The organism is Bradyrhizobium sp. CIR48, from assembly GCF_014198315.1.
Taxonomy (GTDB): Bacteria; Pseudomonadota; Alphaproteobacteria; order Rhizobiales; family Xanthobacteraceae; genus Bradyrhizobium.
Genome location: NZ_JACIHG010000004.1, coordinates 1 through 454,740, shown reverse-complemented (window position 1 = coordinate 454,740; position 454,740 = coordinate 1). Strand labels below are relative to the sequence as shown.

Here is a 454,740-nt window from a genome sequence, read left to right as displayed (position 1 = left end):
CGCAGTTGGGGCGAAGGGCTGTTCTCGCGCGCACACGGGCTGCATATCGACGCCGACGACAATCTCTACTGCACCGATGACGGCGACCACACCGTGCGCAAATGCACCACGGACGGCAAGGTGCTGCTGACGATCGGCATCCCCGAGAAACCGGCGCCGTTCATGAGCGGCGAGCCCTTCCGTCGCTGCACCCACACCGCGCTGTCGCCGAAGGGCGAGATCTACGTCTCCGACGGCTATGGCAATGCGCGCGTGCACAAGTTCACGCCGGACGGCAAGCTGCTCAAGAGCTGGGGCGAGCCGGGCACGGATCCCGGCCAGTTCAACATCGTGCACAATATTGCCACCGATGCCGACGGCTGGGTCTATGTCGCCGACCGCGAGAACCACCGGGTGCAGGTGTTCGATGGCGAGGGCAAATACGAGACGCAGTGGAACAACCTTCACCGCCCCTGCGCGCTGTGCTGCTGCGGTGGGGGCAAGAGGCCGACCTTCGTGATCGGCGAGCTCGGCCCGGGCCTCGCCATCAACCGCAATGTGCCCAATCTCGGCCCGCGGCTGTCGATCGTGGACGCCAAGGGCAAGCGCATCGCGCGCCTCGGCGGCGAGGAAGGGCCGGGTGTTGCGAGCGGAAAGTTCCTGGCGCCCCACGGCATCGCGCTGGATTCCAGGGGCGACATCTATGTCGGCGAGGTCGGCGTGACCAACTGGGACACTAGCTTTCCCGACGAGGAGATGCCGGCGGCGGTGCGCGCGACGCGGTGCTTGCAGAAGCTGGAGCGGGTACGGGAGTAGCTTCCGCAGCAGGCCACGAGCCGCTGGTCACGGCGGTTCCTAGCCAGCCGCGTACCTCCTCCAAAACGCGGCTTTTTGAGCACTTTCGCCACCCCGGCGCCGCATTGCTTGCACCTGAATAAGTCGCTCAACGGGCTTCACAATCCCGTCACGCTGCATGTAGTATGTCAGTACATGCTGCTTCGCAGCGTATATTGGAGGCCGGGAGCGTTACTTGAACGCACATGTCTCGCAAGGCAGTTGGCCGGTGTTGGTGCTGAATGCGGACTTCCGGCCGCTGAGTTACTACCCGCTGTCTCTTTGGTCGTGGCAGGACGCGATCAAGGCGGTGTTCCTCGATCGCGTCAACATCGTCGCACATTACGATCAGGCGGTTCATAGCCCCACGCTGCAAATGCAGCTGCCGAGCGTCGTCTCGCTCAAATCCTTCGTCAAGCCGACCACCCATCCGGCCTTCACCCGGTTCAACGTTTTCCTGCGCGACCGTTTCGCCTGCCAGTATTGCGGCTCGCCCGAAGACTTGACCTTCGATCACATCATCCCGCGCAGCAAAGGCGGCCAGACCACCTGGGAGAACGTGGTCGCGGCATGCTCGCCGTGTAACCTGCGCAAAGGCAATCTCACGCCGGTGCAGGCAAAAATGTTTCCGCGCCAGCACGCCTTCGCCCCGACCGTGCACCAGCTTCACCGCAACGGCCGCCTGTTCCCGCCGAACTATCTGCACGATAGTTGGCTCGACTATCTGTACTGGGATACGGAGCTGGATCCGTAGGGTGTGGTCTTACGCCCCGATCGCATTCCTCGCCACCACGTCGCGATAGAACGCCGCGCTCAGCTTCGGCAGCCTTGCCTGGGTCTCGAAATCGACCCGGTAGAGGCCGAAGCGCTTGCCGTAGCCGAAGATCCACTCGAAATTGTCCATCAGGCTCCAGAGGAAGTAGCCGCGGATCGGCACGCCCTCGGCGGTCGCGCGCTGCATCTGGGTCAGATAGTTGCGCAGGAACATGATGCGGTCGAGGTCGTAGACCTGGCCGTCGGCAGCGATCTTGTCCTCGGACGAGGTGCCGTTCTCGCTGATATAGATATTCTCGATGTTCCAGATCTTTGCAGCGAGGCGCGGCGCCCAGTAGATCACTTCGGGGCCGATCCGCAGCCATTCCGAATTCATGTGCGGGAACGAGGTGGGGAACGGCAGCACGTGGAAGCCGGGCGCGCGGTCGGAAGCCGTGACGTAATACTGCGGCGCGTAAATGTTGAGGCCGACGAAATCGTTCGGCGTGCCGATGATCTTCAGTTGCTCGGCGGTGAATTTCGGCGCATCCGCGCCGGCATAGGCCAAAAAGCCCTCGGTGTATTTGCCCTCCAGCACCACGCCGAGGAAGCCGGCGTTGAGCTCGCGCGTCGCGATCTCGGCGGCGTGGATGTTTTCCAGCGTCGCGATCGCCGGCACGCAGGCGGCGATGTTCTCGGCCGGGCCGACGCGGGTGCCGACGCGGCCGGAGGCGCGGATCGCCTGCACGGCAAGCCCGTGCGCCAAGGCGACGTGATGGCGCGCCTGATTGAGCTGCGCGGTCGGCAGCTTGAGACCGGGCGCATCGATGCCCCAGCCATAGCCGAAATTCACGAAACGCCCGACCTCGTTCACGGTGAAGATATTCTTCACCCGATCGGTCAGACGCGCGGCGACATGCGCAGCGTAATCGGCAAAAGCCTTCGAGGTGTCGCTCGACGACCAGCCGCCGACGCGGTCCTGGAGCGCCTGCGGCAGGTCCCAATGATAGAGCGTGGCATATGGTTCGATGCCGTTCGCGAGCAGCTCGTCGACGAGACGGTCGTAGAAATCGAGCCCCTTGGGGTTGGGCTGGCCAAAGCCTTCCGGAAACACGCGCGGCCATGCGATCGAGAAACGGTAGGCCCTGACGCCGAGCGCCTTGATCAGCGCGACGTCCTCCTTGTAGCGGTGATAGTGCTCGTTGGCGCGGTCGCCGGTCGAGCCGTCCTCGATGTTGCCGGGGATGTGGCTGAAAATATCCCAGATCGACTTTCCGCGACCGTCCTCATCGACCGCGCCTTCGATCTGGTAGGACGAGGTCGCCGTGCCCCACAAAAAATCCTTCGGAAACGGCGCCGGCAGGTGGCGGTCGGTCGATGCGGACTTTTCATTCTCCGCGGCCCGGACACCTGCGGCTACGCCCAGCGCGGCGAGGCCCGTGAGCTTGGCAAAACGGCGCCGCGAGACATCGGCTGGCATCGCTATCTCCGTGCCAGCTCCAGATCGATCTGATAGACGGAAATCCGGTCGATCTCGAACGCGACACTCGCTGGCGATTCCGCATCGACCTGACTGACGCCCGGAAAAAACTTCGACCCGATCGCCAGATTGACGATCATGTACATGGGATCATCGAAGCCGATCGGCACCTTGATGTCGGAGACCGGCCTGCGGTCGATGAAATAGACCAGCCGATCCTCCTGCCACAGCACACCGTAATTGTGGAATACGCTCGAGGCGTCGCCGACCGCGAAATCGAAGCCGCAGGACTGGATCTTCTGGGTCGAGGGGATCCGCCAATGCGTCGTCATCACCAGATCTCCCGGCCGTTCGCCGCGGCCTTCCAGCACGTCGACCTCCGGCGGCCAGCCGCCGTCGTCCGCCAGCATCCAGAACGCCGGCCACACTGCGTGGCCGACCGGCACCTTGGCGCGAATTTCGAAATAGCCGTGCTTCTGGGCGAATGTGCCCTGGGTCGTCAGGATGCCCGAGATGTACTCGTTGTTGAACAGCACCGGCTTCAATTCCGGCGGGGTGCGGCTGGCGATGATCGATAGCACGCCGTCCTTCACCCTGAACGGATCGAGCCCGAGCGGCGCGGCCGCGCGGCCCGCATAGCGCGGGTCGACGTAGATCTGCTGCTCGCCATTGGCGCTGGTCTTGCGTTTGAAGTCGGAGCCGTCGCCGCCCCAATATCGCGCCTCCGGCCACGCCGCGCCGCCGGCATAATGCGGGACCCAACGACCCGTCGACAGCGGATGCTCGTCGAAATCCTCGCTGAAAGTCCGGCGCAGCGGCAGGAACACCAGCGAAGCCGGATTGACCGTATCGAGCCGGCGACACGCGATGGTGGAAGGATCGGTCGTGACCTGCAGCGACATGCTCGCCGGCGCGCCATCGAGCTCATCCTGCGCCATACAAGGCGCGGTCAGCACGCCGAGGCCGATCGCAACCAGAGTGCCCCTCGTCCAACGGTCGATCATCACCGCACTCGAAGCTGCCACGACATGCGCAGAGGTTAGCTTATCCGTCTTCGCAGGGGCAACCGCGGCATCCAGCGCCGGCGGGCGATTTGAAAACCATTTCTCGCCTCCGCTCCGGGGCCATCGGGCGCTGGGAACCCGAAGCGCCCACGCCCGTTCAGAGTCAACGCCATGCGCTCGCATGCACGTTCCATCGAGCGCGTTTGTCCGCTGCAAGATGAAACAAGGGAAGACCCATGGCCGCAACCGAGAGTGATCATGTCTACAAGATCCTGGACCTCGTCGGATCGTCCGAAACCTCGATCGAGGACGCGATCAAGAACGCGATCAGCCGCGCCTCCAAGACCATCCGCGAGATGAAATGGTTCGAGGTGGTGCAGACGCGCGGCCACATCGAGAACGGCGCCGTGCGCCATTATCAGGTGACGCTGCGCGTCGGTTTCACGCTGGAGGGATGACGCGGCGGGCAGCAGAGGGAACTGTCGCACTGCGGTAGCGTGGCTCCGCCGACGGGCCCTCGCGACATCGGCAATCCTTCCGGTTGATTACGGACCCCGCACAATCATCGCGGATTTTGCAATAGGCCGTTAAGGCGAAAGTGAGAGGTTTGCCCCAATTTGGAGCAAGCCCGATGGTCACCAGCCGCGAACTCGGCAAGGCGCGTCTTCCGCTCTGGGCGGCGGGCTTCGTTGCGCTGATTTGCGTGACGATCCTCGGCTTGAGCGCCTGGCGCGAATGGGAAGCTCGCAATGTCGACCTCAGGAACGCCGAGATCGACGTCGCCAACCTCGCACATTCACTGATCCAGCACGCGGACGATACGTTCGAGCTTGCCGATACGCTCCTGGTCGGGCTGGTCCACCGGCTCGAACTCGACGGAACCGGCCCCGACACCATTACAAAGCTCCAGGCCTATCTGCCGACACGCAAATCATCGGATCGCATTCGCGGCATCTTCGTCTATGACGCGACGGGCCGGTGGCTTGCCACGACCGAGCGCCTCGACTTCTCCAAGCTCAACAACAGCGACCGGGAGTATTTCCAGCGCCATCGCGCCTCCCCGGCAACGGGCACGCTGATCGGCCCGCCCGTCAAGAGCCGCTCCGGGGGCCAGTGGATCATCACGGCGTCCCGTCGGATCAACGATCACGACGGCGGCTTCGCCGGCGTTGCCCTGCTCACCATCGACGTCAGCTATTTCGTCAAATTCTACGAGCGGTTCGACGTCGGGCCGAACGGCTCGGTATCGCTGCTCAACAATGGCGGCATCATGCTGGCACGCAGCCGAGACGAGAGCGGCGCCTTCGTTGGACGCGACCTGTCCAATGCGCCCTTGTTCAAAAGCTGGCAAAGCCGCCCCGCCGAAGCGGTCTATTATTTCAAGTCGCCGCTCGATGGCGTGCAGCGCCTGAGCTACTACCAGCGCAGCAGCCGCTATCCCCTGATGGTGCTGGCGAGCAAGTCCCGGGACGATGTGCTGGCTCCCTGGCGACGCGCCGCCGCCACGCGCATCACCTTCGTCGTCGGCCTCGTCCTGCTGATCGCGGTGATCGGCTCCTACCTGGTCCGTCAGCTTTGGCAGCGGCAGCGCATGGCGCAGGCCCTGGTCGCCAAGGAGGCCAATTTCCGCCTGCTGGCCGAGCAATCCAGCGACATGGTAACCCGAATCGGGCTGGATAACCGGCTGCTCTACGTCTCTCCGTCATGCGTGCGCATCACCGGCTGGACCGCCGAGGAACTGCTGAACTCGTCGGCCCTGGCCGGCATTCACGCCGACGACATGGAACGGGTCGAGCAGGCCATCACGGCACTGAAGAACGGCGAGGCCGAGGAAGCGCGGTTCGTCTATCGCCAGCGTCATCGCGAAAAAGGGGAGATCTGGGCGGAGGCGGCGCTGCACGTGACGGTGGCATCGGACAGCGGCGCGATCGACGGCGTCGTCGCGGTCGTGCGCGACATAACCGAGCAGAAGGACCTTCAGGACAAGCTCGCTTCGCTTGCGAGGACCGACGGCCTCACCGGCCTTGCCAACCGGCGCGCATTCGACGAACGCCTCACTGAGGAATGGGCGCGCGCCCGGCGCGACGGCACGCAGCTTTCGCTCCTGCTGATCGACGTCGATCATTTCAAGAAATTCAACGACCATTACGGGCATCTGGCGGGCGACGGGTGCCTGCGCGCGCTGGGCCGGATCCTGTCCGCCCAGGCCAGGCGCCCCGCCGACCTCGCGGCGCGCTACGGCGGCGAGGAATTCGCCGTGTTGTTGCCGAACACCGGCCCGGATGGCTGCGTGGAGGTCGCAGAAGCGGTCCGCCAGGCGCTGCACGATCTTGCCATGCTGCATGCGCAAAATCCGCCCTCCCGGCTGGTCACGGTCAGCGTCGGCGCCGCAACCGGGGTTCCGTCCCTGACCTCCACGGACTTCAGCACGCTGGTCGCCGCGGCTGACCGTGCGCTCTATGCCGCGAAGGACAGCGGCCGCGATCGGCTGGTGATGTCCGGACAGGTCGTGCCCTGGCCCGCGAAGACCGCGTGACGGGACCCACCGCTCACCAATTGTAGCGAACGCTGCCCTTGCCGGCGTAGCTGCGGGTGACGCTGGAGAACTCGCCTTCGAACGTGGCCGCCGCCGACCAGCCGTTCAGCCATTTCATCTCGACCGATGCCGTCGTGAGCGCGGCGTCGCGGGCCTGCGCGGCGCCGTTGACGACGAAGCTTGCGACCGGCAAAGCCTGAAAGGTTGCGGCGGCCGCACGATCGGGATTGAAATCATGCGCCCAGGCGACACGGCCGCGCAGTGCCAACACGCCGGCCAGCGTGGCGAACGACTTGTCGGTACGCAGGCCGAGCTCGCTGCGGCTGTCGGTCACGCTCTTCGCGGCGTAGTTCAAGGCGAATGCCGATGAGCCGGAGACGACGTGTTCGGCATAGGCTGGCAGGTCGAGCGTCGTGAACTGCATCGCCCCATAAGGCGTGAGGCCGATCCCGCCGATCCATGGCCCGACCAGGCGGTAGCCGCCTTCGAGACGACCGGAATACGCATTGGCGTCGAATGCGGCGCGCAGGCGGTCTGTGCCGGCGACCGTCACGGTGCGATCGGTGGTGATGTTCTGCCAGCCATAGGCCAGCGCGGCGGAGACATAGGCCGCGCCGTTCGCGTGGTAAAGATAGGCGCCGGCCTGGAACAGGTCGGAGCGACCGGAGCCGAGACCGTTCACGCCGAAGCTGGTGCCACCGCCGGCAAGCGCGAAGCCGAGCTTCGTGTTCGGCGCGAGCCAATAGTCCGCGCCGACCGCCGTGCCGGCGATGCGGCTCGTCATGTCGTTCGAACCATCCGTCGCACGGCCGTCGGTCGCTTGCGATCCGCCGAAGCCGGCAGTCCACACGCTCCAACGCCGCGCAAATCCCTGCGCCGGAGCCTTGCCGAACATGGCGAACGCGTCGGTGCGCTTGCGTGCGGCATAGGCGCTTGCCTGAACATCTTCGGCAAGTCCAGCCGCACCGTTCGCAGGATCCGGCCCGCCCTCGCGCTGCGCGAAGGGGTCGGTGAGCAGGCCCATGAACTGGCTCATCGCGCTGATCGTCGTCTGCTGCGCTGCCGTGCCTTGTTCGCCCGAGGCTTGCGTCAAGCCGGCCGCCGTCATGCTGCCATAGATCAGCGGAATGCCGCCGTTGACGTCGAAGGAATTGACCAATGCGTTCGCCACCGCCTGCTGATTGCCGTTCAGGCCGGAATTCGGCGGCGGCACGAAGGCGAGCGACAGGTTGAGATAGGCATTGTTTGCGTCGTAGCTGAGATCGGTCTTGAAGTTCGCCGGGAGATTGCTGCTGGCAACGGCCGAGGCAAAGCTGCCGGAGAGACCGCCGCCCGCGCTGAGGATGGTGTATTTCTTCTCGATATAGCTGCCGGCTGCAAACACCGCGCTCACGGTAGCCCCGCCCAGCGTCGCGCTGCCCGTGACGTTCGCATGGGGCGCCGTCGACGGATTGACCTGGACCTGATAGATCGCGCCCGATTGCAGGGCGAGATCGCCGACGATGCTCGTGACGCTGCCGGGCGTGCCGTTGCCGGGCGCGAACGTGCCGCCGCCGGCAATCGCCACCAACAGCGGATCGATCGTGCCCGATCCCATCAGCACGCCACCGGCATTCACGGTGACTGAAGAGGTGCCGGTGATCGTTCCTTCGACGTCGAGCACACCGCCATTCACGGCCGTGGCTCCGGTGTAGCCGTTGTTCCCGAGCAACATGGTGAAGCCGGCCGTGGTCGTCAGGCTCGCGGTCCCGCCGATGCCGTTGAGGACGCCTCCGATGGAGGTAATGGGCGCGTTCAGGTTGCCGTTGCGGATCGTGCCGCCGTTAAGGCCGACCGCGCCCTGGGTCTGCGTCGTGCCGCCCAGATCGAGTGTGGCACCGCTGTTGACCGTGGTCGTCCCGCCGACGTCGCCCAGCGTGCCGACGCCGCTCAGGGCCAGCGTGCCGCCGTTGACGAAGGTGCCGCCGCTGTAGGTGTTGGCGCCGGACAGCGTCAGCGTGCCCAACCCCATTTTGGTCAGGGCTCCCGTGTTGATGATCTGTCCTGATAACGTCGCATTGAAGCCGTTGGTGTCGATCGTGCTGCCGCCGGCCAGCAGCGAGATTGTCCGCGCGGTGCTGAAAGCCCCCGTGAACCGCAGCGCGCCGCCGTTGAAGTTGACGTATTGCCCGAAGCTCAGTGCCGAGAGCGCGGCATCGCTGCCCGCCGCGACCGCCCCACCCGCCGCAACGATGACGTTCGGCCCGATGAAGGCGGTCCCGGCATTGCCGTTGTCCGCGATCGGCATGGTGACGGAGGAGAGGATCGTGTCGGTGGCCGTATCCATCACGTAATAGCCATGGCCTGTCGTGATGTAGGCCCGGCTGCCGTCGGGCGTCACGGTCACTCCGATGCTGAAGCCGGACAAGGTCACGCTCGCCGTGACGGTGTTCGTCACGGCATTGATCACCACGAGTTGGTTGGACTGCGTCGCCACATAGATCCGCGACCCGTCCGGGCTGACCGCGACGCTCAGGGGCAGTCCGGAGACCGAAACCGTCGTAACCACCGATTGCGATACCGCATCGATCACCGAGACGCTGCCACTGCTTTGATTGGCCACGTAGATTCGGCTTCCGTCCGGAGACATCGTGATGCCGGAGGGAGAGCTTCCCGCCGCGACCGTGCCGATGACGGTTTTCGACGCGGCGTCGATGATCGAAATGTTCGCGGAGCCCTGGTTGGCGACATAGGCCCGGGTCCCGTCCGGCGAAACGACGACGCCGAAAGGGGCTACTCCCACCGCGATGGGTGAGCCGACCACGAGATTGGTCGCGGTGGAAATCACCGTGACCGAACCGCCTGAGGAGGACGTCACGTAGAGGCTCGAGCCATCCGGACTGAGCGCCAATCCCGCCGTCAATCCGGCGACGGGTATGGTCGCGACGACCGTCCGGCCGGCGACGTCGATGACCTCCACCGCGCCGGACATGGCAACGACATAGGCGAAGCGGCCATCGGCCGAAAACACCGCGCTGTGAGGATATGCGCTCGTTCCGATCGGGGACCCGATCGGAGCGTTGCTCAGCGTGCCGAACTCGATCACCTGCCCCGGTGTGCTGTTGATCGCGGTCCAGATGCCGTAATTGTCGATCTGCGCCCGACTGGCGGAGGTCGAGCCGAGATACGGCAAAGCCAGGATGACGAACATCCCGCAACTTCTCACTGTCCGGCGACGACGGCAGCTGCGCGAACGTCGTTGCCGACGACCAGCGCGCAAAATTCCCATTGACCCCACGCGACAACCCCATTCCGACGGCGCAGCCCCGCATGGCGCGCTCGCATTCCGGAGACGGGAGAATCTCTAACAGGACGGCAGACCGGACGATGTGCCCAGCGTCTCAGCGCGACAAAATCCAAGCAAATCTCTCGATGGTTGCAAACACACAATCGCACAATCTATCTCGACCTCGCTTGCGCACCGATTTCCGAATGGCTACATCCAGACCCGACATTGGCTTGCCGCCGATCTCGAGAAATCAGTTGCATGCGGTCTTCCGCATCGCGAGGGGATGTGGACGGGACTGCGTTGAACGGAAGCACGGCGGCGGACATTCCCGGGCGCGGTCCGGAGGCGCTCGCGCAGTTGCGGGCCATGACGGTCGACATTTGTGAGGTCATTCCGCGCACCGCGGAGGGCGACTTCCATGTCACTACGGTGACGAGGATGACCCGCAACGCCCTGCTGATCGACACGCGTGCCACCGACCAGGACTATGACCGCACGCCCGCGCACGTCGCCCGCGGCGTCATGGATCATTTTCAGATCACCCTCTGCGTCGAGGGCGAGATGCAGTTCAGCTCGGGCCGGCGCGAGGTCACGCTGCGGCCCGGCGACATCGTTCTGATCGACATGGCGCAGCCAAACCGGACCGCGCTGCGCGCCGCGGGCAGCCGCACCCATCTGATGTCGATCGTGCTGCAACGCGCGATTTTGGCGCCGCGGCTCGCCCATCCGGACGCGGCGACGGCAACCCTGCTGCCGTCGGATCATCCTCATGCACGCCTGCTCGCCAGCCACTACGCCGCGCTTGCCCTGCCGTCCGAGCCCGGCACGGACACCGCGACCGGCCATGCCGAAGCCACGGTCGAGGCGATCGCCGATCTCGTGGCGGCCGCCGCCGGCGGGACGGCGGAGATCGTCGCGGGCCTCGAGCGCGCCGAGCGGCACCTCTACCTCACGATGATCAAGCGCCGCATCGCGAACAATCTCGAAACCGATGCGCTCACCAGCGAAGAGCTCTGCCGCCACTTCCAGATCTCGCGCGCGACCCTCTACCGGATGTTCGAGGCCGAGGGCGGGCTTGCGCATTATGTGCGGGAGCAGCGGCTCAATCTCGCGTTTCGGCGCTTGATATCGCCATCCGCGCAGGACGGCCGTCTGATCGAGCTCGCCGTCGACATGCGCTTCAGCAGCGATTCCACCTTCATCCGCGCGTTCCGTCGCAAGTTCGGCCTGACGCCGGGCGAATTGAGGGAATTGGCCGACACGTGGCTGCGCGAGACCGGAGCGGTGCCGGCCGTCGACACGGTGCTGCATCAACTGGCGCGGCGGCGCGCATCGCAGCCCTAGCCAGCACCTGATTTGTCGCCCGCGTTCCGGCGGGATATGACTCACGCCAGGGCCGGATGTTCGGCCAATGCGCGAGCGTCGCCGTGACTGATGCCATCAAGCTCGTCCTCTTCGACATGGACAATGTCCTCTGCGACTACGACAGGGCGACGCGCGTCGCCTATCTGGCGGAGCTCGCGGGGACCAGCAGCGAAGCCGTTCACAACGCGATCTGGGACAGCGGATTCGAGCTGCTCGGCGATTCCGGCGCGCTCGAGGCCGCCGACTATTTGCGGGGCTTTGGTGAACGCATCGGCTATCCCCTCTCGCTCGACGAGTGGGTGGAGGCCCGGCGTCGTTCGATGCAGGCCGATCGCGCGATGCTGGACATTGCCGGCAGCCTGCGAAACACCGTCGATATCGCGGTGCTGACCAACAATACCACGCTGGTTGCCGACCACATCGACACGCTGCTGCCGGAATTGCGTCCGCTGTTCGGCTCCGGGATCTACACCTCGGCCCAGTTCAAGACGGCGAAGCCGGACCCGCACTGCTATCGCCTCTGCCTCGCGGAGCTCGGCTTGAGGCCGCAGACCGTCCTGTTCGTCGACGATCTCGCAGCCAACGTCGCCGGCGCGCGCGAGGCGGGCTTGTTCGCGCATCAGCACACGTCCGTGGAGACCTTCAGGCAGGCTTTGTCGGAGTACGGCCTGCTTCCCTGATGAATGTGCGTAGGGTGGGCAAAGGCGCGACAGCGCCGTGCCCACGTCTTCAGAATCGTGGGCACGCTTCGCTTTGCCCACCCTACGTGTTCATCGCACTACGCCAGATGACACGCCACGAAATGCCCGCCCGCCCCTTCCTTCAGCACGGGCGCGCTTTCCGCGCAGCGCGGCTGGGCGATCGGGCAGCGGGTGTGGAAGTGACAGCCCGACGGCGGCTTCATCGGGCTCGGCACGTCGCCCTTGAGGCGGATGCGCTCGCGCTTGAGCTTTGGATCGGGCACCGGCACCGCCGACAACAACGCCCTGGTGTAGGGATGCTGCGGGTTGCGGTAGAGATCGCTCGCTTTCGCCAGCTCGACGATCCGGCCGAGATACATCACCGCGACGCGGTCGGAGATGTGCTCGACCACCGAGAGGTCGTGCGCAACGAAGAGATAGGTGAGGTTCAGCTCGGCCTGGAGGTCTTCCAGCAGATTGATGACCTGGGCCTGGATCGACACGTCGAGCGCCGAGACCGGCTCGTCGCAGACGATCAGCTTCGGCTCGACCGCGAGCGCGCGCGCGATCACGATGCGCTGGCGCTGGCCGCCGGAGAATTCGTGCGGATAGCGCCGCATGTGCTCGGCCTTGAGCCCGACCTTGACCAGCAGGCCTGCGACGCGCTCCTCGCGCTCCTTGGCGGAGGTCGCAAGGTTATGGATGGTGAAGGCCTCGCCGAGGATCGCGCCGACCGTCATGCGCGGATTGAGCGAGGCGAACGGATCCTGGAACACCAGCTGCATGTTGCGCCGCATCGCGCGCAGATCGTTGCCGCCGAGGCTGCGCACGTCCTGGCCGTCGAATGTGACCTCGCCGTCGGTCGGCTCGATCAGGCGCAGCACGCAGCGTCCCGTCGTCGACTTGCCGCAGCCGGATTCACCGACGAGACCGAGCGTCTCGCCGCGATTGACCGAGAACGACACGCCGTCGACCGCATAGACAGTCCCGACCTGGCGCGACAGCAGGCCGCCGAGCACGGGGAAGTGCTTCTTCAAGTTGGAGACTTGCAGCAAGGGTTCGCTCATGCCGCGCCTCCCAGATTTGTATCGCCGAGATGACAGGCCATGCGATGGCCGGGTGCGATCTCGCGCAGCAGCGGCTCCTTCTCGGTGCAGACATTCATGGCGAACTTGCAGCGTGGCGCAAAGCGGCAGCCGACCGGCGGATTGATCAGGATCGGCACCGAGCCGCCGATCGCCTCGAGCCGCGTCTTGTGCTCGCTGTCGAGATCGATGCGCGGGATCGAGCGGATCAACCCTTGCGTATAGGGATGACCTGGATGGCCGAACAGATCGTCGACCGGCGCTTCCTCGACCACCTTGCCGGCATACATCACGACGACACGTTGCGCGGTTTCGGCGACGACGCCCATGGCATGGGTGATCAGCATCACCGCCATGCCGAAGCGCTCCTTCATGTCCTGGAGCAGGTCCAGGATCTGGGCCTGGATGGTGACATCGAGCGCGGTGGTGGGCTCGTCGGCGATGATCAGCTTCGGCTTGCAGGCGAGCGCCATCGCGATCATCACGCGCTGGCGCATGCCGCCGGAGAACTGGTGCGGGTAGTTGTGCACCCGGCCCTCGGCGTTGGGGATCTGCACCAGCTTCAGCATCTCGATGGTGCGATCGAGCGCCTGCTTCCTGGTCACGGCCTCGTGGCGGCGCAGGCTTTCGGCGATCTGCTCGCCGACGGTGAGCACCGGGTTGAGCGAGGTCATCGGCTCCTGGAAGATGAAGCCGATCTCCTTGGCCCTGATCTCGTCGAGCTCGTTGCTGGTCAGCGGCACGAGGTCGCGACCCTCGAAGATGATCTGACCCGCCGCGATGCGGCCCGGCGGCATCGCGATCAGCTTCAGGATCGACATCGCGGTGACGGTCTTGCCGCAGCCGGATTCGCCGACCACGCAGAGCGTCTCGCCCCGGTTGATGGAGATGTCGACGCCGTCGACGGCCTGGAGGATGCCGTCGTCCGTGGAGAAGTGGGTCTTCAATCCCTTGATCTCGAGCAGCGGCGCCATCAGATCACCCGTCGCGCATCGAGCGCGTCACGCAGGCCGTCGCCGATGAAGTTGATGGCGACCACCGCGATGAAGATCGCGCCGCCCGGGAACAGCGCCCAGTGCGGGCCGATGTCGAGAAAGTCCTTGGCATCATACAGCAGCCGACCCCAGGTCGGCGTGTCGGGCGGGAAGCCGAGGCCGAGGAAGGACAGCGTCGATTCCGCGATGATCGCGGCGGCGACATCGATGGTGCCGGCGATGATCACCGGACCGAGCGCATTGGGCAGGATGTGACGCACCACCTGCCGCACCGGGCTCGCCCCGAGCGCCCGCGCGGCCTCGACGAATTCCTTCTCGCGGATCGACAGGAACTGGGCGCGCACGAGCCGCGCCACCGGCATCCAGCGCAGGCCGCCGATCACGAGCACGATCAGGATGAAGATGCCGCCCTCCGGACCGAACGCGGCCTTCAGACCGTCGCGGAACAGATAGATCAGCAGCAGCAGCAGCGGCAATTGCGGCAGCGACAGGAAGAGGTCGGTCAGCCACATCAACCCGTGGCCGAGCGCACCGCGCGACATGCCGGCGAGCGCGCCGATCAACACACCGACGAAAACCGAGACCAGCATCGCGGCGAGGCCGACCGCGAGCGAGATGCGCCCGCCATAGATCATGCGGGCGAGGATGTCCTGCCCGAGATCGTCGGTGCCGAAGGGATGCGCCGGCGAAGGCCCCTGCATGCCTGCGACGATGTCGATGTCGTCGATCTTGACCCGCCAGATGAAGGGGCCGAGCACCACTGCCAGGATCAGAACGAGCAGCAGGAACGCGCTGACCACGGCAAGCTTGTGGCGGCTGTAGCGCCGCCACGTCTCGCGCCAGGGCGAGTAGACGCGCCGCTCAGCGGAGGGAGATGCGAGGGTCAAGCCAGCCATAAAGCACGTCCGCGATGAGATTGAACAGCACGACGAGACACGCGAAGACGAAGGTGACGGCCATCACCACCGGCGTGTCGTTGGAAAGGATCGAGGAGATCAGCAGCGAGCCGATGCCGGGAATGCGGAAGATCTGCTCGGTGACGATGGCGCCGCCGAACACCGCGGGCATTTGCAGCGCGATCAACGTCACGACCGGAATCATGGCGTTGCGCATGACATGCTTGACGATGACCTTGGCCTGCCCGAGCCCCTTGGCGCGGGCGGTGGTGACATAGTCGAGCCGGATCACGTCCAGCATCGCCGAGCGCACGAAACGCGTCATCGACGCCGCCTGGAACAGGCCGAGCACCGCCACCGGCATGATCGCCTGACGGATCATCTCCAGCACCCAGTGGATGCCGGTGCCCTTGATGTCGGTGGTGTAGACGAAAGGCAGCCAGTCCAGCGTGACCGAGAAGATCAGGATGAACAGGATGCCGGTGAAGAAGGTCGGCAGCGAGAAGCCGACGAAGGCGAGCGTGTTGGCGATCTGGTCGAACAGCGAATAGGGCTTCGTGGCGGCATAGACGCCGACCGGAATCGCGATCAGCAGCGCCAGGATCTGCGCCGAGCCGATCACGTAGAGCGTGGCCGGCAGGCGCTGCAGGATGAGCGTGTCGACGTTCATCCGGCTGACGAAGGAGAAGCCCCAGTCGCCGTGCAGCATGGCGTTGAGCCAGTGCAGGTAACGAAGGTGGATCGGATCGTCGAGGCCGAACTTGGCTCGGAGCGCCGCCTGTACCTCGGGCGGCACGTTCGGGTTGGTCGCCAGCTCGGAGAACGGATCGCCGGGCGCGAGCGCGAGCACGACGAACAGCACGACCGAGATTCCGAGCAGGCTCGGAATCGCGATCATCAGGCGACGCAGGACGTATTGGCTCATGAGGGAAGGCCCCGTCTAGAGTTGGGGGATCATTCCTCGCGGTACCAGTCGAACAGATTGTCGGTTTCGTTGGCCCAGCCGGACACGACCGGGCGCAGATTGTTGGCCGCCGCCTCGACCTTCAGGCGATGCTGCACCGGGATGAACACGATGTCCTGGTACATCAGGTCGTTGGCCTTGATGTAGAGCGCGGCGCGCTTGACCGGATCCATCTCGCCGTCCGCAGCCTGGATGGTTGCGTCGTACTCCTTGTTGACCCAGCGCGGGAAGTTGGTGCCCTGCCACTTGTTCTCCTTGGTGGCGACGAGGGTCGAGAGATAGCGACGCATGTGCTGCGACGGATCGGGCTGGCTCAGCGGGATCTGGAACATCTCCATGTCGGCGTAGAACTTGGAATAGGTATCGGGATTGCCGACGTCGGACGAGAAGAACACGGAGGCGACGACCGATTTCAATTCGACGTCGATGCCCGCCTTCTGGCAGGCCTGCTTGACGATTGCCTGGGTCTTCTGGCGCGGACCGTTGATCGAGGTCTGGTAGAGCAGCTTCAGCTTCTTGCCGTCCTTCTCGCGGATGCCGTCGGCGCCCGGCTTCCAGCCGGCCTCGTCGAGGATCTTCGAGGCCTTCTCGATGCTGAACTCCCACGAGGTGTTCTTGGAGACGAATTTTTCGGGACCGTTGAGGAAGTTGGCCGTGGTGCGGCCTGCGCGACCATAGATCGCCTTCTTGACCGACTCGCGATCGATCAGCAGCGAGAGCGCCTTGCGCACCGCCGGATCCGAGAACAGCGGGTGCTTGGTCTTGATCGAGGAGCGTTCGCCATCGACCTCGGTGTTGGGATCGGTGAAGTTCAGCGCGATGAACTCGGTGTCGCCACCGACCGCATAGACGGTCTTGCCCTTGCCGCCCTTCTCCAGACGCAACAGCACGTCGTCCTCGACCTGGATGTTCCAGCCGAAATCGTATTCGCCGGTCTGGATCACCGCGCGCGCGGCCGAGACGGCGTCGCCGCCACCCTTCATCTCGACCGAGTCGAAATAGGGGCGGTTCGGCATGTGATAATCGGGGTTGAGCACGCCGCGGACGAGGTCGCCCGGCTTGAACTCGACGAACTTGTAGGGGCCGGTACCGACCGGCGAGAGGTTGGTCGGCGCCTCCCGCGATTTGGACCCCATATAGTCCTTGAACAGATGTTTCGGGATAATGGTGTTGGGCGCACCGACGAAGGCGTCGGCCCAGAACGGCGTCGGCTTGTTGAAGAGGATGCGGACCGTGAGGTCATCCACTTTCTCCACCGTGATGTCGCGGAGCGTCGCGATCGTCAGCGCGGAGGTCGCGGGATCCTTGGCGTATTCCCAGTTGAACACGACGTCGTCGGCCGTGAACGGCGCGCCGTCATGCCATTTAACGCCGGGCTTGAGCTTCCAGGTCACCGACTTGCCGTCGGCGGCCAGGCCGCCGTTCTGGATCGAGGGAATTTCGGCGGCGAGAACCAGCTTCATGTTGCCGTCGGGATCCCAACAGGCCAGCGGCTCGTAGAACAAGCGCGCACCGTCCTGGTCCTTGGTGCCGGTGGCGAAATGCGGATTGAGCAAGGTCGGGCCCTGCCACCACAGCAGCTTCAGCGCACCACCGCCGCCACGCTTGGTCGGCTTGTAGGTCGAGGCGCCCTCGGCCATGGCGACGCCGCCGAGCGCGAGGATCTGGTTGGCCAGCGGGGCAGTGAGACCGACCGCGGCCATGCGCGTGATGAAGGCGCGGCGATCCATCCGTCCGTCCTTCACCTGGCCGATCATCGAACGCAGTTCTTTATCCAGCATGGTTGTCCCCCGTCTGGTTCCCATCGTGATGAAGACGGCCGTCAGAGGCGGCCACCCAATTAGCTGGCAGTAGATGGCACACCGAATGGGGGGCGCGTCAACTGGGACCGTGTGTATGCAAACGGTCTTCTGGCTGTCTGTTGGGCAAAACTGTGTTCTGCAGCCCATCCGTTCGGCAATCCAGCATCAAAACATGCTGGATTGCACGCTGCACTGCGGAAAATTTGTTCGCAGGATCAGACGAAGTGTGGAGGCGAAATTCTACGCGACGGACATGTCGAGCGGCGGCTCGACGTGATCCGGCAGCGGACAGACATACGGCGTCTTGGCCGTTCGCTTCTTCAAGTCGGACTTGGCCGCCTTGATCAGTTCCGGATCTGTCAGCGCCTTGATGCCGAGACCGGCCATCGCCTTGGCGGCCTGCACCATGGCCTTGTGGGCATGCGGGCTCTTGCCCTGCGCCACCACCTGCCAGGTGTGGAACGGCGTGCCGATTGCAACCGTGGGGGCGTGAACCTGCACGGTCGGCACCACCCAGCTGACGTCGCCGACGTCGGTCGAGCCGACCAGCGGGTTGCGCTTGGCATCGAGCGGCACCAGGAAGTCGGCCAGCGGCCGATCGGTCTGCTCCATGCCGATCGCGTAATAGACCGACGCGATATCCTTGTCGCTCAAGGTCGCGCGGATCTGGCTGGCAAAACCCTTGTCCGCATCGTCGAAATGCGGCGGTCCGAGCTCTTCCATGACCCGGTGCAGCGCCTGCTCCAGCGGCGTGTTCGGCAGGATGTTGGAGACCGCGGAGATGATCTTCATCTCGACCTTGGTCTCGGTCATCAGCGCCGCGCCCTCGGCGATCTTGCTCACACGTCCGACCAGCTCGTTCATGCCGGGAAGGTCACGAGCGCGGATCGAATAGCGCACCCGCGCATGGGCCTGGACCACGTTCGGCGCAATGCCGCCGGTGTCGAGCAGCGCGTAATGAACCCGCGCATCGCTCGGCATGTGCTCGCGCATGTAGTTCACGCCGACATTCATCAACTCCACCGCATCGAGCGCGGAGCGGCCGAGATGCGGCGAGGCCGCGGCATGCGAGGTGCGACCGGTGAAGATGAAATCCGCGCGCGTGTTGGCGAGCGACGGCGTCACCGCGACCTCCCAGAAGCTGTGCGGATGCCAGGTGATGGCGATGTCGGCGTCCTCGAACGCCCCCGAGCGCACCATGAAGGCCTTTGCTGCGCCGCCTTCTTCAGCCGGGCAGCCATAATAGCGCACGCGACCTGGCACCTTGTTTTCGGCAAGCCAGTCCTTCACCGCGGTCGCGGCGAGCAGCGCGGCGGAACCCAGCAGATTGTGACCACAGCCATGTCCGTGTCCGCCGGCTTCGATCGGACGATGCTCGGCGACACCCGCTTCCTGGCTGAGACCGGGTAGCGCGTCATATTCGCCCATGAATGCGATGACCGGACCGCCCTCGCCCCACTCGCCCATCACTGCGGTCGGAATGCCGGCGACGTTCTCGGTGATGCGGAAACCCTGATGACGCAGCTCGGCGAGATGCTCGGCGGCGGACCGCGCCTCGGTGTAGCATACCTCGGGCATGCCCCAGACCTTGTCGCTGAGGTCGATGAAACGCCCCTTGATCGTGTCGACGCCACGCCAGATGTCGCTGCGGTTGTCCATTGCTTCGGTCCGTGATCCCTTGGTCAAACGAAGCGGCAATGGTTAGCAGCTTCATGGTACGGCGCCTAGCACCTCGCCGGACACCAGCCATGCGGCGCATGCCGGATTGAGGGGTGCCTACCGCTCGTGCACAAGGTGTTTCCGTGCCTTTCAAAGATTTCACGCGGCGCTCTCACGAATAATTGGGAACGAGGCTTTCAAGACGGCCTGCCCCGGCCTAAATTATGCGGGCTTCGCGCGACGCTCTGCAGCAATCACGGAGCGATGCACTCAGCCAGGAGAACTCCATGCCCGCTTTGACCGAATGGAGAGTGCCGCCGGCCAATCAGCCGCGTGCGGGCGACTACGGTTTCGATCTCGACCGCGCGCTCGCATCCGTCGTTGGCCTGCACGCCATCGTCCCGCCGGACGCCTTCAGCGCCGAGACGCTGGGCACCGAACGCGCCGGCAACGGCGTCGTGATCGATCACGGACTGGTGCTCACCATCGGCTATCTCATCACCGAGGCGGAATCGGTGTGGCTGCACCTCGGCGATGGGCGGGTGGTCGAAGGCCATGCGCTCGGTTTCGATTCCGAAACCGGCTTCGGCCTGGTGCAAGCCCTCGGTGAGCTCGACGTCGAACCGTTGCCGCTCGGCAGGTCGGCGGAAGCCGGGATCGGCGACCGCGTCGTGGTCGGCGGCGCCGGCGGCCGCACGCGCTCGGTCGCCAGCCAGATCGTGGCCAAGCAGGAGTTCGCCGGCTATTGGGAATATCTGCTGGACGAAGCCGTCTTCACCTATCCCGCGCATCCGAACTGGGGCGGCACGGCGCTGCTCAACGAGCGCGGCGAGCTGATCGGCATCGGCTCGCTTCAGCTGGAGCGCGAGCGCGACGGCAAGGCCGAGCATGTCAACATGGTCGTGCCGATCGACCTCTTGAAGCCGATCCTGGACGATCTGCGCAAGTTCGGTCGCGTCAACAAGCCGGCGCGCCCCTGGCTCGGGCTCTACTCGACCGAGATCGACAACCGCTTGGTCGTGATCGGGATCTCCCCCAACGGCCCTGCCGCGCGCGCCGAGCTCAAGACCGACGACATCATCCTCGCCGTGAACGGGGACAAGGTCACGAGCCAGACCGCCTTCTACAAGAAGATGTGGGCGCTCGGCACCGCCGGCGTCGACGTGCCGCTGACCGTGTACCACCAAGGCGTCACCTTCGACGTCACGGTGACCTCCACCGATCGCTTCAAGCTCTTGAAGGCACCGAAGCTGCATTGATCCCACGCTGAAGGAAGCCGCGATGAGCGAGGCCGTGATCGACGACATCGTGGCCGTGCTGCCGCCGCTGCTCAATGCGCTGGAAGCGCTCGGCTTCTTCCAACGCCATCTGCATCCGCCGGCGTTCGCTACCGTGATCAACGCGATCGGCGCACCGGATGAGGCGCTGCAAACGGCACACGCGGCTATTGGAGAGTGGCCGGAGCAGTTCGCGGGCCTCCGCGAGCGGCTCGATTGCGCCTGCGGCGAGACGCTCGCCGCCTTTGCCGGGATCCGCGAGGTCGAGCGCGGCAATGGCGATCTCGTCGCTGTCTTCCGCGCGCTGCGCCACGTGCCGCGCGCGCAGGAGGCGCTTTATCCCCTGGCGATGCAATTTCCTCCCGTAAGCAGCTTCTTCCTCAACACCGCCAATCGCGAAAATGCGGATCTGTTGTCGCGGCTCGACGTCGGCGCGAGCGAAAATACCGGCATCTTCCACGATCACAACGAACCCGGCAGCCGCGGCGGCTTCTCGGTCTATGTGCCTGAGGACTATACGCCCGAGCGCGCCATGCCGCTGGTGATGGCGCTGCATGGCGGCAGCGGCAACGGACGCGGTTTCCTGTGGAGCTGGTTGCGCGACGCCCGCAGCCTTGGCACGATTCTGGTGGCGCCAACCGCGACCGGTCCGACCTGGGCGCTGATGGGTGATGATGCCGATACGCCTAACCTCATGCGTATCCTCGAAACCGTGCGCAGCCGCTGGAGCATCGACGCCTCGCGCATGCTGCTGACCGGCATGAGCGACGGCGGCACCTTCAGTTACGTCAGCGGCCTCGACGGCGCCTCGCCTTTCACCCATCTGGCGCCGGTTTCGGCAACCTTCCATCCGCTGATGGCGGAGATGGCCGACGCCGCGCGCCTGCAGGGGCTGCCCATCTTCATCACCCACGGCAAGCTCGACTGGATGTTTCCGGTGCAGACCGCGCGCCAGACCCAGGCAGCGCTCGCAGCGGCCGGCGCTGATGTCACCTATCGCGAGATCGACGACCTCAGCCACACCTATCCGCGCGAGATCAACGCGGAGCTGGTGCAGTGGCTGAACGCGGGGTGAACAACCCGTCCTTATCCGCGCCGCACTGCCGCGGAACCATCGCTCCGGGCCGACGTTATTGCTGGCCCACCGGAGGTTCGCAAATGCAGACTTTTTTCGGAATGATCCTTGGCGCGCTGCTGCTTGCCGGCGGCGTGTATGTCTATGACTCCATGCAGACCTCGTCCGTCGCCAATGGCGAAGTCGCGACCACCAATCGCACCATCGTGAACTGGGATGTCGCGAAGGCGGATTGGGATGCGCTGCGCGACCGCGCGCACAAGGACTGGGTCCGGATCTCGTCGAAGTAACAACGCCCATCATGAACGAGGCGCCGTCGCGAGCTCCGCGGCGGCGCCTTTGCGTTGGCTACCGACCGATGCGCCTCAGTTCATCTTGGCCTTGCGCGCATCGGCGATGACCTGCTCGAACTCGGTCATGCTGAGCACGCCGGGGACGCGGTACTTGCCGACGATGAAAGACGGGGTGCCGCTGAAACCGAAGGCTTCGGCCTGCTCGTTGTTGCGCTTGAGCAGCGCATCGATATCGCTGCCATGGCCGGTGAGATCGCGCTTCAGGCGATCCATGTCGAGGCCGGCGGCGGCAAGCAGCTCGTTGATGCGCGGCTCGGTCAGGCGCGAGCTGACGCCCATCAAGGCATCATGGGCCTGATGGTATTTGTCCTGGAATTTTGCCGCGAGAGCGGTCCGCGCCGCGGTGACGGAGACCGGCCCGAGGATCGGCCAATCCTTCATCACCAGCCGCACCTTGCCGTCGTCCTGGACGACCTGGCGCAGCTCGGGCTCGAGCTTGCGGCAATAGGGGCAATTGTAGTCGGACCATTCGACGATGGTGACGTTACCGTTGGGATTGCCGGCGACGGGCGTGTCGGGATCGCGCAGCACCTTGGCTTCGGTCAGCACCTCGTTGTCGTCGGTCGCCGCGCGCGCCGAGGCGCCCGTCAGTGCGAGGGCGCCCGCCCCGATCAACGTCAACGCCGCGCGCCGCGTCGGCGCAAGGCCCTTAGTCCCAAATCCAGCCATATCTCGTTCCGTTTCGGTCCCATCTCCCTGAATACGGTCGGGACCGGGAATTGTTACTCGTCATATAGAGTGTCGCGACGGCGATGTCATCGCACCAGCAGCGTGACCGCCAGGCTATGCGCCGGACGCACTCGCCGCGGGCGGCGCTGCAATGCGCGGCAGCATCGCCATCAACGTGCCGGTCATCGTTGCGATCAGCGTGGTCTTGCCCTCGTGCTCGGCAAACGCCCTGGCCTCGCAGAACGTCAGCGTGCGGCCGGGCTTGACGACCTCGGCCTTGAAGACGAAGCGCTCGCCTCTAGCCGGGGCCAGCAGCGTGGTCTTGAACTCGACGGTAAGGATATCAGCCTCGCGCGGCATCAAGGTGAAGGCGGCAACGCCGCAGGCGTTGTCCAGCCCGGCGGTGATGATGCCGGCATGGACAAACCCGTTCTGCTGGGTGAAGGCCGCGGAATGCAGCATCGCCAGCTCGGCCTCGCCCGGTGCGAGGCGGACGATCACGATGCCGAGCGTGTGCATCGCCGGCTGGCCGTCGAACATGGCGATGGCCGCCGCCCGATAGCCCGGGTTCTTCGGCTCGAACGCAGCCATGGCTCAGGCCTCGGCCGGCTCGGCGAGATGCCGCAAAGCGATCTCGCGGACGGCATCCGTGAACGGCGCCGATTTGCGCTGGGTTCGATCCATGTGCACGCCGGTGATCTCGCAAGTTGCGGCGATCTCGCCGGTCTCGGCATTCGTCATGTCGTGCCGGAAGCGGATCGACTTGTCGCGCACCTCGAGCAGATGGCTGCGGATCTCGACGATGTCGCCGGCGAGCAGCTCGCGCCTGTAGGCGATGTTCTGCTGCACGGCGGCCATGCCGCGGCCGGAGGAACGCAAATAGCTCGGCGTGAGGCCGAGGCGGGCGAACAGGTTCCAGTTGGCTTCGTCGAATTTGCCGACATACCACATGATGTTCATGTGGCCGACATGGTCGCATTGCCACGGATAGACCGTGCCGCGATAGGTCGCCTCCTGCTCCATCGCCATTTTCCGCCCTCGTTGTTTATTGATTGATACGGTAGCGTATCAGGCACGAGACGCGTTAGCAATACGGCACCGTATCAAGAGTTCGAGAGGCTTCATTCATGAGCGACGGCAAGGGCGATGTCTGGGTCGAGGCGGGGTTTGCCGAACTCGCCCGCGCGGGGGTCGAGGGTGTCAGGGTCGAGGTGCTTGCCAAGAATCTCGGCGTCACCAAGGGCGGCTTCTACCGCCGCTTCGCCGACCGCGCCGCGCTGCTCGATGCCATGCTGCAACATTGGCGCGAGGGGCGGGCCGCGTCGATCGCGCAGCAGACGCGCCTCGATGGTCAACCGCCCCGCGAACGGCTGAAGGCGGTGATCCAGCTCTACTCCGAGCGGCTCAATCCGGAAGCCATGGCGATCGAGCTCGCGATCCGGCAATGGGCCCGCTCCGACGAGAGCGCCGCGGCGGCCGTGGCGAGCGTGGACGCAGCGCGGCTCAAGCACGTGGCCGAGCTCTATCGCGCGACCGGGCTTGCACCCGAGGAGGCCGAGGCACAGGCCTTCCTGTTCTACTGCTTCATCTTCGGCCAGAGCCTGTTGTTCGTCGAGCGCGGCCCGCGCAAGCGGTCGCAACTGGTGGCGAAATCGGCCGAAAAGCTGCTCAACTAGAGCATGATCCGGACCCGAAGGGCCGCGTGAGCGCAAAGTGTGCAGCGGTTTTCCGAAAGATCATGCTCCAACTCAAAATCAAGTGAAAAGGCCGGAGCGGTGCTCCGGCCTTCGTATCGATTCGAAGCTCAGGCGGCGCCCTTCAGCTTCTTGTTGCATTCGCTGTAATAGCCGCCGCCCTTCTGGATCCACTTCATGCCGCCGTTGCCGTTGGTGGTCTTGTTGGCGTTGTACTGATCGACGCAGGTGTGCAGGCGTCCCTTGCCCGGGGTCTCCTTGGCATATTTCGGATCGATCGCGTTCGGATAGATCGCAGGTCCCGCCGGCAGGGTCGGCGCGGCGGCGGGGGCCGCCTCCTTCTTGGCCTGCTTCGGCTCGGCGGGCGCAGCCGCGGTCGGTGCAGGAGCAGCCGGCGCGGCGGCAGCCGGCGTTGCATCCGCGCCGCACTGGGCCTTGCGGAAGTCATTCCACTTCATGGTGCCGAGCGAGCCGTCCTTCTTGGCCGCCTGGTATTTGGCGCTGCACTCCTGCGACGTCAGCGCCTGCGCCGGCGCCGATACCGAGAGCGCAGCAAATCCCGACAACGCAATCGCGCACAGCATTTTTGATTGAATGGTCATCCTTAGGTCTCCTCCTTGGTCTTCCCCCGAGGGGAAGTGAAACAAGAATTGCTATCCTAGCGTGCCGGCCATTTGCGACAAGGAAGCGATGGCCCCCGGCTGCCAAAATATAGTAACGGCGCCGTTCAGATTATTCATGTCGCGTTCAGCAATGCGAGCCGACGTTCGCAGCCCTTCGCAATTCTCGCAAGATGAGTGCAACACCATGACCCTCGCCTCTCGCCTCGCCGCCGTCGCCCTCGCCTCCCTGCTCGCCGGCGGCACTGCCTTCGCGCAGACCGCCGCGCCGGCGGCCAAGACCGATATGAAGACCGACGCCGCCACGGCCGACAAGAAAGCCCCGAAGGAGCGCTCGGCCGAGTCGCTCGAATGCTCCAAGCAGGCCGACGCCAAGGGCCTGCACGGCAAGGAGCGCAAGAAATTCCGCTCCGAATGCATCAAGACCGCCAAGGCGGGCGCCGCCGCGCCGGCTGCCGACAAGAAGTAGCCCCGACACGATCTTCCGCGAGCTTCCAGCGAGAGGCGCGCGCATTGCGGCATGACGAGCCTGCAATTGTGCGCCTCTCGCTGATTTGCGATAAGGTGGCGTGAAGCAAATCGCCGCCTCCCTGTCGTTTGAATGGCCGAGCCGTGCCAAGATCTTGAGCACGGCGGAGACGCTCGTCATCGGCACAGCCGGCGGCCTTGTGTTTCTCCTCGCCGGCCTTCCCGGCGGGTTGATCTCCGGCTCGATGATCGCGGTCGGGATCGCCGCGATCGCCGGGCGCCAGCTCGCGCTGCCGCCGCTCCTGACCCAGACCGTGCTGGTGCTGCTCGGCATTTCGCTGGGCTCGGTGGTCTCGCGCCATCTGCTTCAGCAGGTCGGCGCATATCCCCTCACCATCGGGCTGCTTGCGCTCGCGACCTTCTGCTCGACCTTCGGCTCGAGCTATTACCTCCAGCGCATCCATGGCTGGGACCGCACCTCGGCCTTCCTGGCCGGCAGCCCCGGCGCGTTGTCGCAGATCACGATCCTGGCGGTCGAGCGCGGCGCCGACCTGCCGGGCATCGCGGTGGTGCAGACCATGCGCGTCATCATCCTCACCGCGGCCCTGCCGATGGTGCTCGCGTTTGCAGGCGTCGTCCCCTCGGCCGCGCCGTCGCTGGCGACGACGATCGCTTCGCCGCTCGATCTCGTCGAGCTGGTCGCGGCCTCGCTGGCCATGGCGCTGGTCCTGCGCCTGATCAGGTTTCCGGCGAGCTGGATGTTCGGCGCCATGATCGGCTCGAGCGTGCTGCATGGCGCCGGCTGGGTCGAGGGCGGCCTGCCGGACTGGGTGCGCGGCGTGGCGCTGGTCGGCATCGGCGCGCTGATCGGCAGCCGCTTCGCGCGGATGCGGATCAAGACGCTGGCCGGCCACCTCAACGCGGCGCTGGGCTCGTTCACGGTCGCCATCGCCGTCTCCGCCATCTTCGTCGGCATCGTGGCGCTGACCACCCAGGTCAGATTCTCCGACGCCGTCGTCGCCTTCGCACCGGGCGCGATGGATGCCATGCTGGCGCTGGCGCTGACCTTGCACATCGACCCGATCTTCGTCGGGGCCCACCATTTGTCGCGTTTCGTGTTCGTGACGATCGCAACGCCGGGCATCGTGCATCTGTTCGGGCGCACGCAGGACGATGTGGATGATTGATGGCGCGCAGTGCGCCTCGCGAACTCCGCTCTCGTAGGGTGGGCAAAGGCGCATAGCGCCGTGCCCACGTTCTCTTTCGACCTTATCACTACGAGGTGGTGGGCACGGCGCGCGAAGGGCGCGCCTTTGCCCACCCTACGGCAGCTGACCTAGCCTCTCGCCGTCTTCGCAAATCCCCACGCGGCAATCGCGGCCATCAGCAGCGAGATCAGGACGTTGTAGCCGGCGAGCGAGAGGCCGAGGAAGCGCCACTGCACCTCGTCGCAACGCACCACCTTCACGGTGTCGAGCTTTGAGAACAGATCGCCGGCATTGCCGAGATTGACGACGGGACCGCTGCAATCGGTCGGCCCCTTCCAGAACCCCCACTCAACGCCGGAATGGTAGGTGCCGAGTCCGGCATTGGCGAGCGTTGCCAGCGCGAGGATCGCCAGCCCCGCCAGCAGCAGCGGCCGCGGCGCGCCGCTCCGCGCCGCCAGCGCCGTGAGCGCACCGAGCGGAATCGCGAGATAATAGGCGTAGCGCTGCTCCAGGCAGAGCGGACAGGGCAGGATCTCCAGCACGAGCTGGAAGAACCAGGCGCCCGCGATGGTCGCCGCGGCAATCAGCGTGACGAGCAGCGAGGCCGTCAGCGCAGCGCCGCTCGCAGCCGGCTTGAACGCAGGTATGGCGGCACTCTGGGTCGTCACGGCAGCCTCTTTCCGGTAGGTCGCGCTCCTAAGCCTCTAGACCCGCTCCATGCGGCTGTCGAGAACGGCTGACATCACTTTGGCGCGGGTTGACCCCGCTTTGTTCATGGCTATAGTCCGCCGGCTTCGCGACGCTCCCTGCAAGGGCCGACCGAGGGCCCCTGTGGCGGAACTGGTAGACGCGCTCGACTCAAAATCGAGTTCCGCAAGGAGTGCTGGTTCGATTCCGGCCAGGGGCACCAGCCTTCGCTGCTTCGCAGCTACGGCTCGGCAAGCCGGGCGCAGCCATATCCATGCGAAGCGGCGAAGGCTGTCGCGCCGAAGCCTTGGCGAAGGCGGACTGGCTCAACACACTCGCTCTCCCCCCTCCCTAGCCATCCCCTCATCTCCACTGTATAAACCGGTAGCTTCTTCCGTAACTCGAAGGAGCTCATATGAACGACCTGCACGCGTGGCTCTCGCAGCAACACCACGGTTTGCGGACCTTCCAGACCTTTCAGCAGAAGCTCGAGACGCTCGGCCAGCACGATCCCGCCCAGCGCGGCCTGTGCCGCCTGCTCAGCGGCGTCATCGGCAGCTATGTCGAGGCCTTTGACGAGGCCCCGCTGCCGGTCGACATTGCCGAGGACGCCTATCGGCGCCTGCTGACGCTGGTCGGAAGCCTCGATCTGCACGGAAATGCCGCTCGCCGGCTCGCCGACATCAACCGCGTGGCGACCTGCGAGTTGTGGCGGTGATCGTCAGGACCAGCGTGCCCACTTCAATTTCTAGGTAACAGGACACGCCTCTTCGGCCTCGCGACGCATGACGCCCGAGTCTTGAGCTTCTCTTGACGCCCCTTCCTTGGAAAGGGCGCAGGGAAGGCCGGGCGCCGGCTGGCACCCGCGGTCCGCTGCGCGCAAATTGCGAAGACAAATGCACAGCGGCATACAGGGCAGCCCAGGACATCCCGGCCTTTCCCTGCGCAATGGTTTTACGGCTTATGGCGCGCTCTCCCCGGGGAGCGATGCACTATTGCCCCCGTCGCCTTGCGGATGACTGGCGCGCGTGCCCGGTCGGGCCGCTTCACCACCACAAGCCTTGACGCACAGACCCCGGGCGTCAGGACGACACGCTTTTGCCGTACGCGGACCGCACTGGTCGTGTGCGCGCTGCTCAACCGCTCACGGGCCAACCCGCCCTGCGATTGCTGGCGCGCCGATGCACTCCACGTCCACCGCCACCCGGCCCGCGCATCGTGACGATCGCGAAACGCCCCTTATCCTTGGGCCGGGATGACGCAAAGCTACGATATTTCCGAATTTCGGTCAACCAGAATCTTGTGTGACCAAGCGGCGAGTGTCCAGACAGACCTTGTTCCGGCCGAGAATCATCTCCTGCAGCTCAATGGCTTCGTTTCTCCCCCGTGTATCCGCATCGTCATTGCGAGCGCAGCGAAGCAATCCCGGAATGCATCAGCGGAAACAGTCTGGATTGCTTCGTCGCAAGAGCTCCTCGCAATGACGGGGAGGAGAGATTACGCGTCTTGAGGCCGTTCCACTTCCCCGCGCCGATCCCTATATCCTGTGGCAACCGATGTGATGCAGCGGACAGTTTGATGGCCAGGACACGCAGGACGGACGCCGACGACCTCCCCCGCTATTTCGTCTGGGTCCGGGGCCTCGAGGGCCCCGAGCCGCAGAAATGGATGGCGATGGATTTCGGCGTCGGCGACTGGAAGCGGCCGCTGGTGCTGGCTTATCTGGAGCTGCCGGCGGACGAGCGCGATCTGTCGCTGTCGATGCTGGCGCGGCGGTACCCGCCGCCGCGGGTGGATATCTCGTAACGGCGTCAGCCCATCCAGCACAAGTCTGTCGCCGTGGAGACAACGACCGCTGGAGGCAGCGCCGCCGCCAGCCAGCGACGACCCGACACGGCGACGCCGCACGATCCCGCTTGCTACCTCAACGCGACTGTGCGCAGAATGCACCTGTATTTTCATGAGTCAGATATTTCAATCACTGATTGATTCCGGGAAATGATGCCCGGTTTGGCCTGACGCTTTCCTTGTCGAGTTGCCGGAGGGGCCCATGACGCATCATGATGTCGGGGGGAACGCCGATTCTCCGAGGCCGGAACGTGCGCCCAGCGATCAAGACAGCAATGCCGGCGCGGGCGCGGCCCTGCCAAGACGCAAGCTGGTGCTGTTCGCCGACGGCACCGGCAATGCGTTCACCAAGCAGGAATCCAGCGTCTGGCGTCTGTATGAGGCCCTGGACCATACCCAGCCGGACCAGATCGCGCATTACATCAAGGGTGTCGGCACCGCCGGCTGGGCACCGCTTGCCGCGCTCGACGGCGCCACCGGCATCGGCGTCCCCGGCAACGTCCGCAAGCTCTATCGCTTCCTGTGCTGGAATTGGCGACCCGGCGACGAGATCTACATCTTCGGCTTCAGCCGCGGCGCCTTCACCGCGCGCACGCTGGCGGCGCTGATCGCGAGCCAGGGCCTGGTGCCGGCGGAGATCGACGACACGCCGGTGTCGCATGCGGAGATGGGGCGTAACGTCAAAGCCGCCTGGCGCGAATATCGGCGCGAGACCGTGCCCTGGACCAAGAGCCTGCCGACGATCTGGGTCACGCGCTGGATCCGCGACTTCCTGCTGTTCGTCTATCACTGGCTTTGCGGGCACCGTAGCTATGCCGAGGTGCGGAGCAAAATGAACGGGCGCAGCGAGGTCGAGATCGCATTCCTCGGCCTGTTCGACACCGTCGAGGCCTTCGGCGTGCCGGTCGAGGAGCTCCGCCTCGCCATCGACTGGGCAATCTGGCCGATCTCGTTCCGCAATCACCGGCTGTCGCACAAGGTCAGGCACGCCTGTCACGCGCTCGCGCTCGACGACGAACGCACCACCTTCCATCCGCTGCGGATCGACCAGAGCCGTCTGGCGCAGGGGCAGATCGTCAAGGAAGTGTGGTTCACGGGCGTCCATTCCGATATCGGCGGCGGCTATCCGGAATCCACCCTGTCCTTCGTGCCGCTGGTCTGGATGGTCGAGCAGCTCGGCGACCGGTTGCGCTTCCAGGACGGCGAGATCGAGCATTTCAGGGAATATCAATCGGCGCTCGGGCCGCGGCATGATTCACGCAGCGGCGCAGCGGTGCTGTACCGCTACGGGCCGCGTCCGATCCTCGGCGGCGACGTGAATGGCGGGCTGCCGGTGGTGCACTTCGCCGTCATCGAGCGCATGCTGCTCGGCTGCGACGATTACGCCCCCATCATGCTTCCGTCGAACTGCCTGGTGCTGCTGCCGGACGGAACGAGGTTGCCGCTGCGATCGGAGGGAGAGACCAAGGATCTCGACGAGCAGCATGCGCGCGAGGTCATGAAGGCCGCCTATCTGCAAAAGGCGACGGGACCGCGTCGTACCGAGGAGGCCAGGGCCTTCACTGGGATGAGCACGCCCGACGCCACCATGTCGAGCCTCACGCGCGACACCGTGTGGTGGCGGCGCGTCGCCTATTTCTCGCTTTTGTTCATGGCCGGCGTGATCGCCGCGTGGCCGTGGATCGCGCACGCGCTGGTGCAATGGTCCGAAGACCGCGCCCTGGAGGGCACCGGCGCACTGTCTTTCATCACCAATATCGACTGGGTGATGGGCGCAGTGGTGGCGCCACTGACCAATCTGCTGCGAGACGTGGTGCCGTCCTATGCGGCCCCCTGGCTCAACATCGCGACCTACTATCCCTTCCTGACCTCGATCGTGGTGATCGTCACCTGGTGGATCTGGCAAAAGAACGGAACGTTGCGTGACGACATCGAGGAGCGGGCGCGTCTTGCATGGAACACGTCGCGCCGCAGGGCGAGCATGGAGCACATCGACAAGCCGGGGCCGTTGATGCGGCTCGGACACTGGATGCGCCTGAATGCCAGCCCGGCGCAGCACGTCATCACCAGGGGACTGGTGCCTGCGGTCTTCCTGATCGCGATCTTCGGCTCGGCCGCGCTGATCGTGTCGAGCAGCCTGTTCACCGCACGTCTCGCCCTCGGATCGGTCTGCTCGCCGCCTGCGGTCAAGGGCTCCGCCGCGTTCCAGACCGGCACGCCGGTGACGGACGAGCCGGTCGACGCCCGCGCGTTGTTCGACATCAGGGACTTTTGCTGGTGGAGCGGGCTCGCCGTCGAGAAGGGCCGCAAATACCGCGTCTTTCTCGAGATCAAAGAGCCATGGTTCGACCGTACCATCATGAGCGGCGTGAACGGATTTGCGACCTACGAGCCGCACCACTACGTGGCGCTGCCGGAGCGTCGTCTGTTCGCGGCGGACTGGTTCCAGCCCGTGGTGCGCGTCGGCAGCAAAGGCATCAACGACCTGCCGCTCAAGGCAGTCAATGTGATGCCGGCCGACGAATTTCCCCGCCGCATGAAGCCCACCCTGCCCGCGGAGGACGACATCAGCAGGAGCCGCAACAGGTACCCCGTGCGGCTCGACGACACGGCCGAATTCAAGGGCAGGCTCGACGGACTCGGCAAATTCGAACCGATTCCGCCGGCCATGCTCGCCGAGGCAGGCCAGGTCTGGACCAAGCAGCTGTTGACCGGCCGCGTCGTCGCCGAATTCGTGGCGCCCGAGTCCGGCGAGCTGTTCTTCTACGTCAATGACGCCGTCCAGATATTCCCGCGGCTGCTTCCGGAGTCGTGGGTCCCGTCCTGGCTTGATGCGATCCAGGGGCCGCACGATCTGTTCTACCGAAACAATAGCGGCACTGCGAAGATCAAGGTCCAGCGCCTGCCGGCCCCACCGATGCCGCCGGACAAGCCGGCATTACCGCTGGCGAGCAACTGAGGTCCAGCGGGAGGCAGCGTCGGAGCGCTCCGCGCCGCGACTTGGACACGGGGCATTCCCGCCCCCATGATTATGGGTGTCGCTGCCTGCGTCCGGTGGTTAAACTTGCCCTTGCGCCGCGGGGGACACGCGGGTCGCGGGACCATGATCATGACCGAACAGGGCGAGACGGGTGAAGCCATCACCATCCTCCTCGTCGAGGACGACGCGCCGACCTGCTGGCGGCTGCAGGATGCGCTGGTCAAGGCCGGCTACGAGGTGCGCAGCGCCGGCACGCTCGGTGAAGCCCGTTCCGCCCTCGCCGGCGGCGCGCCCCGCGTGCTGCTGACCGATCTGCGCCTGCCCGACGGCCACGGCATCGAGCTGATCCGCGAGATGAGGCAGCGCTTCCCCGACACCGAGATCATGGTGATCTCGGCACTCGGGGACGAGGAAAGCGTGATCTCGGCGATCACGGTCGGCGCCACCGGCTATCTGCTCAAGGACGCCTTCCCCACCGACATCGCCACCACGGTGCGCGATCTGGTCGCCGGCCATTCGCCGATCTCGGCCTCCATCGCGCGCTTCATCGTGCGCAGAACCCAAGGTGCCGCGCAGAATTCAGTGGAGCCGCCGCCCGGCCCCGTGCTCAATACGGCCAGGCTGACCCCGCGCGAGATCGACATCCTCTGGGGCATCGCAAAGGGCTTCAGCTATGCCGAGATCGCCAGCCATCTCGGCCTGTCCAAGCAGACCGTGCCCGGCCATATCAAGAACATCTATCGCAAGCTCGAGGTGCACACGCGCAGCGAAGCGGTGTTCGAGGCGGTGCAGCAGGGCCTGATCAAGCTGTGAGCGAGATCGCGGCCAAAGCACCTGCAAAGGCAGCTACGAAGGCGCCCACGCGGCCGCGGCGCCGGCTGATCGCCTCGCGCCTCGTGCCCTATCTGCTGCTGCAGGCCCTGATCGTGATCGCCACCATTCTCGGGCTGCGGCTGCTGCAGCCGAGCGATCCCGACGATTTTGCGTTGAGCGGGTTTTCGCTGCGGCAGGACGGCGTGACGCTGCCCGTGAACCTCCCGCATTTCACGGCGTCGCGCTATTCCCTGGACGACCCGCCGCTCTACACCGGCAGCTTCATGTTCCGGCGCGGCGAAGCGGCAGCGGGTTGGTCGGTCTATCTGCCGCGCTTCAGCAACGCGGTGGAGGTCGCCGTCGACGGCGTCGTCGTGCTCGATTCCCGGCGCGACGCCAATGCCAACCGGCCCGACCGCAACACGCCGCAGATCGCAGCGATACCCGCCTCACTGCTGCGCGAGGGCGCCAACGAGATCACGGTGCGCCTGTTCGTGTGGGGGCCGTTGAAGGGTTTTCTCGACACTGTCTATGTCGGGCCGGATGCCGCCTTGCGGCCAGCCTATGAGACGCGGATGCTGCTGTTCGTCACCCTCCCCGTGGTGTTTTCGGCCTGGCAGTCGATCCTCGCCGTCATCCTCGCGATCATGTGGCTGATGCGGCGCCGCGAGCCGGTCTACGGCGTGTTGGCAGCCGCGATGGTGCTCGGCGTGGTGCAGGCGTACGTACCGCCGCCGGTTCCGCCGGCCGCCACGTCGCGGCTTGCCGCGGTGCTGCTGGCGTCCGCGCCGATCGAGAGCGCGTTGGTCGTCATGTTCGGCGTGCTGTTCTTCGGCTGGCGCTGGCCGCGCTACGGCATGCTGCTGTTCGTGCCAGGCCTCGTCGTGTTCGTGGTCGGGCTGATCGGGGGCCCGCCGCTGCCGCGCATCCTCTTTCTGGTGCTCGGCATCCCCACCGTCGGGATTTGCCTGTTTCTGATGGCCTGCGTGACCGCGACCGCGGTCGTCCGGCGGCAGGACGCGGCAAGCTTCACGATCGGATGCGCCGTCACCATCGTGCTGGTCTGCTGGGTCCAGGACATGTTCACGGTGCTCGAGATCGTGAGCAACGATCGCATCTTCGTCTCGCGCCTGTCCTATTCGGCGATGCTGGTCGCGATCGGGGCCGGCTTGACCTGGCGCTTCGCCCGCGCGCTCAACCAGGTCGACAGCTTCGCCGGCCAATTGGTGACACGTGTGCGCGAGGCCGAGGAGCGGCTGAAGGCGAGCTTCGTCCGCGAGGAGGAGCGCGCCCGCGCCGCCGCGCTTGCCAATGAGCGCACGCGGCTGATGCGTGACCTGCATGACGGTCTCGGCGGCCAGCTCGTCAGCATCGTCGCGCTCTCCGAGCGCGGCCATGAGGGCGCGACCATCACCGACGCCGCCCGTGCCGCGTTGAAGGATCTGCGTCTCGTCATCGATTCCATGGACGACATCGGCGGCGACCTGATGCTCGCCCTCGGCTCCTGGCGCGAGCGCGCGAGCGCGCAATTGCGGCCGCACGACATCACGCTCGACTGGCGCGTGGCGACCCCGCAGGGCCTGCCGCTGCACCCTGAACTCAGGCCATGGCACGTCATCCAGATCGTGCGCATCCTCGACGAGGCCGTGACCAATGCGGTCAAGCACGCACACGCCCACCGCATCGCGGTCACCATCGAGACGCTCGATGCAAGCGAGGGGCCGTACGGCCTGATCAGCGTGACCGACGACGGCCAAGGCTTTGCGCTGGCCGGCCATGGAGAGACCGCCCGCACCGGCCAGACCGCGCGCGGCTTGCGCAACATGAGAAGCCGCGCCGCGCGCTGCGGCGCGGTGCTCGACCTGAGTTCCGATGCTTCCGGCACGCGGGTGCGGCTGCAATTGCCACAGCGCTTTCCCGACAGCGACGCGGCTGCGGGCTGAAAAGCCCCCTCTCCGAACGTGTGGGACGCGCGGAGAGAGGGAACGGGCCGGGTGATTTGCCGGCGGAGGACGGGGGTTCGTCCGCAGGGCGCCCTGGGCCCGAGGCGATGCAATCAATTCAATCGAATGGAAATATCAGCGCACGCCGACGCGATTGACCGGGCCGCCGCGATTCATCGGCGTTCCCGCGCGCACGCCGACACCGGGGGCGCCGACGCCGGGCGTTGCGACCGCGGCCCTTGCGACCGGCGCTCCCGGCGCGACCACCACGGCCGCCGTCGGCCGCACCACGCAGCCCTTGGGCACGCCGACCGTCTTGCAATAGACCACCGCCTGCGCCGGGCTCGTGCCCAGCGACACCATCGCCGCGCCGGCCAGCGCCATGACCGTCAGCCCCGCACTCAGCGCTCCAGCTCTCTTCGACATCCTTTGCTCTCCTGCTTCCCGTTCGGCGTCCCGATGCAATCACCGGGTTTCGCAGCCGAGGTGCAGCCTGAATGACAAAAGACGGCGCGCGGATACATGCCATGAAGATGGGGGTCGCTGCGGCCGGGACACCGGGCCGACGCCATGAACATGGCATGGACCCATGCACGACCTTCGCGAGATGGTCCGGCCCGATTGATCCCGGTCGGGACCAACGTCGATTCCAAAGAGGTGCTTTATGAAGATTTCAGCTGTTGCCGCGCTGCTGCTCGCCGCTTCCGCCGTGCCCGCTGCTGCACAATCCGGTCCATCGGTCCAGGAGCAAATGGCCTGCCGTGGCGATGCCAGCAAATTCTGCGCCGAACATATCGGCAAGCCGCCGCAGATGAATGCCTGCCTGCGCGAGAACAAGTCGAAACTCTCGGACAGCTGCCGCAAGGTCGTCGAATCGCGCGGCGGCTGATCCGTCGCCGTTCTCGCGAAGAAGAGAGGAGCGGCGTGCTGCCGCCCTCTCAACACCCGGCGCCGCTACTCCTGCATCATCTCGCCGCTGCCGCCGAACTCGGCCGGAAAATCCTTCAGCTTGGGCAGGCCGTCGCGCATCGGCAGCACGGTCTCGGCATAGTTGACGTGAACGCCGGGCGCGAAGGCGAGCGTTGGGATGGTGGCGGTGAAGACGTCGACCAGGGCGAGCGGCGGATGGTTGGTCATGAGATGGCCGCCGCACTTCTTGCAATATTGGCGCTGGCTGAGCGGCGTCTTGGCAAACGTCTCGACATTCTGGGCGCCTTCGGTGACACGCACGGCCTCGGGCTTCCACAGGCTGAAGGCGTTGACCGGACCGCCCGACCAGGAGCGGCAGGAGCGGCAATGGCAATAGCCCATCGCCTCCGGTGCGCCCGTGACCTCGATCGTGACCGCGCCACAGAAGCAATTTCCGACATGTTTCATTTGGTCGTCTCCGTTTGATGAAGAGGAAGAAAACCTCTCCCCGCTCCTCGTCCACAATATGTCGGGACCGATGGGAATGCGGGGAGAGGTGTCGGGGTGAAGGGGGGATATCACCCCGGGGGACGTTGAGGGGACGGGTATGTGAGATGCTCGCATACCTCAGCCGGCGCGGCCAAGCGTCCTCCGTTCGGCGGACGCGCGCGATGCCGCGACGAGGCTAGAGTGACCGGCGCCAGGGAATAAGCATCGACACCCGTTGTTTGTACTGCCGGTACTCGTCGCCGAAGAGAGCGACGAGGTCGTGCTCCTCCAGCGCGATGCCGACGAAGATGTAGAGCGTGGTGACGACCGCAAACAGCAGATGCCCCGCGGTCATGGTCGGCGCCGCCCAGAACGCAATGATGAAACCGAGATAGATCGGATGGCGGACGAAATTGTAGAGCAGCGGCGTCCTGAACCGCGATGGCGTCATCTCCTTGCCGACCAGATGGTTGGTCACCTGATGCAATCCGAACAATTCAAAATGATTGATCAGGTAGGTGCTGGTGAACACCAGGATCCACCCAGCGAAGGACAGCGTGACCAGCGTCACGGCGAGATCCGGGTTCTCGACATTCCATACGATCGCAGGCAGCGGGCGCCACTGCCAGAACAGGAGCAGCAATGACAGGCTCGCGAACAGCACATATGTCGAGCGCTCGACGGGCTTGGGGACGAACTGCGTCCACCACGCCTTGAACTGCTTGCGTGCCATCACGCTGTGCTGAAGGGCGAACAGCGACATCAGGAGGAGATTGACGATGACGGCTTCGGCCGTCGGCGTGTCGGTTCCGGTATCGATGGTCTTGGGCACCACCAGCCCCATGACGAAGCCGATGGCGTAGAGAATGGTGACGAAAAACACGAGATATGCCGCAATTCCGTACAGAAAGGCGATGAACTTGAAAATGCGTGAGCCCGCAACCTCCGGGCTGATGGAATGAACCTGGTGATCAAGTTGGGTCATAGAACGCTCCATTGTGCCGAGGCATCGACACTGTTTGGTCTTCGCACCATGCCGGATCGGACGCCCCCAGACTTTCGCGACCGGTTGATTTTCGCCTGAGACGACTTTGATTTTTGCTTGAGACGACAGAAACGTGCGATTTCGCTTTGAAAACAACGTGCTCGACGGCGACCTGCGGGAACTCACTTGCGGCGGGACAGCCGTGCCGTTGCAGCCGCAGGTGTTCGATCTCTTGCTCTATCTCGTCGCGCAACGCGCGCGTGTGGTCAGCAAGGATGACCTGATCAGCCAGATCTGGAGCGACCGGATCATCTCGGATTCGGCGCTGAACAGCCGGATCAACGCCGCGCGCAAGGCGCTCGGCGACGACGGCGCGACGCAGCGGCTGATCAAGACCATTCCGCGCAAGGGCTTTCGTTTCGTCGGCGAGGTCCGGGAAGATGTGGCAGCGTCGATCGTGCCGGCCGAAGCCAGGCCCGCGCCGTCGCGCGTGGGGGACCGCCCGGCGATCGCGGTGCTCGCCTTCGAGAACATGAGCGGCGATCCCGCTCAGGACTACTTCGGCGACGGGATCAGCGAGGACATCCTCACGGCGCTGTCGAAGCAGCGCTGGTTCATGGTGATCGCCCGCAACTCGTCCTTCACCTACAAGGGACGCGCAGTCCACCTCAGGCAGATCGCGGAGGAGCTCGGCGTCCGCTACGTCGTCGAAGGCAGCGTGCGCAAGGCGGGCAATCGGCTGCGGATCACCGCGCAGCTGAACGATGCCACGTCAGGCAGCCATCTGTGGGCCGAGCGCTACGACCGCGAGCTGGTCGACGTCTTCGCCGTCCAGGACGAGATCACCAACGCGATCGCCGCGGCGATCGAACCGCAGATTCACGCGGCCGAAAGTTTTCGCGCCCAACGCAAGGGACCTGCGAGCCTGGACGCATGGGATCTGCTGATGCGGGCGCTGTCGCATTATTGGCGCCTGACCCGGCACGATCACGAGACCGCACGGACGCTGCTCGAACGCGCGATCGGGATCGATCCGAATTACGGTCAGGCGCTGTCGGTGCTGGCGGCGAATTACATGTTGGGCGTGCATCTCGGCTGGGCCGAGCTCGCCACCGTGGCGCCGGTAGCGGAAGCCGCCGCGCTGGCCGCGGTGCGCTGCGACCATGAGGATGCCTGGGCGCATGTCGCGCTCGGCAGCGTCTGCTTCTCGACACGCAGGCTCGGGGACGCGCTGTCCGAGTTCGAGCAGGCGCTCGCGCTCAATCCGAACTTCTCGCTGGCGCAGGGCTATTACGCGCTGGCGCTGTCCTATGCCGGACGTCCCAAGGATTCGTTCGAGGCCGCGCAAAGGGCGATCCGGCTGTCACCGCGCGATCCGTCGCTGGCGATCTATCACGGCATCGCCGGCTATGCGCGCTTCACCGAACGCCGTTATGACGAGGCCATCGCGCTTGCGCGCGAGGCGATCCGCCATCGCGGCGATCTCACCGGCGCCTACCGCGTGCTCGCGGTCTCCGCCGGCATGACCGGCGACGGAACGCTTGCGGAGACGGCGCTGGGCGAGCTCCGCCGCACCCAGCCCGACATCTCGCTGCACTGGATCGCGACGCAACTGCCTTGGGCCAATGACGGGGATCGCGAGCACTATCTGGAAGGATTTCGGCGCGCGGGACTGCGCTAGGCGGCTGCTCTTACCCCGGCGCTACGCGCGCTTGCGGCGCAAATGGACGATGACGTCGAGCCGCGCGATCTCGTGGCCGGGAAGCGCCTGCGGAATCCTGGTAAAGGCGAGGCCTTCGGCAACGTCGACCAGCACATCCTCGCCCTCGAGATAGAAGTGCGGATGCACCGAGGTGTCGGTGTCGAAGAACGACTTGATGCCGTCGGCGGCGATCCGGCGCAAGAGGCCCGCCTCGGTGAACTGGTTCAGCGTGTTGTAGACGGTCGCGAGCGACAGATAGGCGTTCGCCGCCATTGCCTCTTCGAACAGGCTCTCTGCGGTGACATGACGATGACCGCGCAGGAACAGCAACTGGCCGAGCGCCAGGCGCTGGCGCGTCGGACGCAAGCCGGCATCGCTGAGCAATTGCAGACAGTGCTGCACCCCTGCATCGGGCGGCAGCTCAAGGCCGGCGACATCAGGACCGCTATCGTCATGCGCAGGGAAATTCGTGGCCTGGATGTCCATCGATCGTCTCACGGCTCAGGGGGAGCAGGACGCACAGCGCCGGGTCCTGCCAGTTGCTATTCGATCGCAAAAGCGGCGGCCTCGCTTTGATCCGGATCAAATCCGGAGCGGGGCCGCCTCTGACTTATCGCAAGGCGGTCCGGTTTATTCCTGGCCCGTTGGGCGGCGACGCGCTCAGCGCATCATGACCGCCTGACGCTTTTGGTCGCAGGCGCAGGCTTGTGCAACGCCTTCGCAGACTCTCGACACGAGTAAGGCCGCTTGATCGCCCGGAGCGGGCCGATCCGCCATGCGCGAAGGTATGCGGAAAACAGGACGCGCTGTACATTTTTTGTGCGAGCACTGTCGCGACTTTCATCTTGCGGCGCCGAACGGGACTGTGTGAGCCTCGATATCGGATGGGGACTGGGATGGACCGGCCGTAGCTTCGCGCGCCATGGCGTGCGAAGCGTTGACGGCTGGTCTCGCTTGAGAAAGATACGACATGCCGAAACGAGTGTTGCTTGGTCTCCTCCTGGCGTGCGGCCTCACGGCCCCGACACTGGCGCAAGAGCCGAAGACCGGAGGTGTGATCAATGCGGTGATCCAGCCCGAGCCGCCCGGCCTGATGCTGGCGATGGTCCAGAACGGCCCCGTGCAGATGGTCTCGGGCAACATCTTCGAGGGCCTGCTGCGCTACAGCCCGAAGCTCGAACCGCAGCCGGAGCTCGCCGAGAGCTGGAGCGTCAGCGAGGACGCCAAGACCTACACGTTCAAGCTCCGGAAGGGCGTCACCTGGCATGACGGCAAGCCCTTCACCGCCGCGGACGTCTTGTTCTCGATCGAGATGCTGAAGCAGACCCACGCGCGCGCCCGCAACAACCTCGCGCAGGTCGACAAGGTCGAGGCGCCCGATGATTACACTGTCGTCTTCACGTTGAAGCAGCCGTTCGGCCCGTTCCTCGGCATCTTCGAGGTCGGCTCGATGCCGATGGTGCCGAAGCATCTCTATGAAGGCACCGACTGGAAGACCAATCCCTACAACAACGCCCCCGTCGGCACCGGCCCCTTCATGTTCAGGGAATGGCAAAAGGGCTCATTCATCCGCCTGGTCAAGAACCCGAACTATCACGAGAAGGGCAAACCCTATCTCGACGAGATCTACTGGCAGATCATTCCCGACGCCGCGGCGCGCTCGGTGGCGTATGAGACCGGCAAGGTCGACGTGCTGCCCGGTGGCTCGGTGGAGAATTTCGACGTGCCGCGGCTGTCCAAGCTGAAGGACACCTGCGTCACCGGCGCCGGCTGGGAGTTCTTCTCGCCGCTGGCCTGGCTGTGGCTGAACAACCGCCAGGGTCCGCTCGCGGACAAGCGGGTGCGACAGGCGGTCATGTATGCGATCGATCGCGACTTCGCCAAGGACGTGATCTGGAACGGGCTCGGCAAGGTCGCGACCGGCCCGTCCGCCTCGACCATCAAATATTACACCGACGACGTGAAGAAATATCCGTACGATCCGGCCAAGGCCAAGGCCCTCTTGAAGGAGGCCGGCTACAAGGGCGAGAAGATCCGGCTGTTGCCGCTCGCTTATGGCGAGACCTGGCAGCGCTGGGGGGAAGCGGTGAAGCAGAACCTCCAGGACGTCGGCATCAACATCGAGACCATTGCCACCGACGTCGCCGGCGGCAACCAGAAGATCGGCGACTGGGACTACGACATCGCCTTCACCTATCTCTACCAGTATGGCGATCCCGCGCTCGGGGTCGGCCGCAACTACGTCTCCAGCGCCATCGCCAAGGGCCAGATGTTCAACAACGTCGAGGGCTATTCCAACCCCGAGATCGACAAGCTGTTTGCCGACGGCGCGGTCGCGACCCCCGACTCCAAGCGTAAGGAGATCTACGAGAAGGCGCAGAAGATCCTGGTCGAGGACGTGCCGGTGGCCTGGATGCTCGAGCTGCAATTCCCGACCATCATGCGCTGCAAGGTCAAGAACCTGATCACCACGGGAATCGGGGTCAATGACGGCTTCAAGGACGCATGGCTCGACAAGTGACGGGCGCTTCGCGTCTGATCTCTCGTGCTGTAGCTTTCGCCGAGTGATTGCCGTCCGAGCCACGGAAAAGGTGCACCTCTCCCGCTTGCGGGGGAGGTCGACGCGCGCCGGGCGATGCGAAGCATCGTCCCAAGCGCGGCGGGTGGGGGCTCTCTCCACTCGGGGACCTTCTCTGCGGAAACACCCCCACCCCTGCCCTCCCCCGCAAGCGGGAGAGGGAGCGCACCGTCGCTGCGGCGACCCTCTCGTCAAACAAGCGTCGCTCTAAGTATGCTCTCCTTTATCGCTCAGCGTGTCCTGAAGGGCGTGATCGTCCTGCTCGCGATCGTCGTCCTCAATTTCTTCCTGATCCGGCTTGCGCCCGGCGACCCCGCGGTGGTGATGGCGGGCGAGGCCGGGGCCAGTGATCAGATCTTCGTCAATCAGCTCAGGGAGAAGTTCGGCCTCGACAAGCCGTTGCCGGAGCAGCTCTTCATCTACGTCAAGGGTGTCGTGACCCTCGACCTCGGCTTCTCCTTCCGCCAGCAGGCGCCGGTCGCAAAGCTGATCGGCGAACGGCTGCCGGCGACGCTGCTGCTGACGCTGACCGCATTCGCGATCTCGCTCGCGCTCGGCATTCTCTTCGGCACCTTCGCCGCGCGCTTTGCCGGAACCTTCCTCGACACCGCCATCACCGTATTCGCACTGATCTTCTACGCCATGCCGATCTTCTGGGTGGCGTTGATGGGCATCCTGCTGTTCTCGGTCACCATGGATTGGCTGCCTAGTTTTGGTTACGAGACGGTCGGCGCCAATCTGACCGGCTTCGCCCACGCGGTCGACGTCGCGAAACACCTGATCATGCCGGCGATGACGCTCGGACTGTTCTTCATGGCGACCTATACCCGCATGACGCGCGCCTCGATGCTGGAGGTGAAGCGGCTCGATTTCGTCAAGACCGCGCGCGCCAAGGGCCTCTCCGAGGCCGTGATCCAGCGCCGCCATGTGCTGCGCAACGCGCTGCTGCCCGTCGTGACGCTGGCCGGCGTGCATTCGGGAACGCTGATCGGCGGCGCCGTCATCACCGAGACCGTGTTCGCCTGGCCCGGGATCGGGCGCCTGATGTACGACGCGCTGTTGCAGCGGGACTATAATCTGCTGCTCGGCGTCTTCGTGATCTGCTCCGCCATGGTCCTGATCTTCAACCTCATCACCGACCTGGTCTATCGCTTGGTCGACCCGCGCATCGAATTCGCCTCATGAAACAGTTCTGGAAATCGATGCTGCGCAGCCCGAGCGGCGTCATCGGGCTCATCATCCTGGTTCTCGCGATCTCGGTCGCGTTGTTCGGACCGATGCTGTTCCCAAACTCGCCATGGCGCATGGTGCAGCGGCCGTTCCTGCCGCCGTTTACGCTCTCCGCCGTGCCGCTCGGCACCGACGCGCTCGGCCGCGACGTGTTCGCCGGTATGATTTTTGGCGCGCGCGTCTCGCTGCTTGTCGGCCTCGTCTCCACGCTGGTCGCGCTGATCGTCGGCGTTCCCATCGGCGCCATGGCCGGCTATTTCGGCGGCAGGGTCGATGACGCCCTGATGCGCTTCACCGAGTTCTTCCAGACCATTCCGAGCTTCGCGCTCGCGATCGTGCTGGTCGCGATCCTGCAGCCCTCGATCTACTCGATCGTGACCTCGATCGCGCTGGTGAGCTGGCCGCCGGTCGCCCGCCTCGTGCGCGGCGAGGTGCTGTCGCTGCGCACGCGGGAATATGTCCAGGCGGCCGTGGTCACCGGCCAGACCAACAGCTGGATCATTATGCGCGAAATCCTGCCGAACGCGCTGTCGCCCGTGATCGTGCTGGCCTCGCTGATGGTGGCGACCGCGATCCTCCTGGAATCCTCGCTGTCCTTCCTCGGCCTCGGCGATCCCAATCTGATCTCCTGGGGCTACATGGTCGGCGCCGGCCGCACCGTGATCCGCCAGGCCTGGTGGATCACCGTGTTTCCCGGCGTCGCCATCCTGATCTCCGTGCTCGGGCTCAATTTGATCGGCGAAGGCCTCAACGACGCGCTCAATCCGCGCCTGTCGCGGGAGGGACGCTGACAATGACCGCCCCGCCCGCCGTCTCCATCAAGAACCTGCGAATTGCCCTGCCCAAAGGCGCCGAGCGTCCCTTCGCCGTCGACGGCGTCTCGCTCGATTTGCGGCCCGGCAAGATCGTCTGCGTCGTCGGCGAGTCCGGCTCCGGCAAGTCGATGTGCGCACATGCGCTGATGGGCCTGTTACCCGACACGGTCTCGGTGGCCTCCGGCGAGATCCAGTTCGAGGGACGCGACCTGCTCAAGCTCGACGACGACGGCTGGCGCGATCTGCGCGGCCGCCGTCTGGCGATGATCTTTCAGGAGCCGATGACCGCGCTCAATCCGTTGATGCGGATCGGCGACCAGATGGCGGAGACGTTCGAGGCGCACGGCCTGCTGACGCCGAGGGAGCGGCGCGCGCGAGCGCTCGCTTTGGCACGGGAAGTCGGCCTGCCCGACCCTGAAAGAATCGTGCGTGCCTATCCGCACCAGCTCTCCGGCGGTCAGCGCCAGCGTGCCATGATCGCGATGGCGCTCGCGCTCGAACCAGCCGTGCTGGTCGCGGACGAGCCGACCACCGCGCTCGACGTCACCACCCAGGCGCAGATCCTCAAGCTGATCCGCAACCTCCAGCGCAACCGCAACATGGCGGTGATGTTCATTACCCACGATTTCGGCGTGGTCGCCGACATCGCCGACCAGGTCGTCGTGCTCCGGCACGGCAAGGTCGTCGAGGAAGGTCCAGCCGCGACGATCTTCAACGCGCCGCAGCACGACTACACCAAGGCGCTGCTCGCCGCGGTGCCCTCGATGGACCCGCCGGCGCGCGAGCCGCTCGACGATCAGGCCAGGGCGGTCGAGGTAATCGGGCTCGACAAGACCTATATCACCTCGGGCGGCTGGTTTCGCGAGGACCGCCGCGTCGATGCCGCGCGCGCGGTCAATTTCAACATCCTCAAGGGCGAGACGCTCGGACTTGTCGGCGAATCCGGCTCCGGCAAATCGTCGGTGGCGCGCCTGGTGATGCGGCTGATCGAGGCCGACCGCGGCACGGTGCGGATCGGCGAGACCGATCTCACCCAGCTCTCAGGCAAGGCGCTACGCGCCGAGCGCCATCGCATCCAGATGATCTTTCAGGATCCGTTCGCCTCGCTCAATCCGCGACGCAAGGTCGGCCACATCATCGCCGACGGCCCGATCGCGGCCGGCCTTGATCCGAAGGCGGCGTTCGACCGGGCCCGCGATCTCCTCAAGTTGGTGGGCCTGGATGCCGGCGCGCTCGAGCGCTATCCGCATGAATTCTCCGGCGGCCAGCGTCAGCGCATCGGCATTGCGCGCGCGCTCGCACTCGAGCCCGAGATCATCGTCGCGGATGAGGCCGTCTCCGCGCTCGACGTCTCCGTGCAGGCCCAGGTCTTGCGCCTGCTAGAAGACCTCAAGACGCGCCTCGGTCTCTCGATGCTGTTCATCACTCACGACTTACGCGTCGCCGCCCAGATCTGCGACCGCATCGCGGTGATGCAGCGCGGCGCCATCGTCGAACTGAAGCCGACCGCGCAGCTGTTCGCCGCGCCCGAGCATGCCTATACGCGCGAGCTGCTGGCGGCGGTGCCGGGACGGAAAGAGCGCGCGCCGGCGGCGTGAGGATCGAGCGCACCGAGTCGCCAAATTCCGGGATTGTTCCAAAAACTTGCCCATGGCCCGAGGTGAAACATATTCGGTCCAGAAGAATTTTCTTGACGAGAATATCCTTGCTGATGAGTGCAGGGATCAAGTCGACACCAGCATCCGTCGCGCCGCTCCTGAACCGCGCGACGGATGTGAGCTGGTGAGCGGTCTCTCAACCCGGCGCATCAAAGGCACGGGAGACGTTGGGATACCGGAGTGCGCTCACGCGTTTTTTACTCCTTCGTGATCGGCGACACCGCTTCAAAGCCGAAGACGGCGTCTTAGATGACGATGAAATGATAAGCGTCATCTGATGACGGGATCTGCCAACTGATATTCGGAGCCAACATGGGCGAAGTCATTCGATTTGTCTCAAAGTCCGAGCGCGAGCGAGCACGTCTCATCCAGGAGGCGCGCGCCATCTACGACAGTATCTTCCCGCCGACCGACCCGGCCAGCGAAGGCCAGGATAAGGCCGCGATCGGCCGTACATATATCGGCCGCGAGGGGGGTAATTTGTCGTGATCAAGATCATCGCCGTGCTCTGCAGCCTTGCCTCCCCGACCAATTGTCACGAGCAGGTCGTCACCACCTCGGATTTCGCGCAGGTTTCGGTGCAGTCCTGCCTGATGGGCGCGCCGCAGCTCGCCGACTGGATGAACCAGCATCCAGCGGAGCGACTGGCTGCGTGGCGCTGCGTGATCGGTCAACAGGCCGGCCGGGGGATCTAACGTCTGACGGCCGCGTTCGATCGGCGCGTCGCGCCCGGCCATGACGGTCTCGACTGAAGGGAACGCTTGAGCCAGGGACCACGGCTCGACCAAAGCCGTGACGACACTCCATTGCCGGGGTAACCTCTCGTTGCAGCCATTGGCAGCAAGGGGGGAATCCGGATGGAAGTCGCGAGCCTCGTTCTTCCCGTATTCGCGATCATCGTCACCGGCTGGCTGGCCGGCGAGCTCGGCTATCTCTCCCGCTCGCTCGCCGACGCGCTGGTGCATTTCGCCTATAACGTGGCAATGCCTGCGCTATTGATCGTCACCATCGCGCAGGAGCCCGCGCGCAATCTGCTGGAATGGCGTTTCCTGCTCGCGTTCGGCGGCGGCTCCCTCGTCTGCTTTGCGCTGGTCTTCCTGGTGGTCCGCGCCGGCGGAAAGCATGATCTCGCCAGCAGCACGATTCATGGCATGGCGGCGGCGATGACCAATACCGGCTTCGTGGCGCTGCCTATCCTGCACGCGATCTACGGCCAGCCCGCCGTCCTGCCTGCTGCGGTCGCGACGGTATTCGTCGCGACCGTGATGTTTCCGATCACGGTTATCCTGCTGGAAAGGGACGCGCGCGGATCGGCCGCGCAGTCCGCGGGCCTCGCGAAGCAGATCCTGCTCAATCCGATGGTGCTGTCGACGCTTTGCGGTCTCGTCTGGGCGATCACAGGCCTGCCGATTCCGGCGCCGGTCGCGGCCTATCTCAACATGATTGCCGCCGCGCTCACGCCCTGCGCACTGTTTGCCATCGGCCTCGGCCTGTCGGTCGAGGGCCTGCGCTCCAACCTGAAGGCAACGTTCGCGCTCGCGGTCGTGAAGCTCGTGATCATGCCGCTGATCGTCTACGGCCTTTGTGTGATCACCGGCCTCAACGCGCTCTACACCGTTGCCGCCGTGATATGCGCCGCCGTGCCCACGGCGAAGACGGTGTACGTGCTGGCGCACGAGCATAAGGTCGAGGAGAAACTGGTCGCGGCCACGGTCTCGGTCACGACGATGCTGTCGGTCGCGACATTGCTGGTCGCGCTATACCTTCTCTCGGGTCTGGCGACCGGCACGCGCTAACCCGCATGGGCGCACTTATCGCGTGGTGTTGCTCCAGGTGGGCGCTGAATTGGTCACGCCGACCGAGGGCCAATTGTAAGATCCGACCGACGGTGCCGTGACCGTTCCGACCGTCTGGCCGGACGAGCCGTAGGACGCCCGCGGCTGCACGGCAGTGGGCGCTCCGGCGCCGCCATAGGTTGGGGCCACCACGCCCGTGCTGTAATGTCGGCTCGACCGCGCCTTCTTCGCTTCAGCCGCAAAGGGCGCGGCAAGCAGCCCGGTCGTGATGAGCGCGGCAATGGCGAGTTTGATGCTTGTCATGGCTGATCCCTCGATCGCTGGGGCCCTTGTGCCATGTGTTCATTGATCGCACGATGTCCATAGGCACAAGTTCATAACTCCGTGTGCTGGCGAATGTGCCGAAGCAATGCGTTCGTCATCTCCGCTTCGGACGGATCATGCCCACCTTCGGATGGACCCGAATCAGCGCTAGTGCATTGCCCTCAGCGACTTCGCGTATTGAGGCGACATGACCGGGCCCGAACTGAAGCAACTCCGCGCCGACCTCTCCGATGTCCTCGAGAGGAAGCTCACGGCGGCCGACATGGCAAAGCTCTGCGGATTGCCGGAGAAAGGCGGCGGCGACACCATCCGGCGCTGGGAGGTGAGCGGCCCGACGCCGGAGGCGACCAAGGTGCTGCGCGTGCTTGCGATGGCGAGCGAGCGCTACCCGATCCTGGAGAAGTTCGACATCTTCGATCGACATGACGTGCGCGAGGAAGACCGCCCCGCGAAGCGCGCGGCGTTCCGCGCGCAGATGCGCGATGAGGCGCGACGGCGTCTCGGTTAACGAAGGACGCGCAGAAGTTACCGAAGGGCCGCGAGGTTAAGCCTTCCTTCACCACTTCTTAAGCCGGCATTAAGCACGAAATTCATTTGCAGCCCAATAAGTTAGGTTGGGTCTCGCTGTGCCATGCATGTGACAGCATTTTCGTCAAAAGCGAGCTATCTGCAAAACCAACGCGGCGCGGAAAGCGCGCCTGCCGGGGACCTTAAGTGTCGGAGTTCAAGACGATGAAGAAGATTCTGTTTGCGACCGTTGCGCTGCTCGTGATGGGCGCTGCTGCACCGGCCGTCGGCGCCGATCTCGGCAACCGCAACTATTACAAGACGCCCGCGCCGGCCTATGCCGCGCCGATCTACAACTGGACCGGCTTCTACATCGGCGGCCATATCGGCGGCGCGTTCTCCAGCGACAACAATTTCAACGGCCTTTCCACCGGCAACAACGGCAACGGCCGTTTCCTCGGCGGCGTGCAGGTTGGTGGGGACTGGCAGTTCCACCCGAACTTCGTGGTCGGCGTCGAGGGCCAGTATTCCTGGCTCTCCGGCAGCGTCGGCGCCGTGTTTCCGGGCGGCATCGCCTACACCAACGACCAGCGTGGCCTCGGCTCGATCACCGGCCGCGTCGGCTACACCTGGGGCCCCGGCCTCGTCTATGTGAAGGGCGGCTACGCCTATTCGGACAACAACGAGAAGGTGACGGTCGGCGGCGTGCCGACCGCGTTCGTCATCACCGGCGATCACCGCAACGGCTACACGGTCGGCGCCGGCCTCGAATACATGTTCGCCCCGAACTGGTCGGCCAAGGCCGAGTACCAGTACTACAATTTCGGCGACTCGAGCTTCACCGGCGGCCCGCTCGCGGGCACCGGCAGCTTCACGACCGACGACCACACCATCAAGGCGGGCGTCAACTACCGCTTCAACTGGGCAAGCCCGGCCGTCGCGCGCTACTGATCGGTTACCACAACCTTACCAGGACGGAAGGGCCGGCGATTTCGCCGGCCCTTCTTTTTTCGCCCTGCGGAACACGCGCAACCGTTTGCGGAGATTGCGAATTTTTAACCGGCGGTGCGGATACTGCCGGCCGCAAACAGAAGCAAGAACGTTGGGGGAATTTCGATGGCGATCCGTTTCAGCCTTGGCGGCTCACTTGGCCGGATGCGGCCTCGTTTCAAAATGCCGACCTGGGGCGTGCGCGGCAGCCTGTTCGCGGCCTTTGCAGTGATCGCGGGCATGGGCCTCGTGATCGCAGCCGGCGCCGGCCTGGCGCTGCAGAATCTCGGCGGACGGATGACCGAGCTGAGCGGGCGGGACATTCCGCGCCTCACTGCCAGCCTGCAATTGTCGGCCCTCAGCGCCAGCCTGGCGGCACAGGGACCTGCCCTGCTCGCGGCTCAAACCGAGGAAGCCCTGAATGAGCGCACCAAGAAGCTCAAGGAGCTGCAGGAGCAGACGCAGCAGAAGCTCACCGAGATCATCGGGCTCGGCGGCGACAAGACCGTCGTCTCCGGACTCAGCGAGACGATGAAGAGCATCAACGAGGCGGCGCAGAGCCTCGCCAAGGCCGCCCGCGAGCGGCTCGATATCGCCGCCCTCCATGACAAGCAATATGACGCGCTGCGCAGCGCCCAGGGCGCCTTCGTCGGCGCGGCCAGTCCGGCGATGCTCGACGCGCAGACCCGGGTCAACGCCATTCTCGGCTCGGCCGACCTGTCCGCCGCAGATGCCAACGATGCCGCGCAGACCGTCGGCCAGCTCGGCAACGTCGTCGCCAGCGGCAATCTCGCGGCCGCCAACATGAGTGCGGCACTGTCGGCGAACACCAGCGACAAGCTCGACGACATCCAGAAGGAATTCAAGACGGCACAGGGACGCCTGCGGTCCAACCTCGATCTGTTGCCGGACAATCAGGGCAACAAGATGCTGCGCGAGACGGCGGAGAAGCTGATGGCGCTCGGCACCGGCAAGACCGGCGTGTTCAATCTGCGTGAGAAGGAGCTCGACTCCGTCGACTACGGCCAGACCATCCTGGACGAGACCCGCAAGCTCAATGTCGGCCTCGGCATCAGCGTGCAGCAGCTCGTCGACGGCGTGCAGAAGGAGACCAACGCCTCGACCTCGCAGGCGCAGCAGGAGACCTCGCTCGCGACGACCGTGATGCTGGCCCTTGGTGCCTTGATGCTGGTCGGCTCGGCGCTGTTCGTCTGGCTCTATGTCGGCCGCAACATCCTGCGCCGCATCCGTGAGCTTCAGCGCGCCATGCAGCTGCTGTCGGCCGGCGACCTCGACACCGAGATCGTCCGCTCCCGGCAGAACGACGAGATCGGCGTGATGAAGGAAACGCTGACCGTGTTCCGCGACAGCATGATCGAAGCCCGGGCGCTCGCCGCGGAGCAGGACAAGGACCGTGTCGCCAAGGCCGAGCGGGCCGCGCGCATGGAAGCGAAGATCGCCGAATTCGAAAGCACGGTGCGCTCCGCGCTCGACAATCTGGCGCAGTCGGCCAATTCGATGCAATCGACCGCGCAGAGCATGTCGACCACCGCCGACCAGTCCAACGCGCTGGTCAACGCGGTCGCCTCCGCCGCCGAGGAGACCTCGGTCAACGTGCAGACCGTGTCGTCAGGCACCGAGCAGCTGTCGTCCTCGATCGAGGAGATCAGCAAGCAGGTCGTGACCTCGGCCGCGATCGCCAAGAAGGCGGTCGACGAGGCCGGCGCCACCGACACCACGGTGCAGAGCCTTGCCGACAGCGCGAGCCGCATCAGCGTCGTGGTCGACCTGATCCAGACCATCGCCTCGCAGACCAACCTGCTCGCGCTCAACGCCACCATCGAGGCGGCGCGTGCGGGCGAGGCCGGCCGCGGCTTCGCCGTGGTTGCCTCCGAAGTGAAGAGCCTCGCGAGCCAGACCGCCAAGGCCACGGAGGAAATCCGCACCCAGATCGCCAGCATGCAGGAGATCACGACATCGGCGGTGGGCGCCATCCAGGGCATCGGCCGGATCATCGGCGAGATCGACAACGTGACCACGACGATCGCAGCCGCGGTCGAGGAGCAGGGCGCCGCCACCCGCGAGATCGCGCGCAACATCCAGCATGCGGCCGGCGGCACCAGCGAAGTCTCCAGCAACATCGTCGGCGTCTCCACCGCCTCGGCCGAAGCCGGCGCCGCGGCAAACGAAGTGCTGGGCGCCTCCGACGCGCTCCGGCGCGAAGCCGACATGCTGCGCGGAGAGATCGACGCGTTCCTCAACAACATGCGGGCGGCCTGACGTCATTCCGGGGCGCCTCGAAGAGGCGAACCCGGAATCTCGCAACAATCTCCAGATTCTCGGGTGCGCAACAGCGCACCTGAGTTCGCGCTCCGCGCGCCCCGGAATGACGACGTTTTTTACGGTCACGACCGGGACGCGGAAAAACGCCGCCCGGTATGTCCGCCATGCGGAGACCACGGACGGTCCTTTTTCGGCTGGCGTCCCGCCGTATGTGCGGGTACCGATAATGCATGAACGCAAAAACCGACACCGCACAGTCCTCGGCCGAAGCCCTGCGCTACCCCTGGGAACAGCACCCCGGCCACGACGAGGTCGTGGAGATCAGGCCCGGCGTGTTGTGGGTGCGGCTGAAGCTGCCGTTCCGCCTCAACCATGTGAACATCTACCTGCTCGCCGACGGCGACGGTTATGCGATGGTGGATACCGGCTTCGGCAACGAGGAAACGATCGAGGCCTGGACCAAGCTATTCGACGGGCCGCTGAAGGGCGTCCACATCACGCGCCTGATCGTCACGCACTCCCACCCTGACCATGTCGGCCTTGCCGGCTGGGTCGTCGAGCGGTTCAACTGCCCGCTGGTGATGTCGCAGGTCGAATATCTGCAATCGGTCTATCACCAGAACCGCGGCACCGCGGAGCGGCAGGAAGCGCAGCGGCTGTTCTTCCGCCGCCACGGCATGGACGAGTCGCTCACCGAAAAGCTGCTCGGCCGCGGCCAGGATTATCTCAAGCGCGTTTCGGTGCTGCCGCCCTCCTACCGCCGCATCTCCCATGGCGAGGACGTCGTGATCGGCACGCGCCGCTTCAAGGTGATCACCGGCGGCGGCCACGCGCTCGACCAGGTGATGCTGTATTGCGCCGACGACAAGCTGTTCCTCTCCGCCGACCAGGTGCTGAGCAAGATCTCGCCCAATGTCAGCGTCTGGGCGGTCGAGCCCGACCAGAACTCGCTCGGCGAATATCTGGCTTCACTCGCCAGCCTCACCACGACGCTGCCCTATGACGTCCTGGTGCTGCCCGGCCACGGCGTGCCGTTCTACAGATTGAAGACCCGCATCAAGCAGCTCGCCGACCACCATGAAGAGCGCTGCCGCCTGATCGCGGAAGCCTGCCGCGAGGTGCCACAGACCTCGCGCGCCCTGGTGCCCGTCGTGTTCAACAAGCATGTGCTCGACGAACACCAGATGGGCTTTGCCGCCGGCGAGCTCGTCGCCCACGTCAACTACATGATCGTCGAGGGCCGGCTGACGGCAGAGACGAAGGACGGCATGCTGCAGTTCCGGACGACGTGAGCTTTTTGCCTCTTCCCGCAAGCGCGGCAAGGGAGCAGACCTCACTTCATATTCGCGATTGCATGCAGCGCCGCGATGTAGCCGAACGGTCCGAGGCCACAGATCACGCCGGTCGCCACGAACGAGATCTTGGAGTGGCGGTGATATTCATCGCGGGCGTGGATGTTGGAGATGTGGACTTCCAGCACCGGCCCTTCGAACGTCTTGATCGCGTCCATGATCGCGACCGAGGTGAAGGAAAATCCGGCCGGATTGATGATGATTGCATCGGCATCCTGCCGCGCCGACTGGATCAGGTCGACCAGCACGCCTTCATGGTTGGATTGGTGGAAGGCGAGCTTGAGCCCGAGCGTTGCGGCAGCCGCCTCGCAGCTCGCGTTGACCTCTGCGAGCGTCGTGGTGCCGTAGATGTGCGGCTCGCGGATGCCGAGCATATTGAGGTTGGGACCGTTCAGAACCATGACACGCTTCATCGGGCGTCCTTTCGCATGCGCTAGTCGGGCGCCGATCTGCGCCTCGTCGAAACAAGGCTACGACATCGGCGCGACCAGCTCAGCAATCATGGACGGAGCGCGCCCCATGGACAAAATGTCCAAGCCGGCGGCAACGGTCCCCGGCTTTCCCGGAGCCTCGGCCCGCGCGGACGGGCCAGCGTTAGGCGTTTGATCCACATCAACTATCGCCGGCGAGACGCCGCTATCAATGGACCCGCGCGCCTCGTCACAAATGTGTGCGGGCGCATGGACATTGGAGCTGGAAAAGCTCTAAAAATGAGCGGCCGCCGTGGCCGGGTTCCGTTGCAGGTTTTGCCGATGGATTACAACCAGTTCTTCGATTCCGCCCTCGATCGTCTCCATTCCGAGCGGCGCTACCGCGTGTTCGCCGACCTGGAGCGCACGGCCGGCCGATTCCCCCACGCGGTCTGGCACTCGCCCAAGGGCAAGCGCGACGTCGTGATCTGGTGCTCGAACGATTATCTCGGCATGGGCCAGCATCCGAAAGTGGTCGGCGCCATGGTCGAGACCGCGACGCGCGTCGGCACCGGTGCCGGCGGCACCCGCAACATCGCCGGCACGCATCACCCACTGGTGCAGCTCGAGGCCGAGCTCGCCGATCTCCACGGCAAGGAAGCCGCGCTACTGTTCACCTCGGGCTATGTCTCGAACCAGACCGGCATCCCGACCATCGCAAAACTCATTCCGAATTGCCTGATCCTGTCGGACGAGCTCAACCACAATTCGATGATCGAGGGCATCCGCCAGTCCGGCTGCGAGCGGGTCGTGTTCCGCCACAACGATCTTGCGCATCTCGAGGAGCTGTTGAAAGCGGCCGGCCCGAATAGGCCGAAGCTGATCGTCTGCGAGAGCCTCTATTCCATGGACGGCGACGTCGCCCCGCTCGCCAAGATCTGCGATCTCGCCGAGAAGTACGACGCGATGACCTATGTCGACGAAGTCCACGCGGTCGGCATGTACGGCCCGCGCGGCGGCGGCATCGCCGAGCGTGACGGCGTCATGCACCGCATCGACATCCTCGAAGGCACGCTGGCGAAAGCCTTCGGCTGCCTCGGCGGCTACATCGCCGCCAACGGCCAGATCATCGACGCCGTGCGCTCCTATGCACCGGGCTTCATCTTCACCACCGCGCTGCCGCCGGCGATCTGCTCGGCTGCGACCGCCGCGATCAAGCACCTGAAGACCTCGAACTGGGAGCGCGAGCGCCACCAGGACCGTGCCGCCCGCGTCAAGGCGATCCTCAACGCCGCCGGCCTGCCTGTGATGTCGAGCGACACCCACATCGTGCCGCTGTTCGTCGGCGATCCCGAGAAGTGCAAGCAGGCGTCCGACCTCCTGCTCGAGGAGCACGGCATCTACATCCAGCCGATCAACTATCCGACGGTCGCCAAGGGCAGCGAGCGGCTGCGCATCACGCCTTCGCCCTATCACGACGATGGCCTGATCGATCAACTCGCCGAGTCCCTGCTGCAAGTGTGGGAGCGCCTGGGTCTGCCGCTGCGCCAGAAGTCGCTCGCGGCGGAGTAGGTCTGTCTTACCCTCCCCTGGAGGGGGAGGTCGGCTCCCATTGAGCGCAGCGAAATGTGGACCGGGGTGGGGTGACGGTGTCTCCTCATCCAACCGTGCCCGAGTGGATAGATCACCCCACCCCGCCCGCGCTTCGCGCGATCGACCCTCCCCCTCCAGAGGAGGGTGAGAGCAGGCAGCTCGCCCTACGACTTAACGACAACCCCAGTTCCCACCGCCGCGCGGCATTTCGCTGTCGCCTCGCCCCGTCCAACGCGCTAGAATTACTGGGAAAATGAGCTCGGGCGCCGCCGGCGCCCTTTCGAGAAGCGCGCTCGCCATGCTGCACGATTGGGGCGTGATCGCCGCCGCCTTCGGCTATATCGGCTTCCTGTTCCTGGTGGCGAGCCATGGCGACCGCCGCTCGCCGGCCGGGCGCGGCCGTGCCTCCGGGCTGATCTATCCGCTCTCGCTGGCGATCTACTGCACCTCCTGGACCTTCTTCGGCTCGGTCGGCTTCGCCACCCGCGCCTCGACCGACTTCCTCGCCATCTATGTCGGCCCGATCCTGATGATCGGGTTAGGCGCCGGCGTATTGCGCCGCGTGATCCAGCTCGCGAAAGCCCACAACATCACGTCGATCGCCGACTTCATCGGGGCCCGCTATGGCAAGAGCCAGGCGGTGGCGGCCACCGTCGCGCTGATCGCGATCATCGGCTCGGTGCCCTACATCGCGCTCCAGCTCAAGGCGGTCGCCTCCTCGCTCGAAACCATCCTGAGCGAAGACCAGGCCTTCTCCCACATCCCGATCGTCGGCGACGTCGCGCTGATGGTGACGCTGGCGATGGCGGCCTTCGCCGTGCTGTTCGGCACGCGTCAGACCGATGCGACCGAGCACCAGCACGGCCTGATGCTGGCGATCGCGACCGAATCCATCATCAAGCTGGTCGCCTTCCTCGCCGCCGGCATCTTCGTCACATTCTGGATGTTCTCGCCGCACGAACTGATCGAGCGCGCCATGAAGACGCCGGAGGCGGTGCGCGCCATCAACTATTCGCCGTCGATCGGCAACTTCCTCACCATGACGCTGCTGTCGCTTTGCGCCATCATGCTGCTGCCGCGCCAGTTCCACGTCAGTGTGGTCGAGAACTCCTCGGATGCCGAGGTCGGCCGCGCGCGCTGGCTGTTCCCGCTCTACCTCGTCGCCATCAATCTGTTCGTGATCCCGATCGCGCTCGCCGGCCTCGTCACCTTCCCGTTCGGCGCGGCCGACCCTGACATGTACGTGCTGGCGCTGCCGATGGAGGGCGGTGCGGGGCTTCTCAGCGTCGCCATTTTCGTCGGCGGCCTGTCGGCGGCGACCGCGATGGTGATCGTCGAATGCGTCGCACTCTCCATCATGGTCTCGAACGACCTCGTGGTGCCGCTGGTGCTGCAACGGCGGCCGGAAGGACGCGCCGGCGGCGCGGATTTCAGCGACTTCCTGCTGCGCTCGCGGCGGCTTGCGATCTTCGCCATCATGGTGATGGCCTATTTCTACTATCGCGCGCTCGGCAATACCCAGCTCGTGGCGATCGGCCTGCTCTCCTTTGCCGCCATCGCGCAGCTTGCGCCGAGCTTCTTCGGCGGGCTGCTGTGGCGGCGCGCGACCGCGCGCGGCGCCATCGGCGGCATGCTGGTCGGCTTCGTGGTGTGGCTCTACACACTGTTCATCCCGAGCTTCATGGATACCTCGACATCAGGCATCCTGCTGCTCCAGCATGGCCCCTTCGGCATCGAGGCGCTGCGGCCGCAGGCGCTGTTCGGCGCCGATCTGCCTTCCTTGATGCACGGCGTGATCTGGTCCCTGTCGCTCAACATCCTGACCTATGTGCTGCTGTCGCTGGCACGAAGGCCCTCGTCGATCGAGCTGCTGCAGGCCGATCTGTTCGTGCCCAATACGCTCGCGCCGATCTCACCGAGCTTCCGCCGCTGGCGCACCACCGTCACCGTGCAGGACATCCAGACCACTGTGGCGCAATATCTCGGACCCGACCGCGCCCGGCATTCCTTCGAGGCGTTCTCCGCGCGGCGCAACGTTCGTCTGGAGACGGGAGCGCCCGCCGATTTCGAGCTGTTGCAGCACGCCGAGCACCTGATCGCCTCCTCGATCGGCGCTGCCTCCTCGCGCCTCGTGATGTCGCTGCTGCTGCGCAAGCGCACGGTCTCGGCCAAGGCTGCACTCAAGCTGCTCGACGACTCCCACGCGGCCCTGCATTTCAACCGCGAGATCCTCCAGACCGCGCTCAACCACGTGCGCCAGGGCATAGCCGTGTTCGATGCCGATCTGCAGCTGATCTGCTCCAACCGGCAGTTCGGTGATCTCCTCAACGTGCCCCCGCATATCGTCCAGTTCGGCGAGCCGCTGCGCGATATCCTGGAATTCATCGGCGTGAGCGATCCGGACGACCCGGTCGAGCGCGAGGCCATGCTGGAGCGGCGCCTCGCCGCCTACACCACCGACAGCGAGCCATATCTCGAACGCCTGCCGGAACGCCACATGGTGATCGAGGTGCTCACCAATCGCATGCCCGGCGGCGGCTTCGTCATCACCTTCACCGATGTCACGCCAACCTTCGAGGCGGCGGAAGCGCTGGAACGCGCCAACGCGACACTGGAAAAGCGTGTGCGCGACCGCACCGAGGAGTTGACGCGGCTGAACTCCGAGCTGGCGCTGGCCAAGAGCGCGGCGGAAGACGCCAGCATCTCCAAGACGCGCTTCCTCGCCGCCGCCAGCCACGACATTCTCCAGCCGCTGAACGCGGCGCGGCTCTATGTCACGAGCCTGGTCGAGCGCCAGCACAGCGGCGAGGAGACGCGGCTGGTCGAGAACATCGACGAATCGCTGCAGGCGATCGAGGAGATCCTCGGCGCGCTGCTGGACATCTCGCGGCTGGACGCCGGCGCGATGACGACCTCGACCTCGAGCTTCAAGATGGCCGATCTGATGCGCTCGCTGGAGATCGAGTTCGCGCCGATCGCGCGTGCCAAGAACCTGGAGCTCACCTTCGTGCCGTGCTCGCTGCCGGTCGAATCGGACCGGCTGCTGCTGCGGCGCCTGCTGCAGAATTTGATCTCGAACGCGATCAAATACACCCCGCGCGGCCGCGTCCTGGTCGGCTGTCGCCGGCAAGGCCCTTCGCTCAAGATCTGCGTCTACGACACCGGCGTCGGCATCCCGCCGGTCAAGCGCGGCGAGATCTTCAAGGAATTCCACCGCCTCGAGCAGGGCGCGCGGATCGCGCGCGGGCTGGGGCTCGGCCTGTCGATCGTCGAACGCCTGGCGCGCGTGCTCAAGCACGGCATCGCCATCGACGGCAACAGGAGCGGCGGCTCGGTCTTCTCCGTGACGGTGCCGACGGCGAAAGCGATCACCCACACCGCCGCGGTGACCAGCGCGACGCCGCTGGCGCGCACGCCGATTTCAGGCGCCCTGATCGTCTGTATCGAGAATGACGCGGCGATCCTCGACGGCATGCGCACGTTGCTGAAGGCCTGGGACGCCGAAGTGATCGCGGTCGCCGATCCCGAAGGCGCGATCGCCGCCATCGAGACGGCGGGACGGCGCGTCACCGGCCTCCTGGTCGACTATCATCTCGACCGCGGCAACGGCATTGCCGCGATCCGCGAGATCCGCCGCCGCTTCGGCGACGGCATCCCCGCAATCCTGATCACCGCGGACCGCAGCCCCGCCGTGCAGGTCGCTGCGCGCGACGAGAAGGTCGCGGTGCTGAACAAGCCGGTCAAGCCGGCCTCGCTCCGCGCCCTGCTCGGTCAGTGGCGCACGCAGCAGATGGTGGCGGCGGAGTGAAGCGGCTTGCTGGCGACGGCCGGCACGTTTGCACAATTCAGGGCGCCAGCCGCGTGAAGACGTAGTCCCGGCTCTTGGCGCGAGCTTCGTGACAGCCCCAGCAAGTGCGGTGCTGGGCCTCGTCGACCGGTTTGCCGTCGATGAAACGACCGAAGCCCCAGCCGCCCGTCGCCGCGTATTTTTTGGAATCCTTGACCATCACCTGGACCGTGGTGGCGGCACCAGGAATTGTCGCGGACGCGAACTCCGGCGACTGTTTCCGCTTCCAGGCGCGCTTGACCAGGATGGTGCCGTCAGGGAACGGCAGCTTGCCGGCTTGATACGCCTCGATTGCGGTCTGGTTGCCAACGACGGCGCGAAGCTCGTCGAGCGGCGCGGCTTCTTCGGCCGGCGCGATCAGCTCCCACTGCTTGTAACCGGGCGGAATCGTGACGCCGAAGATCGGCGAGGCGTCTGCCGTGTTTTGCGCAGGCCCCTCGGCAAGAGCGATCGAGACCAGATAGGGCACGCAAGTCAGCAGAACGACCAGAAGAAGCACGGCCAGCGTGATCACCGTGACGTAGGATCGCTCATTCTTTTCAGGTTCAATAAATGGCATGACGTTTCTTCAAGCTGGGATCGCGGTACATCCCCGGCCCAGCCACGCTGGACCGAGGCACGCATGAAATGCTCACGCGCCGTCGGCGTCGATGACGGCCTTGGCAAAGGCTTGCGGTGCTTCCTGCGGCAGATTGTGGCCGATGCCGCCGGTGATCAGGCGAAACTCGTATCGGCCCGAGAACTTCTTGGCATAGGCGCTCGGGTCGGGATGCGGCGCGCCGTTGGCGTCGCCCTCCATCGTGATCGTCGGCACCTCGATGACGGGAGCCGCCGCCAGCTTCTTTTCGAGATGCTCGTATTTCGCTTCGCCCTGGGCGAGCCCGAGTCGCCAGCGGTAGTTGTGGATCGTGATCGCGACATGATCCTTGTTGTCCAGCGCCGCCGCACTTCGATTGAAGGTGGCGTCGTCGAACTTCCATTGCGGTGAGGCGAGCTTCCAGATCAGCTTGGCGAAATCATGCGTGTACTTCTCGTATCCGGCACGGCCGCGCTCGGTCGCGAAATAGAACTGGTACCACCATTGCAGCTCGGCGGACGGCGGCAACGGCGCGTTGCCGGCGGCCTGGCTGGAGATCAGATAGCCGCTGACCGACACCAGCGCGCGGCAGCGCTCCGGCCACAGCGCGGCGATGATGTCGGCGGTGCGCGCGCCCCAATCGAAGCCGGCGATAACAGCCTTCTTGATATCGAGCTTGTCCATCAGCGCGATGACGTCGGCGGCCATCGCAGCAGGCTCGCCGTTGCGCGGCGTCTCGCTGGAGAGGAAATGCGTCGTGCCGTAGCCGCGCAGATGAGGGATGATCACGCGATAGCCGGCCTTGGCCAGGATCGGCGCGACGTCGACGAAGGCGTGAATGTCGTAGGGCCAGCCGTGCAGCAGGATCGCCACGGGACCGTTCGAAGGACCCGCCTCCGCATACCCGACATTGAGGACGCCGGCATCGATCTGCTTGATCGCCCCGAAGGACGCAGTCGATGCGGACGATTTCGGCGCTTCGGTCTCAGCGCGCGCGAGTTCGATCACGCCGAGGCCGACGGCGACGGTTCCGGCGGCGACGCCAAGGAACTGGCGGCGATGCTGATCGATGATCTGCTTCATGGTGGTGCTACCTTTCTTGATGGTTGGTGATGGCGCTCAGATCAGCGCGACCGTGACGTCGACGTTGCCGCGAACGGCCTTGGAATAGGGGCAGGTCTGATGCGCATCATCGATGATGCCGCGTGCGATCTCGGGGTCGAGGCCCGGCAGGCTGACATTGAGGCGCGCCCGGAGCGAATAGGCGCCCTCGTCGAGCACGAGATCGATTTCCGCATCGATCGCGCATTTCCTGGGAAGCTCGATCTTCCGCTTGCGCGCCGCGATCTCCATCGCGCCTTCGAAGCAGGCCGACCAGCCGGCGGCGAACAATTGCTCGGGATTGGTGCCGATGCCTGCGGCGCCCGGCGGCGACAGCTTGACGTCGAGGCGGCCATCGGAGCTGCGCGATATGCCGTCGCCTCGGCCGCCGCTGGTGTGGGTCTTGGCCGTGTAGAGTATTTTTGCCGCCTGCGTCATGAAGCTGTCCTTTCCGTTGCGCAACTGACTAGCAGTGGCTGGTGCAGGACACCCGTTGGGAGTTGTGAGAAGTTGTGAGGTCAGACCTGGCGCGCTTAACAAGGCCTGCACCCGCGGTCTGATGCCGATGCAGCGACGGCCTTGCCGGATCGCGATCATCTGGCTATCGGGTCCTGTCGAAGGGACCCGAGATTTGCCATGACAGAGCCGGCCGGCACCGCAACGGGAACTTTATCGTTCGGGCCATTCTCCGTGACGCCGCATGAAAGGCTCGTGATGCGCGATGGCGTCGCGTTGCCGCTGGGTGCGAAAGCGTTCGACACGCTGATGGCGCTGATGTCGCGACCGAACCAGGTCGTCGGCAAATGGGACCTGATGGCGCTGGTGTGGCCCGGCGTCACCGTCGAAGAGGCCAATCTGCGCTTTCACGTCGCAACGCTGCGCAAGGCGCTCGGCGACGGCAAGGACGGCGCCCGCTACATCACGACGCTCTCCGGCCGCGGCTATTGCTTCGTGGCGCCGATCTCGCAACTCGCAGCGCCGGTTTCGCAAACAGGCATTGCGGCAGCCCAGCGCCCCACGCCGCGGCTGGAATTGCCGCCGGTGAAACTGCCGAACCGGCTACAGCGGATGGTCGGGCGCGACGATGAGATCGCCACCGTTTCCGACAAGCTCATCGCCTCTCGCTTTGTCACGATCGCCGGCCCCGGCGGCGTCGGCAAGACGGCGGTCGCAGTGGCGATCGCCCACGACCTGCTCGAGACTTTCTCCGACGCCGCGCACTTTGTTGATCTCGCCGCGCTCAGTGATCCCGATCTCGTGATCACCTCGATCCTGCTGATGCTGGGCTTGCCGGCCGAGACCGACGATCCCCTGCCCGCGCTGCTCGCGCATGTCAGGGACAAGCGGATGCTGCTGATTCTCGACAATTGCGAGCACGTCATCGCGACCGCCGCACCGCTGGCGGCGGACATCTTCCAGGCAGCGCCACATGTCCATATCCTCGCGACCAGTCGCGAGGCCCTGCGCGTCGAGGGCGAGCAGGTCTATCGATTGGCGCCGCTTGCCGTTCCGCCCGACGGCTCCGGACTGACGGTCGCCGCAGCGCAGACCTATCCGGCGCTGCAACTGTTCCTCGAACGTGCCACGGCCAGCGGCGCGCAGATCAGTCTCGATGACGCCAATGCCGCGATCATCGCGAGGATCTGCCGCAAGCTCGACGGCATGGCGCTGGCGATCGAACTCGCTGCCGGCCGGGTCGAAGTCTACGGCCTGGAGCAGACGGCCGCACTGCTCGACGAGCGCCTCAATCTGCTCTGGCAGGGCCAGCGAACGGCGCCGCCCCGGCAGAAGACATTGCAGGCCACGCTCGACTGGAGCTACGGACTGCTGTCGGATTTCGAACGCCTCGTGCTGCGCAGGCTTGCGGTCTTCGCCGGGCATTTCACCATCGACGCGGCGCTCGAGGTCGTGCCGGACGAGCGCGTCGACCAGGCCCGCCTGTTCGACGCCGTCGACAGTCTCGTGGCCAAATCGATGGTCGCGCCGCGCCCCATCGGCGCCATGATGCGCTACCGCCTGCTCGACACGACGCGCACTTATCTGCTCGAGATCGAGCCCGATGACGCGACTCTTGCCGCCCGCCACGCGACGTACTACCGGCGATGGCTGGAACAGGCCGGCATGACATGGGCCGCCGTGCCGAGCGCGGACGAGCGAGCTGCTCACTTCTCCGCGCTTCACAATGTGCGCGCCGCGCTCGACTGGTGCTTCGGGGCGGGCGGTGATCTCGGCATCGGCATTGCGCTCGCCGCTGCCGCGGCGCCGATCTTCCTGGCGATGTCCTTGTTGATCGAATGCCGGCGCTGGTCGGAACGGGCGCTGCTGGCGATGGACCCCTCCTCGCGCAGCAGCGCCGAGGAAATGCACATCCAGGCCGCTCTCGGACTGACCTTGATGTTCACCCGCGGCGGCAGCGAAGCGGCGCGCAGCGCCTTGAGCCGGAGCCTTGCGATCGCCGAAGCGCGCGGCGACGAAATCAACCAGCTCCAGCTGCTGGGCCGGATGCATATCTTTCACGAGCGGATGGGAGAGTTCGACGCCGCGCTCGGCTATGCGCAGCAGAGCCTCGGGGTCGCGAGGTCGCTGGGCGATTCCGCCTCGATCGCCCTCGCCCATTCCCTCCTCGGCGTCTCCTTGCATCTGGCAGGCCGGCATCGCGACGCGCTCGAGATGCTGGAGGTCGCATGGCGGGGACCGGGCACGGAGCGAATCAGCACCGTCCACGGCTTCGATCATCGCAATCGGGCCGGCATCACGCTGGCTCGCGAGCTCTGGTTGCAGGGCCGCCCCGCGGATGCGCTGCAACTGGCGCGACAGACGGTCACCGAGGCCGCGCAGATGGATCACCCGATCACGCTCTGCATCGCGCTGATCTGGACGGTCGCAATTGATCTCTGGAGCGGAGACCTCGACGGTGCGGACGCGAACATCGACCGCTTCATCGCGCATGCGACGTCGCGCTCGATGGGGCCTTATCTCGCCGTCGGCCGCGGCGTCAAAGGCGAGCTGGCGATCCGGCGCGGCGATGCCGCAGTTGGCGTCGAGACGATCAGGACTTGCCTGCGTGAGCTCCACGATGCCCGCTACGAGCTGCTGACCACGACGTTCAACATCGCGCTGGTTCAGGGATTGATAGCGCTCGGCCAGATCGCGCAGAGCGCACAGCTGATCGACGACGCCATCCGCCTCGTCGCGCAGAGCGGCGATCACCTCTATATGCCCGAGCTGTTGCGCATGAAGGGCAAGGTGCTGTCGCACCTGCCCGAGCCGCAAATCGAGGAAGCGGAGGCCTGCCTCGTGCAGGCGCTGGAACTCAGCCGCGACAAGGGTGCCAAAGCGTGGGAACTGCGCGCGGCAATCGATCTGGCGCAGCTTCTTGCCCACCGGCGCCGCGCCAAGGAAGCCAAGCGATTACTTCAATCGGCACGTGAAGGTTTCGCTCCGGGTTTCGAGACTGAAGATATCAGGGCCGCCGATGCGCTCCTGAAGACGCTGTAGCGGGCTCACCCCGTCGGCGTGCCCTGCTTCCACTGGCCGCCGGCGATCTTGGCGGCCGCGATCACCGCCTGGGTACGGCTTTCGACGCCGAGCTTTTGCAGGATCGCCGAGACATGTGCCTTGATGGTGGCCTCGGAGACCCCGAGCTCATAGGCGATCTGCTTGTTGAGGAGGCCCTCCGACAGCATCATCAGGACCCGGACCTGCTGCGGCGTCAGCGTCACCAGACGGTCGCGCAGGCGCGTCATATCGGGATCGGCCGCAGCCGACAGATCGGTATCGGCGGGAACCCAGACGTCGCCCTCCATCACCTTGAGGATGGCGTCGCGCAGGGTCTCGACGCCGAATCGCTTGGGAATGAAGCCGGAGGCGCCGAAATCGAGCGAGCGGCGGATCGTGGCGCTGTCGTCGGACGCCGAGACGATCACCACCGGGATCGCCGGATATTGCGCACGCAGATAGATCAGGCCGGAAAAGCCTGAGATCCCGGGCATCGAGAGGTCGAGCAGGATCAGGTCGACATCCGAGGTCTGTTCCAGGAGCTTGGTCAGATCCTCGAACGATCCGGCCTCGTCGATCCTGGCCGAGGTCAGGACGCCGGCCACCGCCTGTCGCAGCGCGTCGCGGAAAAGAGGATGGTCATCGGCGATGACGAGATGGGTCGAGGGAGCGTTCATCGTTCTCTTGCTGTCGTTCGCGGGCCGGCGGACAGATCCCGGGTCTGTCAATTCTTCCCCGAGCAGCCGTGGCATGCAAGTGCACATTATCCCTTTGCTGCAAAGGGGTTAATCCGGAAGCCTACGTGGCGGCGCGCCGGTGCCCGATACCGGCGTCAGCTACGCGTCAGTGCGCAAGGCCGAAAGTCGTATTGGGGCGGGTTTCACGCCGATGTTACCTTGCAGCCAAGACCTGGGTTGATCCGGCATGTCCGGACGTCTGGGGTGCGAGGAAACGCAATTCGGGGAGCGACTTAATATGTCGACAATGGCTGTGTCTCAAGCAGGCGCGGGAGGGATGACGAAGGACGAACGGTTCGTCATTCTCGCCTCCTCGCTCGGTACCGTCTTCGAGTGGTACGATTTCTACCTCTACGGCTCGCTGGCTTCGATCATCGGCGTGCAGTTCTTCTCGGATTACCCGCCAGCCACCCGCGACATCTTCGCGCTGCTGGCCTTCGCCGCCGGCTTCCTGGTGCGTCCGTTCGGCGCGATCGTATTCGGCCGCGTCGGCGACATCGTCGGCCGCAAATACACCTTCCTCGTCACCATCCTGATCATGGGTCTGTCGACCTTCATCGTCGGCCTGCTGCCGAACGCGGCGACCATCGGCATCGCGGCTCCGATCATCCTGATCGCGCTGCGCCTCGCCCAGGGCCTGGCGCTCGGCGGTGAGTATGGCGGCGCGGCCACTTATGTCGCGGAGCATGCTCCGAACGGCAAGCGCGGCTACTACACCTCCTTCATTCAGACCACCGCGACGCTCGGCCTGTTCCTGTCGCTACTGGTGATCCTGTTCACCCGTAGCGCCCTCGGCGAGGCCGATTTCGCGAAGTGGGGCTGGCGCATCCCGTTCCTGGTCTCGGTGCTGCTGCTCGGCATCTCGGTCTGGATCCGGCTTCGCCTCAATGAATCCCCGATCTTCCAGAAGATGAAGGACGAGGGCAAGAGCTCGAAGGCGCCGCTGACCGAAGCCTTCGGCAACTGGCAGAACGGCAAGCTGGTGCTGCTCGCGCTGCTTGGCGGCGTGATGGGCCAGGGCGTCGTCTGGTACACCGGTCAGTTCTACGCGCTGTTCTTCCTGCAATCGATCCTGAAGGTCGACGGCTACACCGCCAACCTGCTGATCGCCTGGTCGCTGCTGCTCGGCACCGGCTTCTTCATCGTGTTCGGCATGCTGTCCGACAAGATCGGCCGCAAGCCGATCATCCTCGGCGGCTGTCTGATCGCGGCGCTGACCTTCTTCCCGATTTTCAAGATGATCACCACCAATGCCAACCCGGCGCTGGAAAAGGCGATCGAATCGGTCAAGGTCGACGTGGTGGCGGATCCCGCGGGTTGCGGCGACCTGTTCAACCCGGTCGGCACCCGTGTCTTCACCGCACCTTGCGACACCGCACGTGCCTACCTGTCGCAGTCGTCGGTCAAGTACTCGACCACGTCTGGCGCAGCCGGCTCGGGTGTGAAGGTCGTCGTCAATGGTAAGGAAGTGCCCTACACGAGCGCCAAGGACAGCAACCCGGCAGTGCTCGCCGCGGTGCAGGCGGCCGGCTATCCGAAGGCCGGCGATGCGGGCATCGTGAAGATGTCCCATCCGTTCGACATCTTCCGTCCGCAGGTGGCGGCGATCATCGGCCTGCTGTTCATCCTGGTGCTGTTCGTCACCATGGTGTACGGCCCGATCGCGGCGATGCTGGTCGAACTGTTCCCGACCCGCATCCGCTACACCTCGATGTCGCTACCCTACCACATTGGTAACGGCTGGTTCGGCGGCCTGCTGCCGGCGACCGCCTTTGCCATCGTGGCCTCGACGGGCGACATCTATGCCGGCCTCTGGTACCCGATCATCTTCGCCTCGATTACCGTCGTGATCGGCTTCTTCTTCCTGCCCGAGACCAAGGACGTCGACATCAAGGCGACCTGATCGAAAGCAGCGATAAGTACAACGAACCGGCCGCGGAGCGATCCGCGGCCGGTTTTGTTTGAGCACTAAAATTGCTTTATTGATTGCTGCCGACGAATTGCAGCACCACCTCGCGCCGGTGCGGGCGCTTGCGGTGCTCGATCAAATAGATCGCCTGCCAGGTGCCGAGGGCAAGCCTGCCGCTCAGGACCGGGACCTGAAGCGAGGCCCCGGTCAGCATCGTCTTGATATGTGCCGGCATGTCGTCCGGTCCTTCGGCGTCGTGGGTCCAGCCGGCATTCTCCGGCGCCAGCCGGGATAATGCCGTGGTGAGATCGACCAGCACGGACGGATCGGCGTTCTCCTGGATCGTCAGCGAGGCCGAGGTATGGCGGATGAACAGCGTCAGCGCGCCGTCGCGCGCGTGAACCTCGGCGATGAATTTTGCAGCCTCGCTCGTCAGATCGGTGAAGCCGTGACCCGATGTCTGCACGGTCAGCAATGACGATGCGATGGTGTCGGCTTGCACCGACGATGGCGCCGAGCGGGTGACTGATCTGGTTGATGTCATGAAGGGTCTCTCAACTCCCGACGCTGCCGTAGGGTGGCAAAGGCGCAACGCGCCGTGCCCACGTCTTTCTTCATTGCCTTAGAAGCATGGTGGGCACGGCGTAAGAACGCCTTTGCCCACCCTACGGCACCTCAACGCATGGATGGCGCGAAGGGGTCCTCAAATCTTCCCCGACACGTCCTTCTGGACGCGGTTGGCCATGTCAATCAGCCGCCGCCAGGCCTTTTCCAGAAACGACATCACGCGGTCGACGTCCTGGTCGCTCGGCAGCGGGATCTCGATCTTGCGCTCGCCCTCGGCGGCCTTGGGCTCCGCTTTCTTCAGCGGGTCGGATTTCGGCAGCGCCTCGTCGATCTTGCCCGACACCGTCGGCCCGGCCGCGAGCTGTCCCTGCAGCCTTTCGACCTCGGCCTGGAGCCGGCCGATCTCGGCGTCGAGCGCGGTCCGTTCGTCGGGCACCGCGTAACAGGCCCAGCCGGCGCCGTTCTTGGTGCAGGTCGATACCGTGCCGGTGCGCGTGTCGAGCCGCAGCGCGCCCTCGGGGATGGGCGTCATGCTGTAGCGGCCGTTCTCGCTGTCGGGCGCGGATTGCGCGGCCTCGAGGTCGCCGGCGATCGCCACCGCGGCGGCGAACGCCGCCAGCGCAAGCCATGATGTTGTGGATGACGTCACTGGTCTCATCGCGATCTCCGCCACGGCGTGCTGGTGGCCCTCTCGCAAATTCTACACCCCGGTGAGGCGATCCGCCGCCCAAAACACGCACCCTTATCAACGATCGCGGCGGCGTGTTCGATCCCGGCAGCGTGGCGAAAGGGCGGCCGCCTTCGCCGATCCTGAGGCTTGCTGCTGCGGTGCGGCGTCACGCTGTGTGCAGCGCTGCCGTGCGCGCCAATATCATCAAATAAATCAGCTACATAAACGAAAGCGACGCAATCGTGACTTGGCTTGACTTGATTATGGGCCATCAGTATGGTCCGCGCGGCTTTTGAGGGTGGCGGGCGCAATTTCCATTCAGCCGCGGCGTTTCGGGTCTTCGTTGCATGACACAGGGCACGGGACACGGCGAGAATGGGGATCGCGATAGATCGTCCGAGGAAGCTGCGCTTTCCGAACGGCTCGGAAATCTTGATCAGCGGTTGTCCGAATTCCGGGACCGACGAATCAAGACCGAGCAACCCGCAGGTGACGGTGAGGACAGAGCGGCCAGAGCTTCGGCGATGGCGCTTGGTTTCCGGTTATCCTCCGAGTTGATCGCCGGGGTCGTTGTCGGAGCGGGGATTGGCTGGGGTTTCGACCGCTTGCTGTCGACGTCGCCTTTCGGATTTATCGTGTTCCTGTTGCTGGGCTTCGTCGCCGGCGTGGTGAATGTGGTGAGAACGGCGGGTGCGGGTCAAAACAGGCGCGGTGGGTCTTAGCCGATCCGCACCAGGACAGGAATGATCGTGCCGGCCTTGCCGGTACGGGCCGGCCCGGCCGGCAGACCGAGACCCGCCGGCATTGCCCGGCAGACCAAGAGATGCCGCGCTGATGAAAATCGACCCGATCCACCAGTTCAACATCGAGCCTCTCTTCACCCTGGGCCATATCGGCAATCACACGATCGCCTTCACCAATTCGTCGCTCTACATGCTGGTGGCGGTGGCGGTGATCTCGATCCTGATGCTCGCCAGCGGCACGCAGCTGGTTCCCGGGCGCCTGCAATCGGTCGCCGAAATCTCCTACGAATTCGTCGCCTCGACCATCCGTTCGACGGCCGGCGCGGAAGGCATGAAGTTCTTCCCGTTGATCTTCTCGCTGTTCATGTTCATCTGCGTCTCGAACCTGGTCGGCATCATCCCCTATACCTTCACGGTGTCGAGCCATCTGATCGTCACCGCGGCGCTCGCGCTTCTGGTCTTCTTCACCGTCCTGATCTACGGCGTCGCCAAGAACGGCCTGAAGTTCTTCTCGATCTTCGTGCCCCACGGCGTCCCCGGCTACATCCTGCCGCTGGTGATGTTCATCGAAATCCTGTCGTTCTTCCTGCGGCCGGTCTCCCACAGCGTCCGTCTGTTCGCCAACATGCTGGCCGGCCACATCGCGCTGAAGGTGTTCGCGGGCTTCGTCGCCATGCTCGGCTTCTCGCTCGGGGCGCTGGGCTGGGTCGGCGGCGTGCTGCCGCTGGCTCTCACGGTCGCGCTGTACGCGCTCGAGATTCTGGTCGCGTTCCTGCAAGCCTATGTGTTTGCGATCCTGACCTGCATCTACCTCAACGACGCCATTCATCCGGGACACTGAGCGGTCCGGGGAATTTCCACCCACAACCCAATCTTTCTTCCAAGGAGTCTAAAATGGATCCGGCAGCAGCAAAACTTATCGGCGCGGGCATCGCATGCATCGGCATGGGCGGCGCGGGCGTCGGCGTCGGCGTGATCTTCGGCAACTACCTCGCCGCAGCCGTTCGCAACCCCTCGGCCGCTCAGGGCCAGTTCGGCAACCTGATCTTCGGCTTCGCCGTGACCGAAGCGCTCGGCATTTTCTCGCTGCTGATCGCGCTGCTGCTGCTGTTCGTTCCGCTCTGAGGACGACGTTTTTCGCGCCGTTCCATTCCATTGGGACGGCGCGTGTGACTGCAACAGGAGAACTCCGTGGCTGAAAGTCATGGCGGCGCAAAAGGTCCGGCGGCGGGCGCTCACACCGAGGCTGACGGTGGTCACCACGGTGGCGGTTTTCCGCCGTTCGAGAGCAGCAACTACGCTTCACAGCTGGTGTCGCTCGCGATCTTCTTCGTCCTGCTTTACGTGATCGTGTCCAAGCTCGCTCTGCCGAAGGTCGGCGGTGCGATCGAGGCGCGTCAGAACAAGATCGAGGGTGACCTCGCCGAGGCGCAGAAGCTGAAGGACCAGTCCGAGGCGGCGCTGAAGGCCTATGAAACCGAGCTCGCTTCGGCGCGCACGCGGGCACAGGCCATCGGCAACGAATCCCGCGACAAGGCGAATGCGCAGGCGGAAGCCGAGCGCAAGACGCTGGAAGAACAATTGGCGGCCAAGCTCGCCGGGGCGGAGAAGACCATCGCCTCGACCCGCGCCACCGCCATGAGCAACGTCCGCGGCATCGCGGCCGATGCGGCAGGCCAGATCGTGCAGCAGCTTACCGGCGTCGTTCCCGACGCTGCGTCGGTCAATGCCGCGGTCGATGCGTCCCTGAAAGGTTAGTCGAGATGTTCTTCGATCCTGAAACCTGGGTCGCCATCGCCTTCGTGATCCTGATGGTCGTGTTCGCCTATCTCGGGGTCTTCAAGTCGGCGATGACGGCGCTGGATCATCGTGCCGCCCGCATCAAGGCCGAGCTCGACGACGCGACGCGGCTCAAGCAGGAAGCGGCCAAGGTGCTCGCCGACTACAAGGCGCGCAGCGCCACCGCCGAGCGCGAAGCTGCCGACATCATCGCCAACGCCAAGGCCGAAGCCGAGCGCATCGCGGCCGACGCCAAGGCGAAGATGGAAGACTTCGTCGCCCGCCGGACCAAGACCGCGGAGAGCAAGATTGCGCTCGCCGAGGCCCAGGCGCTCGCCGATGTCCGCGCCGCAGCCGCGGAAGCCGCCGTTCAGGCCGCCTCCACGATCCTGTCGCAGTCGGTCAAGGGCCAGGTCGCCGACGATCTGCTCGCCAAGGGCATCACCGAGGTTCGCCAGAAGCTGAACTGAGGGTTTTGCCTTCAGTAATCAAAAAGCCGGCGCGATAAGCGCCGGCTTTTTTGTTTGCGACACCGCAATCCACAAATACCGTGTCATCACCCGCGAAAGCGGGTGATCCAGTATTCCAGAGACAGCAATGAGATACGGAGAAGCCGCGGCGTACTGGATGCCCCGCCTGCGCGGAGCATGACAGCGTTCTTCGTGACGACTTGCTTACCTACTTCTTCTTCCGTCCCTTCGGCTCGGGCGACAGCGCCTGCGGGTCGAAGCCGACATAGAAGACATAGGAATCGGCGACCGCGGCCGAGGGCGTCGGATAAGCCAGATCCTCGACGATGAAGGTGAAGGGCACGCTGCCGCCCTCCGACATCTCGACCGTGGTCCGGTAAGCCTTCGAGGCGATCACTTTCTCGCCGACACCGCCCTGCACCACCGCGACACGCAAGGGCACCTCGACGGTGGCGGGCGCGCCGGCGGGCCCGGCGATCACGCGGCCCTGGATTCCGATCCGAGCCGTGATGCCGACACTGCTGCGGGAACATTCGCGCGCCATCTTGGTGATCGAGGCCTGGAAGCGGATCTCGTTGCCGACGGCCGGCTTGCCGGCCGCCCCGACCGCGTAGGTTGATGCGCCCGCGCGCACCGTCACCTGCGGGCAATCGACCTCGTCTTCCGCCGGCTGGCCAGGCGCGGGCGCGGGCTTGGGCGGGGCCGGCTCATCCGACTTGCCGCCGAACAGGCTCTTGAAGCGGTCAGTCAAGGACTGGGCGGCCACCGGCGAAACCGCCGCGAACGACATCGACAAGACAAGCGCGATCGCCGTCCCCCGCCGCAGCACATTCCGCGATGACCGAAGCTGCTTCACCATCAAAGCCCGTACTCCAATGACAATTGTCCGGCCGATCGTGGGCCGGAGCATGCGGGTTATATCGTCAAAATCGGCGAACCCAAGGCAGCAAAAAGGGGGACTTGGCAGGGCACTTGGCCAAAGGACTTGGGCAAGGGATTTGGCCACATGATCGAGCGGCTCAGCCGCGGAAATCCTCATGCAGCAGGCCGAAAAGCAAATGGTCCTGCCAGACCCCATTGATGCAGAGATAGCGGCGCGCCAGGCCCTCACGGGAGAAACCGCACTTCTCCAGCACCCGGATCGAGGGCGCGTTGGTGGGGATGCAGGCGGCCTCGACCCGGTGCAGATTGAGCTCGCCGAACAGCGTCGGCAGGAGGACCCGCAGTGCAGCTGTCATGTAGCCGCGATGGGCATGGGGTTGGCCGACCCAATAGCCGATGGTGCCGGCCTGCACGATGCCGCGCCGGACATTGGCCAGCGTGATGCCGCCGACCATGGCGCCATCAAGCTCGCGGAAGATCAGAAAGGGATAGGAACGGTCCGCGGCAATGTCCTCGGAATAGCGGCGCAGGCGGCGGCGGAAGCCGGATCGGGTAAGATCGTCAGACGGCCAGATCGGCTCCCAGGGCGTCAGATAATCGCGGCTGGTTTCGCGCAAATGCGCCCATTGCAGGAAGTCCGACATCTGCGGCGCGCGCAGCAACAGCCCGTTACCGCGCGGCGCGAGGGCGGCGGGTCCACTGGACGGCAGGCGAAAGAGGGCCATGGTGATGCTTCCCGGGGCAGCTCAGCCCGCGCGCGGCTCCTAATGCAGCCGCGCCTTGGCACGTGCCCGCGTCAATCCTTCCGCAAAAGACACCGCCGTGTCCAGCCCCCTGCCACTGCCTAATGCGACAACGGCAGGCCGGCTCCGCGACAGCAGCGCACGCGCCGCGTCCCGGGTCGATTCGACGCTGACGGCGTCGATCCGGCCCACCAGCTCCTCGACCGTCTGCGGCCGGCCATAGGCCAGCACGTGGCGCGCCAGCTGCTCGGCACGCGACGAGCAGCTCTCCAGCGCCATCAGGAGCCCTGCCTTCATCTGCGCCTTGGCCCGCGCGATCTCGGCCTCGGTCAGCGTCTCCACCGACTCATTCATGATGTCGACCACGACCTCCATCATCTCCGGCGCGTCGGCCGGATCGGTGCCGGTGTAGAGGCCGAAGAAGCCGGTGTCGGTATAGGGCGCGTGGAACGAGTAGATCGAGTAGCACAGGCCGCGCTTCTCGCGCACCTCCTGGAACAGGCGCGACGACATTCCGCCGCCGAGGATGTTGGTGAAGACCTGGAGCGAGAACAGCGACAGATCGCTCTGCGGCACGCCTTCCAGCGCCAGCGTCAGATGCGCCTGCTCCAGCTCGCGATGCACCACCTTGGCGCCGCCCTTGCCGAACTGAGCGGTTTGCGGCTTCGGGCCCGGCGTCCCCTCGAAACTCGCAAAGCGCTTCTCGACCTCGGCAACGACTTGGCTGTGATCGACCGCGCCTGCGGCCGCCACCACCATGTCGGGCCCGCGATAATGCGTCGAGAGGTAGCCGCGCAGCATGTCACGGTTGAAGGCGCGCAGCGTCTTGGCCGTGCCGAGCAGCGAGCGGCCCATCGGCTGATCGGGATAGCAGAGCTCGTTGAGATGCTCGAACACGACGTCATCGGGCGTATCCTGCGCGGCACCGATCTCCTGCACGATGACGTTCTTCTCGCGCTCCAGCTCGTCGGGCTCGAAGGCGGGATTGGCGAGGATGTCGGCGAGCACGTCGAGCGCGAGCGGCACGTCGGCCTTGAGCACCCGCGCGTAATAGGACGTGGTCTCGGTCGAGGTGCCGGCATTGAGGTCGCCGCCGACCGCCTCGATCTCTTCGACGATCTCGCGCGAGGAGCGCTTCGTCGTGCCCTTGAACGCCATGTGCTCGAGCAGATGCGAGATGCCGTGCTCGTTCGGCTTCTCGTCGCGTCCGCCGACGCCGGCCCAGACGCCGAGCGCCGCGGTCTCGAGATGGGGCATCTTGTCGGTGACGACGGTCAGGCCGGAGGCAAGCTTGGAAATCTCGACGCTCATCCGGCAACTCCCTGCTTTGCGGCGCGGCTGACCGACAGCACGAACCGCTCGACCTCGGCCTGATCGTTCTTCATCACCTTCATGTGTTCGGATTTGGTCATCAATCCGTCGAGCCAGGCCGGCAGTTGCGGCCGCTGGCCGCAGGCCGCTTCGACGGCGTCGGGGAATTTGGCTGGATGCGCGGTGGAGAGCACGATGCTTGGCACCCTCGTGTCGGTTGTGTCGCGATCGGCGACGGCGAGCGCCACCGCCGTATGGGGATCGACCAGCTCGCCTGCCTCCCGCCAGCCGGCGCGGATCGCAGCCGCGGTCTCGGTCTCGTCAGCGCGGCCGGCGTCGAACTCCTCGCGGATCGCGGCCAGCGTTGCGTCCGGCAGCACGAAACGTCCTGACTGCTTCAGCGAATCCATCAGGCGGCGCACGCCGGCTGCATCGCGCTTGCCGGCCTCGAACAGCAGCCGTTCGAAATTCGAGGAGATCTGGATATCCATCGACGGCGACGCCGTCGCGTGCACCTCGCGCACCTCATAGATCCCCGTCTTCAGCGTGCGCGCCAGGATGTCGTTGACGTTGGCGGCGATGCGCAGGGTCCGCGCCGGCAGCCCCATGCGCTTGGCGACGTAGCCGGCGAAGATGTCACCGAAATTGCCGGTCGGCACGACGAAATCCACCGCGCGCGCCGGCGCGCCGACGGCAACGGCGGAGGTGAAATAGTAGACCACCTGGGCGACGATGCGTGCCCAGTTGATGGAGTTGACGCCGGAGAGCGAGGTCGCATCGCGGAAGCGATGGTTGTTGAACATCCCCTTCACGAGCGCCTGGCAGTCGTCGAAATTGCCCTCGACGGCGAGCGCATGGACATTGGCCGCGCCCGTCGACGTCATCATCCGCCGCTGCACCTCGGAGATGCGGCCGTGCGGGAACAGCACGATGAGATCCACGTTCTCGAGGCCGGCGAAGGCTTCGACCGCAGCGCCGCCGGTATCGCCTGAGGTGGCGACCACGATGGTCGTGCGCTGGCCGCGCTTGGCGAGCACATGGTCCATCAGCCGCGAGATCAGCTGCATCGCCACGTCCTTGAAGGCGAGCGTCGGGCCGTGAAACAGCTCCAGCACGAACTGGTGCGGCGACATCTGGCGCAGCGGCACCACCGCCGGATGGCGGAAGGTGGCATAGGCCTCGTTCGCCATGCGGCCAAGCTCGGCGTCCGAAATCTCGCCGCCGGCGAACGGACGGATCACGTCGACCGCGACCTCCCAATAGGGGCGGCCGAAGAAGCCGGCGATGGTTTCAGTGGAGAGCTGGGGCCAAATGGTCGGCACATACAGGCCGCCGTCGCGCGCAAGCCCGGTCAGCATCACGTCGCAGAAGCCGAGTTCGGGGGCCTCGCCCCGGGTCGAGATATAACGAGTCAAACTGCCCTCCAAAGGCCGACCGGGCTTACGCCCGTTCGTTAAGCCTTTGATTTTACGAAATTACTTGTTAACAGCCAGAGGCTTTGCGCCACCATAAAGTGTTTTGCGGCATCAGGAAACCGCTTCCCGCCTTCACCCCTGCCCAGCAAAAAGGGCTGCGGCGATGCCGCAGCCCTCTCTTGGAAGGTCTGTCGTTGATATGTGCAGACCGGTTTGCCTCTGGGGTCGCCGCCCCCCGCTGAAACTTGTCCGGCAACCTTTCGCCGTCAGTCACGAAATCGTCAAGGGCGAAAAACGACCAGCGCGGGAAGATGTTCCTATTTTTCCCGACATGCCCAAGCTTTTGCGAGCGCGCTCCAGCCAACCGTCGTCAAGAATTGCCATTTTATCCCGACAATTGCGCGGGATCCGGAACGAATGCCACCTCGACCCATTGTGTCCGCGGATGGGTGTCGGCGGTGTCCATGCATTGCCCGGCTGCACGCCGGCACCAATCCGCTCGCCGAACCGGCTGCATCCTGGAGCAGCCGGTTCGGTGCCGGGGCCCCGGGCCGTCAATTCATCCCGATTTCAACCGCGATCCTGATCAGGTCGGAATGGTTCTTGGCTCCCAGCTTCTGCTTGAGCAGGGACGTGGTGTTGGCGACGGTCTTGTAGGAGATGCCGAGCGCCTCGGCGACTTCCACGATCTTGTCGCCGCGTCCGAGCAGGCGGAGAATTTCGAGCTCCCGCGGCGTCATCTGCGAAGCCGGGTTGGCCTTGATCGCCGCGCCGGAAAACGTCACGGCTTCCGCGAGTTGCGGTGAGATGTAATTGTCGCCCGCGACCACCTTGCGCACCGCTTTCAGCAGGATCCTGGGATCATCGCCCTTGGAGACATAGCCCTGCGCCCCAAGCTCGACCGCCCGCACCACGAAGGCCGGATCGTCGTTCATGCTGAACATGATGATCTTGGCGTCGGGATCGTCCTTGCGGATGCGTCGCATCAGCTCGAAGCCGGAGACATCGGGCAGGCTGATGTCGATCACGGTGACGTCGGGCCGCTTGCTGACATAGGCGCGATGGCCGGATTTGGCGTCGGTCGCCTCGTCGATACGGATCGAATGGTCCGAAGCGAACAGGGTGCGGCAACCGGACAGCACCACGGGGTGGTCATCGACAATCAGGACCCTGGTCGCCGGCTTGGCGGTATCTTGCATCGCGCACTCTCTTGTTTTTCGACTCATAGACCGGCGGGAACAAATGGAAAGAGTAAATCCCGCCGATGCGCGTTAGAATTGACCTAATGTGGCAACGACTCTCGTTCAGAACGCAACTGTTTCTTCCACTTGGGGCGAACTTTCTCGCAGCGCTGATCCTTGGCGGTGTGCTGCTCCGGATCTTCGCGGCCGGTCAGCTCGCCGACGAGAACGAGCCCGCACGACGTTCGACCCGGACGATCGCGACCGCACTCAACAACACTCTGCGCGCGTCGGACGACCCGCGGAAGACGCTCGACGCCTTTGTTCAATCCTTGACCACCTCCTCGGACATCCAATTCCGTTCCGCGGAAGGCCCTCCTGCGGAGCCACCAAAGGACGGCCTGCAAAAGCTGCAAGGGGTTCCGCAGTGGTTTGTCAACCTGCTCATGGTACCGGACATGGACGCCGCAACCCCAGTACTGATCGATGGCAGGCGTGTCGGCGATATCGTATTCCTGCCGGACCTGTCGGCCGACCTGTTCGAGAAGTGGATCGGCTTCCTGGCGCTGACCGGCCTCGTCGCCGTGCTGACCGTGCTCACCGGAATCATCGCTTACGTCTTCGCGGGATCGGCACTGCGTCCCCTGCAGCATCTCGGCCAAGGCCTCACACGGATGCGGCGCGGCGACTACGCAAAGCCGATCCCGGTCGGAGGCCCGCCGGAGATCCGGCAGAGCTGTGCGGAAGCAAATGCGCTGGCTGCGACGCTGGCGCAATTGAGCCAGGACAATCGCGATCTGATGCACCGCCTGGTGTCGCTCCAGGACGACGAGCGTCGTGACCTCGCCCGCGAATTGCACGACGAGCTCGGACCGCTGCTGTTCAGCATCCGCGCCGGCACGATCGCGCTGGTCGACGCCTCGCCGCAGGTGGGAAATCTCGGCAAATCAGCCCAGGATGTGCTGCAATCGGTCGAGGCGCTCCAGCAGACCAACCGCCGCATCCTCGATCGGTTGCGGCCGCTCTACATTCAGGAGCTTGGCCTTTCGACCAGCGTGCAGACGCTGCTCCAGAACTTTCGCAAGCAGGCACCGCATATCGTCCTGACGGAGACGATCGATCCGGGTCTCAACGTGATCGCCGGGCCGCTGGCCCAGACCGTCTATCGCGTGATCCAGGAGGCGCTGACCAACGTGCTGCGCCACGCCAAGGCCGGCAACGCCCATGTCCAGGCGACCGTCACCGGCGAGGCGCTCATCATCGAGATCTCCGACGACGGCGACGGCTTTCCCGAGGGCAACGTTTTCGGCCGCGGCCTGACCGGCATGCATGAACGCGTGCGCGCGCTCAGCGGATCGCTGTCACTGTTGCGCGTGGATGGGCGAACTTATGTACGCTGCCGGCTTCCGACCGAGCCGGCACGCCAGGCGCCGGTCCAGCCAATTGGATGAGCTGACCTTGTCGGAGACCCACTGCGCACTTTGCGCCAACGCGGCCCTTCGGGTCCGCATCATGCCCTAACAGGCGCAGCCATGATGCGCGTCCTGTTGCGCCGGCTCGCACAGCGTGCTGCGGATCTTGCCTTCCGGGCTGAAGCGAAACGAGGCGTGAATGCGTAGCGCGCCGGCGACGGAATATTCGACATCGACGCCATGGGGCGCGGGATGGATCTCTTCCAGCCCGAAACCCGCCAACGAGAAGGCACTGAGGCGCGGCTGCCAATAGGCCTCGAGCTCGCTGCGGCCGCGATAGCGCTGCGCGCCGTTGCACGTGCATTCGACCTGGGCGTCGTCCGCATAGAGGTCGAGCAACGTCGAGAGGTCGCCCTTCCGGCAGGCGTCCACCCAATCGACGACAATTCCCATCTGGTCGAAATCGCTCACGCCGCAATCCCTGTCTGCCGCGGAAACTCACCGGCGGCTTAGGACCACACTCGTGAATGTGCGCTGAATAATAAACCCCGGACGATACCGGGTTCCCTCAGAGTATCTACCGTCGAGCTCAGCTCTGCCGCCGGCCTCTTGCCCACACCGCGAAGGCGATCAGCACGGCGCCTGCGAGCAGGAACCAGGTGATGGCGTATTGCAGGTGATCGTCCTTCAGATGCACGTCGAGCGGCCCCGGGCGGGGGATGCCGTTCTCGGGCACCGGTTGCTCGAGGTCGACATAGAACGGCGCAACCGCGCCCCAGCCGAGCGCGCTTGCGATGGCCGGATGATCGCGCACGAACCAGAGCCGCTTGTCGCGGTTCTCCGCCGGCGTCAGCCTGCCTGGCGGCTCGGGAAAGCGCAGGTAACCGGTGAGCGCGACCGGCTGCCCGGTGACGAGCTTCTTCACCGCGCGATCCTCGACGCTGCGGTCCTGCATCGTATTCTCGACGAAGCCCGCATCGATCACGACCATCTCGCCGCTGGGAAGCCGCGCCGGCAGGAACGCCCAGGTGCCGGGGCCGGAGGCGTCCCTGCGCACCGCCGAGCCCGAGGAATAGATCATCGCATCCGGCAGGGCTGCGTAGGTCGCGGTGAAGCTGACGCGGCGGAATTCGTCGCGCGCGGGATTGAGCGCAGCCCATTGCGAAGGCGGCGGCAGCGCGATGGGCGCCTCTGCAAGGCGCTCGGTGAGCGCCGCGACCAGCGCGTGCTTGGCGGTCCGGCGCTGCAATTGCCAGAGGCCGAGCGCGATGAAGACGGCCGTCAGGAACAGCGTGAACAGCGCGAAGCCGGCCACGCGAGGCTTGCGCGCAGGTTGATTCATTTCGCGCGGTCGACCAACCGGCCCGGCGCCGCCTTGTGGTGGAATTGCAGCGCGATCAGCAGCGACTTCATCGCACGCAGCGGCAACAATGTGGTGGCCAGGATCAGCGGCAACCACAGCGCCGCATGCAGCCAGTATGGCGGTTGGTATTTGACCTCGACGATGAGCGCAGCCGCCACCACGATTCCGCCGGCCAGCATGATGATGAAGATCGCCGGCCCGTCGCCGGTATCGATGAAGGCATAGTCGAGACCGCAGCGGTCGCAGGCGGGCGCGAGCGTCAGGAAGCCCGCATAAAGCTTGCCCTGGCCGCAGCGCGGGCATCGGCAGGCAAGCCCGCGCAGCGCACTTTGCAGGACGGTGGTTTCAGGCACGGACGGGCCGGTGGTGTCGTTCATGATGGCGGACTCTATCACAGTTTTCGCGGGAGCTTCCGGCGGCCCAAAAGCGAAAGGGCGGCCCAGCGGCCGCCCTTTCTGATCTCGTTGTCGCGGGCTCAGTGCGCGCCGTGGGCCATGGTCTCGGCGCCGTGTCCCCAGACGTAGATGCAGAGGAACAGGAACAGCCAGACCACGTCGACGAAGTGCCAGTACCAGGCGGCGAACTCGAACCCGAGGTGCTGCGTCGGCGTGAAGTGGCCGGCATAGGCGCGGAACAGGCACACCAGCAGGAAGATGGTGCCGACCAGCACGTGGAAGCCGTGGAAGCCGGTCGCCATGAAGAAGGTCGCGCCATAGACGTTGCCGCCGAACGAGAACGCCGCATGGCTGTACTCATAGGCCTGCACGCAGGTGAAGAGCGCGCCGAGCACGACGGTGAGGATCAGGCCGTATTTCAGGCCCTGGCGGTCGTTCTCGAGCAGCGCATGGTGCGCCCAGGTCACGGTGGTGCCCGACGTCAGCAGGATCAGCGTGTTGAGGAGCGGCAGGTGCCAGGGATCGAAGGTCTCGATGCCCTTCGGCGGCCAGGTGCCGGGGACGGCGCAGGCGCCGGCCTGGGTGCCGAGGCCGCAGCCGAACACGGCATCGCGGGTGGCGTGAACGGCGTCGGCCGGGAACAGCGCGGCGTTGAAATAGGCCCAGAACCAGGCCACGAAGAACATCACCTCGGAGGCGATGAACAGGATCATGCCGTAGCGGTGATGCAGCTGCACGACGCGGGTGTGGTCGCCCTTGTACTGGGCTTCCTTGATCACGTCGCCCCACCAGCTCGCCATGGTGTAGAGCACGCCCACGGTGCCGACGCCGAACACGATCGGCGCGGCCGAGAACATGTGATGCATCCAGGCGATCGCGCCGACCGCCATGATGAAGGCCGAGAGCGAACCGACGGCCGGCCAGGGCGAGGGATCGACCAGGTGATAGTCGTGATGCTTGGTGTGCGCCGTAGCCATTTCGGTCTCTCTCCTCAATCCCGTGCCTGTCAGGCACTTATCCCCTTGTTTCCAACCGCCTGAGCGCGAGCCCGGCGATCAAAGATTTCCCTTGCGCTTGTCGCCTTCGCCCGATGCCAGCGGCTTCACCACGGGATCCTTCACCGGATAGAAGGTGTAGGACAGCGTGATCGTATTCAGCCCGTCGTTCTCGTGATCGTCAGCGATCGAGGGATCGACGTAGAAGACAACAGGCATCTCGCGCTTCTCGCCGGGCGCCATGGTCTGCTCGGTGAAGCAGAAGCAGTTGATCTTCTGGAAATAGGAGCCGACCGTCAGCGGCGCGACATTGTAGGCGGCCTGCGCGGCCGTGGTGCGCGCGGCCTGGTTGGTCACGGTGTAGAAGACGGTCACGACCTGGCCGATATTGACCTCGATCTCGCTCTGCTCCGGCTCGAACTTCCAGGGCAGGCCGGGCGCGACGTTGGAATCGAAGCGCACCGAGATTTTCCGCGCGATCGGGCCGGTAGCCGGCGCGGAGGTCGCGACCTGGGTCGTGCCGTTGAAGCCGGTGGCGCGGCAGAACCAGTTGTAGAACGGCACCGCCGCGTAGGAGGCACCGACCATCAACGCGACCACGCCGCCGCAGATAGAAGCAACCACCACATCGCGGCCCAGCCCGCGGCCCTTGGTCGGCTCACGCTTGGCCGGCTTGGCGCTGACATCCTGCGATATGGTGGGATCGTGATCCATGTTTCCTACATCGGCCGCACGAGGACTGCCGGCCCCTTGACCATGGTGACGGCGAAGAACAGCACCACGAGCACGCCGAGCGCGAGCGCGATCGCAATCGAACGCTGACGACGGCTCTTCTTCTGCGCCTCGGTGAGGACGATTCCATCTGGCTCGGGTTTGTCGACCATCCCTGCGATCATGCGCCCCCTACCAGCGGAGCAACTGCCCGGAACACGACCTCGGCCAGCAGGGTCGCGAACAGCACGAACAGATAGAGGATCGAGAAGGCGAACAGCTTGCGGGTCGCGCGCAGCGACTGGCTGCGCTCGCGGCGCAGATAGACGTTGATCGCGAGCACCAGCATGCCGGCGCCGAGGATCAGCGAGACGATGCCGTAGATCGCGTCGAAATAGCCGAGCGCCCAGGGCGCGGCGGCGACCGCGATCAGCACGATGGTGTAGAGCAGGATCTGGAGCCGCGTCGCGTCGGGACCGGCGACATTGGGCAGCATCGGAATGCCGGCGCGCGCGTAATCGTCGGATCGGAACAGCGCCAGCGCCCAGAAGTGCGGCGGGGTCCAGAAAAAGATGATGGCGAACAGCAGCAGCGGCTCGACGTCGACCGTGCCGGTCACCGCAGCCCAGGCCACCACCGGCGGCAGCGCACCGGCGGCGCCGCCGATCACGATGTTCTGCGCGGTCCAGCGCTTCAGCCACATCGTGTAGATCACGACGTAGAAGAAGATGGTGAAGGCGAGCAGCGCGCCCGCGATCCAGTTGACGAGGATGCCGAGCGTCATCACCGAGAAGAAGGACAGTGTCAGGCCGAACGCCATGGCTTCAGGGCGGGTGATGCGGCCGCGCGGAATCGGCCGGTTCGCCGTGCGCGACATCTTGGAGTCGATATCGCCTTCCAGCGCCATGTTGAGCGCGCCGGAGGCGCCGGCGCCGACGGCGATGCAGAGCAGCGAGGTGATGGCCAGCACCCAGTGGAAATGCCCGGGCGCCATCGCCATCCCGACCAGCGCGGTGAAGATCACCAGTGACATCACCCGCGGCTTCAAGAGCGCGATGTAGTCGCCGACCTCCGCCTCGGAGATGCGGGGATTGATGTCGATGGCGTTGTGGTCGAGGACGGACACTTAATTCAACTCGCTTCGTTATAGAGCCGCGGCGCCCGTCACGGGCGCCGCGGGAGATCGATCACTGCACGCGGGGCAGCACTTCGAACTGGTGGAAGGGCGGCGGCGAGGGCAAGGTCCACTCCAGCGTGGTCGCACCTGCACCCCACGGATTGTCGCCAGCCGGCACCTTCTTCATGAAGGCGTCGAGCACGCAGTAGAGGAAGATCAGCACGCCGAAGCCGGAGATGTAGGAGCCGACCGACGAGACCAGGTTCCAGCCCGCGAACGCGTCGGGATAGTCGACGTAACGGCGCGGCATGCCCGACAGGCCGAGGAAGTGCTGCGGGAAGAACACCAGGTTGACGCCGATGAAGGTGACCCAGAAGTGCGCCTTCGCGAGCGTCTCGCTGTACATGTAGCCCGACATCTTCGGGAACCAGTAGTACCAGCCGGCGAAGATTCCGAACACCGCGCCGAGCGACAGCACGTAGTGGAAGTGGGCGACGACGTAATAGGTCTCCTGCAGCACGCGGTCGACGCCGGCATTCGCCAGCACGACGCCGGTGACGCCGCCGACCGTGAACAGGAAGATGAAGCCCACCGCCCAGATCATCGGGGCCCGGAATTCGATCGAGCCGCCCCACATCGTGGCGATCCACGAGAAGATCTTCACGCCGGTCGGAACCGCGATCACCATCGTCGCGGCGACGAAATAGGCCTGCGTCGCGCTGGACATGCCGACCGTGTACATGTGGTGCGCCCACACCACGAAGCCGATGCCGCCGATCGCGACCATGGCGTAGGCCATGCCGAGATAGCCGAACACGGGTTTGCGCGAGAAGGTCGAGATGATCTGGCTGACCATGCCGAAAGCCGGCAGGATCAGGATGTACACTTCGGGGTGGCCGAAGAACCAGAACAGATGCTGGAACAGCACGGGGTCGCCGCCGCCTTCGGGGTTGAAAAACGTCGTGTGGAAGTTGCGGTCGGTGAGCAGCATGGTGATCGCACCGGCAAGCACCGGCAGCGACAACAGCAGCAGGAACACCGTCACCAGGATCGACCACACGAACAGCGGCATCTTGTGCAGGGTCATGCCCGGCGCGCGCATGTTGAAGATCGTGGTGATGAAGTTGATGGCGCCGAGGATCGAGGAGGCGCCCGCCAGATGCAGCGACAGGATCGCGAAGTCGACGGCCGGGCCCGGATGGCCCGAGCTCGACAGCGGCACGTACATGGTCCAGCCGGCGCCGACGCCGTTGGCACCCGGCTCGCCCTCGACGAAGGTCGACATCAGGAGCAGGGCGAAGGAGGCCGGCAGCAGCCAGAACGAGATGTTGTTCATGCGCGGGAACGCCATGTCGGGCGCGCCGATCATCAGCGGCACGAACCAGTTGCCGAAGCCGCCGATCATCGCGGGCATGACCATGAAGAAGATCATGATCAGGCCGTGAGAGGTCACGAACACGTTATAGGTGTGCGTCTCGTGGAAGATCTGCACGCCCGGATACATCAGCTCGGCACGGATCGCGATCGACATCGCGGCGCCGATGACGCCGGCGATGACCGCGAAGATCAGGTACATCGTGCCGATGTCCTTGTGGTTGGTCGAATAGACGTAGCGGCGCCATCCGGTCGGATGGGCATGCTCGTCATGTCCGTGGGCGTGATCGCCGTGTGCCGCTGCGCTCGTTGCCATTTTCAAATCCTGCCTTGCGTCCCAATCGGACCTCTGGAGGTCCCGCCCTTATGTCGCTTTCAGTCCCTTAGAGCCGTCACCCGACGCTTACTGCGTCGGGCCGGCCGCGGAGGCGTAGGTGCTGGTGCCGCCGCTCGCAAATTTCTTCTTTGCCGTCTCGACCCAGGAGGCGAACTCCTGGTCATTCACGACGCGAATCGCGATCGGCATGAAGGCGTGGTCCTTGCCGCAGAGCTCCGAGCACTGGCCGTAGAACATGCCGGTCTTGGTCGCCTTGAACCAGGTTTCGTTCAGCCGGCCCGGAATGGCGTCGATCTTGACGCCGAAAGCCGGCAGCGCGAAGGCGTGGATGACGTCGGCGCCGGTGACCTGGACACGAATCACCTTGTTGACGGGCACCACCATCTCGTTGTCGACGCCGAGCAGGCGGGGCTGCTTGTCCTGCGCCATCAGCGAGTCGAACTCGAACTTGCCGTTGTCCGGGTAGGCATAGGACCAGTACCACTGCTTGCCGGTCGCCTTGATGGTGATATCCGCCTTCGGCACGTCGAGCTCGAGGAACAGAAGCCGGAACGACGGCACCGAGATGCCGACCAGGATCAGCACCGGAACCAGCGTCCATGCCACCTCGATCAGCGTGTTGTGGGTGGTCCGCGACGGCACCGGATTGGCCCGCGCGTTGAACTTGACGACCACGACCACGAGCAGCGCCAGGACGAACAGCGTGATCAGCGTGATCAGCACGAACAGGAAGTTGTGGAACCAGACGATGTTGTCCATCACCGGGGAGCCGGACTCCTGAAGCGTCCATTCCCAGGGCTTCGGCTGCCCGAGCTCGGCAAATGCCGCACCGCCCGTCGCCAGCGTCAGACCCGCCACGGCCAATCCCAGCAAGTGCCGGCCCACCGGGCCCATCGACATCCTCATGCCGTTCGCGCTCCCCTTACGAAATCACCCCAAGTGCGCTCCCCCTGTTTGCGGGAAACGCTTATTCGATCCGCCCGCCTGACAAACCGCCGCGCAAGAATACCTCTAAGAGGAATTGGGGCCAGATCGCTAGAACGCCGAAATCAAGCCTCTCAAACCATAATTTTTGATCTATCGCAATGCAGTCTTGAGCCCCGTCTGCCAGCGATCACCCGCAAGATATTTCCTAGTAAGATCAGACAAAAATACCGTTTGCCGGGATGCTGCCGCTTGACAGCGGAATTGCCCGCGGTAGGCACTGACAGATGGCCGCGCAGGAACCTGATTCGTGCGGGCGGCGGCGGCGCGAGGCGGCGTGGAATTTGCTTGGGAATCGCCTTCAAGGCGCCGTCATTCCCGTATCAGTCCGCCAGATTAGTCCGCCAAGCGCGAGCGAGGAAGGCGAGCAGAGGGACCGACCCGATGGGGCTTTCGAAATCGATGGCAGGGCTGGCTATGGCAAGGCTGGCTAGAAGGCAGATGACCCGCCTCCCGGCGCTGGCCAGCCTGCTGGCCGCGCTCGTCCTTCTGGCACTCCCCGGCCTCGCCCATGCGCAGGGCGCAGTCCGCTCCGTCCATGGCGACTGGCAGATCCGCTGCGACACCCCACCGGGCGCCCAGACCGAGCAATGCGCCCTGATCCAGAGCGTGGTAGCCGAAGACCGCTCCAATGCCGGCCTGACCGTCATCGTGCTGAAGACCGCCGACCAGAAGAGCCGCCTGATGCGCGTGGTCGCGCCGCTCGGTGTCCTGCTGCCCTCCGGTCTCGGCCTCAAGCTCGACAACCAGGACGTCGGCCGCGCCGGCTTCGTCCGTTGCCTGCCCAATGGCTGCGTCGCCGAGGTCGTCATGGACGACAAGCTGCTCGGCCAGCTCCGCACCGCCAAGACCGCCACCTTCATCATCTTCGAGACCCCGGAAGAGGGCATCGGCTTCCCGCTCAGCCTGAACGGGCTCGGCGAGGGCTACGACAAGCTGCCGTAGGGCTACGCCCTGTCCGCGCGATAAAGCTCCGTGTCGCACCAGCCGCAGCGATAGATGCGGCCTCTGCCGGCCACTGGCCCGACCAGCGCCTTTCGCCGACATGTCGCACAGAGGATGCCGTCAACGGTGTCACAGGCCGGGTGAGCCGCGACATAGGCCTCGCGCGTGGGATAGGATGTCCAGCGGCGTCGGTAGACGAACTGATTGAAGATCAGGACCAAAGCCAGCGCGGCGAAGCCGATGATCAGGCCGTGATACTGATCCCAGAACACTGTCAGGGAATTCCACATGCTCTGTCTGCGGCTCCGACTCCGGGTTCGCCGTTGATAGCCCGAAAAGCCTGAAAGCCGGCTTAAGCCCGAGCCGCACCTATCGTTTTCGTAATGTCACGGTCCGGCCCTCGCGGAACCGGTCCGAAACCATTATCTTGCCCTACATCTTCCGATAATGGACGGACGCATGACAAATCCTGCCACGACCTCCCTGCTCGACCGCGCCAATCTCGACCGCGACCAGGTTCGCCACGAGGTCGCGCGCGGGCTTTCCGGTGCCGACGACGGTGAGCTGTTCCTGGAGTACAGCCAGACCGAAGCGCTGATGTTCGACAATGGGCGGCTGAAGCAGGCGACCTACGACACCTCGCAAGGGTTTGGCTTACGCGCGGTCAAGGATGATGCGGTCGGCTATGCGCATTCCTCCGACGTCTCGCTGCCGGCGCTGATTCGTGCCGCCGATGCAGTCGCTGCCGTGCGCGGCGGCTATTCCGGCAGCTTCGCCGCGCCGCCGGCGCACACCAATGTGCGCCTTTACGGCGATGACAACCCGCTCGATGCCCCGGGCTTCGAGACCAAGGTAAAACTGCTCGCCGAGATCGACGCTTATCTGCGCGACAAGGATCCGCGGGTGCGGCAGGTCAGCGTCAGCCTGGGTGCGACCTGGCAGGTCGTCGAGATTCTGCGGCCCGACGGCGAGAGCTATCGCGACATCCGCCCGCTCGTGCGCGTGAACATTTCCGTCGTTGCCGGCCAGGGCGACCGCCAGGAGAGTGGCAGCAAGGGTTATGGCGGCCGCGCCGGCTATGCCGAATTCATCGAGAGCAAGAACTGGCGCGATGCGGCCGACGGCGCGTTGCGCGAGGCTTTCGTCAATCTGGAATCGATCCCCGCCCCCGCCGGCGAGATGGACGTCGTGTTAGGGGCCGGCTGGCCCGGCGTGATGCTGCATGAAGCGGTCGGCCACGGCCTCGAAGGCGACTTCAACCGCAAGAAGACTTCGGCATTTGCCGGCCTGATGGGCCAGCAGGTCGCGGCCAAGGGCGTCACCGTGGTCGATGACGGCACCATGGCCTCGCGCCGCGGCTCGCTGTCGATCGACGACGAGGGCACGCCGACCAATCGCACCGTGCTGATCGAGGACGGCGTCCTGGTCGGCTACATGCAGGACCGCCAGAACGCGCGGCTGATGAACATGAAGCCGACCGGCAACGGCCGTCGCCAGGGCTATGCCCATGTGCCGATGCCGCGCATGACCAACACCTACATGCTCGCAGGCGACCGCGATCCGGCGGAGATCCTCGCATCGGTGAAGAACGGCGTCTTCGCTGCGAATTTCGGCGGCGGCCAGGTGGACATCACCTCGGGCAAGTACGTGTTCCAGTGCACCGAGGCCTACAAGATCGAGAACGGCAAGCTGGGCGCGCCGCTGAAGGGCGCCATGCTGATCGGTAACGGGCCGACCGACCTGCATCGCATCCGCATGATCGGCAACGACCTTGCGCTCGATACCGGCATCGGCACCTGCGGCAAGAATGGACAGGGCGTGCCCGTCGGCGTCGGCCAGCCGTCGCTGCTGATGGAGCGCATCACGGTGGGTGGAACGGGCGCATGAGCGTGGAAGAAAAGGTCACCGTCACCCCCAAGCGGAAGAGCAGCGGCTGGGGCGGGCAGATCGTTCAGCTCGCCGGCATCGTCGCAGCCGTCTTCATCGCCAAGGGCGCGCTTGCCGAACCGTTCTACGTGCCGTCGGGCTCGATGGAGCCGACGCTGCTGATCGGCGATGCACTGCTCGCCTCGAAATTCCCCTACGGCTACGGCACCTCTTCGCTGCCGATCCAGATCAGCCTGCCCGAGAGCGGCCGCGTCTTCGCGGAAACGCCGAAGCAGGGCGACGTGGTCGTGTTCCGCTGGCCTGGCGATCGCTCGCAGGCCTGGGTCAAGCGCGTCGTCGGTCTGCCCGGCGATCGCATCCAGATGCGGCAGGGCCAGCTCTTCATCAACGACCGCCCTGCCGAGCTCAAGCCGGACGGCGTTGGCGCGGCCGAGGACGACAATGGCGGCAGCGAGCCCGCCTATCGCTATGTCGAGACGCTGCCGAACGGCGTCTCTCACCTGATCTTCAAGATGCGCGACAACGGTCCGCTCGACAACTCGCCGGAAGTGACGGTGCCGGCGGGTCACCTCTTCGTGCTCGGCGACAACCGCGACAATTCCGCCGACAGCCGCGTGCCGCTGCGGTCCGGCGGCGTCGGACTGTTGCCGATCGACAATCTGATCGGCCGTGCCGATGCAGTGCTCGGCTCCTGGGATCTCGGCATACGCGGCCAGCCGGTGTACACTTGGCTCTCCGGCTTCCGGCTCGGCCGGTTCTTCACCGCCGTGCATTGAGCCGCCTCATCGCGCGATGAACCGTGACGAATTCCTCGCGCTCGCGCTGAGAAATCCCGTCAACGTCACGATCATCGACGAGCTGGCGCGGCTCGATCTGCCGGATGCATGGCTGGTCTCGGGATGCCTGATGCAGACTGTATGGAACGTGCTCACCGGCCGCGCCATCGATCACGGAATCGCCGACTACGACGCGTTCTATTTTGATCCTGATACATCGTGGGAAGCGGAGGATTCGGTCATCCGCAAGCTGCATGCGCGGCTCGGCCATCTCGGCGCCAAGGTCGAGATCCGCAACCAGGCGCGTGTTCATCTGTGGTTTCCCGACAAGCACGGCCTGCCCTATCCGCCCCTGAGAAGCTCGAGGGAAGGCATCGACCGCTTCCTCACGCAGAACACGCAAGTCGGGGTCAGGCGCACAGACGATGGCTACGAGGTCTACGCGCCGCACGGGTTCGACGATGTCGCAGGGCTGATCGCGCGGCCCAATCCGGGTCCGAATTTTTCCGTTGCGAACTACGTAGTGAAAGCCGCGCGATGGAAAGCGCTGTGGCCGGAGCTCACGGTGATCGTGGCAGAGTGAGATGCCGTAGGGTGGGCAAAGCGGAGCGTGCCCACCCGCCTGCGCCGTATCTCAGAGATCGTGGGCACGGCGCAAAGGGCGCCTTTGCCCACCCTACGGCACTACGGCACCTTGCCTACCGCACCACGCCCGACGTGAATCCCGCCTTCCTTCGCGGCGGTTTGATTTCCTTTTTCAGGAAGCAGCGCGCCTCGCGTCCGGTGTAGCCGGGGCGGGCATAGGTGAAGGCGCGGCATTTGTTATCGGCGGTGCAGGCGGCCTTGCAGGCCTCTTCGCCCTCGCCGTCCTTGAGCTCGAAATTGCGCAGATCACCACCGGGGCGGTCGATCGACGTCTCCACGCCCTCGACCCGCGGCTCGATCACGCCGGCGCCGCGCACACCCGAGATGCAGCAACTTCCCGGCACCCGCGCCGGCACGGTGTTCTTCAGCCAGCACACCGCCGCGCCGCCTTCGACGTCGGGATAGCTGAAGCTCCACGAGCGGCAGCGGCGGTCGCGCTCGCACAGCAGCGCGCAATCCTCGGGATCGCCCGAGGCGACCGGCGTGCTGAAATAGTCGCCGCCGGGCCGGTCGAACGCAGTCTGGGCGCGCGCCGGCACGCTCACGCATGCGAGCGAAAGCAGCGCGGCGCATGCCACGGCGCTTGCCAGGACTTTTGCCAAGACCTTTGCCATGACGGCGCCGGACAGGCGGCCCTTCCCCATCAGAACAGCTTTCGAGTTATTGACGACGTTCAGGTTTTTTCAGCCGGTCATTTGATCGCCGCAAACCTGTATGGGCGATGAACGGCTGAATCCCTGACCGTCCTAGAACGCGTATTCCGCGTAGGCCGGTTCCACCGAGCCCTTCCAGGGACCGTTGAACTTGTCCAACATTTCCTCGGCCGGCGTCCGGCCGGAATCGATGATGCGGTCGAGCGGCTCAAGGTGCCGCGTTTCGTCGCGGCCGAGCTGGTCGATCCGGCCGCGCCGGCGCAGGCCGGCATGCGCCAGAACCAGGCATTCCTTGGCGATCTCGAACAGATAACGGTTCTTGATCCGCGCCTTGAAGCCGAAGCGCGTCACGTCGTCGCGCAGGGCCTGACGCTCGGGCGCGCTCCAGTGCTTGACGATCTCCCAGGCCGCATCGAGCGCGACGTCGTCATAGAGCAGCCCGACCCAGAACGCCGGCAGCGCCGGCAACCGGCCCCACGGGCCGCCGTCGGAGCCGCGCATCTCGAGATAGCGCTTGAGCCGCACTTCCGGGAAGATCGTCGAGAGATGGTTGGCCCAGTCCGACAGGGTCGGACGCTCGCCGGGAAGGTTGTTGTTGCGACCGTCGAAGAACGCGCGGAACGAGGAGCCCGACACGTCGATGTACTCCTCGCCGCGCTTGACGAAATACATGGGCACGTCGAGCGCGTAGTCGACATAGCGCTCGAACCCCATGCCGTCCTCGAATGCCCACGGCATCATGCCGGAACGCGCATTGTCGGTGTCGCGCCAGATCTCGGAGCGGAAGGAGAGGAAGCCGTTCGGCTTGCCTTCGGTGAACGGCGAATTGGCGAACAAAGCGGTCGCGACCGGCTGCAGCGCGAGCGAGACGCGCAGCTTCTTGACCATGTCGGCTTCGGAGGAGAAGTCGAGATTGGTCTGCACGGTGCAGGTCCGGTACATCATGTCGAGGCCGTATTGGCCGACCTTCGGCATATAGTTGGTCATGATCTTGTAGCGGCCCTTGGGCATCACCGGGATATCGGCGCGCGACCAGGACGGCGTCATGCCGAGACCGAGGAAGCCGATGCCGAGCGGCGTTGCGATCTCGCGCACCTGTGCAAGATGCGCCATCAGCTCGCTCTGGGTCTGGTGCACGTTCTCGACCGGCGCGCCGGAGAGCTCGAACTGTCCGCCGGGCTCGAGCGAGATCGCACCGCCGCCGGTGACGTCGTAGAGGCCGATGATGTTGCCCTTCTCCATGATCGGCTCCCAGCCGAGCAGGAGCTTCATGCCTTCGAGCAACGCACCGATTCCCCGCGCACCCTCGTAAGGCACCGGACGGTGGCCCTCGAGCGTGAACGGCGTCTTCTCGTGCTCGGTGCCCATGCGGAATTCGGACGGGTCCTTGCAGCCTTCCTCGAACCACGAAACGAGCTCGTCGCGCGACTGCAGCGGCGTCATATCGATCTGGTCTCGCGCCATATCAAACTCTAATCAAAAGGCGCTTCGATCGAACGCGCGCGGGTGACGGGATGGTCCGCGAACCCACCGGGTGCACGGACGAGCTGGTGTGCCGCGCGATCATCGCGACGGCGAGGTTTCGTTGACGTTGGCGACGGGCGGCAGTTTCATCTCGCCGCACGAGCAGCCCAGGCGGTCGAGCAGACCGCTGAGCTTGACGGCATCGGCATCGGACAGTTTCGAGCCGACATATTTCTCGATCGCAGCCGAATAGGCGCTCCACATCCGCTTCTGCAGCTCGCGGCCGGCTTCCGTGATCTCGACGAACTGGCCGCGCTTGTCGATCTTGCATTCGCGCCGCGAGGCGAGGCCCTCGTCGACCAGGCGGTCGATCAGGCGCGAGGTTGAATATTGCGGGATCAGCATCTGCCGTTCGAGTTCCACTGGCCTTAGTTCGCCCGAGGGAGCTCGCGACAATTCGAGCAGCGCGTCATACCATGCCAGCGGCGGGAAGCCGGCCTTCTTCAGATCCTGCTCGACGCAATCGAGCACGCGGCTCTGCACCCGCATCAGGCGGATCCAGGCGGAAGTCGCCTCGGTCGATGGTTTGCGTTTCATGGTCCCGCTCAAGCTCGTCGCCCGTCTCTTACCCCATTTGATGCAGCTGCATCAATATTGACTGTTACAAGCAGCTGCATGTAGTCGTTCTTTCCGCCGAACCAAGCGTCAAGAGGAGGAAATTCCATGAAACTGTACTATTCGCCCGGTGCCTGCTCGCTATCCCCCCACATCGCGCTCCTGGAAGCCGGCCTGCCCTACGAGCTGGTCAAGGTCGATATCCGGGCCAAGAAGCTCGAAAATGGTGAGGATTATCTGAAGCTGAACCCCAAGGGCCAGGTCCCTGCGCTGGGCCTCGACAGCGGCGAGATCGTGACCGAAGGCCCGGTGATTGTCCAGATGATCGCCGATCAGGCATCAAGCAAGGCGCTGGCGCCCGCCCATGGCAGTTCCGAGCGCTACAAGCTGCTGGAGTGGCTGAATTTCCTCACCTCGGAGGTGCACAAGAGCTTTGGTCCGCTGTTCGCGCCGGCCCTGAACGACGAAGCCAAGGCTTTCTTCAAAGATCGCGTCATGGGCAAGCTGAAATACATCGACAGCCAGCTCGCCGGCCGCGACTACCTCATGGGCAAGCAGTTCACGGTCGCCGACGGATATCTGTTCACGATGCTGACCTGGGGCGAGCGGATGAAGTTCGACCTCTCGGCGATGCCGAACCTTGCCGCCTACAAGGCCCGCGTCGAGGCGCGGCCGCAGGTGCAGGAAGCGCTGAAGAAGGAAGGCCTCGCGCAGGCGAAGTAAGACCAGCGCACGACAGTCGGGACGACGAAGAGCCGGATCGATGATCCGGCTCTTTTGCTTGAAGCGGTTGCGGAAGCCCGGAGGTTCGCGATGTCCTGGGCATCAATTTTACGAGCATTGTCGGAGTTAACAATAACTCCGCCTTGTGTGTGCGGCAGAGATCACCATCGTTGTGAGAGCAATCCAGTTGGCTCAATTTCAGCCATGTACCGCGATGCGGCCTGAACTGGGAAGCTCTCGTGACAACCGTACTCCTCCTCTTGCTTGCGAGCACGATCACCGGCTTGGCGGCGGGACTCTTCTTCCGAGTCGGGAGTCTGTTGCTGGTCTCGCCGGCGACCGCGATCCTCGTCGCAACGGTCCTTCAGACCTCGGGCTTTGGATTTTGGACGGGCATTCCCATCGTCGCCGGCTGCCTGGTTGCCGGCCAGGTCGCCTATTTGGCGGCGACGCTCTACGTGCACAGAGGCGAGCTCTCAGTGCAGGACGACGTCGACGGCGACCCAGGCCAGCGCGGCCATCGCCATGTCGATGAAGAGAACGAGTAGCGCCATGCCGACCCAGGAGGGGAGCTTTCTGCGCCGCCGGAAGAGCCTGCGCCGCGGCCACGGCTGCCCCAGCCGCAAGAGGGGGGCGTATCTTACGGCAACGCCGGCTGCGCTGACTTGAGACACCGTGGGGATCATTGCGGGACACCTTCAATGCTGACGAGCCATCCGACGGATCGTCAGCAAGAGCGGTGCCAGGGCGGAGCGAGCGCGGCTGGACGGGTTTGCAGCGGCGTTTTCTAACCGTTCGACGACTGCAAATAGAAAGGCCGGATCGACGATCCGGCCTTTCCTGTTTCTGCGTAGCCCGGATGGAGCGCAAGCGTAATCCGGGGTGCTCTCGCGAGTTGAAAAACTGGTCCCGGATTTCGCTCCGCTCCGTACGGGCTACAGGCTGCTCGTCAGGCCGCCGCCTTCTTCGGCGCGAAGCGGCCATAGAAGGTCTCGCCCTTCGCCGCCATCTCCTCGAGCAGCCTCGGCGGGGTGAAGCGCGAGCCATACTTCGCTTCCAGCTTGTGGCAAAGCTCGACGAACTTCTTCGGGCCCATGAAGTCGATATAGGACAGCGTGCCGCCGGTGAACGGCGCGAAGCCGAAGCCGAGGATGGAGCCGACATCCGCTTCGCGCGGATCGGTGATGACGTGATCCTCGACCGTGCGCGCGGCTTCCACCGCCTGCACCACCAGGAAGCGCTGCTTCAGCTCCTCGATATCGAGCGTGTCAGGGTCGAGCTGCTTCGGCTGCAGCGCCGACAGACCCGGCCACAGACTCTTCTGGCCCTTGCCCTTTTCAGGATAGTCGTAGAAGCCCTTGCTGTTCTTGCGGCCGAGCCGGCCCTGCTTCTCGACCAACTCCACCATCAGCTTCTTCTGGTCGGGATTGATGGCGTTGGGACCGAGATCGGCCTCCGTCGCCTTCATGATCTTGAGGCCGAGGTCGAGCGCGACTTCGTCGGAGAGCGAGAGCGGGCCGACCGGCATGCCGGCCATCTTGGCGCAGTTCTCGATCATTGCCGGCGGCACGCCCTCGAGGAACATCTCGTTGCCCTCGGCGACGTAGCGGCCGACGCAGCGGTTGGCGAAGAAGCCGCGGGAGTCGTTGACGACGATCGGCGTCTTGCCGATCTGCCGGACGTAGTCGAGCGCGGTCGCGAGTGCGAGATCGCCAGTGTTCTTGCCCTTGATGATCTCGACCAGCATCATCTTCTCGACCGGTGAGAAGAAGTGGATGCCGACGAACTTGCCCTGATCCTTGAACGATTCAGCCAGCGAGGTGATCGGCAGCGTCGAGGTGTTCGACGCGAAGATCACGTCGGGCTTCATGTGCTCCTGCGCCTTGGCGAAGGTATCGGCCTTGACCTTGCGATCCTCGAACACCGCCTCGATGACCAGGTCGACGTCCTTCAGCGCCGCATAGTCCGCGGTCGGCGTGATGCGCGCGAGCAGCGCTTCGGCATCGCCGGGCTTGGCACGGCCCTTCTTGATCTGATCCTCGATCACCTTCTGCGCGTGCGCTTTGCCCTTGTCGGCGCTCTCCTGGTCGCGGTCGATCAGGACGACGTCGAGGCCGGCGCGGGCCGAGACGTAGCCGACGCTCGCGCCCATGAAGCCGGCGCCGATCACGGCGATCTTCTTCACCTTGGTTGCGGGCACGTCCTTCGGACGGCGCGCACCCTTGTTGAGCTCCTGCATCGACAGGAACAGGCTGCGGATCATCGCCGCCGCTTCCTTCGAGCGCAGCACCGAGGTGAAATAACGCGACTCGACGCGAAGCGCGGCGTCGATCGGCAACTGCAGGCCTTCATAGACGCAGCTCATGATGGCGCGCGCGGCCGGATAATTGTCGTAAGTCTCGCGGCGATAGATCGCATTGCCGGCCGGGAACATCATCATGCCGGCCTTGGAGAACACCGGGCCGCCGGGCAGCTTAAAACCCTTCTCGTCCCAGGGCGCGATCGCCTTGCCGCCGCCCTTGATCCAGTCCTTTGCCGCCTTGACGAGATCGGCGGCCGGTACGATGGCGTGGATCAGGTTCAGCGCCTTGGCCTTGTCGATCGTGACGGGATCGCCCTTGAGCAGGATCGTCATCGCGTCCTGCGGCGGCACCAGGCGCGGCACGCGCTGCGTACCGCCGGCGCCCGGGAACAGGCCGACCTTGACCTCGGGCAGGCCAAGCCGGGTCTTGGGATTCTCCGCGGCGACACGATAGTGGCAGCACAGCGTGATTTCGAAACCGCCGCCGAGCGCGAGCCCGTTGATCGCGGCCGCCCATGGCTTGCCTGATGTTTCGATCGAGCGCAGCACCAGCGAGAAGCGTCGGCTCTGGTCAAACAGCATCTGGTTCGCGGCGGTCTCGCCCTGCTCCTTGAACACCTTCGCGTAAGCCTGGTTCATGCCCTCGAGCATCGACAGGTCGGCGCCGGCGCAGAACGCTTCCTTGGCCGAGGTGATGACGACGCCCTTCACCGCGGCATCCGCAGTGGTCGCCTTGACGATGGCGTCGAGCTCGTTGGTCGAGGTCTCGTCGAGCACGTTCATCGAACGGCCCGGGATGTCCCAGGTGACGAGCGCGATGCCGTCTGCGTCGGTCTCAACCTTGAAATTCTTGTACGACATGTTGGTTGCTCCTCGGTGCCGCAGCCAATCTCAGGCGCGGCGGTTGATGGGGTCTCGTAGGGTGGGCAAAGGCGCTCTTGCGCCGTGCCCACCATCATTCGCGACGAGAGCAGTGGTGGGCACGCTTCGCTTTGCCCACCCTACGGCAGTTCGTTACACCCGCTCGATGATGGTCGCGGTGCCCATGCCGCCGCCGATGCACAGCGTCACCAGGGCGGTCGACTTGTTGGTGCGCTCGAGCTCGTCGAGCACGGTGCCGAGGATCATCGCACCGGTTGCACCAAGCGGATGGCCGAGCGCGATGGCGCCGCCATTGACGTTGATCTTGGCGTTGTCGATGTCGAAGGCCTGGATGTAGCGCAGCACGACCGAGGCGAAGGCTTCGTTGAGCTCGAACAAATCAATGTCCGACTTCTTCATGCCGGAGCGCGCGAACAGCTTTTCGGTGACGTCGACCGGACCGGTCAGCATCATCGCCGGCTCCGAGCCGATATTGGCGAACGCGCGGATTTTTGCACGCGGCTTCAGGCCGTATTTGCTACCAGCCTCCTTGCTGCCGAGCAGCACGGCGCCGGCGCCGTCGACGATGCCCGACGAATTGCCGGCGTGGTGCACGTAATTGACCCGCTCGATCTCGGGATGCGACTGCACCGCGACGCCGTCGAAGCCGCCCATCTGCGCCATCATCGTGAACGAGGGTTGCAGCTGCGCCAGCGACTGCATCGTCGTCGAGGGACGCATGTGCTCGTCCTTGGCCAGGATGGTGAGGCCGTTGATGTCCTTCACCGGGACGATCGACTTGTCGAAGCGGCCTTCCTCCCAGGACTTCGCCGCACGCTGCTGGCTCTGCACGGCGTAGGCATCGACGTCGTCGCGCGAGAAGCCGTATTTGGTGGCGATCAGATCGGCCGAGACGCCCTGCGGCATGAAGTAAGCGGGGACTGCCATCGAGGGATCCATCGGCCATGCGCCGCCGGAGGCGCCGATGCCGACGCGGCTCATCGATTCCGCGCCGCCGCCGATCACCAGCTCATGCTGCCCGCTCATCACCTGCGCGGCGGCAAAGTTCACGGCATCGAGGCCGGAGGCGCAAAAGCGGCTGATCTGCACGCCCGGCACGGCTTCGCCGAGACCGGCTTTCAGCGCCGCGAAACGCGCGATGTCGGAGCCGGCTTCACCGACCGGATCGACCACGCCGAGGATGACGTCGTCGACGGAATCCTCAGGCAGATTGTTGCGGTCCTTCAGCGCCTTCAGCGGCACGGTCGCGAGCGCGAGCGCCGTGACTTCGTGCAGCGCGCCGTCCGCCTTGCCGCGACCGCGGGGGGTGCGAACGTGGTCGTAGATGAATGCCTCAGGCATGACGCCCTCCTGATGTGATGTTCAATACGATTGGGAGCAGGCAGCGGAAGCAGGCTCAGAACGCTTCCGCCGGCAATTCCATGATGGTGGCGCAGCCGGCCTGGATGCGCGCGAGATTGGCGGCGGTCTCCGGCAGCATCCGCTCCATGAAGAAACGGCCGGTGACGAGCTTGGTGGAGAGATAGGGCGTCGCCCCACTCTCGGCAATCTTGGCATTGGTCACCTTGGCCATCTTCGCCCACATGTAGCCGAGCGCGACGAAGCCGAAGAGATGCAGGTAATCGGTTGCGGCGGCGCCGGCATTGTCAGGTTTCGCCATCGCGTTCTGCATCAGCCAGGTCGTGGCCTGCTGGAGATGGCCGAGCGAGGCCGAGAGCGGCGCGATGAAGGGTTTTAGCGCCTCGTCGCCGCCATTCTCCTTGGCGAAGGCCATGACCTCGCCGAAGAAGGCCATGATGGCGCGGCCGCCGTCGCGCGGCAGCTTGCGGCCGACGAGGTCGAGCGCCTGGATGCCGTTGGCGCCTTCATAGATCATGGCGATGCGGGCATCGCGCACGAACTGCTCCATGCCCTGCTCGGCGATGTAGCCGTGGCCGCCATACATCTGCTGCGCCTGCACCGCGTTGGCAAAACCGTAATCGGTAAGGAAGCCCTTCAGCACCGGCGTCATCAGGCCCATGTGGTCGTCGGCCGCCTGGCGGTCCTTCGGGTCTTCCGAGCGATGGGCGACGTCGCTCTTCAGCGCAGTCCACATCACGAAGGCGCGCGCGGCTTCGTTGAAGGCGCGGATCGAGAGCAGCGTGCGGCGCACGTCGGGATGCACGATGATCGGATCGGCTTGCTTGTCCGGCGCCTTGGCGCCGGTGAGCGCGCGGCCCTGGATGCGCTCGCGGGCGTAGGCGACCGCGTTCTGATAGGCGACCTCGGACTGCGCGAGGCCCTGCACGGCGACGCCGAGCCTCGCCTCGTTCATCATCACGAACATGCCCTGCATGCCCTTGTTCTCTTCGCCGATCAGCCAGCCGGTGGCGCTGTCGTAGTTTATCACGCAGGTGGAATTGCCGTGGATGCCCATCTTGTGCTCGATCGAGCCGCAGACGACGCCGTTGCGGGCACCGACTGAGCCATCCGGATTCACAAGGAACTTGGGTACCACGAACAGCGACACGCCCTTGATGCCGGCGGGCGCGCCTTCGATGCGCGCGAGCACGAGGTGGATGATGTTGTCGGCAAGGTCGTGCTCGCCGGCCGAGATGAAGATCTTGGTGCCCGTGATCTTGAAGCTGCCGTCCGCCTGGCGCACCGCCTTGGTGCGGAGCATGCCGAGATCGGTGCCGCAATGCGGCTCGGTCAGGTTCATGGTGCCGGTCCATTCGCCGGCAACCATCTTCGGCACGTAGGTCTTCTTCTGCTCGGGCGAACCATGAACGATCAGCGCCGCGGTCGCGCCCATGGTGAGGCCGCCATACATCGAGAACGCCATGTTGGCGGAGATCTGGAATTCGTTGACCGCCTGGCTCAGCGTCACCGGCAGGCCCTGCCCGCCAAACTCGGTCGGCGCCGACAGACCGAGCCAGCCGCCTTCGGCAACCTGCTTGAACGCGTCCTTGAAGCCCTTCGGCGTGGTGACGCTGCCGTCATCGGCACGCTTGCAGCCTTCGAGATCGCCGACACGATTGAGCGGTTGCAGCACCTCTTCGGCGAGCTTGGCGGCTTCGCCCAGAATGGCTTCGCGCACATCGCTCGACGCATCGGAGAAGCCGGCGAGATTGTCGTAGCGGTCGATCTGGAAGACGTCGTTGAGCAGGAAGTTCACGTCTTCGACGGGGGCTTTGTAGATCGGCATGGGGTTCTCCCGGCAATGGGCCTTGAAGTGGTGGAATGCTCTGAACGGTCCTTGCGGCGCAGCCGTGCCCGCGAGCTTAGCGGGTTCTGCAACCTCAGGGCAGGGTCATGATTGGGCGGCCAACTGCTCCGCCATCAGACGATGCAGCATGTTGATCGCCTTGAGCGGACGCACCATCACCTTGAAATGGGTGATGCGTCCCTCGGCATCGAAGCTGATGATGTCGACGCCGTTGATCTCGATACCGTCGATCATGGTCTTGAATTCGAGCACGGCGCCGCGCTCGCTGGTCCACTCACCAACATAGGTGAAGCCGGGACCGCCGAGCACCTTCTCGGCGCTGGAGAGGTATTTGAAAGTGATGTCGCGCCCGCGCTGCGGCGAATGCACGACGGGACTTTCGAAAACGGCGTCGTGATGAAGCAAGTCCCAAAGCGCGGTGCGGTCGTGGGACTTCATGTAGCCGTACCAGGAGTCGAGGCCGGTCATTCCAGGATGCCTCCCTAAAGGCCTTGGCAAAAAACGCGAAAACAACCCCATGCACAGTAGCGTGCTGATTGATTCCGCTGGGTTTTTCGGGTCGGATCTTCAGCCCGTCCCTGAACGCCTCATATGCACATTGACGCATATGCGCCAATGCGCATAAAGTCAAGCGGGTTGGTCGAGGTCGAAGAAGAAGGAGGCCGGTCATGGCACTGGGCGACGCAATCCTCGCATGCCTGACGGAACGCCCCATGACGGGCTACGAACTCGCCAAGACGTTCGACTCCTCGATCGGCTTCTTCTGGAAGGCCGACCACCAGCAGATCTACCGAGAGCTCTCCAAGCTGCGCGACCGCGGCCACATCCAGGGCCGCGAGGTCGTGCAATCGGGCAAGCCCAACAAGCTGGTTTATACGCTCACTCCGGAGGGGCGAACAGCGCTGCGGCACTGGGCCGCGCGACCAAGCACGCCAGCCTCCACCAAGGACGATCTGCTGGTCCGCCTCCATGCGCTCGACAGCATCGACATCGAGCCGCTGCGCACCGACCTGATGGCCCGCCTGGAGCACCATCGCGACCGCCACGCCAATTACGAGCGCATCCTGAAGAAGCGCTTTCCGGAGGGCACGGCGGAAGGCCGGCTCGATCTCGGCAATCTGCTCCTGCTCCGCTTAGGGGCCCGCCACGAACAGATGGTCGCCGACTTCTGCGAGGAGGCGCTCGATGCGCTGTCGGCGATGACCGGCAAGGCCACGGTGGTGCCGCTGGAGGATGGCAAGCGCGAGGGGAAGGGCTGAGGGGTGGCCCGACCCGACAGGAGACTGTCACCACATTTACCGGTGTCATGCTCCGCGAAAGCGGGGCATCCAGTACTCCGAGGCAGCGCGGCTGGAATCGAGCCGCCGCGGCGTACTGGATCGCCCGCCTTCGGGGGCGATGACAGCGGAGTATATGGCGGCGGCAGGTCGCGAAGGATGCAATGACGCCGCTTCCGGCGTGCCCCAGTTCCCGCCGCCCAACTTTAAGACACCGGGCTCGCGTTCCTTAACCCGTTATTTACCGTAACAGGAAAAAGTCGGTTTTCGAGGCAGACGACCCGCGCCAAATCCGATTGTCTTTGCAACCGGCACGCGAGGGGAGGCTGGAGGCGCCGGGTGGGGCGCCGGAGTCGGAACCGGACAGAGTCATGAATTCGCGCGTATCGTGGAGTGTTGACGGCATCGATCCATCCGTCAGGGAGCGGGCCGAAGCTGCTGCGCGTCGCGCCGGCATGTCACTCAACGATTGGCTGAACTCCACCCTCGGCGAAACTGCTCCCCCGAACTTTCGCGAACCTTACGACCAGCGTCCGCAAGCCCCGCACGTTCAAACCCGGGGACCGAGTCAGGAAAGCCGCGAAGTCGCCGACATCCACCAGCGGCTCGACGCGATCACCCAGCAGATCGAGCGGATCTCCAAGCCCGCGCAGCGCCAAGATACTTCACGACAGGATTCGTCGCGGCAGGACCCTTCGCGGCCAGACGCCTCGCGCGAGCAGGGCGTCGCGCGCCAGCTCAACGATGCGATCTCGCGTCTCGATGCGCGGCTGTCGCAAATCTCCCGGCCGCAGCCTCAACCGCAGCAGCCCCCGGCTCCGCGCCCGGCGCCGGCCGACACGCGCCAGCGCCAGGCCGATGCGGTCGAGCGCGCGGCGGCGCAGGTCTATCGCAACGCCCCGCCCCTGAGCCCCGCCTCGTTCGACGTCGCCGTCGCCGAGATCACCGCGCGGCAGAGCGAGCTCGACGGCTTCACGCCGCGGCAGATGCCGCCGCGCGCCGCGCCCTCGATCGCGCCCAATGCTGCTCCCTGGGCCGCTCCTTACGCACCTCCGATGGCGCCACCCGCGCCTGCCTATGCTCCGCCGCCACCGCAGCCGGGGCCGGATTTTTCCGCGCTCGAGCGCCATCTGCTCAAGATCACGAGCCAGATCGAGTCGCTGCAGCGCCCCGACAATACCGAGCAGGCGATCAACGCCTTCCGCAGCGAGCTTGCCGAGATCCGCGCCGCCATCACCGAGGCGATGCCGCGGCGCGCGATCGAATCGATCGAGAACGAAATCCGCTCGCTGCATCGCCGGATCGACGAGACGCGTTCCAACGGCACCGACGGCCAGGTCCTGTCGGGCATCGAGCACGCGCTGTCCGACATCAAGCAGGTGCTGCGCACGCTGACACCGGCCGAGCAGCTCACCGGCTATGACGAGGCGATCCGCAATCTAGGCGCCAAGCTCGACCTGATCCTGCGCGCCAATGACGATCCCTCGACGGTGCGCCAGCTCGAAGGCGCGATCACCGCCCTGCGCGGCATCGTCTCCAACGTCGCGTCCAACGAAGCGCTGGCACGCCTGTCCGAAGACGTGCAGCTGCTGTCGTCCAAGGTCGACCAGGTCACCCGCGCCTCCGGCCAGGGCGACAGCTTTGCGGTGCTGGAGCAGCGCATTGCGGCGCTCACCGCGGCGCTGGAAACGCGCGAGCGGCCTCAGCCGGCCGAGAGCACCGAGCACCTGGAATCGGCGATCCGCGCGCTGTCGGACCGCTTCGACCGCATGCAGGTCGGCAACGATTCGGCCTCGACCTTTGCGCATCTCGAACAGCGCGTCTCGTATTTGCTGGAGCGGATCGAAGCCGCCGCCGATCCGCGCAACGGCAATTTGAGCCGCGTCGAGGACGGGCTGCACGACATCCTGCGTCACCTCGAGCGGCAGCAGGCGACCTATTCCGCGCTGGCCGAGAGCCGCAGCTCCGCAGCACCGGCCGATTCCGGCGTGGTCGATCTGGTCAAGCGCGAGCTGTCCGACATCCGCTTCAGCCAGGCCGAGACCAACCGCAGCACCCAGGACTCGCTCGACGCCGTCCATAGCGCGCTCGGCCATGTCGTCGATCGCCTCTCCATGATCGAGGGCGATCTGCGCGCGGTGCGCACCGCGCCGCCGGCCCCCGCGCCAATGCCCATGCCGATGGCCGCTCCCATGGAGCCCGCGCCGCCGATGGCGCGTGAGCCGCGGCCGCAAGCCCAGCAGCAACCGAAATACGATCCGAAGCCGGAGCTGCCGAACCCCGCCGCGCAGCAACAGGCCCACGCGCAGCAACAGGCCCACGGCGCCTTCGCCCAAGCCGCCTTCTCCGCCGCGCCGCGTGAATTCCATGCTGCTAGCCCCGCCGCGCCGCCGCCGGTTCCGTCGGCACCACCGGTGCCGCCGCGCGCGATCAGCGAGATCCTGGAGCCGCACACGGCGCCCGCGCGCACCGCGCTCGCGCCGGAATTGCCGCCGGATCATCCGCTCGAGCCGGGCACACGGCCGGGTGGACGCCTCGCCACGCCATCGGAGCGCATCGCCGCCTCCGAGAGCGCGATCAGCGACATTCCCGCCGCGCCGAAAGAGCCGGTGTCGTCGTCGAGCTTCATCGCAGCCGCCCGCCGCGCCGCCCAGGCCGCCGCCGCGCAGCCGGAAAAGCCGGCGCGCGGCGCCAAGGGTGGTGCGAAGGCCGGCGCCGATCGCGGCAATGACAAGGGCAAGGACGGCAGCTCGACCATCACCTCGAAGATCCGCTCGCTGCTGGTCGGCGCGAGCGTGGTCGTGATCGTGCTCGGCACCTTCAAGATGGCGATGAACCTGCTCGAGGGCAGCGCGCCGCCGGCGCCGCAGGCCATGGACAATACGTTGAGCCAGCCGGCGCCGCAGACCCCACCGCCACCGCCGGTGATCGAGAACAAGCCCGCCACGCCCGAGCAGGTCACGCCATCGATGACCTCGCCGACGCCGATTGGACGGCAGTCCCAGAACAACGCCGCGCCGGCTCCCGCCGCCAATTCGGGCAACTCGGCCTCGGTCGAAATTCCGCCGGCGCCCGCCGCATCCGTGCCGCCGCCTGCCACGAGCAGCGACGTCACCGGCGCGCTGTCGGGCACGAGCCGCGCCAAGCTCGGCATGATCCAGGTGCCGCCGAGCGAAAAGCTGCCTGACGGCATCGGCGGCCCGGTGCTGCGCACCGCCGCGATGAAGGGCGATGCGACCGCGGCCTACGAGATCGGCTTGCGCTTTGCCGAAGGCAAGGGTGTTGCCACGAATTACGACGAAGCTGCCAAATGGTACGACCGCGCGGCGCAGGCCGGCGTGGTGCCCGCGACCTTCCGCCTCGGCACGCTCTACGAGAAGGGCCTCGGCGTGAAGAAGGACGCCGACATCGCCCGCCGCTACTACACCCAGGCCGCCGAGCGCGGCAACGCCAAGGCGATGCACAATCTCGCGGTGCTCGACGCCGACGGCGGCGGACGCGGCGCCAACTACAAGAGCGCGGCGCAGTGGTTCCGCAAGGCCGCCGATCGCGGCGTCGCCGACAGCCAGTTCAACCTCGGCATCCTCTATGCCCGCGGCATCGGCGTCGAACAGAACCTCGCCGAGTCCTACAAATGGTTCAGCCTCGCAGCTGCCCAGGGTGATGCGGACGCCTCCGGCAAGCGCGACGACGTCGCCAAGCGTCTCGACCCGCAATCGCTCGCGGCCGCCAAGCTCGCGATCCAGACCTTCAGCGCCGAGCCGCAGCCCGACGACGCCGTCAACGTCACGGCGCCCGCTGGCGGCTGGGACAGCGCGCCGCAGGCGAATGCAAAGCCGGCGCCGAAGCAAGTCGCAACCAAGCGCTCGGCCTCGGCGGCGCATTAAAGGCGAATTGCTTTAGACAGACAGAACGAGCCGCGCGCGCGGTGCACCTCTCCCGCTTGCGGGAGAGGTCGCGGAGCGAAGCGACGCGGGTGAGGGCTCTTGCCTCTCGGGGGGTCTCGCGAGAGGAGACACCCTCTCCCCAACCCTCCCCCGCAAGCGGGGGAGGGAGCGCATCTCGCGTTATCGCAACGATCGGGTCTCGTTCACGTCAACATTCACCACGCCCGAAATTCCGGGTCCCTCCCGGCTCCGAATTCCGCTATTGAGGGGCGCGGCAATCGTTCCGACCTTCCCGCGAGCATTCCGCGACAATCGATCCGTCTCGCCGGCGTATGGTCCTTCGATGCAGCTCTATCTTCCGATCGCCGATCTTCCCGTCAACGTCTTCCTGGTGCTCGCCATGGGCGCCGCGGTCGGCTTCGTCTCGGGGATGTTCGGAATCGGCGGCGGCTTCCTGATGACGCCGCTGCTGATCTTCATCGGCATCACGCCGGCGGTCGCGGTCGCCTCGGTCACGAGCCATATCGCGGCCTCCTCCTTTTCCGGCGCACTGTCTTATTGGCGGCGGCGCGCGATCGACCCGGCGCTGGCGAGCGTCCTGCTCTGCGGCGGCGTCACCGGCACGGCGCTCGGCGTGTGGACCTTCACGCAGCTTCGTGCGCTCGGCCAGCTCGATCTGATGATCGCGCTCTCCTACGTGGTGCTGCTCGGCACCGTCGGCAGCCTGATGTTCTCGGAAGGGCTGCGCGCACTGATGCGGACCCGGCGCGGCGCGCTGCCGCCACGACGCACGCACAATTGGATTCACGGCCTGCCGCTGAAGATGCGCTTCAAGCGCTCGAAGATCTATCTCTCGGTCATCCCCGTGGTAATCGTCGGCATCATGATCGGCTTCATCGGCGCCATCATGGGCATCGGCGGCGGTTTCATCCTGGTGCCGATCATGATCTATCTGTTGAGGGTGCCGACCTCGACGGTGATCGGGACCTCGATGGTGCTGACGCTCGTCACGATGCTGTTCGCGACCATGCTGCACGCGGTGACCAATCACCTCGTCGACGCCGTGCTGGCGCTGATCCTGATGGTCGGCGGCGTCACCGGCGCGCAGTTCGGCGTCCGCGCCGGGCAGAAGATCCGCGGCGAGCAGCTACGGCTGCTGCTCGGCCTCCTGATCCTCTCGGTCGGCGTCCGCTTCGCGATCGAGCTGGTGATCCGGCCTGAGGATCTCTTCACCATCCGCGAGCTGGGAGTGAGCGGATGATGCGCGCAGCTCTCGCACTCCTGCTCGTCCTGCTGCTCGGCTCCGCAGCGCGCGCCGAGCGTCTGATCGTGTCGGTGTCCAACCACCGCGTCACGGTGACACCGAACTATTCCGGCGAGGAGCTGGTGCTGTTCGGCTCGGTGGAGAAGGACGCGACGACACCCGCCGATCGCACGGCCTATGACCTCGTCGTCACCGTGATGGGCCCGCGCGCCGACATGGTGACACGGCGCAAGGAGCGCACCTTCGGCATCTGGATCAACACCGACTACCGGCAGTTCCTGCAGGTGCCGAGCTATCTGGCGCTGTTCGCGAACCGTCCCTTCGAGGCGATCACCTCGCCCGAGATCGCGCGGCGGCAACAGATCGGGCTGAACAACGTGCTGCTGACGCAACGGGTCGGCGGCGATTATGCCGACGTGGTGCCGAACGACGCGTTCCGCTCGGCCTTCATCCGCCTGCGTACCCAGCGCGGGCTCTATCGCGAGGATCCGAGCGCCGTCACGTTCCTGACGCCGACCCTGTTCCGCACCGGCATTCCGCTGCCGGCGGAGGTGCCGATCGGCACCTACGAGGTCGAGATCAGACTGTTTGCGAACGGCTCGTTCATCGGCAAGACTGAGACCGCCTTCGAAATCGTCAAGGTCGGCTTCGAGCAATTCGTCGCCACCACCGCCAGGCACAACGGGCTGATCTATGGCCTCGTCACCGCCGCGATGGCGCTGATGACGGGATGGATGGCGTCGATCGTGTTCCGGAAGGATTAGTTGCCGTCATTGCGGCGCGCGCCACTCTCTCCGCTCGTCGTCGCCCGGCTTGACCGGGCGATCCAGTATTCCAGAGGCCGGCGTTAGGGAGCTCGCTCTCGCAACGGCCGCCGCGGCGTACTGGATGCCCCGGTCAAGCCGGGGCACGACAGTGAGGCTCACGGCGCCTGGATCACCGTCGGCACGCCCGGCTCCAGCAGCCGCAGCCGCGTTCCGAAACCGAGCACGTCGAACGTCTTGCGCAGATCCTCGCTGTTCTGGCGGAAATGCGCCCAGCCTTCGGTATGCACGGGCACGATCGTCGCATCGGGGAAGGCGCGCGCCGTTTCGATGGTGTCGTTGGTGTCCATGGTGAGGTGGAACGGCCCACGCGTCTGCGCGGCGCCGGCGAAGGGCAGCACCACGCCGCATTTGAAGCGGCGCGCGACTTCGGCGACGCCGTCGAACCAGGTGGTGTCCCCGCTGATATAGACCGTGCTGGTGTCCTTCCGGCTGGACGCCACCACGAAGCCGATGACGTCGCCCGACAGCGGCTCGATGCCAGCCGGGCCATGGCGCGCCGGCGTCGCGGTGATGGTCAGGGTGTTGCCGTCGCTATCCTTCAGATGCGTCGTGCTCCAGGGCGCAAGGCCCTCGACATGGCCGCCGAGGCGCTTCGCGCCCGCCTCCGTCGTCAGCACGCGCTTGACCTTATGGAGATAGTCGCGGCCCGAATGATCGAGATTGTCCGAATGCTGGTCGTGGCTGAGCAGCACGGCATCGACCGGGCCGATCGCATCGGCTTTCAACGCGGGACCGATGGTTTTCTCCAGCGTCACATGCGGCAGCTGGTAGGCGCCGGGCGCATCGAAGGTCGGGTCGGTGAGCAGGCGGAAGCCGTCGATCTCGATCAGCGCGGTCGGGCCGCCTATCAGGGTGATGGAAATGGGCACGAGAGAACTCTCCTCTTACGAGACAGGCTTTGCAGGGCGCGTCACTAGGTAGATGCCGAGCGCGACCGGGATGATGCCCAGCAAATCACGGGCCTCGACGTGCTCACCAAGGACGAGATACGCGAACACCATGCCGAGCGGCGGCATCAGGAAATGATAGGCGCTGGCGGCGGTCGCGCCGCACACTTTCAGGAGATGGAACCAGAGCCAGTAGGCGAGGATCGAGCCGCCCAGCACAAGGAACGCAAAGGCGCCGATTAGGCCCGGCGTATAGTCGATCGCGTGCACGTCGGCGAAACTGAACGCGATCGGCGAAAGTGCGAGGCCGGCCGCGAGGTTCTGCACGCCATTGCCGATCCACAAGGAGCCCTTCGGCGCGAGCAGCTTGAACAGGATGGTGCCAGCGACCAGCGAAGCGAGCGAAGCCAGCGTGAAGACGATGCCGTGCAGGGAATCCGTGCCGACCGACAGGCGATGCCAGACGATCAAGGTCACGCCGGTGATGCCGAGAAGGAGGCCACCGGCCTTGCGCCAGGTCATGCTCTCGCCGAGCAACAGGGTCGCGAGCGCGGCGGTGAAGACCGGATTGGCCGATACGATCAGGCCGCCGAGGCCGGCGGAGACCGATTGCAGGCCGGTGTAGCCGAGGCCGAGATAGAGCGCGTTGTTGGCGATCCCAAGCACGGCGAAGATCGCCGCATCGCGCCAGGTTAACGACCAGCTGTCGCCGCGGATCAGCGTGGCGCCCAGGATCAAAATGCCGGCGAGCGAGAAGCGCGCGGCGAGCAGGATCAACGGCGGGCAATGGGTGACCCCGATCTTGCCGGCGACGAAGGCGTAGCTCCAGAGCAGGCAGAACAGGCCGATGGCGAGCGGCAGGGTGTTGAAGCGGGTGCGGGGGGCCGAAATCGAGGGGGCGAGCGACATGGGGGCATTCTCCTGAGCCTCGATCTAGGGAGTCCGCTTGTCATTTGGAAATTAAATGATTAACTCCACGCCAGTGGATTTTCGAATGGATGCGGCCATGCTCGATCTCGAGCTGCTGCGCAGCTTCGTCTCGGTGGTCGAGGCCGGCGGCTTCACCCGCGCCGGCGCGCGCGTCCATCGCACGCAGTCGACCGTCAGCCAGCAGATCAAGCGGCTGGAGGACGATATCGGCCAGGTGCTGCTGCACCGCGACGGCAAGACCGTGCGCCCGACCGAGGCCGGCGAGCGGCTGCTCTCCTATGCGCGGCGCTTGCTCTCGCTCGCCGAGGAGGCGCGCGACGTGCTGCGCCAGCCGGATGGCGAAGGCGCGATCCGGCTCGGCATCCCCGAGGATTTCGCGGCGTACCGGCTGACCAAATTACTGGGCGCGTTCGCGCGCTCGCATCCGGGCCTGCGGCTCGACGTGCGCGCGGACCAGAGCAAGCATCTGGCGCGCGATCTCGAACGCGGCGAGCTCGACCTTGCGCTGTTCAAGCGTGCGGCCGGCGAGAAGGGCGCCATCGCGGTGTGGCCGGAGCGGGTGCACTGGGTCACCAGCAAGAGCCATCCGGTCGATGTTCACGCCGCGTCCGTGCCGCTGATCGGCTTTCCGACCGGCTGCCTCTACCGGGCCGGCGCCATCCACGCACTGGAAAGCATCGGCCGTGCCTGGCACATGGCCTATTCTTCGTCGAGCCTCTCCGGGATCCAGGCCGCGGTCGCCGCCGGCATGGGCCTCAGCATCTTGTCGGAGATGTCGATCCAGTCCGACCACCGCGTGCTGACGGCGAAAGATGGTTTTGCGCCGATCAACAAGACCGAGGTCGCACTGATGGCCTCGCCCGATGCGAGCCCGGCAACGCTGCGACTTGCAGATCGTCTCGCCGAGTTTTGCGATGCAGTGCAGGCGAAGGCGGCTTGAATTCGCAGAATATCGGACGGTCTCTTAGTTCGCCGCGGACATCAGCCTGTCGCCGCACGCATTCGCATAGAACTTGCCGCCACATTGGCGCTTGATGGCGGCGCAGCGGGCCGCGGGCGAGGCATTCTGCGGGACCGTGAAGCCGCAGCTGAGGCCATCGGCGCTGCGACCGGGCTTGCCGGCGGCAAACGCGGCACTGAGGGTCCCGATGCAGACGACGAGCAGGGCCGCCGCGGCGATCTCGATCAGCAGTCGCGTCAGCAGTCTCATGGGAATGTTCCTCCACACTGATGGCTGATTTGATCCGCAATCTAGCACCGAATCCCGGTTTCTCCGTGCTCGCCCGGGTTCCCAAACGGCCCGTTCCTTGCATAAATTTGCGCCAGCGCAGTGCACGGCCGCTCCAGTGGCAGTTCCGGTGCAGGGGCAAGACGCGTAAGGGTTAGTGGTGTGTTCGACCAGGAAGTGACGGCTTTGCAAGATCAATCGTTCCAGCCCAGTTTTCCCGCCCCCGGCCAGCCGATCGACGAGCTCGCGCTGGCTGAGATCAAGGGCGCGATCCTGGCGAAGCTGCGCCTTGCCATCGGCAAGGATGCCGGCATGGCGACCAGGCACGACTGGTACCAGGCCGCGGCGCTGGCGCTGCGCGACCGTGTCGTGCATCGCTGGCTCACGGCCGAGAAGCACAGCTACGACGCGGGCCGCAAGCGCGTCTATTATCTCTCGCTCGAATTCCTGATCGGCCGTCTCTTTACCGACGCGCTCAACAACATGGGCTTGCTCAAGATCTTCGAGGTCGCGCTCGGCGATCTCGGCGTCTCGCTGCCGGAGCTGCGCAAATGCGAGCCGGACGCTGCGCTCGGCAATGGCGGCCTCGGGCGCCTTGCCGCCTGCTTCATGGAGAGCATGGCGACGCTGTCGATCCCCGCGATCGGCTACGGCATCCGCTATGATTACGGCCTGTTCCGCCAGATCATCAACCAGGGCTGGCAGCAGGAATATCCCGACGAGTGGCTGAGCTTCGGCAATCCCTGGGAATTGCAGCGCCCCGAGGTGATCTACGACATCTTTTTCGGCGGCGGCGTCGAGCATGTCGACGACAAGGGCCGCGACCGCGCGATCTGGCATCCGGGCGAGACCGTGCAGGCGATCGCCTATGACACGCCGATCGTCGGCTGGCGGGGCCAGCACGTCAACGCGCTGCGCCTGTGGTCGGCGCGTTCGCCCGATCCGCTCAAGCTCGACGCCTTCAACAAGGGCGACTATGTCAGCGCCACCGCCGAGCAGTCGCGCGCGGAAGCGATCTGCAAATTCCTCTATCCGAACGACGAGAGCCCGGCAGGCCGCGAGCTGCGCCTGCGCCAGGAATATTTCTTCGTCTCGGCCTCGCTGCAGGATCTCGTCAAGCGGCACCTTGCGTCCGACGGACAGCTGCGCAGCCTGTCGAGCAAGGTCGCGGTGCAGCTCAACGACACCCATCCGAGCCTTGCCGTCACCGAGCTGATGCGGATCCTCGTCGATCTGCACAATTTCCGCTGGGACGAGGCCTGGAAGATCACGGTCGCCACCCTCTCCTATACCAACCACACGCTGCTGCCCGAGGCGCTGGAGACCTGGCCGGTCGAGCTGTTCGAGCGGCTGCTGCCGCGGCATCTGGAGATCATCTACCGCATCAACGTGCAGCATCTGGCGCTCGCCGAAGCGCGCTGCCCCGGCGACATCGACTTCCGCGCCTCGGTCTCGCTGATCGACGAGAAGAGCGGGCGCCGCGTGCGCATGGGCCAGCTCGCCTTCGTCGGCTCGCACCGCATCAACGGCGTCTCGGGGATGCATTCGGACCTGATGCGCGAGACCGTGTTTCACGACCTCAACCACCTCTATCCCGGCCGCATCACCAACAAGACCAACGGCATCACCTTCCGGCGCTGGCTGATGCTGGCGAATCCGAAGCTGACCGACCTGTTGCGCGAGACCTGCGGCGAGGCGGTGCTCGACGATCCGACCCAGCTCTCGCTGATCGAGGCCCGCGCCAGCGACGTCGAATTCCAGAAGAAGTTCCGCAGCGTCAAGCTTCACAACAAGACCGCGCTGGCGCGCCTGATCGGCGAACGGCTCGGCATCAAGGTCGACCCGACCGCGCTGTTCGACGTGCAGATCAAGCGCATCCACGAATACAAGCGCCAGCTGCTCAACGTCATCGAGACCGTCGCGCTGTACCAGGCGATCAAGGACAACCCCAATGGCAATTGGGTGCCGCGGGTGAAGATCTTCGCCGGCAAGGCTGCCGCGAGCTATCGCTACGCCAAGCTGATCATCAAGCTGATCAATGACGTCGCCGAGGTCGTCAACAACGATCCCGCGATCGGCGGCAAGCTCAAGGTGGTCTTCCTGCCCGATTACAATGTCAGCCTCGCCGAAGTGATCATTCCCGCTGCCGACCTGTCGGAGCAGATCTCGACCGCCGGCATGGAGGCCTCCGGCACCGGCAACATGAAGCTGGCGCTGAACGGCGCGATCACCATCGGCACGCTCGACGGCGCCAATATCGAGATCCGCGACCATGTCGGCGCGGAGAACATCGCGATCTTCGGCATGGAGGCCGGCGACGTGATGATCCGGCGCAAGCAGGGGCTGGACGCCTCCGACTTGATCCGCAACTCGCCGAAGCTGCAGCGCGCCATCAATGCGATCGGCACCGGCGAATTCTCGCCCGGCGATCCCGGCCGCTTTGAATCGATCGCGCACGCGCTGCGCTATCTCGACCATTACATGGTCAGCGCCGATTTCGATTCCTATTACGAGGCGCAGCGCAGCGTCGATGCGCGCTGGCTGGTGGCGCCGGCCTGGACGCGCGCCTCCATCCTCAACGTCGCGCGCATGGCGTGGTTCTCCTCCGACCGCACCATCCGCGAATATGCCGAGGAGATCTGGAACGTGCCGGTCAATCCGACCACGCCGTTGCTGCCCAACCTGCGCGACGCCGCGGGCTGATTTTTCCGCGGCGTGGAAGCGTTACCCGACAGGTAATTGCACAGCCACGCGATGGCTGTGATATGACGACCGTCATTCCGGGCCGGCTCGCAGAGCCGAACCCGGAATCTCGAGCTTCCGGGTTCGATGCTTCGTCCCGCGCCACGCGGTCCCATCGCATCGCCCCGGAATGACAGACGGAAACGAAAATGCACGCAAGACTTCCCCATCCCTTCGACGATGCCACCCGCGTCACTGCCGGCGACTCCAGCTGGCAGGGGCACACCAGCGACGATTACTGGGCCTTTGTCGGCCCGTTCGGCGGCGCCACCGCCGCGACCATTTTGCGCGCGCTGATCGACCACCCGGAGCGCGCCGGCGATCCGCTGGCGCTCACGGTCAACTACTGCGCGCCGATCGCGAAAGGCCCGTTTGACCTGGATGTGCGGCTGGTGAAGGCCAACCGCTCCAGCCAGCACTGGAGCGTCGAGCTCAGCCAAGGCGGCGGCGAGGTCGCAACGCTCGCCACCGCGGTGTTCGCCGAGCGGCGACCGTCCTGGGAGCACCGGGTGGCGCAATATCCCGATGCAAAGCCGTTCGAGGAGACGCTGCCGTTCCCGAGGATCCAGGCCTCCTGGGCCAACCAGTACGAATTCCGCTTCGTCGAGGGCGAGATGCGGATCGGTCCAGCGCAGGCCGAACCCGCCAGCACCTATTCAAAAATCTGGATCAGCGACCGCACGCCGCGCAAGCTCGACATGTTGTCGCTGATGTCGATGTCGGACGCCTTCTTCGGCCGCATCTTCCACGCGCGGCGCGAGCTGGTGCCGTTCGGCACGGTGTCGCTGACGACATATTTCCACACCGAAAGCGAAGAGCTCGCGGCTGAGGAAATCACGCGCGTGCTGGCGACGGCCGATTCGAAGATCATGCACAAGAGCTACGCCGATCAGAACGCCGAGCTGTGGTCGCCGAACGGCCGGCTGCTCGCGACCTCGACACAGATCGCGTATTTCAAGGCGTGAGCTCTCTCCACCCCTCGTCCCGTTCTTACCGGGTCCCTAACCCGCCATTCGCTGCCTCAGGCTCTGATAAAACGCCGTCTCGAAACTCATGTAACCGATGAATGACGTTGGATCGCCAAACGGAAGAATCTGCGTGGCCCAGAACCCGCCGAACCCGTTCTGCCGGTCGATCCAATAGAACAGATTGGCAAGGCCCGCCCAGCCGAGGGCGCCGGCGGGACGCCCGGTGGGTGCTTCCTGGTCGTTGATCATGAAGGACAGCGCCCAGGACTTTGACTGGCCCGGGAAGAACTCGGCATCATTGCACAGCGCTGGGATGACGCCGGTGATCGGTGTCACCTTCTTGTCTCCGAGATGATTCTTCTCCGCCATGCGCACGGTCTCCGCCTTCAGCACGCGACCATGCTCGCCGGCACCGTCATTCAACCACATCCGGATGAAACGCATGTAGTCGCCGACCGTGCCGTAAAGGCCGTGGCCACCCATATGCACTTCAGGGTTGGCGGGGAGCTCGAAATCCATCGGCGTCAACGAGCCGTCGGCGCCGCGCGCGTGGATCCCGGCCAGTTTGCCGCGCATGGCCTCCGTCAGCTCGAAGGTCATATTCTTGATTCCGAGCGGCTCGAAGATGCGCGTATTGAAAACCTCGCCAAGCCGGCGCCCGGCGATGGCCTCGACGATTTGGCCACACCAGTCGAGATTGGTGCCGTAGTCCCAACGCTCGCCGGGATCGAACAGCAGCGGCGTCATCAGGCAGGCTTTGGAAGCGGTGATGACGCTGGGCTGCCCCTTCTCCTCGGCCAGGCGGTTATAGGTGCGGTTGATGAAATCGTAACTGAGACCGGCGGTATGCGTCATCAGCATCCGTGTGGTAATGTCCCGCTTGGGCGCCCGCAGCATTGGCTCACCCGCGGCATCAAAGCCCTCGATGACCTGGAGCTTGCCGATGTCCGGCGCATAGCGCTTGGCCGGTGCGTCGAGATCGAGCTTGCCCTCTTCGACGAGTTGCAGCACGGCCGTGCCGGTGATCGCCTTGGTCGTGGAGAAGATGGCAAAGATGCTGTCGGCCGTCATGTCGGCGGGCTGGTCAAGGCGCCTTTTTCCCGCAGCACCTTCGTAGATGTTGCGATAACGGTCCGTCACCATCGCGACGACGCCGGGCACGCGCGGCGTGGATGTAACGACACCGTCGAGAACGGCGTCTGCAGCAGCACCGAAATTCGTGCTCATGGTTGTCCTCCCGTTTGGATTGGATGAATTCCGTCGACGCAGCGCTTCGCGAGCACTCAGTTCATGGTGAAGCCCAGGTAGCCGCTGGCGGCGACCTCGTTGCATTTCTGCCGGTAGGCGCCGACGCCGCCGCAGTAGGACAGAACGCGGCGCGGTTTGCCTTCGACGTTCGAGCCCAGGTACCAGGAATTGGTCTTCGCGATCAGCGTCGCATTGGCGATCTCATCGTGATGCGCCACCCATCCGTCTTCGGCATCCCTGGTCGGCTCAACCACCTTCAGGTTCTTCGTGCGCACGAACCTGATGCAATCGTCGATCCATTCGACCTGCTGCTGAAGGCAAGTGGTCATGTTGCAGAGCGCAGCCGACGGAGCCAGCGGCACCGCGGTCGTGAACAGGTTCGGGTAGCCGTGAACCTGCAGGCCCATCGTGGTGCGGATATCCTTGCTCCAATCCTCCTTCAGCGACCGGCCACTGCGGCCCCTGATATCGATGCGCGTCAACGCGCCGGTTCCGGCGTCGAATCCAGTCGCTAGAACGATGACGTCGAGCTCGTGGATCGTCCCGTCCGCAGTCTGGATACCCATGGGTGTCACGCGTTCGATCGGATTGGCCTTGACGCTGACGATCTCGACATTGGGGCGGTGGAAGGCCTCGAGGAAATTCTGCTCCAGCGGCACCCGGTGCGTCCCGAAACCGTAGTCGGCCGGAATCAAGGCTTCGCACAGCTTTGGATCCTTCAGTCGCTCGCGCATCTTCTCGCGCACGAAGTCGGAGATCTCGGCGTTGACCTCGGGGTCGAAGAACAGTTCGGCGAAGGACGAGATCCACAGCTTCAGGGAGCCGTCGTTCCAGCAATCCTCGATCACCTCCCTGCGCCGTTCTGGCGAAAGGCCGGCCCAGGCGTGCTCGAAATCGTATTCGAACCCGGTGAAGGTATGCGGCAGGCGCTCCGTGAGGTGCTGGAATTTTGACTTGTAAGCCTGCGCATCTGCCGCGCTGTACTTGGGATTCTTCATCGGAATCATGTATTGCGGCGTGCGAATAAAGACCTTCAGATGACCGACCTCGCCAGCGATGGTCTGGATGACCTGAATGCCGGTTGCGCCGTTGCCGATGACGCCGACGCGCTTGCCGGCAAAATCGATCGGCTCCCTGGGCCAGCGCGCCGTGTGGAACAACTGCCCTTTGAACGTCTCCTGTCCCGGGAACGATACGTGCGGGGCGGAGAGCATGCCGCAACAGGTGATCAGAAATTGGGTGTCGATCACGTCACCCCTGTCGGTCGTGACCAGCCAGCGCTGTGTGGCCTCATTGAAATGGGCGCTTTTGACGATCGTCCCGAACTGGATGTCCTTGCGCAGATCGAGGCGGTCGGCGATGTAGTTGAGCCAGCGTTCGATTTCCGGCTGGCCGGGGAATTTCTCGCTCCAGCTCCATCCCTTGTAGAGCTCCTCGGAGAACAGATACTGGTAGATGTGGCTTTCTGAATCGAAGCGGGCGCCGGGATAGCGATTCCAATACCAGGTGCCGCCCACGCCTGCGCCCGCGTCAATTGCCCTGACCTTTAATCCCTGTTCGCGCAAACGGTAGAGCTGATAGAGCCCGGCGACGCCGGCTCCAACAACCACCGCGTCGAATTTCGCCGTGACATGCGCGCCATTGCTTCCATTGGGTTTGGTCGCCGTTTCCGCCATTTTTCCCTCCTAGGTGTTTCCAGAGTGCGCGCGCGGCCTTCCCCACCCGTCGTGCGCTCGGATGGTGGTGCATCGCGTCATTTGTCGGTCCCGCGAGTGCCTGCGGCTTTCACCGTTCTTCCGCACTTGATCGGGACGAGAGCGAGGCTACGAGGCGGGCTGCGTTCCCGGCTTGAACAAAACCGACAATCCTTTGAATGAAGCCCGAGGCCGGCGCCGACCTCGCCCGAGCTCGCTTGGCAAATGGCAAATCCGGCCTATGCTGCTGCCTTGCCGATCGGCCAATGAGAACAACAAGCAGTCGACCATGCCAAAACTCCAGGGAGGAGGCTCGCGCGATGGGGCAGTTCATCACGGTCGAGGAGCTGCCACGCTATGCTCCCGGCGAAATGATGCTGGACAGTTCGGCGGTCGGAAAAGCCGATTTTCGGCTGCGCGTGTTCCGCTATGCGCCCTCCGACATCTGGGTGCCGCCATCCGATAACTTTCTGATCGTGATCTATCGCGAAGGCACCACGGCGATGAAGCGCCGCGTGACCGGATCCTGGAAGCAGGATCGGGTCGGCCGCGGCGTCACCACACTGCTGACGCGGGCCGAAGCCTCGAACTGGCGATGGTCCCATGACATCGAAGTCAGTCATCTCTACATCTCGCCCAGGCTCATGGCGAAGACCGCGAGCGAGGCTTTTGACCGGGATACCGAAAGCGTCGAGCTTCATGATCTGCTCAGGATCGAGGATCCAGTCCTGACCTGGATTGCTGACCAGATGGTGCAGGAGGTTTCCGCAGGAGGTCCGGGCGGCCGGCTCTGCTACGATGCCATGGCACTTCAGGCGAGCATTCACATCCTGCGAAAATACGCCTCAGTGCAGTTCAAGATGCCCTGTGCGCAAGGGCCCTTCAGGCCGGCGCATGCGCGAATGATCGAGGATTATATCGAGCAGAACATTTCCCGGAACATCACGCTCGACGAACTGGCCAACATCTGCAACTGCACGCCGGTGCAGTTCGCCCGCAAATTCCAGGCACATTATGGCATGCGGCCGCACAGCTATGTCCTCACCCGCAAGGTGGAGCGCGCCTGCGAACATCTGCGCAAGGACCGCCTGGCGTTGAAGGAGATCGCCCTGTTGAGCGGATTCTCCGACCAGAGCCATCTCAACCGGATCTTTCGCCGGCACATGAGTATGACTCCCGCAGAATATCGCAAGCAATGCACGGGCTAGGCAGCCTGACGATGCTCAGGCCGTAAAAAGAAAGGGCGGCTGATGAAGCCGCCCTTTCTCGTCAATCACATCTTGCGAGAACTTACTCCGCAGCGAGCTTCACGTCCGGCGCGGCGGCGCGCACTTCGGCGTCCACCTGGGCTTCGAACTTAGCAAAGTTCTTCTGGAACATGCCGACCAGCGCGCGAGCGGTCTTGTCGAACTCGTCCTTGTCCTTCCAGGTGTTGACCGGGTTGAGGATCTCGGCCGGCACGCCGGGCAGCGCGGTCGGGACCGCGAAGCCGAAATATTTGTCAGTGCGGAATTCGACGTTGCGAAGCGAGCCGTCGAGCGCGGCGGTGAGCAGCGCGCGCGTCACCTTGATCGGCATGCGCGAGCCGACACCGTATTTGCCGCCGGTCCAGCCCGTGTTGACCAGCCAGCAATCGACATTGTGCTGGGCGATGAGGTCGCGCAGCATGTTGCCGTAGACGGACGGGTCGAGCGGCAGGAAGGGCGAGCCGAAGCAGGTCGAGAATTCCGGCTGCGGCTCGTTGCCGAGACCGCGCTCGGTGCCCGCGACCTTCGCGGTATAGCCGGACAGGAAGTGATACATCGCCTGCGCCGGCGAGAGCTTGGCGATCGGCGGCAGCACGCCGAAGGCGTCGGCGGCGAGCATCACCACGTTCTTCGGCTGCGGCGCGCGGCCGGTGCGCGAGGCGTTCGGGATGAAGTCGAGCGGATAGGCCGAGCGCGTGTTCTCGGTCTTGGAGCCGTCGTCGAAATCCACCACGCGGGTATCTTCGTCGAGCACGCAGTTCTCGAGCACCGCGCCGAAGCGGGTCGAGGCCGCGAAGATCTCGGGCTCGGCTTCCTGCGACAGCTTGATGCACTTGGCGTAGCAGCCGCCTTCGAAGTTGAAGACGCCGTTCGGGCCCCAGCCGTGCTCGTCATCGCCGATCAGCGTGCGGTTCGGATCGGCCGACAGCGTGGTCTTGCCGGTGCCGGACAGGCCGAAGAAGATCGCCGCGTCGCCCTTGGCGCCGACATTGGCCGAGCAATGCATCGGCATCACGCCGCGCTCGGGCAGATAATAGTTCAGCGTGGTGAAAACCGACTTCTTCATCTCGCCGGCATAATAAGACCCGCCGATCAGGACGATCTTGCGGGCGAAATCGATCGCGACGACGTTCTCCGACTTGCAGCCGTGCCGTTTGGGATCGGCGCGGAAGCTCGGCATGTCGATGATGGTGAGCTCCGGCACGAAGGTCGGCAGCTCGACCGCCTCGGGGCGGATCAGCAGGGTGCGGATGAACAGCGAGTGCCAGGCGAGCTCGGTGAAGACGCGCGTCTTGATCCGGTAGGCCGGGTCGGCGCCGCCATAGAGGTCCTGCGCGAACAGCTTCTTGCCTTCGGCGTGCTTGAGGAAGTCCTGATAGAGCGTCTCGAACTGCTCTGCGGTGATCGACTGGTTGCCGGCCCACCACATCTTCTTGTCGGTGGTGGCGTCACGCACCGTGAACTTGTCCTTCGGGCTGCGCCCGGTGAACTCGCCGGTGTCGGCGCAGAGTGCACCGTCAGCGGACAGCACCGCCTCGCCCGCAGTGAGCGAGTATTGATAGAGTTGCGGCGCACCGAGGTTCCAGTGAACCTGCTTGAGATTCTTTAAACCGAACTTGTCGGCGCCAAAGGCACCGTTGCGCACGCCCGTCTCTTGCACGAAAAAATCCTCCTAGAACCCGCGACATTCAGCGCGACCAGAACTTCAGCACCATCGCGGTCACCGTGATTTATAGGCCAACCAGCCTCGGCTGGGCGACCTAATAATGATGAACGCTGGCGTTGCCAAGCTGATCCCGCAGGATTTGGTTTATTCAAGGACCGCGCCAAACGTCGCGCATGTCAGCTCTGAGCAGCTGCATCAAAAAATCACGAATGATCGCGCAACCAAATGCGGAATTCGGCGTTGATCAAGGTTTTTGCGACGCACAATTCCGGCTGCCGGCTTATCGTACCTCGCCTTCGCCGATGAGCGCGAACGGTCCCCACATCGCCGGGTAGGCGTTGCGCGGTGACGAGGTGTCGTCGACAAACGTTAACATCGCGCGGCGCAAGGCTTCGGCGCGACCGATTTTTGGTTCGTTCTTGAGCAGCTCGAATGTCGATGTGGTGAGGCGGGTGGCGGCTTCCGAATCCACGGCCCAATGCGAGACCAGCAGCGCGCGGGCACCGGCATAGAAGAAAGAGCGCGCCAATCCCGACAGCGCCTCGGCGCCGGGCTTGTCGCCGGCGATGGTGTTGCAGGCGGACAGCACCACCCAATCGGCGTTGAGCTTGAGCTGGGCCACCTCGCTCGCGGTCAGAAGGCCGTCGTCGAGCTCAGACGGCTGATCGGGAATGGACAATGCAAGCGAGGGCTCGCCCAGTCCCTTGACGTCGCCGGCAACGAGGCCGTGGGTGGCAAAGTAGATGATGCCGTATTGAGCAAGCACTGCACGCTTCAGCGTCGTTTCGCTGGCATCGCGTCCGAGATGGATGTCGGCATCAGTGGCGCCGACGTCTCTCGCCACCGCGTTGAGCTCATCGGCGGTATCGGGCAGTTGCGGCAGCGCCTGCGCGAGCCGCGCGCGGTCGACCCCGGCGCCGCGCCAGAAATCGGTATAGGCAATCGTCGCAATGCTGCGCGCAGCAACCTTGCCGCCTGCGGCGCGACGGTCGGCGGGTCCTTCCAGCGCGGGATTGAAAACGGGATCGCCGAAGCCGGTCATCGGCTTCGCGCCCTGATCCCTGCGCGCGAAGGCACGCAACGATTTCAGGCTGATCACCGACGGCAGCACCGAGACGGCCTGACGCCGCAGCAGCCAGGCGGCGTCGCGATAACCTTCGAGCCTGTCCGGAATCGCAGCCTGCGGCTTCTCCGTCACCAGCAGATGAAACGGCAATGCGGTCAGCGCTGCCGATGGCACGACCAGGAGGTTGCGCTTGTCCTTCGTCAGCGCCTCGACCGGGCCGAGCAGCGCGACATAGAGCTCGTTCGCGAGCGCAAGATCGAACAGCCCAGATTTGCCGGGGGCATCGCGCGCCTTGCCGACATCCAGTCCCCTGCGGAACGCCGAGACCTTCCGCGCCATCGCGTCCGCGCCGAGCGAGATCTCCTTCCAGTCGGCACCATCGCGCGTGATCGCGATGACATAGCTTCGCTTGTCGACGACGGAATAGATCACCATCGCCTCATCGGCCGACAGCAGCGGCTGGATGTCCTTCACCGCCAGCGGCAGCGGGTTCGAGAGCGAGGCGTAGTCGGGAAACTCGAGCGTGAGCGTCTTCTGCAGGCCCGCACGCTCGCTTGCGATCGCAGCGATCCGCGCGCGGCTGCGTTGCTCGGCTGCGACGTCGCGCTGCGCCGATTGCTTCGACACCGCCGTGATGATCGCCTTGTCGAGCGCCTCGGCCTCGGCCGCGAGATCCTGATCCCGGCGCACCAGCTCGGCGAGCCGGTCGCTGCCGGCGGCCAATCGCACCGCGAGCTTGTTCACGGCAGAGGCGGCGGAAGATTGCGTGCCGCGCTGAATCGCGCCGAGGGCGTCATCCAGCGCCTTGTCGCTCGCCAGCAGAGTTTGCTGGCGCGCAGCGAACAGAACCGGCAGCACGGTGCGCAGCTGCGCGCGGTTGGCGGCAAGCGTCTTCTGCGCAAACGGCAAGGCGTCGGCGGTACGGCCCGACACCTGAAGGAAATAAGCGAGATTGCTGGTCGAGGTCATGACATCGGGATGATCCACCCCGAGTGCACGCTCACGGATGGCAAGCGCGCGGCGATAGAGCGGCTCGGCCTCGGAATAGCGCTGCTGATGCTCGTAGAGCCCGGCGAGATTGTTGAGCGAGCGCGCCACGTCGGGATGATCCGGCCCCAGCACCTTTTCGCGGATCGCGAGCGAGCGCTTGATCGGCGCTTCGGCGTCGGCATCGCGGTTGAGGTCGCGATCGACCTGGCCGAGATTGTTCAGGACCGTGGCAACCGCGGGATGCTCGGGCCCGGCGGCCTTCTGATAGATCGCGAGGGCACGCTGAAACAGCGGTTCGGCGTCGGCAAAATGCTCCTGCTTCACGTAAAGCGTGGCGAGATTGTTGAGGGCCTGGCCGACATCGGGATGCTCGCGCGACAGCGCCTTTTCGCGAACGGCCAGCGCACGCTTGAACAGCGGTTCGGCTTCGGTGAAGCGGCTCTGCCGCTGATAGAGCGCCGCAAGATTGTTCAGGAGCGGCGCGATCTCGACGCTGCCCTGACCGGTCCCTTTCTCCATCAGCGCGATGGCGCGTTTGTAAAGCGGCTCGGCCTGATCGTCGTGGCCCTGGTCGGCGTAAATCTGCCCGAGATTGTTGAGCGCCGCGGCGAGGTCGCGGTTGTTGCTGGTCTTCTCGAGCGAGGCCACCATGGCCTGCCCCAGCGGCAGCGCCTCCGCATATTTGCCGGCGCTTCGGAGCGCATTGATGCGCCCGCTCTGTGCCGACAGATCGCTCTTCTGGGCAAGGCCGGGCGTGGCAAGCGACGTGGCGATCGCGAGCGCCAGACCCGCAGCCAATGCCAAACGACGACGCGTCATGAACCCTCGCTGCGAGCCTTAAGACCTGATCGTCTTGGGTCGCAGCGATGGGGTGCGGCGTTCAAATTGTTGCGTTCTAGTCCATCTTCATGCGTGCTTCGCCAGCGAGGCGGACCAGCATCTTGCGCAGCGATGTGCCGTCGGTCACCCGCTCCGGGAAGTCGAGTCGCAGCGTGTTCTGGCCGTCCTGCATGTCGAGGCCTTCCGGATCGTAGCCGGTGCAGCGCCAGTCCCCCGCGGCAGCGCCAAGGAGTTTGGTCGCATAGAGGCCCATGGCGTCGCGATGATCGGCATTCATGTGTTCGACAGCCCCCGCCTCCGCCGCCAGCAGATCCTCGGCGCCGGTGAGGTCTGTGAGGAACTGGGCGGGCTTGAGATCGACGATCCGGCCGAAGCCGGCGACCAGATGGGTTCCCGTGGGGCGGAGCCGGAAGAAAGAGAAATCCTTAAAGGAAACAAAGCCTTCCGCCGACGGATGGGCACTAAGATACCGTCGCTGGAGCAAATCCTTCTCGGCATCGGCCTGCTCCGCCCGGCCGGACAGCATGATCCGGGCGCCTTCCAGCGGATCGCCTGCCGCCCGCTCGTCCAGCATCAGGGAGACCCTGCTGTCGGCGAGAAGGTTCCTTGTATGCACGGCGAGGCCCGAGATCAGCAGGATGGGCGAGCCGTCGGGATGGCTGGCCAGATTGACCAGGGAACAATAGGGGTCGCCGCTGCCGGCCATGAGAGTTGCCAGCGCCCCCTGCCGCGATCGCCGCAGCAGGGATTTGGCGAGCTTTGCGGGGTCGAAATCAGGGGTCGGTTGCATCGGCTTTCTCGGCTCAGGTGGTTGCAAGGGGGGCCTTTTTTCGGGTAAACGGGGGCCCGGTTATGGGTCGACATGCGGCGGATCTGCCGTGTTTCGGGGAACTTGGTCACACTTCAGCCCAGCTTGCATTGCTCGGTGACAAGGTTCGAACGCCGACATCGGCACCCATGTATGCGGCGCATCAGTGGATTGCTCGCCGTTTCAAGCCACGACCCAAACGGAAAGCAGAAAGCAGAGGCTCATGCCCACAATCGCTTTGGTCGACGACGACCGCAACATTCTCACATCCGTCTCGATCGCGCTGGAAGCCGAAGGCTACCGCATCATGACCTACACCGACGGCGCTTCCGCGCTTGACGGTTTCCGCACCACCCAGCCCGATCTTGCGATCCTCGACATCAAGATGCCGCGCATGGACGGCATGGAGACGCTGCGCCGGCTCAGGCAGAAGTCCGACCTGCCGGTGATCTTCCTGACCTCCAAGGACGAGGAGATCGACGAGCTGTTCGGCCTCAAGATGGGCGCCGACGATTTCATCCGCAAACCGTTTTCGCAGCGCCTGCTGGTCGAGCGCGTCAAGGCGGTGCTGCGCCGCTCGGCGCCGAAGGATCCGACCGTCGCGCCGAAGGAGAACGACGCCAAGGCGCTCGACCGCGGCCTTTTGCGCATGGATCCGGAACGGCATACCTGCACCTGGAAGAACGAGCCGGTGACCCTGACCGTCACCGAATTCCTGATCCTGCAGGCGCTCGCGACCCGGCCCGGCGTGGTGAAGAGCCGCAACGCGCTGATGGACGCCGCCTATGACGACCAGGTCTATGTCGACGACCGCACCATCGACAGCCACATCAAGCGGCTGCGCAAGAAGTTCAAGGTGGTCGACAACGAGTTCGAGATGATCGAGACGCTCTACGGCGTCGGCTACCGCTTCAAGGAAGCCTGAGGGGCGAGGCGCCTTTACGAACGACGACGAGCATCGCCGGTTCTGATTCCATCGGGACCGGGATCGCTCTAAGGTGTGGGGACCTTCTCAACGCCGTCCTAACACGGGCGTAAGCATTGCTAGACCGAACGCAGCCTGATCCCAACCAGAGCGCCGGCGACGTCGCATCCGACGGCGTTCAGGGGCAGTTTGTCGAAGACAAGCCGCAGGGCTTCCGACCGCTGAACTGGCTCAAGCGCGCCGGGCAATTCTTCTTCGCGCTGTCCTTCTCCAGCCTGACCCGCCGCATCGTCTCGCTCAACCTCGCCGGCCTCGTCGCGCTGGTGGCGAGCATCCTGTATCTGTCGCAATTTCGCGCCGGACTGATCGACGCGCGGGCGCAGAGCCTGCTGGTGCAGGCCGAGATCATCGCCGGCGCGATCGCGGCCTCCGCCACGGTGCAGACCAACGCCATCACCATCGATCCCGACCGGCTGCTCGACCTCAAGCCGGGCGAGACCTATGGCGGCTCGGACGAGTATTCGCCGCTGGACTTCCCGATCAACCCGGAGCGCGTGGCGCCGGTGCTGCGCACGCTGATCTCGCCGACCAAGACGCGCGCCCGCATCTACGATCCGAACGGCAGCCTGCTGCTCGACAGCCGCAACCTCGAAAACGTGCTGCGCCTCGACCTGCCGCCGCCGGCGGAGAAGCCCGGCTTCGTCGAGCGCGGCATGGTCGCGGTGCGCACCTGGCTCAACCGCGGCGACCTGCCGCTTTATCGCGAGCTCGGCCCCGAGAACGGCAACGGCTATGCCGAGGTGGGCGATGCGCTCCAGGGCCAGAAGCGCTCGATGGTGCGGGTCAATGCCCGCGGCGAGGTGATCGTCTCGGTCGCGGTCCCCGTGCTGCGCTCGCGCGCGATCCACGGCGCGCTGATGCTGTCGACGCAAGGCGACGACATCGACCAGATGGTCACTGCCGAACGCCTCGCCATCCTGAAAGTCGGCGGCGTCGCGGCCGCCGTCATGATCATGCTGTCGCTGCTGCTCGCGAGCACGATCGCCGGGCCCGTGCGCCGGCTTGCCGACAGCGCCGAGCGCGTCCGCCGCCGCATCAAGGCCCGCATCGAGATCCCCGATTTCACCCGCCGCCGCGACGAGATCGGCCATCTCTCCGGCGCCCTGCGCGACATGACGAGCGCGCTCTACAGCCGCATCGAGGCGATCGAGATGTTCGCCGCCGACGTCGCCCACGAATTGAAGAACCCGCTGACCTCGCTGCGCTCGGCGGTCGAAACGCTGCCGCTGGCGCGCAACGAGAACAGCCGCGCGCGCCTGCTCGAGGTAATCGAGCACGACGTCAAGCGGCTCGACCGCCTGATCTCCGACATCTCCGACGCCAGCCGCCTCGATGCCGAATTGCAGCGCCAGGATGCGATCCCGGTCGATTTGCGCCGCCTGCTGACGACGCTGGTGTCCGTCGCCAACGAGACCAAGCTCGGCCACGACGTCGCGGTCGAGACGCGCTTCGAGGGCCGCAGCCCGACCGACACCTTCGCCGTGAGCGGTCACGATTCACGGCTCGGGCAAGTGGTCTCCAACCTGCTCTCCAACGCGCAGTCGTTCTCCGAACCCGGCAGCAAGGTGCGCCTCACCTGCCGCCGCGCGCGCGGGGAGATCGAGATCGTGGTCGACGATGACGGCCCCGGCATTCGCGACGACGCGCTGGAACGCATCTTCGAGCGCTTCTACACCGACCGTCCGCATCAGGGTTTTGGCCAGAACTCCGGCCTCGGCCTGTCGATCTCCAAGCAGATCATCGACGCCCATGGCGGGCGCATCTGGGCCGAGAACCGTGCAGGCCCGCCGGATGACGAGGGCGTGCCGACGATCACCGGCGCGCGCTTCGTGGTGAGGCTGCCGGCGCTATGAGCCAAGGCAGCTTGAAAGAAGGCAGCTTGAACGAAGTCGGGCCGAGCGTTCACGCCTCCGCAGTCAAGATCGGACAACGGGCGGTGCTGATCCGCGGTCCCTCGGGCTGCGGCAAGTCGCGCCTTGCCTTTGATTTGATCATGGCCGGACGCTCGGGCGTGGTCGAAAGGGCCGTTCTGGTCGGGGATGACCGTGTCCATCTGGCGACAGTCGGCGATGAAATTGAAGTCCGCCCCGCGCCGGTATTGGCTGGCCTGATCGAGATTCGGGGCCTCGGGATCCGCCGCTTCGACTTCGTGGAGCATGCGACCGTGGGTCTCGTGGTCGATCTGGATGCCGCGGACGCCGAGCGCCTGCCTGCGACGGATTCGCTGAAAACCCTCATTTCCGGTGTCGAAATACCGCGAATCCCGGTTGGCCGCGGATATTCACCCCTCCCACTGGTTGTCGCGGCCTTGACCACTACCAAGAGTTCATCTTCCGTTAACCCCTCAGGCGATTGTTTGAAGGGAAATGGTAACCATATGAACCCCACTATCGCGACCGAATAGACCGGCGCAGCTCCCCTCATCCATCCGTCTAGATTCAGGGAGATACGCAACATCCCCTCTTGCGCAGGGGCTCTGGATGGTCAAAGTGGCGCGTTCGTGCGGTGCACCAAAAGCGCCCGCGAGGAGTTTTCCGATGATTGGTCTAGTACTTGTGACCCACGGGCGCCTTGCCGACGAATTCAAGGCAGCGCTTGAACATGTCATGGGCCCACAAAAGCAAATCGAAGCGATCACGATCGGCGCCGAAGATGATTCTGATCTCTGCCGAAGTGACATCATCGAGGCGGTTAACCGCGTCGATTCCGGCGACGGCGTTGCAATCCTCACCGACATGTTCGGCGGCACGCCGTCGAACCTTGCAATATCCTGCATGAGCCGGCCCAAGGTCGAAGTGCTCGCGGGCATCAACCTGCCCATGCTGGTCAAGCTCGCCAAGGTGCGCGAGGAGCGTCCGCTGCCCGACGCGATCGCGATGGCCCAGGAAGCAGGCCGCAAATACGTCACCATCGCCAGCCGCGTGCTCGCCGGCAAATGAGCGACGAGGCGCCACAAGCGGGGACAGGCGTGCCCGCGGGCGCGATCTCCAAGGACCTCCTGATCATCAACAAGCGCGGCCTGCATGCGCGAGCCTCCGCGAAATTCGTCCAGGCCGTCGAGCGCTTCGATGCGCAGGTCTGGGTGACGCGCGGCGGCGAGACCGTCGGCGGCACCTCGATCATGGGCCTGATGATGCTTGCCGCAGGACCGGGCACGACGATCACCGTGGCCGCCGCCGGCACCGACGCGGAAGCTGCGCTCGCGGCGATCACCGAGCTCGTCGAAAGCAAGTTCAACGAGGAAGGGATCTGAGCCGCGCGCTCGGTTGCCGTAGGGTGGGCAAAGCGAAGCGTGCCCACGACTTTTCTGCGATCAGCGCGAGATGGTGGGCACGGCGCTTCGCGCCTTTGCCCACCCTACGAGACCGAGAACGCCGCAATCACTTCGCCGGCGGCGCGATGTAGACGTTCCAGCTCATCGCCGGGCCGGCCTTGCCGTGGGTGAAGCGGCGCGTGGTCATGACGATGCGCTCGGCGTTCGGCGCGACCTCCGAAACCCACTTCTCGAACTTGGGCAGGCGTTCGTCGGTCGCATCGACTACGCCGATGAAGCCGTATCTCTTGACGTCGTCGAGCGAGGTCAGCCCCGACGCCCACGCCTCGTTCGGCGTGAACGGGCTGGGGTGATCGGGGCTGTAGAACACCATCGGCTGGATCGTTTCCATCGTCCCCGCAACGACCGCCCAGCGCGAGGCGAAGCGCGCGTGCCAGGCCTGGGTCAGCTCGCGTGCGAGCTCCGAGCGCGCGCCATAGGTCGCCGTGTTGCCGGCATTGGCCGTCATCTCGCGCGCGGCGATCCAGGGCGAGGCGGCGAGCGTGGCAACGCTGAGCACGAGCCAGATCGCGGCGATGTTGAACAGGCTCGCGCCCTGCACCCGCAGCGCCGGAATCGCGACCAGCGCGAGCGGCACCAGGAAGAACAGCGAGATGCCCCAATCGGTCTTCAGGTAGACGCCGAAGACCAGCGCGCCGAGCGGCGGGCCGAATGCGACGATGATCTGGATCATCCACACGTTCAGCGCCTGCGAGACATTGACGCCAGGATTGGCGCCGCGCGCCCAGGCGCGCGTGACGATGCGCAGGGGTGCTCGCACGAGCAACGTCATCCACGGCGGCACCAGCGCCATCGCGAGCCCGGCCAGCGCCACCGGCAATGCCAGCAGTCCGAGATTATGCAGCATGTAGCCGGTGACGAGCTGATGCACCTGGCCGCTGTCCGCGAGGCTGTAGGTGTCGCCGGCATAGGTCAGCGGCACGAAATGCGCCTCGGCCAGCCAGACCACGTGCGGGATCATCGCCACGACCATCGTCGCGATCGCGGCCCACGGCGCCGGCGAACCCAAAAATCTCATCCGCTCCGGATGGATCAGCGCGGCAAGCCCGATGGCGCCGATCATGGTCAGCACCCAATATTTGGTCATCAGCGCCAGCGCGCCGGCAAGGCCGAGCAGGACGCCGGACTGCCAGCTCCGCTTCTCGAACGCGTTGAGATAAGCGAGCACCAGCAGCGGCAACGTGACGAGCTGGAGCAGATCCGGGTTGTACTTGAACCCCTTGAAATTGAAGATCGGGTAGAGCGCGACCATCACCACGACCAAGAACGCGCGCCGCGCATCCACCACGCGCAAGGCAACCAGCCAGCAGATCACCATGCCGGCGCTGACCGTCGCCATCGCCAGCGCATAGGTCGCCCAGTCCGCCGCCGGGAACAGCTTGAACCAGAGCCCGGCGACCCAGCCCGACAGCGGCGGGTGCTTGCCATAGCCCCACAGGAATTTCTGGCCCCAGCCATAGGCTTCTGCGACGTCCATGTGAACGTCCTGCGCTGCCTTCAGATTGATCAGGATGAAGGTCCAGAGCACCGCATGCAGGATGGCGAGCTGGATCACCAGCCACAATCTCGCCTCGGGGCGGACCGCGCAGGCAACCAGCCAGGCCCGGAAGCGGGCAAAGCTCGGGCGGGCCTTCGTGCGCACTCCAGGGGTGGGAAGAGACGTGGTCGACATGGGCGCTTGCCTAGCGCGTTTTGGCCCATCGTGGAATCAGCTTGGCGTGAAGAAAGGCCCTGAAATTACAGCAATATGGTTGCCGCACGGGGATGTGAGTGGTATCCCGCGCCCATGACGACCGTCCCCATTTCCAACATCCGCAATTTCTCCATCGTCGCCCATATCGACCATGGCAAATCGACGCTGGCCGACCGCCTGATCCAGATGACCGGCGGCCTCTCCGACCGCGAGATGGCGGGCAAGGAGCAGGTGCTCGATTCCATGGACATCGAGCGCGAGCGCGGCATCACCATCAAGGCGCAAACCGTGCGCCTGCAGTATCGCGCCAAGGACGGCAAGGACTACATCTTCAACCTGATGGACACGCCCGGCCATGTCGACTTCGCCTACGAAGTCTCGCGGTCGCTGGCGGCCTGCGAAGGTTCCCTGCTGGTGGTCGACGCCAGCCAGGGCGTCGAGGCGCAGACGCTTGCCAACGTCTACCAGGCGCTCGACAACAATCACGAGATCGTCCCGGTCCTGAACAAGGTCGACCTTCCCGCGGCCGAGCCCGAGAAGATCAAGCAGCAGATCGAGGACGTCATCGGTATCGATGCCTCCGACGCGGTGATGATCTCGGCCAAGACCGGCCTCGGCGTGCCGGACGTACTGGAAGCCATCGTCACCCGCCTGCCGCCGCCGAAGGGCGACCGCAATGCGACCTTGAAGGCGCTGCTGGTCGACAGCTGGTACGACGTCTATCTCGGCGTCGTCGTTCTCATCCGTGTCGTCGACGGCGTCATGAAGAAGGGCAGCCGCGTGCGCATGATGGGTACGGGCGCCGCCTATGACGTCGAACGCGTCGGCTTCTTCACGCCGAAGATGCAGCAGGTCGACGAGCTCGGCCCCGGCGAGATCGGCTTCATCACCGCCGCGATCAAGGAAGTCGCCGACACCCGCGTCGGCGACACCATCACCGACGACAGGAAGCCGGTGACGGAGATGCTGCCGGGCTTCAAGCCGGCCATCCCGGTGGTGTTCTGCGGCCTGTTCCCGGTCGACGCCGACGATTTCGAAACGTTGCGCGGCGCCATGGGCAAGCTGCGCCTCAACGACGCCAGCTTCTCGTTCGAGATGGAAACGTCGGCCGCACTCGGCTTCGGCTTCCGCTGCGGCTTCCTCGGCCTGTTGCACCTCGAGATCATCCAGGAGCGGCTGTCGCGCGAGTTCGATCTCAATCTGATCGCGACGGCGCCGAGCGTCATCTACAAGATGAAGCTGACCGACGGCACCGAGATCGAGATCCACAATCCCGTCGACATGCCCGACGTGGTCAAGATCGCCGAGATCCAGGAGCCCTGGATCGAGGCCACGATCATGACGCCCGACGAATATCTCGGCAGCGTGCTGAAGCTGTGCCAGGACCGCCGCGGCTCGCAGAAAGAGCTGACCTATGTCGGCTCCCGCGCCATGGTGAAATACGATTTGCCGCTCAACGAGGTGGTGTTCGACTTCTACGACCGGCTCAAGTCCGTCTCCAAGGGCTACGCCTCGTTCGACTATCATCTCACCGACTACAAGCCGGCCGACCTCGTCAAGATGCAGATCCTCGTCAACAACGAACCGGTCGACGCGCTCTCGATGCTGGTCCATCGCACCCGCGCGGAGGGGCGCGGCCGCGCCATGGTCGAGAAGATGAAAGAGCTGATCCCGCCGCACATGTTCCAGATCCCCATCCAGGCGGCGATCGGCGGCAAGGTGATCGCCCGCGAGACGGTCCGCGCGCTGCGCAAGGACGTCACCGCAAAGTGCTACGGCGGCGACATCACGCGTAAGCGCAAGCTTCTGGAGAAGCAGAAGGAAGGCAAGAAGAAGATGCGGCAGTTCGGCAAGGTCGACATCCCGCAGGAAGCTTTCATTGCCGCGCTGAAGGTGGATAGCTGAGGGGGCTAGCTTTCACAGTCACATCAGCCGCCGTCATGCCCGGGCTCGTCCCGGGCATTTGCGTTTTGGTCGGGGGCCTGGCAAACAAAAACGCGAAAACAACCCCATGCACAGTAGCCGCGCCCTTGGCGGCATTGCGTTTTTTCGAATTTACGAAATCAATCTGTCCCGTCGGGCAAAACAGGGATAGAGTGTCATCGTCGCGCCGCCCGCGATCGCAGGGCCCTGGCGGCCACCGTCAGCGGCGGCGGGATTGGCGGCACCTTTAATGCGGCGGCAAGGCCCGCTATTGCCAAGTAGGTTCAGCTGCCCTCACCGGAAACCTGTCATGGCCGACATCACGGTACATCTCGACGATGAACTTTACGACAAGGCTTCGCGCGTTGCTCGGCTGGACAATGTAAGCGTGAAAGAACTCGTCGAGGAGGTCATGCGCCGCCATCTGGACTACGTCGAGGTGGTGCAGGATTTCTCGAAAATGCCGCCGCTCTCGCTCGAGAATTGTGAGCTCCATCGCGACGCCGACGAAAGCGATGAGGACTACGCATTCAGGCGCTCACTTTTCCAGTGAGGCCTGAATGGCCCCGCCCTTCCGACGCGGCGACATGGTCTGGAGTTACTTTCCGTTCGCCGAGACTCCCGACATTCCCGCACGGACGCGGCACGCGGCGATCATCATCGGCGCGTTTTCTGCAATCGACGCCTCCAAGATGCTGGGACACCCGGCGCCGGCGTACGGCAGGAAGTTCGGCGACAGTCTGCCGATCGGAATCATCCAGGTCCCATTGGACAGGGCGCGTCAGAACAAGAACAGCTCCGCATTCTTCATCGATACGCGCGTCCGCGCGCATCTTTCCGATCCACAAGGACTACTTTCCCGATCTGGATACGCCGGATCATGGCCTGATCGCGTCAATCGATCCGGGATTGTTCAGACGCGTCATGGAGGAGTTTGCGCGAGTGAATGAGCGGGCGCGCGAGCAAATCGTGACTGTGGGCCCGCTCCGGCCGCGCTGATCGCGAATGACTAAGTCATATGCTGGTCGTTCTGGGATGCGCTATTTGTGCGATCCTGGAAGGACAGTCGCTAATCACCACACCAAATAGACCGCCATGCCGCCGCGGCCGGCTGCATGGCGACGGAAGCGCGCTCAACACCCAGCCTTGCCCTCCGCCCTCCGATAGGCCACCATCCCCGCGCGCATCACCAACAAAGCCAACAGCGCCGAGGAAACGCATGAGCAAGCCGTCACGCTTCGACTATGGCTGGGTCGTTGTCGCCGCGGGTGCGCTGATGACGTGTGTCGGGTTCGGCACGATGCTGTCGCTGGCGGTGTTTTTGCAGCCGATATCGGAAGCGATGGGCTGGTCGCGCGCCGGCGTCTCGGCGGCGGCGACGCTGGATTTCCTCTGCATGGGATTTGCCGCGTTCCTGTGGGGCACGCTGTCGGACCGGTTCGGCACCCGCATCGTGGTTCTCGCGGGAAGCGTTCTGCTGGGACTCGGTCTCGTCACTGCGAGCCAGGCGACGAGCCTGTGGCAGTTCCAGCTTTGCTTCGGTGTGCTGATCGGCATTGCGGCCGGCAGCTTCTACGCACCGATGATGGCGCTCGCGAGCGCGTGGATCGAGACCAACCGCAGCCTTGCGGTGGCGCTGGTCTCCGCCGGCATGGGCGTGTCGCCGGTGACGATCGCGCCGACCGCGAGCTGGCTGATCACGGCCTATGACTGGCGCACCGCGATGCTGGTGATCGGCATCGCCGCGTGGGCGCTGCTGATCCCCGCCTGCTTCCTGGTGCGTCCGGCGCCGGTGGCGGCGGGCGCCGACGGTGCAGACTCAGCGCCGGAGGTCGAGCTGACCGCGGCGCAGGCACTGCGCACGCCGCAATTCATCGCGCTCGCCGCGGCACATTTCGCCTGCTGCGCGGCGCATTCCGGCCCGATCTTCCACATGGTGTCCTATGCGATGGTCTGCGGCATCGCTCCGCTCACGGCGGTGACGGTCTACAGCGTCGCCGGCGTCTCAGGCCTCGGCGGCCGCCTGCTGCTGGGCGCGCTCGCCGACCGCATCGGCGCGAAGCCCGTGCTGGTCGGCGGCCTCCTCGTGCAGGCGATGTGCATCGCGACCTATCTTGCGGTCGCTCAGCTCGGCGAATTCTACGCGCTGTCGGTGGTGTTCGGCCTCGCCTATGGCGGGGTGATGCCGCTCTATGCGGTGCTGGTCCGCGAATTCTTCGGCGCGCGCATCATGGGCACCGTGTTCGGCGCGGTGTCGGCCTTCGCCAGCCTCGGCATGGCGCTCGGGCCGTGGGCCGGCGGACTCGTGTTCGACAATTTCCAGCGCTACACATGGCTGCACGTCGGCTCCTTCGCGATCGGCCTCGCCGCCGTCGCGGTGGCGCTGAGCTTCCCGACGAAACGCAGGCCATCGCTCGACCTGGGCCGCGCTGCGGCGTGAGGAGGCAACGCGCAACGGCCAACCGTTGATCACGCGCTCACCACGTGATCAACGGCGAACGATGCAGCCAGGTGTCGACCTGCATTTGGTCCAGCACGAATGCCGCAACATCTTCTCGCGAGATGGCTCCGCCATTGAAGCCGCCGAGATCCGTGAGCGCCCGGATCGCGCCGCGGCCGGACTTGTCGTTCAGGACGGCGGGGCGAACGAGAATCCAGTCGAGCCCGCTGTTTCTGACGATCGCTTCCTGCCGGTTCTTGTCGGCATAAACCTTGCGCAGAAGCAGCGGGAAAATCACGCGGTCAAAGACGAAGCCGCCATGGCCGGCACTGTCTCCCGCGCCGATCCCTGTGATGCAGACCAGCCGGAAGACTTGCTCGGCCTTCATCGCGTTCACGAGCGCGCGCGTCGCCGTCGAGAGCAGCGTCACTTCGCGGAATAGGCTCGCTGGGGTACCGAGCGCGTTGACGACGACGTCCTGGCCAGAGACGGCCTCACGCAATGCTTTCTCGTCGCGAGCGTCTCCAACGACGACTCTTGCGCCGCTCGGCTCGCCCGCCTTCCCGGGTGACCGCACGAGCGCGGTCACTTGATGTCCTCGCGCCAGAGCCTGGCTGACGATCCGACGCCCGGTAGGGCCGGTTGCTCCAAGAACCAGCACCTTCAATGGGGCCTTTGCATTATCATCCGCAGAACTGATCATGATGGAATTCCTTGTCGTCGTGGTTGGAGCGCGCTCGTGCCTCAGGCCGAGGCCACGATCCCGGACACGAAGTCGCGATAGGAGCGCAAGGGGCGGCCCAGAAGCGCCGTCAAGCGTTCGACGTCGCCCGCGTCGGGGATCATTCCATCGGTGAGGAAGCGTTCGCTCATCAGCCGCATGTCGAACGCCATCCAGCCCGGCATGAACTGCCTGAGATTCTTCTCGAAGCTGGCAGTATCGTCGCCGCCATAGGCGATCGCGCGCCCCAGCACGTCCGACCAGATGCCGGCGACATCCGCGCCGGTCAGCGTGTGGGGGCCGACGAGATTGATGCGGTCCAGCGGCAGCGGTCCTGCGGCCTGCTCGCGGTGAACCAGCTCGAGGGCTGCGATCTCGCCGATGTCGCGCACGTCGATCATGGCGAGGCCTTTGCTGCCGATCGGCATCGGGTAGACGCCGTATCCGGTCACCACGTCCTTGATCGTGAGTTCGTTCTGCATGAAGTAGGCTGGGCGCAGGATGGTGGCATTGAAGCCCATCTGCTCGATCATCCGCTCGACGCCGAACTTGCCCGCGAAGTGTGGCACGTTCACGTAGAGGTCGCTGTGGATCACCGAGAGATAGACGACCCGTTCAACGCCGGCCTCGCGGGCCAGGTTAAGCGTGATCAGCGCCTGCGTGAATTCATCCGGCACGACTGCGTTGAGCAGAAATAAGGTGGAGACACCTGCGAGAGCGTCGCGAAGCGCATCGACGTCGAGCAGATCGCCTTGCGCGACCGTGACGCCTGCTGGGAAGCTGGCTTTCGCGGGATCGCGGACGAGCGCGCGCACGTCGGCACCGCGCTTGACGAGCTGTTCGACGACCTGGCGGCCGACAGCGCCTGTGGCGCCGGTAACGAGGATGGTCATGGGGATCACTCCGGTTTGGGGTTGGAAGACACCCGGAAACTAGCGATCCAAATTCGAACCAATAGATGGTATATTTGGACAGACTGTCTTACTGGTGGAACGAATGGACCTGCTCGGACTTGCCGATTTCAACCTCGTGGCCCGGCACGGAGGGTTCGGACGGGCCGCCCGGGCTGCCGGGCGCCCAAAAGCAACGCTTTCCCGCCGGGTGGCGGAACTGGAGAGCAGCCTCGATCTGCGCCTTTTCGAGCGCGGAGCACGCTTGCTGAAGCTCACCGAGGAAGGCCGGGCGCTGTTCGAGCGGACGACGGCATTGCTCGCCGAGCTTGACGAGACGGCAACCGCGATCGCTTCAGGTGGAGACAAGCCGCGGGGCAGTTTGCGGATCAGCGCGCCATTGCTCATCTCGCAAACCGCCATGGGCAAGCTCGCCGCCGGGTTCGCGCTCAGATATCCGGAGGTCCGGCTCGAGATCACGACGGAAGACCGGGCCGTCGACATGGTGGAGGAAGGTTATGACCTCGTGATCCGGGTCAATCCGAATCCGGATGAGAACCTCGTCGGACGAGTTTTCCTGCGCGATCGGCTGGTGGTCGTCGCAAGCCCGAAACTTGCTCTACCCGCGGGCGATATCACTGTTCCCGTGGTGGTGCGCGGGGCGAGCGACCAGACCGCGATCTGGGAGATGACGGCACCGGCTGGACCACCGCGAATTAAAGTTGATCCGGTTCTTCGCTTGTCGTCGCTTGTCATGGTTCGCGATGCAGTGCGGGCAGGTGTGGGCGCCGGTCGATTGCCTGTGTCGCTCGTGAGTCACGATCTCGCGGCCGGCACGCTGGTGCATTGGGGCGACGTCGATGGACCGGAGATCGCCTTATGGGCACTCTACCCATCGCGACGACTGCTGAGCGCTCGTGTATCCGCCTTCCTCGATTATCTCAAAGATGCCTTTCCCACGGGAACGCCGGACGAACTGGCCGCCTATGTCGATGGATGAGATTTGCAGGTTCTCTGAATGCGGCGGTTGAAGCGAAGTGAACCGCCGTTCCGAACCTTGATCCTCCCCGCCAAATAGACCACCATCGCGCATCTCACCGCTCACGGCAGAATGGGCGAGGAAACGCGCATGAACGCAACTCCCGGAGTTGGTCTCGTCGAACGTGCCCGGGCGCTGGCCCCGCTGATTGCGGGCGAAGCAGATGAGATCGAGCGGACGCGGCGGCTGACGCCGGCCGTCGTCGCCGCGCTGATCGAGAACGGCCTTTATCGTGCCCTGCTGCCGCAGAGCCTCGACGGTGCGGACGACGCTTCCATCAAGGCTTGCCGTTCCGACGATGCGGCTGCCGATGCCGGCGGCGAAGACTGTACGTTTGCCTATCAGCTGCCTGACGGCATCCGGACTGAAGCTGCGCCCGACCCGTTCGATAATCTCGTCCGTGTAGTCCTTTGCGTTCGTCTCGCGCAGCGCATGCAAAATGACCTCGCTGATGCCATCGGCATCGTCTTCGCGCGCGGGCCGGATCGTGCACTCCATGGATCGCTCAACTGAAGCCGCTGGAAAGATCGAAATCTCACGCCTGCGCCGCGTGACCGGCAATCGGCTTGCCGCGCAACCGAGCTCAATGCTACCATTGGTAGCATAATCGTCGCAAGCCGCCCGAGAGGACAGATGGACCAGCCGATCCGCGGCGATGCCCGCCGCGCTCCGATTGTCGCCGGCACGGAGGGGCCGGCCGCGCTGGCGCCCGAGCACGCGCCGTTGAGCGAGATCGTCGACGCCTTGGCCGGCGGGCAGCTCACCGCCAGCGCGCTGGCCGAACTTTATCTCGCGCGCATCGAGGCCTACGACCGCAACGGCCCCGCGCTCAATTCCGTCCGCGCGCTCAATCCCGATGCGCGCGCGATCGCGGTCGAGCTGGACGACATCAAGCCATCGGTCGGGCGGCCGCTGGCCGGCGTGCCTATACTGTTGAAGGACAACATCGCCACTGGCGACAAGCAGCCGACCACGGCCGGCTCGCTGGCGCTGGAAGACGCGCGCGCCAGGGACGACGCGACCCTCGTCAAGCTGCTGCGCGACGCCGGTGCGGTGATCCTCGGCAAGGCGAACCTGACGGAGTTCGCCAACATGCTCGCGGTCGACATGCCCTCGGGCTATTCGTCGCTAGGCGGTCAGGTGAAGAACCCTTACGCGCCGGCGCTGGCGGACGAACACGGCATCCCGGTCGTGCAGCCAGGCGGATCGAGCTCGGGGTCGGCGGTCGCGGTGGCGGCCGGCCTGTGTGCGGCGTCGATCGGCACCGAGACCTCGGGCTCGTTGCTTTTCCCCGCCAGCCAGAATGGTCTCGTCACTGTGAAGCCGACGGTCGGACTGATCAGCCGCGCCGGCATCCTGCCGCTCGCGCACAGTCAGGACACCGCGGGGCCGATGACGCGCACCGTGCGCGACGCGGCGCTGCTGCTGAACGTGCTGGCCGCCAGGGATCCGCTCGATCCGGCGACGCAGAAGCAGCGGCGGCCCGTCGACTTCACCGCGGGCCTTGCCGCCGACGCTATCAAGGGCGCGCGCATCGGCGTGCCGAGCGACCCCACCGATCCCTTGAACGATTGCTATTACGGCAAGCTGCCGCCCGACTGGGTCAAGTTGATGACCGAGACGATCAAGGTGCTGGAGAATATCGGCGCCGTCATCGTCCGCGCCAACATGCCGACGCTGGGCTGGATCGGCGGGCCGGGCACGACCATGGCCGTGCTCAACCGCAATCCGCTGAGCGCGCACAAGGGCACCATCGCGAGGCCGCCGGTCGTCTTCCTTTACGAGCTGAAGCACGATCTCAACCTCTATTTGAGGGATTGGGCGACCGGCACGGACATCAAGACCATCAGCGACGTCATAGCCTTCAACGAAGCGAACGCGGGGAAGGCGTTGCGCTTCGGTCAGGACCATTTCCTGGCCGCTGACTTGACCAGGGGCGATTTGAGCGAGCGTGAGTACAAGTCGGCACGTGCCATGGACCTGCTCTCGGCCAAGACGCGCGGCATGGATGCTTACATGAACCAGCACAAGCTCGACGCCGTGCTGTTCGCCGGCGCCACGGGCGCCGCGATTGCCGCCAAGGCAGGCTATCCCAGCGTCATGGTGCCGGGCGGCATCGTCTCGGGGACAACGGAGGGCAAGGACACGCCCGATTATCCGCTCGGCGTCGCCTTCGCAGGGAGAGCCTGGAGTGAGCACAAGCTGCTGCGGCTGGCCTATGCCTTCGAGCAGGCGACGCACGCTCGTAAGCCGGCGCCGGGGCTCAATTCACCGCTCGCAGCACGGCCGTGAAGGCGGCGAGATCGGTTCGCGCCGTCTCGTCCGGTGCCCATCTGGGAAGGTCGGCAAGCTGCTCGAGCACACGGGCTCGATCCTGTGGCAGCAGGAAGCTCGCCCAGACCTCGCGCGTGTCGCGGATGGCGGCGGCGACCAGACGCGCGTTGGCGGATTTGCCCGCGCCCTGGATCGCCGCGCAGACGGTGCCCAGGATGAATTCGGCGGCGCTCCGGCGGAAGCCCGTAAATCCATCCTGGCGGATACGGGTGCGCTGCTCCGGCGCGAGGCTCGCCATGAACAGCTGGCCCGCAACCGCCTCGCGCGCCATGCCGCGGATGGCAAAGTTCATCGCCGCCGCGTACTGGTCGCCATACTCGGTCATGTTGCGCTGGAGCGCCGCAAGATCGGGCTGCGCCCCCGGCTTCGCGCCATAGAGCGCGAACAGCTTGGAGGTCGCGTTGGCGGCGTCCATCCAGTCCATCAGCCAGCTCATGTCGCTCGCCTTCGCCGGCGGCAACGCCTCCAGGGCTCCAACATCGAACACGCGGCCGAGCAGCGCGGTGGTCTCCGGCCGGGTCAGGTCGGGACGCTCTCCCTTTCTCGCCACGCCTTCGACATAGGCCCGGAACATCCGCGCGGCTTCACCCGCAGCGGCGGCATCACGAGCGCCATCCTGCGCCAACGCCGGCGAAGCGAGCGCGAGCAGGACGATGAGGATTCTGACGATCGGCATGGGCAACCTCAGCCGGCGCGACGTTCGCGGCGATGATGGTTGTTCGTCGCGAGCCGCGCTGCCGAGGTTCACGGCCCCGGCCTTCTTGCGGCGGGCGCGGAGATGGCCGCACCTTGATCCTCCCCGTCAAATAGACCACCATCCTGTTCTCACCGCTCACGACAGAAGGGGCGAGGACACGCGAATGTCGGAGCTTCCCGGATCTGAACTCGTCGAACGTGCCCGCGCCATCGCGCCGCTGATCGCGCGCGAAGCGGACGAGATCGAGCGGACGCGGCGGCTGACGCCTTCCGTGGTCGCGGCGCTGATCGAGAACGGCTTTTATCGCGCGCTGCTGCCGCAGAGCCTCGGCGGAGCTGAAGCTCCCATCGAAACCTTCATGCAGATGCTGGAGGAGATCGCGAAGGCGGATGCGTCCACGGCCTGGTGTCTCGGGCAATGCAGCGTCTGCGCGATGATCGCGGCCTCGCTCGATCGCGATACCGCGCAGGAGATCTTCAACACTGCGCCCGGCATCCTGGCCTGGGGCGCGATCGCGCACGAGGCGCGCGCGGTCGGCGGCGGCTATCGCGTCACGGCGCGGTGGGATTTTGCCTCGGGCTCGCGGCAGGCAAGCTGGCTGGGCGCGCATGTGCGCATTCTCGGGACTGACGGCACGCCGCGCAAGAACGCCGATGGCTCGCCGGAAGTGCGCACCATTCTGTTTCCTGCCGCAAGCGCGACGTTGCACGATGTCTGGCAGGCGATCGGGCTCGCCGGCACCGGCACCGATTCCTACGAGGTGAGCGACCTCTTCGTCCCCGAGCGCTTCACGGCGTTCCGCGACGTGCCGTCAGGCTTGCGCGAGACCGGCCCGCTCTACAGGATCGGCACCGGCGCTGCCTTCAGCCTCGGCTTTGCCGCGGTGTCGCTCGGCGTGGCACGCGCGACGCTGGATGCAGCGATTGCACTTGCGCGCGAAAAGCGCCCGTCACTGGCGGCCGGCGCGATGCGCGGCAACGCGGCGGTCCAGGGGCTGATCGGCCGCACCGAAGGCGATTTGCGCGCCGCGCGCGCCTATCTCCATGCCTCCGCGACTGCGATGTGGCGCGAGCTGTCCGCGACGGGCGAGTTCAGCGCCGCGCACCGCAGCGCGGTGCGACTGGCCGCGACCTGGACCATCCATCAATCGGCACGTGTGGTCGACACCGCCTATCACATGGCCGGCGCGACCGCGGTGTTTCGCAGCAACCCGTTCGAACGCCGATTTCGCGACATGCACGCGATCGCGCAGCAGATCCAGGCGCGGGATAGCCATTACGAGGATGTGGGGAAGGCAATCCTGTCAACGCCCGAGCCGTGATCCGCTTGTCGGCTCAAGCTCGGTGCGCGCCGAGCGACGGCGGCCGATCGCGGACACGTTGGCTGGATCCATAGGGTTGCTCAACGCATTTTGATCACACCCTTCGGCAGCCTAAGGTAGCGTCTCACAACAGCATAATCTGCAGGACACGCCCAGACAAAAGGGAGGTGATATGCGGCGGATTCCAACCCTGATCGGTACGATCCTCTTCACGTTGGTCATGGCGGCGCCCGCCTCTGCGGAAAAGGTCTATTACCTTCACGACCCCGGCGGAAACACCGCCGCGCATATCTACACCTACACACACGTCAACGCAGAATATGATCGCGTGGTGATCGACGGTCGCTGCAAGTCGTCTTGCACAACGGTCCTGGGGGTCGTTCCCCTCGACAAGATCTGCATTGCCCCGAGCGGCTATTTCATGTTTCACGCCGCGCATCACGGCGACCGCAGCATCAACCCCGGCGAGACTCAGTTGATGATGTCGTCCTATGCGCCTGCGGTGCGGGACTGGGTGATGAAGCACCACGCGCTCGAACAGGTGGACCCGTACACGTACCTATACGCCCGGAATGTGACGTTCATCCGCCACTGTCGCCGGTAGCCCCGAACTTCAACCTGGAAGCGGACGCTCCAAGATCTACGCCACCAGCGCGGCGTCCTCGCCGTCGATGCCGCGCTGCGCGGCCAGCAGGCTGATGATCTCGGCGTTCGGCCGGGCCTTGCTGAACAGGAAGCCCTGGCCCTCGTCGCAGCCCTCGGTGCGCAGGCAGCTGAGCTCGGCTTCGGTCTCGACGCCTTCGGCGGTGATGGTGACGCCAAGACCCTTCCCGAGGCTGACGATGGAGCGGATGATCGCCTGGGCCTCGCGATTGGCCCCTAAATCGCGCACGAAGGACCGGTCGATCTTGATCTTGTCGAACGGAAAACTCCGCAAATAGCTGAGGCTGGAATAGCCGGTGCCGAAATCGTCCATCGAGATCCGCACCCCGAGCGCGCGCAACGCATGCAGCGTCGCCAGCACCTGCGCGCTCTTCTCCAGCAGCAGCGTCTCGGTGATCTCGAGCTCGAGCCGCCGCGGCGGCAGGCCGGAATGCCTCAAGGCGTCCGTCACGATCGAAAGCAGATTGCCGCTACGGAACTGCAGCGGCGACAGGTTGACCGCGACGCGGACGTCGTCCGGCCAGGTCGCGGCATCGAGGCACGCCCTGCGCAGCATCAGCCCGCCGAGCGGATTGATCAGGCCGGTATCCTCGGCGACCGGAATGAACTCGGCCGGCGAGACCATGCCGCGCTCGGCATGCGGCCAGCGCACCAGCGCCTCGAAGCCGGTGATGCGGCCGCTCTGCAGGTCGATCAATGGCTGATAGTAAGGGTGCAGCACGTCGTTCTGGATCGCGCCGCGCAGCTCGACCTCGATCTTGCGGCGGCTCTGCGCTTTGGCATCGAGCGCGGCCTCGAAGAAGGCGAAGGTGCCGCGCGCGTCCAGCTTGGCGCGCGACAGCGCCATGTCGGCGCTCTTGAGCAGCTTTTCGGAATCATCGCCGTCGCCCGGCGCCATCGCGATGCCGATCGAGGCGCCGATCACCACGGAATGGCCGTCGAGCAGATAGGGATCGGCGATCGCCGCGAGCAGACGTTTTGCCAGCATCACCGCGTCCTCGGGACGCGTCAGGCCGCTCTGCACGATCGCGAACTCGTCGGAATTGAGCCGTGCCAGCGCGTCTTCCTCGCGCAAGGTGGAGCGCAGCCGCTTGGCGACGCCGCGCAGCAGCTTGTCGCCGACCGCGTGTCCCAGCGTGTCGTTGACCGACTTGAAACTGTCGAGCCCCAGCATCAGCAGCGCGACCTTGTCGGTGCTGCGCCGCGTGTGCAGCAGCATCTCGTCCACCTGCTGGCGCAGCAGGCTGCGGTTGGGCAGGCCGGTCAGGCCGTCGTGCTGGGCCATGAAGGCGAGCCGCGCCTCGGCGCGCTTGCGCTCGGTGATGTCCATCAGCGCGAGCAGCACCGCCGGCCGCTCGGCATAGGTCAATTCGCGGGAATAGATCGCAAGGTCGATCAGCGCGCCGTCGGCCTTGACGTGCTTCCAGGTGCGGCCGGCCTGCTCCTCGCCGGTCGAGCCGGCGGTCCAGGGCGGCTCGCTGTCGAAAGCCTGCAGCGAGCGGATCTTCAGTCGCTCGAACTCGGCGCGGCTGTAACCGTAATGCGCGACCGCGGCGTCGTTGACGCCGAGGATGCGCTCGTCGTCCAGCGCGCAGACGATCATGGGAACGGGATTGCCGTCGAACAGCAGGCGGAACGAGGCCTCGCGCTGCTTCAACTCGGTGATGTCGACGCGAAGGCCGACGACGCCGCCATCGTCGGTCAGGCGCTCGTCGATCAGGATGACGCGGCCGTCCGACAGCTTTTGCTCGTGGCGCGCGCCGGGCTGATAGAGCCTTTGCAGGCGCTCGGCGATCCACTCGTCCTCGTGGCCGATCGCCTCAGGATAATCGCCGCGGGCAACGCCGATGCGCAGCGTGTCTTCGAGACGCGCGCCCTCTTCGAACAGATCGGCGGTCTTGCTGTAGATCTCGGCGTATTTCTTGTTCCAGAGGACGTAGCGGCCTTCGGCGTCGAGAAACACGATGCCTTGCGGCAGGATGTCGACGGCCTGGCGCAGGCGTTCGTGGGATTTGCGCGCGTCCGCGATCGCGGCTTCCGCCTCGGCGCGGCTGCGCAGGACTTCATCGCGCTCCGAAAGGGAGCGCGGCGCGCGCACGAAGCGCGGCTTGCGCGGCGATTGGCCGGCCCGGGCAAGCACGCTTTGCTTTCGTTTTCTTGTTTTTCGAGACCCCAAACCCAACTTCACTCGTCCCAGTCGCGCCCAACGGCGCAAGTTTTGGGGCAAGTGTCTGAAAAAAAAGTAATCTTGGGTGGTCCGGCCGGCCGGGGCCGCGCCTTGCGGCAACTGTAAACCGGATCGATTTGCCTGTTTGAGAGGCGCAGCAGCGTCACAGGGCGCGGCAAACCTGTTGCCTCGCCGCTATCGCAGAACGACGCGACGCAAATATGCGCGCTATTCATGATTCAATTCCGAAAATGCATCGGCTTGCATGCCGCTGGAAAACGGTCCTCGCTCCGCGCATGTATTTTGGTCAATGCAGGATACGGTTATCGCACTGTTAAGAATCCGGCTGGCCCCACGAAAAAACTACGACTTTTGGACGACCTTGTTGGACGTGGGATCGACATGCCGGGCGCGCCTTCGCGCTGGGGCAACGGCCGTCAAGACGCTGTGAGATCGTCCGCCGCAGCACAGCCCGATTCTTAACCCCGACGCCGTGTTGGGTTATAAGGGCTGCGCATGAGTCCCCGCCGCCTCACCCCTCTCCTGGTTTTAGCGACGTTCCTGACCGCCGGCGGCGCGCTGGCCCAGGACAAGGGCAGCGTCACCCCGAAGCCGCTGCCGCCGCTGGCCAATCCCAACGACCCCGATCTCGCCGCCAAGGAGCTGTTCGCGCGCAAGCTGCTGCCGTCGAAGGGGGCGGCCCATGTCATCGGCTCCTACACCAAGGGCTGCATCGGCGGCGCCGAGCAGATGCCGCTCAACGGCGACAATTGGCAGGTGATGCGACTGTCGCGCAACCGCAGCTACGGCCACCCCGAGATGATCGCGCTGATCAAGCGGCTCGCGGCCAAAGCGCGCAAGGACGCGGGATGGCCGGGCATCCTGGTCGGCGACATCGCTCAGCCGCGCGGCGGCCCGGCGCTGTCGGGCCACGCCAGCCACCAGATCGGCCTCGATGCCGACATCTGGCTGACGCCGATGCCGGACCGCCGCCTCTCGCGCGAGGAACGCGAGGACATGTCGGCGGTGATGATGGTGCGCCACGACCGGCTCGACATCGATCCAAAAGTGTTCACGTCAGGCCATGTGCTGGTGCTGCGCGACGCGGCGCGGGAGCCGGCAGTGCAGCGCATCTTCGTCAACGCCGCGATCAAGAAGGCGTTGTGCCGCGAGGCCAAGGGCGACCGCGCCTGGCTCTCGAAGATCCGCCCCTGGTGGGGCCACGATTACCATTTCCACATCCGCATGCGCTGCCCAGCGGGCGCCGGCGAATGCGAGGGCCAGCCGTCGCAGGCCGAGGACGAAGGCTGCAAGCCCGCCGATCTCGCCTATTGGTTCTCCGACGCGGTGCTGCACCCCAAGCCGCCGCCGGAGCCGCCAAAGCCGAAGCCGCCGATGACGCTGGCGCAGATGCCGGCGGCGTGCAAGGCGGTGCTGCACGCGGCGGATGCAAAGCCGTAACGTGTGTGGGCCGCGCTGCCGCTGTCGTCCCGGAATGACGAACTCGTTGGTTGGTTCGCGTCATAATAATGCGCTAGGATGACCTCGCCGCTCAGCCGTAAGCCCGCGGCATCTCCGGGACGCGCATCCCGTCGAACAAGCCTGACCGCAAGCCTCGCACCGCTCGCGCGGCCAACGATGGGATTTCACATGCGCGTCTTTGCCTTCCTCGCTGCGCTCTCGTTCGGCGCGACCTCCGCTCTCGCCGCTGAAGAACCGAGCGGCTGCGACAAGTTCAAATGGCCGATCGAGCGCGAGCGCGCCGCGCTCACCGCGCCGGACCGCATAACGCTCGCATCGGGCAGCGAGCAGGCGAGCTTGCCCTCCTCGGCCATCACGCTGGGACTGGTTGCCCCAAGCGAGGCAAAACTGCCGACGCCGCCGGAGCGCGCGCCCAAGGACGGCAGCTTCGCCGGCTTCACGAGCGTCAAGTCCGCCACGGCCGGGCTCTACACGATCGGCCTGTCCGCCGGCGCCTGGATCGACGTGGTCCAGGATGGGCACGTTCTCAAGCCCGTGGCCTTCAGCGGTGCGACCGATTGCGGCGGCATCCGCAAGTCCGTGAAATACGAGCTTTCGGCGCAGCCTTTCGTACTTCAGCTCAGCGGCGCCAAGGAGAATTCGGTCGGGATCGCGATCCTGCCGGCGCAATAGGCCCGCCCGGCCGGACAAGCGGCCACCCTTTGACCTCGGGCGCCAGCCTGCTATCTTCGCAATTGCGATATCCCTGCCGGCCGTAAGCCGCAGCCGGGCCCCGTGGAGCAGCGCTTCCACCCGTCGCAACCTGACCCACCAACGCCAGACCTGTGCGTGCATCTTGCGCGCGCGGCCTCGCACGGAGCGCTCCCCATGTTACGCATTTGTCGACTTTTCACCGCCCTCGTGATCCTCGCAAGCGCGAGCCTTTCGCCGGCCGCCGCCGAGGACAAGACCATCACCGTGTTCGCCGCGGCGTCGATGAAGAACGCGCTCGACGAGATCGATGCCGCCTACACCGCCAAGTCCGGCGTCAAATTCTCGGTCAGCTATGCCGCGAGCTCGGTGCTGGCGCGGCAGATCGAGCAGGGTGCGCCGGCCGACGTGTTCGTCTCCGCCGACACCGACTGGATGGACTACGCGATCGCCAGGAAGACCATCAACGAGCCTTCCAGAGTCAATCTGCTCGGCAACAGCATCGTGCTGATCGCGCCAAAGGATTCCAAGATCGACAACGTCACCATCACGCAAGGTTTCGACCTCGCCAAGCTCGCCGGTGACGGCAGGATCGCAACCGGCGACGTCAAGTCCGTACCCGTCGGCAAATACGCCAAGGCGGCGCTGGAGAAGCTCGGGGCATGGCAGGCCGCAGAGCCGAAATTCGCGATGGCCGAGAGTGTGCGCGCCGCGCTGACGCTGGTGGCGCGCGGCGAGGCCAACCTCGGCATCGTCTATGCCACCGACGCCAAGGTCGAGCCCGGTGTCAAGATCGTCGGCACCTTCCCGGCGGAGTCGCATCCCGCGATCATCTATCCGGTCGCCGCGACCACGACGGCGAAGGACGGGACCAGCGACTATCTCGCCTTCCTGCGTTCCTCGGCCGCCAAGACCATTCTGGAAAAATACGGCTTCAAGTTCCTGGTCAGCCCGACAATCTGATATTCACCACTTGATGTCAGACATCTCTCCCGCCGAATGGACCGCGATCCTGCTCTCGCTCAGGGTCGCGATCATCGCAACGCTGGTGGCGACGCCATTCGGCATTGCGCTGGCGTGGCTGCTTGCCCGCAAGGACTTTTGGGGCAAGTCGATGCTCGACGCATTCGTGCATCTGCCGCTGGTGCTGCCGCCTGTCGTCACCGGTTATCTCCTGCTCCTCACCTTCGGCCGCAAGGGACTCGTCGGCGGCTTCCTGGCCGACACTTTCGGCATCGTCTTCGCCTTCCGCTGGACCGGAGCGGCGCTTGCCTGCGGCCTGATGTCGTTCCCGCTGTTGGTGCGCCCGATGCGGCTGTCGATCGAGGCGATCGACCGCCGGCTCGAGCAGGCCGCCGAGACGCTCGGTGCCGCGCCATGGAAGGTGTTCTTCACGGTGACGCTGCCGCTGGCGCTGCCGGGCGTGCTCGCCGGCATGGTGCTCGGCTTTGCCAAGGCGATCGGCGAGTTCGGCGCCACCATCACCTTCGTCTCCAACATTCCCGGTGAGACCCAGACGATTTCCTCGGCGATCTATTCGCTGATCCAGACGCCGGACGGTGACGCCGCGGCCGGCCGGCTCGTGATCGTCTCGATCGTGCTGGCGCTGGGCGCACTGATCGCCGCCGAATGGTTCGCTCGCCGCGCTACGCAGCGCCTGCACGGGAATTGACCATGCTGCGCGTCGACGTCGAGAAGCAACTCGGTGAATTCTCGCTTCAAGCATCCTTCACCGGCGAGGGCCGCGTCATCGGCCTGTTCGGCGCCTCGGGCTCCGGCAAGACGTCGCTGGTCAACATGATCGCAGGGCTGTTGCGGCCCGACCGCGGCACCATCGTGATCGACGGCGAAACCGTCGACGACACTGCGGCCGGCATCCATGTCCCGGCCTGGCGCCGCCGCATCGGCTATGTATTCCAGGACGCACGGCTATTCCCGCATCTCAACGTCGCGCAGAATCTCGACTATGGACGGCAGATGAACCGCCTGGCGCCGGATTCGGCGCAGCACAAGCGCGTCATCGACCTGCTCGATATCGGTAACCTGCAGGGCCGCCGTCCCGGGAAGCTCTCCGGCGGCGAGCGCCAGCGCGTCGCGCTCGGACGCGCGCTGCTGGCAAAACCGCGCCTGCTGCTGCTCGACGAACCGCTCGGCGCGCTCGACGAGGGCCGCAAGCTCGAGATCCTGCCTTATCTGGTGCGGCTGCGCGACGAGGCGAACGTGCCGATGGTCTATGTCAGCCACGACGCCGCCGAGCTGCGCCAGCTCGCGACGCAGATCGTGATGCTGAAACAGGGGCGGGTGACGAGTTTTGGCGGGGTGAAGGTGCTGATGTGAGGGCGTAGCCCGGATGGAGCGCAGCGCAATCCGGGACTCTTCCGTACCGATACAGCGGCCCCGGATTACGCTGCGCTCCATCCGGGCTACGAACTGTCATTCGAAAAGCGAAGGTCGAGCCCCGCTAAACTCCCGCCACCGACGTCCACACGTCCGCGAGCCTGCGCCGCAGCGCCTGCGCCCGCGTCAGCGGCGGTGGCGTCTCGTCTTCTTCCGGCAGGCGCAGGCCGACGACATTGACGCGGCCGCCGGAGATGCTGCGCGCGACCAGCACGATCTCGTCGAGCGGGAGCTCGGCGCCCTCTTTCGGGGCGCGGTCGAGATGGACGTCGAAATAATCGGCCAGCGTCAGCTTGCTCTCGTCCTCGCCGACCTTGACGCCGTAGATCCCGGCGAGCTCGGCCAGCGTGTGCTCACCGGAGACCATGAAGTCGCCGAGCAGATGCGGATCGGGCGCCGAGCTCGGCTGCATGTCGACGAAGAAGCGGTCGAGCGATTCGGCCTTTTCCGGCGGCGCCAGCAGGTAGATGTAGTCGCCGGGCGCGATGGGGTCGGCCTCCAGCGGCGTCAGAATGTTCTCATTGCGGATCACCAGCGTCGGCTTCGACCAGGACGGGATCAGGCCGCGGCGGAAATACAGGCTCTTGGGCCGCACCGGATAGCCGACCAGCTGTTGCTCGAGCTGGCCGGGCAGATCCAGCTCGACACGGCGCGGACCGCGCTCGGCGCGCGGCAGAGCGACATGCAGCTTGCGCGCGGCGGGTGCCAGCGTCCAGCCTTGCAAGAGCAGCGAGATGATGACGACGACGAAGGCGACGTCGAAATAGAGATAGGCCTTGGACAGGCCGACCAGCATCGGGATCGAGGCCAGGAAGATCGCGACGGCGCCGCGCAGGCCGGTCCACGCGATGAAGATCTTTTCGCGCCAGTTGAAGCGGAACGGCGCCAGGCACACGAACACGGCGATCGGCCGCGCCACCAGCATCAGCACGAAGGCGACCCCGACCGCCGGCAGCACGCTGGCCCCTAACCGGCTCGGCGAGACCAGCAGGCCGAGCAGCACGAACATCACGATCTGCGCCAGCCAGGTTGCGGCATCGAGGAAAGCCACTACCGAATTGTGCGCGCGGGTCGGCCGGTTGCCGATGATGATGCCGGCCAGATAAACAGCGAGGAAGCCGGAGGCGTGCATGATCTGCGAGCCGCCGAAGATCACGAGCGCCGCGGTCGTCACGAACGGCGCGTGCAGACCCTGCGGCAGCGCGACCTTGTTGAGCGCGATGACGACGAGCCGTCCGCCGAAGACGCCGACGACGGCGCCCAGCACCGCCTCCTGGATGAACTCCATCGCCACATGGCTTGCGGAGCTCGATCCCAGTGAGATGTATTCGACCAGCATCAAAGTGAGGAAGATCGCGAAAGGATCGTTGGTGCCGGATTCGGCCTCCAGCGTCGCGCCGACGCGCGGGCGCAGGCGCAGGCCCTGGGTGTGCACCAGCAGGAAGACGGCGGCGGCGTCGGTCGAGGCGACCACCGCGCCGACCAGCAGCGACTCCGTCCAATTGAGGTCGAGCGCGTATTTGGCGAACGGCGCCGTGATCAGCGCGGTCAAGAGCACGCCGACGGTCGCGAGCACAACGGACGGCGCGAGCACGGTGCGGATGCTGGCAAAGCGCGTTCGCAGGCCACCGTCGAACAGGATCAGGGCCAGCGCCACCGAGCCGACCAGATAGGTGGTGCGGACGTCGTCGAACTGGAGCCCGCCGGGGCCGGAATCGCCCGCGAGCATGCCGATCACAAGGAAGACGAGCAGCAAGGGCGCTCCGAAGCGCAGCGCAAGCAGGCTCGACAGGATACCGGCCATCACGAGGACGGAGCCGAGCAATATGGCGATGCTGACGGAGTCGAGAGAGGCCATGCGGTGCTGCGGGTTACTCCGGAATGGACGCAATAAAGGGCTAGGCAGGCACCGGCAGTGCGCCCCCTCGCCCCGCTTGCGGGGAGAGGGTTGGGGTGAGGGGGGCTCTCCGCGGGGGCGGTGACAGATGGACTCGCGGAGAGTCCCCCTCACCCGGATCGCATCTGACGATACGATCCGGCCTCTCCCCGCAAGCGGGGAGAGGCGAAGAGCGCGCTTGCCGGTACCCTATTCGTCCAACAATCATTCTGCTTCAGCATCTCTATCGTCGCCGCAGCGGCACGCCAACCCATTTCTCCCGCTCGCGGCAATCTGCCCGCATTTTACGGCCTTAACGCACTTCACTTCACGGTGTATCGATGGCCCGGCCGCGCTCTTTGTGGGATTCTGCGGCTCCCTCGAATCAATTCCTCCCCGCTTGCCGACGAGACCGATGGACATGGACCTCAAGGACTTCATGGAGTTCGTGCAGACCACCGCGCGCAGCGTCGGGGCGGAAATCTCCTCGCCCTGGTTCTACCTGCAATTCGGCCTCATCCTGGCCGCAGCCGGCATCGCCTATGCCGCGGAGACCGGCGTGCGCAATCGGGTCGACATGACCGCGCTGACCATGCGCTGGCCGCTGCCGCTTCGGCACTTCGCCCGGGTGATGGTCTCCAGCGCCTCGACGGCGGTGTTCACTTTGCTCGTGATCATCTCGCGCGTGGTGATGTATCACGCGACCTGGCCGAGCCGTTCCTATCTGCTGATGGTCGCCGCCAAGCTGGGCTTCGCCTGGCTCGTGATCCGGCTGGTGACCTCGGTGCTGCGCAATGCCTTCATCGTCCGCCTGGTGTCGATCACGGCGTGGCTTCTCGCCGCGCTCTCGATCCTCGGCCAGCTCGATACGACGGTCGACCTGCTCGATTCCTACGCGATCGTGCTCGGCGGCCTCAGGCTGACCCCGCTGCTGGTCCTCAAGGCCGGCGCGCTCCTGCTGATCGCGCTGTGGCTCACCAACATCGCGAGCAATTTCGCCGAGAGCCGGATCAACGCAACCACCGATCTGACGCCGTCCGTGCAGGTGCTGCTGGTCAAGATCATCCGCATCGGGCTTCTTGCCGTCGCAATCGTCATTGCGCTCGGCGCGGTCGGCATCGACCTGTCGGCGCTTGCGGTGTTCTCCGGCGCGGTCGGCGTCGGCATCGGTATCGGCCTGCAGAAGATCGTGGCCAACTTCATCTCGGGCATCATCCTGCTCGCCGACAAATCGGTGAAGCCCGGCGACCTCGTCACCATCGGCGACAATACCGGCCGCATCAGCGCGATGAAGACGCGTTACATTTCCGTCGCCGCCGGCGACGGCCGCGAGTTCCTGGTGCCGAACGAGGATCTGGTGACGCAGAAGGTCGTCAACTGGACCTATACCGACAAGAACACGCTGGTGAAGATCGCCTTCGGCATCAATTACGACGCCGACCCCCGCCTGGTCACCAAGCTCGCCGCCGAGACCGCCGCGGCCCATCCGCGCGCGACCAAGGGCAAGCCGCCGAACTCCATCCTGACCGAGTTCGCGGAAGCCGGAATGAAGTTCTCGCTGACCTTCTGGATCGCGGACCCCGACGGCATGGACAACGTCAAGAGCGACGTGATGCTGGCACTGTGGGACGCCTTCAAGCGCGAGGGCATCCGGGTTCCCTACCCCGTCCGCGAAATCCGCATCCGCGGCGGCGCGCTGCCGGTGGAAACCACCGTAGAAGTCCCGAATTAGGCCCGCTTTCGGGCGCAACAGGCGGCAAGATCCTTGTTTTGACGCGTTTTCTTCACACGAACCGGTAGCCACGTCGCTCGAAAACGCTCCGCCTTGGCTTGCGCGAAGGCCCGCAATCATTAAATTGGGGCCTGAAATCAAGACTTTCCGCCGATATCGAGCCCACCTCAGAAGATTGCGCCCGCATGAGCTACGTCGAAGCCTCCGATACCTCCCTGCGCAAGACCGGACAGATCAAGCTGCATGGGCCGAGCGCCTTTGCCGGCATGCGCAAGGCGGGCGCGCTGGTGGCGAAGTGCCTCGACGAGCTCACCGACATCGTCGGGCCCGGCGTGCCGACCGAGCGCATCGACGAATTCGTCCGCGACTTCGCTTTCAGCAACAATGCCTATCCGGCGACGCTGATGTATCGCGGCTATCGCTACTCGACCTGCACCTCGCTCAACCATGTGGTCTGCCACGGCATGCCCGGTGACCGTCCACTGAAGGAAGGCGACATCGTCAACATCGACGTCACCTTCATTGTCGACGGCTGGTATGGCGATTCCAGCCGGATGTATGCGGTCGGCCCGATCGCACGCAAGGCCGAGCGGCTGATCGAGGTGACCTATGAAGCGATGATGCGCGGCATCGCCGCGGTGAAGCCCGGCGCCACCACCGGCGACATCGGTCACGCCATCCAGAGCTTCGTCGAGCCGCAGGGCATGAGCGTGGTGCGCGATTTCTGCGGCCACGGTCTGGGCCGCATGTTCCACGACGAGCCGAACATCATTCATATCGGCCGGCCCGGCGAAGGCGTGCAGCTCAAGCCCGGCATGTTCTTCACCATCGAGCCGATGATCAATCTCGGCAAGCCGCACGTGAAGATTCTCTCCGACGGCTGGACTGCCGTCACCCGCGACCGATCGCTGTCAGCACAGTTCGAGCACTCCGTCGGCGTCACCGCTGATGGCGTCGAGATTTTTACACTGTCGGAGCGGCACGGCGAGAAGCAGATCGGGCAGTAATAACCCGTCATTCCGGGGCGCTACGCAAGCAGTGACTATGTGCGCCCTTGCGCACCTGAGAATCTCGAGATTCCGGGTTCACTCGCTGACGCGAGCGCCCCGGAATGACAACCAAATTCCTATCGCTTGCGGCGGAATGACGACGGCGCCCGCTTGTAGGTCGTGATGAAGGCGTCGTTGAAGCGGCGCACACTGCCGAAGCCGGCAGCGAACGCAATCTCCGCCAATGTCATTCCGGTCTGGTCGATCAGCCGCTTGGCCTCCTGCACGCGCCGGGTTGCTGCGATCGCGCTGGGGCTGGCGCCGGCGTGGCGCATGAACAGGCGCAGCAGATGACGCGGCCCGACGCCAAGGGCCTCCGCAAGCTCCGTCATCGACGCCCGATCCAGAAAACCGTCATCGATCAGCCGCATGCCGCGCGCGACTGTCGTAGCCGTTCCCATCCAGGCCGGAGAGCCCGGCGCTGTTTCCGGCCGGCAGCGCAAACACGGGCGGAAGCCGGCCCGCTCGGCGGCCGCCGCGGTCGCATAGAAGGTGACGTTCTCGGAACGGGCGGGGCGAACCGGACAGACCGGCCGGCAATAGATGCGCGTCGAGCGCACCCCGGAGAAGAACAGCCCGTCGAATGCGCGCGCACGCGCCAGGCGCGCCCGATCGCAAGTGTCCCAGTCGAGATGCGGTGGCAGCGTTTGCCGGGGTGCCGAGCCTGTCGCCATGGTGGAAGACTAACGTTCGCATGGCGCGCCGAGTAGCTGAAATCGGACTCGACCGGGCGATGAGGTCCGAATTCAGCCAGCCTGCAACGCCGCTCCGGATCATGGTGCCGATCGCTTCAGGAGCAAAGCATGAGCGCACAGCCGCAACAGACCACGTCACCGCAAACCGGTCTCGCATTCGAGATCGGGCTCCTGCTGCTGCTTTCGCTGATCTGGGGCAGTTCGTTCACGCTCATCAAGATCGCGGTCCCGACGATTCCGCCCATCACGATGGTTGCCGCGCGGGTGACGATCGCGGCCATTATCCTGATCGTGCTCGCAGCCTCGCAGGGACACACCCTGCCCCGCCACGGATCGGTGTGGGCGGCGTTCGCCGTGCAAGGGCTGTTGCAAAGCGCGCTGCCCTTCGCCCTGATCAGCTGGGGCGAGATGCATATCGCAAGCGGTCTTGCCGGCGTGCTCAATGCGACCCCGCCGATGTTCGTGCTGATGATCGCATTGATGACCGGGCGCGGACGTCAGGCGATCAGCGGCCGGAAGATCCTCGGCGTTGCGCTCGGACTTGCGGGCGTTGCCGTGACGATGGGCGCCGACGCGCTATCGGGGATCGGCACGGCCAACCCGCTGGCGCAGATGGCGGTGCTCGGCGCCAGCCTCTGCTACGCGCTCGCGCCGATCTGGGGACAGCGGTTCGCGGGCCTCCCCGCAATTGTCACGGCGGCCGGGGCGATGAGCTGCGCCGCGCTTCTCATGCTCCCGGCCGCCGCCGTTCTCGAACGGCCGTGGACGCTGGCACCGCCGCCCGCGCAGGCGATCGCGGCGGTGGTCGCTCTCGCGGTGGTCTGCACCGCCTTCGCGATGGTGATCTATTTCCGGCTGATCCACACGCTCGGCCCGCTCGGCACGACCAGCGGCAGCTATCTGCGCGCAGGCTTTGCCGTGGCGCTCGGCACCGCCATTCTCGGCGAGCACTTGGCCTGGTCCAGCCTTGCTGGAATGATGCTCATTCTCGCCGGGGTGGTGACGGTCACGGCGCCCGCTCTCGGGAAATCGGCCGGCGCGCCGGCGCGCAATTGACGGTTGCAAAAGCGCTAGCCCCCGGCGATGCTGGCGGCCGATGCCCGCCAAGCCGGACCACGACAAGAGCAAGCCTGAGGACGCGCCGCATTATCACGGCCATCGCGAGCGGCTGCGCGAGCGCTTCTACAATGCCGGCTCGGATGCGCTGAGCGACTACGAGCTCCTGGAGATGGCGCTGTTTCCGGCGCTGCCGCGGCGCGACACCAAGCCGCTCGCCAAAACGCTGATCAAGACCTTCGGCTCGTTCGCCGAGGTCGTGCACGCGCCGGTGACGCGCTTGCGCGAGGTTGACGGCATCGGCGAGGCCGCGATCAACCAGCTCAAGCTGATCGCGGCTGCCGCGAGCCGAGTGAGCAAGGGCGAGGTCAACAGCCGCAACGCGCTGTCGTCCTGGAACGAGGTGATCGATTATTGCCGCTCCAGCATGGCCTTTGCCGACAAGGAGCAGTTTCGCCTGCTGTTCCTCGACAAGCGCAACCAGCTCATCGCCGACGAGGTGCAGCAGACCGGCACCGTCGACCACACCCCGGTGTATCCGCGCGAAGTGATCAAGCGCGCGCTGGAATTATCGGCGACCGCGCTGATCCTGGTGCACAACCATCCCTCAGGCGATCCCTCGCCCTCGCAGGCGGATATCCAGATGACGAAGGCGATCATCGACATCGCAAAACCGCTCGGCATCGCCGTGCACGATCACATCATCGTCGGCAAGAGCGGGCATGCGAGCCTGCGCGGGATGCGGTTGATCTAGGGCGAGACACCGTCCGTCGCGATGCGCGTTGCGGGCGCTCGCCAAGAACGCGATGATCGCTCAGTAGCAATACCTGTGATCGACCCGGACGTAGTAGCCGTCCGGCCTCTGCATGTAGCAGCCGCGCTGATAGGCGTAGTAGCCGGAGCGGCGGCGCTCGCCTTCGGAGGCGATCGCGGCGCCCGTGCCGGCACCGACGACGGCGCCGATGGCAGCACCGCGGCCTCCGCCGAGCGCACCACCGAGGATCGCCCCACCGACGCCGCCGATGATCGCGCCGCCGATGGCATCCTGGGCCGCGGCCTCATGCACCGGCACCGCCATCGCAACCGTCAGACACACCGCCATTCCAACAGCTCGAAGCATCCCGAATCCTCCCGGTTGATGCCGCCAGTCATAGCGCTCGGGACGGCGCCGGACCAGACCAATTGTCGCAGCCAGCGCGGGGCCTCAGGCCGAAGGACCCTTGCCCAGGGCAAACGAGAGCACGATCGCGTTCGGTGCCTGCTTGAATTCCCTGGTCACCGTCTCGCGCACGAGGCCGGCGAGGTCGCCCAACGGCTTGGTCTGATAAAGGCCCGGAAACATGACCGTCACCGATGCGAGGCGGCCATTGCGCCAGTTGAAACCGACCTGCGGCCTGACGCCGGTCGATTGCTCGAGATCGCCCTCCACGGCCCGTGCGTGCTGCATTCCGTCTTTCAGCGCGCCAAAGGCATCGCAGCCGGACAGGGCAAAGGCGGGGACAATGACGACGACGGCTCTGAACATCGAAGGGCCCGAACGGAATTCATGCTCTACGCTGGATTGCAGCGACCGTATCATGCACCATGTCATGCAGGCCACAGAAAAGACGTGGCGGCCGCCGAGCCGGCGGCGCACTTGCCTCCAGGCCTAAGATTACGGTTCGACCCAGCGCTGCACGGCCTCGACGGTATCGGCGGGCGTGGTGTTGAAGCAGATCGCAGCGTCAGGCGCGAGGCGGTGGACGAGGTTGAGCACCTTCTCGAACAGCACGAGGCGTTCCTTCGGCTCGCGCAGGCCGGCGCCGATCACGATGCAGTCGAAAGTCTCGTCGCGGAGCGCCGCCGTGACGCTGGCTTCCGCGGTGGCGTCGAGATCGATCAGGCAGCTCGTGACCTCGAAGCCGAGATCGCGCAGGCGCAACAGCTGCGCCTCGATGTAGGTTCGCACGAGCTCCGGCGTGAGCTGCGGGAATGCGCTGTAGTCGGCACTGCCGGGTTCGATGCCGATCGCGAGGACGCGCTTGGCCATGCCGGATCTCCCAACGAAATCACCTCTTCCGTCAACGAGATGCCCGGTCTGCAGGTTCCGCCTTCGCGTGGCGTCATTCGGCGGCAACGAATGTCGGGCCGCCTATTGACGCAGCATGATCAGGGGATCGGCGGTATCGGGGACGCGCCGCCATTGCGCGTTGTCGTCGGCCTCGAACTGCCAGACGTTGCCCGATTTCGACATCAGGATGATCTGGCCGCGCTCCAGCCGCCATTGCGTCGGGTTGAACTGCGCGATGGCCGCGTCGCATTTCGGCTTGAGGAAGACCTGGAAATTGTCCTGGCCGGCTTCGGTGTTGGTCAGCGTCAGCCCGCAGACCGGCTGGCCGTTGCCGCGCACCATCGACCAGTCGCCGATCATCTGGTCCATCGACTTGGCCATCGAGCGTGCGGCGGCGAGATCCTGCAGGATGTAGACGCCCTCGCCCTGGCGCAGGCCTTCGAAGATGCCGGCCTCGACCTCGGTGAAGTCGATCACGGCTTCACCGGTCGCATCCTGCAGACGGACGATGTCGAGGCCCCTGACGCTCCAGGCAACGATGTCCTTGGTGAAGGGCAGCGCCGCCTTGCAGGCCGGCTCCAGCTCGAGCTTGAAACCCTGCCCCGCGGCATCGCCCTTCATCGTGACGACGCAGGTCTTGCTGCGCTCGGTGGTCGATAGCTCCCACTGCCCGAGCATCTCTTTCTTCAGGCTCGTTGCATCCTGCGCAGGCGCAGCGCCGATCGCGGCCAAGTGGGCCGCGACGGCGAATGCAACGACCCGAAGAATTTTCATCAGCGCCCCTTGAACGGCGTTTCGGCAACCGGCGTCAGCGGCGCCTTGCCTGAGAACCATGACTTGAGGTTGTCGACCACGAGCTGGTCCATCGCGTTGCGCGTCACCACCGAGGCCGAGCCGATATGCGGCAGCAGCACGACGTTCTGCATGGTCTTGAGCTCGTCCGGCACAGTCGGCTCCGCCGCGAACACGTCAAGGCCGGCGGCCAGGATGGTGCCCGACTTGAGCGCCTGCACAAGCGCCGGCTCGTCGACCACCGAGCCGCGTGCGACGTTGACCAGAACGCCGCGCGGGCCGAGCGCCTTGAGCACCTCGGCATTGATCATCTTGTTGGTCGAGGCGCCGCCGGGCACGATCACCATCAGCGTGTCCACCGCCTTCGCCATCTCGATCAGATCAGGGTAGTGCTTGTAGGAGACGTCCTTGGACGGGTTTCGCGAGTGGTAGACCACCGGCACCAGCGAGGCATCGAGCCGGCGCGCGATGGCCTGCCCGATCCGGCCCATGCCGACGATGCCGACCTTGCGGTCGCGCAGCGAGCCGACGCTGAGCGGATAGTTCTGCGTCTGCCAGAGCCCGGAGCGCACGTAGCGGTCGGCCTTGATGAATTCGCGCAAGGTGGAGATCAGCAGGCCCATCGCGACGTCGGCGACCTCCTCGGTCAGCACGTCGGGCGTGTTGGTGACGATGATGTTGTGCTCGGCGGCATATTTGGCATCGACGTGGTCGTAGCCGACGCCGAAGCTTGCCACCATCTCGATCTTGGGCAGCTGCGACAGCGAACCCTTGTCGGCACGAACGGTGTGATAGGTCACCGCGACGCCACGGATTTTTTCGCGGATCGCCGGCGTCAGCCGTTCGAGGTCGCCGTGCGTCTCGGCCTTGTGCACGACGAAATGGTCGGAAAACCCGTTCTCGAGGATCGGCCGCACCGGCCCATAGATCAGAAGGTCGATCTTTTCGGACGAAATCGAACCGGCAGCCATCAGTTTTCCTTTCCAAGCGCGCTCTCATGCCAGCGCCGTAAAACGAGGTGCGAAACTAGCGCCAGCACCCCATAGATGACAATCCCGGCAAGCGACAACAAAAGCAGCGCTGCGAACATGCGGGGTATGTTCAATCGATAGCCTGATTCCGCGATCCTGTAGGCAAGCCCGGAGCCGGCGCCCGCTGTTCCGGCCGCGATCTCGGCCACGACCGCGCCGATCAGCGACAGGCCGCCTGCGATGCGCAGGCCGCCGAGGATGTAGGGCAGCGCCGCGGGCAGCTTGAGAAAGCGCAGCGTCTGCGGCTTTGAGGCGCCATAGAGCTGGAACAGGCCGGCAAGGTTGCGATCGACCGAATTGAGCCCGAGCGTGGTGTTGGACAGCACCGGGAAGAAGGCGACAATGAAGGCGCAGACGACGACTGCGGTTTGCTGCTCCAGGTAGATCAGGAGCAGCGGCGCAATCGCGATGACAGGGGTGACCTGGAGGACGATGGCATAGGGGAACAGCGAATATTCCACCCATTTCGACTGGTTGAACAACAGCGCCAGCGCGATGCCGCCGATGCTGGCCGCGGCAAAACCTTCGAGCGTGGTCAGCAGCGTGGTGGCGAGCGATTGTGACAGCACCGCCCAGTCCTTGATGAGCGTCAGGACGATGACGGAGGGCGCCGGCAGCACGTAAGGCGGGATGTCCTTGATGCGGACCATGAGTTCCCAGGCGAGGATGCCGACCGCGAACACGATGACGGGAAGCCCAAAGCGCATCGCGCGTTGCGCGCCTCGCGGTTTTGCGGTGACGGGGGCTTGCGCGTTCATAACGTCGACTGCCCCGAATAGGATGGCGCCAGCGCCGCCGAGACCTTCCGGCAATAATCGGAATAGGCCGCGGAGGTGCGAAACGCCTCGCCGTGCGGCTCGACCGTCTCGATGCGGATATCGGCCTGGATGCGGCCGGGCCGCGCCGTCATCACCACCACGCGCTGCGACAGATAGACGGATTCGAACACCGAATGGGTGACGAAGATGACGGTCTTGCCGAGGCTGCGCCACAGCGCGAGCAGATCATTGTTGAGGCGGAAGCGCGTGATCTCGTCGAGCGCGGCGAACGGCTCGTCCATCAGCAGGATATCCGGATCGGTGACCAGCGCGCGCGCCAGCGACACCCGCATCTTCATGCCGCCGGAGAGCTCGCGCGGAAAGGCATCGGCGAAATCGGCGAGCCCGACGCTGGCCAGCGCCGCGTCGGCACGCCCGCGCGCCTCGGCCTTCGGCACGCTCGCGAGCCTCAGCGGCAGCCGCACATTCTCGCGCACACTGGTCCAGGGCATCAGGGTCGGCTCCTGAAACACGAAGCCGATGCCGTGGCCCGGCAGCACCTCGCCTTCGTGACGCGCCACCCGCACGATGCCTGACGACGGCGCGCTGAGCTCCGCGATCAACCGCAGCACCGTCGACTTGCCGCAGCCGGACGGACCCAGCAGCGAGATGAACTCGCCCTTGCGGACAGTGAGGTCGAACGGGCCGAGCGCCATGACGCCATTGTCATAGGTCTTCGTCACGCCGCGCAGGCTGACGGCGAGATGCGTCAGGCCGGCGTCGGCCGCGGACGAGGTTTTGCCTGATGACATCGAGCTTGCGCTACGGCTTGCTCGGGCGCAGCTCGACGCCGACGCCCTTGTTGACGAAGCGCAGCGTGTAGGATTTGCGGAAGTCGAGTTCGGGCTTCACGACCCCGGCCTTGACCATCTTGTTGAAGAAGGAGGTGTAGCGCTCGTCGCTCATCGCGCCGATGCCGTTCTTCAGGCTATCGCCGGAATCGACGATGCCATGCTCCTTCATCTTGGCGACGGAATAAGCGAGCAGGTCGTCGGTCATCTCCGGATTGAGCTTCTTGATCATGGCATTGCCGGCGGAATTGTCGCGGTAGATGTAATTGTACCAGCCGATCATGGAGGCATCGACGAAACGCTGCACCAAATCGGGCTTCTTCTCGACGACGTCGCGGCGCGTCTCGATCAGGGTCGAATAGGTGTTGAAGCCGTAATCGGCCAGCAGCAGCACGTTGGGCTTGAAGCCGGCGGCCTTCTCGACCGCGAAGGGCTCGGAGGTGACATAGCCCTGCATCGCGCTCTTGGGATTGGCGATGAAGGGTTGCGGGTTGAAATTATAGGGCCGCACGTTCTTCTCGTTGAAGCCGTATTCGGACTTCAGCCACTGGAAATAGCTGGTCATGCCCTCCTTGGAGACGAACAGCGTCAGCGGCTTGAGGTCCTCGATCTTGCTGACCTTGGCATCCGGCTGCGTCAACATCACCTGCGGATCTTTCTGGAAGATCGCGGCGATGGTCACGACGGGGACGTTGTTGGCGATCGCGTCGAACGACATCAGCGTGTTCGCGGCCATGAAGAAATCGATCTTGCCGGCGATCAGCAGCATCCGGTTGTTCTCGTTGGGACCGCCGGGAACGATGGTGACGTCGAGCCCGTATTTCTTGTAGGTGCCGTCGGCGACCGCCTGGAAGAAGCCGCCATGCTCGGCCTCGGCGACCCAGTTGGTGCCGAAGGTGACCTTGTCCAGCGTCTCGGCACGCGCCTCGGCGCTGCAGACGAAAGCAGCCATCAAGCCCGCAATGAACGCTCTGCGCAGATGAAAGGGGGTCATAATGGCACTCCGTCGATCGCTTCTGGCCAATCGCTTCTGGCTCATGTGAACGCAACGCGATAAAACCGCATGACGTCAGGGGACGCGAGCCGGCCGGGCCCGCATCCCCTGATACCCCAAATTACGTGACAAATTCGGGCAATGAAACCTCCAAAGAAAACTCAATGATGCCATCCCGCGACTGGACCGAAATCCGCTGGGCCGAGACAACCCCTGCGGAATCGTCGCGCTGGATCGCGGTGCTGCCGCTGGCGGCGACCGAGCAGCACGGCCCGCATCTGCCGTTCGAGACCGACGTGCTGATCGCGAACGCCTATCTTGCGCGCGTGCGCGAGCTTCTGCCCGACAACGTTCCGGCCAGTTTTCTTCCCGTCGAACCGGTCGGGATTTCCACCGAGCATATCGACTATCCCGGCACGCAGACGCTGCCGACTGAAACCGCGCTGAAGCGATGGACCGGGATCGGCGAGGACGTCGCGCGTCGCGGCGTGAAGAAGCTCGTCATCATCACCAGCCATGGTGGCAACAGCGCGGCCATGATGCTGATCGCGCAGGATCTGCGCGCGCATCAGAAACTGTTCGTGGTGACGACGTCCTGGTCGCGGCTGTCAGGCGCCGACAAATTGTTCCCGGCCGACGAGGTGCGCCACGGCATCCACGGCGGCGCGGTCGAAACCTCGATCATGCTGGCGCGCTTTCCCGATCAGGTGCGCAAGGAGGCGATCGCGGATTTTCCGGCGAGCAGCATCGCGCTGGAGCAGCAATATCGCTGGCTGTCGACGCAGCGGCCGGCGCCCTTCGCCTGGCAGGCACAGGATCTCAACGCCAGCGGCGCCGTCGGCAATGCGACATTGGCCGTGGCCGCGAAGGGCGAGCAACTGATCGATCAAGGCGCTCGTGCTTTTTGCGAGCTCCTCAGCGAGGTCGATAACTTCGACGTGAACAGGCTCGCCAAAGGGCCGCTCGGCTAGCCGACATCCTATTGTAATCATTTACAAAAACTAATTTCTCCGGGAGCGAATTTGCCACATTCGAACCGGACACGGGGAGCCTCCGTCAAACTAGGCACGCGGGCCACAACGGACCGCCTCAACCCCGGATGGAGTTTTCACATGTCGATCAAGACCAAGATTGCCGCTCTCGCTCTCGCGACCCTCGCCGTCACCGGCAGCATCGTGTCCACCACCTCCTCGGCCGAAGCCAAGCAGCCCGGTTGGGTCTGGGGTGTCGGTGCCGGCATCGCCACCGCCGCCGTCGTCGGCTCCGCGATCGCCGCCAATAACGACCCCTATTACTACGGCTATCACCGCTGCGGCTGGGTCGCCCAGTACAACGCTTTCGGCCAGTACGTCGGCCGCGTTCGTAGCTGCTACTGATTTGAGTACCTGAGGCCGATCTTACGTGGATCCTGCGTCCGACACGGGCGCCTCATCCACCCCGTGTCGTGCCCCCGACCCGCCCGGTTGTCCCCCCGGGCGGGTCATTCTTTTTTTGCCGGGAGTTTGTTGCCGTCCCGTCACACAGCGGTGCGAACCATCGCGTGCGGCAATCTTCATCAGTTGCTATTGCGAATTAATCGCAATAAGGTTCGCGGCAAGTTCAGGAACTTGGGACGAAATCGCGTCGAATCGAGATCATCTCGATGACGCGAGCAACCAAGACCTGATGACAGGGCCGCCGCGAATCGGCAGGGATATCGCGGCGGGTGGGACACATTCGCGTTTGGGGGCGTGCGTTTTGACGTTGAGAGGTCACCGTTACAGGTATTTGCGGACGGCCGCGGCGATTGCCTCGGGCGTGCTTTCTTTTCCCGCCGTGGGCCGTGCAGCCGATCTGCCGCTGAAGGCGCCGGCGCTGAGAGCTGTCTATGACTGGACCGGCCTCTATATCGGCGCGCATGCCGGCTACGGCCGCGGCTCATCGCACTTTGCGCTGAACGACGGCACAGGGATCAACGACAACGGCGTCTTCAGCGGCATGATCGGCGGCGTGCAGGCCGGCTACAATTACCGGCTCAATTCCGGCTGGCTGGTCGGCGTCGAAGGCGATTTCACGTTTCCCAACTACATCACGTCGAATTCGATCGTCTCCTTCCTGGCGACGCCCGGCAACACCGTCACCCAGCAATGGGACTACGCCGCCAGCCTGCGCGGCCGCGTCGGCTACACCAGCGGTCCGTGGCTCGTCTACGCCACCGGCGGCTTTGCCTGGATGGGCGAGCGCTATTTCGACGCGCCGGCCTCCGGCGCCGAAGTCCCGAAAATCCTGAACACGCGGCCCGGCTGGATCGCCGGTGCCGGCGTCGAATACGGCTTCGCGCCGCATTGGAGCGCACGGCTCGAATATCTCTACAGCCGCTTCGACGGCGCCAATGTCGCCTTCTCCACGGGGGCCCAATACAGCTCCTCGTCGCTGGACTTCCAGCAGGTCAGGCTCGGCCTTAACCGCAAGGTCGATTGGCCGGGCATGCCCAGCTACAATCCGAAAAGCTCCCTGATCGACACCGAATCGGATCGCTGGGAGATTCACGGCCAGAGCACCTATCTGCCGCAAGGCTATCCCTCGTTCCCCGCGCTCTACACCGGGCCGAACTCGCTCACGCCGTCGCGGCAAGCCAAGGCGACGTGGAGCAACAGCCTGTTCCTGAACGCGCGGCTGTGGGACGGCGGCGAGGTCTATTACAATCCCGAGCTGCTCCAGGGATTTGGACTGAGCGACACCGTGGGCGCGGCTGGCTTCCCGAACGGCGAAGCGCAGAAGTCGAACTTCCCCTATCCGCATTACAACACCTCGCGCCTGTTCGTGCGACAGACCTTCGGCTTCGGCGGCGAGCAGGAAGAGCTCGCCAGCGGCCAGTTGCAGCTCGGGCAGAAGGTCGACGTGTCCCGCCTCACCGTGCAGGCCGGCAAGTTCGCGGTGGTCGACGTGTTCGACGGCAATGCCTACGCCAAGGACACGCGCAAGGATTTCATGAACTGGTCGCTGTGGGCGCCTGGCGCCTTCGACTATTCCGCCGACAAGGTCGGCCTCACCTACGGCGTCACCGCCGAGTTCAATCAGAAGCAATGGGCGCTGCGCGGCGGCTATTTCCTGATGGTCGCGGAGCCCAATGCAAATCATTTCGATACCAGGGCCGGAGAGCGCGGCCAGTACGTGATCGAGCTCGAGACGCGTTTCTCGCTGTTCGGGCAGCCCGGCAAGCTCAGGACCATGGGCTGGCTCGACAGCGCCAATATGGGCAGCTTCCGCGAGACGCTGAATAATCCCGCGCTCAACCTCGACATCGCGCAGACCCGGCGCGGCCGTATCAAGGTCGGCTATGTCGTCAACCTCGAGCAGGCGATCACCGAGGATGTCGGACTGTTCAGCCGCTGGAGCTGGAACGACGGCAAGAGCGAGACGATCGCTTTCACCGACATCAACCGCAGCCTGTCGGCTGGTCTTTCGATCAAGGGCACGAAATGGGGCCGGCCTGACGACGTGATCGGCATCGGCGGCGCGATCAACGCGATTTCACAGGACTACCGCGACTTCCTCGCCGCCGGCGGCCTCGGCGTGCTGATCGGCGACGGCGCGCTCAACTACCGCAAGGAGCGCATCCTCGAAACCTACTACGCTTACGCGCTGAACAAGAATCTGACGCTCACCGCCGACTACCAACTCATCGTCAACCCCGCCTATAATGCCGACCGCGGACCGGTGTCGGTGTTTTCGGGGAGGCTGCACGGCGAGTTCTGAGCCGCGGCGCGAGTGCGGCGAAATCAGGTGGTGGCCGTTTCACCTCTCCCGCTTGCGGGAGAGGGAGCTGACCTCCGTTATGGCAACTAGCCCTGATGCCACCACGCAGTCTAAGCCGCGCGGATCGCGTCCAGGAATTTTCCGACCTCGACCTTGAGGCGCGTGCTCTCGCCGGACAGCGATCGCGCAGAGGTGAGCACGTTGGCGGAGGCTGATCCGGTCTGGCTCGCGCCGCGCTGCACGTCGACGATGCTGGCGGAAACCTGCTGGGTGCCGCGCGCCGCCTGCTGCACGTTGCGGGAAATCTCCCGTGTCGCTGCGCCCTGCTCCTCGACCGCTGCGGCGATTGCGGACGCAATCTCGGACATGCGGGAGATGGTGTCACTGATCGACCTGATGGCGCCGACGGAGTCCTCCGTCGCGGTCTGGATTCCCGTGATCTGCTGGCTGATCTCGCCGGTGGCCTTGGCGGTCTGCTCGGCCAGCGCCTTGACCTCGGAGGCGACCACCGCAAAGCCGCGCCCGGCCTCGCCGGCGCGCGCCGCCTCGATGGTGGCGTTGAGCGCCAGAAGATTGGTCTGGCCCGCGATCTGGCTGATGAGCTCGACGACGTCGCCGATCCGCCCCGCTGCCTTGGCGAGCTCGCCGACATAATCGTTGGTCCGCCCCGCCTGCTGCACCGCCTCGCCGGCGATGCGCGCGGAATCCTGCACCTGCCGGCTGATCTCGTCGACCGACGAGGCCATCTCCTCGGCCGCCGCGGCAACGGTCTGCACGTTGGTGGAGGCCTGTTCGGAAGCGGCCGCGACGGTCGCGGTGACCTTTTCCGATTGATCGGCCGTGCTCGTCAGCGTTCCCGCGGACACTTCCAGCTCCGAGGAAGCCGACGACACTGTGTTGATCACGTCGCCGATCATGGCTTCGAAATCGCGCGCGATCTGGTCCATGCGCTGGCTGCGCCGCAGCTTCGCGTCGGCCTCGACCGCGGCCGCCTCGTCGGCGGCCTTCTTGGCGAGCAGTGAATCCTTGAAGTGCTGCAGCGAACCCGCCACCTGGCCGATCTCGTCATTGCGGCCCGTCGCGGGGATCTCGACCTCGTGCTGTCCGGCAGCGAGCGTCCCGATCACGTCCGCGAGCCGGCTGAGCGGCGTCACCACGCGTCTATGCAGCATCATGGTCACGGCACCGAGCGTCCCCAGCAGCGCCAGCACGGCGACACCGCCGAGCGCGAGCATCGCCAGCGCGCCATCGCGCGACGCCGAGGCGCGCTCGGAAGCTTCGGCCAATGCGGCATCGCGCACGCCGTAGAACATCTGGATGGCCGGCACGATGACCTTCGCCAATTCGTCGGCGTTGCTGCTGTACTTGCCGTCACTCCGGGCTGCGGGAATCTCCTTGTCGACGGCAGCCGCGGCTTTTCCAAAATACGATTCCGTTGCCGCCTTCAGCGCGGTCGCGATGCGGGAGGGATTTCCGAGTTGGTCGATGCCGGCCTCGATGCGCTCGCGGTCGGCCTCCACGCGGCCTTGCATGCGATCCATCAGCGACAATTCGCTCGCCGTGAGCGGGCGGCTCGCCGACAGCGCCGGGGACAGCGTGGCTGCTCGGCTGCCGGCCGCAACACGTAGATCCTGGGCCGTCCGTGCCAGGCTCAACAGCGCCGCGAGCGAGGAATCGGCGTTGATGACTTTCGCTTCGAGCCGGTTCATGACCGGTTCGATGTTGCCGATGACGTCGGCAACACCGGGGAGGAAGCCCTTTGTCGCGGCACTGTCGCGCGCCGCCAGGGGAACGCCCATCGCGCGATCGGCAGCGTTAGTGACCTCCTTCAGCCGCCGCGCGGCACGGTCGAGATTCTCCGCAATCGCGCCGCCGTCATCCAGCACCATGACGGCGCGTCTTGCGGCCTCGAAGCCCGCCTCGGCGGCTTTCGCAGCCTTCGTGGCAACTTCGAGCTGTGCCGGTGTTGCGGCGCCTTCCTGGAAGATCGGACCGATATAGGGAGCGCGAAGGCTGGCGACATGCTGGCTGGCCATCAGCGTCGCACCAAAGGCATCGACGGTCTTGATCGCGTCGGAGCGGTTCGTGAAGATGCGCGTCTGGGGTATCAGCACCTCGGCGCCGAGGATGACTGCAAACACCGTCACCGTCAGCATCGACAGCGCGAAAAGCTTCCCGATCCGCATCCCTGGGTCCCCCGCATACATTTCTGCAATGTCGAAAACCTAGCCGGGCGGCCACTAAGAGCCCGTTAAGCAACGGCAGTCCCGTAGTTCCACGGGAGCTCCGCAAGCGTGTCACACGGTTCCCTGGGACGCGAAACGCGGCAAAAATGCCGGCATTTCCTTGCCGAATACCTATATCAAAGCGTGGGCCGACCTATTCGGCCACACTCTTTTCCTCGGAACGTCAATGCTCTCGGTCGAACTCGTCATCGTCGTCGTCCTGATCGTCATCAACGGCCTCTTGTCCATGTCAGAGCTGGCCGTGGTCTCGTCCCGCCCGGCCCGGCTGTCGCTACTCGCCGCCAAGGGCGTGCGCGGCGCCGAGCGGGCGCTGACGCTGGCAGCCGATCCCGGCAAGTTCCTCTCGACGGTGCAGATCGGCATCACGCTGGTCGGCGTGCTCTCCGGCGCGTTCTCCGGCGCGACGCTCGGACAGCGGCTGACGCAATGGCTGCTCGAGCTCGGTCTGTCCACGGGAATTGCCGACATCGTCGGCGTCGGCATCGTCGTGACGCTGATCACCTACGCCACCCTGATCGTCGGTGAGCTGGTGCCGAAACAGGTGGCGCTGCGCGACCCCGAAAGCATCGCGGTCAGGGTCGCGCCCGCCATGCACGTGCTTGCGAAGGTCTCGCTGCCGCTGGTCTTTCTGCTCGATCTCTCGGGCAGGCTGATCCTCACGCTGCTCGGCCGCGGCGGCAAGGCCGAGGAGAAGGTCTCGGAGGACGAGATCCACCACCTCGTCAGCGAGGCCGAGAGCGCGGGCGTGCTCGAGCCCGGTGAGAGGGAGATGATCGCCGGCGTGATGCGGCTCGGCGACCGGCCGGTCGGCGCGGTGATGACGCCGCGCACGGAGGTCGACGAGATCGACCTCAACGACGATCCGGCGGCCATTCGGGAGATCATCGCCAAGAGCCCGCATTCGCGCTTTCCCGTCTCCGACGGGGACCGCGACAAACCGATCGGCGTGCTCCAGGCCAAGGACCTGCTGATCGCCTATATGAACGAACGCAACCCGGACCTGCGCGCGCTGGTGCGCGAGGCGCCCGGCATTCCGGCGTCGGCAGACGCGCGCGACGTACTGACCATCCTGAAAGCCGCGCCGGTCCACGTCGGTTTCGTCTACGACGAATATGGCGGCTTCGAAGGCATGGTGACGGCCGCCGACATCCTCGAATCGATCGTCGGCGCCTTCCATTCGGAGGCCGGACCGCCGGAGCCCGCCTTTGTCAGGCGCGCCGACGATTCGCTGCTGATCTCCGGCTGGATGCCGGTCGACGAATTCGGCGAATTGCTCGGCGTCGAATTGCCGCCGCACCGCTACAACACGGTGGCGGGCCTGGTGCTGCAACAGTTCAACGTGCTGCCTGATACCGGCGATGCCTTCGATTTCGGCGGCTGGCACATCGAGGTGGTCGATCTCGACGGGCGAAGGATCGACAAGATCCTCGCGAGCCGGTTGAGTGAGGTCGAGACGGGGTGAAATTGAGCGATAGCCCGCGCCCGCTCATGGTCACCCGAACCTCACGCCGATCCGCTTCTCCTTGCGCCAGATCACGGTGCACGACAGGTGCGTTCCGTCGGCTTGGACGAACAGGGTGAAATGCTCGGGGATGCCGACCGGGCTGGTGACGTCGAGCGCGGCGCCGGTATCGGACAGGTTGCGGACGGTGCAGTCGATCGCGCCGCCGCCGAACTCGATCGTTCCGGCCTTCAGCACGCGATGTCTTGCCTTGTCGCGCCGTTCGTCCATGGGCACAATATACACCCAAAGTTGAACAAAATCCTAGATGCCAGCTGCGCTCGCGGCGAATGTGCGCGGGCCGGGCAGGTCTCGCCGCGGGCCGAACGATGCCTTACAGCGCCGGCTGGAACGTTTCCGCCTGAGCCATCCGCCAGGCGTCGCGGAAACGTGGGTCTTCGGTGCCTTCGAGCAGCTCGCCAGGGCGCAGCGCCGGATAGAGCTGCGCAAAGGATCTCACATCGGTGGTCGAGGTGCGCTGGGTGAAGTGAATCGGGCGCAGCTGCTGCGGATGCTCGAGGCCCGCCGCGGCGATCAGCTCGGTCAGCGAATGCAGGGTGGCGTGGTGATAATTGTGCACGCGGTCGATCTTGAGCGGCACGTAAAGCGCGCGCGCGCGCGTCGGGTCCTGCGTCGCCACCCCGGTCGGGCAGCGGTCGGTGTGGCAGCTCAGCGACTGGATGCAGCCGAGCGAGAACATGAAGCCGCGCGCCGAGTTGCAATAGTCGGCGCCGATCGCCATCGCACGCGCCATGTCGAAGGCGGTCGCGATCTTGCCGGACGCTCCGATCTTGATGCGGTCGCGCGCGTTGATGCCGATCAGCGCGTTGTGGACAAAATTGACGCCCTCGCGCATCGGCATGCCCAGATGATCCATGAATTCCAGCGGCGCCGCGCCGGTGCCGCCTTCATTGCCGTCAATGACGATGAAATCAGGATAGATGCCGGTCTGAAGCATCGCCTTGCAGATCGCCAGGAATTCCCAGGGATGGCCGACGCACAGCTTGAAGCCGGCCGGCTTGCCGCCGGACAGGCGGCGCATCTCGGCGATGAACTGCATCATGCCGGCCGGGGTGGAGAAGGCGCGATGCGAGGCCGGCGAGATGCAGTCCTCGCCCATCGCGACGCCGCGGATCTTGGAGATCTCCTCCGAGACCTTTGCCGCCGGCAGCACGCCGCCGTGACCGGGCTTGGCGCCCTGGCTGACCTTGAGCTCGACCATCTTGATCTGGTCGTCACCGGCAACGCGCGCGAACGCTTCGGGATCGAAGGTGCCGTCGGGATGTCGGCAGCCGAAATAGCCGGAGCCGATCTCCCAGATGATGTCGCCGCCCATCTCGCGATGATAGGGGCTGACACCACCCTCGCCGGTGTCGTGCGCAAAACCGCCCTTCCTGGCGCCGGCATTGAGCGCACGCACTGCGTTGGGGCTGAGCGCGCCAAAGCTCATCGCGGAAATGTTGAACACCGAAGCCGAATAGGGCTTCTTGCAGTCGGGACCGCCGATGCTGATGCGGAATTTCTCCGCGGCATGCGCCTTCGGCGAAACCGAGTGATGCATCCACTCGTAGCCCTGGCGGTAGACGTCCTCCTGGGTGCCGAACGGACGCTTGTCGAGCTCCATCTTGGCGCGCTGATAGACCACTGCGCGGGTGTCGCGCGAGAACGGCATGCCGTCCTTCTCGCTCTCGAAAAAATACTGCCGCATCTCCGGGCGGATCTCTTCGAGCAGGAAGCGGATATGCGCCGAAATCGGATAGTTGCGCAGCACCGCGTGGCTCTTTTGCAGGAGATCGCGGACGCCGAGCAGCGTCAGCGCGCCGAAGATCAGGATCGGCACCAGCAGGATGTCGAAGATCTTGCGGTCGGCGATGCCGATGCCGATCAGGAGCGCGGTGACGACCGCGCAGATCGTCAGCACGATGTAGCGCGGCGAGAATGGCAGCAGCAGGGTCTCCATGATCCCCTCCTCCGCCAGCGGCAGGCGTTTGGGGGATGAGTGTCGGGAGGAGTCCTGCGTCTTGGTGTCGTCGGCCACGATCCCATCCTCTCGCCAGCATGAGGCGGTACGATACGCCCTCGCCTGTCATACGGATATGACGCGGCCCTTGTTTCAGGCTAGCGAATTCGGCCGAGATAAATCAATCAGCCGAGAGGATAGGCTTTTGCAGTGCAGCAGAGGGGATGGAAACGGGGACTGGTGGAGGCAACAGTCGCCACCACAACTGAGCTGTCGTCCCGGGCAAGCGTCAGCGCAGACCCGGGATCCATAACCACAGGGGTCGATGGTGAAAAAAGCCGTCACTCCGAGTCTTCGCATAACCGCGGCTGGTGGGTATGGGTCCCGGATCGGCGCGCGCTTAGGCGCGCTTGTCCGGGACGACACCGGAGTGGATCGCTAAGTGTTCGGCAAGACGGCGACCAGAGCTTACCGCTCGACGAACGCCTTCTCGATCACGAAATGGCCGGGCTTGTTGCCGCTGCCTTCGATGAAGTCGCGGCCTTCGAACATCACCTTCAGCTCTTCGAGCATCCCCGGGCTGCCGCACATCATGATGCGGTCGGTGGCGATGTCGAGGGGCGATTGCCCGATATCGTTGAAGATCTGCTCGGAGTTGATGAGGTCGGTGATGCGGCCGCGATTCCTGAACGGCTCGCGGGTCACGGTCGGGTAGTAGATCAGCTTGTCCGCGAGCAGCTCGCCGAACAGCTCGTCCTCGCGCAAGGAAGCGACCAGCCTCTCGCCATAGGCGAGCTCGGAGACCTGGCGGCAGCCGTGCACCAGCACGATGGACTCGAACTGCTCATAGACCTCGGGGTCCTTGATCAGGCTCGCGAACGGCGCGAGGCCCGTTCCGGTCGAGAGCAGCATCAGCCGCTTGCCGGGAAGGAGGTTATCGGTGATCAGCGTGCCGGTCGCCTTGCGGCCGACCAGGATGGTGTCGCCTTCCCTGATCTTCTGCAGACGCGAGGTCAGCGGGCCGTCCTGAACCTTGATCGAGAAGAACTCGAGCTCTTCCTCGTGGTTGGCGCTTGCCATGCTGTAGGCGCGCAGCAGCGGACGGCCGTCGATCTCGAGGCCGATCATCGCGAACTGGCCGTTCTGGAAGCGGAAGCCGGTATCGCGCGTGGCGCGGAAGCTGAACAACGTGTCGGTCCAGTGCTGGACGGAAAGAACCTTCTCTCGGTAAAACGCGCTCATGATTTTCGATATTCCGAATAATTGCGGTTTTAGGGCAAAAGCGTTGCCCGGCCCTGAAACGGGGCGGACACCATTGCCATGGCGGAGGATTTCGCGTGTGTGATCTACGCCATTGAGACCAATAATCAACCTCGTTCCGGATGCAATTGATGCCGGTCAAACCGGCATTTGCGGCGGAATTGGCCATATTGTTAATGAATCTGCTGCCGGGCGCGCGCCGCGGGCAATTTCTTTTCCCTGCAGCGTTCGAATGCAGCACTTAATTTCCATCGCGCTCGCGAGAATTTCATTAAGAATAGCTCTGACTTTCACCCCGGTTCGGCGCCGTTTCCCGCATTTTTGCGGCTTTTGGCGCCAGGAACGTCTGAAACGCGACAGAAACACATGGCGGCAAGCGACGAGCGAATCTTCGTCCAGGCGATCAGGCGCTATTGCGCGGACCATGGCATCGCGGTCGATGTCCGTGCCGATGGCTGGCTGGTCGCGATGCGCCGGGGCGATGAGCGGCGCTTTGCCTTCGGCTACGACATCGGCCTCAACAGCGCCATCCCCCATCGCCTCGCCAACGACAAATCGGCGACATCAGAGGCGCTGGCGTTGGCGGGCGTTCCCTGCATTCCCCATCACCTCTTCCTCAACCCAAGGCTGGGCGTGCACGTCGCCGGTGCCGATTGGCGCCAGCAGATGCTCGCGCTGCTCGGTCAGAATCCGCAAGGCGTGGTGGTGAAGCCGAACGAGGGGACATCGGGACGCTCGGTGTTCAAGGTGGCGACGGCGGCCGAACTCGACCACGCGGCTGGCGAGGTTTTCTCAATGAGCGCCGGGCTCGTGATCTCGCCCTATGTCGCGATCGAGGACGAGGTCCGTGTGGTGCTGCTCGGAGATGAACCCCTCGTCGTCTACAGCAAGCAGCGTGGCACGGATTGGCGGCACAATCTCGATGCCGGAGCAAAGCCGGTGCTGCTGGAGGATGGCGACGTTCGCACCGCCTGCGCAAAGCTGGCGAGCGATGCCGCGCGCGCCATCGGCATTGTCTTTGCGTCGATCGACGTGGTTCGCGTGAATGGCGAGTGGAGCGTGCTCGAGATCAATTCCGGCGTGATGATGGAAGCGCTCGGCAAGCTGCATCCGCAACTCGTGCAAGCGGCGTATGACGCGGCGCTGGACCGGGTGTTTGGGCAGAGATAGCAGCCGCGAGCTCGCTGCACCCTCTCCCCTTGTGGGAGAGGGTGGCTCACCGCGTAGCGGTGAGACGGGTGAGGGGTCTCTCTCCGCGAGTGAAACTTCTGCGTCTGAATTTGCGGAGCTAACCCCTCATCCGGCGGTTCGCGCCACCTTCTCCCACAAGGGGAGAAGGGAAGGCATCGAGCCTGCGGCGCGACACGAACGCTAATTATTCGCGCTCGCCGAATCGTCCATCGCCCTGAACGCCTCTTCCAACTGCAGCGAGATCGGCACGTTCAGACGTTCGCCGGTGGGAAGCCTTGCGGTGAACCATTTGTTGTAGAGCGGGACCAGATCGCGGTTGGAGCCGAGCTTGCGGAAGGCACGTTCGACCACGGCGGAGAGCTGCGGCTCGCCCTTCCTGAACATGATGCCGTAGGGGTCATAGGACAAATAGTCCCCGACCACGCGAAAATATTCCTGCGCCTTGTGGCGCGCGATCAGGCCGTAGAGCAGGATGTCGTCGGTCGCGAATGCATCAGCCTTGCCGTCGTTCACCATCTGAAACGACTGCTCGTGATCCGGCGCGGTCACGATGTTGAGGCCGAGCGAGAGCTTCTTGTCGACGGCGTGTATCGCCTGCTCGTTCGTCGTACCCTTGGTCACCACGACGGTCCTGCCCTTCAGGTCCGCGATACCGGAAATTGCCGCTCCCTTCGGCACCATCAGCTTGGTGCCGGCGACGAACATCAGGGGCGAGAAGGCGACGCGCTTGCCGCGCTCGGCATTGGCGGTGGTCGAGCCGCATTCCAGGTCGATCTTGTTCTGCAGCACGGCGTCGATGCGGTCGTCCGAGGTGACCTTGACGTAATCGATCTTCAGATTGGGATCGTCGACCTCGATGCCGATCTCCTCGACGATGGCCTCGCAGAGCTCGAGGCTGTAGCCGATCGGACGGCCCGACTGGTCGAGGAAGGAGAACGGCGGCGAGCTCTCGCGATAGCCGAGCCGCACCGTGTGCGCTTTCTTGACGGCCGCCAGCGTCGGGCTGAGCCCCTCGCCGCCGGTCTGCGCGCGAGCCGAGGTCGCGAACAAGGAGGTCGCGAGCAACGATGCCGCGAGCAACAACCCGCCTGAGGTCAGTGACCTCGCCAGTGTCTGGCGCATGGTTCGCTCCTACCCATGGCTGGCCATCGCGGGCACTTCGCCCGGCACCATATCCTCGGGCACGACGTCGCCGGGTCCGAGCTCGTGCTCGGGCCCTAGCTCGCCTTCCCATTTGGCTACGACCGAGGTCGCGAGCGTGTTGCCGATCACGTTGGTGGCGCTGCGGCCCATGTCGAGGAAGGTATCGATGCCCATGATCATCAACAGGCCCGCCTCGGGAATGTTGAACTGCGCCAGCGTCGAGGCGATCACCACGAGCGAGGCGCGCGGCACGCCGGCGACGCCTTTCGAGGTGATCATCAGCGTCGCCAGCATCGCGAGCTGGGTGCCGAGCGGCATGTCGATGTGGTAGCTCTGCGCGATGAAGACGGCCGCGAAGGTGCAGTACATCATCGTGCCGTCGAGATTGAAGGAATAGCCGAGCGGCAGCACGAAGCTCGAGATCCGCGACGAGGCGCCGAAGCGGTTGAGCGCCTCGAGCGTCTTCGGATAGGCCGCCTCCGAGCTCGCGGTCGAGAACGCGATCATCAGCGGCTCGCGGACCAGCTTCAAGAGATGGCTGTAGCGCGGGCCGATCACGATGAAGCCGACGATTACCAGGATGGTCCACAGGATCGCCAGCGAGAGATAGAAGCCTCCCATGAACACGACGAGCTTCCACAGCACCGCAAGGCCATTCTTGGCGACGGTTGCGGTGATCGCGGCCCACACCGCGAGCGGCGCGAACAGCATCACGTAGCTCGTCACCTTCAGCATGATGTGGCCGACGTCGTCGATCATCGCGAGGATCGGCTTCGAACGTTCGGGCATGGAGCCCATCGCCACCGAGAAGAACACCGCGAAGATCACGATCTGGAGGATCTCGTTCTGCGCCATCGCGTCCGCGATCGAGGTCGGGATCAGATGCGTGAGGAATTTCTCGATCGAGAAGGCCGACACCGGCAGGCCGGTCGATTGCCCCGCCTGGGGCAGCGTGCCCGGGAAGTTCGCACCGGGCTGCAGCAGATTCACCATCACGAGGCCGAGCAGCAGCGAGACGAAGGAGGCGCTGATGAACCAGCCCATGGTCTTGGCGAAGATGCGGCCGAGCTTGGAGCCCGAGCCCATATGCGCGATGCCGCCGACCAGGGTCGCGAACACCAGCGGCGCGATGATCATCTTGATCAGGCGCAGGAACATCATGGCGATCAGGTTGATCGAGGACGCCCAGTCGGCGCGCGTGTCGGGCAGGAAGTTGTAGATTGCCGATCCCATGATGATGCCGAGCACCATCGCGGCCAGAATGTATTGCGTGAACCTGTTCGACATCGCTTACCCCCCACGTACACCGGCGCTTCATGATGTCGCAGTTATCACAACGACGCAACACGCTTTGCGTGTGATCGCGTTTTCAGGATGTTCCCGTTGTGAAATGGAACGCCGCGATCTAGCCTTCATGCAGCGCACAACGCATGCGGCCTGCACGTTTTGTTTGCTGCGGGCTGCATCAATAATCGTCAAGACAATCAAAGAGGGAAACGCCATGAGCGGCAACATCAATCACCAGGTTCTGCTGGTCGAAAAACCCAGCAGCAAGCTCGGCCCCGAACATTTCAAGATGGTGGAGAGCACAGTGCCGGAGCCGAAGGACGGCGAAGCCTTGCTGCGTGTGCGATACATTTCGCTCGACGCCGCCAACCGCGCCTGGATGCACGGCGCGACCTATCGCTCCGCGGTCGAGGCCAACAGCGTGATGGCTGGCGGCGCCATTGCCGAGGTCGTCAGCTCGAAGGCCGAGGGGCTTGCGGCGGGCGACATCGTGTTCGGTGACACCGGCTGGCAGGAATTTGCCGCGGTGCCGGCAAAGCATCTCACCAAGATGCCGAAGCTCGAGCCGATGACGCACCTGCTCAGCGTGTTCGGCATCGCCGGCCTCACCGCCTATTTCGGCCTGCTCGAGATCGGCAAGCCCAAAGAGGGTGAGACCGTCGTGGTCTCCGCGGCCGCGGGCTCGGTCGGCTCGATCGTCGGGCAGATCGCCAAGATCAAAGGATGCCGCGTGATCGGCATTGCCGGCGGCGCGGACAAGTGCAGCTGGCTGACCTCCGAGCTCGGCTTCGATGCCGCCGTCGACTACAAGGACGGCGCGGTCTTCAAGGCGCTACGCGCAGCTGCACCCAAGGGCATCGACGTCTATTTCGACAATGTCGGCGGCGACATTCTGGAAGCCTGCCTGCCGCAGATGAACAATTATGGCCGCATCGCCTGTTGCGGCGCGATCTCGCAATATGACGGCGCGCCCTCCGCGCACGGCCCGCGCGGCGTGCCCGGGCTGATCGTGGTGAAGCGGCTGGTCATGCAAGGTTTCATCGTGATGGATTACATGAAGGAGAGCCAGCGCGCGCTCGCCGAGCTCCAGGGCTGGGTCAAATCCGGCAAGCTGAAGGTGCAGGAGGACATCATCGATGGCCTCAAGAACACGCCGAAGGCGCTGATCGGATTGCTCGCGGGCGAGAACCGCGGCAAGCGCATGGTCAGGCTCTGACGGCGCAATTGCACCGGCATAATTGACTTGCGGGTGACGTCAAAGCGGCGAATGATGCTGCTTGCGAGGCGTCACTCGCGAAGATTGCGATTACATCACATTTTGAAAGTCGTCGGCGTGACCGACGGGCAGGAAATCACCAGATGTTCAACACGTTGAAACAGGCATCGACGCGCAAGGCGTTGCTGGCGGCCGCGCTCTTCGCAACTGCAACAGGCGCGTTCGCGCAAGCACCGACCGAGGCCCAGAAGAGCGCCATCCGCTCCGCATGCCGTTCGGATTTCATGGCGCATTGCTCGAGCGTGACGCCCGGCGGCGTGGAAGCGTATCAATGCCTGGCGAAGAACATGTCCAGCCTGTCGGCGGGATGCCAGACCGCGGTTCGCGCCGTCGAACCTGCGAAAACCGAAGCTGCCCCCGCCGCGCCGAAGACCGAGGCCGCGCCCAAGGCGGAAACGGCGCCAGCCGCACCGAAAGCAGATGCCGCCCCCGCGGCAAAGCCGGCTGCCGCACCCGCGCAGAAGGCCGCTGCCGCCAAGCAGCCGAGCAGCGCGCAGGTTGCGGCGGTCAAGAGCGCGTGCCGCGCCGACTATCCCAAGGTGTGCGCCAGCGTGCCGCCGGGCGGCGCGGCGGCACTCGAATGCCTTGAAAAGAACAAGGCCAGAGTTTCACCGGCCTGCGAAAAGGCCGTGAGCGCCGCAGCCGGCGGTGGCGCTGCCGCAACGGCGGCGCCCGCGGGTGCGGCTCCCGCAGCAGCAGCCCCCGCGGCGGGAGCCGCGCCGGCGGCAGCGCCAGCCGTGATCGTGTTGCGTCCCTTGCTGCCGCGCGAAGAGCTGTTCATCCTGAGGTCGGCCTGCGGCGCCGACATCCGCACGCTCTGCGCCGGCGTCGCGCCCGGAGGCGGCCGCATCATTCAATGCATTTCCAACAGGGCTGCCTCGCTGTCGCCGGCGTGCAAGGACGTGCTCGCCCCATTCGCGGCGAGATAACGCGGCGCACGCGTCAAGCGCGACAATGACGAACGGCGTGCGCATGAATTTTCGCACGCCTGCAACGACAAATCTTTTGCAGATATCCGATTTCGATCACGACAAGCCCGGGAGGACCACATGCGTTCATTGCTGCTCGTCGCTTCTGCACTGCTTGCCTTCGCTGCGACCATGACCTTCGAGGCCACCGACGCCAATGCGGTGGTCTGCGCCCGCGGCGTCTATCGCGCCGGCTGCGCCGGGCCGAACGCGGCCGTCGTGGTCCGCAAGCCGGTTCCAGCCGTGCGCTGTACCAGGGTGCTTGTGAACGGGGTCTACGTGAAGCGCTGCGTCTGACGGTGCGGATGGCCAAGCCGGCGCGGTTTGGCTATGATTCGGACCTGACGGTTTCGGACACGCGTAAAAATTGTGTCCGAAGATGCGCTTTGGCGCGCCTGCGCTGGCCGATAATTCCGCTGGCGCGGAACGCCGGAGCACATTAGTCTACCCCTAGATAGTAAGTATACTGTCAATTAGGGAGGCAGACGTTGCGGATCGCCGTGATTGGCGGAGGGCCCGGTGGGCTCTACTTCGCCTATCTCTGGAAGAAGCGTCACCCCGAGGATCAGGTCGACCTGTTCGAACAGAACCCGGCCGACGCGACCTGGGGCTTTGGCGTCGTGTTCTCCGACCAGGCGCTGGAGTTCCTGCGTGCCGACGACCCCGAGACGGTCGACGCGATCGCGCCGCACATGGAGAGCTGGGAGAACATCACGCTGAACCTCGGCGGCGACAGCGTCGCCATCGACGGGGTCGGCTTCTCCTCGATCGGGCGGCTCGAGCTGCTGCGGTTCCTGCAGCAGCGCGCGCTCGACGTCGGCGTCACCCCACGCTTCGACACGCAGATTCATGCCATCGACCAACTCAACGGTCATGATTTGATCGTCGCTGCCGACGGCTTGAACTCGCAGGTGCGCCGCGCCTTCGAAGGTGATTTCGGCACCTCGCTGTCCTACTCCTCCAACAAGTTCGTCTGGTACGGCACCTCGAAACGCTTCGACACGCTGTCGCAGACCTTCGTGAAAACCGACCGCGGCGCCTTCAACGCCCATCACTACCGCTACTCGCCCGCCATGAGCACGTTCCTGGTCGAATGCGACCACGCGACCTGGCAGGCCTACGGTTTCGCCTACAAGGACGTCGAGCAGTCCAAGGGCGTCTGCGAAGAGGTGTTCGCGGACACGCTTGGCGGCCATTGCCTCGTCTCCAACAAATCGGTCTGGCGCAACTTCCCCTGGGTCTGGAACGAACATTGGTCGTTCAAGAACATGGTGCTGATCGGCGATGCCCTGCATTCGGCGCACTTCTCGATCGGCTCGGGCACGCGGCTCGCGATCGAGGACGCCATCGCGCTGGTCAAGGCGCTGGAATCGGATGCGCATCTTGCGACCGCCCTGCATCGCTACCAGGCCGCGCGAAAACCGGTGGTGGAGAAGCTCGTCAACGCCGCGCGCACCAGTGCCTTCTGGTACGAGCATTTTGCCCAGCACATGCAGCAGGACCTGATGGACTTCGCCTACAGCTACATCACCCGCTCCGGCCGCATCGACGATGCACGCCTGCGCCACATGTCGCCGGGCTTCATGGCGCGTTACGAGGCTGCCAAGAACGGCGGGGGCGAGGCATGAGCAACGAGATCTTCGACCAGGTGCCTGCCGACAGCGAAGGGGCGCGCGAGATCGGCTTTGCCGTTCCGGAACTCTATAACGCCAGCCGCGTGCTGTTCGACAATCTCGCCAAGGGCCGTGGCGACAAAGTCGCGCTCATGGGTCCGGCAGGCACACGGACCTATGCCGAGCTTTGCGACGAGGCTTGCCGCTGGGGCAACGGCTTTGCATCGCTCGGCCTGAAGCGCGGCGAACGCGTGCTGCTGTTCCTCGACGACACCCCAGCCTATCCGGCCGCGTTCTTCGGCGCGGTGCGGGCCGGCTTCGTGCCGCTCCTGATCAACACCCTGACGCCGCCGGATTTGCTGCAATTCTACCTCGCCGATTCCGGCGCCAGCGTTGCGGTGGCGGATGCCGAATTCGCGCCACGCTTCAATGCCGAGGCCTGCAAGGATACGCGCCTGCGCACGCTGATTGTCGCCAATGGCGAGGCGGGCGATCACGCCGCGCCGAGTGCGCTCGCGGCGACGGACTGGCTCAAGCAATTCCCGGCCAAGCTGGCGGAAGCGGAGACGCATCGCAATGAGATGGCGTTCTGGATGTACTCGTCCGGCTCGACCGGCCGGCCCAAGGGCATCGTGCATCTCCAGCACGACATGGCCTATAGCGAGCTCGCCTTTGCGCAGAACGTGCTGAAGCTGACGCCCGACGACATCTGCTTCTCGGTGCCAAAGATCTTCTTCGCCTACGGCTTTGGCAATTCCGTCACCTTCCCGTTTTCGGCAGGCGCGGCAACGCTGCTGCTGCCGGGGCAACCGAAACCCGCCGCGATCTTCACAGCGATCGAGCAGTACAGCCCGACGGTGTTCTTCGGCCTGCCGACGCTCTACACGTCCCTGACCAAGGCCGAGGGCGCGCAACAGACCAACTTCTCGTCGCTGCGCATGTCGCTCTCCGCCGCCGAAGTGCTGTCGGCGGAGGTCTTCAACGGCTGGAAGACGCTCACGGGCCTGGAGATCGTCGAAGGCCTCGGCTCGACCGAGGTGCTGCACATCTACCTCTCCAACAGGCCCGAGCAGAAGAAGTTAGGGGCCGCAGGCCTGCGCGTGCCCGGCTACGAGGTCGCGCTGCGCGACAAGGACGGACGCGATGTCGCCGACAACGAGGAAGGCATCTTGTGGGTGCGTGGCGATTCCAACACGCCGCTGTACTGGAACCGGCCGGACAAATCCGCCGAAACCATCCGCGAGGCGGGGTGGATCTACACCGGCGACCGCTTCATCCGCGATGCCGACGGCTTCCACTTCTTCCGCGGCCGCGCCGACGATCTGATCAAGATCTCGGGCCAATGGGTTTATCCGCTCGAGGTCGAGCTGTGCCTCGCCGACCATCCCGATATTCGCGAATGCGCCGTGTTCGCCACCGAGCTGCCGGACCGTCGCATGACGCTGAAGGCGGTGGTGGTGATGAACAACCGCGCGGCCAACCCGGGCGAGACGACACGGCGGCTGCAGGACTATGTGAAGGGCAAGCTGCTTCCTTACAAATATCCGCGAGAGGTGATTTTCACCGACGAGCTGCCGAAGACGGGCACGGGCAAGATCGATCGGCAGGCGCTGCTGCGGATGTGACCACCACTGTCATCGCCCGGCTTGACCGGGCGATCCAGTATTCCAGAGGCGTTTGTGATTGAACCGAGAAGCCGCGGCGTACTGGATTCCCCGCCTTCGCGGGGAATGACAGCGCAGATCAGGGCGACAGCGCCGCCACACTCTCGCTGTCGTCCCCGCAAACGCGGGGCCCATACCACAGCAATCGTAGGGTGGGCAAAGCGGAGCGTGCCCACGTCTTCTGATCGTTGGAGAGAGATCGTGGGCACGGCGCAAGGGCGCCTTTGCCCACCCTACGAGATCTGAGTGTCGGGCGCGAACATCGCCTCACACCCCTCCTCACCCCGCCTTCCCGAGATGCTCCAGCGCATCCTCGGCCCGCAGCGGCACGCGTGAGGCCTCGTTGTTGAGATCGACGAGCTGCACCAAAAGCGCCATCAGCGTCTTGCGATCGGCGGGCTTCAGCGGCTCCAGCATCCGCGCCTGGGCGCGTTCGACGGCGGGGATGATCTCGCGCAGGATCGCGGCGCCGGATTTGGTCAGATGAAGCAGCTTGATCCGCTTGTCTTCCAGCGCCGGCTTGCGCTCGACATAGTCCTTGGCCTGGAGACGCTCGATCACGCTGCCGAGCGTGGAGCGGTCAAAAGCGATCACCGCCGATAGCCGCGTCGCGTCGATGCCGGGATGGGTGTGGATCGCGATCAGCGCCGCATATTGCACCGGGGTCAGATCGAACGCCTTGCACTCCTCCATGAAGATCGAGACCGCGATCTGCTGCATGCGCCGGAACAGATAGCCCGGCGCGGCATAGACCGCGTCGATCGTGATCGGCGGAGGCGGCTTACTCGGCATCGGGCTGCTTCTCCGGTGCGGCATTGGCAAACGCGGCGAGCGCCTTTGCGGCCGCCTCTGCCGCGAGCAGGCGCGGATAGGCCGACACGTCGACGCCGAAACGGCGGGCATTGGCGAGCTGCGGCACCAGGCAGAGATCGGCGAGCGTCGGCACATCGCCGAAGCAGAACGGGCCGGGCTCGTCCTTGATCAGAGTCTCGCAAGCCGACAGCCCTTCGCGGTTGACCCAGGCGGCCCAGTCCTGGACCTTTTCTTCGGGCAAGCCAAGCTCGCGCAGCCGCCCCAGCACTTTCAGGTTCTGCACCGGATGGGTGTCGCAGGCGATCGCCAGCGCGAACGCCCTCACCTTGGCACGCCGCAGCGGATCCTTCGGCAGCAGCGGCGGATTGGGATGGGTCTCGTCGAGCCATTCGATGATGGCGACCGATTGCGTCAGCACTGCGCCGCCGTCGTTCTCCAGCGCCGGCACGAGACCTTGCGGGTTGATGGCGAGATAAGCGGGCGCGCATTGCTCGCCCTTGCGCAAATGATGCGGCAGATGCTCGGCTCCAAGGCCCTTGAGGTTCAGCGCGATCCGCACCCGATAGGCAGCGCTGGAGCGGAAATAGCCGTGCAGCTTCATCGGAACCCTCCCGTTTTCTCGTTGCTTGTACGTCGTTCGTCACGTTGACGCTAGCCAGATTGGCAGTATACTGTCAATTTAGAAACGAACAGGAGGCGCGCATGGAAGCCGTGACCAAGACGCCGGAACGCGAGGCGTTCTACAAGAAGATCGACGGCGAGAATCTCACCGCGCTGTGGACGGTGATGAGCGATCTGATCACGCCGGAGCCGAAAAGCGCCTGCCGGCCGCACCTCTGGAAATTTGACGTCATCCGCGACTACATGACGGAGGCCGGCAAGCTGATCACCGCCAAGGAAGCCGAGCGGCGCGTGCTGGTGCTGGAGAATCCCGGCCTGCGCGGCCAGTCCAAGATCACGACCTCGCTCTATGCAGGCGTGCAGATGGTGGTGCCCGGCGACGTCGCGCCGGCGCACCGGCATAGCCAGTCGGCGCTGCGCTTCGTGCTCGAAGGCAAGGGTGCGCATACCGCGGTTGACGGCGAGCGCACCGCGATGGAGCCCGGCGACTTCATCATCACGCCGTCGATGACCTGGCACGACCATTCCAACGAGACCGATCAGCCGATGTTCTGGCTGGATGGCCTCGACATTCCGCTGGTGCAGTTCTTCGACTGCTCCTTTGCCGAAGGCTCCAAGGAAGACCAGCAGAAGATTACGAGACCGGCCGGCGACAGCTTTGCCCGCTATGGCCACAACCTGCTGCCGGTCGACGTGAAGCGGAGCTCGAAGACCTCGCCGATCTTCAGCTATCCCTACGCCTACACCCGCGAGGCGCTGGAGAAAGCCAGGACGAGCCAGGAGTGGGACGCATGTCACGGGCTGAAGCTGAAATTCAGCAACCCCGAGACCGGCGATTTCGCCATGCCGACCATCGGCACCTTCATCCAGCTGCTGCCCAAGGGTTTTAACACCGCGCGCTATCGTGCGACCGATGCCACCGTGTTCTGTCCGATCGAAGGCCGTGGCCGCAGCCGCATCGGCGATGCTGTGTTCGAATGGGGCCCGCGCGATCTGTTCGTGGTGCCGAGCTGGCAATGGGTCACGCACGAAGCGGATGAGGATGCCGTGCTGTTCAGCTTCTCGGATCGTCCGGTGCAGCAGAAGCTGGATTTGTTCCGCGAAGATCGCGGGAACGCGTGACGGCAGGCCGGTCTCGTAGGGGGGGCAAAGGCGCACTTGCGCCGTGCCCACGCGCCTTCGCGACTCATCAAGAGATCGTGGGCACGCTTACGCTTTGCCCACCCTACGGCAGCGCGGATTGTGGCTACCGCCAGTGCAACAGCCTAAGCTCCAGCCAGCCGATCACCTTCCCGACCGCCAGCCCGAACACCGACAAAATCACCACGCCCGCGAGCAGCTGATCTGTCTGCATCAGATTGCCGGCCTGGAGCACGAAGGCGCCGATGCCGTATTGGGCGCCGATCATCTCGGCGCTGACGACGAGGAGCAGCGCGACGGAGGCGGTGATGCGGAAGCCGGCGAGGATCGCGGGCAGCGCCCCCGGCCAGACCACCTTGCGCACGATGGTGGCGAAGGGAACGTTGAAACTCTGCGCCATGCGGATGAGGTTGCGCGGCACCGCATCGACGCCGCTATAGACCGAGATCGCGGTCGAGAAGAACACGCCGAGCGCGATGGTCGCGATCTTCGGCTCCTCGCCGATGCCGAGCCACAGGATCAACAGCGGCAGCAGCGCGATCTTCGGGATCGGGAACAGCGCCGAGATGAAGGTGATGCCGACACTGCGCGCCAGCCGCGACAGGCCGATGGCAAAGCCGACGGCGACGCCGGCCGCCGTCCCCAACAGCCAGCCGACGCCGATGCGCAGCAGCGAGGCCGACAGATGCTGCCAGAGCGCGCCTGAGATCGCGAGCTGATAGATCGCCCGTGCGATCGCCGACGGCGCAGGCAGAAACAGGGGATTGACGAGGCCGGTGCTGCCCGCCGCCTGCCAGATCGCGATGACGAAAGCGAGCGCGATCCAGCCGCCGAAACGGCTCGACGCGGGCACGAAGCCTGCGCCACGAAAGCGAACGCGCCGCGTCGCGCTATCCTTCGCAGTGTCAGCCGCCGCGCGATCAAGCATGCTGGACCTCGCGCTCGGCATCGATGGCTTCGTTGCGGATCAGCGACCAGATCTGGTTCTGCAGCGCCAGCAGTTTTTCGCGCGCCGCAGCTTCGCCGCGCTCGCTGCGCGTCATCGGCACGGTCACGACCTCGCGGATGCGGCCGGGCCGCCGCGACAGCACCACGATGCGATCGGCCAGCCGCGCGGCCTCTTCGAGATTATGGGTGACATAGACCGCGCCCATGCCGCCATCGGCGAGCAGGCGGACGAAATCCTCCATCAGGAGTTCGCGGGTCTGCGAATCCAGCGCCGACAGCGGCTCGTCCATCAAGAGGATCGCGGGCTTCACCGCCAGCGCGCGCGAGATGCCGACACGCTGGCGCATGCCGCCGGAAAGCTGCTTTGGGTAGGTTTTGCGGAAATCGGTCAGGCCCGTGCGGCGCAAGGCATCGTCGACCAGCGCGCGGCGCTGCGTGGCCGAGAGCTGGGTGTGCAGCAAAGGGAATTCGACGTTCTCCTCCACGCTCGCCCAGGGCAGTAGCGCAAAATCCTGGAACACGAAGGTGAGCGGATTGAGGCTGTCCGCCGGCGGCGCGCCGCGCAGCTCGGGCGCGCCGGAGGTCGGCTGCAGCAGGCCACCCAGTATGGACAGCAGCGTGCTCTTGCCGCAGCCGGAGGGCCCGACGATCGCCACCACCTCGCCGGCGCTCACCGTGAAGGAGACGTCGTCGAGCACGGCGAGGTCGCCGAAGCGGTGGGAGATGTGGTTGGCGATCAGGTCCATGGGGAACCTTCAACTCTCAACCCGTCATCCTGAGGTGCGAGCATTGCGATGCGTATGCATCGCGATGAGAGCCTCGAAGGATGAACGGCCGAGGCGCATCCGGGCCGTACGCCCTTCGAGGCCCACCTTGCGGCACGCCGCAAGGTGGGCACCTCAGGGTGACGGGGATAGTTGGGAGTACGGGGCATCAATCCGCCTTCACATAGTCCTTGGCGATGATTGCATTCGCATCAAAACCCTTGTCGGCAAAGCCCTGCTCCTGCAGCCATTTGATCTGGTTGTCGACGTTCTTCACGTCGAGCTTGCCGTCGGGATCGATATAGGCGCAATTGCCGACCACCTGCTCGACCGGCAGATTGGTGTACTTTGCGATGATCTCCAGCAGCGGCTTGGTCTTGTCGTTGATCGGGGCGACGCCGTCCTTCATCGCGGCGAGGATGACGTCGTGATATTCGCGGTCGGCCTTGGCGAGTGCGCCGAGCAGCTTTGTCACCAGCGCCTTGTTGGTCAGTGTCTTCGGCGAGGCGAACACCGCACCCAGCTGCCACGGCGTCTCGTCGCCGACCCACCCCAGGAATTTCGCGCCGCCTTCATCCGTGAGCTTGCGCGCGGTCGAGATCGGCAGCAGCGCCGCATCGACGGTCTCGCCTTTAAGTGCGGCCGCCGCATTCGACAGCGATTGCAGCGGCACGATCTTCACGTCCGCAAGCTTGAAGCCGTATTTGTCGGCGAGCAGGCCAAGCGAATAGTGGAAGGAGGAGCCGACTTGCGTCATCGCCACGCGCTTGCCGGCAAGATCCTTCGGCGTCTTCAATCCGGCTGCGTAAGCGTTGTTGCTGGCGAAATAGCCGATCAGGGGGTAACCGGGCTTCTCGCGGCTCATGCCGCCGATGACCTTCAGCACGCCCTTGCCGGCGAGATTGTAGAGACCGGCGGTGAAGGCGGTGATGCCGAAATCGACGTCGCCCGAGGTCGTCGCGACCGCGATCGGCTGCGCCGCGTCGAAGAATTTCAGCTCCACCTCGAGGCCGGCCTCGCGGAAATAGCCCTTGTCCTGCGCGATGAAGACAGGCGCGGAGGACGACAGACGGAGCACGCCGATCCTGGCCTTCAGCGCATCCTCGGCATGGGCTGCGCCCATTGCCATGATCGCCAAAAGACTGGCTGCCGCGAGCCGCGCAATTCCGATCATCCCGTTTCCTCCGCCGTCGTTTATCTTGCAGTCCGTTACAGGCCCTCGGGCACAGGCTGGTCCCGTCCGATGAAGGCGCCCTGTTGTTTCAACGTTTCCTGCAACTTTTCAATGGGGATTTCGCGCGGGATCCGGTTTCCGGAGAGCGCCAGCGCGGCGGCGGAACCGGCCGCCTCGCCCATCACGAAACAGGCACCGGAGACCCGCGCCGCGGACTGGCCCTCATGGGTCATGGAGGCGCAGCGGCCGGCGACCAGGAGGTTGTCGACGCCTTCAGGCACCAGCATGCGGTAGGGCAGCTCGTTGTAGCCGCGCGATTCCGGGATCGGCGGGAAGGTGAAGACGACATCGCCGGGCACGTGAGCCTCGATCGGCCAGCCATTGACGCCGATGGAATCCTCGAAGGAGGCGCAGCCGAGCACGTCCTCGCCGCTGAGCTGGTAGCCGCCCTTGATGCGACGGGTCTCGCGGATGCCGAGCTGCGGCGGCAAATCGACGATGTAGGATTTTTCAAAGCCCGGCACGGTGCGCAGGAACTCGTACGCGGCGAGCGCCTGCTTGCGGCCCTCGATCTCGCCGCGGGTGAGATCGTCAGGCTCGACGCCGTTGATGGCATGGCCATCCTCGCGCGCCACCTGCGTGAAGTTCACCCGCCATTCGATGCCGGATTTCTGCGGCCGCACGATCGCGCTTTTCCGCGGGAATGTGTGCGTGCCGGCCGCGAGCGCCTTCTCCATCAATTGCGGGATGGTGCGCCAGGCATCGCCGGCCTTGTCGGGGTCGATGCCGTTGAGACGGAGCATCATCGAGGGGTACATGGGATGGCCGTGCGCGTCGCCGATCTCGAACGGTGCGCCGGCCCAGACCGCGAGGTCACCGTCGCCGGAGCAGTCGATGAAAATCTCCGATCGCACCGCCTGCCGGCCGGCCTTGGTCTCGACCATCAGCGCGTCGATGCGGCTGTTGTCGCCCATCACGACGCCGGCGCCGAGCGCGTGGAAGAGGATGTGCACCCTGTGGCTTGCGAGAAGTTGATCGGCCGCGATCTTGTAGGCCGCGGTGTCATAGGCCTGCGCAAAAACCTTGCCGAGAATCAGATGCGGGGTGTTGAGGCCGTTCAGCCGATTGATCCGCGCCAGCAGCTCGGACGCCATGCCCTGCACGAGGCGATGGGCCTGGCCGTAGACATTGCCATGCAGACCGCAAAAATTTGTGACACCGGCCGCGGTGCCCATGCCGCCGAGAAAGCCGTAGCGTTCGACCAGCAGCGTCTTTCGCCCGGCGCGCGCCGCTGAAGCCGCAGCCACGATGCCGGCCGGGCCGCCGCCGAGCACGACGACTTCATATTCGCCATAGAGCGGCACCTGGCGTGCCGGTTCTTCGATCATTGTGGCCCGCATGGCGCGTCCCCTTCCCAAATTCCTTTGCTTGGGAGCGACTATGAATTAGCTCGCACCGAGGTACAATCCACCAAAATACGCGATCAGCTTTTGCAAATCGAGAAAGGTCGACATGGACATCCTCGTGAACCTGCAAGCCTTTCTCGCCACCGCGGATGCCGCCGGCTTCTCGGCCGCGGCACGCAAACTCAATGTCTCGACCTCGGTGGTGGCGAAACGCGTCACGCAGCTCGAGGCGCGGATCGGCACGGCACTGTTTCACCGCTCGACCCGGCAGTTGCGACTGACCGAGGCCGGACAGCGCTATGTGCATCGCGCACGCGGCGTGGTGACCGATGCGACCGACCTGCTCTCACGCATGGGCGAGAAGGGCCACGATCTCGTCGATCACCTGCGCATCAAGGCACCGACCTCGCTGACCGTCGCCCGGCTCGCCGACGCCTTCAGCGCGTTTCAGACCCAGAACCCGAAGCTGAAGCTCGACATCGTGCTGATCGATCGCCCGGTCGATCCCGTCACCGAAGGATTCGACATCGCCATCGGCGCCTTCCCGCATTCGTTCGGCGGCGTCGTCGACGAGCCGCTCTGCGCGCTGAAGCGGCTGCTCTGCGCATCGCCCGCTTATTTGAAAAAGCACGGCACGCCAAAGCATCCGCGCGATCTCGTCGAGCATCGCTGCCTCAGCTTTCTGCCGACCGGCCCGGAATGGATCTTCGACGGACCACGCGGCCGCATCAGCATCCAGGTCAGCCCGCTGCTCTCCTCCAACGAGGGACACGTGCTGGCGCGCAGCGCGATCGCCGGCAACGGCATTGCGCTGCTCTCGCATTATCTCGTCGCCGACGCCTTGCGCGCCGGCACGCTGAAGCCGGTGCTGCGCGACTTTCCGATTCCGGAGCTGTGGGTGAAAGCCGCGATCCCCGAGCGGCGGCGCAACGCGGCGGCAGTGCAGGCGCTGCTCAAACTGCTGAAAACGTCACTGGCGCCGTCGCTGTAGGCCGGATCATTTGTGAGAGGGCCGTAGCCCGCATGGAGCGCAGCGGAATGCGGGGACACCGGCCCCGGATTACGCTTCGCTTCATCCGGGCTACACGCCCGCCAAAAGACGGTTGCCCGGGAATGACGGACCTGACAGAAGTGCCCGCATGGATTCGCTACTCTTGAAATTCGCCCTGCCCACCCTGATCGTTCTCGCGATCTCCACCACTCCCGCCGCAGCCGTGGAGCAGAACTGCCGCTTCATCCAGGCCAAGGCCGATCGCGAGGCCTGCTACAAGCGGCAGGAGGACGAACTCGCCGCAAAGCGCAAGCCCGTTGCGCCTGCCAATGACGGCCAGACACTCGAAACGCTGCGCCAGATGCGGCAGGACGACGACGCCGTCTATCGCAGCATCAACAACATCTGCCGCGGCTGCTGAGCGGACCGCATTTCCTTCATATTGGCGATTGCTGAGACCGCAAAATGAAGCTGGTGAAGGTGTTGGACGCGATAGAGACCGTCTCTCCCTCTACGGGGAAACCGCAGCAACGGCGTATCGCAATACTACAGCGCGACGATGGGCATTTCACCTTCGCTGAAGAATACTCGTATAGATCGGAACATGAAGATGAAGTCATTGCCGAAGGTTGGCAACAGCTTCCTCCCGAGGGTATCTTTGAGAGTGCAGAGGTAGCAGAGGTCGAAGGTCGGTCCGCGCTCCTCGATAGACATAAGCGATAGTCAAGGAAGGCCGGAGGCCTGCAGGCTTCATGAGCCGCCGCCCCAATTCCCTGCCCGCTTCTCGGCGAACGAGGCCAGCCCTTCTGCGGCCTCCGCGCTCTGGCGCTTGAGTGAATGCAGCTGCACGAGCCGCGTGTAGGCGGCATCGTCCACCGCCATGCCGCCGAACGAGCTTTCCAGCGCAAGCTTCTTGGTCTCGGCCATCGCCTCCGGTCCGTTGGCGAGCAACTGCTCGACGACCTTCGCGCCTGCGGCTTCGAGATCGGCGAACGGCACCACCTCGTGGACGAGGCCGATGCGGCGGGCGTCCTCGGCGCCGAAACGCTCGCCGGTCAGCGCGTAACGCCGCACTTGCCGGACGCCGATGGCGTCGCAAAGCTGCGGGATGATGATCGCGGCGGTCAGGCCCCAGCGCACCTCGGTGATCGAGAACAGGGCATTGTCCGCGGCGATCACGACGTCGCAGGCCGCGATCACGCCGGTGCCGCCGCCGAAGCAGCCGCCTTGCACCAAAGCGACCGTCGGGATCGGCAGCGTGTTCAGCCGCTGCACGGCTTCGAAGGTCGCGCGCGAGGCCGCCTCGTTCGCCTCTGCCGATTGCGGCCGCACGCCGTTGATCCATTTCAGGTCGGCGCCGGCCTGGAAATGCTTGCCGTTGCCCCTGAGCACGACGACGCGAAGATTCGGCTTTTTGCCGAGATCGTCCATCGCCGCGAGCACGCCCGCGATCAACGCGCCGTCATAGGCGTTGTTGACCTCCGGCCGGTTCAACGTGACGGTCGCAACCCCACGCTCATCGAGGGTCCACAGCACGGGGCTGGCAGTCATCGGCGATCCCTCCGGTCATTGTTTGCCCTGCACTATGGCCGAGGCAACGCATGCCGATCCATATCTTTCCAGCGTGGGGCGGCCGCGTCCATCGCATGGCGGCTTGTGTCATGCTGCCGCCCAGTGGCACCAAGGGACAGGACGGAATCATCATGCGCATCTGCATTTTCGGCGCGGGCGCCGTCGGCAGCCACATCGCGGTCCGGCTGGCGCGCGCCGGTCATGACGTTTCGTGCGTGATGCGGGGGGCGCATCTGGAGGCGGTCCGGGCAGGTGGCCTCAAACTGCGCGTCGGTGATTCCGAGGTCTCCGCCAAGGTGAACGCCTCGGGCGATCCGGCCCAGCTCGGGCCGCAGGACGTCGTGATCTCGACGTTGAAGGCCACTGCGCTCCCGGGACTGGTCGCCAACATCAAGCCTCTGCTTCAGGACGACACCGCCATCGTCTTTGCCCAGAACGGTATTCCCTGGTGGTACGGGATCGGCCTGCCGCCGCGGCACCCGACACCGCCGGATATTTCCTTCCTCGACCCCGGCGGACGCCTGCGCGCCTGCATCCCGAAGGAGCGGATCATCGGCGGCGTCGTCTTCTCCTCCAACGAGGTGACGGCGCCAGGCGTGGTGCACAACCTCACCCCGGACCGAAACCGCCTCTTGATCGGCGAATGCGACGACCGCAATTGCGAGCGCATCACCAGGCTTCGCGGCGTCTTCAACGACGCGCGGCTGGAATCACCGCCGGTCGCCGAAATCCGCGAGGCGATCTGGTCAAAGTTGCTGACCAACATGTCGCTGTCGGTGCTGTGCCTGCTGACAGGCCAGACCGCACGCGGCGTGCGCGACGATGCCGCCTTTGCGGAGGTCATCCCGCGCATGCTGAACGAGGCCAACGACATCGCTCAGCACTTCATCCCCGAGGTCAAGCGCGTGACGCGCAGCGGCCCTGCCCCCAACCACAAGCCATCGCTGCTGCAGGATTACGAGCTCGGCCGCGCCATGGAGATCGACGTGCTGGTGAGGGCGCCCGCCGCCTTCGCGCGCACCGCCGGCCTGTCGACACCGACGCTCGACCTGATCGCCGCGCTGGCGATCCAGAAGGCGCGCGACAAGGGGCTTTATGCGGCGTGAAGCTCAGGCGAGTTGGTCAATCCAGGCCGCGAGCGTGTCGAGCACTTCTGTGAGCGCCTCTTCATTCGTCCGGCCGGACTTCTTCAGCACCGCGAAGGAATGATCGCCGCCTTCGACCGCGTGCAGAGTCGCCTTCGCGCCGAGCGCCGTGACGACGGGCCTGAGATGGCCGAGATCGGCAAGCCCGTCCCGCGTGCCCTGCAGGAACAGCATGGGGATCGTGACCCCCGCGAGGTGCTCGGCACGCTCGGACGACGGCTTCTTGGCGGCATGCAGGGGGAAGCCGAGGAAGGCGAGCCCTTTGACGCCTTGCAGCGGCGCCTTCGACTGCGCCTGCGAGGTCATGCGCCCGCCGAACGATTTTCCGCCGGCGACAAGCGGCACCCCGGGACACTGCCGTGCCGCCTCCTCCACCGCCGCGCGGATGGCGGAGTGCGCGACCGCCGGCTGGTCGGGGCGCCCCTTCTTCTCTTCCATGTAGAGGAAATTGAAGCGGAGCGCCGCGATGCCGCGATCCGCGAGTCCTTCTGCGGTCTTCGCCATGAAGGCATGCCGCATGTCGGCGCCCGCACCATGTGCCAGCACGTAACAGGCCCTCGCGCCGTCAGGCTGCGTCAGGATCGCTGACACCGTGCCGATGTTTTCGATGTCGAGCTTGAGCTCTTGAGTTTTGACAGCCACAATCGATCATCCCGACAGACGCGTTTCCGGCCGCCTTGGTAGCGTCACCGGCGCAGCCTGAAAACACAATAATTGCCGCGCCCGGCTGGCCTACCAAGCCGGAACTGCGCATCAACCGAGGTAACCATGTCCTACCGCTCCTCCTGGATGACCGAAGAGCTCGACGTCTTTCGCGACCAGTTCCGGAAATACCTCGCCAAGGACCTGGCCCCGCACGCCGAGAAATGGCGTGAGCAGAAGATGGTCGACCGCTTCGCCTGGCGCGGCCTCGGCGAGATGGGCGCGCTGCTGGCGAGCGTCCCGGAGGAATATGGCGGCCTGGGCGCCACCTTCGCCTATGACGCGGCGGTGTTGGACGATCTCGAAAGCACGGTGCCGGAGATGACGACCGGCGTCTCCGTGCACAGCGCCATCGTCGCGCATTACATCCTCAATTACGGCTCGGAGGAGCAGAAGAAGCGCTGGCTGCCGAAGATGGCCTCGGGCGAGATGGTCGGCGCCATCGCCATGACCGAGCCCGGCACCGGCTCGGACCTGCAGGCTGTGAAAACCACAGCTAAGAAGCAGGGCAATTCCTACGTCATCAACGGCCAGAAGACGTTCATCACCAATGGCCAGGCCGCCGATCTCGTCATCGTGGTCGCGCGCACCGGCGACGCCGGCGCCAAGGGCATCTCGCTGATCGTGGTCGAGACCGCAGGCGCGGACGGCTATAAGCGCGGGCGCAACCTCGACAAGATCGGCCTGCATGCCTCCGACACCTCGGAACTGTTCTTCGACAACGTCACCGTGCCGCCCGAGAATTTGCTCGGCAAGGAGGAAGGCCAGGGCTTCGTCCAGCTGATGCAGCAATTGCCGCAGGAGCGCCTTGCGCTCGCGGTCGGCGCCGTCGCCTCGATGGAGCGCGCGGTCAAGCTCACCACCGACTACACCAAGGAGCGGAAGGCGTTCGGCAAGCCGTTGATGGATTTCCAGAACACCGCCTTCAAGCTCGCCGAGCGCAAGACCGAAGCGATGATCGCGCGCGTCTTCGTCGACTGGTGCATCGAGCGCCTGGTCGCCGGGGATCTCGACACCGTCACGGCGTCGATGGCGAAATACTGGTGCTCGGAGAAGCAGGTCGAGACCGCCGACGAATGCCTCCAGCTGTTCGGCGGCTACGGCTACATGCAGGAATACCCGATCTCGCGCATCTTCATCGATTCCCGCATCCAGAAGATCTATGGCGGCACCAACGAGATCATGAAGCTGCTGATCGCGAGGTCGCTATAGCTCGATTCATTGCGCACGCCAGTCACGCGGCCGGCAGCCGAAGCGTTGCTTGAAGCGGCGCGTGAAGTGCGACAGGTCCGAGAAGCCCCAGTCGAACGCGATGGCGCCGATCGCACGATCCGCCATCGCAGCATCCCTGAGATCCCTGGCCGCGCCGTCGAGCCGATGGTCGATGACGTATTCGGTGAAGCTGGAGCCCGATCGCGCCAGCAGCTTGTGCACGTAGCGCTCGCTGATGCCCACGGCATCGGCGACATCGGCAACCGCAAGCCCGGGCTCGCGGAGCCGCCGGTGAATGGCACGTTTCAAGGCCAGCGTGGTGGTATCGGCGAGATTTTCCGACTCGGCAGCACCTGCCCGGCTGCGACGTGACAGGCTCACGGCAACCAGCTCGATCAACGCCCGGAACAGAAGCACGCCCTCATCCTCGGTCATGCGCAGCGCCCCGTCGCTGAGCGTGCGCGCCGTCTCGACGATGAGATGGCCGACCAAGGGATCGTCGGACACGCGCACCGCAGCGACATCGAACGAAGCGGGCAGCCGTTCGCGCAACGCCTCAGCCGGCACCCAGAACGAGGCGACACGCAATTGCGGACCACGATCGTGCAAAAGCGCGAACTGCTGGTCGCTGTCGAAGATGCCGACCTGTCCGGGCGACAGGCTGATCTCGCGATTTCCTTGCAGGATGCGACAGCGGCCGGCCAGCTTCAGATTGAGATAGAAGCAGCTGCGGTCGGACGCCGCAATGTCGGCTCCGGAACGGCGCACCACGTGTTCGGGAAAGCTGACGCGGTTGATTGCGGCGTCGCCGAGACGGACATGCTCGACGCTGGCGGGAAAGCCGGCTGCCGCCGCCGGCTCCGGCGTCAGATTCATGAACGCCTGGCAGATCGCCTCGCGATAATAGGCGAATTGCTCCGCTGGCCGGACGCCCGCGGTGTCCCAGGCCGATTGGCGTGACGGAACGGCGCGCTCGATCTGCTGCATCGGTTCACTCCGAGACCAATCCGGTTCACTCCCAGCCAAGCAACGAATTCGTTACCGGTTCAGGTTTGCGGCGCGGCCACACTGCCCCGCCAAGACCATCATGCGCCGATCTAACCACACCCTCGGGAGGAGCCACAACATGTCCACCTACGTTCTCGTCCACGGCGCCTGGCACACCGGCACCGAGTTCGAGCCTGTCGCCGCCCCCATCCGCGCGGCAGGCCATCAGGTCCATACTCCCACCATCAAAGGCAACCGTCCGGGCGATGCCAAGACGACCGGGCTGAAGGAAGCGATCCAGTCGATCGCTGATTATCTTGCCGAGAACAATCTAAAGGACGTCATCCTGCTCGGCCATTCCTATGGCGGCATGGTCATCACCGGCGTTGCCGACCTGGCTCCCGAGCGCATCCGCCGCCTGGTCTATTGGAATGCCTTCGTGCCCAACGACGGCGAATGTCTCAACGACATGGTGCCGCCGCATTATATCGGGCTGTTTGACGCGATCGCGGCCGAGCGCGGCGACGGCTCGGTGGTCTTGCCTTTCCCGGTCTGGCGCGAGGCCTTTATCAATGATGCGGATATCGCGCTGGCGCAGAAGGCCTACGACGTGCTCAATCCGCATCCCCTGGCGACCTTCACCGACAAGATCGCGCTCAAGACCAATCCAGCCGAAATGCCGCTGGCCAAATCCTACATCAACTGCACCGAGGACACCGCGATGCCGCACAGCCATCCCTGGCATCCGCGGCTGTCAGAGAAGCTCGGCCTGTTCCGCCTGGTGCAAGTGCCGGGAAGCCATGAGCTGTGCTTCTCCGATCCGGCACGGCTCGCCAAAGCGATCATGGAGGCGGGACGCGACTGACAGGTGAATCCCGTGGCGACGCTCACGACCGGTGAGCGCCGCCTCAGTTCGGATGCCACCACCGGCCGCCGATGACGACGCCTTCGGAGACGATCTTGCGGTCGCCGATCAAATGCTCGCCGACGACGTCCTCGTAGTCGAACTGGCCCTGCCTGACCGTAACAAGCGTGGCGTCGCCGACGCAGCCGGGCTTGAGGCTGCCGAGCTCGGGGCGGCGCAAGGCCATCGCCGCATTCACCGTCGAGGCCGCGATCACGTCGGATAGCTCCATGCCCATGCACAGGAATTTCGACATGGTCGTGACCTGGTCATAGGCCGGGCCATCGATGCAAAGCTGATGGATGTCGGAGGAGATGGTGTCCGGATAGAAGCCGTTCGCGAGCATCGCGCGCGCGGTCTTGAACGCGAACGAGCCCTTGCCGTGGCCGATGTCGAACAGCACGCCGCGCTCGCGCGCGTCCAGCACCGCCTTCTTCACCGTGCCCTGCGCGGTTGCCGGCGTGTTCGGGAACGGGCGGAACGCATGGGTCAGCACGTCCCCGGGACGGAGGCGTGCCAGCACCTCCTCATAGCTCGGCGGCGGATGGTCGATATGCGCCATCAGCGGCATGCCGACCTCGTTGGCAACCTCGAGCGCGATGTCGAGCGGCACCGCCGCCGACGTGCCCGAGGAATGCAGGCCCACGCGGACCTTGATGCCGACGATGAGATCGCGGTTGGCATCGGCCACCTTGGCCGCTTCGATCGGATTCATCAGCCGCAGCTCCTCGCTCTCGCCGACCATGATCCGGTGCGAGAAGCCGAAGATGCCGGCATGCGACACGTGCAAATAAGCGAGGATGCGGACCTGGCTCGGCTCGATCACATGCTTGCGGAAGCCGGCAAAATTGCCGGGTCCGGCGCTGCCGGTGTCGACCGCGGTGGTGACCCCGGAAAGGCGGCAGAATTCCTCGGCATCGATGCCGAGCGAGGTGCCGCCCCAATAGACATGGGTGTGGAGATCGATCAGCCCCGGCGTCACGATGTATTTCGAAGCGTCGCGCACATCCGTGCCCGGATCCGCCTTGAGCCCGGTGCCGATCGCCGCCACCTTGCCACCGGCAAAGGCGACATCCATCACAGCATCGAGCTTCTGGGAGGGGTCGATCACTCGGCCCCCGCGCAGGATCAAGTCGAAAGTCATTTTTGTCTCCGGACGTGGCATGGCGGGCGCGGGCCAAGCCGCTTCCTGCCTCTTTCAAATGGCCTATAGCAAATCTTGCACCAATCGAGCAAAGCACGGGGGGCAATCGAGAACGGGGCCGGCGCTCGCCGGTCAGCCGTGCCTGCGCCACGCCCTGAAATCGTCCTCGACGAATGCGGCGGCGGCCTTTGCAGCGGCATGGAGCCAATCATTGTCGCGCTTGCTCAGATCTGCAGCGATCCTCTCCGATGCACCCTTGGCGGCGTGAATGGCGCCGATGTCGAAGCCCATGGCGTTGAGCAGATCGAGCTCCAGGCTCATGTTCGCGTGATCCCCGAGATTGATCTTGCGGGAGTCGGGCGCAAGGCGCCGGATCACGAAGCCACTCCGACGTTCGAGCGCGAGGTGTGGATCGGGAGCTCGATACGGAGCTTTGGCGAGATCAAGGAAGCGCAGCTTGCCCTGCTGGTCATGCGCCCAATCCCAGGCCGACGGCACCAGCGCCTTGGCTTCCCTGACGATCTGGCCGCCGCACCAGTCGGCGATGACGAGAAAACGCGGCCGGCCCAGGCTGCCGACACCTGCCACGCGCGTCGCGAAGCGACCGGATGATGCGCCGGGTGGTAGTTTCTTGCGGAGGGCTGCGGCAACAGGGGACGGTGGCTTCGCCCGCGGGTAGTTCTTCACGTCGTCCCAGAACTCCTGACGTTCGTCGTCGGTGCATGCCACATAAGCGCGCATCCAGCTCGCCTGCTCATCCAGCAGCGAGGGCAGCGGCTTCTTGAGACCCTTCTTGTAACCATCGAGAATCGCCATGGCGGCGTCGCCATTGCCGACATGGGTCATGGCCCTCGCCTTCTTTTTCCTGGCCTTTGGCGCCAGCCGCGCGCTCGTCGCCAGGCGCACGAGATCGAAGGGATAGGCGATGCTCGCGGCCTCGTCGAAATCGTTGACGCCCCAGACGAGACGTCCCTCCGCGTCGCGCCAGGTGCCGAAATTCTCGATATGAGTGTCGCCCACGGACGGCACCCGCGGCGCGTCCTTCAACTCCGGGCAGAGCGCTTCGATGCACCTAGCCCAGCGGAAGAAAGTTGCACGAAGGAAGACGAACGGGTCATCTTTCATCTTCTTGTGCTTTTCGTCGAGGTCGGGCTCGACGACCGTGCATTGGGAACGCAGCCAGCGCTCGAACGCCTTGTTGTCGTCCAGAAATGAACGCGGCTCGATCCCGCCGCTTCTGTTTGACGTTTGCTTGATCACGGCCAGAGCTTCCTGAAGCGAGTGATGACGAGCGAGCCCTGTGGAAATGATTGCTGCGAGCTGCTGCGCAGGGCGTCCAGATCTTCAATTACAAAGCGAGCAGGATAGCCCCGCCGCTACCCTTCCGCTAGCCGGGACGACATGACCTCGCCATCGTCAGCGGCGGGATGACGGGCGAACACGAGGGCGAAGCCGAAGGATTGGGGAAGGCGCACGCAAGCCCCCGGGGGGCGGCCCGCAATCACGTCAAGTGTCTGAGATATTGGCGATCCCGGGAAGACTCGAACTTCCGACCTACGGTTTAGGAAACCGTCGCTCTATCCGGCTGAGCTACGGGACCGCGGAACCCGTGGGTACGGGTTCGATCCCGTCATAGCAGAGCAAAATCCGGTTCGCCAGCCGTCAGGCGGGCCAGACCATCGTCAACCTGAACGGGGCGGCTATACAATCGCTGCCAGGCCCCCCTCAGCGGAGCAGCTCACATGATCGAAAGCATCAGCGCCATCACGCTCGGCACGCATGACATGGAGCTCGCCGTGCACTTCTACCGATCGCTGGGGTTCGAGCTCCTGTATGGTGGCGAAGCCGCCGCATTCACGAGCTTCCGCGCCGGCAGCGGCTATCTCAATCTGACTGCGCAACCGGAAGACAAGCGCTGGTCCTGGTGGGGCCGCGTCATCTTCTACGTGGCCGATGTCGACGAGACCTACGCACAGGCGCGCGCTGCCGGGTGGCAGCCGTCGACCACGCCGCGCGATGCGGAATGGGGTGAGCGCTACTTCCATCTCACCGACCCCGACGGCCATGAGCTCAGTTTCGCACGGCCGTTGTCCTGACCGAATAAGTCGCATCTGCTGACGTTCCAACGCGCAAGTAGCGCTGTCTCAGCCGCCGTGGCAAGCTCAGCGCGGTTTCCTCAAGTTCTAACCAGGGAGGACGACCATGGTAACCTATGTTGTGCTGTCGAACTTCACGGATCAGGGAGTCCGCAACGTCAAGGACTCGCCGAAGCGGGCAGACGCCTTCAAGGAGATGGCCAAAACGTTCGGCGTGACTGTGAAAGAGATCGTCTGGACGCAGGGACGATATGACGTTGTGACCGTTCTCGAGGCTCCAGATGAGGCTGCCGCGATGTCGCTCAGCCTGAGTCTCAGCGCACTCGGCAACGTCCGCACCGAAACGCTGCGCGCGTTTTCGGCAGCGGATATGACAAAGATCGTCGGCAAGATGCTCTGACGCTCAGGCCCGCGCGAGCGCACCGGACCCGGGATGGCAATCCCGGGCAGAGGCCTCTCACGCCCTGATATTATTGTCCTTGACCACCTTGCCCCAAGTGGCGACCTGCTTGTCGAAGAAGGTCTTGAAGGCGGCGCCGTCCTGGAGCAGCAGCGTCATGTGCTGGGTGTCCTTGAGCTGGGCGGCGGTCGTGGGCTCGCTCAGGATCTCCTTGGACGCCGCCGCGAAGGCTGCGACGATATCGGGCGGCGTGCCTGCGGGCGCGAAGATGCCCCACCAGGCCAGCGTCTCGAAATCGGGAAAGCCCGCCTCGATCGCGGTCTGCGTATCCCCCAAGGCCGGCAGCCGCTCGCGGCCGAGCTGCAGGATCGGACGCAGCATGTTGGTGCCAAGCTGGGCGGCGACCAGCGCGGCCGATCCCGCGATGAGATCGACATGGCCGCCGAGCACGTCGTTCATGGCCGGGCCGCCGCCGCGATAGGGCACGTGCATGATCTCGACCCCAGCCTTGCTGCCGAGCACGGTCATGGCGAGATGGCCGAGCGTGCCGATGCCGACGGACGCATATTTCACCGCGCCCGGGGTCGCCTTGCAGGCCGCCACCACGTCGGCAAAGCTCTTGTAGGGGCGGCCGGCGCCGGCGGCGATCACATAGGGCGCAGTGCCGATCAGCAGCACCGGCATCAGCTCCCGCTCGACGTCGACCGGCGGCTTGTCGAGGATCGACGGAATCACAGCATGGGAATCGAACGTCACCAGGAACGAGGTGCCGTCCGCCGGGCTCTTGGCGACTTGCGCCGCGCCGAGCGCGCCCGCGGCGCCCGACTTGTTCTCGACCACGACGATGCGACCGAGCTTGGTTTGCAGGCTGGCCTGCAGCAGCCGCGCCATCGCATCGGTCGAGCCGCCCGGCGGAAACGGCACCACCAGCGTGATCTTGCCGGCCTGCGCTATCGCCGGCGTCAATGCGAGAATGGCCGGTGCAGCCAGCAGCGTGCGTCGTGTGATCGTCATGGTCCCCTCCCTTTTTGGTTTCAGCGCCCGGCTTTTGCTCTTTGGCGCTACAGCATGATCCGGAAAAATGTGCAGCGGTTTTCCGATAAGATCATGCTCAAGAAAATACCCTAAGCGCGAAGCGCTTAAGTTGTCCCGAAGCCCGACCCCGCTTTCTTGTATTCTGGCCGAGGCGGACTGAAGATGTCCAGCACCCTGGCGCCGTCGGGGCCGGCGCGCATGGTGTGCGGCACATTGCCCGGGGTGCGCCAGAAATCGCCCTTCTTCACGGCAATCTCCTCATCGCCCTGGACGCGGATGGCGGAGCCGTCGAGCAGCACGCCCCATTGCTCCTCGGGATGATGGTGCAGCGTGCCTTGCGCATGCGGCGCCAGCGTCACCACCGACAGCATCGCCTGCTCGCCGGAGAAGATGCGCGTGGTCACCCCTGAAGCGAGCTCGCGGAACAGCCCGTCGCTGGGATCATCGATATTGTGGAATTCTTCCTTCTGGCTCACGCCGCCCTCTCCTTCATTCTCGTTCGATCAAGACTTGCCATACGAGCCCTGATAGCGGCCCTCGCGGATCGCCTTCAGGGTCTCCTCCTCGCGCGCGACCTGGGCGCGGACGGCTTCGAGCAGCGCCGCGGCGCCCGCGGCGGGAAACGACACCACGCCGTCCTCGTCACCAACCACGATGTCGCCGGGCGCAATCACGCTGCCGCCGATCGTGACCGGCACGTTGATCTCGCCGGGGCCGTTCTTGTAGGGACCGCGATGGATCACCGCACGGGCGTAGCAGGGAAAGTTGTCGGCCGCGAAGGCCGCGACATCGCGGATCGCACCGTCGATCACATAGCCTTCCGCTTTGCGCCATTGCGCGATGTTCTTCATGATCTCGCCCACCAGCGCGCGCGTCTCGTCACCACCGCCATCGACCACGATGACGTCGCCGGGGCCGACCAGCTCGAGCGCGCGGTGGATGGCGAGATTGTCGCCGGGGCGCGTGCGCACAGTGAAGGCAGTGCCCACCAGCTTAGCCCCGCGATGATAGGGCTTTAGCCCGACCGCGCCGGGCAGCCGGGCGAGATTGTCTGAGATGACCGAGGTCGGCGCACCGCGAAAACCCTCGATGATCTCGGCCGGCGGTTTCGGCACGCTGTTGGCTGCGATCGTGATGGTCATGTCCAAAAATCCTTCCTTCGTAATCGGCGTGCGCCCGCGCCTTCGCCGGCATGATCCGGAAGGCGCGCCCTTCCTTCATCCACGCCGCGCGCTCGTCGCGCAACAGTGTTCTGCGAACCTTGCCTGAATCATCGCGCGGCGGGCGCCGACGATCTCGAAGCTTTCCGGATGCTTGTAGCGGCTGAGCCTGTCCTTCAAGAACTCCGCCATGCCGTCGGCGATCGCCTGGCCGTCGGCATCGCCCTCCGGCTCGATGATGGCGTGCACGCGCTGGCCCAATTCCGGATCGGACAGTCCCACCACGACGCAGGATCGCACGCCGGGAGACTCGGAGACGGCAGCCTCGACCTCGGCCGGATAGATGTTGGCGCCGCCGCGCAGCACCATGTCGGCGAGGCGATCGCCGAGATAGAGATAGCCTTCCGCATCCAGCCTGCCGATATCACCGAGTGATTCCCAACCATCGCTGCGGCGCTTCGGCTCGGCGCCGAGATAATGATAGGTGGCGTCCCTGCCGTCATTGTTCAGGAAATAGATCTCGCCGGTCTCGCCGGGCGCGACGTCGTTGCCGTCCTCGCCGATAATGCGTAAGCGCGCCATCTCGCCGATCTTGCCCACCGAGCCCTTGTGCGTCAGCCATTCCGTGCCGGAGATGATGCAGGAGCCTTGCCGCTCGGTGCCGCCATAGAGCTCCCAGATCCGCTCGGGGCCGAGCCAGGCGATCCAGTTCTCCTTCAGCCAGGGCGGCATCGGCGCCGCCATGTGGAAGACGGTCTGAAGGCTCGACAGATCGTAGGCGTTGCGCACCTGCTCCGGCAGCGCCCAGATCCGGTGCATCATGGTCGGCACGAAATTGACCCATTGCACGCGCTCGCGTTCGATCTGCCGCAATGTCTCCTCGGCGTCGAACTTGACGAGACCGGTGAGCTGGCCGCCGGTGAACAGGGCGTAGTGCGACACGATGAACGGCGCGTTGTGGTAGAGCGGACCGGGATTGAGCAGCGAGACTCCGAAGGGGATATTGAGCGGCGGCGCGGCGACCGTGTCGGTCACGGCCGGCTGATGATCGAGGATCACCTTCGGCCGGCCGGTCGAGCCGCCAGAGGTCATGGCCTTCCAGTAGCGCGCCACCGGCGGATTGAGCGGCTCATCGGAGAATCCTTCCGGCACGAAATCCGCCGGGAGGCGGTTCGGCGCGTTCCAGTCGGCCTCGCCGCCGACCACCAGCGCCGGCTTGAGAATGTCGAGCACGGCGGCGGCCTCGCCGCGCGGCAGCCGCCATGACAGCGAGGTCGGCGTCGCACCGCACTTCCACACCGCAAAGGAGGTCTCGAAAAACGCGTTGCCGTTGGGCAATCCGATCGCGACGAAGTCGCCGGGCTTGACGCCTTTGGCCATGAACGCCCGCGCGCGCCGGTTGGCGCCGCGCTCGAGCTCGTCCCATGTCAGCGTGTCCTGCCCGTGACGGATTGCGATCGTGCCATGTGGTTTGCGTTCAGCGTACCAGCGCGGCACGTCAGACAGGGGCAGCAGCATCGGGCGTTCATTTCGTTTCTTGGGGTCTTTCTTGGCGCCGCCTCAGGTGAGGCGCTCGCAAGGCGAAGTGTAGCAGCCCGCCGGGGCGGCGCTGTGACTCATGCGCCACGTCAAGCACAAAATGTCAGCATCCCAGCCATGAAATTCCCGAGTTCCATGGGTGACAAGCCGGCGATAAAGAGGCAAAAATCTGGCTCGACTCAGTTCGGGTTGAGTTTTGCAAGGAATGCTCTCGTAGAATGTCGTCCGTGATAGCATTGCGTCGTGCGGCGCTGGTTCTTGTTGCCGCGGCAGGATTTTTCCTGCTGACGCACGCGCATGCCCAGGCGCAATGGTGGAAACGCGCGCCGGTCGATTTCGAGGAATGCGCCGACGCCGCCGAGAAGGCCGCAACCAAGTCCGAGAAGACATCCGCGCTTGCCGATTGCAACGCCAAGTTCGCCGGCCGCCGCAAGGCAGGCGGCGGCTACTCCTATTACGACTTCCTGCAGGATCGCACCTTCGACATCGCCGGCCCCAATCCGACGCCGGAGGAGCAAAAGAAGATCGACGCAGCTTACACGGCCTATCTCGCCAAAGAGCGCCGCAGCAACGAAGCGGCCGAGGCCGCCGCCCGTCAACAGCGCGAGCAGCAGGAACTGCAGGCGCGGCAACTCCAGCAGGTCGCGCTGCGAACCGACGTCGCGCGCGTGCCCGTCCCGGTCGAGCGGCCAAAGGTGCAGCAGACCGTCGGTCAGCGCCCGAAGGGCGCGTGCACCAAAGGCTCATTCTCCTGCGAATGGCCGCGGCTGTCGGAGAGCTTGAACGATTTGAAAAAGCTGTTCAATCCGACCCCGAGCAAGCCGGCGAAGAAGGGGTAAGCTCCTCGCACTGACTTGTAGGATGGGCAAAGGCGCGCAAGCGCCGTGCCCAGCACCCTGGCAAGACAAAGAAGCAAGACAAAGAGGTTGGTGGGCACGCTCCGCTTTGCCCACCCTACGACAGCGGGGTGTGGAACGTCAGTTCGGTTGCTTCTTCTTGCCACGCTTCGATTTGACCGTTGGCACATCCACCGGCGCAGTCGTCGGCGAGCTGCCCAACTGCGACCTGCTCTCCTGCAACCGCCTATCATAGCCGGGCGAGTTCACGACCGTCGGCGGTCTCGCAAGAGCGAGCGTCGACGCGCCGCAAAGCGCGGCAAGCGCGAGCCCGATCATCAAGCTACGTTTCATCGGTCCCTCCTTGCACTCAAACCACCGCGCGAATCTGCTGCGGCGTCAGCCGCGGCGGACCGTTGCCGGCGGCTTCGGCCTCCTTGATCAGCGCAACAATGCGGCGCATCAGCGGCACCTCGACATGGTTTTGCTCGGCGAGCGCGATGACGGCGCCCTGGAGATAGTCGATCTCGGTCTTGCGTCCCTGTTTCAAATCCTGCCACATCGAGGAGCGCGCCTCGGGATCGATCTTCATGGCCCGTCCCAGGATCGCATTGAAGATCATGTCGGGCAGCCGCAGCAAGGCCGGCGTCCAGTTCATCGGGATCGGCGTCGCCGAGACCGGCGCGATGCCGGCGGCCTTCAGCGCGGCCAGCCCTTCGGCCATCTGGTCGGCGAACAGCCTGCGCCAGTCGCGGTTTGCCAGTTGCGCGGCGAGCGGCATGTCGGACAATGCGCTGAGCGCGTTGTTCAGATTGATGATCAGCTTGCCCCATTGCACGCCGGTGATGTCACGGCTCGCGCGCATGGCGAGGCCGGATACCGACAATGCCGCGGCCGTGTTCCCAGCGTCCTCTCCGACATGGATGTCGCCGGAGGTCGAGCGGTGGAAACGGCCCTCGCCCATCGCGATCACGTTGAACGGCACCATGCCCGCGAGCACGCGGCGGCCACCGAGACGCTCGCGCAGCACCGCGATATTGCCGATGCCGTTCTGCAGCGAAACGATGACGGCATCCTCAGGCGCATGCTGCGCGATCTGATCCGCGACATCGGCGGTGTCGGCGCTCTTCACCGTGACCAGCACGATGCCGGCGCTGTGGAAGATCGCGGGGTCCTCCGACAGCGCGAGCTGCCCTGCGCCGAGCTTCGTCTCCGAGCCGTCGAAATCCGTCAATCGCAGGCCGAACCGCTCGATCTCGGTCTTCACCCGCGGCCGCACCAGCAGCGCGACACGGCGGCCACTGGCGGCCAGCATGCCGCCGACGAAACAGCCGATGGCGCCCGCGCCGGCCACCACGATCGGTCGATCCGTCATCACCTCGCCTTGCTCCCTGAACGATCGCCCCTCGATAGCAGAGGCGAGGCCGGCTGCCCATCGCTGCGCAGCCGCCTTGTAACCGTCATGAGAGCCCCATATGTTTTCGGCCCGGGGCAGTCAGCGGCGAGCGCTCGCCGAACGACACGCCAAAGGAGAGCACCATGGGTCTACTCGACGTCCTCAACGGCATGCAGAACGGCCCGCGCGGCCCCTCTACACCCAGCTCCGAGAAATCCTCCGGCGGCATGTCGCCGATGACCATGGCGCTGCTCGGCCTGCTTGCCTGGAAGGCGTTCAAGCACATGACGGCAAACCAGTCCGGTACGGCGCCGCAGCCGTCGCCGACGCCGGCCCCTCCGCCGGTGAACGCGAACACCGCCGACAGCGGCGGTCTTGGTGGTCTCGGAGGCCTGCTCAAAGGCGGCCTCGGCGGCCTGCTTGCAGGCGGCGCGGCCGGCACCGTGCTCAGCGGCGGCCTCGGCGATCTCCTCAATCAGCTTCAGCAGGGCGGCCACGGCGACGCTGCGAATTCCTGGGTCGGCAAGGGTCAGAACAAGCCGATCGCGCCGGGCGATCTTGCGAGCGCACTCGGCGCCGACCAGATCGACAGCCTGTCCGCTCAAAGCGGCCTGTCGCGCGACGAGTTGCTCAACGGCCTCAGCCAGTATCTGCCGCAGGTGGTCGACCATTTGACCCCGGACGGGCGGCTGCCGACGGAGAATGAGATCTCGGGCAGACTTTAATCGGACGTTGATCGACGCGCTTTCGGGAAGGGGAGCACACTCATGAGCATGGGCGGCCTGTTGTGGATCATCGTCGTCGGCTTCGTCGCCGGCCTCATCGCGCGCTGGCTGGCGCCGGGACCGAACAACCCGAGCGGCTTCATCCTCACCACCATCCTCGGCATCGCCGGCGCGTTTCTCGCGACCTTCGTCGGCCAGGCGATCGGCCATTACAGCCCAGACCAGGGCGCCGGCTTTATCATGGCCACACTCGGCGCGGTGGTGGTGCTGTTCATCTGGCACCGGCTGGTCGCGAGCGGTGTGATCAAGGGGTAGTCACTGTCGCGAAGCGCGAATCTAGCGCTACAAACTCCGCTGTCGTCCCGGACAAGCGCGCCCTAAGCGCGCGCCGATGCGGGACCCAACCACAGGGAGGAGTTTGGCGAAGTCTCGGAGTGACCGGAGTCCCGCCAAACTTCTCCCTGTGGCTATGGATCCCCGCGCCCCGTGCGCAATTGCGCACTAGGCGGGGATGACAGCGGAGATTGGAACGCGATCTCACGTAATCAGATGCATCCCCGCATCCATGCGCACGACCTCGCCGGTCATGTTGCTGGAGGCCGGCATCGCCAGGAAGCAGACGAGCTGCGCGATGTCCTCGGCTGATGATGCGACCCTGAGCGGCACCTTCGCCACCACGCTGTCGCGCACCTGCTTGGCGCCGGCTTCGCCGCGGCCCTTGGTGAACCAGGGCGTGTCGATATAACCGGGGCAGACGGTGTTGACGCGGATCAGCGGCGCCAGCGCGCGCGACAGCGACAGCGTCATGGTGTTGAGCGCGCCCTTGCTCGCGGCGTAGGCGATCGACGAGCCGACGCCGCTGATGCCGGCGACCGAGGACACGTTGACCACGGCGGAGGGCCGCTCCGAGGCCTTTGCGCCGGCTTCGAGCAGGCTGCGCGCGGCACGCACCATCTGGAACGGGCCGATGGTGTTGACACCATACACGCGCTGGAAATCTTCAGCCGACAATCCGTCGAGATCGGCATGGGCGACATGCTTGGTGGTGCCGGCATTGTTGACGAGGATGTCGAGCCGGCCCCAGGCGCTGGCCGCCGCAACGATCTTGCGGCAATCGTCGTCCTTTGAAACGTCGCCCTGCGCAACCAGGACTTCCGGAGAGCCTGCTTTGCGGCAAAGCTCCGCCGTGGCCTCGGCTTCTTTCTGGCTAGAGGAATAGTTGATGACGAGCCGCGCCCCGCTTCGCGCGAGGATTTCCGCGGTTGCTGCGCCAAGTCCGGATGCGGACCCCGTCACGATTGCGCACAGACTGTCTTTGGCCATCCGGATTTCCTTCCCCTGTATCTGATGCGAGCCTTAAGTCGCTGGCCTTGTTTAGCGAGTTTGCGGCGCCCTGCAAATCAAGCAAACTCCGCTAAGCGGAATTAGCCTCCTGTTGGTCCTTGCGCCCATGCCCGCGCCGCAGGTTGACCTGCGATCAACGCTTGTCAGGGCCATGGCTTTTTCGGATCATCGGGCGCAAGAAGACCTGCGCGGTTCGCTCCACCAGGCGGGCCGCGCCAACGGCAAAACACGGGGAACGCTGTGGCGGAGAGTGACAACATCGTCGTCGAGACTGCGGAGAAGATCTTCGCCGATCTCGCCGATCCGCAAACCATCAACAACGACAAGAAGGATGCCTGGCAGGCGCCGCTGTGGCGGGCGCTGAGCGAGGCCGGCCTGCCATTGTCCTGGGTGCCCGATGATCTCGGCGGCTCCGGCGCGAGCCTTGCCGACGGCTTTGCGCTTCTGAACGCCGCCGGCCGTTTCGCCGTCGCGGTTCCGCTGGCCGAGACCATGCTGGCGGGCTGGCTGCTGGCGCAAGCGAAGATCGCATCGCCCGAGGGCGAGATGACGGTGCTGCCGGCATCGCCGAAGGATCGCATCACCCTCGATGCCGATGGCTCGCTTTCCGGCCGCGCCCGCGGCGTGCCCTTTGCGAAAGCGGCAAAGCACTTTGCGGTGCTGGCGCACGGCAAGGATGGCGTCTCGATCGCGCTGGTCGATGCCGGCAAGGTCCGGATCGAGTCCGGCCTCAATGTCGGCTATGACCACAGCGACACCGTGACGCTCGACAAGGTCCAGCCCGTCACGCGCAAGGCCGCGCCGAAGGGCTTTGACCAGACCACGATGATGCTGATGGGCGGCGTTGCCCGCAGCCTGCAGATCGCCGGTGCGCTGGAATCGATGCTCGACATCTCCGTGCGCTATTCCAACGAGCGCGTCGCCTTCGAGAAGAAGATCTCGAAATTCCAGGCCGTGCAGCACAATCTCGCCCGCCTCGCCGGCGAATCCGCCGCGGCTCTTGCGGCTGCGACCTCTGCCGCCGACGCCATCGCGAATGCGTCGCGTTTCGACGACGAGGTTTATCTCGAAGCCGCCTCGGCAAAGATCCGCTGCGCGGAAGCCGCGGAAAAGGGCGGCGCCATCGCACATCAGGTGCACGGCGCGATCGGCTTCACCCTCGAGCACATCCTGCACCGCTATTCGCTGCGGGCGCTGGCCTGGCGCGACGATTTCGGCTCGGAGAGCCACTGGGCCGTCGAGCTTGGCAAGCTGGTCGCAAACCGCGGCGCCGACGAATTGTGGCCGCTCGTGGCGTCGCGCTGATCAGGGAGAGAAACACATGACCGCTGCCCTCCGTTTCGATCCGATCCGCCTGCCCGAGAAGTGCGAGCAATTGCGTAAGGAAGTGCGCGCTTTCCTCGCCGAAGAAATCGCCGCCGGCACCTTCGATCCGCACAAGCCCAATCGCGAGGACACCGACGCGCCGGAATTTTCCCGCCGGGTCGGCGCCAAGGGCTGGCTGGGGATGACCTGGCCGAAAAAATATGGCGGCCAGGAGCGCTCCTTCCTCGAACGCTATGTGGTGACCGAGGAGATGCGCGTCGCGAATGCGCCCACGCGGCGCTTCTTCGTGGCCGACCGCCAGAGCGGACCGGTGCTGCTGAAATACGCGCCTGAACATATCAAGATGGACATCCTGCCGCGGATCTGTCGCGGCGAGATCTGCTTTGCGATCGGCATGAGCGAGCCGAATTCCGGCTCCGACCTGTTCGCGGCAAAGACGCGCGCGACCAAGACCGACGGCGGCTATCTGATCAACGGCACCAAGATCTGGACCTCGTCGGCCCACATCGCCGACTACATGATCGCGATCTTCCGGACCTCGCAGCCGACCAAGGAAAACCGCCGTCACGGTCTGACGCAATTCCTGGTCAAGATGAAGCAGCCGGGCATCAAGGTGAACCCGATTGGCCAGATCACCGGCCAGTACGAGTTCAACGAGGTCGTCTTCACCGATTTCTTCGTCCCCGACGATCACGTGCTCGGCGAGGTCGACGGCGCCTGGAAGCAGGCGACATCGGAGCTCGCCTATGAGCGTTCGGGCCCCGAGCGTTTCCTCGAAACCTATTACGTGCTGACCGAGCTGGTCCGCGCAGTCGGTCCGAACCCCGACACGCGCAGCGCCGAAGGCATCGGGCGCCTGGTGGCGCAGCTCCATACCATGCGGCGCATGTCGGTCTCGGTCGCCGGCATGCTGCAGGCCGGCAAGGAGCCGGTCGTCGAGGCCTCCATCGTCAAGGATATCGGCACCGTCTGGGAGCAGCAGCTTCCGCATCGCGTCCGCGACCTTGCTGCTTTCGTCGAGGAGACCGCGACCAACCGCGAGACGCTGGAGCGGCAGCTCGACTTCGCCATCAAAACCGCACCGAAACTCACCATCCAGGGCGGCACCACCGAGGTGCTGCGTGGCATCATCGCCCGCGGATTGGGCCTGCGCTAATCATTCGAGGATCATCATGACCACCTACAAAGACATCGGCGTCGAGAAAGTCGGACATGTCGGCACCATCGAGATCCGCCGCCCGCCGCTGAACTTCTTCGACATCTCGCTGATCAACCAGATCGCGGATGCGCTCGACGAATTCGACCGCGACATCGAGATCCGCGCCTCCGTTCTCTCGGCGCAGGGCAAGGCGTTCTGCGCCGGCGCGAACTTTGGCGACCCGGCGCGGCAGGCGCAGGAGGCGCGCGAGGCCGAGAAGAAGGGCGACCCCGCCGACAATCTCGGGCCGATCAACCATCTCTACATCCAGGCCGTGCGCATCTTCCGCGCCAAGAAGCCGATCGTCGCCGCCGTGCAGGGCGCCGCCATCGGCGGCGGATTGGGTCTCGCGGTGTCGGCGGACTTCCGCGTCACCTGCCCCGAAGCGCGCTTCTCAGCCAACTTCACCAAGCTTGGCTTCCATCCCGGCTTCGGCCTGACGACGACTCTTCCTGAGCTGATCGGCAAGAACAACGCCGAGCTGATGTTCTACACCAGCCGCCGCGTCACCGGCGAAGAAGCCGTGAAGTGGGGCCTTGCCAACGAGCTGGTGCCACAGGACCAGGTCAAGGCGGCCGCGATGAAGCTCGCCGGCGAGATCGCCGAATGCTCCCCGCTCGGCCTGCTCTCAACCCGCGCGACGATGCGCAATGGCCTCGCCGACCGCGTCATGGCCGCGACCAACCACGAACTCGCCGAGCAGACCCGGCTGCGCGCGACGGAGGATTTCAAGGAAGGCGTGAAGGCCACGGAAGAACGGCGGGCGGCGAATTTCAAGGGGCGATAGTCGACGTATCGCGCCGGCGCTTCGGCAATTTCTCCTGTCGTCCCCGCGAAAGCGGGGCCCCATAACCACAGGAAGAAGCTATAGGGCGCAGACCGTCACCACGAATCTTCGCCAAACTCCTCCCTGTAGTTATGGGTCCCGGGTTCGCTTCGCGCCCCGGGACGACAGTGGTGTTTGTGGCCTCGCTACTTCCTCCCCACCACCAGCGCATCGACGATCGTCACGCCCTGCCCCTCGGTGTGCACCAGGACCGGATTGAGCTCGATCTCGGCGATCTCCTTTGCATGCCGCGCGGCGAGCACTGAAACGTCGGCGATCAACCGCGACAAAGCCGCAACGTCCGCCTTCACCGCTCCACGAAACCCATTGAGGAGCGGCGCAGCCTTCAAGCCCGCCAGCATCGCACCCGCCTCCTCCGCACTCACCGGCGCCGGGCGGTAGACGACGTCGCGGGACAGCTCGGTGGTGATGCCGCCGAGACCCACCATCACCATGGGACCGAACGTCTCGTCGGTCATCGTGCCGACGATGATCTCGACGCCCTTCTTCGCCATCGGGCCGACCAGCACGCCTTGGATATCCGCCTCCGGCCGGTGCCGGCGCGCATTGTCCAGCAGCGCCTCGAATGCCAGAAACACCTCGCCCTTGGTGGTGATGTTGACGCGCACGCCGCCGACTTCGCTCTTATGGGCGATATCAGGCGACTGAATCTTCATCGCCAGGGGAAAGCCGACGCGGGTGACGGCTTCGTCGAGCTCGCTCTTGTCTCTCACCAGCACGTCATCCGGCAGTGCGATGCCGGCGGTGCGGAGCAACGCCTTGCTGTCGGCCTCGGACAGAACGGGCGATTTCAGATGCGTGGAAAGATCGCGCGCCGGCGGCCGCGTTTCGTCCGCGGGTTTCGGCAGGCTGAACCTCGCGTAGTCGACCAGCCGACGCATCGCGACGCCGACATGGGTGAGGCCCGCAAGCACCACGACGCCGGATTTGGCGAGCTCACGGCGGGCGAAGTCGGACGGCACCGTGTAGGAATAGAACACCACGGGCTTGCGTTGCGCCGACAGCACCGACGTCAGATCCTCCTCCTTGAAGGGCTTGCGCACCTCGCTCGACAGCGACAGCACCACCAGGATCGCATCGACCTCGTCGGAGGCAGTGAGCACATCGACGCTCTTCTGCAAGCCGCCAGAGGTGACGCCTTGCGCGGTGACGTCGATCGGGTTGCGCGCCGTGCCATAGGACGGCATCAACTGCTTGATCCCCGCCTGGACCTTTTCTGACAGCTCCGGCACCTGCAAGCCTTGCAGCGCCACCGCATCGGCGCCCCAGATGCCGGCGCCGCCGGAGACGGTGACGACGGCAACGCGATCGCCGTTCGGCAGCGGATTGCTGGCAAGCACCGCCGCGATCGTCAACGCCTCGTCCAGATCGTTGGAGACGATGAAGCCGTATTTCGCGAACACCGCGTCATAGGCCGCCGACCAGCCGGCCATGCTCGCGGTATGCGAGGCCGCCGCGCGCTGGCCTGCGCCGGAGCGGCCGACTTTTGTCACGATCACCGGCTTTTTCATCTCCGCGGCGCGCCGGGCGGCGACGAGAAATTTGTCGACGTCGCGGATGCCCTCGATGAACAGCAGGATCACGTCGGTCGAGGAATCCTGCACCATGTAATCCAGGAACTCGCCGGCGCCGAGATCGGATTCATTGCCGGTGCTGACGACATAACTGACGGCGATTCCGAGGGCCCGCGCGCGATGATAATAGGCGAAGCCGATGCCGCCGCTCTGCGCGACGATGCCGATCCGTTTTTTGGTGGCAACAAGCGGCACCACGCCTGGCTTGACATCGACGGCCGGACTGAATGTCGCCGCCACGCGCTGCACCTGACTGAAGAAGCCCTCGGCGTTCGGCCCGGATATCCGCATGCCGGTGCGCTTCGCCAGCGCCGCGATCGCGTCCTGCATCGCCGCGCTGTCGCCGCCCTCCTCGGCAAAGCCGGAGGAGATGATCACGGCGTTCCTGACGCCGGCGGCAGCGCATTGCTCGAGCGCGGGAAGCACGGCGCGGGCGGGGATGATGATGACGGCAAGGTCGATCGGCGCGCCGATCTCGCCGATCGATTTGTAACAGGCGAGCCCGTCGATATCGGCGTAGTTCGGGTTCACCGGGTAGATCTTCCCGGGATATTCGTTCTTGCGCAGCATCGCCAGGAGCCGCCCCGGGATCTTCTCGTGGTCGCGCGAGGCGCCGATCAGCGCGATGCTGGCGGGCGCGAAGAAGCTGTCGAGCGGATGCGGCATAGGACGAGTCCTTCTTATTGTTGACTGCACCGCATCTCTCACCGTCATCCTGAGGCGCCGGAGCGCAGCGGAGGCCTCGAAGGATGAACGGCCCCACCGTGGCCGTCGCCCTTCGAGGCTCGCCGAAGGGGCGAGCACCTCAGGGTGACGGATAACGGTGGAGGGATCAACTGACGCGGAACGTCACGCCGCCCAGCAGAAACTCGTTCCCCGCAACCGCGAGCCCTCTCGCCTTCGCGGCGTGCAGCACCTGCGCAACGTCGGCCACCCGAAACTCCAGCGCGCTCATGATCTCGCTGGCGCCTTTTACGAAACGGAAGGCCGCATTGGGCAGTTTCAGCTCGGCACCTTCAGGCACAACGCCGATGATCTTCCCCCAATGCTCCGCCAGCCCCTTCGGATCCGGGCTCTGCATCTCCACGCCGGTCAGCACCTGCGTCACGTCCTTGCGGATGAATTTCTGCCAGTCCGGTCCGGCTGGCGGATATGGCCCCAAAACATCGTCGCTGCCTTCGGTGTGGTTGAACTCGATGAAGGCGGCACGGCAGTCGCGGGGATGGAGCTGGACGCCGTGATAGGGCGCATGGTCGATCACGTTGGCGGTCCGCACGCCCATTGCGTTGGCGTTGCGGCCACGCTCGTCGGGATCATTGCAGCAGAAGATCGCCATATAGCCGCCGCGGCCGCCAGTCTTCTCGATGAAGCGGCCGGCCGTGGTACCGCCCTTGAAGGGTGCGACCACCTCCAGCAAAATCGTGTCGACCGGAAGCAGCGCATTCTCCAGGCCGTATTTTGCGACATTGCCGTCGCGGTAGCACACGGCGAGGCCCATGATCTCCGCGATGTCGGAGATGACGGGCGCGAGCTGCGGCGCGACCAGGCAGATCTGCCGCAACCGCATATAGGGCGCCATGGTCATGCGCCCCTGAAGGTCGGCTTGCGCTTCTCGACGAAGGCCTTTGCGGCCTCCTTGTGATCCTCGGTGTCGCCGCAGCGGGTGTGGTGGATCGCCTCGCCGTCGAAGCAGTCCTCCAGCGGCAGATGCTCGGCATTGTTGATGTTGCGCTTGATGAAGCCGAGCGCGATCGACGGCCCTTGCGCCAGCGACAGCGCGACCTCGTGCGCGGCGGCGTCGATCTCGGCATCGGGCACGACCTTGGTCACCATGCCGATCGCATGCGCTTCCCTCGCCGTGAGCACCGGCGACATCAGATAGAGCTCGCGCGCCCGCGCGCTGCCGAGCAGCTGCGTCAGGAAATAGGTCCCGCCGTAGTCGCCGGAGAAGCCGACCTTGGCAAAGGCCGTGGTGATCTTGCAGGATTCCGAGGCGATGCGCAGGTCGCAGGACAGCGCCATCGACAAGCCGGCGCCGGCTGCGGCGCCGTCGAGCTGCGCCACCACGGGCTTCGGCATCTGGTGCAGGATGCGCGAGACCTCCATGCCGCGGCGCAGATTCGCAAGCTTCTGCTCGAACGGCAGCGGCGCGCGGCCCGCCGCCATCGACTTGACGTCGCCGCCGACGCAGAACGAGCCGCCGGCCCCCTTGAACAGCACCGCGCGCACCTCGGGATCATCAGCCGCACGGCGTGCCGCTTCGACCAGCCCGGCCACCATCTCAGGGTTGAGCGCGTTCTTCCGCTCCGGACGGTTCATGGTGATGGTGAGCAGCCCGCCTTCGAGCTTTTGCAGGACCATGTCGTTGCTCATAGGGCGTCTCCCTTGTTGTTTTGCTCCGTCATTCCGGGGCGCGCGAAGCCCGAACCCGGAATCCATTTGTCGACAATCACTGCGGCCCGATGGATCCCAGGTTCGCGCTTACGCGCGCCCCGGGATGACGCTTCGCGTCACTTCTTCACCAGCGGGCAGCGCGACTGCTCCAGCGACTGGAACGCTTCGCTGCCGGGCACGGTGGCGAGCAGCTTGTAATCGTCCCAGCGGCCCTTCGACTCCGACGGCTTCTTCACCTCGAACAGGTACATGTCGTGGATCATGCGGCCGTCCTCGCGGATCTTGCCACCCTTGGCGAAGAAGTCGTTGATCGGCGTCTCCTTCATCACCTTCATGACAGTCGCTGCATCCGTGGTGCCGGCCGCCTTCACCGCCTTCAGGTAGTGCGTGACGGAGGAGTAGACGCCGGCCTGCGCCGAGGTCGGCGGCCGCTTCACGCGCTCCTGAAAGCGCTTGGAGAAGGCGCGCGTCTCGTCGTTCATGTCCCAATAGAAGGCTTCCGCCAGCAGCAACCCCTGCGCGGTCTCCAGGCCGATCGAGTCGATATCGGTGACGAAGACGAGCAGCGGCGAGACTTTCTGACCGCCCTTCATGATCCCGAACTCCGCCGCCTGCTTGATGGCGTTGACGGTGTCGCCGCCGGCGTTCGCAAGCCCGATCACCTTGGCCTTCGAAGCCTGTGCCTGAAGCAGGAACGACGAGAAATCCGACGTGTTGAGCGGATGGCGCACGCTGCCGAGCACCTTGCCGCCGGTCTTGGTGACGACGGCACTGGTGTCCTTCTCCAGATCCTGGCCGAAGGCGTAATCGGCGGTGAGGAAGTACCAGCTGTCGAGGCCGGACTTCACGGCCGCAAGGCCGGTCACGTTGGCCTGGCCGTAGGTGTCGAACACGTAGTGGATGGTGTAGGGACCGCAGGCCTCGTTGGTGAGACGGATTGAACCCGGACCGTTGAAGATGATGATCTTGTTGCGCGCTTTCGCGATCTCACCTGCCGCAAGCGCGGTCGCGGAGGCCGCGACGTCGTAGATCATCTCGACGCCCTGGTTGTCGAGCATGTCGCGGGCGATGTTGGCGGAGAGATCGGCCTTGTTTTGATGATCGGCTGCCAGCACCTGGATCTTGCGCCCCAGCACCTCGCCGCCGAAATCCTCCACCGCCATCTTGGCTGCGGTCTCGCTGCCGGGTCCGGTGATGTCGGCATAGAGGCTCGACATGTCGAGGATGCCGCCGATCTTGAGAGGTGGCTTGTCCTGGGCCTGCGCGGCGGCGCTCGCACTGAGGGCAAACGCGGCGGCAAAAATGCCCGACAAAATTGTCTTCATGGAAAACGATCTCCCTTATCGCGCCGTACTCTGATGGCGGCTTGGTTATTGCTCTTGGCGAAAGCTGTTGCCGCAATCATGCCGCATGCGCAAGAGCGCAGCAAGCGCGAGAGCGCCATGCGAGTCTTGCGGTGGCGGCATGTTTTCCGCAAAACGGAATGGTGAGATGCGGAAGCATGTTTCCACGTCATTGCGAGCGTGTGAGATGACATCAAAGCCCCGCACTCGCTGCCGTAGGGTGGGCAAAGGCGCGCTCTTCGCGCCGTGCCCACGGCCTGCGCGATCGGCAAAGACGTGGGCACGCTTCGCTTTGCCCACCCTACGAGAGTCCCTTCGTCATTGGCATCGTTTGAGTTAGGATCGACCCACAACGCAACCTCTCCGGGTCACGTGACGCGACTGCTTCACCTCATCGTCGCATTCCTTCTCCTCGCGAGTCGCACCGCGCTCGCGACGCCGTGCCAGTTCGAGTCGCAAGGCGAAGGCCGCGTCGCCGCCATCGTCGATGCGCGCAGCGTTCGTCTCGACGATGGCCGCGAGATCCGCCTCGCAGGCATCGAGACGACGGCGACGACGAAGCAGGCGCTGGCCTCGCTGCTCGCGAGCCGCGACGTGACACTCCGCGGTAGCGACGACACGCCCGACCGCTACGGCCGCCAGGGCGCGCTGGTCTTCATCGGCGAAAGCGACATCTCGGTGCAGGCCATGCTGCTCGCCCAGGGCGACGCCCTGGTGTCGGCCGAAATCACGGACAAGGACTGCGCGGCGGCCCTGATGGCGTCGGAGGCCGAGGCGCGGCGCCAAAAAAAGGGCAGTTGGGCTGACCCGTCGGCCATAAAAAACGCGGAAAGTCCGGACGATATTTTGGCGGGGATCGGGCGCTTTATGGTGGTCGAGGGCAAAGTCCTGTCGGTCCGGCAAGCTGGGGCAATGACCTACCTCAACTTCGGACGGAACTGGACACGTGGCTTTGCCGTGACTATTTCAAAGCGCACGCTACCGGCGTTCGAAAATGCCGGGATCACCCTTAAGTTATTGGAAAGTAAGCGTATTCGAGTCCGAGGCTGGGTCGAGGGAAGTACGGGGCCGCGCATCGATGTGCGTCTCTTGGGACAGGTTGAATTGCTGGGCGCAAACGAGCCTACTGGGGTAAGGCCTTAACGGCCGGGCACGGGTTAATTGAAGTGAATGGGGTGCTAGAACGGCACGGACTGGGCGATTGCCGCCGCCTGCGGGCGGCGCCGGCCGCGCTTTGCCTTGCGCTGGGCGGGCTTCTCGCCGGCTGCGGCGACATGGGCCGGTTCCAGGCTGCCGCGACCCCGCCGACCGTTGCAATGCCCAAGCCGAAGCCGGCCGTCGCGCAGACCCCCGCCACCGAAAAGGAGCACGAGCGCATCCTGGCGAGCTATGGCGGCACCTATGACGATCCCAGGCTCGAATCGCTCGTCAGCAAGACCGTCGACCGGCTGGTCGCAGCGTCCGACCGTCCCGACCAGGGCTACAAGGTCACCATCCTCAATTCCGGCGCGGTGAACGCCTTCGCGCTGCCGAACGGCCAGCTCTATGTCACCCGCGGACTTCTCGCGCTCGCCAGCGACACCTCGGAATTGTCCTCCGTGCTCAGCCACGAGATGGCGCACGTGCTGTCCAAGCACGCCGCGATGCGCGAGGACCAGGCGCGCCAGGCCGCGATCGTCACCCGCGTCGTCACCGACATGAGCAACGACCCCGATCTCACCGCGCTCGCGCTGGCCAAGACCAAGCTCACCATGGCGAGCTTTTCGCGCAAGCAGGAGTTCGAGGCCGACGGCATCGGCGTCGGCATTTCCGCCAAGGCGCATTTCGATCCCTACGGTGCTGCGCGCTTCCTCTCCGCGATGGAGCGCAATGCCGAGCTGAAGGCCGGCAAGAGCTCGCTCGATCCGCGCGCGCAGGATTTCACCTCGTCGCATCCGGCGACCCCGGAGCGCGTGCAGAACGCGCAGACAATTGCGCGGCAATATACGGCGCCTGAAGGCGCCGAGCGCGACCGCGAGAGCTATCTCGCTGCGATCGACAACCTCGTCTACGGCGAAGACCCCAGCGAAGGTTTCGTCCGCGGCCGCCGCTTCCTGCATCCCAAGCTGGGCTTCACCTTCCAGGCGCCGGACAATTTCACGCTCGACAACACCGCCCAGGCCGTGATCGGCGTGCGCGAGGGCGGCGCACAGGCGATGCGTTTCGACGTGGTGCGCGTGCCGGCCGAGCAGTCGCTCGGCGACTACCTCAATTCCGGCTGGATGGAGGGCGTCGAGAAGGCGTCCACCGAGGACATCACCATCAACGGTTTCCCGGCTGCGTCGGCCGCCGCCAAAGGCGACCAGTGGCAGTTCAAGGTCTACGCGCTGCGCTTCGGCAGCGACGTCTACCGCTTCATCTTTGCGGCACGGCAGAAGTCGACCGAGAGCGAGCGCAATGCGCGCGAGACCGTCAATTCGTTCCGTCGCCTGACGCTCGACGAGATTCAGGCCGCGCGCCCGCTCCGCATCAAGGTCATCACCGTGCAGCCCGGCGACACCGTGGAATCGCTCTCCCACCGCATGGCCGGCGTCGACCATCCCGCCGAGCGTTTTCGCGTGCTGAACGGCCTCGATCGCACCGCGCAGGTGAAGGTGCGCGATCGCGTGAAGATCGTGGCGGATTAGCGAAACGGGTGGTGCCGTAGGGTGGGCAAAGCGCAAGCGTGCCCACGCATCTTTTGCGATCGAGAGAGATGGTGGGCACGGCGCAAGGGCGCCTTTGCCCACCCTACCGCACCTGTGATGTGGCTACAGCTCGAGCTTAACGCCCCGTATCCATATCGCCCTTCTCGCGCTGGCCGCTGAGCCAGAGCGCCAGCAGGGTCCAGAACGCGCCGGACAACAGATACGCGCCCGAGGCGATGACGCCGAGATTGGTCGCGAGCAGCAAGGCGACCAGCGGCGCGAAGCCGGCACCGAACAGCCAGGCCATGTCCGAGGTCAGTGCGGACGCCGTGTAGCGGTACGCCTGCTTGAAGTTCGAGGCGATCGCGCCCGAGGACTGGCCGAACGACAGGCCGAGCAGGATGAAGCCGATCACCATATAGATGGTCTCGCCGAACGCGCCGGCATCGAGCAGCTGCGGGGCAAAGCCGCTATAGATCGCGATCGCGATCGCCGATCCCATCAGCAGCGACTTGCGGCCGACGCGGTCGGCGATGATGCCGGACATCACGATCGCGCCAACGCCGAACACGGCGGCGACGATCTCGATGATCAGGAAGCGTACCGGGCTTTCGCGGGTGAACAGGAACACCCAGGACAGCGGAAACACCGTAACCATGTGGAACAGCGCGAAGCTCGCCAGCGGCGCGAACGCTCCCAGCATGATGTTCTGGCCTTCGCTCGCGACGGTGTCGGAGATGCGCGCGGGCTGCAACTCGCGGGTCTCGAACAGCGAGGCATATTCCTCCGTCGTCACCATGCGCAGGCGCGCGAACAGCGCCACGACGTTGATGGCAAACGCGACGAAGAACGGATAGCGCCAGCCCCAGTCGAAGAAATCGTCGGCCGACAGGTTACCCGCGAAATAGGCGAACAGCGCGCTCGCCACGATCAGCCCGAGCGGAGCGCCGAGCTGCGGCACCATCGCGTACCAGCCGCGCTTGGAGGGCGGCGCGTTCAGCGCCAGCAGCGAGGCCATGCCGTCCCAGGCACCGCCCCAGGCCAGACCCTGCGCGATGCGCGCCAGCGCCAGCAGCCAGATCGCGGCGACGCCGATGTCGTGATAGCCGGGCAGGAACGCCAGCGCGACCGTGGCGGTGCCGAGCAGGAACAGCGCCGAGATCAGCTTGGCGGTCTTGCCGTAGGCACGGTCGACCGTCATGAAAATGACGGTGCCGATCGGCCGGGCCATGAAGGCCAGCGCGAAGATCATGAAAGAATAGAGCGTGCCGGTCAGCTCGCTCGCGAACGGGAACACCAGGCGCGGGAACACGATCACCGAGGCGATCGCGAAGACGAAGAAGTCGAAGAATTCCGAGGTGCGGCCGATGATGACGCCGATGGCGATCTCGCCGGGACTGGCCTGGTCGTGGCCGTGCTCGCCCGTGTGGAGGTCTGCCATTGCGGGGGTCTGTGCCGTCGCCATTCGTGCGCCCTTAACGTCCTGAAAACCAAAGCCGACCGCCCGGCGGGCGCCGGGCAATCTGGCCCTCTCTGGCCCAACATTCCGCACTGCAACATTGGACAAATTGTCCAATGTCCGGATTGTTGCGCCGCAGCTACCCGTTGGCCCCGCAAAAGAAACTCATTCTCAAAGGCTCGGCCCGTGTCTCGTCTCAAGATCCTGGCGCTACTACCTCTGGCTGCTGCGCTCAGCGGCTGCGACTACGTCGTGCTGGCGCCAGCCGGCGATATCGCTGCCCAGCAGCGCGACCTCGTCATCATCTCCACCGTCCTGATGCTCCTGATCGTCGTCCCCGTGATGGCGCTGACGGTGCTGTTCGCCTGGCGCTATCGCCAGTCCAACACGGCCGCTCGCTATGAGCCGGAATGGGACCACTCGACCAAGCTCGAGCTGGTGATCTGGTCGGCGCCGCTGCTGATCATCGTCTGCCTGGGCGCACTGACCTGGATGGGCACGCATCTGCTCGACCCCTATCGCACTCTCGGCCGCATCCATGCCGACCGCGCCGTGGACCAGTCCAAGGCCCCGCTCGAGGTCGACGTCGTCGCGCTCGACTGGAAGTGGCTCTTTATCTATCCGGATTACGGCATCGCCACCGTCAACGAGCTCGCAGCACCGGTCGACCGTCCGATCAACTTCCGCATCACCGCATCCTCGGTGATGAACTCGTTCTACATCCCCGCGCTTGCCGGCCAGATCTACGCGATGCCGGGCATGGAGACGAAGCTCCACGCCGTCGTCAACCACGCCGGCACCTACAAGGGCTTCTCGGCGAACTACAGCGGCGCCGGCTTCTCAGGCATGCACTTCAACTTTAGAGGACTCGACGACAAGGGCTTTGACGCCTGGATCGCCAGCGCCAAATCCGCCGGCGGCTCGCTCGGCCGCGCCGAATATCTTCAGCTCGAAAAGCCCAGCCAGAACGAGCCGGAACGCCGCTACGGCACGATCGACTCCGATCTCTACCGCCTGATCCTCAACATGTGCGTCGAGACCGGCAAGATGTGCCAAAGCGAGATGATGGCGATCGACGCCAAGGGCGGCAACGGTCATCAGGGCCTGAACAACACCCTGCCGCTCACTTACGACAAGTACGCCCGCCGCGGCACCCCGCTCGGGCCGGAGCCGACTTTCGTCGCCGGCACCTGCACGCCCGATGCGCCGCAGGGCAAGACCACGGCGTCGATCACGGCTCCTGTCGACACCGCGCCGCTGCTCGGCGCCGGCCTGAAGCGGCCGAGCTTCGCGCCGCTCAAGTCCTCGTCCTTCTTCCTCGGACTGCGTCCGAAGTCAGACTCCTAAAGAGATCCCCGCATGTCTCCTGATCTTCTCAAGCTCATCTTCGGCCGGCTCGGCTTCGAATCGTTGCCGCTGCACGAGCCGATCGTCGTCGGCACCTTCGCGGTGGTCGCGCTCGGCGGCGCCGCACTGCTCGGCGGCCTCACCTATTTCCGCCTCTGGGGTTATCTCTGGCGCGAATGGTTCACCACCGTGGACCACAAGCGCATCGGCATCATGTACATGATCCTCGGCATCGTGATGCTGCTGCGCGGCTTTGCCGATGCGCTGATGATGCGCGGCCAGCAGATGCTGGCCTTTGGCGGCTCCGAAGGCTATCTCAACGCCCATCACTACGACCAGGTCTTCACCGCCCACGGCGTGATCATGATCTTCTTCGTGGCGATGCCGCTGGTGACCGGCCTGATGAACTATGTCGTGCCGCTCCAGATCGGCGCGCGCGACGTGTCGTTCCCGTTCCTGAACAATTTCAGCTTCTGGATGACGGTCGGCGGCGCAGTGCTGGTGATGGCTTCGCTGTTCATCGGCGAATTCGCCCGCACCGGCTGGCTGGCTTATCCGCCGCTGTCGAACATCGGCTACAGCCCCGATGTCGGCGTCGACTATTACATCTGGGCGCTGCAGGTCGCGGGCGTCGGCACGACATTGTCAGGCATCAACCTGATCTGCACCATCGTCAAGCTGCGGTGTCCCGGCATGACCATGATGAAGATGCCGGTCTTCACCTGGACGTCGCTCTGCACCAACGTCCTGATCGTCGCCTCCTTCCCGGTTCTGACAGTGGTGCTCGCGCTGCTCTCGCTCGACCGCTACGTCGGCACCAACTTCTTCACGAACGATTTCGGCGGCAGCCCGATGATGTACGTGAACCTGATCTGGATCTGGGGTCATCCCGAAGTCTACATCCTGGTTCTCCCGGCGTTCGGCATCTTCTCGGAAGTGACCTCGACCTTCTCCGGCAAGCGGCTGTTCGGCTACACCTCGATGGTCTACGCCACGGTCGTCATCACCATCCTGTCGTACCTGGTCTGGCTGCATCACTTCTTCACGATGGGCTCGGGCGCCAGCGTCAACTCGTTCTTCGGCATCACCACGATGATCATCTCGATCCCGACGGGCGCGAAGATGTTCAACTGGCTGTTCACGATGTATCGCGGCCGCATCCGCTACGAGCTGCCGATGATGTGGACGATCGCCTTCATGCTGACTTTCGTGATCGGTGGCATGACCGGCGTGCTGCTGGCGGTGCCGCCGGCCGACTTCGTGCTGCACAACAGCCTGTTCCTGATCGCGCACTTCCACAACGTGATCATCGGCGGCGTGGTGTTCGGCGCCTTCGCCGGCATCTCCTACTGGTTCCCGAAAGCGTTCGGCTTCAAGCTCGATCCGTTCTGGGGCAAGATGTCGTTCTGGTTCTGGGTCACCGGCTTCTACCTCGCCTTCATGCCGCTCTATGTGCTCGGCCTGATGGGCGTGACCCGCCGCCTGCGCGTGTTTGACGATCCGTCCTTGCAGATCTGGTTCGTCATCGCCGCGGTCGGGGCCTTCCTCGTCCTGCTCGGCATCCTCTCGATGCTGATGCAGTTCGCGGTCAGCTTCCTCAGGCGCGAGCAGCTCAAGGACGTCACCGGCGATCCCTGGGACGCGCGCACGCTGGAATGGGCGACCTCCTCGCCCCCGCCGGACTACAACTTCGCCTTCACCCCCGTCGTTCACGACAATGACGCGTGGTGGGACATGAAGAAGCGCGGCTACCAGCGTCCGCTCACCGGGTTCAGGCCGATCCACATGCCCAGCAGCACCGGCACTGGCATCATCCTTGCCGGCCTCGCCACCGCGATGGGATTCGGCCTGATCTGGTACATCTGGTGGCTCGCCGCAGTGAGCTTCGCCGCGCTGCTCGTCGTCGGCATCGGCCACACCTTCAACTATCACCGCGACTTCGACATTCCGGCTGAAGACGTCATCCGGACCGAGGACGCGCGCACCAAACTGCTCGCCGGAGCCAAGTAAATGACTGTCGCTGTCAATCCCGCCCAGACCGGCGAGCCGGTCTTCTATCTCGCCGACGAACACCCGCATCCGGAAGGCTGGAGCACCTCGCTCGGCTTCTGGATCTACCTGATGAGCGACTGTCTCATCTTCGCGATCCTGTTCGCCACCTTTGGCGTGCTCGGTGGCAACTACGCCGCAGGCCCCGCACCGAAGGACCTGTTCGACCTGAACCTGGTCGCGGTGAACACTTCGATGCTGCTGCTGTCGTCGATCACGTATGGCTTTGCCATGCTGACGATGCAGCAGAACAAGGTCGCACAGACGCAAATCTGGCTGGCGATCACCGGCCTGTTCGGTCTCGCCTTCATCGGCATCGAGCTCACCGAGTTCGCTCACATGATCCATGAAGGCGCCACGCCCCAGCGCAGCGCCTTCCTGTCGGCGTTCTTCACCCTGGTCGGCACCCACGGCCTGCACGTTTCCTGCGGCCTGATCTGGCTGGTGACGCTGATGGTGCAGGTCCAGAAGTTCGGTCTGATCGAAGCCAACCGCCGCCGCCTGATGTGCCTGTCGATGTTCTGGCACTTCCTCGACGTGGTCTGGATCGGCGTCTTCACCTTCGTCTATCTCCTGGGAGTTCTGCGATGAGCACCGATACCCACGCAGCCGGCGCGCACGACCATCACCACGCCGACGGCCACGCCCACAGCACGTTCTCGGGCTACATGCTCGGCTTCGTGCTCTCGGTCGTGCTCACCGCGATCCCGTTCTGGCTGGTGATGAGCGGCGTGCTGCCGAGCAAGCAGATCACCGCGCTCGTGATCATGGCCTTCGCGGTCGTGCAGATCGTCGTGCACATGATCTACTTCCTGCACATGAACACGACGTCCGAGAACGGCTGGAGCATGATGGCGCTGATCTTCACCATCGTGATGGTGGTGATCGCGCTGTCCGGTTCGCTGTGGGTGATGAGCCACCTCAACAGCAACATGATGCCGATCCACCAGATGAGCGGGATGAAGTGAGCGAAGTCAGGACCGTGACCAGCAAGACGAGCGGGGCGCGCAGCGGGGCTGTGCGGTCCCCGTCCCTGTGGCTCACGGTCCTCTCGCTGACGGCCTTTGTTGTCCTGATCGCACTCGGCATCTGGCAGATCGAGCGCCGCGCCTGGAAGCTGGCGCTGATCGACCGTGTCGAGCAGCGCGTCCATGCCCCTGCCCAGCCGGTCCCCTCGCCCGATTCATGGCCTGCGGTTTCCAGGGCAAATGACGAATACAGGCATGTCAGCGTCACCGGCCGCTTCCTGCATGACCGCGAGACGCTGGTCCAGGCGGTCACCGAGGAAGGCCCGGGCTATTGGGTGCTGACACCGCTCCAGCGCGATGACGGCACACAGGTCCTGGTCAACCGCGGCTTCGTGCCGTCCGAGCGGCGCGACGCATCGACGCGCCGGGACGGCAATCCGGACGGCCAGGTCGAGATCACCGGCCTGCTCCGCATCACAGAGCCGAAAGGCGGATTCCTCCGGAACAACGTGCCCCAGCACAACCGCTGGTATTCGCGCGATGTCGCCGCGATTGCGACCGCCCGCGGTCTGCACGATGTCGCGCCGTTCTTCGTCGATGCCGATGCCGGATCACAATCCGGCAGCGGTCCAATCGGCGGATTGACCGTGGTCAGCTTTCCCAATAACCACCTGATCTACGCGCTGACGTGGTTCGCCCTGGCTTTCATGCTGGCGGGTAAACTCTTCGTCACATTCGGCGGCGGGCTGTTCCGCCGCAAACGCTTCGTCCACGAAAAGGCAGGCGGCTCCGATGCCGTCGCCCGCAGGACGGGATCAGATGCTGGAACGATCGTCGAGCCGACCTGACGACGGGAAGACGCTTTCCCACACACTTGCGCATGGCGGGCACGCCGTCACGCTGCAATCGCAGGCGGACGCGCGCAGCGAGCTGATCGGCACGACTCCGACCGACGACGAGACCAACCGCAAGAACATGGCGCTGCTGATCCAGCTGCGCTGGACGGCGGTGGTTGGCCAGATCGTGACGATCGGCGGCGTGCATCTTGGGCTCGGCATTCCCCTGCCGCTGGAGCGGATGGGCGCGGTGATCGGCGCCCTGGTGCTGCTCAACGTCTCCAGCCTGGTCTGGGTGCGCCATCGCGCCGCGATCACCAACAACGAGCTGTTGGTCGCCTTGATGCTGGACGTCGCCGCGCTGACCGCGCAGCTCTACCTCTCCGGCGGCGCCACCAATCCCTTCACCTCGCTGTTCCTGCTCCAAGTGACGCTCGGCGCGGTGCTGCTCGATGCCCGCTCGACCTGGTCGCTGGTCGCGCTGACCTGCGCGAGTTTTGTCTGGCTGACGCTGGCATACCGCCCGCTGGATCTGCCGCCGAATCCGCTGAGCGAGACCTATACACTTACGGTCGCCGGCATGCTGCTGGGCTTCGTTCTCAACGCCGTGCTGCTGGTCGTGTTCGTCACCCGCATCAACAGGAATTTGCGCGAGCGCGACGCGAATCTGGCAGCGCTGCGCCAGCATGCCGCCGAGCAGGATCACATCGTCCGCATGGGCCTGCTCGCCTCCGGCGCGGCCCATGAGCTCGGCACGCCGCTCGCCTCGCTCTCGGTGATCCTCAGCGATTGGCGCCGCATGCCGGATCTTGCCGCCGATCAGGAGCTCGCCGAGGACCTCGCGGAGATGGAAACCTCGCTGCAACGCTGCAAATCGATCGTGACAGGCATCCTGGTCTCGGCCGGCGAAGCGCGCGGCGAAGGCTCATCGCCGACGACGGTGACGGCCTTCGTCACCGCCCTGGTCGACGAATGGCGCGACGCACGCTCGGCGCGGACGCTCTACTTCGTCAACACGTTCGGAGCGGACGTCGCCATCGTCTCCGACATCGCGCTGAAGCAGGTCATCTTCAACGTGCTCGACAACGCCTATGAAGTCTCGCGGGAATGGGTCGAGCTCGTCGCCGAGCGCGAGGGCGACCATCTCGTGCTGTCGATCAGCGATCGCGGCCCGGGCTTTGCGCCGGAGATGCTGGCGCAGCTCGGAAAACCCTATCACTCGAGCAAGGGCCGCGCCGGCGGCGGGCTCGGGCTGTTCCTGGTGGTGAACGTCGTGCGCAAGCTCGGAGGCACCGTGACCGCCGAGAACCACAGGAAGCGCGGCGCCACCGTCCGCCTCACGCTGCCGCTCGCAACGCTCGCGATCGGAGGGAATTTTGACGCCTGACCGTTCGCTCATCGTCGTCGAGGACGATGCCGGCTTTGCACGCACGCTGAAGCGCTCGTTCGAGCGCCGCGGCTATGATGTCGTGCTCGCCGCCTCGATCGAGGACGTGCGGAACGTGCTGGAGGAACGCTCCTTCGGCCACGCCGTCGTCGACCTCAAGCTCGGCGGCGCCTCCGGCCTTGCCTGCGTCGAGCTGCTGCACACGCACGACCCTGACATGCTGATCGTGGTGCTGACCGGCTTTGCCAGCATCTCGACCGCCGTCGAGGCGATCAAGCTGGGCGCCTGCCATTATCTCGCAAAGCCCTCGAACACCGACGACATCGAAGCCGCCTTCAACAAGGCCGAAGGCAACGCCGAGGTCGCGCTCGACGCCCGGCCGACCTCGATCAAGACGCTGGAATGGGAGCGCATCCACCAGACCCTGATCGAGACGGATTTCAATATCTCGGAGGCGGCACGAAGGCTCGGCATGCACCGGCGCACGCTGGCAAGGAAGCTCGAGAAGCGGCCGGTGAAGTGACCCGCCACGCGTCGTTTGACGAAGACTCTCTCCTCTCGTGGTCCCGGCGTTCGCCGGGACGACACCGAGTTTGTCGAGAGACCTCTTGCACAAAGCTTCAGTCATCGTCTTGGAAAGCATTCCCCAAACAAAAAGCCCGGCCATTCGGCCGGGCTTTTGATTGCTTGCGCAGAGCGAAGCTGCTTACGCGGCCTCGTCGGCGACGGTGGTGTCGTCGCCATCGGTGTCGTCGGTATCGCCCTCGGCATCCGTATCGCCCTCGCCGTCGGCGGCTTCCGCCTTGGCGTTGGTGCGGCGCGGGCTCTTGGCGAGCTGGGCCTCGATCTCCTTGACCGCTTCGGTCTCGGTCGAGTGCTGCACCACCGCGATCTCGCGGGAGAGACGATCGAGCGCCGCTTCATAGAGCTGGCGTTCGCTGTAGGACTGCTCCGGCTGCGACTCCGAGCGGTAGAGGTCGCGCACGACTTCCGCGATCGCGACGATGTCGCCCGAATTGATCTTCGCTTCGTATTCCTGGGCGCGGCGCGACCACATGGTGCGCTTGACGCGGGCGCGGCCCTTGAGCGTCTCCAGCGCCTTCTTCACCAGCGCCGGCTCGGACAGCTTGCGCATGCCGACATTGGCGACCTTGGCGGTCGGCACGCGCAGCGTCATCTTGTCCTTGATGAAGTTGATGACGAACAGCTCGAGCTTCGCGCCGGCGATCTCCTGCTCCTCGATGGCCAGGATCTGGCCGACGCCGTGAGCGGGATAGACGACGAATTCATTGGCCTTGAAGCCCTGACGCTGGGTCACGACCTTCTTTTCCTCGACCTTCGGCGCAGCAGCCGCCGGCTTCACAGCGGGCTTGGCGGCAGCAACGGGAGCCTTGGCAGGAGCAGCAACGGGAGCCTTCGACGCGGCGGGCTTGGCAGCGGGAGCCTTGGCGGCAACGGGCTTGACAGCAGGCTTGGCAACGGTCGCTTTCGCGGCCGGTTTGGCAGTCTTGTTAGGCATTGCGCTTCTTTTGTTCTTCGAGGACTTTGCAGCCGGCGCCTTCGTCGCGGTCCGACCTTTGGATGCGCTACGGCTGGCCGCGGCGACTTTTTTGGCCTCCTTATGGGAAGCCCTCGCTGAAGTACTCTTTTTACGCGTTTTCTGTGACACAGCCTGCGCGCGGAAACTGCCACGCCCCTGTTCGACATTTGGTTTCACGGGAACCCAGCGGGGCCAACGGGGCTGACAGGGTTCGGCTTAATGTGCCCAATATAGCACATTTCCCGCAAAAATCAATGATTTAGGGGTCTTGAGGGCTGGTTTTCGGCGGAAGCGCCGCTATTAGGGTTAAGTTTGAGCCCGATTCAGTCGCCGGAGCCGGGGTTCGGAGAAAAATATTTCTCGAACTTGCCTTCCATGCCGTCGAATTCCTTGGCGTCGGCAGGTGATTCTTTCTTCTGGGTGATGTTCGGCCAGCTCTTGGCGTAGTCGGCGTTGACCGAAAGCCACTTTTCCAGGCCCGGTTCCGTGTCCGGCTTGATGGCGTCGGCGGGGCATTCCGGCTCGCACACGCCGCAATCGATGCACTCGTCCGGGTGGATGACGAGCATGTTGTCACCCTCGTAGAAGCAGTCGACCGGGCAGACCTCGACGCAGTCGGTGTACTTGCACTTGATGCAGTTTTCAGTGACGACGTAAGTCATCCAACGCTCCGAAAAGCTCTTTTAAAAGTCGCGGCTTGCGTAGCGCGTATGGCCCTGCGCTGCAAGGTCGGGAAGGCCCGATCATGACGGCTTTGTGTGTTTGATCGACCAAGAACTGAATTCGAAACGCAATTAATTGCGTTTCGCTTCGCTTAGCTCCTCAAAGAGCACCCGCGCCGCAGCAGCATCGCCACGGCGTTCGCTGAAGCCGGTGACCTTCAACACCCGCACGGTGCGATCGAGCGCGACGGTGATGACGTCGCCGATCTTGATCGCATGCCCCGGCGACTTTTCACGCTCGCCGTTGACGCGAACGTGGCCCGACCCGACGAGCTCGGCCGCGGAGGTGCGCGCCTTCACCACCCGCGCGTGCCACAGCCATTTGTCGAGGCGCTGCCGCTCGGTCGTCGTGGCTCTATTCCTTCTGACGCGTTTTCTTCACGCGAACCGCTCCGCACTTCGCTTGAAAACGCTATGCTACTCCTTCCGCCCGGACAGCTGCTCTTTCAGAGCCGCGAGCTTGGCGAAGGGCGAATTCGGATCGGCCGGGCGATCGCGCTCGCGCGGATTTGCGCTCGAGGCGTAGGGACGCAGCGACGGCCCGCCCTGGCGGTCGCGGCCCTTGTCGCGGTCACGGCCGCGGTTGTCACGGCCCTTGTCGCGATCTCCGCCGAACTTGCCCTTGTCGCGATCGCGCCCCTTGTTGTCGCGATCCTTGCCCTCGAAGCGGCGGTTCCTGTCGTCGCGCCCCTCGGGACGCGGCGCGCCTTCGCCACCTTCGCGCGGCTTGCGGAAGTCTCTGCCGCCGTCCCTGCGATGGCCGCCATGACGCTGGCCCGGCTTGGCGCCGTCGGCTGCTTGTGCGGCCCCGCCTTCCGCGGGCGCGGCACCTGCCTCTGCGCCTCCTTGCGGACGCTGATGGTGGTGACGCTGGTGGCGATGGCGCTCGTGGCGCGGCTTGCGGTCTTCGTGACGGCCGCCGGGGCGCCAGACCTCGATCAGCTCGGGCTCGGCGGGCGTCGCCGAAGCTTCGACAGGCGCGGCGGCGTCGGGTGACGCGGCGGCTTCGGTTGCAGCCGTCTCGGCCGGAGCGGCTTCGAGGCCGGCAGTCTCGGTGGGCGCAGCAGGCTCTTCCGCCGGCGGCGCAATGCCGGGGGCGTCTTCGGGCGTGACAGGGGCCTCGGGAGAGGCTTCGAGCGCGGGCTCGGCCTCCTGAGCCGGCTCGTCCTGCAGCTCCATGCCGGGCGCATCTTCGACCGTGACCGGCTCGGCGACCGCTTCGGTGGAAGCCTCCGCCGGCAGGCCGGCAACGGCCTCTGCCGCGGTCTCGGTCGAGGTCTCTGTCGCGGATTCGGCGCTGCCTTCAGCCGGCGGCGTCTCGGCCGCGACCGTTTCCACTACGGCCGGCTTTTGCGGCAGCGGCGGACGCTTCTCCATGCGATAGCCGAGCGCGCGCAAGACCGACGCAAAATCTTCGCCGGCCGAACCAGTGAGCGAGGTCATCGCCTGCGTCACCACAAAACCGCGGCCGTCGAAGGCGCCGGCCGGCTTTTCGCCGGACGCGTTCTCGCGCCAGGCCAGCGCCGGACGGATCAGATCGGCAAGACGCTCCAGAATGTCGACGCGCACGGCGCGTTCGCCGGCCTGCTTGTAGCCGAGCACGCGATAGGCATCGCGCGGCAGGGCCTTGTCGACCGGGAACGAGGTGCGGCCCGAGGATGCCAGATGCTGCGCGCCCGACAGCGAGGACAGATCGACATTGTCCTGCTTCAGCGCCCAGAGCAACGCGGCGAGCGCGCGCGCGGCGGGCTTCAAAAGGCCGGGGAAATAGATGTGATAGGCGCCGAAACGGACGCCGTATTTGCGCAACACCGCGCGCGAGGGCTGGTCGAGATCCTTCAGCTCGTTGGCGATCTTCGGACGCTCGAGCACGCCGAGCGCCTCGACGAGCTGATAGGCGATGCCGCGGGCGATGCCGGTGACGTCCTCGGCCTTGGACAGCTCGAACATCGGCCCGAGCAGCTTCTCGACATGGGTCTTGAGCCAGAGCTCGAGCCGGGCCTGCACCTTCTCGCGGGGGCCGCCGGTCAGGCGCTCGTCGGAGATGATGCGGATGCGCGGATGCAGCGCGTCTTCTGCGGCGGACAGCCGCGCCACGGCATCGCCGGTCCAGCGGATGATGCCTTCGGAGGTCAGCACGAACTGATCGTCCGGCGCGTTGCCGAGCTTTTCGGCGCGCGTGTTGATCTCGCCGGCGAGCACTGCTTGCGCTGCAGCCTGCAAGGCTTTCGCATCCGAGCCAGCTTCCGCCGCATCCGGTGCAAAGGTGAAGCCGTCGAGGCGGCCGATGACATGGCCTTCGACGATGACTTCGCCGGTCTTGCCGATTTCAGTATTCAAGCTCGTGTTCTCCCGCAGGCGGCGCATCAATACACTGGTCCGGCGATCAACGAAACGCTCAGTCAAGCGTTCATGGAGCGCATCCGATAATTTATTTTCGACCTCCCGCGCGATCCCCTGCCAGCGTTCGGGGTCTTTCAGCCAGTCCGGGCGGTTGGCGACGAAGGTCCAGGTGCGGATCTGCGCGATCCGGGCCGACAGCGTGTCGATATCGCCGTCGATGCGGTCGGCCTGGGTGATCTGGGCCTCGAACCAGGCGTCGGGGATGCATCCCTTCCGCATCAGGAAGCCGTACAGCGTGGTCACCAGCTCGGCATGGGCGGCCGGCGACAGTTTTCGGTAGTCGGGGACCTGGCAGGCCTCCCACAGCCGCTCCACCGCCGCCTTGCCATGCGCGATATCGCGCACCTCGACGTCGCGGGCGGCGTGATCGAGCACGCGCATGTCCTCGGCGACGGGGGCGCGCGTCAGCGCCTCGTGGCCGGGGGCGAGGTTCAGGGACACCTGGAGCGCGCCGAGCGAGGAGAAATCCAGCCTGGCGTTGCGCCATTGCAGCATCTTCACGGGATCGAAAGTGTGGTTCTGCAGCGCGTTGACGAGCTCGGGCTCGAACGGCGCGCAGCGGCCGGTGGTGCCGAAGGTGCCGTTGCGCGTGGCACGGCCGGCACGCCCCGCAATCTGCGCGAATTCGGACGGCGTCAGCCTACGGAACTGGTAGCCGTCGAACTTGCGGTCGGAGGCAAACGCAACGTGGTCGACGTCGAGATTGAGGCCCATGCCGACGGCATCGGTGGCAACGAGATAATCGACATCGCCGTTCTGGAACATCGCCACCTGCGCGTTCCGCGTGCGTGGGCTAAGCGAGCCCAGCACCACGGCGGCGCCGCCATGCTGGCGGCGGATCAGCTCGGCGATGGCGTAGACCTCGTCGGCCGAGAACGCGACGATGGCGGTGCGGCGCGGCTGGCGCGTGATCTTGCGGTCGCCGGCGAATTCGAGCTGCGACAGGCGCGGCCGCGTGATCATGGAGACGCCAGGCAGCAGCCGCTCGATGATCGGGCGCATCGTGGCGGCGCCGAGCAGCAGCGTCTCGTCGCGGCCGCGGCGGTTGAGGATGCGATCGGTGAAGACGTGGCCGCGTTCGAGATCGCTCGCGATCTGGACCTCGTCGACGGCGAGGAAGGAGAGGTCGAGGTCGCGCGGCATCGCCTCGACGGTCGACACCCAATAGCGCGGATTCCTGGGCTTGATCTTCTCCTCGCCGGTGACGAGCGCGACCGCCTCGGCCCCGACCCTGCCAGCGATCTTGTTGTAGACCTCGCGCGCAAGCAGCCGCAGCGGCAGGCCGATCATCCCCGACGGATGCGCCAGCATCCGCTCGATGGCGAGATGGGTCTTGCCGGTGTTGGTCGGCCCGAGCACCGCAGTGACGCCGGCGCCAGGCACCCGATCGGACGGCGCGCGCTCGGAAGCGAAGGGGGAGGAGGAAAAGGGCATCTGGGGGATTAGGTAGTGGCGATTTGGGCGAATGTCAGTGCTGTCTGGGGCGGGGGCGGGGCTTGGGGGCTGATCCGCCCACCATCAGCCCGTCATCCTGAGGCGCGAGCCATGCGGCGCATCGCGCCGCATGGGGAGCCTCGAAGGATGAACGGCCCGGGTGCCAACCCAGCGAATGTCCGCGGCGCCAGCCGGGCCCGTCGCCCTTCGAGGGCCGCTGAAGAAGCGGCTACCTCAGGGTGACGGGATGTGGCAGCGGAGAATCCGGCGCCTCCCCAAACCTCGCGCAACTGTCTCACTTTGCGACGCTTTTCCCGTTGGCTTTAAGCTTCGGAACGACTCTAGAACGAATCGCGGCCGAATCGCTGACTCCCCCTGGAGTCATGTTCCGTTCACGCAACATGTCGCGGGAGTCTTGTTGGCTGCAACTAGATGGAGTTTTGGGCCGCCGTACAAGTGACGTTTCGATGGCGCAAAGCCTTAAGTTGGGGACGGCGCGGAGTCGAATCAGAATCGGGAAGGAGTCAAATGGATTCCGGATCGAGGCCGCCCAAACTCGTTTTCGCGAAAACAACCCCATGCACAGTAGGTAAGTGATTGAAATCACGACACTTCTTCCGTCATCCTGAGGTGCGAGTGGCGCGGTGCCCAGCACCGCGCCGGGAGCCTCGAAGGATGGACGGCCCGGTTGCGGCGGCTGGCGCTGGTTTCCTCGCGGTGAGAGCCGGGCTGTCGCCCTTCGAGGGCCGCCAAAGAGGCGGCCACCTCAGGGTGACGAGTTAACAAAGGATAGGCGCGGAAACAGCCACTTACTGCGTCTTCGCCACCCTTGGCGGCTGGGCCGTGGTGATGAAGCTGGTGGCTTCCAGCATGGCCGGCCCCAGGGGCGTCGGCACTTTCAGCCAGAACGGGACCAGGATGCGGGTGCCGGCGACGGGGGCGAAGGCGATCTCGATGTTGCGCTGGGCGGCGAGGTATTTGATCACGGGCCGGTCCGGGATGTAGCCGGCGACGGGCACGAAATAGAGCGAACAGACCACCACCGGGCCGTGATAGCCCTTCTCCGCCTTCACGCTCTCCATTCGCTTGAAATCGAGCTTCAGATCGTAGCGCATGCGGCCGTCGAACACGGGCGCCGAGTTGTGGCAGGCGTCCGGCGAGACCGGGTCGCCATTGCCGGGCACGCGCAGCAGCGAGGCCGTCATGGGGTCCCAGACGCCGCGGCGGTGCGCGTCGGTGACGACGATGCGGTCCGGATCGACCGGCGGCTCCGGCAGAATGGCAAAATCCTTCACATTGCCCTTGTCGAGCGTGATGCGGATCTCTTCGGTCTTCTTCGAGGTGGTGGTGGAGGCCTGGTAGCCGGTCGCAACCAGCGCGCCGTTGACGATGCGCCCTTGGCTAGCGCCGGTGCCAGACCCGCCGGTGAACGACTTCAGCAGCCCCGAGGTGCCGCCCGCGGCCGCCGCCGAGAACACGTCGTCCTGGATGTCGATGTTCCATGCGCCCTTGCCGACGGGAATGCCGGCCAGCGAGGCCTCATACTGCGCCTCGAGCTTGCCCTGCGCCGCCGCCGGCACCGCGCCCCACGCCACCACCACGCCGCAAAGCGCCGCCAGCCAGCCGGCAACGCGCGGGCGGACTGAGCGCTGTTCTGGCGCAAAAGGGGACGTTGTGAGCACGAAACAATCCAATCGGGGCGCGACGGTTGTTACTTAAGCCAAAAACCGCGGCAAACAATGTGTCCGGGCGTATCGAGCCGGGAACTCCACCGGAGTCTTCAGGCGCGAATACGCCCTTTATGTGATGGTAAGGCGCGACAAACATTGCCGTTTTGGTGATCGGCGGTAGCCGGGAGCGCTCACCTACCTCCACCCACTCCGCCGTCATGCCCCGGCTTGACCGGGGCATCCAGTACGCCGCGCCCCCCCTGGTCAGCCGCACCGCCGCGGAGTACTGGATCGCCCGGTCAAGCCGGGCGATGACACCTGTTGTGGCGCGCAAATCCCCGCCCAAAACCTTGACTGCCCGCCCCTTCCCCCCTATACGTCCGCCCGCTCCCTGCAAGGACAAAAGAATTAGCCCCCGTGGCGCCCAGAATGGCGGCCGCAATCGTTGGGGGATCAGCTCTAAGGATTTATGCCATGTCTCGCCGCTGCGAACTGACGGCCAAGGGCCCCCTCGTCGGCCACAAGGTCAGCCACTCCAACATCAAGACCAAGCGCCGCTTCCTGCCGAACCTGGTCAACGTGACCTTCATCAGCGAAGCCCTGGAGCGCAACGTGCGCCTGCGCGTCTCCACCAACGCGGTCAAGAGCGTCGACCACAATGGCGGCCTCGATGCCTTCCTGCTCAAGGCCAACGCCGACGTGCTGTCGCCGCGCGCCCTCGAACTGAAGCGCGCCATCCAGAAGAAGGTCGGCCCGACGACCGCACCGGCCAAGAAGGCCAGCTGAGTTTTTCAGAGTTAGGGCGGGGGCTAAGTTGCGTCGCGTGGCGTAGGCTTAGCCAAGTAAGAGTTTGCGTTGCGGCCGGATCGGAAGATCCGGCCGTTTTTGTTTGATGAGAACAAGCTGGAAGAGCGCCGCCCCCGTTACCATCTTGCCGATCGCTACGCGACGATGCACCATTGTGAGAAGAAAGCGGCGCCGTGCATAGTGAAAACGGTCGTCGAAGAGCGAGGGGAGGATGAATCTCCAAGAGTACGAGACGGAACACATCGCGCTCTACCAAGAATTTTGTCAGATAATCCGGAACATTCTAGAGAGAGTGATTGCAGCGAATGGATTGCCGCGGCCGCAGTCTATTCAATGTCGGGCCAAAGAGCCCAAGAAACTGAGAGCGCGACTAGAACAATCGGCCGCTCTAGACTCTGATTACATCGAGGCCCTACGCCGGGACCTCGCTGGCGTTCGAATCATCTTTTATACCAACACCGATGTTGATCGTTTCGTTGGCTCGCGCTTGATATTTGAGAATTTCGAGGTCGAGGAAGATGGAGTGAAAGTCCATCATCCGACGGAGGAGAATGATGGAAGCCAGTATCGCGGAATTCACTACACGATTCGACTAAAGAGCGATCGAGCAAAACTAGCGGAGTATGCAAAGTTTCACGCGTTGAGGTGCGAGGTGCAGGTGCAGACTATACTGCATCATGCGTGGTCGGAGACGTCCCACGACATTCTTGACAAGAATGAGTCGCGTGATGGGTTCGGAGCCAGAGCGATGGAGATGATTCAAAGTCGCTTTAATCGAATCATGACGAAGCACCTGCTTCCAGCCGGTTATGAGTTCCAACGGGTCCAACACGACTACGAGCGGCTGCAGCAGGGCAAAGAACTCTTTGACCGCGACCTGCTGTCGCGACTGGAGGATGCCTCCAACAACAACGAGCGACATGAGATCTTAGCTTCTCTCAAACAAGATGTACTCCCACACTATGATGATATTGGCGCCATTTATGGCGACGTGCTGGCGGCAATTGTAAACGCATCGCGAAGATCAGCGAGCACACCGGTAGTACCCATCGTTACTCCGTTTGGAGAAATGCCCGGGAAAACGTCAGCCGACGTTGTTTTAGTGGCAGTCGAGATTATTCAAATATTTCGTTACGTGGATATCAGCGGCAGTTTTAACGCACTGTGCGAGCTCTACCACAATGGATGAAAACGTTGTTCGCAAGAAAGTTATAGATGTAGCTGCCTCGCTGGCACAGCACGACTTAAACGTTTGGAGAAGCGTTGGACCTGGGGTTCAAGTGGCCCTCTTGGACGCAATTGGCGCCCTGACAACCGAAGCCCGCATTGAGAATCGCGACATCATTCTCGCCGTTTGCCGACAAATCCTTTCGCCAGAAATTGAAGGCACCGAGTGGAACGCGGCTTCCGTTACGCTACGAACTGGAATGGTACCTGTCACTTCCCAAGTCACCGAGATGAGAGAAAGGGCAATTTCGGTCCTATTCGAGCTGTTTAGGTCGGCAAGCACGGATGCTGAACAGCGCGAAGTAGTCAACGTGCTCCGGCAAGCTAACTATCCAGGCGGCCGTGCGGAGATAAACTCCGACATGCTGAACCTGACACTCAAGAATTCAACTACGATCAATCAATTCCTCGCTGAAGCATCCCATAGCATTTCCTACGAGCTAAAAGAATCAATCGAAGAAACTAGCTGGCGCGAATACCGTCGCGCCCATGACATCTCAGTCTCCCCACTCAGGGCGGAATGTCACGCCTCCGCTGAGGAGCTGATGCGCACTATTGAGCGGCTTCGAGACATTTACAATGAAGACGAGCTATTCGGTAAATTTAAAGTTCTGGTTGGGTTTGAATCCGTTTTTCCGTTCCAATGGACTGACTACAAAGAGCGCGGCGCAGACGACTACAATGCTCGCGAAAAGTATCGTGCCTCGGAAGCCTCTCGCTATATCGATTCCATGAATGCGGATAACGAGGCCGATTGGTTCGCCCTTATCGAACGAGTGGCATCTGTCGAATCCAACGACTTGGCGACCTTCCCGCCATTCACCAAATTTCTCACCGATCTCGCGCGTTCGAAGCCTCACGCAGTTGCGCGTCTGTTGCAGCGCGGATCCGCGAAGGTAAACAGGTTTCTGCCTGCGATCCTCGCCGGACTATTCGAAAGCGACGATCAGAGTGTGTACCTTGACTTAGTTGAACTCATACTAAAGGGGGGCGATCATCTCGGTGCAATAGCTCGACATTTGCGTTTGACGAGACGCGCACGTCCTGAGCTCGCAATTCGCACATTGTTGCGAGCTATCGAGACCAAAAATGATGTCGCCGTTGCCGAGTGCCTGATGATGGCCATGGACTCTCACCCTGATGGCCAGCCTGAAGGTCATCGATTTTTTCGACCTGCGATTGAGTATCTAAATTCCAGAGAAATCTATTGGTGGGTTCAATCCGCTTGGATGGTCGGGGAGGCGTCAAAATTCTTTGCTTCGCTCTCGAAAGAAGAGATTGCTCTCTTCATTCCTGCCCTCGTGCACGCCCCCAAGATAGAATATGAAGCAGAACGGATATTGATCCAGATAGCCAAGCACTATCCCGAGGTCGTGTGGGATTGTTTTGCGCGCCGCCTCGAAAAGAAGGAGTCCGTGGGTCAAGACCATTATGAAGCGGTGCCCTACGAATTCCATGGATTGGAGCAAGAACTATCAAAGGACCCAAAGTCGGCGATCGAGCACGGCCGAAAGCTCTACTCTAGCGATTCCAAGCTGTTTAGGTATGGCGGCGGCCGGCTACTAAGCATCGCATTCCCAGGCTGTCCTCCGACTTTTGCCAACGAACTGACCGAACTTGCCAAAGGAGGCACGAAGGATGACGTGGAGTTCATTCTATCTGTGCTGGAAAACTATGAAGGAGAAGAAACAACGCACGATGTTTTGAAGGAAATCGTCGCTCGCTTTCCTGAAGAAGAGAATATTCGGACTGGGGTGGCAATCAGTTTCGAAAATACTGGCTTGGTGACGGGTGAGTTCGGTTTTGCGAATGCCTTTAGAGAGAAGCTGCGGATGATCCGGTCATGGGAGAATGATTCACGACCGCAAGTGAGAAAATTTTCTGAAGGCATGATTGGACATTTGGAGCTTCGGATCGCAGACGAACAGCGCCGCGCGGAGGAACGTAAGGCCCTTAGAGAGCTGGAGTACGAGGAAAGTCATGACTCCCCTAAATCCTCGCCGAAATGACTGGTCACTCCCCTACCCACTCTCCTCCGCGGCTCGCACTCCTATTGATTTCTCCGCTATACTCGCTCCGGTAGCATCACCCCGAGGCGCATCCCATGGACCACGCGCGTGACCCCGCCCCAACCCCTCCCCCAAAAACCTCGTCATCTGCTGTGACAGCACCGGCGACGAGATTTCGAAGAACATCTCCAACGTCCTGAAGCTCGATCGCTGCCTGCGCAAGACGGACAATACGCAGCCGCGGCAGATATCCCGGGGGTCGGCCCGGTGACAGCACTCGTAAACACCCTCCGCGCCCGTTAACCGTTCATTAACCAACGCACCCTAGCCTGCTGTAATCGTCCAGCCATCATTAGCTCGAAATGCCTTCCCGGTTCGCTCCAGGAGAAGCGCCGATGTGCGTTGCGTTGTTGACGTATGCCGATCTCAGTGCCCGCCTCAATATCTCGCGCGAGGCCGCGCGGTCGCTGGCGAGACGACGCCGGCTGCCGCGCTCGCGTTCGGATGACGGCAAGGCCCTGGTGAGCGTTAATCTCGACGAGCTCCGGTACACGCCCCGCCCGCGACGTGCCCGCCGGGCAGATCCCATCGCCGCCTCCATGGCAAGGATCGAGGCAATCAAGATCGAGTCCTTCAAGGCGGAGATCGCGCGGCTCGAAGACGTCGCAACCGCCTACAGGGCCGTGTTCGAGCGCGAGCGGGAGCGCGCCGATCGCCTCGCCGTCGAGCTGCAGCAGGCGACCGCCGAGACCATGGCAGCCAATTTGTGGGCGGCGCGACTGGAAGACGAGGTGACGGCGCTGCGGAGCGATCGCCGGGGCGGCTCGATCGCGGGACACGCCGCGCGTCGATTGGGACATCTGGCCGCCGCCATCGTCAAAGCAGACCGCGCGGCTAGAGCGCGATGAGATTGAGATGAATCGTCATCGCGCTCTAGTTTTTGTTCGAGCATGATCTTTTCGGAAAACCGCTTCGCACTTTTCCGGATCATGCTTGCAGGTAGCACTCGAAGACTTCTCCATCCCCGGCTTGCCGGACCAATCGTGAGGGAAAAATGGCTGGCAATATCGATATTCATGAAATGAAGGCCCGCATCGTCGTGTTCGGTGTCGGCGGCGCAGGCGGCAACGCCGTCAACAACATGATCACGGCCGGGCTGCAAGGGGTCGAGTTCGTGGTCGCCAACACCGACGCGCAGGCGCTGGCCATGTCGAAGGCGAAGCACCTCATCCAGCTCGGCACACATGTCACCGCAGGCCTCGGCGCCGGCTCGCAGCCGGAACTGGGCCGCGCCGCAGCCGAGGAGGCCATCGATGCGATCCGCAATCAGTTGACCGGCGCGCACATGGTGTTCGTGACTTCAGGCATGGGCGGCGGCACCGGCACCGGGGCTGCGCCGGTCGTCGCCAGGACCGCGCGCGAGCTCGGCATTCTCACGATCGGCGTGGTCACCAAGCCGTTCTACTTCGAGGGCCAGCGCCGCATGCGCTTTGCCGAGGCCGGCATCGAGGAGCTGCTGAAGACGGTCGACACCCTCCTGATCATCCCGAACCAGAACCTGTTCCGGGTGGCCAGCGACAAGACCACATTCGCCGATGCCTTCGCCCTTGCCGACCAGGTGCTTTATTCGGGCGTGGCCTGCATCAGCGACCTCATCGTCAAGGAAGGCCTGATCAATCTCGATTTTGCCGACGTCCTCTCCGTCATGAAGGAGAAAGGCAAGGCCATGATGGGACGGGGCGAGGCCTCCGGCGAGAAGCGCGTGCTCGCCGCCGCCGTCGCCGCGATCTCCAATCCGTTGATCGAGAACCCCTCGATCAAGCGCGCCAGTGGCCTCATCATCTCCATTACCGGCGGCAAGGATCTCATGCTGTACGAGGTCGACGAAGCGGCCAGCCGCATTCGCGACGAGGCCGACCCGGACGCCAACATCATCGTCGGCGCGTCCTTTGACGAAAGCTTAGAGGGCATCGTCCGCGTCTCGGTGGTGGCGACCGGTATCGACAATCTCGACCCGGCGCAGGAGCTGCCGGTGGAAACCGCCCTCACGCAGCTCGCCGGCAGGCTGCGCAACGACGGCCGCCGCATCGCCGATCGCATCGAGCGCAGCGCACCAATTCCGCAAGCGGGCAGCCCGCCGCTCCGCCCGCAGCCGCACCACCCGGTGGGGCCACCGGCACGGCCGGGTCTGGACGGTGCGCGGCAGCCGGCGCTTCAGCCGCTCGATCCTTATGGCCGCGCGCCTGCCCGCAATGCGCCCGACGAGGCCGTTCTCGATATCCCGGCCTTCCTGCGCCGCGCCGCCAACTGAGTGGTGGCGAGAGCCGCGGTTGCCAATGCCGGAACTCAATCGCTGCTACGCGACAACGCGCTGAGATTAGCCTTGTTCTAGCTCCGCCTCTCCCGCTTGCGGGAGAGGCCGACGCGCCCCGGGCGATGCGAAGCATCGTCCCGAGCGCGGCGGGTGAGGGTTCTCACCACTCGGGGACATTCGCCGCGATTCTCAACAATCCCAATGCGGAGACAGCCCCCACCCCAGCCCTCCCCCGCAAGCGGGAGAGGGAGCCGACTGCCAATGCCGCCGCATCGTGCACGCCATAAGCGATAGCCCTGCCCGCAAGCGGGAGAGGTTGAGCGAGCCCGCGGCCCGCTCGATCCAACCAAAAGCCATCCTGCTCCAGGTCAGCGCGCTTAGAGCGCGCAGATCATTCAAGCAGCCGTGCTGCGCGGGCTCTCCGCGGTTTCCTTCTTGTCCGGCTCCTTGTCGCGCGACAGCCAGGCCGGAAAGCGAAGCAGGCGTTCGTTGGTGTCTTTCGGCAGCTCGACGGGCGGCGCTTCAACGGCCGAACTCGGCAAGTCCAGCGCTGCCTGTCCGGATCGCACCGAATCCGCGCGCTGATCCAGTTCGCGCAAGAGCGGATCGAGCACGCTGTCGATCTCGGTCGCCACCGACACGAGGAAACTATTGAGCTCGCGCGCCTCGGGCACGACGGCCGCAGCCGATTCGATCGCGCTGGAGAGACCGTCGACGACGGGCGCAAACGCGCCGGCGGCTTGCTTGACTCGCGTCTTGATCATTTCGATCTCGCTCAGGACGCGCTCACGCTCCCGCCTTTTCTTCTCTTCGATGAGGCGGGCTTCGATTTCGGCGATCTGGGCCGTCAGGGTCGTGGCTTCGGATGCGAGCGCATCGCGTCGTCCGCGCGCGCGATCGAGATCGCGGCTGAGATTGTCCACTAAGTCGTCCTTTCCGAACATGGCTTTGCTCCGTAGGACAGGCGATTTGCCCTGTAGGACGGCCTTGGCGCGAACCGCCAGCCTCGCCACCGACCGGATGGCCGGATCGGTCGAAACAGGCATCAACCTCGGTCGCGTCACATGGGCCGACATGGTGATCCCCCCATCGTCAACATTAGGCAACCGCATGGTTAACAAGGGGTTAATATCAACAGATGATGGGGCCATGGGGCTGCATGCCGCGGCGCCGCCTTCGTCTCCTCCCTGCCACTCCTTTCCGCTATACTCGCCCCGGTAGCATCCCCCCGAGGCGCATCCCATGGACCACGCGCGCGACCCCGCACCCAACCCCTCCCCCAAAAACCTCGTCATCTGCTGCGACGGCACCGGCAACGAGATTTCGGAGAACATCTCCAACGTCCTGAAGCTCTATCGCTGCCTGCGCAAGACCGAGAAGACGCAGCCGCGGCAGATGGTGTTTTACGATCCCGGGGTCGGCACGGTGACGGAGCCGACGACGTGGCACCGGCTCAAGGCCAATATCAACCTGGTGCTGGGGCTCGCCACCGGCTACGGGCTCGATGACAATGTGCTCAGCGCCTATTGCTTCCTGGTCGAGCACTACGCGCCGGGCGACAAGATCTATCTGTTCGGCTTTTCGCGCGGGGCCTACACGGTGCGCGTGCTGGCGGGGCTGATCCACAAGGTCGGGCTGATCAGGCCGGAGCAGGCGAACCTCGCAGGCTCGGGCCTCGTCGCCTACAAGCAATATTCCGGCACCGGGCGCGGCAACGACATCGAAGACCTCAGGAACGTCGCCTTCGACGACCAGGGGCCGCTGCCGAAGGATGAGTTCGATCTCGCGGCGCAGTTCGCGCGCATCACCTCGACGCGCTGGCCGACCATCCACTTCATCGGCGTGTGGGACACGGTGGCGAGCGTGATCGTGCCGCGCGCCGACCGGCTGTTCTGGCCGAGCCTGGAGGAGCTCGCCTTCACGCTGCGCAACCCCAGCGTCAAGATCTTCCGGCAGGCGATCGCGATCGACGAGCGGCGCTGCATGTTCCGCCTGAAAAAGTACGAAGAGCCGCAGGAGTTCTGGAGCAACCGCTACGTCCCTGATGAAAAGAAGGTGCCGCAGGACATTCTGCAGGTGTGGTTCGCCGGCGTGCACAGCGACGTCGGCGGCGGCTATCCGGAAGCCGAGAGCGGGGACTCCAAATATCCGCTGATCTGGATGATCGCGGAGGCGGAGAAGGCGGGGCTGAACTTCAACCCGGCGACCATCAAGCAACTCGCCTGGGGCATCCAGCGCAAGAACTCGCCGTTCCAATATGTCGAGCCGGCCTACACCGGGAAGACCGGCGTGCTGCACGATTCGATGACGGCGGGCTGGCGGCTGCTGGAGTTCTTGCCGAAGAGCGCGAAGTACAAGGAGTGGCCGGAGCGGAAGGTTTATTTCGGCTTCTACATCCCCGATTGCGAGCCGCGCCCCATCCCCGATGGCGCGCATGTGCATGAGAGCGTGTTGAAGCGGATGGCGGTGGAGCCGGATTACCGGCCGGTGAATCTGCCGAAGGACTATGTGACGGTGCCGATGCCGGTGGGGCCGCAGCATGCGGAGCTGGAGACGGCGGGCGTGTGAGGAGAGCGGCGCGCTCATAATGATGGGTGTGGAGGCAGGTGCGCGCATCACGCTCAGCCGTCGTCCCTGCGAAAGCAGGGACCCATAACCACAGGGAGGGTTTTGGCGAAGACTCGTTGTTCGGGACTGCTACCGCGCGCAACCGATGGATCACGCGGTATGGGTCCCTGCTTTCGCAGGGACGACGGCGGAGTTTGAGGTGACACCCCACCCCGCTACCGCCGCTTTCTTCCTTCGCCGCTACTTTTCGTTAAAATTCTTCCGCCCGCCTTAGCTGGATCGCATCATCTGCGTTCCATCATTGGCTCCGAACCCGCCGCGAGAACCTGCGGAATTGGAGGAGAGTGCCAATGTATCCGCGTAAATATGCCCGCGTGAAGCCTGCCGGGCTGGTGTCGCGCCAGGCCAAGATCATCACCGACCCGCGCGCGCCCGTGATCAACTGCACGCTGATCGACTATTCGCCCGGCGGCGCCTGCGTCGATCTCGGTGGCCAGGTGAACATCCCCGACCGCTTTGAGCTGCTGCACGTCAACACCAAGAAGCGCTGCCGCATCGCCTGGAAGCGCGGCACGCGCGTGGGCGTGGTGTTTTGAGGGACGCTGGAGTCACAAGCGCCGCTGCGCTGGAGGTGCGCTCCCTCCCCCGCTTGCGGGGGAGGGCTGGGGAGAGGGTGTCTCCGCAGAGGGATTCCCCCAGCGGAGAGAGCCCCCACCCGGCGCGCGGGACGATGCTTCGCATCGCCCGGAACGCGCCGACCTCCCCCGCAAGCGGGAGAGGTTGTAGCGAGCCCGGAGCACGATTGTTCTCCAACAATTCCCCCGCTACTTCCGCATCCGCGCCTTCGCGCCGCCGACGATCTGCATGGCGACGCCGGCGATCCAGCCGAGCAGAGCAAGCCAGGTCCAGACCAGATGCGGGTCGAGGCGGAGCACGATGACGGCGACGGAGGCGAGCGCGGTCAGCGTGGCGCAGAGCGTGCCGGCGGCGCTGAGGAATTCGGCGGCGTCGATCTCGCTATGCGCTTCGTCGAACGGCAATTGCGGCGTGTCGATGCCGAGATAGAAGCCGACGAAGCCCAGCACCATCATCACCAGCAGAAAGCCCTGCGTGGTGAGCGCCGATATCGCCGATCCGACATAAGCGCCGACGAACAGCCCGCACGCCGCGCCGGCCATCGCAAGCCCGACACGCTCGAACACATGAGCCGTATTGCGAACACGAAACCGCATGGCAGGCCTCCGCGAGGAGTTGGGTCGCGCAAGGTTAGGCCAGTTTTGGGGTGCGTGGAAGCTGGGGGGATTTACGGATGCGGGAGGGCTGGTGCGTGAGAGACGCGAAAGGCGCGCTTCACATTCCGCTGTCGTCCCTGCCTAGTGCGCAATTGCGCACGGGAGCAGGGACCCATAACCACAGGACGTGGTTTGACGAAGACTCTTAGTTAAGTTGTCAACGCAGACCGGGGATCATGGTGAGATCACGCGGTATGGGTCCCTGCGCCCGTGCGCAATTGCGCACTAGGCAGGGACGACAATGGTGGTCGTCGCGCCACACCAGCAGCGCGCCTTCACCGCGCCCCGAACGTGGTCTTGCCGAACAGCGCCTTCTGCGTCGAGGGCTGCGAGCGCCAGTATTGCGGCGGGGCTTCGACCTCGCCGCCGACATCGGCGGCGGCGTGCCAGGCCCAGCGCGGATCGTAGAGCATGCCGCGGGCGAGCGCGATCATGTCGGCCTTGCCGGATGCGACGATCTCTTCGGCCTGCTTGCCCTCGGTGATCAGGCCGACGGCGATGGTCGGCAATCCGGTCTCGCGCTTGATGGCCTCCGCAAACTGCACCTGGTAGCCGGGGCCGAGCGGGATCTTCTGCAGCGGCGAGACGCCGCCGGAGGAGGCATCGATCCAGTCGACGCCGCGCGCCTTCAGCGCATTGGCAAACTCGATCGTCTGCGCCAGATCCCAGCCGCCCTCGACCCAATCGGTCGACGACACCCGCATGCCGACCGGCTTGTCGTGCGGAAACACCGCGCGCACGGCATCGTAAATTTCGAGCGGGAAGCGCATGCGGTTCTGCAAAGACCCGCCATATTCGTCGGTGCGCTTGTTGGAGATCGGCGACAGGAACTGATGCAGGAGATAGCCGTGCGCGCCGTGCAGCTCGATGGCGTCGATGCCGATGCGCTCCGCGCGCTTGGCGCTGTCGACGAAGGCCTCGCGGATGCGCTTGAGGCCCGCTGCATCCAGCGCCAGCGGGGCGGCCTCGCCCTCCTTGTGCGGCAGCGCCGATGGGGCCACCGTCTGCCAGCCGCCCTGCTCCGCCGGGATTAGTTGGCCGCCGTCCCAGGGCCGCGCGCTACTGGCCTTGCGGCCCGCATGGGCGAGCTGCATCGCGATCGCGGTGGAGGAATGCTTGCGCACCGAAGTGAGCACCTGTTTCAGCGCGGCTTCGGCGGCATCGCTGTAGAGCCCGAGGCAGCCCGGCGTGATGCGGCCGATCGCCTCGACATGGGTCGCCTCGATGCAGAACATCGCCGCGCCCGACAGGCTGAGATTGTTGATGTGGGTGAAGTGCCAGTCATTGGCGACGCCGTCGTCGGCCGAGTATTGGCACATCGGCGACACCACGATGCGGTTCTTCAACGTCAGGCCGCGCAGCTTGATCGGGGAAAACAGGACGCTCATGCGGGGGAGTTCCGGGGGGATGAGAGGGGCAGTTGAGAGAGTGTAGTGGGCGGGCGGCGGATTGCCAGTTGCGCGCCGGGAATGGCGGGTAGTGGCGGCACGCATTGCGACCGCGGCTTGACGCGAGACCGCGCCACACATTCTGCCGTCGTCCCGGACAAGCGTCAGCGCAGATCCGGGACGACAGTGGAGATTGGGCGCGCCCCGGGACGACGGCGGAGAACTACTCCGCCAGCGTGAATTGCAGCAGCAGGGTCCGCTGCAGCATCGAGAAATTATCGTCGGAGATCAGCGTCAGCACGGTCTCGCCGTCAGCCGTGACGTGGGCGTCGATGCCTTCCATGTTGTCGATCTCGTGGCCGAGATCGGCGGCGAACAGCGCGGGGCCGTCGACCAGCGCACCGGGCGTGATGGATTTCAGAGGGATCGAGCGGATGCGGATGTTGACGCCGGTGAACCAGGAGAATTTGCGCTCGAGGATCAGAAGCTCGCCGCTCGCCAGCAGCACGGCATCGCTGATGTCGTATTTCTCGGTACGGCGCACGCTGAACTGGCCGGGCGAGGGCCCGCCGATCAGGAAGGCTGTGAGGTTGCCGTCGGCATCCAGCCCGCGCTCGGAGAAGGCGATCAGGGTGCCCGCCAGCGGCAGGTTCTGGTCTTTGCCTTTGGGCACGACGACCAGCGCCTCCAGCCCTTTGTTGGAGGGCAGCTTGCGGAGTCCCGCCGGCACCGGCACCACCTCGCCGCGCGCGCGCGTGCCGCCCTTGGAGAAATCGTAGCGCAGGATCTGGTTGACGCGCTCGAGCCCGACATAGACGAAATTGCCGTCGCGCGCGATCGATTCCGAATCCCACCACAGCCGCTTTTCCGTGATCGGCCGCCCTTCGGCACCGAGCAGCGGCGCGGCTTCGACGTCGTCGAGGCCGGTCATCTTGCCACCGGAATAGCGGATGCGACCCGTGAACCAGCCGCCCTGGTCGGACACCGCGAGGAAGCCTTCGCCCTTGGCGTCGAGCCGGATGCCGGACAGGCCGCCAAAGCCGCGATAGCGCGAGGTCAGCACCAGGCCGCTGCGATATTCCAGCGAGCCGAAGCGCGTCCGCGTGCGGTCACGCGGCTCGAAATTGGGAATGACGCGCGCGTTGACCTCGACGCTGACGGGCTCGACGACGGCGTTCTCGACCTGAAGCGCGCGCGGCGGCGGCTCGGCCACCCCTTGCGCCAGCGCGGAGCGGGAGAGTGCGAGAGTGGAGAATCCCGCCGCAGCGTGCCTGAGGAAGCTGCGGCGGGATGGATGCGTGCTCACGAATGCAATTTGCGTCGCGGGCGACCGGCCGGCTGGGTAGGTGCGGTGTTGGTCTCGCTGAAGAGTTCGGCGAGCTTCTCGGTGATGGCGCCGCCGAGCTCTTCGGCATCCACGATCGTCACCGCGCGGCGATAATAGCGCGTCACGTCGTGGCCGATGCCGATCGCGATCAGCTCGACCGGCGAGCGGGTCTCGATCTCCTCGATGATGTGGCGCAGGTGCCGCTCGAGATAGTTGCCGGGATTGACCGACAGCGTGGAATCGTCGACCGGCGCACCGTCCGAGATCATCATCAGGATCTTGCGCTGCTCGGGCCGGCCGAGCAGGCGCTTGTGCGCCCAGTCCAGCGCCTCGCCGTCGATGTTCTCTTTCAGCAGGCCCTCGCGCATCATCAGGCCAAGATTCTTTCGCGCACGACGCCAGGGGGCGTCGGCCGACTTGTAGATGATGTGGCGGAGATCGTTGAGGCGGCCGGGATTGGCCGGCTTGCCGGCGGCCAGCCATGCTTCGCGCGATTGCCCGCCCTTCCAGGCGCGCGTGGTGAAGCCCAAAATCTCGACCTTGACTCCGCAACGCTCCAGCGTGCGCGCCAGAATGTCGGCGCAGGTCGCCGCGACCGTAATGGGTCGTCCGCGCATCGAGCCGGAATTGTCGAGCAGCAGCGTCACCACGGTGTCGCGGAACGTCGCCTCCTTCTCGTGCATGAAGGACAGCGGATGATAGGGATCGGTGACGACGCGCGACAGGCGCGCGGGGTCCAGAATGCCCTCTTCGAGATCGAACTCCCAGGCGCGGTTCTGCTGCGCCATCAGGCGGCGCTGCAGGCGGTTGGCGAGGCGGGCGACGATACCCTGCAGATGCGCCAGCTGCTTGTCGAGATAGGCGCGCAGGCGCTCCAGCTCGTCATGGTCGCAGAGGTCCTCGGCCGCGATGATCTCGTCGAACTTGGGCGCGAAGGCGTGGTATTCCGGCCCGCGCGGCTCGTTCTTGCCGTGCTGGTTCGGACGCGTCGCCTCGCCCGGGGTCTCGTCGTCGCCGAGCTCGCCGTCGTCGAAAGTGTCGGAGGTCGAGGCCTGCGCGCTTTCCATCGCGCTCTCGCTCATCTCTTCCGAGCTCGCCTGCGCCTGGTCGGCGCTCATCTCCTGCGCAGCGTCGGAATCGGGCGAGCCCTCGGCGCCGGACTGGTCGTTGTCGCCGTCCTGGTTCTCGTCGTTCTCGTCATCGTCCTCGCTGTCGGCGTTGCGCTCGTCGCCGATATCGAGCGCCGTCAGGAGATCGTGCACGGCGTCGCCGAACCGGGTCTGGTCCTCGACCAGGGTGTCGAGCCGGTCGAGCCGCTTGCCGATCTTGTCTTCGAGGATGGGACGCCAGAGATCGACCATCTTCTTCGCGGCGGTCGGCGGCGCCATGCCGGTCAGGCGCTCGCGCACCAGCATCGCCAGCGCGTCCGCCAGCGGCGCGTCGGCACGGTCGGTGATCTCGTCGAACTTGCCGCGGTGAAAATGGTCGTCGAGCATCGCGGTGAGATTCTTCGCGACGCCCGCCATGCGGCGCGCGCCGATCGCCTCCACCCGCGCCTGCTCCACCGCCTCGAACACGCCGCGCGCCTGCGGATTGCCGGGCATCAGCTTGCGATGCAGTTTTGCATCGTGACAGGCGATCTTGAGCGCGATGGAATCGGCGTGACCGCGCACGATCGCCGCATCACGCTTGGTCATTTTGCGCGCGGGCTCGGGCAGCCGCGCCTTGCCGGGCGCAAGGCCCGGCCGCTCGGCCGCGAAGGAGACGTCGAGCTCCGGCGTCTTGGCGATCGCCTTGAGACAGGACGCCACCGAGCGCTTGAACGGCTCGGTCGGCGCTTCCTTGGTGTTACGGAATTTGGAGTTGGAGGTGGTGCTCATCTCGATCTCACCGTCGTCCCCGCGAAAGCGGGACCCATAGCCACCGGCGGTAGTCAGTCAGGGAAACTATCAGCGCACTTCAATCGAGACATCACGCGGTGGGTCCCGGCGTTCGCCGGGACGACACACCGAGAGAGATCAGCTCAGTGCCACGTTGACCGCCGATTCCGGCAGCTCCGCGTTGAAGCAGCGCTGGTAGAACTCGGCGACCAGGGGACGCTCGAGCTCGTCGCACTTGTTGAGGAAGGTGACGCGGAAGGCGAAGCCGATATCGCCGAAGATGTCGGCGTTCTCAGCCCAGGTGATCACCGTACGCGGGCTCATCACCGTCGACAGATCGCCATTGGCGAAAGCGTTACGGGTGAGATCGGCCAGGCGCACCATCTTGTTGACGATGTCGCGGCCTTCCTGGGTGCGATAGTGCTTGGCCTTGGCCAGCACGATCTCCACTTCCTCGTCATGGCTGAGATAGTTCAGCGTGGTGACGATCGACCAGCGGTCCATCTGGCCCTGATTGATCTGCTGGGTGCCGTGATAGAGGCCCGAGGTGTCGCCGAGGCCGACGGTGTTGGCGGTCGCGAACAGCCGGAAGGCCGGGTGCGGCTTGATCACCTTGTTCTGGTCGAGCAGCGTCAGGCGTCCGGAGACCTCGAGCACGCGCTGGATCACGAACATCACGTCCGGGCGGCCGGCGTCGTATTCGTCGAACACCAGCGCGACGTTGTTCTGCAGCGCCCAGGGCAGGATGCCGTCGCGGAATTCGGTGACCTGCTTGCCGTCGCGGACCACGATCGAGTCCTTGCCGACGAGGTCGATACGGCTGATGTGGCTGTCGAGGTTGACGCGCACGCAGGGCCAGTTCAGGCGGGCGGCGACCTGCTCGATATGGGTGGATTTGCCGGTGCCGTGATAGCCGGTCACCATCACGCGGCGGTTGCGGGCGAAGCCGGCGAGAATGGCGAGCGTGGTGGCGCGGTCGAAGCGGTAGTCGGAATCGACTTCGGGCACGTGAGGATCGACTTCGGAATAGGCGGGGACTTCGAGATCGCTGTCGATCCCGAACACCTGCCGCACCGACACCTTCATGTCGGGCTGACCGGAAACTTCCTCAACTTTGGACAGAGCGGCGGTCGTCATCAATCCTCCGAGGTCCCGGGCGGTCCCGAAACCGGTTATTCGCACGTTGGCTGCGGCTGGGTGCTGAAAATCAACCTATCAGAGACAACGTGCCGGCAGAAGCCCGGCCACCAATCAAAGTTCCGTTGTCTTTTCATTTAGATAGGCAAGGAACGCAGATTTTGGAGGGCTGCCTTGCGAATCACGCCCAAATTCGGGCGCGTCATGCCCGTTCCGTGCGAATGGCACTTTGGCCGTATGCGGTTACTTATGTAGGGTCCAAAGCTCCGAGCTCCAGCCCCTCAAGAGACGACGTGACGTCCTTCCTTGATCCCCTCATATCCTTCGTTTCCGCCCATCCGTGGCTGGCCTATCTGACCCTATTCCTGGCGGCCCTGCTCGAAGCGGTCCCGGTGGTGGGATCGGTCATCCCCGGCTCGACTATCATCCTGGCGCTGAGCGCCCTGGTTCCGGGCGGCGAGCTGAAGCTGCCATGGGTGCTGCTTGCCGCCGCCACGGGCGCCGTGCTGGGAGACGGCTCGGCTTACTGGATCGGGCACCGGCAGCAGCGCGAGATCCTCAACACCTGGCCGCTGACCAACTATCCGCGCGTGGTCGCGGAGAGCGAAAGCTTCTTCCACCGCTTCGGCACCTGGGCGGTGTTCTTCGCCCGTTTCGTGCCGCCGATCCGCGCCTTCGTGCCTGTGACCGCCGGCGCGCTCGGCATGGCGCCGGCAAGGTTCTACGCCGTGAACATCCCGGCGATCCTGGTCTGGGCTCCCGCCCATGTGCTGCCGGGCGTGCTGGCGGTATCGGCCCTGCACGAATATGCCGGACTGCATCACCACGGCCATGTCGGCAAGCATATCTGGGTGTTGACGGTGGTTGCAGTGGCGATCGTCGGCGGCGTTGGCGTGTGGATCTACCGGCGGCGGAATGGCAGCGGTGTCGCGGCGGCGAAGCGGCAGGGGTAGGCTGCCGCCACACCAAAGGTGTCGTCCCTGCGAACGCAGGGACCCATACCGCGTGATCTATCGATTGAGACCGGCGGGAGTACCGAACGAACAGTCGGCGCCAAACTGCTCCCTGGGGTTATGGGTCCCTGCGTTCGCAGGGACGACAGCAGAGAGATATTCTAACTAGCCCCCACCCTTCGCCCCGGCGCAGGTCCCACATACCGCGCCCTTGGCCTGATCAGCTTCCCGAACTGCAACTGCTCGCTGGCGTGGGCGATCCAGCCGACGCTGCGGGCCATGGCGAACAGAGCGAGCTCGCTGCCGGTGGGAAGGCGCAGCGCGTGCACCAGCACCGCGAGGGCATAGTCGATATTGACGAATTCGCCGGTCGCTTCCGCGATCCGCTCCGGCACCTCGCGCGTGAACTTTCGCGGCGCGCCGGCGCGGGAGAGCGCATTCAGCAGCGATTGCGCGCGGGGATCGCCGCGCTTGTAGACGCCGTGGCCAAAGCCGGCAAAACGTTCGCCGAGCGCGACGCGCTCACGCACCATCGGGGCGACGTCGCGATCGATCAGGGTCTTGACGAGCTGCGAGGCCAGCACGCTCGCGCCGCCATGTTTGGGCCCCTTCAACGAGGCGAGACCGGCGATCACGGCATCATAGAGGTTGAGGCCGGTCGAGGCGGCGCAGCGCGCGGTGAAGGTCGAGGCGTTCAGCTCGTGATCGGCCAGCAGCACCAGCGCGCGGCGAATCAGATCGGGCGCGTGCTTGTTGTCCGCGGCCCAGGCTGTTGCGATCTGCTGATGCAGCGGCTCGGCCGAGGGTTCGGCATTGAGCATCGTCGCGACCAGCAGCCGGACGATGCGGCCACCGACCATGGCGCGGCCGTCGGGCGCGCGGGTGAAGGCACGGGGATCGACGCTCGCGGCCAGCGCGAGCACGGCGATGGCGCGGTCGATCGGCGCGGCCCGGCGTGCGGCTTGCCCGATCGTGCGCATTTCTTCGGAGAGCGCGGGCTGATTGTCCGGGGCGAATGGATCGACCTCGGAGACATCCCAGAGCAGCGTCGCCGTGTGCTCCAGCGTGTCGTTCTCGGCGAGATCGACGCAATTGACGCCGCGATAGATCGCCCCCTCTTCGGTGATGGTGGAGATCTCCGTGTCCATCACCGGCAGGTCGGCGTCGAAGCTGCGCAGGCCGCGCGGCTCCGGCGACGGCACCCGGCGCTCCTTCAGCGCGCGGACGTCCTCGGCACGGTAGCGATTTTTGCGCGAATCCGGCGTCGGCTCGGAGCGGATCAGGCCGCGGCTGACATAGGCGTAGAGCGTGGCCGGCGAGATCGCGAGCTCGGCGGCGGCTTCCCGGGCGGAGAGGTAAAGCCCCTCGGAATTTTTCATATTGATTTATGTAATCAAGATTGATCAATCTGTCGAGAGGACCGAATTTTCCCTGGTGCAACGCAAAGGGAGATTTGGGCCATGAACATCCACCTCACCAAAAGCCAGATCGGGCTGGACGGCGTTCCCGCGGCCGAGACCGTGCTGAGCCATGTCGACGGCGAGCGCGGCGAGCTGATCATCGCCGGCGAGCATGTCGGCCGCCTCGCCGCTCTCTCGAGCTTTGAGGGCGTCACCGCCCGGCTCTGGAACGGCGCCAGCAAGACCACCCTCACCGAAGCCAATGTGCGGGCGAGCCTCGGCCTTGCGCGCGAGCGCGCCTTCGCGCGGCTGCCGGACCTGCTGCCGGCAACGCGCGGCATGGGCGTTGTCGACGGGTTTCGCGCGGCGGTCGCGGGGCTCCGCGCGGAGAACGGGCTGGAGCACGAGGCGACGATCGTCGGCGCGTTTCCGGTGATCGCAGGCGCGCTGGTCCGGCGCGCCAAGGGGCTCGAGCCGGTCGCGCCGGATCCCAATGTCAGCCATGCTGCCGATACGCTTCGGATGTTGCATGGGCGCGCACCGGCCGCACGCGAAGTCACCGCGCTCGATGCCTATCTCGTCACCGCCAGCGACCACGGCATGAACGCCTCGACCTTCACCGCGCGCGTGGTGGCTTCGACGCAGGCCGATCTGTTTGCCGCGGTGACCGCGGGCTATTGCGCCCTCACCGGCCCGCTGCATGGCGGCGCGCCTGAGCCGGTGCTGGAAATGCTGGACGCGATCGGCTCGCGCGAGCGCATCCAGCCCTGGGTGGATGCGGCGCTGGCCCGCGGCGAGCGGATGATGGGCTTCGGCCACCGCGTCTACCGCGTGCGCGATCCGCGCGCCGATGTGCTCAAGACCGCAGTCGAGGCCCTCGCCTCCAACGGCACCGATTTGCCATTCGCCGGCGAGGTCGAGGCCTACATCCGCGCCGCCTTGCGCAAGAAGAATCCGGAGCGGCCGCTCGAGACCAATGTCGAATTCTTCACCGCGATCCTGCTCGATGCGCTGGCGATCCCGCGGCAGGCGTTCACGCCGATCTTCGCAGTCGCGCGCGCCGCAGGCTGGACCGCGCATGCGTGCGAGCAGCAGCGGACCGGGCGGTTGATCAGGCCGAGCTCGTCGTATGTGGGGGCGATGCCGAAAGTTTGAGAGCGGATGTCTCCGCGAGCCCGGAAAATCGTAGGGTGGGCAAAGGCGCACTTGCGCCGTGCCCACCACCTCTCTCGATGACACAAAATGCGTGGACACGCTTCCGCCGTCGCTCTTCGAGCTATGGCGGACAAGCCGCTTTGCAGTGATTTATCGACAAGAAGCGGGTGGAAATACTGCGCGAAGACTTCGTCACGACGAGTCTTCGCCAAATGTTGCCCTGGGGTTATGGGTCCCTACGTACGCAGGGACGACACCGAGGGTGTGGCGCCGGGGTGCCTGGCACCGACACAGCGCGCGCAAAGGCCCTACGCCTCGCGCACCACCGTCTTCAGATAATTATACGCCTTGATGATCTCGATCAGGCGGTCTTCCGTCGAGCGGTCGCCGCCATTGGCGTCGGGGTGGTGCTGCTTGACCAGCGCCTTGTACTTGGTCTTGACGTCGGCGAGCGTGGAATCGGGGCCGAGGCCCATGACCTGGAGCGCCTTGCGCTCGGCGTTCATCACCTTGCGCGTCTCGGCCTTGGGCTGAGCATCCGGGCCCTTCCGCCAGCCCGCGCGGCCGTTGATCTCGCTGAACATGCTGAACGGGTCGGCCGCCATGTCGATCTCGGCTTCCGCACCCTTCTTGCCGCCATTGGCGCCCATCTTCCAGGTCGGGCGGTGACCGGTCAGCGCATCCTTCTGATAGCGCGCGACGGCATCGGCGTTCATGCCGGAGAAGAAATTGTAGTTCTGGTTGTACTCGCGCACGTGGTTCAGGCAGAAGTGCCAGTACTCACGCTGGTTCTCACGGCCCTTCGGCGCGCGATGCGCGCCCTTGTTCTGGCATCCGGCCCATTCGCAACCGACCGCGGTGTCGCGCGGCTTCACTTCCGGCTGCTTGCCCCGCGGCTTGACGCGGATGGAGTCGAAGAACTTTGATGAATCGATCGGCATGGCTGACTTTGACTACGCAATGCAAAAACCTTCAAGTCTTGACATTGCAATTCGCTGCAAACCCGGCAAATAACGGGTGTGATCTCTGCACCCGAATGGCACAACATGGCTATGCGCGACACTATCAGCAACAAGTTGCAGGAAGCTTTCACGCCGGAAAGCCTGCAAGTTGTCGACGAGTCACATTTGCACGAAGGCCATGCCGGCCATCGGCCCGGCGGTGAGACGCACTTCCGCGTTTATATTGTATCTGATGGCTTCAAAGGGAAGAGCCGGGTCGAGCGCCACCGCATGATAAATTCGGCGCTGGCCGCGGAACTCTCCGGCAGCGTGCACGCGCTGGCAATCCAGGCAAAGGCGCCGGGGGAAAGCTGACTTCGCTTACCCTCCCCCGCCAGGGGAGGGTAAGAAATTCAGAACGACGTCCCTGCCCGTCTCGGCTTGGCTTCTTCCAGCTCCGCCTCGCGCGCTACCGGTGAAATACGGAGCGCGGTGATGCGGTTGCGCTCGCGGCGCAGGACGCGGAAGCGGAAGCCGTGGAACGTAAAACTCTGGCCGCGGTCGGGGATGGAGCGCGCCTCGTGAATGACGAGGCCGGCCACCGTCGTTGCCTCTTCGTCGGGCAGGTGCCAGTCCAGCGCACGGTTGAGATCGCGGATCGGCACCGAGCCGTCGACCACGACGGAGCCGTCGGGCTGGCGCCTTACGCCGGCGACCACCACGTCGTGCTCGTCGGAGATGTCGCCGACGATCTCCTCCAGAATGTCTTCCAGCGTCACGAGGCCTTCAACCTCGCCATACTCGTCGACGACGAGCGCGAAATGGGTCTTGCGGCGACGGAACGCCTTGAGCTGCTGGGATATTGGCCGCATTTCCGGCACGAACCAGGGCGGCAGCATGATGGTGGTGACGTCGATGCGCGAGGTATCACCTTCCGAGACGCGGATGGCCCGCAACAGATCCTTCGCGTGCAGGATGCCGATGATGTTCTCCGACTTGTCGCGCCACAGCGGAATACGGGTGTATTCGGTGGCCAGCACCTCCCGCACCAGTTCTTCCGGCGGCAGGTCGGCATTGATCATCACCATGGCGGTGCGGTGAACCATCACGTCGGACACGGTGAGCTCGCCGAGGCGGAAGACGTTGTGAATGTATTCGGCCTCGCCGCTCTCGATCTTGCCGTGCACCGCGGATTCCTCGACCAGGCCCTCGATCTCGGAATCCGTCAGGATCTCGTGCTGCGAAAACTCCTGGACGCCGATCAGACGCAGGATCGCGCCTGACGCCGTGTTGAGACACCAGCTCAGCGGATAGAACACGAGGTAGGAGGCATAAAGCGGATAGGCGATCCACTGCGACACCGGCATCGGCTCCCTGATTGCAAGCGTCTTCGGCACCTGCTCGCCGATGATGATGTGCAGGGAGGAGAAAACCAGGAACCCCGCCACGAACGAGGTGAAGTGCAGCGTGGCCTCCGATAGTCCGAGCGGCTGCAGGATCGGGCTCAGCAGCGCAGACACGGTCGGCTCGCCGATCCAGCCAAGACCGAGCGAGGCCATGGTGATGCCGAGCTGGCAGCAGGCCAGATAGGATTCGATGTTTCCCATCATGGTCTGCAACAGGCGCGCGCCGAAGCGGTTCTGCTCGACCATTGCCTTGACGCGGAAGCCGCGGCTCTTCACGAGGGCAAATTCGGCTGCCACGTAAAACGCGTTGGCGGCGAGCAGGAGAACCGCAAGCAGCAGATTGATCGAGATCGAACTCATGTTTGCCTCGCGACCGCCTTGATCATCCGCGCCTCATGGCGGGCGGCCGATCCAGACGATGCCGCCATCACTGCGATAATTTCGACTTCAGGAAGTCCCGCACCGGGGCCGGCTCGACATCCTTCGCGATCACCGCGCGCCCGACGGCCTCCAGCAGGATGAAGGTGAGCTTGCCGCGCGTGACCTTCTTGTCCTGCGCCATCAGGGCCATCAGCGCATCGGCATCGGCAAGCCCCTCCTGCGCAAAGCCCGCGATGTCCTGCAGGCGCGTCGGCAGGCCGGCGCCGATCAGATGCCGCTCGACGCGCGACGCATCGGCTTCGCCGATCATGCCGAGCTTGGCCGAGAACTGCGCCGCCAGCGTCATGCCGATGGCAACGCCTTCGCCGTGGAACAGGCGGTCGGAGAACCCGGTCGCAGCCTCCAGCGCGTGGCCGAAGGTGTGGCCGAGATTGAGCAGAGCGCGCTCGCCGGTCTCGCGCTCGTCGCGCGAGACGACGCCCGCCTTGGCGCGGCAGGAGGTCGCGATCGCGTGCTCGCGGGCGGAGCCGCCCTTGAAGATGTCGGAATGGTTCTTCTCCAGCCAGGTGAAGAAGGCCTCGTCACCGAGCACGCCGTATTTGGCGACCTCGGCATAGCCGGCGCGGAACTGCCGCGGCGACAGCGTGTCGAGCACGGCAGTGTCGGCGACCACCAGCACCGGCTGGTGGAACGCGCCGAGCAAATTCTTGCCCTGCGGCGAGTTGATGCCGGTCTTGCCGCCGACGCTGGAATCGACCTGCGCCAGCAGCGAGGTCGGCACCTGCACGAAATCGACACCGCGGCGCAGGATCGCCGCGGCAAAGCCGGCGAGATCGCCGACCACGCCGCCGCCGAGCGCGATGACGAGATCGTTGCGCTCGATCTTCGCGGCGATCAGGGCTTCGCTGACCTTTTCGAGGCCGGCATAGGTCTTGGAGATCTCGCCTTCCTCGACAACAACGCGCGAGGTCGGGATGCCGCTGGCGGCGAGCGAGGCCTCGGTGGGCTCGAGCCAGTGCTTGGCCACCGTGCGATCCGTCACGATCGCGGTACGCACGCCGGGACGCAAGGCGGCGACCCGTTCGCCGAGCGAGGACAGCACCCCGCGGCCGATGACGATGTCATAGGCGCGATTCCCCAGCGCGACCTCGACGTTGACAGGGTCGGAATGTTTCAACGGCGCAGTCATCGTATGGCACTCGCAACGTCGGCAGGTGGTTGGGTGGCTTGCTCGCCACAGAGATGCGCGCGCAGCGCCTCGATGGTCTCCTCGACGATCTTGTCGTGCGGCACGTCGCGCGAGGCGATGGTGAGATCGGCATGGCTGTAGACCGGCTCGCGCTCGGTGAGGAGGCGCGTCACGGTTCCCTCGGGGTCGGCGGTCCGGAGCAGCGGGCGGTCGGCACGGCGCCGCACCCGGCGCATGATGACGTCGTGGTCCGCCTTGAGCCAGATCGAAACCGCCTTCGCCGCAATGCGCGCACGGGTCTCCTCGCGCATGAAGGCGCCTCCGCCGGTCGCCAGCACCACCGGACCGCTGTCCAGCAGCCGCGCGATGACCCGCGCTTCGCCGTCACGGAAATACGGCTCGCCGTGGCGCTCGAAGATCTCCGGGATGCTCATCTGGGCCGAGGTCTCGATCTCGGTGTCGGCATCGACGAAGGGCAGCTTGAGCCTGCTCGCCATGCGGCGGCCGATGGTGGATTTGCCCACCCCCATCATACCGACGAGCACGATCGAGCGCGCCCCGAGCGCCGACAGGATGTCGGCTTCGGGCGAAGCTGGTATCGGCAACGCGGCGTCGGACATGGATATTGCTCTGGATCTCGCTCTGGATCTCGCTCGATCTGCCGCCAAAGGCGGCATGCTTTGGCCACCTATACGACCCCGCAGGGGCCCTCGCCAGAGGACTCTTGCCACGAAACGGCGAACATGTTGGATGATTTCATTGGTTAATTTGCCCGCCGAGACCCTAACCAAGTCCCCGACAGAGACCCCAGAACGATGCCCAGCCTGTTCCGCTTCCTGACGGTCGTCGCCGTGATCGCCGGCATCGTCTATGGCGTGGTCTTCGCACTGGCCAATTTCGTCAGTCCCAAGTCGCGGGAAATGACGGTGACGATCCCGCCGGACAAGTTTCTCAAGAAATAGGAGCTAGCCTCCCGGGCATGCGCAACCCGCCCTCAGATGCCAAGCTCACCGGCCTGTTCCTCGACATGCTCGCGGCGGAACAGGGCGCCGGGCCCAATACGCTCGACGCCTATCGCCGCGACCTCACCGATTTCTCGGAGTTTTTGGGCCGCGTCGGCCACAGCTTTGCCGACGCCGAGACGCAAAATTTGCGCGACTACCTCGCCGATCTCGATGCCCGCGGCTTCAAATCCACCAGCGTCGCGCGCCGGCTGTCGGCGATGCGGCATCTCTATCGCTTCCTGCTGAACGAACGCATCCGAGCTGAGGATCCTGCCGCGATCCTGTCCGGCCCCAAGCGCGGCCGCGGCCTGCCGAAGGTGCTGTCGATCGCCGATGTCGACCGCATGCTCCGCCGCGCCAAGGAATTGAGCGAGGCGCAGGATGCCTCGCCGTCGAAGCGGCTGCGCGCCTTGCGGCTGTATTGTCTGCTCGAGGTGCTCTACGCCACCGGCCTGCGCGTCTCCGAGCTGGTGGCGCTGCCGCGCTCGGCGGCCAAGCGCGATGCCCGCATGATCGTGGTGCGCGGCAAGGGCAACAAGGAGCGCCTGGTGCCGCTCAACGAGGCCTCTCGCCAGGCGATGGCGGATTATCTCGCCGCGACGGAAGCTGCGAAGACGGAGAAGAAAAAAGACAGCCTCGCCGCCTCCAAGTGGCTGTTCCCCTCGTTCGGCGAGAGCGGACATCTGACGCGCCAGCATTTCGCCCGCGACCTCAAGGAGCTCGCGGTCGCCTCGGGGCTTCAGGCGCGGCTGGTCTCCCCGCACGTGCTGCGCCACGCCTTTGCCAGCCACCTCCTGCACAATGGTGCCGATTTGCGCATCGTGCAGACCCTGCTCGGCCACACCGACATCTCGACGACGCAGATCTACACCCATGTGGTGGAGGAGCGGCTGAAGAGCCTGGTGCGCGACCTGCACCCGCTGGCGGAGAAGTAGTTGTCGCCGTAGCCCGGATGGAGCGCAGCGAAATCCGGGGTTCTCGCCCCGCGGACAGACCTTCCCGGATTGCGCTTCGCTCCATCCGGGCTACGGGCACCCCATGAAACCGCCTTGACTTCGGCCACATCTCCGCAGAAAGAGCCGGGGCCTTTCGACTGATTTGGCTCCCGGCCAGGAGCGCACAAGCCAACTCGTTGAAGACGCTACACTTCTCTCCGCGGCCCCGACCTCGCTTCGCCTCTTCGCCCCGTCCCCCTATACTGAGTTGATGCAAGACCAGATGCGCAGCTATCTCGACTTCGAAAAGCCCGTCGCCGAGCTCGACTCCAAGGTCGACGAGCTCAGGACGCTGGCGGCCTCCGGCACCGACATCTCCGATGAGATCGGGCGGATCGAGGACAAGGCGGCGCAGGCGCTCGCCGACCTCTATCAGAACCTGACGCCGTGGCAGAAGACGCTGGTCGCGCGGCATCCGCAGCGGCCGCATTTCAACGATTTCATCAAGGGTCTGATCACCGAATTCACCCCGCTCGCCGGCGACCGCAAGTTCGGCGAGGACGAGGCGCTGGTCGCCGGCTTCGGCCGTTTCCGCGGCGAAGCGATTTGCGTGATGGGCCAGGAAAAGGGCGATTCCACCGAGAGCCGCATCAAGCACAATTTCGGCATGGCGCGCCCCGAAGGCTATCGCAAATGCGTGCGGCTGATGGAGATGGCCGAGCGGTTCGGCCTGCCGGTGCTGTCGCTCGCCGATTCCGCCGGCGCCTATCCCGGCATCGGCGCCGAGGAGCGGGGACAAGCCGAAGCGATCGCGCGCTCGACCGATGCCTGCATGGCGCTGACGGTACCAAACGTCGCCATCATCACTGGCGAGGGCATGTCGGGCGGCGCCATTGCGATTACCACCGCCAACAAGGTGCTGATGCTGGAGCACGCGATCTACAGCGTGATCTCGCCGGAAGCGGCGTCCTCGATCCTCTGGCGCGACGGCACCAAGGCCCAGGAAGCCGCCAACAACATGAAGATCACCGCCCAGGACATGCTCCGCTTCGGGGTGATCGACAGCATCCTGAAGGAGCCGGTCGGCGGCGCCCACCGCGACCCCGCCGCCATGATCGCCACCACCGGCGATGCCATCGCCAAGGCCTTCGACGAGCTCCGGGGCCTGGATGGGGACGCCATCCGCAAGCAGCGCCGGCAGAAATTCCTCGATATCGGCCGGAAACTGGGCTGATTCGGGCCGATTCCGGTGCCGTAGGGGCGGTGTGCTCCCTCTCCCGCTTGCGGGGGAGGGTTGGGGTGGGGGTATCTCCACGGGCGACACTCCCAATGCGGCGCGAGCCCCCTCCCGGCCTCCCCCGCAAGCGGGGGAGGTGAAGACCCCCCGGTAACCGCCCGTTAACCCTTTTTTTGCCCAAATCAGCGATCTGAGTCCCAGTCGGGCCGAAAGGCCCAAGTTCCGTCCCAACTCGCGTCCATTCAGTCTTCGTTGACCATGCCGATGGGCCAACGGGCTCGTGATCCCCGCTCGGGTTGCGACCACATGACCCAGAGGTTAGAATTTTAATCAATGGCTTCAGGGCATAAGCGCTGGGGCGTGAGCTGAAAAAGCCCGTCACGACGGGTCCGGTTCTCCGGTCGGATCATGCTCCATCAGAATTGGGGTTCGCGCTCTCTGCCCGGCACGGTGTGGGGTCCATCTTGATTTCTCGTTCGCTTGCTCGCGCGCTCTTGGCTTCGGTTGCGCTGATGACGGCCAGTGTTCTGCTGGCCGGCTGCGATACCGACCAGGTCTCGCTCGCGACCAATGCCAAGGCCAACCAGCCGGTGCCGCCAAAGCTTCTCGCCGCGATGGTCGAGAAGGACATGGACCTGCAATCGCCGATCCTGGTCCGCCTGTTCAAGCAAGAGGCCGAGCTCGAGGTCTGGAAGCAGGCCCGCAACGGCCAGTTCGCGCTGCTCAAGACCTATCCGATCTGCCGCTGGTCGGGCGACTTAGGTCCGAAGGTGCGCGAAGGCGACCGCCAGGCGCCGGAGGGATTCTACTCGATCAACCCGAGCCAGATGAATCCGCAATCGGCCTATTACCTGTCGTTCAACACCGGCTATCCGAACGCGTTCGACAAGGCGTTGGGCCGCACCGGCTCGCAGCTGATGGTGCATGGCGACTGTTCTTCGCGCGGCTGTTACGCGATGACCGACGAGCAGATCGCGGAGATCTATTCGCTCGGCCGCGAATCCTTCTTCGGCGGCCAGAAGGCGTTCCAGCTGCAGGCCTATCCGTTCAAGATGACGCCGGTGAACATGGCCAAGCACCGGAACAATCCGAACATGCCGTTCTGGAAGATGATCAAGGAAGGCTATGATCATTTCGAGGTGACGCGGCAGGAGCCGAAGGTCGATTTCTGCGAGAAGAAGTACGTCTTCGACGCGGCGAAGCCCGCGGACGCAAAGCGCGATCCGGTGTTCGACGCCTCGGCAAAGTGCCCGGCCTATGTGATTCCCGAGGACGTCGTCGCCGCCGTGCGGGGCAAGCAAGCCAAGGACGAGGCGGAATACGCGAGGCTGGTCGCCAAGGGCACGCCGGTGGCGCGCATGAACACCGGCATCGACGGCGGCATGAACAAGATTTTTGCCGCAAAAATTCCGGAAGGCTCGACCGGCCTGTCCGAAGGCGCCGAAGGCACCACGCTGCAGATGCTGGCGATGGCCAAGGCGCCGGGCACGATCCCCGGCCACGTCAATCCGCCCAAGCCGAACCTCGACAGCGTGGCGTCCGCGCCCGCGCCGCAGGAAGAGCCGGTCGTCGCCGTCAGCGCACCCGCGACCGGCGCCCGCGTCGCCACGGCCGCGCCGGCTGAAAAGTCCGGCGGCTTCTTCTCCAATCTCGGCCGCAAGATGGGCATGGGCTCATCCGACACCACCGCGACCACCCCGCCGCCGCAAGCCACCGCATCCGTGGCCCCGGCCACCACGACGCCGCCGACCGCAGCGTCGCGGCTCAAGGCCGCCGTGACCCGCTTCGTGCCGGGGCATGACAAGTCCAAGGATGCAGCGAAGGACGCGCCGAAGCCGGCTGCGACCGTGGCGACCAAGCCTGCCGAACCGGCAAAGCAGCCCGACACCCGCCTCGCCGCAACGCGTCCGGCGCTGAAGCCGTCAGTGGCGGATGGTACGAGTGAAGCGACGCAGATCATGGGCGCCGCGCCGGTGATCTCGTCGAACTCGTTCGACAGCCGCTTCGGGGCTGTGAAGTAGGGCGACTTTCGCTCCCTCTCACTTTCAGCCGTCATCGCCCGCGAAGGCGGGCGATCCAGTATTCCAGAGGCGTTGGTGATTGAACCGAGAAGCCGCGGCGTACTGGATGCCCCGGTCAAGCCGGGGCATGACAGCGAAATTGGCGCGAGAGCATCGACCCTCCGCTGCGCAACGTCCTACGGCGCCAGATACCGCATCAGCTCCGGATTGCCCCGCACCGCGCCCGCCTCTCCCTGCAGCGCGACGCGGCCGCGGTCGAGCACGTAGGCGTAGTCGGCGACGCGCAAGGCGAGGTCGAGGTGCTGCTCGACGATGATGACGGCGATTGTCTTGGCGAGCTCGATCAGGCGCTCGGTGATCTCCTCGATGACGCCGATCCAGACGCCTTCGGTCGGCTCGTCCAGCAGCAGCAGCTTTGGGTCGCCCAGCATGGCGCGGCCGATCGCCAGCATCTTGCGTTCGCCGCCGGAGAGCGTGCCGGCGGGCTGGTCGAGGCGCTGGCCGAGCTTCGGGAAGATGGTCAGCACTTGGTCGACCGCGTCAGCCTTCTTGCTGGCGAGCGAGCCGACGGCGAGATTGTCGCGCACCGACAGGCGCGCGAACACCGAATGCTCCTGCGGCACGTAGCCGATGCCGGCGCGGACACGCTCCTGGGTGGCGCGGCGGCTGATGTCGCGGCCGTCGAAGGCGACCTCGCCCTTCCACGCCGGCAATTCGCCGACGATGGTCTTCATCAGCGTGGTCTTGCCGGCGCCGTTGCGCCCGAGCACGGCGACGCCGCCGCGCCAGGGAATGCCGAGGGTGACGTCGAACAGCACCTGGCTGCGGCCATAGCCGGCGTCGAGATGTCTAATGTCCAAAAATTCAGGCACGGCGCAGATAAATCTCCTGAACGGCGTTGTTGGCCTGGATCTCGGACACCGTGCCTGACGCCAGCACCTTGCCCTGGTCGAGCACGGTGAGGCGATCGCAGATGTCGCGGATGAAATCGAGGTCGTGCTCGACGATGACGAGCGAGCAATGCTGCTTGATCGGCTGCAGCAATTCGCCGGTGACGCGGCGCTCCTCCAGGCTCATGCCGCCGGTCGGCTCGTCGAGCAGCAGCAGTTTCGGCCTGCCGGCGAGCGCCATCGCTATCTCCAGCCATTGCTGCTGGCCGTGCGACAGCGCCGCTGCGGCCTCGAAGGCGCGATTCGCGAGGCGAAACTGCGTCAGCATGGTCATGACCTGATCGTGCAGCGCGCCTCTCGTGCGCGAGAACACGAGGTCAACCAGCGAGGACTGCGCCTGCAGCGCGAGCAGGATGTTGTCGTACAGCGTCAGTGACGGCAGCACGGATGTGATCTGGAATTTCAGGCTCATGCCGGCGCGGGCGCGCTCGGTCGGCGTGAAGGCGGTGATGTCGGTGTTGACGAACGAGACCTTGCCTTGCGTCGGCACCTCGGCGCCGGCGATGCACTTCATCAGCGTGCTCTTGCCGGAGCCGTTCGGGCCGATCAGGCCGTGGAATTCGTTGGCACCGACGGTGAGCGCGGCGCCGTCGAGCGCGGTGAGCTTGCCGAAGATTTTTGTGATGCCGGCGGCTTCAAGGAGCATCGCGATTCTCCTTGACGTTCTCCTTGAGGTTTTCTTTGGCCCTGGCGCCGAAGCTACCGACCCGCTCGCGCTCGCCGAGGACGAAACTGATCAGGCCGAGAGGGCGGAACAGGATGACGAGCAGCAGCAACAAGCCCAGAATGATCGGCCAGATGTCGCGATAATTGTCCGAGAGCCAGAAGCTGACGCCCTCGACGATGACGGCCCCGATGACGGCGCCGATCAGCGTGCCGGAGCCACCGAACAGCACATAGAGCACCACCTGCGTCGAGACGACGACGCCGACCATGTTGGGCCAGACAAAGCCTTCGTGGAAGGCATAGAGGCTGCCGGCAAGCCCGGCGACGCCGCCACCGATGGTGAAGATGATCGCCTTCAGGTGCTGCGCCTTGTAGCCGAAGAAGGCGATGCGCTGCTCGTTCTCGCGCAGGCCGGCGAGCGCGAGGCCGAACTGCGAGCGCACAAGGAAGCGGCAGAGCAGGTAGACCACGACGAGAATGCCGAGGACGAGATAATAGAACGCCGGCCCCTCCGTGAACTCGTAAGTCCCGAGCGACATCGGCGCGATCGAGGGAATGCCGTTCTGGCCGCCGAGATAATACCAGCCGCGCGCCAGGCGATCGGCGGCGTAGGAGCCGGTCAGCGTACCGAGCGAAACGAAGATCACGCTGGAGGGATGCCGCCCGAGCAGCAGGAAGCCGCCGAGCAGCAGCGCGAAGGTAAGGCCGATCAGCGTGCCCGCGGGCAGCACCAGGAAGATGTTGGTGATATCAAGGTCGCGCGCGAGCAGCGCCACGCCGTAACCGGCCGAGCCGAAGAACAGGGCCTGGCCGAAGCTCATGATGCCGGCGTAGCCCCAGACCAGGTCGAACGACAGCGCGAACAGCGCGAGGATGATCACGCGCGTTGCGAACACCGTGAGATAGTCCTGCAGCACCAGCGGCGCGAGCAGCGCCGCGACCAGCACGACGCCCTCGACGATCGGCAGGATTTTTCGCGCCGACGATCGTTCCGACGTCCCGCCGCTATCCATGGCGACGTCCGCCTCCCCGCCGATCTCGGCGGGGATCGCCTGTTTCACTGCGCCCATCGACTTCAGCATTCCAAATCAGCATTCCTTGGGATCGACGAGGCCGTTGCTGCGCCCGACGATCTCGTAGTTTCCGCCCTTGGCGACCGCGGTGTACATCTTCATCTTGCAGTGGCGCTTGCCCGGCACCATCTCGGCAGGTCCTCCGGGGCCTTCGGCGATCTTGGCATGGTCGAGCGCGGCGGCGACCGATTCGCGGTCGATCTTGCCGGCCTCCTTCACCGCGGCTTCCCACAGCTTGAGGCCGCGATAGGTGCCGGTGGCGGCGCTGCCGGCGGCGAACAGGAAGTTGCCGGGGAAATCCTTCTCGTAGGCCGCCTGGATTTTGGCGTCGAACGGGTTCTCCTTGGTCAGCACCTTGAAATAGTCGAGGCAGCTGGCGAGTCCCTCGATCTCCGCGGCCTGATTGATGTTGAGCGTGTTTTCGTCATAGTAGACGCAGGCGAGCCGCCCGCCGTTCTTGAGGAAGCCCGCTTCATAGAGCTGCTTGAAGAACGGGCCGACGCCAGGCGGAATGACGGTGTTGAAGACCACGTCGACCTTGTTGGAGATGATGCGGTTGACGGTCGCGGAGAAGTCGACCTGGTCGAGCGGGTAGTATTCCTCGAACACGACCTCGCCGCCGTTCGCCTCGATCACCTTGCGGGCATAGACGTTGAGCGTGTGCGGCCAGACATAATTGGCGCTCGGCAGCGCGAACTTCTTGCCGCCGTTCTTGATCAGCCAGGGGATGAATTCGTCGCATTGCTGCGCCGGCGTCGGGCCGGTGCAGAACAGATAGGGCGTGCACTCCTTGCCCTCGTAGAGCTGCGGATAGATGTAGAGCGTCTTGCCGCGCGCCACGATCGGGTCCTTGATCGCGTTGCGCATCGAGGAGGTGATGCCGCCAAGGACCATGTCGACCTTGTCGCGCTGGATCAGCTTGCGGACATTGCCGACGGCGACGGATTCGTTGGAGGCGGTGTCCTCGATGTAGAGCTCGAGCGGACGGCCGAGCAGACCGCCGGCGGCGTTGATCTCCTTGATCACCATTTTCGCGACGTTGGCGTCGGCGTTGCCGGCATAGGCGATCGGGCCGGTGAGATCGGTCGCGATGCCGACCTTGATCGGAGCCTCTGCGGCATTGGCCCAGTCGGCCGGGATCACCCAGCTTCCGACCCCGGTTGCGACCGCGCCGGAAGCGAAGGCGAAATTGGAGAGGAAGCGGCGGCGTGAGAGCTGAGTGCGATCGAACATGACTAAACCCCTTTTCCAGCGATGAGGCCCTGCGGGCGGAATTTGATGAAGACAATGGCGAGCACGAAGACGAGCACGTCGGCGACGACGGGCGCCATCACCCAGGGCAGCGCGGCGCTGAGCGTGCCGATGACACCGGCGCCCGCGACCGGCCCGATGAAGGAGCCGACGCCGCCGACCATGACCGCGACGAAACCCTGGATCAGGAAACGCAGGCCGAGATCGGCGTAGAGGCTGAACACCGGGACGATCAGGGCACCGGCAAGGCCGGCGAGCGCGGAGCCGAACGCGAAGGTGGCGCCGTACATCAGGGGCGTGGAAATGCCCGAGGCCCGCGCCAGCGATGGATTCTCCAGCGTGGCGCGCATGCGCAGACCAAAGTTGGTGCGGGACAGCAGCAGATAGCAGCCGGCCATCACCAGCAGCGTGATGACGATGATGGTGAAGCGCCAGGCCGAGATGTGCATGGCGCCGATGTCGATCGAGCCGCCGATCGGCTCGGGCACAGTGAGATAAAAGCCGCCGATCAGCCCGCGCACGGATTCGCGGATGATCAGGCCGAGCGCGTAGGTGCCGAGCATGGCGACGATCGGCGCGGCGTAGAATCTGCGGATGATCAGCGCCTCCAGCACGAAGCCGAGCGCGCCGACGACGAAGGGCGCTGCGACCATGCCGGCCCAGATCGGCAGGCCCTTGGCGTAGGCGAGATAGGTGATGTAGGCCCCGAGCAGGACGAACTCGCCCTGCGCGAAGTTGAAGATGCCCATCATGCTGGCGATGATCCCGAGCCCCAGCACGATCAGAACGATGATCGCGCCAAAGCTCAGGATCTCGAACGCTGCGACGAACGCGTTAGCCATAGGGTGGTCTTCCGTCCGTCTGCATCAATGCCCGCTCACATCTTCTTCCAGTCGCCGATCTGCTCGAAGGCGTGGGCGGCGCGGTAGATGGTGGATTCCTCGAACATCCGGCCGACCAGCATCAGGCCGACCGGCAGGCCGTCGACCATGCCGCAGGGCAGCGACATCGCGGGATGATGGGTGATGTCGAACGGCGCGGTGTTGGAGATCATCTCCAGGGCGCGGGCAACGTATTCCTCGCGGCTGGCATTGGGCTCCGGCAGCTTGGTCGCCTTCATCGGCGTGGTCGGCATCAGCAGCAGATCGTAATCGCCGAACGCCTTGTCGTAGGCCGCGGTCAGCCGGCGCGAGATGTTGAGCGCCTTGCCGTAGAAGCGTGGACCGAAATTGTTGTTGATGTAGGTGCCGAGCATCATGAACAATTTCGTGGTCTCGGACAGCGAGTCGGCCTGGCGGCGCCAGCCGCGGTGGAAATCCATCAGCGAGGTCGAATAGAGATCGCCGCGGGACAGGCCATAGCCGTCGCCGAACATCATGGTCTGGGTCAGGCCTTCGGTGCCGATCGGCGTCCAGATCGCGCCGCCCAGCAGATGCATCGGGATCGACACCGTCTCGACGGTGGCGCCGAGATCCTTGAAGCGTTTCGCCGCCTCGCGCACGCTATCATTCACCGCGGCCTCGGCCGTCGGCTGTTCAAAGCCTTCCTTGACGATGCCGATTTTCATGCCCTTGACGCCCTGGCCGAGCGCCTTGGTGTATTCCTCGACCTTCGGCGACTTGATGCGCGGATCGTAGCCGTCGTCGCCGGCGAGCACTTCGAGCAGCAGCGCATTGTCGGCGACCGTCGCCGTCATCGGCCCGGTATGGTCGACATAGATCTCGATCGGCATGATCCCGGTGTAGGGCACGAGGCCCCAGGTCGGCTTCATGCCGTAGATGCCGCAGAACGAGGACGGCATGCGGATCGAGCCGCCCTGATCGCCGCCGATCGCCATGTCGACCTCGCCGAGCGCGACCACGACGCCCGAGCCCGACGACGACCCGCCGGCCGAGTAGCCCATCTTGTGCGGATTATGCACCGGCCCGTAGGAACCGGTGTGGCTGCCGCCAGACAGGCAGAAGTGCTCGCAATGCACCTTGCCGGCGATCTCGGCGCCGGCATCCAGCATGCGCGTGACGATGGTGGCGTCGAAATCGGGCACATAGCCTTCCAGCGTCGACGAGCCGTTCGTCATGGGAACGCCGGCCAGCATGATGTTGTCTTTCAGCGCGACGGTCTTGCCCTTGAGCTTGCCGCTGGCGGCGCCCTTCACGGTCGACTTGCGATACCAGGCATTGCGCGGGTTCTCTTCAGCCGAGGGCCGATAGCCCGGCGTGCGCGGATATTTCACCTCGGGCAGTTCGTCCGGCATCGCGGCGACGAGATTGTAGGCCTCGATCGAGCCCTGCATCAGGCCACGGAACGAGGTGACGTCGTCGTCGGTGAGCGAAAGGCCGCATTGCTCGGCGACACTGCGAAGTTGGGCGGGGGTGGGAAGGACAACTGTCACGGCGCTCTCCTCTGAGGCTTCTTGATCCCTGGCGTTGGACGGAGTCTCGCGGTCGCGCTTGCACAAGCGCGGCCCGTTCGGCTTCGCGTCGATATTACAGACGGAAATATTTTCCTTTTCAAGTATTATTTCGCACAGCCGCTGCGACGTATCAACAGCCGCCCTTCAAAGCGTCTTGATGATCTTGAAGTCGAGACCGTCGGCTTCAGCGAGGTACATCGGCATCTCGGCGCGCCCGTCGCGAAGAACCACGGGACCGCGGCCCGCCGAGTAAACTGTGTTGCGTGCGGCCTTCAGCAGCGGACGAAAGGCCAGCGAGCCGGCACGGTTGGCCACCGACTCCAGGAACCGCAGCCCTTCATAGTTCGACTGGCCGACCGAGCCGACCGGCGGCGCGTGCGGGCCGAACATGGCCTGGTAGCCGCTGAGGAACTCGTCATTGGCGCGCGAGGCCATGCAGTTGAAATAGCCGGAGGCGCAGAACAAATTCTCGGTGTTGTCGGCGCCGATGCCGAGCAGCACGGTCTCGTCCATCGCGCCGGCAAGTCGCAGCGTCGAGGTCGCAAGGCCGGCTTCCGCGAAGGCGCGGTTGAAGGTGATGCTGTCGGTGCCGATCAGCGAGATCAGCACGACATCGGGCTTGGCTGCGCGGATGCGCGCCAGATGCGGCTCGTGATTGTCCTCGCCGACCGGGACGAACTCCTCGCCGACGACCTGACCGCCGGCCTCTTTGATGTAGCGCTTCACCGCGCGATGCGACTGCCAGGGCCAGACATAGTCGCTGCCGATCAGGTACCAGCGCGCCGCCTTCTTGACGTCGGCGAGCCAGTGGATCGAGGGGCGGCTCTGCCAGCGCGGCGTCTCGCCGATCGCCATCACGCCCGGCGTGCGCTCGCCGCCTTCATAGACGGGAGTGTAGATGTAGGGGATACGGTTGCCGGTGACCTTGCGCAGGGCAACACGGACGGCGCTGATATGCGAGCCCATGATCAGGTCGACCTCGTCGAAGGCGATCGCCTGCTCGGCGCGCCGCACGACGTCTTCGATCGGGCCACCGGAATCGTAGATCGAGAGCTCGAGCTCGCGCCCCAATATGCCGCCGCGCTTGTTGATCTCGGCGACCGCCAGCATGGCGCTGTTGGTGGAAGTCGGGCCCCAGATTCCGGGCGAGCCGGTGAAGGTGAGGAAATTGCCGATGCGCAGCTTGTTGCGGGCGCCGCGGCGTTTCATGACGTGGATGTCAAATGGCGACAGGTCGAAATCCGCTGCCGCGGACGACAGATTCCTGAACAGCAAAGACGGTGGCAACGCCGGACCGCCATGAGCCGGGAAGTTTACCGTCGCGCGCACGCCAACTCCTGTCTGGCACCAGACCTGAAAGCACATTGAGCAGGCGGCCGCGGCTTCCGCCCTTTTGTTGTGCAATGATCCTATTTTGAAAATATTGAATATTCAAGAATTGAAGTGCATATAGATGCAGCATTGATTGCAAGACATTCACTCAATTGGGTCAAGACGAAGTCTTAGCCGTGGCAAAACCGTCGAAAGAAAACACCCCGATCACCGAACACCTCGCTTACCTGCTCGCGCAAGCTAACCGGGAGATCAACCGGCAGCTCGAACTGCGGTTGAGCAAGGAAGGCGTGCCGGTCGAGCAGTGGCGCATCCTCAAGGTGCTGTCGGATGGCAACGGCCATTCGATGGGCGAGCTTGCAGGCGCCGTGCTGCTCAACCATCCGACGCTGACCAAGATGATTGACCGCATGGTCTCCGACACGCTGGTCTATCGCGTGCAGGACCCGGGCGACCGCCGCAAGGTGCTGATGTTCATCTCCGACCGCGGCAAGGTGCTGTGCAAGAAGCTCAACTCGCTCGCGGTCGACCAGGAGGAGCATATCCTGGAGAGCTACGGCGACAAATCGACGAGCGAATTGAAGCGGCTGCTGGAGAGCTTGATCGATAGTTCGAATTAGACCTCGTGAATTGGAGCGTGGGCGTCTTGCGGAGCCGACACACTCGTCTGCCATTCAACGCATGGAGAGGACCTCCATGAAAAGCACGCGCGCTGGTCACGCCGGCTTGGTGGCGCTCACAGAGCGCACCCGGGCTTTATCCAATTCTCAAGGCTCGCCCTTGAGTCCAGGCGGAATGAGCAGGCGCCGCATGATTGCATCATCGCCAGCACGAGAGGCGATAGCGTTGGCCGTTCCATGTCGTCCAGCCCACGGACTTGTTGCTGACCGGTTTGGCTAGATACCATTTATTGCCATCGGCATGGTTGAAGTATACGCCGCCCTGCGTTCCGCTGCGTGGATTTGTTAACTTCACCCATCGCGAGCCATTATCTGAGAAGTTGCCTGCCCAGCGCGCTCCCGAGCTGCTGGTGCAAGTGCCGCCGCTGCAGCTTGTCTGACTGTCATCAACGGCGGCCCATTTCATCCGGGCCGGCCGGCCGTCTATGTTGCACGACCATGTTCCGCCCCACCATCCGCCCACTTGGCTCGCAGGGGCGGAACCGCAAGCGTAGAAACTCAGGGCAAGAACGCAAAAGGTGGTTGGCAGCGCGCGTTTGAACATTGTCTGGCTCCCAATTTTCGGGCCGCGTATTGTGATTCAATCAAAACACGGATCGAGCTCGGTAGAGGTGATCCAGATCACAATGAGCAGTGGCAAAAGATTGGATGGTCTACCCGCAGGTGTTCTCCGAGACACGGTGCCGCGCTTTGACCATCGGCTTTCGGGCTTCAGCTGCGCGGCCAGGGGAGCGAGTGGCCGCCGACAATCTGCAGCAACAGCACTCGGAAGTGATCACAGGAACAGGCGCCGCAGGTCACGCGCATGCAACAGAGCGATGCTTCTCGCCTGTTCGCTCAGCATCGGCGCCGGTTGCCAGGTGGCCAAAGCGTGCTCAGCCGCGCGTGACGGATGCCAGACCGCCTGACAAATGTAAGCCAGCCATCCTCGATGGCGTGCGCCTACCATTCGTGGTGCACCCTAAAGATCAGCAGGCACCATATGGATCGGAAGCATTTCAACCCCTCGCGAACTCGTAGGCCAATACAGCACCGCGAGTTCGCTGGGTATTGAGATCGATCAAGCATACCGCCCGTGGCAGTGCTTGTACTTCTTGCCTGAGCCGCAGGGGCAGTCCTCGTTGCGGCCGACCTTGCCCCAGCTTGCCGGGTTCTTCGGATCGCGCAGCGCGGCGTCGGAGGTCTGGGCTCCGAGCGTGACGCTGGCGAGCGCCATTTCGTCCTCGCCGGTGTTCGGGTCGAACTTGTGCGCTTCCATCGGCGGCAGCACGGGCGCTTCCTGCTCGGGCGGGACGATCTCGACCCGCATCAGCTGCGCCGTGACCGCCTCGCGCAAGTGAGCGCTCATCTCCTGGAAGAGATTGAAGGCTTCGGTCTTGTACTCCTGCAGGGGATCGCGCTGGCCATAACCGCGCAGGCCGATGACCTGGCGCAGATGGTCGAGCATGATCAGATGCTCGCGCCAGAGATGGTCGAGCGTCTGGAGCAGGATGGTCTTCTCGACGTAACGCATCACGTCGGGACCCCATTGCGCCACCTTGGCCGCCATGTGCTCGTCGGCCTTGGTCTCGATGCGCGTGAGCAGCTCCTCGTCGGCGATGCCCTCTTCCTTGGCCCAGTCGTCGACCGGCAGGTCGAGATCGAGCACGCGCTTCAATTCGTCCTTCAGGCCGGCGACGTCCCACTGCTCGGCATAGGCATGCTCGGGCACGTGCTTGGCGACGAGGTCGTCGATGAAGGCGTGGCGCATGTCGGTGACGGTCTCGGCGACGCTCTCGTCCTTCATCAGGTCGACGCGCTGGTCGAAGATCACCTTGCGCTGGTCGTTCTGGACGTTGTCGAACTTCAAGAGGTTCTTGCGGATGTCGAAGTTGCGCGCCTCGACCTTCTGCTGCGCCTTCTCCAGCGCCTTGTTGATCCAGGGATGGATGATGGCCTCGCCCTCTTGCAGGCCGAGACGCTGGAGCATGCTGTCGAGGCGATCCGAGCCGAAGATGCGCATCAGATCGTCTTCCAGCGACAGGAAGAATTTCGAGCGGCCGGGATCGCCCTGACGGCCGGAACGGCCGCGCAGCTGGTTGTCGATACGGCGGGATTCGTGGCGCTCGGAGCCCATGATGTAGAGGCCGCCGGGCTTGGTCACGGTCTTGGCCGGCTTGTTGCCCTTCGCCGGTTCGATCTCGACGGTCTCTTCCGCCTTCAGCACGATCTCGCGGAAGCGCTCGACGTCGGCCTTGATCTGCTCGATCTTCCTGGCCTTCTCGGCCTCGTCCTCGATGCCCGCGGTCTCCTTCGGGATGCGCATCTCGAGCGAGCCGCCGAGCTTGATGTCGGTACCACGGCCGGCCATGTTGGTCGCGATCGTGATCGCGCCGGGCACGCCGGCTTCCGCAACGATATAGGCTTCCTGCTCGTGGAAGCGCGCATTCAGCACCGCGAACAGTTTCGCCGGCTTGCCGGCGCGCGCGGCAGCGTAAAGCTTGTCGAGCGCGTTCTCCTTGCCGAAATCGATCTGCTTGTAGCCGTTCTGCTTCAGAAACTCGGCCAGCACTTCCGACTTTTCGATCGACGCCGTGCCGACCAGCACCGGCTGGAGCCGCGAATTGGCCCGCTCGATCTCGGCGAGGATGGCCGCGTATTTTTCCTTGTGGGTGCGATAAACCTCGTCGTCCTCGTCGAGGCGGCCGATCGGCACGTTGGTCGGGATCTCCACGACTTCAAGCTTGTAGATGTCAAAGAGCTCGTCGGCTTCGGTCAACGCCGTGCCGGTCATGCCGGCGAGCTTCTCGTACATCCGGAAATAGTTCTGGAACGTGATCGAGGCCAGGGTCTGGTTTTCCGGCTGAACCTGCACGTGCTCCTTGGCTTCCAGCGCCTGGTGCAGACCTTCGGAATAGCGGCGGCCCTGCATCATGCGTCCGGTGAACTCGTCGATGATGACGACCTCGTCGTCGCGGACGATGTAGTCCTTGTCGCGCGTGAACAGCGTGTGCGCGCGCAGCGCCTGGTTGATGTGGTGCACGACGGAGACGTTCTCGACGTCGTAGAGCGACTCGCCCTTGAGCTGGCCGGCATCGCGCAGCAGGGTCTCGATCTTCTCCATGCCGGCTTCGGTCAGCGTCACCGTGCGCTGCTTCTCGTCGACCTCGTAGTCGGTCTTGTCGAGCTTGGGCAGGAAGCCGTCGATGGTGTTGTAGAAATCGGAGCGGTCGTCGAGCGGACCGGAGATGATCAGCGGCGTGCGCGCTTCGTCGATCAGGATGGAATCGACCTCGTCGACGATGGCGAAGAAGTGCGGGCGCTGGACCATGTCCTCGAGCCGGTACTTCATGTTGTCGCGCAGATAGTCGAAGCCGTATTCGTTGTTGGTGCCGTAGGTGATGTCGCAGGCATAGGCCGCCTTGCGCTCGGCATCGTCGAGGCCGTGCACGATCACGCCGGTCGTCATGCCCAGGAAGCCGTAGATCTGGCCCATCCAGCCGGAGTCGCGGCGGGCGAGGTAATCGTTGACGGTGACGACGTGGACGCCCTTGCCGGCGAGCGCGTTGAGGTAGACCGCGAGGGTCGCGACCAGCGTCTTGCCTTCGCCGGTCTTCATCTCGGCGATGTCGCCCTCGTGCAGCACCATGCCGCCGATCAGCTGGACGTCGAAATGGCGCTGACCGAGCGTGCGCTTGGCGGCCTCGCGCACGGTGGCGAAGGCAGGGACCAGCAGGTCGTCCAGCGTCTTGCCCTCGGCGAGCTGTTTCTTGAAGTCGGCGGTGCGGGCCTTGAGCGCCTCGTCGGAGAGCTTCGAGACCTCTCCTTCCAGCGCGTTGATCGCGTTGACGCGGGACTGATATCCCTTCACCCGCCGGTCGTTGGCGGAGCCGAAAAACTTGCGGGCGAGCGCGCCGATCATGCCTGGTTCCTGTGTTCGCGATTCAACCGCGTTGGCCTAAGAAGTTGTCACCCGCCTGCCTATCAACTCACCGTGACGCCTCGTGGCGTCAGAGCCCGGACTGCGGGGGTCATCCGCCATATGGGTGGGAATTGGGCAAGTCTGGGTTCAACGGCCAAAAACGCAGCAAAATAAACGCCATCGCCATGGTCGCGACCGGGCAGAGATATGGCCCGGTCAGGGCCTTGTCAACGGCGGGCGCATTGCGGCTAATTCATCATTTTGACAGACTTTTCGCGTTGCCAAGCCCCCCTGTATTGGGCGAGTGTCCGCCCCGCTCGAGCAGCCCCCTGCTTCAACATAAGGATTTTCCATGACCACCTCGTTCCCGGTAACCACCGGCCAGCGTTTCCGCAGTGCGTCCGCCCTGGCTGGCAGCCTCGCTCTGGCGCTGTCCCTGGCGTTCGCAGGCCCGCTCCGGGCCGCCGACGATCCGGTGCTGGCGAAGGTCAATGGCGCGGAAATCAAGAAGAGCGACGTCGCCATGGCCGAGGAGGAGCTCGGGCCGAGCCTCGCCCAGATGGACCCGGCGACCAAGGACGAGAACGTCCTGTCCTTCCTGATCGACATGAAAATCGTCAGCAAGGCTGCCGAGGACAAGAAGGTTGCCGATAGCGAGGAATTCAAGAAGCGCCTGGCATTCGCCCGCAACCGGCTTCTGATGGACAGCCTGCTCGCAGGCGAGGGCAAGGCCGCCACCACCCCCGACGCCATGAAGAAGGTCTATGAAGAGGCCTCCAAGCAGATCACCGGCGAGCAGGAAGTGCGCGCCCGCCATATCCTGGTCGAGACCGAGGACGAGGCCAAGGCGGTGAAGGCCGAGCTCGACAAGGGCGCCGATTTCGCCGAGCTGGCCAAGAAGAAGTCCAAGGATCCGGGCTCGGCCGACGGCGGCGATCTCGGCTTCTTCACCAAGGAGCAGATGGTACCGGAATTCTCGGCGATCGCCTTCGCGCTCGAACCCGGCAAGATCTCCGACCCCGTCAAGTCGCAGTTCGGCTGGCACGTCATCAAGGTCGAGGAAAAGCGCAACCGCAAGGCGCCGGACTTCGAGCAGGTCAAGGCCCAGATCGAGCAGTACGTCACCCGCAAGGCCCAGGCCGACTACGTCGCCAAGCTGCGCGCCGAAGCCAAGGTCGAACGGCTGGACCAGCCGGCGGCGGACGCCAAGCCGGCGGATGCGGCGAAGCCCTCCGACAGCAAGATGGCGCCCCCTGCGAAGAAGTAAGAATTCGCTGTCACTTCGGTGACGTGAAGAGTATCTAAGCCTTTGTGATGCCCGGCCCCAAGCGCGAAGCGCGTCTTCGCACAGAGGGGCCGGGCATCTGCATATTCAGATCCCACCAAGGCGCCCCGCGATGTCCTCCTCCGTCTCCCCGCTCGCCCCGAAAACAGTTCCCGACATGCCCACCATTGCGGGCATCCGTCTCGCGACGGCCGAAGCCGGCATCCGCTACAAGAACCGAACCGACGTGTTGCTGGCGGTGATGGACAAGGGCACCGCCGTGGCCGGCGTCTTCACCAAGTCGAAATGCCCCTCCGCGCCGGTGGAATGGTGCCGCGGCAAGCTGAAGGGCGGCAAGGCACGCGCGCTGGTCGTCAATTCCGGCAATGCCAATGCCTTCACCGGCAAGACCGGCCGGGCCTCCACGGCGCTGACCGCCAAGATCGCGGCCAAAGCGGTCGGATGCAGCGAGGGCGAAATCTTCCTGGCCTCGACCGGCGTGATCGGCGAGCCGCTGGACGCGACCAAGTTCGACGGCGTGCTGGGCCGACTGGCTGAAGCCGCCGAGCCCGGCGACTACCTCGCTGCGGCCAAGGCGATCATGACCACCGACACCTTCCCGAAGGTCGCGACCGCGACCGTCAAGCTCGGCAAGGCCAAGGTCACCATCAACGGCATGGCCAAGGGCGCCGGCATGATCGCGCCCGACATGGCGACGATGCTGTCCTTCATCTTCACCGACGCACCGATCGCGCCCGCGGCCTTGCAGGCGCTGCTCAAGAGCGGCGTCGAGGACACCTTCAACGCGGTGACGATCGACGGCGACACCTCGACCTCGGACACGCTGCTGGCCTTCGCCACCGGCGCTGCCGCCGGGCACGGCGCACCGAAGATCAGCCGCGCCAGCGATCCGCGCCTGAAGACCTTCGTCAAGGCGTTCAACCAGGTGCTCGCCAACCTCGCCGAGCAGGTCGCCCGCGACGGCGAAGGCGCGCGCAAGCTGGTCGAGATCACCGTCGAGGGCGCCAAGACCAAGGCCTCCGCGCGCAAGATCGCGATGTCGATCGCCAACTCGCCGCTGGTCAAGACCGCGATCGCCGGCGAGGACGCCAATTGGGGCCGCGTCGTGATGGCAGTCGGCAAGGCCGGCGAGCCGGCCGATCGCGACAAGCTCTCGATTTCCTTCAACGGCATCCGCGTCGCCAAGAGCGGCGCGCGCGATCCTGACTATGACGAGGCACAGGTCTCGGAAGCGATGAAGGCGCCGGAGATCGCGATCAAGGTCTCGCTCGGCCTCGGCAAGGGCCGCGACCGCGTCCTGACCTGCGACCTCACCAAGGAATATGTCGCGATCAACGGCGATTACAGGTCGTAGGGCTCACGACACCTTCTTCGTCATCCTGAGGTGCGAGGGATGGGGCGCGGAGCGCCCCATCGGGAGCCTCGAAGGATGCAGGGCCACCGCTACAGCCGCGTGGAGAGAGCCGGGCCGTCGCCCTTCGAGGGCCGCTGAAGGAGCGGCCACCTCAGGGTGACGGTAAGAGAGCGCGAGAGCCGTGCTTCAAATCACCCTGAAATCCGCGCGTCCGCGACAGCTTTCTTGAACAGCGCGTTCATGGCGTCCGAGATGCCTTGCGTCGGGCTCACCTCGAAATAGAGCCCGGACGACGCGCAGCTCTGCATGTTCTGCGCGATCTCGCTGTTCGGCGACGGCCCGTAGGGGCCGGTATTGAACGGAGCGATCCATTTCATGTACCAGCTGTTGGTGGGCAGCGCGAGGTACGTTGTGTACAGCACGGCAATCTTGACGCCCCGGTCCTTCATCGTCTTGCAGAGCGCAGCATTGAGCGGCGATTGGCACCGCGTGGTGCCGGAGAGCGGTTTCAGACATCCGGTGTTGCTCTCGTCAGCGACCCCGTCGGAGACGAAGAACAGATATTTGAGCGGGCTGGACGGCGTGCCGGTTCCGGGGGAGCTGATCTCGCCGTTGATCGCAGGGAATATCGCGGTGAATGCCGTGTCCTGGTCGTTATTCTCGTTCTGACCGTTCACCGACATCAGGTCGATATTGCCCGCCGCCGTCTTGGCGCTGGAAAGAGAGGCCGACAACGAAAACAGATTGCGCAGGCCGAGCGTGCTTGCGGAGCCGCCGAAATCATAGATCGCCATTCTGAACTGATTTGAATAGGTCTGGGTCACACTCGCCGTATCCATCAACGACTGCGTTGCGGTCCGAAGCACGTCGATCCGGGTGGTCACGCCAAGCTTCTTGGCAAGGTCGTAGTAATTGTTCTTGTCCTTGAGGTCGTGGCAGGCGAAAGCGCACTTGTCCGATGTGTTGTTGACCATCGTCTGCACGTCGGTCGGCGTCGCGCCGACACCCATCGACGGCGAATTGTCCAGCAGAAGGTAGAAATCGATATAGAGCGGCATGCTGGCCGTCGCTTTCGACGTACCGGACAGCGTCAGCGCGGACTTGCCGATCAGGCCGAGAAACATGGTGTTCATGGTGGCGTTGAACGCAACCGTCGAGGTGACGGTCGATCCGGTTTTGACCACGGTCGGCGTGACGCTGTTGAGAGTGTAGCCGGTCTGATTGGCGCGATTGGCGTCGAAGATGTTCTGGGCGTCGGTGACGCCGACGGAAATCGACCCATCCGACGTCATGGTACCGGCGGCCTTGAAGGCTGGTGAGGCCTTGGCGATCGAGCCGACGCTGGCGGCATCGGCCGCGGCCTGAAGCTTGGCCCGGGTCTGCGTCGCGCGCGAGTAGTCGACCGCGCAGCCGACCGCAGTGATCAGGGGGACGCAGGCGAGCGCGAAGATCACCGCGATATTGCCGCGCCGGTCGTTGACGAACCGGCGGATGATGGTGGAAAGCGCAGCGCGCATGATTGGGGCCCGGAGTGGTTTAAGCGTTCCCACTCTAGGAACCGTCGATTAAATATGACTTATGGGAACCTCGGAAACACGGGCCGCAACAGGGTTAATAAACCGTTGCGGATGATCTTCAGCGAGCGACATCACGTATGGCCGATCTGAAACTGACACTGGTTGTGGCTTGCGCGCTGATCGACGCCGACAAGCGCGTCCTGATCGCGCAGCGCCCCGCGGGCAAGACGCTGGCCGGCCTCTGGGAGTTTCCCGGCGGCAAGCTCGAGGTGGGCGAGCGGCCGGAGCAGAGCCTGATCCGCGAGCTGCACGAGGAGCTCGGCATCACCGTCGCCGAGCCGTGCCTGGCCCCGCTGACCTTCGCGAGCTACGGCTATGAGACCTTCCACCTCCTGATGCCGCTCTACATCTGCCGGCGCTGGGAGGGACAGGTGACGCCGCGCGAAGGCCAGACCCTGGCCTGGGTCCGTGCCAACAAGCTGCGCGACTACCCGATGCCCCCGGCGGACATTCCGCTGATCCCGCATTTGATTGATCTGCTGATGTGAGACCCCTGTCATTCCGGGGCGGTCCGCAGGACCGAACCCGGAATCTCGAGATTCCGGGTTCTCGCTGCGCGAGCCCCGGAATGACGGTGCTAGTGGCCTAAGTCTTCCCCGCCTTCTTCACCGCCTCCGCCAGGCTCGCTTTCGCCGATCCCGGCTTCAGCGGCTGCTGCTGGCTCGCATGCGGGGCCCAGCCGGAGAGCCAGATGATGTCGAAGGTGGCACGGATGCGGCCGTCGGCATCGGCAAAGCGCTCAGTGTAGATCTCGGCCATCCGCAGCAGCGTCGCGCGCCGGCTCGGTGTTCGCCGCCGCTCGATCAGCACATTGGCGGCGCCCATGCGCCGGAGATCCTGCATCAGCGCGAATGCGTTGGAATAGCGCACCACGACGCGGTCGACATCGGTCACCGGCAGCGCAAAGCCCGCCCGCTGCAGCAGCGCGCCGATGTCGCGCAGATCCGCGAACGGCGCGACGCGCGGCGACACGCCGCCCTCGCATTCGGCTTCCGCGGCGGCAAAGGCCTGGCGCAGCTCGGTCAGGCTGTCGCCGCCGATCATCGCGGCGAGCAGCAGGCCATCCGGCTTGAGCGCGCGGCGGATTTGCGCGAACACGCCCGGCAGATCGTTGACGAATTGCAGCGCCAGCGCGGAGACGACGAGATCAAGGCTTTCGGGCGCGAAGGGCAGCACCTCTGAACCCGCAGCATCAAGCGCGATCCGCTGGAGGGAAGGCAGCCGCGCACGCAATTCCGCCAGCCCTTCACCGGGTGTCCAGAGATCGGCCGGGGCGTGAAACTCCCGCATCACCGCAGCCAACCGGTCGGACATGTCCTCGGCAACACGATCGAGCAGGAAGGTGACCTCGCCCTGCGGCTGCGCACGCCGCTGCCGTGCATGCAGCAAGGCGCGATCGAACAACGCGGGCGGGGTTTGCGGGGTCTGGGCCATGCCGCTGGTTACGCCGATCATGCAGGTCATTGCAATCTCCCCTCTCATGTCCCGGACGCGCCGCAGCGCCCCTGGCGATGCTTCGCATCGCCGGCGTGGCGCTGCAGATTCGGGGCACGAGAATGAGTCGCTTGAGCGCCGCCAAGCGGAACGCTAGCCTTCCCGCATGGACGCCAACGCCGCCCCCACCCGTTCCCTCGCCGCCCCCTTCCGGGCGGCATGGACGGCCGGCCGCCACGCGCTGTCGCGCGCGGCACGGCTCGCGCTCGACATCGCGCTGCCGACGCAGTGCGTATCCTGCCGCGAACCGGTCGAGGGCGAGGGCGTTTGCGCTTCGTGCTGGGCGCGGCTGTCATTCATCGAGCGGCCCTATTGCCCGCGGCTCGGCATTCCCTTCGTCTATGATCCCGGCCCCGACATGCTGTCGATGGAGGCGATCGCGAGCCCGCCGGCCTACCAGCGCGCCCGCGCAGCGGTGCGCTATGACGACGTCGCGCGCACGCTGGTGCATGCGCTGAAATACCAGGACCGCACCGATCTGGCGCCCGCCATGGGCCGGTGGATGGCGCGCGCGGGCGGCGAGCTGCTGGCGGGGGCCGACATGCTGGTGCCGGTGCCCCTGCATTGGCGGCGGGCCTGGCGCCGCCGCTACAACCAGTCCGGGGCCCTGGCGCAGATCATCGAGCGGCAGAGCGGGGTCAAGGCGAGGGCTGAGGTGCTGCGCCGGGTGCGCGCCACCGAGCAGCAGATCGGCCTGTCGCGGGCCCAGCGCGCCACCAATGTGCAGGGCGCGTTCCAGGTATCCCCCGACCGTCAGGCCGAAATCCAGGGCCGCCGCGTTGTCCTGATCGACGACGTCCTGACGTCGGGGGCGACGCTGGATGCCTGCGCGCGGGTCCTGCTCCGGGCCAAGGCCGCCCAGGTCGACGTGCTGGTCTTCGCCCGGGTTGTCGAGAGCGGCCCCCGTCCCATATAATTCAATGACTTCATGACATGAGAGCGTCGGACGCCATGACTTCTGCTGTCGAGATCTACACCAGGCCGGGCTGCGGCTATTGTTCCGCGGCGAGGTCCCTGCTGACCCGCAAGAAGGCAATCTTTACCGAATTTGACGTCGCCAAGAACCCCTCCTGGCGGGAGGAGATGTACGACCGCGCCGGCGAGGGCTCGACCTTCCCGCAGATCTGGATCGGTGGAACTCATGTCGGCGGCTGCGACGATCTCTACGCACTCGACCGCGAAGGCAAGCTTGACGGCATGCTGGAAGGTGTGAAGGCCAACTCATGAGCGAGAACCGCACATTTACGGCCGCCATGGTGCAGATGCGCACGGGTCTGATGCCCGGGCCGAGCCTCGAACAGGCCACGAAGCTGATCCGGCAGGCGGCGGCCAATGGCGCCGACTACGTGCAAACGCCTGAAGTCAGCAACATGATGCAGCTGAACCGCAAGGCCCTGTTCGAGCATCTGCAGAGCGAAGAGGACGACACTTCGCTGAAGGCCTACCGGGCGCTCGCGGCGGAACTGAAGATCCATCTCCATGTCGGCTCGCTGGCGCTGCGCTTCTCGGCCGAAAAGGCGGTCAACCGCTCCTTCCTGATCGGGCCCGAGGGCAACGTGCTCGCGAGCTATGACAAGATCCACATGTTCGACATCGAGCTGCCGGACGGCGAGAGCTATCGCGAATCCGCCAACTACCAGCCGGGCGAAACCGCGGTGATCTCCGATCTGCCCTGGGGCCGCGTGGGCTTGACGATCTGCTACGACGTGCGCTTCCCCGCGCTCTACCGCGCCCTCGCCGAGAGCGGCGCTTACTTCATCACCGTCCCGTCCGCCTTCACCCGCAAGACCGGCGAAGCGCACTGGCATGTGCTGCTGCGCTCGCGCGCGATCGAGACCGGCTGCTTCATCTTCGCAGCTGCCCAGGCAGGCACCCACGAGAACAAGCGCGAGACCTATGGCCATTCGCTGATCATCGATCCCTGGGGCGAGATCCTCGCCGAAGGCGACGTCGAGCCCGGCATCATCATGGCCAGGATCGACCCCACCAAGGTCGAGACCGCACGCCGCGCGATTCCCTCGCTCCAGCACGGCCGCCGCTTCGGCGTGTCCGATCCCAAGGCCGGGCCGGATCATTTGCACCTCGTGCGGGGTTCGGCATGATCCGCTACGCGCTCCATTGCGATCGAAACCACGCGTTCGAGAGCTGGTTCCAGAGCTCGTCGGCCTATGATTCGCAAGTGAAGCGCAAGCTCGTGACCTGCCCGATCTGCGGATCCGCCAAGGTCGACAAGGCGATCATGGCCCCGCGCATCGTCGGCAAGAAGGGCCGCGGGCGCGCGACGCCGCCGCCGGAAGCGACCACTACTCCCACGCCCGAGGCCGCGCCATCAGGTCCGACCTCGCTGTTGATGGCGCAGGAGAAAGAGCTGCGCACCAAGTTGAAGGAGCTGCGCGATCACATCGTGAAGAACGCCGACAATGTCGGCGAGCGATTCGCCAACGAAGCCCGCGCGATGCATTACGGCGACAAGGAGCACCGTCCGATCTACGGCGAGGCCTCGCCGGAGGAGGCGAAGTCGCTGATCGACGAGGGCATCGAGGTGTCGCCGCTGCCGACATTGCCGGAAGACCGGAATTAGGCCCCCACCAGCACCGCCACACCGATGATGATCAGCGCGATACCTGCAAGCTCGCGTGGTGCGATCGGCTGCTTGAACGAATAATACGCCACCGCTTGCGCGAACAGCACCTCGATCAGAGCGAGCGTGCGGACATTGGCGGCGGCCGTCAGCGCGAACGCCAGGAACCAGAATTGTGAGGCGAAGGCGCCCATGAAGCCGGCCAGCATCGACGGCTTCCACAGGCCGAGGATCGCCTGCAGCACCTTTGGCGCGCGCCAGAGCAGATAGATCGTCAGCACAAGCGTCTGCACGAACAGGCCGAGCACCAGCGTGAACGAGGCCGAGGTCACGAAGGAGACGCCGGGCACGTTGATGATCGCGCCGCGAAAGCCAACCGCAGACAGCGCAAACGCGGCAGCCGCAACGAGGCCGGTGATGGTCGGCTTCAATTCGGCAAAACTCTTCTCGCCGCCGGGCCTGAGCGCGGTGATGACGACGCCGACGGTCGCGATCACGATCGCCAGCACCTTCAGCCAGGTCAGGTGATCGCCGAGGAAGACGAAACCGAAGATCGCGGTCTGGATCGCCTCGGTCTTCAGATACGCCGTCGTCACCACGAAGGAGCGGTCGTTCATGGCGAGCAGCATCAGGCCGGTGGCGACGATCTGGCTGAGCGCGCCGAGCAGGAGCCACGGCCAGAACACGGTCGGCGGCATGCCCAGATGATCGCCGGTGGCGACCAGCACCACGCCGAGGAACAGCACCGAAAACGGGAAGCCGAACAGGAAGCGGATATTGGTCGCGCCCCAGGTCCCCAGCGGCTTCGTCAACGACCGCTGCATCGCATTGCGCGCGACTTGGCCGAGCGCAGCAACGAGGGTGAAGGGAATCCAGAGGCTGGCGATGGTGAGCATGGGGTGGGGCGGGCATTAGCGGGAAATAACTGCGGCCAACCTGCAAGTTGAGGCCAGCGCGGTCAACCGCACGGACGTCATGGGAGCGATGCTCTCGCCACCGTTTGTGGAGAAGCAGCTCGCATCCAGCTCCAGCCTCACACCATCCCTTCCGCCACCACCATGTAGTTCACGTCCATGTCCGACGAGAGCGTCCATTTGTCGGCGAAGGGTGAGTAGACCACGCCGGTCTGCTCGGTGATGACGAGGCGGTTGTCGAGCAGGTATTTTGTCAGCTCGTCGGGGGTGACGAACTTATTCCATTCGTGGGTGCCGCGCGGCAGCCAGCGCAGGACGTATTCGGCGCCGACGATGGCGAGCGCGAAGCTCTTCCAGTTGCGGTTCAGCGTCGAGACCACCATGAGGCCGTTCGGCTTCAGCATCGCGGCGCAACGCTTCAGGAAGACGCCGACATCGACGACGTGCTCGACCACTTCCATCGCCAGCACAATGTCGAAGCGCTCGCGCGGGTCGATCTCCTCCACCGTGGTGCAGCGGTAGTCGATCGCAAGATGGCCCTTGTCGGCGTGCAGCTTGGCCGCGGCGATGTTGCTCTGGGAAGGGTCGACGCCGATGACCTGCGCTCCGAGCCGCGACAGCGGCTCGCACAACAGGCCGGCGCCGCAGCCGATGTCGAGCACGCGAAGCCCGCCGAGGCAGTTGAGGCTGCGCACGTTGCGCTCGAACTTGCGGCAGGCGGCGTCGCGGATGTAGCCGAGCCGCAGCGGGTTGATCCGGTGCAGCGGCGCCATCTTGCCGTTGGGGTCCCACCACTCCGCCGAGAGTTTCGAGAACTTTGCGATCTCGGCGGCGTCGACGGTCGAGCCCGGCTGCGGGCTGACGGAGAGGGAAGTATTTTGCTGCATGCTCATGGTTACGCGCGGTCCTACCGCGTGGTGATCGAACTACGGAAGGCGAGCGGCGAGGCGATGGTCCGGATGGTTTCGCGACCTTCGCCGACGCCGTTGATGGTCACGTCGCCGTAGTTGAGAATACGTCCAAGAATCGTCTGATTGACATCGACGCTCTCGACCTTGTCCAGCGCCATCTCGAAGGTGCGGCGCTTGATGAAGCCGGTCTTGTGCACAATCCTGAGATTGGTGACGTCGGTCTCGGTGGTGAAGCGATGGAACCAGCCCTTCACGGTCCAGAACAGGGCCGCCAGAGCCACCACGCCCGAGGCGATGAGACAGAGAATCAGGAGCCCGTTGACCGTGGTCTGCCCCGACAGGACGAACAGGGCGAAAGCCGCGATCCAGGCCAGGATGGCCGGAAAATAGAAAATCCAGTGCGCATTGGTCGAATACAGCACCCGCTCGCCGGGCTGCAGGATTTCGTCAATATAGCGCGCCATAACCTCTGATAACCCATTGCCCGGATTGGCCGCAGCAGGAACCCGCTTGCCCCCGGCCCCGCCCCTCTGTATACGCGCGGTCGGGTGCCCGCAGCATCGTCTCGCGCGGGCCACCATACTGATCCCTTTGAAGGAATGCACGCGTCGTCATGAGCCGCCTCGTGATGAAATTCGGCGGCACATCCGTCGCCAACATCGAACGTATCCGCAACGTCGCACGCCATGTGAAGCGTGAGGTCGACGCCGGCCACGAAGTGGCCGTGGTCGTCTCGGCGATGTCCGGAAAAACCAACGAGCTGGTGGCCTGGTGCACCGAGGCCTCGCCGATGCACGACGCGCGCGAATACGACGCCGTCGTCGCCTCCGGCGAACAGGTGACATCCGGCCTGCTTGCCATCGCGCTCCAGGGCATGGGCATCCAGGCCCGCTCCTGGCAGGGCTGGCAGATCCCGATCAAGACCAGCGACGCCCACGCCTCGGCCCGGATCGAGGACATCGACGGCAGCGAGATCATCAGCCGTTTCAAGGATCGCAAGGAAGTCGCGGTCATCGCCGGCTTCCAGGGCATCAATCCGGAGACGGGTCGCATCACCACGCTCGGCCGCGGCGGCTCGGACACCTCGGCCGTGGCGATCGCCGCCGCCGTCAAGGCCGACCGCTGCGACATCTACACCGATGTCGATGGCGTCTACACAACCGACCCGCGAATCGTGCCGAAGGCCAAGAGGCTCGACAAGATCGCATTCGAAGACATGCTGGAACTGGCCTCCCAGGGCGCAAAAGTGCTCCAGGTCCGATCGGTGGAACTCGGCATGGTCCACAACATGCCGATCTTCGTCCGCTCGAGCTTCGACAAGCCCGAGGATATCGACCCGCATGCCAACCAGCCGCCCGGCACGCTGATCTGCAGCGAGGAGGAGATCATGGAAAGCCACGTCGTCACTGGTATCGCCTTCTCCAAGGACGAGGCCCAGATCTCGGTGCGCCAGATCGAGGACAAGCCGGGCGTTGCGGCGTCGATCTTCGGCCCGCTGGCGGATGCCAACATCAATGTCGACATGATCGTGCAGAACGTCTCCGAGGACGGCAAGACCACCGACCTCACCTTCACGGTGCCGGCGGCCGACTATACCCGCGCCAAGGACACGATTACCGCCGCCAAGGGCAAGATCGGCTATGCGCGGCTCGATACCGCCACCGACGTCGCCAAGATCTCGGTGATCGGCAGCGGCATGCGCAGCCATGCCGGCGTCGCTGCCCAGGCGTTCTCGGCCCTCGCCGGACGGAATATCAACATCCGGGCCATTACAACCTCCGAGATCAAATTCTCGGTTTTGATCGACACCGCTTATACCGAGCTTGCGGTGCGCACCCTGCACACGCTCTACGGTCTCGATCAGGCCTGAAACGCGACCATCGTCGCGCTTCAGGCTGTTGTTTGAGCATGGTCTTTCCGGAAAACAGCTTCGCACTTTCCGGACCATGCCCGGACTAATTTTCTCTTAGCGGTCGCAGCAAACGCGAAGGTGTACACACCTTCGCGTTTGGCAGGCGTTTTGCTTGGCAAAACAAGCCTCAATTCGCTATACGGCGAACAGGGTGGGCTGCCGCAGACTGTGTCCCAGTTCGGGGCGGCGCTGATTCGGTGCAGGCGCTAAATCTCAAGGGGATTTTGGGCTTGTGCCGGCGCCGGACAAACAATTTGATTGTTTTTCTGGAATTTTAGGCCAGCCGCCGGCCGATACCGCCGGGCCGGGCAGACGGAGGAGATTGACGGGACATGCGGAGCGCGTCGGGAGGTCCCCGCGTCTTGTTGAGACGGCTCCGCGAAACCATGGCGGAGCAGGTCTCGGCCCAGGAGCGGCTGGACAAGATCGTGGTGCTGATCGCCGCCAACATGGTGGCCGAGGTGTGCTCGGTCTACGTGCTGCGCATCGACAACACGCTGGAGCTCTACGCCACCGAAGGTCTCAACCGCGAGGCGGTGCACCACACCGTGCTGAGCGCCCATGAGGGCCTGGTCGGCCTCGTCGCCAGCGAGGCGACGCCGCTCAATTTGAGCGATGCGCAGAGCCACCCGGCCTTCTCGTTCCGCCCGGAGACCGGCGAAGAAATCTACCACTCCTTCCTCGGCGTGCCGATCCTGCGGGCCGGCAACACGCTCGGCGTGCTGGTGGTGCAGAACCGCGCCAAGCGCAATTATGTCGAGGAAGAGCTCGAGGCGTTGCAGACCACCGCCATGGTGCTGGCCGAGCTGATCGCCTCCGGCGAGCTCTCCGCGCTGGCCCAGCCGGGCCAGGAGCCTGCGGCGCGCCATTCCGCGCAGAAGGTCGGCGCCATCCTGTCGGAGGGCATCGCGCTCGGCCATGTCGTGCTGCATGAGCCGCGCGTCGTCATCAAGGACTACATCGCCGAGGACCTGCCCAAGGAAATCAAGCGGCTCGACACCGCGCTGGCCAAGCTCCGCGCCGATCTCGACCGCATGCTGGAGCGCGGCGACGTCGCCGAGGGCGGCGAGCATCGCGAGGTGCTGGAAGCCTATCGCATGTTCGCCAACGACCAGGGCTGGTCGCACAAGCTGCATGAGGCGGTCGCCACCGGCCTTACCGCGGAAGCCGCCGTCGAGCGCGTGCAGTCCGACACCCGCGCGCGCATGCTGCGCTCGACCGACCCCTACTTGCGCGACCGGCTGCACGACCTCGAGGATCTCGGCTACCGCCTGATGCGGCAGCTGGTCGGCCAGGACCACGCGCCCTCGCGCGAGCAGCTGCCCGACAACGCGATCGTCATCGCGCGCGCGATGGGCCCGGCGGCGCTGCTCGACTATGACCGCAAGCGCCTGCGCGGCATCGTGCTGGAGGAAGGCACCGCCAACTCCCACGTCTCGATCGTGGCGCGCGCGCTCGGCATTCCTGCCGTTGGCGAGGTGCCGAACGCGCCCGGCATCGCCGATCCCGGCGACGCCATCATCGTCGACGGCACCTCCGGTTCGATCTATGTGCGTCCCTCGCAGGAAGTCGAGGCGGCCTTCGCCGAGCGCGTGCGCTTCCGCGCCCGCCGCCAGGCGCAATATCTGGCGCTGCGCGACCTGCCCTGCGTCACCAGGGACGGCCAGAAGGTCGAGCTGATGATCAACGCAGGTCTTGCCATCGACCTGCCGCATATTGAGGACACCGGCAGCGCCGGCATCGGCCTGTTCCGCACAGAGCTGCAATTCATGGTCGGCCAGAGCCTGCCGCGCACCAGCGACCAGCTGGCGCTGTATCGTACCGTGCTCGATGCGGCCGGCACCAAGCCCGTCACCTTCCGCACCCTCGACATCGGTGGCGACAAGGCGCTGCCCTATATGGAAGCGGTGATCGAGGAAAATCCCGCGCTCGGCTGGCGCGCGATCCGGCTCGGGCTCGATCGTCCCGGCCTGCTGCGCGGCCAGATCCGTGCGCTGCTGCGCGCCGGTGGCGGCCGCGCGCTGCGCATCATGTTCCCGATGATCTCGGAGGTCGCCGAATTCGATTCGGCGAAGGCGCTGGTCGAACGCGAGCTCACCTATCTGCGCCAGCACGGCCATACGCTGCCGGAGCGTATCGACATCGGCACCATGGTCGAGGTGCCCGCTTTGCTCTATCAGCTCGACGAGCTCCTGAAGAAGGTCGACTTTATCTCGGTCGGCTCCAACGATCTGTTCCAGTTCCTGTTCGCGGTCGACCGCGGCAATGCAAAAGTCTCCGAGCGCTTCGACACCATGTCGGCGCCGATCCTGCGCGCGCTGCGCGAGATCGCACGCAAGTCACAGGCGGCGAAGAAGTCGCTCTCGCTCTGCGGCGAGATGGCGTCCAAGCCGCTTGGCGCACTGGCACTGATTGCGCTGGGCTACCGCTCGCTGTCGCTGTCGGCAACCGCACTCGGCCCCGTCAAGGCCATGGTCATCGACCTCGATGCCAAGAAGGCCGAAGCCGTGCTCGGCCCGCTCCTGGACGCGCCGGCGGGCAGCGTCTCGATCCGGCAGAAACTGACGGAATTTGCCGAGGCCGAAGGCCTGGCATTGTAGCGGACCTATCGCCGCTCCCTGCCGCCTCGCCTCCTTCCGCCATTTGAGACTGAACCGATGTCGTCACTCCCCGAAGCCAAACTGGACGTGCTCCTTGCACATCATGCCTCTCTCGAGGCCGAATCGCTGGGGCAGCTCGCCTCCGAGCGCTATGTGCAGATCACGCGCGAGCTCGCCGAGATCACCCCGCTGATCGAGGCGGTGAAGGCCTATCGTGCCGCGGTCAAGGAGCTCGCCGACACCGAGGCGCTGATCGCCGATCCCGCGACCGACGCCGAGATGCGCAGCATGGCGGAAGCCGAACGCGACGAGCTGACGCCGAAAATCGAGGAGCTGGTCCAGAAGATCCGGGTCGCGCTGCTGCCCAAGGACGCCATGGACGACCGCAACGTGGTGCTGGAAATCCGCGCCGGCACCGGCGGCGACGAGGCCTCGCTGTTTGCTGGCGACCTGTTCCGGATGTACGAGCGCTTCGCTGCCTTGCAGGGCTGGAAGGTCGAGGTGATCTCGGCCAGCGAAGGCACCGTCGGCGGCTACAAGGAAATCATCGCGGAGGTGCAGGGCCGCGGCGCGTTCTCGAAGCTGAAGTTCGAATCCGGCGTGCATCGCGTGCAGCGCGTGCCGGACACCGAGACGCAGGGGCGCATCCACACTTCGGCCGCGACGGTGGCCGTGCTGCCGGAGGTCGAGGACGTCGACGTCGACATCAAGAACGACGATTTGCGCATCGAGACCATGCGCGCGCAAGGAGCCGGCGGTCAGCACGTCAACAAGACCGAATCGGCGATCCGCATCACCCACATTCCGACCGGCATCGTGGTGATGATGCAGGACAGCCGCTCGCAGCACAAGAATCGCGCCTCGGCCATGAACATCCTGCGCTCGCGCATCTACGACGCCGAACGCCAGCGCGTCGATGCGGCACGGTCGGCCGAGCGCAAGGAGAAGGTCGGCTCAGGCGACCGCTCCGAGCGCATCCGCACCTACAATTTTCCGCAAGGGCGCGTCACCGACCATCGCATCAACCTGACGCTCTACAAGCTGCCGCAGGTGATCGCAGGCGAAGCGCTCGGCGAGTTGACCGACGCGCTGACCACCGAGCACCAGGCCGCGCAGCTCGCCGCACAGGGCGCGGCGGCCTGATCCCTGCCTCAGCGCACCTTTGCCAGGAACGATCGCAGGATCTTGCCCAACGCGGGTGCAGCGGCGCTCAGCTCGTCCAGGTGAATGCGCGAAAGCGAGCGCAGCTTCTGCTCACCCTTGGCCGTTAGCTTGACCAGGACGCGCCTTGCATCCTCGGGATCGGCCTCCCGAGCGATCAGCTTCAACTTCGCCATGCGGTCCACCAGCTCCACCGCCGTATGGTGCCGGATCAGGAGGAAGCCGGCGATGTCGCCGACGCTGGCGCCGTTGGGGTCGGCCAGCCCCTTGATCGCCAGCAGGGCCTGGTGCTGCTGCGGCGTCAGCCCGGCGTTATGGGCCGCGGCCTCGCTGAAGGCGAGGAAGGTGCGCAGCTGGTAGCGGAATTGGGCGAGCGCCGCGTAGTCAGCCTCGCGCATCGCGCCGCCCCTCGAGGGCGCAGCGCGCGCCGTGCGTCCGGTCTTCCGCTTCGCGTCAGCCATTCCGTGCCTTTCGACCGCCGCCCGCCGGCGGAGCGGGCGCTGTCGAGACTAGCAAGGAAGGCCGGGCGGAACCACCGACGGGCCTGGCAGATGCACAAATATAGGGGGTCTTGCAGCCCTGCTATTCGAAGTTCGAGAGCAGGATCTTCACCAGGATGACCTGAAATGCGATCGGAATACGAACGCTCTTCCGCCTGATCGAGCGCTGGAGTGCACTGGCGATCTCGGCGCTGGTCAAGGCGCCTTCGGATGCATTCGTGATCAACTCGCCCCACATCTGCGACAGCGAGCCGCCGGGCGGGATCACCGGCTTGATGGTCACGCCGCAACCCTGCGCCCAGTCGACGATCTCCCGCATGGTGTGAGGACCGCAATTGCGCGTCGTCGCAAGCCGCTCCGCCGTCAGCGCGAGCAGCAGCTCGCGCGAGGGCGACCAGGTCCCCTTCGGCGGCTGCTCGCCGGTGAGCTCGACCGCGAGCTCCTTCAGGACATTCTGGGCACGCACGCTCAGTCTCTGCATCGGCACCGGCGTGCGCTTGGCCTGAACGGAGCCGACGGCCGGCCCTCGCTGACCGGCGGACCGGCCACGCGGCTCGGGGATGCGCGAGGCATCGCCGGACTGCGGCGATGCGCGCTGGTCGCTCCCCTCCCCGGCAGGCCACGCCGCCTCCTGCCGCTCCGCTTCTTGCGGCCAGGACCGTCGCTTCCGGGTACCCGCTACTGTCGTCTGCCGCGGCATCTCTCTCGCCGAACCCGCCAATCTCGTACTCACAAAGACTAATATATATCGTGATCCGATATGTTTTCACGCGATAATTTTCATCGTTCGACCAAAGGCGAAATTGACAGAAGGTGTTCACCAGCAATGTTTACGTCCAGGAGCTACACGCGGATGTGACGTGCCCGGTGCAGGCAGGCCCTTCGAGGCCGGTTGCCGCCGGACAGGTCGTCTTTTGCCTGCAAACAAGAACGATATCCGGAGGAAACGATCATGACGGACCATCTCATTCGCCGTGGCCTCTCGCGCCGCGGCCTGCTCCAGACCACGGCAGGCCTCATCGGCGGCTCGGTGCTGCCTGCGATGCCGGCCTTCGCCGAGGACAAGCCGGCGATCGGCTCCTATCCCGCGGGCGTTTCGGGTTCCACCGCCTTCATCGGCATCTCGGTGCCGCGCACCGGCACCTATGCCGTGCAGGGCGAGGACGAGCTCAAGGGCTATCAACTCGCGATCGAGCACATCAACAGCGGTCACGACCTGATCAAGAAGATCTCGCCGAAGACCGGCAAGGGCGTGCTCGGCAAGGAGCTGAAATTCGGCGTCGCGGATTCCGCGGCCAAGCCCAACGAGGCGGTGCAAGCGCAGCAGCGCTTCATCAGCGAGAACAAGGCGATCATGATCACCGGCGGCACCTCGAGCGCCGTCGCGGTCGCGCTGAACAAGCTCGCCCAGCGCGAGAAGGTGATCTTCGTCTGCGGCATCTCCGGCTCGAACGACACCACCGGCAAGGACTGCGTCCGCTACGGCTTCCGCCAGAACTTCTTCGGCCAGACCGCCGCGGCGGCGATCGGCCCCGTCATGGTCAAGGAGTTCGGCAAGGGCAAGAAGGCTGCGTATCTCACGCCTGATTACACCTACGGTCACACCGTCACCAAGTCGATGCAGGACTTTCTTGCGACCGCCGGCTGGACCACCGTCACCAACCAGGTCGCGCCGCTCGGCGCGCCCGATTATTCCTCCTATCTGCTGAACGTCGCGAATTCCGGCGCCGACGTGCTGATCAACGTCAACTGGGGCCACGACGCGGTGCTGTCGACGCAGCAGGCCAAGCAGTTCGGCGTGCTCGACAAGATGAAGCTGGTCGTCCCCTACCAGGTGCCCTTCATCGCGCGCGAGACCGGCGGGCTGATGCAGGGCGTCTACGCCGCCACCGACTATTGGTGGACGCTCGAGGACAAATTCCCGCTCGCCAAGATGTTCAACGAAGCCTTCGAGAAGAAGTACGGCTACAAGCCGGAATGGGGCGCGGAGAACGCCTATGTCAGCTTCGCACACTGGGCCCGCATGTGCGAGCAGGCCGGCAGCTTCAGCCCGCCCGAGGTGATCAAGGCCTATGAGAAGGGCGAGACGCTGCCGTCCCTGGTCGGCGACGTGCATTACCGCCCCGAGGACCATCAGTGCGTCCGCCCGGTGATCATCGTCAAGGGCAAGCAGCAGAAGGACATGAAGACCAAGGAAGACTGGTACGATGTGGTCGAGGTCGTCCCGGGCGAAGGCTTGATGCAGAAGCCGGACGCCTTCGGCTGCCATCCCGGCGATTACAGCTGAGCTCGCGCTACCCCCCTGTGACGCCGTAGGTCGCTTCCGGCTCCTGCGGCGTCACCCATTTTTTGCGCATCGCCGGAACGCGCCACAACCGTGATCCCTGCATGATTAGTTGGCCCAACCTCGTCTCGCAGCTCTTCAACGGGCTCGCGCTCGGCGCGCTGCTCGCGCTGATCAGCTCCGGCCTGACCATTATCTACGGCACGCTCGGCGTGCTCAACCTCGCGCATGGCGCGATGTTCATGATCGGCGGCTATGCCGGATTCGTCGCCTACCAGTACACGGAATCGTTCATCCTCGCCGTGATCGCCGGCTCGCTGTTCGTGATGCTGCTCGGCGTTGCGATGGAACGCGTCATCATCCGCCATTTCTATCATCGGCCGCACGAGGATCAGTTGCTCGTGACTTTCGGGCTCGGCATCTGCTTCGTCGAGATCATCCGGCTGATCTTCTCCAGCCAGTCGCAGCTGGTCCCGCCGCCGGCGATATTCCAGGGCATCACCAATCTCGGCTTCATGTTCTATCCGACCTACCGCCTCGCGGTGGTCGGCATCGTCGCGATCGCGCTCGGCGCGCTGTTCATCATCCTCTACCGGACAAGGCTCGGCATGATCGTGCGGGCCGGCATCGAGGACTCCGTGATGGTGGATTCGCTCGGCATCAATGTCTACCGGGTCTTCATGGTGGTGTTCGGCATCGGCGCGATGGCCGCCGGCTTTGCCGGCATCGTCAACGCGCCGGTGGTGTCGCTGACACCGGGCATCGGTGACGACATCCTGGTCCAGACCTTCGTGGTGGTGGTGATCGGCGGCGTCGGCTCGTTCCCAGGCGCCATCCTGGGCGGCCTGATCGCCGGCGAGATCATCAGCGTCACCTCCATGTTCAACCCCGGCTACGCCTATGTGATGCTGTTTGCGGCAATGACGCTCGTGCTCGTGGTGCGACCGCATGGCCTGCTCGGCGTCCAGGGCCGCGAGTAAGTGATCTCCTGATGCTCAAGCAACGCCCCTTCCTGATCGAGACACTGACGGCGATCGGCCTGATCGTGGCCCCCTTCGTGCTGCCCCATCTCGGCTTCGCGCCCAACACCGTGAACCGGATCCTGGTCTGGGGCCTGTTCGGCCTCGGCTTCGACATCCTGTTCGGATTCACCGGCCTGCTGTCGTTCGGCCAGTCCGCTTTCTACGGCACCGGCGGCTTCGTCGCGGCGTACCTCCTGACCCGCGCCGGCTTCGGCAACGTGCTGGGCGCGCTGATCATCGGCATGATCGCGGCGGCCGCGACCGGCTATCTGATCGGCCTGATCGCGCTCCGCCGCACCGGCATCTACTTCGCCATGATCACGGTCGCGATCGCGGAAGTGTTTTTCTTCGTCGAGTTCAATCCGCTCTCCGACTTCACCGGCGGCGAGAACGGCCTGCCGGGCGTGCCGACGCCGAGCTTCAATCTCGGCTTCACCACCCTCCACTTCACCAATGGCTGGTCACTCTATCAATTCATCGCGCTGTGCTACTTCGTCGGCGTCATCATCGCGCTGAGGATCGTGCGCTCGCCGGTCGGCGCCATTTTCAGCGCGATCCGCGACAATCCGCTGCGCGCCACTGCGGTCGGCCACAACATCCATGGCTACAAGCTGACTGCTTTCGTGATCGCAGCGGCCTATGCGGGGTTTGCCGGCGGCCTGCTCGGCGTGCTCCAGGCCTTCATGCCACCCGACGCGTTCACCTTCGACACGTCCGGCCAGCTCGTGATGCAGACCGCCATTGGCGGCCGCGGCACGCTGTTCGGGCCTCTGGTCGGCGCGACCGTTTGGCTCTTCCTTCAGGATTTCCTGCAGTCCGCGCTGGGCTTGGGTGCCGCCTGGAAGCTGGTGCTTGGCGTCGTGTTCGTGCTGCTGGTCTGCTTCCTGCGCGGCGGCATCATCGGCGGTCTTGCGGACCTTTATCGCCTCCTCTCCGGCAGGCGTAAGCGGAGCGATACGGAGGCCGAGCCGGACACTGAGACGACACTGCACCTAGCGCCCGCGCCGATGCAGGCCAAGGAGGTCGCGCACCCCGCTTATTCCGGGCCGATCCTGAAAGCCACCGGCCTCACCAAGCGCTATGGCGGCCTCGTCGCCAACAGCGACATCGATTTCAGTGTCAATCAGGGCGAGCTGCGCGGCATCATCGGCCCCAACGGCGCCGGCAAATCGACCTTCTTCAAGATGCTGACCTGCGAGATCGCGCCGACCTCCGGCCAGATCGCGTTCGAGGGACGCGACATCACGGGGTTGAAGGTCGCCGAGGTTTGCCAGCTCGGGCTCACCAAGAGCTACCAGGTCAACCAGCTTTTCACCGGGCTGACGGTACGGCAGAACCTGACGATTGCCGCGCTCGCCGAGCTGCGCGGCAAGTTCCGACTCGATCTCTTCCGCAAGCTCTCCAGCGTCAAGGGCCTGACCGAGCAGGTGGAGCATACGCTGGCGCTGGTCAACCTGACCCGCCGCGCCGACACGCCGGTCGCCGAACTCGCCTATGGCGAGAAGCGCCGGCTCGAGATCGGGCTCGCGCTCGCGACCTCGCCGCGCCTGCTGCTGCTCGACGAGCCGCTCGCGGGCATGAGCCCGCGCGAGCGGGTCGAGACCGTCAAGCTGCTCAAATCGATCGCGCGCGGCCGCACCATGATCATCATCGACCACGACATGGATTCGCTGTTCGAGCTGGTCGAGCGCGTCACGGTGCTTCAGGAGGGCAAGGTGCTGCTCGACGGCACGCCGGAGGAAATCCGGACCAACGCCGCGGTGCAGGAAGCCTATCTCGGCGGCGTGAATGGGGAGATCGCCGCATGAGCCTGATCGAGGTCAACGGCCTGAACAGCTATTACGGGGATTCCCACATCCTGTTCGACGTCGCCATGCACGTCGAACGTCACGAGGTGGTGGCGCTGCTCGGCCGCAACGGCGCCGGCAAGAGCACGACTCTGAAGAGCCTGATGGGCGTCGTGACGCCGCACAGCGGCAGCGTGAAATTCGACGGTATCGATATCGCCGGACGCAGGAGCCACAGAATCGCGCAGGCGGGCATGCAGCTCGTGCACGAGGAGCGGCGCATCTTCGGCAGCCTGTCGGTGGAGGAAAATATCGTCCTTGCCGGGTTCACCGCGCCGAAACGCTGGCCGCTCGACCGCATCTACGAGATGTTTCCGCGGCTGAAGGAGCGACGCAACAACCGCGGCACCGAGCTCTCCGGCGGCGAGCAGCAGATGCTCGCGATTGCGCGGGCGCTGGTGCGCGATCCCAAGATCGTGCTGCTGGACGAGCCGTTCGAGGGGCTCGCGCCCGTCATCGTCCACGATCTCGTCAAGGCCTGCCGGGAGCTGGCGGCGGCCGGCCAGACCATCGTGCTGGTCGAGCAGAATTTGGCGGCGACGCTGGCGCTGGCGAGCCGGATCTACATCATCAACAACGGCCACATCGTGCACGAGGGTCCGGCGCAGGAGCTCAAGGCCCAGCCGGAGCTGCTGCAGCGCTACCTCGGCGTTTAGTCGGCCGCCGAGCTCGGCTGTCGGGTTCAGCCGCCGAGCGCTGCGATCATCCGTTTGGCATGATCGGCGAGCACAGCCATATCTTCCTTGCGCGTCTGCGCCGGCAAGAGGTCGACGCCGGCCCTGACAGGCATGACGTGCATGTGCAGGTGAAGCACCACCTGCCCGCTGGCCGGCTCGCTGAACTGCTGGAGGATGATACCCTCCGCGTCAAACGCTTTCATCGCCGCAATCGCGATTCGCTTGGCCGTCCGGGCGACGGCGGCAAGATCGTCCTCCGCAATATCCAGGATGCCGCGCGCCGGCGCCCGCGGAATCACCAGCGTGTGCCCGGGCGCGCGCGGCATGATGTCGAGGAAGGCCAGGCTGCGTTCGTCCCTGAAAACCTCGAAGCAGGGAATCTCGCCGCGCAGGACCTTTGCGAAGACGTTCTGATCGTCATAGGCCGTCATGGACCCCTCCACGCTTGCGAGGCGCGATCAAACGCGCTCCTTTCCGTTGACGCAAGCGAGCCGGCCGATCTATCCACGATGCCAGGCAGGATGGCTCCATTGGCGACAAATATCTATCCCGGACATAATGTCGAGAGTGCCCGGCGCGCGCTTGCGGCACGGCTGCAAGCGGCCGGCATCGAGGAGGCGGCCCTCGATGCGCGCCTGCTCGTCGGCGCCGCGCTGGAGCTCGATCTGACCGGCATGGTGACGCAGGCATCGCGACAACTCACGCCTGAGGAGACCACGCAGCTCGAACGATACGCGCAACGCCGGCTCGCGCATGAGCCGGTCGCCCGCATTCTCGGCGTGCGAGACTTCTGGGGCATGCCGTTGCGGTTGTCCGAGGCGACGCTGGTACCGCGGCCGGATACCGAGACCGTCGTCGAACTGGCGCTCGAGTTCTTCCGCGAGCTGGCGATATCGGGCCGGCGCCCGCGAATCGCCGATATCGGCGTCGGATCGGGCGCCATCCTGCTCGCATTGCTGTGGGAGATTCCCGACGCGTTCGGCGTCGGTACCGATGTCAGCCCGACGGCGCTCGATACGGCGCGCGACAATGCGGCCGCCCTCGGCCTCGCCGGCCGCGCCGGCTTCGTCGCCTGCTCCTATCTGACGGCGCTGCGCGGCCCGTTTGACCTCATCGTCTCGAACCCGCCCTACATTCCCTCCGCCGAAATTCCGAGACTGAGCATCGAGGTGCGCGACCACGATCCGCATCTGGCGCTCGACGGCGGCAATGACGGATATGACGCCTATCGCGCTCTCATCCCGCAGGCGGCCGAGCGTCTCGCCCCCGGCGGAGCGCTGATCGTCGAGGCCGGACAGGGGCAGGCCAGAAATATTGAAACCTTGATGATAGCTGGCGCGTTAACGGTGGACAGGCCACCCAAGGCCGACCTGGCGGGCATTCCGCGGGCCGTTTCGGCCCGAAAAATGCCCCCATAAAAGCCGGATTGGCTTGCAAAAAGCTCTTGGAATATCCCTTGGGAACGACTACGTTCCGATCAACACATCGGTGCCGGCCCCGTAGACCTACGGGCGAAAGCCGGGCTCTCGGGCGAGAGCTTTACTGATAAAGGTTCCAAGCCGCAGGTCCTGTGAAGCGCGATAGCCAGTGGAGCTGCGCTGCTCTCCGACCGCAAAAGTGAACGAAAGCCTGATATTGCGCTTGAAGACTTACGCAACACAGCTGGGCTTGTTTCGGCAGGCAAAATGAATGGGTTCGCTGGCGATCAGTGCTGGCGGGTGGGGAACGCGTCCTTGTTGAACGCGACGGTCGACGAACATCGGCAGGGTTCGATCCGCTCTTGCGCGCGGTGCGCGCGAGCGATGTGAACCGCTGTCACCAGGTCACTCCTGGCAATCAGTAATGCGTGCAACGTTTAGGGCTGGAATTAAAGGCAGGACATGAGAAACGGTCAGAACAAGCAGCGGATGCGCAACCGCAACAATAACAATAACAACAACAACCGGCGCAGCCAGAACCCGATGACCCGGGTCTACGAGTCCAACGGACCCGACATCAAGATCCGCGGCACCGCCTCGCACATCGCTGAAAAGTATCTCCAGCTCGCACGCGACGCGCGCTCCTCCGGCGACCCCGTTGCAGCCGAGAACTACTACCAGCACGCCGAGCATTATTTCCGCCTGATCGCCGCGGCCCAGGAACAGTTCCGCCAGAACCAGCAGCCGCGCGGTGACGAGCCGATCAGCAGCAATAGCGACGACGGCGATGACGACGGCGAGAATTTCTCGAATTTCGGCCAGGAGCCGGGCTTCGTCCCGCAGCCGCAACAGCAGCAGCCCTTCGCGCGCGACCGCGACGGCCAGCGCGATCATCATCAGCGTGACCATCAGCAGCGCGACAATCAGCCCTATCAGCGCGATCAGCAGCAGCCGCGCGAGCATCGCGAGCGCGACCATCGCCCGCAGCCCCAATATCAGCCCCAGCCGCAACCGCAGAATCAGCCGCAGCCCGTCGTCACCGACGCCGGCAGCGTCGATCGCCTGCCCTCCTTCATCACCGGCGCGCAGCCGCAGGTGAATGGCGGCGCGAACGGCGGCCAGGCCGGTTTCGAGGGCGGAGCCGGCGGTGGCGAACGCTATCCGCGCCGGCGGCGCCGGCCGCATGGCCCGCGCCCCGAGCGCGAAGCAGCTCCGGCCGCATCCGGCGATGATCTTGCGCCCAGCGAGTAAGTCTCTTCAGATCGACTGATCTGGAATCGTCCCGGCCTCGCCGGGACGATTTTGTTTTTGACGACCACCGGTCGCGACAACGCTTGTGACCTAGCTGCGCGTCGCCGTCGTCGAGGACGGGACCAGCACGGGCTTCGCGAGCGACGGAATCAGCCGTGCCCGCTCGCGCTTGGCGGGGATCGCGCGGTAGACCTGCTTGGTCGCCTCCACGATATGGACGCCGGCAAAGGGCAGCGACAATGCCGCACCGGCGCGCTCCCACATCTGCGCCGATTTCAGCACCCAGCCGCCGGCATAGGGCGGCATGAACAGCGCCTCGCCCCAGGCGGTCGGCGTGAACCAAGTCTGCCGCAGCAGGTCGGTGATCTGCGAGCGCGAATAGGGCCGACCGTGACCGAACGGCGTGCTGTCGGTGCGGGTCCACACCCCGCGCCGGTTCGGGATCACAGCGATCACGCGCCCGGACGGCGACAGCACGCGCCACACCTCGCGCAGCAGCGCGGCCGGATCGTCCGACATCTCCAGCGCGTGGACCAGCAGGATGCGGTCGACCGCGGCGTCGGGGAGCGGCAGCGAGAATTCGTCGACCAGCGAGGCCAGCGCCGGCCGTCCCGTGGGCCATTTCAGGACGCCCTGGGCCGCCGGCATGAAGGCGAGGCAGCGCTCGGCGTCTTCGCGGAACAACCCCAGATAGGGCGTGGGATAGCCGAGGCCGAGCACGCGCTGGCCTTCCGCCCTCGGCCAGCGTTCCCTGATGCCGCGATTGATCATTTGCCGCGCCACGATCCCGAGGCGGCGGGAATAGAACTCGCGGAGGTCGACGACGTCGATGGTCATGACGGCAATGTAACATGCACGAGACCGCCGCCGCGCGCTGAATATTGCATTGCCTGCGCAACGTTAACGCCATATTTGTCTGGCGGGGCTGAGCCCGATGGAGATGACATGGCCGCCGAAATTCGTACTTTCACCTGTTTAAACGACAATTTCGGCTATCTGATCCACGATGTGGAAACCAAGGCGACGGCGTCGATCGACGCGCCTGAGGCCGGCCCCATCCTGGCGGCGCTGGAGCGCGAGGGCTGGCAGCTCACCGACATCCTGATCACCCATCATCACGGCGATCATGTCGGCGGAGTCGCCGAACTCAAGCAGAAATACAACTGCCGCGTCGTCGCGCCGCACGACAAGACCACCAAAATTGCGGACGTCGATCTGCGTGTCGCCAATGCCGACGTAGTCAAGATCGGCAATTTGCTGGCGCGCGTGCTGGAGACGCCGGGTCACACGCTCGACCACATCTCCTACGTGTTCGACACCGAGAAGACGGTGTTCGCCGCCGACACGCTGTTCTCGATCGGCTGCGGCCGCGTGTTCGAGGGCACCTATCCGATGATGTGGGATTCGCTTCTGAAGCTGCGTGCCCTGCCCGACGACTTCAAGCTCTATTGCGGCCACGAATACACGGCCTCCAACGTCAAGTTCGCGCTCACCGTCGATCCCGACAATGCGGCGCTCCAGGCGCGCGCAGCGGAGGTGACGAGGCTCCGGGCCGAGAACAAGCCGACCATTCCCACGCTGCTTGGCGACGAGAAGCGGGCCAACGTGTTCCTGCGCGCCGATGAGCCGCAGGTCGCGGCGAGGCTGCACATGAAGGGCGCGGATGCCGCCGCGGTGTTCGGCGAGCTGCGCGAGCGCAAGAACAAGTCCTGAAGAACAAATCCTGAAGACCAACGCCTGCAGAAGAAAGCCCTGACCGGAATCGATGCCGACTGCAGCCGAGATCATCGCGCGCCTCGAACTCCGTCCGCATCCCGAGGGCGGCCATTATCGCGAGACATTTCGCGACCAGACCACTGATGCCAACGGGCGTTCGCGCTCGACCCTGATCTACTTCCTGCTCGCACGCGGCGAGCGTTCGCACTGGCATCGCGTCGATGCGGTCGAGACGTGGCACTATTACGCCGGCAGTCCCTTGATGCTGCGCATCGCCCATGACGGCTGCTCGCAGCACCAGGTGCGGCTCGGCAATGACCTTGCGAATGGAGACCGGCCGCAGGCGATCGTGCCGGCACAGGCCTGGCAATCGGCGGAGACGACGGGCGAGTGGACGCTGGTCGGCTGCACCGTGGCCCCGGCGTTCGAGTTCGCAGGCTTCGAGCTCGCGCCGCAGGGCTGGGAGCCGTAGGGCCAACTGACATTTCGGGGCATCGCATGCAGCATCGAGCCCGGAATGATCATCGCTTCCGCAGCACCATATCCTTCGCCGCAATCAGGCCGCCGCCGGCAATCAGGATCGCAGCAATCGCGATGTTGGCGCTGGCCTTGGCAAATCCGGCGGCGATGAGGAAGCCGGTCGAGAGCAGCGGCGTCGCGTAGGAGGCGGCGCCGAGCACGCGGATGTCACCGCGCTTCATGCCGATGTCCCAGGCGTAGAACGCGGCACCGACGGGACCGATGCCCAGCGCGATCACCGAGAGCCATTGCAGCGTGGTCTCCGGCCAGACGGTGGTCTCGAGCAGGCCGTGCATCAGCGCGGCAAGCACGGCGGTGGCCAGGCAGAATCCAGCGACCGCATCGGTCGGAACGGCCTTGAGCCGGCGCGACAGCACCGAATAGGCCGCCCAGACGAACGCAGCGATGAAGGCCGCGGCCAATCCCGGCACCTGCCCGGCCGCGAAGCCGGAGGTGTTGCCGGCGAACAGCAGCACGGTGCCGACGAGGCCGAGCATCGCGCCAACGATGTGATGGAGGGCGAGCCGCTCGCCCGGAAGGAAGGACGAGAACAGCACGATCAGCAGCGGCCACAGATAATTCAGCAAGCCGGCTTCGGCCGGCGGCGCGAAGCGCAGCGCGAGAAAATACAGTGCGTGATAGCCGAACAGGCCGCCGACGCCGACAGCCCAGACGACCAGCGGCTGACGCAGGCTCTTCGCCGCCTCGCCGCGGCCGATCCAGGTGAACAGGCCGACCAGGCCGCCGATCGCGAAGGTCATCGCGGCGAGCTGGAACGCCGGGATCCTTCCAGTCGCCACCGTCATTACCGACAGCAGCGACCACATCAGGATCGCGGTCAATCCGATCAGCGTGGCTGTGCGCGGGGTCATGGACGAAGGCTCTGAGGACAACGATGCCCGGCGCAAGGCCGGGCATTGTCGTCTTCACTAACGCCTTGTCGCGCCTGAAGCTACAGGCTTTTGACCTGAAGACCTGGCGCCCTATCAGGCCTGATATTGGCCGCCATTGATGGTCATCGTCGAGCCCGTGATGAAACCGGCCTCGTCAGCCGCCAGGAACACCACCGCGCGGGCAATCTCTTCGGGCTCGCCGAGCCGGCTAACCGGGATCTGCGGGATCACGTTCTTCTCCAGGACATCCTTCGGCACGGCCTGCACCATTTCGGTGTTGATGTAGCCGGGGCAAATCGCATTGACGGTGATGCCGCCCTTGGCATTCTCCAGCGCGAGCGCCTTGGTGAAGCCGATGTCGCCGGCCTTCGCCGCGGAATAATTGACCTGACCGAACTGCCCCTTCTGGCCGTTGATCGACGAGATCGAGATGATGCGGCCGAACTTGCGCGAACGCATGCCCTCGATGACCTGGCGCGTCATGTTGAACAGCGAGCCGAGATTGGTGTTGATGACCGCGTTCCACTGCTCCAGCGTCATCTTGTGGAAGGCGGTGTCGCGGGTGATGCCGGCATTGTTGACGAGCACCTCGATCGGCCCGAGATCGGCCTCGACCTTCTTCACGCCCTCGGCGCAGGCATCGAAACTACTGACGTCCCATTTGTAGACGGCGATGCCGGTATCGGCCTTGAACTTCTCCGCCGCCGTATCGTTGCCGGCATAGCTCGCCGCAACCTTGTATCCCGCCGCCTTCAGTGCCTTGCTGATCGCAGCACCGATGCCCCGCGTACCACCCGTGACCAATGCAACACGTGCCATGTCGTATTCCTTCCCTTGGACTCTTCGGACGTTTCTGAAGCGATTGTTTTTTAACGTTGGATTATGCGGTTGGTTTGACGGACATCAAGAACAAAACGCCCGGCGTTGAGCCGGGCGTTTGTATTTAGTCGAGGCATGCAAGATTGCGAAGAATATTTGATTTGCAACCGCTGCCTTTTTAGTCGCGTGCAACGCACTCACTGACGTGTGCAGCGCACGCGCAAACCGCGCGTAAGCTACGCGTCAGCTATCTTCAGTCGCGCGCGATGCACATTGCGATGCCCATGCCGCCGCCGATGCACAGCGTGGCGAGGCCCTTCTTCGAATCGCGCTTCTGCATCTCGTGCAGCAACGTCACCAGCACGCGTGCGCCGGACGCGCCGACCGGATGACCGATCGCGATCGCGCCGCCGTTGACATTGACCTTGGAGGTGTCCCAGCCGAGATCCTTGTTGACGGCGCAGGCTTGCGCCGCGAAGGCCTCGTTGGCCTCGATCAGGTCGAGATCGCCGACATTCCAGCCGGCCTTCTTCAGCGCGGCGCGCGAGGCCGGGATCGGGCCGGAGCCCATGATCTTCGGATCGACGCCGGCCTGCGCCCAGGACACGATCCGCGCGAGCGGCTTCTTGCCTTCCTTGGCGGCCTGTTTGGCGGTCATCAGCACCACGGCGGCGGCGCCGTCATTGATGCCGGATGCCGAGCCCGCGGTGACCGTGCCGTCCTTCTCGAAGGCCGGCTTGAGCTTGGCCATGCCGTCGAGCGTGGCGCCATGACGCGGATATTCGTCGGCGCTGACGACGATGTCGCCCTTGCGGGTCTTGATGGTGACGGGGACGATCTCGTCGTTGAACTTGCCGGCCTTCTGCGCCGCTTCGGCCTTCTGCTGCGAGGCGACCGCGAACTCGTCCTGCTGGGCGCGGGTGATCTGCCACTGCCGTGCGACGTTCTCGGCGGTGTTGCCCATGTGGTAGCCGTTGAAGGCATCCCACAGGCCGTCCTTGATCATGGTGTCGACGAACTCGACGGCACCCATCTTGACGCCGCCACGCAGATACTGGGCGTGCGGGGCCATGCTCATGGATTCCTGGCCACCGGCGACCACGATTTCGGAATCGCCGTTGAGCAGCGCCTGGTAACCGAGCGCGACCGTGCGCAGGCCCGAGCCGCAAAGCTGGTTGACGCCCCAAGCCGGGCTCTCCACCGGAATACCGGCGGCGATCGAGGCCTGGCGGGCCGGGTTCTGGCCCTGGGCGGCGGTCAGGATCTGCCCCATGATGACTTCCGAGACCCGGCCGGGCTCGATGCCACCGCGCTCCAGCGCGGCCTTGATGGCGACGGCGCCGAGATCGTGGGCGGGAAGGGTCGCGAACGCTCCGTTGAAGCTTCCGACCGGGGTGCGGGCGGCGCTGACGATGACGACATCGTCTGACATGGGCATCTCCTGAGGCTTGAGGTTTCTTGAAAGGGGGCAGGCGGGGCTTTGAGAAAACGGCTCGCCAGTCTCGTCAGCCATCCTGTTAACGTCGTTGAGGCATGTCAATCGGCCGGCGACCGAATTCATGCCGCAGCGCATTCAAAATAGCGTTCTTGGCGCTTTCGCAAGCAAGATTTTGCTGTGCGATTAACCGTGCCGCACAAAACGGTAGCGTGAGCCCTTTGAAAATGCTTATTTTGTTGCGTTGCGTACTCTTCCCGCCCTGCGGCATGGCCCGCCGGGTTCCCGTTCTCCGCGTTCCTTGCAAGTGAGAGCCCATGGCGAAATCAGACCAACCCACAACCATCAAGAAATACGCGAACCGCCGGCTCTATAACACCGGGACGAGTACCTACGTCACGCTGGAAGACCTCGCCGCGATGGTCAAGGATGGCGAAGATTTCCTGGTCTATGACGCCAAGACCGGCGACGACATCACCCGCTCCGTGCTCGCCCAGATCATCTTCGAGCAGGAGAACAAGGCCGGCCAGAACCTGCTCCCGACCACCTTCCTGCGCCAGCTCATCCGCTTCTACGGCGACAGCATGCAGATGGTGGTGCCGAAATATCTGGAGCAGTCGATCGCGACCCTGACCCAGGAGCAAGAGAAGTTCCGCAAGCAGATCGCCAACACCCTGTCCGGCACTCCTTTTGCTCCTCTGGAAGAACAAGTTCGCCGTAACATGGAGCTGTTCCAGCAGACCTTCTCGATGTTCAAGCCGTTTGCTCCCAATGCGGGCCGTCCGGCGACCAGCCCGGAGCCGGAGCCCGACGCGAACGCCGAGGCGCCGAAGGACACCAACATCGACGATTTGCGCCAGCAGATGAAGGACATGCAGGAGCGCCTCGAGCGCATGTCGAAGAAGGACGAGTAGGACCTTTCGCGCCGACCAGCGCGTCCGCCCGCGGCGGGCGCGCGATTGGCAATTTCGCGCGCGCCTACCATTTCTTCCTCACCGGCTTTAGCCTGTCATCCCCGCGCAACGGCGAAGCCGTTGTCGCTGGAGGCCGCCGCTCCGCTCCGGCGCCTCGGGATGAGGGCTTGACACGCACGGAGCGCGCCATGTCCGATCGCACCATGCATTGGGACAACGTCTACGCCACCAAGGGCGAGGCCGAGGTCAGCTGGTTTCAGGATAGCCCGACGATCTCGCAAGACATGATCCGCGTGGCCAATCCGGATCACGACGCGGCGATCATCGATATCGGCGGGGGCGCTTCGCGGCTGGTCGACGCTCTTCTTCAAGACGGATATCGCGATCTCACCGTACTGGACCTCTCCGCCAAAGCGCTCGACGCGGTGAAGACGCGAATCGGTCAGGCCTCTGCCGCGATCGACTGGATCGTCGCCGACGCCACGGCTTGGCGGCCGGCCAGGATTTACGATGTATGGCACGACCGCGCGGCCTTTCACTTCCTGACCGAGCCCCGCGACAGGGCTGCTTATGTCGAGCGGCTGCGATCCGCGATTGCGTCCGGCGGCCAGATCATCATTGCGACCTTTGCGCCCGATGGTCCGGAGAGATGCAGCGGCTTGCCGGTGCAACGCCATGACAGCGCTAGCCTTGCTGCAGAGCTCGGGCCGGATTTCGAGCTGGTCGAGACGCGACGCGAGACGCATCACACGCCGTGGAATTCGACGCAGGCGTTTCAGTTCAGCCGGTTTAAGCGAAGCCTTTAGAATCGGGTGTCATGCCCCGGCTTGACCGGGGCATCCAGTACGCCGCGGCTTATCGAGAAATCACAACTGGCTCTGGAATACTGGATCGCCCGATCAAGTCGGGCGATGACAGCGGAGTCAATGGCAGCTACGCCGCCAGCTTCACCGCGTGCGCGAAATCCCAATAGAGTTTCCGCGCTTTGGCGTAGAACGGGCCCGGCTTCAGCTCGCGCTCGTCGATGCGGATCACCGGCGCGACCTTGGCGAAGTTGCCGGACGAGAAAATCTCGTCGGCGGCGAGGAAGTCGGCATAGCGCAGCGTCTTCTCGACCACGGTGACGCCGTCGCCGCGAAGCAGGGTGATGACGCGCTGGCGCGTGATGCCGTTTAGGAACGTGCCGTTCGGCACCGGCGTATAGACCACGCCGTCCTTGGCCATGAACACGTTGGAATTGCCGAACTCGGCGACGTTGCCGAGCATGTCGAGCATCAGCGCGTTCTGGAAGCCGCGGGACGCAGCTTCCGCGAGCGCGCGCGAATTGTTGGGGTAGAGGCAGGCCGCCTTCGCCTCGACCGGCGCACATTCGGCGGTGGGCCTGCGGAACGGCGACAGGGTGATGGCGTTGCCGACGGGTTTGGGCATCGGCGCCTCGTAGATGCACAGGCACCAATTGGTGGTCTCGGGATCGAACAGCACGCCGCCGCCCGAGCCGTTCTCCGCCCAATACATCGGACGGACGTAGAGCTCGGCATTGGCCGCAAAGCGCGCAATGCCCTCATTCGCAAGCGTGAGCCAGGTGCCGGTGTCGACCACCGGCTTCAGGCCAAAATTGATCGCGGATTGATTGGCGCGGGCGACGTGACGGTCGAGATCGGGCGCAACACCCTCGAACGCGCGTGCACCGTCGAACACGATCGAGCCGAGCCAGGCTGCATGCGTGCGCGGGCCCATGATCGGCACATTGCCGTCGTGCCATTTGCCCTCGAAGAAGGTCCAGCTCGGCGAATATTCGATCGGCTTCCTGATCTCGGCCATATCAGGCCTCCCCTTGGCGTGCTGTCGCATTATAGCGCCACTATTGGACGCAACATCTAAATGATTCCCTGCGCGGAAGTGGTGGGCTACCCTCTCCGGCCACGGGAAGAAGGAGGCAGCATGTCGCTCGATCCGCTCGCAAAGCGCTTGTTGACCATGATGGCTGCGGCTTCGCCGCGGGCGAGGGGCCGGCCGAGCGTGGAGGCGCGGCGGCAATCGCTGGCGAAGCTGATGCAGTTCGCACACACCGATGCGCCGGATGTGACGGCGCGCGACGGCATGCTGCCCGGCCGCGCCAGCGAACTGCCCTATCGGCTCTACACGCCTGCAAATGCCGATCAGCGCGCGCCGGGCTTCGTGTTCTTCCATGGCGGCGGCCTCGTCGCCGGCGGCATTGCCACGCATGATCGCATCGCGGCGGCGCTGGCGCATGCCACCGGCTGCCGCCTCGTCTCGGTCGACTACCGGCTCGCGCCGGAGCACAAATTCCCTGCCGCCGTCGATGACGCGATTGCCGCCACCGAATGGGTTGCGCGCGAGGCCACATCGCTCGGCATCGATGCGGACCGTCTGGTGGTGGGCGGCGATTCCGCCGGTGCAACGCTCGCTGCCATCGTGTGCCAGGAGGCGGCGCAGACCGCCGGCCTCGCCATCGCCGCGCAATGCCTGATCTGCCCGGTGCTGGATTTCGAGGAAACCTCGCCCTCACGCGAGGCCTTTGCCGAGGGCCATCTGATCGACCGCGTCACGATCGAGGCAGATCTTGCCGACTATCTGCCTGACGGCATCGACACCGCCGATCCCCGCGTGTCTCCCTTGCGGGCAACACGGCTCACGGGTCTGCCGACCGCGATCATCCACACGGCCGAGTACGATCCGATGCGCGATGAAGGCAATGCCTATGCCCACAAGCTGCTCGCCGCGGGCGTCGCCGTCGAGCATGTCTGCCACGACGGCATGGTTCACAATTTCCACGCCATGGGCGCGATCCTGCCGCAGGCGCAGCTGGTGCTGTCGCAGATCGGCGAGCAGGTGCGACGAGCGGTTGCGAGGTAAGAGCGCGGATCAGGCGCGCGCATCGATAACGGCCCTGGCTGCCACAACATAGTCAGGCCAATGGGCGTCCGCATAACGTTCGGCCTGCCGGGCGCAGGTGACGTCGGGCGCATGCGCCGCGGCGATCATGCGCGCGAAGCGCTCTTCGGCAACCGTCGTGTCATCGGGCACTGGCGCAGATGCGGCCACGGCAGCGGTCGGAGCGACGGCGAGCCCCGCCATTCCGGCGAGCAGGATGCGGCGTGACGTGGTCATGGCTGTCGTCCTCCATTGTCCGGCCTCCTCCGGCCGCCGAGCGAGTCGGTGCAATCGCGACAAGGTAACCGCGCCTATCGATGCAGTCCATGGTTTGCGGATAGCGCTTGACCGCGGGAACGATCACGTTCCATCTAGCACACGATTTCGCCATACAGTCCCCGCGCGCCGGATTGTCACGTGTCCCATCGCAGCCCATCGTATCGCCCGACCTTGCGCGCTGTCGCGATGGGACTGGCCTGCCTGATGGTTTCGGCCAGCGCCGTCTTCGCCGCCGAAGATGAAGAGGACGGGCCGGCGAAGCCAGCGGTCCCGAACCTTTATCTGGATCTGCGCACGACCTATGCGTCGATCCCGGCAGGCACGCTCGGGCTCGGCTTCGGCACCACGTCATTGTCGGCTGCGCTCGAAGCCCTGGCGGTGCGCAGCGGCGCAACGCTGCCGAACGGCCTGCCGGCCACCAAATCGATGGCTGTCGATCTGCCGCTGACCGTCGACGTCAACGACCGCGTCTCGCTTTATGGCGGCGTGTCGGGCTCGACGACCGACATCGGCGGCGGCTGGTCGACGTTCGACATCACGAGCTGGAACATCGGCGTGCAGGCCGACCTCTATCAGCAGAATGGCGGAACGATCCCGACCATCACGCTGCAATCGACCCTGACGCAGTCGGTGCCGAACGATCAGGGCATGACCAATTCGTTCAACAACATCCTGGAATTCGACTACGCGCTCGACGAGGACGAGACGCGGGGCTGGCTGGCCGGCATGCAATACACTTACACCACCATCGCCAGCCCGTTCGCCAGCATTCGGCCGAACACGATTTTCTATGCCGGCGGCTATTACCAATGGCCGAGCAACTGGAAGTTCACCGGACGCCTCGGCATGCAGTCGTTCGGCGGCGCGCAGCTCGCGGGTCGGACCCTGGCGGAGCCCTTCACGCAACCGTTCCTGCGCCTCGACCTCGATCGCATGGACGACAACGACAACCGCCTGTTCGGCATCACCGCGCAGATCGCTTGGATGCCGAAGCCATCCTATCAGGTGACGTTGCGAACGCCGCTCTATGCGGTCCGCAACTGACTGGGATCATGGTGGATAGCAGGTAAACCGAATCCCCCGTTTTCCGGACATCGGTACAGCGGTCGCAATAGCCCGGCATTGACGATGAAGGACTTTCGCATTCGCCGCGGGCCGTCAGCGGCCCTTCCCGGGCCATGGACTGCTTGTTAGTCCTCTCGCCCGAGCGCCCATCCGGTTACCTCTCGGCAATATGCTTGCGACAGACTGGGCTGGAGTCACGCGGGAGGCTGCGAATGTCCCACTTGGTCCCGGAACGGACGTTGCTTGCTGGGAAGATCTTCTTCAATTTCGGCCAGTCGTCGATCGATTGCGTCGTGCGGCGGCTGACCGAGGAGGCGGCGACGCTCGAAATGGAGAGCGGCCTCGGGGTGCCCGAGCGCTTCCAGCTCAGGCTCGCGGGGCGCGAGATCCTGACCTGCCGCGTGATCTGGCGATCGGACCGTCAGGTCGGCGTCGCCTTCGAGCAATCGGGCAGCGTCGAGCGCATCGCCGGCGAGGAGCGCGGGCGCTCGTCCGATGCGCTGATGCGCAGCCAGATGCTGGCGCTGCGTGCCGCGCTCGATCATGTGCCGACCGGCATCGTGCTGCTGGACTCCAGCCTCAGGGCGCGCCTCATCAACCGGTCGTTTCGCCAGATGTGGCGCCTGCCTGACGAGGTCGCCGACAGCAATCCATCCATCCTCACGCTGCTCCATCACGGTCGTGACACCGGCGCCTATGAGGTGCCCGACCCCGAGCTCGATGCCCTGGTGGCGGAACGCGTCCGTGTGATCGAGGCGGGCGATCCAACGCCGATCGATCTGCGCCGGACCAATGGCGATGTCGTGCGCGTACAGGTCACGCCCCTGCCCGATGGCGGACGCATGCTGACCTATACCCCCGTCACCGACATCGTGCGCGCCTCGGACGAGCTGAAGCTGCTGCGCGATGCGCTGGAGAACGTCCAGGACGGGGTGCTGCTTCTCGACCCCGAACTGCACGCCACCTTCATGAACCGGCGCATGCGGCGCTTCTGGGAGGTCAGTGAAACCGAGGCGGCGGACCGGCCGGCCTATTCGTCGCTGGTGCGACGCCTGCACCGTGCCAGCGCGCCCAATCTTCCGACCAACGAGCTCGCGAGATTTCCAGCGCGGCGCGTCGCAGAGGTCATGGCCGGCGACCATGTGCGCGATTTGCAGACGCCGGACGGAAGGCGCATCAGGGCCCATTGCACCACGATGTCGAACGGCGGCCGCATGCTGACCTATGTCGACATCACCGACCTGACGGAAAAGGCTGCGATGCTGGAGACGCTCGCGACCACCGACCCGCTCACCGGCCTCTACAACCGCCGCCATTTCCTCGAGAACCTCGATGCGGAATGGAGCCGGTTTCAGCGCTATTATCGCTCCGTCTCGGTGCTGATGCTCGACATCGACCACTTCAAGTCGGTCAACGACCGCTACGGCCATGCCGTGGGCGACGCCGCGATCAGGGCTGTTGCGGCGGCGTGCCTCGACGGCAAGCGCAAGTCGGACATCGTCGGCCGCATCGGTGGCGAGGAGTTCGCGGTGCTGCTGCCCGAGACCAGCCTGTCTCGTGCAAGGACCGTGGCGGATCGCATCCGCAAACGCGTGATGAGCGCGCAAATCGTCGCCGGCGAAATTCAGTTCGGCCTCACCGTGAGCGTCGGCATCGCGGAGGCAGCGGTCAGCATGTCCGGCATCGACGCGCTGATGGGCGCGGCCGATCATGCGCTCTACCAGGCCAAGGCCGAAGGCCGCAACCGCTGCATCGCCTTCGCGCCCCCGCCGCCCGCAAGCAAGGCGGCGGAGTGATCGAAGGACGCAGCTTTTAGTCCGGTACCGGCACGTCGAAGGTGTTGAGCGTGACTGAGACCATGCAATAGACGCCGACGAGATAGGACAGCTCGGCCGCGCCGTGCTCGCCGAACTCCTTCACCGCAGCGCGCCAGGTCAATTCCGGCAGCACGCCACCACCGACCAGCGCCGACGCCACGTCATAAGCGACGGCCTCCTGCCTGGTGAGATCCACCGGCCGCTGGCCGGCGACGATGGTCGCGAGCTTCTCGTCGGACAGGCCGCGCTGCTCGGCGACCAGCACATGGGCATAGAGCTCGTAGCCGGAGCGGAAATGAGAGCCGGTGACGAGGATGGCGACCTCGCGCACCGGTGCCGGCAGCAGCGGGTTCGACGCGATCGCCTTGACCAGCTCCCACACCGGCTTGCCGAAGCGCAGCTCGCGGATCCAGGGATTCCAGGGCCCGAGCAGCGCGCCGTCGTCGCGCATGTTCACAAAACCCTTGAAGTGGTCCTTGATGCCCGCTCGCATGTCGTCATAGAGCGGCTTCTGCTCGTCGGTCAGATCCTTGGGATCGAGAATGGGAAGACGCACGGCGGAGATCTCCTCGTTGAGAAGGGGTGAGGCTTGCCCGCAGGTGCGCGCAACGCAAGTGAAGTTGCCGTGACATCGCACGCCGAGCGGGCGTTCCGACAAATTCGACTATGTCGCCTCGGGGCTTCGTGCGCTCTGGGGATTTGCGAAATCGTCGACGGCGAGCGTCAGCGGCTCACCTGTCTCGAAAAACGACGACAAACTGGCCTCGAACGGCGCCGGATCGAGGCCGCGCGCCTTCAGCCATTCGGGCTCGTAATAGGTCTGGCGATAGCGCTCGCCGGAATCGCAGATCAGCGTCACCAGCGACCCTGTCGCGTTCGCCTGCCGCATCTCCGAGGCGAGCCGGCACAGCGCCAGGAAATTGGTGCCGGTGGACCCGCCCACCGGGCGGCGCAGCCGACGCGACAGCACGTTCATCGCCGCGATCGTGGCCGCATCCGGGATCTTCATCATGCGGTCGACCACACCCGGCACGAAGGAGGGCTCGCAACGCGGACGGCCGACGCCCTCGATCAGCGACGGGCGATCGCACACACGGGAGCGGTCCTGCGAACGGAAGCAATCGAAGAAGGCGGAATGCTCGACATCGGCGACGCAGAGCCGCGTCGGATACTGGCGATAGCGCAGATAGCGTCCGATGGTGGCCGAGGTGCCGCCGGTGCCCGCGCCCATCACGATCCAGTCCGGCAGCGGACGCGGCTCGCCCTGCAATTGCGTGAAGATCGATTCGGCAATGTTGTTGTTGCCCCGCCAGTCTGTTGCACGCTCGGCGAAGGTAAACTGGTCCATGTAGTGGCCGTTCAGGCGCGCGGCGAGTGCGGCGGCTTCCGCATAGAGCGCCCGCCCGTCGTCGATCAGATGGCAATTGCCGCCATAATGCTCGATCGCGGCGATCTTCTCCGCCGAGGTCGTGCGCGGCATCACGGCGTAGAAAGGCACGCCGATCATCTGCGCGAAATAGGCTTCGGACACCGCCGTCGATCCCGACGACGCCTCGACGACCGGCGTGCCTTCGCGGATGTGGCCATTGCAGAGCGCGTAGAGGAACAGCGAGCGCGCCAGCCGGTGCTTCAGGCTGCCGGTCGGATGGGTGGATTCATCCTTGAGATAGATGTCGATGCCCGACAGCGCCGGCACGATCAGCCGGATCAGATGCGTGTCGGCGGTGCGGCACTGGTCGGCCTCGATCGCGGCTACGGCCTCATCGACCCAGCCGCGCCGATAGGCCGGCCCGGCCGGATTGTGCTGGCGGAAGGGAAATGTCTGCATCGAGCGAATCTCTCACGACACGCATTGCGCATCAAGGGCGCGCTCAAAATTCCAGCGGCGCGTTGTCGACCACTTCCTTCATCACGAAGAAGGTGCGGGTCTGGCGCACGCCGGGCAGCGCGATCAGCTGCTCGCCGTGGATGCGGTTGAAATCCTCCATGTCGCCAACGCGGATCTTGAGGAAATAGTCGAAGTCGCCGGCGACGAGGTGGCAGTCGAGCACGAATTTCAGCCTGGCGATCGCCTGCTCGAAGATCGCAAAGCTCTCCGGCGTCGAGCGGTCGAGCACGACGCCGACCATCACCAGGGTGCCCTTGGCCACCTTCTTCGGCGCGACAATGGCGCGCACCGTGGCGATGAAGCCGTCCTCGAACAGGCGCTGGGTGCGGCGATGGCAGGTGGCGGGGCTGATCGCGACGGTTTCCGCCAGCTCTGCGTTGCTGAGCCGACCGTTATTCTGCAGTAATCTCAATATCTTAAGGTCGGTGCGGTCGAGTCGCGCTGTCATGAGAGAAGCTTTCATAAATAGGCGGAATCTGGAAGGATTATTAGCCATCGCCGCCGCTTCCGCAAGAATTGGCGCAATATTGGCGCAATATTCGAGAGCACATTCTTCCGGCGCGATGCTAGGGAGCTGCCGACGCCAACGCCAATCGGGATGACCCATGAAGCTGGACAAATTTCCGCGCTATCCTTTGACCTTCGGCCCGACGCCCATCGAGAAGCTGGAGCGGCTGTCCAAACATCTCGGTGGCAATGTCGAGGTCTATGCCAAGCGCGAGGACTGCAATTCCGGCCTTGCCTATGGTGGCAACAAGCTGCGCAAGCTCGAATACATCATCCCCGATGCGATCGCCTCCAACGCCGACACGCTGGTCTCGATCGGCGGCGTGCAGTCGAACCACACCCGCATGATCGCGGCGGTCGCCGCCAAGATCGGCATGAAGTGCCGCCTGGTGCAGGAAGCCTGGGTGCCGCACGAGGACGCGGTCTATGACCGTGTCGGCAACATCATGCTCTCGCGCATCATGGGCGCCGACGTGCGCCTGGTCGACGACGGCTTCGACATCGGCATCCGCAAGAGCTGGGAGCAGGCGATCGAGGAAGTGAAGGCGGCGGGCGGCAAGCCTTACGCGATTCCGGCCGGCGCCTCCGTGCACAAGTTCGGCGGCCTTGGCTATGTCGGCTTCGCCGAAGAGGTGCGCAAGCAGGAGAAGGAGCTCGGCTTCAAGTTCGACTACATCGTCGTCTGCACCGTCACCGGATCCACCCATGCCGGCATGCTGGTCGGCTTCGCCGCCGATGGCCGCGCCCGCAAGGTGATCGGCATCGATGCCTCGTTCACGCCGGCGCAGACGAAAGCGCAGGTGCTCGAGATCGCGCAGAACACCGCAAAACTCGTCGAGCTCGGCCAGGAGCTCGTCGCTGACGACGTCGTGCTGATCGAGGACTACGCCTATCCCGCCTACGGCGTGCCCTCGGAAGAGACCAAGGAAGCGATCCGCCTGACCGCGCGTCTCGAAGGCATGATCACCGACCCCGTTTACGAGGGCAAGTCGATGCAGGGCCTGATCGACCTCGCGCAGAAGGGCTATTTCGAGAAGGGCGCGAAGATTCTGTACGCCCATCTCGGCGGCGCGCCGGCGCTGAACGGGTACGCGTATGCGTTCCGGAACGGGTGAGTGAGGACATAGCTCTCGCCCGCTATCTTCGTAGCCCGGATGGAGCGCAGCGTAATCCGGGACTCGCGAATGCGGAAAGACTGCCCCGGATTGCGCTACGCTCCATCCGGGCTACGTCATCTATTCCTACCTTGTCCTGACGATCTGCAGCAGCTCGTCGCCGTAATGCTCGAGCTTCTTGTCGCCGATGCCGGGCACGTTGCGGAGCTCGTCGAGTGTCGTCGGCCAGGCCCGGACGATGCCGTCGATGGTGGCATCGTGCAGCACCACATAGGCCGGCACGCCGCGCTCGCGCGCGACCTCCGAGCGCCATGAGCGCAGCCGCGCGCGCAGCTCGGGATCGACATCGCCTTCCGGCGCGCCGGTCGCAGGCGCAAGGTCGCCGCGGCGGGATTTGCCGCGGCTTGCGCGAATGCGGGTGCCGGGCGCTTCCTCGCGCAGCCACACTTCGGTCTCACCGCGCAGCACGCCGCGCGCGGTCTCGGTCAGCTTCAGCGCGCCAAAGGCTTCGCTGTCGCTCTGCAAATGGCCCATCGCCACCAGCTGCCGCAGCACGGTGCGCCACTGCTTTTCGTTGAGCTCGCGCCCGATGCCGAACACGGACAATTTGTCATGGCCGAACTGCGTCACCTTCTCGGTCAGGCGCCCCACCAGCACGTCGATCAGGTGCATCGCGCCGAAACGTTGCCCGGTGCGATAGACGCAGGACAACAGCTTCTGCGCCAGCACCTTGCCGTCGCGCATCTTCGGCGGCGTCAGGCAGTTGTCGCAATTGCCGCAGCTCTCGCCCATCACGATCTCGCCGAAATAGGCGAGCAGCCGCCGGCGCCGGCAGTGCGGCGTTTCGGCAAGGCCGACCAGCGCATCAAGCTTGCCGATCGAGACCCGCTTGAATTCGTCGGAGGCGCTGGATTCGTCGATCATGCGGCGCTGCTGCACGATGTCGGAGAGCCCGTAGGCCATCCAGGCCGCCGACGGCTTGCCGTCGCGACCGGCGCGGCCGGTCTCCTGGTAATAGGCCTCGATGCTCTTGGGCAGGTCGAGATGGGCGACGAAGCGTACATCGGGCTTGTCGATGCCCATGCCGAACGCGACGGTCGCGACGATGACGATGCCGTCCTCATTGAGGAAGCGGTCCTGGTTGCGCGAGCGCACGCTGCTGTCGAGCCCGGCGTGATAGGGCAGCGCGGCAATGCCGGCCTCGTCGAGCGCGGCGGCGACCTCCTCGACACGGTTGCGGGACAGGCAATAGACCACGCCGGCGTCGCCGGCATGGCGCTCCCGGATGAACTCCTTCAGCTGCGACACCGCACTGCGCTTGTCGACGATCTCGTAGCGGATGTTGGGCCGGTCGAAGCTGGAGACGAATTGCGGCGAGTCCGTTAGCTGAAGCCGCGCCACGATCTCCTTGCGCGTCAACTCGTCGGCGGTCGCGGTCAGCGCGATGCGCGGCACGTCCGGGAAGCGCTCGGCGATGATGGAGAGGCCGACATATTCGGGGCGGAAGTCATGGCCCCATTGCGAGACGCAATGCGCCTCGTCGATCGCGAACAGCGCCACCTTGGCCTGCGCCAGCAGCGAGAGGCAGCGCGGCGTCACCAGGCGTTCCGGCGCAACATAGAGCAGATCGAGATCGCCCGCGAGCAGGCGCCGCTCGATGTCGGAGGCTTCCTGGAAGCTCAGCGACGAGTTCAACGCAGCGGCGTTGACGCCGGCCTCGATCAGGCCCGCGACCTGGTCGCGCATCAAGGCGATCAACGGCGACACCACGATGCCGCAGCCTTCGCGCAGCAGCGACGGCAGCTGATAGCACAGCGACTTGCCGCCGCCGGTCGGCATCAGCACCAGGCAATTGCCGCCGTCGGTGACGTGCCGGATGATCTCGCCCTGCGCGCCACGAAAACCCGGCAGGCCGAATACCGAATGCAGCACCGACAGCGCGTCACGGCCGTTGGCCGGCGCAGGTCGCGGAGCGGTGGAAGGGGCTGACATGAGAGGGCTGGAACCAAGGCCGTGAGATTCGTCACAAGGCCAGTCGCATGGCGGCGCGGGCGTGGCAAGCCCATCTTCTACCGACCTCTCCCCGCAAGCGGGGAGAGGTGAAAAAAAGCTACGCCCCGATCCTGCGCAGCGCTTCCGCGACCGTCACGATCGGCATGTTGCGCTGTCCGGCCGCCTCCAGCGCGTGGCGCATCAGGTCCGGGGTGCAGCCATAGGGGCTCGGCGCGTCCGCGACGTCATGGCCGTAGAAGATCAGCCATCCACCGCTCGCGACCGCCTCGTCGAAATAGCGATCGACGCCTGCCGTGTCGATCTCGCAATCGACCAAAGGCGACGCACGCAGGAACTGGAGATCGATGACGTCGCTGTTGACGCCGGGAAGGATGCCGCGCGCCGAACGGAAGGCCCTGGCGAGCTGCGGCTTGCGCCAGACAGAGGCAATCCCATAGGGATAGGCGAAGTTCTCCAGATTGATCGAGGAATCGATACTACGAAAATAAGTGCGGTTCCGCTCGATCTCGCGAGCCATCGCGGCCTCGTCGAGCTTGGCCGAGCTCTGGTGCGAGAAGGTGTGGCAGGCAATCTCGTGACCGGCGCGGTGAAGCCGCACGATCGCGTCATCCGACAGGCCGTGCCAATGATCTGACGGCTGGCCGATCAGGCTGCCGGCGAGATAGAACGTACCGCGGCCGCCATGCTCTTCCAGGAGCGCGGCGCCTTCGCCTGCAGCGCTATCCGGGGCATCATCGAAGGTGAAGCTCACGATCGGCGCATGCGCGGGCAGCCGGTGCGGCGCGGCGCGGAAATGCCGGGCCAGCCGATTGCTCACGCGTCCCTGGAGTGCCGACCACACGACTGCGTTTCCCATGATTGACGTATGTCTGTACTGAAACATTCGCGCGCTGGTCGAGGCAAGCCTAACGCTTGGGTAATCCTAACGCGGCACCAATATCGGCTAACGCGCAAGGACCGGCGCTTCGGCTTTCATACAGAGATATTGCAGCCAATTGCGAAAAAGCACCTCGGCGGCGCTGCCGGCGCCGATGTCGGCGCGCAAACTCAGCCCGGGTAACTCGTTGGTGAGCGCCGGATGGCGCTGGTGGGCCGCCTTCTTCTCGAAGCGGACCAATTTCTCTTCCGTCGCTGCGTCAAAATAGCTCCCGGGCAGCCGCGGATAGTTCTCGCGCTCCCGCGCAAGATAGCGACCGATGTCGCGCAGATATTCGCGCTGGAGCGACAGCGCGTCATATTCCGGATGCCCCTGGAAGAACACGAACCGGCTGGCATATTGGCGCACGAAAACGTCGACGCCGGCCTCAGCCGAGCGTGTCAGCACCTGATAACCGGCCTGCACCAGATCGCTCTCCGCGATCTCGTTCAGGCGCGAATGCGACACCTTCAAAGGCGCCGGCGCGGCGCGCGTCAGCGCATCGCTCGTCACGGCGTCGCAATCGAAGATACCGTGACATTTGGCTGGCAGGCGCCGCCGCTCGATGCCGTCGAGGTGCAGCACCGCCGCATGCGCGGCAAGACACGACCAGATCGTCGAGCGCGTGTTGGCCTTGGCCCAGTCAATGAGGTCGGCGAGGTCGCGCCAGTACGGCTCCTGGTCGAGTTCGGGCGCGACCGGCTCGGCGCCCGTCACGATCAGCCCGTCGAATTTCTGGCGCTTGAGATCGGAGAGGTCGGAATATTCGCTCTCGACATGCCACTTCGCTTCCGGCGAGCGCTTCACGCTGGGCAGCGAGAAGCAGTGGAAGCGAATGCGGCGCGGACCGGCCGCAGCCTGAAGCAGCTTCAAGAACTGACGCTCGGTCGCCTTCAGCGCCGGATCCGGCATGTTGTTGACGAGCCCGATCGTGAGCTCGCCGCCGTGATCGCGCGCAAGATCGCGCTCGGCCGGCACCAGCGCCGGGCTCGAGATGACTTGATCCCTGTCGATCAAGATCGTCATTGGCGCCGTCGCCTACTCCGCGGCCTCGAGGCGCGCCGACCGGCAGGCCTTGTCCAGCGCCTGGTCGATGTCCTCGATGATGTCGGTGACATGCTCGATGCCGATCGACAGACGGATCGTCTCCGGCAGCACGCCGGCGACGCGCTGCTGCTCTGCCGACATCTGCCGATGGGTGGTCGAGGCCGGATGGCAGGCCAGCGACTTGGCATCGCCGATATTGACGAGGCGCGTGATCAGCTTCAGCGCATCATAGAAGGACTTGCCCGCCTCCATCCCGCCTTTGATGCCGAAGGTGAACAGCGAGGAGGCGTTGCCATCGAGATATTTCTGCACCAGCGGATAATACGGGCTGTCGGGAAAGCCGGTGTAATTGACCCAGGCGACGCGCGGATCCTTGTGGAGGAATTCGGCGACCTTGCGCGCGTTCTCGACATGGCGCTCCATGCGCAGCGCCACGGTCTCGATGCCCTGCAGCAGCAGGAAGGCGTTGAACGGCGACAGCACCGAGCCCATGGTGCGCTGATAGACGCTGCGCGCCCGCTCGATATAGGCGGTGCGACCGAAGCGCTCGGCGTAGACAAGGCCGTGATAGGAGGCATCGGGCTTGTTGTAGGCCGGGAAACGGTCGGCGTATTTCGCCCACGGGAAGTTCCCAGAATCGACGATCGCGCCGCCGAGCGTGGTGCCGTGACCGCCGAGGAACTTGGTCAACGAGTGCACGGCGATGTCGGCGCCGTAGTCGAACGGCCTCAGCAGGATCGGGGTTGCGACGGTGTTGTCGACGATCAGCGGCACGCCATGCGCATGCGCGACCTTGGCCAGCGCCTCGATGTCGCAGACATTGCCGGCGGGATTGCCGATGGTCTCGGCGAACACCGCGCGGGTATTCTCGTCGATTAGCTTCTCGACCGCCTCCGGCTTGTCGCTCTCGGCGAAGCGGCCGGTGATGCCCTGCCGCGGCAGGATGTGTGAGAGCAGCGTATGCGTGGTGCCGTAAAGCTGCGGCATGGAAACGATGTTGCCGCCGTGATCGGCGACGTTGACGAAGGCGAAATGCAGGGCCGCCTGGCCGGTCGCGACCGCGAGTGCACCGACGCCGCCTTCGAGCTGCGCGATGCGCTTCTCCAGCACCGCGCTGGTGGGGTTGGCGATGCGGCTGTAGCGAAAACCCTCGGTCTCGAGATTGAAGAGCGCCGCGCCGTGATCGGCGCTGTCGAAAGCGTAGGCCGCGGTCTGGTAGATCGGCACTGCGACCGCGTGCGTGGTCGCTTCGGGTTCGTAGCCGGCGTGAATAGCGATCGTCTCGTTGCGCATCGTGCCACCTCCGCGTGGGGCGGGCCGCACTTATTGGCCTGTATGAGGCATGTGCGTTGTCCGCCGCCCCCGTGTTAGAGGCGGGTGGTAAAGCGGACAATAATTCGCCTAGAGATCGAGGAAGTAACCCTAATGCTTGTCGGCGAATTGGCCGGAATCCGGGTTAAAGCCGATTAACGAAGTGCTGCTTTGGTGCGCCTCGCGAGGTCCCTTCCTTCTCCCCTTGTGAAGGTGGCGCGAAGCGCCGGATGAGGGGTCTCTCTCCGCGAAGTAATTTCCATAGAGTTCGCGGAGAGAGACCCCTCACCCGTCTCGCCGCTATGCGGCGAGCCACCCTCTCCCACAAGAGGAGAGGGTGAGACTGTCAATGCGGCGATAACCGGCTTGGACTAGGCCATGCTCTCCCACAGCCGATGCGCGAGCACGCCGGCGCGCTTCTCGATCGCGGCCGCTGCGTCGAGCGCGAGGTCCTCGCGATAGCGCCCGGCAATGAGCTGCACGCCGATCGGCTTGCCGTCGTGGAGGGCCACCGGCACCACGGCGCCGGGCAGGCCCAGCACGTTGATCGCGGAGATGAAGCGGATCTCGCCCCAGAAGATCTCGCGCACGCGCTCGGGGCTGACGGTATCCTCGCGCGGGCCCGGCGTCGGCTTCACCGTGGTCGGCGCCAGCACGACCGGATACTCCTCGAAGAACAATTGCCAGGCGCGAATGTGGCCGTTGCGCGCGGCCGTCGCCTGCATCCAGGCCTTGAGATCGAGCACGTTGGCCTTGGCCTTCATGCCGCCCCAGGCCTTGTGGAAATCCTCGGAGGTGACCTTCAGCATGCCGGCCTCCTGCATCACCACGGTCTCGTTGGTGATGATGTCGCACCAGGTCTGCCAGACGCCGTTGATGTCGGGCACCTCGACCTCGCTGACGCGATAGCCGGAACGTTCGAGATGGTCCGCGGCCTGGCGCAGCGCAGCGCCTACGGAGGGATCGACCTCCATGTCTTCGGGGATCTTGGCCAGCGCCACCTTGATCGGCCCCTTCGGCCTCTCGCCGACCAGCGGCGCCGGCACCCACCAGGGATCGCGCGGATCGCGCCGGCTCATCACCTCAAGCGCAAGGCGAACGTCGCCGACATGGCGGGCGAGCGGCCCCTGCGCCGACATCAGATGCGCCAGCATCGGCCGCTCGGCCGTTGCGCTCGCGTTGAACGCGGGGATGCGTCCCTGCGTCGGCTTGATGGTGGCAACGCCATTGCAATGCGCGGGCCAGCGCAGCGAGCCGCCGATGTCATTGCCATGGGCGATGGTGCCAATGCCGGCGGCGACCGCCGAACCCGCACCGCCCGACGACCCGCCGCAGGTGATGTCGGGATCCCAGGGATTGAGCGTCAGCCCGTGCAGGGGATTGTCGGTAAAACCGCGAAAGGAGAATTCCGGCGTGTTGGTCAGCCCGATGACGATCGCACCGGCCTTCTTCAGGTTGCGCACCACGGGCGCATCCGACGGCGCGACCAGGTCCTCATTGGCGGGCACGCCGTTGAAGTTCGGCCGGCCCTCGTAGTCGACGTTTTCCTTGATGGTGATCGGCACGCCGTGCAGAAGGCCGAGCTCGCCGCCCTTTGCGCGCTGCTTGTCCGCGGCATGCGCGGCCTTCAATGCCTCTTCCGAGAGATCGACGACGACCGCGTTCAGTTTCGGATTGACGGCGCGCATCCGTTCGAGATGCGCCTCGACGGTCTCGACGGCGGAGATTGCGCCGGAGCGGATTGCAGCCGCGGTCTCCACCGCCGACCATTGCCAGGCCGGTCCCTTGGGGCGGCGCGATGAAGCCAGCTTGAGCCCCGCGGCCTTCTTCGCAACGACGGCCTTGCGGCTTGCGCTGGTCTTGCTCAAGGTTTTCGCCGGTTTCTTCGAAGCAGTCTTCTTCTTGGCAGTCTTCTTGGCCGTCTTCTTCGCCACGTCGCATCTCCTGAAATTGCGCCGAGGAAGTTACGGATGGCGAAAGGATGTGTACAGGTGCGTTTTATGCATGGACCAACGGCGCGACGCGGCGAATTGTCCGCGGTCGCGCCGGTTGCGTTATTCCGCGGGGCAGGCCGCGACGGCCGCCGGAGCGCGGTCGAGCCGCAGGCTCCACAGCGCCAGCACGAGACCGACAGCGGTGATGCCGGCTGCGACCAGAGGCAGCGCCGAGAGGCCGAGCCCGCGGTCGATGGCGACGCCACCCGCCCAGGCACCGAGAGCGTTACCGAGATTGAACGCGGCGATGTTGAGGCTCGAGGCGAGCGTGCGGCCGCTGGGACCGGCCGCTTCCAGCACGCGAAGCTGGAGCGGGGCGACAGTCGCAAAGGCCGCGATGCCCAGCAGCAGGATCAGCACGATCGCCGGGATCTTGACCGGCAGCACGGCGGCGAGGCCAAGCAACACGATGGCGAGCGCGGCGAGCGTTCCGATCAACGCGCCGGCGAGGCCACGGTCGGCGAGCTTGCCGCCGGCAACGTTGCCGATCGCGAGCCCGACGCCGAACACCAGCAGGATCGGCGAGACCGCTGCTTCCGAAAACCCGGTGAAGCGCGTCAGGATCGGCTGGATGTAGGTGAAGACGACGAACAGGCCGGCAAAGCCGAACACGGTCATGGCAAGGCCGAGCAACACTTGCGGGCGGCCGAGCACCGATACTTCCTCGGCAAGCGAGACCGGCTTGTCGCCGTTGCCGACATGGCCGGGCACGAGGGCTGCGACCACGGCAAAGGCGATCACGCCGATGACCGTCACGGCCCAGAACGCCGCGCGCCAGCCGAGCATCAGGCCGAACCAGGCACCGAAGGGCACGCCAAGCAGCGTCGCGACGGTGAGACCGATGAACATGGTGGAAATCGCGGAGGCCCGCTTGTCCTCGGCGACGAGGCTCGTCGCCACCACCGACCCGACGCCGAAGAAAGTGCCGTGGGCAAGCGAGGTCAGCACGCGCGCCGCCATGAGCAATTCGTAGTTCGGCGCCAGCGCACAGGCCGCATTGCCGAGCGTGAAGATCGTCATCAGCGCGAGCAGCACGGTTTTGCGCGGCATCCGCCGCGTCGCCAGCGTCAGGACGGGCGCACCGACGAACACGCCGAGCGCATAACCGGAGATGAGCAGGCCCGCGACCGGTACCGACACATGCATGTCGGCCGCGACCTGCAGCAAGAGGCCCATGATGATGAATTCAGTGGTGCCAATGCCGAAGGCACCGGCGGTGAGCGCGAGAACGGCGGGAGGCATGCGTAGCTCCGATGGATGAGACGAGCCACGCAGATAGCCGTGCCCGTGCAAAACCGATAGGATGTCCGCAATCCAATCATTTGTGACGTGAATTCAACATGGCTCGCTTCGACACCAACCGTTCCGCCGAGATGGAGGTCTTCGTCCGCGTCGTCGATCTCGGCGGGTTCACCCAGGCCGCGCGAAAGCTGCGCCTGACGCCGTCGGGCGTGAGCAAGCTGATGTCGCGGCTGGAGGCCCGGCTCGGCTCGCGGCTCGTCAACCGCACCACGCGCAAGCTGACCCTGACCGAGGAAGGCCAGGCGTTCTACCAGCGCGCCGTGCGGATCCTCGCAGAGATGGAGGAAGCCGAACGCGAGGCGGCCTCAGGCGCGGCGCCGCGCGGCCGCCTCACCGTGAACAGCAACATCCCGTTCGGCATGCTGCATCTGATGCCGCTGATCCCGCGCTTCCTGAAGCAGCATCCCGACGTCACGCTCGATCTCGTGTTGACGGACACGACGATCGACCTGATGCAGGAGCGCGCCGACGTCGCGATCCGCGTCGGCCCGTTGCGTGCGTCGCGACTCGTCGCACGAAAACTCGGCACCAGCCGCATGGTCGTGGTCGGCACGCCCGACTATCTCGCCCGTTGCGGCACGCCGAAGGCGCCGGCGGATCTTGCCGCGCATCGCGGCATCGGCTGGACCTTTCCGCGCATCCGCGGCGGCTGGCCGTTCAAGCGCGGCGACCGCACCGAGGAAGCCGTGCCGCCGCCGGTCGCGCGCGCGAGCGACGGCGAAGCCGCCCGCCGCCTTTGCCTCGGCGGCGTCGGCCTCGCGCGCCTCGCCCTCTTCCATATTGGCCCCGACATCGAATCCGGCCGCCTCGTGCCGGTGCTGCAAGGCTACAATCCCGGCGACCGCGAAGACATCCACGCCGTCTATGTCGGCCACACCGCCCCCCTACCCGCGCGCGTCCGTGCGTTCATCGATTTCCTTGCCGAGCACGTGCGGGTGAGCGATCCCGCGCTGAAGCGGGCGGCGGATGGGAGGTGGAAGGTGGTGGGGTGAGGCGTGATGGCAGAGAGAGCGTCAGTCAATCCAGACTGATGCGATCGTGTTCCGCATGACTGGACCGTTGAGGACACGCCGCCGGCGCTTGCGCGAGGGTGCCGAAACCGCGAAAGTCCTAAGTGTTTCAGAACTTGTCAGGGGAATTCCACACACATGCAGTTCGATGACGTCATCCTCGGTCGCCGGAGTATCCGCGGCTACAAACCCGATCCGGTGCCCAAGGAGCTGATTGCGGAAATCATTGGTTTGGCGATGCGCGCTCCGTCGTCGATGAACACCCAGCCCTGGAATTTCTATGTCATCACCGGCGAACCGCTGGATCGGATCCGCGCCGGCAACACCGAACGGATGGTGGCGGGCATCCCGCAGTCGCGCGAGTTCCGCACGGGCCAGGCCTTTGCAGGCAAGCACCGCGACAGGCAGGTCGGCGTCGCCAAGCAATTATTCTCCGCAATGGGAATCGAGCGCGACAACATGGAAAAACGCCAGGACTGGGTGCTGCGCGGCTTCCGCCAGTTCGACGCGCCCGTCTGCGTGATCATCACTTATGACCGCGTGCTTGACGGCAGCGACGATACGCCCTTCGACTGCGGCGCCGTGGCGACCGCCCTGGTCAATGCCGCGTGGTCCCGCGGGCTCGGCGCCGTGATCAACAGCCAGGGCATCATGCAATCCCCCGTGGTGCGCGAGCACGCAGGCATAGCCGACGATCAAGTCATCATGAAAAGCATCGCGCTGGGCTGGCCGGATGAAACCTTTCCGGCGAATGCGGTGGTGTCGGAGCGGAAGTCCATCGAGGAAGCGACGGTGTTCGTCGGGTTCGAGACGTAGCGGCGCGCGGTCGGAAGGGCTGGAGGCACAGCAGTGATCCGCGCCATGGTCCGACGTGTATTCGTGCTGGCGGCGGCTTTTGCCACTGCCTTGACGCCGGTCATTTGTCTCGGCGAAAGCAGCAAGCCGTTGCCGGCCAAGGCAACGAGGGAACTACCCGCCGAGCTGCTCTCGCTGCTCGAACAGAAGAAGATGCCGAAATATTCACCTATCGTCGTGCGCCTGTTCAAGGAGGAGGCCGAGCTCGAGGTCTGGAAGCAGGACGCGACCGGCCTTTTCCAGATCCTCAAGACCTATCCGATCTGTCGGTGGTCGGGCGATCTCGGGCCGAAATTGTACGAGGGCGACCGACAGGCTCCGGAAGGGTTCTATACGATTACACCCGAGCTGATGAATCCGAACTCCAACTTCCATCTTTCGATCAACCTCGGCTTCCCCAACACGTTCGACAAGGCGAACAAACGCAACGGCAGCTTCCTCATGATCCACGGCGACTGCTGGTCGAGCGGTTGCTATGCCATGACCGACGAACAGATCAGCGAAATCTATTCGCTGGCACGCGACTCATTCCTCGGCGGCCGGCCCTCGTTCCAGGTCCAGGCCTATCCGTTCCGCCTGACGCCGGCAAACCTGGCGCGGCATCGAAATAGTCCCAACCTGGCCTTTTGGAAAATGCTCAAGATCGGCAACGATCATTTCGAGACGACGCGACTCGAACCAAGGGTGGATGTGTGCGACCGCCGCTATGTGTTCGATGCGCAACCTCCCCCGAATTCGCCGTCGCCTCCAGTGTTCAACCCTGCCGAAAAATGTCCCCCCTTCGTCGTCAACCCGCAAATCGCGCGGCGGGCGCTGGAGAAGAGGCGCTCCGACGAGCTCGAATACGCGCGATTGCTCGAAGACAATTTTCCGGCTGCCCCGATATACAGCGGACTGGACGGCGGAATGAACAAGGCATTTCTCACACAATTTCCGGGCAGAGTGACGCTTGCGAAAGTCATGCCGTATGCATCCTACCTGCCGCAATTGCCGCCGATCCCCTGGATCGACAATGACGGCTCGTTGACGAGTAGATGGTTTGGCAGCTCGTTGGACAAGCCGCCGGAGTGTAATCCGACGCGTGTCGGCTTCCCGTCAGGTCGGTGCTGAACGCTCGCGCGGCGCCCGATGGATCATCAGAAGAGGATGGCATCGGCATTCCGTCCAGGGAATGCTGGCGCGTCGGAGCGGAGACCTTGAAAAAAGTTCGTCCCGGCTTGCTGAACCAAAGCAAACGACGAGCCCGCCTCCGCCCCGCGGGCTTCGGCGCGACAGCCTTGCGCAAACTTTGTTTGCGAAGGCTGGCGGAGGGAGAGCAACCGAACTCCAACATTCTCCATGTGAAAGGCCCCATCTGACCCAAAAACGCGTTCAATTCCAATCCTTTAGGTTTGGCCCCGGGGCAAAAGGTAAGATCGCCTTAATTGATCCGGTCTTTGGACGAATCAGGTCGCTCAAGTCATCGAGCCAGCCATACCTCCGGCGATTTTCTCCCTTAATCTCGAACATTTCGGCGTGCAGCCAAGGAGTACCGAGAAAATCATGTCTCATACCCCTCCAATGAGGGCTGCGAAGATTCTATCTTAGATCGCATCGATTACGACCGCTCTCCATAAGAGAGGAATGGGGCGCCAGTAACCGTAAGCTCACAAACTAGGTGCCGGCACCGCAGCGACAAGTGTCCTCGGTTGGCGCCTAGCGCTCCTTCACGCGCCCACGACCATCTGCTTTTGACCCACCTCGGACGTCGGATAGTTTCTTCCGCTTGCGGGTATCCCCAGCTCGCTTCGCGGCCCGTGAACGCCATGCGGGCGCGGCCCGGTACGACCCGGAGATCTCCTAGTGTGGTCTTGCCGGACCGTGCCTCCACAATCAGTTGTTCTGCAAGTATTTGCGAGTTTTGTGGTTGCGGCCGTGATGCGGTAGCCCACGGCAGGTTTCTCCAGCACGGCATCCAGATTTGCTTATGTGCGACCGTTGAATTCGATCGAGACTTCCTCTCGGCCAACAAAGCCCCGGTGTTGTCCGGGGCTGTCTTTTTTGTGCGACCGACAACCGTAGCCAGCTTGCGCCTGACCTCGATTTGTCGTCTCAGCGTGTTGGCTCCGTCGGATGCTGCGCTGGCTTCCAGTTCGCGCTAACTTAACCGCGCACCTGATGGAGTATGCTGCCTTGACGGGAGCGCCCGGCAGCCTGAGAAGAGTGAAGGCGAATGAACGTCTGCCGCTGAGGACCGCTTCTGACCCACAACGGACTTCAGTCCATTGAACTGCCCCTGAGAGAATGGACGGCGCCGTCGCGCCATGGAACGGGAATTCTCTTTCGCCAGTTTAGCTAGCGGGCAGAAAGAGGAGGGGGAAACCATGCCAGTCGTACTGCTTTGGGCCGGGCCTACGGTTCTCGTGATCGGCGGCGTCGGCTACTATTTTCTGCGTGTCGTACACTAGCTCTGTTGTGTTTTGAGCGTTCAGGCAATGCTGAGTGCGCCGACTTGACGCCTTAGCACCGCCGGAAGCCCAGCGCCTTCCTCGTTGCCCGGCGCTGGGCAGCCATTTGAAATGGTGAAACCATGAAGCACGCGCTCCCGACAATCGGAATTATTCTCGGGCTAGTCGTGACGCCAGCACTCGCCGACCCCTGGAAGGATGAGAGCGGCAAAGGCCGGTGGAGCTACGATCGTGGTCCTTACCGCGCCTACAACTACGACCGCGAATACAAGCAGGAGTACTACCGAGGCCCCTGCAAGATCGAGCGGAAGTGGGGCAAGCACGGCGAGTACAAAGAAGAGACGAAGTGCAAGGGCTATCGTGACTAGGGCGCCGCCGCCGCGTCTCAATTCGACGGTCCGCAGGTCTGCGCCGCTATCTCCGCGGCGGCGTTGAACTTCAAGACCGCGCTGACCACGCCTTACAACGTAAGAGATCAGCGCTCCTTCTCCGGCCTGCTGTAGCTAGCCAGCAGTCTCGTTGAGACCTTCCGCCGCAATGCCCGATTCACATTTCTTAATGAAGCTGCGCCCGTCATCACCTCTAGTTCGAAGCCCTTCAAGTGTTTTGTGACGGGGCGTTGATGCTGAGTTATCAGGCGACCGTTTTTGCCGAACGGCTGAACGAGCTTTCTTCCCAACTTTCTGAATTGGAAGATCTCCGCCTTAAAGTCGAAGAGGCGGAGCGACGCGCCCGGGCTGTGCCTACACAGTCGCCCCCGAAACTCCAGTCTCACGCACGGCAACAGCTTACGCCGTAACCTGCGCTAACTCGCCACGCGCCTTCTTGCACTGGAACTTAATTTAATAGATTGATTTAATATCAGCAGTGGAACTAAATTAAATAATATTGTGGGAGTGAACGTCATGAACAGCTCGGAAGACGACGACCGCCGCGAGTTCCTTAAGACCTGCGGCAAGTTCGCCGCCGTGACACCTCCCGCGCTTACCCTCCTGCTGTCCACCTCTCTCACGTCGGACGCAATTGCAAAATCCGGCGCCAGCTCGGCCGGCCCTAGCGGCAACAATGGCAAAGGCAACGGCGGCGGGGACGGCAGCCCGAATGGGAAGCCCGACAAGGATCGCTGAGGTAGCCGACGCAAGCCATCCGGAGGGAGATACAATGCGAGCCAGGCGCCGCGACCTAGATTGGCACTTTGCCTCTATTGTTGTGACGCTGCTCTGGCTAGCGTTCCTATCGGCCACGCTTCTCGCGGTTCTTTTTCGTGAGCACCCCTGAACGGAGCGAACTGGTACTCTGAGAGAGACAGGCCAGAAAGCTTCCTTAGCTCGAAGACGTTCAGGGTTGCAGCCGCGAGAGGAGACGTTGTCGATCTTGATCGCGACTTCGCTGATCTTGGCGCATCCGTTCAAGTTCGACTTCGGCTTTGGCAGTGTCCTGGCCTTGGCGCTTCAGATCAACAATCAGAGCCTCTTGCTCAGCGAGCCGTCATTCTCCTTCGACCACATCGCTCTCGATCCGCCTCAGCTCGTCAAATAGTGCAGCCTGGTCCATCACGATTTCGACGCGACTGTGTTGCGATTGCATTTCTGCAGAGCAGAAGCACGCAGCAATGACTTTTAAACTAATCCAACTTCTCGAATGTTCCGACCGATTGCCACCCTTTCCCGAAGATCCCTGACAGGCGCACCGTCAGCTCCCTTCGCTGCAAATAACCTCACCCTGAGGGAGCTGGGCAGAACTGCCGTCCGTAGCCCGCAAGCATTGTCAGGTCCCCGTAAGGAAATGCACCTGTTAGGGTCATTGCAGATGATCGTCCACGTTATGGTTGCAAACCTTCGTATGTAGACGTCGGATCATTTCCCTCGTGCTTTGCAGCATGTGATCAGCAATATATTGCCGCAGACGCAGGGGCATAGGAATGATCATTGCAGCTCGGGAAGCGGTCGACTTGCTAATTCAAGCCGCAGGCAGTTGGCAGTTCGACGATACCCTCCACGGATTGAGAGATCGAGAGTGGATGGCGCTGCGCTTTCTGGCACGTGCAAACAGATTCTCGCGCACCCCCTCCGCGTTGGCCCGCGTTGTTGGGACAACCCGGGCCACCGCTTCTCAAACAGTCAAGCGCCTCGAAGACAAAGGTTATCTTCAGCGCCAAGGATCCGATCAGGACAAGCGCTCGGTGATCCTTGATGTGACGCCGCGAGGAGAAAAAATACTTTCAAACGATCCTATTACACAGCTCGTTGATGCAATTGTTAAGCTCGAAACAGGCGCAAAGAACTTTCGAGATTTGGTTCGCAATATCCTAGAGCAACTGGACGCACCCCGGGATCGCCACCATGCGGACAATTGCAGAAGGTGCATCTTCTTGACGGAGGCGGCCAGCAACGTGACCAGAGAGCAACAGACATTTTCGTGCAGATTCTTCAGAGCGAATCTCAGCGAGTCCGAAATCGATCTGCTTTGCTTCAATTTCGAGCGGAGAGAGGGCGTCGCCTTTCCCGCCTAAATCCTCTCGAAGGTCCGCTGTTGGCCCTTAGCTGACCAATCTCGGCATGGTGCGTGATGGCAGCTTCTGACCCTTGCGGACATATCGAAATCAAAACAGACCGAAATGGCCGAGACGAGAAGCACTTGCGGCTCAGCTAGGGAAGTCCTTTTGCCATCGTAAAGGGATTGAACCACGTTCCGCGAGGGCAGCCCACGAAGCTGCGCCAAGATGTAACAATCGGAAATAGCGTCGCGGCTTGGTCGGGTCGGTGTCCAACACGAACCCCATCGGTAACGCGCGGACAGTCGTGGCATAGAACCCACCATCGGGCGACCTCTCGGATTCGATGATAGCGATTAGCGATTCGGCCCTCTCAGTCCTGCCGAGCTGTTTCATCAAGAGAGCCATTTTGCCCGTCCCTTCGGTCCACACACCATCGCGGTCTTCACCGTAAGAAAGCCTCCGCCAACACTCATTCGCTGTTCGGCGGTCGTCATTGCCGATGCAAATTTCCCGGCCGCTCCGTGAAGCACTGTTAAAGGCCAAATCTGGGCATTCAGAGCCAAAATCGGATTATGCGTGACACCGTCTTCAGCGGTCCTGCGGCGAAACAGGCGCACCCCGGATCCCACATCGTAGTTGCGAAGTACTCAGCAACCGTTGCCTTATCGCGCCAGCGCGAATCGCCTGTACGGATCGCAAGAAGGCCAAACGCGGCGGCGAGGTCAGTATTATGTTCAGTCGATTTCCATGTCCGCACTTCCAGCGTCGGCTAGAGCCGCGAAATCCGCAATCGGCTTGGCCACGATTTTGGCCCGACGCAGGTGGACCATATCCGGCAACACGCGCCGCGACTGATACCGATCATGTTCAAGTTCATCCATAACGATATAGCCCCGTGCTGGAGCAGCTGCGCATCCTCTGGACCACATCGAATGCGCGTCCATAATTTTGCGCTGCCGCCGCGCGATCCTCTTTGTTGGCCCAGCGCATGACAATCCCTGCGCGGGTCATCCGTCAATGGCCCTGCAACGCCTTGGCTTCGTCCAACAGCGCGCATCCATACCTCTCGTTCTTCATCTGTCGTCAGGACAATCGTCATCGCCTTCGGATGGATCGGCTCGACCAGCGAATTCGGCGCCGTCGTTCAGAAAGCCGTAGACCTGAGGCGGCCCTTGTATCGGCTTCGACTTCGGTCCGCGATCACCGTTGAACGTCGTCCAGATACCAGCGAAGGCGAACAGCGGACGATCCTCGCTAAGCGCGGACCAGACAACGGTCCTTCTTCTTGGTTTCGGGGTTCGGCTCCGAAAGTATAGGTCGGGAACGACTACTAGCAGGGGCATTGGGCGAAGGCGCTACGAGCATCAAGCGTGGCGCGGACGGCTTGTCAGAGCCGCTTGTGCTCGGGGCTGCGCAGCCGGTGAACGCCCATGAATCGCATTTTCCTCGCCATCATCGCTTCGGCGTTGATATTACTTCTCGGCGCAATCGGCCGTCGTTGATCAAGTATGCTGACCTGTCTCACGACCGCACCGTCGGTTTCGTCAGCTCACGACAGAATAGCCGGCGAGGGCCTTCTGCTACCCTTCTTGAGCTACATACGTTGCGGCGGGAACGAGCTGCAGTAAACCCTCGCTTATAATTCCTAGCGACATCGGCCAAGCTGAAAGATTGGGAAGTCTCAGGAACGGTCTCATCCGGATCGCGTTTCTGCACAACAGGCTGAGGGAGTCATCGACACAATCATTGGAGAACCAAAGATGGCGAACCCGCGTCCGGAAGAGAGATCGACACAAAACATCGAAGACGCAGCCCGCCGTACGGGCGAGAGGGCTGCGGAGCAGACTACGCGCATCGGGCAAGCTGCGGCTGAAGCCGGCGAAGAAGTGGCACGGGCCAGCGCTGATATGCTCAAGCAAAATGTTGAGACGTTACAGCAGACCTGGCGCTCCAGCCTCGAGGCGGCGACCTCACTAATGGGACGGTCAAGCCAGCAATTTAGCCGCACGCTTGGCTTATCTGAAGAAGATGCGCAAAAGGTAACGGCGGCAACCGAACGGTCAGCTCGCAACGCGCAGACGCTCCTTTACAGTGGTACAGCCGCCGCCAAAGTGATGGGGGGAATGTCCCAAGAGTACCTCCAGATGGTTCGTCAACAATTTGACAAGCACATCGAGCACTTGAACAGGTTGTGGACCTGCCGAACTCCACAGGACTTTGCGGCGGTGCAGAGTGACATGGTGCGGGAGACAGTGGAGACCGCTCTGGAAAGCAGCCGTCGTATCGCCGACTTGTCGCTCAAAATGGCCGACGATACCGGGAAGCAGATTAAGAAAACTATGGATCAGATCCCGCGCTAAGCAGGGCGGACTTGTTCAACGGAGAGAGCGGCAGGGCAAGCCGCTCTTGCCGCCCCGGCGAATTCAGCGCTATTTTCGTTTGCGCGTTTGCTTGCGGCTGAGGCGTTTGGCGTTTGCCGCGACCTTCCTTCGGTATTGCTCAACAATCTTGTCTCCTGATGCGCCAGCCATCAGGCTTGTACCGGCCTTCGCCGCCGCCAGCACTTTTTCACTCACCATACGCTGGGCTTCACGTTGGGCCGCTTTGCCGCCGCGCATCAACTTCGCTAGGCGCAATCCGATCACGCGATTGCTTTCTAGCCCCAGCATCATCCAGTTCCACATGCTGCGATATTCCTAGCAAGGCGAATAACTTCGGATCACATCAACGACCACGGCGTGCGCGGTGTCCGATCAAAGCCGCTGGCTTGCTACGACGCAATCCGCTGGGCCATGGCTAGCGCAAGGGTTCCTTCACCTTGATCCAGGGATACATCCGAATGGGCGATAGCCGGAAGTCGCTTCGTGCTGAAGAGTGAGAACCGCTGCTGCTGGGGGCCAAACGGAGATGTCCGATGGGTGTGGCAGGCTGGCGCTTTGCGCATACGAAGAAAACGCTCCGCGTCCGGGATGTCATCATCTGCGTGCTGGAAGACCCGGTGGTGGTCGCAATCGGCTCCCCGATCATGATCGACATCACGCGCTGCAAGGATTGGCCGCAGCAAGGGGGCGTTACCACCAAGGCGCTTATGACAGCAGGTAGACATCGACCATCAGATGCTTCTCGTATTCGGTAAGCGCCACGCTGCCGGGCGCGGCAGGTCCTCAGTGTGCGATATGGCACGAAATTTAGATGAAATTGCGAAAATGCCGATACGTTTAGGGCCGTCGCGCGGTCCCCGCGCATGCAGCAAACTCAGAAGGACCCGGACGACTCGCGGGCGGAACCGCCATCCTGGCGCTTCGCCGCATGTCCGCTGGCGCAGTAAGAGCGGACTTCGATTTAACCGCCTGGAAGTCCGAAAGTGACCCGAAGCGGACAAGGGAGCCGCCCTATTGGCGCGTGATGGGGTCCCGCGTATCTCCTAGGCCTTTCGTTGCCCAGAGGACCCCCGCGGCGAAGGCTGAAATCAAACCAAAACGACGCGCCATCATTTGCGCGGCGTGCGCGGCAGACCACGTCGAAGCAAACTGAAACCAGTGAAAATGTTTGGCTGTTGCCCAGATGACATATCAGGCTTCTGCGAGGCTTGGTTAGATAAACCATGGATTCTCGCGCCGGTTGCGCATTAATCGCAGGAGATCGATATGAAAAGACTGGTTTTCGCGGCTTCACTTCTCGCCTTCGGCCCGATCACATCTCAGGCTGCCGATCTGGCTCCAGTCCGTTTGCCAACGAAAATTCCGGCCCAACAGGTCGGCAACTGGACGGGCTTCTATATTGGCGGCAACATTGGCTATGGCTGGGGCAGGTACGGAGCCTCGAACAGCACCGGGACATTCGTGAACACGAATGGCGGTTCGGCCCCCTTCGGCTTCAACGCTGTATCGGGCAACGGCAACGGGGTCACCGCCGGTATTCAAACCGGCTACAATTGGCAGATCGAGCAGATGGTGCTCGGCGTCGAGGCTGATTGGCAGTATATCAATTCAAAGGTCAGCACCGGCAACTCGGCTATTCCCGTTCTTGCCGCAGTCGGCGGCAACTTCACTGGCAGCGCTTCCGTCAGCACCGATTGGTATGCGACCTTCCGTGGCCGAGTGGGCTATGCGTTCGGGCCGGCATTACTTTACGCGACTGGTGGCATTGCGTTGGCTGAGACCAAGTTGAGCGCGAATGCTACGGGCAGTATCCCCACCAGCCTATTCCCGCTGACCTATGGACCGCTCGGTTCTATGGACGCTTCCAATACCGCCGTGCTGGTAGGCTACGCGGTGGGCGGGGGTATCGAATATGCCTTGGGAGCAGGCTGGTCCGTCAAGGGCGAGTATCTGCACATGGGCTTCGGCACGAACGGCTACAACATAACTGGCTCGCTTCAATCGCCGGCAGGATTGACCGGTGTCATCGCCACCCATGTCGATATCAAGCCGCGCTTCGACATCGCCCGGGTCGGCATGAACTATCGCTTTTGATCAGCAGGTTTTGGCAAAATAAGGGAAGGGAGTCTTCGGGGCGATGTCGCGGAGCTTTGATCACGCTTGGTTACCAGACGACCTCCGGGATCCAATAGCTCCGTCGACCCAGAGTGATCGCGGTCACTCGCCGACCTTGCACCCTCAGATGGCGCGGCGCCTCACTGCGCAGTCTCGCTGCCGGCTCCACTCGCCTCCTCCTATCCCCTGTGACCGGCGGCGGGACGCCAGCCGTCAAGGCATCGGAGATGGGCTCCGCTTGCCGAGTTAGAGCGGAAGTGACCCGCCGGTAGGTCCGCTTGTGGCCCTGAGCCGAACAACGAACGCGCCGTCGCCACGTCCGCTGTTTGAGGGAGATCTGACCTTGCGCGATGAGACGTGGTGAGCAGCTTTTGACCCGAAGCCGACATTTGGCAATCCGCGTGCGGGAACGTCGAACAGCTCGCTGCAAACAGAAGGGATGGCCCGCAGTTCAATGCAGCCTCACCCCCTCCATCCGGCCTTACCCAGACCGTCGACGAGATGCGCGTGGTCTTCTGGACGAAACCACGGAGCTCTGTTGCGGACGTACATATCTAATGCCCCCGGTGCGCGCGAGACGGCCTTTTCCAGTTCTTCCTTCGCTTCCGCTATGCGCCCAAGCTGGCCCAGCGCCGCCGCGGACCAGCGGTAGATCATCGGAAAATTCGGATACGACCGGATCAGGCGTTTTGCGGCCGCGATCGAAGCTTCGTATTCGCCGCAAAAATATAAACCGCACGCAATGTGCAACAAGCGGACTGCCAGATAGGGATCGCGGGGATCGAGCCTGATACACACGTTGAGAGACGTGACCCCCTCCTTGTGCCGTCCGGCAAAGATCAGCGTCGCGCCTCGATGGCCGTGCGCGATCGCCAGATTTGGACTCATAGAGAGAGCTCGCTCGACCTCCGCCAACGCATCGTCAGCCTCGCCGCGTGCTTGCAAGGCCCAGCCAAGGCACGAACGGGCTTCGGCATCGGCACCATCGAGCGCGACCGCCCGGCGGGCTAGGGCCTCCGCCGAATGTTGCGCGTCTCGCAGGCCTATCTTCTGGTAGAGCGCGGCCGCTTGCAGCTGGTACAGAGCGAGCGCGCTGTAGCTACCGCTGAAGGTCGGGTCGAGATCGATCGCCTGTCTGAAGAATTTCTCGGCGCTCTCATCGTCCTCTGCGGTCGCTTTGCTCAGATGCCACAGGCCGCGCTGATAGGCGGCCCAGGCATCAAGGTTGCCCGGCGGCCTGCGCATGGCGCGTCGGAGCTCGGCGTCTGCAATGGCGGGGGCGAGCGCAGTCGTCAACGCCTCAGTGAGCTCATCCTGCACGGCGAAAATATCTGCGAGATCGCGGTCGTAACGCTCGGCCCATACATGATTGCTGGTCGCCGCCTCTATGAGCTGCGCGGTCACGCGGATCCGGCTGCCGGCCTTGCGCACGCTACCTTCAAGCACGTAGCGGACGCCGAGCTCGCGCCCGACCTGTCTCACATCAACCGCTCGCCCTTTGTAAGTGAACGACGAGTTCCGTGCGATGACGAACAATGAGGGATAACGCGATAACGCCGTGATCACATCTTCGGCGATACCGTCGGAGACGAATTCCTGCTCGGGGTCGCCGCTCATATTGGTCAGCGGCAGCACGGCGACAGATGGCTTGTCGGGCAACACGAGCGCCGGAATCTCGCGTTTGGGCGTCGCAGTCCGCAGGCCCGGCTCGATGATGATGCGGTAAACGTGGACGGGCCGGGCTATGTTCTTCAGAGTTTGCTCACCCGCTTCCTCAACGTCGAACGGCACCTTGTCGCGCGCGTGATTGAAGACAGTCTGAGAGATACAGATGCCGCCGGGTTCGGCGATGCTTTCGAGCCGGGCCGCAATGTTGACGCCGTCTCCAAAGATGTCATGGGCTTCGACGATGATATCACCGATATTGAGCCCCACACGGAAGAGAATGCGCCTGTCTTCCGCGTCGTCGCAAGTAAGTTCGTTGATGCGGGACTGAAACTGCATGGCAGCCCGCACGGCTTCGACCGCACTTGGAAACTCAGCCAAAAACCCGTCGCCGGTGTTCTTCACGATGCGGCCGCCGTGCTGCGCAATTGCGGGCTCGACACCTCCGGCGAGAAGGGCCGTCAGCTTGGCGTGTGTCGCCTCTTCGTCATTGTGCATGAGCCGAGAATAGCCGGCCACGTCGGCGGCCAAGATCGCTGATAATCTTCGCTCGACCCGGACCCGCTCTTGCACCATGGCCGCACCAGGCCCCACCCAACCCACTATACTCTAAACGGATCAGAGCGCAGCGCCAAACGCGCTTTGACTTTTGAGGTATGCGCTAAGTTGAAACGTCAATTGTGCTGACCGGGGTGCGTCTGAGCTGACCCGCGGTGCGCACCAAGTAGGAGATCGAGTCCGGACCGCCAATGTCGCCTTCTGGCCCTTGGCTAACCTCAGCCCTGAGCGCGGCGATGTCCGTTTCCCAGAGATGACCTGACCAAGGTCGTGCTGACTGCCGAGGGCAGCCTTTGACCAAAACCTGACGTGACGCATCGCAATTTGAGAGCGGGTCCAATGTCAGGACAACTGACATGCCACACCGGCCAGGTCCGTCTCTGGCTCTTCTCCGAAACGAAATTGCATGGTTGGCCTGAGTGAACAGGCTTAGAATGCGCGCCTCGCAAAGCTAGTTCTCGCGTGGAGGCAGGTCATGATCAAGACGCCATTCGCAATCGCGGCTACGGCTGTGTTGGGCCTTTCGTTTGCGCAACCTTCGTTGGCAGAATCGGACGGCGATCAGCTCGGTACGGTGCATTTCGAAACATCGTGCAAGCCGGAAGCGCAGAAGCATTTCGATCGCGGGATGCTGTACCAGCACTCGTTCTGGTACCGCGCGTCGCAGCACGCGTTCGGAGATGCTCTGAAGGCCGATCCGGAGTGCGGCATCGCATACTGGGGCATTGCCCTCAGCCTCTTGTGGAATCCCCACGTTCCCACCCCCACGAAAAACCTCGCCGAGGGTGCTGAGGCGATCGCAAAAGGAAAGCTCATCGGCGCCAAGACCCAGCGCGAACGCGACTACCTCGATGCGCTAAGTGCCATGTACGCCGACTATGACAAGGTCGATCATCGTACGCGCATGCTGGCTTACTCCAAGGCCATGGAGCAACTTGCGCAGCGGTATCAAAACGATGACGAAGCGCAGATCTACTATGCGCTGGCCCTAAACACCTCGGCGTCGCCGGCCGACAAAACTTACACCAACCAGCTCAAGGGTGCGGCAATCCTTGAGCCGATCGCAATACGGCAGCCCCAACATCCCGGCGTAGCGCACTACTTGATTCATCTTTACGATTATCCGCCAATTGCCGAAAAAGGGCTCGAGGCTGCGCGACGCTACGCCCAGGTTGCACCAGCGGCAGCACACGCCCAACATATGCCGTCCCACATCTTTACCCGCGTCGGATACTGGAGGGAGTCGATTGCTTCCAACATCGAATCGTCGCGTGTGGCGAGAGCGGACAAAGAGGGCCACGATCAGCTGCACGCAATGGATTACCTCGTCTACGCCTATTTGCAACTCGGGCAGGACGAGAAGGCAGCAGCCGTTGTCGACGAGATGAAGGGGGTCACAGGCTTCACCGAGACTTTTATCGCCGGGCCATACGCGCTTGCCGCCTCTCCGGCACGCTATGCAGTGGAGCGCGGCGATTGGAAGGCTGCTGCGGCGCTTGAGGTTCGTCCCAGCCTGCTGCCTCACGTGCAGGCGGTAACCTATTTCGTGCGGGCACTGGGCGCGGCCCGTGCAGGCGAACCAGAAGCCGCGGAGGCCCACATCGCCAAACTCGCCGAACTGCGCGACAAGCTACGTGCCGCCAAGGACACCTATTGGGCGGAACAGGTCGAAATTGAGCGGCAGGTTGCGACGGCTTGGCAGCTTTTCGCCGAAGACAATCGTGACGCTGCGCTGAATGCCATGAGCGCCGCCGCCGCTGCCGAGGACAAAACGGAGAAGCATCCGGTGACGCCGGGAGTGCCTAAACCGGCGCGCGAGCTCTATGGAGAAATGCTGCTTGAGAGCGGCAAGGCAAATGAAGCGCTTGGGGCATTTGAAGCAACGCTGCGGAAGGAGCCAAACCGGCTCGGCGCTTACGTAGGCGCAGCCAAGGCGGCGGAAAAGTCCGGCGAATCCAACAAGGCTCAGCAATACTATAAAAAGGTCATAGCGATCGCTGATGCAGCTGATAGCACCCGAACGGAAGTTGCCGAGGCGCGGGCATTTCTGATGAAGCGCTGAGAAACGGGAACGAGAGGCATGGGAGCACACGTGAAATCAATATTGCTGGCGATCGTTCTGGGCGTTGTTGCGAGTGCGGGAAACGCTCAATCGCTCGAGGTTGTCGGATATTCCGGTCACCTCGGCGAATGGGAGTTGACAGCCACCGTCACGGAAGCGGCCTCCGGCCACGTCATAAAGGAGTACTCCGGACCATTGACGATGAAGCACGTCGGATTGTGCACTCAGGATGGTCCGGAGGAGAGGGTCGGCGAAATGCGCCTTCGGATGTCAGTCTTAGCATCGCGATTGAACGCGACATTTTCGTTTTCTGGCGTCGAATGCACCTACAGCGGAAGGCTGTCAGACTACTACACAGGCACGATGAATTGCCCTGATCGGCCGCCGGTTCCGCTCAAGCTGTGGGTGAAATAGTTAGTCAGGAAACAGCCAGGTTCTCAAAGAAGGACGGGCACTGCGCTGATCGCGAAGATGGGCTAATCGCCTGCCAAGGTTTCTACGTTTGAAGCGCTCGCCATTCCCAGCCGGCGGGCACGTGGCTGCCGTAAGTCCGTTTTTGGCCCGCAGCTGACTTCGACTATTGGCCTCGCATTGTCCATTTTCAAGAGCTAAGCGGAATAGCGGCTTGGATGGCAGCTTTTGACCCTACGCCGACTTGACCATAGGCGTGCCCGCCGCAGCGAGCAGAATTTCACGTTCCTTAGCAGGCATCGCCCGGATACGGCGCATCGTCGTAAGCCGTACCGCAACGAAGCCGCCGTCTCCGGATTGCGCGATGGTTCTAGGTTCCATCGAGGGCGCGTGCGGGCCCCGATTATTTTCGTACTCGAACTGATTAGGAGAAGACGAGAAGCGCCCTCGCGCCGGACAACTGCGCGCTCAGATCGTCAAAGCGATCGGAAGCAGCAGCCTCTGCCGAAAGGAAGAAACACGCCAATCTTCTGAAATTCGTACTCCTTTTGCCGGTTCGCTCCACGTCCCACTCAGATATTTGAACCATTAAAGTGCTCGCGACGTTCTCCACAACTGGAGGAGCGAGCACGTGCAAATGAGGACCAGATCGAAATGCGGGTACTAATCGTCGACGACCATCCCGTTGTCGTGACCGGCTGCCGGGCCTTGTTCACATCGGACCCTTCCGTCGAGATCCTGGAGGCTTCCGATGCAAAGGAGGGCCACCGTGCGTACTTGCAGAAGCATCCCGACGCCACCGTGATTGACGTTTGGCTTCCCGACCTTACCGGCTTCGAGTTGACCCGGCGAATCCGCAGGGATGATCCGGCCGCCAAAATAGTCATGCTCAGCGCGAGTGAGGATCCGGCGTTCGTGGTGCGCGCTGTGGAGATGGGCATTCAGGGATATGTCTCAAAGAGCGATGATCCCCGGCTCCTGGCCAAGGCCATTCGGAAGGTTGCCGCCGGCGAGCGCTTCGTCTCACCGCGTCTGGCGGAAGCGACGACGTTCGCGGGCGCGGCGATCAAGGCCAGTCCTTTGACGCAGATGAGCCCACGCGAACTTGAGATCCTGAGGCTTTTGGGTCGTGGCGACCGCATTTCAGAAGTCGCGTCCGAACTCGGCATCTCCTATAAAACCGTTGCCAACACGACCTCCGTGCTGAAGTCCAAGCTCGGCGCTCGAAATCACTCCGACTTGGTCCGGATCGCAGTCGAGATCGATTTGCACCGGTGACCGGGATCCTGCTATTTCGGAAGTTTTTGCACAGCAGCGACATCGGAGAGTGACCTGCTCACTGTGCGCACTTGAGCGGCATGACCTCTGACGCGCGCGACGGCAAAAAGGCGCGAGCTATATGAAGCTATCCCGACGAACTGATTGAACTCATCGTCAGAAGCGTCCGCACGAACCCCATTATGACAATTTGGAACGCAATCGGCCGAGCGGAGTTAAGTCGCGGCCTCTCATGTTGTGTTGCAAGGCCGAGCGAATGAAGCCCATGCGTCGCGTTCGACTTGTGATAGCAGATAGACGTCCCATTGTTCTGCAGGGCTTTGTATCGCTGCTCGAAGCGCAGCCAGATTTCGAAGTGGTTGGGTGCTGTCTCGATGGCGCTAGTTGCCTTGCGGCCCTTCGCCGCTTGACGCCCGATGTGGTGCTGCTGGAGGACGGATTCACTGATGTAACCGCATCCGACATCCTCGCCGCCGTGGACGACGAAGGTCTTTCATCCCGGCTGGTGTTCTTCACTGCTACTGTCACCTGCGGCGATCTTGCCAGAGCACTGGCGACCGGCGCTTGCGACGCGATTTCGATGAACGCCAAGCCAGAAGCGCTGGTGCAGTCGCTGAGGCTGGAAAAACTGGGGTCTGACCAGGCGAGGGTCGGTAACGAAGTTAACGGAATCGCCTCATTCGGCAATAACGTTCTGGCGCTTCTGACCGTCAACGAGCGGACGATCATGGATCTCGTCGCGGAAGGCTTGTCGGACACTGAAATTGCGCGGGTGCTTGATGTCTCCCTGGAGATCGTCAGGATTCACATCGACCACACGCGACAGAAGCTGGGAATCAACAGCCGAAAGGAGCTCGCCGCGCTGGCACTGTCGCGCCGTTATGGCGCGATGAGTATCCTGGCTGCTGCGATCCTGGCAGCGTTGGATGATTCGCCCGGTCACGCCGCAACCGAAAGCTTCACGGTCGAGGCCACAAAAGGCGGCTCGGAGGTCGTCACCATTAAAATCAGCCGCAAGGAAGCAGTATCAGGTGGCACCCCGGCCAGAGGCGCGAGCAAGGACCGCGCCGGCGTCGCAACTGGGACGCCATCGCCGACCGGCAAACTCGTCGACGCCGAGATTGCCGCGAGCCTATTTGGGCAGGCAGCACTCAACTCGCCGAGGCCGGGTTCGAGCAGCTACAGCATCTTCATGGTTGCAGCTTTCGCCGCCTTGATCTACGAGCTCGATGGTGGCAACCACGCCGTGCAGGCGTTCGATTTCGGCGATGACATCGTCACTTCATCTACCGCAAGCGACGCCAACGGACTGGCATCCGCACTTCCCGGCTTCGCAAATTTCGGCGGCACGGCCGCGTACGATCGGGCGTTCGCATTCGAGTTCGCCCAAGGCGATGCAATCGCCACAGACGGCAGCGAGCTTTATGTCGGCAATGCCCATGTAGAGGATGGCGGCAGTGACCGGGAAGTTCCTATTCCCCGAGGTTCCGGGGCCGTTGATGTTGTTGCGGCGGCCGCGAACGAAGCCTCGCAGCGGGACCCCACGCAGGCAGGCCGGGATAGCGGGTCAAATCACGGTCGGTCCCAGTTCGATATGCGCGCTTCCGACGAAGCCGCTAAGCGTGGGGCCCCAGGAGACGATTTAAATCACGGTCAATCACAGAAGACCCTACATGAGTCGGACCACAGCTCCGGAGCCGCCAAGGGGCACGCCAAGCAAGAGGCTGCGGGAGACGGTTTAAATCACGGTCAATCGCAGAAGGTCTTGCATGAATCCGACAACGGCTCCGGAGCCGCCAAGGGGCACGCCAAGCATGAGGCCCCGGGAGAAGATTCGAATCGCGGACAGGCGCACGGCGATTTGCAGACTTTTGAACATGGCTCCGCGGCCGGCAAGCAACACGCACAGCATCCACAGCCAGCTAATTTAGATACTAGCGACCCGCAGCAGAATACACCAACGGCGTCCGTAAATTCTGCCAACGACGCACATTCGGCCTTGACTATTAAGACTGAAGGAAAGGGCGGACCTTCGTCCGACAATGCAGATCAGGCCAAATCACCGGTTGGCTCCGAACTTGGAGATTCCTTTCGTTTTAAGAGTTTCGCCGACAATACGTCTTCAGACATGTATGACCTTCAGCAACTGAGCCACGGAAAAGCCTATGGAGATGGTCAGTATTCCGTTGCGCGCGAGGGGCCGGAGCCGGTCCGGGATGCTGACGGAATTGATGTTGCATATGCGCACCACGATCACTCATGGAACGCCAATCTCCATGCGGCTCACGATCTGATTGTCTAGCATTCACTGATCGAATGGCCGGGCCGTGGTTCAAACGCTTTTTGCCTGCTGGGATCGCAACGCGCAGTTGACGCGATCATCGCCGAGACACTCAAGCGCTACGATGATGGAGCAATCGAACAGGAGGACATGGCTGCATTCGATCTAGTGCTCGACCTGTTCAATAGATGCCGTCGCCGATAGGCGAGCCGGCGCTGCAGAGCGGCACCTCCGATCAGGGCGCGGATAGAAGGCCCGACCCTAGCGCCTGGCCAATCTCCGACAAGTCCTCCTGATCCCATCCGAGCTCTTTGCGGTCCTTCTCGAAACCGGCTCGAGGTCGGCGGCAGACCTGGGAGAGAACATCACCACCACCGGCTTGGACCTCGAGCTTAAAGGCCCCGAAAAACTTGTCCGGGACCTGATGGAAAAGAAAAAGCCGCCCTGCGGCGGCTAGTTTCAGACCTTCCTTTTTCTACTTATTTCTTGAGGGCGTCAGCGGTATCCCGCGCGGCGTCCTTCACGTCTCCCGCAGCGTTGTGGGCGGATCCCTTGGCCTTATCCATTTTGCCTTCGTTTTCCAGGTCCTTGTCGCCGGTAAGTTTGCCGGCACCCTGTTTGATCGCACCTTTTGCCTTGTCGGCGGCGCCCTTCACATGTTCACGGTCCATGATCATTATCCTTTCTTGTCCGGAAGACGAGCACAACGAAACCGTTGCGCGGTCGTTCCTGCGAGGCGCGCATCGCTCTTGCACACCAAGTATTGGCTATAGCGGACGAAGGAACGGATGCGTTTCTGTCCTGCTCGTTTCTGTGTGCAATGTGTCAGCGCTCCAGTCGCAAGTTTTCACCAGTTTGGCGAAATGTTCGGGGATGCGCACGTTGATGAAGCGGCGGGGCCTAGATGGAGAAACAGCCAGGTGAGCAGAATAGCGTCCTGCGGACAGATGAGGGCAGCCTTTGCCCCGAAGCGGACCTGCGCGACACCTTTCGGTGGGAATCGCTACCTATAACTTCATTCTTTCCGACACCCCCGCCAGCCGCAAACCGTCATAGATGCGCTCGCGTTTGACGAGGTAAACTGGGTGATCACTGTGTACGCGCCGTCCCGAAGGCGGCGAATTGTGAAAGTTGGGACAAGCTCACACAACGCCCTTGCAGTGGCAAAGCCTACTATCATGAACCAGCGATGTGCGAAGATATCGCGGGGAGAGAGGCGAAATGCTTCTTTGATATGGGCTTCAGTCTCAGCCCCGCGACCCATATACAGCTCTGCGCCGCCAATTTGGGCGTGTGCCTCAGCCAAATTGCAACCCAGCGCCAACGCTCTTTCAAGCTCAGCTGGCGCGTAGCCTGACTTTCACGGTGATTCCCGCTGAGCGACGCTTCTGGGCCATAGCCGACCCACAGCGTCGCCAAGGGGCACTCGTGACCCAAAGCGGGACAAGATGAGTGACGAGGCAGAAGGTCTGCTCTCATTCACCACATTTAAACCTTAAGATTTTACGAAGGAGGACTCACCACAGGCCGCAGGAACAGGCGAACGGCCCTTGTACAGAAGCCATCCGTGGACTTCGGGCAATGAAGGTTTGGCAGACAAGCTGCATCGCGGCTGCGGTTGCATCCGTGGGACTTTATCTAGCCGCCGGTAACAGGCCGGCCGGGACGAGGCCGGATGTCATGACGGGCGCTGCAGCGAACATAGCGGCTCCCGCGAACATGACGGCTCCTGCGAACACGGTGACGCCCGCCTTGTACGCTGAGGCATCGGCCAGACTTGCGATAGCGCTTCGGGCAGAAAGAGCCGAGCTGGGCTCGGTGACGTCAGCAGGTTCCGGGCCGTTGAGCACCGGAGCGGAGATCGTCGATGGACCCGTCGCGACCAAATTGGCGTCGTTGGGACAGGATATCGTCCAACCGCCGCCGGCAGGACGCGATGCGTCCAACGATGCTCCGAAAGCGGCGTCGACGCAGGATTTCCGTTATCTGGTCTACTACGTCTGGTCTGAACTGCCGCCCGCCGAGAAACCGGCGGAGATCGTCTTGCGTTCGTTCAAGGACATCCCGGTCGGAACGCCGGCCGAAGAGATCAAGCGCGCTTCCGACGCGTTTGGTCTCGATTTGAATTTCATGATGGCGGTTGCCAAGATCGAGTCCGGTTTCAATCCCAATCAACGCACCGGGTCGTATATCGGCCTGTTTCAGCTGAGCCAATACGAGTTCGGGAAGTTCGGCTTCGGGCAGATTCGCAGTCCGCGGGATAACGCCGTTGCGGCCGCCTATAAGGTCATTACCGAAGGCATCCTTTTCGAGTGGATCACGCATCGGAAGCCGGACTTGAGCGATCTTTACCTGATCCATCAGCAGGGCTGGGAAGGCGCCGCTGAGCATATCAGCCAGCCCGCTCGCCTCGCTTGGAAATCCATGTGCGCCACCAGCGAAGGCAAGGAGAAGGGCGGAAGGTGGTGCAAACGCGCTATCTGGGGCAATGCACTTCCAGCGTTCAAGCGTACTTGGAAATCGGTGGACAACGTGACTTCAGAGGCGTTCGTCGGTATGTGGCGCGGCCGGGTCGCCGAATTTTACACGAAATATGTGGCGACTGCCGCTGCGGCGGCAAGCCAATAAATTCGGTTTCGGCAGGCCCTGCCAACGCTTGCAGGCTAGACCAAGTCCGCTCATGGCCCTTAGCCGAACCGGGCTGGGGCATTGCAATGTCGGCTTTGGGAGGCAGAGCGGACGCGAGGCCAGGGCTTCCCCGACCGCCGGTTGTGACCCAAGGCGGACAACTATCTAATCGAAGTTCTAGCGGAGGCGCAGATGGACACCGCGCTAAATCCTTTGCAAGCTACTTAGTTTGTGCGGCCCATCGAGCAGCCCGATCTTGATGCTCTGCTGGCCGTAAGCCCCTAGGTGGCAGCAGCGACATCCTGAGACAAAGAACCTGGTTTACGCAAAGAGACCGGTGAATGGCCGAATGCCAATGCGTATGCGCGCGAGAACGCTGCTGCGCTGCCAAAACCCACGCGTCGGGCGACCGACTTGATGCGCTCGCCGCGCTGAAGCTCACGCTGGCCAAGCGTCAGCCGCCACGCCTTAAGATAGGCAGCCGGTGTAGTGCCAGTCACTTTGGGAAACAGCGTCATAAAGCGGCTCCGCGAGAGCCCACTGATACTGGCAAGTTCCTCGGTGTGCCACGGGCGAGAGGGTTGATCGTGCATGGCGACGAGAGCCTTATGGATCGCTGGATGGGATAGGCCGGCAAGAAGTCCCGGTTGCGTCGAGCCGATATCGATTGCCCTCCGAAGGACAAGCAAGATGATCACCTCGCACAGGCGGTTGAGAGCGACTTGCCTGCCGCATCGCATGTCCGAGGCCTCGGTCACAAAAGCTGCAGTAAGAGCTTGCAAAGTAGGAGCCTCGCTGAGGGGGATCACGATCCGCTCGGGTATCGCATTCATGAGCGGGTTTGTGACACCCCCGAATCTGATCGCGGCCGCAGCCAGGATCCCGCCGCCGTGATCGAGCATCGCATCACGGTGGGGGCAGAAGGTGACCCTCGTTGCGGAGCCGCCCTCTCCCAAAATGACAAGGTTCGCGACCGCGTCTCGCTCGTCTTTCGCCGCGACCGTCACTGACAGTTCAAAGGCATCAAAGAAGGCGGAAAGCCGGTCGCGCTTGCCGACAACAGGACTCTCAATCATGTTTTTGGAATTATTCATGCTCGCGAGTGTGACATGAGGTGGATGCAGGAGCAACTCTTCTGGTGTTGCCCAAGTTCGTGAAAGGAATCTTGATGCTTACACCCCGTCAGAAAGCACCGGCCCTTGTCGTAAGAACGCTCGACCATGGTCGCTTCGATCTAGCAACGGAAAGCCCCGAGCGCATGACGCTCATCTGCTTCTATCGCGGCTTGCATTGCCCGATCTGTGCCAACTACCTGAAGGAATTGGACCGCCTGACCCCGGAATTTGCCGTGCGCGGCGTTACGACCGTCGCCATCAGTTCAGATGGGGAGGAGCGAGCGCGCCAGATGGCGGACAAGATCCAAGCCAAAAATTTGCGTGTGGGACATAGTCTGGGATTGAGCGATGCCCGCAATTGGGGGCTCTATATCTCGACCTCTCGCGGAAGGACCTCGATCGGAATCGAAGAACCTTCCTTGTTCTCTGAACCCGGCGTGTTTCTGATCAGACCGGATCAAACGGTTTACTATCTCTCCGTCCAGTCCATGCCGTTCGTTCGTCCCAACTTCGCTGAAATGGTCCAGGCGTTGGATTTCGTCATCAAGAACGACTATCCAGCCAGAGGCGAGTATATGGGCGCGATATGAGACGTTGGGCGCGTCTTCATCCGCACAGGTTTGAACGCTAGCGGCACCGCGAACCCGGTGCGAAAGATTGCAGGCTCGCTGCCCGTAATCGTTGAGCGCCTTCCGTGGATTTCCGCTAGTGGCCCTGAGCGGACCTTGTCGCGCAGCCCGCGGATTTTCTGCTTTTGGCTCACTGGCGACATTCCGGCCTCAAAGAAGCGACAGTTTATAGACTCGTCCGTTTAATCAGGTCGTGCGGCGCGGCTTGAAATATCCAGCTGCAATGGTGATTCGCGTATTCAAAGTTATGACATATGTCGGCCGCTGACCGACCACGCCACTCAGCCTGGTTTGCTTCGGGTCAATCGCATCGCAATGCCGGCGTCGAATTGGCAGGACGGGCATGATTGCCACGGCGGGGGACGACCAGGTGCGCCTGTAGGTCGTGGAGTCCGCCGCCCAGGCCGCCGAGACACTGTGCCAGTGTCGTTGCGTTGATGAAGCCAGGCAATCAGATCAGCAGGCTGCAAGCCATGCCGAGGATGCACAAGAACATCGCTGCGGTCGCGACCCAGCCCAGCCAATAGACTGGCCCTGAGATCACCAAATCGCCCATGACCGATTTCCGCCGCACCAGGACCATCATCACGGTCATGATCGGCGCTGCCAGTATGCCATTGATGACCGCGCTCCAATAGAGCGCCTTGATCGGGTCGAGCGCCGTGAAGTTGAGACCGATGCCGAGCACGACCGAGACTGCGAGCACGCTGTAGAAGGCCACTGCTTCCTTCGGCTTTCGCGACAGTCCGACCGGCCACTTGCGACCCTCTCCGATCGCGTAGGCGGTCGAGCCGGCCAGCACCGGGACCGCAAGCAAGCCTGTTCCGATGATGCCGAGGGCGAAGATCAGTTCCGCCAGCGCGCCCGCCACGGGCCTCAGGGCTTCCGCGGCTTGGGCGGACGATTCGATGTCGGTCTTGCCGGACGCGCGCAACGTTGCAGCAGTCGTCATGATGATCGCGACGGCAATGACGTTCGACACCGCCATGCCAACGAGGGTATCGATCCGGATCCGCTTGACTTCCTCGTCCTCCTTCTCCGGCTCGCGCTTGAGCGGCTTCTTTTCGGGATCGATCCGCTGCTCCTCCGCTTCCTGAGAGGACTGCCAGATAAACAGATAGGGCGAGATCGTCGTCCCGAGGATTGCGACCAGGGTTGTCAGGAAGGGCCCATCCCATTTGAGCTTAGGAATGAGCATCCCTTCAGTGCCTCGCCCCAAGGCACCTTTGCGAGAAAAAGCGCGATCACGTAGGCGAAGAGCACCAGCGTCAGCCATTTCAGGATGGACACGTAACGCTCATAGTTGAAGAAGATCTGCGCGATCACCGAAACGGCGCCGAAGACAACGACGTAAAGCGTGCCCGGTCCGCCGATCAGAAGCTTGAGAGCATCGCCCATCGCCCCGAGGTCGGCGGCGACGTTGATCGTGTTGGCGATGAAGAGCAGCACAGTCATGGACCAGATGACGGGCGCGGGAAAATTTCGGCAGACGTTTCCTGCGATGCCGTGGCCCGTGACGCGGCCGATGCGTCCCGAGATCTCCTGGATCGCGGCCATTAGTGGGTAGGTGATCAGCATGGTCCAGCCGATGCCGAATCCTAGCTGGGCGCCCGCCTGGCTGTAGGTGCCGATACCGGAAGGATCGTCGTCGGAAGCTCCCGTGATGAGGCCGGGCCCCAAACGCTGCAAGAAGCTGTCCTGATCTTGATTCTCGACCGGCTTCTTGCGCGAATTCCTCCTCGCCACCTCGTCGCTCCTTGCTGCCGTGGGTCCGATTCCGGAACTCATAACGCCCGTGCAGGCGTATTGGTTCGACGTGCGCAGTTTTGAACACAAGGCCAAGTTCGCATGGACGACGAAGCTGCAAACCTGCATCATGCTCTCATGGTTGGATGCGCCACATGCGTCGCGTGTTGATTTTGCTTGCGGCATCGCTGCTGTGCAGCGTCGCGGTCGCGCAAGAGAACAAGAAAACCGACGACCTCAAGCCCGCCGATCCCGATACCGGCGAAAGCACCGTGCAGGAGACGACGCTGGGTTTGCTGCCCAACCCGTTCGAGAGACAGGGCGTCAAGTTTGCGGTCACCTATATCGGCGAGGTTCTGGGCAATCCGTCCGGAGGCGCAAAACAGAGCGCCGTCTACGAAGATCGCATAAACTTCGCGTTCGATGCCGATCTGGAGAAGTTGGTTGGCCTCAAGCAGGTCACCTTCCACGCCAACGTCTTTCAGATCGACGGCGGCGGACTGTCCCGAGGTGCGCTGTTCAATTTCATGGATGTCAGCGGTATCGAGGCGCTGCCGACGACCCGTCTCTACGAGGCTTGGTTCGAAAAGAAGTGGGGCGAGAAACTCGCGCTCAGGGCGGGACAGCTTGCCGCCGATACGGAATTCATGACATCCAAGTACACCGACGTCTTCACGAACGCCTCTCTCGGCTGGCCGGCCGGATTGTCCCTCAATCTCCCAAGCGGCGGTCCTTCGCCACCGCTTGCCGCCATGGGAGCACGCCTGCGTGCCGATTTGAGCGACAATCTCTCGGTCCTTGGCGCCGTGTTCGATGGCAACGCGGCAGGTCCCGGCGCCGACGACCCGCAGCTGCGTAATCGATACGGCGTCAATTTTCGGGTGAACGATCCGCCGCTCGTTCTGTACGAAGCGCAACTGCAGTGGAATGCGAAGAAAGGGGATCCGGGCCTCGACGGCAAGCTCAAGCTTGGCGGCTGGCGGCATTTCGGCAGCTTTGCGGACCTGCGCTTCGATACGGCCGGCCTTTCGCTGGCGGATCCCGCCAGTTCGGGAGTGGCTGCAAGCCTCTCGGGCGACTACGGTCTCTACGCCGTCTTCGAACAGAAGCTCTATCGCGTCGGCCGCGAGGACGATCGTGGCATCGGCGTATTCGCCCGCGGGTCCTACGGACCGTCCGATCGCAATCTGATCGATCTCTACGCCGACGGTGGTCTCGAGTTCATCGGGTTATCCGACGCTCGTCCCCACGACAAGTTCGGTGTAGCGGCCGCCTATGCCCACGTCTCGCGTCGGGCGCGAACGCTCGATCAGGACTTCCAGTCGATCTACGGCCTGCGATGGCCGCTGCGGACCTCGGAAGAACTCCTGACGGCTGTCTATCAGTACGAAGTGCGGGCCGGTCTGACGCTTCAGCCGAACGTCCAGTTCATCCGCCGTCCCGGCGGCGGCGCCACGGACCCTCTCGGGACATTGGCCGGGAGGCATCTGAAGAATGCGACCGTTGTCGGATTACGGTCGGTCATCAAGTTCTGATTCACCATGGGCTGTCTCCGCTTGGGGTCGAGCCCATACCCTCGGGAAAAATAGGCAATCATCCTGCTGTTTTTCCGGAACCTTGCCATCATTCGCGGGTTCTCGCATGCCGCATATGGCGGCGAGGAGAACGACATGAACAAGCTTCTACTGACGACCGCGATGGCTGCGCTGATCTCGACGAGCGCGATGGCGCAGTCGACGGTCGTCACCACCACCGGCACTGGTCACGCGGCCGCCGTGCAGATCGAGCCGGAATACCGCACCAAGATCCGCACCTACGTGACCGAGCACAAGGTTCGTCCGGTGCAGACCCGAGAGAAAATCGTCGTCGGTCAGCCGGTGCCGCGCGAAGTCGAACTCGAGGCGGTCCCCGCCGATTGGGGTCCGTCGCTCACCAAGTATCGTTACGTCTACTCGGGCGAACGCGTGATGCTGGTCGATCCGTCGACGCGCAGGGTCGTCCAGGAGATCGACTGAATCCTTCGGGCGGGCAGCAGCAAAGCGGCCCGCCCGTTTTGCTTCGGCCCCGCCGAATTCCTGATTCCTTCCTCGAGCGGCCGCCCATGCCGATCACCCGATACTTCGTCTTCGTCGGCGCACTGCTGTTGGCGCTGCTCTTCGCTGCGGACCGATACCTGCCGGCCCCTGTCGAACGCGCCGGCCCCTCCGACCCAGACAGGACCATCATCCGGATCGCCTCGGCGAGAAGCCTTCCGGAGAAGATCGTATTCGACGCGCGCGCTGATGTGCCGATGATTGCGCAGGCCGATCCAATCCCTGAAGAACCGCAGCACCAGGTGCGCGAAGCCATGGCCGCCATGCCTGCAGCACCTTCCCTGGAGGTCAGAAAAGAAGCGCCGGCGCGCGCCTCGGCAGCGGTCCGCCCGCATCCGAAGCGCTCGGCAAAGTTACAGAAAAGGACACCAGACCGACGTCTCGCCTTCGAGCGGCACGAGCCGTTTGCCGGTGGTTGGTGGTGAGCGGGAAGCTCGACAGTGCCAATAGGAAAAGGCCGCTCCCTCGGGGGTGCGGCCTCCGTTGTCTTCGGTTGCGCCCGCCCTCACCAGTGGCGATGGTGCCGATGCCAGTGGTGGCGAACGACCGGATAGGACCCGCGGTAATAGGCGTAGGCCGGGCGGACGACGCGGCGATAGCGATAACCGTAGGAGACTGGCGCCGTGTAGTAAGTCGTGGTGTAGCCGCCGCCCCAGCGATAAGGCTCGTCGTATCCGTAGTCGTAAGCGTAGGGACCGCCATAGTAGCCGGCCCCATAGCCTGGGCCGCCGTAGTAACCATAGCCGGGCCCCCAGCCATATGCCGAGGAAGCAAGCCCGCCAATGACGGCGCCCGCAACCAGGCCGCCTGCGATGCCCGGTCCCCAGCCACCCCAGCCGCCTCGCCAATGAGCTTCGGCCGGAGACGTCGTGGCCACCGAGGCCAGACCAAGAGCGCCGACCATCAGCGCCGACATTGCAATCTTCTTCATCGAGGATCCTTTCCACATTGCGCATTCCCCGCCGATAACGGGAAAAACAGGCAATGGTTGCTGCTGGCCCCTGGCGGCGAGGGGCAATGAGGGGCTCGGCGCCGGGGCAGCGTCACTCGAAGCTTTCGAGCTTGGAACCAACGCTCAGGGGGGGAGAGGAGTTCGATCACGATGTTGCGGTGCGAATTGCGCAAGAGCCGTTCAAAGGCCGCGTTAACAAAATTGAATTCGCCGTCGGACTTTTGCGCTAAGCTCCATTTCTCGCTTCTGGGGGTTTCCCATGTTTGATCCGGCCACGACCGCGCTTCTGCGCGCCGTACTCGACGAGGTCTGCGAGGACATCTCGCGTTTGGAAACCGGCGCGCGCACGCGCGTCGCTTCGCGAATTCTGGAAGCCGCCGCAAAAGGCGACATCGCCGCAGACAGCCTGAAGCAGGTCGGCCGCGAAGCACTTCACGACACGCCGACCATGTGGCGATAGCGCGGGGCGCGGAGGCGTGAACTTCCAGGTCACGGTACTCAAGATCCTGGTGAGCTATCCCGATGGATTCGCCGTCGTGGCGGACCTCAAGCGCGACATGGCGATCCTGGCGACGAGCGGGCGGGACTGGGCCGAGCGAACCAAGCGCCTCGCCGCACGCATGCCCGACCTCGATATCTTTTCGCAGGCGCTCGTCGAGCGCCTTAATGGCGGATGGAGGATTACCGAGAAGGGCCGGGCGGTGCTTGACTTCATGGAGAACAGGTCGTCCGGGCCGCAGCGAGAACGCGATGCTTCGGTCGAAGATCTCGCGACCGCAGGACCAGCGCCCAGACTTCTCGCCTCTACAAGAGTCGGCCGCAGCCAGCGCCTGCAGCGCCGCCGCGCAGCGCGAGCGCGTGCGAAGGCATCCTGACTACGCTCTTCGTCTAGGACCGGGAAAAACCGGAAACTTTCCGAAGCGCCTTGAGTTGGCAGCGACTAGGTTCGTCTCCGGAGAGTGAGCATGGCCGACGACGTCGTCTTGAAGAACGCCACGGAGACGGCCTGGACCGTGTATCGGGCGCGACACCCTGATGTCGACGCGCATGATGGCCGGCGCTGCCTCATGGAGCGCCATCTGCATCGGAGATGGGAAGAGCGACAGAGCGATACCGAAGAACTCGCCACCTTCGGGTTAGCGTACCTGTACCGGCTCCCCAGAGACGAATGTTGACGAGCATGAAAATGCTTGTCACGCGCGTTGCCAACGGAAGCACAAGGCCGAGTTGGACCCTGCTCGCGATCTCTTTCCTCATTTCGGCGTTCATCGTGATCGGCTTGCGCGTCGCGGTCGGGACCTAGTTCGATGCGGATCGCCCAGCTTGCCCCGTTGGCGGAGAGCGTCCCTCCGAAGCTGTACGGTGGCACCGAGCGGGTGATCGCCTGGCTAGTGGACGAACTGGTCGGCCTCGGCCATGACGTCACCCTGTTCGCAAGCGGCGATTCCAGAACGAAAGCCAAGCTTCACGCGGTGTGGCCGCGCGCGCTGCGCCTGGGGCGGCGCGGTGTCGACGCCAACGCCGCCTGCTCGTTGCTGATCGAGGCCGTCGCTGAACGTGCGCGCGAATTCGACGTCATTCATTCCCACGTCGACTGGCTGCCGCTGCCGGTGCTGAGCCGGACCGGCGTGCCGTTTCTGACGACGATGCACGGCCGGCTGGACCTTCCGGGCTTGCCCGACGTGATCGGGACGTTCGCCGACGCTCCTTTCGTCTCCATCTCGGACAACCAGTGTCGTCCGCTCCCGGGTGCCAACTGGATCGCGACGATTCAGCACGGATTGCCCAAGGACCTGTTTCGCCCCTCCTTCGAAGTCGGGTCGTACCTGGCCTTTCTCGGGCGGCTGACGGCGGAGAAAGGGCCGGAAGCTGCTATACGCATCGCCCGCGCCGTCCGGATGCCGCTCCGGATCGCGGCCAAGATACCCCGAGCCGAGACGGCCTACTTCAAGAAGAAGCTCGAGCCCGAGATCGATGGCGAGACGATCCGGCTGGTCGGTGAGGTGGACGAAATCCGGAAGCAATCTTTCCTCGCTGGGGCCGCAGCCTTGCTGTTTCCGATCGACTGGCCGGAGCCGTTCGGCCTCGTCATGATCGAGGCGATGGCGTGCGGGACACCCGTGATCGCCTACCGCTCCGGATCGGTGCCGGAAGTCGTCGAGGACGGCGTCACCGGCCTCATCGTGGACGGCGAAGAGCAGGCGATCGAAGCGGTAAAGGAAGTCGCCCTACTGGACCGAAGAAGGGTTCGCGCAAGGTTCGAAGAGCGCTTCGTCGCGAGCCGGATGGCCAAGGAGTACGAGAGCCGCTACCGCGAGTTGGCCGCTTGCGGAAGACGTCGGGCGTGACCCAGTCGCAGTGAGCGCGAAGGATTCGCGAACGGAGCCTCGTTTCGATGCCTGCCGGAACGGCTTCAGTCTCTGGTCGTTGAGTTGCCGAACAGGAGGCCGGCATGAAAATGACCCTTTCCGCAGCAGCTTTCGCTTTCCTTGCAACGCGGGCTCTCGCGGGCGAAGCGCCTTCTCAGCAACCAAAGGTCCAGCAGGTGCGGGAGTCCGGGATTGAAGCGGCCGATTGCTCGAAGCAGGTGTGGCCACATCTCTCGGATGCCTGCCTCCGTTCCGAACGTAGGGGCGTTTCCGTCCGCGTGGTCACCACAGAACGTCGGTAGGAGCGCGAAACAGCGAAAGCCGAATCTTTCCCCGAGTTCCGACATCGGGAACAAGTGGCAATTCCGGGCGTTGGGCTGGCATCCGAACGGATACAGTTCTCAGTTGGAGGAGATAAATCGATGAAAAGCATTCTTGCCGTGGCTCTGCTCGGCACCGCCATGATCGGCGGCGCAGCCTTCGCCCAATCCACTCAACCGGCGGATCGCGCTGCGCCGGCTGTCACCACTCACACGACCGACGCGAAGTTAGCGTTCAAGGGCAACTGGCGCGCCTCGAAGCTCATGGGGCTGAACGTCTACAACGAGAACAACGAGAAGCTCGGCGACATCAACGAGCTGCTCGTCGACAAGAGCGGCAAGATCAACGCGGTGGTGATCGGAATCGGCGGGTTCCTGGGCATGGGCGAACACGACATCGCCGTCTCCATGGACAAATTGAAGTTCGTCGAAGAGCCTGTCCGGACGAGCTCGACCAGCACCACCACCACTTCACGCGACACGACCACCGGCGCGGCTTCGACCAACACGACGAGCCGCAACGCGAACGATTGGGTCCCCGACCACGCCGTCATGAGCGGCAACAAGGAGCAGCTGAAGGCGCTCCCGCAGTTCAAGTATTCGGACTACAACTGACGGTACCAAGCGCTCTCGGATTGAGGGCCTCCATCGGAGGCCCTTTTTCTCTGGGCCAGTAGGAACTTGGCCAAAGAAAAACGGCCCGCCCGGGCTGCCGGGCGGGCCGTTTGTGCGGAAGTCCATTAGCTCAGTGCATATGAACCAGGAAATAGCCGACGCCGCCAACAACGAGGACGGCAGGAACGGCCCACAGAATCAATACGGGCATTTTCTCCTCCAATTGCTGTCAGTACGCTTCGCAGGTCTCCTTCGGCCTACGAATGTCCGCTTACTGCTCGGTGCAGACCTTGGTGGTTTTCACGGCGGATTCCGCCTCGACCTTGGTCTTGTAGACGCCGTTGCCCACGACCGTCGTGGTGGTGGTCGTCGGCTTGGTGTCGACAACGGTGCACTTCTTGGTGGTCGCGTCGCGGACGATGTAGAACTCGGCGGCGCTGGCGGCGTGGGTGCCGAGGGCGAATGCGGCGAGGGCGCCGCAAACGATCAGCTTCTTCATGATGTCCTCCTCAAAAGATGCGTAAGTAGTCATTGCCAACGAGAAGGCGCAATCGAAGTTCCGATTGTTCCCGAGTAGCCGAGAGAACGTGTCATTTCGCTACAGCGACATCCTCGGCCTCAGGGAAGAAATGCACGCAACCCCGATGCCGAGTTTTCCCGATTCGGAACCGCGCGTCGCGTCAAGGGTTGATCGACGTCCGCATTGAGGAGGTTTCAGATGAACAAGCGTTTACTCTTGGCTACCACCGCTGCAGTCGCCCTCGCGAGTTCGGCCTTCGCGCAGTCCTCTCCGAGCACGTCGAGCTCCAATTCGCCCGCCACCCACCGTCAGCAGGATTCGACATCGACCCCGCCGTCCAGCTCGTCCTCGGGATCCTCGCAAAACAATTCTTCGACGAATTCGGCCCAGACCCAGTCTCCGTCTAGCGGTCAGACCGCCGGGCAGTCCTCCCATTCCGGGACCGGGACAAACACGACGCAGGCGCCGGCCTCGAACAATCCGACCAACCAGGCCCAGACCAATCAGCCGTCGGGCCAAACCACGACGCCCTCCAACCAGGCGCAGACCAAATCTCCGTCGAATACGAACACCCAAACGCAGAACGCCAATCCGCCTGCCTCGAACACCAACCAGGCGCAGTCGCCGTCGGGTAGCGGTTCGACCAACACCGCCCAGCAGCCGAACAATCAGCAGAGCACGGCAGATCGTTCGTCGAACACCAACGTGAATGCCTCGGTGAATATCAACGATCAGCAGCGGACCCGTATCAGCGCGTCGATTTCGCATCTGAACGTGCAGCCGCTCACCAACGTGAACTTCTCATTGTCGGTTGGCACGGTCGTGCCTCGCGACGTGCGCCTGCAGCCGCTGCCGGCCGAGGTCGTCGAGATCGTGCCGCAGTATCGCGGCTACAACTTCGTCCTGGTGAAGGACGAGATCGTGATCGTCGAACCGTCGACCTACAAGATCGTGACGGTCCTGCCGTACTCCGGCCGTTCGACGGCCGCCGCGCCGGCGCGGACGGAGCAGCGCAAGGCGACTTTCACTGACCGCGATCGTGAGGTGATCCGCAAGCACGCCAAGGCACGTCCGGTCGAGCGCGAGAAGCGGGTCACCACGGGCAGCTCGGTTCGGACCGAAATCCGCACTGGAGCGCGCGTGCCGGAGGGCGTGGAGATCGAGGCCTTCCCGGAGGAGGTCTATCGCGAAGCGCCGACGCTTCGTGAATACCGGTACATCAACCGCGACAGCCGCACCTACATCGTCGAACCGGGTGATCGTCGCATTATTGAAGAGATCGACTGAGTTCGCAAAGAGGAGAAACGACCATGAAGACAATCGCACTTGGCGCCGCGGCCGCGGCGCTGCTGGGATCGGCGGCGGTCGCCGCTCCGCTTAATCCGACCGCTATCGGCTCGGCGGAAGTCTCGGGCATCGACCAGGTCCGCCTGGTCTGCAACGAATACGGTCGCTGCTACCGCACCCGCGGCCCTCGCTACGTTCAGCGCTACTACGGTGGCGATGACGGATACGTCGTTCGCCGCAGCTACGGCTACTACGGTGGGCCTGGCTATTACGATCGCGGCTACGGCTACTACGGCGGTGGTCCGAGCATCGGGTTCAGCTTCGGCACCCGGAGCTGGTGAACCAGACAAAGGGCCGCTCTTCGAGCGGCCCTTTCGCTGGCAATCTTGGGTAAACAATGTCTGCTCTTGCAAACCTGATAGTACAGAAAGAGCAATTGCTGGCGCGACTCGAAGCTCATCCCGGCCCCAATGAGCGAGCTGAAATTCAGGCGCTGCTCGCCAAGATTGAAACCGCTCTCAAGCTACTGGAGCCAGAGGGCACTCCTCTGACGAGCGGCAAATAGCGAGACTCACCCAGGGTTTGAGGCGATGACGATGATGCGATTAGTTGCTAACTTGACGGCGGGTTGTTTAACCCTCGCCTATGCCGGTTACGCCGAGGCGCGCTCCTATCCATTACACGCCTTCGATGGTGTGTGGCACCTGATCTTCGAGACGCGGTCCGGATCTTGCGATACAAGCTACAATTTCGACGTGAACATCTCGAATGGCAACATCTCTCATCCAAACCTTGTCAGATTTCGGGGGCGCGTATCGAGAACCGGCGCAGTGCGCGCTTCTGTAACCGTTCAGGACAAGCATGCCGCTGGCGCCGGCAGATTGGCACCGACAAGTGGAACGGGATCTTGGAGTGGCTATTCCGGCGCTGCTAGGTGCAGCGGAGTCTGGAAGGCGACCAAGGTCTAGAAAGAGTCGTTGCTTCCACTGGAAGATGACCCTCCGATGCTCCACTTTTCTGCACTCCGTCCGCCTCAAGCACGCGGGCGCGAAGCCTTTTCAATTCGGATAATTGAGACGTGAGCTGTTCAAGACGAGCATGCAGCACAGCAGCGTCAACCGCGAGACCATGGTGTTCACGCATGTCGTGTAACCCCCACCAAGCTTTGGAACAAACTTGGATCATGGCCCGTCGCTGGACCAATCGGGAAAATGATGCAATCGCGACTCAAATCCGCCCGACATTGTTCCAGCATCTACATATGTGAATCGGATGTTGCCTTACCCAAAATTTAGTCCGGCGGATCCAACAGGGTGCAGCGCGAACGTGCTAGGTCAGCATCGTTCCATGGCGCGGCGCGACCGCAGGGGCGTCACTCTCGCTTAGACCTGGTTCCAAGGGGCACCACCTTTTCCGGCTGAATGCAATCTGAACTTGAGTTCTGCTGCTTGATCAACAGTTCAAGCTCAAGGGCCTCAATTGCAAGTTCCTCCGCCAAACGTCCGAACAGTTCTCGCTTCCCCGCGTCACCCGTCCGCCTGCTCATGAGGGCGAGTTCTGCAGCATCGGCGCGGAGCTTCTCGAACCTTTCCCTAAGATCCTTCATTGCATTTGGCTCAAGTCTCGCCTCCCGCGGCGGGTAGCGACAGGACAACGACAAGAACACGCCACAGGTTCATGGTTCATTGCTACTTGATGTGACGACGGCCCATGTCGAGATGAACTCCACGAACGCGGCGGAGCCAGTAGAGGTCGCGCGCAGCACCTGCCCCATCCCACCATCCATCAACCCCGCTCAAGACGCTCGCGCTCAGGCTGCTTGGCGTCCAGGATTCCGCCGCTGCCGGCGCAGACGACTAGCCCTCATGAACCAAGAAGGCGTCCCCTCGAACGGCTTTCTAATCCGGATAAAGGCCCCAGCTCGGGGACTAGGGGCTAATGAGCTGGGGCCAGTTCGGGGTTCGCCCCTGGGGCGGGGGCATCGGGAAAACTTGGCACTCGCCCTATCGTTCCCCTGTGCGCAACGACGTTCGGCGTTGCTCATCGACGACGCTCTTCTTGTGGGTGCGGAAGTTAAAATTTTCCGCAAGGATGCAATGCTCTCAGAGCATATCGGTGCTACGCCACCCCCAAGCGCGGGGGTAACAGTTGGCCATCTATCGAATACTTCAGAACTCACCTCTAGGGCCGGAAGAGATTGCGCGGCTTTCGAGGGCCTACGAAGAGGCGCTCCGCAGGATCGGCGTGCAGGATCGCAACGACCCTCTGACCGAACTGATCGCCAAGAAGATCATCGAGGTCGGTCAGACCGGTCTCAAGGATCCCGCCGAAATCTGCGGCCGAGCGGTCGAGGAATTAGGCCTTGGATGATTGCGAGGGACAAGCCGGTGCCGCTGCCCTGAAGGATCGCAAGCGCGGCGGGCAAGCCAACTCTCGTCGACATCGCGAGGTGAGGACAACTAACTGGGTCCCCGCACATTTGCAAAATGGAACGACGTTCGAGCCTATATTTAGGCCGATCCTGGACCTCGGCCTAGCCGTCGTCAGCCTTCTTCCCTGCGTCCTGCTGCTCGGTGGGCAGGCTCGCCTCAAGCTCGGCAATGATGTCCTGCAGCAGCCGCAGCGCAAGCGGGTCCGTCGCTTCCGCGTGTAGCCGTCGGTATCGCTGCAGTTCTTCGAGTATCTTCGGCGATTGGGCGGCCATGGTCTGTCGCTCCAAACCGTCTACGCCAGAACGGGCCCCGGGTTGCAACCAACTTCGGCAAAATTGCGCGCTTGGGTCTCTCAGGCGTCGAGCGCGAGCGAGACCTGCACCTCGCATCCCTCTGGAAGCGGCCTCCTCATCACGGTCCCCTTCATCTGCGACGCCAACAGGCTGATCAACCGCGTGCCGAGTCCGCCCTTGACTTCGACCGGACAGCCGACCCCGTCGTCCTGTACCGTTACGAGGATGCGGTCGTCCTTGGCGCGCACATCGACCTCCACCGTGCCGCGACGCCCCTCTGGAAAGGCGTACTTAAAACAGTTCGTTACCAGTTCGTTCACGATCAGCCCGATCGAAGCCGCTTGCGAGCTCCGCACTTCGATGTCGTCGCAGCGGACCCCGATCGAGATCGTACGGACGCCACGATGGAAGTCGGCTAGGCCACCGCACAGGGATTGGATGTACGGCGCGAGCGCGATGCGGCTGCTGTCGGCGGTATCGCGCAAGCGGTCGTGGACCTTCGCAACCACGTCCACCCGGCTCACCGCGGATGCGATCGCCATTTGAACGGCCGGGTCGGTTGCCGAGCGGGCCTGGAGCCGGAGGACCGAGACGATCGTGGCGAGGTCGTTCCGCGTTCTGTGCGCGAGCTCCTGGAGGAGTACGTCGGTATAGCGTTTTGCCTCGGAGAGCTTGTGCAGCGTGCTCCTGAGGAGCTCGGTGACAGCGGCGATGCAGATGCCCGTCAGAATGAACAGGATGAGTGGGATCGCAGCGGAGGATGGTGGCTCCGGGATCAAGTAGGCGGCGGCGAGCGCGGCACCTGCCGCGGTGGCCACGATACCGCTGCCTCGATTGAATAGGACGGAGGATAGGAAGATAGCCGGTATGAACAGCAGAACAGGGTAGGAGCGCAGGTGATCGTCCAGCATCACCCGGGCGATGAAAGCGATGCCCACCAGACCAAGTGTCAATGTATAGCGCAGCCAGGTCGGAAAGTCCGACCTCGCCGTCAAGAGGCGTTGCAGAAGAGCTTCCATCTCGTAGCAACGTGCCCCTGGGGCTCGATGTTCCGACCAGAAGCCGCTCTTGCTTCGCTCGGTCTGCTTGCGCCAAGCGGGCCCGATCCAACGACCGCCTTTGATCCGGCCATCCAGCAGCCGAGTTGTGCATGGCTACTACAAAGCCGGTGCGACCTGAACCAAAAGGACGGCAGACCGTACCTGCGCGGCATTGCCGGTCACGACCGTCCCTCGACCTCGCACCACGCTCAGCACCCCACACCTGAATGCAGAGCCCGTTTCTGCCGACGAGAGCACGTGCCGTTTAAGGCCCGCCCGAAAGCGGTCGGTCAGGACACAGGGCGTCCAGAGACTAGGCGCGGCCTTCTGACGCTTGCGGAGAAATGCCAGCACCATGATCTCGTCGGACGTGAGCTTGGCATACTGGCGCTTGAACTTCTGCGCGATCTTGGCTTCGATCATCCTCACTACGTCACCGGACATGTAGGCGTTCAGGACTTCTGGGTGCACGTAGCACTTGCGGCAGATGGCCGGCGTATTCCCGAGCTGCTTAGAGACGCTCTCAATCGCGGCGACGACGTTGCGCTTCGCCTCGGCCTGGCTGTCATACTTCTTGAACTCGGCCAGGGCCAGCGCCGCCAGAACCGTCCCCGCCCAATCCTTGGCGCTAAAATCCTCTCCCGCGATGTCCTTGATGTAGGCATTGACGGGATCAGAGAGAGTAGCAACGAGTGGATGCATCGTGAGTTCCGCCCGACCCGACCGTGCTCAGCGATGCGTTTCGATCGGATATCGGGGCGCCGACTGCGCTTGGCCTTTCTACAGGGCCGGCAGCATCCGAATGAGGAGGACGGGAGCCGAACCCGCGCGCCGATCAGCCACAATGCTTGAGCCGGCCAGTCGCAGTATTAAAGAAAAGTTGGCTCGCGGGATGTTGCAACGCGTCTGGGCCGAGGGGTGCGCCACGGGTCCTTCCGGCTTTTTAGATCGCTCGCGGGTAATTCGCACCCCTCGCTCGCGCTAGCCGGGGCACTTCAAAAGTTAGGTTGACACAGTTGACATGGTTGACACGGTGGTTGACAGCCCGATGAACAAGACGCGGGCTCCAATACCCGCGCTACGTCGCCAGTCGGACCATCTAAATTACAAGGTTAACACGGTTAACGCGGTCAACACCTCCGCGCGCTCAATTCGTTGCCGAACCGTCTCGGGGGTTACTCATGGGATTTCTTGATCAAGCAACCCAAGCCGTACTTCTTGTAGTGCTCGGCTAATTGTTCATTCGTCATGCATTTGAAGTCAGGCTTATTCGTTACCGCACCAGACGATTTCTCTTCCTGAGCGATCCCCCAGTTCGGTCCGTACTTCGCTTTCAGCTCCTCCATTGTGGGACGGCCCCGTCTGTCCTCTAGAGGAGAAATTGATTTGCCCACGTTTTGGCGCCGCTCTCGATGGGCGAACTCTGCTGACACCGTAGTGCATTCCGCCTTGATCTCGGCGAGGGTAGGAAACCATTTCAGCTTCGTAGCCAGACCGAATACCGGATCGCAGACCTGAGTGACAACATCGAACGAGTAGTGACAGAATATTCGGACCACGGCTGCCGCAAATACCTCAGGATCATCAATCTCCGCTCGGCTGTACGAGCCGAGAAGTAGCTTCGCAAACTTCGTCGCATCGGACTGACTGGTCTTGTTGTTCGGCTGCGGCGATCCGTGCGTCGAGAACTTCCCGAATGGATTGCCGTTGGCTTGATCGTCGTCTGACATAGGTGCTCTCCGCGCGTGGCGTTGGTACGGTTGGTAGTGGCTGCTGCAGGCGCGCGAACGCGGTCGCGAACACCTTTTCGTAGTAGCTCAGTGGCTTGGGGCTGGGAGACTTCTCGGCGATGAGCCGGGTTTCTTGGACGATCATGTTTGCCGGATAGGCTGACTTGACCCAAAGAGCCGCACGATCGACCAAATTGTACCAAGTAGGTGGCGCGCGAGACCGATCGGGAAAGCCGGCGGCGCTCAGGAAGGCATCGACAAGCCTCTCCACATCCGGACTTCCCCTATCCGATTTCATAGTGGGGGCGTCGCGTCCCTTCCCCACATCACTATCAATGTGGTTCTGAGTGTGATGTGTGTTTGTCTCTTGCGAGCTGGCTGTCGTCGGCTTGCGATCGGCGTGCCCCTTGCGTGCGTTTGCAGAAGCGATCGTCGACTTTTCAATGACTTTCGCCAATTCGAGGTCGAGCACATCGTGCCGCCAACCTTCGCAAAAAAGAGACTTCAGGACGCCCGACGATTTGGCCCACTGACGGTTCGTCATTCGCGTGACACGGCGGGCGATATCGTCACTCGCTGGCGGTTCGCCCTTAATCCAGTAGTGCATAAGGAGGAGCAGGTACGCGCCATGCTCCACCGTGGTGAGGTGAGCGGTGCCGGCGAGATAATCGGCGATATAGAGAGGCATCCAATGCCGCTTCATGGCCTGGACTATCGACCGACGGTGTTGCTGGCGATCCAAGCGATCAGCTCAGATTGCTGATATCGAACCGCGCGCCCCGCGCGCACAAACTTTGGGCCGGCGCCGCGCAGGCGCCACGCCTGGAGGGTACGGACTGAGAGTGAGAGAAAATCCGCGGCCTGCTCCTCAGTGAGGAGAGCCAACGACGAGCTGTTTGACATCGGTAACCCCTTTCAAATCGAACGGGGTCAGAATGTCGTTCTCAGCGGCCCGTAATAGTCGCTGCGATTAAATAAGCGTATTCAATACGGGTGTATCGATTCCGAAAGGTGTCTGCCGCAGTTCGGCGTAATTGGTCGGTTTCACGTGGAACGCCCTTGACTAACCCGGTAAACCGAGCTCTTCGCGGGCCCATTCTGGCAGCGCGGCAAGTGCTTTCGGGCTCCTTCGACCCTCGGCTCGCCAAGCCGGCGCCTTTGCATCTGTGACTGCCTTGCTCCAGCAGCGATTGATCGCACGCGGGCCCAAAAGCCACTTCTCGGCGACAGCCTTGTTCTCCAACCGCTTGCGGGTGAGACAGGGCTTTTCAGGAGAATCCTTTATGATGCGGACAAGCAAACGAACGAATGCTCTTTCTCTTCCTTGGCTGGTCGTGGCCTTTTGAACTGCCTTTTCTACGCGGTTCGATGCCGCCCGTCGCGCGATAGATATGCGTATGTCAAAGACCGTCGTGCCGGTTGGAATCTCGCGACCGGTCGATTTCTGCCAGTCGATGATCTTGATGTGTTGCCAACCACTAGACGGGATAAATCGCTCCTCCGCTGCAACACTTCCAAAACGTCCGGTGGATGACAGCTCGCCAGATAGAAGCGTCTTCCGAAGACCGTCTTCGGCCTGGAACTTCAGCTCTTTCCAATCGCGGTCTTTAACCTGGAATTCTCGATAGCGAAGATCAGGAAATCCGTGCAATCCAGCACTGATTACGAATGGACCTTTCCGGCCTCGGGCTATACGAGCGGCATGGGCTTTTTCATAGAGGTCGCTTGAGACTGCCTCTTGGATTGCTTGAGCGATCGTCCATTTCTCGTTCGGCATGACGATGCCTGATCTCCCGAATCACTTTGTGGATTTTCTTCTTGTTTTGACGGAGTGCGAGGCAAATTGTCGGCTTCTGCACAATCTGTTCGACACGACCAAGTACGATTATGGGCGACGATGTCCGACACTCTGCAGGTTGAGCGAATTTTGCTGGACGGCTGTCTTGCAGTCAGCAGTTTGGGGGCATGTCTGAACCATCCCCACAGCACCGAATTTCCGAAATTGCCGAGCTTTTAGCCCTGGGCCTCAGCCGGATCCATGCCCGAAACGCAAGCGGATTAATCGACCACACGGGAGATGTTTCACTCGACATCTCGCCTGATCAGAGCGGACATGCCGCGCCTTTGGAATGGAGAACGGCGGATGGCTAGCGGCGGCGTTTTGGCGCAGATTTCGGCTCTTAAGAGTGCCCCCGTGGGCACGCTGAAGGCGCGCTGGCGCGAGCTGTTCGGGTCAGAGCCCCCTCCCTATAACCGCCGTTTCCTCGAGAGCCGGTTGGCGTACCGGATCCAGGAGTTGGCTTACGGTGGACTCTCCGCTGACACCGTCCGGCGCCTGGAAGCCTTGGCCGCCGACCTGCCGACCAAGGGCAACAAGCGCGTTCGGCACAAAAATTTGGACCGCCCCGTCAGCGGCACCCGCCTCATTCGGGAGTGGAAGGGCGTCGAGCATCGGGTGACGGTCCGCGATAGCGACTTCGAGTACCAGGGCAGGCCCTACAAATCGCTTTCTGCGGTCGCTAGGGCCATCACGGGCACCCGGTGGAATGGCTTGGTCTTCTTTGGCCTGAAGAGCCAGCGGACATCGGTATGAGCAAGCCCGTCGTTCGCAAGCTGCGCTGTGCGGTCTACACTCGCAAGTCCAGCGAGGAAGGTCTGGACATGGAGTTCAATTCCCTGGAGGCCCAGCGAGAAGCGTGCGAGGCTTATGTTGCAAGCCACAAACAGGAAGGCTGGCTTCTCGTTCCTGACCATTATGACGACGGCGGGTTCTCCGGTGGCACGCTGGAGCGCCCTGCTCTCAAGCGCCTGCTCGCCGACATCGAGACCGGCAAGGTCGACGTAGTCGTGGTCTACAAGATCGACCGGCTATCGCGGTCATTGATGGACTTTGCCAAGCTGGTGGAAGCCTTTGACCGACGCAGCGTCACCTTTGTCTCCGTCACGCAGGCCTTCAATACCACGACCTCCATGGGGCGGCTGACACTCAACATCTTGCTCTCCTTTGCCCAGTTCGAGCGCGAAGTCACCGGCGAACGTATCCGCGACAAGTTCGCGGCTTCTCGCAAGAAGGGCATGTGGATGGGCGGTTGGGCACCGTTCGGCTACGAAGTCAAAAATCGGAAGCTGGTGATCAATGACCAGAATGCGGAGACTGTCCGGTGGATCTTCCGCAGGTTTGTGACCTTAGGCTCAGCCACCCGCCTCGCCCGAGAGCTCAAGCAGAAGGACGTCCGCAATCGCTATGGCCAGGCCATCGATAAGGGCGTGCTTTACAAGATGCTCAACAACCGGACCTACATTGGAGATGCCGTGCACAAGGGTACCGCGTATCCGGGCGAGCACGATGCGATCATTGAACGCAAGCTTTGGGACGCGGTGCACTCCATCCTGCAGGAGAGCCCTCGCAAGCGTGGCGCAAAGCACCGGGCGCAGACCCCTGCCTTGCTCAAGGGCCTTATTTTCGATCCCGCTGGCGTTGCTATGTCCCCCACTCATACCCGCCGTCGTGGCAAGCTGTACCGCTATTACGTCAGCCAGCAGACCATCAAAGGCGCGGCTGCATCCAGCGCGGCCTTCCGCGTCCCTGCGGGCGAGATCGAGGAGATCGTCGTCGACCAAGTCCGGCGCGTACTTGCTTCGCCCGAGTTGATTGTCGCGACTTGGAAGCAAATGCGTGTCCATATGCCCGGGGCCACCGAGCGATGGGTCCGCGACGCCCTCGTTGATTTTGACCAAGTGTGGGGCGAGCTATTCCCTGCCGAACAATCCCGCATCCTCCAGCTTATTGCAGCTAAGGTGGTCGTCGACACTGCAAAGGTTGATGTTCACCTTCGGGTGGACGGCTTCGCCTCGCTGATCGCGGATCTCAAGGGCAACGGGCGTATTGCGGAGGCGGCGTGACAACCAAATCCAAACCGAATGCGCGGCTCAGCCGCGATGGGCACGAGCTAGTCGTTAGCATCCCGGTCGATTTCCGACAGAGCGGCGGCAGGAAGCAAATTGTAGTTCCAGCCGGCGTAGAAGCCTGGACCTCTCCTCGACAACGACCAAGCAACAGCCTGATTACTGCACTCGCGAAAGCGTACCGATGGCGGCGGCTTATCGAGACTGGATGCTATGCTTCCGCAGCAGAACTTTCAAAACGTGAAGCAGTCAACGAGTCCTACGTCTGCAGAGTTCTCCGTCTTACCTTATTAACTCCCGATCTAGTTGAGAGCATCTTGGATGGTCGGCAAGGCAAAACACTTGAGCTGAAATCGTTGTTGAGGCCATTCCCTGCAGATTGGGAGGCGCAGCGGAAGCATTTTCAACTCTTGAAGTAAATGGAGAGAAAAGAACGGCCATGGATGTTACAACGGGCATGCGGGTTAATGCAAAGCGCCTGCTGCCCCTCAGCTAGTCAGCAACGATGGCGTCAATGACCTTCTTCATGCCAGCAGGCTTGTGTCCTCGCTCCGTCATCTTGCTCATAACCAAGTTCCGAAACACTTCGTAGCCAACCGGTAGCTTTTCGGCAGCGACGAAGCGCTTGAGAATGTCACGGCCGGGCAACCTGGTTGACCAAGTACCATCTGCAAAGCTTTGCTCAATTTCCGTGCGGTACTTTTGCTCTTCTGCCAGCAGTTTTTCCTCCGAGAGACGCTCTGCAAGCGCGGCATTTATACGCGCAACTGATCTGGAAGCTGCCGCGTGAAGGGCGTGACCGATCGTGAGCGTATCAGGCGCAAACCCTAAATCGATAGAACCGACCAGATTTGAATTCGCAAAATGCCGCATTTTCTGAATGAGCATGGCCGGAACGACTTCTCTCGCCGCCGCCCCTACATGATCGAACACGTTTTGCTCAGTGTATTTTTTCAAGTCAAGGGACCGCAGCACCTCGACCAAATAGGACCTTTCCAGAAGATAGTTCTCGATGTGGTATACGTCCCAAACGTGGCGGTTGATTGCCTTAGGGTCAGCAGGACCATCATAGTCGCGGTCGACGACCGCATAGAATTTCGTGGGGAGATCCCCACGCGCGTGCGCGCTTTCTAAGATTTCATGCAGTGCACGAACTCTGCTCTTGTTCGTCCCTGAAATGAGATTGATACCTTTCAATTGCTCTGCAAATAGAGCGGCGACGAATTTCTTGTCGAACTCCGAGTCTCCGCCCCCTTCAAAAATCAGTCCCTTGCCTCCGGGACGATAGGCCGCCAAATCACCAACTAGATCGGTCAGAACGAGCTCCAGATCGCCGCTCGCCTTTAGTGGCCGCAGTTGGGATGCGCCAAGCGGTTCCGATCCGCAAGGCAGCATGTGATAAACGTTGAACCCTGGTTTCCCAACTGCTTCCCTTATAAGAGCATCGGAGTGCGTGACTAGCCAGAGCTGGTTCTGAAGAGCTTCTCCCAAATGCTTCCGATAGAATTCAGGAAGCCCTCGGATAAGCCGGGGATTTAGGTGAAGCTCAGGCTCGTCGAGCAAGATGATGGAGTCGCGGGGCGCTGAACTCCGAATTCTGAGATAGCCGTAGAGGATTTCTTTCTCACCCGAACTAAGCTCGTCCAAGTCATGGCCTCTTCCACTTGGCGTAAGCACTGGGAAGGCGAGGCCTCCCTGAGCCGTAGGCTGCGGCCCCAAAAACTTTTTGTCGGGGAAGAACGACTCAAACAGCTCCTTGAGGGTATTTGACAAACCACCTGTGACTAGCTGCGAGTTCGGAGCTGCTTTTTCCGCGAGCAGCTCTTTGACGAAGTTCCCTGCCATCTCGCTCTTAACGTTGGCGTACTTGTTATTGTAATTGTACAGCTGGTGCTGCCCTTGAGCTTGGTTGGCCTGCTCCAGACTAAGATTAATGCCTTGAACGTTTTCGCGCCCATAGTGTCGTTGGGCCCCGTGGAAGTCGATCACTCCGATCTGGCGTGGTCTGTAGATGGTGAAGACCACGGCCAGCAGTCGAGATTCAGCAGTGGAAACGTTCCCACTTGGATCAATCTTGATCGAGGCCGTGACCGTAGGAGCAGCAAGCTCCTGCAGGAGCAACGGTGCCTCATCCTGAACGCGCTTAGTTACCTCCGGCTGCCTTTCGCGAAACTGCGCGGCGAATAGCGCTTTACGGTAGCCGCCGAACTGAAAGGCCTCTGGTAATAGTGTCTGCCAGATCGTCTCTTCCAAGAGGCTCGCTACATTCGCGCTGATGTAAGCCTTTTCGTTATCGCGCAAGCGGAAGTCTGCGGAAATCTCGACTTGCTTAGCGGGATCATTGAATAGGCCAGCGATGTGCGCTGCGCCACCATGCAATTGAATGGCAAACTCTCCCAAGAAATGCTGCCATTCATTCTGTGCGTAGCCGCCATACGTGGTTTTCAAGAGCCGGATGGCATCGAAGATACACGACTTTCCTGACCCGTTCTGCCCCGCGATGATGACCGTATCACCCAAGTCCGTTGCATCGACGAGGCTGATACCGCGAAAATTGCTGATTAAGAGACGATCAATCTTCAAATTGTCCCCCGCTTGAAAGGATGCGAATAAATGCCCCTGTCACACGCCTCGCTGCTGCGACGCGCAAGCGGGAAGGCGAACGATTCGGGAAAGCACCAGCCTAGCGCGCAACTTACCTGTGCAAAAGAGAATCCCTGCGAGTCCAAATTGCAGCTTGTCCATAATCTAAATGGACAACTGGATTTTTGACGATCTTGGGCGCCAAGGTGAGCAACCAATTATCCTGGTTTCTGACGATAGAAATGCTTTGAGTTTCAATGGTTTTTTTGATCCGTTACAGCCTTGGAAAGTACAGAGGTCGGGAGAAAACAGGGCTTTAGAGAAGGGGCGTCAGGACGAAACCTGCTCTGCTGAGTACGGTTCAGCGTCAAAAACCGCGGGAAATCCGCGCCAACAAGTATTTAGAACAACGCGGAGAGCAGGTCGCAAAAGGGAAACTGGCGGAGAGAGTGGGATTCGAACCCACGGTACGGTTTCCCGCACACACGCTTTCCAAGCGTGCGCCTTAAGCCACTCGGCCATCTCTCCGGAGCGCCCTCTCTTGAAGGGGCGCCGATGATTTTGCAAGAGACCGCGGGGAAATCGGGTGAATTTTCCGTAAGATGTTGGATTTACGGGATAATATCTGACACGGCAGATGCCATGACCCGCCTGCCGGCTGAACCGGTGACGGGTTTGGCGCGACGATTCACGTAAGAACAGCAAACACGACCGGGGACGCCATGACCATCCGAAGCACCATCGCCGCCGTCGGCCTGATTTCGGCCCTTGGCTCCGCCTTCGCCGTGCCCGCCGCCGCGCAGGTCTGCACCCGGCAAGGCGTCGATGTCAGCTGCAATGACGGCCGGCGCGGGGTGCTGTCGGGCGATGCCATCATCTGGCCGGACGGCACGCGCTCGAGCGCCTCGCCGCATCCGAGCGTGATCATCGGCAACAAGAGCTCGGTGCATGTCGGGCCCGGCGTGTTCGTCGGCCAGGGCAAGGGCATGGTGCCGATGGACGATCCGAACGCGCCGAACAAGCGGCAATGCGCGATCCTGGATGGGGTGTCGTATTGTTATTGATGTCCTCTTTCCTTCTCCCCTTGTTGCGGGTGAAGGTGGCGCGAAGCGCCGGATGAGGGGTGTGCATCAACGAAATATGCTTCGGAAGATTTACGCGAGAGAGAAACCCCTCACCCGTCTCGCCGCATATGCGGCGAGCCACCCTCTCCCGCAAGGGAGAGGGGAAGAGCATCGAGCAAGCTCGTGAGAGCTAAATCAGCCTCACGCCTGATATCGCCGACTTCAGCCAGCGCAATGCCTGCGGCGGCTGCGCGGCGAGCGGGGCGACCGCGGCCTTCTCGGTCCGGCACTTCTCGAGCTCGGCGACGAAATCGGCCGACCATTGCTGGATGGTGTGGCCGCGCAGCTTCTTCATCATCGCGTCCCAGCGCATCTTGCGCTCTGTGAGCGGCATCGCGGCAGCGATCGCGATCGCGCGGGCCATGCCGTCGATGTCATGCGGATTGACAACCAGCGCGGCGTCGAGCTCGTTGGCCGCGCCTGCGAATTTCGACAGCACCAGCACGCCGGGATCGGCCGGGTTTTGCGCGGCGACATATTCCTTGGCGACGAGGTTCATGCCGTCATGCAGCGGCGTCACCACGCCGATCTGCGCGGTCCGGTAGAGCCCTGCGAGCACCGCCTGGCTGAAGCCCTTGTTCAAATAGCGGATCGGCGTCCAGTCGACCTCGCCGTGGCGGCCGTTGACGTCGGTGACGAGGCGCGCGACGTCGTTCTGCAGATTGCCATAGGCCTCGATGCCGCCGCGCGAGGGGTTGGCGATCTGGAGCAGCGAGATGCTGCGCGAGAATTGCGGCTGTTCGGTCCAGAGCCGGTCGAACGCGCTGATGCGGTTGACGAGGCCCTTCGAATAGTCGAGCCGGTCGACGCCGATCGCGAGGCGCTCGCCATTGAGGCTGCGCCGCAGCCGCGACACGTCGGGATGCGAGGCTGATTTCGCCGCGTATTGGGCGAACTTCTCCGCATCGATGCCGATCGGGAAGACCTCGCAGCGGGTGCGGCCATGCTGCGAAATCGCAACGCCGTCCTCGACGGCGAGGCCAAGCTCGCTCGCGACATAGCCGAGAAAATTCTGACAATCCTCCTCGGTCTGGAAGCCCAAGAGATCGTAGGCCAGCATTGCCGTGATCAGCTCGCGATGATTGGGCACGCCCTGCATCACCGCGGCGACCGGCCACGGCGTATGCAGGAAGAAGCCGATCGGATCGTCGAGGCCGAGATCACGCAGTTCGGCGCCGAGCGCGAGGAAATGATAGTCCTGCACCCAGAACGCAGTCTTGGCTTTTCGGAAGCGCATCAAGGCGCGCGCCATGAAGGCGTTGACCTCGCGATAGCTGAGGTAATCGTCGCGCGAGACGCGGATCAAATCGCTGCGCGAATGCAGCGCGGGCCACAGCGCCGAATTGGCGAAGCCTTCGTAATAGCCGCCGTAATGCGCCGCCGGCAGATCCAACGTCGCAATCGCGCCCGATCCGAGCGCTTCGATCTCAGCGAACGGTTCCTTCTGATGGCCGTCACGCACACGGCCTGAAGAACCCACCCAGATCGCGCCCGAATGTTCCACAACCGGCAACAAGGCCGCCGCGAGGCCGCCCGTCATGGGCTCGTTAGGCTTGCCGCGGGCGACGCGATTCGAAACGACGACTAAGTTCACAGGTCGTCCCCTCCTGTTTCATTCCACCCCGTTTAACTGCCGTTCATCAATATGGTTCCTGATCATCGTTTCAACCAATTGAAACCAAAATCGGGCACGCGCGTTGGAACTGGTTTCGCTTCGGGAACCCTAGATTTCGTTGCAAAGACAGCTCATGCGGGCATGTTGCGCAGCACGCATTGCAGCGCGCGGCGGCGCCGTTCCCAGAGCATCATGTCTGCGACATGGCGCTGCCTTTGTTTCACCTCGGGTCGAGCAGGCGGGCGAGGAATGCACGCACATCGTTCGGCGCGTCGAAATGGCCATTCACGCCCATGGCACGGCGGCCGACCGAGAAGGCAAGCCCGTTCATGTCGGGCATGATCGCGAACACGGTTTCATCGGTGACGTCATCACCGATGAAGATCGGACGCCGTCCCTTGAACGGTTCCCGCTGCATCAATTCGCGCACGCCGGTCGCCTTGGTGAATCCGGAATGCTTGATCTCGCAGACGAACTTGCCGGGCAGCACTTCGATCGGCGCATTGGGCAGGTCGGCGCGGATCACCGAGACCGATTCGTAGATCGCTTTCTCCGCGTGCGGCGCGAGGCGGTAATGCAGCGCGAGCGAATAACCCTTGTCCTCGAGCAGAATGCCGGGTGAAAGCTTGGCGATGGCGGCCAGCCGCCGCTTCAGCTCCTTGTCCAGCGGCGGCGCGTGCACGTCATCGGCCTCATTGTCGATCGACAGCCGCATCTCCGCGCCGTGGCCGGCGACGGCGCGGAACACATCGGGCGCGAAGATCAGGTCGATGTCGTTGAGCGAACGACCGCTGACCAGCGCCAGCGCGCCGGAGGTACGCTCGGTCAGCCGATTCAGCGTGTCCGACAGGCCCGGCGGCACCCATACTTCGCGCGGCGTCGGCATCAGGTCGAGCAGCGTGCCGTCGATGTCGAGCAGGATTGCGGTCTCGTCGAGATGCGGCACCAGCGCATGCGGAACCGGCACCGCATCCGGTGCTTCGTCGTCATGCATGGTGCGCTTCTGGTCCAACGCCATTTCTGCAAGTTCTGATTTCATCAGTCTACTCCATAAAGGCAAGCGGCCGCGCGATTTGTTCGAGCGATTTGCGCTCCGCAGGGACGGCATAGCGCCAAGCCACGATCGCGGCTGCGATCATCAGGAATGACCCCAGCAGATAGCCGGCGAACACGCTGGTGCGTGATCCCGTGTCGATCAATACGCCGAACAGCGCCGGCCCGATCACGCCGCCGATGCCGGTGCCGACCGCGTAGAACACCGCGATCGCCAGCGCGCGAACTTCGAGCGGAAAGGTCTCGCTGACGGTGAGATAGGCCGCGCTCGCGGCCGGCGAGGCGAAGAAGAAGATCACCATCCAGGCGATGGTCTGCCCCTGCGCGGTAAGCACACCGATGGAGAACAGATAGCCGGAGATCGCCAGCAACAGGCCCGATACGCCATAGGTGAACATGATCATGACACGGCGGCCGAGCGTATCGAACAGCCGGCCGAGCAGCAGGGGCCCAAGGAAATTGCCGGCGGCGAACGGGAGCAGGTACCAGCCGACATGATCGGCGCTGATGCCGTAGAAGTCGGTCAGCACCAGCGCGAAGGTGAAGAAGATGGCATTGTAGAAGAACGCCTGCGCGCTCATCAGCACGAGGCCGACCAGCGCGCGCTGGCGGTATGCCGAGAACAGCGTGTGCACGACCTCGCGGATCGGCGTGTGATCGCGCATCTTCAGCCGGATTTTCATGAAGCGCCCGTCGCTCGTATCCTGATCACGTCCGATCACCGAGCGTTCGATCTCGTCGACGATCGCATGGGCCTGATCGGGACGGCCATGGATCATCAGCCAGCGCGGACTCTCCGGAATCCACATCCGCATCAGGAGCACGACGAGGCCGACGGTCGCGCCGATGAGATAAGCCAGGCGCCAGCCGAGATCGGGGCTGATCACAGCAGGATCCAGCAGCACGATGGACGCCACTGCGCCCATTGCGGCCCCGATCCAGAAGCTGCCGTTGATGACGAGATCGGTCCAGCCGCGATAGCGCGCCGGCACCAGCTCCTGGATGGTCGAGTTGATCGCGGTGTATTCGCCGCCGATGCCGGCGCCGGTGAGGAAGCGAAACAGCGCGTAGCTGGCGACATCCCATGACAGCGCGGTCGCGGCCGTCGCCGAGAGATAGAGCGCCAGCGTGATGAAGAACAGCTTCTTGCGGCCGATGCGGTCAGTCAGCCAGCCGAAGCCGAGAGCACCGAGCACGGCGCCGGCGAGATAGGCGGAATTGGCAATACCGAGATCGAGATTGGAGAATTGCAGCGACGGGCTCTGCTTCAGCGCACCGGAGAGCGCGCCGGCCAGCGTCACCTCGAGCCCGTCGAGGATCCAGGTGATGCCGAGCGCCAGCACGACGCGGGTGTGAAACCCGCTCCAGGGCAGCGCGTCGAGCCGCGCGGGGATACTGGTCTCGACGATGCGATCGGCCGGGGCTGCCGCGACCACAGGAGCATAGTTCGGCGCTGGGCTTTGCTGCAATTCCATCGGGTTGTTGTGTCTGATCAATGGAAGCGCCCCCGGTTCACATGATGTGGACGGGGTCGATCCGATCATCGGGGTGCGGCATTCCGCCTGCCACCTGCGACAACGTCTGCGGCGAGGCCGGGTTCCCAGGGGAACGGCCCTTCGTACCGCTCGTTTCCGATGGAGCCGCAAGGAGTTGACGCATGGCTCATGTCAGAAAGACGACACAATCCCGCAAAACAGCCGCGCGCAGGTCGACGAGCGCCAAGCGCGGCACCGTGCGGACGAGCGCGAAGCGCGCTGCGCCGAAGCGCTGGTCGCAGCGCGTGACGAAGCAGAGCGACGCGCTCGACCTGAAGCGCGGCGTGTTCAAGCTGACCAGCCCAAAGAGAATCGCGACATCGCTGAAGCGATCGGCCGAGCACAGCTCACGCCGAAAAGCCGGCGCCTATCGCTCGGCGCTGTCGATGCTGACCTTCTACATCAACCGCGCCGGCAAGACCTTGCCAAAGACGCAGCGCACGCGATTGGAGAAGGCGAAGCTGGAGCTGAAGCGGGCGTTCGGGAAGGAGTGAGATTTGTAGGGTGGGTTAGGCGAAGCCGTAACCCACCAGTCGACTCCCAGCCGTGACATCAAGGTGGTGGATTACGCTTCGCTAATCCACCTACGCGTTCTTTCCGCGGTCCGCTACGCCGCCCTGATATTGCCCATGAACCGATCGAGCTCGGCGCGCAGGCGGGTGCTTTCGGATGACAGCGTCTTGGCCGAGTGCAGCACCTCCTCCGAGGCCGAGCCGGTCTCGGCGGCGCCGCGGTTGACCTCGCCGATGTCGGTGGCCGCGGTCTGGGTGCCCTGCGCGACGGTCTGGACGCTGCGCGCGATCTCCTGCGTCGCCGCGCCCTGCTGCTCGACGGCGCTCGCGATCGAGGTCGAAATCGACGAGATCTGGCCGATGGTCGCACCGATCTCCTTGATCGCGGCAACCGATTCGGCCGTGGCGCCCTGCATGCCCGTGATGTGCGAGGAAATCTCGTCCGTCGCCTTCGCGGTCTGGCTCGCCAATGACTTCACTTCGCTGGCGACCACGGCAAAGCCGCGGCCGGCTTCACCGGCGCGTGCCGCCTCGATGGTGGCATTGAGTGCGAGAAGGTTGGTCTGCTCGGCAATCGCGGTGATCAGCTTGACGACTTCGCCGATCTGCTGGGCGGCATGCGACAGCTTGCCGATGCGACCGTCAGTCTCCTTGGCCTGCACCACGGCAGCTTCCGCAATCCGGCTGGAGTCGCGGACCTGACGGCCGATCTCCTCGACCGAGGCCGAGAGCTCTTCCGTCGCGGTGGCGACCGACTGCATGTTGGAGGATGCCTGCTCGGACACGCCGGCGACCTGGCTCGACAGGCTCTGGGTGGTCTCGGCAGTGCGGGTCAGCGTGGACGCCGCCGATTCCAGCTGCACGGCCGAGGCCGACACGTTGGAGACGATGGCGCCGACCGCGCTCTCGAAATCGTCGGCAAAGCGGATCAGCTCGGAGCGGCGGGCAGCGCTCGCCTCCCTGTTCTGGGCTTCGCTGGCGGCGGCATCGCGCTCGGCTTTTGCCACGGCCTGGACCTTGAACTCCTCGACCGCGCCCGCCATCTCGCCGATCTCGTCCTTGCGGCCGAGACCGGGCAGCACGACGTCGAAGTTGCCCGAAGCGAGCTCACGCATCGCCTTGCACATCGCGATCATCGGACGCGAGATGCCGTTGCCGAGCCACAGGGCCAACACGGCACCGATGGCAAGGCCGCCGAGCGCCATCATCAGCATCAGTTGCTCGGTCTCTCCGATGGTCGCGTTGGCGCTCGCCTCGATGCGCTGCTGGTCAGCAGTCAAATCCGAACGCAGCTCGGCCGAGAGCTTGAGGATGGTCGCCGCCGTCTTGGTCATCTCACCGTTCGACTTGACGATGATCTTCACATTCTCGGTCAGCTTCGCGAACGAGGTGCGGTACTGCTTCAGCAGATTTCCGATCTCGGTGACGCGGTCGGTGATCTTCTGGTCGCTGGCATAGATCGAGACCAGCAGGGTCTCCAGGAATTTGATGCGGGCGATCACGCCGTCGGCGGTCTTCGGCTCCGGCTTGGCCACGAAGGCACCGACCGAGGTGGAGACAGCCAAATATTGCGAGGTGATGTCCTTGGCCGTGGTCTGGACCGATGCCAGCCCCGCCAGCGCGGCAGTATCGGCGAGGTCGTCGAACTTGAAGCGGATCTTGTTGCCGACGCTGTTGAGCTCATCGGCCGCGATCTTGTTGTTCTCGCGCGTCAGGACGATGATCTCTCCGAACACCTTCGTGAAGCGCTGAAACTCGGCCTCCAGCTTGCCGACCTGCTCGCGGCGGGCGGCGCCGGTCGTGGCGGACATCGACTTGGCGATCGCGCTCTTCAGATTGTCTTCGGCGGCCTTGGCTGCGGTCTCGTCGTCCACTGCGCCCGTCAGGGTATAGGCCCGGGCCAGTCCCTGATAGGCGATCAGCTCGCGATCGACCGTCCGCGCGAGGTCGGCTTCCGACACGCTGGTGCGGTAGGAAGCCACGGCGGCCTGGATCCGCTCGAAGCCGAAATAGGCGAAAGCCATGCTGACGGCGAGGATGGCTAGCACCGCCACGAAGCCGAGGATGATTTTTGCGCGAAAACGCAAGGTAGGCAGCTTCGATTGGTTCGACTTCGACTTGGACTTGACCGACATTCCCCCACCCCATTCCATTCGCGGAAAACCAGGCGCAGCCCGGAAGCAGCCCGCTTCCTGACTCCCCCGCACGGTAATCGGCAAAGGATAAGCTGTGGTAAATTTGTGGCGCCGCAACTCGCGGTTAGGTGACGCGGGGAAGATGCGTACTCCGCTGTCGTCCCCGACAAGTGAAGCGCAGATCGGGGACCTCCGCGCGAGCGCTTGCGCTCGTCGCCATAGCCACAGGGAGTGGTTTGGCGAAGACTCGGAGTTACGGGTCTTGCGTCCCAACTTCTCCCTGGGGTTATGGGTCCCTGCGTTCGCAGGGACGACAACGGAGAGCTGGCGATGGCGGAGCGTCTAACGCTCAGCGAGCCTTACGCCGCCCTGATATTGCCCATGAAGCGATCGAGCTCGGCGCGCAGGCGGGTGCTTTCGGATGACAGCGTCTTGGCCGAATGCAGCACTTCCTCCGAGGCCGAACCGGTCTCGGCGGCGCCGCGGTTGACCTCGCCGATATCGGTGGCCGCGGTCTGGGTGCCCTGCGCGACGGTCTGGACGCTGCGCGCGATCTCCTGGGTCGCGGCGCCCTGCTGCTCCACCGCGCTCGCGATCGAGGTCGAGATCGACGAGATCTGGCCGATGGTTGCGCCGATCTCCTTGATCGCGGCGACCGATTCGGCCGTGGCGCCCTGCATGCCCGTGATGTGCGAGGAAATCTCGTCCGTCGCCTTCGCGGTCTGGCTCGCCAATGACTTCACTTCGCTGGCGACCACGGCAAAGCCGCGGCCGGCTTCACCGGCCCGTGCCGCCTCGATGGTGGCATTGAGCGCCAGAAGATTGGTCTGCTCGGCAATCGCGGTGATCAGCTTGACGACTTCGCCGATCTGCTGGGCGGCATGCGAGAGCTTGCCGATGCGACCGTCAGTCTCCTTGGCCTGCACCACGGCAGCTTCCGCAATCCGGCTGGAGTCGCGGACCTGACGGCCGATCTCCTCGACCGAGGCCGAGAGCTCTTCCGTCGCGGTGGCGACCGACTGCATGTTGGAGGATGCCTGCTCGGACACGCCGGCGACCTGACTCGACAGGCTCTGGGTGGTCTCGGCAGTGCGGGTCAGCGTGGACGCCGCCGATTCCAGCTGCACGGCCGAGGCCGACACGTTGGAGACGATGGCGCCGACCGCGCTTTCGAAATCATCGGCAAAGCGGATCAGCTCGGAGCGGCGGGCAGCGCTCGCCTCCCTGTTCTGGGCTTCGCTGGCGGCGGCATCGCGCTCGGCTTTTGCCACGGCCTGGACCTTGAACTCCTCGACCGCGCCGGCCATCTCGCCGATCTCGTCCTTGCGGCCGAGACCGGGCAGCACCACGTCGAAATTGCCAGAGGCGAGCTCACGCATCGCCTTGCACATCGCGATCATCGGACGCGAGATGCCGGTGCCGAGCAGGAAGGCGAGGACCGCCCCAAGCAGCGTACCGCCAATGGCCAGCATCAGCACCAATTGCTCGGTCTGCCCGATTGTCGCTTCCGACTCCGTGTCCAGCCGCTGCTGTTCGGCGACGAGGTCCGCCTTCATGGCGGTCGCGCCTTGCTGGATCGCACCAGCCGAGCCGCTCATCTCGGTGACGAGTTCGTCGACCATCTTGGCGTTGGCGATCAGCTTCTCCAACGCCTCGCGATAGGCGCCGAGGATGGTCTTGGCCTCCTTCAGGCCGGCGACGATCTTGTCGTCCATGGAATAGACCGCGCCGAGCGAGTTCTCGACGAACTTCAGCCGCGCCAGCGCGCTGGTCGCGATGGCCTGATCGGACGTCAGCACGAAATTGGTGGCTGCAGCACTCGCGGTTTGGAACTGAGCGTTGACCTGCTTGGTGCCGAACTCGATCGCCTGCGCCTCGGAATCGGAAGCGTTGTTGCCGACGTCGTCGAGCTTGTACTTCAGGAGATTCGCTTGGCGCTGCAGCTGGTTCTGCACCAGCAACGTGCTGTCACGCTTGGCCTGCAGAACCTTGCCGAAGGTTGCGGAGAAATTCGCGAACTCCTTGGCGAGCTTGTCGAGACTCTCCTTCCGTGCCGGGGTCTTGGCGCTCTTGACGGCCTGGTCGATGGCATTCTTCAGGCCGGCCTCGGCCTCGAGCGCCGCCTTGGCGTCATCTTCCTTGCCGGTCACGACGAAATATTTGACGGCCGAACGGTAGCCGAGCAGCTCGCGGTCGATGTTGCGGGCGAGGTCCGCCTCCGACACGCTGCTACGGTAGGACCCGACCCCGGCGGAGACTCGCTCGAAGCCGAAATAGGAGAAGGCCATGCTGCCGGCGGAGATCGCCAGCACGACCGCAAAGCCCAGGATGATCTTGGCGCGGAACCTCAGGGTGGGAAATATTGTGCGCTTTGACGGCGACGCGATACGCCCGGACATTCCCACCCCCATTATTTATTCCAAACAGCCGCGATCCGAAGGCGCCCCGCCTCCCCGACCGCATGCGCAAAACTAAGGCAGAATCGTCAAGGGGCGGTAAATTCCTCCGGCCCGCTATCCCGGGCTGCGCAAGCACCAGACCGGCAATTTCCAGTCCGGGCCGGAGACCGCGCGATGTTGCGGGTAGACTGGAAAAGCCCTAGTGTTTTCGGCACTTGGCGGCAGATCTTGGCGACAGACCAAGCCGGCCTTGAGGAGAGAAACGAAGTGGGGCAGGCCGATCTTCGGTTTGGCGGTTCGTCCGGCGTTGCGGTCGCGAAATCGAAGGCTCCGACCGTCGACGAGGCCGTTGCCGAGCTGGTCGCCCAGCTTCCGTCGGACGAGCTGGCCCTGGTCCTGGTCTTCCTCTCCCCCTGCTACAATCCTCATCGGTTCATCGCCGAGATCACGAGACACTTTGCGGACACGCCGGTCTGCGGTTGCACCACGGCCGGCGAGCTGGCGCCGGACGGCTGGGACGAGAACAGCGTTGTCGCGATGACGTTCAGCCAGGCCGACTTCAACGCCGTGGTCCGGCCGATCCTGAATCTCGCCAATTTCCACGTCGAGGACGGCCGCCGGATCGGCAGCGAGCTTCGCCACGAGTTGCTGCGGACGACCTCGGAGGTCGGTGGCGGCAACCCGTTCGGCCTGGTGCTGATCGACGGCATGTGCCGCCGCGAGGAGGCCGTGATGTCCGCCCTCTATGCCTCGCTCGACAATATCCCGATCGTCGGCGGGTCGGCCGGCGACGGCCTGCGCTTCGAAAGGACCTGGGTGTTCTTCGACGGCAGGGCCCACACCGACGCGGCTCTCCTCATTCTCCTCAACACGTCGCTGCCGTTCCGCGTGTTCAAATGCGACAATTTCGAGCCCACCACACAGAAGATGGTTGTCACCGAGGCCGATATCGAGCAGCGCGTCGTCAAGGAATTGAACGCCGAGCCTGCCGCCGCGGAATATTCCCGCGCCGTCGGAATCATCGACGCCAAGCTCGACCCGTTCTCCTTCGCCTCCCATCCGGTGCTGGTCCGGGTCGGCGGGTCCTATTATGCGCGGTCGATCCAGCGCGTCGATCCCGACGGCTCGCTGCGCTTCTTCTGTGCGATCGATGAGGGCATGGTTCTGACGACGGCAACCTCGTGCAGCCTGATCGGAGCCACCCGCGACGCCTTCGCGGAAACCCGTGACCAGATCGGTGACGTCTCTCTCTATATTGGCTTCGAATGCCTGCTGCGCCGGCTGGATGCCGAGCAGCACCAGCTCTCACGCGAAATGTCCGAGCTGTACCGGCAGAACCGCGTCGTCGGATTCCATACCTACGGCGAACAGTTCGGCTCGATGCACGTGAACCAGACCTTCACCGGCGTCGCCATCGGCAGGCGGCCGACGTAACGGAGCCGATGTGGCAGAGACCTGGCAGGATGCCGAAACGATCGAGCAGCTCCGGCGGGAGTCCGTCAAGCTGAAGAAGATCAATGCGGCGCTGATGTCCCGCGTCGAGCGGTCGATGGATCAGCAGCTCAATGCGTTCTCGCTGTTCGAAACCGCAATTGCGCTCGACCATCAGATTCGCGACCGGACCCATCAGTTGCGGGATGCTCTGCGTTCGGTCGAACGGGCCAATGAAGGCCTGTACCGCGCCAAGCAGCAGGCGGAGGCTGCAAGCTCGCTGAAATCGTCCGTGCTGATTTCGGTCACCCACGATCTCCTCCAGCCGCTGAACGCGGCGCGCCTGACCCTGTCGGCACTCACCGAGATGATGGAGTCGCAGGAAGCGGGCCTGCTCATCGACCAGGTCGACCGGTCCCTGGTTACGCTGGAAGACCTGCTGCGCTCGCTTCTGGAGATCGCGAAGCTCGATGCGGGCGCGCTCCGGCCCGACGTGCGGCCGATCGCGCTTGGGCCGCTGCTCGACCAGCTCCGCGACGAGTTCGAGCCGATCGCCTGGAGGCAGGGACTGTCCCTGCGTATCCGCACCTCGCCGCTTGCGGTCCTGTCCGACCCGCTGATGCTCCGGAGGATCCTGCAAAACCTTCTCGCGAATGCGATCCGCTATACCCGCAGCGGCGGCGTCATCCTGGGATGCAGGCGGCGTGGCGATCGCATCGCGATCCAGGTCTCCGATACCGGACCCGGGATTGCGCAAGCGCAGCAGGAGGCGATCTTCCGGGAGTTCCAGCGCGGCGATGCGAGCGCGACCGACCAGGCCGGCTTCGGTCTCGGTCTTTCGATCGTGCGCCGCTTCGCGACGGCGCTCGGGCACGAGGTGCGGCTGTCGTCGCATCTCGGCCGGGGATCGACCTTTGTGCTCGAGCTGGAGCCGGCCGATCGCGCCGATGTCAGCGACGATCTCCAGGAAATGAAGCCCGCCGATCTGCACTATGGCGGTCTGGGAGGGGCCAAGATCCTGCTGATCGAGAACGACGCCTCGGGCGCGGAGGCGCTGGCCGCCTTGCTGGAAGGATGGGGCTGCGATGTCGCGACCACGAGATCCGCCGCCGACGCCGCCCAGCGTTTGAGTGAGCTAGGCGGCTCGCCGGACGCCATCGTCGCCGATCTCCATCTCGATCACGGCGAAAGCGGATTGTCGGCCGTCGAGGAAATCCGGCGCCAGTTGAACTCGGACGTGCCGGCGATGATCATCACCGCGGATTATTCCGAAAAGGCTGCGGCGGAAGCCAGCCGCTATGGGCTGGAAGTGCTGAAGAAGCCGATCAGGCCGGCGGAAATGCGCGCACTGCTGTCGTTCCTGCTGAGCTAGTTCATCACCCCGCGCCGCATCGACGGCGATAGAGGCTGCATCATGCGGGCGGATCGGTCCGGGCGCGGTCGCGCTTCGCGGCAGCTCCGGAGCCCGCCAGCGTGGCAAAATCGATCTTCGACATTTCGACGATCGCCTTGGTGCGGCTCAGCACGTTCAGCTTGCGCAGGATATCCGAGACGTGAACCTTCACGGTGGTCTCGGAGATCTTCAGCTCAAAGGCGATCTGCTTGTTCTGCAGGCCGCGCTTGAGCATTTCAAGGACGCGCAATTGCTGCGGCGTCAGATCGTGAAGGCGCTTCAGGAGATCCTGGGCCGCGATCGGCGAGCGCTGCGGGCGGGCCAGCGCGCGAAAAGCGGCCGGCAGACACACCGCGCCGCGCACCACTTCGCTGATCGAATGCGCCAGCTCCTGCTTGGACGAGGATTTGAGGATGTAGCCGGATACGCCGAGCGACAACGCGCCCGAGATGATCTGCGCGTCCTGGTGCCCCGACACGATCACGACGGGAATGCGGGGAAACGCCTTGCGGATGCGGATGATGCCAGACAGGCCGGTCGTCCCGGGTATCGACAGGTCGAGGAGAATGAGGTCGACATCGGGCCTCGACGCCAACAATTCGAGCGCACCATCGATCGAGGTGGCCTGAAGCATATCGGCATCCGGCGTCGCCATTTGCAGCGCCCCTTCGAGCGCCTCGCGAAACAGCGGATGATCCTCGACAATCAGAAATCGCATCAGATTTGGGCCGTTCCCAGCTCGTCACCGAAGTCAGCGATCAGAGCGGCGAGCATGCCGTTGCCGGAGCAATCCGGCTTGATCCAGATCAAGTCGGACCAGCAGCTCATTGCGGCCTCCCGCGATCGGTCCTTAGCTGGGGCCGCTGCCGCGGATCCGGCAGATCGACCTTGCCGATCTCGACGATCGCCTTGTTGCGGCTGAACAGTCCGAGCTTGCGCAGGATCTCGGTGATGTGCGCCTTCACGGTCGATTCGGCGAGTTGAAGCTCCTGCGCGATCTGCCGATTCGGATAGCCGCGACGAAGCAGATCGAGCACGCGAAGCTGCTGCGGCGTCAGTTCGCGGAGCTTGACCTTGAGTGCCTTGCTGCTGTCGGCCCGCTTCCGCTGCGGCTCCGCCACGAAATCCTTCGGCACGGACACCGATCCGCCGAGCACGCCTTCGATCGATTGCGCGAGCTCGCGCTTGGACGTGGATTTTGGCAGATAGCCGGCAGCACCCAGCGCCAGCGCCTCGCGGACCACATGCTGATCCTCCTCGCTCGAGACGATGGCGACCGGCAGGCGCGGATAGGTCTCGCGCAGCCTGAGAAAGCCGGAGAAGCCGGTTGCGTCGGGAAGCGAGAGATCGAGCAGCGCCAGGTCGATCCCGCGTTCGACCGAAAGCACCCGCAAGGCGTCCTCGATCGACATCGCTTCCAGAATGCGGGCCTCCGGCAGCGCCAGCCGCACGGCATTGCCGAGCGCCTCGCGAAACAGCGGATGATCATCGATGATCAGGAAGCTGGTCATGGCACCTTCCCCGGGGTCCATCGCGCGGGCGCATCCATCGGACGTTGGTACCGATGGATGCGAAACGGACCCTAGAACATCTCCCCGATGCCGTCCGGTCAAGACCATTCAGTCGTTCGATTCGACCTGAACCGTCAGCAGAAAGGCGTAGATGTTGTCGAACTGGCTGTCGGTGAAGACCTCTTTCCAGGACGGCATGCCCTTGGCCGGACGCCCCTCATGCACCGTGGTCAAGAATTTCTCTCGCATCTCGTCGCCGTAGCGGTGACGCAGCAGCCTCAGATCGATCTTTCGCTCGCTCTGGATCGCGTCGGGACCATGGCAATGCGCACAGGTACCGTTGAAGATCTCCTTGCCCTGACCGACAGCTTCGGCATTTGACGCCAGCGCGTCGCCCTTGGTCTCGGTCGCGACGACGTTGGCCACTTGCGCCACGCCGGTCCCGGCGCCGGTCGTGGTTCCCGCCGGTGTCTGCACGGCGCTGAGGCGGAGAGGCTGACCGGTCGGCAGGCCATACTTCGCCTTGAGATCGGCGATGGTCCGCTCGAGGTCCGGCAAGACCGCATCGATCTGGTCGCGCAGCTCTGTCGAGGCCTTCGCGAAGCCGATCGCCGCGTCCCACGACAAACCTTCGCCTTCGGTGAGCTGAACGCGATAGCGATCCTGGTAGACGGTCTTGTTCAGCCAGCCGGCCACGGGTCCCCAGATAAAGGCGACGTCGGCCTTGCCCCGATCCAGCGCCTGCATGCCTTCCTCGGGCGACAGCACCGTCACCTTCTGGATGTCGTCACGCATCGCCAGGAGGTTTTGCGGCGTGCTGGCGAACTGCACGGCGACCCGTTTGCCCCGGAGATCGTCGACCCCTGAGATCGTCCGGTCCTTTGCGGTCACGAGGGCATAGCCTTCACGCGCAACCGTGCTCGAGAAGATCACGGCCGGCCCCATGAAATCCTCGGAGCGCGGCAGGCCGATCATGGCGTCGCATTGCTTGCCAAGCAGTGTAACGCGGACGGTGCGCTTGCCGAAATACGATTTGTACCAGTCGTAGGCGATCGGCCGCCCGAGCGCCCGCGCCAGCGCCTGCCCGATCTCGACATAGAGGCCGGGTTGCGAGGGGCTGTTGCTCGAGAACGGAAGATTGGTCGGATCGGCACAGAGCCGGAACGGCTGCACTTCGTTCGCGCGGCTCGGGGCGGCTGGCACGATGAGCGCGGAGCCGGCAACACATGCGAGCAAAGCTGCGATGGCGCGACGTCTGCTGTGGCCAAGGCCAGAACGATTTGGACGCATCCTCACCTCCCGTGGTTGGGCATCGTTGGCGTGACGTTGGGACAAGGCCTGGCCTCGGCCGCAACGACGCGATCACATTTTGGGAAAGGAGCGCGTGTATCCCGTCACCCGGGGATACACGCGCCAGTGGTCACTGGACGGAGAACACGAAGAGCGAGCCACCCTCGGGAGCTGCAGCCGTCATCTTCTTGCCAACCTCGCCCAGGAACGCGGGCAGCGCTGCCGTGCGGCCGACGACGATGGCGACGTATTGCTTGCCGTCGACCATGTAGGTCACAGGGCCCGCGCCGATGCCGGAGCCGAGATTCTTGCTCCAGAGCATTTTGCCGGATTTCGCATCGATGGCACGGAAATCGCCATGGATGTTGCCGGCGAACACCAGGCCGCCGCCAGTGGTCAGCGTCCCGCCATTGAAGGGCAGGTCTTCCTTGATGGACCAGACCTTCTTCTGGTTGACGGGATCCCAGGCCACGAGCTCGCCGAGGAAGCCACCGGGGCCTTCCTTGGTCGGGAATTCGGCTCCGAGATAGAACACGCCGCGCTTGTAGGCGACGTCGCTGACCGACCAATCCATGCAGACATTGTTGGAGGGAATGTAGACGAGGCCGGTCTGCGGGTTGAACGACATCGGCTGCCAGTTCTTGCCGCCGATCAAATTGGGACAGATGTCCTTGGCGGGATGGCCGGGGCCCGGACGCTTGTCGGGATCCTCGACCGCGCGCATGGTGGCGAGATCGAATTTCTGCGCCCAGTTCGAGAAGACATACTTCTCCGCCGAAAGAACCTTGCCGGTCTCGCGGTTGGCGACGAAGAAGAACCCGTTGCGATCCGCCTTCATCAGCGCCGGAACGTTGCTGCCGCCGATGTTGAGATCGGCGAGCACGGCCTCATTCACGCCGTCATAATCCCAGGCGTCGGCGGGTGTGGTCTGGATATGCCATTTGATCTTGCCGGTGTTCGGGTCGAGCGCCAGCGTCGAGGCCGTGTAGAGATTGGTCAGCTTGCCGAAATCGCCGTTGCCGGTCGAGCGCACGGCAGTGTTCCACGGCCCGGGATTGCTGGTGCCCCAATAGAGGGTATCGGTCTTGGGATCATAAGAGCCGACCAGCCAGGCCGCGCCGCCGCCATGCTGCGCGGAATCGCCCTTCCAGGTATCGCCGCCGGGCTCCTCCGGCGTCGGAACGGTATAGGTCTGCCAGGCGAGCTTGCCGGTGTTGATGTCGAAGGCCTGAAGCGCGCCGCGCACGCCGTACTCGCCACCGCCGAAGCCGGTGATGACCTTGTCGCGCACGACCAGCGGCGGCGAGGTGATGACCGAGCCCTGCTTGTAATCGACCACCTTCGCCGTCCACAGCGCCTTGCCCGTCGCGGCGTCGAGCGCGGTCAACTTGCCGTCGAGCCGGCCGACGAAGATCTTGCCGTCAGCGTAGGAGACGCCGCGATTGTTCACGTCGCAGCAGGCGTATTGCAGCACGTCGTCCGGAATCTCCGGCTCGTAGGTCCACTTTCGCGCGCCGGTCGCAGCGTCGAGCGCATAGACGTATTTCGGCCCCCATGATGTCGAGACGTACAACGTGTTGCCGATGACGATCGGCGAGGATTCGTTCGAGCGCAGCGATGCAAGCGAGAACGAATAGGCAAGCGACAGCTTGCCGGCGTTCTCGGCGTTGATCTGGTTGAGCGGGCTGAAACGCGTGTTGGCGTAGTCGTGGCCCGCGACCGCCCATTGATTGGAATCGGATTGCGCTTTGAGCAGTGAATCGTTGGCGCGAACGCCAATCGTGCCGGCGCCCAGCATCGCGATCATCGAAATGCCGGCCAAGAAGCCCCTCGTTCCAAAGGTCATTTATTCCCTCCGTGATGTTGCTTTGCGCGCCACGTTGAGCGCCGATGCGCTTTTGCGCTTTTCGATACGCAGTTCGACTGCGAACCATCACGGAAATTACAGCATCGCTTTTTCGCGCTTAGTATAGGCGGAAGGTAGTAGTGCAAATCGTTGTCAGGCTTGGCCGCTCATCTCGTTGTCGGCACTCGTTTCTTGTCGCTTGTTGGCAGCTCCAAACCAGCGATCGGATTGCGGCAACATCGTGTGGCCATCCGCGCGTTCCGTCGAAAGTCGGCATCAGCGACGACCGCAAATCACGACGACGGCTCAACCGCGGCGAGGGCTGCTGAGCGGTTACAATATCCGTCAATGTCGCTGTATCGTTGCTCGCTTTGACCGGCCCGCATTCAGGCACGAGGGTGATGCTCGGCGGCGAAGCCATCTCGAGAGATTGGTTGTCTTCTTCGCGTCCATCGATCGCCAGGGAGTAGGGCGGACTTGGGCAGGCCGCCTCCCGGCAGGCCCGCCAAGCCGGTCCGGCTCGTCATGGCGGATCAACATTCCAATAAAATCAATGACTTATCGTGCAAAACCCTACTACCAAGATCGCGATTACAAAGTTGCCCGGCCGTGCTCCTATTTGCGGAGCGACGACAGGAGTCGTCCCAAGGGAGAGACAATCGGCGGCGCCAGGACCGACATCCACGGGGCGAGCAGCCTTCGCGCGATGGCCGAGCAGGACGCCGCGGAAGACGCGAGAGACCATCTCCTTGCAAGTTTCAGACGGGTCGCGCCATGCACTGGCGGCGACACGGATCGGTGTTGTCTGATCGCGGCGCCTCGACGACCGTTTCGTGACACCCGGCGACCCAAAATCCCAGTTGCAAAGTTTCATCGCGCTGTTTCTAATTGGAATAACTACAAACATTCTGGGAGGACGACACCGTGTCTACAGTCAAACTGACAGTGAACGGCAAGGCCGTTGCTGTCGACGTCGAGGACCGCACGCTGCTGGTCCAACTGCTGCGCGATCATCTCAATCTCACGGGGACCCATGTCGGCTGCGACACCAGCCAGTGCGGCGCCTGTGTCGTGCACATGGACGGCCGAGCGGTGAAATCCTGCACCATGCTGGCGGGCCAGGCCGACGGCGCCAGCATCACCACCATCGAAGGCATCGCCAAGGGCGACGAGCTGCACCCGATGCAGGCCGCCTTCCGCGACAATCATGGCCTGCAATGCGGCTATTGCACGCCGGGCATGATCATGTCGGCGATCGACATCGTGCACCGCCATGGTGGCCAGCTCGACGAAGCCACCGTCCGCACCGAGCTCGAGGGCAATATCTGCCGCTGCACCGGCTACCACAACATCGTCAAAGCCGTGCTGGATGCAGCCGGGCGCATGAAGGTCTCGCAGGCGGCCGAGTAAAGCGGCACGCCTCGAAAAGAACCACGGCTGCAGCTTTCGAGGGAAAGCGCGGTCAAAGAAATTTCCGGTCGGGAGGACCAGACATGGGTGTTGAAGGCATCGGCGCGCGCGTCGTGCGCAAGGAAGACAAGCGTTTCATCACCGGCAAGGGCCGGTACGTGGACGACATCAAATTGGTGGGCATGACCCATGCCCATTTCATCCGCAGCCCGCACGCCCACGCCAAGGTGAAGGGGATCGATTCCTCCGCCGCGCTGAAGATGCCGGGCGTGGTCGCCGTGCTCACGGGCCGAGAGATTGTCGACGACAAGGTCGGCAATCTCATTTGCGGCTGGGCCATCACCTCCAAGGACGGCAGCCCGATGAAGATGGGCGCATGGCCGGCGATGGCGCCGGAGACGGTGCGCTTCGTCGGGCAGGCCGTCGCGGTCGTGATCGCCGAAAGCAAGAATCTCGCGCGCGATGCGGCCGAGGCCGTCGTCGTCGATTACGAGGAACTTCCCGCAGTCGCCGACGTCCAGGCCGCGATCAAGTCTGGCGCGCCGCAGCTTCACCCCGAAGCTCCCGGCAACCAGGTCTATGACTGGGTGATCGGCGACGAGGGCGCCACCGATGCCGCCTTCGCCAAGGCCGCCAATGTGGTCAAGCTCGACGTCACCAACAACCGCCTCGCCCCGAACGCGATGGAGCCGCGCGCGGCGATCGCCGATTACGACGCGGCGGAAGAGCATTTCACGCTCTATACGACCTCGCAGAACCCGCACGTCGCCCGCCTCGTGCTCTCGGCGTTCTACAACATCGCCCCCGAGCACAAGCTGCGCGTGATCGCTCCTGATGTCGGCGGCGGCTTCGGCTCCAAGATCTTCATCTATCCCGAAGAGATGGTGGCGCTGTGGGCCTCCAAGAAGGTCGGCCGTCCCGTGAAATGGACCGGCGACCGCACCGAGGCCTTCCTCACCGACGCGCACGGCCGCGACCATGTGACCCATGCCGAGATGGCGTTCGACGCCAACAACAAGATCACCGGCTTCAAGGTGAAGACCTACGCCAATTTCGGCGCCTACATGTCGCTGTTCTCGTCCTCGGTGCCGACCTATCTCTACGCGACGCTGCTGTCGGGCCAGTACAACATCCCGGCGATCCATGCCGAGGTGATCGGGGTCTACACCAACACCACGCCGGTCGACGCCTATCGCGGCGCGGGCCGCCCCGAGGCGAGCTATCTGATCGAGCGGCTGATGGAAACGGCGGCGCGGCAGCTCAAGGTCGATCCGGCCGAGCTGCGCCGGACCAACTTCATCACCCAGTTCCCGCACCAGACGCCCGTCATCATGGCCTACGACACCGGCGACTTTAACGCCTCGCTCGATGCCGCGATGAAGGCGATCGACTATGCCGGCTTCGCCGCGCGCAAGGCGCAAGCCAAGTCGCAAGGCAAGCTGCGCGGCATCGGCGTGTCCTGCTACATCGAGGCCTGCGGCATCGCGCCGTCGAAGGCGGTCGGCAGCCTCGGCGCCGGCGTCGGCCTGTGGGAATCGGCCGAGGTGCGCGTCAACCCGGTCGGCACCATCGAGATCCTGACGGGATCGCACAGCCACGGCCAGGGCCACGAGACCACGTTCTGCCAGCTCGTCGCCGATCGCCTCGGCGTTCCCATCAGCCAGGTCTCGATCGTCCATGGCGACACCGACAAGGTGCAGTTCGGCATGGGCACCTACGGCTCGCGCTCGGCGGCCGTTGGCCTCACCGCGATCCTGAAGGCGATGGAGAAGATGGAATCGAAGGCCAAGAAGATTGCGGCCCATGCGCTGGAAGCTTCCGAGGCCGACATCGTCATCGAGAACGGCGAGTTCAAGGTGACCGGCACCGACAAGGCGATTGCCCTGCCGATGGTCGCGCTCGCGGCCTATACCGCGCACAATCTGCCTGACGGGATGGAGCCGGGTCTGAAGGAGAGCGCCTTCTACGATCCGACCAACTTCACCTTCCCGGCCGGCACCTATATCTGCGAGCTCGAGGTCGATCCCGGCACCGGCAAGACGTCCTTCGTCAACTTCGTCGCGGCCGACGATTTCGGCCGGCTGATCAACCCGATGATCGTCGAGGGCCAGGTCCATGGCGGCCTTGTTCAAGGCATCGGGCAGGCGCTGCTCGAGCACGCGATCTACGACGCCAACGGCCAGCCGGTCACGGCCTCGTTCATGGACTACGCCATGCCGCGCGCCGACGACGTGCCCTCCTTCAACCTCTCCCACACCACGACCCTTTGCCCGGGCAATCCCTTGGGCATCAAGGGCTGCGGTGAGGCCGGCGCGATCGGCGCCTCTGCGGCCGTGATCAACGCGATCACGGATGCGATCGGCAAGAACAATCTGGAAATGCCCGCAACCCCTGATCGGGTGTGGCGCACGATCAACGCGGCTTAAGAGGGAGGAACGAAGATGTACCAGACCACCTATCATCGCGCTTCCTCGGTCGACGAGGCTGCAAGCCTGTTCGCCAAGGGCAGCGAGTCCAAGTTCCTTGCCGGCGGCCAGACGCTGCTGCCGGTGATGAAGCAGCGCCTCGCAAGCCCGTCCGACGTGATCGACCTCGGCAAGATCAAGGAGCTGCAGGGCGTCGAATTGTCGGGCGACACGCTGACCATCAAGGCCGCCACGATCTATTACGACATCATGACAAATGCCGATGTGAAGAAGGCGATTCCTGCGATCGCCTATCTCACCTCGGTGCTCGGCGACCCCGCGGTGCGTTACCGCGGTACGATCGGCGGCTCGATCGCCAACAACGATCCCGCCGCGGATTTCCCCGCTGCATTGCTCGCACTCGGCGCCACCGTGAAGACCAACAAGCGGTCGATCTCGGCCGAGGACTTCTTCCAGGGCCTGTTCACCACGGCGCTCGAAGACGGCGAGATCATCACCGCCGTGTCGTTCCCGGTGCCGGCGAAAGCAAGCTACGAGAAGATGCGGCATCCGGCCTCGCGCTTTGCGCTGACCGGCGTGTTCGTCGCGCAGACCAAATCGGGCGAGGTTCGCGTCGCCGCGACTGGTGCCTCGCAGAGCGGCGTGATGCGGGTTCCTGCGATTGAAGCCGCGCTGAAGGCGAACTGGTCGCCGTCGGCGATCGATGGCGTCAGCATTTCGGCGAGCGGATTGCTGGCTGACATCCACGGCACTGCCGAGTACCGCGCCAACCTCATCAAGGTAATGGCGCAGCGCGCGGTGGCCGCGGCGCGCTGATAGCGCCTCGACACAAATTTTCCGCGGCGCGCACTTCGGTGCGCGCCGTTTTATTTTGGCGGTGCGGCATCAAAAGCGCTTGCCTCGCTGGCATGAAGGCGAGAAAAGTTAATCAGCCGATTAACTCGCTCCAAGAATAATGTCAGCGGATACCGAACCATCGGCATCCGCCCGCGACCCGAGGAAACAACAACGTGCTCGATAAATCAGCGCCCACCTCGACCGTCCGCGCCTCCGGCCCGCTCTCGGGCTTCCGCATCGTCGAATTCGCTGGCATCGGCCCTGGCCCGTTCGCCTGCATGATGCTGGCGGACATGGGCGCCGACGTCGTCACGCTCGACCGGGTCGGCGCGAAGAAGAGCATGAAGTCGGTGGCGGGACGCGGCCGCAAGGTGATCGAGCTCGACCTGAAGGACAAGGCGGCGATCGCAGAGGTGCTCGACCTGCTTGCCAGCGCCGATGCGCTGGTCGAGGGCTTTCGTCCCGGCGTGATGGAGCGGCTCGGGCTCGGGCCGGACGTCGTGCTCGCTCGCAATCCCAAACTGGTCTATGGCCGCATGACCGGCTGGGGCCAGGAAGGCCCGCTCGCCAACGCGGCCGGCCACGACATCAATTACATCTCCATCACCGGCGCGCTCGCGGCCATCGGCACGAAGGAAGCGCCGGTGCCGCCGCTCAATCTGGTCGGCGATTTCGGCGGCGGCGCGCTCTATCTCGTCGTCGGCGTGCTCGCAGCCCTGCTGGAAGCGCAGCGATCCGGCAAGGGCCAGGTCGTCGATGCCGCGATGTGCGACGGGGCGGCCTCGCTGATGTCGTTCTTCTTCGACATGACCACGCTCGGCCGCTGGACCGAGGGGCGCAACCAGAACTTCCTCGACGGCGGCGCGCATTTCTACGGCGTCTATGAATGCGCCTGCGGCCATTTCGTCTCGATCGGCTCGATCGAGCCACAGTTCTACGCGCTGCTGCGCGAGCATGCGGGCCTGACGGATGCCGATTTCGACGCGCAGATGAACCCCAAGGCCTGGCCGGCGCTGAAGGAGAAGCTGAAGGCCGTGTTCAAGAGCAAGACGCGCGAGGACTGGTGCAAGATCATGGAAGGCACCGACATCTGCTTCGCGCCGGTGCTGACCATGTCGGAAGCAACAAAGCATCCGCACATGGTCGCCCGCAACGTGTTCGTCGAGCGCCACGGCGTGAAGCAGCCCGCCCCGGCGCCGCGCTTCTCGCGGACACCGTCGGCGGTGCGTGAGCCGGAGGCGGCGGAAATCGGCGCGGTGATGCAGGCGTGGAAGAGGTAAGTCCCACCCGGACAAAGGTCGTGTAGGGTGGGCAAAGGCGCGCAGCGCCGTGCCCACGTCTTCGCATCAACTGGGCAGGACGTGGGCACGCTTCGCTTTGCTCACCCTACGGCAGTGTGCGTGAGGCTAGAACCTACGCCGCATCCACCTTCAACACCCCGCGCCGGATCTGATCCTCCTCGATCGATTCGAACAGAGCCTTGAAATTGCCCTCGCCGAACCCGTCGTCGCCCTTGCGCTGGATGAACTCGAAGAAGATCGGGCCGATCGCGTTGGCCGAGAAGATTTGCAGCAGCACCTTGGTCTGGCCGCCCTCGACCACGCCTTCGCCGTCGATCAGGATGCCGTTCTTCTGGAGACGCGCGAGGTCCTCGCCATGCTTGGGCAGACGCGCGTCGATCCGCTCGAAATAAGTCTCGGGCGGCGGCGGCATGAACGGCAGACCGGCGTCACGCAGGTCTTCGATGGTGCGGTAGATATCGCGGCAGCCGCAGGCGATGTGCTGGATGCCCTCGCCGCGATAGGTCTTCAGATATTCCTCGATCTGGCCGGAATCGCCGGCATCCTCGTTGATCGGAATCCGGATCTTGCCATCCGGGCTGGTCAGCGCGCGCGAGAACAGGCCGGAGGCGCGGCCCTCGATGTCGAAGAAGCGGATCTGGCGAAAGTTGAAGAGCTTCTCATAGAAGCCGGCCCAGACATCCATGCGGCCGCGGTGGACGTTGTGGGTGAGATGGTCGAGATAGAACAGGCCAGCGCCGGCAGGCCGCGGATCGCGTGCGCCGAGCCATTCGAACTCGGCATCATAGGCCGAACCTTTGGCACCGTAGCGGTCGACCAGATAGAGCAGGCTGCCGCCGATGCCCTTGATCGCGGGCACGTCGAGCGTCTTCTGCGCCGATGACACATCGGCAGGCTCCGCACCGAGCGAAATCGCACGGTCATAGGCCGCCTTCGCATCGACGACGCGGAACGCCATCGAGGGGGCGCAAGGCCCGTGCGTGGCAACGAACTCGTAACCGTGGCTGCCGGGCTCCTCGTTGACGAGATAGTTGATGTCGCCCTGGCGGTAGACCGTGATCTTCTTGGTCTTGTGGCGCGCGACGGGCGCATAACCCATCAGCTTGAACAGCGCATGCAGCTCTTCCGGATTGGGATGCGCATATTCGACGAACTCGAACCCATCGGTGCCCATCGGATTGTCGGCGCTAACAGTGGCCGGCGGTGCATCGTGCGGAAACGGTCCCATAGACGGCTCTCCCAAATTGCTGCTGGGAGGAACTATCCTTCATGGAGCCCGCAATGAGCGTGCAAACGGGACGGTCTTTGAGTATCATATGCACGATCCGTGCATGAAATGGACAAACAACGCATGATTTCGGTTGACGCCTTCGACCTCAGGATCCTGGGCGCGCTCCAGGACGATGGCCGCCTCACCAACCAGGAGCTCGCCGACCTCGCGGGGCTTTCGGCCTCGCAATGCTCGCGCCGGCGGATGCGGCTGGAGGAGGAGAAGGTGATCGCGGGCTATCACGCCGATCTCTCCAGCGAGGCACTCGGCTTCGGCGTGGTCGCCTTCATCCAGGTGACGCTCGCGACTCACTCGCCGGATAACTCGAAGCGGTTTCGCGCATTGGTTGGCCGTATCGACGAAATTCAGGAGGCCTATTCGCTCACCGGTGACGCCGACTACGTGCTGAAGGCGGTGCTGCGCGATCTCAAAGGGCTCTCCAACCTCGTCAACGACGTCTTGATGCCGCATCAGAGCGTGGCACATGTGCGCTCTTCGATCGTGCTCGACAGGCTGAAGGAGAGCTCGCGATTGCCGCTCAGGGAGATCAAGGCCGGCTGAAATCGAGGGAACTACGTCATTCGCGCTTCCCGCGCGATCTGCGATGATCCCGGCCAATCCGGAGATTCAGCCATGGCCCTCCAGCTTCGACCGAACTGCGAATATTGCGACCGCGACCTGCCGCCCGATGCAATTGATGCGTGGATCTGCTCCTACGAATGCACGTTCTGCGCGGATTGCGTCGAGACGAAACTCTCCAACGTCTGCCCGAACTGCGGCGGCGGTTTTGCGCCGCGCCCGATCAGGCCGACGCAGGAATGGCGGCCGGGCGTGTGCACGAGCAAGCAGGCACCGTCGGACAAGCGGGTGCATTTGAAATACAGCGTCGAGGACGTCGCGGCACATTGCGCGCGGATACGGGACCTGCCGCCGGAGAGGCGGTAGATCTCGTAGGGTGGGCAAAGGCGCGTTAGCGCCGTGCCCACGTTATCGATATGGTGGGCACGCTTCGCTTTGCCCACCCTACGAGACCGGAGCGCGCCGCAATCACTCCGCCGCCAAAATCGTCCCCTCCACCTCGCCGAAGCCGACGCGATAGCCATTCCCCTGGCACCAGCCGCGCATCACGAGGCTGTCGCCGTCTTCCAGGAAGGAGCGCTTGGCGCCGCCGGGCAATTCAACCGGCTCGGTGCCGTTCCAGCTGATCTCGAGCAAGCTGCCGCGCTGGTTCTTCTCGGGACCGGAGATGGTGCCGGACCCTAAGAGATCGCCGACATTCATGGCGCAGCCGGAGGAAGCGTGGTGCATGAGCTGCTGCACCGAGGACCAATACATGTACTTGAAATTGGTGCGGCTGATGCTGGCGGGCGCGTTGGCGCCGGCGGCGCGCAAGGAGACGTCGAGCTCGACATCGTAATTCTGCGGCCTGCCCTGCCTGAGATAATCGAGCGGCACCGGCTGCTGCTCCGGTCCATTCAGGCGGAACGGCTCCAGCGCCTCGCGCGTCACCACCCACGGGCTGATCGAGGTCGCGAACGCTTTGGCCAGGAACGGACCGAGCGGCACATATTCCCATTGCTGGATATCGCGCGCGCTCCAGTCGTTAAGCAGCACGAAGCCGAAGATCATCTCTTCGGCTTGTTGCTCGCTCAGCATGCCGCCCATCGGCGAGGATTGGCCGATCACGACGCCCATCTCCAGCTCGAAATCAAGCCGCTTGCAGGGCCCGAAGCTCGGCACCTCGACATTCGGCGGCTTCAGCTGCCCACGCGGCCGCTTCACCTTGGTGCCTGAAACCACCACAGTCGAAGCGCGGCCGTTATAGGCGATCGGCATATGCAGCCAGTTTGGCTGCAGCGCATTGTCCTTGCCGCGGAACATCACGCCGACATTGGTGGCGTGCTCCTTCGAGGAATAGAAGTCGGTATAGCCGGAGACGGTGAACGGCATGTGCAGTCTCGCATCGCGCATCGGCACGAGCGCGCGGCTACGCAGTTCCCCATTGTCACGCAGCTCAGCATGATCGGCCCGCAGAAGCTCACTGATCCGCGCCCGGGTCTTGGCCCAGACCTTTGGCCCCAGCGTCATGAAGGGATTGAGCGAGGGCCCGGAGAACGCCCCGAGCGGGCCGACATCGAGGCGGGATTCCTGCTCGAGCTCCCAGAGATCGAGCACGTAATCGCCGATCGCGACACCGACGCGCGGCGTCGGATTGGCCCCCGTCGAGAACACGCCGTAGGGCAGGTTCTGGATCGGGAAGTCGGAGGCGGGATCGATGTCGATGAAGGAGCGGAGGCTGGGGTCGTTGGGATGGGGCATGGGTTTCCCGTTGCGCAGCGGTGACGGTGTCCCCCTCCCCTGGAGGGGGAGGGTCGGCTCATATTGAGCGCAGCGAAATATGGGACGGGGTGGGGTGATCTCTCAACACAGGCAGCGTTCCTCGCAGAGAGACCGTCACCCACCCCGCTACGCATTCCGCTTCGCTGCATGCGTAGCGACCCTCCCCTCCAGGGGAGGGTAGAAAGCTACGGCTTGCTTGGATCGAACCGCTTCTCGAGTCCCTTCCAGCAATCCGCGTAGTCATCCTGCAGCGTGGAGGAGTTCGCCGCATGCGCGGTGACGCGCTGCGGGTAGCGGGTCTCGAACATGAAGGCCATCGTCCCCGTCAGCTTCACCGGCTTCAACTCGCCGTTGCTGGCATGCTCGAAGGCGTCGCGATCGGGGCCGTGCGGCAGCATGCAATTGTGCAAGGAGATGCCGCCCGGGACGAAACCTTGCGGCTTGGCATCGTAGACGCCGTAGATCAGGCCCATGAACTCGCTCATGATGTTCATGTGGTACCAGGGCGGCCGGAAGGTGTTGTCGGCGACCATCCAGCGCTCGGGGAAGATCACGAAGTCGATATTCGCGGTGCCCGCCGTCTCCGACGGCGAAGTGAGAACCGTGAAGATCGAGGGATCGGGATGATCGAAGCCGATCGCGCCGACCGGCGAGAAGGTGCGCAGATCGTATTTGTAGGGCGCGTAATTGCCGTGCCAGGCGACGACATCGATCGGCGAATGCGGCAGAGTGGTCTTGAACAGCGAGCCGCCCCATTTCACGTAGAGCTCGGTCGGCGTGTCCTTGTCCTCGTAATGCGCGACGGGGGTGAGGAAGTCACGGGCGTTGGCAAGGCAGTTGGCGCCGATCGGCCCGCGCTCCGGCAGCGTGAAGGCGCCGCCGTAGTTCTCGCAGAGATAGCCGCGCGCCGGCCCGTTCGGAATCTCGACGCGGAACTTGACGCCGCGCGGGATCACGACGATCTCGCCGGGCTCGGCGTCGATGCGGCCGAACTCGGTGACGAGGCGCAAATTGCCCTGCTGCAGCACGAACATCATCTCGCCGTCGGCATTGTAGAAATGCTGGTCCACCATCGATTTGGTGATGAGGTAGACATGCGCGGCCATGCCGGCCTGCGTGTTCACGTCGCCCGCCGTCGTCATGGTCTGCACGCCCTGAACGAAGGTGACCTCGTCCTTCGGAAGCGGCGTCGGGTCCCAGCGCATCTGCGCGATCGGCAGATCGTATTCATGGCACGGCGCCGAACGCCACAGGCCGGCATCGGCTTTCTCGAAGCGGCCGGAATGCTTCACCGAGGGGCGGATGCGATAGAGCCAGGAGCGCTCATTGGTGCCGCGCGGCGCGGTGAAGGGCGAGCCGGACAATTGCTCGGCGTAGAGCCCGTAGGCGCAGCGCTGCGGCGAGTTGCGCCCGATCGGCAGCGCGCCCGGCAGCGCTTCGGTCTCGAAGCTGTTGCCGAAGCCGGACATGTAGCCCGGCGTCACCTGCGCCGAGCTTCGGATGATCTGATCGGGCGAGGTGTTGATGTTCATCACTATCCTCCTCCTTGCAGGGCTGCCCACATGTCCTGGTCGCGCTTGTCGGTCCAGATCACGGGATCGTCGATCCCGGATGCCTCGTCATAGGCACGCGACACGTTGAACGGCAGGCAGTGCTCGTAGATGGCGAAGCTGTGGAATTTCGGATCCATCACCTCGCGGGTCGCCGCCATCGATTCCTTCAGCGTGCGCCCCTTGGCCACCGAGATTTCGGCCGCGCCATAGAGCGAGGTGACGAAATCGCGCGTCATCGCGATGGCTTCGCGCACCGTGGCCGTGCCCTTGAGCGCATCGCCGCGGCCCGGCGCGATCGCCTTGGGATTGAAGTTGCGGATCTCGTTCAGCGTCAGCGGCCATTCGCGCAAATGCGCGTCGCCGCAATAGCAGGCCGAGTGATATTCGATGAGATCGCCGGAGAACATCACTTCGGCATCGGGCACCCAGGCGACGATATCGCCGGAGGTGTGGCCGGCCCCGAGCTGCATCAGCCGCACCTCGCGCTTGCCGAGATAGATCGACATCTCGCCTTCGAAGGTCAGCGTCGGCCAGGTCAGGCCGGGGATGCTTTGGGCGTCCTGGAACAGCCGCGGGAAGCGGCCGTACTCGGAATCCCAATCCTGCTTGCCGCGCTCCTCGATCAGCCGATAGGTCTCCTGCGAGGCGACGATGCCTTGCGCCTTGTAGGCGGAGGCCCCCAGCACGCGCACGGCGTGATAGTGCGACAGCACGACGTACTTGATCGGCTTGTCGGTCACGGTGCGGACGCGCTCGATCACCTTGTTCGCCATCGCCGGCGTCGCCTGCGCGTCGAACACCAGGCAACCGTCGTCGCCGACGATCACGGCGGTGTTCGGATCACCCTCGGCGGTGAAGGCATAGAGATCGGTGCCGATCTCGGAGAAGGTGATTTTCTTTTCCGAGAGGTCACCGGTGGATGCGAAGTTCTTCGCCATCAATTCGTCCTTTGAGTCTTTTGGGTTATTATTGTTGTTGCTGCTGTTGTTGTTGCTGCTGGCCGTCGATCATACGGCGCTTGGCAAGCTCGATCGCCTCACGCAGCACACCGATGTCGCCGATATGGTTGGCGAGGATCAGCACCAGTGCCGCGTCGAAATCGGCGCTCTGCTCCTCCGTGAACCCGCGATGCGCCTCGACGATGACGCGAAAGGCATCGTCCGGCCGCGCAAAGTTGGAGCTGGTAGACAACGGCATGCGAAACCTCAATTGAGACCTTGAGCCTGCGACAACGCCGCCGCGATCGCGGCGCGCGTCGGATGGCGGAAGCGCGCGGCGACATAGCCATCGGGCCTGAGCAGATAGGCCGTATGAGGCGCGGCGTCGTAGCGCCTTGCGGCAAGGCCCGAGGGATCGGCAAGTCCGCCCTCGCCACCGATGCGAATATTCTTGATGCCATCGGGCACATCGATCGCCGCGCCATTGTTGAACGAGAGCAGGGTGAAGTCCGTTCCACCCCTGCGGAAGGCGTCCGTCAGATAAGCCTGCTCGGCAATTGGCGCATCGAGCATGGAGCAGCCGGGAGAAGGTCCGCCGCCCCACACATCTGCATCCGGCGACGACAACGGCGTGTCGTAGCTGCACGGCACCGACAGCCGTCCGCCATTGACCATGCGCTTGCCGAACTCGGTCTCCTTGGCCAGCGACAGCACCGCCTTGCGCAGCCGCGCTTCCTGATGCGAATTCGGCGCCATGAAATCGGTCGAGCGGGTGGATTCGCGGATGTTCTCGTCGGCCGCCAGGCTGCGCTCGGCATGATAGCTCTCGAGCAGGCTGGCGGGCGAGGTGCCGCGCAGCACGCGGTCGAGCTTCCAGGACAGATTTTCCGCGTCCTCGAGTCCCGAGTTCGCACCGCGGGCACCGAATGGCGAAACCTGATGCGCGGAATCGCCGGCAAAAATCACGCGGCCATGGATGAAGCGGTCCATCCGCCGGCACTGGAATTTGTACAGCGAGATCCACTCGAACTCGAACTTGTCGTGGCCGAGCATGCGCGCGATCCGCGGCCGCACGTTCTCCGGCTTCTTCTCGACCACCGGATCGGCGTAGCGATTGAGCTGGAGGTCGATACGCCAGACGTCGTCGGGCTGCCGGTGCAGCAAGGCGGAGCGGCCGGCGTGGAACGGCGGATCGAACCAGAACCAGCGTTCGGTCGGGAATTCCGCGGTCATCTTGACGTCGGCGATCAGAAACTGGTCCTCGAACACCTGCCCCGCGAACTCGGCGCCGACCATCTGCCGCAGCGAAGACCGCGCGCCGTCGCAGGCGATCACATATTGAGCGTGCAGGCGATAGGCGCCCTCCGGGGTTTCGATCGTCAATGCGACGGAATCGTTGCGCTGCTCCAGCGCCGTCACCTTGTTGCGCCAGCGCAGATCGATCTCGGGCAGATCGCTGATGCGATCGACCAGATAGGCTTCGGCGTAGTATTGCTGGAGATTGATGAAGGCGGGCCGCTTGTGGCCGTCCTCGGGCAGGAGGTTGAACTGGTAGAGCAGGGACTCCCCGTGGAAGATCCGGCCGACGCTCCACACCACGCCCTTGGCGACCATGCGGTCGCCGACGCCGAGCCGGTCCCAATATTCCAGCGACCGCTTCGAGAAGCAGATCGCGCGCGAGCCTTCGCCGATGCGGTCGGCATCGTCCAGAAGGACGACGCGCTGGCCGCGCTGGGCAAGGTCGATCGCGAGCGAAAGCCCGACCGGGCCGGCGCCGACAACCACGACCGGATGCTCGGCCGGGCCTTGGCCGGCGCGGTCCTGATCGGCGTGGCGGCGATAGCCGAACTGGGCTTTGGCCTGATAGGTCGTGGCCTGCGCCATACTCGAACCTCGGCTCTGGTCAGGAGAGGCCTGATCTGCTAGATAGTCTCACGTGCAACTATTTTGGACCGGAGCCAGCCGGCCGTCAACTGGAATTCGGAGCGCGCGCCTTGGCGAGGACATCCAGCGACATCGCACTGAAGGCACGCGAAGCCGACGGGGCCTCCGTGCGGCCAAAGGCACGGCTCGACCTATTCAAGTTCGTGCCGTTCCGCCTCAACCGGCTCGCAGCGGAAGTCAGTTCCGCGCTCGCGGTCGAATACCAGGAACGGCATGGTCTCGACATTCCGGCCTGGCGCGTGATCGCCACGCTCGGGTTCCGCAACGATGCCTGTAGCGCGCAATACATCGCGCAATGCACCCGCACGCACAAATCCACCATCAGCCGCGCGGTGACTGCGCTGCTCAACGAGGATCTGATCGAGCGGGTCGAGAACGAAGCCGACCGCCGCGAATTCCGCCTGCAACTGACGAAGAAGGGCCGCGCGCTCTACGAAGAGCTGTTCCCGCAGCTGCTGCGGCGGGAAGACGAAATCCTCGCCTGCCTCTCCGCGCAGGAGCGCAAGCAGCTCTCGGTGCTGCTCGGCAAAATCGAAGCGAATCTCGATCTGATCCAGACCAGCGAAGAGGCCGACGCGAAAGAGGCGTATTAGGACGCGTGCTCATGGAGGCGCAGACGTCGGCTTTTGGGAGTCCGGTTGAGAAAGCTTGGTAGGCCCGTGACGGCAGTGGCGAATATAGCGATGCTACTTGTGGCCTTTGCTGCAACTCGCGCATACGCCGTTGACATGGGTTATCTGGCTCCCCCCGGAGTCGCTGCAAACGAGTTTCCCTCACCGCAGCGCCCTGTCGCACGAATCGTCAGCCCGCGCCGCTCCTCCGAGGAGCGCCGCGACGCCCTCAATGAGGCCGGTCAAATCGCACGCGTTCTTGAACTGAAACCAGGTGTGACAGTCGGTGACATTGGAGCAGGCAGTGGCTACTACACGGTCAGGCTCTCGCACCTCGTCGGACCCGCCGGCTCTGTCGTTGCCCAGGACGTCACGCGGGATTACCTCGTCGAACTCGCTAGGCGAACAAAACTTCTGAAGTTGACGAACGTGCAATTCGCGCTCGGCGAACCCCACGACCCGCGTCTGCCCGCTTCTTCACTGGATGCAGTAATCCTTGCGCATATGTATCACGAGATAGCCCAACCCTATGCCTTCCTCTACAATCTCGCGCCCGCCTTGAAGCAGGGTGCGCGGGTCGGAATTGTCGATCTTGAGCTTCCGACGTCGAAGCATGGCATGCCAATTGCGCTCTTGCGCTGCGAATTAACTGCCGTCGGCTATCGCGAGGTCGCCACATATAAGCTCGCAGGGGACGGAGGATACCTGGCGATATTCTCTCCCCCGGAGCTAGCGGCTCGAAAATCTCCCCGCGATATCGTTGCTTGTGTGGATCCTGCCGGCACTCGTTGAAACCATATCTGCCGCCCGTCCCGGCGCGTAGATGGGTTAACGGGCCCTACCCAAGATAACCGGCATTAAGCCGGGATTATCGCGCTTCGGCTAGGGGCCAATTGCAGACGCTTAACGTCTGCTGGCAAAAAGCCTACGCTGCGCGAGATTAACGTAAGAATCGGGCCAGTCGACCTCTCTCTTAGATGCCGGAAGATATTGCCTCCGGTCCGCGTACTCGTAGTAGAGCGTCCCGTGGATACCTTGCGCATCGCGCTTCAAAATGGGGCGCTCCCATACGGGCAGCATTATTCGTAAAGCCTGCTCTTCCCCTACGCGTTCGGTAAAGTCCTCAATCAACTCTATGTCTTGGTCCGCGCCGGGAAAGATAGCAGCGAACTCGTCATCGGTCGCTTCAAACAAGCTGAACGTCGCATTCACCGCGCGATCTATGATCTGAATGTTCTTCAAACTCTGCTCCCGGAGTCCACGACCATAGACTCTCTAGTATGGATCTCCCAAAGTCCACAACGAGTCACAAGGCGACGTCCGCAGGTGGGGCCGTGTGCCCGCCCGGCCTTCGGAAGCCGACATCTAAGGTTTATAAGCACCCGCCCTAAAGCGGAATGGCCATAGGTTGAATTGATCGCCGCGGCCCGTTCACCTCCCCCGCTTGTGGGAGAGCGAGCGCACACCTCTCATTGCTGCACAGGACGCCGCAATCACAACGGCTCGCGGTTGCTATTTCGCGCCAAGCTCTTCCCTGGGATTATGGGTCCCGAATCTACGCGCGCTTTGGGCGCGCTTGTCCGACGAGCCTCGGTTGCTATTTCGCAAACGACCTTGTCGGCGGCAGGTGCAGTGCCCAGGCATCGACCTTGTCGCTGGCGCGCGGGTAGATCTCGGTCACGATCGGATCGTGGCCGGGGATGAATCGATCAGGGTGGCCGGCGAGGCGCTCGATGGTCTCCCAACCTACCGCCATGTCGCCGACATTGTAGACGATCGGGAACGGGCTCTTGCGCTGCAGATTGGCGTAGTAATGCGCGGCATCGGACGCCAGCACCACCGGCCCGCGCGCGGTCTCGACCCTGACCACCTGCAGCCCGTCCGAATGGCCGCCGACACGATGCACGGTGACGCCGGGCGCGACCTCGCCGTCGCCGGAATAAAACGTGACACGCTCGCCGTAGACGTGGCGCACCATCTGCGTGACGTGCTCGACCGAGAACGGATGTCGCAGCAGTCCGTTGCACATGCAGCGCCCGGTCGCGTAGGCCATCTCGCGCTCCTGGAGGTGGAAGCGCGCATTCTGGAAGCGATCGAGATTGCCGGCGTGGTCGTAATGCAGATGCGTCACGATGACGTCGCGAATGCTTGACGCCGCGACGCCAAAGCGCTCCAGCGCATCGACCGGATTGAGCGTCAGCTTGCGCGCCCGCGCGCTCGCCTCCTCGGCATTGAAGCCGGTGTCGACCAGGATGTCGCGGCCGCCCCCGCGGATCAGCCAGACGAAATAGTCGAGGTCCTGCGCCGCGCTGTCATGCGGATCGGGCTGAAGGAAGTTCATGCTGGGGGTGCGCGGCGACATCGTCGCATAGCGCAGGGCGTAAATCTCGTAGGCGTTTCCCATGGTTTTTGCTTTTGCTTTGCTTTTCTGAGTGGATCTTCGGCACGATCCTGCGCACCAAGCCATTCTCCGCTGCAAAGGTCAAACGCCGCGCCGCATCACGGCGGCAGGCCTTTCAATGTGAGACCAATCACATTTTCGGCGCCATGGAGGTCCTAACGTCCGCCGGTAAGATCGAGCCGGATCGCGTCGAGCACAAACATGACAGCCTGTTTATCCGTTCTGCGGCGCACCCAGGCGTTGCGGTCAATCGTCGCGATAACGCCGAATCTCCAAGCAGTTGACGCCCCCCGTCCCCGGTTTGATAATGCAGGAAGCGTAAGTTAAGGTCGCCGCGGCGCAAGCTGGGAACGGCGCCTTTTTGGCTGGACCGCGCTGATTATGAAAATTCGCTTCTTTCTTCTTCTGCCCTTGCTCGTCTCGCTCGTCCCGACTGCCCCATCGCTTGCGGCCGGTGACCGCTTTGCGCTGGTCATCGGCAACGCCAAATATCCGGATGCGGATGCCCCGCTGAAGGAACCGATCAACGATGCCCGTGACGTCGCCGACGAGCTCAAGCGCGACGGCTTTTCGGTCGAGATCGGCGAGAATCTGACCGGCGACGGCATGCGCCGCGCCTTCGACAAGCTCTACGGCAAGATCAAGCCGGGATCGGTGGCGCTGGTGTTCTTCAGCGGCTTCGGCATCCAGTCGGCGCGCCAGAGCTACATGCTGCCGATCGATGCGCAGATCTGGACCGAATCCGACGTGCGCCGCGACGGTTTCAGCCTCGAGACCGTCCTCGGCGAGCTCAACACCCGCGGCGCGGGCGTCAAGATCGCGCTGGTCGACGCTAGCAGGCGCAATCCGTTCGAGCGCCGGTTCCGCAGCTTCTCGGCCGGCCTGACCCCGGTGATCGCGCCGAACGGAACGCTGGTGATGTATTCGGCGGCGCTGGCCTCGGTGGTCTCCGACGCCGGCGGCGAGCACAGCCTGTTCGTCCAGGAGCTCCTGAAGGAAATCCGGGTCCCCGACCTGATGGCCGAGGAGACGCTGAACCGGACCAAGATGGGAGTCACCCGGGCTTCGCGCGGCGAGCAGGTGCCTTGGATATCCTCTTCATTGGCCGAAGATTTCTCGTTTAGCCCGGGAGCCGGCGGATCGCGTCCGGCGCCTAGCGCGCCGCCTGCGCCTCCCGCGCCGCCGCCGGTGGTCGCCAACAACCCGCCGCCGGCACCGCCCGCGGCGCCGACACCGCCTCCGCCGCCGAAGCCGGCCGACACCGCGGCAGCACCCGCGCCTGCTTCTCCACCTCCTGCGCCGGCGCCGGCCCCCACGCCGAAGCCGCAGGTCGAGGCCGCCCTGCCCCCGCCGCCACCGCCGGTCAAACCGATTGATCCCGCTCCGGCACCGAGCACCGACAGCGGGCCGAGCGCCGCCGCGCTGGCCGACGATCCCACGATCAAGAGCCTGACCTCCAAGATTGCCGCCAATCCTGATGACGTGAACGCGCTGTACCGGCGCGGCCAGGTCTATGCCAGCAAGGGCGCCTACAACCTCGCCATCAAGGATTTCGACGACACGCTCCGGATCAACACCAAGGATGTCGAGGCGCTGAACAACCGCTGCTGGACCCGCACCGTGGTCGGCGACCTCCAGGGCGCGCTGAAGGATTGCAACGAGGCGCTGCGGCTGCGGCCGAACTTCGTCGACGCGTTGGACAGCCGCGGGCTCGTCAACCTCAAATCGGGCGCGGTCAAGAATGCCATCGCCGATTTCGATGCGGCCCTGAGGATCAACCCGCGTCTGACCTCCTCGCTTTATGGGCGCGGCCTCGCCAAGCAGCGCAATGGCTCCGCCCAGGAAGGCGCGCTTGATATCGCCAATGCCAAAGCGATGGATCCGAACATCGTTCAGGAGTTCGCAAGCTACGGAGTGCGCTAGGATTTTTTTGAATTGAGGCAGGCGGCGCCTCGAACCTTGGGGGCCCAGGGAAGACTAACGAACGGATGCCGCAGGCGGCCTTCCCCGGGGGGCTCATTGCAGGAACTTTGGCAGGAATTTTCGAACCGCGCGAGCTCGCTGCGCAGGAGGGACTGGCTATGAAATCGGCTGCAAAGGGACTTACCGCGATCCTGTCCATCATCACTCTTGGCGCTGCGCTGTCGCTGCCGGCCTCGCCGGCCTTCGCCGGCGATGACGGCAACAGCAAGAACGTTACCGAGGACGACATCGTCCGCGCGCTGGCGCCGCCGGCCAAGAAGCCCCTGACCCGCGGCCTCTCGCTCGCCCCCCAGGCCGATCCCGCGCCGAACGCCGCCGAGAGCAAGCTGATCCAGTCGGTGCGCGGCCGCTCGACGCGTTCGCTGTCCTCGACCGAGCGCGAGGAAATCGCATCGGTCGCCAAGGACAAGCCGAACATCGATCTCGAAATCACGTTCGACTACAACTCCGCCAATATCAGCGCCAAGTCGATGCCATCCGTGCAGGCGCTCGGTCGCGCGCTGACCAGTCCCGACCTGAAGGGCTCCACCTTCGTGGTGGCCGGCCACACCGATGCCGCCGGGGGCGAAACCTACAACCAGGACCTGTCGGAACGCCGCGCGGATGCGATCAAGCGCTACCTCGTCGACAAGTACAGCATCTCCGCCACCGACCTCGTCACCGTCGGCTACGGCAAGAGCAAGCTGAAGAATCCGAGCCAGCCGATGGCCGAGGCCAATCGCCGCGTGCAGGTCGTCAACATGGAAAACAAGACCACCGCATCGAAGTGAGCACGACAAAATCCTCTGAAGTGACAAGTCGTGATGTGGTGTAAAGTCTCGCTTCCAGAGCGCGTCCCGCAGCCTTGCGGGACGCCGCTTTGTTTCAGGGAAATGCTCTTGATGGGCCTCGCGCGGATGGCCGTGAGCCAGGCCAGGATGATCCGGCGATGAACCTCTCCGAATATCTCAAGCCTGCCGGAACCGTGATGTTCGTCGTCGCGCTCGGCGTCGGCTACTACCTGTTCGAGCATCGGAAGCGCGCCGAGCCGAAGGAGACGCAGAGCGAGGCGCTCGTCATCGTCACGAAGTCGACCAATGCCTGCTTCTCCGACCTTGTACGGGTGACCGGCTTCTTCGTGCCGCGCCGCGAGGCCGTGGTCATCGCCGACCAGGAGGGATCCAAGGTCACCGATCTCTTCGTCACCGAGGGCACCGTCGTTGCCGATAACCAGGAGCTGGCGCGCCTGACCGCGCCGCCGCAGATCCCGGGCCAGCCGCAGAGACCCGGTCCGCAAGGTCCGATCTCGCTGAAATCACCTGCGCCGGGCCTCATCACCGAGGTCCGCACCATCGTCGGCGCGCCCGCTTCCCCGCAGGCCGGCCCGATGTTCCGCATCGCCGTGAACAACGAGATCGAGCTCGATGCTCAGGTCCCGGCGGTGCACATGCCCAAGCTCAACTCCGGCGCCACCGTGCGCATCAGCCGCGATGACGCGCCCGATCTGATCGGCCGGGTCCGGCTGGTTGCGCCCGAGATCGACCGCGCCACGCAGCTCGGCCGCGTCCGCATCAGCGTCACCAACAATCCGTCGCTGAAGGTCGGCGTGTTCGCCCGCGCCTCGATCGACGCCAAGCGAAGCTGCGGCGTCTCGATCCCCAAGACCGCGATCGACCATCTCACCATTCAGGTCGTCAAGGGCAACATCATCGAGACGCGCAAGGTGCGGGTCGGGCTCTCGTCCGACAACGCGACGGAAATTCTGGAGGGCCTCGACGTCGGCGAAATCGTCGTGGCCGACGCCGGCTCTTCGCTCCATGACGGCGACCAGATCAAGACCATGTTCGCCGATGAACTCGATCGCACGCGGGTACGCTGATGGCTCTCAATATCTCGGCTTGGTCGATCCGGAATCCGCTGCCGTCGGTCGTCTTCTCGATCATTCTTCTGATCCTCGGCTGGGTGTCTTTCACCAAGCTCGCGGTGACGCGGCTGCCTTCGGCCGACATTCCCGTGATCTCGGTCGTGGTCTCGCAGTTCGGCGCGGCGCCCGCCGAACTCGAATCGCAGGTGACCAAGACGGTCGAAGACGCCGTCTCCGGCGTCGAGGGCGTGCGGCACATTACCTCACAGATCACCGACGGTGTGTCGGTCACCACCATCCAGTTCGCGCTAGAGACCAACACCGACCGCGCGCTCAACGACGTCAAGGACGCGGTGACGCGTGTGCGGTCGAACCTGCCGCAGAACGTCACCGAGCCGCTGATCCAGCGCGTCGACGTGATCGGCCTGCCGATCGTCACCTATGCCGCGATCTCGCCCGGCAAGACGCCGGAGCAACTCTCTTACTTCGTCGACGACGTGGTCAAGCGCGCGCTGCAAGGTGTCCGCGGCGTCGCCCAGGTCGAGCGCATCGGCGGTGTCGAGCGCGAAATCCTGGTTTCGCTCGACCCGGACCGTTTGCAGGCAATGGGTCTGACCGCGGTCAATGTCAGCCAGAGCCTGCGCGGCACCAATGTCGACGTCGCCGGCGGCCGCGCCGAGATCGGCAAGAACGACCAGGCGATCCGCACGCTCGCCGGCGCCAAGACGCTGAGCGACCTTGCCGGCACCATGATCCCGCTGTTCGGCGGCGGCGAGGTCCGGCTCGACGACCTCGGCACCGTCACCGACACCATCGCGGACCGCCGCACCTTCGCCCGCTTCAACGGCGAGCCGATCGTCGCGCTCGGCATCAAGCGCTCCAAGGGCGCCAGCGACGTCAAGGTGGCCGAGGCCGTGCAGAAGCGCATCGACGTACTCAAAGCCGCCTATCCCGACGTCGACCTGAAGGTGATCGACACCTCGGTCGAATATACCAACGGCAATTACCACGCGGCGATCTCGACCCTGTTCGAAGGCGCCATCCTCGCCGTCGTCATCGTGCTCTTGTTCCTGCGCGACCTGCGCGCCACCATCATCGCCGCGATCTCGCTGCCCTTGTCGATCTTCCCGGCCTTCTGGGCGATGGACCTGCTCGGCTTCTCGCTGAACCTCGTCAGCTTCCTCGCCATCACGCTGTCGACGGGTATTCTGGTCGACGACGCCATCGTCGAGATCGAGAACATCGTCAGGCACATGAACATGGGCAAGTCGCCCTATCGTGCCGCCCTCGAAGCCGCCGACGAGATCGGCCTCGCGGTGATCGCGATCTCGCTGACCATCATCGCGATCTTCGCACCGGCGAGCTTCATGTCGGGCATCGCCGGACAGTTCTTCAAGCAGTTCGGCATCACCGTCTCGGTGCAGGTGTTCTTCTCGCTGCTCGCCGCGCGCTTCGTCACGCCGGTGCTCGCCGCCTACTTCCTCAAGCCCGGCACTCACGAAGAACCGCCGCCCGGCCGCGTGCTGCGGGCCTATCACCGGATCGTGGCCTGGTCGGTAAAACACTATTTCATCACGGTGCTGGTCGGCTTCGGCATCTTCGCCGCCTCGATCTGGAGCATTACACTGTTGCCGCAGGGTTTTCTGCCGGCGCAGGACAGTTCGCGCTCACTGCTGGCGCTCGAGCTGCCGCCGGGCACCCAGCTTGCCTATACCGAAAAGGTCACCGAGGACATCGTCGCGCGCCTGCGCAAGCGGCCCGAGGTGAAGAGCATCTTCGTCGACGGCGGGCGCGTCCCGCCGGGCACCCAGGAAGTCCGGCGCGCCGCGCTGATCATCAACTACACGCCCAAGGATGCCCGCGACATCACCCAGCGCGAGCTCGAATTCTCGATCAGCCAGGAGCTGGAGAACATCCCGGACATCCGCTTCTGGTTCCTCGACGAGAACGGTCTGCGCGCCATCTCGCTGGTCGTGACCGGTGTCGACGCCAACATCGTCAACAATTTCGCGAGCGAGCTCGCGACGCAGATGAAGCGGATTCCGACCATCTCCAACGTGATCTCGGAAACCACGCTGGAGCGGCCCGAGCTGCGCGTCGAACCGCGCGCCGATCTCGCGGCGCGGCTCGGCGTCTCGACCGAAAGCCTGTCGCAGACCATCCGCGTCGCCACCATCGGCGACGTCGGACCCGCGCTCGCCAAGTTCGACGTCGGCGACCGTCTGGTGCCGATCCGCGTGCAGCTCGAGGATGCCGCGCGCGGCAATCTGAAGACGCTGGAACAGTTGCGCGTGCCGCTCGGCGAGCACGGCGAGAAGGGCGGCGTGCCGCTCTCGGTCATCGCCGACGTCAAGCTCGACCAGGGTCCGACCAGCATCAACCGCTACGATCGCGAGCGGCAGGCGACGGTCGCCGCCGACCTCGTCGGCTCCGCCGCACTCGGCGACGCCACCAAGAAGATCTACGATCTGCCGGTGATGAAGAGCCGGCCGAAGGGCGTGAAGGTCTCTCCCTCCGGCGACGCCGAAAGCCTCAACGAACTGTCCGACGGCTTCGCCACCGCGATCACGGCGGGCCTGATGATGGTCTACGCCGTGCTGGTGCTGCTGTTCGGCACCTTCCTGCAGCCGATCACCATCCTGTTCTCGCTGCCGCTCTCGATCGGCGGCGCGATCGCGGCCCTGCTCCTCACCGGCAAGCAGCTGACCACACCGGTGTGGATCGGCATTCTGATGCTGATGGGCATCGTCACCAAGAACGCGATCATGCTGGTGGAATTCGCGATCGAAGCCATTCACGCCGGCAAGCCGCGCGAAGAGGCGATGATCGACGCCGGCATGAAGCGCGCCCGGCCGATCGTGATGACCACGATCGCGATGGCCGCGGGCATGATGCCGAGCGCGCTCGCGGTCGGCGCCGGCGGCGAGTTCCGCTCGCCGATGGCGCTCGCGGTGATCGGCGGCCTGATCTTCTCCACCATCCTGTCGCTGGTGTTCGTGCCCGCGATGTTCATGGTGATGGACGATTTTGGCGCCCTGATCTGGCGCTTCGCCAAGCGGCTGATCGTGCACAGCGAGGACGCCGAGACGGACAGTCATCACGGCGCGGCGCCGGCACCGAAAGACGTCGCCCACCGTGCTGCGGAGTAAGATTTCGGGCGAGTAGCCGGGCGCGTTAACGCAGGGCGCCTTCAAGGCGCTGTGTTACCCCAATAGCTTTCATGCGGATCACGCTCGGCCCTGGGTCTGCACCGGCAAGCCCTGCATTCGCGGGCTGTGCGGCTGAGCCCTACTCGTTCCGCGCGATCGCGGTCAGCTTGGTCATGTTCCGCAGCAAGATGCGGCCACGCTGAAGATCGAGGATCGCTTCCTTGCGCCAGGCCTGGAGCTGGCGGTTGACGCTCTCGCGGGCGGCGCCGACGAAGACGCCGAGCTGCTCCTGCGAGATGTGCACCTCGGAACCGAAATCGGCGGCCAGCGCGCAGAGCCGCCGTGCGAGGCGCACCGGCAGCGGCTGCAGCATCGATTCCTCCATGCGCTCGCTCTGCCAGCGGATGCGCTGGCACAGCAATGCGATGATCTTGATCGCGACCTTCGGCTCGCGCTCGAGGAAGCTGAGGAAATCTTCGCGCCGCAGCACGAACAATTCGCTGGCCTCGCCCGCGGTCGCATCCGCGGTCCGATTCTGGCCGTCCAGCACCGCGACTTCGCCGAACAGGTCGCCGGGGCCCATGAAATTGAGCGTGAGCCGGCTGCCGTCGGAGGCACCTGTCTCGATGCGGACCTGGCCGCGGCGCACGCCGAACAGCGCGTTGCCGGGATCGCCCTTCTGGAACAGCACCTCGCCATTCCCCAGATGCTGGGTGTGACAGAGATTGGACAGCCGCTGGAGCTCGTCTGCACCGAGATCCGCGAACATCGCGTTCATCTTCAAAATGACCGCAAATTCGGCCTGCTTGCTCATTTCAATGTCCTTGTGAAGTCCTGGTCAGTCATCTTGTCAGACGCTTGGCAAATCGCTTGAAACCATCACCATCAGGATCGCGTAAAACCGCGCCGGGGAAGTGTGTCATAAGTCACATAACTTTGCAGCATCCCCTGACTATTTTTACGCGCTTGGAGCCGCTTCCCGTCCGGGGATAAACTCGGCCGCGAAGGATGGATAACCGGCGGGATTCGACGCCGATTGTCCGTCAGTGGAAAGTCGAGATGAGAGCAGTAAAATTCGCCGGCGCGGCATTGGCCGCCGTCATCATCGTGATCGCACTCCTGCTGGTGGTCGGAATCCCCTCGGGCTTCCTGACCTCGACGATCGCCTCGCGCGTCGAGAGCGCGACCGGCTATCGTCTGTCGATCGACGGCACCACCAAGATCAGCCTGTGGCCGACGCTGAACGTCACCCTGAACGACCTCTCGCTTGCCGATCCCCGGGATCGCAGCGGCATCACGCGCCTGACGATCGACAGCGTGCAGGCCGACATGTCGCTCTCCAGCGTGTGGTCGGGCCGCCCTGAGATCCGCGAGCTGATCGTCACCCATCCGGTGCTTTACCAGCCGCTGCTGCGGGAGCGCCTGCCGAATGCGGGAGGCTCGTCGAGGCCGCCACTCGCGCTCGACGCGGATGGCGCGACCATCGACCGCGTCAAGATCACCGACGGCGAAGTCGCATTCTCGCGCGTGCGCGACCGCGTCGAGGGCCGCATCAGTGCCATCAACGCCGACGCGACCATCGGCCGCGACCGCAAGGTCAATGTCACTGGCACCGCGCGCGTCGGCGACCACCCGACCAAGTTCGACATCAAGGCGACCACGCCGGCGCCGCCGGCCGACCGGCCGACGATCCCGGTGGATTTCGCCATCGACATGCCCGACGTATTGAAGTCTCAGCTCAGCGGTCATGCCGAAATGCGAATGAACGGCGACGTCGTGATGATCAACGGCGTGAATGGCCGGCTCGGCGATGGCACATTCAACGGCTGGGCTTCGGTCGACATTGCCAGCAAGCCGCTGGTCAAGCTCGACCTCGACTTCCAGCGGCTGGCGATTCCGCTGGCGAAATCGCCGGAGGGCGCCGCCGGGCAGCCCTGGAGCAATGCGCCGATCGACGTCTCCGGGCTCAATTATGTCGATGCGCAAGTGCGGATCTCCGCGAACGAAGCCGTGATCGGTGATGCCCGCATCGCGCCTCTGGCGCTCGATGCGAAGCTCGCCGGCGGCGTGCTGAAGGCGGGGACCGCCAATCTCGGCGCCTATGGCGGCCAGGTCTCCGGTGAGGTGATCCTCGATGCAACCACCGGCGCGCCGAGTTTTGCCATGCATTCCGATCTCGTCGGCGTGCGTGCGCTGCCGCTGCTTCAGGGCCTCGCCGAATTCGACCGCATCGACGGCAAGCTGCAGGCCAAGCTCGCTCTTCGCAGCGCGGGCACCAGCCAGCGCGCGCTGATGGCGAACATGCAGGGCACGGCCTTCGTCAATTTCCAGGACGGCGCCATCCGCGGCATCAATGTCGCGCAGATGATCCGCTCGCTGACATCGGGCACGCTGTCCGGCTGGCAGGACAACCAGAATGCCGGCCAGGAGCAAAGCACCGACCTGTCGCAGCTTTCGGCGTCGTTCCGCATCGACAAGGGCCAGGCGGTGACGACCGATCTCAACCTGATCGGACCGCTGGTGCGCGTCACCGGCGCGGGCACCATCGCGCTCGACACCAAGATGATGGGTTTTCGCGTCGAGCCGAAGCTGGTGATGACGACCGAAGGTCAGGGCCGCGCCAATGAGCCTGTTGGCTTCGGCATTCCCGTGATGATCCAGGGCAGCTGGTCGCAGCCCAAGATCTACCCCGACATGGCCGGCATGCTGGACAATCCCGACGCCGCCTATGCCAAGCTGCGCGAGATGGGCAAGGGCCTGTTCGGTCCCGATGGCGCCGGGCTCGGCAACATTCTGGGCAGCCTTGGTCTCGGCGGCACGACTGCGCCCGGCGGCAATGCGGCCGGCAACGCCAATCCGCAAGCCCAGCAGCCGGGCCAGAACAATCTGCTCGGCGGCCCACTGGGGGAGGCGATCGGCAATTTGATTCAGCAGGGGCTGTCCAGCGGCGCGGGAAGCAGCACTGGTGCCGCGCCGGGCAGTGGCCGCAGCCGGAGCCTGCCGGCAACGCCGTCCACGCCCGCGCCGCAGGCCTCGCCCGCGGCTCCGGCCCTGGAGGACCCGCCGGTCGCACAGCAAGACAGTCAGCCAATGAACGACGTGCTGCGGCAACTCTTTAACCGGTGATTGGCGGACGGGCGGGCTTAGCTCCACGGCAATCCCCTTACATCAGCTTCCCCGCTACCGGCTTCCTCCGAACGGATGAGGCTGCGGCAACTCACCGGCCTTTTCGCCGGCCCCCGCGTCCACAGGGAGTAACCACGCCGGCCGGTCCCCGGCCCGCGCGGCGGTCCTTTGGCCCAAATTGTGATAGAACGGCCGGGAAGGGCCTGCATGGCCCGTGAGCGCCGGCGTCGATGGCGGCGCGAGAGGATCGGGATGGCAGGAGCGAACGACAAGACACGGTTTCTGCGCGAGGGCCTGTTCGCCAAATACGTCGTCTCCCTCGTCGGCCTCGTCGTGTTCGTGCTCGCCGTCAACGGCGCGATGGAGACCTGGATCTCCTACCGCGCCACCAAGACCCAGCTGACCGACGGGCTGGAGGACAAGGCGCAGGCCGCCGCCCGGCGGATCGAGCAGTCGATCTCGGAGCTCGATCGCCAGATCAGCTGGGTGACGCGGGCGAGCCAGGACACCCTCGAAAAGCGCCGTGCCGACTACGCATCGCTGCTGCACCAGGTCTCGGTCGTCAACCAGCTGTTCCAGCTCAACGGCGAGGGCCGCGAGGTGCTGCGCGTCTCGCGCCAGTCGACCACCACCGGCAGCAATGCCGACCTGTCCCGCGACATGCGCTTCACCGACACCGTCGCCCGCGGCGTCAGCTATGCGCCGGCCTGGTTCGCCGACCGGACGCCATTCATGTCGATCTCGGTGGCGCATTCCGGCTTCAATGCCGGCGTCACCGTGGCCGAGATCGACCTCAGCTTTCTCTCCGACTTCCTGTCCGACGCGCAGGTCGGCAAGGCCGCCTTTGCCTATGTCGTCGATCCCCGCGGCCGCGTGCTGGCGACGTCGTCGAAGGGGCCCGATGTCGGCAAGGATTTGTCGAAGCTGCCGCAGGTGGCGGCCGCGATCGCGCCTGGCCATGAGGGCGACAGTTCGGGCACCGACTTCAACGGCCATGCGGTGATGAGCGCGGCGAGCACGGTGCCGAAACTCGGCTGGAGCGTGCTGTTCGAGCAGCCGACCACGCAGGCCCTGACGCCGATCCGCGACCAGCTGGTGCGCATCGCGCTCTTGATCGGCATGGGCCTCATGGTCGCGATCCTCGCCGGCACGCTGCTCGCCCGCCGCATGATCATCCCGATCACGGCGCTGCGCGACGGCGCCTACAGGCTCGGCGAGGGCGATTTCAATCACCGCATCGAAGTGCGCACCTCGGACGAGCTGGAAGATCTTGCCGGTCAGTTCAACCGCATGGCCGGCCAGATCCAGGAGACCTATTCGGACCTGGAGACCAAGGTCGAGGAGCGCACGCGCGATCTGGCGCAGTCGATCAACGAGCTGAAGGTGCTGGAGGAGGTCGGCCGCGCCGTCGCCTCCTCGCTCGATCTCAACGCCGTGCTGCCGACGATCGCCGCGCGCGCGATCGAGATCACCCATGCCGATGCGGTGCTGATCTACGGCTTCGATGCCGAGACGCGCCGCTTCAACCTGGTCGAGGCCAACGGCATCGACAAATCCGCCGACGGCGCCCATGTCACCATCGACGAAGGCGAGAACATCCTGAGCGATGCCGCCGAAAGCGGCGAGCCGATCGCGATTGCCGAACTCGGCGCCGCCGCCGAGCAGCCGCTGCGCGAGGTCGCCATCGCGGCCGGCTTCCACTCGGTGCTGGTGGTGCCGCTGGTCGACCAGCAGGGCACGCTCGGCTCGCTGGTGGTGCTGCGCCGCGCGAGCGGCGAGTTCGCCGCCAGCATCATCGGCCTGATGCGCACCTTCGCCAACCAGGCCGTGCTGGCGATGCGCAATGCGCGGCTGTTCACCGAGGTCGACCACAAGAGCCACGCCCTGGAGACGGCCAACGAGACCGTGCGCGCCCAGGCCGACAAGCTGCGCGAGCAGACCGAGCAACTGAAGAACTGGAACAAGTCGCTGGAGGAGCGCGTCAAGACCCAGCTCGGCGAGATCGAGCGCATCCGCAAGCTCGAGCGTTTCCTGGCGCCGCAGGTGGCGCAGCTGATCGCCTCCTCCGACAGCCCGGAAGGGCTGCTTACCAGCCAGCGCCGCGAGGTGACCGTGGTGTTCTGCGATTTGCGCGGCTTCACCGCATTCACGGAGGCGACCGAGCCGGAAGAGGCGATGAACGTGCTGCGCGAATATCACGCCGCGCTCGGCAAGCTGATCTTCAAGTACGAGGGCACGCTCGACAAATATGCCGGCGACGGCGTGATGATCCTGTTCAACGCGCCGATCCAGTTCGAGGACCACACCAAGCGCGCCGTGAAGATGGCAGTGGAGATGCGCGACACCATCGGCCCGCTGACCGAGCGCTGGCGCAACCGCGGGCACAGCCTCGGCTTCGGCATCGGCATCGCGGTCGGCTATGCCACGCTCGGCCAGGTCGGCTTCGAGCAGCGGCTGGAATATGCCGCGATTGGCAGCGTCACCAACCTCGCCTCGCGCCTCTGCGGCGAAGCCAAGCCCAACCAGATCGTGGTAAGCCGCCGCGTCTACGGCATCGTCGAGCCCTGGGTCGAAGCGCGCGCCCTCGACGATCTCCAGCTCAAGGGTTTCAATCATCCCGTGCTCGCGATGGAGATCTTGAACTGGCGTGAGGAAGTCGAGAACGTGGTGGATGCCTCAGCGGTGCGACGAAGGGGGTAAAGCTGGCGTTGGCGCTGGTGTAGCCCGGATGGAGCGAAGCGAAATCCGGGGTCGTGCCACAAGCGACGGCAGTCCCGGATTGCGCTTCGCTCCATCCGGGCTACAGGCCCTTGTATCGCTCACCGACAGTATTCCGCGATCCCGCGGCACATTGCGCCCGGGTTTTGCTTGGGTCACGGCACCCTTCAAAATGGAAGGGCGCAGGGAAGACCGGGCACCGGCTGGCACCCGCAAGACCCCTGTGCATGAGTGCGTGATAGTCGCTCACAGGGGAGAAACAGGTGCGGCCGAATGCCCGGCCTTCCCTGCGCAGTGGTTGAAACGGCTTATGTCGCGCTCTCGCCGGTGAGACGATCCCTTTGCCACCGTCGCCTTGCATCTTTCATGGGATGCGCAGGTCCGGTCGGACCAGCGCACCGCTGCAAGACTTGACGCCGGATATTCGGGCGTCACGACCACACGATTTTGCCGTACGCGAGCAGCACCGTCGTACACGCGCCCGCTGATCGCTCACGGGGACACCCCGCCCTGCGACCGCATCTGGCGCCAACGCCGCCCGCGTCCACCGCCCCTCACCCCACGAACCCTGACGATCGCGATCCGTCCCTTACCATGGGATGAGTTGGAAGGGAGCATAGGGTGTTTCGTTTTTCCAGTAAAGCGAATTTTGGATTATTCGAATGACAAATTCGGATACCGAGCAAACAACCCCATGCACAGTAGACGGGGGTTGTCGGATCAATGGGTTATGAGAGACAGTCGAGGCGACCGACCTCTATCTGGACGACCACAGCTACAGGTGACCCATGCTGACGACGAAGCGCAAGCCGGCCACGGTCGGCGATCCTCATCGAGCGACGTCGATCCGCTCGATGACGGGCGCTGTGGGGACAGTGGACTCCCCGGGGTCGTCCCGGCGTTCGCCGGCACGACAGCGGAGCGTGGGGCGACGGCGGTGCCGACAATCCCCTTCCCCCGAACCATATCCCTTCTCCCCGCGACTAACCCTCGCCTCAACGGCGAGGCGATTCCAATGGAGACCACTTGTGGCGCTTGCCTTGCCTTCGCGTGCTTATGATCTGCAGATGCTGGACCGTCCCGCCGATCGCGCGCGTGACCACGGCTGGGTCTTTGGCCTGCCGCCGGGCATCAGCAGCGAGCAATGGCCGCTCGATCCCGTCACCGGCTATCCGCTGATGCACGGCTTCACCTTGCTGCTGCCGGAGGATTACCGCGTGCATGGCGAGGACATCGTCGCAGTGTCATTCTTTGCCACCGCGCCCGATCACAATGACGGCGGCGCGCCCGATGACCCTGAAATCCGCGAGGCCGTGCAGGCGCGCACCTCGCATCCGCGGCTGTCGCGCATGACCGATCGGCGGCGCCAGCGCTTTCTTCGAGACGGCCGCGCCCTTCGCGCAAAAGATGTTCGCCGGCCCGCCGCGTGCCGAACTGGCCGCGAACCTCGCGATCGCGCTGACACCGCGCGCAACCGATCCCAACGCCGGCAAGGCTCCGCAGGACCCGCACATTCCGCGCGACCCGCCGACCGGCTATCAGTCCTACTACTACTTTGAGGGCGGCGTCCCGACCGCCGACAATTACCGCCTGCACGATTGGTGCAAGGACCACGCCCGCAACCATCTCGGCGGCACCATGCGGCCGTGCCAGGCGGTGCCGGAGATGAGCCCGTTCTACATCGAGTTCGAGGAATATTTCGGCGGCTACAATTTCGGCAGTGGCAACGCGCAGCTCGACTTCAAAGACATGAAGTTCGACTGGGCGTGCGACTGATCACGCCCCCCGCTTCGGCCCGATCGCCTCGAAGCCGGCCTTCTGCTCGTCGCTCAAGTCGGCCTCGAAATCGTCGAGCGCATCGGTGACGCCGTTCACGGCTTGCAGCATCGTCTCCAGCCGCGCCTTTGCGGCGGTGAGGCGCGCCTGCGGAGTCGCAGCGGCTTCCGCCGGGCAAGCGCTCAGCGTCTGCATCGTGCGCAGCGTGGTGTCCTGCAGCACCTCGAAGCGGGCGCGGGCGGTCTCGTCGAGGCGGAGCGTGGTGGCAATGTCGCCCGCGGGCCATTGCTGCTGCACGAGCTGCTCGTACTGCCGCTGCAGCTTCTCGTCATAGCGCGGATCGCTGTCGGGGTCGCAGGCGTTTGAGGCCTGCGCATCCTTGCTCGTATCCTTGCTCGTATCTTTGCGCTGCATGGCCGCGAGCGCGGCACGGCGCTCATTGCCGAGAGCGTTGAGCCGGGCCTTCTGATCATCATCGAGCGACCTGGTAAACTTCGCCAGCGGCGGCGCGATCGCATCAGTTGCCTTGATCATGGCCTCGAGCCGCTCGCGCATCAGGCCGAGGCGCTCCGCCGCCGTGGCAGGTGCCTGCGCCGGGCAGGCTGCACGAATAGTGTCGCGCGCATTGGTCCAGGCGGATGCGAGCTCGTCGAGCGCCACGCGCTGCAATTCGTTCGGCTGCAGGGCGGCAGCGATGCGGTCGACCGGCAGGCCGCCGGTGTCGCTGGCCTCGCACAGGGTTTCCGCGGTTGGGACGCGTCGTCCGCGCCGGCCTTGCGGTGCGGTGTAGGCGGCTAGCTCGGTCGCCGCATAGGGCGCGAAGAGCGCGGCGTAGATGTCGCCATAGCCGTAGAGCGAGAGGCTGGTCGCATCGCCGAACACCACGGCATTGGTGAGGTCGTCATGCGCGAACGGCCAGAACACCGGCCCGACCCAGCCGTAGCTGCCGTCGGGATGGCGCCACCAGCCCTGCGGGCGGCGACCGCCCTGCCAGCCCGACAGCGCCGCTTGCGCGGTGAGCGCCGCGCGCAGGACGTAAGGGTTGGCTGGCTGGCCGCGCTCGGCCCCGCGCGGATCTTGTGATCTCAACGCGGCGGAGCGGTATCGGCCGCCCCGAACTGCCATGCGGGAATGGCGCAGCCGCGACATGCCGATCATGTGGCCGACGGCGAAACGGGCGACACCAAACGGGCCGCCACGCAATCCGAACTGCGCTTCAGCCTTACCGGGCAGCAGCAGGGCCGCAATCATGATAGTCGCGCCCGCCAGCGCCAGTCCCACGCGTCCTGACACGACCGCTGACCTGACCAATTCGGCCTCCTCCCAGCCAAGCGCGCACTGCGTCGCATCGAGATGACGCGCCGGGGAACCAAATGTTCCTTGGGGATACAGGGCAAAGCGTCGCGGTTGATCTCTCAGGCTGGGCAATTGCCTGTGGTGCAGGATCGGCGCTCGGCTTCCTCTCCCGCAAGCGGGAGAGGAAGAGCAAGACCGCCCCTCACTCCGCCTTTTGCGGCATCACAAACGTCTGGCCGGGATAGATCAGATTGGGATTGTGGATCTTGTCGCGGTTGGCCTTGAAGATCACGGCGTAGCGGGCGCCGTCGCCATAGGCGAGGCGGCTGAGTGCCCACAGGCTGTCGCCGCGGGAGATCACCCGGCTGCCTGTCTCTGCCGGCGCAACGCTGAGGGTGTCCGCCGGCGATGCAGATGCAACGGTCGTCGCCGCCGGCGCCCTCGCCATGACCCGGGGCTTCGGCGCGCCGCCCAGCCTCGGCCGGACCGCGGGCCTGTCGGATGCCGAGGCGAGGTGCGGCGAGGCCGACGGCAGGGATGCCACGACATCCGATTTGTCGTCGGGCTTCTCGGCTTGCTTCGAATCTTGCCGCACGTCTTGCCTTGCGACCGGTGCCGGACGCGCGGGCGGCGGCGCCACCTCGGCGATGGTCACCGGCATGGTCCGGCTGGACTGCGTGACCGTGCCATCCGGCGCCCTGGCGCGGAGCGTCAATTCATAGGAACCGGCGGGAAGCTGCGGCGGGGTCATCACGAACTGGCCCGAGGCGTCGGCAGTCACCGTATCGAGCGGCTTGCCGTCGCGCAGCAGCTCGACCGTTGCCCCCGGCGCGGCCTGGCCCGCGATCACCGCGGCCTCGCCGTGATCGTCGACGCGGGCGACGTCGAAACGGGGGCCGGTGTCGGCGACCGCCGGCGACGGCTTGACCGGTGCAAGATCGGCGAGCGCGGCCGTGACCTGCTTCTGGGTCTCGGCCAGCCCGGCCGCCTTCGGCTCGGGGGCTGGCGCGGGCGCAGGCGGCGTGGCGGCGGCAAGCTTTGGCTGTTCCGGTTTGGGTTCTTCCGGTTTCGGGGCCGGCTTGAGTTCGGCCTTGGCCTCGACCTTGGGTTCGACCTCGACCTTGGGCGTGGCTGCGACGACGGTCTTGGTCCCGTCCGGCAGCAGGCGGCGCAGCTCGGTCGGGCCGATCACCAGCACGGTGCCCACCAGGGCGAGCAGGCAAAGAGCAATGAAGGCCTTGGATGCGGTCATCATCGGAAAAGAACCTTGGATGGCAAATCAGCCGAGGGGGCAAGGTGCGCCGAATTGGCTGCGGCAGCAAGACGGTCGATGGGATGAGACCGCCGTCCCCGCACTCAGGGATGAACCGGTGCCACCCCGCCGGCGTCAAATCACGCGAGACCGCATCGCGGCATTTTTTTGAGGAATTTTCCCGTGACCACATTTTGCCGTTTCGCCCCAAATCTGGCGCTCGGTCTAGCCCTCGGGCTGGCGCTTGCCCTGACGCTCACAGCTTCCCCGGCGCTCGCAGCCTCCGGCCCGCCGCCGGGCTTCGTCCTCACCGACAATGCCGACCTCGCCTTCACCTCGCCCGACGGTGCCACCAGGCTCGAGCAATACATGAAGGACAGTGAAGACCTGTTCGGCGTCAAATGGCAGGTCTGGGCGCGACGCGGCGACCAGATGACGGAGCTGAAGCCGGAGCAGGGCTACGGCGCGGGCTTCCGCTTCACCAGCGACTCGCAATGGCTGGTGCGGATGCAGAAGACCGGCTCAGGCTCGCAGGATCTGTTCTCTATCATGTCGAGAACGGCGCCTTCGTCAGCGCGACGAAACAATCACTCAGCGATCTCGCCTGGGCCTATTTCCACAGCCGTGCCGACACGAAGAAGATGAAGCTCGACTACCATATCTCGGCCAATCTGATGAAGGGCACCGAAACTGCCTATCGCTGGCTCGGCGTTGACTGGCCCGACAACCGCTACCTGCTGATCTCGCTGTCGGGCGAAATGGACAAGCATCCGAAGAACGTCGCCGTGAAAGGGCTCGCGGACTGGAAATGCCGCTATGACCTCAAGACCGGCCGGTTCGATGTCCCCAAGATGTTCGCCAAGGGCAACGCGGAAGCGCTGAACTGGGAGATCAAGCGGTGAATGGTGGTCTCGCAATCTCGTAGTTTCGTAGGGTGGGCAAAGCGTAGCGTGCCCACCGATCACGTTGGACGATGCGGATAGGGGTCGTGGGCACGGCGCGCGAAGAGCGCGCCTTTGCCCACCCTACGGGAGCTTCCGCGATCGATGGAACCAACCCACTGATTCCGTTCCGATTCATAGTTCCCTAACCTTCGCTGGTAACGGGGTCTTGTCGGTTTTGCTGCACCTTGCATCCCACGGGAGGGCTGCATGGGCACATCGATCCGATGGACCGCGCGCATGCGCGCGCTGCTCCGTCGCTGGCGGGGAGCGCCACTGACATGGCTGATCGTCGGCGGCTTCGTGCTGATGGCCGCGACCGCAATCGGCACCGCGCTGACCGTCGACCGCTTCCGGCAGAATGCGATCGAGAGCGGCCGCGACAGCCTTGAAAACACCGTGCGCCTGCTGGCCCGGCATTTCGACCGCGAGTTCGAGGATTTCGCGGTGCTGCAGAAGAGCATCATCACCGAGCTCGAGAGCCGCGGCATCGAATCCGCCGACGTCTTCCGCAGCGAGATGGGCACGCTCGCCATGCACGAGGTGCTGCGTGCGAAAGCCAGCGGCTGGACCGACGTTGCCGGCGCCAATGTGTTCGATGCCAGGGGCATGCTGATCAACTCGTCGCGGCGCTGGCCGGTCGCCGACGTCTCGGTCGCGGACCGCGGCTACTTCAACCGCCTCAAGAACGATCCGACTGCGCAGGAGGACGTGGAGGTGGTGCACGGCCGGATCGGCAACGGACCGGCGATCGTGTTCGCGCGGCGCGTGTCCGGCCCGCATGGCGAATTCCTTGGGGTGGTCTCGCGCGCGATCGCGCCCGAGCAGCTCGAATCCTTCTTCGCCTCGACCGGGCTCGGCGAGGAATCCTCGATCGCGATGCACCACCAGAACGGCCAATTGCTGGCGCGCGTTCCGCGTGTCGATGCGATGATCGGGCAGAACTTTCGCAAGGGCACGCCGGAGCAGATGGCGGTGTTCGACCGCACCTTCGTCTCCATGCAGCTCGCCAGCCCGATCGACGGCAAGGACCGCATCGTCGCCTCGCGCCTGCTCGCCGGCGAGCCGCTGGTCGTGGTCGCGACCAAGTCGCTGGATGCGACGCTTGCGACCTGGCGCACGCAAACGAAATTCTTCGTCACCATCGCCGTGCTGTCGATCAGCCTGCTGGTGCTCACGCTGTTCCTGATCTTCCGCCAGGTGACGCACCGGCTCTCGCTGGAGAAACAGCGGCTCGACACCGCGATGAACACGATGACGCAAGGACTCCTGATGTTCGATCAGGACGAGCGGCTGATCGTCTGCAACCGGCGCTACATCGAGATGTACGGCTTGTCCCCCGAGGTGGTGAAGCCCGGCGCCACTTTCCGTGACGTGATCCGGCACCGCCACGACACTGGCTCGTTCCACGGCGACGTCGAGACCTATTGCGACGACATTCTGAGCCATATCGGGCGCACCCAGAGCGCCATCGTGGAGACCGCGGATGGCCGCCTGGTCGAGATCAAGAACCAGCCCGGCGCCGCCGGCGGCTGGCTCGCGACCCACGACGACGTCACCGCGCGCATCCGCGCCGACGAGCGCATCGCGCATATGGCGCATTACGACGCGCTGACCGACCTGCCCAACCGCGTGCTGCTGCGAGGCCATCTGGAGCGGCGCGTCGCCGAGCTCAGCCAAGGCAAGCCGTTCGCCATCCTCTATATCGACGTCGATGAGTTCAAGGGCGTCAACGATTCGCTCGGACACGAGGTCGGCGACGAGTTGCTGCGGCAGGTGGCGAACCGGCTGCGCGCCTGCGTTTCCGGCAACGACCTCGTCGCGCGGCTCGGCGGCGACGAGTTTGCCATCGTCAAGGCCGGTACTCGTGATCCGGCCGAGCTGTCGGCGCTGGCGGAAGATATCCTCAAGGCGCTGCGCGCGCCGGTGGACTGCAAGGGCCAGGACATCCCGACCGATGCCAGCATCGGCATCGCGATCGCGCCCGACCACGGCGACAATCTCGACGACCTGCTCAAGCGCGCCGATCTTGCGATGTATGCGGCGAAGTCGGAGGGGCGCCGCACCTACCGCATCTTCACGCCGGAATACGACGCCAAGGCGAGGCTGCGCCGTCAGCTCGAGCTCGATCTGCGTCAGGCGCTGGCTCGCGGCGAGTTCGAGGTGCACTACCAGCCGCTGGTCGATCTCGCGGCCAATGTCGTGACCGGCTGCGAAGCGCTGCTGCGCTGGCGTCATCCCGAGCGCGGCATGGTCTCGCCCGCGGACTTCATTCCCGTCGCCGAAGACACCGGACTGATCGGGGAGATCGGCGAGTGGGTGCTGAAGCAGGCCTGCCGTGAGGCCGCGTCCTGGCCCGGCCAGATCCACATCGCCGTCAACGTCTCGCCGGTGCAGTTCCGCTCGCGGACGCTGGCGCTGAAGGTCGCGGCGGCCATCGCGGAGTCCGGACTTGCACCAAGCCGGCTCGAGCTCGAGATCACCGAGACCGTGCTGATCCGCGACGACGAGGAGGCGCTGACGATCCTGCAGCAGCTGCGCGAGCTCGGCGTGCGTATCGCGCTCGACGATTTCGGCACCGGCTATTCGTCGCTGAGCTATCTGCACCGCTTCCCGTTCGACAAGATCAAGATCGACCGCAGCTTCATCAGCGACATCGGTCAGTCCGAAGATTCCTCGCCGATCGTGCAGGCCGTGGTGCACATGGCCGCCGCGCGCCACATGGCGACGACCGCCGAAGGCGTCGAGACCGAAGCCCAGCGCGAGGTGCTGCGCCAGCTCGGCTGCAGCCAGATGCAGGGCTGGCTGTTCAGCCCGGCGGTGCCGGCGGCGAAATTGAAGCAGCTGCTGGCGACGCAGGCGGTTGCGGCTTAGCGGCGCAACGTCTGGCTTTAAGGCCAAATCCGGACTTGATGAGCCGCACCCCTGCTCAACAAACTCATGGTTGCTGGTTTGCCTCGCTCGTTACCGTGAGGAAGTGCTTGATCGGCTCTAAGGCGTCAATGGCTGGAATACTCTCGCAGGCCTGGGCGCTTGAACACCAGGGATACGGCAAGGCCGCGAGCCATTGCATGATCGGCTTCGACATCTCGGCTGGAAGTACACTCATGACTTCGATTTCGATCGCGAGCTTCTCGACGCGGCCGTCATGGCCGGAACCGAAGCGCCAGTCATAGCGTCCGCAGCCGACGCGAACCGCACCACCTTGCCTTGCCGACATCCCGACGAGCCAATCGCAACGGAAACGCGGTAGCTGCTGTGAGGTCGGACGGGAGAGGCAAAAAGTCCGGACGTTCTGGTATTGATCGCCGAAGCTCGTCACCAGTACTTCGGTAACTTGCTCCAACCCTTTTGCGGAGCTTGGGAATGAGATGGCGTCGGTCTTTACGACCATCTCCAATTCGCAGTCTGAGGCAAAGGCGTCCCTCATCATCTGCGGTCGATTGCCATCCTTTGCAAAGACGTACGTGCTGATCGCGTCGGCGGCGCTGATGGGTGCGGATGGGCTCATTCAATTTCTCCCTGGCACATCCAAGCCGGACCAAAGCCGGCGCCGGCGATTGAAGCTGAACAAGCCAATCGAGACAAGGCTTCAAGGCGTCCGCAAAGGGTCACAGGCGGTCATCGCCGACGACTCCTGGCGCGGGCTCAGAGCTTCTGTTTTGCCGCGGTGATCTCGACGAACTCTGCGTCGTGGTGGCTGACGATGGTGGCGACCATGATGCCGCTGATGATCAGCGACCAGGCGGTGTTCCAATAAATCCAAAACACGAGCCAGCCTCCGTTTTGATCTGTCACGCCCGCGGGACCGGGTAACGGCACAGCGATGCCGCCGTTCCCGACGCGCGGCGCGGCACGGCCGCGCGGCGAGGCGCTATTTTGATTTGGTCGGCGGCGAGGCGTGATCGGTTTGGCCGGTGTGGCGCTTTGCCACGACGTCCTCATCGTGTTCGCCTTGGTGTGGGCGCGGCGGCGACTTGGGCTGGCCGGCTTGACCGCCATGCTTGCCGCCCATGTCGGGCTTACCTTCGAGATCGTTTTCACGGGGCATGCCGGTTCAATGCGCTCGCGCGGCATTGGTTCGCCTTGCGCCCGCCGTTTTCGCCTGTGAACGAGTTCATAGGATTGCCGCGGTTTGCAGTGCACGATTCCGGGTGCCCCGCGACTTCATGACAGCGACGGATTCGACCAGATGCGGAAACGGCTCATCGCCTGGACCATCCTGACGTCCGCTCTGGTTGCGGTCGCGGTCTGGGCCGTGCTCGGACCACCCGCGCATCCATCCAGCCCGCATCTGCCCTCCCGGACCGCGGCGATGCGGTAGTCCCTCCCCGGCGACCGATACAATTTCGGCATCGATCAATCCCAACTGGAATTTGGTGCGGCGGTGCGCCGCCCGCTATCCTCGCCGGCAAAACGACAAGGCCGCGACCGGCCCTCAGGAGGAGCCCATGTTGAGACCGACCCGACGCAACGCATCCAAAGTGCCACGCGCTGCAATCGCCACCGCCCTGTTCGCAGCCCTCACTCTCATTTCTGGAGTCCACGCCGGCATGGCCGAGACCTTCGCCTATGTCGGCAACGCCGACAGCAACGACATCAGCGTGTTCAAGATGACCGAGAGCGGCGAGATGATTCCGGTGCAGACGGCCGCCTTCAAGGGCGTCGACAAGCCCGGCTCGTCGACGCCGCTCGCGATCACGCCCGACCACCGCGTGCTGATCGCCGGTGTCCGCTCGCAGCCGTACCTCGCGGTGAGCTTTGCAATTGATCCCAAGACGGGCCAGCTCAGCCATATCGGCAACGGGCCGCTCGCAGACAGCATGGCCAATATCGCGATCGACCGCAGCGGCAAGTTCCTGTTCAGCGCCTCCTATGGCGGCAACAAGGTCGCGCTGAATCCGCTTTCCGCCAACGGTGTCGCCGGCGAGCCGAAACAGGTGATCCCGACCGGGCTGAACGCGCACGCCTTCCTGCCCTCACCCGACAACCGCTTCGCGTTCGCGACCAATCTCGGCTCCGACCAGGTGCTGGCCTTCGCGTTCGATGCCACGGCCGGTACGCTGACGCCGAGCGATCCGCCAGCCCACAAGGTGCCGGAGAAATCGGGCCCGCGGCACTTCGTATTCCATCCCAATGGTAAGTTCGTCTATCTGATCCACGAGTTGAACGGCGACGTCGCCGCGTTCACCTACGAGGCCAGGAGCGGCGCCTGGGACGAGATCCAGCGCACCACCGCACTGCCGGAGGGCTTTAACGGAAAAGAGTCTGCTAAGAAGCCTTGGGCCGCCGACATCCACATCACTCCGGACGGCCGCTTCCTCTACGCCTCCGAGCGCACCACCAACACGCTCACCGCCTACAAGGTCGATGCGGCCAGCGGCAAGCTGACCACGATCGGCAGCGTGCCGACCGAGAAGCAGCCGCGCGGCTTCCACATCGATCCGACGGGGCGCTACCTCGCCGCGGTCGGCGAGCTCTCCGACAGCATGACGGTCTATGCGATCGACCAGGGCAGCGGCGCGCTGGCCAAGCTGAAATCCTACCCCACCGGCAAGAAGCCGAACTGGGTGGAGTTCCTGAACCTGCCGTGAGGGGCGCCGCCGCCGACCTACGTAATCATCCGTAATTTCGGAAAGCGCGCCTTGTCGTCATATCATCGGTCATGGACCGTCAGATCGTCTTCAAATGCCCGCAGACCGGCATGAACGTGCAGCATCGGCTCGGCGACGAGCCGGCCGACCGCACGCATGTGTCGGTGTCCTGTCCGGCCTGCACGCGCCTGCATTTGATCGACCGGGCCAACGGCAAGCTGCTGGGTGAGCGCCGCGGCTGACGGGCCGTTTACGCCCGCGCCGCGACCTGTGCCGTTGACCGATGAGAGGACCGTGATCGACGGCACTTTGGAATAGTGCCGACCCGCGGCGCACCGCCCGGGAAATGCGAACCTGTTCTCCAATCCCGCGACTAATCAAAGACTTGCTGCGTCGGCCCGCGGTGGCGTGGCCTTCCTTTTTGGGACAACGCTGCCGTAGTCCGCAGTCCTGCCATCTGCTATCGATTGGAGGCATAGAACCCGTGGAATTTCCGATGTGTCATTTGCCTCGTGCCGTCATTCGAAGCCTGTGTCCCGCAGCCGTCGCCGGCATGCTCATCCTCGGTCCCTATCCGGCCCGAGCCGCCGATGACGACGCGCCCAAGGGGCCGGCGGTCACGGTGCTGAAAGTCGCAAAGTCCTGCTTCTCCGACATCGTCGAGGCCACCGGCACGATCATCGCGCGGGAGGAAACGTCGGTGCGGCCCGAGCGGCCGGGCCTCAAGGTCACCGACGTGCTGGCGGAAGCCGGCGACACCACCACCGCCGGCCAGGTGCTGGCGCGGCTGGCGCTGCCCGAGGGCGGCACCCTGCAGGTCACGGCGCCGGTGGCGGGCGTGATCGCGACGTCGACCGCCCAGATCGGCAATTTGGCCTCGGCCAAGGGCGAGGCGCTGTTCACGATCGTGGCGCGCAGCGAATACGATCTCGTCGGTCTGGTGGCGACCACCGATATGCGCAAGCTCGCGGTCAATCAGCCGGCGACCGTGCGGATCGCCGGCGCCGGCGACATCGACGGCAAGGTGCGCCGCATCGGCCCGACCGTGGAGCCGAACATCCAGCAGGGCATGGTCTATATCGGCATCTCCTCGCAGAAGCGTCTGCTGCTGAAGGCGAGCGGACGCGCGCTGATCAAGACCGGGCAGAGCTGCAACGTCGCGGTGCCGCTGACCGCCGTGCAATATTCATCCGCCGGCACCGTGGTGCAGGTGATCCGCCGCAACCGGGTCGAGACCAAGCGTGTCGAGGTCGGATTGATGTCGGGCGGCAATATCGAGGTCCGCGACGGCCTCAACGACGGCGATGTCGTCGTCGCCCGCGCCGGCGCGCTGCTGCGCGAAGGCGACCCCGTGCGCCCGGCGATGGCGACCGCTGAAGCGGCGAAGTAGTCTCTCAGCCGTCATTGCGAGGAGCTCTTGCGACGAAGCAATCCAGAATCTTTTCGCGGAGGGATTCTGGATTGCTTCGCTGCGCTCGCAATGACGATGTGGGGGCAGATGCGCGCTAAAGCACGCATCTCGTAGGGTGGGTTAGCCGAAGGCGTAACCCACCTCTTTGCTTTCCAAGATGACGAGAGAGAAGTGGTGGATTACGCCTTCGGCTAATCCACCCTACGAAGTGCCGCGAACTAGCCGCCGGCTTCGCCGAAATGGACGTCTTCGAGCAGCGAGGAGGACACGGTCGGGACCTGGTCGCCTTCGCTGGCGCGGGAGATGGCGACGCGGGTCTTGTTGAAGACGCTTTCGGCGCTGCCCTTTGCACTGAGGTTGTTCAGGAACTCGCTGACCAGCACGCTGTGCTCGCCCTTGCCGTCGTCGACGACCTTGCCGGGCGAAGCCGAGGACAGGATCAGCGCATTGTCGGACGCGTTGATCGGCGCGAGGCCGTGGCTGTAGGAGCGGAAGCGACGCTCGTAAGGGTTACGGCGAGAGGCATCGACGACGACGAGCTTGGCCTTGGCGCCCTGCTCCTTCATCATGTCGATCACGCCGTCGATCGAGACGCCCTGGCGGCGGACGTCGCTTTCCTTCCAGATCACCGCATCGACCGGCAGCATGTAGCTCTCGCGTCCCGCCTGCACGCCGTAGCCGCCGAAGAACAGCATGACGACGGTGTCGCGCTTGATCCGGGACTTCAGGCGATTGACGGCGCGGACCATGTCGTCCTTGGTCGCGTCTTCCACCATGTCGACGTCAAAACCGTTCTTGCGCAGGGACGAGGAGAGCGCGCGGGCGTCGTTGATAGACTGCGTCAGCGGCGCGCTGGCGTCGGGATAATGTCCATTGCCGATGACGAGGGCGAGGCGCGAGGTCTGGGCGATCGAGCCCGTGATCTGGTCGGTCGAGACGGCCTTGGCGGCGTCGATCGCGCGCATGTTCAGAGCAGCATGGGCGCCGATCACGAGCGACACCGTGCCGATGAGGGCCGCGGCCAACGCGATCGTGCGTCGGGAAATGTCGAGCTGCCTAACATTCATCTCGCTTCATTCCTGTCAGTGCCAAAGACCAGCCAAGCGCGCGCACACTGTTTGAGTAGCGCGATAGCGTCTTTAGGTTTGAGGGATTGGCCGGGGATGTGCCCCCGAATTGCGCGCAATTTGCGGCGCCGCACCAAACAAACCCTTAACCGGATATCGCCTCCCCGGCAATAGATTGCCCAAAAATTGAGCTAAGCGACTGAAGATGTTCGTTAATTCTCCAAGCCAGATTTGTGCGTTTTTGCCCCCTGGCACCCCATTTCGAGCCTCGATCATGCAGCCTTCGTGCCGGCTTTTTCCGTGACCTCCATCACATTTGTATTTCCTGCGAATCCGGGTAGCCTTTTCAACGACTTGGCAAGGGGGCGGCGCGCAGATGGGAGTGTGCCGGCCCCCGACCAAGGCCCCGCGACCAGGTATTTCATGAGCCTTCATTATTTTGCCGGCGCCGCCTGCCGGGCGCTGACCGCCCGGAAGGACGGCCCCTCGCTTTACGATGTGTGCGACCCCGTATTGTCTGTTACGGCCAGCGGCGATCCGCATCTGGCCAAATTCTACAAGACCGCGCTCGGCAATCCCGCGTTGCGGGTGCTGCTGCGGCGGGCCGGGCTGCCCGAGCTGCGCGACGAGGCCAGGCTGACGGCGCTGCGCCAAGCGCTGGTTCGCGCCCGCGACGAGGCCGAGCCCGATTGGGCGGCGGTCGGCCAGCCGGTCGCCGATCTCGTCGACAGCATCGCGCTCGACCACCCCAAGCCGCCGCCGGCCATGTTCACCGGCTCCGCGCCGCCAGAGTCGCAGATCGACGGCGTGATCCGCGACTGCGCGCAGCATCTGCTCGGCTCCTACCGCAAGAACGGCTTCCTGCCGACCTACGCCGCCTTCAACCTGATTGGCGATCCCGATTTTCGCGGCCGCGAGCTGACCATGGCGCTCACGGGCCTCAACGCGCGCGGCTACAAGAATTCCTCGCTGCTGTTCAACCTCGCCCGCGTCTTCATCGCGCGCTCGCCAGCCCGGGCCGTCGTCAATCCGCCCTGGCGAGGGGTCGCCGAGCCGATGTGGGAACCGGTTCAGATCCGCCACCGCTCGGCCTATTACGATGCGTTCTTCATCGAGGCGCTGCTCAGCTATGGCGAGACCGGGCTCGCCTCCCAGGCCGACAAGATTGCGGCCGAACGCGCCATCGCCGACATGGTGAATTTTTGCGTCAACATCAGCCGCGAGGAGGTCGAGGGCATCGACGGCGCGCGCTTCAACGTCGTCACCGCCTTGGCGCCTCCGCCGCATCCGCGCTTTTCGCGTTACTTCGCGCAGATCAAGCAGGATCTCGGCTTCGGCGTCTACGTGCCGGATTGCGACACCACGGCGTGCTCGATCTCGGCCGCGACGCAGGCCGGCTGCCTTGATGAGATCATCGACCAGCCGCTGCTGGATTTCTACGCCGGCTACCAGGTGCGCGCCGGCGTCAACGAACCGCGCGTGACCGTGCCGCTCAACGACAATATCGACTATGAGGGCGGCGTCGCGACCTGGATCGACAACCTCAAGGGCGAGCGTCCCTATGGCAACGATCTCGATCCGACGCTCAATCTCGACATTCTCGAGGTGAGCTTTCGCAACCTCGCGCGCTGGAAAGTCCTGGAGACGCCGTCGCGGCTCGCCACGGTGCATCGCATCATCGGCTTCCAGAAGCGGCTGGCGGCGAGCGGCGCCTTCGCCAATCCGCGCTCGCACATTTACTATCTGCCCGAGCTCTACAGCGCCTATTTCGGCCGCTGCTATGCGGCGTTCCTGGCACTGCCGCTGGCCGCGCAGGCCGCGATCGATCCCGCCGGCGATTTCGACTTCATCCGCCATCGCGTGCTGTCCTACGTCAAGGGCGAGCTGATGGCCGCTGAGATGAACGTGTTCGACGCGGCGCTGGCGCTGATCGCGCTCGGCCATCTCGGCGCCGACCCGCGCGCCTTCGCGCCGGCGCTGAACGTGATTGTCGCCGGTCTCGGCGAAGGCGGCCGCCGCGGCCCGTTCCGCGCCTATGAGTGGAACAAGATGAAGACGCCGACGCGGATTTTGGTGGGCGGCCCGGAGGTGACGTCGGCGTTCGTGCTGATGGGGCTGGCGGTGGCGAAGCGGGCGATGACGGGGCGGGGGTAGGTTTCGTGCCCGGACGCAGATCTCGTAGGGTGGGCAAAGGCGCGCTCTTCGCGCCGTGCCCACGATCTCTCGCCACGAAAGACATCGTGGGCACGCTTTCGCTTTGCCCACCCTACGGGACCTTCGACCAATGACGGGAAGTTGAAAGCCTATCTGTTAGGCATACGCTGGCCCGACGGCCAAAAGCCGACCACAATTGCGCGATCTATCGAGATTTTCATCACACGCGGACCGGCATGCTGCGAAAAATCCTGATTGCGCTGTCCTTGCTCGCCCTGCCCTCGCTGGCTGAGGCCACCGACATCACCGGCATGGCCAAGGTCCGCGCCGGCGATGCCGTCGTGATCGGCAACACGCGGATCCGGCTCGGCGGCATCGACGCGCCTGCGGTCGACCAGCTCTGCCTGAACACCAAAAGCGAGCGCTGGACCTGCGGCGTCGCGGCGCGCGACGAGCTCGCCAAATATGCCGAGGGCAAGAGCTGGGTCTGCCACACCCGTTCAATCGACCGGCGCGGCCGCACCGTGGCGCGCTGCGAGGTCGGCGGCGAGGACATCCAGAAGTGGCTGGTGCGCAGCGGCTGGGCGCTTGCCTACACCCGCATCTCCAAGGACTACGAGCCCGACGAGGCCGCTGCGCGCGAGGCGAAAGCCGGGATGTGGCAGGGCGCCTTCATCGCGCCCTGGGACTGGCGCGTCCGCAACAAGAAGACCGCCATCCTCGGCGCCACCAAGCCGCCCGACGGGGCGCATGCGGTGCTGCTCGCCTCGGCCTCGGGACCGGTCGCGCCTTCCCCGGACTGCACCATCAAGGGCAACGTCAACAGCGCCGGCGAGTGCATCTTTCACCAGCCGACCAGCCGCTGGTACACCCAGATCAAGATGAAGATCAGCAAGGGCACTCGCTGGTTCTGCTCGGTCGAGGAGGCGGAAGCCGCCGGCTGCCGCGAGACCAAGAGATGAGAGCCCCAGACCTGCGTTTTGCGTGCTTTTCTTGGGGGTTCACGGCGCGTAAAACGTGAATCAGCAAACCCACCAGTCCGTTCTCAAGCAACAAGGACCAACAGCAATGACCGTTCGCGCGGGCCGGGAATTTCTGGCCATCCCCGGGCCCACCACGATGCCCGACGAGGTGCTGCGGGCAATGCACCGTCCGGCGATCGACATCTACTCCAAGGAGATGCTCGACCTGACCGAGAGCCTGCTCAGTGACATCTCGAAACTGTTTGTGACCAAGGGTAAGTCCTACATCTACATCGCCAACGGCCACGGCGCCTGGGAAGCGGCGCTGAGCAACGTGCTGTCGCGCGGCGACAAGGTGCTGGTGCTGGAGAGCGGGCGCTTTGCGATCGGCTGGGGCAATGCGGCAGCGCTGATGGGCGCCGAGGTCGAGGTGCTCAAGGGCGACTGGCGCCGCGCAGTGCGGCCGCACGAGGTCGAGGAGCGCCTGCGCCGCGACAAGGAGCACACCATCAAGGCCGTCGTCGTGGTCCAGGTCGACACGGCCTCGGGCGTGCAGAACGACATCGAGGCGATCGGCAAGGCGATCAAGGCGAGCGGCCATCCGGCGCTGTACATGGTCGACACGGTCGCCTCGCTCGGCTGCATGCCGTTCGAGATGGACAAATGGGGCATCGATGTTGCGATGTCCGGCTCGCAGAAGGGCCTGATGACGCCGCCCGGCCTCGGCCTCGTCGCCGCCAATGCGCGCGCGCTCGAGGTGCACAAGAAGGCCAACATGTCGACGCCCTATTGGAGCTGGAGCGAGCGCGAGGGCACCGAGAATTATCGTAAATACGCCGGCACCGCGCCGGTGCATCTGTTGTTCGCTTTGCGCAAGGCGATCGACATGCTGCATGAGGAAGGCCTCGAGAACGCCTTCCGCCGCCACAGCCTGCTCGGCGAAGCCGCGCGCCGCGCGGTTGGCGCATGGTCGGAAGGCCAGGTGCTCGGGTTCAACGTGGCGGAGGCGAGCGAGCGCTCCAACACCGTGACCACGGTCACCATGAGCAACGGCCACGATCCCGCAGTGCTGCAACGCTATTGCAAGGACAAGTGCGGCGTGGTGCTCGGCACCGGCATCGGCGACCTCTCCGGCCAGGCCTTCCGCATCGCCCATATGGGCCATGTCAACGCGCCGATGTTGCTCGGCACGCTCGGGGTGATCGAGATCGGCCTCAACGCGCTGAAGATCCCGCACGGCAAGGGCGGGCTGGAGGCGGCGGTCGCGTATCTCGGGGAAGAGGTGGCGGTGTAGGGCGCCAGCCACAAACGCCACTGTCGTCCCTGCGAACGCAGCGCTCCTTTCTTCCTTCTCCCCTTGTTGTGGGAGAAGGTGGCGCGAAGCGCCGGATGAGGGGTTGTCTCCGCAAACTCAATTTCGAGATCGATTCGCGGAGAGATACCCCTCACCCGTCTCGCCGCTCCGCGGCGAGCCACCCTCTCCCACAGGGGGAGAGGGGAAGATCAGCGCGCGACACGATACGCCTCGACCTGCGCCTTCAGCTCATCCAGCGACGCCGTCGGCATCTTCGGATCGACGCGATACTCCCCGCTCGCCAGCCACTGCAGCACCTTCGCATCGACGACCGGCGAGTGGTGGATGACGTCGCCGTAATTTTCGAGGTCGTGCGTCACCGCCTTGACCGCGCGGAAATCGTGCAGGCGCACGTTGGGAAGCTGCGTCAGGCGCTGCGCGACGACCGCCGTGACATCGGTGACGATCTTCAGCGTCTCGGGCGAGGCATCGCGCATTGCAACGAATTGCAGGATCGAATAGGGCGGGAAGTAGATGTCGAAGGTCACATCGGGGTGGCGCGTGATCAGGCCGATGGCATCGCGCTCGAAATGCCTGACCATGGCGTCATAGCCGTAGCCTTCGCCGAGAAAACGGCTGCGCACCGGGCTCGTGATGTAGGCGAAGGCGGCGAGCGTCCTCCTCGCATTGTACTCGCGAGCAATGTCGAAATCCCGCGGCAGCGCGTAGATGTCGTCGACATCGGCGAACGCGAACTTGACGGGAAGAAACGGCGCCGCGCGGGTCAGCGGCCCTTGCAACGGCGGGACCGACCGCAGCAGCGTGAACAGGGACTCCTTCGCCATCGCGGCGCTGAACAGATAGGATGCGATGCCCTTGGCCGTCCCGCGATAGAGATCGACGGACAGATAGGGATCGGCCTCGATGTCGGCCGCATCGACGAAGATGAAATCGTCCATCGCCCAGATCACGCGCCTTGCGCCGCCCGCGATCGCCTGCTCCAGCACGAAGGCCTGCTGGCGTGAGTTGGAGCCGGTCATCGCCAGCTTGAGCGAGCGAACGCCGAGCGCACGGTCGATGTCGCTCTGGCGGAAATGGATCGCGAGCGAGGTGCCCATGAAGGCGGTGTCGAACGACTGGCTGCGGATCAGACCGGCATTCTGCACGCGCGTGTCGTCGGAATAGAAGGCGGAGCGCGAGGGACGGAACAGCTGCAGGGGATCGACGACGTAGGTGAGCAAGGCCGCACCGAGCACGAATGCGATGCTCGCGAGCAGAAGACGCTTGAGACTGGTGAACGGCCCGCGCATCAGAACCGGAAATAGATGAATTCGCTGTGGCTCTGGATGCCCAAGATGCCGAATGCAAGTACCAGCGATGCGCCATAGAGAAACAGCGGCCGCATGCGCCCTGCCCGCAGGCTCTCGCCGACCCGGCGGTTAGCGTGATCGTATCCCAGGATGCCTTGCGTATTCGGCGCCAGCCACACCAGCGCGGCGTAGATGGAGATCAGCACCAGCGCCGCGATCTCCTCGCGGCCGAAGACGATGTTGGAGGGATCGGCCATGGCGTGGAGAACCCGCAGCGCCCACGCAACGCTCTCGGCGCGGAAGAACACCCAGGCGACGACGACGGCGAGGAAGGTCAGCACTGCTCCGGCGATGCGGGCCGGGCGCGTGAGAACAGATGGGATGTTCGGCATCAGCGCGTTGAAGGCGTGGTTGACACAGAGATAAGCGCCGTGCAGCGCGCCCCAAATGACAAAAGTCCAGGCGGCGCCGTGCCAGAGCCCGCCGAGCAGCATCGTGATCATCAGATTGACGTAGCGCAGCACGCGGCCGTGGCGGTTGCCCCCGAGCGGGATGTAGAGATAATCGCGCAGGAACTGCGACAGCGTCATGTGCCAGCGGCGCCAGAACTCGACGATGCTGGTCGCCTTGTAGGGCGAGTTGAAATTGACGGGCAGGAAGATGCCGAACATCAGCGATATCCCGATCGCCATGTCGGAATAGCCGGAGAAGTCGAAATAGAGCTGGAACGTGTAGGCGAGCGCACCACACCAGGCCTGATCGAAGCTCGGCGAGCGCGCCTCGAAGGCGAGCGCGACCAGCGGCTGGATGCCGTCGGCAAGACAGGTCTTCTTGAACAGGCCGATGGCGAAGATGATGACACCGCACAGCATCAGATGTCCGTCCGGATACTTCGTCTCCTTCCGCTCGAACTGCGGGATCATGTCCTTGTGGTGGAGAATGGGCCCGGCGATCAGATGCGGGAAATAGGTCACGAACAGCGCGTAATGCGGCAACGCATAGGCCGCGACCTGTCCGCGATACGCATCCACCAGGAAGGCAATCTGTGTGAAGGTGTAGAAGGAGATGCCGACCGGCAACAGGATGTGAGCCGCAAGATGCGAGCCGAACAGCGTGTTGATGTTCTCGGCAGCGAAGCCGGCATATTTGAAGATGCCGAGCACGAGCAGATCGCCGACGACACCGAGTGCGAGCGCCGCCTTTCGGTGTGACGAACCGAGCTTCGCCACGATCAGGAGATGGCCGACGCCGTAATTGAAGCCGATCGACAGCAGCAACAGGGCCACGAACTGCCAGTTGCCGATGGCATAGAAGGCGAGCGAGGCCAGCGCCAGCCAGATCACCGGCGTGAAATTGCTGCGCCGCCCAAGCCAGAAATAGCCCGCCAGAACGACCGGCAGGAACAGCAGGATGAACGGGTAGGAATTGAACAGCATCAGGCTGGACCGGCGGCGGGGATTTTGGTCCGTAAAGCATACAAGGGGCCGGTCAACAACCCGGCAGGCTTGGCGGAGTCGTGCTGGCAATTCGCAGAAGCGGGACGATATAAGGTGGAACACGGCGCCTTCTTTCCCCTCTCCCCGCTTGCGCGGAGAGGGTCAGGGTGAGGGGGAGTCTCCACAAGGACGGTGATAGCTGGACTCGCCGAGAGTCCCCCTCACCCGGATTGCATCTGCGATGCAATCCGACCTCTCCCCGCAAGCGGGGCGAGGTAAAGAAGGATTGCCGCAAGAACGAGAGATGATGAGGACCGAGTGACACAAGCCAAAACGCCTTCCCAGCCCCCCGTCGCCCCGCGCCGGCCGCATTCCTTCACGCGGCACGGCATCACCGTGACCGACGACTATGCCTGGCTGAAGGACGCGAAATGGCAGGAGGTGCTACGCGATCCCAAGGTGCTCGATCCCGACATCCGCAAATATCTGGATGAGGAGAACGTCTACACCGAGAGCCTGCTCGGCCACACCGCATCCCTGCAGAAGACGCTGGTGCGCGAGATGCGCGGACGGATCAAGGAGGACGATTCCAGCGTGCCCTCGCCCGACGGCCCGTTCGCCTATTTCCGCAGGTTTCGCGAGGGCGGACAGCACGAGCTGTTCGGCCGCATGCCGCGCGACGGCGGCGACGGCGAGATCGTGCTCGACGGCGACGCGCTCGCCAAGGATCACAAATATTTCAGGTTCGGCGGCAGCCGGCACTCCTACGATCACAAGCTGCAGGCCTGGAGCGCCGACACCAAGGGCTCGGAATATTTTTCGATCCGCGTCCGCGACTGGGCAACGGCCAGGGATCTCGACGACGTGGTCGAGGAGACCGATGGCGGCGTGGTCTGGGCCGCGGATTGCAAGAGCTTCTTCTATGTGAAGCTCGACGACAACCATCGGCCGATGCAGGTGTGGCGACACAAGCTCGGCACCAAGCAGGCCGACGACACGCTGATCTATGAAGAGCAGGATGCCGGCTGGTTCACCCATCTGCACGAGAGCACCAGCGGCCGCTTCTGCGTGATCGCCGGCGGCGATCACGAGACTTCGGAGCAGCGGCTGATCGATCTCGCCAACCCCGAGGCGCCGCCGCGCCTCGTCGCGGCGCGCGAGGAAGGCGTGCAATATTCGCTGGCCGATCGCGACGATCAGCTCTTCATCCTCACCAATGCGGACGATGCCATCGACTTCAAGATCGTCACCGCGCCGCTCAATTCGCCCGAGCGCAAGAACTGGCGCGACCTGATCCCGTATCGTCCCGGCATCTACCTCATCGACCTCGATCTCTATGCCGGCCATCTGGTGCGGCTGGAGCGCGCCAACGCGCTGCCGGCGATCGTGATCCGCGATCTCGCCTCGAACGAGGAGCACGCCATCGCCTTCGACGAGGCCGCCTATTCGCTGGATACGATGGGCTCCTACGAATTCGAGACGACGAATCTGCGATTCGCCTATTCGTCGATGACGACGCCGTCGGAAGTCTATGACTACGACATGGTCAAGCGCACGCGCACCTTGCGCAAGCGCCAGGAGATTCCGTCGGGCCACGACGCTGCCGATTACGTCACCACCCGCATCACGGCAAGATCGCATGATGGCGCCGAGGTGCCGGTGTCGATCCTCTACCGCCGCGGGCTCAAGCTCGACGGCACGGCGCCGCTGCTGCTTTACGGCTACGGCTCCTATGGCATGGCGATGCCGGCCTCGTTCAATGCCAACCGCCTGTCGCTGGTCGACCGCGGCTTCGTCTACGCCATCGCCCATATCCGCGGCGGCGCCGACAAGGGCTGGGGCTGGTATCTCGACGGCAAGCGCGAGAAGAAGACGAATTCGTTCGACGATTTCGCAGCCAGCGCCCGCGCGCTGATCGATGCGAAGTACACCAGCGCAAAACGCATCATTGGCCATGGCGGCTCGGCCGGCGGCATGCTGATGGGCGCGGTCGCCAATCGCGCCGGCGAATTGTTCGCCGGCATCGTCGCCGAAGTACCGTTCGTCGACGTGCTCAACACCATGCTCGACGACACCCTGCCGCTGACGCCGCCGGAATGGCCGGAATGGGGCAACCCGATCGAGAGCGAGCAGGATTTTCGAACGATCCTGTCCTACTCGCCTTACGACAATGTCGCGGCAAAGGACTATCCGGCGATCCTGGCGATGGGCGGCTTGACCGATCCGCGCGTCACCTACTGGGAGCCCGCCAAATGGATCGCACGCCTGCGCGCCACCATGAGCGGGGGCGGCCCGGTCCTGCTCCGCACCAATATGGGCGCCGGCCACGGCGGCGCGTCGGGCCGATTCGACCGGCTGGATGAGGTCGCGATCGTCTATGCGTTCGCGCTGTGGGCGGCGGGGATGGCGGAGGCCGGGGTGTAGCCACACCCACCGCCGTAGCGACATCCTCCGCTGTCGTCCCCGCGAACGCGGGGACCCATACCGCGTGATGTATCGGTGGAAGGCGAAAGCAGTACCGGCGAAGATTTCTTAACTGCAAGTCTTCGCCAAATTGCTCCCTGGGGTTATGGGTCCCTGCGTTCGCAGGGACGACGGTCTTGTAGGGTGGGGAGAGGCGAAGACTCACACCGCCCCGTGCGCCTCGACATACAGCGCATACACCGAATGGCTGCTGGCCATGTAAAGCCGGTTGTTCTTCGGGCCGCCGAAGCAGAGATTGGCGCAGCGTTCGGGAAGCTTGATGAAGGCGAGCGGCTTGCCGTCCGCGTTGAACACCATGACGCCGTCGAGATCCTCCGGCTTGGCCCTGAGCTGAAACACCTTGCGGCCGCCGACATCGGTCGGCTCGCCCTGCAGCGCGCCGTTGGAGCCCCAGCCGCACCAGAGATTGCCGTCGCGGTCGACGCGGAAGCCGTCGAGCGAGCCCTGGTCGGCGGCGTCGATCAGCTTGGTCTTGCCGCTGAGCGCGCCATCGTCGCCGACATTGTAGCTCCAGATGCTGCGGTTGGGCGTGCCCTTCCACTCGACGACATAGAGCTTCTTCTCGTCCGGCGAGAAGGCGAGGCCGTTGGGATTGACGAGGTCGGTGAGGACGGCGGTGATCTTGCCGTCCTTGGCGATGCGGTAGACGTTGGTGGTGGCCTGCTCGGCCTTCTCCTTCTTGCCCTCCCACTCGCCGTTGATGCCGAACAGGGGATCGGTGAACCAGATGCTGTCGTCGGACTTCACCACGATGTCGTTCGGCGCGTTCAGCCGCTTGCCCTCGAACTTGTCGGCGAGCACGGTGACCTTGCCATCCTTCTCGGTGCGGGTGATGCGGCGGGTGACGGAATGCTCGCAGGTGACGAGACGGCCCTGGCGGTCGCGCGCATTGCCATTGGCGTAATTGGCATTGGCGCGGAACACGCTGGTCTGCCCGGTCTTCTCGTCGAACTTCATGATCCGGTTGTTGGGAATGTCGGAGAACAGGAGATAGCCGCCCTCGGGGAAATAGGCCGGGCCTTCGGCCCAGCGCATGCCTGATGCGACCTGCTCGACCGTCGAGGAGTAGAGCCGGTATTTTGTGAAGCTGGGATCGAGGATCTGGACGGCGGGGTCGGGGTAGCGCTGGTTGGGCGTGAACGGGAACGACTGGGCGCGGGCGGCGCGGGCCAGAAGCGTGGACGCCATTGCTGCGCCAGCGCCGGCCACGAGATTGCGTCGCGTGAAATTCATAAAATCCTCCCTGGGTGATAAAAAGCCGGCGCTTGATGTGGCCGGCCTGTTTTCTTGACTTGGTTTGGCGCTGGCCTTACCGGCCGTTCTTCTTCCGCCACGCCGCAAAATCGGTGAGCGTCTGCGGATCCGTGGCGGGATAGAGACCGAAGATGCCGCGGCCCTTGCCGACCTCCTCGGTGACGAAATCCTCGAACGCCGTCATCTCGAAGGTCTCGTTGGCGATCTCATCGGCGAGATACGCGGGGATCACGATGACGCCATCGGCATCGCCAAGAATGACGTCGCCGGGAAACACCGGCGCATCACCGCAGCCGATGGGGACGTTGATCTCGATCGCCTGGTGCAGCGTGAGATTGGTCGGCGCCGACGGGCGGTGGTGATAGGCGGGGATGCCGAGCTTGGCGATCTCGGCGGAATCGCGAAAGCCGCCGTCGGTGACGACGCCGGCGACGCCGCGCTTCATCAGCCGCGTCACCAGGATCGCGCCGGCCGAAGCCGCGCGTGCGTCCTTGCGGCTGTCCATCACCAGCACCGCGCCCGGAGGGCAATCTTCGACCGCCTTGCGCTGCGGATGGGAGCGGTCCTTGAAGACCTCGATGGTGTTGAGGTCCTCGCGCGCCGGCATGTAGCGCAGCGTGAAGGCCTCGCCGACCATGGTCGGCTGGTCGGCACCGAGCGGATGCACGTCCTGGATCATCTGGATGCGCAGCCCGCGCTTGAACAGCGCGGTGGCGACGGTCGCGGTGGAGACCGATTTGAGTTTTGTGCGGGTGGCTTCGCTGAGTTTTGACATGTGCGTCCTTTAGTAAATCGACGGCTCGCCGATCGGCGCGCCGAAATCAGTCTCGAGGAAGTCGAAGTCGCAGCCGTCATTGGCCTGCTTGATGTGCTTGGTGAACATCCAGCCGTAGCCGCGCTCGAAGCGGCGCTCGGGCTGCTTCCAGGCGGCGCGGCGTTTTTCCAGCTCGGCTTCGGGGACGTCGAGATCGATGGTGCGGGCGGCAACGTCGAGCGTGATGCGGTCGCCATTCTGTACCAGCGCCAGCGGGCCGCCGATGTAGGATTCCGGCGAGACGTGCAGGATGCAGGCGCCGTAGCTGGTGCCGCTCATGCGCGCGTCCGAGATGCGCACCATGTCGCGCACACCCTGCTTCACCAGTTTCGTCGGGATCGGCAGCATGCCCCATTCCGGCATGCCCGGCCCGCCCTGCGGCCCGGCATTGCGCAGGATCAGAATGTGATCCTCGGTGACGTCGAGATTGGGATCGTCGACCGCCTTCTTCATCGAGGGGTAATCGTCGAACACCAGCGCGGGTCCGGTGTGCTTGAGGAAGCGCGGCGCGCAGGCGGAGGGTTTGATCACGCAGCCGTCGGGCGCGAGATTGCCCTTGAGCACGGCGAGCGCGCCTTCCTTGTAGATGGGGTTGTCGATTCCGCGGATTACGTCGTCGTTGTGAACTTCGGCACCCTCGATATTCTGAGCCAGCGTCTTTCCGGTCACCGTGATGCAGTCGAGATGCAGATGTGGCTTGATCTGCCCCATCAGCGCCGGCAGGCCGCCGGCATAGAAGAAGTCCTCCATCAGATAGGCATCGCCGCTCGGCCGCACGTTGGCGATGACGGGCACCTTGCGGCTCGCGATCTCGAAATCGTCGAGACCGATGTCCTGACCGGCGCGGCGGGCCTGCGCGATCAGATGGATGATCGCATTAGTGGAGCAGCCCATCGCCATGGCGACCGCAATCGCGTTCTCGAACGCCTTGCGGGTCTGAATCACTTTCGGCGTCAAGTCCTCCCACACCATCTCGACGATGCGGCGGCCGCATTCAGAGGCCATGCGGATGTGATTGGCGTCGGCAGCGGGGATCGAGGAAGCGCCCGGCAGCGTCATGCCGATCGCTTCGGCAATCGCGGTCATGGTCGAGGCCGTGCCCATGGTCATGCAGGTGCCGTAGCTGCGGGCGATGCCGGCCTCGATGTCGAGCCAGTCCTTGTCGGAAATCTTTCCGGCGCGGCGCTCGTCCCAGTATTTCCAGCCGTCGGAGCCGGAGCCGAGCGTCTTGCCCTTCCAATTGCCGCGCAGCATCGGGCCGGCCGGCAGATAGATCGCCGGAATGTTCATCGAGGTCGCGCCCAGCAGCAGCGCTGGCGTGGTCTTGTCGCAGCCGCCCATCAGCACCACGCCGTCGACGGGATGGCTGCGCAACAGCTCCTCGGCGTCCATCGCCAGCAGATTGCGATAGAGCATGGTGGTCGGCTTCAACAGCGATTCCGACAACGACAGCGCCGGCAGCTCGATCGGCAGGCCGCCCGCCATCAGGATGCCGCGCTTGACGTCGTCGACGCGCGACTTGAAGTGCATGTGGCAGGGCTGCGCATCCGACCAGGTGTTGAGGATCGCGATGATCGGGCGGTCCTTCCACTCCTCCGGCGCGTAGCCCATCTGCATGGTGCGGGAGCGATGGCCGAACGAGCGGAGATCGTCGGGCGCGAACCAGCGCGCGCTGCGGAGCTGGTCGGGCGCTATTTTCTTCTTGGTCATGATTGGGTGCCCCATTTCTGCACGGTGTTCCGCTCGATGGCGCGGAAGATCAGGTTCTCGACAAAGAGCCCAATGATGATCACCGTCAAGAGGCCCGCGAACACCGCGGGTATGTCGAGCAGATTGCGGTTCTCGAAGATGAACCAGCCGAGGCCGCCCTGCCCCGAGGACACGCCGAACACCAGCTCGGCCGCGATCAGCGTGCGCCAGGCAAAGGCCCAGCCGATCTTGAGACCAGTCAGGATCGAGCCGAAGGCCGCGGGGATCAGGATCTTTGCCACATAGGGCAATCCGCGCAGGCCGTAATTGCGGCCAACCATGCGCAGCGTGTTGGACACGCTCTTGAAGCCGGAATGGGTGTTGAGCGCGACCGGCCACAGCACCGAGTGGATCAGCACGAAGACGAGGCTGCCATTGCCGAGTCCGAACCAGATCAGCGCAAGCGGCAACAGCGCGATCGCCGGCAACGGATTGAACATCGCCGTCACGGTCTCGAGGAAGTCGGTGCCGATCCGGGTGGAGATCGCGAGCACGGTGAAGATCGCGGCGAGCACGATGCCGGCGGAATAGCCCATGAACAGCACTTTCAGCGACGTCCAGGCCCGCATCGGAATGGTGCCGTCCTTGACGCGGTCGAACAGCGTGATGGCGGTATCGTGCAGCGTCGGGAACAACAGCGGATTGTCGAGAGCGACGCCGTAGGCTTCCCAGACCGCCGCCAGGAACAGGATGATCACCGACTTGCGGACGAAGCCGTCGTTCCACAACAGCTCGAGCACGCTCAGCTTGCGCTCGACCTCGCCCGCGGCTGAACTGGCGGCGGCCGGCTCGGCCCGCAGCAATATCTTGGCTTCGCCCATCAGAGGCTCCTCAGTGCGCGGTGGCTTCGCCGGCGAACAGGAGATCGTGGATCTCCTTCTCCAGCCGGCCGGCGCTGCCGTCCTCGTTCGAAACCTTGTCGACGTCGATCACCTCGGCCTTGACGCGGCCGGGATGCGGCGACAGCAGCAGGATGCGGTTGCCGATGCGGATCGCTTCCGCAATCGAATGGGTCACGAACAGCACGGTGAATTTGGTCTCGCTCCAGAGCTGGAGCAGCTCGTCCTGGCAGGTCCGGCGCGTCAGCGCGTCGAGCGCCGCGAACGGCTCGTCCATCAAGAGGATGTCGGGCTCCATCGCCATGCCGCGCGCGATCGCCACACGCTGCTTCATGCCGCCGGACAGCGTGTGCGGATAGGCATCGACCACGCGGGTGAGGCCGACCTTCTCGATATAGGCCCGTGCCTTGGCCTCGGCGTCCCTGCGCGACAGTTTTCGCGCGGTCAGCAGCGGAAACATGACGTTGGCGAGCACGCTCTTCCAGGGCAGGAGCTGGTCGAACTCCTGGAAGATCATCATGCGGTCGGCGCCGGGACCGTGGATCTCGCGATCGCCGATGGTCATGCGGCCCTCGCTCGGGGTCATGTAGCCGCCGACGGCCTTGAGCAGGGTCGACTTGCCGCAGCCGGAGGGACCGAGCAGCACGAAGCGGTCGGATTTGTCGACCGTGAAACTCACCCTCTCGGTGGCGGTGACGACTGCGCTGGAGGTCTTGTAGCGCAGCGTCACGGAGCTGACGTCGAGCAGCGCCATCAGTTGCCCTTCAGATCGTGCGCGACGGGGAGATAATAGTCCGTCCAGGCCTTGGGCTGGCTCTTCAGCGTGCCGGTCTTGAACAGATGCGCGGCGAACTTCATCGTGCCCTGAGGCTCGAGATTCCACTCCATCATGCCGGGCTCCTTGAGCAGATCGAGCAGCTCCTCGACCGAGGTCTTGTCACCGGTGATCTCCTTGTAGATCTCGACCGCCTGTTTCGTGTCGCTGCGGATCAGGGCCTGCGCTTCCTTGGTCGCGTCGCGCACGGCCTGGATGATCTTCGGATTGGCCTCGGCGAACTTGGTGGTCGTGAAGAATTGCGCCTGACTGAGCGGCCCGCCCATCACGTCGGGCGATGACAGCACGATATGCGCGCCCGGCACGTTCTTCAGCTCCAGGAAGGTGAACGGCGGGATCGAGAAGTGGTTGTGCACCTCATGCTTGGGATTGGACAGCGCCGCATAGGCGTCGGGATGGCCGAGCTGCACGGTGTTTGCGTCCAGCTTCGACCATTGGTCGGCGCCAAAAGCCTCCGCGGCCGCGATCTGCAGCACGATCGCCTGGGTCGAGACCTTGACGGTCGGCACCGCGATCTTGTCCGCCGGGCCAAAGTCCTTGATCGACTTGATGTTGGCGTCGCGGCTGATCAGCGTCATCGGCTGCGCCGAAGTCGCGACGATGCCCTTCACCCCGCCGCGGGTGCGGTCCCAGAGCAACAGAAGATTGCCGGTGCCGGTGTTGAGGATGTCGACGCCGCCCGCGAGCAGCGCATCGGTCTGCGCGCCGCCGCCGGAGAAAGTGATCCATTTGGTGGTGATGCCTGCGAGGCCGAGTGAAGCTGCGTGCTTCTCGATCAGCTTGAGCTTCTCCATGATGTGGCTCGGCATGTAGAAAATGCCGGGCTGGCGCGACAGCGCGATCTCGGACTTCTGCTGCGCACGCGCCGGCGAAGCCGCCAGCACGGTTGCGACGATCAGGGCGATGGCGGCAGCGCCACGCTGGAATTGCTTGATCATAATTGTTCGTTTCCTCCGGCCGCCATTGACGAGCGATCCTGCTGATGCACTAATGCATTAGTGCATCAAAGGCAAGCCTCCCGGAGTTCCTCGCATGGAAACCGCCCATTCCGCGTCCCGCGCGACCGCCCGTCGGGGGGCGCCGCTCGACCGGGCTCGGCAGGCCGCGCCGCAGGTGTTCGAGCGGCTGCGCAACGCCATTCTCGCGCTCGAACTGCCCCCGGGCTCGCCGCTGTCGCGCACCGATCTCGCTGCGCAATTCGGCGTCAGCTCGACGCCGATCCGCGACGCCCTGATGCGACTCGAGGAAGAAGGGCTCGTGGACGTGTTTCCGCAGCACGCGACCGTGGTCAGCCGGGTCGATGTCAGCCGCGCCGAGCAGGCCCATTTCCTGCGCCAGGCGCTCGAGCTCGAAATCGTCCGGCTGCTCGCCGAGCAGCATGACCAGGCCCTGGTCCTCCGCCTCGACCATGTGATCGCGCTTCAGCAGCAGTTCGCCAAGGCCGGCGATTTCGAGAGCTTCATCGCCGCCGACAATGATTTTCACGCCCAGCTTTATGCTGCGGCTGGCAAGCAGGAGCTGTGGACGCTGGTGCGCAGCCGCAGCGGACATATCGACCGGCTGCGCCGGCTGCATTTGCCCTCGCCCGGCAAGGCCCAGAACATCGTCCGCCACCACAAGCTGATCACCCGCGCGATCGAAGCCGGCGACCCCGACGCCGCGCAACAGCATCTGCGCAAGCATTTATCGGGCACGCTCAGCGAGCTCGACAAGATCCGGAGCAATTATCCGGAATATCTGACCGATTAGACAGACCACCAGCCTGGCGAACCCCCTTATGCACGTAACCGTGCATAATCATGCTTCCCTTGGGCGAGCATTCACCGGGCACTCGCGAAGTGCTTGCAGGCCGGGCGGAATCCGCGCAACAATTTCGTCTTTGATGGTTTGATTTGCGGCCGGTGGGGACGTCCTGTCCGGCCCGGAGGAATTCAGACGTGGCCAACATCCTGATCGTGGATGACGACCCGGCCGTTCAAATCACGATCCGGCTGCTCCTGGAGAGGGCCGGTCATCACGTCACGGTCGCGGGCGATGGCCGCAAGGGACTTGCGCTGTTCGAGGCCAGCCGGTTCGACCTCCTGTTTCTCGACATCTTCATGCCCGGCATGGACGGGCTGGAGACAATGCGTCACATCCGGGTGCAGGCTCCGGCCATTCCGATCATCGTCATTTCCGGCCGCTCGATCACGCCGGACGCCTATGCGGAACCGGACTTCCTGAAGATGGCGACCAAGCTCGGCGCGGTGGCAAGTCTGCAAAAGCCGTTCCGGCCTGACGCCCTGCTTGCCGCTGTCGATGGCTGCCTGAAAGCAGGCGCGCCGGAGGGGTCCGATGTCAGCTCCGGCCACCGATGAAGGGCGCGCCGCGGCTCCAGGCCAGACCAGGCGTGGTCATCCGGGAAGCTCTGCGAACATCCGCTTGACCCTCGCAACGCGGCTGGCGATCGCGATGATCCTGCTGGTGGCGGTCACCGTGGCCGCAGTCGGATGGCTCGGCTTTCGCAACACCACGCAAGCGGTCATTCCGCGCGTCCTGGAGCGGGTCGGGGCCCAGTCGCGCCTGCTCGCGGCCAATCTGGAATCCTATGTTGCCGGGGCCCGCGGCGATTTGATCGGCTATCGCTCTGCCGCGGCGATCAATGGCCTGATCCGCGCTCACGTGGCCGGAGGAATTGACCCTTCAGACGGCGTCTCGGAGCAAACCTGGCGCGAGCGTATCGCCACGCGGCTCGCGGCCGAGATCGAGGCCAAACCCATCTACGGGCAGTTTCGCATCATCGGTCTCGACGACGATCAGCGCGAGCTGGTCCGCGTCGACCGCTCTGGCCCGAATGGAACGGCACGGATCGTCCCCAGCGGCGAACTGGAGCGCAAGGGCGAACGAACGTACTTTGAGGACACGATACGCCTGGCGCCGGGCGAGATTTACGTTTCACCCATCGATCTCGCGACCCGCCAGGGAGGCACCACCGCCCTGCACGTTCCGACGCTGCGGGTCGCAACGCCGCTGTTCACGCCGGATGGCAAGCCGTTCGGGATCATCATCGCCAATATCGACATGCGTCCGGCGCTCGACCGCGTCCGCGCGACATCGACCTCGGGGGGCGAAATCTACGTCGTGAATTCGCGCGGCGACTATCTCGTTCATCCGGATCGCACGCGAGAATTCGGCGCATTGCATGATCGTCCCAACGACTGGCGCAAGGACTTTCCGTATTTTGGTGCCTTGACCGGTACGCTGGAGGGATCCACGCGCCTCATGACCGACGGGTCGGGCCGGCCGAGCGGGGCGGCGATCGCGCCGGCGCTGCTCGTGGGCAAAGAATGGGCCGCAGTCATCGAGACAATCCCCGCGCCGGTGTTCGGCCTCGTACCGGCGGCGATTCAAAGAACGTCGTTACTGGTCGGTACCCTCGCTGTCCTCGCCGCGGCCTTACTCGCGGTGCTGCTTGCGCGCTCGCTAACTCGTCCGATCGGTCGCCTGACCGCGGCGGTGGAGGCCATCGGCAACGGACGGCCAGCCGACATCCCCGTCGATGCCAGCGGCGAGACGGGCGTGCTGGCGCGGGCTTTCGCCCAGATGGTCGAAGAGACGCGGGCGAAGACGGCCGCGCTCCAACGCGAGATCGAGGAGCATCGCCGCACCGAGGCCGCGCGAAGCCATCATGCGGCGCGGGAGCGCTTGTTCAGCGCTGCCGTCGAATCGTCCGACGATGCGATCGTGATGCAGACGCTCGACGCCATCATCACGGGCTGGAATCCGGCCGCCGAGCGGCTCTATGGCTATTCGGCGAGTGAGGCGATCGGGAAATCCACCGCGATCATCGTGCCGCCCGACCGCCGCGAGCATGGCAAGGGCTATCTGGCGCGGATCGCGCGGGGCGAGCCGATCGAGCGGTTCGAGACGGTGCGCCTGCGCAAGGACGGCACGCCGGTCGAGATCTCACTCAGCCTCTCGCCGATCAGGGGGCCGTCCGGCGAGATTATCGGCGTCTCCGGGACCGCGCACAGCCTCACCGAGGCGCGGCGGGCCGAGCGGCAGCTGCAGCAGCAGCTCGAAGAGCGCCGGCAGATCTTCGACACCTCGCAGGATCTGATCATGGTCATGGACCCGCGGGGCCATGTCGCGCAGATCAGCCCGAGCAGCGAGACCATTCTCGGCTACCGGCCGGACGAGATGATCGGCCGCAGCGGCGCGGACTTCATTCATCCCGACCATCTGGCACAATCGCGCGAGGACATGCGCGCGATGCGGCGCGGCGAGCGCCCCAAGCTCGGCGACACCCGCTGCTTCCACAAGAACGGGCACGAGGTCTGGCTGTCCTGGCTCGGCAACTGGTCCGAGCAGGCGCAGCGCTTCTTCTTCGTCGGACGCGACATGACGGAAGCGCGGCTCGCGCAGGAATCGCTGCGCGAGAGCGAGCGGCTCGCCCGCAACATCGTCGAGACCTCGCTCGACGCCTTCATCCAGACCGACGAGACCAGCAGCATCCTGAACTGGAACTCGCAGGCCGAGCAGCTGTTCGGCTGGCGCCGCGACGAGGTGCTCGGCAAGAGCACGATCGACCTGATCGTCGCCGAGAGCGAACGCGAAAGGGTCAGGGCCGGCCTGAAGCAATTCCTGGAGAACGAGGGCGACAGGACGCTGAACCGCCGCCGCGAGCTGATGTGCCGCCGCCGCGACGGCAAGGAATTCAAGGCCGAGCTGAGCGTCACCGCGCTGAAGCGCCGCGAAGGCCTGCTGTTCAACGTCTTCTACCGCGACCTCACCGACAAGATCGCCGCCGAGGAGCGCATCCGCCATGCCGAGAAGATGGAGGCGGTCGGCCAGCTCACCGGCGGCGTGGCGCACGATTTCAACAACATCCTCACCGTCATCACCGGCACGATCGAGATCCTCGCGGAAGCCGTCGAGAAGGAGCCGCAGCTTGCGGCCATCACGAAGATGATCGACGAGGCCGCCGCGCGCGGCGCCGATCTGACCCAGCACCTGCTGGCCTTCGCGCGCAAGCAGCCGCTCCAGCCGCGCGAGATCGACATCAACTCGCTGGTGGTCGACACCGCGAAGCTGTTGCGGCCGACGCTGGGCGAGCAGATCCAGATCGAATCGGTGTTCGAGGACGAGAATTGCGTCGCGATCGTCGATCCCAACCAGCTCACCACCGCGATCCTCAATCTCGCGCTCAATGCCCGCGACGCCATGCCTGGCGGCGGCAAGCTGATCGTGGAGACCGGCGCCGCCTATCTCGACGAGGTCTATGCCAGCGGCAACGACGTCCGTCCCGGCCATTACGTGCTGATCGCCGTGAGCGACACCGGCACCGGGATCCCTGCGAACATGCTGACCAGGGTGTTCGACCCCTTCTTCACCTCGAAGGGACCGGGCAAGGGCACCGGGCTCGGGCTGTCGATGGTCTACGGCTTCATCAAGCAGTCCGCAGGCCACATCAAGATCTACAGCGAGGAAGGCCACGGCACCACGATCAAGATGTACCTGCCACCCGGCACGACGCCGACAGCGGTCGGCGAGGGCGTGACGCCGGCGACGATCGAGGGCGGACACGAGACGATCCTGGTGGTCGAGGACGACCGGCTGGTGCGCGACTACGTGCTGGCGCAGCTGCATGCGCTGGGTTACGTCACCTTGCAGGCCGCGAATGCGGCGGAGGCGCTGGCGATCGTTGCCGCCGGCAAGCCGTTCGACCTGCTGTTCACCGACGTCATCATGCCCGGCAAGATGAACGGACGGCAGCTCGCCGACGAACTGATGAAGACACGCCCCGATCTCAGGGTGGTCTACACGTCGGGCTATACCGAGAACGCGATCATCCATCACGGCCGGCTGGATTCCGGCGTCCTGCTGCTGGCCAAGCCTTATCGCAAATCGGATCTCGCGCGGATCATCCGCAAGGCGTTGAGCGCTTGAGGCTTCGTAGCCCGGATGAGCGAAGCGATATCCGGGGCTTTGCAGCAGCGATCCCGGGTATCGCTTCGCTCACCCGGGCTACAACGGCTTCCTACGACGCGCGCTGGGCCGCGGTCATCACGATGCGGATCAGATCGGCGGCGTTGCGCGCGCCGAGCTTTTTCATGATGTTGGCGCGGTGATCCTCGATGGTGCGCGGGCTGATGCCGAGGGTGCGGCCGGCTTCCTTGTTGGACGCACCGGAGGCGAACTGCTCGAGCACCTCGCGCTCCCTGCGCGTCAGCGGCTCGCGCCCGGGGAAGTGCAGCGAGCCGAATTTCGGCGAGGCGTTCTCCGCCTGCCTGCGCGCATAGGCGCCGATCGCCTCGTCGAGCCGGCCGACGATCTCGCTGCCGCGGAACGGCTTCTCGATGAAGTCGAGCGCGCCGCTCTTGATCGCGCCCACCGCCATCGCGATGTCGCCCTGCCCGGAGATCATGAAGATCGGCGCCGGATAATCCTCGCCGTGCAGCTCCTTCAGGATGTCGAGGCCCGACTTTCCGGGAATGTTCACGTCGAGCAGGATCGCAGCCGGTGTGCGGTTTCGCGCGACGGAGAGCAGCGCTGCGCCGTCTGCAAAACAGATCACCTCATAGCCCGCCGCCTTCAACACCATCGACAGGGTGTCGCGAACGGCAGGGTCGTCGTCGACCACGAAGATTTCACCGCGAGAGCTTTGTTCGGCCATGTGCCACATCCAGTTGGCATGAAGGACTCGCGTCCGCGCCAAACCGTTATGGCGTTCGGCGCGGATTCGGCCCACCCGTATTTGTACGGGACATGGACTTAACGCACAAGTAGCGGCAGGGTGCCTAATTGCGGGGTACGGAGAATATCCATGCTAAATTTCGCTGGCACACCCCCGCTCATCGCGATGCCTGAAACTGACAGCCGTCAGTTGATCGCTGCCGATCTTCGCGCCCTGATCACACGGATCGAGAGCAGCATGCGCCTGATCGACGCAGCCATGATGGAAGCTGGCCTGATGGAAATGGGTCTGGCGCACGACGATAACGGCGATCCGGCCGGTTCCGCCGACATTTTCGTGCTCGACGACGTCACGCCGCGCTATGCGACGGCGAGCGCCGCTCTCAACGCCTGCCGGGCGGGCCTCGGCCACGCCCTGCAATGTCTGTCGGAAACCGGCACCCCGGCATAGAGCGAGATCAGCGGCACGCCGGCCGCATCCATCGCATGGCAGCTCCGCAAGTCCTAGGCGCGGTGCCGTTCCACGATCGCGTCGGTGGCGACACCACCCCAGGTGTGGATCGCCGGAAGGCCCATCGCGGTCTTGCCGAGATTGGCGAGGCTGATGCGCAATGCCGCGAGGTCGAGCGGCTTCGGCAGACTCTGGAGCTCGATCCCGACGGACCGGGCGAAGCTGCGGGCGGCGCTGCGGCGCTTGCCGTCCATGCCGCTGATAACGATCACGGCGCCACCGAATTTCGCTGCCGCCATCTCGCGCAGCACGTCGATGCCGTCGCCATCCTCCAGCACGAGATCAAGCGTCACGCAGTCGAAGCGCGCGGCGCGGAGCTTCTCGATCGCATCCGCCACTGACGGCGCCACGGTGACTTCGTGGCCGGCCTGCTTGGCGGCGACCGTGATCAGGCTGCGCTGCGTGGCGTCGTCATCGACCACCAGGAGCTGAAGCGCACGCCGCTCGGCGCCGTCGGGCAGGTTTGAGGAGATGGGGGAAAGAGAACTTCTGGGCATTTCAGTATCCTGAGATTGGGACCATCAATGGATACACGGTTCGCGCTTAGGCCACGTAAAGGCCCTGTCGCGAATTCATTCGGATGTTTTCAGAAAATGTGAAGCAACGGACCGGAAAAGACGGCGACGGATGCGGGCGGATCACGCCGCTTCGTCGCGGCCGCCGGCTGCGCCGCGCTTCTTCCTGTTCTTGCCGCGCAGGAACTGAATGTCCATCTCGGCGCCGTTGACGCGGACCAGCTCGCAGCGGCGGTAGGCGAGGCCCGTGGACGACAACAGCAGGAAGAACTCTTTCAGGTTCAACCCCTGGATCGAGCCTTCCACCGTGAGGATGGCGTCGGTATCGGAGATCGCGTTGAGCTTGCAGTCGCGGCGCCAGGTGCCGTCGATGGCCATGATGCAGACATCGTAGCCGCGACTGAAAGTCACGCGTTCCGTACCCTTGCCATCCTCGGCCATGTCTATCGTCCTGCCATGGCCGCCAGGCGCGGCGCCGCGCCGGCCAGAGCCGGCTTGGCGGCTGCGGCACGCGGATCGTTCGGCTTGTAGAGGCCGCGCCGCTCCGGAATCGGCCGGAACGTATCGGTCAGGCCGACCACGGTTTCGGCCGCGCCCAGCACCAGGAAGCCGTCGGGCTCGATCTGGCGGGCCAGCCGGTTGAAGATGTTGATCTTGGTGTCCTGATCGAAATAGATCAGCACGTTGCGGCAGAAGATGACGTCGAAGGTGCCGAGCTGCGCGAAATCGTGCAGCAGGTTGAGCTGCCGGTGCTGGATCATCGCCCGCAATTCGGGATTGACCTGCCAGGTCTCGCCGGTCTGCTTGAAATATTTCATCAGCATCTGGATCGGCAGGCCGCGCTGCACCTCGAACTGGCTGTAGATTCCGGCCTTGGCCTTCTCCAGCACCTCCTGCGACAGGTCGGTCGCGATGATCTCGATGCGCCAGCCGGTGAGAGCCGCGCTCATCTCCTTCAGGCACATCGCCAGCGAATAGGGCTCCTGCCCGGTCGAGCCGGCGGCGCACCAGATCCGTATGCTGCGGCGGGCGGCCCGCGCCTTGATGATCTCGGGCATGATGGTGTCGCGGAAATGATCGAACGGGACCTTGTCGCGGAAGAAGAAGGTCTCGTTGGTGGTCATGGCTTCGACCACGTCGGTGATCACCGTGCGCGCACCGCCTTGCAGCTTCTGCACGAGCTCCCCGATGCCGGAGAGTCCGGCCTTGCGGGCCAGCGGCAGCAGGCGGCTTTCGATCAGATATTGCTTGTCTGCGGAAAGATCGAGACCGGAATTTTCCTTTAGGAACTTACGCAGATACTCATACTCGGTCGGGGTCACGGATGGCCTCTTCGAAGCTTGTACTGGAACACTCTGGCCTGAATACGCGGGCCAGACACACTCAGACCATGGCTTGTCCGACCGGGATCAAACCTACTTCAGCGAACTTGTCGGCGATGATGTCTTTGTCGAAAGGCTTCATGATGTACTCGTTGGCGCCGCCGCTGAGCGCCTGCGCGATATGCGCCACATTGTTCTCGGTGGTGCAGAACACCACCTTGGGCTGGTCGCCGCCGGGCAGGCGGCGCATGTGGCCCATGAATTCGAAGCCGTCCATCACGGGCATGTTCCAGTCGAGCAGCACCGCATCGGGCAGCTGCCGCTGACAGATCTCGAGCGCCTTCGAGCCGTCCTCGGCCTCGGTAACTTCGAATTCCAGGCCTTCCAGGATCCGGCGGGCGATCTTGCGCACCACGCTGGAATCATCAACCACCAAGCAGGTCTTCATTTTGGTTCTCCGGCTTCGATGTTTCGTTGGCTCACGCAGCCATCTGCACTTTGGTTTCGAGCTCGAGGACGCGATCGACGTCGAGGACGACCATGAGCTGTCCCTCGAGGCGGTGGACGCCGCCGGCGAGCTTGGCCATGCGAGGGTCGAGG

General features: G+C 64.3%; 408 protein-coding genes, 3 tRNA genes and 8 pseudogenes (1 of these 419 only partly in view). 216 read left to right on the top strand and 203 right to left on the bottom strand.

The features are described 5' to 3' along the window. Positions 1 to 795 carry the 3' portion of a peptidyl-alpha-hydroxyglycine alpha-amidating lyase family protein gene (locus GGD66_RS15710; protein ID WP_183258287.1) on the top strand. 183 nt of this gene lie to the left of the window's left edge, so the window shows 795 of its 978 coding nt (coding positions 184-978); the start codon falls outside the window, past its left edge; the stop codon is at positions 793 to 795. Between the two features lie 214 nt (positions 796 to 1,009). Next, the gene (locus tag GGD66_RS15705) at positions 1,010 to 1,567 is read left to right on the top strand and encodes an HNH endonuclease (RefSeq protein WP_018316280.1); all 558 of its coding nucleotides are present in this window, start codon (positions 1,010 to 1,012) and stop codon (positions 1,565 to 1,567) included. A 9-nt stretch (positions 1,568 to 1,576) separates the two neighbouring features. Here the strand turns inward: GGD66_RS15705 and GGD66_RS15700 are convergent, their stop codons facing one another. Further along, entirely contained in the window at positions 1,577 to 3,046 is a 1,470-nt protein-coding gene (locus GGD66_RS15700; protein WP_183258286.1) for a GH1 family beta-glucosidase, read from the bottom strand. Positions 3,047 to 3,048: 2 nt separating this feature from the next. After that, complete coding sequence (locus tag GGD66_RS15695; RefSeq protein WP_183258285.1) at positions 3,049 to 4,050, bottom strand: family 16 glycosylhydrolase; 1,002 nt, start codon at positions 4,048 to 4,050, stop codon at positions 3,049 to 3,051. Positions 4,051 to 4,286: 236 nt separating this feature from the next. Between GGD66_RS15695 and GGD66_RS15690 the strand changes: the two genes are divergently transcribed. Both GGD66_RS15690 and GGD66_RS15685 read left to right on the top strand, forming a co-directional pair. Next, positions 4,287 to 4,508 (top strand): dodecin, encoded by a 222-nt coding sequence (locus GGD66_RS15690; protein ID WP_018316283.1) that lies wholly within the window; start codon positions 4,287 to 4,289, stop codon positions 4,506 to 4,508. A gap of 173 nt (positions 4,509 to 4,681) precedes the next feature. Then, positions 4,682 to 6,586 (top strand): sensor domain-containing diguanylate cyclase, encoded by a 1,905-nt coding sequence (locus tag GGD66_RS15685; protein WP_179731899.1) that lies wholly within the window; start codon positions 4,682 to 4,684, stop codon positions 6,584 to 6,586. Between the two features lie 13 nt (positions 6,587 to 6,599). Here GGD66_RS15685 and GGD66_RS15680 read toward each other — a convergent pair whose 3' ends face one another. Next, positions 6,600 to 9,776 carry an autotransporter domain-containing protein gene (locus GGD66_RS15680; RefSeq protein WP_183258284.1) on the bottom strand — a complete coding sequence of 1,059 codons (3,177 nt, stop codon included), beginning with the start codon at positions 9,774 to 9,776 and terminating at the stop codon, positions 6,600 to 6,602. Positions 9,777 to 10,154: 378 nt separating this feature from the next. Here GGD66_RS15680 and GGD66_RS15675 point away from each other — a divergent pair, with 378 nt between their 5' ends. After that, a complete protein-coding gene (locus tag GGD66_RS15675; protein WP_183258283.1) occupies positions 10,155 to 11,198 on the top strand; it encodes a helix-turn-helix domain-containing protein in 1,044 nt (347 codons plus the stop codon). 56 nt (positions 11,199 to 11,254) lie between these two features. Beyond that, the gene (locus GGD66_RS15670; protein WP_183258282.1) at positions 11,255 to 11,899 is read left to right on the top strand and encodes an HAD family phosphatase; all 645 of its coding nucleotides are present in this window, start codon (positions 11,255 to 11,257) and stop codon (positions 11,897 to 11,899) included. Positions 11,900 to 11,997: 98 nt separating this feature from the next. Here the strand turns inward: GGD66_RS15670 and GGD66_RS15665 are convergent, their stop codons facing one another. From GGD66_RS15665 to GGD66_RS15640, 6 genes are all read right to left on the bottom strand, one after another. Next, the gene (locus tag GGD66_RS15665; protein WP_018316287.1) at positions 11,998 to 12,966 is read right to left on the bottom strand and encodes an ABC transporter ATP-binding protein; all 969 of its coding nucleotides are present in this window, start codon (positions 12,964 to 12,966) and stop codon (positions 11,998 to 12,000) included. Then, positions 12,963 to 13,958 (bottom strand): ABC transporter ATP-binding protein, encoded by a 996-nt coding sequence (locus tag GGD66_RS15660; RefSeq protein WP_018316288.1) that lies wholly within the window; start codon positions 13,956 to 13,958, stop codon positions 12,963 to 12,965. Before GGD66_RS15660 ends, GGD66_RS15665 begins: the two co-directional genes overlap by 4 nt. Continuing rightward, the gene (locus GGD66_RS15655; protein ID WP_018316289.1) at positions 13,958 to 14,875 is read right to left on the bottom strand and encodes an ABC transporter permease; all 918 of its coding nucleotides are present in this window, start codon (positions 14,873 to 14,875) and stop codon (positions 13,958 to 13,960) included. Before GGD66_RS15655 ends, GGD66_RS15660 begins: the two co-directional genes overlap by 1 nt. Further along, the gene (locus GGD66_RS15650; RefSeq protein WP_018316290.1) at positions 14,841 to 15,800 is read right to left on the bottom strand and encodes an ABC transporter permease; all 960 of its coding nucleotides are present in this window, start codon (positions 15,798 to 15,800) and stop codon (positions 14,841 to 14,843) included. Before GGD66_RS15650 ends, GGD66_RS15655 begins: the two co-directional genes overlap by 35 nt. Positions 15,801 to 15,829: 29 nt before the next feature. Further along, a complete protein-coding gene (locus tag GGD66_RS15645; protein WP_183258281.1) occupies positions 15,830 to 17,620 on the bottom strand; it encodes a peptide ABC transporter substrate-binding protein in 1,791 nt (596 codons plus the stop codon). A gap of 261 nt (positions 17,621 to 17,881) precedes the next feature. Further along, a complete protein-coding gene (locus GGD66_RS15640) occupies positions 17,882 to 19,300 on the bottom strand; it encodes a M20 family metallopeptidase (protein WP_183258280.1) in 1,419 nt (472 codons plus the stop codon). Positions 19,301 to 19,587: 287 nt separating this feature from the next. On the opposite strand from GGD66_RS15640, the gene GGD66_RS15635 reads away from it, so the two are divergent. The 3 genes from GGD66_RS15635 to GGD66_RS15625 all read left to right on the top strand — a co-directional run bounded on the left by GGD66_RS15635 (position 19,588) and on the right by GGD66_RS15625 (position 21,942). Beyond that, positions 19,588 to 20,559 carry a S1C family serine protease gene (locus GGD66_RS15635; protein WP_183258279.1) on the top strand — a complete coding sequence of 324 codons (972 nt, stop codon included), beginning with the start codon at positions 19,588 to 19,590 and terminating at the stop codon, positions 20,557 to 20,559. Between the two features lie 22 nt (positions 20,560 to 20,581). Further along, positions 20,582 to 21,652 carry a phospholipase gene (locus GGD66_RS15630; protein WP_183258278.1) on the top strand — a complete coding sequence of 357 codons (1,071 nt, stop codon included), beginning with the start codon at positions 20,582 to 20,584 and terminating at the stop codon, positions 21,650 to 21,652. An 83-nt stretch (positions 21,653 to 21,735) separates the two neighbouring features. After that, positions 21,736 to 21,942, top strand: coding sequence for a hypothetical protein (locus GGD66_RS15625; protein WP_018316294.1), 207 nt, complete (start codon positions 21,736 to 21,738; stop codon positions 21,940 to 21,942). 75 nt (positions 21,943 to 22,017) lie between these two features. Here GGD66_RS15625 and GGD66_RS15620 read toward each other — a convergent pair whose 3' ends face one another. The 3 genes from GGD66_RS15620 to GGD66_RS15610 all read right to left on the bottom strand — a co-directional run bounded on the left by GGD66_RS15620 (position 22,018) and on the right by GGD66_RS15610 (position 23,697). Beyond that, the gene (locus tag GGD66_RS15620) at positions 22,018 to 22,674 is read right to left on the bottom strand and encodes a DsbA family protein (protein ID WP_183236697.1); all 657 of its coding nucleotides are present in this window, start codon (positions 22,672 to 22,674) and stop codon (positions 22,018 to 22,020) included. 114 nt (positions 22,675 to 22,788) lie between these two features. Beyond that, positions 22,789 to 23,265, bottom strand: coding sequence for a PaaI family thioesterase (locus tag GGD66_RS15615; RefSeq protein WP_183236698.1), 477 nt, complete (start codon positions 23,263 to 23,265; stop codon positions 22,789 to 22,791). A gap of 3 nt (positions 23,266 to 23,268) precedes the next feature. Continuing rightward, a complete protein-coding gene (locus tag GGD66_RS15610; protein WP_183258376.1) occupies positions 23,269 to 23,697 on the bottom strand; it encodes a thioesterase family protein in 429 nt (142 codons plus the stop codon). A gap of 104 nt (positions 23,698 to 23,801) precedes the next feature. Here GGD66_RS15610 and GGD66_RS15605 point away from each other — a divergent pair, with 104 nt between their 5' ends. Next, positions 23,802 to 24,350: a TetR/AcrR family transcriptional regulator gene (locus tag GGD66_RS15605; protein WP_092255744.1), complete on the top strand. Its 549-nt coding sequence runs from the start codon at positions 23,802 to 23,804 to the stop codon at positions 24,348 to 24,350. Between the two features lie 128 nt (positions 24,351 to 24,478). On the opposite strand, the gene GGD66_RS15600 is transcribed toward GGD66_RS15605, so the two are convergent. Next, the gene (locus tag GGD66_RS15600; protein ID WP_179731924.1) at positions 24,479 to 24,970 is read right to left on the bottom strand and encodes a hypothetical protein; all 492 of its coding nucleotides are present in this window, start codon (positions 24,968 to 24,970) and stop codon (positions 24,479 to 24,481) included. A 205-nt stretch (positions 24,971 to 25,175) separates the two neighbouring features. On the opposite strand from GGD66_RS15600, the gene GGD66_RS15595 reads away from it, so the two are divergent. After that, positions 25,176 to 25,457 carry a PsiF family protein gene (locus tag GGD66_RS15595; protein WP_183236700.1) on the top strand — a complete coding sequence of 94 codons (282 nt, stop codon included), beginning with the start codon at positions 25,176 to 25,178 and terminating at the stop codon, positions 25,455 to 25,457. A 100-nt stretch (positions 25,458 to 25,557) separates the two neighbouring features. Then, positions 25,558 to 26,643 (top strand): AbrB family transcriptional regulator, encoded by a 1,086-nt coding sequence (locus GGD66_RS15590; protein WP_183236701.1) that lies wholly within the window; start codon positions 25,558 to 25,560, stop codon positions 26,641 to 26,643. A gap of 149 nt (positions 26,644 to 26,792) precedes the next feature. Here the strand turns inward: GGD66_RS15590 and GGD66_RS15585 are convergent, their stop codons facing one another. Continuing rightward, positions 26,793 to 27,332 (bottom strand): disulfide bond formation protein B, encoded by a 540-nt coding sequence (locus GGD66_RS15585; protein WP_179731930.1) that lies wholly within the window; start codon positions 27,330 to 27,332, stop codon positions 26,793 to 26,795. Between the two features lie 157 nt (positions 27,333 to 27,489). Here GGD66_RS15585 and GGD66_RS15580 point away from each other — a divergent pair. The 6 genes from GGD66_RS15580 (at position 27,490) to GGD66_RS15555 (ending at position 34,935) form a co-directional block, all read left to right on the top strand. Then, positions 27,490 to 27,574, top strand: a tRNA-Leu gene (locus tag GGD66_RS15580). A gap of 192 nt (positions 27,575 to 27,766) precedes the next feature. Then, positions 27,767 to 28,069, top strand: coding sequence for a hypothetical protein (locus tag GGD66_RS15575; protein ID WP_183236702.1), 303 nt, complete (start codon positions 27,767 to 27,769; stop codon positions 28,067 to 28,069). An 860-nt stretch (positions 28,070 to 28,929) separates the two neighbouring features. Beyond that, entirely contained in the window at positions 28,930 to 29,157 is a 228-nt protein-coding gene (locus GGD66_RS15570; protein ID WP_183258277.1) for a hypothetical protein, read from the top strand. A 244-nt stretch (positions 29,158 to 29,401) separates the two neighbouring features. Then, complete coding sequence (locus tag GGD66_RS15565) at positions 29,402 to 32,158, top strand: DUF2235 domain-containing protein (RefSeq protein WP_183258276.1); 2,757 nt, start codon at positions 29,402 to 29,404, stop codon at positions 32,156 to 32,158. Between the two features lie 150 nt (positions 32,159 to 32,308). Continuing rightward, positions 32,309 to 32,992 carry a response regulator transcription factor gene (locus GGD66_RS15560; RefSeq protein ID WP_183258275.1) on the top strand — a complete coding sequence of 228 codons (684 nt, stop codon included), beginning with the start codon at positions 32,309 to 32,311 and terminating at the stop codon, positions 32,990 to 32,992. Next, complete coding sequence (locus tag GGD66_RS15555) at positions 32,989 to 34,935, top strand: ATP-binding protein (protein ID WP_183258274.1); 1,947 nt, start codon at positions 32,989 to 32,991, stop codon at positions 34,933 to 34,935. The genes GGD66_RS15560 and GGD66_RS15555 overlap by 4 nt, the downstream gene beginning before the upstream one ends. A 135-nt stretch (positions 34,936 to 35,070) precedes the next feature. Here GGD66_RS15555 and GGD66_RS15550 read toward each other — a convergent pair whose 3' ends face one another. Then, entirely contained in the window at positions 35,071 to 35,361 is a 291-nt protein-coding gene (locus GGD66_RS15550) for a hypothetical protein (protein WP_018316308.1), read from the bottom strand. Between the two features lie 238 nt (positions 35,362 to 35,599). Between GGD66_RS15550 and GGD66_RS15545 the strand changes: the two genes are divergently transcribed. Further along, on the top strand, positions 35,600 to 35,824 hold the full coding sequence (locus tag GGD66_RS15545; RefSeq protein ID WP_026201645.1) for a hypothetical protein: 225 nt from the start codon (positions 35,600 to 35,602) through the stop codon (positions 35,822 to 35,824). Between the two features lie 65 nt (positions 35,825 to 35,889). Here GGD66_RS15545 and GGD66_RS15540 read toward each other — a convergent pair whose 3' ends face one another. Further along, entirely contained in the window at positions 35,890 to 36,312 is a 423-nt protein-coding gene (locus tag GGD66_RS15540; protein ID WP_183258273.1) for a GFA family protein, read from the bottom strand. A gap of 217 nt (positions 36,313 to 36,529) precedes the next feature. Continuing rightward, the gene (gene mddA / locus GGD66_RS15535; protein WP_183258272.1) at positions 36,530 to 37,318 is read right to left on the bottom strand and encodes a methanethiol S-methyltransferase; all 789 of its coding nucleotides are present in this window, start codon (positions 37,316 to 37,318) and stop codon (positions 36,530 to 36,532) included. A 133-nt stretch (positions 37,319 to 37,451) separates the two neighbouring features. Between mddA and GGD66_RS15530 the strand changes: the two genes are divergently transcribed. Beyond that, the gene (locus tag GGD66_RS15530; protein WP_183258271.1) at positions 37,452 to 38,999 is read left to right on the top strand and encodes a winged helix-turn-helix domain-containing tetratricopeptide repeat protein; all 1,548 of its coding nucleotides are present in this window, start codon (positions 37,452 to 37,454) and stop codon (positions 38,997 to 38,999) included. Between the two features lie 21 nt (positions 39,000 to 39,020). On the opposite strand, the gene irr is transcribed toward GGD66_RS15530, so the two are convergent. Continuing rightward, positions 39,021 to 39,506, bottom strand: a complete 486-nt coding sequence (gene irr / locus GGD66_RS15525) for a Fur family transcriptional regulator Irr (protein ID WP_183258270.1) — start codon at positions 39,504 to 39,506, stop codon at positions 39,021 to 39,023. A gap of 484 nt (positions 39,507 to 39,990) precedes the next feature. Here irr and GGD66_RS15520 point away from each other — a divergent pair, with 484 nt between their 5' ends. The 7 genes from GGD66_RS15520 (at position 39,991) to GGD66_RS15490 (ending at position 47,097) form a co-directional block, all read left to right on the top strand. Next, positions 39,991 to 41,541, top strand: a complete 1,551-nt coding sequence (locus GGD66_RS15520) for an ABC transporter substrate-binding protein (protein ID WP_183258269.1) — start codon at positions 39,991 to 39,993, stop codon at positions 41,539 to 41,541. Between the two features lie 270 nt (positions 41,542 to 41,811). Continuing rightward, complete coding sequence (locus GGD66_RS15515) at positions 41,812 to 42,783, top strand: ABC transporter permease (protein ID WP_183258268.1); 972 nt, start codon at positions 41,812 to 41,814, stop codon at positions 42,781 to 42,783. Continuing rightward, positions 42,780 to 43,619, top strand: coding sequence for an ABC transporter permease (locus tag GGD66_RS15510; RefSeq protein WP_183258267.1), 840 nt, complete (start codon positions 42,780 to 42,782; stop codon positions 43,617 to 43,619). Before GGD66_RS15515 ends, GGD66_RS15510 begins: the two co-directional genes overlap by 4 nt. Positions 43,620 to 43,621: 2 nt before the next feature. Then, positions 43,622 to 45,241, top strand: coding sequence for an ABC transporter ATP-binding protein (locus tag GGD66_RS15505; protein WP_183258266.1), 1,620 nt, complete (start codon positions 43,622 to 43,624; stop codon positions 45,239 to 45,241). A 372-nt stretch (positions 45,242 to 45,613) separates the two neighbouring features. Further along, positions 45,614 to 45,790, top strand: coding sequence for a hypothetical protein (locus tag GGD66_RS15500; RefSeq protein ID WP_183258265.1), 177 nt, complete (start codon positions 45,614 to 45,616; stop codon positions 45,788 to 45,790). Further along, positions 45,787 to 45,996 carry a hypothetical protein gene (locus tag GGD66_RS15495; RefSeq protein ID WP_018316320.1) on the top strand — a complete coding sequence of 70 codons (210 nt, stop codon included), beginning with the start codon at positions 45,787 to 45,789 and terminating at the stop codon, positions 45,994 to 45,996. Before GGD66_RS15500 ends, GGD66_RS15495 begins: the two co-directional genes overlap by 4 nt. Positions 45,997 to 46,158: 162 nt before the next feature. After that, positions 46,159 to 47,097 (top strand): AEC family transporter, encoded by a 939-nt coding sequence (locus tag GGD66_RS15490; RefSeq protein WP_183258264.1) that lies wholly within the window; start codon positions 46,159 to 46,161, stop codon positions 47,095 to 47,097. Positions 47,098 to 47,112: 15 nt separating this feature from the next. Here GGD66_RS15490 and GGD66_RS15485 read toward each other — a convergent pair whose 3' ends face one another. Further along, positions 47,113 to 47,400, bottom strand: coding sequence for a hypothetical protein (locus GGD66_RS15485; protein ID WP_177237079.1), 288 nt, complete (start codon positions 47,398 to 47,400; stop codon positions 47,113 to 47,115). 208 nt (positions 47,401 to 47,608) lie between these two features. On the opposite strand from GGD66_RS15485, the gene GGD66_RS15480 reads away from it, so the two are divergent. The 4 genes from GGD66_RS15480 (at position 47,609) to GGD66_RS15465 (ending at position 52,493) form a co-directional block, all read left to right on the top strand. Then, complete coding sequence (locus tag GGD66_RS15480) at positions 47,609 to 47,929, top strand: hypothetical protein (protein WP_018316323.1); 321 nt, start codon at positions 47,609 to 47,611, stop codon at positions 47,927 to 47,929. A 224-nt stretch (positions 47,930 to 48,153) separates the two neighbouring features. Continuing rightward, positions 48,154 to 48,879, top strand: a complete 726-nt coding sequence (locus GGD66_RS15475; RefSeq protein ID WP_092255990.1) for an outer membrane protein — start codon at positions 48,154 to 48,156, stop codon at positions 48,877 to 48,879. Between the two features lie 165 nt (positions 48,880 to 49,044). After that, positions 49,045 to 51,198, top strand: a complete 2,154-nt coding sequence (locus GGD66_RS15470; protein WP_018316325.1) for a methyl-accepting chemotaxis protein — start codon at positions 49,045 to 49,047, stop codon at positions 51,196 to 51,198. Between the two features lie 233 nt (positions 51,199 to 51,431). Next, positions 51,432 to 52,493, top strand: a complete 1,062-nt coding sequence (locus tag GGD66_RS15465) for an MBL fold metallo-hydrolase (protein WP_183258263.1) — start codon at positions 51,432 to 51,434, stop codon at positions 52,491 to 52,493. Between the two features lie 41 nt (positions 52,494 to 52,534). On the opposite strand, the gene aroQ is transcribed toward GGD66_RS15465, so the two are convergent. Next, the gene (aroQ, locus tag GGD66_RS15460; protein ID WP_183258262.1) at positions 52,535 to 52,966 is read right to left on the bottom strand and encodes a type II 3-dehydroquinate dehydratase; all 432 of its coding nucleotides are present in this window, start codon (positions 52,964 to 52,966) and stop codon (positions 52,535 to 52,537) included. Positions 52,967 to 53,305: 339 nt separating this feature from the next. Here aroQ and hemA point away from each other — a divergent pair, with 339 nt between their 5' ends. Together hemA and GGD66_RS15450 are read left to right on the top strand one after the other, a co-directional pair. Then, complete coding sequence (gene hemA / locus GGD66_RS15455) at positions 53,306 to 54,535, top strand: 5-aminolevulinate synthase (RefSeq protein WP_183258375.1); 1,230 nt, start codon at positions 53,306 to 53,308, stop codon at positions 54,533 to 54,535. Between the two features lie 319 nt (positions 54,536 to 54,854). Beyond that, positions 54,855 to 58,364, top strand: coding sequence for a PAS domain-containing hybrid sensor histidine kinase/response regulator (locus GGD66_RS15450; RefSeq protein WP_183258374.1), 3,510 nt, complete (start codon positions 54,855 to 54,857; stop codon positions 58,362 to 58,364). Positions 58,365 to 58,401: 37 nt separating this feature from the next. Here GGD66_RS15450 and GGD66_RS15445 read toward each other — a convergent pair whose 3' ends face one another. The 3 genes from GGD66_RS15445 to GGD66_RS15435 all read right to left on the bottom strand — a co-directional run bounded on the left by GGD66_RS15445 (position 58,402) and on the right by GGD66_RS15435 (position 60,519). Then, the gene (locus GGD66_RS15445; RefSeq protein ID WP_183258261.1) at positions 58,402 to 58,962 is read right to left on the bottom strand and encodes a cytochrome P460 family protein; all 561 of its coding nucleotides are present in this window, start codon (positions 58,960 to 58,962) and stop codon (positions 58,402 to 58,404) included. Between the two features lie 72 nt (positions 58,963 to 59,034). Next, a complete protein-coding gene (locus GGD66_RS15440) occupies positions 59,035 to 60,063 on the bottom strand; it encodes an alpha/beta fold hydrolase (RefSeq protein ID WP_183258260.1) in 1,029 nt (342 codons plus the stop codon). A 36-nt stretch (positions 60,064 to 60,099) separates the two neighbouring features. Further along, entirely contained in the window at positions 60,100 to 60,519 is a 420-nt protein-coding gene (locus GGD66_RS15435; protein WP_183258259.1) for an organic hydroperoxide resistance protein, read from the bottom strand. 198 nt (positions 60,520 to 60,717) lie between these two features. Here GGD66_RS15435 and GGD66_RS15430 point away from each other — a divergent pair, with 198 nt between their 5' ends. Continuing rightward, positions 60,718 to 63,579 (top strand): winged helix-turn-helix domain-containing protein, encoded by a 2,862-nt coding sequence (locus GGD66_RS15430; RefSeq protein WP_183258258.1) that lies wholly within the window; start codon positions 60,718 to 60,720, stop codon positions 63,577 to 63,579. Positions 63,580 to 63,584: 5 nt separating this feature from the next. On the opposite strand, the gene GGD66_RS15425 is transcribed toward GGD66_RS15430, so the two are convergent. After that, complete coding sequence (locus tag GGD66_RS15425) at positions 63,585 to 64,256, bottom strand: response regulator transcription factor (protein ID WP_018316334.1); 672 nt, start codon at positions 64,254 to 64,256, stop codon at positions 63,585 to 63,587. A 337-nt stretch (positions 64,257 to 64,593) separates the two neighbouring features. On the opposite strand from GGD66_RS15425, the gene GGD66_RS15420 reads away from it, so the two are divergent. After that, positions 64,594 to 66,219, top strand: a complete 1,626-nt coding sequence (locus tag GGD66_RS15420; protein ID WP_018316335.1) for an MFS transporter — start codon at positions 64,594 to 64,596, stop codon at positions 66,217 to 66,219. A 76-nt stretch (positions 66,220 to 66,295) separates the two neighbouring features. On the opposite strand, the gene GGD66_RS15415 is transcribed toward GGD66_RS15420, so the two are convergent. Continuing rightward, positions 66,296 to 66,769: a secondary thiamine-phosphate synthase enzyme YjbQ gene (locus tag GGD66_RS15415; RefSeq protein ID WP_092255810.1), complete on the bottom strand. Its 474-nt coding sequence runs from the start codon at positions 66,767 to 66,769 to the stop codon at positions 66,296 to 66,298. 159 nt (positions 66,770 to 66,928) lie between these two features. Then, positions 66,929 to 67,450 carry a hypothetical protein gene (locus GGD66_RS15410; RefSeq protein WP_183258257.1) on the bottom strand — a complete coding sequence of 174 codons (522 nt, stop codon included), beginning with the start codon at positions 67,448 to 67,450 and terminating at the stop codon, positions 66,929 to 66,931. Between the two features lie 359 nt (positions 67,451 to 67,809). Here GGD66_RS15410 and GGD66_RS15405 point away from each other — a divergent pair, with 359 nt between their 5' ends. The 5 genes from GGD66_RS15405 to GGD66_RS15385 all read left to right on the top strand — a co-directional run bounded on the left by GGD66_RS15405 (position 67,810) and on the right by GGD66_RS15385 (position 70,454). Next, the gene (locus GGD66_RS15405; RefSeq protein ID WP_018316338.1) at positions 67,810 to 68,184 is read left to right on the top strand and encodes an AtpZ/AtpI family protein; all 375 of its coding nucleotides are present in this window, start codon (positions 67,810 to 67,812) and stop codon (positions 68,182 to 68,184) included. A 112-nt stretch (positions 68,185 to 68,296) separates the two neighbouring features. Beyond that, positions 68,297 to 69,046, top strand: coding sequence for a F0F1 ATP synthase subunit A (locus tag GGD66_RS15400; protein ID WP_018316339.1), 750 nt, complete (start codon positions 68,297 to 68,299; stop codon positions 69,044 to 69,046). A gap of 53 nt (positions 69,047 to 69,099) precedes the next feature. After that, complete coding sequence (locus tag GGD66_RS15395) at positions 69,100 to 69,330, top strand: F0F1 ATP synthase subunit C (protein ID WP_007599451.1); 231 nt, start codon at positions 69,100 to 69,102, stop codon at positions 69,328 to 69,330. A 66-nt stretch (positions 69,331 to 69,396) separates the two neighbouring features. After that, entirely contained in the window at positions 69,397 to 69,963 is a 567-nt protein-coding gene (locus GGD66_RS15390; RefSeq protein ID WP_018316340.1) for a F0F1 ATP synthase subunit B', read from the top strand. A gap of 5 nt (positions 69,964 to 69,968) precedes the next feature. Further along, positions 69,969 to 70,454, top strand: a complete 486-nt coding sequence (locus GGD66_RS15385; RefSeq protein ID WP_018316341.1) for a F0F1 ATP synthase subunit B — start codon at positions 69,969 to 69,971, stop codon at positions 70,452 to 70,454. Positions 70,455 to 70,662: 208 nt separating this feature from the next. Here GGD66_RS15385 and GGD66_RS15380 read toward each other — a convergent pair whose 3' ends face one another. From GGD66_RS15380 to GGD66_RS15360, 5 genes are all read right to left on the bottom strand, one after another. Beyond that, a complete protein-coding gene (locus GGD66_RS15380; protein WP_018316342.1) occupies positions 70,663 to 71,313 on the bottom strand; it encodes a hypothetical protein in 651 nt (216 codons plus the stop codon). Positions 71,314 to 71,473: 160 nt separating this feature from the next. Beyond that, complete coding sequence (locus GGD66_RS15375) at positions 71,474 to 72,061, bottom strand: GNAT family N-acetyltransferase (protein WP_018316343.1); 588 nt, start codon at positions 72,059 to 72,061, stop codon at positions 71,474 to 71,476. Positions 72,062 to 72,100: 39 nt separating this feature from the next. Continuing rightward, positions 72,101 to 73,390, bottom strand: coding sequence for a pitrilysin family protein (locus tag GGD66_RS15370; protein ID WP_179731967.1), 1,290 nt, complete (start codon positions 73,388 to 73,390; stop codon positions 72,101 to 72,103). Beyond that, on the bottom strand, positions 73,387 to 74,805 hold the full coding sequence (thrC, locus tag GGD66_RS15365) for a threonine synthase (protein ID WP_183258256.1): 1,419 nt from the start codon (positions 74,803 to 74,805) through the stop codon (positions 73,387 to 73,389). The genes GGD66_RS15370 and thrC overlap by 4 nt, the downstream gene beginning before the upstream one ends. A 554-nt stretch (positions 74,806 to 75,359) precedes the next feature. Further along, entirely contained in the window at positions 75,360 to 76,004 is a 645-nt protein-coding gene (locus GGD66_RS15360) for a response regulator transcription factor (protein WP_179731971.1), read from the bottom strand. Between the two features lie 86 nt (positions 76,005 to 76,090). On the opposite strand from GGD66_RS15360, the gene GGD66_RS15355 reads away from it, so the two are divergent. Then, the gene (locus tag GGD66_RS15355) at positions 76,091 to 77,437 is read left to right on the top strand and encodes an ATP-binding protein (protein WP_183258255.1); all 1,347 of its coding nucleotides are present in this window, start codon (positions 76,091 to 76,093) and stop codon (positions 77,435 to 77,437) included. Between the two features lie 66 nt (positions 77,438 to 77,503). Here GGD66_RS15355 and GGD66_RS15350 read toward each other — a convergent pair whose 3' ends face one another. The 9 genes from GGD66_RS15350 to coxB all read right to left on the bottom strand — a co-directional run bounded on the left by GGD66_RS15350 (position 77,504) and on the right by coxB (position 84,596). Continuing rightward, positions 77,504 to 77,869 carry a nuclear transport factor 2 family protein gene (locus tag GGD66_RS15350; RefSeq protein ID WP_092255821.1) on the bottom strand — a complete coding sequence of 122 codons (366 nt, stop codon included), beginning with the start codon at positions 77,867 to 77,869 and terminating at the stop codon, positions 77,504 to 77,506. Between the two features lie 118 nt (positions 77,870 to 77,987). Then, positions 77,988 to 78,740, bottom strand: coding sequence for an SURF1 family protein (locus GGD66_RS15345; RefSeq protein ID WP_183258254.1), 753 nt, complete (start codon positions 78,738 to 78,740; stop codon positions 77,988 to 77,990). After that, complete coding sequence (locus GGD66_RS15340; protein WP_183236722.1) at positions 78,737 to 79,138, bottom strand: DUF983 domain-containing protein; 402 nt, start codon at positions 79,136 to 79,138, stop codon at positions 78,737 to 78,739. The genes GGD66_RS15345 and GGD66_RS15340 overlap by 4 nt, the downstream gene beginning before the upstream one ends. Positions 79,139 to 79,236: 98 nt before the next feature. After that, complete coding sequence (locus GGD66_RS15335; RefSeq protein ID WP_092255826.1) at positions 79,237 to 80,133, bottom strand: cytochrome c oxidase subunit 3; 897 nt, start codon at positions 80,131 to 80,133, stop codon at positions 79,237 to 79,239. A 78-nt stretch (positions 80,134 to 80,211) separates the two neighbouring features. After that, positions 80,212 to 80,865 (bottom strand): cytochrome c oxidase assembly protein, encoded by a 654-nt coding sequence (locus GGD66_RS15330; protein ID WP_018316352.1) that lies wholly within the window; start codon positions 80,863 to 80,865, stop codon positions 80,212 to 80,214. 5 nt (positions 80,866 to 80,870) lie between these two features. Continuing rightward, a complete protein-coding gene (locus tag GGD66_RS15325; protein WP_018316353.1) occupies positions 80,871 to 81,047 on the bottom strand; it encodes a hypothetical protein in 177 nt (58 codons plus the stop codon). After that, positions 81,044 to 81,988 carry a heme o synthase gene (locus GGD66_RS15320; RefSeq protein ID WP_018316354.1) on the bottom strand — a complete coding sequence of 315 codons (945 nt, stop codon included), beginning with the start codon at positions 81,986 to 81,988 and terminating at the stop codon, positions 81,044 to 81,046. The genes GGD66_RS15325 and GGD66_RS15320 overlap by 4 nt, the downstream gene beginning before the upstream one ends. Before the next feature lie 61 nt (positions 81,989 to 82,049). After that, on the bottom strand, positions 82,050 to 83,669 hold the full coding sequence (gene ctaD, locus GGD66_RS15315; protein WP_018316355.1) for a cytochrome c oxidase subunit I: 1,620 nt from the start codon (positions 83,667 to 83,669) through the stop codon (positions 82,050 to 82,052). Positions 83,670 to 83,756: 87 nt separating this feature from the next. Then, positions 83,757 to 84,596, bottom strand: a complete 840-nt coding sequence (coxB, locus tag GGD66_RS15310) for a cytochrome c oxidase subunit II (protein WP_018316356.1) — start codon at positions 84,594 to 84,596, stop codon at positions 83,757 to 83,759. A 480-nt stretch (positions 84,597 to 85,076) separates the two neighbouring features. On the opposite strand from coxB, the gene GGD66_RS15305 reads away from it, so the two are divergent. Continuing rightward, positions 85,077 to 85,619, top strand: a complete 543-nt coding sequence (locus tag GGD66_RS15305) for an invasion associated locus B family protein (RefSeq protein ID WP_409362372.1) — start codon at positions 85,077 to 85,079, stop codon at positions 85,617 to 85,619. A 2-nt stretch (positions 85,620 to 85,621) separates the two neighbouring features. Here GGD66_RS15305 and GGD66_RS15300 read toward each other — a convergent pair whose 3' ends face one another. After that, entirely contained in the window at positions 85,622 to 85,909 is a 288-nt protein-coding gene (locus tag GGD66_RS15300) for a hypothetical protein (RefSeq protein WP_210321581.1), read from the bottom strand. A gap of 169 nt (positions 85,910 to 86,078) precedes the next feature. Here GGD66_RS15300 and tldD point away from each other — a divergent pair, with 169 nt between their 5' ends. From tldD to GGD66_RS15285, 3 genes are read left to right on the top strand one after another with little or no spacing between them, the layout of a single operon-like run. Continuing rightward, positions 86,079 to 87,506, top strand: a complete 1,428-nt coding sequence (gene tldD / locus GGD66_RS15295; RefSeq protein WP_183258253.1) for a metalloprotease TldD — start codon at positions 86,079 to 86,081, stop codon at positions 87,504 to 87,506. After that, a complete protein-coding gene (gene lepB / locus GGD66_RS15290; protein ID WP_018316360.1) occupies positions 87,503 to 88,282 on the top strand; it encodes a signal peptidase I in 780 nt (259 codons plus the stop codon). Before tldD ends, lepB begins: the two co-directional genes overlap by 4 nt. 16 nt (positions 88,283 to 88,298) lie before the next feature. After that, complete coding sequence (locus GGD66_RS15285) at positions 88,299 to 88,865, top strand: nucleotidyltransferase family protein (protein ID WP_183258252.1); 567 nt, start codon at positions 88,299 to 88,301, stop codon at positions 88,863 to 88,865. Positions 88,866 to 88,980: 115 nt separating this feature from the next. Here GGD66_RS15285 and GGD66_RS15280 read toward each other — a convergent pair whose 3' ends face one another. The 3 genes from GGD66_RS15280 to GGD66_RS15270 all read right to left on the bottom strand — a co-directional run bounded on the left by GGD66_RS15280 (position 88,981) and on the right by GGD66_RS15270 (position 91,641). After that, positions 88,981 to 89,571 carry a PAN domain-containing protein gene (locus GGD66_RS15280; RefSeq protein WP_018316361.1) on the bottom strand — a complete coding sequence of 197 codons (591 nt, stop codon included), beginning with the start codon at positions 89,569 to 89,571 and terminating at the stop codon, positions 88,981 to 88,983. Positions 89,572 to 89,673: 102 nt separating this feature from the next. Next, on the bottom strand, positions 89,674 to 91,044 hold the full coding sequence (locus tag GGD66_RS15275) for a glutamate--cysteine ligase (protein WP_028139831.1): 1,371 nt from the start codon (positions 91,042 to 91,044) through the stop codon (positions 89,674 to 89,676). Between the two features lie 99 nt (positions 91,045 to 91,143). Next, complete coding sequence (locus GGD66_RS15270) at positions 91,144 to 91,641, bottom strand: MarR family winged helix-turn-helix transcriptional regulator (RefSeq protein ID WP_018316363.1); 498 nt, start codon at positions 91,639 to 91,641, stop codon at positions 91,144 to 91,146. Between the two features lie 126 nt (positions 91,642 to 91,767). Between GGD66_RS15270 and gstA the strand changes: the two genes are divergently transcribed. Both gstA and GGD66_RS15260 read left to right on the top strand, forming a co-directional pair. After that, the gene (gene gstA, locus GGD66_RS15265; protein WP_092255839.1) at positions 91,768 to 92,382 is read left to right on the top strand and encodes a glutathione transferase GstA; all 615 of its coding nucleotides are present in this window, start codon (positions 91,768 to 91,770) and stop codon (positions 92,380 to 92,382) included. 239 nt (positions 92,383 to 92,621) lie between these two features. Beyond that, positions 92,622 to 92,930: a hypothetical protein gene (locus GGD66_RS15260; RefSeq protein ID WP_143109044.1), complete on the top strand. Its 309-nt coding sequence runs from the start codon at positions 92,622 to 92,624 to the stop codon at positions 92,928 to 92,930. Between the two features lie 401 nt (positions 92,931 to 93,331). Here the strand turns inward: GGD66_RS15260 and GGD66_RS15255 are convergent, their stop codons facing one another. The 4 genes from GGD66_RS15255 to GGD66_RS15240 all read right to left on the bottom strand — a co-directional run bounded on the left by GGD66_RS15255 (position 93,332) and on the right by GGD66_RS15240 (position 99,242). Continuing rightward, on the bottom strand, positions 93,332 to 95,545 hold the full coding sequence (locus GGD66_RS15255; protein ID WP_183230479.1) for an FAD-dependent oxidoreductase: 2,214 nt from the start codon (positions 95,543 to 95,545) through the stop codon (positions 93,332 to 93,334). 153 nt (positions 95,546 to 95,698) lie between these two features. Beyond that, a complete protein-coding gene (locus GGD66_RS15250; protein WP_183258251.1) occupies positions 95,699 to 96,907 on the bottom strand; it encodes an acetyl-CoA C-acetyltransferase in 1,209 nt (402 codons plus the stop codon). 55 nt (positions 96,908 to 96,962) lie between these two features. Then, positions 96,963 to 98,753 (bottom strand): acyl-CoA dehydrogenase C-terminal domain-containing protein, encoded by a 1,791-nt coding sequence (locus GGD66_RS15245; protein WP_183258250.1) that lies wholly within the window; start codon positions 98,751 to 98,753, stop codon positions 96,963 to 96,965. A gap of 105 nt (positions 98,754 to 98,858) precedes the next feature. Further along, positions 98,859 to 99,242 carry a nuclear transport factor 2 family protein gene (locus GGD66_RS15240; protein ID WP_183230482.1) on the bottom strand — a complete coding sequence of 128 codons (384 nt, stop codon included), beginning with the start codon at positions 99,240 to 99,242 and terminating at the stop codon, positions 98,859 to 98,861. A 200-nt stretch (positions 99,243 to 99,442) separates the two neighbouring features. Between GGD66_RS15240 and GGD66_RS15235 the strand changes: the two genes are divergently transcribed. The 4 genes from GGD66_RS15235 to GGD66_RS15220 all read left to right on the top strand — a co-directional run bounded on the left by GGD66_RS15235 (position 99,443) and on the right by GGD66_RS15220 (position 105,966). Then, entirely contained in the window at positions 99,443 to 100,033 is a 591-nt protein-coding gene (locus GGD66_RS15235; RefSeq protein ID WP_092255855.1) for a PadR family transcriptional regulator, read from the top strand. 389 nt (positions 100,034 to 100,422) lie between these two features. Continuing rightward, entirely contained in the window at positions 100,423 to 103,938 is a 3,516-nt protein-coding gene (locus GGD66_RS15230) for a tetratricopeptide repeat protein (protein ID WP_183258249.1), read from the top strand. A gap of 343 nt (positions 103,939 to 104,281) precedes the next feature. Next, the gene (locus GGD66_RS15225; protein WP_026201657.1) at positions 104,282 to 105,199 is read left to right on the top strand and encodes a sulfite exporter TauE/SafE family protein; all 918 of its coding nucleotides are present in this window, start codon (positions 104,282 to 104,284) and stop codon (positions 105,197 to 105,199) included. After that, the gene (locus tag GGD66_RS15220; protein ID WP_183258248.1) at positions 105,196 to 105,966 is read left to right on the top strand and encodes a TIGR02186 family protein; all 771 of its coding nucleotides are present in this window, start codon (positions 105,196 to 105,198) and stop codon (positions 105,964 to 105,966) included. The genes GGD66_RS15225 and GGD66_RS15220 overlap by 4 nt, the downstream gene beginning before the upstream one ends. Positions 105,967 to 106,124: 158 nt before the next feature. Here GGD66_RS15220 and GGD66_RS15215 read toward each other — a convergent pair whose 3' ends face one another. After that, positions 106,125 to 106,898, bottom strand: a complete 774-nt coding sequence (locus GGD66_RS15215; protein WP_018316372.1) for an MBL fold metallo-hydrolase — start codon at positions 106,896 to 106,898, stop codon at positions 106,125 to 106,127. 15 nt (positions 106,899 to 106,913) lie between these two features. Beyond that, the gene (locus GGD66_RS15210; RefSeq protein WP_183258247.1) at positions 106,914 to 107,825 is read right to left on the bottom strand and encodes a DMT family transporter; all 912 of its coding nucleotides are present in this window, start codon (positions 107,823 to 107,825) and stop codon (positions 106,914 to 106,916) included. A 97-nt stretch (positions 107,826 to 107,922) separates the two neighbouring features. On the opposite strand from GGD66_RS15210, the gene GGD66_RS15205 reads away from it, so the two are divergent. Next, positions 107,923 to 108,786: a LysR family transcriptional regulator gene (locus tag GGD66_RS15205; protein ID WP_177237081.1), complete on the top strand. Its 864-nt coding sequence runs from the start codon at positions 107,923 to 107,925 to the stop codon at positions 108,784 to 108,786. Positions 108,787 to 108,810: 24 nt separating this feature from the next. Here GGD66_RS15205 and GGD66_RS15200 read toward each other — a convergent pair whose 3' ends face one another. Beyond that, positions 108,811 to 109,056, bottom strand: coding sequence for a hypothetical protein (locus tag GGD66_RS15200; RefSeq protein ID WP_177237082.1), 246 nt, complete (start codon positions 109,054 to 109,056; stop codon positions 108,811 to 108,813). A 204-nt stretch (positions 109,057 to 109,260) separates the two neighbouring features. Between GGD66_RS15200 and GGD66_RS15195 the strand changes: the two genes are divergently transcribed. Both GGD66_RS15195 and GGD66_RS15190 read left to right on the top strand, forming a co-directional pair. After that, positions 109,261 to 111,777: a glycogen/starch/alpha-glucan phosphorylase gene (locus GGD66_RS15195; protein WP_177237083.1), complete on the top strand. Its 2,517-nt coding sequence runs from the start codon at positions 109,261 to 109,263 to the stop codon at positions 111,775 to 111,777. 188 nt (positions 111,778 to 111,965) lie between these two features. Next, positions 111,966 to 112,781 (top strand): acyl-CoA thioesterase II, encoded by an 816-nt coding sequence (locus GGD66_RS15190; RefSeq protein WP_183258246.1) that lies wholly within the window; start codon positions 111,966 to 111,968, stop codon positions 112,779 to 112,781. 36 nt (positions 112,782 to 112,817) lie between these two features. Here the strand turns inward: GGD66_RS15190 and GGD66_RS15185 are convergent, their stop codons facing one another. Together GGD66_RS15185 and GGD66_RS15180 are read right to left on the bottom strand one after the other, a co-directional pair. After that, complete coding sequence (locus GGD66_RS15185) at positions 112,818 to 114,011, bottom strand: serine hydrolase (RefSeq protein WP_183258372.1); 1,194 nt, start codon at positions 114,009 to 114,011, stop codon at positions 112,818 to 112,820. Positions 114,012 to 114,067: 56 nt separating this feature from the next. Continuing rightward, the gene (locus GGD66_RS15180) at positions 114,068 to 115,708 is read right to left on the bottom strand and encodes an NAD(P)/FAD-dependent oxidoreductase (RefSeq protein WP_183258245.1); all 1,641 of its coding nucleotides are present in this window, start codon (positions 115,706 to 115,708) and stop codon (positions 114,068 to 114,070) included. Positions 115,709 to 115,905: 197 nt separating this feature from the next. Between GGD66_RS15180 and GGD66_RS15175 the strand changes: the two genes are divergently transcribed. After that, a complete protein-coding gene (locus GGD66_RS15175) occupies positions 115,906 to 116,934 on the top strand; it encodes a helix-turn-helix domain-containing protein (protein WP_246788895.1) in 1,029 nt (342 codons plus the stop codon). A gap of 82 nt (positions 116,935 to 117,016) precedes the next feature. Here the strand turns inward: GGD66_RS15175 and GGD66_RS15170 are convergent, their stop codons facing one another. The 3 genes from GGD66_RS15170 to GGD66_RS15160 form a co-directional block, all read right to left on the bottom strand. Beyond that, positions 117,017 to 118,633: a phosphoenolpyruvate carboxykinase gene (locus tag GGD66_RS15170; protein ID WP_183236737.1), complete on the bottom strand. Its 1,617-nt coding sequence runs from the start codon at positions 118,631 to 118,633 to the stop codon at positions 117,017 to 117,019. 286 nt (positions 118,634 to 118,919) lie between these two features. After that, positions 118,920 to 121,514 (bottom strand): CHAT domain-containing tetratricopeptide repeat protein, encoded by a 2,595-nt coding sequence (locus GGD66_RS15165; RefSeq protein WP_183258244.1) that lies wholly within the window; start codon positions 121,512 to 121,514, stop codon positions 118,920 to 118,922. A gap of 76 nt (positions 121,515 to 121,590) precedes the next feature. Beyond that, complete coding sequence (locus tag GGD66_RS15160) at positions 121,591 to 122,325, bottom strand: HugZ family protein (RefSeq protein WP_183258243.1); 735 nt, start codon at positions 122,323 to 122,325, stop codon at positions 121,591 to 121,593. Positions 122,326 to 122,566: 241 nt separating this feature from the next. On the opposite strand from GGD66_RS15160, the gene GGD66_RS15155 reads away from it, so the two are divergent. The 5 genes from GGD66_RS15155 to GGD66_RS15135 all read left to right on the top strand — a co-directional run bounded on the left by GGD66_RS15155 (position 122,567) and on the right by GGD66_RS15135 (position 126,581). After that, a complete protein-coding gene (locus GGD66_RS15155) occupies positions 122,567 to 123,268 on the top strand; it encodes a response regulator transcription factor (RefSeq protein ID WP_008542552.1) in 702 nt (233 codons plus the stop codon). Between the two features lie 116 nt (positions 123,269 to 123,384). Beyond that, positions 123,385 to 125,181: a sensor histidine kinase gene (locus tag GGD66_RS15150; protein ID WP_183258242.1), complete on the top strand. Its 1,797-nt coding sequence runs from the start codon at positions 123,385 to 123,387 to the stop codon at positions 125,179 to 125,181. Between the two features lie 26 nt (positions 125,182 to 125,207). Continuing rightward, on the top strand, positions 125,208 to 125,732 hold the full coding sequence (locus tag GGD66_RS15145; RefSeq protein ID WP_183258370.1) for an HPr kinase/phosphorylase: 525 nt from the start codon (positions 125,208 to 125,210) through the stop codon (positions 125,730 to 125,732). 133 nt (positions 125,733 to 125,865) lie between these two features. Beyond that, positions 125,866 to 126,267 (top strand): PTS sugar transporter subunit IIA, encoded by a 402-nt coding sequence (locus GGD66_RS15140; RefSeq protein ID WP_007597752.1) that lies wholly within the window; start codon positions 125,866 to 125,868, stop codon positions 126,265 to 126,267. Continuing rightward, positions 126,264 to 126,581 (top strand): HPr family phosphocarrier protein, encoded by a 318-nt coding sequence (locus GGD66_RS15135; RefSeq protein ID WP_018316388.1) that lies wholly within the window; start codon positions 126,264 to 126,266, stop codon positions 126,579 to 126,581. Before GGD66_RS15140 ends, GGD66_RS15135 begins: the two co-directional genes overlap by 4 nt. Before the next feature lie 127 nt (positions 126,582 to 126,708). On the opposite strand, the gene GGD66_RS15130 is transcribed toward GGD66_RS15135, so the two are convergent. Beyond that, a complete protein-coding gene (locus tag GGD66_RS15130; protein ID WP_183258241.1) occupies positions 126,709 to 128,334 on the bottom strand; it encodes a glycosyltransferase family 39 protein in 1,626 nt (541 codons plus the stop codon). A gap of 114 nt (positions 128,335 to 128,448) precedes the next feature. On the opposite strand from GGD66_RS15130, the gene lepA reads away from it, so the two are divergent. The 4 genes from lepA to GGD66_RS15110 all read left to right on the top strand — a co-directional run bounded on the left by lepA (position 128,449) and on the right by GGD66_RS15110 (position 132,718). Next, on the top strand, positions 128,449 to 130,260 hold the full coding sequence (gene lepA / locus GGD66_RS15125) for a translation elongation factor 4 (protein ID WP_026201664.1): 1,812 nt from the start codon (positions 128,449 to 128,451) through the stop codon (positions 130,258 to 130,260). A 328-nt stretch (positions 130,261 to 130,588) separates the two neighbouring features. Further along, the gene (locus GGD66_RS15120) at positions 130,589 to 130,831 is read left to right on the top strand and encodes a hypothetical protein (protein WP_183258240.1); all 243 of its coding nucleotides are present in this window, start codon (positions 130,589 to 130,591) and stop codon (positions 130,829 to 130,831) included. Between the two features lie 7 nt (positions 130,832 to 130,838). Further along, the gene (locus GGD66_RS15115) at positions 130,839 to 131,228 is read left to right on the top strand and encodes a hypothetical protein (protein ID WP_183258239.1); all 390 of its coding nucleotides are present in this window, start codon (positions 130,839 to 130,841) and stop codon (positions 131,226 to 131,228) included. A 269-nt stretch (positions 131,229 to 131,497) separates the two neighbouring features. After that, positions 131,498 to 132,718 (top strand): MFS transporter, encoded by a 1,221-nt coding sequence (locus tag GGD66_RS15110; RefSeq protein WP_183258238.1) that lies wholly within the window; start codon positions 131,498 to 131,500, stop codon positions 132,716 to 132,718. Positions 132,719 to 132,755: 37 nt separating this feature from the next. Here the strand turns inward: GGD66_RS15110 and GGD66_RS15105 are convergent, their stop codons facing one another. Together GGD66_RS15105 and GGD66_RS15100 are read right to left on the bottom strand one after the other, a co-directional pair. Further along, on the bottom strand, positions 132,756 to 133,421 hold the full coding sequence (locus GGD66_RS15105) for an NAD(P)-dependent oxidoreductase (protein ID WP_092261227.1): 666 nt from the start codon (positions 133,419 to 133,421) through the stop codon (positions 132,756 to 132,758). A gap of 41 nt (positions 133,422 to 133,462) precedes the next feature. After that, positions 133,463 to 134,332, bottom strand: a complete 870-nt coding sequence (locus GGD66_RS15100) for an SDR family oxidoreductase (RefSeq protein ID WP_092261228.1) — start codon at positions 134,330 to 134,332, stop codon at positions 133,463 to 133,465. 103 nt (positions 134,333 to 134,435) lie between these two features. Here GGD66_RS15100 and GGD66_RS15095 point away from each other — a divergent pair, with 103 nt between their 5' ends. From GGD66_RS15095 to GGD66_RS15085, 3 genes and pseudogenes are all read left to right on the top strand, one after another. Next, positions 134,436 to 135,329 (top strand): LysR family transcriptional regulator, encoded by an 894-nt coding sequence (locus tag GGD66_RS15095; protein ID WP_092261229.1) that lies wholly within the window; start codon positions 134,436 to 134,438, stop codon positions 135,327 to 135,329. Between the two features lie 129 nt (positions 135,330 to 135,458). Continuing rightward, positions 135,459 to 135,635: pseudogene (locus GGD66_RS15090) on the top strand (acyl-CoA dehydrogenase); the annotation flags it as partial. 366 nt (positions 135,636 to 136,001) lie between these two features. Further along, positions 136,002 to 137,660, top strand: a complete 1,659-nt coding sequence (locus GGD66_RS15085; protein ID WP_183258237.1) for an amidase family protein — start codon at positions 136,002 to 136,004, stop codon at positions 137,658 to 137,660. On the opposite strand, the gene GGD66_RS15080 is transcribed toward GGD66_RS15085, so the two are convergent. After that, entirely contained in the window at positions 137,632 to 138,378 is a 747-nt protein-coding gene (locus tag GGD66_RS15080) for a hypothetical protein (protein WP_183258236.1), read from the bottom strand. The genes GGD66_RS15085 and GGD66_RS15080 overlap by 29 nt on opposite strands. Positions 138,379 to 138,562: 184 nt before the next feature. Between GGD66_RS15080 and GGD66_RS15075 the strand changes: the two genes are divergently transcribed. Then, on the top strand, positions 138,563 to 139,720 hold the full coding sequence (locus GGD66_RS15075; RefSeq protein WP_092261232.1) for an acyl-CoA dehydrogenase family protein: 1,158 nt from the start codon (positions 138,563 to 138,565) through the stop codon (positions 139,718 to 139,720). 172 nt (positions 139,721 to 139,892) lie between these two features. Further along, positions 139,893 to 140,324: a hypothetical protein gene (locus GGD66_RS15070; RefSeq protein WP_092261233.1), complete on the top strand. Its 432-nt coding sequence runs from the start codon at positions 139,893 to 139,895 to the stop codon at positions 140,322 to 140,324. 36 nt (positions 140,325 to 140,360) lie between these two features. Here GGD66_RS15070 and GGD66_RS15065 read toward each other — a convergent pair whose 3' ends face one another. Beyond that, positions 140,361 to 142,523 (bottom strand): EAL domain-containing protein, encoded by a 2,163-nt coding sequence (locus GGD66_RS15065; protein ID WP_183258235.1) that lies wholly within the window; start codon positions 142,521 to 142,523, stop codon positions 140,361 to 140,363. Between the two features lie 543 nt (positions 142,524 to 143,066). On the opposite strand from GGD66_RS15065, the gene mepA reads away from it, so the two are divergent. The 5 genes from mepA to modC all read left to right on the top strand — a co-directional run bounded on the left by mepA (position 143,067) and on the right by modC (position 147,059). Then, positions 143,067 to 144,011, top strand: coding sequence for a penicillin-insensitive murein endopeptidase (gene mepA, locus GGD66_RS15060; RefSeq protein WP_183258234.1), 945 nt, complete (start codon positions 143,067 to 143,069; stop codon positions 144,009 to 144,011). A 189-nt stretch (positions 144,012 to 144,200) separates the two neighbouring features. After that, positions 144,201 to 144,704: a hypothetical protein gene (locus tag GGD66_RS15055; RefSeq protein ID WP_183258233.1), complete on the top strand. Its 504-nt coding sequence runs from the start codon at positions 144,201 to 144,203 to the stop codon at positions 144,702 to 144,704. A gap of 195 nt (positions 144,705 to 144,899) precedes the next feature. Next, a complete protein-coding gene (gene modA, locus GGD66_RS15050) occupies positions 144,900 to 145,685 on the top strand; it encodes a molybdate ABC transporter substrate-binding protein (protein ID WP_183258232.1) in 786 nt (261 codons plus the stop codon). A gap of 13 nt (positions 145,686 to 145,698) precedes the next feature. Beyond that, positions 145,699 to 146,394, top strand: coding sequence for a molybdate ABC transporter permease subunit (gene modB, locus GGD66_RS15045; RefSeq protein ID WP_018316404.1), 696 nt, complete (start codon positions 145,699 to 145,701; stop codon positions 146,392 to 146,394). Between the two features lie 2 nt (positions 146,395 to 146,396). Then, entirely contained in the window at positions 146,397 to 147,059 is a 663-nt protein-coding gene (modC, locus tag GGD66_RS15040) for a molybdenum ABC transporter ATP-binding protein (protein WP_183258231.1), read from the top strand. A 124-nt stretch (positions 147,060 to 147,183) separates the two neighbouring features. Here modC and GGD66_RS15035 read toward each other — a convergent pair whose 3' ends face one another. After that, a complete protein-coding gene (locus tag GGD66_RS15035) occupies positions 147,184 to 148,977 on the bottom strand; it encodes a potassium/proton antiporter (protein WP_183236754.1) in 1,794 nt (597 codons plus the stop codon). A gap of 433 nt (positions 148,978 to 149,410) precedes the next feature. Between GGD66_RS15035 and GGD66_RS15030 the strand changes: the two genes are divergently transcribed. Together GGD66_RS15030 and map are read left to right on the top strand one after the other, a co-directional pair. After that, positions 149,411 to 150,727: a mechanosensitive ion channel family protein gene (locus GGD66_RS15030; protein ID WP_183258230.1), complete on the top strand. Its 1,317-nt coding sequence runs from the start codon at positions 149,411 to 149,413 to the stop codon at positions 150,725 to 150,727. A gap of 185 nt (positions 150,728 to 150,912) precedes the next feature. Continuing rightward, positions 150,913 to 151,734 (top strand): type I methionyl aminopeptidase, encoded by an 822-nt coding sequence (gene map, locus GGD66_RS15025; protein WP_183258229.1) that lies wholly within the window; start codon positions 150,913 to 150,915, stop codon positions 151,732 to 151,734. A 119-nt stretch (positions 151,735 to 151,853) separates the two neighbouring features. On the opposite strand, the gene GGD66_RS15020 is transcribed toward map, so the two are convergent. Beyond that, positions 151,854 to 152,450: a bifunctional transcriptional activator/DNA repair enzyme AdaA gene (locus tag GGD66_RS15020; RefSeq protein ID WP_183258228.1), complete on the bottom strand. Its 597-nt coding sequence runs from the start codon at positions 152,448 to 152,450 to the stop codon at positions 151,854 to 151,856. A gap of 129 nt (positions 152,451 to 152,579) precedes the next feature. Here GGD66_RS15020 and GGD66_RS15015 point away from each other — a divergent pair, with 129 nt between their 5' ends. Together GGD66_RS15015 and radC are read left to right on the top strand one after the other, a co-directional pair. Beyond that, positions 152,580 to 153,527 carry a DMT family transporter gene (locus GGD66_RS15015; protein ID WP_183258227.1) on the top strand — a complete coding sequence of 316 codons (948 nt, stop codon included), beginning with the start codon at positions 152,580 to 152,582 and terminating at the stop codon, positions 153,525 to 153,527. Positions 153,528 to 153,567: 40 nt separating this feature from the next. Continuing rightward, on the top strand, positions 153,568 to 154,281 hold the full coding sequence (gene radC / locus GGD66_RS15010) for a RadC family protein (RefSeq protein ID WP_183258226.1): 714 nt from the start codon (positions 153,568 to 153,570) through the stop codon (positions 154,279 to 154,281). A gap of 60 nt (positions 154,282 to 154,341) precedes the next feature. On the opposite strand, the gene GGD66_RS15005 is transcribed toward radC, so the two are convergent. From GGD66_RS15005 to GGD66_RS14970, 8 genes are all read right to left on the bottom strand, one after another. After that, a complete protein-coding gene (locus GGD66_RS15005; RefSeq protein ID WP_026201668.1) occupies positions 154,342 to 154,647 on the bottom strand; it encodes a hypothetical protein in 306 nt (101 codons plus the stop codon). Positions 154,648 to 154,731: 84 nt separating this feature from the next. Continuing rightward, a complete protein-coding gene (locus GGD66_RS15000) occupies positions 154,732 to 155,052 on the bottom strand; it encodes a hypothetical protein (protein WP_183258225.1) in 321 nt (106 codons plus the stop codon). Between the two features lie 129 nt (positions 155,053 to 155,181). Continuing rightward, positions 155,182 to 155,556, bottom strand: coding sequence for a hypothetical protein (locus GGD66_RS14995; protein ID WP_092261244.1), 375 nt, complete (start codon positions 155,554 to 155,556; stop codon positions 155,182 to 155,184). Positions 155,557 to 155,658: 102 nt separating this feature from the next. Beyond that, positions 155,659 to 156,351: an AprI/Inh family metalloprotease inhibitor gene (locus GGD66_RS14990; protein ID WP_183258224.1), complete on the bottom strand. Its 693-nt coding sequence runs from the start codon at positions 156,349 to 156,351 to the stop codon at positions 155,659 to 155,661. Continuing rightward, positions 156,351 to 157,340, bottom strand: coding sequence for a 2-hydroxyacid dehydrogenase (locus GGD66_RS14985; RefSeq protein ID WP_183258223.1), 990 nt, complete (start codon positions 157,338 to 157,340; stop codon positions 156,351 to 156,353). Before GGD66_RS14985 ends, GGD66_RS14990 begins: the two co-directional genes overlap by 1 nt. Next, positions 157,340 to 158,158: an ABC transporter permease gene (locus GGD66_RS14980; RefSeq protein ID WP_183258222.1), complete on the bottom strand. Its 819-nt coding sequence runs from the start codon at positions 158,156 to 158,158 to the stop codon at positions 157,340 to 157,342. Before GGD66_RS14980 ends, GGD66_RS14985 begins: the two co-directional genes overlap by 1 nt. After that, positions 158,155 to 158,970, bottom strand: a complete 816-nt coding sequence (locus GGD66_RS14975; protein WP_183258221.1) for an ABC transporter ATP-binding protein — start codon at positions 158,968 to 158,970, stop codon at positions 158,155 to 158,157. The genes GGD66_RS14980 and GGD66_RS14975 overlap by 4 nt, the downstream gene beginning before the upstream one ends. Positions 158,971 to 158,980: 10 nt before the next feature. Then, entirely contained in the window at positions 158,981 to 160,003 is a 1,023-nt protein-coding gene (locus GGD66_RS14970; protein ID WP_183258220.1) for an ABC transporter substrate-binding protein, read from the bottom strand. 164 nt (positions 160,004 to 160,167) lie between these two features. On the opposite strand from GGD66_RS14970, the gene GGD66_RS14965 reads away from it, so the two are divergent. The 3 genes from GGD66_RS14965 (at position 160,168) to GGD66_RS14955 (ending at position 163,741) form a co-directional block, all read left to right on the top strand. After that, positions 160,168 to 160,974, top strand: coding sequence for a creatininase family protein (locus GGD66_RS14965; RefSeq protein WP_092261249.1), 807 nt, complete (start codon positions 160,168 to 160,170; stop codon positions 160,972 to 160,974). A gap of 141 nt (positions 160,975 to 161,115) precedes the next feature. Further along, complete coding sequence (locus GGD66_RS14960; protein WP_028143817.1) at positions 161,116 to 161,379, top strand: hypothetical protein; 264 nt, start codon at positions 161,116 to 161,118, stop codon at positions 161,377 to 161,379. Positions 161,380 to 161,770: 391 nt separating this feature from the next. Then, positions 161,771 to 163,741 (top strand): carbohydrate porin, encoded by a 1,971-nt coding sequence (locus GGD66_RS14955; RefSeq protein WP_183258219.1) that lies wholly within the window; start codon positions 161,771 to 161,773, stop codon positions 163,739 to 163,741. A gap of 110 nt (positions 163,742 to 163,851) precedes the next feature. Here GGD66_RS14955 and GGD66_RS14950 read toward each other — a convergent pair whose 3' ends face one another. Then, positions 163,852 to 165,927, bottom strand: a complete 2,076-nt coding sequence (locus GGD66_RS14950; protein WP_183258218.1) for a methyl-accepting chemotaxis protein — start codon at positions 165,925 to 165,927, stop codon at positions 163,852 to 163,854. 226 nt (positions 165,928 to 166,153) lie between these two features. Between GGD66_RS14950 and GGD66_RS14945 the strand changes: the two genes are divergently transcribed. Beyond that, positions 166,154 to 167,449, top strand: a complete 1,296-nt coding sequence (locus GGD66_RS14945; protein WP_092261253.1) for a hemolysin family protein — start codon at positions 166,154 to 166,156, stop codon at positions 167,447 to 167,449. A gap of 30 nt (positions 167,450 to 167,479) precedes the next feature. On the opposite strand, the gene GGD66_RS14940 is transcribed toward GGD66_RS14945, so the two are convergent. The 3 genes from GGD66_RS14940 to GGD66_RS14930 form a co-directional block, all read right to left on the bottom strand. After that, a complete protein-coding gene (locus GGD66_RS14940; protein WP_018316424.1) occupies positions 167,480 to 167,719 on the bottom strand; it encodes a PilZ domain-containing protein in 240 nt (79 codons plus the stop codon). A gap of 103 nt (positions 167,720 to 167,822) precedes the next feature. Next, entirely contained in the window at positions 167,823 to 169,526 is a 1,704-nt protein-coding gene (locus GGD66_RS14935) for an FMN-binding glutamate synthase family protein (protein ID WP_183258217.1), read from the bottom strand. 390 nt (positions 169,527 to 169,916) lie between these two features. Further along, on the bottom strand, positions 169,917 to 170,690 hold the full coding sequence (locus GGD66_RS14930) for a ferredoxin--NADP reductase (protein ID WP_183258216.1): 774 nt from the start codon (positions 170,688 to 170,690) through the stop codon (positions 169,917 to 169,919). A gap of 384 nt (positions 170,691 to 171,074) precedes the next feature. Between GGD66_RS14930 and GGD66_RS14925 the strand changes: the two genes are divergently transcribed. Then, positions 171,075 to 171,878, top strand: a complete 804-nt coding sequence (locus tag GGD66_RS14925; protein ID WP_092261255.1) for a RimK family alpha-L-glutamate ligase — start codon at positions 171,075 to 171,077, stop codon at positions 171,876 to 171,878. 201 nt (positions 171,879 to 172,079) lie between these two features. On the opposite strand, the gene GGD66_RS14920 is transcribed toward GGD66_RS14925, so the two are convergent. After that, on the bottom strand, positions 172,080 to 173,021 hold the full coding sequence (locus tag GGD66_RS14920; RefSeq protein ID WP_183258215.1) for an amino acid ABC transporter substrate-binding protein: 942 nt from the start codon (positions 173,019 to 173,021) through the stop codon (positions 172,080 to 172,082). Positions 173,022 to 173,030: 9 nt separating this feature from the next. Next, a complete protein-coding gene (locus GGD66_RS14915; RefSeq protein ID WP_092261257.1) occupies positions 173,031 to 174,329 on the bottom strand; it encodes a dicarboxylate/amino acid:cation symporter in 1,299 nt (432 codons plus the stop codon). Between the two features lie 214 nt (positions 174,330 to 174,543). Between GGD66_RS14915 and GGD66_RS14910 the strand changes: the two genes are divergently transcribed. The 5 genes from GGD66_RS14910 (at position 174,544) to GGD66_RS14890 (ending at position 179,811) form a co-directional block, all read left to right on the top strand. Beyond that, positions 174,544 to 175,545 carry an NADP-dependent oxidoreductase gene (locus tag GGD66_RS14910; RefSeq protein ID WP_092261258.1) on the top strand — a complete coding sequence of 334 codons (1,002 nt, stop codon included), beginning with the start codon at positions 174,544 to 174,546 and terminating at the stop codon, positions 175,543 to 175,545. A 143-nt stretch (positions 175,546 to 175,688) separates the two neighbouring features. Further along, the gene (locus tag GGD66_RS14905) at positions 175,689 to 176,534 is read left to right on the top strand and encodes a cysteine rich repeat-containing protein (protein ID WP_026201671.1); all 846 of its coding nucleotides are present in this window, start codon (positions 175,689 to 175,691) and stop codon (positions 176,532 to 176,534) included. Between the two features lie 120 nt (positions 176,535 to 176,654). Then, positions 176,655 to 176,870 (top strand): hypothetical protein, encoded by a 216-nt coding sequence (locus GGD66_RS14900; RefSeq protein ID WP_018316432.1) that lies wholly within the window; start codon positions 176,655 to 176,657, stop codon positions 176,868 to 176,870. A gap of 191 nt (positions 176,871 to 177,061) precedes the next feature. After that, positions 177,062 to 178,201: an FAD-dependent monooxygenase gene (locus GGD66_RS14895; protein ID WP_177237366.1), complete on the top strand. Its 1,140-nt coding sequence runs from the start codon at positions 177,062 to 177,064 to the stop codon at positions 178,199 to 178,201. Then, positions 178,198 to 179,811: a benzoate-CoA ligase family protein gene (locus tag GGD66_RS14890; RefSeq protein ID WP_183258214.1), complete on the top strand. Its 1,614-nt coding sequence runs from the start codon at positions 178,198 to 178,200 to the stop codon at positions 179,809 to 179,811. The genes GGD66_RS14895 and GGD66_RS14890 overlap by 4 nt, the downstream gene beginning before the upstream one ends. Before the next feature lie 318 nt (positions 179,812 to 180,129). On the opposite strand, the gene GGD66_RS14885 is transcribed toward GGD66_RS14890, so the two are convergent. After that, the gene (locus tag GGD66_RS14885; RefSeq protein ID WP_183258213.1) at positions 180,130 to 180,642 is read right to left on the bottom strand and encodes a MarR family winged helix-turn-helix transcriptional regulator; all 513 of its coding nucleotides are present in this window, start codon (positions 180,640 to 180,642) and stop codon (positions 180,130 to 180,132) included. Next, on the bottom strand, positions 180,632 to 181,264 hold the full coding sequence (gene maiA / locus GGD66_RS14880; RefSeq protein ID WP_092261262.1) for a maleylacetoacetate isomerase: 633 nt from the start codon (positions 181,262 to 181,264) through the stop codon (positions 180,632 to 180,634). The genes GGD66_RS14885 and maiA overlap by 11 nt, the downstream gene beginning before the upstream one ends. A 101-nt stretch (positions 181,265 to 181,365) precedes the next feature. On the opposite strand from maiA, the gene gtdA reads away from it, so the two are divergent. Further along, positions 181,366 to 182,406: a gentisate 1,2-dioxygenase gene (gene gtdA, locus GGD66_RS14875; protein ID WP_092261263.1), complete on the top strand. Its 1,041-nt coding sequence runs from the start codon at positions 181,366 to 181,368 to the stop codon at positions 182,404 to 182,406. A 124-nt stretch (positions 182,407 to 182,530) separates the two neighbouring features. On the opposite strand, the gene GGD66_RS14870 is transcribed toward gtdA, so the two are convergent. The 4 genes from GGD66_RS14870 to GGD66_RS14855 all read right to left on the bottom strand — a co-directional run bounded on the left by GGD66_RS14870 (position 182,531) and on the right by GGD66_RS14855 (position 186,710). Continuing rightward, positions 182,531 to 183,352: an ABC transporter permease gene (locus GGD66_RS14870; RefSeq protein WP_026201672.1), complete on the bottom strand. Its 822-nt coding sequence runs from the start codon at positions 183,350 to 183,352 to the stop codon at positions 182,531 to 182,533. Next, positions 183,345 to 184,118, bottom strand: a complete 774-nt coding sequence (locus GGD66_RS14865) for an ABC transporter ATP-binding protein (RefSeq protein ID WP_018316439.1) — start codon at positions 184,116 to 184,118, stop codon at positions 183,345 to 183,347. The genes GGD66_RS14870 and GGD66_RS14865 overlap by 8 nt, the downstream gene beginning before the upstream one ends. A 187-nt stretch (positions 184,119 to 184,305) precedes the next feature. After that, entirely contained in the window at positions 184,306 to 185,310 is a 1,005-nt protein-coding gene (locus GGD66_RS14860) for an ABC transporter substrate-binding protein (protein WP_183258212.1), read from the bottom strand. 35 nt (positions 185,311 to 185,345) lie between these two features. Beyond that, positions 185,346 to 186,710, bottom strand: a complete 1,365-nt coding sequence (locus tag GGD66_RS14855; protein WP_183258211.1) for an FAD-dependent oxidoreductase — start codon at positions 186,708 to 186,710, stop codon at positions 185,346 to 185,348. 112 nt (positions 186,711 to 186,822) lie between these two features. On the opposite strand from GGD66_RS14855, the gene GGD66_RS14850 reads away from it, so the two are divergent. The 3 genes from GGD66_RS14850 (at position 186,823) to GGD66_RS14840 (ending at position 188,430) form a co-directional block, all read left to right on the top strand. After that, entirely contained in the window at positions 186,823 to 187,707 is an 885-nt protein-coding gene (locus GGD66_RS14850; protein ID WP_183258210.1) for a LysR family transcriptional regulator, read from the top strand. A gap of 148 nt (positions 187,708 to 187,855) precedes the next feature. Continuing rightward, the gene (locus GGD66_RS14845; protein WP_183258209.1) at positions 187,856 to 188,128 is read left to right on the top strand and encodes a hypothetical protein; all 273 of its coding nucleotides are present in this window, start codon (positions 187,856 to 187,858) and stop codon (positions 188,126 to 188,128) included. 44 nt (positions 188,129 to 188,172) lie between these two features. Beyond that, positions 188,173 to 188,430: a hypothetical protein gene (locus GGD66_RS14840; RefSeq protein ID WP_143109105.1), complete on the top strand. Its 258-nt coding sequence runs from the start codon at positions 188,173 to 188,175 to the stop codon at positions 188,428 to 188,430. Positions 188,431 to 188,457: 27 nt separating this feature from the next. On the opposite strand, the gene GGD66_RS14835 is transcribed toward GGD66_RS14840, so the two are convergent. Then, a complete protein-coding gene (locus GGD66_RS14835; RefSeq protein WP_183258208.1) occupies positions 188,458 to 189,258 on the bottom strand; it encodes an enoyl-CoA hydratase-related protein in 801 nt (266 codons plus the stop codon). Positions 189,259 to 189,410: 152 nt separating this feature from the next. Here GGD66_RS14835 and GGD66_RS14830 point away from each other — a divergent pair, with 152 nt between their 5' ends. Beyond that, positions 189,411 to 190,385: a ketopantoate reductase family protein gene (locus tag GGD66_RS14830; RefSeq protein WP_092261396.1), complete on the top strand. Its 975-nt coding sequence runs from the start codon at positions 189,411 to 189,413 to the stop codon at positions 190,383 to 190,385. A gap of 3 nt (positions 190,386 to 190,388) precedes the next feature. Here the strand turns inward: GGD66_RS14830 and GGD66_RS14825 are convergent, their stop codons facing one another. Continuing rightward, positions 190,389 to 191,066 carry an alpha/beta family hydrolase gene (locus tag GGD66_RS14825; RefSeq protein ID WP_183258207.1) on the bottom strand — a complete coding sequence of 226 codons (678 nt, stop codon included), beginning with the start codon at positions 191,064 to 191,066 and terminating at the stop codon, positions 190,389 to 190,391. Between the two features lie 126 nt (positions 191,067 to 191,192). On the opposite strand from GGD66_RS14825, the gene GGD66_RS14820 reads away from it, so the two are divergent. Then, positions 191,193 to 192,338, top strand: coding sequence for an acyl-CoA dehydrogenase family protein (locus GGD66_RS14820; protein ID WP_018316447.1), 1,146 nt, complete (start codon positions 191,193 to 191,195; stop codon positions 192,336 to 192,338). Positions 192,339 to 192,344: 6 nt separating this feature from the next. Here the strand turns inward: GGD66_RS14820 and GGD66_RS14815 are convergent, their stop codons facing one another. Continuing rightward, entirely contained in the window at positions 192,345 to 193,325 is a 981-nt protein-coding gene (locus GGD66_RS14815) for a helix-turn-helix domain-containing protein (RefSeq protein WP_183258206.1), read from the bottom strand. A 139-nt stretch (positions 193,326 to 193,464) separates the two neighbouring features. Between GGD66_RS14815 and GGD66_RS14810 the strand changes: the two genes are divergently transcribed. Continuing rightward, positions 193,465 to 194,190, top strand: coding sequence for an alpha/beta hydrolase (locus GGD66_RS14810; RefSeq protein ID WP_018316449.1), 726 nt, complete (start codon positions 193,465 to 193,467; stop codon positions 194,188 to 194,190). Between the two features lie 43 nt (positions 194,191 to 194,233). Here GGD66_RS14810 and GGD66_RS14805 read toward each other — a convergent pair whose 3' ends face one another. From GGD66_RS14805 to GGD66_RS14795, 3 genes are all read right to left on the bottom strand, one after another. After that, positions 194,234 to 195,373 carry an amidohydrolase/deacetylase family metallohydrolase gene (locus tag GGD66_RS14805; protein WP_183258205.1) on the bottom strand — a complete coding sequence of 380 codons (1,140 nt, stop codon included), beginning with the start codon at positions 195,371 to 195,373 and terminating at the stop codon, positions 194,234 to 194,236. A gap of 132 nt (positions 195,374 to 195,505) precedes the next feature. Further along, entirely contained in the window at positions 195,506 to 196,633 is a 1,128-nt protein-coding gene (locus tag GGD66_RS14800) for a DUF2252 family protein (protein ID WP_183258204.1), read from the bottom strand. 263 nt (positions 196,634 to 196,896) lie between these two features. Then, positions 196,897 to 196,973 (bottom strand) — tRNA-Arg (locus GGD66_RS14795). Positions 196,974 to 197,115: 142 nt separating this feature from the next. Between GGD66_RS14795 and GGD66_RS14790 the strand changes: the two genes are divergently transcribed. Next, positions 197,116 to 197,469: a VOC family protein gene (locus GGD66_RS14790; RefSeq protein ID WP_183237864.1), complete on the top strand. Its 354-nt coding sequence runs from the start codon at positions 197,116 to 197,118 to the stop codon at positions 197,467 to 197,469. Positions 197,470 to 197,575: 106 nt separating this feature from the next. After that, a complete protein-coding gene (locus tag GGD66_RS14785; protein WP_018316453.1) occupies positions 197,576 to 197,869 on the top strand; it encodes a GYD domain-containing protein in 294 nt (97 codons plus the stop codon). A 57-nt stretch (positions 197,870 to 197,926) separates the two neighbouring features. On the opposite strand, the gene GGD66_RS14780 is transcribed toward GGD66_RS14785, so the two are convergent. The 4 genes and pseudogenes from GGD66_RS14780 to GGD66_RS14765 all read right to left on the bottom strand — a co-directional run. Beyond that, on the bottom strand, positions 197,927 to 198,883 hold the full coding sequence (locus tag GGD66_RS14780; RefSeq protein WP_183258203.1) for a tripartite tricarboxylate transporter substrate-binding protein: 957 nt from the start codon (positions 198,881 to 198,883) through the stop codon (positions 197,927 to 197,929). Between the two features lie 125 nt (positions 198,884 to 199,008). Beyond that, positions 199,009 to 199,380: a dimethylsulfonioproprionate lyase family protein gene (locus tag GGD66_RS14775; protein ID WP_183258202.1), complete on the bottom strand. Its 372-nt coding sequence runs from the start codon at positions 199,378 to 199,380 to the stop codon at positions 199,009 to 199,011. Positions 199,381 to 199,407: 27 nt separating this feature from the next. Beyond that, entirely contained in the window at positions 199,408 to 200,046 is a 639-nt protein-coding gene (locus tag GGD66_RS14770) for an RraA family protein (protein ID WP_183258201.1), read from the bottom strand. 22 nt (positions 200,047 to 200,068) lie between these two features. Further along, positions 200,069 to 201,582: pseudogene (locus tag GGD66_RS14765) on the bottom strand (AMP-binding protein); the annotation flags it as partial. A gap of 239 nt (positions 201,583 to 201,821) precedes the next feature. On the opposite strand from GGD66_RS14765, the gene GGD66_RS14760 reads away from it, so the two are divergent. Further along, positions 201,822 to 202,442, top strand: a complete 621-nt coding sequence (locus GGD66_RS14760) for a hypothetical protein (RefSeq protein ID WP_179732119.1) — start codon at positions 201,822 to 201,824, stop codon at positions 202,440 to 202,442. Between the two features lie 138 nt (positions 202,443 to 202,580). Here GGD66_RS14760 and GGD66_RS14755 read toward each other — a convergent pair whose 3' ends face one another. Together GGD66_RS14755 and GGD66_RS14750 are read right to left on the bottom strand one after the other, a co-directional pair. After that, a complete protein-coding gene (locus GGD66_RS14755; RefSeq protein WP_038947385.1) occupies positions 202,581 to 202,793 on the bottom strand; it encodes a hypothetical protein in 213 nt (70 codons plus the stop codon). Between the two features lie 16 nt (positions 202,794 to 202,809). Continuing rightward, the gene (locus GGD66_RS14750) at positions 202,810 to 203,817 is read right to left on the bottom strand and encodes a 2-dehydropantoate 2-reductase (RefSeq protein ID WP_183258200.1); all 1,008 of its coding nucleotides are present in this window, start codon (positions 203,815 to 203,817) and stop codon (positions 202,810 to 202,812) included. A gap of 161 nt (positions 203,818 to 203,978) precedes the next feature. Here GGD66_RS14750 and GGD66_RS14745 point away from each other — a divergent pair, with 161 nt between their 5' ends. Together GGD66_RS14745 and GGD66_RS14740 are read left to right on the top strand one after the other, a co-directional pair. Further along, the gene (locus GGD66_RS14745; protein ID WP_020508623.1) at positions 203,979 to 204,560 is read left to right on the top strand and encodes a YidB family protein; all 582 of its coding nucleotides are present in this window, start codon (positions 203,979 to 203,981) and stop codon (positions 204,558 to 204,560) included. A gap of 42 nt (positions 204,561 to 204,602) precedes the next feature. Then, a complete protein-coding gene (locus GGD66_RS14740; RefSeq protein ID WP_177237369.1) occupies positions 204,603 to 204,875 on the top strand; it encodes a GlsB/YeaQ/YmgE family stress response membrane protein in 273 nt (90 codons plus the stop codon). Between the two features lie 222 nt (positions 204,876 to 205,097). Here the strand turns inward: GGD66_RS14740 and GGD66_RS14735 are convergent, their stop codons facing one another. Next, positions 205,098 to 205,883: an SDR family NAD(P)-dependent oxidoreductase gene (locus GGD66_RS14735; protein WP_092261282.1), complete on the bottom strand. Its 786-nt coding sequence runs from the start codon at positions 205,881 to 205,883 to the stop codon at positions 205,098 to 205,100. Between the two features lie 261 nt (positions 205,884 to 206,144). Here GGD66_RS14735 and GGD66_RS14730 point away from each other — a divergent pair, with 261 nt between their 5' ends. The 3 genes from GGD66_RS14730 to GGD66_RS14720 are packed head-to-tail and all read left to right on the top strand — an operon-like array spanning position 206,145 to position 209,215. Continuing rightward, positions 206,145 to 207,209 carry an acyl-CoA dehydrogenase family protein gene (locus GGD66_RS14730; protein ID WP_092261283.1) on the top strand — a complete coding sequence of 355 codons (1,065 nt, stop codon included), beginning with the start codon at positions 206,145 to 206,147 and terminating at the stop codon, positions 207,207 to 207,209. 16 nt (positions 207,210 to 207,225) lie between these two features. Next, a complete protein-coding gene (locus GGD66_RS14725; protein ID WP_018316466.1) occupies positions 207,226 to 208,386 on the top strand; it encodes an acyl-CoA dehydrogenase family protein in 1,161 nt (386 codons plus the stop codon). A 16-nt stretch (positions 208,387 to 208,402) separates the two neighbouring features. Beyond that, positions 208,403 to 209,215, top strand: a complete 813-nt coding sequence (locus GGD66_RS14720; protein ID WP_183232066.1) for an enoyl-CoA hydratase/isomerase family protein — start codon at positions 208,403 to 208,405, stop codon at positions 209,213 to 209,215. 185 nt (positions 209,216 to 209,400) lie between these two features. On the opposite strand, the gene GGD66_RS14715 is transcribed toward GGD66_RS14720, so the two are convergent. The 4 genes from GGD66_RS14715 to GGD66_RS14700 all read right to left on the bottom strand — a co-directional run bounded on the left by GGD66_RS14715 (position 209,401) and on the right by GGD66_RS14700 (position 214,568). Beyond that, positions 209,401 to 211,515, bottom strand: coding sequence for an acetate--CoA ligase family protein (locus GGD66_RS14715; protein ID WP_183258199.1), 2,115 nt, complete (start codon positions 211,513 to 211,515; stop codon positions 209,401 to 209,403). 166 nt (positions 211,516 to 211,681) lie between these two features. Next, entirely contained in the window at positions 211,682 to 212,428 is a 747-nt protein-coding gene (locus GGD66_RS14710) for a hypothetical protein (RefSeq protein ID WP_183258198.1), read from the bottom strand. 2 nt (positions 212,429 to 212,430) lie between these two features. Then, complete coding sequence (locus GGD66_RS14705) at positions 212,431 to 213,222, bottom strand: enoyl-CoA hydratase (RefSeq protein WP_183258197.1); 792 nt, start codon at positions 213,220 to 213,222, stop codon at positions 212,431 to 212,433. A gap of 137 nt (positions 213,223 to 213,359) precedes the next feature. Then, positions 213,360 to 214,568, bottom strand: coding sequence for an ABC transporter substrate-binding protein (locus GGD66_RS14700; protein WP_018316471.1), 1,209 nt, complete (start codon positions 214,566 to 214,568; stop codon positions 213,360 to 213,362). A gap of 390 nt (positions 214,569 to 214,958) precedes the next feature. Here GGD66_RS14700 and GGD66_RS14695 point away from each other — a divergent pair, with 390 nt between their 5' ends. Further along, positions 214,959 to 215,729: a thermonuclease family protein gene (locus GGD66_RS14695; RefSeq protein WP_312014139.1), complete on the top strand. Its 771-nt coding sequence runs from the start codon at positions 214,959 to 214,961 to the stop codon at positions 215,727 to 215,729. Positions 215,730 to 215,860: 131 nt separating this feature from the next. After that, a complete protein-coding gene (locus GGD66_RS14690; protein ID WP_246788901.1) occupies positions 215,861 to 217,252 on the top strand; it encodes a M48 family metalloprotease in 1,392 nt (463 codons plus the stop codon). A 136-nt stretch (positions 217,253 to 217,388) separates the two neighbouring features. Here GGD66_RS14690 and GGD66_RS14685 read toward each other — a convergent pair whose 3' ends face one another. Further along, complete coding sequence (locus GGD66_RS14685; RefSeq protein ID WP_018316475.1) at positions 217,389 to 218,717, bottom strand: MFS transporter; 1,329 nt, start codon at positions 218,715 to 218,717, stop codon at positions 217,389 to 217,391. 180 nt (positions 218,718 to 218,897) lie between these two features. On the opposite strand from GGD66_RS14685, the gene cyoA reads away from it, so the two are divergent. Genes cyoA through GGD66_RS14650 form a run of 7 tightly spaced genes read left to right on the top strand, consistent with a single transcriptional unit; the run spans position 218,898 to position 225,821 of the window. Further along, a complete protein-coding gene (gene cyoA / locus GGD66_RS14680; protein WP_092261290.1) occupies positions 218,898 to 220,058 on the top strand; it encodes a ubiquinol oxidase subunit II in 1,161 nt (386 codons plus the stop codon). A gap of 12 nt (positions 220,059 to 220,070) precedes the next feature. After that, entirely contained in the window at positions 220,071 to 222,068 is a 1,998-nt protein-coding gene (cyoB, locus tag GGD66_RS14675) for a cytochrome o ubiquinol oxidase subunit I (RefSeq protein WP_179732140.1), read from the top strand. After that, positions 222,069 to 222,698: a cytochrome o ubiquinol oxidase subunit III gene (gene cyoC, locus GGD66_RS14670; RefSeq protein ID WP_018316478.1), complete on the top strand. Its 630-nt coding sequence runs from the start codon at positions 222,069 to 222,071 to the stop codon at positions 222,696 to 222,698. Next, positions 222,695 to 223,075, top strand: a complete 381-nt coding sequence (gene cyoD, locus GGD66_RS14665) for a cytochrome o ubiquinol oxidase subunit IV (RefSeq protein WP_183258195.1) — start codon at positions 222,695 to 222,697, stop codon at positions 223,073 to 223,075. The genes cyoC and cyoD overlap by 4 nt, the downstream gene beginning before the upstream one ends. Beyond that, entirely contained in the window at positions 223,072 to 223,923 is an 852-nt protein-coding gene (locus GGD66_RS14660; RefSeq protein WP_183258194.1) for an SURF1 family protein, read from the top strand. The genes cyoD and GGD66_RS14660 overlap by 4 nt, the downstream gene beginning before the upstream one ends. Further along, a complete protein-coding gene (locus tag GGD66_RS14655) occupies positions 223,895 to 225,298 on the top strand; it encodes an ATP-binding protein (protein ID WP_183258193.1) in 1,404 nt (467 codons plus the stop codon). The genes GGD66_RS14660 and GGD66_RS14655 overlap by 29 nt, the downstream gene beginning before the upstream one ends. Next, positions 225,288 to 225,821 carry a response regulator transcription factor gene (locus tag GGD66_RS14650; protein ID WP_018316482.1) on the top strand — a complete coding sequence of 178 codons (534 nt, stop codon included), beginning with the start codon at positions 225,288 to 225,290 and terminating at the stop codon, positions 225,819 to 225,821. Before GGD66_RS14655 ends, GGD66_RS14650 begins: the two co-directional genes overlap by 11 nt. 183 nt (positions 225,822 to 226,004) lie before the next feature. Here GGD66_RS14650 and GGD66_RS14645 read toward each other — a convergent pair whose 3' ends face one another. The 5 genes and pseudogenes from GGD66_RS14645 to GGD66_RS14625 all read right to left on the bottom strand — a co-directional run bounded on the left by GGD66_RS14645 (position 226,005) and on the right by GGD66_RS14625 (position 233,016). Beyond that, entirely contained in the window at positions 226,005 to 226,817 is an 813-nt protein-coding gene (locus GGD66_RS14645) for a CarD family transcriptional regulator (RefSeq protein ID WP_084674786.1), read from the bottom strand. Between the two features lie 344 nt (positions 226,818 to 227,161). Next, on the bottom strand, positions 227,162 to 227,500 hold the full coding sequence (gene fdxA, locus GGD66_RS14640) for a ferredoxin FdxA (RefSeq protein ID WP_011082989.1): 339 nt from the start codon (positions 227,498 to 227,500) through the stop codon (positions 227,162 to 227,164). 132 nt (positions 227,501 to 227,632) lie between these two features. Further along, positions 227,633 to 227,902, bottom strand: a pseudogene (locus GGD66_RS14635) (RNA-binding S4 domain-containing protein); the annotation flags it as partial. A 75-nt stretch (positions 227,903 to 227,977) separates the two neighbouring features. Next, positions 227,978 to 231,397, bottom strand: a complete 3,420-nt coding sequence (locus tag GGD66_RS14630) for a helicase-related protein (RefSeq protein ID WP_183258192.1) — start codon at positions 231,395 to 231,397, stop codon at positions 227,978 to 227,980. 809 nt (positions 231,398 to 232,206) lie between these two features. Continuing rightward, entirely contained in the window at positions 232,207 to 233,016 is an 810-nt protein-coding gene (locus GGD66_RS14625; protein ID WP_183258368.1) for a DUF3108 domain-containing protein, read from the bottom strand. Between the two features lie 525 nt (positions 233,017 to 233,541). Here GGD66_RS14625 and rpmB point away from each other — a divergent pair. From rpmB to ftsZ, 6 genes and pseudogenes are all read left to right on the top strand, one after another. Next, positions 233,542 to 233,853: a 50S ribosomal protein L28 gene (gene rpmB / locus GGD66_RS14620; protein ID WP_183237845.1), complete on the top strand. Its 312-nt coding sequence runs from the start codon at positions 233,542 to 233,544 to the stop codon at positions 233,851 to 233,853. Positions 233,854 to 234,085: 232 nt separating this feature from the next. Further along, positions 234,086 to 235,063: a RelA/SpoT domain-containing protein gene (locus GGD66_RS14615; protein ID WP_183258191.1), complete on the top strand. Its 978-nt coding sequence runs from the start codon at positions 234,086 to 234,088 to the stop codon at positions 235,061 to 235,063. Further along, a complete protein-coding gene (locus GGD66_RS14610; RefSeq protein WP_183258190.1) occupies positions 235,056 to 237,110 on the top strand; it encodes a hypothetical protein in 2,055 nt (684 codons plus the stop codon). Before GGD66_RS14615 ends, GGD66_RS14610 begins: the two co-directional genes overlap by 8 nt. A gap of 145 nt (positions 237,111 to 237,255) precedes the next feature. Continuing rightward, a pseudogene (locus GGD66_RS42420) lies at positions 237,256 to 237,357 on the top strand (hypothetical protein); the annotation flags it as partial. A 148-nt stretch (positions 237,358 to 237,505) separates the two neighbouring features. After that, the gene (locus GGD66_RS14600; protein WP_183258189.1) at positions 237,506 to 238,018 is read left to right on the top strand and encodes a hypothetical protein; all 513 of its coding nucleotides are present in this window, start codon (positions 237,506 to 237,508) and stop codon (positions 238,016 to 238,018) included. Positions 238,019 to 238,164: 146 nt separating this feature from the next. Next, positions 238,165 to 239,421 (top strand): cell division protein FtsZ, encoded by a 1,257-nt coding sequence (ftsZ, locus tag GGD66_RS14595; RefSeq protein WP_183258188.1) that lies wholly within the window; start codon positions 238,165 to 238,167, stop codon positions 239,419 to 239,421. Between the two features lie 398 nt (positions 239,422 to 239,819). Here ftsZ and GGD66_RS14590 read toward each other — a convergent pair whose 3' ends face one another. Next, positions 239,820 to 240,575 carry a hypothetical protein gene (locus tag GGD66_RS14590; protein WP_246788893.1) on the bottom strand — a complete coding sequence of 252 codons (756 nt, stop codon included), beginning with the start codon at positions 240,573 to 240,575 and terminating at the stop codon, positions 239,820 to 239,822. 91 nt (positions 240,576 to 240,666) lie between these two features. Here GGD66_RS14590 and GGD66_RS14585 point away from each other — a divergent pair, with 91 nt between their 5' ends. Continuing rightward, positions 240,667 to 241,992 (top strand): DUF2235 domain-containing protein, encoded by a 1,326-nt coding sequence (locus GGD66_RS14585; protein WP_183258187.1) that lies wholly within the window; start codon positions 240,667 to 240,669, stop codon positions 241,990 to 241,992. A gap of 350 nt (positions 241,993 to 242,342) precedes the next feature. After that, entirely contained in the window at positions 242,343 to 242,588 is a 246-nt protein-coding gene (locus GGD66_RS14580) for a PilZ domain-containing protein (RefSeq protein ID WP_026201681.1), read from the top strand. A gap of 228 nt (positions 242,589 to 242,816) precedes the next feature. Here GGD66_RS14580 and GGD66_RS14575 read toward each other — a convergent pair whose 3' ends face one another. The 5 genes from GGD66_RS14575 to cobS all read right to left on the bottom strand — a co-directional run bounded on the left by GGD66_RS14575 (position 242,817) and on the right by cobS (position 249,016). Then, positions 242,817 to 243,224, bottom strand: coding sequence for a hypothetical protein (locus GGD66_RS14575; protein ID WP_018320584.1), 408 nt, complete (start codon positions 243,222 to 243,224; stop codon positions 242,817 to 242,819). 335 nt (positions 243,225 to 243,559) lie between these two features. Next, entirely contained in the window at positions 243,560 to 244,672 is a 1,113-nt protein-coding gene (locus GGD66_RS14570) for an NADH:flavin oxidoreductase/NADH oxidase (protein ID WP_183231904.1), read from the bottom strand. A 223-nt stretch (positions 244,673 to 244,895) separates the two neighbouring features. Further along, positions 244,896 to 245,978 carry an esterase-like activity of phytase family protein gene (locus GGD66_RS14565; RefSeq protein ID WP_183258186.1) on the bottom strand — a complete coding sequence of 361 codons (1,083 nt, stop codon included), beginning with the start codon at positions 245,976 to 245,978 and terminating at the stop codon, positions 244,896 to 244,898. After that, complete coding sequence (cobT, locus tag GGD66_RS14560; protein WP_092261307.1) at positions 245,975 to 247,879, bottom strand: cobaltochelatase subunit CobT; 1,905 nt, start codon at positions 247,877 to 247,879, stop codon at positions 245,975 to 245,977. The genes GGD66_RS14565 and cobT overlap by 4 nt, the downstream gene beginning before the upstream one ends. A 138-nt stretch (positions 247,880 to 248,017) precedes the next feature. Continuing rightward, a complete protein-coding gene (gene cobS, locus GGD66_RS14555; protein WP_092261308.1) occupies positions 248,018 to 249,016 on the bottom strand; it encodes a cobaltochelatase subunit CobS in 999 nt (332 codons plus the stop codon). A gap of 293 nt (positions 249,017 to 249,309) precedes the next feature. On the opposite strand from cobS, the gene GGD66_RS14550 reads away from it, so the two are divergent. Then, positions 249,310 to 249,969: a DedA family protein gene (locus tag GGD66_RS14550; protein WP_183258185.1), complete on the top strand. Its 660-nt coding sequence runs from the start codon at positions 249,310 to 249,312 to the stop codon at positions 249,967 to 249,969. A 161-nt stretch (positions 249,970 to 250,130) separates the two neighbouring features. Here GGD66_RS14550 and GGD66_RS14545 read toward each other — a convergent pair whose 3' ends face one another. Further along, on the bottom strand, positions 250,131 to 251,348 hold the full coding sequence (locus GGD66_RS14545; RefSeq protein WP_183258184.1) for a citrate synthase family protein: 1,218 nt from the start codon (positions 251,346 to 251,348) through the stop codon (positions 250,131 to 250,133). Between the two features lie 81 nt (positions 251,349 to 251,429). On the opposite strand from GGD66_RS14545, the gene GGD66_RS14540 reads away from it, so the two are divergent. Further along, entirely contained in the window at positions 251,430 to 252,524 is a 1,095-nt protein-coding gene (locus GGD66_RS14540) for a citrate synthase/methylcitrate synthase (RefSeq protein ID WP_183258183.1), read from the top strand. Between the two features lie 308 nt (positions 252,525 to 252,832). Here the strand turns inward: GGD66_RS14540 and GGD66_RS14535 are convergent, their stop codons facing one another. Next, positions 252,833 to 253,465 (bottom strand): J domain-containing protein, encoded by a 633-nt coding sequence (locus GGD66_RS14535; protein ID WP_018320576.1) that lies wholly within the window; start codon positions 253,463 to 253,465, stop codon positions 252,833 to 252,835. A 105-nt stretch (positions 253,466 to 253,570) separates the two neighbouring features. Between GGD66_RS14535 and GGD66_RS14530 the strand changes: the two genes are divergently transcribed. Further along, positions 253,571 to 253,840 carry a BolA family transcriptional regulator gene (locus tag GGD66_RS14530; RefSeq protein ID WP_092261312.1) on the top strand — a complete coding sequence of 90 codons (270 nt, stop codon included), beginning with the start codon at positions 253,571 to 253,573 and terminating at the stop codon, positions 253,838 to 253,840. Between the two features lie 38 nt (positions 253,841 to 253,878). Here GGD66_RS14530 and GGD66_RS14525 read toward each other — a convergent pair whose 3' ends face one another. The 3 genes from GGD66_RS14525 to GGD66_RS14515 all read right to left on the bottom strand — a co-directional run bounded on the left by GGD66_RS14525 (position 253,879) and on the right by GGD66_RS14515 (position 257,061). Next, on the bottom strand, positions 253,879 to 255,231 hold the full coding sequence (locus tag GGD66_RS14525) for a hemolysin family protein (protein ID WP_018320574.1): 1,353 nt from the start codon (positions 255,229 to 255,231) through the stop codon (positions 253,879 to 253,881). Between the two features lie 67 nt (positions 255,232 to 255,298). Beyond that, the gene (gene aroB / locus GGD66_RS14520; RefSeq protein WP_183258182.1) at positions 255,299 to 256,441 is read right to left on the bottom strand and encodes a 3-dehydroquinate synthase; all 1,143 of its coding nucleotides are present in this window, start codon (positions 256,439 to 256,441) and stop codon (positions 255,299 to 255,301) included. Then, a complete protein-coding gene (locus GGD66_RS14515) occupies positions 256,438 to 257,061 on the bottom strand; it encodes a shikimate kinase (RefSeq protein ID WP_018320572.1) in 624 nt (207 codons plus the stop codon). Before GGD66_RS14515 ends, aroB begins: the two co-directional genes overlap by 4 nt. Before the next feature lie 195 nt (positions 257,062 to 257,256). Here GGD66_RS14515 and GGD66_RS14510 point away from each other — a divergent pair, with 195 nt between their 5' ends. The 4 genes from GGD66_RS14510 to GGD66_RS14495 all read left to right on the top strand — a co-directional run bounded on the left by GGD66_RS14510 (position 257,257) and on the right by GGD66_RS14495 (position 261,638). After that, on the top strand, positions 257,257 to 257,403 hold the full coding sequence (locus GGD66_RS14510) for a hypothetical protein (protein ID WP_014439243.1): 147 nt from the start codon (positions 257,257 to 257,259) through the stop codon (positions 257,401 to 257,403). Between the two features lie 17 nt (positions 257,404 to 257,420). Then, positions 257,421 to 258,380 carry a site-specific tyrosine recombinase XerD gene (gene xerD, locus GGD66_RS14505; RefSeq protein ID WP_183258181.1) on the top strand — a complete coding sequence of 320 codons (960 nt, stop codon included), beginning with the start codon at positions 257,421 to 257,423 and terminating at the stop codon, positions 258,378 to 258,380. Between the two features lie 271 nt (positions 258,381 to 258,651). Further along, positions 258,652 to 259,614 (top strand): acetyl-CoA carboxylase carboxyltransferase subunit alpha, encoded by a 963-nt coding sequence (locus GGD66_RS14500; protein WP_018320570.1) that lies wholly within the window; start codon positions 258,652 to 258,654, stop codon positions 259,612 to 259,614. A 515-nt stretch (positions 259,615 to 260,129) separates the two neighbouring features. After that, a complete protein-coding gene (locus GGD66_RS14495) occupies positions 260,130 to 261,638 on the top strand; it encodes a murein L,D-transpeptidase family protein (RefSeq protein ID WP_183258180.1) in 1,509 nt (502 codons plus the stop codon). Positions 261,639 to 261,814: 176 nt separating this feature from the next. Here GGD66_RS14495 and GGD66_RS14490 read toward each other — a convergent pair whose 3' ends face one another. From GGD66_RS14490 to GGD66_RS14460, 7 genes are all read right to left on the bottom strand, one after another. Further along, positions 261,815 to 262,510: an ABC transporter ATP-binding protein gene (locus tag GGD66_RS14490; protein ID WP_183237833.1), complete on the bottom strand. Its 696-nt coding sequence runs from the start codon at positions 262,508 to 262,510 to the stop codon at positions 261,815 to 261,817. Further along, positions 262,503 to 263,234: an ABC transporter ATP-binding protein gene (locus GGD66_RS14485; protein ID WP_179732179.1), complete on the bottom strand. Its 732-nt coding sequence runs from the start codon at positions 263,232 to 263,234 to the stop codon at positions 262,503 to 262,505. The genes GGD66_RS14490 and GGD66_RS14485 overlap by 8 nt, the downstream gene beginning before the upstream one ends. Next, positions 263,224 to 264,336 (bottom strand): branched-chain amino acid ABC transporter permease, encoded by a 1,113-nt coding sequence (locus GGD66_RS14480; protein WP_183258179.1) that lies wholly within the window; start codon positions 264,334 to 264,336, stop codon positions 263,224 to 263,226. Before GGD66_RS14480 ends, GGD66_RS14485 begins: the two co-directional genes overlap by 11 nt. A gap of 6 nt (positions 264,337 to 264,342) precedes the next feature. Then, a complete protein-coding gene (locus GGD66_RS14475; protein ID WP_092261322.1) occupies positions 264,343 to 265,560 on the bottom strand; it encodes a substrate-binding protein in 1,218 nt (405 codons plus the stop codon). 2 nt (positions 265,561 to 265,562) lie between these two features. Continuing rightward, a complete protein-coding gene (locus GGD66_RS14470; RefSeq protein WP_028141883.1) occupies positions 265,563 to 266,420 on the bottom strand; it encodes a branched-chain amino acid ABC transporter permease in 858 nt (285 codons plus the stop codon). Between the two features lie 35 nt (positions 266,421 to 266,455). Beyond that, entirely contained in the window at positions 266,456 to 267,970 is a 1,515-nt protein-coding gene (locus GGD66_RS14465) for an amidase (protein WP_183258178.1), read from the bottom strand. Positions 267,971 to 268,135: 165 nt separating this feature from the next. Beyond that, the gene (locus tag GGD66_RS14460; RefSeq protein WP_026202380.1) at positions 268,136 to 269,320 is read right to left on the bottom strand and encodes a substrate-binding domain-containing protein; all 1,185 of its coding nucleotides are present in this window, start codon (positions 269,318 to 269,320) and stop codon (positions 268,136 to 268,138) included. Between the two features lie 179 nt (positions 269,321 to 269,499). Here GGD66_RS14460 and GGD66_RS14455 point away from each other — a divergent pair, with 179 nt between their 5' ends. Continuing rightward, on the top strand, positions 269,500 to 269,943 hold the full coding sequence (locus tag GGD66_RS14455; RefSeq protein WP_018320557.1) for a MarR family winged helix-turn-helix transcriptional regulator: 444 nt from the start codon (positions 269,500 to 269,502) through the stop codon (positions 269,941 to 269,943). Positions 269,944 to 270,142: 199 nt separating this feature from the next. On the opposite strand, the gene GGD66_RS42415 is transcribed toward GGD66_RS14455, so the two are convergent. Then, positions 270,143 to 270,547 (bottom strand): DUF6006 family protein, encoded by a 405-nt coding sequence (locus tag GGD66_RS42415; protein WP_409362371.1) that lies wholly within the window; start codon positions 270,545 to 270,547, stop codon positions 270,143 to 270,145. Positions 270,548 to 271,063: 516 nt separating this feature from the next. Continuing rightward, on the bottom strand, positions 271,064 to 273,904 hold the full coding sequence (gene secA, locus GGD66_RS14450) for a preprotein translocase subunit SecA (protein ID WP_183258177.1): 2,841 nt from the start codon (positions 273,902 to 273,904) through the stop codon (positions 271,064 to 271,066). Positions 273,905 to 274,256: 352 nt separating this feature from the next. Here secA and GGD66_RS14445 point away from each other — a divergent pair, with 352 nt between their 5' ends. Then, a complete protein-coding gene (locus GGD66_RS14445; protein WP_092261324.1) occupies positions 274,257 to 275,171 on the top strand; it encodes a peptidylprolyl isomerase in 915 nt (304 codons plus the stop codon). A 130-nt stretch (positions 275,172 to 275,301) separates the two neighbouring features. Beyond that, positions 275,302 to 276,543 (top strand): bifunctional glutamate N-acetyltransferase/amino-acid acetyltransferase ArgJ, encoded by a 1,242-nt coding sequence (argJ, locus tag GGD66_RS14440; RefSeq protein ID WP_183258176.1) that lies wholly within the window; start codon positions 275,302 to 275,304, stop codon positions 276,541 to 276,543. 191 nt (positions 276,544 to 276,734) lie between these two features. Here the strand turns inward: argJ and GGD66_RS14435 are convergent, their stop codons facing one another. Further along, positions 276,735 to 278,060, bottom strand: a complete 1,326-nt coding sequence (locus tag GGD66_RS14435) for a TadE/TadG family type IV pilus assembly protein (RefSeq protein WP_018320553.1) — start codon at positions 278,058 to 278,060, stop codon at positions 276,735 to 276,737. 137 nt (positions 278,061 to 278,197) lie between these two features. Between GGD66_RS14435 and mutT the strand changes: the two genes are divergently transcribed. Further along, positions 278,198 to 278,608, top strand: a complete 411-nt coding sequence (gene mutT / locus GGD66_RS14430; RefSeq protein ID WP_018320552.1) for an 8-oxo-dGTP diphosphatase MutT — start codon at positions 278,198 to 278,200, stop codon at positions 278,606 to 278,608. Positions 278,609 to 278,705: 97 nt separating this feature from the next. Here mutT and GGD66_RS14425 read toward each other — a convergent pair whose 3' ends face one another. Further along, positions 278,706 to 279,575, bottom strand: coding sequence for a methyltransferase domain-containing protein (locus tag GGD66_RS14425; protein ID WP_183258366.1), 870 nt, complete (start codon positions 279,573 to 279,575; stop codon positions 278,706 to 278,708). 145 nt (positions 279,576 to 279,720) lie between these two features. Between GGD66_RS14425 and GGD66_RS14420 the strand changes: the two genes are divergently transcribed. From GGD66_RS14420 to GGD66_RS14405, 4 genes are read left to right on the top strand one after another with little or no spacing between them, the layout of a single operon-like run. Next, positions 279,721 to 280,530, top strand: a complete 810-nt coding sequence (locus tag GGD66_RS14420) for a ComF family protein (protein ID WP_092261327.1) — start codon at positions 279,721 to 279,723, stop codon at positions 280,528 to 280,530. 35 nt (positions 280,531 to 280,565) lie between these two features. Continuing rightward, positions 280,566 to 280,841, top strand: a complete 276-nt coding sequence (gene grxC, locus GGD66_RS14415) for a glutaredoxin 3 (protein WP_018320549.1) — start codon at positions 280,566 to 280,568, stop codon at positions 280,839 to 280,841. Next, a complete protein-coding gene (locus tag GGD66_RS14410; RefSeq protein ID WP_092261328.1) occupies positions 280,838 to 281,716 on the top strand; it encodes a carbon-nitrogen hydrolase family protein in 879 nt (292 codons plus the stop codon). The genes grxC and GGD66_RS14410 overlap by 4 nt, the downstream gene beginning before the upstream one ends. Beyond that, positions 281,713 to 282,195, top strand: coding sequence for a DUF1178 family protein (locus GGD66_RS14405; RefSeq protein ID WP_018320547.1), 483 nt, complete (start codon positions 281,713 to 281,715; stop codon positions 282,193 to 282,195). The genes GGD66_RS14410 and GGD66_RS14405 overlap by 4 nt, the downstream gene beginning before the upstream one ends. Here the strand turns inward: GGD66_RS14405 and GGD66_RS14400 are convergent. From GGD66_RS14400 to GGD66_RS14390, 3 genes are all read right to left on the bottom strand, one after another. After that, entirely contained in the window at positions 282,192 to 283,091 is a 900-nt protein-coding gene (locus tag GGD66_RS14400; RefSeq protein ID WP_018320546.1) for an EamA family transporter, read from the bottom strand. The genes GGD66_RS14405 and GGD66_RS14400 overlap by 4 nt on opposite strands. A gap of 137 nt (positions 283,092 to 283,228) precedes the next feature. Beyond that, the gene (ubiG, locus tag GGD66_RS14395) at positions 283,229 to 284,002 is read right to left on the bottom strand and encodes a bifunctional 2-polyprenyl-6-hydroxyphenol methylase/3-demethylubiquinol 3-O-methyltransferase UbiG (protein ID WP_018320544.1); all 774 of its coding nucleotides are present in this window, start codon (positions 284,000 to 284,002) and stop codon (positions 283,229 to 283,231) included. Between the two features lie 14 nt (positions 284,003 to 284,016). Further along, complete coding sequence (locus tag GGD66_RS14390) at positions 284,017 to 284,484, bottom strand: PH domain-containing protein (RefSeq protein ID WP_018320543.1); 468 nt, start codon at positions 284,482 to 284,484, stop codon at positions 284,017 to 284,019. 149 nt (positions 284,485 to 284,633) lie between these two features. Here GGD66_RS14390 and GGD66_RS14385 point away from each other — a divergent pair, with 149 nt between their 5' ends. From GGD66_RS14385 to prfA, 3 genes are all read left to right on the top strand, one after another. Next, positions 284,634 to 285,890, top strand: coding sequence for an aspartate kinase (locus GGD66_RS14385; RefSeq protein ID WP_018320542.1), 1,257 nt, complete (start codon positions 284,634 to 284,636; stop codon positions 285,888 to 285,890). Between the two features lie 374 nt (positions 285,891 to 286,264). Beyond that, positions 286,265 to 288,532 (top strand): phosphoenolpyruvate--protein phosphotransferase, encoded by a 2,268-nt coding sequence (gene ptsP, locus GGD66_RS14380; protein WP_018320541.1) that lies wholly within the window; start codon positions 286,265 to 286,267, stop codon positions 288,530 to 288,532. A 57-nt stretch (positions 288,533 to 288,589) separates the two neighbouring features. Continuing rightward, positions 288,590 to 289,675, top strand: coding sequence for a peptide chain release factor 1 (gene prfA / locus GGD66_RS14375; RefSeq protein WP_018320540.1), 1,086 nt, complete (start codon positions 288,590 to 288,592; stop codon positions 289,673 to 289,675). Between the two features lie 8 nt (positions 289,676 to 289,683). Here the strand turns inward: prfA and GGD66_RS14370 are convergent, their stop codons facing one another. Continuing rightward, a complete protein-coding gene (locus tag GGD66_RS14370; RefSeq protein ID WP_183231901.1) occupies positions 289,684 to 290,154 on the bottom strand; it encodes a MarR family winged helix-turn-helix transcriptional regulator in 471 nt (156 codons plus the stop codon). A gap of 121 nt (positions 290,155 to 290,275) precedes the next feature. Then, on the bottom strand, positions 290,276 to 290,893 hold the full coding sequence (locus GGD66_RS14365; protein WP_183231900.1) for a hypothetical protein: 618 nt from the start codon (positions 290,891 to 290,893) through the stop codon (positions 290,276 to 290,278). A 252-nt stretch (positions 290,894 to 291,145) separates the two neighbouring features. On the opposite strand from GGD66_RS14365, the gene GGD66_RS14360 reads away from it, so the two are divergent. The 4 genes from GGD66_RS14360 to GGD66_RS14345 all read left to right on the top strand — a co-directional run bounded on the left by GGD66_RS14360 (position 291,146) and on the right by GGD66_RS14345 (position 296,002). Further along, on the top strand, positions 291,146 to 292,480 hold the full coding sequence (locus tag GGD66_RS14360; RefSeq protein WP_183258175.1) for a substrate-binding protein: 1,335 nt from the start codon (positions 291,146 to 291,148) through the stop codon (positions 292,478 to 292,480). Positions 292,481 to 292,581: 101 nt separating this feature from the next. Then, positions 292,582 to 293,457 (top strand): branched-chain amino acid ABC transporter permease, encoded by an 876-nt coding sequence (locus GGD66_RS14355; protein WP_026202378.1) that lies wholly within the window; start codon positions 292,582 to 292,584, stop codon positions 293,455 to 293,457. Positions 293,458 to 293,468: 11 nt separating this feature from the next. Next, positions 293,469 to 295,307: an ABC transporter permease subunit gene (locus GGD66_RS14350; protein ID WP_183258174.1), complete on the top strand. Its 1,839-nt coding sequence runs from the start codon at positions 293,469 to 293,471 to the stop codon at positions 295,305 to 295,307. Beyond that, positions 295,304 to 296,002, top strand: a complete 699-nt coding sequence (locus GGD66_RS14345) for an ABC transporter ATP-binding protein (RefSeq protein WP_018320534.1) — start codon at positions 295,304 to 295,306, stop codon at positions 296,000 to 296,002. The genes GGD66_RS14350 and GGD66_RS14345 overlap by 4 nt, the downstream gene beginning before the upstream one ends. Positions 296,003 to 296,028: 26 nt before the next feature. On the opposite strand, the gene GGD66_RS14340 is transcribed toward GGD66_RS14345, so the two are convergent. Continuing rightward, positions 296,029 to 296,454, bottom strand: coding sequence for an HIT domain-containing protein (locus GGD66_RS14340; RefSeq protein ID WP_018320533.1), 426 nt, complete (start codon positions 296,452 to 296,454; stop codon positions 296,029 to 296,031). 90 nt (positions 296,455 to 296,544) lie between these two features. Here GGD66_RS14340 and prmC point away from each other — a divergent pair, with 90 nt between their 5' ends. Together prmC and GGD66_RS14330 are read left to right on the top strand one after the other, a co-directional pair. Further along, positions 296,545 to 297,441 (top strand): peptide chain release factor N(5)-glutamine methyltransferase, encoded by an 897-nt coding sequence (gene prmC / locus GGD66_RS14335; RefSeq protein WP_183258173.1) that lies wholly within the window; start codon positions 296,545 to 296,547, stop codon positions 297,439 to 297,441. Positions 297,442 to 297,903: 462 nt separating this feature from the next. After that, positions 297,904 to 298,692 carry a DUF4167 domain-containing protein gene (locus GGD66_RS14330; RefSeq protein WP_018320531.1) on the top strand — a complete coding sequence of 263 codons (789 nt, stop codon included), beginning with the start codon at positions 297,904 to 297,906 and terminating at the stop codon, positions 298,690 to 298,692. 90 nt (positions 298,693 to 298,782) lie between these two features. Here GGD66_RS14330 and GGD66_RS14325 read toward each other — a convergent pair whose 3' ends face one another. After that, entirely contained in the window at positions 298,783 to 299,529 is a 747-nt protein-coding gene (locus tag GGD66_RS14325) for a methyltransferase domain-containing protein (protein ID WP_018320530.1), read from the bottom strand. Positions 299,530 to 299,637: 108 nt separating this feature from the next. Here GGD66_RS14325 and gloB point away from each other — a divergent pair, with 108 nt between their 5' ends. Beyond that, a complete protein-coding gene (gene gloB / locus GGD66_RS14320; RefSeq protein WP_018320529.1) occupies positions 299,638 to 300,405 on the top strand; it encodes a hydroxyacylglutathione hydrolase in 768 nt (255 codons plus the stop codon). A 52-nt stretch (positions 300,406 to 300,457) separates the two neighbouring features. Beyond that, positions 300,458 to 300,880 (top strand): cupin domain-containing protein, encoded by a 423-nt coding sequence (locus tag GGD66_RS14315; RefSeq protein ID WP_183258172.1) that lies wholly within the window; start codon positions 300,458 to 300,460, stop codon positions 300,878 to 300,880. A gap of 49 nt (positions 300,881 to 300,929) precedes the next feature. Here GGD66_RS14315 and GGD66_RS14310 read toward each other — a convergent pair whose 3' ends face one another. From GGD66_RS14310 to GGD66_RS14300, 3 genes are all read right to left on the bottom strand, one after another. Then, a complete protein-coding gene (locus GGD66_RS14310; RefSeq protein ID WP_183258171.1) occupies positions 300,930 to 301,799 on the bottom strand; it encodes a DMT family transporter in 870 nt (289 codons plus the stop codon). A 114-nt stretch (positions 301,800 to 301,913) separates the two neighbouring features. Beyond that, entirely contained in the window at positions 301,914 to 302,639 is a 726-nt protein-coding gene (gene phbB / locus GGD66_RS14305; protein WP_018320526.1) for an acetoacetyl-CoA reductase, read from the bottom strand. 253 nt (positions 302,640 to 302,892) lie between these two features. After that, positions 302,893 to 304,071 (bottom strand): acetyl-CoA C-acetyltransferase, encoded by a 1,179-nt coding sequence (locus tag GGD66_RS14300; RefSeq protein WP_026202376.1) that lies wholly within the window; start codon positions 304,069 to 304,071, stop codon positions 302,893 to 302,895. Positions 304,072 to 304,391: 320 nt separating this feature from the next. On the opposite strand from GGD66_RS14300, the gene phaR reads away from it, so the two are divergent. Together phaR and GGD66_RS14290 are read left to right on the top strand one after the other, a co-directional pair. Further along, positions 304,392 to 304,988: a polyhydroxyalkanoate synthesis repressor PhaR gene (gene phaR / locus GGD66_RS14295; protein WP_018320524.1), complete on the top strand. Its 597-nt coding sequence runs from the start codon at positions 304,392 to 304,394 to the stop codon at positions 304,986 to 304,988. Positions 304,989 to 305,176: 188 nt separating this feature from the next. After that, positions 305,177 to 305,794 carry a trans-aconitate 2-methyltransferase gene (locus GGD66_RS14290; RefSeq protein WP_183258170.1) on the top strand — a complete coding sequence of 206 codons (618 nt, stop codon included), beginning with the start codon at positions 305,177 to 305,179 and terminating at the stop codon, positions 305,792 to 305,794. Between the two features lie 127 nt (positions 305,795 to 305,921). Here the strand turns inward: GGD66_RS14290 and GGD66_RS14285 are convergent, their stop codons facing one another. Next, positions 305,922 to 306,809: a branched-chain amino acid aminotransferase gene (locus tag GGD66_RS14285; RefSeq protein WP_183258169.1), complete on the bottom strand. Its 888-nt coding sequence runs from the start codon at positions 306,807 to 306,809 to the stop codon at positions 305,922 to 305,924. A gap of 120 nt (positions 306,810 to 306,929) precedes the next feature. Between GGD66_RS14285 and GGD66_RS14280 the strand changes: the two genes are divergently transcribed. Continuing rightward, positions 306,930 to 307,865 (top strand): alpha/beta hydrolase, encoded by a 936-nt coding sequence (locus GGD66_RS14280; RefSeq protein ID WP_183258168.1) that lies wholly within the window; start codon positions 306,930 to 306,932, stop codon positions 307,863 to 307,865. 9 nt (positions 307,866 to 307,874) lie between these two features. Here the strand turns inward: GGD66_RS14280 and GGD66_RS14275 are convergent, their stop codons facing one another. Next, positions 307,875 to 308,120 (bottom strand): hypothetical protein, encoded by a 246-nt coding sequence (locus GGD66_RS14275; RefSeq protein ID WP_092261343.1) that lies wholly within the window; start codon positions 308,118 to 308,120, stop codon positions 307,875 to 307,877. Positions 308,121 to 308,333: 213 nt separating this feature from the next. On the opposite strand from GGD66_RS14275, the gene GGD66_RS14270 reads away from it, so the two are divergent. Beyond that, complete coding sequence (locus GGD66_RS14270) at positions 308,334 to 309,206, top strand: hypothetical protein (RefSeq protein ID WP_183258365.1); 873 nt, start codon at positions 308,334 to 308,336, stop codon at positions 309,204 to 309,206. Positions 309,207 to 309,439: 233 nt separating this feature from the next. Then, positions 309,440 to 311,023 (top strand): sensor domain-containing diguanylate cyclase, encoded by a 1,584-nt coding sequence (locus GGD66_RS14265; protein ID WP_183258167.1) that lies wholly within the window; start codon positions 309,440 to 309,442, stop codon positions 311,021 to 311,023. Positions 311,024 to 311,039: 16 nt separating this feature from the next. Here the strand turns inward: GGD66_RS14265 and GGD66_RS14260 are convergent, their stop codons facing one another. The 3 genes from GGD66_RS14260 to GGD66_RS14250 all read right to left on the bottom strand — a co-directional run bounded on the left by GGD66_RS14260 (position 311,040) and on the right by GGD66_RS14250 (position 313,380). Beyond that, on the bottom strand, positions 311,040 to 311,600 hold the full coding sequence (locus GGD66_RS14260) for a carboxymuconolactone decarboxylase family protein (RefSeq protein WP_183258166.1): 561 nt from the start codon (positions 311,598 to 311,600) through the stop codon (positions 311,040 to 311,042). 108 nt (positions 311,601 to 311,708) lie between these two features. Continuing rightward, entirely contained in the window at positions 311,709 to 312,872 is a 1,164-nt protein-coding gene (locus GGD66_RS14255) for a PLP-dependent cysteine synthase family protein (protein ID WP_183258165.1), read from the bottom strand. 43 nt (positions 312,873 to 312,915) lie between these two features. Further along, positions 312,916 to 313,380: an Lrp/AsnC family transcriptional regulator gene (locus GGD66_RS14250; protein ID WP_183258164.1), complete on the bottom strand. Its 465-nt coding sequence runs from the start codon at positions 313,378 to 313,380 to the stop codon at positions 312,916 to 312,918. A 157-nt stretch (positions 313,381 to 313,537) separates the two neighbouring features. Between GGD66_RS14250 and GGD66_RS14245 the strand changes: the two genes are divergently transcribed. Beyond that, positions 313,538 to 314,554, top strand: coding sequence for a 1-aminocyclopropane-1-carboxylate deaminase (locus GGD66_RS14245; RefSeq protein ID WP_183258163.1), 1,017 nt, complete (start codon positions 313,538 to 313,540; stop codon positions 314,552 to 314,554). Positions 314,555 to 314,680: 126 nt separating this feature from the next. Here GGD66_RS14245 and recQ read toward each other — a convergent pair whose 3' ends face one another. From recQ to GGD66_RS14215, 6 genes are all read right to left on the bottom strand, one after another. Then, on the bottom strand, positions 314,681 to 316,546 hold the full coding sequence (gene recQ, locus GGD66_RS14240) for a DNA helicase RecQ (protein WP_092261349.1): 1,866 nt from the start codon (positions 316,544 to 316,546) through the stop codon (positions 314,681 to 314,683). A gap of 118 nt (positions 316,547 to 316,664) precedes the next feature. Then, the gene (locus GGD66_RS14235; protein ID WP_183258364.1) at positions 316,665 to 317,408 is read right to left on the bottom strand and encodes a polysaccharide deacetylase family protein; all 744 of its coding nucleotides are present in this window, start codon (positions 317,406 to 317,408) and stop codon (positions 316,665 to 316,667) included. Positions 317,409 to 317,510: 102 nt separating this feature from the next. Beyond that, entirely contained in the window at positions 317,511 to 318,509 is a 999-nt protein-coding gene (locus GGD66_RS14230) for a homoserine O-succinyltransferase (protein WP_183258162.1), read from the bottom strand. Positions 318,510 to 318,521: 12 nt separating this feature from the next. Continuing rightward, on the bottom strand, positions 318,522 to 319,823 hold the full coding sequence (locus GGD66_RS14225) for an O-acetylhomoserine aminocarboxypropyltransferase/cysteine synthase family protein (protein WP_183258161.1): 1,302 nt from the start codon (positions 319,821 to 319,823) through the stop codon (positions 318,522 to 318,524). 389 nt (positions 319,824 to 320,212) lie between these two features. Further along, entirely contained in the window at positions 320,213 to 321,775 is a 1,563-nt protein-coding gene (locus tag GGD66_RS14220; RefSeq protein WP_183258160.1) for an amidase family protein, read from the bottom strand. Positions 321,776 to 321,895: 120 nt separating this feature from the next. Further along, entirely contained in the window at positions 321,896 to 323,077 is a 1,182-nt protein-coding gene (locus GGD66_RS14215) for an MFS transporter (protein WP_183258159.1), read from the bottom strand. 98 nt (positions 323,078 to 323,175) lie between these two features. Here GGD66_RS14215 and GGD66_RS14210 point away from each other — a divergent pair, with 98 nt between their 5' ends. From GGD66_RS14210 to GGD66_RS14180, 7 genes are all read left to right on the top strand, one after another. Further along, positions 323,176 to 324,129, top strand: coding sequence for a LysR family transcriptional regulator (locus tag GGD66_RS14210; RefSeq protein ID WP_183258158.1), 954 nt, complete (start codon positions 323,176 to 323,178; stop codon positions 324,127 to 324,129). 156 nt (positions 324,130 to 324,285) lie between these two features. Then, positions 324,286 to 324,963, top strand: coding sequence for a nitroreductase (locus GGD66_RS14205; protein ID WP_018320506.1), 678 nt, complete (start codon positions 324,286 to 324,288; stop codon positions 324,961 to 324,963). A 33-nt stretch (positions 324,964 to 324,996) separates the two neighbouring features. Beyond that, positions 324,997 to 326,112 carry a murein L,D-transpeptidase family protein gene (locus GGD66_RS14200; RefSeq protein WP_312014138.1) on the top strand — a complete coding sequence of 372 codons (1,116 nt, stop codon included), beginning with the start codon at positions 324,997 to 324,999 and terminating at the stop codon, positions 326,110 to 326,112. A 1,459-nt stretch (positions 326,113 to 327,571) separates the two neighbouring features. Further along, complete coding sequence (locus GGD66_RS14195) at positions 327,572 to 327,817, top strand: hypothetical protein (RefSeq protein ID WP_183258157.1); 246 nt, start codon at positions 327,572 to 327,574, stop codon at positions 327,815 to 327,817. Between the two features lie 537 nt (positions 327,818 to 328,354). Further along, positions 328,355 to 328,576 carry a hypothetical protein gene (locus GGD66_RS14190; RefSeq protein ID WP_183258156.1) on the top strand — a complete coding sequence of 74 codons (222 nt, stop codon included), beginning with the start codon at positions 328,355 to 328,357 and terminating at the stop codon, positions 328,574 to 328,576. A 247-nt stretch (positions 328,577 to 328,823) separates the two neighbouring features. Beyond that, positions 328,824 to 328,988 (top strand): hypothetical protein, encoded by a 165-nt coding sequence (locus GGD66_RS14185; RefSeq protein ID WP_183258155.1) that lies wholly within the window; start codon positions 328,824 to 328,826, stop codon positions 328,986 to 328,988. Between the two features lie 382 nt (positions 328,989 to 329,370). Then, entirely contained in the window at positions 329,371 to 329,961 is a 591-nt protein-coding gene (locus GGD66_RS14180; protein WP_210321576.1) for a MarR family transcriptional regulator, read from the top strand. A 719-nt stretch (positions 329,962 to 330,680) separates the two neighbouring features. On the opposite strand, the gene GGD66_RS14175 is transcribed toward GGD66_RS14180, so the two are convergent. After that, positions 330,681 to 330,827: a hypothetical protein gene (locus GGD66_RS14175; RefSeq protein ID WP_183258154.1), complete on the bottom strand. Its 147-nt coding sequence runs from the start codon at positions 330,825 to 330,827 to the stop codon at positions 330,681 to 330,683. 879 nt (positions 330,828 to 331,706) lie between these two features. Between GGD66_RS14175 and phaP the strand changes: the two genes are divergently transcribed. Continuing rightward, on the top strand, positions 331,707 to 332,306 hold the full coding sequence (phaP, locus tag GGD66_RS14170; RefSeq protein WP_183258153.1) for a phasin family protein: 600 nt from the start codon (positions 331,707 to 331,709) through the stop codon (positions 332,304 to 332,306). Between the two features lie 69 nt (positions 332,307 to 332,375). Here phaP and GGD66_RS14165 read toward each other — a convergent pair whose 3' ends face one another. Beyond that, complete coding sequence (locus GGD66_RS14165; RefSeq protein ID WP_183258152.1) at positions 332,376 to 332,630, bottom strand: hypothetical protein; 255 nt, start codon at positions 332,628 to 332,630, stop codon at positions 332,376 to 332,378. A gap of 230 nt (positions 332,631 to 332,860) precedes the next feature. Here GGD66_RS14165 and GGD66_RS14160 point away from each other — a divergent pair, with 230 nt between their 5' ends. After that, complete coding sequence (locus GGD66_RS14160; RefSeq protein ID WP_183258384.1) at positions 332,861 to 333,082, top strand: hypothetical protein; 222 nt, start codon at positions 332,861 to 332,863, stop codon at positions 333,080 to 333,082. Between the two features lie 511 nt (positions 333,083 to 333,593). Continuing rightward, positions 333,594 to 334,421, top strand: coding sequence for an outer membrane protein (locus GGD66_RS14155; RefSeq protein ID WP_183258151.1), 828 nt, complete (start codon positions 333,594 to 333,596; stop codon positions 334,419 to 334,421). A 483-nt stretch (positions 334,422 to 334,904) separates the two neighbouring features. On the opposite strand, the gene GGD66_RS14150 is transcribed toward GGD66_RS14155, so the two are convergent. Further along, entirely contained in the window at positions 334,905 to 336,638 is a 1,734-nt protein-coding gene (locus GGD66_RS14150; protein ID WP_183258150.1) for an adenylate/guanylate cyclase domain-containing protein, read from the bottom strand. Between the two features lie 502 nt (positions 336,639 to 337,140). Here GGD66_RS14150 and GGD66_RS14145 point away from each other — a divergent pair. From GGD66_RS14145 to GGD66_RS42410, 5 genes and pseudogenes are all read left to right on the top strand, one after another. Beyond that, positions 337,141 to 338,727: a lipopolysaccharide assembly protein LapB gene (locus GGD66_RS14145; protein ID WP_183258149.1), complete on the top strand. Its 1,587-nt coding sequence runs from the start codon at positions 337,141 to 337,143 to the stop codon at positions 338,725 to 338,727. 30 nt (positions 338,728 to 338,757) lie between these two features. Then, positions 338,758 to 339,141 carry a hypothetical protein gene (locus tag GGD66_RS14140; RefSeq protein WP_183258148.1) on the top strand — a complete coding sequence of 128 codons (384 nt, stop codon included), beginning with the start codon at positions 338,758 to 338,760 and terminating at the stop codon, positions 339,139 to 339,141. Between the two features lie 651 nt (positions 339,142 to 339,792). Then, positions 339,793 to 340,416 carry a response regulator transcription factor gene (locus GGD66_RS14135; RefSeq protein ID WP_183258147.1) on the top strand — a complete coding sequence of 208 codons (624 nt, stop codon included), beginning with the start codon at positions 339,793 to 339,795 and terminating at the stop codon, positions 340,414 to 340,416. 256 nt (positions 340,417 to 340,672) lie between these two features. Continuing rightward, positions 340,673 to 342,718 carry a LuxR C-terminal-related transcriptional regulator gene (locus GGD66_RS14130; RefSeq protein WP_183258146.1) on the top strand — a complete coding sequence of 682 codons (2,046 nt, stop codon included), beginning with the start codon at positions 340,673 to 340,675 and terminating at the stop codon, positions 342,716 to 342,718. A 45-nt stretch (positions 342,719 to 342,763) separates the two neighbouring features. Beyond that, positions 342,764 to 342,936 (top strand): annotated as a pseudogene (locus GGD66_RS42410) (TRAP transporter substrate-binding protein); the annotation flags it as partial. A 240-nt stretch (positions 342,937 to 343,176) separates the two neighbouring features. Here the strand turns inward: GGD66_RS42410 and GGD66_RS14125 are convergent. Then, on the bottom strand, positions 343,177 to 343,368 hold the full coding sequence (locus GGD66_RS14125) for a CsbD family protein (RefSeq protein ID WP_183258145.1): 192 nt from the start codon (positions 343,366 to 343,368) through the stop codon (positions 343,177 to 343,179). A gap of 1,009 nt (positions 343,369 to 344,377) precedes the next feature. Between GGD66_RS14125 and GGD66_RS14120 the strand changes: the two genes are divergently transcribed. Beyond that, the gene (locus tag GGD66_RS14120) at positions 344,378 to 345,325 is read left to right on the top strand and encodes a transglycosylase SLT domain-containing protein (RefSeq protein ID WP_246788891.1); all 948 of its coding nucleotides are present in this window, start codon (positions 344,378 to 344,380) and stop codon (positions 345,323 to 345,325) included. A gap of 281 nt (positions 345,326 to 345,606) precedes the next feature. Here the strand turns inward: GGD66_RS14120 and GGD66_RS14115 are convergent, their stop codons facing one another. After that, positions 345,607 to 346,419, bottom strand: coding sequence for an AraC family transcriptional regulator (locus tag GGD66_RS14115; RefSeq protein WP_246788890.1), 813 nt, complete (start codon positions 346,417 to 346,419; stop codon positions 345,607 to 345,609). A gap of 74 nt (positions 346,420 to 346,493) precedes the next feature. On the opposite strand from GGD66_RS14115, the gene GGD66_RS14110 reads away from it, so the two are divergent. Continuing rightward, the gene (locus GGD66_RS14110) at positions 346,494 to 347,030 is read left to right on the top strand and encodes a peroxiredoxin-like family protein (protein ID WP_183258360.1); all 537 of its coding nucleotides are present in this window, start codon (positions 346,494 to 346,496) and stop codon (positions 347,028 to 347,030) included. 490 nt (positions 347,031 to 347,520) lie between these two features. On the opposite strand, the pseudogene GGD66_RS14105 reads toward GGD66_RS14110, so the two are convergent. Then, positions 347,521 to 348,857: pseudogene (locus GGD66_RS14105) on the bottom strand (Nramp family divalent metal transporter). A gap of 113 nt (positions 348,858 to 348,970) precedes the next feature. Here GGD66_RS14105 and GGD66_RS14100 point away from each other — a divergent pair. From GGD66_RS14100 to GGD66_RS14090, 3 genes are all read left to right on the top strand, one after another. Then, complete coding sequence (locus GGD66_RS14100; RefSeq protein WP_246788889.1) at positions 348,971 to 350,350, top strand: carbohydrate porin; 1,380 nt, start codon at positions 348,971 to 348,973, stop codon at positions 350,348 to 350,350. Between the two features lie 135 nt (positions 350,351 to 350,485). Beyond that, positions 350,486 to 350,830, top strand: a complete 345-nt coding sequence (locus GGD66_RS14095; RefSeq protein WP_183258142.1) for a DUF1236 domain-containing protein — start codon at positions 350,486 to 350,488, stop codon at positions 350,828 to 350,830. A gap of 86 nt (positions 350,831 to 350,916) precedes the next feature. Next, entirely contained in the window at positions 350,917 to 351,333 is a 417-nt protein-coding gene (locus GGD66_RS14090) for a hypothetical protein (RefSeq protein WP_183258141.1), read from the top strand. Positions 351,334 to 351,413: 80 nt separating this feature from the next. On the opposite strand, the gene GGD66_RS14085 is transcribed toward GGD66_RS14090, so the two are convergent. Then, on the bottom strand, positions 351,414 to 351,839 hold the full coding sequence (locus tag GGD66_RS14085) for a hypothetical protein (RefSeq protein ID WP_246788888.1): 426 nt from the start codon (positions 351,837 to 351,839) through the stop codon (positions 351,414 to 351,416). 280 nt (positions 351,840 to 352,119) lie between these two features. On the opposite strand from GGD66_RS14085, the gene GGD66_RS14080 reads away from it, so the two are divergent. From GGD66_RS14080 to GGD66_RS14060, 5 genes are all read left to right on the top strand, one after another. Beyond that, positions 352,120 to 352,320, top strand: coding sequence for a hypothetical protein (locus GGD66_RS14080; RefSeq protein WP_183258140.1), 201 nt, complete (start codon positions 352,120 to 352,122; stop codon positions 352,318 to 352,320). Between the two features lie 16 nt (positions 352,321 to 352,336). Further along, a complete protein-coding gene (locus GGD66_RS14075) occupies positions 352,337 to 352,735 on the top strand; it encodes a hypothetical protein (protein ID WP_183258139.1) in 399 nt (132 codons plus the stop codon). A 90-nt stretch (positions 352,736 to 352,825) separates the two neighbouring features. Continuing rightward, a complete protein-coding gene (locus tag GGD66_RS14070; protein ID WP_183258138.1) occupies positions 352,826 to 353,035 on the top strand; it encodes a hypothetical protein in 210 nt (69 codons plus the stop codon). Positions 353,036 to 353,167: 132 nt separating this feature from the next. After that, complete coding sequence (locus tag GGD66_RS14065; protein ID WP_183258137.1) at positions 353,168 to 354,208, top strand: glycosyltransferase family 4 protein; 1,041 nt, start codon at positions 353,168 to 353,170, stop codon at positions 354,206 to 354,208. Positions 354,209 to 354,651: 443 nt separating this feature from the next. Then, positions 354,652 to 355,164, top strand: coding sequence for a PRC-barrel domain-containing protein (locus tag GGD66_RS14060; protein ID WP_183258136.1), 513 nt, complete (start codon positions 354,652 to 354,654; stop codon positions 355,162 to 355,164). Between the two features lie 271 nt (positions 355,165 to 355,435). Here the strand turns inward: GGD66_RS14060 and GGD66_RS14055 are convergent, their stop codons facing one another. Beyond that, positions 355,436 to 355,663 carry a hypothetical protein gene (locus GGD66_RS14055; protein ID WP_183258135.1) on the bottom strand — a complete coding sequence of 76 codons (228 nt, stop codon included), beginning with the start codon at positions 355,661 to 355,663 and terminating at the stop codon, positions 355,436 to 355,438. Between the two features lie 219 nt (positions 355,664 to 355,882). Between GGD66_RS14055 and GGD66_RS14050 the strand changes: the two genes are divergently transcribed. Genes GGD66_RS14050 through GGD66_RS14040 form a run of 3 tightly spaced genes read left to right on the top strand, consistent with a single transcriptional unit; the run spans position 355,883 to position 357,536 of the window. Then, positions 355,883 to 356,971, top strand: a complete 1,089-nt coding sequence (locus tag GGD66_RS14050; RefSeq protein WP_183258134.1) for a DUF1236 domain-containing protein — start codon at positions 355,883 to 355,885, stop codon at positions 356,969 to 356,971. A 23-nt stretch (positions 356,972 to 356,994) separates the two neighbouring features. Beyond that, on the top strand, positions 356,995 to 357,312 hold the full coding sequence (locus GGD66_RS14045; protein ID WP_183258133.1) for a hypothetical protein: 318 nt from the start codon (positions 356,995 to 356,997) through the stop codon (positions 357,310 to 357,312). A gap of 56 nt (positions 357,313 to 357,368) precedes the next feature. Continuing rightward, complete coding sequence (locus GGD66_RS14040; protein WP_177237133.1) at positions 357,369 to 357,536, top strand: hypothetical protein; 168 nt, start codon at positions 357,369 to 357,371, stop codon at positions 357,534 to 357,536. A gap of 807 nt (positions 357,537 to 358,343) precedes the next feature. Here GGD66_RS14040 and GGD66_RS14035 read toward each other — a convergent pair. Beyond that, positions 358,344 to 358,577 carry a hypothetical protein gene (locus GGD66_RS14035; RefSeq protein WP_183258132.1) on the bottom strand — a complete coding sequence of 78 codons (234 nt, stop codon included), beginning with the start codon at positions 358,575 to 358,577 and terminating at the stop codon, positions 358,344 to 358,346. A 542-nt stretch (positions 358,578 to 359,119) separates the two neighbouring features. Here GGD66_RS14035 and GGD66_RS14030 point away from each other — a divergent pair. Beyond that, positions 359,120 to 359,341: a hypothetical protein gene (locus GGD66_RS14030; protein ID WP_183258131.1), complete on the top strand. Its 222-nt coding sequence runs from the start codon at positions 359,120 to 359,122 to the stop codon at positions 359,339 to 359,341. A 163-nt stretch (positions 359,342 to 359,504) separates the two neighbouring features. On the opposite strand, the gene GGD66_RS14025 is transcribed toward GGD66_RS14030, so the two are convergent. The 6 genes from GGD66_RS14025 to GGD66_RS14000 form a co-directional block, all read right to left on the bottom strand. After that, on the bottom strand, positions 359,505 to 359,675 hold the full coding sequence (locus tag GGD66_RS14025; RefSeq protein WP_183258130.1) for a hypothetical protein: 171 nt from the start codon (positions 359,673 to 359,675) through the stop codon (positions 359,505 to 359,507). Between the two features lie 80 nt (positions 359,676 to 359,755). Next, positions 359,756 to 360,715 carry a sensor histidine kinase gene (locus GGD66_RS14020; protein WP_183258129.1) on the bottom strand — a complete coding sequence of 320 codons (960 nt, stop codon included), beginning with the start codon at positions 360,713 to 360,715 and terminating at the stop codon, positions 359,756 to 359,758. A gap of 138 nt (positions 360,716 to 360,853) precedes the next feature. Next, the gene (locus GGD66_RS41480) at positions 360,854 to 361,438 is read right to left on the bottom strand and encodes a hypothetical protein (protein WP_246788887.1); all 585 of its coding nucleotides are present in this window, start codon (positions 361,436 to 361,438) and stop codon (positions 360,854 to 360,856) included. Positions 361,439 to 362,320: 882 nt separating this feature from the next. Next, positions 362,321 to 363,154, bottom strand: a complete 834-nt coding sequence (locus GGD66_RS14010) for a DUF1376 domain-containing protein (protein WP_183258128.1) — start codon at positions 363,152 to 363,154, stop codon at positions 362,321 to 362,323. A gap of 23 nt (positions 363,155 to 363,177) precedes the next feature. After that, on the bottom strand, positions 363,178 to 363,369 hold the full coding sequence (locus GGD66_RS14005; protein ID WP_179739680.1) for an AlpA family transcriptional regulator: 192 nt from the start codon (positions 363,367 to 363,369) through the stop codon (positions 363,178 to 363,180). Positions 363,370 to 363,529: 160 nt separating this feature from the next. Further along, the gene (locus GGD66_RS14000) at positions 363,530 to 364,243 is read right to left on the bottom strand and encodes a hypothetical protein (protein ID WP_183258127.1); all 714 of its coding nucleotides are present in this window, start codon (positions 364,241 to 364,243) and stop codon (positions 363,530 to 363,532) included. Positions 364,244 to 364,609: 366 nt separating this feature from the next. Between GGD66_RS14000 and GGD66_RS13995 the strand changes: the two genes are divergently transcribed. Together GGD66_RS13995 and GGD66_RS13990 are read left to right on the top strand one after the other, a co-directional pair. Further along, entirely contained in the window at positions 364,610 to 365,059 is a 450-nt protein-coding gene (locus GGD66_RS13995) for a DUF2924 domain-containing protein (protein ID WP_183258126.1), read from the top strand. Continuing rightward, complete coding sequence (locus GGD66_RS13990) at positions 365,056 to 366,369, top strand: recombinase family protein (protein ID WP_183258125.1); 1,314 nt, start codon at positions 365,056 to 365,058, stop codon at positions 366,367 to 366,369. Before GGD66_RS13995 ends, GGD66_RS13990 begins: the two co-directional genes overlap by 4 nt. Positions 366,370 to 366,864: 495 nt before the next feature. On the opposite strand, the gene GGD66_RS13985 is transcribed toward GGD66_RS13990, so the two are convergent. Then, positions 366,865 to 368,955 carry an ATP-binding protein gene (locus GGD66_RS13985; RefSeq protein ID WP_183258124.1) on the bottom strand — a complete coding sequence of 697 codons (2,091 nt, stop codon included), beginning with the start codon at positions 368,953 to 368,955 and terminating at the stop codon, positions 366,865 to 366,867. A gap of 438 nt (positions 368,956 to 369,393) precedes the next feature. Further along, positions 369,394 to 369,483, bottom strand: a tRNA-Ser gene (locus GGD66_RS13980). Between the two features lie 194 nt (positions 369,484 to 369,677). Here GGD66_RS13980 and GGD66_RS13975 point away from each other — a divergent pair. After that, positions 369,678 to 370,019 (top strand): hypothetical protein, encoded by a 342-nt coding sequence (locus GGD66_RS13975; RefSeq protein WP_183258123.1) that lies wholly within the window; start codon positions 369,678 to 369,680, stop codon positions 370,017 to 370,019. Positions 370,020 to 370,209: 190 nt separating this feature from the next. Here the strand turns inward: GGD66_RS13975 and GGD66_RS13970 are convergent, their stop codons facing one another. From GGD66_RS13970 to GGD66_RS13960, 3 genes are all read right to left on the bottom strand, one after another. Next, complete coding sequence (locus GGD66_RS13970) at positions 370,210 to 371,673, bottom strand: trehalose-6-phosphate synthase (protein WP_092261359.1); 1,464 nt, start codon at positions 371,671 to 371,673, stop codon at positions 370,210 to 370,212. Positions 371,674 to 371,914: 241 nt separating this feature from the next. Further along, positions 371,915 to 372,733 carry a trehalose-phosphatase gene (gene otsB, locus GGD66_RS13965; RefSeq protein WP_183258122.1) on the bottom strand — a complete coding sequence of 273 codons (819 nt, stop codon included), beginning with the start codon at positions 372,731 to 372,733 and terminating at the stop codon, positions 371,915 to 371,917. A 4-nt stretch (positions 372,734 to 372,737) separates the two neighbouring features. Further along, on the bottom strand, positions 372,738 to 374,222 hold the full coding sequence (locus tag GGD66_RS13960) for an MFS transporter (protein ID WP_183237881.1): 1,485 nt from the start codon (positions 374,220 to 374,222) through the stop codon (positions 372,738 to 372,740). 182 nt (positions 374,223 to 374,404) lie between these two features. Between GGD66_RS13960 and GGD66_RS13955 the strand changes: the two genes are divergently transcribed. Beyond that, positions 374,405 to 374,776 (top strand): DUF3175 domain-containing protein, encoded by a 372-nt coding sequence (locus tag GGD66_RS13955; protein WP_183258121.1) that lies wholly within the window; start codon positions 374,405 to 374,407, stop codon positions 374,774 to 374,776. A gap of 113 nt (positions 374,777 to 374,889) precedes the next feature. Here the strand turns inward: GGD66_RS13955 and GGD66_RS13950 are convergent, their stop codons facing one another. Both GGD66_RS13950 and GGD66_RS13945 read right to left on the bottom strand, forming a co-directional pair. Continuing rightward, on the bottom strand, positions 374,890 to 376,929 hold the full coding sequence (locus GGD66_RS13950; RefSeq protein ID WP_183231896.1) for a methyl-accepting chemotaxis protein: 2,040 nt from the start codon (positions 376,927 to 376,929) through the stop codon (positions 374,890 to 374,892). Between the two features lie 359 nt (positions 376,930 to 377,288). Beyond that, complete coding sequence (locus GGD66_RS13945; protein WP_183258120.1) at positions 377,289 to 379,328, bottom strand: methyl-accepting chemotaxis protein; 2,040 nt, start codon at positions 379,326 to 379,328, stop codon at positions 377,289 to 377,291. 267 nt (positions 379,329 to 379,595) lie between these two features. On the opposite strand from GGD66_RS13945, the gene GGD66_RS13940 reads away from it, so the two are divergent. Both GGD66_RS13940 and GGD66_RS13935 read left to right on the top strand, forming a co-directional pair. Further along, complete coding sequence (locus tag GGD66_RS13940) at positions 379,596 to 380,762, top strand: FIST N-terminal domain-containing protein (RefSeq protein ID WP_183258119.1); 1,167 nt, start codon at positions 379,596 to 379,598, stop codon at positions 380,760 to 380,762. 10 nt (positions 380,763 to 380,772) lie between these two features. After that, on the top strand, positions 380,773 to 382,131 hold the full coding sequence (locus GGD66_RS13935; RefSeq protein WP_183258118.1) for an ATP-binding protein: 1,359 nt from the start codon (positions 380,773 to 380,775) through the stop codon (positions 382,129 to 382,131). Positions 382,132 to 382,171: 40 nt separating this feature from the next. On the opposite strand, the gene GGD66_RS13930 is transcribed toward GGD66_RS13935, so the two are convergent. From GGD66_RS13930 to GGD66_RS13915, 4 genes are all read right to left on the bottom strand, one after another. Beyond that, positions 382,172 to 382,870, bottom strand: a complete 699-nt coding sequence (locus GGD66_RS13930) for a response regulator transcription factor (protein WP_018321558.1) — start codon at positions 382,868 to 382,870, stop codon at positions 382,172 to 382,174. Between the two features lie 106 nt (positions 382,871 to 382,976). Further along, positions 382,977 to 383,663 (bottom strand): response regulator transcription factor, encoded by a 687-nt coding sequence (locus GGD66_RS13925; RefSeq protein ID WP_092261400.1) that lies wholly within the window; start codon positions 383,661 to 383,663, stop codon positions 382,977 to 382,979. Positions 383,664 to 383,771: 108 nt separating this feature from the next. Beyond that, positions 383,772 to 384,953 (bottom strand): c-type cytochrome, encoded by a 1,182-nt coding sequence (locus tag GGD66_RS13920; RefSeq protein ID WP_210311275.1) that lies wholly within the window; start codon positions 384,951 to 384,953, stop codon positions 383,772 to 383,774. Positions 384,954 to 385,083: 130 nt separating this feature from the next. Further along, complete coding sequence (locus GGD66_RS13915) at positions 385,084 to 386,799, bottom strand: PQQ-dependent methanol/ethanol family dehydrogenase (RefSeq protein WP_246788886.1); 1,716 nt, start codon at positions 386,797 to 386,799, stop codon at positions 385,084 to 385,086. A 924-nt stretch (positions 386,800 to 387,723) separates the two neighbouring features. Here GGD66_RS13915 and GGD66_RS13910 point away from each other — a divergent pair. The 4 genes from GGD66_RS13910 (at position 387,724) to GGD66_RS13895 (ending at position 392,752) form a co-directional block, all read left to right on the top strand. Next, the gene (locus tag GGD66_RS13910) at positions 387,724 to 388,209 is read left to right on the top strand and encodes a (2Fe-2S)-binding protein (RefSeq protein ID WP_018321562.1); all 486 of its coding nucleotides are present in this window, start codon (positions 387,724 to 387,726) and stop codon (positions 388,207 to 388,209) included. A gap of 83 nt (positions 388,210 to 388,292) precedes the next feature. Beyond that, positions 388,293 to 390,635 carry a xanthine dehydrogenase family protein molybdopterin-binding subunit gene (locus GGD66_RS13905; RefSeq protein ID WP_018321563.1) on the top strand — a complete coding sequence of 781 codons (2,343 nt, stop codon included), beginning with the start codon at positions 388,293 to 388,295 and terminating at the stop codon, positions 390,633 to 390,635. A 15-nt stretch (positions 390,636 to 390,650) separates the two neighbouring features. Then, on the top strand, positions 390,651 to 391,451 hold the full coding sequence (locus GGD66_RS13900) for a xanthine dehydrogenase family protein subunit M (protein WP_183258117.1): 801 nt from the start codon (positions 390,651 to 390,653) through the stop codon (positions 391,449 to 391,451). A gap of 194 nt (positions 391,452 to 391,645) precedes the next feature. Next, entirely contained in the window at positions 391,646 to 392,752 is a 1,107-nt protein-coding gene (locus tag GGD66_RS13895) for a CaiB/BaiF CoA-transferase family protein (protein WP_183258116.1), read from the top strand. A gap of 133 nt (positions 392,753 to 392,885) precedes the next feature. Here GGD66_RS13895 and hppD read toward each other — a convergent pair whose 3' ends face one another. Continuing rightward, positions 392,886 to 394,001 carry a 4-hydroxyphenylpyruvate dioxygenase gene (hppD, locus tag GGD66_RS13890; RefSeq protein WP_018321566.1) on the bottom strand — a complete coding sequence of 372 codons (1,116 nt, stop codon included), beginning with the start codon at positions 393,999 to 394,001 and terminating at the stop codon, positions 392,886 to 392,888. A gap of 123 nt (positions 394,002 to 394,124) precedes the next feature. Here hppD and GGD66_RS13885 point away from each other — a divergent pair, with 123 nt between their 5' ends. Next, positions 394,125 to 394,604: an Lrp/AsnC family transcriptional regulator gene (locus GGD66_RS13885; RefSeq protein WP_026202578.1), complete on the top strand. Its 480-nt coding sequence runs from the start codon at positions 394,125 to 394,127 to the stop codon at positions 394,602 to 394,604. A 72-nt stretch (positions 394,605 to 394,676) separates the two neighbouring features. Beyond that, complete coding sequence (locus GGD66_RS13880) at positions 394,677 to 394,988, top strand: DUF1272 domain-containing protein (protein ID WP_183258115.1); 312 nt, start codon at positions 394,677 to 394,679, stop codon at positions 394,986 to 394,988. A 102-nt stretch (positions 394,989 to 395,090) separates the two neighbouring features. On the opposite strand, the gene fahA is transcribed toward GGD66_RS13880, so the two are convergent. From fahA to GGD66_RS13855, 5 genes are all read right to left on the bottom strand, one after another. Beyond that, a complete protein-coding gene (gene fahA, locus GGD66_RS13875) occupies positions 395,091 to 396,362 on the bottom strand; it encodes a fumarylacetoacetase (RefSeq protein ID WP_183258114.1) in 1,272 nt (423 codons plus the stop codon). 206 nt (positions 396,363 to 396,568) lie between these two features. Beyond that, positions 396,569 to 397,915: a homogentisate 1,2-dioxygenase gene (gene hmgA / locus GGD66_RS13870; RefSeq protein WP_183258113.1), complete on the bottom strand. Its 1,347-nt coding sequence runs from the start codon at positions 397,913 to 397,915 to the stop codon at positions 396,569 to 396,571. 2 nt (positions 397,916 to 397,917) lie between these two features. After that, positions 397,918 to 398,874 (bottom strand): MBL fold metallo-hydrolase, encoded by a 957-nt coding sequence (locus GGD66_RS13865; RefSeq protein ID WP_183258112.1) that lies wholly within the window; start codon positions 398,872 to 398,874, stop codon positions 397,918 to 397,920. Positions 398,875 to 398,902: 28 nt separating this feature from the next. Next, positions 398,903 to 399,133 (bottom strand): DUF2783 domain-containing protein, encoded by a 231-nt coding sequence (locus GGD66_RS13860; protein WP_183258111.1) that lies wholly within the window; start codon positions 399,131 to 399,133, stop codon positions 398,903 to 398,905. Positions 399,134 to 399,141: 8 nt separating this feature from the next. Next, positions 399,142 to 400,758: an FAD-dependent oxidoreductase gene (locus tag GGD66_RS13855; RefSeq protein ID WP_183258110.1), complete on the bottom strand. Its 1,617-nt coding sequence runs from the start codon at positions 400,756 to 400,758 to the stop codon at positions 399,142 to 399,144. 110 nt (positions 400,759 to 400,868) lie between these two features. Here GGD66_RS13855 and GGD66_RS13850 point away from each other — a divergent pair, with 110 nt between their 5' ends. Together GGD66_RS13850 and GGD66_RS13845 are read left to right on the top strand one after the other, a co-directional pair. Then, positions 400,869 to 401,411, top strand: a complete 543-nt coding sequence (locus tag GGD66_RS13850; protein ID WP_183258109.1) for a MarR family winged helix-turn-helix transcriptional regulator — start codon at positions 400,869 to 400,871, stop codon at positions 401,409 to 401,411. Positions 401,412 to 401,501: 90 nt separating this feature from the next. Beyond that, positions 401,502 to 402,221, top strand: coding sequence for a class I SAM-dependent methyltransferase (locus GGD66_RS13845; protein WP_183258108.1), 720 nt, complete (start codon positions 401,502 to 401,504; stop codon positions 402,219 to 402,221). Between the two features lie 111 nt (positions 402,222 to 402,332). Here the strand turns inward: GGD66_RS13845 and GGD66_RS13840 are convergent, their stop codons facing one another. Next, the gene (locus tag GGD66_RS13840) at positions 402,333 to 402,671 is read right to left on the bottom strand and encodes a hypothetical protein (protein WP_183258107.1); all 339 of its coding nucleotides are present in this window, start codon (positions 402,669 to 402,671) and stop codon (positions 402,333 to 402,335) included. 355 nt (positions 402,672 to 403,026) lie between these two features. After that, complete coding sequence (locus GGD66_RS13835; RefSeq protein ID WP_038973092.1) at positions 403,027 to 403,833, bottom strand: N-acyl homoserine lactonase family protein; 807 nt, start codon at positions 403,831 to 403,833, stop codon at positions 403,027 to 403,029. 378 nt (positions 403,834 to 404,211) lie between these two features. On the opposite strand from GGD66_RS13835, the gene GGD66_RS13830 reads away from it, so the two are divergent. The 4 genes from GGD66_RS13830 (at position 404,212) to GGD66_RS13815 (ending at position 410,805) form a co-directional block, all read left to right on the top strand. After that, on the top strand, positions 404,212 to 405,753 hold the full coding sequence (locus GGD66_RS13830) for a caspase family protein (protein WP_183258106.1): 1,542 nt from the start codon (positions 404,212 to 404,214) through the stop codon (positions 405,751 to 405,753). 158 nt (positions 405,754 to 405,911) lie between these two features. Beyond that, the gene (locus GGD66_RS13825; protein ID WP_183237786.1) at positions 405,912 to 406,583 is read left to right on the top strand and encodes an OmpA family protein; all 672 of its coding nucleotides are present in this window, start codon (positions 405,912 to 405,914) and stop codon (positions 406,581 to 406,583) included. Between the two features lie 158 nt (positions 406,584 to 406,741). Beyond that, a complete protein-coding gene (locus GGD66_RS13820; RefSeq protein ID WP_018321581.1) occupies positions 406,742 to 407,671 on the top strand; it encodes an efflux RND transporter periplasmic adaptor subunit in 930 nt (309 codons plus the stop codon). Beyond that, positions 407,671 to 410,805: an efflux RND transporter permease subunit gene (locus tag GGD66_RS13815; RefSeq protein WP_018321582.1), complete on the top strand. Its 3,135-nt coding sequence runs from the start codon at positions 407,671 to 407,673 to the stop codon at positions 410,803 to 410,805. The genes GGD66_RS13820 and GGD66_RS13815 overlap by 1 nt, the downstream gene beginning before the upstream one ends. Before the next feature lie 139 nt (positions 410,806 to 410,944). On the opposite strand, the gene GGD66_RS13810 is transcribed toward GGD66_RS13815, so the two are convergent. Continuing rightward, positions 410,945 to 411,619 carry a Crp/Fnr family transcriptional regulator gene (locus tag GGD66_RS13810; RefSeq protein ID WP_018321583.1) on the bottom strand — a complete coding sequence of 225 codons (675 nt, stop codon included), beginning with the start codon at positions 411,617 to 411,619 and terminating at the stop codon, positions 410,945 to 410,947. A 245-nt stretch (positions 411,620 to 411,864) separates the two neighbouring features. Between GGD66_RS13810 and GGD66_RS13805 the strand changes: the two genes are divergently transcribed. The 3 genes from GGD66_RS13805 (at position 411,865) to GGD66_RS41475 (ending at position 418,425) form a co-directional block, all read left to right on the top strand. Beyond that, positions 411,865 to 413,931, top strand: a complete 2,067-nt coding sequence (locus GGD66_RS13805; RefSeq protein ID WP_183258105.1) for an AsmA family protein — start codon at positions 411,865 to 411,867, stop codon at positions 413,929 to 413,931. A 252-nt stretch (positions 413,932 to 414,183) separates the two neighbouring features. Further along, the gene (locus GGD66_RS13800) at positions 414,184 to 416,631 is read left to right on the top strand and encodes an adenylate/guanylate cyclase domain-containing protein (RefSeq protein ID WP_183258104.1); all 2,448 of its coding nucleotides are present in this window, start codon (positions 414,184 to 414,186) and stop codon (positions 416,629 to 416,631) included. Positions 416,632 to 418,056: 1,425 nt separating this feature from the next. Then, entirely contained in the window at positions 418,057 to 418,425 is a 369-nt protein-coding gene (locus GGD66_RS41475; RefSeq protein ID WP_246788885.1) for a hypothetical protein, read from the top strand. Here the strand turns inward: GGD66_RS41475 and GGD66_RS13790 are convergent, their stop codons facing one another. Together GGD66_RS13790 and GGD66_RS13785 are read right to left on the bottom strand one after the other, a co-directional pair. Further along, a complete protein-coding gene (locus GGD66_RS13790) occupies positions 418,426 to 419,676 on the bottom strand; it encodes a Spy/CpxP family protein refolding chaperone (RefSeq protein ID WP_246788899.1) in 1,251 nt (416 codons plus the stop codon). A gap of 247 nt (positions 419,677 to 419,923) precedes the next feature. Next, on the bottom strand, positions 419,924 to 420,976 hold the full coding sequence (locus GGD66_RS13785; protein ID WP_183258102.1) for a LysM peptidoglycan-binding domain-containing protein: 1,053 nt from the start codon (positions 420,974 to 420,976) through the stop codon (positions 419,924 to 419,926). A gap of 180 nt (positions 420,977 to 421,156) precedes the next feature. Between GGD66_RS13785 and GGD66_RS42220 the strand changes: the two are divergent. Next, positions 421,157 to 421,875, top strand: a pseudogene (locus GGD66_RS42220) (hypothetical protein). A 249-nt stretch (positions 421,876 to 422,124) separates the two neighbouring features. Continuing rightward, positions 422,125 to 424,788 carry an EAL domain-containing protein gene (locus GGD66_RS13775; protein WP_183258101.1) on the top strand — a complete coding sequence of 888 codons (2,664 nt, stop codon included), beginning with the start codon at positions 422,125 to 422,127 and terminating at the stop codon, positions 424,786 to 424,788. Between the two features lie 64 nt (positions 424,789 to 424,852). Here the strand turns inward: GGD66_RS13775 and GGD66_RS13770 are convergent, their stop codons facing one another. Together GGD66_RS13770 and GGD66_RS13765 are read right to left on the bottom strand one after the other, a co-directional pair. Then, entirely contained in the window at positions 424,853 to 425,425 is a 573-nt protein-coding gene (locus tag GGD66_RS13770) for a hypothetical protein (protein WP_183258100.1), read from the bottom strand. A gap of 137 nt (positions 425,426 to 425,562) precedes the next feature. Then, on the bottom strand, positions 425,563 to 425,991 hold the full coding sequence (locus tag GGD66_RS13765) for a hypothetical protein (protein ID WP_183258383.1): 429 nt from the start codon (positions 425,989 to 425,991) through the stop codon (positions 425,563 to 425,565). A gap of 115 nt (positions 425,992 to 426,106) precedes the next feature. Between GGD66_RS13765 and GGD66_RS42040 the strand changes: the two genes are divergently transcribed. The 4 genes from GGD66_RS42040 (at position 426,107) to GGD66_RS13750 (ending at position 428,898) form a co-directional block, all read left to right on the top strand. After that, positions 426,107 to 426,238 (top strand): hypothetical protein, encoded by a 132-nt coding sequence (locus GGD66_RS42040; protein WP_256375113.1) that lies wholly within the window; start codon positions 426,107 to 426,109, stop codon positions 426,236 to 426,238. A 127-nt stretch (positions 426,239 to 426,365) separates the two neighbouring features. Then, positions 426,366 to 427,508: a lactonase family protein gene (locus GGD66_RS13760; RefSeq protein ID WP_183258099.1), complete on the top strand. Its 1,143-nt coding sequence runs from the start codon at positions 426,366 to 426,368 to the stop codon at positions 427,506 to 427,508. 71 nt (positions 427,509 to 427,579) lie between these two features. Next, complete coding sequence (locus GGD66_RS13755; RefSeq protein ID WP_018321596.1) at positions 427,580 to 427,750, top strand: hypothetical protein; 171 nt, start codon at positions 427,580 to 427,582, stop codon at positions 427,748 to 427,750. A gap of 254 nt (positions 427,751 to 428,004) precedes the next feature. Further along, the gene (locus GGD66_RS13750) at positions 428,005 to 428,898 is read left to right on the top strand and encodes an efflux RND transporter periplasmic adaptor subunit (protein ID WP_183258098.1); all 894 of its coding nucleotides are present in this window, start codon (positions 428,005 to 428,007) and stop codon (positions 428,896 to 428,898) included. A gap of 239 nt (positions 428,899 to 429,137) precedes the next feature. Here GGD66_RS13750 and GGD66_RS13745 read toward each other — a convergent pair whose 3' ends face one another. Further along, positions 429,138 to 429,986, bottom strand: a complete 849-nt coding sequence (locus GGD66_RS13745; RefSeq protein WP_018321598.1) for a caspase family protein — start codon at positions 429,984 to 429,986, stop codon at positions 429,138 to 429,140. Between the two features lie 423 nt (positions 429,987 to 430,409). On the opposite strand from GGD66_RS13745, the gene GGD66_RS13740 reads away from it, so the two are divergent. From GGD66_RS13740 to GGD66_RS13730, 3 genes are all read left to right on the top strand, one after another. Continuing rightward, positions 430,410 to 432,140, top strand: a complete 1,731-nt coding sequence (locus GGD66_RS13740) for a hypothetical protein (RefSeq protein WP_183258097.1) — start codon at positions 430,410 to 430,412, stop codon at positions 432,138 to 432,140. Between the two features lie 236 nt (positions 432,141 to 432,376). Beyond that, positions 432,377 to 433,102 (top strand): thermonuclease family protein, encoded by a 726-nt coding sequence (locus tag GGD66_RS13735; protein WP_179739741.1) that lies wholly within the window; start codon positions 432,377 to 432,379, stop codon positions 433,100 to 433,102. A gap of 106 nt (positions 433,103 to 433,208) precedes the next feature. Next, positions 433,209 to 434,396, top strand: coding sequence for an alanine--glyoxylate aminotransferase family protein (locus GGD66_RS13730; protein WP_183258096.1), 1,188 nt, complete (start codon positions 433,209 to 433,211; stop codon positions 434,394 to 434,396). A gap of 209 nt (positions 434,397 to 434,605) precedes the next feature. Here the strand turns inward: GGD66_RS13730 and GGD66_RS13725 are convergent, their stop codons facing one another. Both GGD66_RS13725 and GGD66_RS13720 read right to left on the bottom strand, forming a co-directional pair. Continuing rightward, positions 434,606 to 435,706 (bottom strand): hypothetical protein, encoded by a 1,101-nt coding sequence (locus tag GGD66_RS13725; protein ID WP_183258095.1) that lies wholly within the window; start codon positions 435,704 to 435,706, stop codon positions 434,606 to 434,608. Then, on the bottom strand, positions 435,706 to 437,142 hold the full coding sequence (locus GGD66_RS13720; RefSeq protein WP_183258094.1) for an MBOAT family protein: 1,437 nt from the start codon (positions 437,140 to 437,142) through the stop codon (positions 435,706 to 435,708). Before GGD66_RS13720 ends, GGD66_RS13725 begins: the two co-directional genes overlap by 1 nt. Positions 437,143 to 437,460: 318 nt before the next feature. Here GGD66_RS13720 and GGD66_RS13715 point away from each other — a divergent pair, with 318 nt between their 5' ends. Continuing rightward, positions 437,461 to 439,566: a S9 family peptidase gene (locus GGD66_RS13715; protein WP_183258093.1), complete on the top strand. Its 2,106-nt coding sequence runs from the start codon at positions 437,461 to 437,463 to the stop codon at positions 439,564 to 439,566. Between the two features lie 201 nt (positions 439,567 to 439,767). On the opposite strand, the gene GGD66_RS13710 is transcribed toward GGD66_RS13715, so the two are convergent. The 6 genes from GGD66_RS13710 to GGD66_RS13685 all read right to left on the bottom strand — a co-directional run bounded on the left by GGD66_RS13710 (position 439,768) and on the right by GGD66_RS13685 (position 446,055). Then, the gene (locus tag GGD66_RS13710) at positions 439,768 to 440,859 is read right to left on the bottom strand and encodes an SMP-30/gluconolactonase/LRE family protein (RefSeq protein WP_183258092.1); all 1,092 of its coding nucleotides are present in this window, start codon (positions 440,857 to 440,859) and stop codon (positions 439,768 to 439,770) included. A gap of 76 nt (positions 440,860 to 440,935) precedes the next feature. Continuing rightward, complete coding sequence (locus tag GGD66_RS13705; protein ID WP_183258091.1) at positions 440,936 to 441,655, bottom strand: ribonuclease activity regulator RraA; 720 nt, start codon at positions 441,653 to 441,655, stop codon at positions 440,936 to 440,938. A 9-nt stretch (positions 441,656 to 441,664) separates the two neighbouring features. After that, on the bottom strand, positions 441,665 to 443,404 hold the full coding sequence (gene araD / locus GGD66_RS13700) for an L-arabinonate dehydratase (RefSeq protein WP_183258090.1): 1,740 nt from the start codon (positions 443,402 to 443,404) through the stop codon (positions 441,665 to 441,667). Next, positions 443,401 to 444,264, bottom strand: a complete 864-nt coding sequence (locus tag GGD66_RS13695) for an ABC transporter permease (RefSeq protein ID WP_179739756.1) — start codon at positions 444,262 to 444,264, stop codon at positions 443,401 to 443,403. The genes araD and GGD66_RS13695 overlap by 4 nt, the downstream gene beginning before the upstream one ends. A 10-nt stretch (positions 444,265 to 444,274) precedes the next feature. Then, positions 444,275 to 445,036: an ABC transporter ATP-binding protein gene (locus GGD66_RS13690; RefSeq protein WP_018321609.1), complete on the bottom strand. Its 762-nt coding sequence runs from the start codon at positions 445,034 to 445,036 to the stop codon at positions 444,275 to 444,277. Beyond that, on the bottom strand, positions 445,036 to 446,055 hold the full coding sequence (locus tag GGD66_RS13685) for an ABC transporter substrate-binding protein (RefSeq protein WP_092263098.1): 1,020 nt from the start codon (positions 446,053 to 446,055) through the stop codon (positions 445,036 to 445,038). The genes GGD66_RS13690 and GGD66_RS13685 overlap by 1 nt, the downstream gene beginning before the upstream one ends. 94 nt (positions 446,056 to 446,149) lie before the next feature. Here GGD66_RS13685 and GGD66_RS13680 point away from each other — a divergent pair, with 94 nt between their 5' ends. The 3 genes from GGD66_RS13680 to GGD66_RS13670 all read left to right on the top strand — a co-directional run bounded on the left by GGD66_RS13680 (position 446,150) and on the right by GGD66_RS13670 (position 451,045). After that, positions 446,150 to 446,866: a GntR family transcriptional regulator gene (locus GGD66_RS13680; protein WP_183258089.1), complete on the top strand. Its 717-nt coding sequence runs from the start codon at positions 446,150 to 446,152 to the stop codon at positions 446,864 to 446,866. 188 nt (positions 446,867 to 447,054) lie between these two features. After that, positions 447,055 to 447,474 (top strand): response regulator, encoded by a 420-nt coding sequence (locus GGD66_RS13675; protein WP_183258088.1) that lies wholly within the window; start codon positions 447,055 to 447,057, stop codon positions 447,472 to 447,474. Further along, positions 447,452 to 451,045, top strand: coding sequence for a PAS domain S-box protein (locus tag GGD66_RS13670; RefSeq protein ID WP_183258087.1), 3,594 nt, complete (start codon positions 447,452 to 447,454; stop codon positions 451,043 to 451,045). The genes GGD66_RS13675 and GGD66_RS13670 overlap by 23 nt, the downstream gene beginning before the upstream one ends. Positions 451,046 to 451,136: 91 nt before the next feature. Here the strand turns inward: GGD66_RS13670 and GGD66_RS13665 are convergent, their stop codons facing one another. Continuing rightward, the gene (locus tag GGD66_RS13665) at positions 451,137 to 451,772 is read right to left on the bottom strand and encodes a response regulator transcription factor (RefSeq protein WP_026202588.1); all 636 of its coding nucleotides are present in this window, start codon (positions 451,770 to 451,772) and stop codon (positions 451,137 to 451,139) included. A 150-nt stretch (positions 451,773 to 451,922) separates the two neighbouring features. Between GGD66_RS13665 and GGD66_RS13660 the strand changes: the two genes are divergently transcribed. Beyond that, positions 451,923 to 452,243, top strand: coding sequence for a hypothetical protein (locus GGD66_RS13660; protein ID WP_183258086.1), 321 nt, complete (start codon positions 451,923 to 451,925; stop codon positions 452,241 to 452,243). A gap of 53 nt (positions 452,244 to 452,296) precedes the next feature. On the opposite strand, the gene GGD66_RS13655 is transcribed toward GGD66_RS13660, so the two are convergent. The 5 genes and pseudogenes from GGD66_RS13655 to GGD66_RS41460 form a co-directional block, all read right to left on the bottom strand. Continuing rightward, the gene (locus GGD66_RS13655) at positions 452,297 to 452,800 is read right to left on the bottom strand and encodes a response regulator (RefSeq protein ID WP_018321616.1); all 504 of its coding nucleotides are present in this window, start codon (positions 452,798 to 452,800) and stop codon (positions 452,297 to 452,299) included. A 141-nt stretch (positions 452,801 to 452,941) separates the two neighbouring features. Beyond that, entirely contained in the window at positions 452,942 to 453,259 is a 318-nt protein-coding gene (locus GGD66_RS13650; protein WP_018321617.1) for a hypothetical protein, read from the bottom strand. Positions 453,260 to 453,261: 2 nt separating this feature from the next. Next, complete coding sequence (locus GGD66_RS13645) at positions 453,262 to 454,140, bottom strand: protein-glutamate O-methyltransferase CheR (RefSeq protein WP_183238721.1); 879 nt, start codon at positions 454,138 to 454,140, stop codon at positions 453,262 to 453,264. Between the two features lie 61 nt (positions 454,141 to 454,201). After that, on the bottom strand, positions 454,202 to 454,588 hold the full coding sequence (locus tag GGD66_RS13640; protein WP_018321619.1) for a response regulator: 387 nt from the start codon (positions 454,586 to 454,588) through the stop codon (positions 454,202 to 454,204). Between the two features lie 31 nt (positions 454,589 to 454,619). Beyond that, a pseudogene (locus GGD66_RS41460) lies at positions 454,620 to 454,740 on the bottom strand (chemotaxis protein CheW); the annotation flags it as partial.

What these genes read in the sequence shown, in the direction of transcription:
- GGD66_RS15700 (WP_183258286.1), bottom strand. Translation starts at nt 3,046, where the DNA reads ATGCCAGCCGATGTCTCGCGGCGCCGTTTTGCCAAGCTCACGGGCCTC.
- GGD66_RS15695 (WP_183258285.1), bottom strand. Translation starts at nt 4,050, where the DNA reads ATGATCGACCGTTGGACGAGGGGCACTCTGGTTGCGATCGGCCTCGGC.
- GGD66_RS15690 (WP_018316283.1), top strand. Translation starts at nt 4,287, where the DNA reads ATGGCCGCAACCGAGAGTGATCATGTCTACAAGATCCTGGACCTCGTC.
- GGD66_RS15685 (WP_179731899.1), top strand. Translation starts at nt 4,682, where the DNA reads ATGGTCACCAGCCGCGAACTCGGCAAGGCGCGTCTTCCGCTCTGGGCG.
- GGD66_RS15680 (WP_183258284.1), bottom strand. Translation starts at nt 9,776, where the DNA reads ATGTTCGTCATCCTGGCTTTGCCGTATCTCGGCTCGACCTCCGCCAGT.
- GGD66_RS15670 (WP_183258282.1), top strand. Translation starts at nt 11,255, where the DNA reads ATGTTCGGCCAATGCGCGAGCGTCGCCGTGACTGATGCCATCAAGCTC.
- GGD66_RS15665 (WP_018316287.1), bottom strand. Translation starts at nt 12,966, where the DNA reads ATGAGCGAACCCTTGCTGCAAGTCTCCAACTTGAAGAAGCACTTCCCC.
- GGD66_RS15660 (WP_018316288.1), bottom strand. Translation starts at nt 13,958, where the DNA reads ATGGCGCCGCTGCTCGAGATCAAGGGATTGAAGACCCACTTCTCCACG.
- GGD66_RS15655 (WP_018316289.1), bottom strand. Translation starts at nt 14,875, where the DNA reads ATGGCTGGCTTGACCCTCGCATCTCCCTCCGCTGAGCGGCGCGTCTAC.
- GGD66_RS15650 (WP_018316290.1), bottom strand. Translation starts at nt 15,800, where the DNA reads ATGAGCCAATACGTCCTGCGTCGCCTGATGATCGCGATTCCGAGCCTG.
- GGD66_RS15645 (WP_183258281.1), bottom strand. Translation starts at nt 17,620, where the DNA reads ATGCTGGATAAAGAACTGCGTTCGATGATCGGCCAGGTGAAGGACGGA.
- GGD66_RS15640 (WP_183258280.1), bottom strand. Translation starts at nt 19,300, where the DNA reads ATGGACAACCGCAGCGACATCTGGCGTGGCGTCGACACGATCAAGGGG.
- GGD66_RS15635 (WP_183258279.1), top strand. Translation starts at nt 19,588, where the DNA reads ATGCCCGCTTTGACCGAATGGAGAGTGCCGCCGGCCAATCAGCCGCGT.
- GGD66_RS15630 (WP_183258278.1), top strand. Translation starts at nt 20,582, where the DNA reads ATGAGCGAGGCCGTGATCGACGACATCGTGGCCGTGCTGCCGCCGCTG.
- GGD66_RS15625 (WP_018316294.1), top strand. Translation starts at nt 21,736, where the DNA reads ATGCAGACTTTTTTCGGAATGATCCTTGGCGCGCTGCTGCTTGCCGGC.
- GGD66_RS15620 (WP_183236697.1), bottom strand. Translation starts at nt 22,674, where the DNA reads ATGGCTGGATTTGGGACTAAGGGCCTTGCGCCGACGCGGCGCGCGGCG.
- GGD66_RS15615 (WP_183236698.1), bottom strand. Translation starts at nt 23,265, where the DNA reads ATGGCTGCGTTCGAGCCGAAGAACCCGGGCTATCGGGCGGCGGCCATC.
- GGD66_RS15610 (WP_183258376.1), bottom strand. Translation starts at nt 23,697, where the DNA reads ATGGAGCAGGAGGCGACCTATCGCGGCACGGTCTATCCGTGGCAATGC.
- GGD66_RS15605 (WP_092255744.1), top strand. Translation starts at nt 23,802, where the DNA reads ATGAGCGACGGCAAGGGCGATGTCTGGGTCGAGGCGGGGTTTGCCGAA.
- GGD66_RS15600 (WP_179731924.1), bottom strand. Translation starts at nt 24,970, where the DNA reads ATGACCATTCAATCAAAAATGCTGTGCGCGATTGCGTTGTCGGGATTT.
- GGD66_RS15595 (WP_183236700.1), top strand. Translation starts at nt 25,176, where the DNA reads ATGACCCTCGCCTCTCGCCTCGCCGCCGTCGCCCTCGCCTCCCTGCTC.
- GGD66_RS15575 (WP_183236702.1), top strand. Translation starts at nt 27,767, where the DNA reads ATGAACGACCTGCACGCGTGGCTCTCGCAGCAACACCACGGTTTGCGG.
- GGD66_RS15570 (WP_183258277.1), top strand. Translation starts at nt 28,930, where the DNA reads ATGGCCAGGACACGCAGGACGGACGCCGACGACCTCCCCCGCTATTTC.
- GGD66_RS15565 (WP_183258276.1), top strand. Translation starts at nt 29,402, where the DNA reads ATGACGCATCATGATGTCGGGGGGAACGCCGATTCTCCGAGGCCGGAA.
- GGD66_RS15560 (WP_183258275.1), top strand. Translation starts at nt 32,309, where the DNA reads ATGACCGAACAGGGCGAGACGGGTGAAGCCATCACCATCCTCCTCGTC.
- GGD66_RS15550 (WP_018316308.1), bottom strand. Translation starts at nt 35,361, where the DNA reads ATGTCGAAGAGAGCTGGAGCGCTGAGTGCGGGGCTGACGGTCATGGCG.
- GGD66_RS15545 (WP_026201645.1), top strand. Translation starts at nt 35,600, where the DNA reads ATGAAGATTTCAGCTGTTGCCGCGCTGCTGCTCGCCGCTTCCGCCGTG.
- GGD66_RS15540 (WP_183258273.1), bottom strand. Translation starts at nt 36,312, where the DNA reads ATGAAACATGTCGGAAATTGCTTCTGTGGCGCGGTCACGATCGAGGTC.
- mddA (WP_183258272.1), bottom strand. Translation starts at nt 37,318, where the DNA reads ATGACCCAACTTGATCACCAGGTTCATTCCATCAGCCCGGAGGTTGCG.
- irr (WP_183258270.1), bottom strand. Translation starts at nt 39,506, where the DNA reads ATGGACATCCAGGCCACGAATTTCCCTGCGCATGACGATAGCGGTCCT.
- GGD66_RS15520 (WP_183258269.1), top strand. Translation starts at nt 39,991, where the DNA reads ATGCCGAAACGAGTGTTGCTTGGTCTCCTCCTGGCGTGCGGCCTCACG.
- GGD66_RS15515 (WP_183258268.1), top strand. Translation starts at nt 41,812, where the DNA reads ATGCTCTCCTTTATCGCTCAGCGTGTCCTGAAGGGCGTGATCGTCCTG.
- GGD66_RS15510 (WP_183258267.1), top strand. Translation starts at nt 42,780, where the DNA reads ATGAAACAGTTCTGGAAATCGATGCTGCGCAGCCCGAGCGGCGTCATC.
- GGD66_RS15505 (WP_183258266.1), top strand. Translation starts at nt 43,622, where the DNA reads ATGACCGCCCCGCCCGCCGTCTCCATCAAGAACCTGCGAATTGCCCTG.
- GGD66_RS15500 (WP_183258265.1), top strand. Translation starts at nt 45,614, where the DNA reads ATGGGCGAAGTCATTCGATTTGTCTCAAAGTCCGAGCGCGAGCGAGCA.
- GGD66_RS15490 (WP_183258264.1), top strand. Translation starts at nt 46,159, where the DNA reads ATGGAAGTCGCGAGCCTCGTTCTTCCCGTATTCGCGATCATCGTCACC.
- GGD66_RS15485 (WP_177237079.1), bottom strand. Translation starts at nt 47,400, where the DNA reads ATGACAAGCATCAAACTCGCCATTGCCGCGCTCATCACGACCGGGCTG.
- GGD66_RS15480 (WP_018316323.1), top strand. Translation starts at nt 47,609, where the DNA reads ATGACCGGGCCCGAACTGAAGCAACTCCGCGCCGACCTCTCCGATGTC.
- GGD66_RS15475 (WP_092255990.1), top strand. Translation starts at nt 48,154, where the DNA reads ATGAAGAAGATTCTGTTTGCGACCGTTGCGCTGCTCGTGATGGGCGCT.
- GGD66_RS15470 (WP_018316325.1), top strand. Translation starts at nt 49,045, where the DNA reads ATGGCGATCCGTTTCAGCCTTGGCGGCTCACTTGGCCGGATGCGGCCT.
- GGD66_RS15465 (WP_183258263.1), top strand. Translation starts at nt 51,432, where the DNA reads ATGAACGCAAAAACCGACACCGCACAGTCCTCGGCCGAAGCCCTGCGC.
- aroQ (WP_183258262.1), bottom strand. Translation starts at nt 52,966, where the DNA reads ATGAAGCGTGTCATGGTTCTGAACGGTCCCAACCTCAATATGCTCGGC.
- hemA (WP_183258375.1), top strand. Translation starts at nt 53,306, where the DNA reads ATGGATTACAACCAGTTCTTCGATTCCGCCCTCGATCGTCTCCATTCC.
- GGD66_RS15450 (WP_183258374.1), top strand. Translation starts at nt 54,855, where the DNA reads ATGCTGCACGATTGGGGCGTGATCGCCGCCGCCTTCGGCTATATCGGC.
- GGD66_RS15445 (WP_183258261.1), bottom strand. Translation starts at nt 58,962, where the DNA reads ATGCCATTTATTGAACCTGAAAAGAATGAGCGATCCTACGTCACGGTG.
- GGD66_RS15440 (WP_183258260.1), bottom strand. Translation starts at nt 60,063, where the DNA reads ATGAAGCAGATCATCGATCAGCATCGCCGCCAGTTCCTTGGCGTCGCC.
- GGD66_RS15435 (WP_183258259.1), bottom strand. Translation starts at nt 60,519, where the DNA reads ATGACGCAGGCGGCAAAAATACTCTACACGGCCAAGACCCACACCAGC.
- GGD66_RS15430 (WP_183258258.1), top strand. Translation starts at nt 60,718, where the DNA reads ATGACAGAGCCGGCCGGCACCGCAACGGGAACTTTATCGTTCGGGCCA.
- GGD66_RS15425 (WP_018316334.1), bottom strand. Translation starts at nt 64,256, where the DNA reads ATGAACGCTCCCTCGACCCATCTCGTCATCGCCGATGACCATCCTCTT.
- GGD66_RS15420 (WP_018316335.1), top strand. Translation starts at nt 64,594, where the DNA reads ATGACGAAGGACGAACGGTTCGTCATTCTCGCCTCCTCGCTCGGTACC.
- GGD66_RS15415 (WP_092255810.1), bottom strand. Translation starts at nt 66,769, where the DNA reads ATGACATCAACCAGATCAGTCACCCGCTCGGCGCCATCGTCGGTGCAA.
- GGD66_RS15410 (WP_183258257.1), bottom strand. Translation starts at nt 67,450, where the DNA reads ATGAGACCAGTGACGTCATCCACAACATCATGGCTTGCGCTGGCGGCG.
- GGD66_RS15405 (WP_018316338.1), top strand. Translation starts at nt 67,810, where the DNA reads ATGACACAGGGCACGGGACACGGCGAGAATGGGGATCGCGATAGATCG.
- GGD66_RS15400 (WP_018316339.1), top strand. Translation starts at nt 68,297, where the DNA reads ATGAAAATCGACCCGATCCACCAGTTCAACATCGAGCCTCTCTTCACC.
- GGD66_RS15395 (WP_007599451.1), top strand. Translation starts at nt 69,100, where the DNA reads ATGGATCCGGCAGCAGCAAAACTTATCGGCGCGGGCATCGCATGCATC.
- GGD66_RS15385 (WP_018316341.1), top strand. Translation starts at nt 69,969, where the DNA reads ATGTTCTTCGATCCTGAAACCTGGGTCGCCATCGCCTTCGTGATCCTG.
- GGD66_RS15380 (WP_018316342.1), bottom strand. Translation starts at nt 71,313, where the DNA reads ATGGTGAAGCAGCTTCGGTCATCGCGGAATGTGCTGCGGCGGGGGACG.
- GGD66_RS15375 (WP_018316343.1), bottom strand. Translation starts at nt 72,061, where the DNA reads ATGGCCCTCTTTCGCCTGCCGTCCAGTGGACCCGCCGCCCTCGCGCCG.
- GGD66_RS15370 (WP_179731967.1), bottom strand. Translation starts at nt 73,390, where the DNA reads ATGAGCGTCGAGATTTCCAAGCTTGCCTCCGGCCTGACCGTCGTCACC.
- GGD66_RS15360 (WP_179731971.1), bottom strand. Translation starts at nt 76,004, where the DNA reads ATGCAAGATACCGCCAAGCCGGCGACCAGGGTCCTGATTGTCGATGAC.
- GGD66_RS15355 (WP_183258255.1), top strand. Translation starts at nt 76,091, where the DNA reads ATGTGGCAACGACTCTCGTTCAGAACGCAACTGTTTCTTCCACTTGGG.
- GGD66_RS15345 (WP_183258254.1), bottom strand. Translation starts at nt 78,740, where the DNA reads ATGAATCAACCTGCGCGCAAGCCTCGCGTGGCCGGCTTCGCGCTGTTC.
- GGD66_RS15340 (WP_183236722.1), bottom strand. Translation starts at nt 79,138, where the DNA reads ATGAACGACACCACCGGCCCGTCCGTGCCTGAAACCACCGTCCTGCAA.
- GGD66_RS15335 (WP_092255826.1), bottom strand. Translation starts at nt 80,133, where the DNA reads ATGGCTACGGCGCACACCAAGCATCACGACTATCACCTGGTCGATCCC.
- GGD66_RS15330 (WP_018316352.1), bottom strand. Translation starts at nt 80,865, where the DNA reads ATGGATCACGATCCCACCATATCGCAGGATGTCAGCGCCAAGCCGGCC.
- GGD66_RS15325 (WP_018316353.1), bottom strand. Translation starts at nt 81,047, where the DNA reads ATGATCGCAGGGATGGTCGACAAACCCGAGCCAGATGGAATCGTCCTC.
- ctaD (WP_018316355.1), bottom strand. Translation starts at nt 83,669, where the DNA reads ATGGCAACGAGCGCAGCGGCACACGGCGATCACGCCCACGGACATGAC.
- coxB (WP_018316356.1), bottom strand. Translation starts at nt 84,596, where the DNA reads ATGAGGATGTCGATGGGCCCGGTGGGCCGGCACTTGCTGGGATTGGCC.
- GGD66_RS15305 (WP_409362372.1), top strand. Translation starts at nt 85,077, where the DNA reads ATGGCAGGGCTGGCTATGGCAAGGCTGGCTAGAAGGCAGATGACCCGC.
- GGD66_RS15300 (WP_210321581.1), bottom strand. Translation starts at nt 85,909, where the DNA reads ATGTGGAATTCCCTGACAGTGTTCTGGGATCAGTATCACGGCCTGATC.
- tldD (WP_183258253.1), top strand. Translation starts at nt 86,079, where the DNA reads ATGACAAATCCTGCCACGACCTCCCTGCTCGACCGCGCCAATCTCGAC.
- lepB (WP_018316360.1), top strand. Translation starts at nt 87,503, where the DNA reads ATGAGCGTGGAAGAAAAGGTCACCGTCACCCCCAAGCGGAAGAGCAGC.
- GGD66_RS15285 (WP_183258252.1), top strand. Translation starts at nt 88,299, where the DNA reads ATGAACCGTGACGAATTCCTCGCGCTCGCGCTGAGAAATCCCGTCAAC.
- GGD66_RS15280 (WP_018316361.1), bottom strand. Translation starts at nt 89,571, where the DNA reads ATGGGGAAGGGCCGCCTGTCCGGCGCCGTCATGGCAAAGGTCTTGGCA.
- GGD66_RS15275 (WP_028139831.1), bottom strand. Translation starts at nt 91,044, where the DNA reads ATGGCGCGAGACCAGATCGATATGACGCCGCTGCAGTCGCGCGACGAG.
- GGD66_RS15270 (WP_018316363.1), bottom strand. Translation starts at nt 91,641, where the DNA reads ATGAAACGCAAACCATCGACCGAGGCGACTTCCGCCTGGATCCGCCTG.
- gstA (WP_092255839.1), top strand. Translation starts at nt 91,768, where the DNA reads ATGAAACTGTACTATTCGCCCGGTGCCTGCTCGCTATCCCCCCACATC.
- GGD66_RS15255 (WP_183230479.1), bottom strand. Translation starts at nt 95,545, where the DNA reads ATGTCGTACAAGAATTTCAAGGTTGAGACCGACGCAGACGGCATCGCG.
- GGD66_RS15250 (WP_183258251.1), bottom strand. Translation starts at nt 96,907, where the DNA reads ATGCCTGAGGCATTCATCTACGACCACGTTCGCACCCCCCGCGGTCGC.
- GGD66_RS15245 (WP_183258250.1), bottom strand. Translation starts at nt 98,753, where the DNA reads ATGCCGATCTACAAAGCCCCCGTCGAAGACGTGAACTTCCTGCTCAAC.
- GGD66_RS15240 (WP_183230482.1), bottom strand. Translation starts at nt 99,242, where the DNA reads ATGACCGGCCTCGACTCCTGGTACGGCTACATGAAGTCCCACGACCGC.
- GGD66_RS15235 (WP_092255855.1), top strand. Translation starts at nt 99,443, where the DNA reads ATGGCACTGGGCGACGCAATCCTCGCATGCCTGACGGAACGCCCCATG.
- GGD66_RS15230 (WP_183258249.1), top strand. Translation starts at nt 100,423, where the DNA reads ATGAATTCGCGCGTATCGTGGAGTGTTGACGGCATCGATCCATCCGTC.
- GGD66_RS15225 (WP_026201657.1), top strand. Translation starts at nt 104,282, where the DNA reads ATGCAGCTCTATCTTCCGATCGCCGATCTTCCCGTCAACGTCTTCCTG.
- GGD66_RS15220 (WP_183258248.1), top strand. Translation starts at nt 105,196, where the DNA reads ATGATGCGCGCAGCTCTCGCACTCCTGCTCGTCCTGCTGCTCGGCTCC.
- GGD66_RS15210 (WP_183258247.1), bottom strand. Translation starts at nt 107,825, where the DNA reads ATGTCGCTCGCCCCCTCGATTTCGGCCCCCCGCACCCGCTTCAACACC.
- GGD66_RS15205 (WP_177237081.1), top strand. Translation starts at nt 107,923, where the DNA reads ATGCTCGATCTCGAGCTGCTGCGCAGCTTCGTCTCGGTGGTCGAGGCC.
- GGD66_RS15200 (WP_177237082.1), bottom strand. Translation starts at nt 109,056, where the DNA reads ATGAGACTGCTGACGCGACTGCTGATCGAGATCGCCGCGGCGGCCCTG.
- GGD66_RS15190 (WP_183258246.1), top strand. Translation starts at nt 111,966, where the DNA reads ATGCACGCAAGACTTCCCCATCCCTTCGACGATGCCACCCGCGTCACT.
- GGD66_RS15185 (WP_183258372.1), bottom strand. Translation starts at nt 114,011, where the DNA reads ATGAGCACGAATTTCGGTGCTGCTGCAGACGCCGTTCTCGACGGTGTC.
- GGD66_RS15180 (WP_183258245.1), bottom strand. Translation starts at nt 115,708, where the DNA reads ATGGCGGAAACGGCGACCAAACCCAATGGAAGCAATGGCGCGCATGTC.
- GGD66_RS15175 (WP_246788895.1), top strand. Translation starts at nt 115,906, where the DNA reads ATGAAGCCCGAGGCCGGCGCCGACCTCGCCCGAGCTCGCTTGGCAAAT.
- GGD66_RS15165 (WP_183258244.1), bottom strand. Translation starts at nt 121,514, where the DNA reads ATGACGCGTCGTCGTTTGGCATTGGCTGCGGGTCTGGCGCTCGCGATC.
- GGD66_RS15160 (WP_183258243.1), bottom strand. Translation starts at nt 122,325, where the DNA reads ATGCAACCGACCCCTGATTTCGACCCCGCAAAGCTCGCCAAATCCCTG.
- GGD66_RS15155 (WP_008542552.1), top strand. Translation starts at nt 122,567, where the DNA reads ATGCCCACAATCGCTTTGGTCGACGACGACCGCAACATTCTCACATCC.
- GGD66_RS15140 (WP_007597752.1), top strand. Translation starts at nt 125,866, where the DNA reads ATGATTGGTCTAGTACTTGTGACCCACGGGCGCCTTGCCGACGAATTC.
- GGD66_RS15135 (WP_018316388.1), top strand. Translation starts at nt 126,264, where the DNA reads ATGAGCGACGAGGCGCCACAAGCGGGGACAGGCGTGCCCGCGGGCGCG.
- GGD66_RS15130 (WP_183258241.1), bottom strand. Translation starts at nt 128,334, where the DNA reads ATGTCGACCACGTCTCTTCCCACCCCTGGAGTGCGCACGAAGGCCCGC.
- lepA (WP_026201664.1), top strand. Translation starts at nt 128,449, where the DNA reads ATGACGACCGTCCCCATTTCCAACATCCGCAATTTCTCCATCGTCGCC.
- GGD66_RS15120 (WP_183258240.1), top strand. Translation starts at nt 130,589, where the DNA reads ATGGCCGACATCACGGTACATCTCGACGATGAACTTTACGACAAGGCT.
- GGD66_RS15115 (WP_183258239.1), top strand. Translation starts at nt 130,839, where the DNA reads ATGGCCCCGCCCTTCCGACGCGGCGACATGGTCTGGAGTTACTTTCCG.
- GGD66_RS15110 (WP_183258238.1), top strand. Translation starts at nt 131,498, where the DNA reads ATGAGCAAGCCGTCACGCTTCGACTATGGCTGGGTCGTTGTCGCCGCG.
- GGD66_RS15105 (WP_092261227.1), bottom strand. Translation starts at nt 133,421, where the DNA reads ATGATCAGTTCTGCGGATGATAATGCAAAGGCCCCATTGAAGGTGCTG.
- GGD66_RS15100 (WP_092261228.1), bottom strand. Translation starts at nt 134,332, where the DNA reads ATGACCATCCTCGTTACCGGCGCCACAGGCGCTGTCGGCCGCCAGGTC.
- GGD66_RS15095 (WP_092261229.1), top strand. Translation starts at nt 134,436, where the DNA reads ATGGACCTGCTCGGACTTGCCGATTTCAACCTCGTGGCCCGGCACGGA.
- GGD66_RS15085 (WP_183258237.1), top strand. Translation starts at nt 136,002, where the DNA reads ATGGACCAGCCGATCCGCGGCGATGCCCGCCGCGCTCCGATTGTCGCC.
- GGD66_RS15080 (WP_183258236.1), bottom strand. Translation starts at nt 138,378, where the DNA reads ATGCCGATCGTCAGAATCCTCATCGTCCTGCTCGCGCTCGCTTCGCCG.
- GGD66_RS15075 (WP_092261232.1), top strand. Translation starts at nt 138,563, where the DNA reads ATGTCGGAGCTTCCCGGATCTGAACTCGTCGAACGTGCCCGCGCCATC.
- GGD66_RS15070 (WP_092261233.1), top strand. Translation starts at nt 139,893, where the DNA reads ATGCGGCGGATTCCAACCCTGATCGGTACGATCCTCTTCACGTTGGTC.
- mepA (WP_183258234.1), top strand. Translation starts at nt 143,067, where the DNA reads ATGAGTCCCCGCCGCCTCACCCCTCTCCTGGTTTTAGCGACGTTCCTG.
- GGD66_RS15055 (WP_183258233.1), top strand. Translation starts at nt 144,201, where the DNA reads ATGCGCGTCTTTGCCTTCCTCGCTGCGCTCTCGTTCGGCGCGACCTCC.
- modA (WP_183258232.1), top strand. Translation starts at nt 144,900, where the DNA reads ATGTTACGCATTTGTCGACTTTTCACCGCCCTCGTGATCCTCGCAAGC.
- modB (WP_018316404.1), top strand. Translation starts at nt 145,699, where the DNA reads ATGTCAGACATCTCTCCCGCCGAATGGACCGCGATCCTGCTCTCGCTC.
- modC (WP_183258231.1), top strand. Translation starts at nt 146,397, where the DNA reads ATGCTGCGCGTCGACGTCGAGAAGCAACTCGGTGAATTCTCGCTTCAA.
- GGD66_RS15035 (WP_183236754.1), bottom strand. Translation starts at nt 148,977, where the DNA reads ATGGCCTCTCTCGACTCCGTCAGCATCGCCATATTGCTCGGCTCCGTC.
- GGD66_RS15030 (WP_183258230.1), top strand. Translation starts at nt 149,411, where the DNA reads ATGGACATGGACCTCAAGGACTTCATGGAGTTCGTGCAGACCACCGCG.
- map (WP_183258229.1), top strand. Translation starts at nt 150,913, where the DNA reads ATGAGCTACGTCGAAGCCTCCGATACCTCCCTGCGCAAGACCGGACAG.
- GGD66_RS15020 (WP_183258228.1), bottom strand. Translation starts at nt 152,450, where the DNA reads ATGGCGACAGGCTCGGCACCCCGGCAAACGCTGCCACCGCATCTCGAC.
- GGD66_RS15015 (WP_183258227.1), top strand. Translation starts at nt 152,580, where the DNA reads ATGAGCGCACAGCCGCAACAGACCACGTCACCGCAAACCGGTCTCGCA.
- radC (WP_183258226.1), top strand. Translation starts at nt 153,568, where the DNA reads ATGCCCGCCAAGCCGGACCACGACAAGAGCAAGCCTGAGGACGCGCCG.
- GGD66_RS15005 (WP_026201668.1), bottom strand. Translation starts at nt 154,647, where the DNA reads ATGCTTCGAGCTGTTGGAATGGCGGTGTGTCTGACGGTTGCGATGGCG.
- GGD66_RS15000 (WP_183258225.1), bottom strand. Translation starts at nt 155,052, where the DNA reads ATGTTCAGAGCCGTCGTCGTCATTGTCCCCGCCTTTGCCCTGTCCGGC.
- GGD66_RS14995 (WP_092261244.1), bottom strand. Translation starts at nt 155,556, where the DNA reads ATGGCCAAGCGCGTCCTCGCGATCGGCATCGAACCCGGCAGTGCCGAC.
- GGD66_RS14990 (WP_183258224.1), bottom strand. Translation starts at nt 156,351, where the DNA reads ATGAAAATTCTTCGGGTCGTTGCATTCGCCGTCGCGGCCCACTTGGCC.
- GGD66_RS14985 (WP_183258223.1), bottom strand. Translation starts at nt 157,340, where the DNA reads ATGGCTGCCGGTTCGATTTCGTCCGAAAAGATCGACCTTCTGATCTAT.
- GGD66_RS14980 (WP_183258222.1), bottom strand. Translation starts at nt 158,158, where the DNA reads ATGAACGCGCAAGCCCCCGTCACCGCAAAACCGCGAGGCGCGCAACGC.
- GGD66_RS14975 (WP_183258221.1), bottom strand. Translation starts at nt 158,970, where the DNA reads ATGTCATCAGGCAAAACCTCGTCCGCGGCCGACGCCGGCCTGACGCAT.
- GGD66_RS14970 (WP_183258220.1), bottom strand. Translation starts at nt 160,003, where the DNA reads ATGACCCCCTTTCATCTGCGCAGAGCGTTCATTGCGGGCTTGATGGCT.
- GGD66_RS14965 (WP_092261249.1), top strand. Translation starts at nt 160,168, where the DNA reads ATGATGCCATCCCGCGACTGGACCGAAATCCGCTGGGCCGAGACAACC.
- GGD66_RS14960 (WP_028143817.1), top strand. Translation starts at nt 161,116, where the DNA reads ATGTCGATCAAGACCAAGATTGCCGCTCTCGCTCTCGCGACCCTCGCC.
- GGD66_RS14950 (WP_183258218.1), bottom strand. Translation starts at nt 165,927, where the DNA reads ATGCGGATCGGGAAGCTTTTCGCGCTGTCGATGCTGACGGTGACGGTG.
- GGD66_RS14945 (WP_092261253.1), top strand. Translation starts at nt 166,154, where the DNA reads ATGCTCTCGGTCGAACTCGTCATCGTCGTCGTCCTGATCGTCATCAAC.
- GGD66_RS14940 (WP_018316424.1), bottom strand. Translation starts at nt 167,719, where the DNA reads ATGGACGAACGGCGCGACAAGGCAAGACATCGCGTGCTGAAGGCCGGA.
- GGD66_RS14930 (WP_183258216.1), bottom strand. Translation starts at nt 170,690, where the DNA reads ATGAGCGCGTTTTACCGAGAGAAGGTTCTTTCCGTCCAGCACTGGACC.
- GGD66_RS14925 (WP_092261255.1), top strand. Translation starts at nt 171,075, where the DNA reads ATGGCGGCAAGCGACGAGCGAATCTTCGTCCAGGCGATCAGGCGCTAT.
- GGD66_RS14920 (WP_183258215.1), bottom strand. Translation starts at nt 173,021, where the DNA reads ATGCGCCAGACACTGGCGAGGTCACTGACCTCAGGCGGGTTGTTGCTC.
- GGD66_RS14915 (WP_092261257.1), bottom strand. Translation starts at nt 174,329, where the DNA reads ATGTCGAACAGGTTCACGCAATACATTCTGGCCGCGATGGTGCTCGGC.
- GGD66_RS14910 (WP_092261258.1), top strand. Translation starts at nt 174,544, where the DNA reads ATGAGCGGCAACATCAATCACCAGGTTCTGCTGGTCGAAAAACCCAGC.
- GGD66_RS14905 (WP_026201671.1), top strand. Translation starts at nt 175,689, where the DNA reads ATGTTCAACACGTTGAAACAGGCATCGACGCGCAAGGCGTTGCTGGCG.
- GGD66_RS14900 (WP_018316432.1), top strand. Translation starts at nt 176,655, where the DNA reads ATGCGTTCATTGCTGCTCGTCGCTTCTGCACTGCTTGCCTTCGCTGCG.
- GGD66_RS14890 (WP_183258214.1), top strand. Translation starts at nt 178,198, where the DNA reads ATGAGCAACGAGATCTTCGACCAGGTGCCTGCCGACAGCGAAGGGGCG.
- GGD66_RS14885 (WP_183258213.1), bottom strand. Translation starts at nt 180,642, where the DNA reads ATGCCGAGTAAGCCGCCTCCGCCGATCACGATCGACGCGGTCTATGCC.
- maiA (WP_092261262.1), bottom strand. Translation starts at nt 181,264, where the DNA reads ATGAAGCTGCACGGCTATTTCCGCTCCAGCGCTGCCTATCGGGTGCGG.
- gtdA (WP_092261263.1), top strand. Translation starts at nt 181,366, where the DNA reads ATGGAAGCCGTGACCAAGACGCCGGAACGCGAGGCGTTCTACAAGAAG.
- GGD66_RS14870 (WP_026201672.1), bottom strand. Translation starts at nt 183,352, where the DNA reads ATGCTTGATCGCGCGGCGGCTGACACTGCGAAGGATAGCGCGACGCGG.
- GGD66_RS14865 (WP_018316439.1), bottom strand. Translation starts at nt 184,118, where the DNA reads ATGGACCTGATCGCCAACCACATCTCCCACCGCTTCGGCGACCTCGCC.
- GGD66_RS14860 (WP_183258212.1), bottom strand. Translation starts at nt 185,310, where the DNA reads ATGATCGGAATTGCGCGGCTCGCGGCAGCCAGTCTTTTGGCGATCATG.
- GGD66_RS14855 (WP_183258211.1), bottom strand. Translation starts at nt 186,710, where the DNA reads ATGCGGGCCACAATGATCGAAGAACCGGCACGCCAGGTGCCGCTCTAT.
- GGD66_RS14850 (WP_183258210.1), top strand. Translation starts at nt 186,823, where the DNA reads ATGGACATCCTCGTGAACCTGCAAGCCTTTCTCGCCACCGCGGATGCC.
- GGD66_RS14845 (WP_183258209.1), top strand. Translation starts at nt 187,856, where the DNA reads ATGGATTCGCTACTCTTGAAATTCGCCCTGCCCACCCTGATCGTTCTC.
- GGD66_RS14840 (WP_143109105.1), top strand. Translation starts at nt 188,173, where the DNA reads ATGAAGCTGGTGAAGGTGTTGGACGCGATAGAGACCGTCTCTCCCTCT.
- GGD66_RS14835 (WP_183258208.1), bottom strand. Translation starts at nt 189,258, where the DNA reads ATGACTGCCAGCCCCGTGCTGTGGACCCTCGATGAGCGTGGGGTTGCG.
- GGD66_RS14830 (WP_092261396.1), top strand. Translation starts at nt 189,411, where the DNA reads ATGCGCATCTGCATTTTCGGCGCGGGCGCCGTCGGCAGCCACATCGCG.
- GGD66_RS14820 (WP_018316447.1), top strand. Translation starts at nt 191,193, where the DNA reads ATGTCCTACCGCTCCTCCTGGATGACCGAAGAGCTCGACGTCTTTCGC.
- GGD66_RS14815 (WP_183258206.1), bottom strand. Translation starts at nt 193,325, where the DNA reads ATGCAGCAGATCGAGCGCGCCGTTCCGTCACGCCAATCGGCCTGGGAC.
- GGD66_RS14810 (WP_018316449.1), top strand. Translation starts at nt 193,465, where the DNA reads ATGTCCACCTACGTTCTCGTCCACGGCGCCTGGCACACCGGCACCGAG.
- GGD66_RS14805 (WP_183258205.1), bottom strand. Translation starts at nt 195,373, where the DNA reads ATGACTTTCGACTTGATCCTGCGCGGGGGCCGAGTGATCGACCCCTCC.
- GGD66_RS14790 (WP_183237864.1), top strand. Translation starts at nt 197,116, where the DNA reads ATGATCGAAAGCATCAGCGCCATCACGCTCGGCACGCATGACATGGAG.
- GGD66_RS14785 (WP_018316453.1), top strand. Translation starts at nt 197,576, where the DNA reads ATGGTAACCTATGTTGTGCTGTCGAACTTCACGGATCAGGGAGTCCGC.
- GGD66_RS14780 (WP_183258203.1), bottom strand. Translation starts at nt 198,883, where the DNA reads ATGACGATCACACGACGCACGCTGCTGGCTGCACCGGCCATTCTCGCA.
- GGD66_RS14770 (WP_183258201.1), bottom strand. Translation starts at nt 200,046, where the DNA reads ATGACCATCACGATCGCAGCCAACAGCGTGCCGAAACCGCCGGCCGAG.
- GGD66_RS14760 (WP_179732119.1), top strand. Translation starts at nt 201,822, where the DNA reads ATGTCGTCCGTGATAGCATTGCGTCGTGCGGCGCTGGTTCTTGTTGCC.
- GGD66_RS14755 (WP_038947385.1), bottom strand. Translation starts at nt 202,793, where the DNA reads ATGAAACGTAGCTTGATGATCGGGCTCGCGCTTGCCGCGCTTTGCGGC.
- GGD66_RS14745 (WP_020508623.1), top strand. Translation starts at nt 203,979, where the DNA reads ATGGGTCTACTCGACGTCCTCAACGGCATGCAGAACGGCCCGCGCGGC.
- GGD66_RS14740 (WP_177237369.1), top strand. Translation starts at nt 204,603, where the DNA reads ATGAGCATGGGCGGCCTGTTGTGGATCATCGTCGTCGGCTTCGTCGCC.
- GGD66_RS14735 (WP_092261282.1), bottom strand. Translation starts at nt 205,883, where the DNA reads ATGGCCAAAGACAGTCTGTGCGCAATCGTGACGGGGTCCGCATCCGGA.
- GGD66_RS14725 (WP_018316466.1), top strand. Translation starts at nt 207,226, where the DNA reads ATGACCGCTGCCCTCCGTTTCGATCCGATCCGCCTGCCCGAGAAGTGC.
- GGD66_RS14720 (WP_183232066.1), top strand. Translation starts at nt 208,403, where the DNA reads ATGACCACCTACAAAGACATCGGCGTCGAGAAAGTCGGACATGTCGGC.
- GGD66_RS14715 (WP_183258199.1), bottom strand. Translation starts at nt 211,515, where the DNA reads ATGCCGCATCCGCTCGACAGCTTCTTCGCGCCCGCCAGCATCGCGCTG.
- GGD66_RS14710 (WP_183258198.1), bottom strand. Translation starts at nt 212,428, where the DNA reads ATGGCGCCCTATATGCGGTTGCGGCAGATCTGCCTGGTCGCGCCGCAG.
- GGD66_RS14705 (WP_183258197.1), bottom strand. Translation starts at nt 213,222, where the DNA reads ATGAGCAACGACATGGTCCTGCAAAAGCTCGAAGGCGGGCTGCTCACC.
- GGD66_RS14700 (WP_018316471.1), bottom strand. Translation starts at nt 214,568, where the DNA reads ATGAAGACAATTTTGTCGGGCATTTTTGCCGCCGCGTTTGCCCTCAGT.
- GGD66_RS14690 (WP_246788901.1), top strand. Translation starts at nt 215,861, where the DNA reads ATGGGCCGGTTCCAGGCTGCCGCGACCCCGCCGACCGTTGCAATGCCC.
- GGD66_RS14685 (WP_018316475.1), bottom strand. Translation starts at nt 218,717, where the DNA reads ATGGCGACGGCACAGACCCCCGCAATGGCAGACCTCCACACGGGCGAG.
- cyoB (WP_179732140.1), top strand. Translation starts at nt 220,071, where the DNA reads ATGTCTCCTGATCTTCTCAAGCTCATCTTCGGCCGGCTCGGCTTCGAA.
- cyoC (WP_018316478.1), top strand. Translation starts at nt 222,069, where the DNA reads ATGACTGTCGCTGTCAATCCCGCCCAGACCGGCGAGCCGGTCTTCTAT.
- cyoD (WP_183258195.1), top strand. Translation starts at nt 222,695, where the DNA reads ATGAGCACCGATACCCACGCAGCCGGCGCGCACGACCATCACCACGCC.
- GGD66_RS14655 (WP_183258193.1), top strand. Translation starts at nt 223,895, where the DNA reads ATGCTGGAACGATCGTCGAGCCGACCTGACGACGGGAAGACGCTTTCC.
- GGD66_RS14645 (WP_084674786.1), bottom strand. Translation starts at nt 226,817, where the DNA reads ATGCCTAACAAGACTGCCAAACCGGCCGCGAAAGCGACCGTTGCCAAG.
- fdxA (WP_011082989.1), bottom strand. Translation starts at nt 227,500, where the DNA reads ATGACTTACGTCGTCACTGAAAACTGCATCAAGTGCAAGTACACCGAC.
- GGD66_RS14630 (WP_183258192.1), bottom strand. Translation starts at nt 231,397, where the DNA reads ATGCCCTTTTCCTCCTCCCCCTTCGCTTCCGAGCGCGCGCCGTCCGAT.
- rpmB (WP_183237845.1), top strand. Translation starts at nt 233,542, where the DNA reads ATGTCTCGCCGCTGCGAACTGACGGCCAAGGGCCCCCTCGTCGGCCAC.
- GGD66_RS14615 (WP_183258191.1), top strand. Translation starts at nt 234,086, where the DNA reads ATGAATCTCCAAGAGTACGAGACGGAACACATCGCGCTCTACCAAGAA.
- GGD66_RS14610 (WP_183258190.1), top strand. Translation starts at nt 235,056, where the DNA reads ATGGATGAAAACGTTGTTCGCAAGAAAGTTATAGATGTAGCTGCCTCG.
- GGD66_RS14600 (WP_183258189.1), top strand. Translation starts at nt 237,506, where the DNA reads ATGTGCGTTGCGTTGTTGACGTATGCCGATCTCAGTGCCCGCCTCAAT.
- ftsZ (WP_183258188.1), top strand. Translation starts at nt 238,165, where the DNA reads ATGGCTGGCAATATCGATATTCATGAAATGAAGGCCCGCATCGTCGTG.
- GGD66_RS14590 (WP_246788893.1), bottom strand. Translation starts at nt 240,575, where the DNA reads ATGGCCCCATCATCTGTTGATATTAACCCCTTGTTAACCATGCGGTTG.
- GGD66_RS14585 (WP_183258187.1), top strand. Translation starts at nt 240,667, where the DNA reads ATGGACCACGCGCGCGACCCCGCACCCAACCCCTCCCCCAAAAACCTC.
- GGD66_RS14580 (WP_026201681.1), top strand. Translation starts at nt 242,343, where the DNA reads ATGTATCCGCGTAAATATGCCCGCGTGAAGCCTGCCGGGCTGGTGTCG.
- GGD66_RS14575 (WP_018320584.1), bottom strand. Translation starts at nt 243,224, where the DNA reads ATGCGGTTTCGTGTTCGCAATACGGCTCATGTGTTCGAGCGTGTCGGG.
- GGD66_RS14570 (WP_183231904.1), bottom strand. Translation starts at nt 244,672, where the DNA reads ATGAGCGTCCTGTTTTCCCCGATCAAGCTGCGCGGCCTGACGTTGAAG.
- cobT (WP_092261307.1), bottom strand. Translation starts at nt 247,879, where the DNA reads ATGAGCACCACCTCCAACTCCAAATTCCGTAACACCAAGGAAGCGCCG.
- cobS (WP_092261308.1), bottom strand. Translation starts at nt 249,016, where the DNA reads ATGACGACCGCCGCTCTGTCCAAAGTTGAGGAAGTTTCCGGTCAGCCC.
- GGD66_RS14545 (WP_183258184.1), bottom strand. Translation starts at nt 251,348, where the DNA reads ATGAAAAATTCCGAGGGGCTTTACCTCTCCGCCCGGGAAGCCGCCGCC.
- GGD66_RS14540 (WP_183258183.1), top strand. Translation starts at nt 251,430, where the DNA reads ATGAACATCCACCTCACCAAAAGCCAGATCGGGCTGGACGGCGTTCCC.
- GGD66_RS14535 (WP_018320576.1), bottom strand. Translation starts at nt 253,465, where the DNA reads ATGCCGATCGATTCATCAAAGTTCTTCGACTCCATCCGCGTCAAGCCG.
- GGD66_RS14530 (WP_092261312.1), top strand. Translation starts at nt 253,571, where the DNA reads ATGGCTATGCGCGACACTATCAGCAACAAGTTGCAGGAAGCTTTCACG.
- GGD66_RS14525 (WP_018320574.1), bottom strand. Translation starts at nt 255,231, where the DNA reads ATGAGTTCGATCTCGATCAATCTGCTGCTTGCGGTTCTCCTGCTCGCC.
- aroB (WP_183258182.1), bottom strand. Translation starts at nt 256,441, where the DNA reads ATGACTGCGCCGTTGAAACATTCCGACCCTGTCAACGTCGAGGTCGCG.
- GGD66_RS14515 (WP_018320572.1), bottom strand. Translation starts at nt 257,061, where the DNA reads ATGTCCGACGCCGCGTTGCCGATACCAGCTTCGCCCGAAGCCGACATC.
- GGD66_RS14510 (WP_014439243.1), top strand. Translation starts at nt 257,257, where the DNA reads ATGCCCAGCCTGTTCCGCTTCCTGACGGTCGTCGCCGTGATCGCCGGC.
- xerD (WP_183258181.1), top strand. Translation starts at nt 257,421, where the DNA reads ATGCGCAACCCGCCCTCAGATGCCAAGCTCACCGGCCTGTTCCTCGAC.
- GGD66_RS14500 (WP_018320570.1), top strand. Translation starts at nt 258,652, where the DNA reads ATGCAAGACCAGATGCGCAGCTATCTCGACTTCGAAAAGCCCGTCGCC.
- GGD66_RS14495 (WP_183258180.1), top strand. Translation starts at nt 260,130, where the DNA reads ATGACGGCCAGTGTTCTGCTGGCCGGCTGCGATACCGACCAGGTCTCG.
- GGD66_RS14485 (WP_179732179.1), bottom strand. Translation starts at nt 263,234, where the DNA reads ATGCTCCTTGAAGCCGCCGGCATCACAAAAATCTTCGGCAAGCTCACC.
- GGD66_RS14480 (WP_183258179.1), bottom strand. Translation starts at nt 264,336, where the DNA reads ATGCTGAAGTCGATGGGCGCAGTGAAACAGGCGATCCCCGCCGAGATC.
- GGD66_RS14475 (WP_092261322.1), bottom strand. Translation starts at nt 265,560, where the DNA reads ATGTTCGATCGCACTCAGCTCTCACGCCGCCGCTTCCTCTCCAATTTC.
- GGD66_RS14470 (WP_028141883.1), bottom strand. Translation starts at nt 266,420, where the DNA reads ATGGCTAACGCGTTCGTCGCAGCGTTCGAGATCCTGAGCTTTGGCGCG.
- GGD66_RS42415 (WP_409362371.1), bottom strand. Translation starts at nt 270,547, where the DNA reads ATGTTCAAACGCGCGCTGCCAACCACCTTTTGCGTTCTTGCCCTGAGT.
- secA (WP_183258177.1), bottom strand. Translation starts at nt 273,904, where the DNA reads ATGATCGGCGCGCTCGCCCGCAAGTTTTTCGGCTCCGCCAACGACCGG.
- GGD66_RS14445 (WP_092261324.1), top strand. Translation starts at nt 274,257, where the DNA reads ATGACCACCTCGTTCCCGGTAACCACCGGCCAGCGTTTCCGCAGTGCG.
- argJ (WP_183258176.1), top strand. Translation starts at nt 275,302, where the DNA reads ATGTCCTCCTCCGTCTCCCCGCTCGCCCCGAAAACAGTTCCCGACATG.
- GGD66_RS14435 (WP_018320553.1), bottom strand. Translation starts at nt 278,060, where the DNA reads ATGCGCGCTGCGCTTTCCACCATCATCCGCCGGTTCGTCAACGACCGG.
- mutT (WP_018320552.1), top strand. Translation starts at nt 278,198, where the DNA reads ATGGCCGATCTGAAACTGACACTGGTTGTGGCTTGCGCGCTGATCGAC.
- GGD66_RS14425 (WP_183258366.1), bottom strand. Translation starts at nt 279,575, where the DNA reads ATGATCGGCGTAACCAGCGGCATGGCCCAGACCCCGCAAACCCCGCCC.
- GGD66_RS14420 (WP_092261327.1), top strand. Translation starts at nt 279,721, where the DNA reads ATGGACGCCAACGCCGCCCCCACCCGTTCCCTCGCCGCCCCCTTCCGG.
- grxC (WP_018320549.1), top strand. Translation starts at nt 280,566, where the DNA reads ATGACTTCTGCTGTCGAGATCTACACCAGGCCGGGCTGCGGCTATTGT.
- GGD66_RS14410 (WP_092261328.1), top strand. Translation starts at nt 280,838, where the DNA reads ATGAGCGAGAACCGCACATTTACGGCCGCCATGGTGCAGATGCGCACG.
- GGD66_RS14405 (WP_018320547.1), top strand. Translation starts at nt 281,713, where the DNA reads ATGATCCGCTACGCGCTCCATTGCGATCGAAACCACGCGTTCGAGAGC.
- GGD66_RS14400 (WP_018320546.1), bottom strand. Translation starts at nt 283,091, where the DNA reads ATGCTCACCATCGCCAGCCTCTGGATTCCCTTCACCCTCGTTGCTGCG.
- ubiG (WP_018320544.1), bottom strand. Translation starts at nt 284,002, where the DNA reads ATGAGCATGCAGCAAAATACTTCCCTCTCCGTCAGCCCGCAGCCGGGC.
- GGD66_RS14390 (WP_018320543.1), bottom strand. Translation starts at nt 284,484, where the DNA reads ATGGCGCGCTATATTGACGAAATCCTGCAGCCCGGCGAGCGGGTGCTG.
- GGD66_RS14385 (WP_018320542.1), top strand. Translation starts at nt 284,634, where the DNA reads ATGAGCCGCCTCGTGATGAAATTCGGCGGCACATCCGTCGCCAACATC.
- ptsP (WP_018320541.1), top strand. Translation starts at nt 286,265, where the DNA reads ATGCGGAGCGCGTCGGGAGGTCCCCGCGTCTTGTTGAGACGGCTCCGC.
- prfA (WP_018320540.1), top strand. Translation starts at nt 288,590, where the DNA reads ATGTCGTCACTCCCCGAAGCCAAACTGGACGTGCTCCTTGCACATCAT.
- GGD66_RS14370 (WP_183231901.1), bottom strand. Translation starts at nt 290,154, where the DNA reads ATGGCTGACGCGAAGCGGAAGACCGGACGCACGGCGCGCGCTGCGCCC.
- GGD66_RS14365 (WP_183231900.1), bottom strand. Translation starts at nt 290,893, where the DNA reads ATGCCGCGGCAGACGACAGTAGCGGGTACCCGGAAGCGACGGTCCTGG.
- GGD66_RS14360 (WP_183258175.1), top strand. Translation starts at nt 291,146, where the DNA reads ATGACGGACCATCTCATTCGCCGTGGCCTCTCGCGCCGCGGCCTGCTC.
- GGD66_RS14355 (WP_026202378.1), top strand. Translation starts at nt 292,582, where the DNA reads ATGATTAGTTGGCCCAACCTCGTCTCGCAGCTCTTCAACGGGCTCGCG.
- GGD66_RS14350 (WP_183258174.1), top strand. Translation starts at nt 293,469, where the DNA reads ATGCTCAAGCAACGCCCCTTCCTGATCGAGACACTGACGGCGATCGGC.
- GGD66_RS14345 (WP_018320534.1), top strand. Translation starts at nt 295,304, where the DNA reads ATGAGCCTGATCGAGGTCAACGGCCTGAACAGCTATTACGGGGATTCC.
- GGD66_RS14340 (WP_018320533.1), bottom strand. Translation starts at nt 296,454, where the DNA reads ATGACGGCCTATGACGATCAGAACGTCTTCGCAAAGGTCCTGCGCGGC.
- prmC (WP_183258173.1), top strand. Translation starts at nt 296,545, where the DNA reads ATGGCTCCATTGGCGACAAATATCTATCCCGGACATAATGTCGAGAGT.
- GGD66_RS14330 (WP_018320531.1), top strand. Translation starts at nt 297,904, where the DNA reads ATGAGAAACGGTCAGAACAAGCAGCGGATGCGCAACCGCAACAATAAC.
- GGD66_RS14325 (WP_018320530.1), bottom strand. Translation starts at nt 299,529, where the DNA reads ATGACCATCGACGTCGTCGACCTCCGCGAGTTCTATTCCCGCCGCCTC.
- gloB (WP_018320529.1), top strand. Translation starts at nt 299,638, where the DNA reads ATGGCCGCCGAAATTCGTACTTTCACCTGTTTAAACGACAATTTCGGC.
- GGD66_RS14315 (WP_183258172.1), top strand. Translation starts at nt 300,458, where the DNA reads ATGCCGACTGCAGCCGAGATCATCGCGCGCCTCGAACTCCGTCCGCAT.
- GGD66_RS14310 (WP_183258171.1), bottom strand. Translation starts at nt 301,799, where the DNA reads ATGACCCCGCGCACAGCCACGCTGATCGGATTGACCGCGATCCTGATG.
- phbB (WP_018320526.1), bottom strand. Translation starts at nt 302,639, where the DNA reads ATGGCACGTGTTGCATTGGTCACGGGTGGTACGCGGGGCATCGGTGCT.
- GGD66_RS14300 (WP_026202376.1), bottom strand. Translation starts at nt 304,071, where the DNA reads ATGTCAGACGATGTCGTCATCGTCAGCGCCGCCCGCACCCCGGTCGGA.
- phaR (WP_018320524.1), top strand. Translation starts at nt 304,392, where the DNA reads ATGGCGAAATCAGACCAACCCACAACCATCAAGAAATACGCGAACCGC.
- GGD66_RS14290 (WP_183258170.1), top strand. Translation starts at nt 305,177, where the DNA reads ATGTCCGATCGCACCATGCATTGGGACAACGTCTACGCCACCAAGGGC.
- GGD66_RS14285 (WP_183258169.1), bottom strand. Translation starts at nt 306,809, where the DNA reads ATGGCCGAGATCAGGAAGCCGATCGAATATTCGCCGAGCTGGACCTTC.
- GGD66_RS14280 (WP_183258168.1), top strand. Translation starts at nt 306,930, where the DNA reads ATGTCGCTCGATCCGCTCGCAAAGCGCTTGTTGACCATGATGGCTGCG.
- GGD66_RS14275 (WP_092261343.1), bottom strand. Translation starts at nt 308,120, where the DNA reads ATGACCACGTCACGCCGCATCCTGCTCGCCGGAATGGCGGGGCTCGCC.
- GGD66_RS14265 (WP_183258167.1), top strand. Translation starts at nt 309,440, where the DNA reads ATGTCCCACTTGGTCCCGGAACGGACGTTGCTTGCTGGGAAGATCTTC.
- GGD66_RS14255 (WP_183258165.1), bottom strand. Translation starts at nt 312,872, where the DNA reads ATGCAGACATTTCCCTTCCGCCAGCACAATCCGGCCGGGCCGGCCTAT.
- GGD66_RS14250 (WP_183258164.1), bottom strand. Translation starts at nt 313,380, where the DNA reads ATGACAGCGCGACTCGACCGCACCGACCTTAAGATATTGAGATTACTG.
- GGD66_RS14245 (WP_183258163.1), top strand. Translation starts at nt 313,538, where the DNA reads ATGAAGCTGGACAAATTTCCGCGCTATCCTTTGACCTTCGGCCCGACG.
- recQ (WP_092261349.1), bottom strand. Translation starts at nt 316,546, where the DNA reads ATGTCAGCCCCTTCCACCGCTCCGCGACCTGCGCCGGCCAACGGCCGT.
- GGD66_RS14230 (WP_183258162.1), bottom strand. Translation starts at nt 318,509, where the DNA reads ATGACGATCTTGATCGACAGGGATCAAGTCATCTCGAGCCCGGCGCTG.
- GGD66_RS14225 (WP_183258161.1), bottom strand. Translation starts at nt 319,823, where the DNA reads ATGCGCAACGAGACGATCGCTATTCACGCCGGCTACGAACCCGAAGCG.
- GGD66_RS14215 (WP_183258159.1), bottom strand. Translation starts at nt 323,077, where the DNA reads ATGCCTCCCGCCGTTCTCGCGCTCACCGCCGGTGCCTTCGGCATTGGC.
- GGD66_RS14210 (WP_183258158.1), top strand. Translation starts at nt 323,176, where the DNA reads ATGGCTCGCTTCGACACCAACCGTTCCGCCGAGATGGAGGTCTTCGTC.
- GGD66_RS14205 (WP_018320506.1), top strand. Translation starts at nt 324,286, where the DNA reads ATGCAGTTCGATGACGTCATCCTCGGTCGCCGGAGTATCCGCGGCTAC.
- GGD66_RS14195 (WP_183258157.1), top strand. Translation starts at nt 327,572, where the DNA reads ATGAAGCACGCGCTCCCGACAATCGGAATTATTCTCGGGCTAGTCGTG.
- GGD66_RS14190 (WP_183258156.1), top strand. Translation starts at nt 328,355, where the DNA reads ATGAACAGCTCGGAAGACGACGACCGCCGCGAGTTCCTTAAGACCTGC.
- GGD66_RS14180 (WP_210321576.1), top strand. Translation starts at nt 329,371, where the DNA reads ATGATCATTGCAGCTCGGGAAGCGGTCGACTTGCTAATTCAAGCCGCA.
- GGD66_RS14175 (WP_183258154.1), bottom strand. Translation starts at nt 330,827, where the DNA reads ATGGATGAACTTGAACATGATCGGTATCAGTCGCGGCGCGTGTTGCCG.
- phaP (WP_183258153.1), top strand. Translation starts at nt 331,707, where the DNA reads ATGGCGAACCCGCGTCCGGAAGAGAGATCGACACAAAACATCGAAGAC.
- GGD66_RS14165 (WP_183258152.1), bottom strand. Translation starts at nt 332,630, where the DNA reads ATGTGGAACTGGATGATGCTGGGGCTAGAAAGCAATCGCGTGATCGGA.
- GGD66_RS14160 (WP_183258384.1), top strand. Translation starts at nt 332,861, where the DNA reads ATGGGTGTGGCAGGCTGGCGCTTTGCGCATACGAAGAAAACGCTCCGC.
- GGD66_RS14155 (WP_183258151.1), top strand. Translation starts at nt 333,594, where the DNA reads ATGAAAAGACTGGTTTTCGCGGCTTCACTTCTCGCCTTCGGCCCGATC.
- GGD66_RS14145 (WP_183258149.1), top strand. Translation starts at nt 337,141, where the DNA reads ATGATCAAGACGCCATTCGCAATCGCGGCTACGGCTGTGTTGGGCCTT.
- GGD66_RS14135 (WP_183258147.1), top strand. Translation starts at nt 339,793, where the DNA reads ATGCGGGTACTAATCGTCGACGACCATCCCGTTGTCGTGACCGGCTGC.
- GGD66_RS14130 (WP_183258146.1), top strand. Translation starts at nt 340,673, where the DNA reads ATGAAGCCCATGCGTCGCGTTCGACTTGTGATAGCAGATAGACGTCCC.
- GGD66_RS14125 (WP_183258145.1), bottom strand. Translation starts at nt 343,368, where the DNA reads ATGGACCGTGAACATGTGAAGGGCGCCGCCGACAAGGCAAAAGGTGCG.
- GGD66_RS14120 (WP_246788891.1), top strand. Translation starts at nt 344,378, where the DNA reads ATGACGGGCGCTGCAGCGAACATAGCGGCTCCCGCGAACATGACGGCT.
- GGD66_RS14115 (WP_246788890.1), bottom strand. Translation starts at nt 346,419, where the DNA reads ATGAATAATTCCAAAAACATGATTGAGAGTCCTGTTGTCGGCAAGCGC.
- GGD66_RS14110 (WP_183258360.1), top strand. Translation starts at nt 346,494, where the DNA reads ATGCTTACACCCCGTCAGAAAGCACCGGCCCTTGTCGTAAGAACGCTC.
- GGD66_RS14100 (WP_246788889.1), top strand. Translation starts at nt 348,971, where the DNA reads ATGCGTCGCGTGTTGATTTTGCTTGCGGCATCGCTGCTGTGCAGCGTC.
- GGD66_RS14095 (WP_183258142.1), top strand. Translation starts at nt 350,486, where the DNA reads ATGAACAAGCTTCTACTGACGACCGCGATGGCTGCGCTGATCTCGACG.
- GGD66_RS14090 (WP_183258141.1), top strand. Translation starts at nt 350,917, where the DNA reads ATGCCGATCACCCGATACTTCGTCTTCGTCGGCGCACTGCTGTTGGCG.
- GGD66_RS14085 (WP_246788888.1), bottom strand. Translation starts at nt 351,839, where the DNA reads ATGAAGAAGATTGCAATGTCGGCGCTGATGGTCGGCGCTCTTGGTCTG.
- GGD66_RS14080 (WP_183258140.1), top strand. Translation starts at nt 352,120, where the DNA reads ATGTTTGATCCGGCCACGACCGCGCTTCTGCGCGCCGTACTCGACGAG.
- GGD66_RS14070 (WP_183258138.1), top strand. Translation starts at nt 352,826, where the DNA reads ATGGCCGACGACGTCGTCTTGAAGAACGCCACGGAGACGGCCTGGACC.
- GGD66_RS14065 (WP_183258137.1), top strand. Translation starts at nt 353,168, where the DNA reads ATGCGGATCGCCCAGCTTGCCCCGTTGGCGGAGAGCGTCCCTCCGAAG.
- GGD66_RS14060 (WP_183258136.1), top strand. Translation starts at nt 354,652, where the DNA reads ATGAAAAGCATTCTTGCCGTGGCTCTGCTCGGCACCGCCATGATCGGC.
- GGD66_RS14055 (WP_183258135.1), bottom strand. Translation starts at nt 355,663, where the DNA reads ATGAAGAAGCTGATCGTTTGCGGCGCCCTCGCCGCATTCGCCCTCGGC.
- GGD66_RS14050 (WP_183258134.1), top strand. Translation starts at nt 355,883, where the DNA reads ATGAACAAGCGTTTACTCTTGGCTACCACCGCTGCAGTCGCCCTCGCG.
- GGD66_RS14045 (WP_183258133.1), top strand. Translation starts at nt 356,995, where the DNA reads ATGAAGACAATCGCACTTGGCGCCGCGGCCGCGGCGCTGCTGGGATCG.
- GGD66_RS14040 (WP_177237133.1), top strand. Translation starts at nt 357,369, where the DNA reads ATGTCTGCTCTTGCAAACCTGATAGTACAGAAAGAGCAATTGCTGGCG.
- GGD66_RS14035 (WP_183258132.1), bottom strand. Translation starts at nt 358,577, where the DNA reads ATGAAGGATCTTAGGGAAAGGTTCGAGAAGCTCCGCGCCGATGCTGCA.
- GGD66_RS14025 (WP_183258130.1), bottom strand. Translation starts at nt 359,675, where the DNA reads ATGGCCGCCCAATCGCCGAAGATACTCGAAGAACTGCAGCGATACCGA.
- GGD66_RS14020 (WP_183258129.1), bottom strand. Translation starts at nt 360,715, where the DNA reads ATGGAAGCTCTTCTGCAACGCCTCTTGACGGCGAGGTCGGACTTTCCG.
- GGD66_RS41480 (WP_246788887.1), bottom strand. Translation starts at nt 361,438, where the DNA reads ATGCATCCACTCGTTGCTACTCTCTCTGATCCCGTCAATGCCTACATC.
- GGD66_RS14010 (WP_183258128.1), bottom strand. Translation starts at nt 363,154, where the DNA reads ATGCCTCTCTATATCGCCGATTATCTCGCCGGCACCGCTCACCTCACC.
- GGD66_RS14005 (WP_179739680.1), bottom strand. Translation starts at nt 363,369, where the DNA reads ATGTCAAACAGCTCGTCGTTGGCTCTCCTCACTGAGGAGCAGGCCGCG.
- GGD66_RS14000 (WP_183258127.1), bottom strand. Translation starts at nt 364,243, where the DNA reads ATGCCGAACGAGAAATGGACGATCGCTCAAGCAATCCAAGAGGCAGTC.
- GGD66_RS13995 (WP_183258126.1), top strand. Translation starts at nt 364,610, where the DNA reads ATGGCTAGCGGCGGCGTTTTGGCGCAGATTTCGGCTCTTAAGAGTGCC.
- GGD66_RS13990 (WP_183258125.1), top strand. Translation starts at nt 365,056, where the DNA reads ATGAGCAAGCCCGTCGTTCGCAAGCTGCGCTGTGCGGTCTACACTCGC.
- GGD66_RS13975 (WP_183258123.1), top strand. Translation starts at nt 369,678, where the DNA reads ATGACCATCCGAAGCACCATCGCCGCCGTCGGCCTGATTTCGGCCCTT.
- otsB (WP_183258122.1), bottom strand. Translation starts at nt 372,733, where the DNA reads ATGAAATCAGAACTTGCAGAAATGGCGTTGGACCAGAAGCGCACCATG.
- GGD66_RS13960 (WP_183237881.1), bottom strand. Translation starts at nt 374,222, where the DNA reads ATGGAATTGCAGCAAAGCCCAGCGCCGAACTATGCTCCTGTGGTCGCG.
- GGD66_RS13955 (WP_183258121.1), top strand. Translation starts at nt 374,405, where the DNA reads ATGGCTCATGTCAGAAAGACGACACAATCCCGCAAAACAGCCGCGCGC.
- GGD66_RS13950 (WP_183231896.1), bottom strand. Translation starts at nt 376,929, where the DNA reads ATGTCGGTCAAGTCCAAGTCGAAGTCGAACCAATCGAAGCTGCCTACC.
- GGD66_RS13945 (WP_183258120.1), bottom strand. Translation starts at nt 379,328, where the DNA reads ATGTCCGGGCGTATCGCGTCGCCGTCAAAGCGCACAATATTTCCCACC.
- GGD66_RS13930 (WP_018321558.1), bottom strand. Translation starts at nt 382,870, where the DNA reads ATGCGATTTCTGATTGTCGAGGATCATCCGCTGTTTCGCGAGGCGCTC.
- GGD66_RS13925 (WP_092261400.1), bottom strand. Translation starts at nt 383,663, where the DNA reads ATGACCAGCTTCCTGATCATCGATGATCATCCGCTGTTTCGCGAGGCG.
- GGD66_RS13920 (WP_210311275.1), bottom strand. Translation starts at nt 384,953, where the DNA reads ATGCGTCCAAATCGTTCTGGCCTTGGCCACAGCAGACGTCGCGCCATC.
- GGD66_RS13915 (WP_246788886.1), bottom strand. Translation starts at nt 386,799, where the DNA reads ATGACCTTTGGAACGAGGGGCTTCTTGGCCGGCATTTCGATGATCGCG.
- GGD66_RS13905 (WP_018321563.1), top strand. Translation starts at nt 388,293, where the DNA reads ATGGGTGTTGAAGGCATCGGCGCGCGCGTCGTGCGCAAGGAAGACAAG.
- GGD66_RS13900 (WP_183258117.1), top strand. Translation starts at nt 390,651, where the DNA reads ATGTACCAGACCACCTATCATCGCGCTTCCTCGGTCGACGAGGCTGCA.
- hppD (WP_018321566.1), bottom strand. Translation starts at nt 394,001, where the DNA reads ATGGGACCGTTTCCGCACGATGCACCGCCGGCCACTGTTAGCGCCGAC.
- GGD66_RS13885 (WP_026202578.1), top strand. Translation starts at nt 394,125, where the DNA reads ATGATTTCGGTTGACGCCTTCGACCTCAGGATCCTGGGCGCGCTCCAG.
- GGD66_RS13880 (WP_183258115.1), top strand. Translation starts at nt 394,677, where the DNA reads ATGGCCCTCCAGCTTCGACCGAACTGCGAATATTGCGACCGCGACCTG.
- fahA (WP_183258114.1), bottom strand. Translation starts at nt 396,362, where the DNA reads ATGCCCCATCCCAACGACCCCAGCCTCCGCTCCTTCATCGACATCGAT.
- hmgA (WP_183258113.1), bottom strand. Translation starts at nt 397,915, where the DNA reads ATGAACATCAACACCTCGCCCGATCAGATCATCCGAAGCTCGGCGCAG.
- GGD66_RS13865 (WP_183258112.1), bottom strand. Translation starts at nt 398,874, where the DNA reads ATGGCGAAGAACTTCGCATCCACCGGTGACCTCTCGGAAAAGAAAATC.
- GGD66_RS13860 (WP_183258111.1), bottom strand. Translation starts at nt 399,133, where the DNA reads ATGCCGTTGTCTACCAGCTCCAACTTTGCGCGGCCGGACGATGCCTTT.
- GGD66_RS13855 (WP_183258110.1), bottom strand. Translation starts at nt 400,758, where the DNA reads ATGGCGCAGGCCACGACCTATCAGGCCAAAGCCCAGTTCGGCTATCGC.
- GGD66_RS13845 (WP_183258108.1), top strand. Translation starts at nt 401,502, where the DNA reads ATGCTACTTGTGGCCTTTGCTGCAACTCGCGCATACGCCGTTGACATG.
- GGD66_RS13835 (WP_038973092.1), bottom strand. Translation starts at nt 403,833, where the DNA reads ATGGGAAACGCCTACGAGATTTACGCCCTGCGCTATGCGACGATGTCG.
- GGD66_RS13830 (WP_183258106.1), top strand. Translation starts at nt 404,212, where the DNA reads ATGAAAATTCGCTTCTTTCTTCTTCTGCCCTTGCTCGTCTCGCTCGTC.
- GGD66_RS13825 (WP_183237786.1), top strand. Translation starts at nt 405,912, where the DNA reads ATGAAATCGGCTGCAAAGGGACTTACCGCGATCCTGTCCATCATCACT.
- GGD66_RS13820 (WP_018321581.1), top strand. Translation starts at nt 406,742, where the DNA reads ATGAACCTCTCCGAATATCTCAAGCCTGCCGGAACCGTGATGTTCGTC.
- GGD66_RS13815 (WP_018321582.1), top strand. Translation starts at nt 407,671, where the DNA reads ATGGCTCTCAATATCTCGGCTTGGTCGATCCGGAATCCGCTGCCGTCG.
- GGD66_RS13810 (WP_018321583.1), bottom strand. Translation starts at nt 411,619, where the DNA reads ATGAGCAAGCAGGCCGAATTTGCGGTCATTTTGAAGATGAACGCGATG.
- GGD66_RS13805 (WP_183258105.1), top strand. Translation starts at nt 411,865, where the DNA reads ATGAGAGCAGTAAAATTCGCCGGCGCGGCATTGGCCGCCGTCATCATC.
- GGD66_RS13800 (WP_183258104.1), top strand. Translation starts at nt 414,184, where the DNA reads ATGGCAGGAGCGAACGACAAGACACGGTTTCTGCGCGAGGGCCTGTTC.
- GGD66_RS41475 (WP_246788885.1), top strand. Translation starts at nt 418,057, where the DNA reads ATGTTCGCCGGCCCGCCGCGTGCCGAACTGGCCGCGAACCTCGCGATC.
- GGD66_RS13790 (WP_246788899.1), bottom strand. Translation starts at nt 419,676, where the DNA reads ATGATTGCGGCCCTGCTGCTGCCCGGTAAGGCTGAAGCGCAGTTCGGA.
- GGD66_RS13785 (WP_183258102.1), bottom strand. Translation starts at nt 420,976, where the DNA reads ATGATGACCGCATCCAAGGCCTTCATTGCTCTTTGCCTGCTCGCCCTG.
- GGD66_RS13775 (WP_183258101.1), top strand. Translation starts at nt 422,125, where the DNA reads ATGGGCACATCGATCCGATGGACCGCGCGCATGCGCGCGCTGCTCCGT.
- GGD66_RS13770 (WP_183258100.1), bottom strand. Translation starts at nt 425,425, where the DNA reads ATGAGCCCATCCGCACCCATCAGCGCCGCCGACGCGATCAGCACGTAC.
- GGD66_RS13765 (WP_183258383.1), bottom strand. Translation starts at nt 425,991, where the DNA reads ATGCCGCGCGAGCGCATTGAACCGGCATGCCCCGTGAAAACGATCTCG.
- GGD66_RS42040 (WP_256375113.1), top strand. Translation starts at nt 426,107, where the DNA reads ATGCGGAAACGGCTCATCGCCTGGACCATCCTGACGTCCGCTCTGGTT.
- GGD66_RS13760 (WP_183258099.1), top strand. Translation starts at nt 426,366, where the DNA reads ATGTTGAGACCGACCCGACGCAACGCATCCAAAGTGCCACGCGCTGCA.
- GGD66_RS13755 (WP_018321596.1), top strand. Translation starts at nt 427,580, where the DNA reads ATGGACCGTCAGATCGTCTTCAAATGCCCGCAGACCGGCATGAACGTG.
- GGD66_RS13750 (WP_183258098.1), top strand. Translation starts at nt 428,005, where the DNA reads ATGTGTCATTTGCCTCGTGCCGTCATTCGAAGCCTGTGTCCCGCAGCC.
- GGD66_RS13745 (WP_018321598.1), bottom strand. Translation starts at nt 429,986, where the DNA reads ATGAATGTTAGGCAGCTCGACATTTCCCGACGCACGATCGCGTTGGCC.
- GGD66_RS13740 (WP_183258097.1), top strand. Translation starts at nt 430,410, where the DNA reads ATGAGCCTTCATTATTTTGCCGGCGCCGCCTGCCGGGCGCTGACCGCC.
- GGD66_RS13735 (WP_179739741.1), top strand. Translation starts at nt 432,377, where the DNA reads ATGCTGCGAAAAATCCTGATTGCGCTGTCCTTGCTCGCCCTGCCCTCG.
- GGD66_RS13730 (WP_183258096.1), top strand. Translation starts at nt 433,209, where the DNA reads ATGACCGTTCGCGCGGGCCGGGAATTTCTGGCCATCCCCGGGCCCACC.
- GGD66_RS13725 (WP_183258095.1), bottom strand. Translation starts at nt 435,706, where the DNA reads ATGCGCGGGCCGTTCACCAGTCTCAAGCGTCTTCTGCTCGCGAGCATC.
- GGD66_RS13720 (WP_183258094.1), bottom strand. Translation starts at nt 437,142, where the DNA reads ATGCTGTTCAATTCCTACCCGTTCATCCTGCTGTTCCTGCCGGTCGTT.
- GGD66_RS13710 (WP_183258092.1), bottom strand. Translation starts at nt 440,859, where the DNA reads ATGAATTTCACGCGACGCAATCTCGTGGCCGGCGCTGGCGCAGCAATG.
- GGD66_RS13705 (WP_183258091.1), bottom strand. Translation starts at nt 441,655, where the DNA reads ATGTCAAAACTCAGCGAAGCCACCCGCACAAAACTCAAATCGGTCTCC.
- araD (WP_183258090.1), bottom strand. Translation starts at nt 443,404, where the DNA reads ATGACCAAGAAGAAAATAGCGCCCGACCAGCTCCGCAGCGCGCGCTGG.
- GGD66_RS13695 (WP_179739756.1), bottom strand. Translation starts at nt 444,264, where the DNA reads ATGGGCGAAGCCAAGATATTGCTGCGGGCCGAGCCGGCCGCCGCCAGT.
- GGD66_RS13690 (WP_018321609.1), bottom strand. Translation starts at nt 445,036, where the DNA reads ATGGCGCTGCTCGACGTCAGCTCCGTGACGCTGCGCTACAAGACCTCC.
- GGD66_RS13685 (WP_092263098.1), bottom strand. Translation starts at nt 446,055, where the DNA reads ATGATCAAGCAATTCCAGCGTGGCGCTGCCGCCATCGCCCTGATCGTC.
- GGD66_RS13680 (WP_183258089.1), top strand. Translation starts at nt 446,150, where the DNA reads ATGGAAACCGCCCATTCCGCGTCCCGCGCGACCGCCCGTCGGGGGGCG.
- GGD66_RS13670 (WP_183258087.1), top strand. Translation starts at nt 447,452, where the DNA reads ATGTCAGCTCCGGCCACCGATGAAGGGCGCGCCGCGGCTCCAGGCCAG.
- GGD66_RS13665 (WP_026202588.1), bottom strand. Translation starts at nt 451,772, where the DNA reads ATGGCCGAACAAAGCTCTCGCGGTGAAATCTTCGTGGTCGACGACGAC.
- GGD66_RS13660 (WP_183258086.1), top strand. Translation starts at nt 451,923, where the DNA reads ATGCTAAATTTCGCTGGCACACCCCCGCTCATCGCGATGCCTGAAACT.
- GGD66_RS13655 (WP_018321616.1), bottom strand. Translation starts at nt 452,800, where the DNA reads ATGCCCAGAAGTTCTCTTTCCCCCATCTCCTCAAACCTGCCCGACGGC.
- GGD66_RS13650 (WP_018321617.1), bottom strand. Translation starts at nt 453,259, where the DNA reads ATGGCCGAGGATGGCAAGGGTACGGAACGCGTGACTTTCAGTCGCGGC.
- GGD66_RS13640 (WP_018321619.1), bottom strand. Translation starts at nt 454,588, where the DNA reads ATGAAGACCTGCTTGGTGGTTGATGATTCCAGCGTGGTGCGCAAGATC.